The organism is Streptomyces aquilus, assembly GCF_003955715.1.
Lineage (GTDB): Bacteria > Actinomycetota > Actinomycetes > Streptomycetales > Streptomycetaceae > Streptomyces > Streptomyces aquilus.
In genome coordinates this window covers 1,932,579-2,393,951 of sequence record NZ_CP034463.1, presented here as the reverse complement: position 1 = coordinate 2,393,951, position 461,373 = coordinate 1,932,579, and the positions used below count along the sequence as shown (strand labels likewise).

The 461,373-nt window shown below is 71.0% G+C and carries 412 protein-coding genes, 7 tRNA genes, 3 rRNA genes, 4 pseudogenes and 2 riboswitches (1 of these 428 cut by a window edge); of the genes and pseudogenes, 289 read left to right on the top strand and 137 right to left on the bottom strand.

Annotation, left to right across the window (positions count from 1 at the left end):
• Positions 1–200: 200 nt before the first annotated feature.
• The 4 genes from EJC51_RS11035 to mtnK are packed head-to-tail and all read left to right on the top strand — an operon-like array spanning position 201 to position 5,061.
• Entirely contained in the window at positions 201–1,298 is a 1,098-nt protein-coding gene (locus EJC51_RS11035) for a substrate-binding domain-containing protein (protein ID WP_126270899.1), read from the top strand.
• Positions 1,285–2,805, top strand: coding sequence for a sugar ABC transporter ATP-binding protein (locus tag EJC51_RS11030; protein ID WP_126270898.1), 1,521 nt, complete (start codon positions 1,285–1,287; stop codon positions 2,803–2,805). The genes EJC51_RS11035 and EJC51_RS11030 overlap by 14 nt, the downstream gene beginning before the upstream one ends.
• Before the next feature lie 28 nt (positions 2,806–2,833).
• A complete protein-coding gene (locus EJC51_RS11025; RefSeq protein WP_126270897.1) occupies positions 2,834–3,877 on the top strand; it encodes an ABC transporter permease in 1,044 nt (347 codons plus the stop codon).
• 11 nt (positions 3,878–3,888) lie between these two features.
• The gene (mtnK, locus tag EJC51_RS11020) at positions 3,889–5,061 is read left to right on the top strand and encodes an S-methyl-5-thioribose kinase (protein ID WP_126270896.1); all 1,173 of its coding nucleotides are present in this window, start codon (positions 3,889–3,891) and stop codon (positions 5,059–5,061) included.
• Here the strand turns inward: mtnK and EJC51_RS11015 are convergent.
• From EJC51_RS11015 to EJC51_RS10995, 5 genes and pseudogenes are all read right to left on the bottom strand, one after another.
• Positions 5,050–5,235, bottom strand: a pseudogene (locus EJC51_RS11015) (SMI1/KNR4 family protein); the annotation flags it as partial. The gene mtnK and the pseudogene EJC51_RS11015 overlap by 12 nt on opposite strands.
• Before the next feature lie 278 nt (positions 5,236–5,513).
• Positions 5,514–7,130 carry a glycerol-3-phosphate dehydrogenase/oxidase gene (locus tag EJC51_RS11010; RefSeq protein ID WP_126270895.1) on the bottom strand — a complete coding sequence of 539 codons (1,617 nt, stop codon included), beginning with the start codon at positions 7,128–7,130 and terminating at the stop codon, positions 5,514–5,516.
• A 51-nt stretch (positions 7,131–7,181) separates the two neighbouring features.
• Positions 7,182–8,723: a glycerol kinase GlpK gene (glpK, locus tag EJC51_RS11005; protein WP_126270894.1), complete on the bottom strand. Its 1,542-nt coding sequence runs from the start codon at positions 8,721–8,723 to the stop codon at positions 7,182–7,184.
• 89 nt (positions 8,724–8,812) lie between these two features.
• A complete protein-coding gene (locus EJC51_RS11000; protein ID WP_126270893.1) occupies positions 8,813–9,613 on the bottom strand; it encodes an MIP/aquaporin family protein in 801 nt (266 codons plus the stop codon).
• Positions 9,614–9,970: 357 nt separating this feature from the next.
• Positions 9,971–10,735: an IclR family transcriptional regulator gene (locus EJC51_RS10995; protein WP_126270892.1), complete on the bottom strand. Its 765-nt coding sequence runs from the start codon at positions 10,733–10,735 to the stop codon at positions 9,971–9,973.
• Positions 10,736–11,040: 305 nt separating this feature from the next.
• Between EJC51_RS10995 and metH the strand changes: the two genes are divergently transcribed.
• From metH to EJC51_RS10975, 4 genes are all read left to right on the top strand, one after another.
• Positions 11,041–14,556 (top strand): methionine synthase, encoded by a 3,516-nt coding sequence (gene metH / locus EJC51_RS10990; RefSeq protein WP_126270891.1) that lies wholly within the window; start codon positions 11,041–11,043, stop codon positions 14,554–14,556.
• Between the two features lie 184 nt (positions 14,557–14,740).
• Complete coding sequence (locus tag EJC51_RS10985) at positions 14,741–15,442, top strand: HAD family hydrolase (protein ID WP_126270890.1); 702 nt, start codon at positions 14,741–14,743, stop codon at positions 15,440–15,442.
• Between the two features lie 421 nt (positions 15,443–15,863).
• The gene (locus tag EJC51_RS10980; protein ID WP_126270889.1) at positions 15,864–17,468 is read left to right on the top strand and encodes an ABC transporter substrate-binding protein; all 1,605 of its coding nucleotides are present in this window, start codon (positions 15,864–15,866) and stop codon (positions 17,466–17,468) included.
• A 67-nt stretch (positions 17,469–17,535) separates the two neighbouring features.
• Positions 17,536–19,113, top strand: coding sequence for an ABC transporter substrate-binding protein (locus tag EJC51_RS10975; RefSeq protein ID WP_126270888.1), 1,578 nt, complete (start codon positions 17,536–17,538; stop codon positions 19,111–19,113).
• 69 nt (positions 19,114–19,182) lie between these two features.
• Here EJC51_RS10975 and EJC51_RS10970 read toward each other — a convergent pair whose 3' ends face one another.
• Positions 19,183–19,854 carry a response regulator gene (locus EJC51_RS10970; protein ID WP_020141342.1) on the bottom strand — a complete coding sequence of 224 codons (672 nt, stop codon included), beginning with the start codon at positions 19,852–19,854 and terminating at the stop codon, positions 19,183–19,185.
• Between the two features lie 14 nt (positions 19,855–19,868).
• Entirely contained in the window at positions 19,869–20,846 is a 978-nt protein-coding gene (locus EJC51_RS10965) for a RecB family exonuclease (RefSeq protein WP_126270887.1), read from the bottom strand.
• A gap of 175 nt (positions 20,847–21,021) precedes the next feature.
• On the opposite strand from EJC51_RS10965, the gene EJC51_RS10960 reads away from it, so the two are divergent.
• The 3 genes from EJC51_RS10960 to EJC51_RS10950 all read left to right on the top strand — a co-directional run bounded on the left by EJC51_RS10960 (position 21,022) and on the right by EJC51_RS10950 (position 24,406).
• Positions 21,022–22,638 carry a site-2 protease family protein gene (locus EJC51_RS10960; RefSeq protein ID WP_126270886.1) on the top strand — a complete coding sequence of 539 codons (1,617 nt, stop codon included), beginning with the start codon at positions 21,022–21,024 and terminating at the stop codon, positions 22,636–22,638.
• Between the two features lie 77 nt (positions 22,639–22,715).
• Positions 22,716–23,618: a tRNA (adenine-N1)-methyltransferase gene (locus tag EJC51_RS10955; protein ID WP_059196539.1), complete on the top strand. Its 903-nt coding sequence runs from the start codon at positions 22,716–22,718 to the stop codon at positions 23,616–23,618.
• A gap of 209 nt (positions 23,619–23,827) precedes the next feature.
• Positions 23,828–24,406, top strand: coding sequence for a hypothetical protein (locus EJC51_RS10950; protein WP_126270885.1), 579 nt, complete (start codon positions 23,828–23,830; stop codon positions 24,404–24,406).
• Between the two features lie 96 nt (positions 24,407–24,502).
• Here the strand turns inward: EJC51_RS10950 and EJC51_RS10945 are convergent, their stop codons facing one another.
• Positions 24,503–24,808, bottom strand: coding sequence for a ferredoxin (locus EJC51_RS10945; RefSeq protein WP_126270884.1), 306 nt, complete (start codon positions 24,806–24,808; stop codon positions 24,503–24,505).
• Positions 24,809–25,382: 574 nt separating this feature from the next.
• Here EJC51_RS10945 and arc point away from each other — a divergent pair.
• The 6 genes from arc to prcA all read left to right on the top strand — a co-directional run bounded on the left by arc (position 25,383) and on the right by prcA (position 31,546).
• On the top strand, positions 25,383–27,149 hold the full coding sequence (arc, locus tag EJC51_RS10940) for a proteasome ATPase (protein WP_079311552.1): 1,767 nt from the start codon (positions 25,383–25,385) through the stop codon (positions 27,147–27,149).
• Positions 27,150–27,393: 244 nt separating this feature from the next.
• Positions 27,394–28,905, top strand: coding sequence for a depupylase/deamidase Dop (dop, locus tag EJC51_RS10935; RefSeq protein ID WP_341870639.1), 1,512 nt, complete (start codon positions 27,394–27,396; stop codon positions 28,903–28,905).
• A gap of 188 nt (positions 28,906–29,093) precedes the next feature.
• Positions 29,094–29,312, top strand: coding sequence for a ubiquitin-like protein Pup (locus EJC51_RS10930; protein ID WP_126270883.1), 219 nt, complete (start codon positions 29,094–29,096; stop codon positions 29,310–29,312).
• A gap of 59 nt (positions 29,313–29,371) precedes the next feature.
• The gene (locus tag EJC51_RS10925; protein ID WP_126276904.1) at positions 29,372–29,947 is read left to right on the top strand and encodes an endonuclease VII domain-containing protein; all 576 of its coding nucleotides are present in this window, start codon (positions 29,372–29,374) and stop codon (positions 29,945–29,947) included.
• Complete coding sequence (gene prcB / locus EJC51_RS10920; protein WP_097261795.1) at positions 29,899–30,744, top strand: proteasome subunit beta; 846 nt, start codon at positions 29,899–29,901, stop codon at positions 30,742–30,744. Before EJC51_RS10925 ends, prcB begins: the two co-directional genes overlap by 49 nt.
• Positions 30,745–30,808: 64 nt before the next feature.
• Positions 30,809–31,546 carry a proteasome subunit alpha gene (prcA, locus tag EJC51_RS10915; protein ID WP_097261792.1) on the top strand — a complete coding sequence of 246 codons (738 nt, stop codon included), beginning with the start codon at positions 30,809–30,811 and terminating at the stop codon, positions 31,544–31,546.
• Between the two features lie 81 nt (positions 31,547–31,627).
• Here the strand turns inward: prcA and EJC51_RS10910 are convergent, their stop codons facing one another.
• Positions 31,628–32,647, bottom strand: a complete 1,020-nt coding sequence (locus EJC51_RS10910; protein WP_165951301.1) for a LacI family DNA-binding transcriptional regulator — start codon at positions 32,645–32,647, stop codon at positions 31,628–31,630.
• Between the two features lie 107 nt (positions 32,648–32,754).
• On the opposite strand from EJC51_RS10910, the gene EJC51_RS10905 reads away from it, so the two are divergent.
• The 12 genes from EJC51_RS10905 (at position 32,755) to EJC51_RS10850 (ending at position 45,006) form a co-directional block, all read left to right on the top strand.
• Entirely contained in the window at positions 32,755–34,014 is a 1,260-nt protein-coding gene (locus tag EJC51_RS10905) for an MFS transporter (protein WP_126270881.1), read from the top strand.
• A 9-nt stretch (positions 34,015–34,023) separates the two neighbouring features.
• Positions 34,024–35,385 (top strand): Pup--protein ligase, encoded by a 1,362-nt coding sequence (gene pafA / locus EJC51_RS10900; RefSeq protein WP_079311557.1) that lies wholly within the window; start codon positions 34,024–34,026, stop codon positions 35,383–35,385.
• Between the two features lie 128 nt (positions 35,386–35,513).
• A complete protein-coding gene (locus EJC51_RS10895; protein WP_126270880.1) occupies positions 35,514–36,521 on the top strand; it encodes an FKBP-type peptidyl-prolyl cis-trans isomerase in 1,008 nt (335 codons plus the stop codon).
• Between the two features lie 61 nt (positions 36,522–36,582).
• Positions 36,583–36,954 carry an FKBP-type peptidyl-prolyl cis-trans isomerase gene (locus EJC51_RS10890; RefSeq protein ID WP_097261781.1) on the top strand — a complete coding sequence of 124 codons (372 nt, stop codon included), beginning with the start codon at positions 36,583–36,585 and terminating at the stop codon, positions 36,952–36,954.
• Between the two features lie 149 nt (positions 36,955–37,103).
• Positions 37,104–38,057: a helix-turn-helix transcriptional regulator gene (locus EJC51_RS10885; RefSeq protein ID WP_126270879.1), complete on the top strand. Its 954-nt coding sequence runs from the start codon at positions 37,104–37,106 to the stop codon at positions 38,055–38,057.
• Positions 38,058–38,076: 19 nt separating this feature from the next.
• Positions 38,077–39,105, top strand: a complete 1,029-nt coding sequence (locus tag EJC51_RS10880; protein WP_126270878.1) for a helix-turn-helix transcriptional regulator — start codon at positions 38,077–38,079, stop codon at positions 39,103–39,105.
• A gap of 59 nt (positions 39,106–39,164) precedes the next feature.
• The gene (locus tag EJC51_RS10875) at positions 39,165–39,425 is read left to right on the top strand and encodes a hypothetical protein (RefSeq protein ID WP_126270877.1); all 261 of its coding nucleotides are present in this window, start codon (positions 39,165–39,167) and stop codon (positions 39,423–39,425) included.
• A 9-nt stretch (positions 39,426–39,434) separates the two neighbouring features.
• The gene (locus EJC51_RS10870) at positions 39,435–39,629 is read left to right on the top strand and encodes a hypothetical protein (RefSeq protein WP_126270876.1); all 195 of its coding nucleotides are present in this window, start codon (positions 39,435–39,437) and stop codon (positions 39,627–39,629) included.
• A 261-nt stretch (positions 39,630–39,890) separates the two neighbouring features.
• Complete coding sequence (tatA, locus tag EJC51_RS10865) at positions 39,891–40,178, top strand: Sec-independent protein translocase subunit TatA (protein WP_059196522.1); 288 nt, start codon at positions 39,891–39,893, stop codon at positions 40,176–40,178.
• Between the two features lie 47 nt (positions 40,179–40,225).
• A complete protein-coding gene (gene tatC / locus EJC51_RS10860) occupies positions 40,226–41,188 on the top strand; it encodes a twin-arginine translocase subunit TatC (protein WP_126270875.1) in 963 nt (320 codons plus the stop codon).
• A 31-nt stretch (positions 41,189–41,219) separates the two neighbouring features.
• Complete coding sequence (locus EJC51_RS10855; RefSeq protein ID WP_126270874.1) at positions 41,220–42,110, top strand: diacylglycerol kinase; 891 nt, start codon at positions 41,220–41,222, stop codon at positions 42,108–42,110.
• 40 nt (positions 42,111–42,150) lie between these two features.
• The gene (locus tag EJC51_RS10850) at positions 42,151–45,006 is read left to right on the top strand and encodes a DEAD/DEAH box helicase (RefSeq protein WP_126270873.1); all 2,856 of its coding nucleotides are present in this window, start codon (positions 42,151–42,153) and stop codon (positions 45,004–45,006) included.
• A 65-nt stretch (positions 45,007–45,071) separates the two neighbouring features.
• Here EJC51_RS10850 and atzF read toward each other — a convergent pair whose 3' ends face one another.
• The 4 genes from atzF to EJC51_RS10830 are packed head-to-tail and all read right to left on the bottom strand — an operon-like array spanning position 45,072 to position 51,694.
• Positions 45,072–46,724: an allophanate hydrolase gene (gene atzF, locus EJC51_RS10845; protein WP_126270872.1), complete on the bottom strand. Its 1,653-nt coding sequence runs from the start codon at positions 46,722–46,724 to the stop codon at positions 45,072–45,074.
• A 7-nt stretch (positions 46,725–46,731) separates the two neighbouring features.
• Complete coding sequence (locus EJC51_RS10840; RefSeq protein ID WP_126270871.1) at positions 46,732–50,244, bottom strand: 5-oxoprolinase/urea amidolyase family protein; 3,513 nt, start codon at positions 50,242–50,244, stop codon at positions 46,732–46,734.
• Complete coding sequence (locus EJC51_RS10835) at positions 50,241–50,873, bottom strand: urea amidolyase associated protein UAAP2 (protein WP_126270870.1); 633 nt, start codon at positions 50,871–50,873, stop codon at positions 50,241–50,243. Before EJC51_RS10835 ends, EJC51_RS10840 begins: the two co-directional genes overlap by 4 nt.
• The gene (locus tag EJC51_RS10830) at positions 50,870–51,694 is read right to left on the bottom strand and encodes an urea amidolyase associated protein UAAP1 (RefSeq protein WP_126270869.1); all 825 of its coding nucleotides are present in this window, start codon (positions 51,692–51,694) and stop codon (positions 50,870–50,872) included. Before EJC51_RS10830 ends, EJC51_RS10835 begins: the two co-directional genes overlap by 4 nt.
• Before the next feature lie 191 nt (positions 51,695–51,885).
• Here EJC51_RS10830 and EJC51_RS10825 point away from each other — a divergent pair, with 191 nt between their 5' ends.
• From EJC51_RS10825 to EJC51_RS10800, 6 genes are all read left to right on the top strand, one after another.
• Positions 51,886–52,512 carry a TetR/AcrR family transcriptional regulator gene (locus tag EJC51_RS10825; RefSeq protein WP_126270868.1) on the top strand — a complete coding sequence of 209 codons (627 nt, stop codon included), beginning with the start codon at positions 51,886–51,888 and terminating at the stop codon, positions 52,510–52,512.
• Between the two features lie 270 nt (positions 52,513–52,782).
• Positions 52,783–54,366, top strand: a complete 1,584-nt coding sequence (locus tag EJC51_RS10820) for a sensor histidine kinase (RefSeq protein ID WP_126270867.1) — start codon at positions 52,783–52,785, stop codon at positions 54,364–54,366.
• Positions 54,363–54,770, top strand: a complete 408-nt coding sequence (locus EJC51_RS10815) for a roadblock/LC7 domain-containing protein (protein WP_059196512.1) — start codon at positions 54,363–54,365, stop codon at positions 54,768–54,770. Before EJC51_RS10820 ends, EJC51_RS10815 begins: the two co-directional genes overlap by 4 nt.
• On the top strand, positions 54,767–55,174 hold the full coding sequence (locus EJC51_RS10810) for a DUF742 domain-containing protein (RefSeq protein WP_126270866.1): 408 nt from the start codon (positions 54,767–54,769) through the stop codon (positions 55,172–55,174). The genes EJC51_RS10815 and EJC51_RS10810 overlap by 4 nt, the downstream gene beginning before the upstream one ends.
• The gene (locus EJC51_RS10805; RefSeq protein WP_126270865.1) at positions 55,155–55,775 is read left to right on the top strand and encodes a GTP-binding protein; all 621 of its coding nucleotides are present in this window, start codon (positions 55,155–55,157) and stop codon (positions 55,773–55,775) included. Before EJC51_RS10810 ends, EJC51_RS10805 begins: the two co-directional genes overlap by 20 nt.
• Positions 55,776–55,848: 73 nt before the next feature.
• Positions 55,849–57,345, top strand: a complete 1,497-nt coding sequence (locus EJC51_RS10800) for a cytochrome P450 (protein ID WP_126270864.1) — start codon at positions 55,849–55,851, stop codon at positions 57,343–57,345.
• Here the strand turns inward: EJC51_RS10800 and EJC51_RS10795 are convergent.
• A complete protein-coding gene (locus EJC51_RS10795) occupies positions 57,339–58,286 on the bottom strand; it encodes an RluA family pseudouridine synthase (protein WP_126270863.1) in 948 nt (315 codons plus the stop codon). The two genes, EJC51_RS10800 and EJC51_RS10795, sit on opposite strands and share 7 nt — an antisense overlap.
• A 19-nt stretch (positions 58,287–58,305) precedes the next feature.
• Complete coding sequence (locus EJC51_RS10790) at positions 58,306–59,847, bottom strand: amino acid permease (protein WP_126270862.1); 1,542 nt, start codon at positions 59,845–59,847, stop codon at positions 58,306–58,308.
• Positions 59,848–60,073: 226 nt separating this feature from the next.
• On the opposite strand from EJC51_RS10790, the gene EJC51_RS10785 reads away from it, so the two are divergent.
• From EJC51_RS10785 to EJC51_RS10775, 3 genes are all read left to right on the top strand, one after another.
• Entirely contained in the window at positions 60,074–60,664 is a 591-nt protein-coding gene (locus EJC51_RS10785; RefSeq protein ID WP_126270861.1) for a PadR family transcriptional regulator, read from the top strand.
• 237 nt (positions 60,665–60,901) lie between these two features.
• Positions 60,902–61,900 (top strand): ATP-binding cassette domain-containing protein, encoded by a 999-nt coding sequence (locus EJC51_RS10780; protein ID WP_126270860.1) that lies wholly within the window; start codon positions 60,902–60,904, stop codon positions 61,898–61,900.
• Positions 61,897–62,673 carry an ABC transporter permease gene (locus EJC51_RS10775; protein ID WP_126270859.1) on the top strand — a complete coding sequence of 259 codons (777 nt, stop codon included), beginning with the start codon at positions 61,897–61,899 and terminating at the stop codon, positions 62,671–62,673. Before EJC51_RS10780 ends, EJC51_RS10775 begins: the two co-directional genes overlap by 4 nt.
• A gap of 170 nt (positions 62,674–62,843) precedes the next feature.
• On the opposite strand, the gene EJC51_RS10770 is transcribed toward EJC51_RS10775, so the two are convergent.
• The 3 genes from EJC51_RS10770 to EJC51_RS10760 all read right to left on the bottom strand — a co-directional run bounded on the left by EJC51_RS10770 (position 62,844) and on the right by EJC51_RS10760 (position 65,145).
• Positions 62,844–63,686, bottom strand: coding sequence for a siderophore-interacting protein (locus tag EJC51_RS10770; protein WP_126270858.1), 843 nt, complete (start codon positions 63,684–63,686; stop codon positions 62,844–62,846).
• 148 nt (positions 63,687–63,834) lie between these two features.
• Positions 63,835–64,764 (bottom strand): 5'-3' exonuclease, encoded by a 930-nt coding sequence (locus tag EJC51_RS10765; protein ID WP_244363370.1) that lies wholly within the window; start codon positions 64,762–64,764, stop codon positions 63,835–63,837.
• A 21-nt stretch (positions 64,765–64,785) separates the two neighbouring features.
• Positions 64,786–65,145, bottom strand: coding sequence for a hypothetical protein (locus EJC51_RS10760; protein WP_126270856.1), 360 nt, complete (start codon positions 65,143–65,145; stop codon positions 64,786–64,788).
• Between the two features lie 162 nt (positions 65,146–65,307).
• Between EJC51_RS10760 and EJC51_RS10755 the strand changes: the two genes are divergently transcribed.
• The 4 genes from EJC51_RS10755 to EJC51_RS10740 all read left to right on the top strand — a co-directional run bounded on the left by EJC51_RS10755 (position 65,308) and on the right by EJC51_RS10740 (position 70,575).
• Positions 65,308–66,387: a quaternary amine ABC transporter ATP-binding protein gene (locus EJC51_RS10755; protein WP_126270855.1), complete on the top strand. Its 1,080-nt coding sequence runs from the start codon at positions 65,308–65,310 to the stop codon at positions 66,385–66,387.
• The gene (locus tag EJC51_RS10750) at positions 66,380–68,995 is read left to right on the top strand and encodes an ABC transporter permease/substrate binding protein (protein ID WP_126270854.1); all 2,616 of its coding nucleotides are present in this window, start codon (positions 66,380–66,382) and stop codon (positions 68,993–68,995) included. Before EJC51_RS10755 ends, EJC51_RS10750 begins: the two co-directional genes overlap by 8 nt.
• 294 nt (positions 68,996–69,289) lie before the next feature.
• Positions 69,290–69,859, top strand: a complete 570-nt coding sequence (locus EJC51_RS10745) for a helix-turn-helix domain-containing protein (protein ID WP_126270853.1) — start codon at positions 69,290–69,292, stop codon at positions 69,857–69,859.
• Positions 69,856–70,575 (top strand): helical backbone metal receptor, encoded by a 720-nt coding sequence (locus tag EJC51_RS10740; protein WP_126270852.1) that lies wholly within the window; start codon positions 69,856–69,858, stop codon positions 70,573–70,575. Before EJC51_RS10745 ends, EJC51_RS10740 begins: the two co-directional genes overlap by 4 nt.
• On the opposite strand, the gene EJC51_RS10735 is transcribed toward EJC51_RS10740, so the two are convergent.
• Positions 70,523–71,665, bottom strand: coding sequence for a TDT family transporter (locus tag EJC51_RS10735; protein WP_126270851.1), 1,143 nt, complete (start codon positions 71,663–71,665; stop codon positions 70,523–70,525). The genes EJC51_RS10740 and EJC51_RS10735 overlap by 53 nt on opposite strands.
• A 70-nt stretch (positions 71,666–71,735) precedes the next feature.
• Here EJC51_RS10735 and EJC51_RS10730 point away from each other — a divergent pair, with 70 nt between their 5' ends.
• Positions 71,736–72,656 carry a LysR family transcriptional regulator gene (locus tag EJC51_RS10730; RefSeq protein ID WP_126270850.1) on the top strand — a complete coding sequence of 307 codons (921 nt, stop codon included), beginning with the start codon at positions 71,736–71,738 and terminating at the stop codon, positions 72,654–72,656.
• A gap of 132 nt (positions 72,657–72,788) precedes the next feature.
• Positions 72,789–73,733, top strand: coding sequence for a phosphotransferase (locus EJC51_RS10725; RefSeq protein ID WP_126270849.1), 945 nt, complete (start codon positions 72,789–72,791; stop codon positions 73,731–73,733).
• On the opposite strand, the gene EJC51_RS10720 is transcribed toward EJC51_RS10725, so the two are convergent.
• Both EJC51_RS10720 and EJC51_RS10715 read right to left on the bottom strand, forming a co-directional pair.
• Positions 73,717–74,400: a gamma-glutamyl-gamma-aminobutyrate hydrolase family protein gene (locus EJC51_RS10720; RefSeq protein ID WP_126270848.1), complete on the bottom strand. Its 684-nt coding sequence runs from the start codon at positions 74,398–74,400 to the stop codon at positions 73,717–73,719. The genes EJC51_RS10725 and EJC51_RS10720 overlap by 17 nt on opposite strands.
• A 163-nt stretch (positions 74,401–74,563) precedes the next feature.
• Entirely contained in the window at positions 74,564–75,304 is a 741-nt protein-coding gene (locus EJC51_RS10715) for a FadR/GntR family transcriptional regulator (protein WP_126270847.1), read from the bottom strand.
• Positions 75,305–75,398: 94 nt separating this feature from the next.
• On the opposite strand from EJC51_RS10715, the gene EJC51_RS10710 reads away from it, so the two are divergent.
• Genes EJC51_RS10710 through EJC51_RS10695 form a run of 4 tightly spaced genes read left to right on the top strand, consistent with a single transcriptional unit; the run spans position 75,399 to position 79,872 of the window.
• Complete coding sequence (locus EJC51_RS10710) at positions 75,399–76,757, top strand: glutamine synthetase family protein (protein WP_126270846.1); 1,359 nt, start codon at positions 75,399–75,401, stop codon at positions 76,755–76,757.
• A gap of 11 nt (positions 76,758–76,768) precedes the next feature.
• A complete protein-coding gene (locus EJC51_RS10705) occupies positions 76,769–78,163 on the top strand; it encodes an aldehyde dehydrogenase family protein (RefSeq protein WP_126270845.1) in 1,395 nt (464 codons plus the stop codon).
• Positions 78,160–78,942: a 3-oxoacyl-ACP reductase gene (locus tag EJC51_RS10700; RefSeq protein ID WP_126270844.1), complete on the top strand. Its 783-nt coding sequence runs from the start codon at positions 78,160–78,162 to the stop codon at positions 78,940–78,942. The genes EJC51_RS10705 and EJC51_RS10700 overlap by 4 nt, the downstream gene beginning before the upstream one ends.
• A 27-nt stretch (positions 78,943–78,969) precedes the next feature.
• Positions 78,970–79,872, top strand: coding sequence for a DUF2510 domain-containing protein (locus tag EJC51_RS10695; protein ID WP_126276903.1), 903 nt, complete (start codon positions 78,970–78,972; stop codon positions 79,870–79,872).
• Position 79,873: 1 nt separating this feature from the next.
• Here EJC51_RS10695 and EJC51_RS10690 read toward each other — a convergent pair whose 3' ends face one another.
• Positions 79,874–81,076 carry an amino acid deaminase/aldolase gene (locus EJC51_RS10690; RefSeq protein ID WP_126270843.1) on the bottom strand — a complete coding sequence of 401 codons (1,203 nt, stop codon included), beginning with the start codon at positions 81,074–81,076 and terminating at the stop codon, positions 79,874–79,876.
• Between the two features lie 256 nt (positions 81,077–81,332).
• Between EJC51_RS10690 and EJC51_RS48635 the strand changes: the two genes are divergently transcribed.
• Both EJC51_RS48635 and mycP read left to right on the top strand, forming a co-directional pair.
• Positions 81,333–82,934 (top strand): hypothetical protein, encoded by a 1,602-nt coding sequence (locus tag EJC51_RS48635; RefSeq protein WP_244362581.1) that lies wholly within the window; start codon positions 81,333–81,335, stop codon positions 82,932–82,934.
• Positions 82,931–84,112 carry a type VII secretion-associated serine protease mycosin gene (mycP, locus tag EJC51_RS10680; RefSeq protein WP_126270842.1) on the top strand — a complete coding sequence of 394 codons (1,182 nt, stop codon included), beginning with the start codon at positions 82,931–82,933 and terminating at the stop codon, positions 84,110–84,112. Before EJC51_RS48635 ends, mycP begins: the two co-directional genes overlap by 4 nt.
• Before the next feature lie 4 nt (positions 84,113–84,116).
• Here mycP and EJC51_RS10675 read toward each other — a convergent pair whose 3' ends face one another.
• Positions 84,117–85,136 (bottom strand): serine hydrolase, encoded by a 1,020-nt coding sequence (locus EJC51_RS10675; RefSeq protein ID WP_126270841.1) that lies wholly within the window; start codon positions 85,134–85,136, stop codon positions 84,117–84,119.
• A gap of 150 nt (positions 85,137–85,286) precedes the next feature.
• On the opposite strand from EJC51_RS10675, the gene EJC51_RS10670 reads away from it, so the two are divergent.
• A complete protein-coding gene (locus EJC51_RS10670) occupies positions 85,287–86,018 on the top strand; it encodes an SseB family protein (protein WP_126270840.1) in 732 nt (243 codons plus the stop codon).
• 17 nt (positions 86,019–86,035) lie between these two features.
• Here the strand turns inward: EJC51_RS10670 and EJC51_RS10665 are convergent, their stop codons facing one another.
• The gene (locus EJC51_RS10665; protein ID WP_059196484.1) at positions 86,036–86,395 is read right to left on the bottom strand and encodes a DUF1844 domain-containing protein; all 360 of its coding nucleotides are present in this window, start codon (positions 86,393–86,395) and stop codon (positions 86,036–86,038) included.
• A 361-nt stretch (positions 86,396–86,756) separates the two neighbouring features.
• On the opposite strand from EJC51_RS10665, the gene infC reads away from it, so the two are divergent.
• The 10 genes from infC to EJC51_RS10615 all read left to right on the top strand — a co-directional run bounded on the left by infC (position 86,757) and on the right by EJC51_RS10615 (position 97,507).
• Complete coding sequence (gene infC, locus EJC51_RS10660; protein WP_126270839.1) at positions 86,757–87,422, top strand: translation initiation factor IF-3; 666 nt, start codon at positions 86,757–86,759, stop codon at positions 87,420–87,422.
• Positions 87,423–87,530: 108 nt separating this feature from the next.
• Complete coding sequence (gene rpmI, locus EJC51_RS10655; RefSeq protein WP_003977225.1) at positions 87,531–87,725, top strand: 50S ribosomal protein L35; 195 nt, start codon at positions 87,531–87,533, stop codon at positions 87,723–87,725.
• Between the two features lie 97 nt (positions 87,726–87,822).
• Positions 87,823–88,206, top strand: a complete 384-nt coding sequence (gene rplT, locus EJC51_RS10650) for a 50S ribosomal protein L20 (RefSeq protein ID WP_033531708.1) — start codon at positions 87,823–87,825, stop codon at positions 88,204–88,206.
• A 94-nt stretch (positions 88,207–88,300) separates the two neighbouring features.
• The gene (locus EJC51_RS10645) at positions 88,301–89,143 is read left to right on the top strand and encodes a TrmH family RNA methyltransferase (protein ID WP_126270838.1); all 843 of its coding nucleotides are present in this window, start codon (positions 88,301–88,303) and stop codon (positions 89,141–89,143) included.
• Positions 89,144–89,196: 53 nt separating this feature from the next.
• A complete protein-coding gene (locus EJC51_RS10640) occupies positions 89,197–90,306 on the top strand; it encodes a sensor histidine kinase (protein ID WP_126270837.1) in 1,110 nt (369 codons plus the stop codon).
• 139 nt (positions 90,307–90,445) lie between these two features.
• A complete protein-coding gene (gene pheS, locus EJC51_RS10635) occupies positions 90,446–91,567 on the top strand; it encodes a phenylalanine--tRNA ligase subunit alpha (RefSeq protein ID WP_079309919.1) in 1,122 nt (373 codons plus the stop codon).
• Positions 91,567–94,077: a phenylalanine--tRNA ligase subunit beta gene (pheT, locus tag EJC51_RS10630; protein ID WP_126270836.1), complete on the top strand. Its 2,511-nt coding sequence runs from the start codon at positions 91,567–91,569 to the stop codon at positions 94,075–94,077. Before pheS ends, pheT begins: the two co-directional genes overlap by 1 nt.
• 136 nt (positions 94,078–94,213) lie before the next feature.
• Positions 94,214–95,269: a PP2C family protein-serine/threonine phosphatase gene (locus EJC51_RS10625; RefSeq protein ID WP_126270835.1), complete on the top strand. Its 1,056-nt coding sequence runs from the start codon at positions 94,214–94,216 to the stop codon at positions 95,267–95,269.
• A gap of 277 nt (positions 95,270–95,546) precedes the next feature.
• Positions 95,547–96,887 carry an NsdA family TPR-like regulatory protein gene (locus tag EJC51_RS10620; RefSeq protein ID WP_126270834.1) on the top strand — a complete coding sequence of 447 codons (1,341 nt, stop codon included), beginning with the start codon at positions 95,547–95,549 and terminating at the stop codon, positions 96,885–96,887.
• Positions 96,888–96,961: 74 nt separating this feature from the next.
• Positions 96,962–97,507 (top strand): NUDIX hydrolase, encoded by a 546-nt coding sequence (locus EJC51_RS10615; RefSeq protein WP_126270833.1) that lies wholly within the window; start codon positions 96,962–96,964, stop codon positions 97,505–97,507.
• A gap of 21 nt (positions 97,508–97,528) precedes the next feature.
• Here EJC51_RS10615 and EJC51_RS10610 read toward each other — a convergent pair whose 3' ends face one another.
• Both EJC51_RS10610 and EJC51_RS10605 read right to left on the bottom strand, forming a co-directional pair.
• Positions 97,529–97,786 (bottom strand): hypothetical protein, encoded by a 258-nt coding sequence (locus tag EJC51_RS10610; RefSeq protein ID WP_097261686.1) that lies wholly within the window; start codon positions 97,784–97,786, stop codon positions 97,529–97,531.
• 223 nt (positions 97,787–98,009) lie between these two features.
• Entirely contained in the window at positions 98,010–98,885 is an 876-nt protein-coding gene (locus EJC51_RS10605) for a 3-hydroxybutyryl-CoA dehydrogenase (RefSeq protein WP_126270832.1), read from the bottom strand.
• A gap of 295 nt (positions 98,886–99,180) precedes the next feature.
• On the opposite strand from EJC51_RS10605, the gene EJC51_RS10600 reads away from it, so the two are divergent.
• Positions 99,181–100,437, top strand: coding sequence for a glycoside hydrolase family 10-like protein (locus EJC51_RS10600; protein WP_208870818.1), 1,257 nt, complete (start codon positions 99,181–99,183; stop codon positions 100,435–100,437).
• Between the two features lie 39 nt (positions 100,438–100,476).
• Here EJC51_RS10600 and EJC51_RS10595 read toward each other — a convergent pair whose 3' ends face one another.
• A complete protein-coding gene (locus tag EJC51_RS10595; RefSeq protein WP_097261681.1) occupies positions 100,477–100,674 on the bottom strand; it encodes a DUF1918 domain-containing protein in 198 nt (65 codons plus the stop codon).
• A gap of 92 nt (positions 100,675–100,766) precedes the next feature.
• On the bottom strand, positions 100,767–101,711 hold the full coding sequence (locus EJC51_RS10590; protein WP_126270831.1) for a DMT family transporter: 945 nt from the start codon (positions 101,709–101,711) through the stop codon (positions 100,767–100,769).
• Between EJC51_RS10590 and EJC51_RS10585 the strand changes: the two genes are divergently transcribed.
• The 3 genes from EJC51_RS10585 to EJC51_RS10575 all read left to right on the top strand — a co-directional run bounded on the left by EJC51_RS10585 (position 101,710) and on the right by EJC51_RS10575 (position 104,330).
• Entirely contained in the window at positions 101,710–103,143 is a 1,434-nt protein-coding gene (locus EJC51_RS10585) for an aminotransferase-like domain-containing protein (protein ID WP_126270830.1), read from the top strand. The two genes, EJC51_RS10590 and EJC51_RS10585, sit on opposite strands and share 2 nt — an antisense overlap.
• Before the next feature lie 54 nt (positions 103,144–103,197).
• Positions 103,198–103,623, top strand: a complete 426-nt coding sequence (locus tag EJC51_RS10580; RefSeq protein ID WP_126270829.1) for a GNAT family N-acetyltransferase — start codon at positions 103,198–103,200, stop codon at positions 103,621–103,623.
• A 122-nt stretch (positions 103,624–103,745) separates the two neighbouring features.
• Positions 103,746–104,330 carry a histidine phosphatase family protein gene (locus EJC51_RS10575; protein WP_126270828.1) on the top strand — a complete coding sequence of 195 codons (585 nt, stop codon included), beginning with the start codon at positions 103,746–103,748 and terminating at the stop codon, positions 104,328–104,330.
• 29 nt (positions 104,331–104,359) lie between these two features.
• On the opposite strand, the gene EJC51_RS10570 is transcribed toward EJC51_RS10575, so the two are convergent.
• Entirely contained in the window at positions 104,360–104,803 is a 444-nt protein-coding gene (locus EJC51_RS10570) for a DUF6314 family protein (protein WP_126270827.1), read from the bottom strand.
• A gap of 156 nt (positions 104,804–104,959) precedes the next feature.
• On the opposite strand from EJC51_RS10570, the gene EJC51_RS10565 reads away from it, so the two are divergent.
• A complete protein-coding gene (locus EJC51_RS10565) occupies positions 104,960–107,437 on the top strand; it encodes an alpha-L-arabinofuranosidase C-terminal domain-containing protein (RefSeq protein ID WP_126270826.1) in 2,478 nt (825 codons plus the stop codon).
• Here the strand turns inward: EJC51_RS10565 and EJC51_RS10560 are convergent.
• Positions 107,424–107,870, bottom strand: a complete 447-nt coding sequence (locus EJC51_RS10560) for a carboxymuconolactone decarboxylase family protein (protein WP_126276900.1) — start codon at positions 107,868–107,870, stop codon at positions 107,424–107,426. The two genes, EJC51_RS10565 and EJC51_RS10560, sit on opposite strands and share 14 nt — an antisense overlap.
• A gap of 200 nt (positions 107,871–108,070) precedes the next feature.
• Between EJC51_RS10560 and EJC51_RS10555 the strand changes: the two genes are divergently transcribed.
• Genes EJC51_RS10555 through EJC51_RS10530 form a run of 6 tightly spaced genes read left to right on the top strand, consistent with a single transcriptional unit; the run spans position 108,071 to position 115,551 of the window.
• Entirely contained in the window at positions 108,071–110,653 is a 2,583-nt protein-coding gene (locus EJC51_RS10555; RefSeq protein WP_425276786.1) for a YfhO family protein, read from the top strand.
• Positions 110,654–110,698: 45 nt separating this feature from the next.
• Complete coding sequence (gene argC / locus EJC51_RS10550) at positions 110,699–111,727, top strand: N-acetyl-gamma-glutamyl-phosphate reductase (protein ID WP_126270825.1); 1,029 nt, start codon at positions 110,699–110,701, stop codon at positions 111,725–111,727.
• The gene (gene argJ, locus EJC51_RS10545) at positions 111,724–112,875 is read left to right on the top strand and encodes a bifunctional glutamate N-acetyltransferase/amino-acid acetyltransferase ArgJ (RefSeq protein ID WP_126270824.1); all 1,152 of its coding nucleotides are present in this window, start codon (positions 111,724–111,726) and stop codon (positions 112,873–112,875) included. The genes argC and argJ overlap by 4 nt, the downstream gene beginning before the upstream one ends.
• The gene (gene argB / locus EJC51_RS10540; protein ID WP_126270823.1) at positions 112,872–113,783 is read left to right on the top strand and encodes an acetylglutamate kinase; all 912 of its coding nucleotides are present in this window, start codon (positions 112,872–112,874) and stop codon (positions 113,781–113,783) included. Before argJ ends, argB begins: the two co-directional genes overlap by 4 nt.
• On the top strand, positions 113,780–114,985 hold the full coding sequence (locus EJC51_RS10535; protein WP_126270822.1) for an acetylornithine transaminase: 1,206 nt from the start codon (positions 113,780–113,782) through the stop codon (positions 114,983–114,985). Before argB ends, EJC51_RS10535 begins: the two co-directional genes overlap by 4 nt.
• A 20-nt stretch (positions 114,986–115,005) precedes the next feature.
• Positions 115,006–115,551: an arginine repressor gene (locus EJC51_RS10530; RefSeq protein WP_059196460.1), complete on the top strand. Its 546-nt coding sequence runs from the start codon at positions 115,006–115,008 to the stop codon at positions 115,549–115,551.
• Positions 115,552–115,617: 66 nt separating this feature from the next.
• Here the strand turns inward: EJC51_RS10530 and EJC51_RS10525 are convergent, their stop codons facing one another.
• The 5 genes from EJC51_RS10525 to EJC51_RS10505 all read right to left on the bottom strand — a co-directional run bounded on the left by EJC51_RS10525 (position 115,618) and on the right by EJC51_RS10505 (position 120,519).
• On the bottom strand, positions 115,618–116,418 hold the full coding sequence (locus EJC51_RS10525) for an FAD:protein FMN transferase (RefSeq protein WP_244362579.1): 801 nt from the start codon (positions 116,416–116,418) through the stop codon (positions 115,618–115,620).
• Entirely contained in the window at positions 116,411–117,193 is a 783-nt protein-coding gene (locus EJC51_RS10520; protein ID WP_126270821.1) for an FMN-binding protein, read from the bottom strand. The genes EJC51_RS10525 and EJC51_RS10520 overlap by 8 nt, the downstream gene beginning before the upstream one ends.
• Before the next feature lie 76 nt (positions 117,194–117,269).
• On the bottom strand, positions 117,270–118,652 hold the full coding sequence (locus EJC51_RS10515; RefSeq protein WP_165951302.1) for a ferredoxin reductase family protein: 1,383 nt from the start codon (positions 118,650–118,652) through the stop codon (positions 117,270–117,272).
• Positions 118,653–118,727: 75 nt separating this feature from the next.
• Entirely contained in the window at positions 118,728–119,159 is a 432-nt protein-coding gene (locus EJC51_RS10510; protein WP_126270820.1) for an FMN-binding protein, read from the bottom strand.
• Between the two features lie 10 nt (positions 119,160–119,169).
• Positions 119,170–120,519, bottom strand: coding sequence for a ferredoxin reductase family protein (locus EJC51_RS10505; RefSeq protein WP_126270819.1), 1,350 nt, complete (start codon positions 120,517–120,519; stop codon positions 119,170–119,172).
• A gap of 175 nt (positions 120,520–120,694) precedes the next feature.
• Between EJC51_RS10505 and EJC51_RS10500 the strand changes: the two genes are divergently transcribed.
• A complete protein-coding gene (locus EJC51_RS10500) occupies positions 120,695–121,435 on the top strand; it encodes a response regulator transcription factor (protein ID WP_059196454.1) in 741 nt (246 codons plus the stop codon).
• On the top strand, positions 121,432–122,892 hold the full coding sequence (locus tag EJC51_RS10495) for a sensor histidine kinase (protein ID WP_244362577.1): 1,461 nt from the start codon (positions 121,432–121,434) through the stop codon (positions 122,890–122,892). Before EJC51_RS10500 ends, EJC51_RS10495 begins: the two co-directional genes overlap by 4 nt.
• On the opposite strand, the gene EJC51_RS10490 is transcribed toward EJC51_RS10495, so the two are convergent.
• The 3 genes from EJC51_RS10490 to EJC51_RS10480 form a co-directional block, all read right to left on the bottom strand.
• Positions 122,879–123,583: a L,D-transpeptidase family protein gene (locus EJC51_RS10490; protein ID WP_126270818.1), complete on the bottom strand. Its 705-nt coding sequence runs from the start codon at positions 123,581–123,583 to the stop codon at positions 122,879–122,881. The two genes, EJC51_RS10495 and EJC51_RS10490, sit on opposite strands and share 14 nt — an antisense overlap.
• Positions 123,584–123,585: 2 nt before the next feature.
• Entirely contained in the window at positions 123,586–124,173 is a 588-nt protein-coding gene (locus EJC51_RS10485; RefSeq protein ID WP_126270817.1) for a pyridoxamine 5'-phosphate oxidase family protein, read from the bottom strand.
• 122 nt (positions 124,174–124,295) lie between these two features.
• Positions 124,296–125,198 (bottom strand): hypothetical protein, encoded by a 903-nt coding sequence (locus EJC51_RS10480; protein ID WP_126270816.1) that lies wholly within the window; start codon positions 125,196–125,198, stop codon positions 124,296–124,298.
• Positions 125,199–125,394: 196 nt separating this feature from the next.
• Here EJC51_RS10480 and argH point away from each other — a divergent pair, with 196 nt between their 5' ends.
• The 4 genes from argH (at position 125,395) to EJC51_RS10460 (ending at position 130,110) form a co-directional block, all read left to right on the top strand.
• Complete coding sequence (gene argH, locus EJC51_RS10475) at positions 125,395–126,822, top strand: argininosuccinate lyase (protein WP_126270815.1); 1,428 nt, start codon at positions 125,395–125,397, stop codon at positions 126,820–126,822.
• A 142-nt stretch (positions 126,823–126,964) separates the two neighbouring features.
• Positions 126,965–127,936 (top strand): aldo/keto reductase, encoded by a 972-nt coding sequence (locus tag EJC51_RS10470; protein ID WP_126270814.1) that lies wholly within the window; start codon positions 126,965–126,967, stop codon positions 127,934–127,936.
• Between the two features lie 84 nt (positions 127,937–128,020).
• Complete coding sequence (locus EJC51_RS10465; protein ID WP_207924860.1) at positions 128,021–128,587, top strand: TetR/AcrR family transcriptional regulator; 567 nt, start codon at positions 128,021–128,023, stop codon at positions 128,585–128,587.
• Positions 128,584–130,110 carry an MFS transporter gene (locus tag EJC51_RS10460; protein ID WP_126270813.1) on the top strand — a complete coding sequence of 509 codons (1,527 nt, stop codon included), beginning with the start codon at positions 128,584–128,586 and terminating at the stop codon, positions 130,108–130,110. Before EJC51_RS10465 ends, EJC51_RS10460 begins: the two co-directional genes overlap by 4 nt.
• 49 nt (positions 130,111–130,159) lie before the next feature.
• On the opposite strand, the gene EJC51_RS10455 is transcribed toward EJC51_RS10460, so the two are convergent.
• Positions 130,160–130,831, bottom strand: coding sequence for a lysophospholipid acyltransferase family protein (locus EJC51_RS10455; protein ID WP_126276895.1), 672 nt, complete (start codon positions 130,829–130,831; stop codon positions 130,160–130,162).
• Between the two features lie 323 nt (positions 130,832–131,154).
• Between EJC51_RS10455 and EJC51_RS10450 the strand changes: the two genes are divergently transcribed.
• The 3 genes from EJC51_RS10450 to EJC51_RS10440 all read left to right on the top strand — a co-directional run bounded on the left by EJC51_RS10450 (position 131,155) and on the right by EJC51_RS10440 (position 133,492).
• Positions 131,155–132,345 (top strand): glycerophosphodiester phosphodiesterase, encoded by a 1,191-nt coding sequence (locus EJC51_RS10450; RefSeq protein WP_126270812.1) that lies wholly within the window; start codon positions 131,155–131,157, stop codon positions 132,343–132,345.
• A 73-nt stretch (positions 132,346–132,418) separates the two neighbouring features.
• A complete protein-coding gene (locus EJC51_RS10445) occupies positions 132,419–132,949 on the top strand; it encodes an RNA polymerase sigma factor (protein ID WP_126270811.1) in 531 nt (176 codons plus the stop codon).
• A gap of 45 nt (positions 132,950–132,994) precedes the next feature.
• On the top strand, positions 132,995–133,492 hold the full coding sequence (locus EJC51_RS10440; protein WP_097261625.1) for a GNAT family N-acetyltransferase: 498 nt from the start codon (positions 132,995–132,997) through the stop codon (positions 133,490–133,492).
• Here the strand turns inward: EJC51_RS10440 and EJC51_RS10435 are convergent.
• Both EJC51_RS10435 and EJC51_RS10430 read right to left on the bottom strand, forming a co-directional pair.
• Positions 133,482–133,925, bottom strand: coding sequence for a hypothetical protein (locus EJC51_RS10435; RefSeq protein WP_244362575.1), 444 nt, complete (start codon positions 133,923–133,925; stop codon positions 133,482–133,484). The two genes, EJC51_RS10440 and EJC51_RS10435, sit on opposite strands and share 11 nt — an antisense overlap.
• Positions 133,906–134,265: a hypothetical protein gene (locus EJC51_RS10430; RefSeq protein ID WP_126270810.1), complete on the bottom strand. Its 360-nt coding sequence runs from the start codon at positions 134,263–134,265 to the stop codon at positions 133,906–133,908. The genes EJC51_RS10435 and EJC51_RS10430 overlap by 20 nt, the downstream gene beginning before the upstream one ends.
• Before the next feature lie 111 nt (positions 134,266–134,376).
• Between EJC51_RS10430 and EJC51_RS10425 the strand changes: the two genes are divergently transcribed.
• From EJC51_RS10425 to EJC51_RS10380, 10 genes are all read left to right on the top strand, one after another.
• On the top strand, positions 134,377–135,027 hold the full coding sequence (locus EJC51_RS10425; protein ID WP_126270809.1) for an HAD family hydrolase: 651 nt from the start codon (positions 134,377–134,379) through the stop codon (positions 135,025–135,027).
• A gap of 321 nt (positions 135,028–135,348) precedes the next feature.
• On the top strand, positions 135,349–136,380 hold the full coding sequence (locus EJC51_RS10420) for a methionine ABC transporter ATP-binding protein (protein ID WP_126276893.1): 1,032 nt from the start codon (positions 135,349–135,351) through the stop codon (positions 136,378–136,380).
• The gene (locus EJC51_RS10415) at positions 136,377–137,102 is read left to right on the top strand and encodes a methionine ABC transporter permease (protein WP_079311824.1); all 726 of its coding nucleotides are present in this window, start codon (positions 136,377–136,379) and stop codon (positions 137,100–137,102) included. Before EJC51_RS10420 ends, EJC51_RS10415 begins: the two co-directional genes overlap by 4 nt.
• 78 nt (positions 137,103–137,180) lie before the next feature.
• The gene (locus EJC51_RS10410; RefSeq protein ID WP_126270808.1) at positions 137,181–138,020 is read left to right on the top strand and encodes a MetQ/NlpA family ABC transporter substrate-binding protein; all 840 of its coding nucleotides are present in this window, start codon (positions 137,181–137,183) and stop codon (positions 138,018–138,020) included.
• Between the two features lie 10 nt (positions 138,021–138,030).
• Positions 138,031–138,852: a MetQ/NlpA family ABC transporter substrate-binding protein gene (locus tag EJC51_RS10405; RefSeq protein ID WP_126270807.1), complete on the top strand. Its 822-nt coding sequence runs from the start codon at positions 138,031–138,033 to the stop codon at positions 138,850–138,852.
• 153 nt (positions 138,853–139,005) lie between these two features.
• On the top strand, positions 139,006–139,644 hold the full coding sequence (locus EJC51_RS10400; RefSeq protein ID WP_165951304.1) for a GNAT family N-acetyltransferase: 639 nt from the start codon (positions 139,006–139,008) through the stop codon (positions 139,642–139,644).
• A 102-nt stretch (positions 139,645–139,746) separates the two neighbouring features.
• Entirely contained in the window at positions 139,747–140,958 is a 1,212-nt protein-coding gene (cbiE, locus tag EJC51_RS10395; protein WP_126270805.1) for a precorrin-6y C5,15-methyltransferase (decarboxylating) subunit CbiE, read from the top strand.
• 367 nt (positions 140,959–141,325) lie between these two features.
• Complete coding sequence (cobT, locus tag EJC51_RS10390) at positions 141,326–145,609, top strand: nicotinate-nucleotide--dimethylbenzimidazole phosphoribosyltransferase (RefSeq protein WP_126270804.1); 4,284 nt, start codon at positions 141,326–141,328, stop codon at positions 145,607–145,609.
• A 164-nt stretch (positions 145,610–145,773) separates the two neighbouring features.
• On the top strand, positions 145,774–147,006 hold the full coding sequence (cobA, locus tag EJC51_RS10385) for a uroporphyrinogen-III C-methyltransferase (RefSeq protein WP_126270803.1): 1,233 nt from the start codon (positions 145,774–145,776) through the stop codon (positions 147,004–147,006).
• A gap of 64 nt (positions 147,007–147,070) precedes the next feature.
• Complete coding sequence (locus EJC51_RS10380; RefSeq protein WP_126270802.1) at positions 147,071–147,889, top strand: TrmH family RNA methyltransferase; 819 nt, start codon at positions 147,071–147,073, stop codon at positions 147,887–147,889.
• Between the two features lie 40 nt (positions 147,890–147,929).
• On the opposite strand, the gene EJC51_RS10375 is transcribed toward EJC51_RS10380, so the two are convergent.
• Complete coding sequence (locus EJC51_RS10375) at positions 147,930–149,336, bottom strand: serine/threonine-protein kinase (RefSeq protein WP_208870817.1); 1,407 nt, start codon at positions 149,334–149,336, stop codon at positions 147,930–147,932.
• Between the two features lie 196 nt (positions 149,337–149,532).
• On the opposite strand from EJC51_RS10375, the gene EJC51_RS10370 reads away from it, so the two are divergent.
• The 4 genes from EJC51_RS10370 (at position 149,533) to EJC51_RS10355 (ending at position 151,732) form a co-directional block, all read left to right on the top strand.
• A complete protein-coding gene (locus EJC51_RS10370) occupies positions 149,533–149,808 on the top strand; it encodes a hypothetical protein (RefSeq protein WP_126270800.1) in 276 nt (91 codons plus the stop codon).
• Between the two features lie 197 nt (positions 149,809–150,005).
• On the top strand, positions 150,006–150,203 hold the full coding sequence (locus EJC51_RS10365; protein WP_126270799.1) for a hypothetical protein: 198 nt from the start codon (positions 150,006–150,008) through the stop codon (positions 150,201–150,203).
• A gap of 219 nt (positions 150,204–150,422) precedes the next feature.
• The gene (locus tag EJC51_RS10360; protein ID WP_126270798.1) at positions 150,423–151,358 is read left to right on the top strand and encodes a phosphotransferase family protein; all 936 of its coding nucleotides are present in this window, start codon (positions 150,423–150,425) and stop codon (positions 151,356–151,358) included.
• Positions 151,359–151,438: 80 nt separating this feature from the next.
• Positions 151,439–151,732, top strand: coding sequence for a TFIIB-type zinc ribbon-containing protein (locus tag EJC51_RS10355; protein WP_126270797.1), 294 nt, complete (start codon positions 151,439–151,441; stop codon positions 151,730–151,732).
• A gap of 62 nt (positions 151,733–151,794) precedes the next feature.
• Here the strand turns inward: EJC51_RS10355 and EJC51_RS10350 are convergent.
• From EJC51_RS10350 to EJC51_RS10330, 5 genes are all read right to left on the bottom strand, one after another.
• A tRNA-Val gene (locus EJC51_RS10350) sits at positions 151,795–151,866 on the bottom strand.
• A 32-nt stretch (positions 151,867–151,898) separates the two neighbouring features.
• Positions 151,899–151,970 (bottom strand) — tRNA-Val (locus tag EJC51_RS10345).
• Positions 151,971–152,002: 32 nt separating this feature from the next.
• Positions 152,003–152,074 (bottom strand) — tRNA-Val (locus EJC51_RS10340).
• 1 nt (position 152,075) lies between these two features.
• Positions 152,076–152,149 (bottom strand) — tRNA-Cys (locus tag EJC51_RS10335).
• Between the two features lie 41 nt (positions 152,150–152,190).
• A tRNA-Gly gene (locus EJC51_RS10330) sits at positions 152,191–152,263 on the bottom strand.
• Between the two features lie 177 nt (positions 152,264–152,440).
• Between EJC51_RS10330 and EJC51_RS10325 the strand changes: the two genes are divergently transcribed.
• The 3 genes from EJC51_RS10325 (at position 152,441) to EJC51_RS10315 (ending at position 155,273) form a co-directional block, all read left to right on the top strand.
• Positions 152,441–153,490, top strand: a complete 1,050-nt coding sequence (locus tag EJC51_RS10325) for a chorismate-binding protein (protein ID WP_126270796.1) — start codon at positions 152,441–152,443, stop codon at positions 153,488–153,490.
• Between the two features lie 70 nt (positions 153,491–153,560).
• The gene (locus EJC51_RS10320) at positions 153,561–154,382 is read left to right on the top strand and encodes an aminotransferase class IV (protein WP_126270795.1); all 822 of its coding nucleotides are present in this window, start codon (positions 153,561–153,563) and stop codon (positions 154,380–154,382) included.
• Positions 154,383–154,448: 66 nt separating this feature from the next.
• On the top strand, positions 154,449–155,273 hold the full coding sequence (locus EJC51_RS10315) for a GNAT family N-acetyltransferase (RefSeq protein ID WP_126270794.1): 825 nt from the start codon (positions 154,449–154,451) through the stop codon (positions 155,271–155,273).
• Between the two features lie 29 nt (positions 155,274–155,302).
• Here the strand turns inward: EJC51_RS10315 and EJC51_RS10310 are convergent, their stop codons facing one another.
• Positions 155,303–155,824 carry a DsbA family protein gene (locus EJC51_RS10310; RefSeq protein WP_126270793.1) on the bottom strand — a complete coding sequence of 174 codons (522 nt, stop codon included), beginning with the start codon at positions 155,822–155,824 and terminating at the stop codon, positions 155,303–155,305.
• A 185-nt stretch (positions 155,825–156,009) separates the two neighbouring features.
• Between EJC51_RS10310 and EJC51_RS10305 the strand changes: the two genes are divergently transcribed.
• Both EJC51_RS10305 and EJC51_RS47665 read left to right on the top strand, forming a co-directional pair.
• A complete protein-coding gene (locus EJC51_RS10305; protein ID WP_126270792.1) occupies positions 156,010–156,450 on the top strand; it encodes a hypothetical protein in 441 nt (146 codons plus the stop codon).
• Positions 156,451–156,605: 155 nt separating this feature from the next.
• Positions 156,606–156,758, top strand: coding sequence for a hypothetical protein (locus EJC51_RS47665; RefSeq protein ID WP_020138043.1), 153 nt, complete (start codon positions 156,606–156,608; stop codon positions 156,756–156,758).
• An 82-nt stretch (positions 156,759–156,840) separates the two neighbouring features.
• Here EJC51_RS47665 and EJC51_RS10300 read toward each other — a convergent pair whose 3' ends face one another.
• The gene (locus EJC51_RS10300; protein WP_126270791.1) at positions 156,841–157,401 is read right to left on the bottom strand and encodes a CGNR zinc finger domain-containing protein; all 561 of its coding nucleotides are present in this window, start codon (positions 157,399–157,401) and stop codon (positions 156,841–156,843) included.
• A gap of 254 nt (positions 157,402–157,655) precedes the next feature.
• A complete protein-coding gene (locus tag EJC51_RS10295; RefSeq protein ID WP_004002642.1) occupies positions 157,656–158,069 on the bottom strand; it encodes an SsgA family sporulation/cell division regulator in 414 nt (137 codons plus the stop codon).
• 191 nt (positions 158,070–158,260) lie between these two features.
• Between EJC51_RS10295 and EJC51_RS10290 the strand changes: the two genes are divergently transcribed.
• From EJC51_RS10290 to EJC51_RS10260, 7 genes are all read left to right on the top strand, one after another.
• Complete coding sequence (locus EJC51_RS10290; protein ID WP_126276892.1) at positions 158,261–158,713, top strand: TIGR02611 family protein; 453 nt, start codon at positions 158,261–158,263, stop codon at positions 158,711–158,713.
• A 63-nt stretch (positions 158,714–158,776) separates the two neighbouring features.
• Positions 158,777–158,848 (top strand) — tRNA-Val (locus EJC51_RS10285).
• A 324-nt stretch (positions 158,849–159,172) separates the two neighbouring features.
• A complete protein-coding gene (locus EJC51_RS10280; RefSeq protein WP_126270790.1) occupies positions 159,173–160,462 on the top strand; it encodes an extracellular solute-binding protein in 1,290 nt (429 codons plus the stop codon).
• A gap of 14 nt (positions 160,463–160,476) precedes the next feature.
• Complete coding sequence (locus EJC51_RS10275; RefSeq protein ID WP_097261583.1) at positions 160,477–161,433, top strand: carbohydrate ABC transporter permease; 957 nt, start codon at positions 160,477–160,479, stop codon at positions 161,431–161,433.
• Positions 161,430–162,305: a carbohydrate ABC transporter permease gene (locus EJC51_RS10270; protein ID WP_126270789.1), complete on the top strand. Its 876-nt coding sequence runs from the start codon at positions 161,430–161,432 to the stop codon at positions 162,303–162,305. Before EJC51_RS10275 ends, EJC51_RS10270 begins: the two co-directional genes overlap by 4 nt.
• 10 nt (positions 162,306–162,315) lie before the next feature.
• Positions 162,316–162,906, top strand: coding sequence for a hypothetical protein (locus tag EJC51_RS10265; RefSeq protein WP_126270788.1), 591 nt, complete (start codon positions 162,316–162,318; stop codon positions 162,904–162,906).
• A 135-nt stretch (positions 162,907–163,041) separates the two neighbouring features.
• Positions 163,042–165,780: an exo-rhamnogalacturonan lyase family protein gene (locus EJC51_RS10260; RefSeq protein ID WP_126270787.1), complete on the top strand. Its 2,739-nt coding sequence runs from the start codon at positions 163,042–163,044 to the stop codon at positions 165,778–165,780.
• Between the two features lie 71 nt (positions 165,781–165,851).
• Here EJC51_RS10260 and EJC51_RS10255 read toward each other — a convergent pair whose 3' ends face one another.
• Positions 165,852–168,239 carry an SCO7613 C-terminal domain-containing membrane protein gene (locus EJC51_RS10255; RefSeq protein ID WP_244362573.1) on the bottom strand — a complete coding sequence of 796 codons (2,388 nt, stop codon included), beginning with the start codon at positions 168,237–168,239 and terminating at the stop codon, positions 165,852–165,854.
• 86 nt (positions 168,240–168,325) lie between these two features.
• Here EJC51_RS10255 and EJC51_RS10250 point away from each other — a divergent pair, with 86 nt between their 5' ends.
• Positions 168,326–168,772, top strand: a complete 447-nt coding sequence (locus tag EJC51_RS10250) for an SRPBCC family protein (RefSeq protein ID WP_126270785.1) — start codon at positions 168,326–168,328, stop codon at positions 168,770–168,772.
• 39 nt (positions 168,773–168,811) lie between these two features.
• Positions 168,812–168,883 (top strand) — tRNA-Val (locus tag EJC51_RS10245).
• 73 nt (positions 168,884–168,956) lie between these two features.
• Here EJC51_RS10245 and EJC51_RS10240 read toward each other — a convergent pair.
• Positions 168,957–169,685 (bottom strand): 3'-5' exonuclease, encoded by a 729-nt coding sequence (locus tag EJC51_RS10240; protein WP_126270784.1) that lies wholly within the window; start codon positions 169,683–169,685, stop codon positions 168,957–168,959.
• Positions 169,686–169,853: 168 nt separating this feature from the next.
• Here EJC51_RS10240 and EJC51_RS10235 point away from each other — a divergent pair, with 168 nt between their 5' ends.
• The 3 genes from EJC51_RS10235 to thrS all read left to right on the top strand — a co-directional run bounded on the left by EJC51_RS10235 (position 169,854) and on the right by thrS (position 173,701).
• On the top strand, positions 169,854–170,420 hold the full coding sequence (locus EJC51_RS10235) for a DUF4365 domain-containing protein (RefSeq protein ID WP_097261568.1): 567 nt from the start codon (positions 169,854–169,856) through the stop codon (positions 170,418–170,420).
• Positions 170,417–171,634, top strand: coding sequence for a hypothetical protein (locus tag EJC51_RS10230; RefSeq protein ID WP_126270783.1), 1,218 nt, complete (start codon positions 170,417–170,419; stop codon positions 171,632–171,634). Before EJC51_RS10235 ends, EJC51_RS10230 begins: the two co-directional genes overlap by 4 nt.
• A 90-nt stretch (positions 171,635–171,724) precedes the next feature.
• Positions 171,725–173,701 (top strand): threonine--tRNA ligase, encoded by a 1,977-nt coding sequence (thrS, locus tag EJC51_RS10225; protein ID WP_126270782.1) that lies wholly within the window; start codon positions 171,725–171,727, stop codon positions 173,699–173,701.
• Positions 173,702–173,734: 33 nt separating this feature from the next.
• Here thrS and EJC51_RS10220 read toward each other — a convergent pair whose 3' ends face one another.
• On the bottom strand, positions 173,735–174,334 hold the full coding sequence (locus EJC51_RS10220) for a potassium channel family protein (protein ID WP_126276891.1): 600 nt from the start codon (positions 174,332–174,334) through the stop codon (positions 173,735–173,737).
• A gap of 613 nt (positions 174,335–174,947) precedes the next feature.
• Between EJC51_RS10220 and EJC51_RS10215 the strand changes: the two genes are divergently transcribed.
• Positions 174,948–175,505: an HIT family protein gene (locus tag EJC51_RS10215; protein WP_126270781.1), complete on the top strand. Its 558-nt coding sequence runs from the start codon at positions 174,948–174,950 to the stop codon at positions 175,503–175,505.
• A 24-nt stretch (positions 175,506–175,529) separates the two neighbouring features.
• Here EJC51_RS10215 and EJC51_RS10210 read toward each other — a convergent pair whose 3' ends face one another.
• Both EJC51_RS10210 and EJC51_RS10205 read right to left on the bottom strand, forming a co-directional pair.
• Positions 175,530–177,197 (bottom strand): hypothetical protein, encoded by a 1,668-nt coding sequence (locus tag EJC51_RS10210; RefSeq protein WP_126270780.1) that lies wholly within the window; start codon positions 177,195–177,197, stop codon positions 175,530–175,532.
• Between the two features lie 210 nt (positions 177,198–177,407).
• Entirely contained in the window at positions 177,408–179,603 is a 2,196-nt protein-coding gene (locus EJC51_RS10205) for an elongation factor G-like protein EF-G2 (protein ID WP_126270779.1), read from the bottom strand.
• A gap of 216 nt (positions 179,604–179,819) precedes the next feature.
• Here EJC51_RS10205 and pgsA point away from each other — a divergent pair, with 216 nt between their 5' ends.
• The 15 genes from pgsA (at position 179,820) to EJC51_RS10125 (ending at position 195,011) form a co-directional block, all read left to right on the top strand.
• Positions 179,820–180,536, top strand: a complete 717-nt coding sequence (gene pgsA, locus EJC51_RS10200) for a phosphatidylinositol phosphate synthase (RefSeq protein WP_126276890.1) — start codon at positions 179,820–179,822, stop codon at positions 180,534–180,536.
• The gene (locus EJC51_RS10195) at positions 180,533–181,441 is read left to right on the top strand and encodes a phosphatidylinositol mannoside acyltransferase (protein WP_126270778.1); all 909 of its coding nucleotides are present in this window, start codon (positions 180,533–180,535) and stop codon (positions 181,439–181,441) included. Before pgsA ends, EJC51_RS10195 begins: the two co-directional genes overlap by 4 nt.
• On the top strand, positions 181,438–182,607 hold the full coding sequence (locus EJC51_RS10190) for a glycosyltransferase family 4 protein (protein WP_126270777.1): 1,170 nt from the start codon (positions 181,438–181,440) through the stop codon (positions 182,605–182,607). Before EJC51_RS10195 ends, EJC51_RS10190 begins: the two co-directional genes overlap by 4 nt.
• Before the next feature lie 70 nt (positions 182,608–182,677).
• Positions 182,678–183,220: a LemA family protein gene (locus tag EJC51_RS10185; RefSeq protein WP_126270776.1), complete on the top strand. Its 543-nt coding sequence runs from the start codon at positions 182,678–182,680 to the stop codon at positions 183,218–183,220.
• A gap of 183 nt (positions 183,221–183,403) precedes the next feature.
• Entirely contained in the window at positions 183,404–184,252 is an 849-nt protein-coding gene (gene pdxS, locus EJC51_RS10180; protein WP_228048579.1) for a pyridoxal 5'-phosphate synthase lyase subunit PdxS, read from the top strand.
• A complete protein-coding gene (gene pdxT / locus EJC51_RS10175; protein WP_126270775.1) occupies positions 184,252–184,857 on the top strand; it encodes a pyridoxal 5'-phosphate synthase glutaminase subunit PdxT in 606 nt (201 codons plus the stop codon). Before pdxS ends, pdxT begins: the two co-directional genes overlap by 1 nt.
• 48 nt (positions 184,858–184,905) lie before the next feature.
• A complete protein-coding gene (locus tag EJC51_RS10170; RefSeq protein ID WP_126270774.1) occupies positions 184,906–185,658 on the top strand; it encodes a YebC/PmpR family DNA-binding transcriptional regulator in 753 nt (250 codons plus the stop codon).
• A 111-nt stretch (positions 185,659–185,769) separates the two neighbouring features.
• Positions 185,770–186,336, top strand: a complete 567-nt coding sequence (gene ruvC, locus EJC51_RS10165) for a crossover junction endodeoxyribonuclease RuvC (RefSeq protein ID WP_126270773.1) — start codon at positions 185,770–185,772, stop codon at positions 186,334–186,336.
• Positions 186,333–186,938, top strand: coding sequence for a Holliday junction branch migration protein RuvA (ruvA, locus tag EJC51_RS10160; protein WP_126270772.1), 606 nt, complete (start codon positions 186,333–186,335; stop codon positions 186,936–186,938). The genes ruvC and ruvA overlap by 4 nt, the downstream gene beginning before the upstream one ends.
• A 10-nt stretch (positions 186,939–186,948) precedes the next feature.
• Positions 186,949–188,022 carry a Holliday junction branch migration DNA helicase RuvB gene (ruvB, locus tag EJC51_RS10155; RefSeq protein ID WP_126270771.1) on the top strand — a complete coding sequence of 358 codons (1,074 nt, stop codon included), beginning with the start codon at positions 186,949–186,951 and terminating at the stop codon, positions 188,020–188,022.
• A gap of 198 nt (positions 188,023–188,220) precedes the next feature.
• Positions 188,221–188,739, top strand: coding sequence for a preprotein translocase subunit YajC (gene yajC / locus EJC51_RS10150; protein ID WP_126270770.1), 519 nt, complete (start codon positions 188,221–188,223; stop codon positions 188,737–188,739).
• A 128-nt stretch (positions 188,740–188,867) separates the two neighbouring features.
• Positions 188,868–190,637 carry a protein translocase subunit SecD gene (secD, locus tag EJC51_RS10145; protein ID WP_208870816.1) on the top strand — a complete coding sequence of 590 codons (1,770 nt, stop codon included), beginning with the start codon at positions 188,868–188,870 and terminating at the stop codon, positions 190,635–190,637.
• 2 nt (positions 190,638–190,639) lie between these two features.
• Positions 190,640–191,725, top strand: coding sequence for a protein translocase subunit SecF (gene secF, locus EJC51_RS10140; protein ID WP_126270769.1), 1,086 nt, complete (start codon positions 190,640–190,642; stop codon positions 191,723–191,725).
• Positions 191,722–192,261: an adenine phosphoribosyltransferase gene (locus EJC51_RS10135; protein WP_126270768.1), complete on the top strand. Its 540-nt coding sequence runs from the start codon at positions 191,722–191,724 to the stop codon at positions 192,259–192,261. The genes secF and EJC51_RS10135 overlap by 4 nt, the downstream gene beginning before the upstream one ends.
• Positions 192,262–192,485: 224 nt before the next feature.
• The gene (locus tag EJC51_RS10125; RefSeq protein WP_126270767.1) at positions 192,486–195,011 is read left to right on the top strand and encodes a RelA/SpoT family protein; all 2,526 of its coding nucleotides are present in this window, start codon (positions 192,486–192,488) and stop codon (positions 195,009–195,011) included.
• 70 nt (positions 195,012–195,081) lie between these two features.
• On the opposite strand, the gene EJC51_RS10120 is transcribed toward EJC51_RS10125, so the two are convergent.
• Both EJC51_RS10120 and EJC51_RS10115 read right to left on the bottom strand, forming a co-directional pair.
• Positions 195,082–196,311: a DUF349 domain-containing protein gene (locus tag EJC51_RS10120; protein WP_126270766.1), complete on the bottom strand. Its 1,230-nt coding sequence runs from the start codon at positions 196,309–196,311 to the stop codon at positions 195,082–195,084.
• Between the two features lie 135 nt (positions 196,312–196,446).
• Positions 196,447–197,280, bottom strand: coding sequence for a peptidylprolyl isomerase (locus EJC51_RS10115; protein ID WP_126270765.1), 834 nt, complete (start codon positions 197,278–197,280; stop codon positions 196,447–196,449).
• Positions 197,281–197,480: 200 nt separating this feature from the next.
• Between EJC51_RS10115 and EJC51_RS10110 the strand changes: the two genes are divergently transcribed.
• Complete coding sequence (locus tag EJC51_RS10110) at positions 197,481–198,191, top strand: MBL fold metallo-hydrolase (protein WP_126270764.1); 711 nt, start codon at positions 197,481–197,483, stop codon at positions 198,189–198,191.
• Positions 198,192–198,202: 11 nt separating this feature from the next.
• Positions 198,203–199,465, top strand: coding sequence for a histidine--tRNA ligase (gene hisS, locus EJC51_RS10105; RefSeq protein WP_126270763.1), 1,263 nt, complete (start codon positions 198,203–198,205; stop codon positions 199,463–199,465).
• Positions 199,466–199,490: 25 nt separating this feature from the next.
• On the opposite strand, the pseudogene EJC51_RS48630 reads toward hisS, so the two are convergent.
• Both EJC51_RS48630 and EJC51_RS10095 read right to left on the bottom strand, forming a co-directional pair.
• Positions 199,491–199,694, bottom strand: a pseudogene (locus EJC51_RS48630) (ABC transporter permease); the annotation flags it as partial.
• Positions 199,691–200,557 (bottom strand): ABC transporter ATP-binding protein, encoded by an 867-nt coding sequence (locus EJC51_RS10095; protein ID WP_126270762.1) that lies wholly within the window; start codon positions 200,555–200,557, stop codon positions 199,691–199,693. The gene EJC51_RS10095 and the pseudogene EJC51_RS48630, both read right to left, overlap by 4 nt.
• A gap of 146 nt (positions 200,558–200,703) precedes the next feature.
• Between EJC51_RS10095 and EJC51_RS10090 the strand changes: the two genes are divergently transcribed.
• From EJC51_RS10090 to rpsD, 3 genes are all read left to right on the top strand, one after another.
• The gene (locus EJC51_RS10090; RefSeq protein ID WP_126270761.1) at positions 200,704–201,360 is read left to right on the top strand and encodes a vitamin K epoxide reductase family protein; all 657 of its coding nucleotides are present in this window, start codon (positions 200,704–200,706) and stop codon (positions 201,358–201,360) included.
• Positions 201,361–201,403: 43 nt separating this feature from the next.
• The gene (locus EJC51_RS10085; RefSeq protein WP_126270760.1) at positions 201,404–202,759 is read left to right on the top strand and encodes a replication-associated recombination protein A; all 1,356 of its coding nucleotides are present in this window, start codon (positions 201,404–201,406) and stop codon (positions 202,757–202,759) included.
• Positions 202,760–203,055: 296 nt separating this feature from the next.
• A complete protein-coding gene (gene rpsD / locus EJC51_RS10080; RefSeq protein WP_015661793.1) occupies positions 203,056–203,670 on the top strand; it encodes a 30S ribosomal protein S4 in 615 nt (204 codons plus the stop codon).
• Between the two features lie 30 nt (positions 203,671–203,700).
• Here rpsD and EJC51_RS10075 read toward each other — a convergent pair whose 3' ends face one another.
• Positions 203,701–205,845, bottom strand: coding sequence for an ATP-binding protein (locus EJC51_RS10075; protein WP_166682846.1), 2,145 nt, complete (start codon positions 205,843–205,845; stop codon positions 203,701–203,703).
• Positions 205,846–206,015: 170 nt separating this feature from the next.
• Here EJC51_RS10075 and EJC51_RS10070 point away from each other — a divergent pair, with 170 nt between their 5' ends.
• The 13 genes from EJC51_RS10070 to nusB all read left to right on the top strand — a co-directional run bounded on the left by EJC51_RS10070 (position 206,016) and on the right by nusB (position 218,923).
• Entirely contained in the window at positions 206,016–206,447 is a 432-nt protein-coding gene (locus EJC51_RS10070) for a DUF948 domain-containing protein (RefSeq protein WP_059196385.1), read from the top strand.
• Between the two features lie 12 nt (positions 206,448–206,459).
• Complete coding sequence (locus EJC51_RS10065) at positions 206,460–206,813, top strand: hypothetical protein (protein ID WP_126270759.1); 354 nt, start codon at positions 206,460–206,462, stop codon at positions 206,811–206,813.
• Positions 206,813–209,485: an alanine--tRNA ligase gene (alaS, locus tag EJC51_RS10060; protein ID WP_126270758.1), complete on the top strand. Its 2,673-nt coding sequence runs from the start codon at positions 206,813–206,815 to the stop codon at positions 209,483–209,485. The genes EJC51_RS10065 and alaS overlap by 1 nt, the downstream gene beginning before the upstream one ends.
• 2 nt (positions 209,486–209,487) lie before the next feature.
• On the top strand, positions 209,488–209,952 hold the full coding sequence (gene ruvX / locus EJC51_RS10055) for a Holliday junction resolvase RuvX (RefSeq protein WP_126276887.1): 465 nt from the start codon (positions 209,488–209,490) through the stop codon (positions 209,950–209,952).
• A gap of 122 nt (positions 209,953–210,074) precedes the next feature.
• Positions 210,075–211,814: an endolytic transglycosylase MltG gene (gene mltG, locus EJC51_RS10045; RefSeq protein WP_126270757.1), complete on the top strand. Its 1,740-nt coding sequence runs from the start codon at positions 210,075–210,077 to the stop codon at positions 211,812–211,814.
• Positions 211,795–212,634 carry a shikimate dehydrogenase gene (locus EJC51_RS10040; protein WP_126270756.1) on the top strand — a complete coding sequence of 280 codons (840 nt, stop codon included), beginning with the start codon at positions 211,795–211,797 and terminating at the stop codon, positions 212,632–212,634. Before mltG ends, EJC51_RS10040 begins: the two co-directional genes overlap by 20 nt.
• 231 nt (positions 212,635–212,865) lie before the next feature.
• Positions 212,866–214,050 (top strand): chorismate synthase, encoded by a 1,185-nt coding sequence (gene aroC / locus EJC51_RS10035; protein ID WP_126270755.1) that lies wholly within the window; start codon positions 212,866–212,868, stop codon positions 214,048–214,050.
• The gene (locus EJC51_RS10030) at positions 214,047–214,559 is read left to right on the top strand and encodes a shikimate kinase (RefSeq protein WP_126270754.1); all 513 of its coding nucleotides are present in this window, start codon (positions 214,047–214,049) and stop codon (positions 214,557–214,559) included. The genes aroC and EJC51_RS10030 overlap by 4 nt, the downstream gene beginning before the upstream one ends.
• Entirely contained in the window at positions 214,556–215,647 is a 1,092-nt protein-coding gene (gene aroB / locus EJC51_RS10025; protein ID WP_126270753.1) for a 3-dehydroquinate synthase, read from the top strand. Before EJC51_RS10030 ends, aroB begins: the two co-directional genes overlap by 4 nt.
• A 165-nt stretch (positions 215,648–215,812) precedes the next feature.
• Positions 215,813–216,685 carry a Pro-rich N-terminal domain-containing protein gene (locus EJC51_RS10020; RefSeq protein ID WP_126270752.1) on the top strand — a complete coding sequence of 291 codons (873 nt, stop codon included), beginning with the start codon at positions 215,813–215,815 and terminating at the stop codon, positions 216,683–216,685.
• A gap of 69 nt (positions 216,686–216,754) precedes the next feature.
• Complete coding sequence (locus EJC51_RS10015; protein ID WP_126270751.1) at positions 216,755–217,861, top strand: aminopeptidase P family protein; 1,107 nt, start codon at positions 216,755–216,757, stop codon at positions 217,859–217,861.
• Between the two features lie 58 nt (positions 217,862–217,919).
• Positions 217,920–218,486, top strand: a complete 567-nt coding sequence (efp, locus tag EJC51_RS10010) for an elongation factor P (RefSeq protein WP_059196374.1) — start codon at positions 217,920–217,922, stop codon at positions 218,484–218,486.
• Between the two features lie 2 nt (positions 218,487–218,488).
• Positions 218,489–218,923 carry a transcription antitermination factor NusB gene (gene nusB, locus EJC51_RS10005; protein WP_097261491.1) on the top strand — a complete coding sequence of 145 codons (435 nt, stop codon included), beginning with the start codon at positions 218,489–218,491 and terminating at the stop codon, positions 218,921–218,923.
• Between the two features lie 165 nt (positions 218,924–219,088).
• Here nusB and bldD read toward each other — a convergent pair whose 3' ends face one another.
• The gene (bldD, locus tag EJC51_RS10000) at positions 219,089–219,589 is read right to left on the bottom strand and encodes a transcriptional regulator BldD (protein WP_003956405.1); all 501 of its coding nucleotides are present in this window, start codon (positions 219,587–219,589) and stop codon (positions 219,089–219,091) included.
• A gap of 253 nt (positions 219,590–219,842) precedes the next feature.
• Here bldD and pyrR point away from each other — a divergent pair, with 253 nt between their 5' ends.
• From pyrR to EJC51_RS09930, 14 genes are all read left to right on the top strand, one after another.
• A complete protein-coding gene (gene pyrR / locus EJC51_RS09995; protein ID WP_126270750.1) occupies positions 219,843–220,415 on the top strand; it encodes a bifunctional pyr operon transcriptional regulator/uracil phosphoribosyltransferase PyrR in 573 nt (190 codons plus the stop codon).
• 84 nt (positions 220,416–220,499) lie between these two features.
• Positions 220,500–221,477 (top strand): aspartate carbamoyltransferase catalytic subunit, encoded by a 978-nt coding sequence (locus EJC51_RS09990; RefSeq protein WP_126270749.1) that lies wholly within the window; start codon positions 220,500–220,502, stop codon positions 221,475–221,477.
• 5 nt (positions 221,478–221,482) lie between these two features.
• Complete coding sequence (locus EJC51_RS09985; protein ID WP_126270748.1) at positions 221,483–222,769, top strand: dihydroorotase; 1,287 nt, start codon at positions 221,483–221,485, stop codon at positions 222,767–222,769.
• Positions 222,766–223,353 carry a PH-like domain-containing protein gene (locus EJC51_RS09980; RefSeq protein ID WP_126270747.1) on the top strand — a complete coding sequence of 196 codons (588 nt, stop codon included), beginning with the start codon at positions 222,766–222,768 and terminating at the stop codon, positions 223,351–223,353. The genes EJC51_RS09985 and EJC51_RS09980 overlap by 4 nt, the downstream gene beginning before the upstream one ends.
• Positions 223,350–224,492 (top strand): glutamine-hydrolyzing carbamoyl-phosphate synthase small subunit, encoded by a 1,143-nt coding sequence (gene carA / locus EJC51_RS09975; protein WP_126270746.1) that lies wholly within the window; start codon positions 223,350–223,352, stop codon positions 224,490–224,492. The genes EJC51_RS09980 and carA overlap by 4 nt, the downstream gene beginning before the upstream one ends.
• On the top strand, positions 224,485–227,793 hold the full coding sequence (gene carB / locus EJC51_RS09970; protein WP_126270745.1) for a carbamoyl-phosphate synthase large subunit: 3,309 nt from the start codon (positions 224,485–224,487) through the stop codon (positions 227,791–227,793). Before carA ends, carB begins: the two co-directional genes overlap by 8 nt.
• 70 nt (positions 227,794–227,863) lie before the next feature.
• Entirely contained in the window at positions 227,864–228,970 is a 1,107-nt protein-coding gene (locus EJC51_RS09965; protein WP_126270744.1) for a quinone-dependent dihydroorotate dehydrogenase, read from the top strand.
• The gene (gene pyrF, locus EJC51_RS09960) at positions 228,967–229,806 is read left to right on the top strand and encodes an orotidine-5'-phosphate decarboxylase (protein ID WP_126270743.1); all 840 of its coding nucleotides are present in this window, start codon (positions 228,967–228,969) and stop codon (positions 229,804–229,806) included. The genes EJC51_RS09965 and pyrF overlap by 4 nt, the downstream gene beginning before the upstream one ends.
• Positions 229,807–230,094: 288 nt before the next feature.
• A complete protein-coding gene (locus tag EJC51_RS09955; RefSeq protein ID WP_003977346.1) occupies positions 230,095–230,418 on the top strand; it encodes an integration host factor in 324 nt (107 codons plus the stop codon).
• Between the two features lie 60 nt (positions 230,419–230,478).
• Entirely contained in the window at positions 230,479–231,072 is a 594-nt protein-coding gene (gene gmk, locus EJC51_RS09950; protein ID WP_097261474.1) for a guanylate kinase, read from the top strand.
• A gap of 40 nt (positions 231,073–231,112) precedes the next feature.
• The gene (rpoZ, locus tag EJC51_RS09945) at positions 231,113–231,385 is read left to right on the top strand and encodes a DNA-directed RNA polymerase subunit omega (RefSeq protein WP_003982715.1); all 273 of its coding nucleotides are present in this window, start codon (positions 231,113–231,115) and stop codon (positions 231,383–231,385) included.
• A 136-nt stretch (positions 231,386–231,521) separates the two neighbouring features.
• Positions 231,522–232,724, top strand: a complete 1,203-nt coding sequence (gene coaBC / locus EJC51_RS09940; RefSeq protein ID WP_126270742.1) for a bifunctional phosphopantothenoylcysteine decarboxylase/phosphopantothenate--cysteine ligase CoaBC — start codon at positions 231,522–231,524, stop codon at positions 232,722–232,724.
• A 239-nt stretch (positions 232,725–232,963) separates the two neighbouring features.
• Positions 232,964–234,172 carry a methionine adenosyltransferase gene (metK, locus tag EJC51_RS09935; protein WP_079308752.1) on the top strand — a complete coding sequence of 403 codons (1,209 nt, stop codon included), beginning with the start codon at positions 232,964–232,966 and terminating at the stop codon, positions 234,170–234,172.
• Positions 234,173–234,512: 340 nt separating this feature from the next.
• The gene (locus EJC51_RS09930; protein WP_425276785.1) at positions 234,513–236,702 is read left to right on the top strand and encodes a primosomal protein N'; all 2,190 of its coding nucleotides are present in this window, start codon (positions 234,513–234,515) and stop codon (positions 236,700–236,702) included.
• A 204-nt stretch (positions 236,703–236,906) separates the two neighbouring features.
• On the opposite strand, the gene EJC51_RS09925 is transcribed toward EJC51_RS09930, so the two are convergent.
• On the bottom strand, positions 236,907–237,449 hold the full coding sequence (locus EJC51_RS09925; RefSeq protein ID WP_126270740.1) for a hypothetical protein: 543 nt from the start codon (positions 237,447–237,449) through the stop codon (positions 236,907–236,909).
• Positions 237,450–237,769: 320 nt separating this feature from the next.
• Here EJC51_RS09925 and fmt point away from each other — a divergent pair, with 320 nt between their 5' ends.
• Both fmt and EJC51_RS09915 read left to right on the top strand, forming a co-directional pair.
• Positions 237,770–238,702 (top strand): methionyl-tRNA formyltransferase, encoded by a 933-nt coding sequence (gene fmt, locus EJC51_RS09920; protein WP_126270739.1) that lies wholly within the window; start codon positions 237,770–237,772, stop codon positions 238,700–238,702.
• 64 nt (positions 238,703–238,766) lie between these two features.
• On the top strand, positions 238,767–240,197 hold the full coding sequence (locus EJC51_RS09915; RefSeq protein ID WP_126270738.1) for an RsmB/NOP family class I SAM-dependent RNA methyltransferase: 1,431 nt from the start codon (positions 238,767–238,769) through the stop codon (positions 240,195–240,197).
• 60 nt (positions 240,198–240,257) lie between these two features.
• Here EJC51_RS09915 and EJC51_RS09910 read toward each other — a convergent pair whose 3' ends face one another.
• A complete protein-coding gene (locus EJC51_RS09910) occupies positions 240,258–242,411 on the bottom strand; it encodes an MMPL family transporter (protein ID WP_126270737.1) in 2,154 nt (717 codons plus the stop codon).
• A gap of 134 nt (positions 242,412–242,545) precedes the next feature.
• Between EJC51_RS09910 and rpe the strand changes: the two genes are divergently transcribed.
• From rpe to EJC51_RS09875, 7 genes are all read left to right on the top strand, one after another.
• Positions 242,546–243,232, top strand: coding sequence for a ribulose-phosphate 3-epimerase (rpe, locus tag EJC51_RS09905; RefSeq protein WP_079308753.1), 687 nt, complete (start codon positions 242,546–242,548; stop codon positions 243,230–243,232).
• 78 nt (positions 243,233–243,310) lie between these two features.
• Positions 243,311–244,354 carry a sugar-binding transcriptional regulator gene (locus EJC51_RS09900; protein WP_059196357.1) on the top strand — a complete coding sequence of 348 codons (1,044 nt, stop codon included), beginning with the start codon at positions 243,311–243,313 and terminating at the stop codon, positions 244,352–244,354.
• Positions 244,355–244,394: 40 nt separating this feature from the next.
• Positions 244,395–244,745, top strand: a complete 351-nt coding sequence (locus EJC51_RS09895) for a guanyl-specific ribonuclease (protein ID WP_126270736.1) — start codon at positions 244,395–244,397, stop codon at positions 244,743–244,745.
• Positions 244,742–245,044 (top strand): barstar family protein, encoded by a 303-nt coding sequence (locus tag EJC51_RS09890; RefSeq protein ID WP_126270735.1) that lies wholly within the window; start codon positions 244,742–244,744, stop codon positions 245,042–245,044. The genes EJC51_RS09895 and EJC51_RS09890 overlap by 4 nt, the downstream gene beginning before the upstream one ends.
• A 130-nt stretch (positions 245,045–245,174) precedes the next feature.
• Entirely contained in the window at positions 245,175–246,617 is a 1,443-nt protein-coding gene (locus tag EJC51_RS09885; protein ID WP_208870815.1) for a GuaB1 family IMP dehydrogenase-related protein, read from the top strand.
• Between the two features lie 213 nt (positions 246,618–246,830).
• Positions 246,831–248,288, top strand: coding sequence for an amino acid permease (locus tag EJC51_RS09880; RefSeq protein WP_126270733.1), 1,458 nt, complete (start codon positions 246,831–246,833; stop codon positions 248,286–248,288).
• Positions 248,289–248,298: 10 nt separating this feature from the next.
• The gene (locus EJC51_RS09875; protein ID WP_059196353.1) at positions 248,299–248,751 is read left to right on the top strand and encodes an Lrp/AsnC family transcriptional regulator; all 453 of its coding nucleotides are present in this window, start codon (positions 248,299–248,301) and stop codon (positions 248,749–248,751) included.
• Between the two features lie 80 nt (positions 248,752–248,831).
• Here the strand turns inward: EJC51_RS09875 and EJC51_RS09870 are convergent, their stop codons facing one another.
• A complete protein-coding gene (locus EJC51_RS09870) occupies positions 248,832–249,572 on the bottom strand; it encodes a GntR family transcriptional regulator (RefSeq protein ID WP_126270732.1) in 741 nt (246 codons plus the stop codon).
• Between the two features lie 190 nt (positions 249,573–249,762).
• Here EJC51_RS09870 and EJC51_RS09865 point away from each other — a divergent pair, with 190 nt between their 5' ends.
• The 8 genes and pseudogenes from EJC51_RS09865 (at position 249,763) to EJC51_RS09830 (ending at position 258,362) form a co-directional block, all read left to right on the top strand.
• A complete protein-coding gene (locus EJC51_RS09865; protein ID WP_126270731.1) occupies positions 249,763–250,908 on the top strand; it encodes an ABC transporter substrate-binding protein in 1,146 nt (381 codons plus the stop codon).
• Positions 250,905–251,789 (top strand): ABC transporter permease, encoded by an 885-nt coding sequence (locus tag EJC51_RS09860; protein WP_126270730.1) that lies wholly within the window; start codon positions 250,905–250,907, stop codon positions 251,787–251,789. Before EJC51_RS09865 ends, EJC51_RS09860 begins: the two co-directional genes overlap by 4 nt.
• Complete coding sequence (locus tag EJC51_RS09855; protein ID WP_126270729.1) at positions 251,777–252,589, top strand: ABC transporter permease; 813 nt, start codon at positions 251,777–251,779, stop codon at positions 252,587–252,589. The genes EJC51_RS09860 and EJC51_RS09855 overlap by 13 nt, the downstream gene beginning before the upstream one ends.
• 3 nt (positions 252,590–252,592) lie before the next feature.
• The gene (locus EJC51_RS09850) at positions 252,593–253,675 is read left to right on the top strand and encodes an ABC transporter ATP-binding protein (protein WP_126270728.1); all 1,083 of its coding nucleotides are present in this window, start codon (positions 252,593–252,595) and stop codon (positions 253,673–253,675) included.
• 11 nt (positions 253,676–253,686) lie between these two features.
• Positions 253,687–254,322: pseudogene (locus tag EJC51_RS09845) on the top strand (HAD family hydrolase); the annotation flags it as partial.
• Between the two features lie 154 nt (positions 254,323–254,476).
• Complete coding sequence (locus EJC51_RS09840) at positions 254,477–255,688, top strand: MFS transporter (RefSeq protein WP_126270727.1); 1,212 nt, start codon at positions 254,477–254,479, stop codon at positions 255,686–255,688.
• A gap of 152 nt (positions 255,689–255,840) precedes the next feature.
• On the top strand, positions 255,841–256,620 hold the full coding sequence (locus EJC51_RS09835) for a carbon-nitrogen hydrolase family protein (protein WP_126270726.1): 780 nt from the start codon (positions 255,841–255,843) through the stop codon (positions 256,618–256,620).
• Positions 256,621–256,664: 44 nt separating this feature from the next.
• Positions 256,665–258,362, top strand: a complete 1,698-nt coding sequence (locus EJC51_RS09830) for a flavin monoamine oxidase family protein (RefSeq protein WP_126270725.1) — start codon at positions 256,665–256,667, stop codon at positions 258,360–258,362.
• Between the two features lie 14 nt (positions 258,363–258,376).
• Here EJC51_RS09830 and EJC51_RS09825 read toward each other — a convergent pair whose 3' ends face one another.
• Complete coding sequence (locus tag EJC51_RS09825; RefSeq protein ID WP_126270724.1) at positions 258,377–259,306, bottom strand: LLM class F420-dependent oxidoreductase; 930 nt, start codon at positions 259,304–259,306, stop codon at positions 258,377–258,379.
• An 87-nt stretch (positions 259,307–259,393) separates the two neighbouring features.
• Entirely contained in the window at positions 259,394–260,080 is a 687-nt protein-coding gene (locus EJC51_RS09820; RefSeq protein WP_126270723.1) for a DUF5995 family protein, read from the bottom strand.
• A gap of 171 nt (positions 260,081–260,251) precedes the next feature.
• Between EJC51_RS09820 and EJC51_RS09815 the strand changes: the two genes are divergently transcribed.
• Entirely contained in the window at positions 260,252–261,376 is a 1,125-nt protein-coding gene (locus EJC51_RS09815) for a glycoside hydrolase family 6 protein (RefSeq protein WP_126276886.1), read from the top strand.
• Here EJC51_RS09815 and EJC51_RS09810 read toward each other — a convergent pair.
• Positions 261,355–262,758, bottom strand: a complete 1,404-nt coding sequence (locus tag EJC51_RS09810; protein ID WP_126270722.1) for a uracil-xanthine permease family protein — start codon at positions 262,756–262,758, stop codon at positions 261,355–261,357. The two genes, EJC51_RS09815 and EJC51_RS09810, sit on opposite strands and share 22 nt — an antisense overlap.
• 145 nt (positions 262,759–262,903) lie before the next feature.
• Between EJC51_RS09810 and EJC51_RS09805 the strand changes: the two genes are divergently transcribed.
• Positions 262,904–263,362 (top strand): acyl-CoA thioesterase, encoded by a 459-nt coding sequence (locus tag EJC51_RS09805; protein WP_126270721.1) that lies wholly within the window; start codon positions 262,904–262,906, stop codon positions 263,360–263,362.
• On the opposite strand, the gene EJC51_RS09800 is transcribed toward EJC51_RS09805, so the two are convergent.
• The gene (locus EJC51_RS09800) at positions 263,322–264,533 is read right to left on the bottom strand and encodes an MFS transporter (RefSeq protein ID WP_126270720.1); all 1,212 of its coding nucleotides are present in this window, start codon (positions 264,531–264,533) and stop codon (positions 263,322–263,324) included. The two genes, EJC51_RS09805 and EJC51_RS09800, sit on opposite strands and share 41 nt — an antisense overlap.
• Before the next feature lie 108 nt (positions 264,534–264,641).
• Between EJC51_RS09800 and EJC51_RS09795 the strand changes: the two genes are divergently transcribed.
• The 10 genes from EJC51_RS09795 to EJC51_RS09750 all read left to right on the top strand — a co-directional run bounded on the left by EJC51_RS09795 (position 264,642) and on the right by EJC51_RS09750 (position 273,611).
• A complete protein-coding gene (locus EJC51_RS09795) occupies positions 264,642–265,808 on the top strand; it encodes an ROK family transcriptional regulator (protein WP_126270719.1) in 1,167 nt (388 codons plus the stop codon).
• 204 nt (positions 265,809–266,012) lie between these two features.
• A riboswitch (FMN riboswitch) is annotated at positions 266,013–266,143 on the top strand.
• A gap of 146 nt (positions 266,144–266,289) precedes the next feature.
• Positions 266,290–266,895, top strand: a complete 606-nt coding sequence (locus EJC51_RS09790; RefSeq protein ID WP_126270718.1) for a riboflavin synthase — start codon at positions 266,290–266,292, stop codon at positions 266,893–266,895.
• Entirely contained in the window at positions 266,892–267,536 is a 645-nt protein-coding gene (locus EJC51_RS09785) for a nicotinamide mononucleotide transporter family protein (protein ID WP_126270717.1), read from the top strand. The genes EJC51_RS09790 and EJC51_RS09785 overlap by 4 nt, the downstream gene beginning before the upstream one ends.
• Positions 267,533–268,831, top strand: a complete 1,299-nt coding sequence (locus EJC51_RS09780) for a bifunctional 3,4-dihydroxy-2-butanone-4-phosphate synthase/GTP cyclohydrolase II (protein WP_126270716.1) — start codon at positions 267,533–267,535, stop codon at positions 268,829–268,831. Before EJC51_RS09785 ends, EJC51_RS09780 begins: the two co-directional genes overlap by 4 nt.
• Before the next feature lie 33 nt (positions 268,832–268,864).
• Positions 268,865–269,350, top strand: coding sequence for a 6,7-dimethyl-8-ribityllumazine synthase (ribH, locus tag EJC51_RS09775; protein WP_020128903.1), 486 nt, complete (start codon positions 268,865–268,867; stop codon positions 269,348–269,350).
• Positions 269,351–269,384: 34 nt separating this feature from the next.
• A complete protein-coding gene (locus tag EJC51_RS09770; protein ID WP_030946750.1) occupies positions 269,385–269,657 on the top strand; it encodes a phosphoribosyl-ATP diphosphatase in 273 nt (90 codons plus the stop codon).
• A 49-nt stretch (positions 269,658–269,706) separates the two neighbouring features.
• The gene (gene hisG, locus EJC51_RS09765; RefSeq protein ID WP_126270715.1) at positions 269,707–270,564 is read left to right on the top strand and encodes an ATP phosphoribosyltransferase; all 858 of its coding nucleotides are present in this window, start codon (positions 269,707–269,709) and stop codon (positions 270,562–270,564) included.
• 14 nt (positions 270,565–270,578) lie between these two features.
• Positions 270,579–271,022 carry a PH domain-containing protein gene (locus EJC51_RS09760; RefSeq protein WP_126270714.1) on the top strand — a complete coding sequence of 148 codons (444 nt, stop codon included), beginning with the start codon at positions 270,579–270,581 and terminating at the stop codon, positions 271,020–271,022.
• A 181-nt stretch (positions 271,023–271,203) separates the two neighbouring features.
• A complete protein-coding gene (locus EJC51_RS09755) occupies positions 271,204–272,529 on the top strand; it encodes a hemolysin family protein (protein WP_126270713.1) in 1,326 nt (441 codons plus the stop codon).
• The gene (locus tag EJC51_RS09750) at positions 272,526–273,611 is read left to right on the top strand and encodes a hemolysin family protein (RefSeq protein WP_126270712.1); all 1,086 of its coding nucleotides are present in this window, start codon (positions 272,526–272,528) and stop codon (positions 273,609–273,611) included. The genes EJC51_RS09755 and EJC51_RS09750 overlap by 4 nt, the downstream gene beginning before the upstream one ends.
• A 49-nt stretch (positions 273,612–273,660) precedes the next feature.
• Here the strand turns inward: EJC51_RS09750 and EJC51_RS09745 are convergent, their stop codons facing one another.
• On the bottom strand, positions 273,661–275,517 hold the full coding sequence (locus tag EJC51_RS09745) for an AAA family ATPase (RefSeq protein WP_126270711.1): 1,857 nt from the start codon (positions 275,515–275,517) through the stop codon (positions 273,661–273,663).
• Between the two features lie 432 nt (positions 275,518–275,949).
• Positions 275,950–276,570, bottom strand: coding sequence for a uridine kinase family protein (locus EJC51_RS09740; RefSeq protein ID WP_126270710.1), 621 nt, complete (start codon positions 276,568–276,570; stop codon positions 275,950–275,952).
• 200 nt (positions 276,571–276,770) lie between these two features.
• Between EJC51_RS09740 and EJC51_RS09735 the strand changes: the two genes are divergently transcribed.
• The 3 genes from EJC51_RS09735 to EJC51_RS09725 all read left to right on the top strand — a co-directional run bounded on the left by EJC51_RS09735 (position 276,771) and on the right by EJC51_RS09725 (position 279,088).
• Positions 276,771–278,135 carry a peptidase C39 family protein gene (locus EJC51_RS09735; protein WP_126270709.1) on the top strand — a complete coding sequence of 455 codons (1,365 nt, stop codon included), beginning with the start codon at positions 276,771–276,773 and terminating at the stop codon, positions 278,133–278,135.
• 84 nt (positions 278,136–278,219) lie between these two features.
• Positions 278,220–278,360, top strand: a complete 141-nt coding sequence (locus EJC51_RS09730) for an SCO1431 family membrane protein (protein ID WP_126270708.1) — start codon at positions 278,220–278,222, stop codon at positions 278,358–278,360.
• 65 nt (positions 278,361–278,425) lie between these two features.
• Positions 278,426–279,088: a TetR/AcrR family transcriptional regulator gene (locus tag EJC51_RS09725; RefSeq protein ID WP_126270707.1), complete on the top strand. Its 663-nt coding sequence runs from the start codon at positions 278,426–278,428 to the stop codon at positions 279,086–279,088.
• A 51-nt stretch (positions 279,089–279,139) separates the two neighbouring features.
• Here EJC51_RS09725 and EJC51_RS09720 read toward each other — a convergent pair whose 3' ends face one another.
• Positions 279,140–280,375 carry a glycoside hydrolase family 18 protein gene (locus EJC51_RS09720; RefSeq protein WP_126270706.1) on the bottom strand — a complete coding sequence of 412 codons (1,236 nt, stop codon included), beginning with the start codon at positions 280,373–280,375 and terminating at the stop codon, positions 279,140–279,142.
• Between the two features lie 336 nt (positions 280,376–280,711).
• Here EJC51_RS09720 and EJC51_RS09715 point away from each other — a divergent pair, with 336 nt between their 5' ends.
• The 3 genes from EJC51_RS09715 (at position 280,712) to EJC51_RS09700 (ending at position 284,564) form a co-directional block, all read left to right on the top strand.
• The gene (locus tag EJC51_RS09715) at positions 280,712–281,884 is read left to right on the top strand and encodes an acyl-CoA dehydrogenase family protein (RefSeq protein WP_126270705.1); all 1,173 of its coding nucleotides are present in this window, start codon (positions 280,712–280,714) and stop codon (positions 281,882–281,884) included.
• Between the two features lie 472 nt (positions 281,885–282,356).
• Positions 282,357–283,457, top strand: a complete 1,101-nt coding sequence (locus EJC51_RS09705; protein ID WP_126270703.1) for an Rv3169 family protein — start codon at positions 282,357–282,359, stop codon at positions 283,455–283,457.
• 12 nt (positions 283,458–283,469) lie between these two features.
• Positions 283,470–284,564, top strand: coding sequence for a phosphotransferase family protein (locus EJC51_RS09700; protein WP_126270702.1), 1,095 nt, complete (start codon positions 283,470–283,472; stop codon positions 284,562–284,564).
• A 19-nt stretch (positions 284,565–284,583) separates the two neighbouring features.
• Here the strand turns inward: EJC51_RS09700 and EJC51_RS09695 are convergent, their stop codons facing one another.
• Positions 284,584–285,018 carry a hypothetical protein gene (locus EJC51_RS09695; RefSeq protein WP_126270701.1) on the bottom strand — a complete coding sequence of 145 codons (435 nt, stop codon included), beginning with the start codon at positions 285,016–285,018 and terminating at the stop codon, positions 284,584–284,586.
• A gap of 268 nt (positions 285,019–285,286) precedes the next feature.
• On the opposite strand from EJC51_RS09695, the gene EJC51_RS09690 reads away from it, so the two are divergent.
• The 4 genes from EJC51_RS09690 (at position 285,287) to fxsA (ending at position 289,377) form a co-directional block, all read left to right on the top strand.
• A complete protein-coding gene (locus tag EJC51_RS09690; RefSeq protein ID WP_030677853.1) occupies positions 285,287–285,727 on the top strand; it encodes an Lrp/AsnC family transcriptional regulator in 441 nt (146 codons plus the stop codon).
• Positions 285,728–285,774: 47 nt separating this feature from the next.
• A complete protein-coding gene (locus EJC51_RS09685; protein WP_126270700.1) occupies positions 285,775–287,373 on the top strand; it encodes an amidohydrolase in 1,599 nt (532 codons plus the stop codon).
• Between the two features lie 536 nt (positions 287,374–287,909).
• A complete protein-coding gene (locus EJC51_RS09680; protein ID WP_207924861.1) occupies positions 287,910–288,704 on the top strand; it encodes a polyprenol monophosphomannose synthase in 795 nt (264 codons plus the stop codon).
• A gap of 118 nt (positions 288,705–288,822) precedes the next feature.
• The gene (gene fxsA / locus EJC51_RS09675) at positions 288,823–289,377 is read left to right on the top strand and encodes an FxsA family membrane protein (protein ID WP_126270698.1); all 555 of its coding nucleotides are present in this window, start codon (positions 288,823–288,825) and stop codon (positions 289,375–289,377) included.
• A gap of 97 nt (positions 289,378–289,474) precedes the next feature.
• Here fxsA and EJC51_RS09670 read toward each other — a convergent pair whose 3' ends face one another.
• The 4 genes from EJC51_RS09670 to yczE all read right to left on the bottom strand — a co-directional run bounded on the left by EJC51_RS09670 (position 289,475) and on the right by yczE (position 292,911).
• Positions 289,475–289,849: an RNA polymerase-binding protein RbpA gene (locus EJC51_RS09670; protein WP_003977404.1), complete on the bottom strand. Its 375-nt coding sequence runs from the start codon at positions 289,847–289,849 to the stop codon at positions 289,475–289,477.
• A 255-nt stretch (positions 289,850–290,104) separates the two neighbouring features.
• Positions 290,105–291,439 carry an MFS transporter gene (locus EJC51_RS09665; protein ID WP_126270697.1) on the bottom strand — a complete coding sequence of 445 codons (1,335 nt, stop codon included), beginning with the start codon at positions 291,437–291,439 and terminating at the stop codon, positions 290,105–290,107.
• Between the two features lie 54 nt (positions 291,440–291,493).
• Positions 291,494–292,261 (bottom strand): glycerophosphodiester phosphodiesterase family protein, encoded by a 768-nt coding sequence (locus tag EJC51_RS09660; protein WP_126270696.1) that lies wholly within the window; start codon positions 292,259–292,261, stop codon positions 291,494–291,496.
• Positions 292,258–292,911, bottom strand: a complete 654-nt coding sequence (yczE, locus tag EJC51_RS09655) for a membrane protein YczE (RefSeq protein ID WP_126270695.1) — start codon at positions 292,909–292,911, stop codon at positions 292,258–292,260. The genes EJC51_RS09660 and yczE overlap by 4 nt, the downstream gene beginning before the upstream one ends.
• A 99-nt stretch (positions 292,912–293,010) precedes the next feature.
• Here yczE and EJC51_RS09650 point away from each other — a divergent pair, with 99 nt between their 5' ends.
• Positions 293,011–294,510 carry an SCO1417 family PLP biosynthesis transcription factor gene (locus EJC51_RS09650; RefSeq protein WP_126270694.1) on the top strand — a complete coding sequence of 500 codons (1,500 nt, stop codon included), beginning with the start codon at positions 293,011–293,013 and terminating at the stop codon, positions 294,508–294,510.
• Positions 294,511–294,583: 73 nt separating this feature from the next.
• On the opposite strand, the gene EJC51_RS09645 is transcribed toward EJC51_RS09650, so the two are convergent.
• The gene (locus EJC51_RS09645) at positions 294,584–296,152 is read right to left on the bottom strand and encodes an ATP-binding cassette domain-containing protein (RefSeq protein ID WP_126270693.1); all 1,569 of its coding nucleotides are present in this window, start codon (positions 296,150–296,152) and stop codon (positions 294,584–294,586) included.
• Between the two features lie 67 nt (positions 296,153–296,219).
• Positions 296,220–296,414 (bottom strand): hypothetical protein, encoded by a 195-nt coding sequence (locus tag EJC51_RS09640; RefSeq protein ID WP_059196315.1) that lies wholly within the window; start codon positions 296,412–296,414, stop codon positions 296,220–296,222.
• A 260-nt stretch (positions 296,415–296,674) separates the two neighbouring features.
• Between EJC51_RS09640 and EJC51_RS09635 the strand changes: the two genes are divergently transcribed.
• The 5 genes from EJC51_RS09635 to EJC51_RS09610 all read left to right on the top strand — a co-directional run bounded on the left by EJC51_RS09635 (position 296,675) and on the right by EJC51_RS09610 (position 302,144).
• On the top strand, positions 296,675–297,067 hold the full coding sequence (locus tag EJC51_RS09635; RefSeq protein ID WP_126270692.1) for an ankyrin repeat domain-containing protein: 393 nt from the start codon (positions 296,675–296,677) through the stop codon (positions 297,065–297,067).
• A gap of 301 nt (positions 297,068–297,368) precedes the next feature.
• Entirely contained in the window at positions 297,369–298,790 is a 1,422-nt protein-coding gene (locus EJC51_RS09625) for a HEAT repeat domain-containing protein (RefSeq protein WP_126270691.1), read from the top strand.
• 158 nt (positions 298,791–298,948) lie between these two features.
• The gene (locus EJC51_RS09620; protein ID WP_126270690.1) at positions 298,949–300,076 is read left to right on the top strand and encodes a glycosyltransferase family 4 protein; all 1,128 of its coding nucleotides are present in this window, start codon (positions 298,949–298,951) and stop codon (positions 300,074–300,076) included.
• A complete protein-coding gene (locus tag EJC51_RS09615) occupies positions 300,073–301,311 on the top strand; it encodes a glycosyltransferase (protein ID WP_126270689.1) in 1,239 nt (412 codons plus the stop codon). The genes EJC51_RS09620 and EJC51_RS09615 overlap by 4 nt, the downstream gene beginning before the upstream one ends.
• Entirely contained in the window at positions 301,308–302,144 is an 837-nt protein-coding gene (locus EJC51_RS09610) for an SGNH/GDSL hydrolase family protein (RefSeq protein ID WP_126270688.1), read from the top strand. Before EJC51_RS09615 ends, EJC51_RS09610 begins: the two co-directional genes overlap by 4 nt.
• 76 nt (positions 302,145–302,220) lie before the next feature.
• On the opposite strand, the gene EJC51_RS09605 is transcribed toward EJC51_RS09610, so the two are convergent.
• The 5 genes from EJC51_RS09605 to EJC51_RS09585 all read right to left on the bottom strand — a co-directional run bounded on the left by EJC51_RS09605 (position 302,221) and on the right by EJC51_RS09585 (position 306,769).
• Entirely contained in the window at positions 302,221–303,090 is an 870-nt protein-coding gene (locus EJC51_RS09605; RefSeq protein ID WP_126270687.1) for a 5-oxoprolinase subunit C family protein, read from the bottom strand.
• Positions 303,087–303,716 (bottom strand): 5-oxoprolinase subunit PxpB, encoded by a 630-nt coding sequence (gene pxpB / locus EJC51_RS09600; RefSeq protein WP_126270686.1) that lies wholly within the window; start codon positions 303,714–303,716, stop codon positions 303,087–303,089. Before pxpB ends, EJC51_RS09605 begins: the two co-directional genes overlap by 4 nt.
• Positions 303,717–303,830: 114 nt before the next feature.
• Complete coding sequence (locus EJC51_RS09595; RefSeq protein WP_126270685.1) at positions 303,831–304,589, bottom strand: LamB/YcsF family protein; 759 nt, start codon at positions 304,587–304,589, stop codon at positions 303,831–303,833.
• 42 nt (positions 304,590–304,631) lie between these two features.
• Positions 304,632–305,477, bottom strand: coding sequence for a putative hydro-lyase (locus EJC51_RS09590; RefSeq protein WP_126270684.1), 846 nt, complete (start codon positions 305,475–305,477; stop codon positions 304,632–304,634).
• The gene (locus tag EJC51_RS09585) at positions 305,474–306,769 is read right to left on the bottom strand and encodes an MFS transporter (RefSeq protein ID WP_126270683.1); all 1,296 of its coding nucleotides are present in this window, start codon (positions 306,767–306,769) and stop codon (positions 305,474–305,476) included. Before EJC51_RS09585 ends, EJC51_RS09590 begins: the two co-directional genes overlap by 4 nt.
• Before the next feature lie 164 nt (positions 306,770–306,933).
• Here EJC51_RS09585 and EJC51_RS09580 point away from each other — a divergent pair, with 164 nt between their 5' ends.
• The 4 genes from EJC51_RS09580 to EJC51_RS09565 all read left to right on the top strand — a co-directional run bounded on the left by EJC51_RS09580 (position 306,934) and on the right by EJC51_RS09565 (position 314,815).
• Positions 306,934–307,629 (top strand): GntR family transcriptional regulator, encoded by a 696-nt coding sequence (locus EJC51_RS09580; RefSeq protein WP_126270682.1) that lies wholly within the window; start codon positions 306,934–306,936, stop codon positions 307,627–307,629.
• Positions 307,630–307,709: 80 nt separating this feature from the next.
• A complete protein-coding gene (locus tag EJC51_RS09575; RefSeq protein WP_126270681.1) occupies positions 307,710–309,236 on the top strand; it encodes a hypothetical protein in 1,527 nt (508 codons plus the stop codon).
• A 31-nt stretch (positions 309,237–309,267) separates the two neighbouring features.
• On the top strand, positions 309,268–310,158 hold the full coding sequence (locus EJC51_RS09570; protein ID WP_126270680.1) for a hypothetical protein: 891 nt from the start codon (positions 309,268–309,270) through the stop codon (positions 310,156–310,158).
• Between the two features lie 37 nt (positions 310,159–310,195).
• A complete protein-coding gene (locus tag EJC51_RS09565) occupies positions 310,196–314,815 on the top strand; it encodes a hypothetical protein (RefSeq protein WP_126270679.1) in 4,620 nt (1,539 codons plus the stop codon).
• Between the two features lie 208 nt (positions 314,816–315,023).
• Here the strand turns inward: EJC51_RS09565 and EJC51_RS09560 are convergent, their stop codons facing one another.
• On the bottom strand, positions 315,024–315,578 hold the full coding sequence (locus EJC51_RS09560) for a hypothetical protein (RefSeq protein WP_126270678.1): 555 nt from the start codon (positions 315,576–315,578) through the stop codon (positions 315,024–315,026).
• 418 nt (positions 315,579–315,996) lie between these two features.
• Between EJC51_RS09560 and EJC51_RS09555 the strand changes: the two genes are divergently transcribed.
• The 5 genes from EJC51_RS09555 to EJC51_RS09535 all read left to right on the top strand — a co-directional run bounded on the left by EJC51_RS09555 (position 315,997) and on the right by EJC51_RS09535 (position 324,135).
• Positions 315,997–318,888, top strand: coding sequence for a nitrate- and nitrite sensing domain-containing protein (locus EJC51_RS09555; RefSeq protein ID WP_126270677.1), 2,892 nt, complete (start codon positions 315,997–315,999; stop codon positions 318,886–318,888).
• A complete protein-coding gene (locus EJC51_RS09550) occupies positions 318,885–319,322 on the top strand; it encodes a roadblock/LC7 domain-containing protein (RefSeq protein WP_126270676.1) in 438 nt (145 codons plus the stop codon). Before EJC51_RS09555 ends, EJC51_RS09550 begins: the two co-directional genes overlap by 4 nt.
• 9 nt (positions 319,323–319,331) lie before the next feature.
• A complete protein-coding gene (locus tag EJC51_RS09545) occupies positions 319,332–319,727 on the top strand; it encodes a DUF742 domain-containing protein (protein ID WP_126270675.1) in 396 nt (131 codons plus the stop codon).
• A 141-nt stretch (positions 319,728–319,868) separates the two neighbouring features.
• Positions 319,869–323,546 carry a hydantoinase B/oxoprolinase family protein gene (locus tag EJC51_RS09540; protein ID WP_126270674.1) on the top strand — a complete coding sequence of 1,226 codons (3,678 nt, stop codon included), beginning with the start codon at positions 319,869–319,871 and terminating at the stop codon, positions 323,544–323,546.
• Positions 323,527–324,135: a GTP-binding protein gene (locus tag EJC51_RS09535; RefSeq protein WP_126270673.1), complete on the top strand. Its 609-nt coding sequence runs from the start codon at positions 323,527–323,529 to the stop codon at positions 324,133–324,135. The genes EJC51_RS09540 and EJC51_RS09535 overlap by 20 nt, the downstream gene beginning before the upstream one ends.
• 145 nt (positions 324,136–324,280) lie before the next feature.
• Here the strand turns inward: EJC51_RS09535 and glpK (EJC51_RS09530) are convergent, their stop codons facing one another.
• The 5 genes from glpK (EJC51_RS09530) to EJC51_RS09510 form a co-directional block, all read right to left on the bottom strand.
• The gene (gene glpK / locus EJC51_RS09530; RefSeq protein ID WP_126270672.1) at positions 324,281–325,792 is read right to left on the bottom strand and encodes a glycerol kinase GlpK; all 1,512 of its coding nucleotides are present in this window, start codon (positions 325,790–325,792) and stop codon (positions 324,281–324,283) included.
• A 22-nt stretch (positions 325,793–325,814) separates the two neighbouring features.
• On the bottom strand, positions 325,815–326,540 hold the full coding sequence (locus EJC51_RS09525; RefSeq protein ID WP_126270671.1) for an MIP/aquaporin family protein: 726 nt from the start codon (positions 326,538–326,540) through the stop codon (positions 325,815–325,817).
• A gap of 316 nt (positions 326,541–326,856) precedes the next feature.
• On the bottom strand, positions 326,857–328,497 hold the full coding sequence (locus EJC51_RS09520) for a GGDEF domain-containing protein (protein ID WP_126270670.1): 1,641 nt from the start codon (positions 328,495–328,497) through the stop codon (positions 326,857–326,859).
• A gap of 121 nt (positions 328,498–328,618) precedes the next feature.
• A complete protein-coding gene (locus EJC51_RS09515; RefSeq protein WP_126276884.1) occupies positions 328,619–329,809 on the bottom strand; it encodes a lipid-transfer protein in 1,191 nt (396 codons plus the stop codon).
• Positions 329,806–330,234: a Zn-ribbon domain-containing OB-fold protein gene (locus tag EJC51_RS09510; RefSeq protein WP_126276885.1), complete on the bottom strand. Its 429-nt coding sequence runs from the start codon at positions 330,232–330,234 to the stop codon at positions 329,806–329,808. Before EJC51_RS09510 ends, EJC51_RS09515 begins: the two co-directional genes overlap by 4 nt.
• Before the next feature lie 98 nt (positions 330,235–330,332).
• On the opposite strand from EJC51_RS09510, the gene EJC51_RS09505 reads away from it, so the two are divergent.
• Positions 330,333–331,142 carry a M15 family metallopeptidase gene (locus EJC51_RS09505; RefSeq protein ID WP_126270669.1) on the top strand — a complete coding sequence of 270 codons (810 nt, stop codon included), beginning with the start codon at positions 330,333–330,335 and terminating at the stop codon, positions 331,140–331,142.
• Between the two features lie 47 nt (positions 331,143–331,189).
• A complete protein-coding gene (locus EJC51_RS09500; protein WP_126270668.1) occupies positions 331,190–331,726 on the top strand; it encodes an NUDIX domain-containing protein in 537 nt (178 codons plus the stop codon).
• Between the two features lie 3 nt (positions 331,727–331,729).
• On the opposite strand, the gene EJC51_RS09495 is transcribed toward EJC51_RS09500, so the two are convergent.
• A complete protein-coding gene (locus EJC51_RS09495) occupies positions 331,730–334,096 on the bottom strand; it encodes a glycoside hydrolase family 31 protein (RefSeq protein WP_126270667.1) in 2,367 nt (788 codons plus the stop codon).
• A 213-nt stretch (positions 334,097–334,309) separates the two neighbouring features.
• On the opposite strand from EJC51_RS09495, the gene EJC51_RS09490 reads away from it, so the two are divergent.
• Both EJC51_RS09490 and EJC51_RS09485 read left to right on the top strand, forming a co-directional pair.
• Positions 334,310–336,277: an acetoacetate--CoA ligase gene (locus EJC51_RS09490; RefSeq protein ID WP_126270666.1), complete on the top strand. Its 1,968-nt coding sequence runs from the start codon at positions 334,310–334,312 to the stop codon at positions 336,275–336,277.
• Positions 336,278–336,390: 113 nt separating this feature from the next.
• On the top strand, positions 336,391–337,284 hold the full coding sequence (locus EJC51_RS09485) for a hypothetical protein (RefSeq protein ID WP_126270665.1): 894 nt from the start codon (positions 336,391–336,393) through the stop codon (positions 337,282–337,284).
• Positions 337,285–337,350: 66 nt separating this feature from the next.
• Here EJC51_RS09485 and ptsP read toward each other — a convergent pair whose 3' ends face one another.
• Complete coding sequence (ptsP, locus tag EJC51_RS09480) at positions 337,351–339,021, bottom strand: phosphoenolpyruvate--protein phosphotransferase (RefSeq protein ID WP_126270664.1); 1,671 nt, start codon at positions 339,019–339,021, stop codon at positions 337,351–337,353.
• Between the two features lie 79 nt (positions 339,022–339,100).
• Positions 339,101–339,550: a PTS sugar transporter subunit IIA gene (locus tag EJC51_RS09475; protein WP_126270663.1), complete on the bottom strand. Its 450-nt coding sequence runs from the start codon at positions 339,548–339,550 to the stop codon at positions 339,101–339,103.
• Positions 339,551–340,134: 584 nt separating this feature from the next.
• Between EJC51_RS09475 and EJC51_RS09470 the strand changes: the two genes are divergently transcribed.
• The 13 genes from EJC51_RS09470 to EJC51_RS09410 all read left to right on the top strand — a co-directional run bounded on the left by EJC51_RS09470 (position 340,135) and on the right by EJC51_RS09410 (position 355,483).
• A 16S ribosomal RNA gene (locus EJC51_RS09470) occupies positions 340,135–341,660 on the top strand.
• 308 nt (positions 341,661–341,968) lie between these two features.
• A 23S ribosomal RNA gene (locus tag EJC51_RS09465) occupies positions 341,969–345,090 on the top strand.
• Positions 345,091–345,184: 94 nt separating this feature from the next.
• A 5S ribosomal RNA gene (gene rrf / locus EJC51_RS09460) occupies positions 345,185–345,301 on the top strand.
• Together the 16S, 23S and 5S rRNA genes form the textbook arrangement of a ribosomal RNA operon.
• Positions 345,302–345,409: 108 nt before the next feature.
• Positions 345,410–346,018: a cardiolipin synthase ClsA gene (gene clsA / locus EJC51_RS09455; RefSeq protein ID WP_079310593.1), complete on the top strand. Its 609-nt coding sequence runs from the start codon at positions 345,410–345,412 to the stop codon at positions 346,016–346,018.
• A gap of 115 nt (positions 346,019–346,133) precedes the next feature.
• The gene (locus tag EJC51_RS09450; RefSeq protein WP_126270662.1) at positions 346,134–348,629 is read left to right on the top strand and encodes a mannose-1-phosphate guanyltransferase; all 2,496 of its coding nucleotides are present in this window, start codon (positions 346,134–346,136) and stop codon (positions 348,627–348,629) included.
• Between the two features lie 166 nt (positions 348,630–348,795).
• Positions 348,796–349,632, top strand: coding sequence for a DUF881 domain-containing protein (locus tag EJC51_RS09445; RefSeq protein ID WP_165951459.1), 837 nt, complete (start codon positions 348,796–348,798; stop codon positions 349,630–349,632).
• The gene (locus EJC51_RS09440) at positions 349,629–349,961 is read left to right on the top strand and encodes a small basic family protein (RefSeq protein WP_003988855.1); all 333 of its coding nucleotides are present in this window, start codon (positions 349,629–349,631) and stop codon (positions 349,959–349,961) included. The genes EJC51_RS09445 and EJC51_RS09440 overlap by 4 nt, the downstream gene beginning before the upstream one ends.
• A 5-nt stretch (positions 349,962–349,966) precedes the next feature.
• Positions 349,967–350,821 carry a DUF881 domain-containing protein gene (locus tag EJC51_RS09435; protein WP_126270660.1) on the top strand — a complete coding sequence of 285 codons (855 nt, stop codon included), beginning with the start codon at positions 349,967–349,969 and terminating at the stop codon, positions 350,819–350,821.
• Between the two features lie 61 nt (positions 350,822–350,882).
• On the top strand, positions 350,883–351,773 hold the full coding sequence (locus EJC51_RS09430) for an FHA domain-containing protein (protein ID WP_079310596.1): 891 nt from the start codon (positions 350,883–350,885) through the stop codon (positions 351,771–351,773).
• Positions 351,774–351,791: 18 nt separating this feature from the next.
• Complete coding sequence (gene ftsR, locus EJC51_RS09425) at positions 351,792–352,529, top strand: transcriptional regulator FtsR (RefSeq protein WP_126270659.1); 738 nt, start codon at positions 351,792–351,794, stop codon at positions 352,527–352,529.
• Positions 352,530–352,606: 77 nt separating this feature from the next.
• Complete coding sequence (locus tag EJC51_RS09420) at positions 352,607–353,080, top strand: bifunctional nuclease family protein (protein WP_004002801.1); 474 nt, start codon at positions 352,607–352,609, stop codon at positions 353,078–353,080.
• A 260-nt stretch (positions 353,081–353,340) separates the two neighbouring features.
• Entirely contained in the window at positions 353,341–354,030 is a 690-nt protein-coding gene (locus tag EJC51_RS09415; RefSeq protein ID WP_207924961.1) for a MerR family transcriptional regulator, read from the top strand.
• Between the two features lie 58 nt (positions 354,031–354,088).
• Positions 354,089–355,483 (top strand): DNA polymerase IV, encoded by a 1,395-nt coding sequence (locus EJC51_RS09410; RefSeq protein ID WP_244362571.1) that lies wholly within the window; start codon positions 354,089–354,091, stop codon positions 355,481–355,483.
• 102 nt (positions 355,484–355,585) lie between these two features.
• On the opposite strand, the gene EJC51_RS09405 is transcribed toward EJC51_RS09410, so the two are convergent.
• Positions 355,586–355,963, bottom strand: a complete 378-nt coding sequence (locus EJC51_RS09405; RefSeq protein WP_126270658.1) for a PRC-barrel domain-containing protein — start codon at positions 355,961–355,963, stop codon at positions 355,586–355,588.
• A 131-nt stretch (positions 355,964–356,094) separates the two neighbouring features.
• Positions 356,095–356,191: riboswitch (glycine riboswitch) on the top strand.
• A gap of 175 nt (positions 356,192–356,366) precedes the next feature.
• Here EJC51_RS09405 and gcvP point away from each other — a divergent pair.
• Positions 356,367–359,252 carry an aminomethyl-transferring glycine dehydrogenase gene (gene gcvP / locus EJC51_RS09400; protein WP_126270657.1) on the top strand — a complete coding sequence of 962 codons (2,886 nt, stop codon included), beginning with the start codon at positions 356,367–356,369 and terminating at the stop codon, positions 359,250–359,252.
• Positions 359,253–359,324: 72 nt separating this feature from the next.
• Here the strand turns inward: gcvP and EJC51_RS09395 are convergent, their stop codons facing one another.
• From EJC51_RS09395 to EJC51_RS09385, 3 genes are all read right to left on the bottom strand, one after another.
• Complete coding sequence (locus EJC51_RS09395; RefSeq protein WP_126270656.1) at positions 359,325–359,753, bottom strand: TOBE domain-containing protein; 429 nt, start codon at positions 359,751–359,753, stop codon at positions 359,325–359,327.
• A gap of 60 nt (positions 359,754–359,813) precedes the next feature.
• Positions 359,814–360,209, bottom strand: a complete 396-nt coding sequence (locus EJC51_RS09390) for a TOBE domain-containing protein (RefSeq protein ID WP_079310601.1) — start codon at positions 360,207–360,209, stop codon at positions 359,814–359,816.
• 94 nt (positions 360,210–360,303) lie between these two features.
• Complete coding sequence (locus EJC51_RS09385; RefSeq protein WP_126270655.1) at positions 360,304–362,301, bottom strand: APC family permease; 1,998 nt, start codon at positions 362,299–362,301, stop codon at positions 360,304–360,306.
• Between the two features lie 416 nt (positions 362,302–362,717).
• Between EJC51_RS09385 and EJC51_RS49140 the strand changes: the two genes are divergently transcribed.
• From EJC51_RS49140 to EJC51_RS09330, 11 genes are all read left to right on the top strand, one after another.
• On the top strand, positions 362,718–362,840 hold the full coding sequence (locus EJC51_RS49140) for a hypothetical protein (RefSeq protein ID WP_257040060.1): 123 nt from the start codon (positions 362,718–362,720) through the stop codon (positions 362,838–362,840).
• Positions 362,837–362,926 (top strand): K(+)-transporting ATPase subunit F, encoded by a 90-nt coding sequence (gene kdpF, locus EJC51_RS09375; protein ID WP_016434100.1) that lies wholly within the window; start codon positions 362,837–362,839, stop codon positions 362,924–362,926. The genes EJC51_RS49140 and kdpF overlap by 4 nt, the downstream gene beginning before the upstream one ends.
• Positions 362,927–362,934: 8 nt before the next feature.
• The gene (gene kdpA / locus EJC51_RS09370) at positions 362,935–364,614 is read left to right on the top strand and encodes a potassium-transporting ATPase subunit KdpA (RefSeq protein WP_126270654.1); all 1,680 of its coding nucleotides are present in this window, start codon (positions 362,935–362,937) and stop codon (positions 364,612–364,614) included.
• A 146-nt stretch (positions 364,615–364,760) separates the two neighbouring features.
• Positions 364,761–366,851, top strand: coding sequence for a potassium-transporting ATPase subunit KdpB (gene kdpB, locus EJC51_RS09365; RefSeq protein WP_126270653.1), 2,091 nt, complete (start codon positions 364,761–364,763; stop codon positions 366,849–366,851).
• Between the two features lie 5 nt (positions 366,852–366,856).
• Entirely contained in the window at positions 366,857–367,489 is a 633-nt protein-coding gene (locus tag EJC51_RS09360) for a potassium-transporting ATPase subunit C (protein ID WP_126270652.1), read from the top strand.
• Positions 367,490–367,492: 3 nt separating this feature from the next.
• Positions 367,493–368,176, top strand: coding sequence for a response regulator (locus EJC51_RS09355; RefSeq protein ID WP_126270651.1), 684 nt, complete (start codon positions 367,493–367,495; stop codon positions 368,174–368,176).
• Positions 368,177–368,334: 158 nt separating this feature from the next.
• Positions 368,335–369,828, top strand: coding sequence for a glycoside hydrolase family 43 protein (locus EJC51_RS09350; RefSeq protein WP_126270650.1), 1,494 nt, complete (start codon positions 368,335–368,337; stop codon positions 369,826–369,828).
• Between the two features lie 219 nt (positions 369,829–370,047).
• Entirely contained in the window at positions 370,048–371,343 is a 1,296-nt protein-coding gene (locus tag EJC51_RS09345) for an extracellular solute-binding protein (protein ID WP_126270649.1), read from the top strand.
• Positions 371,344–371,349: 6 nt separating this feature from the next.
• On the top strand, positions 371,350–372,345 hold the full coding sequence (locus EJC51_RS09340) for a carbohydrate ABC transporter permease (protein ID WP_126270648.1): 996 nt from the start codon (positions 371,350–371,352) through the stop codon (positions 372,343–372,345).
• Positions 372,342–373,217, top strand: a complete 876-nt coding sequence (locus EJC51_RS09335; RefSeq protein ID WP_126270647.1) for a carbohydrate ABC transporter permease — start codon at positions 372,342–372,344, stop codon at positions 373,215–373,217. Before EJC51_RS09340 ends, EJC51_RS09335 begins: the two co-directional genes overlap by 4 nt.
• A gap of 47 nt (positions 373,218–373,264) precedes the next feature.
• Positions 373,265–374,302 (top strand): endo-1,4-beta-xylanase, encoded by a 1,038-nt coding sequence (locus EJC51_RS09330; RefSeq protein ID WP_126270646.1) that lies wholly within the window; start codon positions 373,265–373,267, stop codon positions 374,300–374,302.
• A 108-nt stretch (positions 374,303–374,410) separates the two neighbouring features.
• Here EJC51_RS09330 and EJC51_RS09325 read toward each other — a convergent pair whose 3' ends face one another.
• From EJC51_RS09325 to EJC51_RS09315, 3 genes are all read right to left on the bottom strand, one after another.
• The gene (locus EJC51_RS09325; RefSeq protein WP_126270645.1) at positions 374,411–375,457 is read right to left on the bottom strand and encodes a LacI family DNA-binding transcriptional regulator; all 1,047 of its coding nucleotides are present in this window, start codon (positions 375,455–375,457) and stop codon (positions 374,411–374,413) included.
• A 212-nt stretch (positions 375,458–375,669) separates the two neighbouring features.
• Entirely contained in the window at positions 375,670–375,876 is a 207-nt protein-coding gene (locus EJC51_RS09320; protein WP_079310610.1) for a DUF5999 family protein, read from the bottom strand.
• 282 nt (positions 375,877–376,158) lie between these two features.
• On the bottom strand, positions 376,159–376,749 hold the full coding sequence (locus EJC51_RS09315) for a hypothetical protein (RefSeq protein ID WP_126270644.1): 591 nt from the start codon (positions 376,747–376,749) through the stop codon (positions 376,159–376,161).
• A gap of 554 nt (positions 376,750–377,303) precedes the next feature.
• Here EJC51_RS09315 and EJC51_RS09310 point away from each other — a divergent pair.
• Positions 377,304–378,821, top strand: a complete 1,518-nt coding sequence (locus EJC51_RS09310) for a glutamate-cysteine ligase family protein (protein WP_126270643.1) — start codon at positions 377,304–377,306, stop codon at positions 378,819–378,821.
• Between the two features lie 22 nt (positions 378,822–378,843).
• Here EJC51_RS09310 and EJC51_RS09305 read toward each other — a convergent pair whose 3' ends face one another.
• On the bottom strand, positions 378,844–380,616 hold the full coding sequence (locus EJC51_RS09305) for a substrate-binding and VWA domain-containing protein (protein WP_126270642.1): 1,773 nt from the start codon (positions 380,614–380,616) through the stop codon (positions 378,844–378,846).
• Positions 380,617–380,821: 205 nt separating this feature from the next.
• Between EJC51_RS09305 and EJC51_RS09300 the strand changes: the two genes are divergently transcribed.
• The gene (locus EJC51_RS09300; RefSeq protein ID WP_126270641.1) at positions 380,822–381,622 is read left to right on the top strand and encodes a CPBP family intramembrane glutamic endopeptidase; all 801 of its coding nucleotides are present in this window, start codon (positions 380,822–380,824) and stop codon (positions 381,620–381,622) included.
• An 18-nt stretch (positions 381,623–381,640) separates the two neighbouring features.
• Here the strand turns inward: EJC51_RS09300 and EJC51_RS09295 are convergent, their stop codons facing one another.
• The gene (locus EJC51_RS09295) at positions 381,641–382,450 is read right to left on the bottom strand and encodes a PhzF family phenazine biosynthesis protein (RefSeq protein WP_126270640.1); all 810 of its coding nucleotides are present in this window, start codon (positions 382,448–382,450) and stop codon (positions 381,641–381,643) included.
• Positions 382,451–382,604: 154 nt separating this feature from the next.
• Between EJC51_RS09295 and EJC51_RS09290 the strand changes: the two genes are divergently transcribed.
• The 4 genes from EJC51_RS09290 (at position 382,605) to EJC51_RS09280 (ending at position 385,913) form a co-directional block, all read left to right on the top strand.
• Positions 382,605–383,390, top strand: coding sequence for a cyclase family protein (locus EJC51_RS09290; protein WP_126270639.1), 786 nt, complete (start codon positions 382,605–382,607; stop codon positions 383,388–383,390).
• Entirely contained in the window at positions 383,387–385,027 is a 1,641-nt protein-coding gene (locus EJC51_RS09285) for a thiamine pyrophosphate-binding protein (protein WP_126270638.1), read from the top strand. Before EJC51_RS09290 ends, EJC51_RS09285 begins: the two co-directional genes overlap by 4 nt.
• A gap of 8 nt (positions 385,028–385,035) precedes the next feature.
• The gene (locus EJC51_RS47660) at positions 385,036–385,188 is read left to right on the top strand and encodes a hypothetical protein (RefSeq protein WP_166682845.1); all 153 of its coding nucleotides are present in this window, start codon (positions 385,036–385,038) and stop codon (positions 385,186–385,188) included.
• A gap of 113 nt (positions 385,189–385,301) precedes the next feature.
• Entirely contained in the window at positions 385,302–385,913 is a 612-nt protein-coding gene (locus EJC51_RS09280) for a PadR family transcriptional regulator (RefSeq protein WP_126270637.1), read from the top strand.
• Between the two features lie 110 nt (positions 385,914–386,023).
• Here EJC51_RS09280 and EJC51_RS09275 read toward each other — a convergent pair whose 3' ends face one another.
• Positions 386,024–386,452 (bottom strand): type II toxin-antitoxin system Rv0910 family toxin, encoded by a 429-nt coding sequence (locus tag EJC51_RS09275; protein WP_126270636.1) that lies wholly within the window; start codon positions 386,450–386,452, stop codon positions 386,024–386,026.
• Positions 386,453–386,566: 114 nt separating this feature from the next.
• On the bottom strand, positions 386,567–386,755 hold the full coding sequence (locus tag EJC51_RS09270) for a hypothetical protein (protein WP_165951411.1): 189 nt from the start codon (positions 386,753–386,755) through the stop codon (positions 386,567–386,569).
• Between the two features lie 197 nt (positions 386,756–386,952).
• Between EJC51_RS09270 and EJC51_RS09265 the strand changes: the two genes are divergently transcribed.
• The 3 genes from EJC51_RS09265 to EJC51_RS09255 all read left to right on the top strand — a co-directional run bounded on the left by EJC51_RS09265 (position 386,953) and on the right by EJC51_RS09255 (position 389,881).
• Positions 386,953–387,483: a Clp protease N-terminal domain-containing protein gene (locus EJC51_RS09265; RefSeq protein WP_126270635.1), complete on the top strand. Its 531-nt coding sequence runs from the start codon at positions 386,953–386,955 to the stop codon at positions 387,481–387,483.
• Between the two features lie 268 nt (positions 387,484–387,751).
• On the top strand, positions 387,752–388,756 hold the full coding sequence (locus EJC51_RS09260) for an EamA family transporter (protein WP_126270634.1): 1,005 nt from the start codon (positions 387,752–387,754) through the stop codon (positions 388,754–388,756).
• Positions 388,757–388,927: 171 nt separating this feature from the next.
• Positions 388,928–389,881, top strand: a complete 954-nt coding sequence (locus EJC51_RS09255) for a DMT family transporter (RefSeq protein ID WP_126270633.1) — start codon at positions 388,928–388,930, stop codon at positions 389,879–389,881.
• Between the two features lie 4 nt (positions 389,882–389,885).
• Here EJC51_RS09255 and EJC51_RS09250 read toward each other — a convergent pair whose 3' ends face one another.
• On the bottom strand, positions 389,886–390,518 hold the full coding sequence (locus tag EJC51_RS09250; protein ID WP_126270632.1) for an FMN-binding negative transcriptional regulator: 633 nt from the start codon (positions 390,516–390,518) through the stop codon (positions 389,886–389,888).
• Complete coding sequence (locus EJC51_RS09245; RefSeq protein WP_126270631.1) at positions 390,518–391,204, bottom strand: pyridoxamine 5'-phosphate oxidase family protein; 687 nt, start codon at positions 391,202–391,204, stop codon at positions 390,518–390,520. Before EJC51_RS09245 ends, EJC51_RS09250 begins: the two co-directional genes overlap by 1 nt.
• Positions 391,205–391,291: 87 nt before the next feature.
• Between EJC51_RS09245 and EJC51_RS09240 the strand changes: the two genes are divergently transcribed.
• On the top strand, positions 391,292–392,623 hold the full coding sequence (locus tag EJC51_RS09240) for an aminotransferase class I/II-fold pyridoxal phosphate-dependent enzyme (protein WP_126270630.1): 1,332 nt from the start codon (positions 391,292–391,294) through the stop codon (positions 392,621–392,623).
• A gap of 25 nt (positions 392,624–392,648) precedes the next feature.
• On the opposite strand, the gene EJC51_RS09235 is transcribed toward EJC51_RS09240, so the two are convergent.
• Positions 392,649–393,698 carry a DMT family transporter gene (locus EJC51_RS09235; protein ID WP_208870697.1) on the bottom strand — a complete coding sequence of 350 codons (1,050 nt, stop codon included), beginning with the start codon at positions 393,696–393,698 and terminating at the stop codon, positions 392,649–392,651.
• A 74-nt stretch (positions 393,699–393,772) separates the two neighbouring features.
• On the opposite strand from EJC51_RS09235, the gene EJC51_RS09230 reads away from it, so the two are divergent.
• The gene (locus EJC51_RS09230) at positions 393,773–394,675 is read left to right on the top strand and encodes a LysR family transcriptional regulator (protein WP_126270628.1); all 903 of its coding nucleotides are present in this window, start codon (positions 393,773–393,775) and stop codon (positions 394,673–394,675) included.
• A 6-nt stretch (positions 394,676–394,681) separates the two neighbouring features.
• On the opposite strand, the gene EJC51_RS09225 is transcribed toward EJC51_RS09230, so the two are convergent.
• Positions 394,682–395,149, bottom strand: a complete 468-nt coding sequence (locus EJC51_RS09225; protein WP_126270627.1) for a pyridoxamine 5'-phosphate oxidase family protein — start codon at positions 395,147–395,149, stop codon at positions 394,682–394,684.
• A gap of 121 nt (positions 395,150–395,270) precedes the next feature.
• Here EJC51_RS09225 and EJC51_RS09220 point away from each other — a divergent pair, with 121 nt between their 5' ends.
• Positions 395,271–395,912, top strand: coding sequence for a cysteine hydrolase family protein (locus EJC51_RS09220; RefSeq protein WP_126270626.1), 642 nt, complete (start codon positions 395,271–395,273; stop codon positions 395,910–395,912).
• Positions 395,913–395,915: 3 nt separating this feature from the next.
• On the opposite strand, the gene EJC51_RS09215 is transcribed toward EJC51_RS09220, so the two are convergent.
• Positions 395,916–396,335, bottom strand: a complete 420-nt coding sequence (locus EJC51_RS09215) for a Rieske (2Fe-2S) protein (protein WP_126270625.1) — start codon at positions 396,333–396,335, stop codon at positions 395,916–395,918.
• 92 nt (positions 396,336–396,427) lie between these two features.
• Between EJC51_RS09215 and EJC51_RS09210 the strand changes: the two genes are divergently transcribed.
• From EJC51_RS09210 to EJC51_RS09180, 7 genes are all read left to right on the top strand, one after another.
• Positions 396,428–397,183, top strand: coding sequence for a HipA family kinase (locus EJC51_RS09210; protein WP_126270624.1), 756 nt, complete (start codon positions 396,428–396,430; stop codon positions 397,181–397,183).
• Entirely contained in the window at positions 397,180–397,629 is a 450-nt protein-coding gene (locus EJC51_RS09205) for a DUF3037 domain-containing protein (RefSeq protein ID WP_126270623.1), read from the top strand. The genes EJC51_RS09210 and EJC51_RS09205 overlap by 4 nt, the downstream gene beginning before the upstream one ends.
• 128 nt (positions 397,630–397,757) lie before the next feature.
• Positions 397,758–398,519 (top strand): 3-oxoacyl-ACP reductase FabG, encoded by a 762-nt coding sequence (gene fabG, locus EJC51_RS09200; RefSeq protein WP_126270622.1) that lies wholly within the window; start codon positions 397,758–397,760, stop codon positions 398,517–398,519.
• Between the two features lie 12 nt (positions 398,520–398,531).
• Positions 398,532–399,299, top strand: a complete 768-nt coding sequence (locus EJC51_RS09195; protein WP_097261237.1) for an SDR family oxidoreductase — start codon at positions 398,532–398,534, stop codon at positions 399,297–399,299.
• Between the two features lie 217 nt (positions 399,300–399,516).
• Positions 399,517–401,097, top strand: coding sequence for an ABC transporter substrate-binding protein (locus EJC51_RS09190; RefSeq protein WP_126270621.1), 1,581 nt, complete (start codon positions 399,517–399,519; stop codon positions 401,095–401,097).
• Between the two features lie 89 nt (positions 401,098–401,186).
• Positions 401,187–401,870 (top strand): uracil-DNA glycosylase, encoded by a 684-nt coding sequence (locus EJC51_RS09185; protein ID WP_126270620.1) that lies wholly within the window; start codon positions 401,187–401,189, stop codon positions 401,868–401,870.
• 106 nt (positions 401,871–401,976) lie between these two features.
• The gene (locus tag EJC51_RS09180; RefSeq protein WP_126270619.1) at positions 401,977–402,495 is read left to right on the top strand and encodes a hypothetical protein; all 519 of its coding nucleotides are present in this window, start codon (positions 401,977–401,979) and stop codon (positions 402,493–402,495) included.
• Between the two features lie 93 nt (positions 402,496–402,588).
• Here the strand turns inward: EJC51_RS09180 and EJC51_RS09175 are convergent, their stop codons facing one another.
• Positions 402,589–403,074 carry a hypothetical protein gene (locus tag EJC51_RS09175; RefSeq protein WP_126270618.1) on the bottom strand — a complete coding sequence of 162 codons (486 nt, stop codon included), beginning with the start codon at positions 403,072–403,074 and terminating at the stop codon, positions 402,589–402,591.
• Positions 403,075–403,233: 159 nt separating this feature from the next.
• Here EJC51_RS09175 and EJC51_RS09170 point away from each other — a divergent pair.
• Positions 403,234–403,398: pseudogene (locus tag EJC51_RS09170) on the top strand (monooxygenase); the annotation flags it as partial.
• On the top strand, positions 403,395–404,300 hold the full coding sequence (locus EJC51_RS09165) for a Gfo/Idh/MocA family protein (RefSeq protein ID WP_126270617.1): 906 nt from the start codon (positions 403,395–403,397) through the stop codon (positions 404,298–404,300). The pseudogene EJC51_RS09170 and the gene EJC51_RS09165, both read left to right, overlap by 4 nt.
• On the opposite strand, the gene lnt is transcribed toward EJC51_RS09165, so the two are convergent.
• From lnt to EJC51_RS09150, 3 genes are all read right to left on the bottom strand, one after another.
• Entirely contained in the window at positions 404,224–405,783 is a 1,560-nt protein-coding gene (lnt, locus tag EJC51_RS09160) for an apolipoprotein N-acyltransferase (protein ID WP_126270616.1), read from the bottom strand. The genes EJC51_RS09165 and lnt overlap by 77 nt on opposite strands.
• A gap of 72 nt (positions 405,784–405,855) precedes the next feature.
• Complete coding sequence (locus EJC51_RS09155; RefSeq protein ID WP_126270615.1) at positions 405,856–406,341, bottom strand: nuclear transport factor 2 family protein; 486 nt, start codon at positions 406,339–406,341, stop codon at positions 405,856–405,858.
• 285 nt (positions 406,342–406,626) lie between these two features.
• Positions 406,627–407,802 carry an FAD-dependent monooxygenase gene (locus tag EJC51_RS09150; RefSeq protein WP_126270614.1) on the bottom strand — a complete coding sequence of 392 codons (1,176 nt, stop codon included), beginning with the start codon at positions 407,800–407,802 and terminating at the stop codon, positions 406,627–406,629.
• A 117-nt stretch (positions 407,803–407,919) separates the two neighbouring features.
• Here EJC51_RS09150 and EJC51_RS09145 point away from each other — a divergent pair, with 117 nt between their 5' ends.
• A complete protein-coding gene (locus tag EJC51_RS09145; RefSeq protein WP_126270613.1) occupies positions 407,920–409,167 on the top strand; it encodes a hypothetical protein in 1,248 nt (415 codons plus the stop codon).
• A gap of 9 nt (positions 409,168–409,176) precedes the next feature.
• On the opposite strand, the gene EJC51_RS09140 is transcribed toward EJC51_RS09145, so the two are convergent.
• On the bottom strand, positions 409,177–409,746 hold the full coding sequence (locus tag EJC51_RS09140) for a chloramphenicol phosphotransferase CPT family protein (RefSeq protein WP_126270612.1): 570 nt from the start codon (positions 409,744–409,746) through the stop codon (positions 409,177–409,179).
• A gap of 43 nt (positions 409,747–409,789) precedes the next feature.
• On the opposite strand from EJC51_RS09140, the gene EJC51_RS09135 reads away from it, so the two are divergent.
• Positions 409,790–410,368, top strand: a complete 579-nt coding sequence (locus EJC51_RS09135) for a hypothetical protein (RefSeq protein WP_126270611.1) — start codon at positions 409,790–409,792, stop codon at positions 410,366–410,368.
• 15 nt (positions 410,369–410,383) lie between these two features.
• On the opposite strand, the gene EJC51_RS09130 is transcribed toward EJC51_RS09135, so the two are convergent.
• Together EJC51_RS09130 and EJC51_RS09125 are read right to left on the bottom strand one after the other, a co-directional pair.
• Positions 410,384–410,563, bottom strand: a complete 180-nt coding sequence (locus EJC51_RS09130) for a hypothetical protein (protein ID WP_079311520.1) — start codon at positions 410,561–410,563, stop codon at positions 410,384–410,386.
• Between the two features lie 135 nt (positions 410,564–410,698).
• Positions 410,699–411,574 carry an undecaprenyl-diphosphate phosphatase gene (locus EJC51_RS09125; RefSeq protein ID WP_126270610.1) on the bottom strand — a complete coding sequence of 292 codons (876 nt, stop codon included), beginning with the start codon at positions 411,572–411,574 and terminating at the stop codon, positions 410,699–410,701.
• Between the two features lie 294 nt (positions 411,575–411,868).
• On the opposite strand from EJC51_RS09125, the gene EJC51_RS09120 reads away from it, so the two are divergent.
• The 4 genes from EJC51_RS09120 to EJC51_RS09105 are packed head-to-tail and all read left to right on the top strand — an operon-like array spanning position 411,869 to position 415,495.
• Positions 411,869–413,026 (top strand): Gfo/Idh/MocA family protein, encoded by a 1,158-nt coding sequence (locus EJC51_RS09120; protein ID WP_126270609.1) that lies wholly within the window; start codon positions 411,869–411,871, stop codon positions 413,024–413,026.
• The gene (locus EJC51_RS09115; RefSeq protein WP_126270608.1) at positions 413,023–413,949 is read left to right on the top strand and encodes a DUF6807 domain-containing protein; all 927 of its coding nucleotides are present in this window, start codon (positions 413,023–413,025) and stop codon (positions 413,947–413,949) included. The genes EJC51_RS09120 and EJC51_RS09115 overlap by 4 nt, the downstream gene beginning before the upstream one ends.
• Positions 413,946–414,656 carry a cupin domain-containing protein gene (locus tag EJC51_RS09110; protein ID WP_126270607.1) on the top strand — a complete coding sequence of 237 codons (711 nt, stop codon included), beginning with the start codon at positions 413,946–413,948 and terminating at the stop codon, positions 414,654–414,656. The genes EJC51_RS09115 and EJC51_RS09110 overlap by 4 nt, the downstream gene beginning before the upstream one ends.
• Positions 414,657–414,706: 50 nt before the next feature.
• Positions 414,707–415,495 carry an alpha/beta fold hydrolase gene (locus tag EJC51_RS09105; protein WP_126270606.1) on the top strand — a complete coding sequence of 263 codons (789 nt, stop codon included), beginning with the start codon at positions 414,707–414,709 and terminating at the stop codon, positions 415,493–415,495.
• 12 nt (positions 415,496–415,507) lie between these two features.
• On the opposite strand, the gene EJC51_RS09100 is transcribed toward EJC51_RS09105, so the two are convergent.
• Entirely contained in the window at positions 415,508–415,978 is a 471-nt protein-coding gene (locus EJC51_RS09100) for a winged helix-turn-helix transcriptional regulator (RefSeq protein ID WP_126270605.1), read from the bottom strand.
• A 104-nt stretch (positions 415,979–416,082) separates the two neighbouring features.
• On the opposite strand from EJC51_RS09100, the gene EJC51_RS09095 reads away from it, so the two are divergent.
• Complete coding sequence (locus tag EJC51_RS09095; RefSeq protein WP_126270604.1) at positions 416,083–417,252, top strand: thiolase family protein; 1,170 nt, start codon at positions 416,083–416,085, stop codon at positions 417,250–417,252.
• Between the two features lie 75 nt (positions 417,253–417,327).
• Here EJC51_RS09095 and EJC51_RS09090 read toward each other — a convergent pair whose 3' ends face one another.
• Positions 417,328–418,110: a TVP38/TMEM64 family protein gene (locus EJC51_RS09090; protein ID WP_126270603.1), complete on the bottom strand. Its 783-nt coding sequence runs from the start codon at positions 418,108–418,110 to the stop codon at positions 417,328–417,330.
• 49 nt (positions 418,111–418,159) lie between these two features.
• On the opposite strand from EJC51_RS09090, the gene EJC51_RS09085 reads away from it, so the two are divergent.
• The 3 genes from EJC51_RS09085 (at position 418,160) to EJC51_RS09075 (ending at position 421,248) form a co-directional block, all read left to right on the top strand.
• Positions 418,160–418,882, top strand: coding sequence for a DNA alkylation repair protein (locus EJC51_RS09085; RefSeq protein WP_126270602.1), 723 nt, complete (start codon positions 418,160–418,162; stop codon positions 418,880–418,882).
• 254 nt (positions 418,883–419,136) lie between these two features.
• The gene (gene tuf / locus EJC51_RS09080; protein WP_126270601.1) at positions 419,137–420,306 is read left to right on the top strand and encodes an elongation factor Tu; all 1,170 of its coding nucleotides are present in this window, start codon (positions 419,137–419,139) and stop codon (positions 420,304–420,306) included.
• A 96-nt stretch (positions 420,307–420,402) separates the two neighbouring features.
• Positions 420,403–421,248 (top strand): spermidine synthase, encoded by an 846-nt coding sequence (locus tag EJC51_RS09075; protein ID WP_207924941.1) that lies wholly within the window; start codon positions 420,403–420,405, stop codon positions 421,246–421,248.
• On the opposite strand, the gene EJC51_RS09070 is transcribed toward EJC51_RS09075, so the two are convergent.
• Both EJC51_RS09070 and EJC51_RS09065 read right to left on the bottom strand, forming a co-directional pair.
• Positions 421,210–422,514 carry an MFS transporter gene (locus EJC51_RS09070; RefSeq protein ID WP_126270600.1) on the bottom strand — a complete coding sequence of 435 codons (1,305 nt, stop codon included), beginning with the start codon at positions 422,512–422,514 and terminating at the stop codon, positions 421,210–421,212. The two genes, EJC51_RS09075 and EJC51_RS09070, sit on opposite strands and share 39 nt — an antisense overlap.
• Positions 422,515–422,679: 165 nt before the next feature.
• Positions 422,680–423,711 (bottom strand): DUF8017 domain-containing protein, encoded by a 1,032-nt coding sequence (locus tag EJC51_RS09065; RefSeq protein WP_126270599.1) that lies wholly within the window; start codon positions 423,709–423,711, stop codon positions 422,680–422,682.
• A 197-nt stretch (positions 423,712–423,908) separates the two neighbouring features.
• On the opposite strand from EJC51_RS09065, the gene EJC51_RS09060 reads away from it, so the two are divergent.
• The 5 genes from EJC51_RS09060 to EJC51_RS09040 all read left to right on the top strand — a co-directional run bounded on the left by EJC51_RS09060 (position 423,909) and on the right by EJC51_RS09040 (position 431,436).
• On the top strand, positions 423,909–424,346 hold the full coding sequence (locus tag EJC51_RS09060) for a DUF4442 domain-containing protein (RefSeq protein ID WP_126276882.1): 438 nt from the start codon (positions 423,909–423,911) through the stop codon (positions 424,344–424,346).
• A 489-nt stretch (positions 424,347–424,835) separates the two neighbouring features.
• Positions 424,836–426,542: an RICIN domain-containing protein gene (locus EJC51_RS09055; protein WP_244362569.1), complete on the top strand. Its 1,707-nt coding sequence runs from the start codon at positions 424,836–424,838 to the stop codon at positions 426,540–426,542.
• A 155-nt stretch (positions 426,543–426,697) separates the two neighbouring features.
• Positions 426,698–429,160 (top strand): beta-glucosidase family protein, encoded by a 2,463-nt coding sequence (locus tag EJC51_RS09050; RefSeq protein WP_126270597.1) that lies wholly within the window; start codon positions 426,698–426,700, stop codon positions 429,158–429,160.
• Positions 429,160–430,707: a carboxylesterase/lipase family protein gene (locus EJC51_RS09045; protein WP_126270596.1), complete on the top strand. Its 1,548-nt coding sequence runs from the start codon at positions 429,160–429,162 to the stop codon at positions 430,705–430,707. Before EJC51_RS09050 ends, EJC51_RS09045 begins: the two co-directional genes overlap by 1 nt.
• A gap of 78 nt (positions 430,708–430,785) precedes the next feature.
• On the top strand, positions 430,786–431,436 hold the full coding sequence (locus EJC51_RS09040; RefSeq protein ID WP_126270595.1) for a DedA family protein: 651 nt from the start codon (positions 430,786–430,788) through the stop codon (positions 431,434–431,436).
• Between the two features lie 3 nt (positions 431,437–431,439).
• Here the strand turns inward: EJC51_RS09040 and EJC51_RS09035 are convergent, their stop codons facing one another.
• The gene (locus EJC51_RS09035; RefSeq protein WP_126270594.1) at positions 431,440–431,973 is read right to left on the bottom strand and encodes a gamma carbonic anhydrase family protein; all 534 of its coding nucleotides are present in this window, start codon (positions 431,971–431,973) and stop codon (positions 431,440–431,442) included.
• Between the two features lie 114 nt (positions 431,974–432,087).
• On the opposite strand from EJC51_RS09035, the gene EJC51_RS09030 reads away from it, so the two are divergent.
• A complete protein-coding gene (locus tag EJC51_RS09030; RefSeq protein ID WP_126270593.1) occupies positions 432,088–432,843 on the top strand; it encodes an acyltransferase in 756 nt (251 codons plus the stop codon).
• A gap of 1 nt (position 432,844) precedes the next feature.
• Here EJC51_RS09030 and EJC51_RS09025 read toward each other — a convergent pair whose 3' ends face one another.
• Complete coding sequence (locus EJC51_RS09025; RefSeq protein ID WP_126270592.1) at positions 432,845–433,702, bottom strand: DMT family transporter; 858 nt, start codon at positions 433,700–433,702, stop codon at positions 432,845–432,847.
• A 94-nt stretch (positions 433,703–433,796) separates the two neighbouring features.
• Here EJC51_RS09025 and EJC51_RS09020 point away from each other — a divergent pair, with 94 nt between their 5' ends.
• Together EJC51_RS09020 and EJC51_RS09015 are read left to right on the top strand one after the other, a co-directional pair.
• The gene (locus tag EJC51_RS09020) at positions 433,797–434,369 is read left to right on the top strand and encodes a helix-turn-helix domain-containing protein (RefSeq protein ID WP_097261180.1); all 573 of its coding nucleotides are present in this window, start codon (positions 433,797–433,799) and stop codon (positions 434,367–434,369) included.
• A 43-nt stretch (positions 434,370–434,412) separates the two neighbouring features.
• Positions 434,413–434,967 carry a YbaK/EbsC family protein gene (locus EJC51_RS09015; protein WP_126270591.1) on the top strand — a complete coding sequence of 185 codons (555 nt, stop codon included), beginning with the start codon at positions 434,413–434,415 and terminating at the stop codon, positions 434,965–434,967.
• Between the two features lie 2 nt (positions 434,968–434,969).
• Here the strand turns inward: EJC51_RS09015 and EJC51_RS09010 are convergent, their stop codons facing one another.
• Positions 434,970–436,049: a cation diffusion facilitator family transporter gene (locus EJC51_RS09010; protein WP_425276784.1), complete on the bottom strand. Its 1,080-nt coding sequence runs from the start codon at positions 436,047–436,049 to the stop codon at positions 434,970–434,972.
• A 9-nt stretch (positions 436,050–436,058) separates the two neighbouring features.
• On the opposite strand from EJC51_RS09010, the gene EJC51_RS09005 reads away from it, so the two are divergent.
• The gene (locus EJC51_RS09005; RefSeq protein WP_165951413.1) at positions 436,059–436,418 is read left to right on the top strand and encodes an ArsR/SmtB family transcription factor; all 360 of its coding nucleotides are present in this window, start codon (positions 436,059–436,061) and stop codon (positions 436,416–436,418) included.
• A 10-nt stretch (positions 436,419–436,428) separates the two neighbouring features.
• On the opposite strand, the gene EJC51_RS09000 is transcribed toward EJC51_RS09005, so the two are convergent.
• Positions 436,429–437,649: a 4-hydroxybenzoate 3-monooxygenase gene (locus EJC51_RS09000; protein WP_126270589.1), complete on the bottom strand. Its 1,221-nt coding sequence runs from the start codon at positions 437,647–437,649 to the stop codon at positions 436,429–436,431.
• 78 nt (positions 437,650–437,727) lie between these two features.
• Here EJC51_RS09000 and amrS point away from each other — a divergent pair, with 78 nt between their 5' ends.
• Together amrS and EJC51_RS08990 are read left to right on the top strand one after the other, a co-directional pair.
• A complete protein-coding gene (amrS, locus tag EJC51_RS08995; RefSeq protein ID WP_126270588.1) occupies positions 437,728–438,762 on the top strand; it encodes an AmmeMemoRadiSam system radical SAM enzyme in 1,035 nt (344 codons plus the stop codon).
• Complete coding sequence (locus EJC51_RS08990) at positions 438,759–438,971, top strand: radical SAM-modified peptide, FtsH ternary system-associated (protein WP_126270587.1); 213 nt, start codon at positions 438,759–438,761, stop codon at positions 438,969–438,971. The genes amrS and EJC51_RS08990 overlap by 4 nt, the downstream gene beginning before the upstream one ends.
• Before the next feature lie 16 nt (positions 438,972–438,987).
• On the opposite strand, the gene EJC51_RS08985 is transcribed toward EJC51_RS08990, so the two are convergent.
• From EJC51_RS08985 to EJC51_RS08925, 13 genes are all read right to left on the bottom strand, one after another.
• Positions 438,988–442,119 (bottom strand): hypothetical protein, encoded by a 3,132-nt coding sequence (locus tag EJC51_RS08985; RefSeq protein WP_126270586.1) that lies wholly within the window; start codon positions 442,117–442,119, stop codon positions 438,988–438,990.
• A 148-nt stretch (positions 442,120–442,267) separates the two neighbouring features.
• Positions 442,268–444,010, bottom strand: coding sequence for a hypothetical protein (locus tag EJC51_RS08980; RefSeq protein ID WP_126270585.1), 1,743 nt, complete (start codon positions 444,008–444,010; stop codon positions 442,268–442,270).
• A gap of 3 nt (positions 444,011–444,013) precedes the next feature.
• Positions 444,014–444,703 (bottom strand): soluble NSF attachment family protein, encoded by a 690-nt coding sequence (locus EJC51_RS08975; protein WP_126270584.1) that lies wholly within the window; start codon positions 444,701–444,703, stop codon positions 444,014–444,016.
• Positions 444,700–444,981, bottom strand: a complete 282-nt coding sequence (locus EJC51_RS08970) for a hypothetical protein (RefSeq protein ID WP_126270583.1) — start codon at positions 444,979–444,981, stop codon at positions 444,700–444,702. The genes EJC51_RS08975 and EJC51_RS08970 overlap by 4 nt, the downstream gene beginning before the upstream one ends.
• A 3-nt stretch (positions 444,982–444,984) precedes the next feature.
• Positions 444,985–445,797, bottom strand: coding sequence for a hypothetical protein (locus EJC51_RS08965; protein WP_126270582.1), 813 nt, complete (start codon positions 445,795–445,797; stop codon positions 444,985–444,987).
• 56 nt (positions 445,798–445,853) lie between these two features.
• Positions 445,854–447,008 (bottom strand): AAA family ATPase, encoded by a 1,155-nt coding sequence (locus EJC51_RS08960; RefSeq protein WP_126270581.1) that lies wholly within the window; start codon positions 447,006–447,008, stop codon positions 445,854–445,856.
• Positions 447,005–448,879 carry an ATP-binding protein gene (locus EJC51_RS08955; protein WP_126270580.1) on the bottom strand — a complete coding sequence of 625 codons (1,875 nt, stop codon included), beginning with the start codon at positions 448,877–448,879 and terminating at the stop codon, positions 447,005–447,007. Before EJC51_RS08955 ends, EJC51_RS08960 begins: the two co-directional genes overlap by 4 nt.
• Positions 448,876–449,778, bottom strand: a complete 903-nt coding sequence (locus tag EJC51_RS08950; protein WP_126270579.1) for a hypothetical protein — start codon at positions 449,776–449,778, stop codon at positions 448,876–448,878. Before EJC51_RS08950 ends, EJC51_RS08955 begins: the two co-directional genes overlap by 4 nt.
• Positions 449,726–450,784 (bottom strand): JAB N-terminal domain-containing protein, encoded by a 1,059-nt coding sequence (locus EJC51_RS08945; RefSeq protein ID WP_126270578.1) that lies wholly within the window; start codon positions 450,782–450,784, stop codon positions 449,726–449,728. The genes EJC51_RS08950 and EJC51_RS08945 overlap by 53 nt, the downstream gene beginning before the upstream one ends.
• On the bottom strand, positions 450,774–452,240 hold the full coding sequence (locus EJC51_RS08940) for an effector-associated domain EAD1-containing protein (RefSeq protein ID WP_126270577.1): 1,467 nt from the start codon (positions 452,238–452,240) through the stop codon (positions 450,774–450,776). The genes EJC51_RS08945 and EJC51_RS08940 overlap by 11 nt, the downstream gene beginning before the upstream one ends.
• A complete protein-coding gene (locus tag EJC51_RS08935; protein WP_126270576.1) occupies positions 452,237–453,328 on the bottom strand; it encodes a HesA/MoeB/ThiF family protein in 1,092 nt (363 codons plus the stop codon). Before EJC51_RS08935 ends, EJC51_RS08940 begins: the two co-directional genes overlap by 4 nt.
• On the bottom strand, positions 453,325–454,074 hold the full coding sequence (locus tag EJC51_RS08930; protein ID WP_126270575.1) for a hypothetical protein: 750 nt from the start codon (positions 454,072–454,074) through the stop codon (positions 453,325–453,327). Before EJC51_RS08930 ends, EJC51_RS08935 begins: the two co-directional genes overlap by 4 nt.
• Positions 454,075–454,138: 64 nt before the next feature.
• Entirely contained in the window at positions 454,139–455,014 is an 876-nt protein-coding gene (locus tag EJC51_RS08925; RefSeq protein ID WP_126270574.1) for an effector-associated domain EAD1-containing protein, read from the bottom strand.
• Between the two features lie 207 nt (positions 455,015–455,221).
• On the opposite strand from EJC51_RS08925, the gene EJC51_RS08920 reads away from it, so the two are divergent.
• From EJC51_RS08920 to EJC51_RS08905, 4 genes are read left to right on the top strand one after another with little or no spacing between them, the layout of a single operon-like run.
• Positions 455,222–457,348, top strand: coding sequence for a serine/threonine-protein kinase (locus EJC51_RS08920; protein WP_126270573.1), 2,127 nt, complete (start codon positions 455,222–455,224; stop codon positions 457,346–457,348).
• Positions 457,345–459,180, top strand: coding sequence for a hypothetical protein (locus EJC51_RS08915; protein WP_126270572.1), 1,836 nt, complete (start codon positions 457,345–457,347; stop codon positions 459,178–459,180). Before EJC51_RS08920 ends, EJC51_RS08915 begins: the two co-directional genes overlap by 4 nt.
• Before the next feature lie 10 nt (positions 459,181–459,190).
• Complete coding sequence (locus tag EJC51_RS08910; protein ID WP_126270571.1) at positions 459,191–460,516, top strand: hypothetical protein; 1,326 nt, start codon at positions 459,191–459,193, stop codon at positions 460,514–460,516.
• Positions 460,513–461,091, top strand: coding sequence for a hypothetical protein (locus tag EJC51_RS08905; RefSeq protein WP_126270570.1), 579 nt, complete (start codon positions 460,513–460,515; stop codon positions 461,089–461,091). The genes EJC51_RS08910 and EJC51_RS08905 overlap by 4 nt, the downstream gene beginning before the upstream one ends.
• 195 nt (positions 461,092–461,286) lie before the next feature.
• Here EJC51_RS08905 and EJC51_RS08900 read toward each other — a convergent pair whose 3' ends face one another.
• Positions 461,287–461,373: the end of a CoA-binding protein gene (locus EJC51_RS08900; RefSeq protein WP_126270569.1), read on the bottom strand. Its footprint extends 324 nt past the window's final position; only the last 87 of its 411 coding nucleotides appear in the window; its start codon lies off the right edge, out of view — the gene reads right to left on this strand; the stop codon is at positions 461,287–461,289.

Below are 461,373 nucleotides of genomic sequence, written 5' to 3'. Positions count from 1 at the left end.
TGATCTGCGTATGAAGACGCTGCTGCTCGTGCGGCGGCTGTACGTGGACCTGCTCCGGACGACCACCACCAGCTGTCGCTGACCCCTCCCGGAGCCCCGCCCTGCCCTCCCTGCGGCGGTGGCGCATTCCCTTCTGCTCGCGCTCCGGGCCAGGCACCTCTCTCATCCGCTCTGCACCACCCCGCACCTGGAGCCCCACCATGTCCCGCACCCGTCTGCCCCTTGCCGCGCTCTCCCTCGCGTCCCTCTCCGCGCTCGTGCTCTCCGGCTGCTCGCAGTCCAGCGACGCCTCCAAGGACGCCGGCGACACCGCCGCCTCCGCGTCGGCCGCCACCGGCAAGAAGCCCGCCCCGTTCAGCGCGGGCGCGGTCAAGGTCGCCCTGGTCAGACAGAGCGGCGCCGGCGACTACTTCGAGCAGTGGGGCAACGGCGCCAAGGCGCAGGCCAAGGCCCTCGGCATCGACCTGACCGTGTACGACGCCCAGGCCGACAACGCCAAGCAGGCCACCGACCTCTCCTCGGCCATCAACTCCGGTGCCAAGGCGATCATCATCGACCACGGCTTCCCGGCCACCATCCAGCCGGAGATCGACAAGGCCGTGAAGAAGGGCATCAAGGTCGTCGTCTACGACGTCGAGACCGCCACCAAGGGCGTCGTCGCCACCAAGCAGGACGACGCCAGCATGGCCCAGGCCGTCCTCGACGTGATGGCCCAGAAGGTCGGCAAGGACGCCAAGGTCGGCTACGTCAACGTGGCCGGCTACGCCGCCCTCGACAAGCGCGACACCGTGTGGGCGAAGGAAGTCGCCGCGCAGGGCTGGAAGCAGGAGTTCAAGGTCGGCAAGGTCACCGACTCCACGGCCACCGACAACGTTCCCCTCGTCTCCGCCGCGCTCACCCAGCACGGCGACGTCGCCGGCGTCTTCGCCCCCTACGACGAGCTCGCCAAGGGCACCGTCCTCGCCGTGCAGAACAAGAAGCTCCAGGACAAGGTGAAGGTCTTCGGCGCGGACGTCTCCAACGCCGACATCCAGCAGATGACCGCCGCCGACAGCCCCTGGGTCGCCACCGCCGGCACCGACCCGTCCGCGGTCGGCGCCGCCGTCGTCCGCACCACCGCCCTCGAACTGGCCGGTCAGCTGAACAAGACCTCCGTCGAGTTCCCGGCCGTCGCCATCACCCAGGACTTCCTGCGCGAGAAGAAGATCGAGAACATGGACCAGCTGCGCGAGGCACTGCCCGCGCTGAACCTGTCCCAGGTCTCGACCGCGGACTGGATCTCGAATGTCGCCCACTGAACCGGCCGTCGGGCTGACGGACGTCAGCATGGCCTTCAGTGGCAAGACGGTCCTGGAGTCCGTCTCGCTGGACATCGCACCGGGCAGCGTCGTCGCGCTGCTCGGCGCGAACGGCGCCGGCAAGTCCACACTGATCAAGATCCTTTCCGGTGTGCACACCGACCACGGCGGCCAGGTACGGGTCGCAGGGGAGCCCGCGGCCCTCCAGTCGCCGCTGGCCGCCCGGCAGTTGGGCATCCAGACCGTGCACCAGCGCATCGGCGAGGGCATCGTGCCCGGCCTCACGGTCGCCGAGAACCTCGTCTTCGAGGAGCTCGCCCAGCGCCGCGGCAACCCCTTCCTCAACGGCGCCAAGCTGCTGGCCCGCGCCCGCGAGATCCAGGCGGGCCTGGAACTGGGCTGGAGCGACGCGCTGCTGAAAAGAGACGTCACCGAACTCGGCATCTCCGACCGGCAGTTGCTCATCCTCGCCCGCGCCCTGGCCACCCGCCCGCGCCTCCTCATCCTCGACGAGCCGACCTCCGCGCTGTCGGCGGCCGAGGCGGAACGCCTCTTCGCCCTGGTCGAGAAGATGCGCGACGACGGCATCGCCGTCCTCTACGTCTCCCACCGTCTCGGCGAGATCGACGCCCTCGCCGACCGGCTGGTCGTCCTGCGGGACGGCCGTCTCACCGAGGACCAGGCCAAGCCCTTCGACTGGGACGCGGCCCTGCGCGCCATGCTCGCCCAGGCCCACGAGGCGACCACGGCCCGGCCGGTACGGGACGCAGGGCCCTCCCGTGAAGTGGCCCTCTCGCTGAGGGGCGTCCGGCTCTTCGAGGGCCGCACGCCGCTCGACCTGGACATCCGCACGGGCGAGGTCACCGGCGTCGTCGGCCTGCTGGGCGCGGGCAAGACCGAGCTGGCCCGCGGCCTGTTCGGCGCCGAGCCCTTCACCACCGGCGCGGTCGAACTGGACGGCAAGCCCTACACGCCCCGCCGCCCCGCCGACGCCATCCGCGCCGGCATCCACCTGGTCCCCGAGGACCGGCACGCCGACGCCCTCGTCCCCGGCTGGTCCCTCGCCCAGAACATCTCGCTGCCGTTCCTGAAGTCCTTCTCCCGCCTGGGCCTCGTGAACACGGCCAAGGAGGACGCCCTCGGCCGGGACACCATCGACGCCCTCGGTGTCGTCACCCGCGACGAGCACAGCACCGTCGAGGAGCTGTCCGGCGGCAACCAGCAGAAGGTGGTCGTCGGCCGCTGGCTCGCCGAGACACCCCGCGTCCTCATCCTGGACGAGCCATTCCGAGGCGTGGACATCGGCGCCCGCCGGGACATCGGCCGCCGCGCCCGCGCCCTGGCCGCCGAGGGCGCCGCCGTGCTCGTCCTGTCCGCCGACGTCGACGAGGTGCTGGAGGTCGCCGACCGCGTCGTCGTGCTGGCCGCCGGCGAGATCCACCTCGAGGCCTACGGCGAGGACGCGGAACGCGACCGCGTGATCCAGACCATCTCGGCGTCGGTGTGACGCCCGCCGCCGCTGAAGGAAGCACCCCATGACCACAGCCCAGAGCACCCCGGTGAAGACGGCGACGCCGTCCACCACGGCCACCCCGGCCGCGCGCGTCCAGAGCGCCGTCATCAAGTACGGCTTCCTCTTCGTGACGGTCGCCCTCTTCCTCTACTTCGCGCTCAGCGAGGGCTCCTTCCGCGAGTCGGCGACCCTCCTCGACACCCTGCGCTATGTCTCCGTCGCCGCCATCCTCGGCCTCGGCGTCACCCTCACCCTGGCCGTCGGCGGGATGGACATGTCCGTCGGCGCGGTCGCGGGCCTCGGAGTCTCCGTCGCCGCCCAGACCATGGTCGTCTACAACCAGATCGGCACCGTCGCCATCGTCGCGGTGCTCGCGGCGGGCGCCGTGGTGGGCCTGCTCAACGCCCTGCTGATCGTCGTACTGAAGATCCCCGACATGCTGGCGACGCTCGGCACGCTGTTCATCGTCCAGGGCCTCAAACTCGTCCTCGTCGACGGCCAGTCCATCACCCCCGGCATGACCCTGGACGACGGCACCACCGCCCCCGGCAAGTTCACCGAGGGCTTCCTGAAGATCGACCGCGGCACGGTCCTCGGCGTCCCGATCTCCGTCCTCGTCTTCGGCGGGCTGACGATCGCCGCCTGGGTCTTCCTCGCCCGCACCCGCTGGGGCCGGGTGCTGTACGCCATCGGCGCCAACCCCGAGGCGTCCCGGCTGGCCGGCATCCGCGTCGGCGCGTACCGGGCCCTCGCCTACGTCCTGTCCGGAGTCCTGGCCTCCGTCGGCGGTCTGATCCTGGCGTCCCGCATCGGCCAGGGCGACGTGTCGGCCGGCACCTCGCAGCTCCTGGAGGCGGTCGCGGTCGCCCTGGTCGGCACGTCGGTTCTCGGCAAGGGCCGCCCGAACGTCTGGGGCACGGCCCTCGGCGCGGTGCTGATCGGCATCATCACCACCGGCCTGACCATCAAGGGCCTGCCGTACTACACCCAGGACGTCGTCGAGGGCGCGGTCCTCATCCTCGCCCTGGTCTTCAGCTTCACCCTGTCCAAGCGCCGCACCGCATAGGGGAGTTCACGATGGGTTACCGCATCCTGGAGACCGAGGACATCCCGGCCTACCTGCGGGAGCGCGGCCACTGGGACGAGGCCGCCGACCCGGAGGTCCGCGAGGTCTCCGACGGCAACATGAACCGCGTCTTCCTGGCGACCTCGCCCGCCGGCACCCACAGCCTCGCCGTGAAGCAGGCCCTGCCGTGGGTCCGCGTGGCGGGCCCGTCCTGGCCGATGAACCCGGACCGCGCCGACGCCGAGGCCCGCGCCTACGACCAGGTCGCCAAGGTGGCCCCCGACAAGATCCCGGCGATCCACGGCTACGACCCCGAGAACTACGCCCTCGTCATGGAGGACATGTCGGACCTGGAGGTCCTGCGCACGCTCCTCAACGAGGGCGCGGCCTACGGCCCGAACACCTCGGCCCGGGTGGGCGAGTTCGTGGCCCAGCTCTCCTTCGCCACCAGCGACTTCGGGATGCCCTCCGCCGAGCGCAAGGCCCTCATCGCGGCCTCGGTCAGCCCCGAGCTGTGCAAGATCACCGAGGACGTGGTCCTCTCCGAGCCGTACATCGAGCACGAGCACAACCACTGGCACGAGGGTGTGGCCGACCTGGCGGCAAAGTTCCGCGCGGACGCCCGCCTTCGCACCGAGGTCGCCGACCTCCGGCACACCTTCATGACCACCGCCCAGGCCCTCCTCCACGGCGACCTGCACACCGGCAGCATCATGGTCGGCGACCGGGAAGGCGCCCCGGTCGTGCGGGTCTTCGACCCGGAGTTCTCCTTCGTCGGCCCGATCGGCTACGACCTCGGCCTGTACTGGGCCAACGCGCTGGTGTCGGAGGAACGGGCCTGGGCGCTGGGGTCGCTGAGCGACCACGGCGACCAACTCCGGCTGTCCTGGGAGGCCTTCGAGACGGAGTTCCGCCGCCTGTGGCCGACCCGCGTCGACACCTTCTTCGACGACGCCTACCTGGACCGCTTCCTGCGCCGCGTCTGGACGGAATCGGTCGGCTACGCCGGCACGGAGATCATCCGCCGCATCATCGGCTTCGCCCACCTGACCGACCTGACGACCCTCCCGGACCCGGCACCGGCGTCCCGCAGGGCGCTGCTGCTGGGTCGTGAGCTGATCGTGCGCCGCGAGGAGCTGCGGGACGTGACCGCCGTACGCGAGGCCGTCGCCTCACTGGGCTGACCCGGCGTCGAACCACTCCTGGCCGGCGGCCCAGTGCCGCACCCATCCGGCGAAGCCGGGCGCGGCGGTCGTATGACCGAACTCCGCGCCGAACGGCAGGGCGCCCACATCGGTGACGTGCCATATGTGTCCGCGGTGCGGGCCGGTGACGACCACGTGCCAGTCCATGCCGCAGCGGCCCCGACGCCGTCGTCGAGCAGGTCGTCCACCGGGGTTCGCTGACCCTGGGCACGGACGGCTTCGAGGCGGAGCACGGCGTGGTGCTTCCATGGGCGCATGAACCCTCGTGCCCCCATGGAAACACCCCCCACTGACAACGCGGCACGCGAGAGGGGCGGCTCCATCGGCGTGGAGCCGCCCCTCTCGCACACCGGCCCCATAGGGGAGGAGGGCCGGGTCCCGGTCAGGTCGGCTCCCGTCAGGAGGAGCCGTGCCCTTCGGAGTCGTAGCGCCTACTTCTTGTCGAGCAGGTCCTGCACCTTCGCCCGGACCTCGTCCGTGGCCAGACCCCGGATCGTCAGCGTCGTCCGGCGGCGCAGCACGTCGTCCGCCGTCTCGGCCCACTCGGTGTCACGCGCGTACACGACCTGCGCCCAGATCTCGGGGGCGTCGGGGTGGACGCGCTCGCCCAGCTCCGGGTTCTCGTTCGCCAGCCGGGCGATGTCGAAGGCCAGGGAGCCGTAGTGGGTGGCCAGGTGCCTGGCCGTGTCGGCGGCCATGCGCGGACCCGGCGCCGGGTTGTCGACCAGCAGGCGGTGCGCGACCGCGCGCGGGTTGGCGACACCGGGCAGCGGGAGCTTCTTCGGCAGGGACGAGATCGGTTCGAAGTCGTCGCCCAGCGGGTGGCCCGGCAGCGCCTCCAGCTTCTGCATGACGGTGCGGCCGATGTGCCGGAACGTCGTCCACTTGCCGCCCGCGACGGACAGCATGCCGCCCTTGCCCTCGGTCACGACGGTCTCGCGCTTGGCCTTGGCGGTGTCCCCGGGCCCGCCCGGCAGCACCCGCAGACCCGCGAAGGCGTACGTGATCAGGTCACGGTCGAGCTGCTGGTCCCGGATGGAGAACGCGGCCTCGTCCAGGATCTGCGCGGTGTCCTTCTCGGTGACCTTGACGTCCGCCGGGTCGCCCTCGAACTCCTCGTCGGTCGTACCGAGAAGGAGCATGTCCTCCCAGGGGAGGGCGAAGGTGATCCGGTACTTGTCGATGGGGGTCGCGAGCGCGGCCTTCCAGGGCGAGGTCCGCTTCAGGACCAGATGCGCGCCCTTGGAGAGGCGGATGGAGGGCGCCGCGTTCGGGTCCTCCATCTTGCGCAGGTGGTCGACCCACGGGCCGGTCGCGTTCAGCACGAGCCGGGCGTTGACGCCGAACTCGTCGCCGGACAGCCGGTCGCGCAGCTCGGCGCCCGTGACCCGGCCCTGGGTGAAGCGGAGGCCGGTCACCTCGGCGTGGTTCAGGACGACCGCGCCCGCCTCGACGGCCGCGCGGACCGTCATCAGCGCCATGCGGGCGTCGTTCATCTGGTCGTCGCCGTAGACGGCGACGGCCTTGAGGTTGTCGGTGCGCAGCTCGGGCACGTCCTGGGCCGCCTTCGCGGGGGACAGGAGGTGACCGACGCCGTCACCGAACGCGGAGAGCGCGGAGTAGGCGAAGACGCCCGCCCCGAGCTTCGCCGCGCCGTGCGGCCCGCCCTTGTACACGGGCAGGTAGAACGTGAGCGGGTTCGCCAGGTGGGGAGCCACCTGGCGAGACACCGCACGGCGCTCGAAGTGGTTCTCCGCCACCAGCTTCACCGCGCCGGTCTGCAGATAGCGCAGACCGCCGTGGAGAAGCTTGGAGGAGGCGGAGGAGGTGGCGCCGGCGAAGTCACCGGCGTCGACCAGAGCCACCCTCAGGCCGGACTGCGCGGCGTGCCAGGCGGTGGAGATGCCCAGGATGCCGCCGCCGATCACGAGAAGGTCGTACGACGCCTTGGCGAGCTGCTCCCGGGTCTCGGCGCGGCTCGGGTTGGAGCCGGAGGCCGGGCGCGTACCGAGGGCAGGCACGGACTGGAGGGTGGACTGACTGGTCATTTCGGGTTCTTACTCCTCATCAGAGCGGCTTGAGCCTACGAGTGGCTCTCGTCAGCTCTCCTCGTCCTCGAGCCAGCCCATCGTCCGCTCGACGGCCTTGAGCCAGCTCTTGTACTCACGGTCGCGGCTGTCCGCGTCCATGCGGGGGGTCCACTCGGCGGCCCGGCGCCAGTTGGCACGCAGGTCGTCGGTGCTGGTCCAGAAGCCGACGGCGAGACCGGCGGCGTAGGCGGCACCGAGGCAGGTCGTCTCGGCGACCATCGGACGGACCACGGGGGCGTCCAGGAAGTCCGAGAGGGTCTGCATCAGCAGGTTGTTGGAGGTCATGCCGCCGTCGACCTTGAGGGCCGCGAGCTCGACGCCCGAGTCCTTGGTCATGGCGTCCGTGATCTCACGGGTCTGCCAGGCGGTGGCCTCCAGGACGGCGCGCGCGAGGTGCGCCTTGGTGACGTACCGGGTCAGGCCGGCGATCACACCGCGGGCGTCGGAGCGCCAGTACGGGGCGAACAGACCGGAGAAGGCCGGCACGAAGTACGCGCCGCCGTTGTCCTCGACGGAGAGCGCGAGCGTCTCGATCTCGGCGGCGGTGGAGATGAGCCCCATCTGGTCGCGCATCCACTGCACCAGCGAACCGGTGACGGCGATGGAGCCCTCGAGGGCGTAGACCGGCTTCTGGTCGCCGATGCGGTAGCCGACGGTGGTGAGCAGACCGGAGTACGAGTTGATGATCTTCTCGCCGGTGTTCATGAGCATGAACGTGCCGGTGCCGTACGTCGACTTGGCCTCGCCCTCGGCGAAACAGGTCTGGCCGAACAGGGCCGCCTGCTGGTCACCGAGCGCCGAGGCGACCGGGATGCCGCCGAGCAGGTCGCCCAGCTTGCCGCCGGTGACCTCGCCGTAGACCTCGGCGGAGGAGCGGATCTCCGGGAGCATCGACAGCGGCACGCCGATGGACTCGGCGATCTTCTCGTCCCACTCCAGGGTGTGGAGGTTCATCAGCATGGTGCGGGAGGCGTTGGTGACGTCGGTGTAGTGCTTGCCGCCGTTGACACCGCCCGTCAGGTTCCAGATGACCCAGGTGTCCATGGTGCCGAACAGGATGTCGCCGGCCTCGGCGCGCTCGCGCAGGCCCTCGACGTTGTCCAGCAGCCAGCGGGCCTTCGGACCGGCGAAGTAGGAGGCGAGCGGAAGGCCCGTCTCGCGGCGGAAGCGGTCCTGTCCGACGTTGCGGCCGAGCTCCTTGCACAGGGCGTCGGTGCGGGTGTCCTGCCAGACGATGGCGTTGTGGACGGGCTCACCGGTGTTCTTGTCCCACAGCAGCGTGGTCTCACGCTGGTTGGTGATACCGATGGCCTTGATGTCGTCCCGGGTGATGCCGGCCTTCTGGATGGCTCCGGCGACGACTTCCTGGACGTTGGTCCAGATCTCGTTGGCGTTGTGCTCGACCCAGCCCGGCTTCGGGAAGATCTGCTCGTGCTCCTTCTGGTCGACGGAGACGATACGGCCGTCGCGGTCGAAGACGATGCAGCGGGAAGAGGTCGTGCCCTGGTCGATCGCGGCGATGAACGGGCCGGCGGTGTGCGCGTCGGTCACTGTCTGCTCCTGAGGTTCCGTGGATAAGCGGTGTCTACGGCTGCTTGCTACGAGTGCTTGCTACGCGTTGCTTGCTAGGAGTGCTGCTTCTAAGCGAAAGCGACGTTGTAGATGCCTGCAGCGATCGCGCCGCCGATCAGCGGACCGACGACCGGGACCCAGGCGTAGCCCCAGTCGGAACCGCCCTTGTTGGGCAGGGGCAGGAGGGCGTGCACGATACGCGGACCGAGGTCACGGGCCGGGTTGATCGCGTAACCGGTCGGGCCACCGAGGGACAGACCGATGGAGACGACGACCAGGGCGGTGATCAGGGCGCCCAGGGTGCCCAGGCCGTTGCCGCCGTCGTTGAGGCCCTGCGTGAGGACGGCGAGGACCAGCACGATGGTGCCGATGACCTCGGTGGCGACGTTCTGCCAGGCGACCCGGATCTCCGGACCGGTGGAGAAGATGCCCAGGACCGGGCCGGCGCCCGCCTCCTGCGCCTCGACGGCCTTGGTCTTGGTGGACTGCGCGCCCGGACCGCCGACGATCTCCTTGTCGGTGAGGTGCGCGTGGAACTGGCCGTAGTAGGCGATCCAGACCAGCGCCGCACCGATCATGGCGCCGAGCAGCTGCCCGCCCCAGTAGACCGGGACGTCACTCCAGGAGATGCCGTCCTTCTTCAGCGCGAGCGCGAGGGTCACGGCCGGGTTCAGGTGTGCGCCGGACAGGGGCGCGGAGGTGTAGACGGCCGTGAGAACGGCGAAACCCCACCCGAAGGTGATGGCGAGCCAACCGGCGTTACGGGCCTTGGAGGCCTTCAGCGTGACGGCGGCGCACACGCCACCGCCGAGCAGGATGAGTATGGCGGTACCGATGGTCTCGCCGATGAAGATGTCGGAGCTGGACACCCGCGACTCCTTTGTCCTTCGTCCAGGGAAAGCGGAACCCCGGGTCCCTCCGGTGGTTCGCGTGCCCTCGGGGATGAGAGCGTTGCCGGCCCTTGGCGTTGTCACACTCTAGCGCGTATTGCCGGTAGGTGTTCGACAATGCCGACCGATGGACGGGAGTCTTGCTCCGGCGTTACGTGTGCGTCAAGGGTTCTGTTATCGAAAGCACGATCGTTATTGATTGCTGTGGGCTATCGATCTTCAAGTGGGACGCTTGGGGCACCTCGCCCCGATATGTCCACTTCAGGGTAGGGCGAAGTCCGGGCCGCCGTCGCGGCGTCCCGGTGGCTCTTACCGAGTTCTCGGGCGTTACCGGCTCTAGAAGCGCCCGGCGCCCAGGTCGCGCGAGACCGCGCGGGCGCAGTCGCGGACCGCCGCGATCAGCTCCGGCCGCAGCTCGCCGTCCCGGCACAGCCGCTCCACGGCGCCCGTGATGCCGACCGCGCCGACCGGCATCCGCCGCCGGTCGTGGATGGGGGCGGCGACACCCGCGACGCCCTCCCAGGTCTCCTCCACGTCCGCCGCGTAGCCACGCGCGCGGGTGATGTCGAGGATGTTCTCGAAGCTCTCCAGCTCGCACACCGTGCGGTCCGTGAACGGTTTGCGGTCCGCCTCGATGGCCTCGCTGTGCGCCACCGGGTCGTAGGCCGACAGCACCTTGCCCAGGGCCGTGGAGTGCAGGGGCTGCATGGCCCCGATCTCCAGCACCTGCCGGCTGTCGTCCGGCCGGAAGACGTGGTGCACGATCAGCACGCCCTGTTGGTGCAGGACCCCCAGATAGACGCTCTCGCCGCTGGAACGGGCCAGGTCGTCGGTCCACACCAGCGCGCGTGCCCGCAGCTCGTGCACGTCGAGATAGGTGGTGCCCAGGCGCAGCAGCTCGGCGCCCAGCTGATAGCGCCCGGAGGCGTCGTCCTGCTCGACGAAGCCCTCCGCCTGGAGCGTGCGCAGGATGCCGTGCGCGGTGCCCTTGGCGAGGCCCAGGGCCGAGGCGATGTCCGACAGGCCGAGCCGCCGCTCGCCGCCCGCGAGCAGCCGCAGCATCGCGGCCGCCCGTTCGAGCGACTGGATGTTCCGTGCCATCGCCGTCCTGCCTCCGTCCCCTTCGCCGTCGACTCGCGACGTCGCTGCCGCCGTTCGGCAATGTCGAACACTACTAGTCCATGCCGACCGACCGCCAATGTTCTGACGACACGTTCCCGCCACTCGACGCACAGTCTTGCGTCACTCGTATCCCGCTGGTGACCTGCTCGTCATCCTCGTCCGCCCCGTGGACTTCCTGACCATCCCGGTCCGGTCCCGGCTACCCTGGCGGCGTGCGCCTGCTGAGGGAAGTCCCACGGCAGGACGCAAAGCCGACAGCCGTCGCACCCACAGGGAGCCCTTTCATGGCCTCGTTGCCACCGTCCCCTTCCGCCGACAGCCGGGCCCGCGTGTCCGCGCTCCGCGAGGCGCTCGCCACCCGTGTGGTGGTCGCCGACGGAGCCATGGGCACCATGCTCCAGGCGCAGGACCCCACCCTCGAGGACTTCGAGAACCTCGAAGGCTGTAACGAGATCCTCAACGTGACCCGCCCGGACATCGTCCGCTCCGTCCACGACGCCTACTTCGCCGTGGGCGTCGACTGCGTCGAGACCAACACCTTCGGGTCCAACCACACGGCCGCGTCCGAGTACGACATCGCCGACCGGGTCCACGAACTGTCCGAGGCCGGCGCCCGCATCGCCCGCGAGACGGCCGACGAGTACACCGCCCGAGACGGCCGCCAGCGCTGGGTCCTCGGCTCCGTCGGCCCCGGCACCAAGCTGCCCACCCTCGGCCACATCGACTACGCCACCATCCGCGACGGCTACCAGGCCAACGTCGAGGGCCTGCTCGCCGGCGGCGCCGACGCCCTGATCGTCGAGACCACCCAGGACCTCCTCCAGACCAAGGCCTCCGTCCTCGGCGCCCGCCGCGCCATGGAGGCGCTCGGCGCCGACGTACCCCTCGTGGTCTCCATGGCCTTCGAGACGACCGGCACCATGCTGCTGGGCTCCGAGATCGGCGCCGCGCTGACCGCGCTGGAGCCGCTCGGCATCGACATGATCGGCCTGAACTGCTCCACCGGCCCCGCCGAGATGAGCGAGCACCTGCGCTATCTCACCCGGCACTCCCGCATCCCGCTGCTGTGCATGCCGAACGCGGGCCTGCCCATCCTCACCAAGGACGGCGCGCACTTCCCCCTCGACCCCGAGGGCCTGGCCGACGCCCAGGAGAACTTCGTCCGCGACTACGGCCTGTCCCTCATCGGCGGCTGCTGCGGCACCACCCCCGAGCACCTGCGCCAGGTCGTCGAACGCGTCCGCGACCTCACCCCCGCCGAGCGCCATCCGCGTCCCGAGCCGGGCGCCGCCTCCCTCTACCAGACCGTCCCGTTCCGCCAGGACACCTCGTACCTGGCGATCGGTGAGCGCACCAACGCCAACGGCTCCAAGAAGTTCCGTGAGGCGATGCTGGAGGGCCGCTGGGACGACTGCGTGGAGATGGCCCGCGACCAGATCCGCGAGGGCGCGCACATGCTCGACCTGTGCGTGGACTACGTCGGCCGCGACGGCGTCGCCGACATGAAGGAGCTGGCCGGCCGCTTCGCCACCGCCTCCACCCTGCCGATCGTGCTGGACTCCACCGAGGTCGACGTCCTCCAGGCGGGCCTGGAGAAGCTCGGCGGCCGCGCGGTCATCAACTCCGTCAACTACGAGGACGGCGACGGCCCCGAGTCCCGCTTCGCGAAGGTCACCAAGCTCGCCCAGGAGCACGGCGCGGCGCTGATCGCGCTGACCATCGACGAGGAGGGCCAGGCGCGGACCCCGGAGAAGAAGGTCGAGATCGCCGAGCGGCTGATCGAGGACCTGACCGGGAACTGGGGCATCCACGAGTCGGACATCCTCATCGACACCCTGACTTTCACCATCTGCACGGGTCAGGAGGAGTCCCGCAAGGACGGCATCGCCACCATCGAGGCGATCCGCGAACTCAAGCGCCGCCACCCGGACGTGCAGACCACGCTGGGCCTGTCGAACATCTCCTTCGGCCTGAACCCGGCCGCCCGCATCCTGCTGAACTCGGTCTTCCTGGACGAGTGCGTCAAGGCGGGCCTGGACTCGGCGATCGTGCACGCCTCGAAGATCCTGCCGATCGCCCGGTTCTCCGAGGAGGAGGTGCGCACGGCCCTCGACCTCGTCTACGACCGCCGCGCCGAGGGCTACGACCCGCTGCAGAAGCTGATGGCCCTGTTCGAGGGCGCCACCACGAAGTCCCTGAAGGCGGGCAAGGCCGAGGAGCTGGCCGCACTGCCGCTGGAGGAGCGCCTCAAGCGCCGCATCATCGACGGCGAGAAGAACGGCCTCGAAGAGGATCTGGCCGACGCCCTCCAGACCCGCCCCGCACTCGACATCGTCAACGAGACGCTCCTGGACGGCATGAAGGTCGTCGGCGAGCTGTTCGGCTCCGGCCAGATGCAGCTGCCGTTCGTGCTCCAGTCCGCCGAGGTGATGAAGTCGGCGGTCGCCTACCTCGAACCGCACATGGAGAAGTCGGACGCCGAGGGCAAGGGCACCATCGTGCTGGCCACCGTGCGCGGAGACGTCCACGACATCGGCAAGAACCTCGTCGACATCATCCTGTCCAACAACGGTTACAACGTGGTCAACCTCGGCATCAAGCAGCCGGTCTCCGCGATCCTGGAGGCGGCCGAGGAACACAAGGCCGATGTGATCGGCATGTCCGGGCTGCTGGTGAAGTCCACGGTGATCATGAAGGAGAACCTGGAGGAGCTCAACTCCCGCGGCATGGCCGCCGACTACCCGGTCATCCTCGGCGGCGCCGCCCTCACCCGCGCCTACGTCGAACAGGACCTGCACGAGATCTACCAGGGCGAAGTCCGCTACGCCCGCGACGCGTTCGAGGGCCTGCGCCTCATGGACGCCCTCATCGGCGTCAAGCGCGGCGTGCCCGGCGCGGCCCTGCCCGAGCTCAAGCAGCGCCGGGTGCGCGCCGGTTCCGTACAGGTCGAGGAGGAGCGGCCCGAAGAGGGACACGTCCGCTCCGACGTCGCCACCGACAACCCCCTCCCCACCCCGCCGTTCTGGGACACCCGCGTCATCAAGGGCATCCAGCTCAAGGAGTACGCCTCCTGGCTCGACGAGGGCGCCCTCTTCAAGGGCCAGTGGGGCCTGAAGCAGGCCCGCACCGGCGACGGTCCGACCTACGAGGAACTCGTCGAGACCGAGGGCCGGCCCCGGCTGCGCGGGCTGCTCGACCGTCTCCAGACGGAGAACCTCCTCGAAGCCGCCGTCGTCTACGGCTACTTCCCGTGCGTCTCCAAGGACGACGACCTGATCATCCTCGACGACCAGGGCAACGAGCGCACCCGCTTCACCTTCCCGCGCCAGCGCCGCGGCCGCCGCCTGTGCCTGGCCGACTTCTTCCGTCCGGAGGAGTCGGGGGAGACCGACGTCGTCGGCCTCCAGGTCGTCACCGTCGGCTCCCGCATCGGCGAGCAGACCGCCAAGCTCTTCGAGGCCAACGCCTACCGCGACTACCTCGAACTGCACGGCCTGTCCGTCCAGTTGGCCGAGGCCCTCGCCGAGTACTGGCACGCGCGCGTGCGGTCGGAACTCGGCTTCGCGGGGGAGGACCCGAGCGACATCGAGGACATGTTCGCCCTCAAGTACCGGGGCGCGCGCTTCTCCCTCGGCTACGGCGCCTGCCCCAACCTGGAGGACCGCGCCAAGATCGCCGACCTGCTCCAGCCGGAGCGCATCGGCGTCCACCTGTCCGAGGAGTTCCAGCTGCACCCCGAGCAGTCCACGGACGCGATCGTGATCCACCACCCGGAGGCGAAGTACTTCAACGCTCGCTAGAAAGGTGCCCGACAGGCACATAAGCGCAGCTCAAGACGGCCCCCGGCGGTACTTGAGGTGTGCCCCGGGCCGCGTCGAATAAACGAGGCGCATCCTCCGGGACAGTCGTACACTGGACGGTCCATCGCAGGCCGGTTCCCTCCGTGGGAACCGGCCTGATCGTCCCTCAAGGAGGTGCGCCTAGATGACCAGTACGGTCCCCGCGCTCGGAACCCGTACGGCCGAAGGCTCAGCCCTGCAGGCCGTGCTGCTCGACATGGACGGCACCCTGGTGGACACCGAGGGCTTCTGGTGGGACGTCGAGGTGGAGATCTTCGCCGGACTCGGTCACACCCTCGACGACTCCTGGCGCCATGTCGTCGTCGGCGGTCCCATGACCCGCAGCGCGGGGTTCCTGATCGAGGCCACCGGCGCCGACATCACCCTCCCCGAACTCACGGTGCTGCTCAACGAGGGCTTCGAGGACCGCATCGGCCGCGCCCTGCCGCTGATGCCGGGCGCCCTGCGGCTGCTGGCCGAACTCTCCGAGTACGAGATCCCCACCGCCCTGGTCTCCGCCTCCCACCGGCGCATCATCGACCGCGTGCTGACCTCCCTCGGCCCCCAGCATTTCGCCCTCACCGTCGCCGGCGACGAGGTGGCCCGCACCAAGCCGCACCCCGACCCCTACCTCTTCGCCGCCGCGGGACTCGGTGTCGATCCGGCCAGATGCGCCGTCGTCGAGGACACCGCCACCGGCGTCGCCGCCGCCGAGGCCGCGGGCTGCCACGTCGTGGCCGTGCCGTCCGTCGCGCCCATCGCCCCCGCCGCCCGGCGCACCGTCGTCAGCTCCCTCGAGGAGGTCGACCTGGCATTTCTGCGCGGCCTGATGACGGAAATGCGCTGAGCGTTCACCCAGCGTGCATCGCGGATAACGCAAGCATTTCCGGGCCGCGCGCAAAGGAATTCGAATCTTGATCGCCGACCGAATTCCGGTGCCCGTACACCTTGTTGAGCATGTGACGTTCCCCACTTCACGCGAGGTCGACAGGTGGCGCGGTCTGTGCCTGCGGCCCGCAATGAGGGGATTGTGCCGTGCCCTTGTGTCCTGATTGATGGAAACCTGCACTAATCCTTCCCCTGTCGGGTTTTCGGTGTGTCCGCACCCGGTTTCGCTCCGTGATGGCACCTCAACTCCGGTGCCTGCGAACCGCTCTGCGGGCGCGGACTAATCTCGTCGCGAGAACATCACCGCACCCCCCGTGGATCCGCCGCACCACCCATGCATGCCGGATACACGGACTCGACAGCTCTGGAGAAACTCGAGCATGAACCGCAAGACTTTGGTGCTGCCGGCCGTGATCGGTCTGCTCGCGCCGGTTCTCGCCGCCTGCGGCGGGTCCGACGGCAGCAGCGGCGGCGGAGACGCGATAGTCGTCGGCACCACGGACGCGGTCACTGCCTCGAAGGACGCCCCCGCGCCCCTCGACCCGGCCTACGCCTACGACGCCGGCATCTGGAACATCCTGCGCCAGACCGTGCAGACCCTGATGATCCAGCCGCGCGGCGAGGGCGAGCCCGTCCCCGAGGCCGCCGAGAGCTGCGGTTTCACCGACACCGGCAACGAGCGCTACGCCTGCAAGCTGCGCCCGGGCCTGAAGTTCGCCAACGGCGACGCTGTCACCGCGAAGGACGTCAAGTACTCCATCGACCGCGCGCGGAACATCAACGTCGAGGGCGGTCCGGTCGGCCTGCTCTCCACCATCGACACCGTCGAGACCCAGGGCGACCGCGAGGTGATCTTCCACCTCAAGACGGCCGACGCCACCTTCCCGTACAAGCTCTCGACCCCCGTCGCCGGCATCCTCAACCCCGACGACTACCCGGCCAAGAGCCTGCGCGACGGCTTCGACCTCGACGGCTCCGGCCCGTACACCATGTCCGCCGAGGTCAAGGACGACCAGCTCGTCAGCGCCGTGTTCACCAAGAACCCCAACTACAAGGGGATCCTGAAGGTGAACAACGACAAGGTCGAACTGCGCACCTTCGCGGACGCCGACGCCATGGGCGCCGCCATCGACAAGGGCGACATCGACGTCATGTCCCGCACCATGTCGCCCGAGCAGATCGAGAAGCTCTCCGGGTCCACTGACAGCGATGTCGACCTCGTCGAGATGCCCGGCCTGGAGATCCGCTACCTGGCCTTCAACACCGACGCCCCCGCGGTCAAGACCAAGGCCGTGCGCCAGGCGATGGCCCAGATCATCAACCGCAGCGAACTCGTCTCCAAGGTCTACGGCTCCGAGGCCGAACCGCTGTTCTCGCTGGTGCCGGCGAGCATCATCGGCCACTCCAACTCGTTCTTCAACAAGTACGGCGACCCCAGCAAGACCAAGGCCGCAGCCCTCCTGAACAGGGCGAACATCACTGCCCCGGTCAAGCTGACCCTGCACTACACGACCGACCACTACGGCTCGGCCACCAAGAAGGAGTTCGAGCAGCTCCAGCAGCAGCTCAACGACTCCGGCCTGTTCGACGTGAGCATCAAGGGCGAAGCCTGGAAGACCTTCCGCCCCGCCGAGCAGAAGGGCACGTACGACGTCTACGGAATGGGCTGGTTCCCGGACTTCCCCGACGCCGACAACTACCTCGCGCCGTTCCTCGACAAGGACAACTTCCTCGGCTCGCCCTACGCCAACAGCGAGATCCGCAACACCCTGATCCCGGAGTCCCGCCGCCAGGCCGACCGGCTGTCCGCCTCCACCAGCCTCACCGACATCCAGGACATCGTCGCCGACGACGTCCCGGTGCTGCCGCTGTGGCAGGGCAAGCAGTACGTCGCCGCCCGCGACGACATCACCGGCACCGCCTACGTCCTCAACTCCTCCTCCACCCTTCAGCTGTGGGAGCTCGGCCGCGGCGTGAGCGGCTGATCGTCCCCTGCCCGGGGCCCGGGACGGCCGGCCCCGGGATCCGACACCGACGACAAGGCACTCGCACGTGAACCTGCGCAACCAGTGGCCGGTCCTGCCCATCATGGCGGGGCTGGCCTCCGGCCTGTTGACCGGCTGCGGCTCGGAGAACGGAGAATCCGGAAGCGGTGGCTCCACCGTGGTGATGGGGATGTCCGACGACGTCCTCGCCACCGACCCGGCCTCCGGCTACGACCCCGGCTCGTGGCTGCTGTTCAACAACGTCTTCCAGTCGCTGCTCAGCTTCCCCAAGGGCGGCACCGAGCCCGTACCGGAAGCCGCCGAGAGCTGCGGGTTCAGCGACGCCCAGACCAAGGTCTTCAAGTGCACGCTGAAGGACGGCCTGAAGTTCAGCAACGGTGACGACCTCACCTCGGAGGACGTCAAGTTCTCCTTCGACCGGATGCTGAAGATCAACGACGACGCCGGCCCCGCGATCATGTTCCCCATGCTCGACAAGGTCGAGACGCCGAACGAGAAGACGGTCGTGTTCCGGCTGAACACGCCCGACGCCACCTTCCCCAGCAAGCTCGCCTCCGGCGCCGGCTCCATCGTCGACCACCGGCAGTACGACGCCGGCAAGCTCCGCGAGGACGGCGAGGCAGTCGGCTCCGGCCCCTACACACTCGACTCGTTCGACGACGGCGAGGCCGTCTTCTCCGTCAACGAGAACTACGAGGGCACCGCCAAGATCAAGAACTCCGGCGTCACCCTGAAGTTCGGCGTCGACCAGGCCCAGCTCAAGCAGGACCTCACCGACAACAAGATCGACATCGCCTACCGAGGCCTCAGCGCGAGCGACATCTCCGACATCGAGGCCGCCGGCACCGACGCCGACGTCGAACTCGTCGAGGGCACCAGCGCCGAGGTCCAGCACCTCGTCTTCAACATGGACGACCCCGTCGCCGGCAAGCTCGGCGTCCGCAAGGCCATGGCCTACCTGCTCGACCGCGACGCCCTCATGGCCGAGGTCTACCAGGGCACCGCCACCTCGCTCTACTCGATCATCCCGGCCGGCATCGCGGGCCACAACACGGCCTTCTTCGACACCTACGGCGCCCGCCCCTCCAAGGCCAAGGCCGCCGCCGCCCTGACCGCCGAGGGCATCACCGGCAAGGTCAAGCTCACCCTCTGGTCCACCCCCACCCGCTACGGCCCCTCCACCGACCAGGAACTCAAGGCCATCGCCGACCAGCTCAACGACAGCGGCCTCTTCGCCGCCGACGTCAAGTCCGTCGCCTACGACCAGTACGAGAAGGACATAGCCAAGGGCAAGTACGGCGTCTACGTGAAGGGCTGGGTCCCCGACTACCCGGACGCCGACAACTTCACCGCCCCCTTCTTCGGCGAGGGCAACGTGCTCAGCAACAACTACACCAACAACACGATCACCGACACGCTCATCCCGCGCACCGCCGCCCAGAGCGACCGCGCCGCCACCGACAGCGACTACGGCCACCTCCAGGACGTCGTCGCCGCCGAACTCCCCGTCCTGCCCCTGTGGCAGGCCAAGCAGTACGCCGTCGTCCGCGACAACGTCTACGGCCTCGAGTACTGCCTCGACGCCTCCACCGTCTTCCGCTTCTGGGAGATCAGCAAGGGCTGACGGCCCGGCCCGGCAACGCCAAGGGCGCCCCCTCCTGAGAGCGGGCGCCCTTGCTGTTGTCGGCTGTTGCTACTGCGCGCCGGGACGCACCAGCCCGCTCTCGTACGCGTACACCGCAGCCTGCACCCGGTCCCGCAGCCCCAGCTTCGTCAGCACATGCCCCACATGCGTCTTCACCGTGGTCTCGCTGACGAACAGATCCGCCGCGATCTCCGCGTTCGACAACCCCCGCGCCACCAGCTTCAGCACCTCCACCTCACGGTCGGTGAGCGTGTGCAGCGTGTCCGGCACCGGCTCGTCACCCGACGGCAGATGCGTGGCGTACTTGTCGAGCAGCCGGCGCGTGATGCTCGGCGCGAGCATCGCCTCACCCGCGGCCACCACCCGGATCGCCTGCACCAGCTCGTTGGCGGGAGCATCCTTCAGCAGGAAACCGCTGGCCCCCGCCCGCAGCGCCTCCACCACGTACTCGTCGAGATCGAACGTGGTCAGCACCAGCACCTTCGCCGGACCGTCCCGCCCGGGCCCGGTGATCTGCCGGGTCGCCTCGACGCCGTCCATCCGGGGCATGCGGATGTCCATGAGAACCACGTCGGGCTGCAACGCCCGCACCTGGTCGAGCGCCTGAAGGCCGTCTCCGGCCTCGCCGACCACAGCGATGTCCTGCTCCGCCTCCAGAATCATCCGGAAGCCGGTACGCAGCAGCGGCTGGTCGTCGACCAGTAGGACGCGGATGGCCACGTGACACTCCTTCGCTAGTCCGGCCCCATTCTGCCCTGCGACGCCCCGCCGGACTCGGCCGCCCTCACCGGGAGCGGATACGGCGGGGGAGTACCGCCGAACTCCGGGCAGTGCGCCTGGTGGTCGCACCAGCCGCACAGCTTCGTCGGCCGCGGACGCCAGTCACCCGTCTCCGTCGCCAGCCGGATCGCCTCCCACAGCGCCAGCAGCTTCCGCTCCACCCGCTCCAGATCCGCCGGCACGGGGTCGTACGTCAGCACGTCACCACTGCCGAGATACACCAGCTGCAACCGCCGCGGCACGACCTGCTTCAGCCGCCACACCACCAGCGCGTAGAACTTCATCTGGAACAGCGCACCCTCGGCGTACTCCGGCCGCGGCGCCTTGCCCGTCTTGTAGTCGACGATCCGCACCTCACCCGTGGGCGCCACATCGACCCGGTCGATGATCCCGCGCAGCCGCAGCCCCGAATCCAGCTCCGCCTCGACGAACAACTCCCGCTCGGCAGGCTCCAACCGCGTCGGATCCTCCAGACTGAACCACCGCTCCACCAGCTGCTCGGCCTCCCCGAGCCACCGCGCCAGCCGCTCACCCTCCGGATCGTCGGCGAACAGCTCCACGACCTCGGGCCGCGACTCCCGCAACCGGTCCCACTGGCCGGGGATGAGCGACTTCGCCTGGGGCGCCGTCCGCTCACCCGCCGGAGCGTCGAACAGCCGCTCAAGCACCGCATGCACCAGAGTGCCCCGCGTCGCCGCCTCGCTCGGCTTCTCCGGCAACCGGTCGATCACCCGGAACCGGTACAGCAACGGGCACTGCATGAAGTCGCTCGCCCGCGACGGCGACAGCGACGCGGGCGCTATGGCGACACGCGCCTCGGCCGCGACCGTCACGTCCTGTGCCGACGCCGCCTGCTCGCCCACGACCGGCGGATCCACGTCCGCGACCCCGCCGCCGGCGGCCTCCGCCGCGCCCTCGGTGCTCGTCTCCATGCCCACAGACCTTACGGCCCACCACTGACAGTGACCCACTCGCCGCCGGGACCCGCACGACAGCCCGGGAAACACAGGGGGTGCCGGGGCCGAACGCGTCGCGACCGCCGCATACCATCGACCCCGAGACCCTTCCGCCGGCAGGCGCGGAAGACGCTTCGAACGAGGGGACACCGTGGACGAGAGCGGCGGGAGCGGGCAGCCGCGGTCCGGCAACGACGAGCCGACCCAGCACGCAGGCCCTACGACCCCGGCCGCCGACCCCACCACGGGGGAGGGGCAGCGGGACGAGCCCACGACCAACCCCACCGAGGACAGAACGCCGGGTGCAGAGACCCCGACGCCTCAGACCCCTCCGGGCAGCTCAAGCACCACCGACGCCGAGGCGAAGCGCCGGGACGAGGCGACGGACGACCACGCCGTCGGCGACGCCGACGAGACCACCGAAACCACCGAGACCAGCGGGGCGACCGAGACCAGCGGGACGACCGGGACGACCGACGGTGTCGAGGACCACCCGACGCCGAAGACCCCGACCCCCACGCCCACCCCCACTCCCCACGACCAAGACCCGGCCCACGACCACCGCACCCTCGCCCACTCCGGCACCACCAAGGGCCGCCCGCCCCAGCGGCAGCGCGAACCCGGTGGAGGGCTGCTCATGGGACGCCCCTTCGGCGTGCCCGTCTACGTCGCGCCCAGCTGGTTCCTCGTGGCCGCCCTCATCACCTGGGTGTTCGGCGGCCAGCTCGACCGCGTCCTGCCCGAACTCGGCGCCGCCCGCTACCTCGTCTCCCTCTTCTTCGCCGTCGCCTTCTACGCCTCCGTCCTCGTCCACGAACTCGCCCACACGGTCGCCGCCCTCCGCTTCAAGCTCCCCGTACGCCGCATCCAGCTCCAGTTCTTCGGCGGCGTCTCCGAGATCGAGAAGGAAGCCGAGACCCCCGGCCGCGAGTTCGTGCTGGCCTTCGTCGGCCCCCTACTCTCCCTCGTCCTCGCCGGCCTCTTCTACGTCGCCCTCCAGCCCGTCGAACCCGGCACCGTCCCCGGCGTCCTGCTCGCCGGCCTGATGATCTCCAACCTCATCGTGGCCGCCTTCAACCTCCTGCCGGGCCTGCCCCTCGACGGCGGCCGCATGCTCCGCGCCGTCGTCTGGAAGATCACCGGCAAACCCATGAGCGGCACCATCGCCGCCGCCTGGGTCGGCCGCGCCCTCGCCGTCTTCGTCCTCATCGGCCTCCCGCTGCTCACCCAGTCCGGAGCCCTCGGCTCCAACGCCGAGGACAACGTCGGCATGGACACCGTCATGGACGCCCTGCTCGCCGCGATCCTCGCCGCCATCATCTGGACCGGCGCCGGCAACAGCCTCCGCATGGCCCGCCTGCGCGAACACCTCCCGGAACTCCGCGCCCGCAACCTCACCCGGCGCGCCGTCCCCGTCGAGACCGACACCCCCCTCTCCGAGGCCCTGCGCCGCGCCAACGAAGCCGGCGCCCGCGCCCTCGTCGTCGTCGACACCGACGGCGAACCCCTCTCCCTCGTCCGCGAGGCCGCCATCGTCGGCGTCCCCGAACACCGCCGCCCCTGGGTCGCCGTCAGCGGCCTCGCCCAGGACCTCACCGACGGCATGCGCGTCTCCGCGGAACTGGCCGGGGAGGACCTCCTCGACGCCCTGCGCGCCACCCCCGCCACCGAATACCTCGTCGTCGAGGACACCGGCGAGATCTACGGCGTCCTGTCCGCCGCCGACGTCGAGCGCGCCTTCGTCAAGGCCATGGCCCGCCCGAGCTGAGAGCACCGCTCTCCTGAAGCGGTGCTCCGCACTTCCTCGTGGTCGGCGGCCCCCCGAAACGCCGGTAGGCTGTTCACATGTCCGAACCGACCGGTGCCGCCCGCAGGCGCGGGCCCTTCAAGGTCGGGGACCAGGTTCAGCTGACCGACCCCAAGGGCCGCCACTACACGTTCACGCTCGAAGAGGGAAAGAACTTCCACACCCACAAGGGTTCCTTCCCCCACGACGAGCTGATCGGCGCTCCCGAGGGCAGCGTTGTCCGCACCACCGGTAACGTCGCCTACCTCGCGCTGCGCCCCCTGCTCCCCGACTACGTCCTGTCCATGCCCCGCGGGGCAGCCGTCGTCTACCCGAAGGACGCGGGACAGATCCTCGCCTTCGCCGACATCTTCCCCGGCGCACGCGTCGTCGAAGCCGGCGTCGGCTCCGGCTCGCTCAGCAGCTTCCTGCTGCGCGCCATCGGCGACCAGGGCATGCTGCACTCCTACGAGCGCCGCGAGGACTTCGCCGAGATCGCCCAGCAGAACGTGGAGCGCTACTTCGGCGGCCCCCACCCCGCCTGGCAGCTCACCGTCGGCGACCTCCAGGACAACCTGTCCGACACCGACGTCGACCGCGTCATCCTCGACATGCTCGCCCCCTGGGAATGCCTGGAGGCCGTCTCCAAGGCGCTCGTCCCCGGCGGCATCCTCTGCTGCTACGTCGCCACCACCACCCAGCTCGCCCGGACCGTCGAGTCCATCCGCGAGATCGGCTCCTTCAACGAGCCGACCGCCTGGGAGTCGATGATCCGCAACTGGCACATCGAAGGCCTCGCCGTCCGCCCGGACCACCGGATGATCGGCCACACCGGCTTCCTGCTCACCGCCCGCCGCCTCGCCGACGGCGTCGAGCCGCCCATGCGCCGCCGCCGCCCCGCCAAGGGCGCCTACGGCGAGGACTACGCCGGCCCCAACGCCGACGGAGGCTCCGGCCGCTGAGGCGGCCCTGTGCCGCGTACAACGCAACCGCGCCGCGGCCGAGTTCCCGACACCCGCTCCGGAACTCGGCCCCGGCGCCTTTTCGTTGCCGACACCTCGGACCCCGAGGTCCGTGCGACAACCACCGACCCCGCCGTTCCGCTCCCCTGTGACGTGTGGCACCATGCGGGACACCCCCACCGCCACAGCCCTCTCGGGAGTCACCCCTAGTGCAGCACTCCGCGGTTCCGGAACTCGCTCACACGCACACCCGCCCGATCCACTGGGTGGCCACCGCCACCGCCGTGGCAGGCGTCGTGGCCCTCTCCTCGGTCCTCCAGCCGAATCCGGCCACCGCCGCCCAGGCCGCCGGCCCGCAGTCGCAGCAGGCCCCCGTGACCACCGCCGCCCCGAACCCGGCCCATGTCGACTTCCCGATCGACTGCGGCCCCGTCAAAGCGCTCGTGGTGAAGAAGGCCACCGGCGACCTCGACGGCGACGGCCGCCCCGAGACCGTCGCGGTCGTCCACTGCGACGCCCCCATGGGCACCCCGCCCGACGCCGTCTACGTCCTCACCCAGGCCGCCGACGCCAAGAAGCCCCGCGTCGTGGCGACCCTGATCGACCCCAAGGACCGCACCAACGTCAAGACCCTCACCGTCGCCGACGGAACCGTCCTCGCCGACACACTCGGCTACTCCTCGGACTCCGTACCCAGTTGCTGCCCCGACGTGCACACCAGCGTGAAGTGGCAGTGGAAGAACGGCACCTTCCTGCGCTCCACCCCGGCGGGCGCACGGAGCGTCTGAGCCCCGCTCGGCACGTCACCACGACGGCCGCCAACTGACAGAGCGACAACAAGCGTTCCGGCCGGGGCGACACCGCCGACCGGCACCCCCGCGCGGTCACGCCACGTCGGGCCCGTAGACCTCGACGCCGTCCGACACCCGGCGCACATGAATGCACTCGCCCGGGCACTCCCTGGCCGAATCCACCACGTCCGTCAGCAACGGCAGCGGCACCGGCGTCGACGCACCCGCGGACTGCAGCAGCTCGTCGTCCGCGCCCTTCACATACGCCAGACCGTCGATGTCCAGCTCGAACACCTCAGGCGCGTACTGGACACAGATGCCGTCGCCGGTACAGAGATCCTGATCGATCCAGACCTCCAGAGCCTGACCCTCGACCCCGGCCTCCTGCTGCACGCTCACGTCTCCCGCCACCTCCGCTGCTCAACACCCCCGACCCTACCCCCGCCACCCTACGAACCCTCGGCCGCCGACCAGCCCGCCGGACCCGCCCATCTCCTCGCGTGCCGGTGGAGCGCCCCTCGAAAACACCTCGACCACGCCTCGCGCACCGGTCGAGACACCCCCGCTCCACACCCGTGCGCCCCCCGTGCCACCGCCCGGCAGACGCCCGCCCCGCCGCCACCACCATGACGCACCCCACCCACCCGCACACGCTCCGTCAGCACCACCCCGCCACCGCCCGACTAACCCCACCCCCCGGAAAACAAGCACCGAAGGCCCGATCAGCGGGCGCCACGAGCCCCCGACCGGCGGCGCTGCCCGCAACTCACCCCCGCCACGGAAGATTTCGAGCACTCCTGCCCAGGAACAGTCGGCTTCTGAATCACGTTGACTGGGTATTCAGACGGCGTGAGGGAGAGCGCAGGGTGACCGACGACACACCTTGACACTCTTTGTGATCTAGGGGTTTCAATCGACACCCACCCAGGTAGGGTCTGGAAGCGTCCAGCTCCCCTTGGAGGAGGTGAGGACCGTGGCAGCCCACGACGACGACATGAACCGCGGCATCCGCCCGGGACGAGGGTCCGACGACCCGGCCGGGCAGATTGCCTACCTTGAGCAGGAGATCGCCGTCCTGCGACGCAAGCTCGCCGACTCTCCGCGGCACACGAGGATTCTCGAAGAGCGGATCGTCGAGCTGCAGACCAATCTGGCCGGCGTGTCCGCCCAGAACGAGCGACTCGCGAACACGCTCCGCGAGGCCCGCGACCAGATCGTGGCCCTCAAGGAAGAAGTCGACCGGCTCGCACAGCCCCCGGCCGGCTTCGGCGTCTTCCTGCAAGCCAACGAGGACGGCACCGCCGACATCTTCACCGGAGGACGCAAACTCCGGGTGAACGTCAGCCCCAGCGTCGACCTCGAAGAACTCCGGCGCGGCCAGGAACTGATGCTCAACGAAGCACTCAACGTGGTCGAGGCCATGGAGTTCGAGAGCGTCGGCGACATCGTCACCCTCAAGGAGATCCTCGAGGACGGCGAACGCGCCCTCGTGCAGGGGCACACCGACGAGGAAAGGGTGGTGAGGCTCGCCGAGCCACTGCTGGACATCACCATCCGCCCCGGCGACGCCCTCCTGCTCGAACCCCGCTCCGGCTACGTCTACGAAGTCGTGCCCAAGAGCGAGGTCGAAGAACTCGTCCTCGAAGAAGTCCCCGACATCGGCTACGAACAGATCGGCGGCCTCGGCGGCCAGATCGAAGCCATCCGCGACGCAGTCGAACTGCCCTACCTCTACCCGGACCTGTTCAAGGAGCACGAACTCCGCCCGCCCAAGGGCGTCCTGCTCTACGGACCCCCCGGATGCGGCAAGACACTCATCGCCAAGGCCGTCGCCAACTCGCTGGCCAAGAAGGTCGCCGAGGTCACCGGCCAGGCCCAGGGCAAGAGCTTCTTCCTCAACATCAAGGGCCCCGAACTCCTCAACAAGTACGTCGGCGAGACCGAGCGGCAGATCCGCCTCGTCTTCCAGCGTGCCCGTGAGAAGGCCTCCGAGGGCACCCCCGTCATCGTCTTCTTCGACGAGATGGAATCCCTCTTCCGCACCCGCGGATCCGGCGTCAGCTCGGACGTGGAGAACACCATCGTCCCCCAGCTCCTCGCCGAGATCGACGGCGTGGAAGGCCTGCAGAACGTGGTCGTCATCGGCGCCTCCAACCGCGAGGACATGATCGACCCCGCCATCCTGCGCCCCGGCCGCCTGGACGTGAAGATCAAGATCGAGCGTCCCGACGCCGAGGCCGCCAAGGACATCTTCGGCAAGTACCTCACCGAGCGCCTCCCCCTGCACTCCGACGACCTCGGCGAGCACGGCGGCAGCAAGGAAACGACCGTCCAGAGCATGATCCAGACGGCCGTCGAGCACATGTACGCCGAATCCGAGGAAAACCGCTTCCTGGAAGTCACCTACGCCAACGGAGACAAGGAAGTCCTCTACTTCAAGGACTTCAACTCCGGCGCCATGATCGAGAACATCGTCGGCCGCGCCAAGAAGATGGCCATCAAGGACTTCCTCGACCACAACCAGAAGGGACTCCGCGTCTCCCACCTCCTCCAGGCCTGCGTGGACGAGTTCAAGGAGAACGAGGACCTCCCCAACACCACCAACCCGGACGACTGGGCCCGCATCTCCGGCAAGAAGGGCGAACGGATCGTCTACATCCGCACCCTCATCACCGGAAAGCAGGGCGCCGACACCGGACGCTCCATCGACACGGTGGCGAACACCGGACAGTACCTGTAAAAACAGGGCGGCTGCGGGTGCCCACACCGGGTACCCGCAGCCGACTGTTTTCCAGGACACAGTCACAACCACAGGCGCGCAAGGCAATGACGCAAATGATCTCCCCACCAGCGCAAAGCCGTTCTAGGCTCTTCGGTACCGCCGAGTCGCGCAGTGCGGGGACGGGCACCGCACACGCACCGGAGCGCCAGCGGTACTTGAGCGCCGCCCCCGACCGAGGGCGCCGCCGGGCAAGGAGGGCCGCATGACCGTACGGCGAGTAATGGGCATCGAGACGGAGTACGGGATCTCCGTCCCCGGCCACCCCAACGCCAATGCCATGCTCACCTCGTCCCAGATCGTCAACGCCTACGCGGCGGCGATGCACCGGGCCCGCCGGGCCCGCTGGGACTTCGAGGAGGAGAACCCGCTACGGGACGCGCGAGGCTTCGACCTCGCCCGCGAGGCCGCCGACTCCAGCCAGCTCACCGACGAGGACATCGGCCTCGCCAACGTCATCCTCACCAACGGCGCCAGGCTCTACGTCGACCACGCACACCCCGAATACAGCGCCCCCGAAGTCACCAACCCCCGCGACGCCGTCCTCTGGGACAAGGCGGGCGAACGCATCATGGCCGAAGCCGCCGAACGCGCCGCCGCACTCCCCGGCGCCCAGCCCATCCACCTCTACAAGAACAACACCGACAACAAGGGCGCCAGCTACGGCACGCACGAGAACTACCTGATGAAGCGGGAAACCCCCTTCTCGGACATCGTGCGCCACCTCACCCCCTTCTTCGTCTCCCGCCAGGTCGTCACCGGCGCCGGCCGCGTCGGCATCGGCCAGGACGGCCACGAACACGGCTTCCAGATCAGCCAGCGCGCCGACTACTTCGAGGTCGAGGTCGGGCTGGAGACGACCTTGAAGCGCCCGATCATCAACACGCGGGACGAACCTCACGCGGACGCGGAGAAATACCGCCGCCTGCACGTGATCATCGGCGACGCGAACCTTTCCGAGATCTCGACGTACCTGAAGCTCGGCACGACGGCCCTGGTCCTCTCCATGATCGAGGACGGCTTCATCGCCGTGGACCTGGCGGTCGACCAGCCCGTCCGCACCCTCCACCAGGTCTCCCACGACCCGACCCTGCAACGGCTGGTCACCCTCCGCAGCGGCCGGACACTCACCGCCGTCCAACTCCAGATGGAGTACTTCGAGCTCTCCCGCAAGTACGTCGAGGAACGCTACGGCGCCGACGCCGACGAACAGACCAAGGACGTCCTGGCGCGCTGGGAGGACACTCTCAACCGCCTGGAGAACGACCCGATGAGCCTCGCCGGCGAACTCGACTGGGTCGCCAAGCGCGAGCTCATGGAGGGCTACCGACGCCGGGACGGCCTGGAGTGGGACGCCGCCAAGCTCCACCTCCTCGACCTCCAGTACGCCGACGTACGCGCCGAGAAGGGCCTCTACAACCGCCTCGCGGCCCGCGGCCGCATGAAGCGGCTCCTGGACGAGGCGGACGTCGAGCGAGCCCGTACGAAGCCGCCAGAGGACACGCGCGCCTACTTCCGAGGCCGCTGCCTGGAGCAGTACGCCGACGACGTCGCCGCGGCCTCCTGGGACTCCGTCATCTTCGACCTCCCGGGCCGCGACTCCCTCCAGCGGGTCCCAACCCTGGAACCACTACGCGGAACGCGAAATCACGTCAAGGAGCTCCTGGACCGCTGTCGCACGGCGGAGGACCTGGTCAGGGTCCTCTCCGGCGGCTGAGCGGGTACTCGGGCAGTGTCGGCCGGACAGGGTGGAAATCCCTCCGTCCGGGAATCATCGAGGTGGCCCCCGCACGTTGAGGAAACTGCGGGGCCGATGTCAGACCCGGCTTGTAGGGTCTGATCATCACCGATCGGCGGATAGCCGACCTGGCGACCATGTCGGGCGAAACGAGCGGGGTGAGGGTTATGTCAACCAAGGACACCGGCGGCGGCCAGCAGAAGGCGACGCGCTCCACGGAAGAGGCCGAGGAGCAGACTGCGGAAGCGCAGGGCTCGGAGGACCTCAAGGAGCGCCACGAGAAGCTGAGCGATGACGTGGACTCCGTCCTGGATGAAATCGACGATGTCCTCGAAGAGAATGCCGAGGACTTCGTGCGTTCCTTCGTTCAGAAGGGTGGCCAGTAGGGCACTTTCTCCTTCGGTTCGAAGGTAGACGGGGTGGAGTGGTGGTCACCGAGTCGGAGATGAAGCGCTGCGCGCGGTGTGGCGAGCTCAAGCCGCGTGCAGCCTTCGCGTCCAAGCGCGCAAACCTCGATGGTCTGCAGCATCGTTGTCGTGAGTGCGCCGCCGAGGCCGACCGGAAGCGGCAAGAGGCCATGGGGAGGACGGTCCCAGCTCGAGGGGCCGTCTTGGAAGGCTTCAAGCACTGTCAGGGGTGCGGGGTGAGCAAGCCGCACTCGGATTGGCATCGGAAAGCCTCGGCTCCAGATGGTTTGGCGTCGCGGTGCAAAGCATGCCGTGCTGAGCGTGGGCGACGAGATCACCTGAAACGCCGGTACGGCATGACCGAGGCGGAACGTGACGAGATGGTCGCCTCTCAGATGGGCCTCTGTGTGATCTGTCTGAAGGCCCCGGCCGTTCATGTGGATCATTGCCACAAGACGGGTAGGGTCCGTGGCGTACTGTGCTTCAACTGCAATTCGGCCATCGGCAAGTTGGGAGACGATCCCGACGCCGTCCGCCGGGCCGCCGCTTACTTGGAAGGAATCGCGTGGAAGCCAACACTCGTAGCACCGGGCGTCTACCAGCTGCCTTCCTGACGCCAGGGTCCTCGTCCTTCATGGACTTCCTCTCCGAGCACCAGCCGGAGATGCTCCCCGGAAACCGTCAACTCCCGCCCACCCAGGGCGTGATCGAAGCGCCGCACGGGACGACCATCGTGGCCGTCACCTTCCCCGGCGGCGTTGTGCTCGCCGGTGACCGTCGGGCGACTATGGGCAATGTCATCGCGCAGCGGGACATCGAGAAGGTGTTCCCGGCGGACGAGTACTCGGCCGTCGGTATCGCCGGTACCGCCGGCCTTGCTGTCGAGATGGTGAAGCTCTTCCAGTTGGAGCTGGAGCACTTCGAGAAGGTGGAAGGCGCTCAGCTGTCGTTGGAGGGCAAGGCCAACCGGCTGTCGACCATGATCCGGTCCAACCTCGGCATGGCGATGCAGGGGCTGGCGGTCGTGCCGCTGTTCGCGGGGTACGACGTGGATCGGGAGCGGGGGCGGATCTTCTCGTACGACGTCACCGGCGGTCGTTCCGAGGAGCACAACTACGCCGCCACCGGTTCCGGGTCGATCTTCGCGCGCGGTGCGATGAAGAAGCTGTTCCGTGAGGATCTGACCGAGGAGCAGGCGACCACGCTGGTGGTGCAGGCTCTGTACGACGCGGCTGACGACGACTCGGCGACCGGTGGTCCCGATGTCGCCCGCCGGATCTATCCGATCGTCACCGTGATCACCGAGGACGGTTTCCGTCGGTTGACGGACGAGGAGTCGTCCGACATCGCCCGTTCGATTCTGGAGCGGCGTCTGGAGCAGCCTGACGGTCCGCGGGCCGCGCTGCTGTAGGCGGCGGGTGACCGGTCTTATCAAGGTGATCGCAGTGACTTCGACAGAAAGGGACGGATAACCGGTGTCGACGCCGTTCTATGTCTCCCCCCAGCAGGCGATGGCCGACCGGGCGGAGTACGCCCGTAAGGGCATCGCGCGTGGCCGCAGCCTGGTTGTGCTGCAGTATGCCGACGGCATTGTGTTCGTCGGTGAGAACCCGTCCCGTGCGCTGCACAAGTTCAGCGAGATCTATGACCGGATCGGTTTCGCGGCCGCCGGTAAGTACAACGAGTACGAGAACCTGCGGATCGGTGGCGTGCGGTATGCCGATCTTCGTGGCTACACCTATGACCGTGATGATGTGACCGCGCGTGGTCTGGCGAACGTGTACGCGCAGACGCTGGGCACGATCTTCTCCTCGGCGGCCGAGAAGCCGTACGAGGTGGAGCTGGTCGTGGCGGAGGTCGGTGACACGCCTGAGGGCGATCAGATCTATCGGCTGCCGCATGACGGTTCGATCGTGGACGAGCATGGTTCGGTCGCGGTCGGTGGCAATGCGGAGCAGATCAGCAGCTATCTGGATCAGCGTCATCAGGACGGTATGAGCTTGGCGGAGGCGCTGAAGCTTGCCGTGCAGGCGTTGTCGCGGGACACGAACGGTACGCAGCGGGAGATTCCGGCCGAGCGGCTGGAGGTCGCGGTGCTGGACCGTACGCGTCCGCAGCAGCGGAAGTTCAAGCGGATTGTTGGTCGTCAGCTGGCGCGGCTGCTGGAGACCGATGGTGCGGAGACCGAGGCGGAGAGCTCCGAGGAGGAGTAGTCCGGTCCCTCTGTGGTTGTTCTCTGCGCTCACCCCTTTTTGTGCCCCGGCCCGGGTCTCCCGGCCGGGGCACAAGGGCGTTCAGGGGGTGCTGGGTGGGGCCGTGGAGGCGCGTACGACGAGTTCGACGGGGATGTCCCCGGCGTCGGGTGTGCGGCCGTCCAGGACGGTCAGGAGGGCTTGCATGCCGCGTTCGCCGAAGAGCTCGGCGTCGAGTCGGACGGTGGTGAGTTCGGGGTCGAGGGCGGCGGCGAGGGCGATGTCGTCGACGCCGGTGACGGAGACGTCGTCGGGGATGCGCAGGCCGCGGCGGCGGAGGGCTTTGTAGACGCCGGCGGCGAGTTTGTCGTCGTCGCAGACGACGGCGGTGGGGTGGTGGGGGCCGGGGGCCGCGAGGGCTGATTCCGTGGCCGCGAGGGCGCCTTCGATGGACATGGGGGTGTGGGCGGTCCGGAGTGATGTTCCGGGTACGGCCGCCAGTCGTTCGGCGAGGGCACGCGCGCGTACCTCGAAGGTCCAGGAGGGGATGTCGGCGGCGAGGTGCAGGAAGTGGCGGTGGCCGAGGCCGAGGAGGTGGTCGGCGATCTGGTGGGTGCCGTCGGTGATGTCGAGGTTGACGGTGGCGGCGCCGAGGCTGCCTTCGGGGTCGCTGTCGAGCATGACGAGGGGGAGTTGGTCGCCGCGGATGGCGGTGAGGGCGTCGGCCGCCATGGAGGAGGCGATGACGCCGTCGAGGGCGGCCTGGGCGGAGGCGAAGGGGTCGCGGGCGGGCCCGACGCCTTCGGGGGAGGGGTAGAGGACGACGCCGAAGCCGCGTTCGGCGGCGACGCGGGCGGCGCCGGTGTAGACGCCTGCGAAGAACTCGGTGGTCAGGGCGGGGACGACGAGGAGGACGGTGCGGGTGCGGCCGAGGCGGAGGTTGCGGGCGGCGAGGTTGGGGCGGTAGCCGAGTTCCCGCGCGGCTTCGCGTACCCGTTCCGCGGTGGTCTCCGAGACGCGGCCGCGCCATTTGTCGCCGAGTACGAGGGAGACGGCGGCCTGGGAGACGCCGGCGGCCTGGGCGACGTCGCGGCTGGTGGGGCGGGTGCTGCCTCGTGCCACCGGGTGCCTGCTCTTTCGTCTGGACTCGTGAACAGCGCACATGGTACGTATGACGAGGGACGTTATACGTAACACTTGAGTGCTGTCGGCGAGGAAGAGGGCGGATCATGGCCGCGGGATACCTGGAGATCCTCAGGGCTAGACATGCGACGCGGCTGCTCGTCGGCACGCTGGTGGGGCGGCTGCCCAACGCCATCGCGGCGATCGCGATCGTGCTGTTCATCCGCTCCGAGGGCGGTACGTACAGCCTCGCCGGTGCGCTGGCGGCGGTGTACGGCGTCGCCAACGCGGTGGGGCAGCCGGTGCTGGGGCGGCTGGTCGACCTGTACGGGCAGCCGCGGGTGCAGCTGCCGGCCGCGGTCCTGTCGGCGCTGGCGATGACCGCCTTCGCCTTCACCGGCACCGATCCGCTCGTGCTGTCCTACGTCGCCGTGGCCGCCGCCGGTCTGTTCACGCCGCCCCTGGAGGGCGGTCTGCGGGCGCTGTGGTCGTCGGTTCTGCACCGGGAGGAGCAGGTGCACACGGCGTACGCCATGGATGCCGTGGCGCAGGAAGTCATGTTCACGGTGGGACCGTTGCTGCTGACGCTGTGCGCGTCGGTGTGGTCGCCGCAGGCCGCGTTGCTCGTGCTGAACGTCCTCGGGGTGCTGGGTGCGCTCTCGGTGGTCGTGTCGCAGCCCTCGCGCACGTGGCGTTCGGCGCCGCGGGAGGCGCACTGGCTGGGTGCGTTGCGCTCGCCGGGGCTGCTGGCGTTGCTGGCGGCCTTCCTGTTCGTCGGCGCTGCTCTGGGGTCGATCGCGGTCACTTCGGTGTCGTACGCGGACGATCACGGCGGGGATGCGGTGTACGGCTGGATGATGGCGGGCCTGGGGCTCGGGGCTCTCATCGGGGGCTCGGTGTACGGGGCGCGGCAGTGGACGGGTGAGCCGGCGCGTCGACTGCGGGTGCTGGTCGCTCTTCTGGCGGCATGTCAGGTGCCGTTGATGCTGAGGCCCGGTCCGGTGCCGATGGTGCTGCTGACCGTGCTCGCCGGGCTGTTCCTGGCGCCGGCGATCGCGTGTGCGTTCGTGCTGGTCGACCGGCATGCGCCGCGGGGCACGGTGACGGAGGCGTTCTCCTGGCTCGTGACGACGTTCACGGTGGGTTCCTCGGTCGGAACGGGCCTCGCGGGGCCGGTCGTGGAGCGTGGTGGGGCGCTGTGGGGGTTCGCCGTGCCGGCGGTCACGGGGGGTGTGTCGTTGCTGGTTCTGCTGGCCACCGGGCGGGTCCTCGCAGCTCCCGGCAGGGGGGCGGTGGTTGCGGCTTCATCGGAAAATGATCCAAACCGTGCTGCCGAACCCCGTTTCAGCGCAGGGGATCGGGCGTAATGTTCAGTCATGGACCGCCGCATTTTCGGGCTGGAGAACGAGTACGGCGTCACATGTACGTTCAGGGGACAGCGACGCCTGTCTCCCGACGAGGTGGCGCGGTACCTCTTCCGCCGTGTCGTGTCATGGGGCCGCAGCAGCAACGTCTTTCTGCGAAACGGCGCCCGCCTCTATCTCGATGTCGGGTCACATCCGGAATACGCGACTCCCGAATGTGACAACGTGACGGAACTGGTCACGCACGACAAAGCGGGCGAGCGCATTCTCGAAGGACTCCTGGTGGACGCCGAACGACGCCTGCACGAGGAAGGAATCGCGGGCGACGTCTACCTCTTCAAGAACAACACCGACTCGGCCGGCAACTCCTACGGCTGCCACGAGAACTACCTCGTCGCGCGCCACGGGGAGTTCTCCCGGCTCGCGGACATCCTCATTCCGTTCCTGGTGACCCGCCAGCTTCTGTGCGGTGCGGGCAAGGTGCTGCAGACGCCGCGCGGTGCCGTGTACTGCGTGAGTCAGCGGGCGGAGCACATCTGGGAGGGCGTCTCCTCGGCGACGACCCGTTCGCGCCCGATCATCAACACGCGTGACGAACCGCACGCGGACGCCGAGCGTTACCGTCGTCTCCATGTCATCGTGGGCGACTCGAACATGTCCGAGACGACCATGCTGCTGAAGGTCGGGGCGACCGACCTGGTGCTGCGCATGATCGAGGCGGGCACCGTGATGCGTGACCTGACGCTGGAGAACCCGATCCGGGCGATCCGTGAGGTCAGCCATGACATCACCGGCCGGCGCAAGGTGCGTCTGGCCAGCGGCCGGGAGGCCTCCGCGCTGGAGGTGCAGCGCGAGTACTACGAGAAGGCCGTGGACTTCTGTGAGCGCCGCGGTATTCGTACGGGCACCGTCGAGCAGGTCCTGGAGCTGTGGGGCCGCACGCTGGACGCGATCGAGGCCGAGGACCTCGACCGGATCGGTACCGAGATCGACTGGGTGATGAAGTACAAGCTCATCGAGCGGTACCGGGCCAAGAACAACATGACCATGTCGCATCCGCGGGTCGCGCAGATAGACCTCGCGTATCACGACATCCACCGTCGTCGCGGGCTGTACTACCTTCTGGAGCGGAAGGGGCAAGCGGCGCGTATCTGCAACGACTTGAAGATCTTCGAGGGCAAGTCCGTGCCCCCGCAGACCACTCGGGCCCGTCTTCGCGGTGACTTCATCCGCCGGGCCCAGGAACAGCGCCGGGACTTCACGGTCGACTGGGTCCATCTCAAGCTGAACGACCAGGCGCAGCGCACGGTGTTGTGCAAGGACCCGTTCCGTTCGGTGGACGACCGGGTGGAGAAGCTGATCGCCGGTATGTGAGTCGGGTGTTCCGGTCGGATTGCCGGAACGCAACACGGGCGCCGTACGTTTTCCGTACGGCGCCCTTCTCACGCCGTAGAGTTGCGCGCACGCCATCAACAAGATCGATCGATTACGAGGCTCTCACCGTGCGCCGACGCTCACTTCTCATTGCCGTACCCGCTGGAATGGCCACACTCGCCGCGTGCGGTGACGAGGATTCCGACTCGAGCAAGGCGAGCGAGAGCGCGTCTCCGTCTCCCTCGGCGTCGGAGACGTCCGCCGCGCCGGCGCCGAAGATCGTCGACGGTCCGCTGCCGGCGATCACGGCGGGGACCAAGTTCGGTGAGAAGCCGACGGTCGCCAAGGGCAGCGGTGACCCGTCGGACCAGGTCGCGGTGAAGACGGTGATCGCGGGAGGCGGCCAGACGGTCGCGGAGAACGACTACATCCAGGCGAACTACCTGGGTCAGATCTGGGACACGGCGAAGGTCTTCGACAACTCCTACGACCGCAAGACGCCGCTGGTGATCCAGCTCGCCCAGGGCTCGATCATCGACAGCTGGCGCTATGCGCTGGCGGGCAAGAAGGTCGGCAGCCGGGTGCTGATGTCCACGGCGCCGACGTGGGGGTACGGCAAGCAGGGCAACTCGCAGGCCGGTATCAAGGGCACCGACACGCTGGTCTTCGTGGTCGACATCGAGGGCACGTTCAACGCCAAGAGCTCGGCCAAGGGCAAGACGGTCGCCCAGGACGACGGCAAGCTGCCGAAGGTGAGCACCAACACCGACGGCAAGGCGCCGACCATCGACGTGCCCAAGGCGGACGCGCCGACCAAGCTGGTCGCGGAGTACGTGATCGAGGGCGACGGCGACGAGGTCAAGGCGGAGAACACCGTGCTCGTCCAGTACAAGGGCGTGCTGTGGGACACCGGCAAGGAGTTCGACTCGACGTACAGCCGCAAGTCGCTGACGTCGTTCTCGTTGCAGCAGGTCGTCAAGGGGTGGGCGCAGGGTCTGACCGGCAAGAAGGTCGGCAGCCGCGTCCTGATCGTGATCCCGCCGAAGCTGGGCTACGGCGACAACCCGCCGGCCGGCAGCGGCATCTCCAAGGACTCGACACTCGTCTTCACCGTGGACATCCTCGCGAAGATGTGAGCCCTGCCAGGATGTAAGACTGTCCCTGTTGCCTTTCCGTGAACAAGCAGGAGCTAGTGACGTGAGCATCGACAAGCCCGAGATCGACTTCCCGGGCGGCGAGCCCCCGGCGGACCTCGAGATCAAGGACATCTGGGAGGGCGACGGCGAGGTCGCGCAGGCCGGTCAGAACGTGACCGTGCACTACGTGGGTGTCGCCTTCAGCACCGGCGAGGAGTTCGACGCCAGCTGGAACCGCGGTACGCCGTTCAAGTTCCCGCTCGGTGGCGGCCGCGTCATCAAGGGCTGGGACCGGGGCGTGCAGGGCATGAAGGTCGGTGGCCGTCGCCAGCTGACCATCCCGGCGCACCTCGCCTACGGCAACCAGAGCCCGACCCCGGCGATCAAGCCAGGCGAGACGCTGATCTTCGTGGTCGACCTGATCGCCGTCTGATCATCCCGTCTGACGTGTGATCGTCACACGATCGGTCTCGATCGGCTGGGGCCCATGCCTGTCCGGGCATGGGCCCTCGGCTTTTGCCACGCCACCGCGGGGCGGTACGGTCAACGTCATTACGCACCATAGGGAGGCGAAGGGCGTCGATGGCCATTGCCAAGGCCGAGCGGCTGATGAACCTGGCGCTGTGTCTGCTGGGGACGCGCAGGCCGCTCAGCAAGCGTGAGCTCCGCGAGTCCATCGAGGCCTACCTCGAAGCCAACAGCGACGACTCCTTCAACCGGATGTTCGAGCGCGACAAGGACGATCTGCGCGAACTCGGGCTCGTCATCGAGACCGTGGAGAACCTCGACGGCGAGGTCGGCTATCTCGCCCGCCGGGACAGCAACCGGCTGCCGCCCATCACCCTCGACGCCGAGGAGGCCGCGGCCCTGGGCCTGGCCGCCAAGGTGTGGCAGCAGGCCCGCCTCGCGGGCGCGGCCAGCGGCGCCCTGCAGAAGCTGCGCGCGGCCGGACTGCCGGAGGACGTCGACCCGTACGAGGCGCACGGCGCCCTGGAGCCCCGTATCCCCGTGCACGAGGCGGCGTTCGAGCCGCTGATGCTGGCCTGCCGCGACCGCCGCCCGGTCGTCTTCGACTATCGCAAGGCCACCGCCGCCCACCCCGAGACCCGGCATGTGGAGCCGTGGGCCCTGGAGTGCTGGCGCGGCCACTGGTATCTGGCGGGCTGGGACCGCGACCGGGGTGCCGAGCGGGTCTTCCGGCTGTCGCGGATCACCGGCAAGGTGCGCTCGCGCGGCAGCAGCTTCACCGCGCCGGTGCCCGACGTCGTCACCGTCCGTGAGACCGTCGCGAGCTGGGCCGGGGAGACCGCCGACCGCAGCGCGCTGATCAGGCTGCGCACGGACGCCGGTTACCCCTTGCGGGCGAAGGCCACCGCGGTGCGGGAACTCGGGGACGGCTGGGACGAGTTGGAGATCCCGTACGGCCACGGGCTGGACGCCTGGCTGGTGGAGTTCGGTCCTGACGTGGTCGTCCTGGAGCCCGCCGAGCTGCGGGCCGATGTGGTGGACCGGCTACGTGCCGTGGCCAAGGGCTGAGGGGGAGCGGGAAACAACTGTGGCAGGCAAACCGGTCAGGCCCGTCAACGCCATCGACCAGACCCGGCGGATGCTGTCCCTGGTGACGTATCTGAAGGAGCGTCCCGGCGCCCGCGTCGAGGACGTCGCCCGGGCCTTCGGCATCACCGAGGACGAACTGGTCTCCGACCTCGACGTGCTGCCCATGTGCGGCACCAGCTTCCGCGGCGGTGACCTCCTCGACATCGACACCGACGGCGAGCGCATCTGGTGGCACAACCCGGCCGCCCTCGGCGAGGAGACCGCCGAGCCGCTCAGGCTCGCCGCCGACGAGGCCACCGCGCTGCTCGTCGCCGCCCGCGCGGTCTCCACGCTGCCCGGTCTGCGTGAGAGCGACCGGCAGGCGCTGCTGCGGGCGACGGCCAAGGTGGAGACCGCCGCCGGTGAGCAGGCGGGCGCGAGCTCCCGGCTGTCGGTGACCTTCGAGTCGGAGGGCGGTGTCTTCGCCGATGTCGACCGGGCGATCTCCGAGCGGCGCCGGCTGTGGATCCGCTACTACTCGCCCGCCCGTGACGAACTCAGCGAGCGCGAGATCGACCCGATCCGCCTGGTCAGCGTCGGCCACACCTATGTCGAGGCCTGGTGCCGCCGCTCCGAGGCGCGCCGCACCTTCCGGCTCGACCGGGTCGCCGAGATCAAGATCCTCGACGAGCCGTCCGCGCCGCCCGAGATCGAGCTGCGGGACCTGTCCGAGGCGCTGGTGCAGCCGGCCGCCGAGGACCCGGAGGTCGTCGTCGAGGTGGGCCCGGGCGGTCGCTGGGTCGCCGAGTACTACCCGCACGACAGTGCGGATGAGCTTCCGGACGGCGGGCTGCGTATTACCCTGCGCACCCCCGACCCGGCCTCCCTGCGCCGGCTGGCGCTGCGGCTCGGCCGGGACGGCCGCATCGTCTCGCCGAGCGGGCTGGCCGACAGCGCCCGGCAGGCGGCTCGCGAGGCGCTGGCGGCGTACGACGGGGTCGAGGTGCGGGACGACGTGCGGTACGACAGGCAGGAGCAGGGGCTTTGAGCGAGTCGGCTACCTCCGGTGCGGCTACCTCCGAGACGGGGACCTCTGGTACGGCGGGGATGTCTGTGGCGGCAGCCTTCTCGGGGATGAGAAGCGTCTCCCCGATGGTGTTCCGGGCCGGCTGCCCGGACTGCCGGGGCCGCTTCGAGCTCACCGCGAGCGCCCTGCGCCTCGCCATCGGGGCCACCAGCAAGACCACGTTCTATTCGTTCACCTGCCCCGACTGCGGCAGCTCCGTGCGCAAGCCGGCCGGGGAGCGGATCGTGGAGCTGCTCACCGGCGGCGGGGTCAGGACACTGCGCCTGCACTCGACCCTCTAGGGTCTGCCTATGTTCTGGTCGATGTTCGCCGTCGCTGTGGGCTTCCTGGGAATCGCCGTCCTCGGCGTGCTCGCCGTACGCGTGTTCCTGGAGGCGCAGCGTCTGGGACGGCAGGTCTCCGACTCCGCGCAGCGCATCAGCAGGGCCGCGGCGGATCTGGAGCGGGCCGCCGAGACCACAGCGCGCTCTGTGGACGCACTGTGAGTCCCGCTGTGCTGGCCGTGTGAGTCCTGCGCCGCAAGCGTTTTGGGTCACTTCGCCCTGTCACCTTGACGGCATGGGCAGGTACGCTGCTGGTCGCGGACCGGAGAACGAGGCCCGGATCGCGGACCGGGAGTACGCACGGGGATTGCCTCACGTTTACCCCTGAGCGTTACGATCGCTGACAACACGATCGTTCGGACATCTGTCCGACCGGTCGTACAGCACCCCACTCCAGCCGCCTCGGTGAGAAGGTAAAGACTTATGTTCGGAAGGCTCGGCGCCCCCGAGATCATTCTCATCCTCGTCGTCATCATCCTGCTGTTCGGCGCGAAGAAGCTTCCCGACATGGCGCGCTCGCTCGGCAAGTCCGCCCGCATCCTCAAGAGCGAGGCGAAGGCGATGAAGGACGAGGGCAAGACCCCCGCCCCGGCCGACCCGCCGCAGCAGGCGGACGACCAGGCCCCGGCGCAGCGCATCATCCAGGCCGCTCCCGGCGACGTGACCAGCTCCCGCCCGGTCACCGAGCCGACGGACACGACCAAGCGCTGACGCAGGGCCGGTGACCTCCGGCCCGCCGCACGAGATGGGAACGTGGGTTGCTGAAGTCTGCCCGCAAAGAGGAGAAGGATCCCGAGGGGCGGATGCCCCTTGCGGATCACCTTCGTGAGCTTCGCAACCGGCTCGCGAAGGCGCTGCTGGCCATCGTCATCGTCACGATCGTCGCCGCCTTCTTCTACAACGACATCATCAACTTCCTGACGAAGCCGATCCTGGACTCGATCGGTTGTCAGCAGAGTTTCGCGGAACTCGCCAAGGCAGGGGCTTCCGACGACTCCAAGGTGAAGTGCGCCCGGATCACCATCAACGGTCTGCTGGCGCCCTTCAATCTGGCCCTCCAGGTTTCGTTGATGGCCGGTGTCGTGATCGCCTCGCCGATCTGGTTGTACCAGCTCTGGGCGTTCGTCGCCCCGGGCCTGCACAGGCACGAGAAGAAGTACGCCTACGCCTTCGTCTTCACCGGTGCCCCGCTGTTCCTCGGCGGCGCCTACTTCGCGTACGCGGTGCTGCCCACCACCGCGAAGGTGCTGATCGACTTCACGCCCAACGGCAGCATCGACAACCTGCTGCCGCTCGACGATCTGCTCCAGCTCGTCACCCGCATGGTGATCGTCTTCGGTCTCTCCTTCGAGCTGCCCCTGCTGCTGGTCTTCCTCAACCTCACGGGGATCATCACCGGCAAGCGGATGCTCGGCTGGTGGCGCGGAATGATCATGGGAATCACCGTGTTCGCCGCCGTCGCGACGCCGAGCACGGACCCCCTGAGCATGCTCGCGCTGGCCGGCCCCATCTGGGTGCTGTACTTCGGCGCCACGCTGTTCTCCCTGCTCAACGACAAGCGCCGACGCCGCCGCGAGGCCGAGGGCCCCGCCGACGACGAGGCCTCCGACCTGGATCTCACCCCCGAGGACATCGGCGAGGTCGAGACGGTCTCCGCGAGCCGGGCGCTGCCCGAGCAGTCGACCACGGAGCGGGTCAACGGTTATGACGACGTGACCTGAAGATCGACCGGCCGCTCGTAGGGTCGGTGACGTGACCAGCGAGATCACCCTCTTCGTCAACCCCACCGCGGGTCGCGGCCGGGGCGCCCACGCGGCGCAGCCGGCCGCTTCCGCGTTGCGGGCGGCCGGTTTCTCCGTACGCACGGTGCTCGGGCAGAACGCCGGGGACGCCCTCACGCGCGCGCGTGCCGCCGTCGCGGACGGCACCGGCGCGCTGATCGCCGTCGGCGGCGACGGCATGGCGCACCTCGCGCTCCAGGCCGTCGCCGGCACCCGCACCCCGCTCGGCCTGGTCGCCGTGGGCACCGGCAACGACCTCGCCCGCGCCCTGGGCCTGCCGATCCGGGACCCGGCCGCCGCGGGACGGCGGATCGCCGACGCCCTCAAGGGCGGCGAGCTGCCCGACATCGACCTCGGGCAGGTGGGCGACCGTTGGTTCGGCACCGTCCTCGCCTCCGGCTTCGACTCCCGCGTCAACGACCGCGGCAATCGCCTGCGATGGCCCACGGGCCGCTTCAAGTACGACCTCGCCATGATCGCCGAACTGGCCGCGTTCAAGCCCTTCCCGTACCGGATCAGGCTCGACGACGGCGAGGTCCGCGAGATCGAGGCGACCCTGGTGGCGGTCGGCAACGGATCGTCGTACGGCGGCGGCATGCGGATCTGCCCCGGCGCGGACCTCACCGACGGGCTGTTCGACATCACCGTGGTCGGCGACTGCGGCCGGGCCACCCTGCTCAGGGTGTTCCCGAGCGTGTACCGGGGCACCCACGTCGACCATCCCAAGGTCACCGTGCACCGGGCCGCGAAGGTCGAGATCGGCGCGGCGGGGATCACCGGCTACGCGGACGGGGAGCCGCTCGGGCCGTTGCCGCTGACCGCGCGCTGTGTGCGGGGCGCGGTGCGGGTCGCGGGGCTCTGAAGTGCACGGACCCGGGGTTTGACAAGACGGGATCCGGATAATGATCGTCCTGTTGTCAGTGGGGCCCGGTACGCTCGAAAGCACGATGACAGAGGACCTCTCACCGGCCGAGCGGTATGCGGCTGCCCGTCTGCGGGCTGCCGAGCAGGCCACCGCGCTCGCGGGCTTCCGCGAGATGTACGACTTCGGCCTCGACCCCTTCCAGATCGAGGCCTGCCAGGCGCTCGAGGCGGGGAAGGGCGTGCTGGTGGCTGCCCCCACCGGCTCCGGCAAGACGATCGTGGGCGAGTTCGCCGTCCACCTCGCCCTGCAACAGGGCAAGAAGTGCTTCTACACGACACCCATCAAGGCGCTGTCGAACCAGAAGTACGCCGACCTGTGCCGCCGTTACGGCGCCGACAAGGTCGGTCTGCTCACCGGCGACAACAGCGTCAACTCCGAGGCTCCGGTGGTCGTGATGACCACCGAGGTGCTGCGGAACATGCTGTACGCGGGCTCCCAGACCCTCCTCGGCCTCGGTTACGTGGTCATGGACGAGGTGCACTACCTCTCCGACCGTTTCCGTGGCGCCGTATGGGAAGAGGTGATCATTCACCTGCCGGAGTCCGTGACTCTGGTGTCCCTGTCGGCGACCGTGTCCGACGCCGAGGAGTTCGGCGACTGGCTCGACACCGTCCGCGGCGACACCGAGGTGATCGTCTCCGAGCACCGGCCCGTGCCGCTGTTCCAGCACGTGCTCGCCGGGCGGCGGATGTACGACCTGTTCGAGGAGGGCGAGGGCCAGAAGAAGGCCGTCAACCCCGACCTCACGCGGCTGGCCCGCATGGAGGCCCAGCGGCCCTCGTACCAGGACCGCAGACGCGGCCGGGCGATGCGCGAGGCCGACCGGGAGCGGGAGCGCAGACAGCGCTCGCGCGTGTGGACCCCGGGCCGTCCCGAGGTCATCGAGCGGCTCGACGCCGAGGGGCTGCTGCCCGCCATCACGTTCATCTTCAGCCGGGCGGCCTGCGAAGCGGCCGTACAGCAGTGCCTGTACGCCGGACTGCGGCTCAACGACGACGAGGCGCGGGCCAAGGTCCGTGACCTGGTCGAGGAGCGCACCGCCTCCATCCCGACCGAGGACCTGCACGTCCTCGGGTACTACGAGTGGCTGGAAGGCCTGGAGCGCGGCATCGCGGCCCACCACGCGGGCATGCTGCCGACGTTCAAGGAGGTCGTCGAGGAACTCTTCGTACGCGGCCTGGTGAAGGCCGTGTTCGCGACCGAGACCCTCGCCCTGGGCATCAACATGCCCGCCCGGTCGGTGGTGTTGGAGAAGCTCGTCAAGTGGAACGGCGAGCAGCATGCCGACATCACGCCCGGCGAGTACACCCAGCTGACCGGTCGTGCGGGCCGGCGTGGCATCGACGTCGAGGGCCATGCCGTGGTGCTGTGGCAGCGCGGGATGAGCCCGGAGCACCTGGCCGGACTGGCCGGTACGCGCACGTATCCGCTGCGGTCCAGCTTCAAGCCGTCGTACAACATGGCGGTCAACCTGGTCGAGCAGTTCGGGCGGCACCGGTCCAGGGAGCTGCTGGAGACGTCGTTCGCGCAGTTCCAGGCCGACAAGTCGGTCGTGGGCATCTCGCGGCAGGTGCAGCGCAACGAGGAGGGTCTTGAGGGCTACAAGGAGTCCATGACCTGCCACCTCGGCGACTTCGAGGAGTACGCGCGACTGCGGCGCGAACTGAAGGACCGCGAGACCGAGTTGGCCCGGCAGGGCGTCAACCAGCGGCGCGCCGAGGCCGCCACGGCGCTGGAGAAGCTGAAGCCGGGGGATGTCATCCATGTCCCGACGGGCAAGTACGCCGGTCTGGCCCTGGTGTTGGACCCGGGGCTGCCCGCCGGGCGGTCCAACGGGCACCGGGGGTTCGAGCAGCATGACGGGCCCCGGCCGCTGGTGCTGACCGCCGAGCGGCAGGTCAAGCGGCTGGCGTCGATGGACTTCCCCGTGCCGGTCGAGGCGTTGGACCGGATGCGGATCCCGAAGTCCTTCAACCCGCGCTCGCCTCAGTCGCGTCGGGACCTGGCCTCCGCCCTGCGGACCAAGGCCGGGCACATTCCGCCGGAGCGGGCCCGCAAGAAGCGGGCGCAGGCCGCCGACGACCGTGAGATCGCCCGGCTGCGGACCGCGCTCCGGGCGCATCCATGCCACGGGTGCGACGACCGGGAGGACCATGCGCGGTGGGCCGAGCGGTATCACCGGCTGCTGCGGGACACCTCGCAGCTGGAGCGGCGCATCGAGGGGCGTACCAACACCATCGCTCGGACCTTTGACCGGATCGTGGCGCTGCTGACCGAGCTGGACTATCTGCGGGCCGACGAGGTCACCGAGCACGGCAAGCGGCTGGCGCGGCTCTACGGCGAGCTCGATCTGCTGGCCAGTGAGTGTCTGCGGGCCGGGGTCTGGGAGGGGCTCGCTCCTGCGGAGCTTGCCGCGTGCGTATCCGCTCTGGTGTACGAGGCGCGGGTCGGTGACGACGCCATGGCGCCGAAGGTGCCGTCCGGCAAGGCGAAGGCCGCGCTGGGGGAGATGGTGCGGATCTGGGGGCGGCTGGATGCCCTTGAGGAGGACTTCCGGATCACGCAGACCGAGGGTGTCGGGCAGCGTGAGCCGGATCTCGGGTTCGCCTGGGCCGCGTACATGTGGGCCAGTGGGAAGGGGCTCGACGAGGTCCTTCGGGAGGCTGAGATGCCGGCCGGGGACTTCGTGCGGTGGTGCAAGCAGGTGATCGATGTGCTGGGGCAGATTTCTGCTGCGGCGCCGGCGAGGGAAGGGTCTTCCGTGGCCAAGGCTGCGCGCAAGGCGGTTGATCAGTTGCTGCGGGGGGTTGTGGCCTACTCGTCGGTGGGGTGACGGTTTGCTTCGCGGGTGCGGGTGAACTGCGGCTGGTCGCGCAGTTCCCCGCGCCCCTTGGGACGTCACCCGCCCGTGCCGTTCACATAGTGCCGCCAGCTGCCGTACGACGTGATGTCCTGTGCGTCGGTCAGCGCTGCTGGCTCGCAGAGGAAACCCGGGACCCTGCTCCCGTCCGACAGTTCCACGCTGCCCAGGGTCATCGGGCGGGGGAGCGTGGACAGTAGGCGGCCCAGGCCCTCTGCCGGGAGGCGCCAGATCTCTGTCTCGATCGGCGCACCTTCCTCGCCGACGTGCACCAGGCCCGGCTTCGGTGGCGTCGTGCGCAGGGCATGGAGGTGGTAGACCGGGGCCGTCGTGGTCGTACGTTCCAAGCGGGCCCCCAGCGACAGGAGTTGGGGGTTCAACGGCTGGCCCGACAGATGGGCACCCACCACCGCCAGCCTCGTCTCCGGCTGGAGCAGCCCCGCCAGCCTCGCCAGGCGTTCGTCCGTGAACGCCGGGCCGATCAGCATCACGCCGAACGGGAGGCCGTTCACCTCGCCTGCCGGTACCGCCACCGCGGCCAGGTCGAAGAGGTTGGTGGAGTTGGTGAAGCGGCCCAGGCGGGCGTTGGCGGACAGGGGGTTGGCGGCCACCTCCGCGAGGGTGGGGTGGCCCGGGGTCGTGGGGAGCAGCAGGGCGTCCGCGTCGGACAGTTCGGTCAGGGCGCGGGTGCGGAGGGCCGCCAGGCGGTCCATGTCGGCGTAGAGCTGGTGGGCCGGGATGTCTCGGGCCCGGGTGATGATGCCGGCGACCGTCGGGTCCAGGCCCGCGCCGCCCTCTGCGAGCAACTTGTCGACAAAGCTCCCTACCGCCGTGTAGCGCTCGGCCACGAACGCGCCCTCGTAGAGCATCGCGGCCGCCTCGGTGAACGGGGTCAGGTCGAGGGTGCGGATCTCGGCGCCGGCAGCCGCCAGCCGCGCGACCGCCGCCTCGTAGGCCTCCGCCCAGCCCTCGTCCAGTTCGCCGAGCTGGTCGAGGGGCGGGACGGCGATCCGCCAGGGGCCCGGTGCCCGGCCGGTCAGGGCCGGGGGTGTGCCCGTCGTCATGTGGGAGAGCGCCTGTTCCGCCTCCGGGAGGGTGCGGGCGAAGACCGTCACGCAGTCCAGCGAGGCGCAGGCCGGGACCACTCCGGTCGTCGGGACCAGGCCTCTGGTGGGCTTGAGGCCGACGATGCCGTTGAAGGCGGCCGGTACCCGGCCCGACCCGGCCGTGTCGGTGCCCAGGGCGAAGTCGACCAGGCCGAGCGCCACCGCGACCGCCGAGCCGGAGCTGGAGCCGCCGCTGATACGGGACGGGTCGTGGGCGTTGCGGACGGCGCCGTGCGGGGAGCGGGTGCCGACCAGGCCGGTCGCGAACTGGTCCAGGTTCGTGGTGCCCAGCACGATCGCGCCCGCCGCGCGGAGGCGGGCCACGACGGGGGCGTCCTCGTCGGGGTGGTAGGCGTACGCCGGGCAGCCCGCGGTCGTCGGCAGGCCCGCCACGTCGATGTTGCCCTTGGCGGCGAACAGGCGGCCGGCGAGGGGGAGGTACGCGCCGGCGGCCACGCGGGTGTCCAGGGCGCGGGCCTCGGCCTCGACCTCCGCCTGTGCGCGCAGGTCGATCCAGATCTCGGGGCGGTCCACGGCCTCGATGCGGGCGTAGGCGGCGCGGACGCGGGAGACGGCGGTGGACATCAGTCGCTCACTTTCGGTTGGTGGTGGGGGACAGGACCAGCAACGCCGTACCGGCCTCCACCTGGTCGCCCGGTCTGGCCAGGATCTCCGCCACCACGCCGTCGACCGGCGCGTGCACCCTGGACTCCATCTTCATCGCCTCCAGCGCGAGCAGCGGTTGTCCGGCCGTCACCTCGTCGCCGGACGAGACATTCAACTGCCATACGGAGGCGGCGAATTCTGCCTCGATCAGGTGCCCTCCCTCGGGGACGGTGACCTGCGCCGGGGGAGCCGGCGGTGCCGCCGCGGCCTCCGCCCTGGTGAACTCGCCCGCCGCTTCCCACGCGTCCCGTTCGGTGGCGAAGGCCCCCTGCTGGCGGGTCCTGAACTCCCGTATGGACTCGGCGTTGTCGCCCAGGAACGCCTGGTACTCGGCGAGGGAGAAGGTGCCCTCCTCGATACGGGGCACGAAGCGGCCGGAGGTGATGTCCGCCCGCAGGTCGAGGAGTTCCTCCGCGTCGACCGGGTACCACTTGATCCGGTCGAAGAAGCGCAGCAGCCAAGGGGACCCCGGCTCGAACGCGCCGCGCTGCTGCCATCCCGACCACACCTGGGTCGTACGGCCCACGAACTGGTAGCCGCCGGGGCCTTCCATGCCGTAGATGCAGAGATAGGCGCCGCCGATGCCGACCGAGTTCTCCGCGGTCCAGGTGCGGGCCGGGTTGTACTTGGTCGTCACCAGGCGGTGGCGGGGGTCCAGGGGCGTGGCGACCGGGGCGCCCAAGTAGACGTCTCCCAGGCCCAGTACGAGGTACTCCGCGTCGAAGACCGTGCGGTAGACGTCGTCCACCGAGTCCAGGCCGTTGACGCGGCGGATGAACTCGATGTTCCACGGACACCAGGGCGCGTCGTCGCGGACGCCCGCCATGTACCGGGCGATCGCCTCCCGGGTCGCCGGGTCGTCCCAGGACAGCGGGAGGTGGACCGTGCGGGAGGGGACGACGAGTTGGTCCGTCGGGGGGAGCGCGTCGACGATCTCCCGTACGGCGGCGAGGAGTTCGTGCTGGGGCAGGCGCCGTGGGTCCGTCTGGATCTGGAGGGAGCGAATGCCCGGCGTGAGGTCGGTGACCCCGTCCGGCACCGCCTCGGCCACCGCCTCCATCAGGGCGTGGACGCGCATGCGCAGCGCCAGGTCCAGCTGCATCGGCCCGAACTCGACGAGCAGGTTGTCGTCGCCGCTGCGGCGGTAGGTCACGTCACCGTCGCGGGCGAGGATGCCGCCGTCCACGATCTCCGGGCGGGGTGAGCCGTCGGCGTCCACGGGTACGAAGCGGACCGTGTCGCCCGGCCGCAGCTGGCCCAGCTTCCAGCGCTCGGTGCTCAGGACCGTCGCCGGGCACACGAAGCCGCCCAGCGAGGGGCCGTCCGGGCCGAGCAGCACCGGCATGTCGCCGGTGTAGTCGACGGCGCCGACCGAGTACGGGGTGTCGTGGATGTTGGACGGGTGCAGGCCCGCCTCGCCGCCGTCCGTGCGGGCCCAGCGGGGCTTCGGGCCGACGAGGCGGACGCCGGTGCGCGCCGAGTTGAAGTGCACCTTCCAGTCGGCGGCGTAGAAGTCGCGGATGTCGTCCTCGGTGAAGAACTCCGGTGCCGCGTGGGGGCCTTCGACGGCGGCGATGTGCCAGGTCGAGCCGTACGACGGCCGGTCGGTGACCGGTGTGCCGGTGGTGACCGACCCGCCGTGCAGGACGTCACCGGTGCGCAGCGCCCGGCCGCCGTGCCCGCCGAAACGGCCCAGCGTGAAGGTGCTCGCGCTGCCGAGGAAGGCGGGGACGTCGAGGCCGCCGGCGAAGAGGACGTAGGTGCGCAGGCCGTGCTCGGCGGGTGCGCCCACGGCCAGCAGCGACCCGGCGGGTAGCGTCACCGGCTCCCACTGGGGGACCGGCACGCCGTCCACGGTGACCTCGGCCGGGGCGCCCGTGACGCACACCGTCGTCGGGTGGGTGAACCTCAACGACGGCCCCTGGAGGGTGCATTCGAGGCCTGGCGCGCCTTCGTGGTTGCCGAGGGCCTGGTTGCCGAGCCGGAAGGCGCGGTCGTCCATCGGGCCGCACGGGGGCACGCCGACCTGCCAGTAGCCGGTGCGGCCGGGCCAGTCCTGCACGGTGGTGAGGGTGCCGCCGGAGACGACCTCGATGCGCGGGGTCGGGTCGGTGATGCTCGCCAGGGTCGCCGTCGAGTGCGTCGCCCGGGTGAAGCGCGGGTCGGCGAGGGCGGCGCGGACCAGGCCCAGGTTGGTCTCGATGCCGTCGACGCGGGTGCGGGCCAGCGCCTCGTCGAGGCGGCGCAGCGCGTGGGCGCGGTCGGAGCCGTACGCGATGACCTTCGCGAGCATCGGGTCGTACGACGTCGTCACCTCGGTGCCCGTCTCCACCCAGCCGTCGACGCGGACGCCCGGCGGGTACTCCACCCGCGTCAACAGCCCCGCGCTGGGGCGGTGTTCGCGGGACGGGTCCTCGGCGTAGACGCGGGCCTCGACGGCGTGGCCGCGCGGTGGGCCGGGGTCGCGGACGACGTCCGTCTCGCCGCCGGCCAGTCGCAGCATCCAGGCGACCAGGTCGACGCCGTAGATCTCCTCGGTGACCGGATGCTCCACCTGGAGGCGGGTGTTGACCTCCAGGAAGTAGGCCTCCTCGCGGGCGGCGTCGTAGACGAACTCGACGGTCCCGGCGGAGCGGTAGCCGACGGAGGCGCACAAGTCGCGGGCGCTGGCGGCGAGTCGCTCGCGCACGTGGTCGGGGAGGCCGGGTGCCGGGGCCTCCTCCAGGACCTTCTGGTTGCGGCGCTGGAGGGAGCAGTCGCGGTCGCCGAAGGTGACGACCCGGCCCTCGCCGTCGCCGAAGACCTGGACCTCGACGTGGCGGGCGTGCTCGACGAGGCGTTCCAGGAAGACGCCCGCGGAGGAGAAGGAAGCGGCGGCGACGCGCTGCACGCGGTCCCAGGCGTCGGTCAGCTCCTCGGCGGACCGGCATGCCGACATGCCGATACCGCCGCCTCCGCCGGTCGCCTTGAGCATGACCGGGTAGCCGATGGCCGACGCCCGCGCGAGGGCTTCGTCCAGCGAGGCCAGCAGGCCCGTGCCCGGCGCCAGCGGCACCCCCGCCGCCTCGGCCGCGGCCCGCGCCGTGTGCTTGGCGCCGAACAGCTCCAGCTGCTCCGGCGTCGGGCCGACGAAGACGATCCCGGCCTCCTCGCAGCGCCGCGCGAAGTCGGCGTCCTCGGACAGGAAGCCGTACCCGGGGTGGATGGCGCCCGCGCCGGTGTCCTTCGCCGCCTTCAGGACCAGGTCGGCGTCGAGGTACGACTCCTTCGCGGGCGCGGGCCCCAGCCGTACGGCCGTGTCGGCGAGCCGGACGTGGGCCGCCGAGCGGTCCGGGTCGGAGTACACGGCGACCGTGCGCAGGCCCAGTTCCCGTGCCGTGCGGATGATCCGTACCGCGATCTCCCCGCGGTTCGCGACGAGCAGCGTGTCGAAACTCATCCGGCGGCCCCGATCGTCATCTCCACCGCCGTCGGCTCGAAGCCGTTGCAGGGGTTGTTGATCTGCGGGCAGTTGGAGACGAGCACGAGGACGTCGCACTCGGCGCGCAGGGTGAGGGAGAGGCCCGGTGCCGAGATGCCGTCGACGATCCCGAGCGTGCCGTCCTTCTCGACCGGCACGTTCATGTACCAGTTGATGTTGGAGACCAGGTCGCGCTTGCCGAGGCCGTAGCGGGCGCCCTCGGCGAGGAAGTTGTCCACGCACGCGTGCTGCGACCAGGTGTGGTGGCCGTAGCGGAGGGTGTTGGACTCCTTGGAGCAGGCGCCGCCGACCGTGTCGTGGCGGCCGACGTCGTCGGCGACGACCGTCATCAGCGGCGTGTGCTCGTTCGACATCAGCACGCTGCCGGTGGTGAGGAAGATGCCGCCCTGGGCGTGGACGGTGTCGGGCGCGCTGTAGCGGACGGACGTGTCGTGGGCGTCGTAGACGAGGAAGTCGACGGCCTGGTTGCCGTGCAGGTCGGTGATGGTGAGCGTCTCACCGGCCCGTACGACGGACGACCAGGCGGCGCGGGCGGGAACGACGGCCTTCACGGGGACGAGGGCCTTCGCGGGAACCACGGACGTCATGCGAGCCCCCTGGCGGTGAGGAATTCGGCGGTGTTGAGGAAGGCGCGGCGGCCCTCGGGCGTGGCGTCCCACAGGGGGTCGCCGGGCGCGGTCGGGGCGGCCCGCCAGGCGAGGACCTCCAGCGGGGTGCTGACGTAGTCGGGGCGCGGGTCGGCCGGGTGCGGGACGTTGGCGATCAGCACGGTGACGTCCTGCTCGGTCCGCAGGGTGACGCTGCCGCCCGGACCGGCCGAGCCGGTGAAGTCCAGGGCGCCGTCCTCGCGGACCTCCACGCCCTGGAAGAAGGAGAGCGACGGGGGCAGATCGCGGGGCTCGAGGCCGTTCTTGGCCGCCGCCAGCTTGAACAGCTCGCGTCCGGCGGGGGAGGCGGACTGCGGGGTGCCGTCGCCGTAGCGTTTCGTGTTGCGGACGAGGGTGGAGGTGCCGCACAGCGCGTCGTGCCGGCCCGAGCTGTCGGCGACCACGGTCGCGAGGACGCGGCCCTGGTCGGACAGGAGCAGTTGTCCTTCGCCGAGGTAGGCGTTCCACTGCACCTTCACCGTGTCGGCGACGTTCAGCCGCTCCCAGGGGCGGTCCGCCGCGTACAGCAGGAGGTGGGCGCAGGCGTCGCCGCGCAGGTCGGTCAGGCGCAGTTCGGTGCCGCGGGCGAGCACCCGGTGGGTGTAGTTGCCGCCCGCGACCGTCTCGGCCCACACCAGATGGCCCGCCTCGCAGGGGGGCTCCGGCCAGTCGGCGGCGGGCACCACTGGCATGGCCTCGGTGCGCGTGCCTTCCTGGGCGCGGGCGTGATCGCGCGCTCCGTACGTGGTCGCTGTCGCCATCGCGGGACCTCCGGCTCCGGGAAACCTCATGAGGGGCTTCCTGCGGGGTATTTCTGTCGTGCGACAGAAATTAGGCGCGGGTCGGGTCACGGGGGTTGCCCGGGTGTTGCGGGGCGGTTACCGAGGGCTCACCTCGATGGCCCCTTCGGCGTGTGGATCACCAGGTGGCGCCCTGTGCGAGGATCGAACGCATGGGAACGACAGGTGGACGACGGGTCGGCAGGCCGCGGGCCGCGCAGCGGGCGGACAGCGGTCTGGAGCCGCGTGCCGAACTCCTCGCCGCGGCCGCCGAGTTGTTCACCACCCGCGGCTACGCGGCCACCACCACGCGGGCGGTCGCCGAGCGCGCGGGCATGCGGCAGGCCTCCATGTACCACTACGTCTCCGGCAAGGAGGAGCTGCTCGCCCAGCTCCTGGAGTCCACGGTCACCCCGTCCCTCGGCTACGCCCGTGACCTCCTCGCCGACGACGCGAAACCGGCCGCGGACCGCCTCTGGGAGCTGTGCCGCGCCGACGTCGAGCTGCTGTGCGGCGGCCCGCACAACCTCGGCGGCCTGTACCTGCTGCCCGAGGTGCGCGCCGAGCGATTCGCCGGGTTCCGTGCCGTGCGCGCCGAACTCAAGGACGCCTACCGGCAGTTGCTCGCCGCGACCGAGGCCGGCGGCGCGCTCGCCAAGAGCGAGCTCGACCTGCGCACCGACCTGGTCTTCGGGCTGATCGAGGGCGTCATCCTCGTCCACCGCTCCGACCCCGAACGCCCGGTGTCGGTGTTCGCGGAGGCGACGGCCGACGCGGCGCTGCGCATCGCCGGGGTCTGAACCGCCCTGTCGGAAGCGGGCCTTCACTCATCACGGTGAGTGGCTTTCGCATGCCCGTACGCCGTGACGCACCGTGTGCGAATGGCGGCTCAGCGTGTAAATGGAGTCGAGGGTACTCCTGTCGCGGGGGCGATTTCAGGTGCTTGCTGAATATGACACGGCGATGATCCGGTCGGACTAAGCTCGCCCGCAGCGCACCGAGTTGAGATGTATTCGGTCGCTTGTTCCCCAAATATGCGCCTCCCAGCCGATATGTTTCAGAGGGCCTACATGGTGAGTGTTCAATCCCCTCCCGGACGCCGTGAACTTCCCTATGCGCGCGTGCTGTTGCTGCCCGCGATACTGATGGCCGCGGCGACCGGAGCCGCAGCCGCCGCCGTGTCGGAGCCCGCCCGTACGGCCGTCGGCTGGTGCGGCGGCGTCGCCATGCTCCTGGTGCTCGCGGTGGCGGCCGAAGCGGTACGTCGCGGCCGGGCCCTGCGTGACCTGCGGGCCGAGCACGCCCGTCACACTGCGTATCTGGAACGCCGGGTCGCCTCCCACGAGGCCGAGCTGCTCCGCTTCGCCAAGGAGATCGTGCCCGACGCGATCCACCGGTTGCGATCCGGAAATTCCCCCGGTGAGGTGATTCGCCGCATCGGCGACATCGACCCCTCCTACCGCGAACTCCCCGAGGCGCAGCTGAGGGTGCTCCAGACGGTCCTCCAGATCATCGACAGCGAGGAAGCCCTGCGCGACTCCGCCCAGCGCAACTTCGTCAGCATCGCCCGCCGCGTCCAGGCCATCGTCCACCAGCAGAACAACGAACTGCGGGAGATGGAGGAGGACCACGGCCGCAACCCCGAGGTCTTCGACGACCTCCTGCGCATCGACCACGGCACCGCGCTGATCGGCCGCCTCGCCGACTCCATCTCCGTGCTCGGCGGCGGCCGCCCCGGCCGCCAGTGGCCCGACCCCGTCCCGCTCTACAGCGTGCTGCGCGGCGGCATGTCCCGCATCCTCGAGTACCGCCGCATCAAGCTGGACTCCATCGCCCAGGTCAACATCCGCGGCATCTCCGTCGAACCGGTCATCCACGCGGTCGCGGAACTCATGGACAACGCCACCCGCTACTCGCCGCCGCAGACCAAGGTCCACGTCACCGCGACCGAGGTGCAGACCGGCGTCGCCGTCGAGATCGAGGACGCCGGCGTCAGCTTCAGCGAGGAGGCCCGGAACAAGGCCGAGGGCATGCTGGAGCGGGCCAAGGCCGGCGTCGACCTCCAGGACCTCGGCGACACCCCGCGGCTCGGCCTGGCCGTCGTAGGACGTCTGTGCACCCAGTTCAACATGCAGGTCTCGCTGCGCAGTTCGGCGTACGGCGGGGTCCGCGCCGTGCTCATCGTGCCGCGCGAGATGATGACCGAGGAGCCCGCTCCCGGACTCGCCCACGGCATCGGCGCCGGTGCCGTGCCGAAGACCGAAGGTGCGCTCGAAGGTCCCAAGCGCGCACCCAAGAGGCGCCGCCCCACCAGCCCCCGTATCCCGGCCACCGTGTCCATGACGGACGAGGTCCCCGAGGTGACCGAATGGACCGCGGGCGGGCTGCCGCAGCGCCGCAGCCGGGTCAAGGTCCCGCTCAGCCAGCGGCTCGCCGAACAGGCCGCCGCGGAGAAGGCCGAGCGGGAGGGCAAGCCGTCCATCTGGTCGACGCCCGCCCCCGCCCCCGAGCCGGAGCAGAAGGAACCCGAACCCGGCCTGTGGGTCGAGGCGTTCTGGAACGGACTCAAGGGCGACCCGGACCCGACCGCATTCACCCAGCAGACCACCGAGCCGGCCCGCATCGAGGCCGACGACGAGAGGGACCACAAGTGATCCAGCAGCGCGCCAACTTCGACTGGATGCTCAAGGATCTCGCCGATGGCGTACCGGGCATCGAGATGATCGTGGTGCTCTCCGCCGACGGCCTGCGCATCGCCCGCCACGGCGGCGACCCGGACGCCGCCGACCGCGTCGCCGCGGCCTGCGCCGGGCTCCAGAGCCTGGCCGGTGCCGTGGCCCACGAGATCCCGGGCAGCGACGGCCGGATGAAGATGGTCCTCATCGAGATCAACGGCGGCTACTTCTATCTGATGGCCGCCGGCCCCAACGCCTACCTCGCCGTCCTGTCCGACGTCGTCGCCGAACCGGGACTGATGAGCAACAGAATGCGCGACCTGGTCGTCCGGATCGGGGCCCATCTGACCAGTCCGCCCCGGCGCAACGGCCAGACCGTATGACTCCTCCGCAACGCCAGCGGCGACACCCCAGCCCCGAACTCGTCGAACCGGTCCCCAAACCCGAGGGGGCGGGCGGCGGAAAGCGCCCGCCCGAACGCCTCTACGTGGTCGCGGGACCGGACGGCGAACGTGCCGACCTCGACCTCGTCACCTTAATCGTGGCGCGCGCCGACCCACCGCCCTCCGCGACGCCCGAGCAGACGGCGATGCTCCGGCTCACCACGGCCCCCCTGTCGGTGGCCGAGCTCTCGGCCTATCTCAACCTGCCGTTCAGCGTGGTGACCGTACTGCTCACCGAGATGCTGACGGCCGAACTGGTGCAGGCGCGCGCCCCGATCGTCCGGCAGGCGCTCCCCGACCGTTCCCTTCTCGAAGCGGTGATGCATGGACTTCAAAGGCTCTGACACCATCCCCGGACCACGCACAGAGGATCATCTGCCGCACACGGCCCAGGCCGCGGTGAAGATCGTGATCGTGGGCGGCTTCGGAGTCGGCAAGACGACGATGGTCGGCTCGGTCAGCGAGATCAGGCCGCTGACCACCGAGGAGACCATGACGCAGGCCGGTATCGGCGTCGACGACAACTTCGGCTCCGACACCAAGACGGCCACCACCGTCGCCATGGACTTCGGCCGGATCAGCATCACCGACCAGCTCGTGCTGTACCTGTTCGGCACCCCCGGCCAGGAACGCTTCTGGTTCCTGTGGAACGGCCTGTTCGAAGGCGCGCTCGGCGCGGTGGTCCTCGTCGACACCCGCCGCCTGGAGGTCAGCTTCGACGTCATAGGACGGCTGGAGGAGCGCGGAGTGCCCTTCGTCGTCGCCGTCAACAGCTTCCCGGACGGGCCGCGTTACCCCATGGCGGATCTGCGCACCGCGCTGGACCTGGCCCCGGAGATCCCCATCGTGGAGTGCGACGCGCGCCGCCGGGCGTCCAGCCGCGACGTGCTGATGACCCTGATGCGCTTCCTGCACTCGCTCGCCATGACGGGCGCGCTCACCTGACGCCCGACCCCTGACGGGCGCCGCCACCCGACCTCAACTCCCCTGCAACCGGATCCACTTCGGAGCAACCACTGTGACGCCTGAACCCCACTCCCTGACCGGAGCCGGCCCCCTCGCCGGCCCGCCCCCCGGCTGCCCCGCCCACGGTCGCGGCCCCGGGGGACTGCACCGGCTGTACGGCCCCGACGCGGAGGACCTCGAAGGGCTCTACGAGAAACTCCGCGAGGAACACGGCCCGGTGGCGCCCGTACTGCTCCACGACGACGTCCCCATGTGGATCGTGCTCGGCCACGCCGAGAACCTCCATCTGGTGGGCACGCCCTCGCACTTCTGCCGGGACAGCCGCATCTGGACCCCGCAGATCGAGGGCATGGTCAAGCCCGACCACCCGATGATGCCGCACATCGCCTGGGCGCCCATCTGCTCCTACGCCGAGGGCGACGAGCACCTGCGGCTGCGCGGCGCGGTCACCGGCGCCATGTCGACCATCGACTACCGCGCCATCCGCCGCCACATCAACCGCCACACCCAGCGCCTGGTCAACGAGTTCTGCGAGACCGGCGAGGCCGACCTGATGAGCCAGTTCGCCGAGCATCTGCCGATGGCCATCCTGTGCGAGATCCTCGGCATGCCGGACGAGTACAACGACCGGCTCGTCCAGGCCACCCGCGACCTCCTCAAGGGCACCGAGACCGCCAACGCCAGCCAGGGGTACGTCATGGGCGTCCTCCAGGGGCTCGCCGAACGCCGCCGCAAGGACCCGCACGACGACTTCGCCAGCCACCTCGTCCTGCACCCGGCGAAACTCACCGACGACGAGGTCACCACCCACCTCTGGCTCGTCCTCATGGCCGCCTACGAGGCCACGGTCAACCTCATCGGCAACGTCATCCGCATGGTCCTCACCGACCCCGGATTCCGCGCCCGGCTCAACGGCGGCCAGATGACGGTCCCGCAGGCGGTCGAGCAGTCCCTGTGGGACGAGCCGCCGTTCAGCACCGTCTTCGCCTACTACGCCAAGCAGGACACCGAGTTGGGCGGCCAGCGCATCCGCAAGGGCGACGGCCTGCTGTTCGGCATCGCGCCGGGCAACGTCGACCCCCGGGTACGTCCCGACCTCGACGCCAACATGCAGGGCAACCGCTCCCACCTCGCCTTCGGCGGCGGCCCGCACGAGTGCCCCGGTCAGGACATCGCCCGTGGCATCGCCGACACCGGTGTCGACGCGCTGCTCATGCGGCTCCCGGACGTCCAACTCGACTGCGACGAGGACGAGTTGGAGTGGCGGCAGTCGATCTCCTCGCGGCATCTGGTGGAGCTGCCCGTCCGGTTCGAGCCCAAGCCGCAGCAGGACATCATGCAGAAGCCGGGCCACGCACCGGTGCCCCAGCAGCGGCCCCCGTGGCAGCTCGGCACGGAACCGTCCGAGCCGGCGGCCCCCGTGACGCCGGTGGCGGCGGAGCCCCAGCCGGCTGTGCCCACGGCACCGCCGCCGCCTCTGCCGGCGCCCGAGCCCGCACGGCCGAAGGGCGCCTGGCAGCGGTTCCTGCGCTGGTGGCGGGGCTACTGACCGGCCCAGTCGGAGTAGGAGGACCAGGCTCGCAGCGTCGCGGCGCTGTGGAACCGGTGCTCCACCCCCGTGACCGGATCGGTGAACTCCAGTGAGCGTGCCAGCAGTTGCAGCGGTCGCCGGAAGTCACCGGCCGGCACGGCGTCGGCCACCACGGGATACAGCGGATCACCGAGGATGGGCAGGCCCAGGGCGTTCATGTGGACGCGCAGCTGATGGGTCTGCCCGGTGGCCGGCAGCAGCCGGTACCAGCCCAACTCGCCTCGGTGGTCGATGAGTTCGACCCGGCTGACGGCGTTGGGCTCGCCCGCCACCTCATAGGCGGCCAGTATCCCGCGTTCCTTCACGATCCGGCTGCGCACGGTCCGCGGAAGGGCGAGCGAGGGATCGTACGGCGCCACCGCCTCGTACTCCTTGCGGACCCGCCGTTCGGCGAACAGGGTCTGGTAGGCGCCCCGTTCCCCGGGGCGGACCGTGAACAGCACGAGGCCGGCGGTGAGCCGGTCGAGCCGGTGCGCGGCACCGAGCGTCGGGATGTCCAGCTCCCGGCGCAGCCGGGCGAGCGCGGTCTCGGCGACATGGCTGCCGCGCGGGGTGGTGGCCAGGAAGTGCGGCTTGTCGGCGACGACGATGTGCTCGTCCTGGTGGACGACCGTCAGCGGGAACGGCACGGCCGGCTCGTCCGGCAGCTCGCGGTGGAACCACACGTACATGCCGGGGACGTACGCCGCTTCGGGCGACACGGCACGGCCGGCCGCGTCGACGACCTGCCCCGCCGTGAACATCCCGTCGACGACCCCCGCCCCCGCCCCGCTGAGCCGTTCCACGAGGTGCTCGCGGACCGTGGTCCACGGCCCCTCGGGGGGCAGCCGCACGCGCACCGGGTCCACCCCCTCGCGCTGCGGGAGGGGAGAGGGCGGAATCCGGTTCTTGCGTCTCATCACCGGCCAGGGTAGATCGTCACGCCGGGGCGACGGCCTCCGCGGCGACCGTCGTACGGGCCTTGTACGCCCGGTAGGCCACGCCCGCCGCGACGGTCACGCCGAGGAACAGCACCGTGAACCACTGGAACCACCAGTGACCGCCCGCCGGGTCGTACACCGCCGCCCGCGGCCAGGCCAGGTTGACGGCCATGAGGAGGCCGTAGAGCAGGGCCAGGGCGTTGACCGGGACGCCCCAGCGGCCCAGGGAGAACAGGGGCGCGCCGGTCTCGTCGGTGCCGGTGGTGGTGAAGCGGCCGCGGAGGCGGGTGACCAGGAGCGGGCCGGTGACCATCGCGTACGCCAGGTACAGCATCACGATGCAGGTCGTGCCGATGGCCAGGAACGCGTCCGGTGAGGCGAAGTTCAGCAGGAGCAGGGCGGCGGCGAGGACGCCGACGACCAGGGCGGGCGCGGTCGGCATGCCGGTGCGGGAGTTGACCCGGGCGAGCCGTGCCGAGAAGGGCAGCTGGCCGTCACGGGCCATGGAGAACAGCATCCGGCAGGCCGCCGTCTGGATCGCCAGGGTCGCCACCGCGATCGCCACCACCACGTCGGCCAGCAGCACCTTGCCCACCCCGTCGCCCAGGCTGCTGGTGAGGACGTAGCTCAGCCCGTCCACGCCGAGGTGCCCGTCGCTGAGGCTGGGCGCCGCCAGCAGGCCTCCCAGCACGATCAGCCCGCCGAGCAGCCCCGCCGCGCCCAGCGCGGTGAGGATCGTACGGGGAGCGGTGCGCCGCGGATGGTGCGTCTCCTCGCTCATCTCGCCCGCGCTGTCGAAGCCGATCATCACGTACGCCGCCGTGAACGAACCGACCAGCAGCGCCCCGAACAGGCCGCTCTGCGCCGCGCCCTCGGTGTGGAAGGTGATGCCCGGCGTGCGCTCGGAGTGCGTGAGCAGCAGGACGACGATGAGGACCGCGCCGATGATCTCGGCGGTCACACCGACCCGGTTGATCACGGACATCACGCGGTTGTCCAGGACGTTCACCAGCGTCGTCAGCGCCAGCAGGACCACCCCGAGCAGCGCCGCGTTGGCCGCGCCGTCCGCCGAGGTCGGTGCCGGGTCGGTGCCGATCAGCTGGAAGCCGGACCAGATGGCGGGCAGCACCATCTGGAGCGCCAGGGCCGCCGCCGCGACCACCACGATCTGCCCGATCACCATGATCCAGCCGGCGAACCAGCCGAAGGTGAGGTTCGACAGCCGGGACGACCACTGGTAGATCGCGCCCGAGATCGGATAGCGCGCCGCCAGCTCGGCGAAGCAGGCGGCCACCATCAGCTGCCCGAGCAGCACCGCGGGCCAGGCCCAGAAGAAGACGGGGCCGCCGAACGCGTACCCGAAGGCGAAGAACTGGAAGACGGTCGTCAGGACGGAGATGAAGGAGAACCCGGCCGCGAACGAGGCGTATTTGCCGAGGCTGCGGTGGAGCTCCTGGCGGTAGCCGAACTCGGCGAGGGAGCGGTCGTCGGGGGAGTGCGGTGGATCGGGGCGGACGTCGGACGGGGTGGTGGTCGTCACGGAGGCACCTGCCTTCGACGCGGTATTCCTGTCAGGCGACAGAAATTAAGGAGAGGCTGTTTCGCCCCGATGACGCGGCCATGTCGATGGCGGTCCCAACTCCTCACGCCCTTGCGCGGACCACCAGAACGCGATACATCGTGTCTATTGACGGTCGGTCGCGGCTCGCGATATGTTCGGCTACGGATATTCGGACTCGGGTGAGGATGTGAGGTGGATCGGACCCATGCGGCGACGCAAGCTCCGCAACCCCCTGGCGCTCGCCGTGCTGGCGACGCTGTGGCAGAAGCCGATGCATCCCTACGAGATCGCCCAGACCCTGCGCCGCCAGGGCAAGGACTCCAGCACGAAGATCAACTACGGCTCGCTCTACACGGTCGTGCAGAGCCTCGAGAAGCACGGCTTCGTCGAGATCACGGACGTGGAGCGGCAGGGCAACCGGCCCGAGCGCACGGTGTACGGCATCACGGCGGCAGGCCGTCAGGAGACCACCGAGTGGATGTCGGACCTGGTCGCCTACCCGGCCAAGGAGTACCCGATCTTCGAGACCGCGCTCTCGCTGCTCGGCGTGCTGCACCCGGACGACGTGGTGACCCTGCTGGAGGAGCGGCTCGAAGCCCTGCTGGTCAAGGCGGCCGCCGACCGCGGCGCGCTGGAGAAGCTGTCGGAGACGTTGCCCCGGCTCTTCCTCGTGGAGAACGAGTTCCAGCTCCATATGGTGGAGGCGGAGGCGGAGTGGGTCCGCGGCTTCCTCGACGAGCTCAAGGCAGGCGCACTGCCCCGGATCGAGGAGTGGAAGGCCCTGCACGAGACGTGACCTGAACCGGCAGCCGAACAAGAGGCTGAACAAGGAAGCCGAACAAGGAAGCCGAACAAGAGGCAGAACAAGAACAGGCCCCGGCACGGCTGTTGCAGCAGCGGTGCCAGGGCCTCGAACCCCGAGCTGAATCCGCCGTGAGGCACATCCAGGCGATCGAGGTGCGGCACACCCAGGATAGCCCGGTGCCCCTCCAGCGGATCAGCTGTCATCCGCTCACCCAGGAGAGCACCTGCCATGACCACCCGTGCGCCCGCAGTCGAGGCGCGTCAGCTGATCAAGACCTACCCCGGTGACGTCACCGCCCTCAACGGCATGGACCTCACCGTCGAACCCGGCACGGTCTTCGGGCTCCTCGGCCCCAACGGCGCCGGCAAGTCCAGCACCGTCAAGATCCTCACCACCCTGGCCCGCCCCGACTCCGGCTCCGCCACCGTCGCCGGTCATGACGTGCTGCGCCACCCGGACCGGGTCCGGCGCGCGATCGGCGTGGTCGCCCAGAACTCCGGCGCCGACCCCGTCGCCACCGGTCGCGAGAACCTCCGGCTCCAAGGGCGGCTGCACGGCCTGACCGGCGCCGATCTCGACCGCCGGGTGGCCGGGCTGCTCGACCGCTTCACCCTCGCCGATGCCGCGAACCGCCAGGTCAAGGGCTACTCCGGCGGCATGCGACGCCGACTGGACGTGGCCCTCGGGCTGGTGCACCGCCCTCAGGTCCTCTTCCTCGACGAGCCCACCACCGGCCTCGACCCGGAGGCCCGCGGTGCGATGTGGGACGAGATCGGCCGGCTCGCCGGCGAGGAGGGGCTGACCATCCTGCTCACCACGCACTACCTCGAAGAGGCCGACCGGCTCGCCGAACGCGTCGCGATCGTCGACCGCGGCCGGGTCGTCGTCGAAGGCACCCCCGACGCCCTCAAGGGCGAACTCCGCGGCGACGCCGTCCATCTGGAACTGCGCGCCACGGTCGGCGAAGCCGGTCGCACGCTGCTCAAGGGCGCCCTCGGCGGACTGCCGGGCGTGCACGAGGTGGTGGTCGACGGCCACCGCGCCAGCGTCCGCGCCGACGACGGGGCGGCCGCGATGCCCACCCTGCTCGGCGCCCTGGAGCGGGCCGGGGTCGGCGTCGCCGCCGCGACCGTCGCCCGCCCCTCGCTCGACGACGTGTACCTCCGGTACACCGGCCGCCGCTACACGCAGACCGACGAACTCGTCCTCGCGGGAGGTGAGCGATGAGCGCCGCCGTCGCCCAGACCTGGTACATGACACAGCGTCAACTCATGGTGTTCGTACGGCAGCCCGCCTTCGCGATCATCACGCTGATCCAGCCGGTCTTCTGGCTGTTCCTGTTCGGCAGCCTGTTCCGCCATGTCGTCGAGCTCGGCGGCTTCGGCACCACCTCCTACCTCGACTACCTCGTCCCGGGCGTGGTCGTGATGAGCGCCCTCAGCTCCAACATGTGGGCCGGGATGACCACCCTCGACGAGATCCAGCGCGGCACCCTCGACCGCTTCCTGACCACGCCGGTCAGCCGGACCGCGCTGATGAACGGCAACGTCGTCAACAACGGCCTGGTCACCGCCCTCCAGTCGGTCGTCATCGTGCTGCTCGGGCTGCTGGGCGGGGCGGACTACCCCGGAGGGATCGCGGGCGTCGCGGTGCTGGTGCTCGCCTCGGTCCTGCTCGGCACCGTCTTCGGGGCGTTCTCCAACGCGCTGGGGATGCTGGTGCGGGAGCGGGAGTCGATCATCGGCATCAACACCTTCCTGCTGCTGCCGCTGACGTTCCTGTCCTCCGCCTTCATGGCGCCGAGCCAGATGCCGTCCTGGATCCGGCACGTCGCCGACTTCAACCCGCTCAACTGGGCGATGGTGGCCGGTCGTTCGGCACTGTCGGCGGACCCGGACTGGGGCGCGGTCCTGGCGCGCGGCGGGGCGCTGCTGGGGCTCGCGGTGGTGGCGGTGTGGCTGTCGATACGGACGTTCAGGTCGTATCAGCGGTCGGTGTAGTGCCGTATCAGCGTCGGTGTAGCGCCGTATCAGCGGTCGGTGTAGTGCCGAATCAGCGGTCGCTGTGGCGCCGTATCAGCGGTCGCTGTGGCGCCGTATCAGCGGTCGGTGCGGCGGGAAAGGCGAAGGAGGGCGCCTCGGCGCCCTCCCGAAACCTACTGACCGCCGAGCTACGCCGCCGGCGTGCCCTCCTGCTCGCTCTCGATCCGGGCGTTCCACTCCCGCTTCGAGGCCTGCCAGCCGTCCTCGTTGTGGCCGAGGCGCCAGTAGCCGGAGATCGACAGGTCCTCGCGGGGGATCTCCCGCTCGACCCGCAGCAGGTGCCGCAGCTCCTTCACGAAGTGCGCCTCGCCGTGCACGAACGCGTGCACCCGCCCCTCGGGGAACTCCAGCGCCCGCACGGCATCGGTCAGCGCCTCGCCGACCGGGCGGTCCCCGCGGTGCAGCCAGACGACCTCCACGTCGGAGTCGATCTTCTGCTCCTCCTCGGGACCGGCCACCTCGACGAAGGCGTACGCGGTGGCACCGTCGGGCAGCGCCTCCAGGGAACGGGCGATCGCGGGCAACGCACTCTCGTCACCGACGAGCAGATGCCAGTCGGCGGCCCCGTCGGGGGCGTAGGCGCCGCCCGGGCCCATGAAGTGGACGGTCTCGCCCGGCTGGACCCGCATGGCCCACGGGCCGGCGAGGCCCTCGTCACCGTGGATCACGAAGTCGAGGGTCATCTCGCGGTGCTCGGCATCCCAGTGGCGGACCGTGTAGGTGCGGGTCACCGGCCACTGCTCGCGCGGGAACTCCTCGCGGATCCGCTCCACGTCGAAGGGCTCGGGATAGACGGCACCCCCGGCCGGGAACAGCAGCTTGACGTAATGGTCGGTGCAGGTGTCCGCCGCGAACTCGGCGAGCCCCTCGCCACCGAGCACCACCCGCTGCATGTGCGGGGTCAGTCGCTCGGTGCGGACGACCTGCGCGGAATGCGGCTTCCGCGGCTTGCGTCCCGGTCGTTCTGCCATGGCGGCCTCCCTGCTCCCATGCTTAGGCTTACCTAAGTTAGCATCTCCCCCCTGCACCACACCCCTTGGCCGAAGGCAAGATTAGGCCAAGACCGGGAACGCCTCTCCCGGCTGCTGAGAAGGTAATTCGCCCAGCAGGAAAGATGATTCACGGTGCCAGGGTCGTCAGCAGCCGCTTCAGCGGGCCGCCGAGGCCCCAGCGGGCGCCCAGCTCCTCCAGCGCCGCCGGGTCGCGCGGTCCGCGCGGCAGGGTCGTGTCGACGTCCGGCAGCGGGACGTCGTCCGCGACCCGGACGACCTTCGGAGCCACCGCGACATACGGCCGTGACTCGTCCAGGCGCTTGCGCTGCGACGGCGTGAGCTTCGCCTTCGGGTCGTCGACCGCCGCCATGATCCCGGCCAGGTCGCCGAACTCGGCCAGCAGCTTGGCCGCCGTCTTCTCCCCGATGCCGGGCACGCCCGGCAGGCCGTCGCTCGGGTCGCCGCGCAGCAGCGCCAGATCCGCGTACCCCCGCCCGTCGACCCCATACTTCTCGCGCAGCCATGCCTCGTCGGTGAGCTGGAGCGTGCCCACGCCCTTGAGCGGGTACAGCACGCGGATGCCGCGGGCGTCGTCCACCAGCTGGTACAGGTCGCGGTCGCCGGTGACGATGTCGACCGGGCCCTTCGCCCGCCCGGTGAACGTGCCGATCACGTCGTCCGCCTCGTACCCGGCGACGCCCACGCGCGCGATGCCGAGCGCGTCCAGGACGGCCTCGATGACCGGCACCTGCGGCGACAGCGTGTCCGGCACCTCCTCCTCGTCCGGCCCCGCCTCGTGCTCCTCGGCGACGCGGTGGGCCTTGTAGGAGGGGATCAGGTCGACTCGCCACTGGGGGCGCCAGTCGGCGTCCATGCAGGCCACCAGCTCATCGGGGCGGTGGTCCTTGACCAGGCGGTCGATGAACTCCAGCAGCCCGCGCACGGCGTTCACCGGTGTGCCGTCCGGGGCCTTCACGGACTCCGGGACGCCGAAGTAGGCGCGGAAATAGAGCGAGGCGGTGTCGAGAAGCATCAGTCGTCCGGTCACGCCTCGCATCATGCCGTACGGCACCGACAGTCACCCGCCGACGCCGGTCAGCAGCCATCGCCAGCGCGGCTGCTCGGTGACGAGGGTCGCGGCGGCCAGCACGGACACCGGCGCCGCCGCCCACACCGGCCAGGCCCACCACGCCGCCACCACCGCCGCGAGGAGTTGCAGCAGCACCAGCAGGATCGTGACCGCGCCGGGCACCGGGACGATCACCTGAGCCTTGTCGCCAGGGGTGGCGAACACGGTCGGCAGGCCGATGAGGACCACCACCGCGAGGACCGCCAGAGCCCAGGAGCACGAGGCCAGCGCCCAGGGCGCGGCGACCCACGCCACCAGCTCCGTCGCGAAGCGCAGCGCCGACGCGCGTCTGTCGTCCGGTCGTTCCACAGCCGTCCCCCCAGCATCGTTGTGAAGCGTCGGCGGTGATCCTACGGACCGGAGGGGGTGATCGTACGGAATGGTTGTGAACTGAACCACTTCCCGGTTTGTCCTGGTCGGCCGGGGGCAGGCGCGGCCACTGACCCCCCGCCCCCGATGCAAGAGGTACACGTGTCATCCAGGCTTGAGGCCGAACATCTCTACAAGGTGTTCGGCAGACGACCGAGTGAGGCAGTCGAGAGACTGCGCAGTGGAGCCGACCGGGAGGAGCTGCGCGCCGACGGCACGACCGCCGCCGTCATCGACGCCTCCTTCACCGTGGACCCGGGCCAGATCTTCGTCGTCATGGGCCTGTCCGGTTCCGGCAAGTCGACGCTGCTGCGCATGCTCAACGGGCTGCTGGAACCGACCGCGGGACACGTCCGCTTCGACGGCCAGGACCTGACCGCCCTCGGCGCCCGCGACCTGCGCGAGGTCCGCGCCCGCAAGATCAGCATGGTCTTCCAGCACTTCGCCCTGTTCCCGCACCGCAGTGTGCTGGAGAACGCCGCCTACGGTCTCGCCGTCCAGGGCGTGGCCAAGGCCGAACGCGTCAAGCGCGCCACCGAGGCCCTGGAGCTGTGCGGCCTGGCCGGCTGGGAGAAGTCCTGGCCGGACGAGCTGTCCGGTGGCATGCAGCAGCGCGTCGGCCTCGCCCGCGCCCTGGCCACCGACGCCGACCTGCTGCTGATGGACGAGTCCTTCAGCGCCCTGGACCCGCTGATCCGCCGGGACATGCAGGACCAGCTGCTCACGCTCCAGCAGACCCTGAAGAAGACCATCGTCTTCATCACCCACGACCTCAACGAGGCCATGCGCCTCGGCGACCGCATCGCCGTCATGCGCGACGGCCGCATCGTCCAGAACGGCACCGCCGAGGACATCCTGGTCCGGCCCGCGAACGACTACGTCGCCTCCTTCACCAAGGACGTCGACCGCTCCCGGGTGCTCACGGCGTCCGCCGTGATGGACACCGACGTACGCGGCGACGAGACCGACTGCGGCTGTGCGAGCGACTGCGAGACCGTCACGCCCGACACCCCGTTCGCGGAGCTCTGCGCCGTCAGCGCCCGGACGGCGCATCCGGTGGCCGTGCTCGACGACGAGCGGAAACTCGTCGGAGTGATCCCGGCGCAGCGGCTGATCGGCTTCCTCGGCGAGCAGGACCGCGAGCAGGACCCCGAGCAGGACCGGGAGGCCGCCCATGCCTAGGATTCCGCTCGGCGACTGGGTCAACGACGCCGTCGACTGGCTGCTCGCCCACATGGGCTGGCTCTTCGACTTCCTCAAGACCGTCTTCACCGGCGCCTACGACGGCATCGACGCCGTCCTCCAGGCGCCCGAACCCCTGCTCCTCGCGGGCATCTTCGCCGTGCTCGCCTTCTGGCTGCGCGGCACCACGGCCGGCCTCCTCACCTTCGCGGGGTTCGCCTTCATCGACTCCCTCGAACTGTGGGACGACGCGATGGTGACCCTCTCGCTCGTCCTCGTCGCCACGCTCATCGCGCTGGTGATCTCGGTGCCGGTGGGCATCTGGGCGGCCCGCTCCGAGCGGGTCGGCGCCATGGTCCGGCCGGTGCTGGACTTCATGCAGACGCTGCCCGCGATGATCTACCTCATCCCGGCGATCCTGTTCTTCGGCACCGGCGCCTCCGCGGGCATCGTCGCCACCCTGATCTTCGCGCTCGCCCCCGGCGTGCGCATGACCGAGCTGGGCATCCGCCAGGTCGACAAGGAACTGGTCGAGGCGGCCGAGGCGTTCGGCACGACTCCCAGGGACACCCTGCTGCGCGTCCAGCTCCCGCTCGCCCTGCCGACCGTCATGGCGGGCGTCAACCAGGTCATCATGCTGGGCCTGTCCATGGCCGCGATCGCCGGCATGGTCGGCACCGGCGGCCTCGGCGGCCGGGTCAACGAGGCCATCGGCCAGCTCGACGTCGGCCTCGGCTCCGAGGCGGGCGTCGCGATCGTGATCCTCGCGATCTACCTCGACCGCATGACCGGCGCCCTCGGCACCCAGGTCTCCCCGCTGGGCCGCCGCGCCGCCGCCCGGGCCCGAGCGGCACAGGGGCTGAGGATCTGGTCGTACCGCCCCCGTCCCCAGGTCGCCGTGGTCGGCATCGTGATCCTGGCCCTCGTGGCGGGCGGCATGGGCATGTTCGGCGGCAAGAGCGACAGCACGGTCCCGGTCGCCGACGGCAAGAACGTCGGCCAGGGCGAGAAGGTCCGCATCGGCTACGTCCCCTGGGACGACGGCGTAGCCTCCACCTTCCTGTGGAAGGAGATCCTGGAGGAACGCGGCTTCCAGGTCGAGGCCAAGCAGCTCGACGCGGGCCCCCTCTACACCTCCGTCGCCTCCGGCAACGTCGACTTCATGACGGGCGCCTGGCTGCCGACCACCCACGAGCAGTACTGGAAGAAGTACGGCGACCGGCTCGACGACCTGGGCGCCTGGTACGGCAAGACGTCGCTGGAGCTGAGCGTCCCGTCCTACATGAAGGGCGTCGACTCCCTCGACGACCTCAAGGGCAAGGCCTCCGAGTTCGACGGGAAGATCACCGGCATCGAGTCCAGCGCCGGTGAGATGGCCCTGCTGAAGAGCAAGGTCCTGGGGGCGTACGGCCTCGACAAGGACTACAAGGTGGTCGACAGCTCCACGCCCGCGATGCTCGCCGAGCTCAAGCGCGCGTACAGCAAGAAGGAGCCGATCGTCGTCACGCTCTGGTCGCCGCACTGGGCGTACAACGACTACGACCTGAAGAAGCTCAAGGACCCGAAGGGCGCCTGGGGTTCCGGTGACGGCATCCACACCGTCGCCCGCAAGGGCTTCGCCGCGAAGAACCCGGTCGTCGGCAAGTGGCTGAAGGACTTCAAGCTCGACGAGAAGCAGCTCACCAGCCTCGAAGCCGAGATCAACAAGGCGGGCAAGGGCGAGCAGCAGGACGCGGTCCGCACCTGGCTGAAGGACAACCCCGGCGTGGTCGACAAGCTGGCCCCGGTCGCGAAGAGCGCGGCCGCGCCCGCCGAGGCCAAGAACCCGATCGACGTCGCCTGGTTCCCGTGGGACGAGGACATCGCCGTCACCCACCTGTGGAAGAACGTCCTGGAGCGGCGCGGCTACAAGCTCAACCTCAAGCAGATGGACGTCGGCCCCGTGTACACCGGCCTCGCCTCCGGGGACCTCGACCTCAACTTCGACGCCTGGCTGCCGTACGCGCAGGCGAACTACTGGGAGAAGAGCAAGGACCGCCTCGCCGACCTCGGCACCTGGTACGAACCGACCTCGCTGGAGGTCGCGGTCCCCTCGTACGTCAAGGGGATCACGTCCTACGAGGACCTCAAGGGCAAGGCCGACCTCTTCGACGGGAAGATCATCGGCATCGAACCGGGCACCGGCGAGATGAACCTCCTGAAGAACAAGGTCCTGCCCGGCTACGGCCTGGACAAGGAGTACGACGTCGTCGACGGCTCCACGCCCGCGATGCTCACCGAGCTCAAGCGCGCCTACGCCAAGAAGCAGCCCGTCGCCGTCGTGCTGTGGTCGCCGCACTGGGCGTACAGCCAGTACGACCTCACCAAGCTGAAGGACGGCAAGAAGCTCTTCGGCGAGGGGAACACGATCCGCACGATCGCCAACGAGAATTTCCCCGGGCAGTACCCGCAGCTCACCAAGTGGATCAAGGGCTTCCATCTGAGCGAGGACGAGCTCGGCACCCTGGAGGGCGAGATCAACGCGCACGGCCAGGGGCACGAGGACGAGGCCGTCGACGCCTGGCTGAAGAAGCACCCGGACGTCGTGGAGCGGATGACACCGCGATAATCGCGACGAAAAGAAATCGGACAACCACATACAGCTACGTCGTCACCTGAGCCTCATCCGGCCGTCGTGGTCAGGCCGTTCGTCCTGACGGAGGAATCCCCTCACGCGGCGGCCGGAGAGCTGATCTACTGGCCGGAGTTGGCGAGATCGCCCGCACCAGGTTTACGGCAATGTGACAGGCGCGTGAAACGGTTTGCCGAACATGCGTAGGGTGCAGACAACTCAACAGAGACATGTGCAGCGATCGAATGGCGATCGATCGCCGACCGACGAGCGAAGGAGGGAGCCGGAGCGATGGGCGACCACAAAGAACAGCCCCTGCGGGTGGGCGCGGCCGTACGGCGGCGGCGTCGCGCGCTGGAGCTCACCCTCGCCGTCGTGGCCGAGCGCAGCGGCCTGTCGGTCCCCTTCCTGAGCCAGATCGAGAACGAGCGGGCGCGCCCCAGCACCAGCTCCCTGGAGAAGGTCGCGGACGCGCTGCGCACCACCGCCGTCGAACTCCTCGCCGCCGCCGACCCGGCGTGCAGCGTCGACGTCGTGCGCGCCGACGACCCCGAGCCGGCGACGCCCGGCCCCCGGGCCCGTTCCCTGGTGCGCGGTCATCACCAGATGCACGCCCAGGAGTTCACCGGCGACCATGACGCGGGCCGTGAATTCCAGTACCGCAACGACCAGTTGATGTACGTCGCAGACGGCGCGGTGGAGATCGAGGCGGAGGGCCGGGCGTACCGGCTCGGCCGCGGCGACACGCTCTACCTCACCGGGGGCGTCCGGCACCGCTGGCGGGCGACTGTGTCGGACACCCGGCTGGTCGTCGTCGCCGTCGCGGAACACATCGAGGCGGTCCAGGACCGGCGCCCGTGAGGGTCGTCTCCCTCGTCCCGTCCCTGACGGAGGCGGTGGCCGAGACCCTCCCCGGCGCTCTGGTCGGCGTCACCGACTGGTGCACGCACCCGGCCGGCCTGGACGCGACCAGGATCGGCGGCACCAAGAACCCCAAGCTCGACCGGATCCTCGACCTCGCCCCCGACCTGGTGATCGCCAACGAGGAGGAGAACCGCGCTCCCGACCTGGCGGCCCTGCGCGAAGCGGGCCTGGACGTCCTGGTGACCGAGGTGCGGACCGTCCCGCAGGCCTTCTCGGAGCTGGCGCGGGTCCTGGCGGCCTGCGGGGCGCCGGCCCGGCCGCGCTGGCTGGACGAGGCGGAGGAGACCTGGGCGACGCTGCCGCCCCCGGAGTCCCGGGTGCGAGCCGTCGTACCGATCTGGCGCCGCCCGTGGATGGTGCTGGGCCGCGACACCTTCGCGGGAGACGTACTGGCGCGGCTGGGCGTCGACCACGTGTACGCCACCCACGAGAGCCGCTATCCGCGCATCCCCGTCGAGGAGTTGCTCGGGGCGCGCCCCGACCTGGTGGTCCTGCCGGACGAGCCGTACGCCTTCACGGCGGACGACGGCCCGGAGGCGTTCCCCGGCGTCCCCTGCGCCCTGGTCAGCGGCCGCCACCTCACCTGGTACGGCCCCTCCCTCAGGGAAGCGCCACGGGCACTGGCCGAGGCGCTGCGAGCAGCTCACCGCTGACGAGCCCCCGTACGGTGTGCAGGGCGGCGACACCCCAGGCGGCGACGAGGACGGCGTACAGCCCGATCGCGAGCCCGTCGAAGGCGGCCAGCCCGGTGTGCCGGGCCAGCCCCGCCGCCCCGGTGACACAGGTCCCCACGGGGAACGTGAACGCCCACCAGGTCATCGCGAACCCCATGCCCGCCCGGCGGGCCCGCACGACGTGGGCGACGGCGAGCGCGAGCCAGAGCAGGGCGAAGCCCATCACGGGGACGCCGTAGAGCACGGCGAGGACCGAGAAGCCGCCGCTGTACGGGGCGGGTACGGCACCGGGGGCGACGTCCGCGAAGTTGTTGACGGCGGTGGTGGACTGCCCCAGCGGGCCGAGCACGAGGAACAGGGTCGGGGTGAGGGCGAGCGGCAGCGGCCCGGCGGTGATCAGCCGGCCGAAGACGAGGGGCAGCATGAGCAGCGTCGCGAGCAGCGAGAGGCCGAACAGGGCGACGCAGGCCAGCAGCAGGGTCTCCTGGGCCTGACCGGCGGGCAGGTGGGGCACGAGGAGCGGGCCGAGCGCCGCCGACACCATCGGTGCGACGAGAGGCAGCAGCCACACGGGGGTCGCCTGTGCCGGCTCGATGCGATGGCGTACGGCCATCAGGTACGGGACCGCGACGGCGGCCGCGAGTCCGACCGCCGTCCCGGCGGTGAACAGCACGGCGTCGAGCGCCACCGCCGCCTCGGTGCCGATCCAGTCCGCGCCGACGGTGAGGGCACCGCCGCCGACGGCGAGCAGGGCCATGGCCAGGCAGCCGTAGAAGGGCGCCATGGCGGGGTCGAGGAGGTGGGCGCGGGCCTGGTCGCGGTGGTGCGTCCAGTGCAGGGCGCGGGCGCAGAGGAGGGCGAGGAGGACGACGAGCGAGAGCGCCCAGACGCCGGTGAGGGCGGGGCGCAGACCGGGGACGGAGACCGGCAGTGCGGCTCCGGCGGTGGCGACGACGGCGGTGCCCATGACGGTGGCGTACCAGTTCGGTCCGAGGTGACGGACGGCTGCGGCGCGCGGGGGACGTGCGGTGGCACGCGGAGGGAGGAGGGGCTGGGCTGCGGTGACCATGCTTCGAGGTTCCTGCCTCGGGAAGCTCCCCACCAGGGACGATGTCTCTATGAGGGCATAAACTGGGCTTATGAGTGGCGATACAGGCGATGCGGTGACCGGCTCACTGGCCCACCGGGTGCCGGACCTCGGGGCGCTGGAGCTGCTGCTCGCGGTGGCGCGGCTCGGCAGTCTCGGGGCGGCGGCCCGCGAGGTCGGCATCACCCAGCCCGCGGCGAGCAGCCGTATCCGGTCCATGGAACGCCAGCTGGGCGTGGCGCTGGTGGACCGCTCGCCCCGCGGTTCCCGGCTGACGGACGCCGGGGCGCTGGTCACGGACTGGGCGCGGCGGATCGTGGAGGCGGCGGAGGCCTTCGACGCGGGCGCGCAGGCGCTGCGGGACCGGCGGGACTCGCGGCTGCGGGTGGCGGCGAGCATGACGATCGCGGAGTACCTGCTGCCGGGCTGGCTTCTGGCGCTGCGTGCCCAACGCCCCGACACCGCGGTGTCGTTGCTGGCGGGCAACTCCGCGGCGGTGGCGGCACGCCTGCTGGCCGACGAGGCGGACCTCGGCTTCGTGGAGGGGCTCACCGTCCCGACGGGTCTCGACTCGGTCGTCATCGCCCACGACCACCTCATCGTCGTCACGGCCCCGGCCCACCCGTGGGCCCGCCGCCGGCGCCCGCTGGCGGCGGCGGAGCTGGCGTCGACGCCGTTGATCCTGCGGGAGAAGGGGTCGGGGACACGGCAGGTCCTGGACGCGGCGCTGGGCGGTCTGGCCCGTCCGCTGATCGAGCTGTCGTCCACCACGGCGGTGAAGGCGGCGGCCGTGAGCGGGGCGGGGCCGGCGGTGCTGAGCGAGTTGGCGGTGGGGGAGGAGATGGCGATGCGCCGGCTGGTGCGGGTCCCGGTGGCGGACGTGTCCCTGGCCCGCGATCTACGGGCGGTGTGGCCGACGGGGCACCGGCCGGTGGGACCGGCGCGGGAACTGCTGTCGCTGACGCGGGGGTAGCGGCGGTGGGGAACTGCTGTCGCCGAGGCGAGGGGAGCGGCGCTGGGGAACTCCTGTCGCTGAGCCGGGGCTAGCGGCGGCGGGTACGAAAATGCCTGGTGGAGGGCGCCCTTGACCTGCACTATTCCCTACATGTCAGCCACCGCACCGCCCGCCGCCGGCGTCCGTACCCCCTGGGAAGACCTCCCGCCGCACGTCCACGCCGCCGTCACCGACATCCTCGGCGCCCCCGTCGTCCACGCCGCCACCCAACCCGGCGGATTCTCCCCGGGCACGGCCGCCCGGCTGCGGACCGGTCACGGCCACCGCGCCTTCGTGAAGGCGGTCAGCGCGCAGGTCAACGCGACGAGCCCGGTGTTCCACCGCCGGGAAGCCCGGCACACCGCCGCGCTCCCGTCCACCGTCCCCGCGCCCCGCCTCCTCGGCACCTACGACGACGGCACCTGGACGGTCCTGGTGCTCGAGGACATCGAAGGGCGCCAGCCCCACGTCCCGTGGCGGCGACCGGAGTTGAGCCGCGTCCTCGACGCGGTGGCCGACCTCGCGCACGCCCTCACCCCGTCCCCCGTGCCCGACGCACCCCTCGCCGCCGACGACCTCGCCGACCAGTTCGACGGGTGGCAGCGGCTCTTGGAGGAGCCCACGCCCGAGGGCCTCGACCCTTGGACCGCCGAGCACCTCCCGCGTCTCGCCGAACTCGCCGCCCCCTGGCCCCAAGCCGTCGCCGGCGACACCCTCGCCCACGGCGACCTCCGCGCCGACAACATGCTGCTCACCGACGACCGCGTCGTCTTCGTCGACTGGCCGCACGTCGTCCGGGGCGCCCCCTGGCTGGACCTGCTGCTCATGCTCCCGTGCGTCAGGGCCCAGGGCGGCCCGGACCCGGAGGAGCTGTTCGCCGCGCACCCCCTCGGCCGCGCCGCCGAGCCCGACGCCGTCACCGCCGCCCTCGCGGGCCTGGCCGGCTACTTCGTCCACCGCTCGCTCCAGCCCCCGCCGCCGGGCATCCCCACGGTCCGCGCCTTCCAACGCGCCCAGGGCGAGGCGGCGTTGGACTGGCTCAGGAAGCGGCTGTGACCAACCCCCGCACCACGCGCAGGTCCTCACCCATCTCCGGATGCCACTGCACCCCCAACACCCAGTCGGCGGTGGGCAGTTCCACGGCCTCCACCGTCCCGTCCGCCGCGTGCGCCGAGGCCATGAGACCGGTTCCCAGACGGTCCACGGCCTGGTGGTGGTAGGTCGGTACCGACGTCTCCTCCGGGACCACATCGGCGTACAGCGTGCCCGGCACCGGCTTCACCGTGTGCCGCCCGAAGACGCCGACCACCTCCGCGTGGCCGTCGATGTGCTGGACGAGCGTGCCGCCCAGGGCGACGTTCAGCAGCTGCATGCCCCGGCAGATCCCCAGCAGCGGAACGCCCGCCGCCAGGGCCGCGTCGATCAACGCCAGCTCCCAGGCGTCCCGTTCCCGCGCGGGCGGCCCGGTGCGGGGCTCGCGCTCGGCGCCGTAGTGGACCGGCTCGACGTCCGGACCGCCCGCGATCACCAGCCCGTCGAGGCGGGCCACGGTCGCGGCGGCGTGCTCCGGCGCGTCCGGCGGCAGCATCGCCACCAGCCCGCCCGCCCGCTGCACCAGGCGCGGGTACCCGACGGGCAGCAGCGCCGCCTCCAGCTCCCACACGCCCCAGCGCGCCCCGGCCTCCAGATACGTACTGATGCCGATCAGCGGCCTGCCCGCCATACACCCTCCCGCGCCGCAATGGATTCCCCGCATACCTTTGCCGAGCCGAGCCCGGTACGGCAAGAGCAGGCCGGTCGCGGACCTACGCCGGGACCCTCTCGCCGGCGTGGCCGGCCCCCTGTCGAGTCGGGTCCGGCAGGGCAGCGGCACGCCGGTCGCCGACCTACGCCAGGAACCCCCTGAGCAGCGCGGCCGTGCCCCCGCAGTGCTCCCGCATCATCTCCCGCGCGCCGTCCGCGTCCCCGTCCAGGACCGCCTCCACCAGCGCGCTGTGCTGACGCTGCGAGTGCTCCAGGTTCCGCACCAGGAGCGGGATGCAGTCCAGCAGGTCGTTCACCGTGGCCCGTACCGCCGCGTACTGCGCGGTGAGCGTCGGTGAGCCGCACAGCTCGGCCAGCGTCAGATGCAGCAGGGTGTCCAGGCGCCGGTACTCGGTCAGCGGAGCGTCCTGTGTGCGGGCCAGCGCCTCGCGCAGCCGGTCCGCCTGCTCGGCCGTCAGTCCGTGCGCCGCGCACAGGCCCGCCGCCCCGACCTCCAGCACCTCCCGGAAGCGCAGGACGTCCTCGATGTCGACCTCGGCGATCCGCCGCCGCAGCTCGCCCTCGCCGAGGTCATCCGCGGTCGCGCGCGGCAGCACGAAGGTGCCGCCGTACCGTCCGCGCCGCGACTCGACCAGCCCCTGGTCCTGGAGGACCTTCAGCACCTCGCGCAGCGTCACCCGGCTGATCCCGAGCCGCTCCGCCAGGTCCCGCTCGGCCGGCAGCCGCTCGCCCCCCGGCACCAGACCCAGCCGTACGACCTGGAGGATCTGCTCCAGCGCCTCCTCGAACCCGTTGCCCGCCCGCACCGGCCGCAACACCGGTGTCAGCCGGTCCTCCAGACCGCCCTCCGGATCCAGCGACATCCCGCCGCACCCCCTTCCCAAGCAATGGTTCTCCGCAATACCTTATGGCTTCCGGCCCGGCCGAAAAAAGCGCAGAAGCCGAAGGAGCTCTCCCGTGGCAGACCGCACACCCCCGCTGAGCGTCGAGGAGCTGCACGCCCTCGTCGCGAGCGGTGAGATCGACACCGTCGTCCTGGCCTTCCCCGACATGCAGGGACGACTCCAGGGCAAGCGGTTCGCCGCCCGCTTCTTCCTCGACGAGGTACTCCACCACGGCACCGAGGGCTGCAACTACCTCCTGGCCGTCGACACCGAGATGAACACCGTCGACGGCTACGCGATGTCGTCGTGGGACCGGGGATACGGCGACTTCGCCATGCACCCGGACCTGTCCACCCTCCGCCGCGTCCCCTGGAACGCCGGCACCGCGATGCTCATCGCCGACCTCGCCTGGGAGGACGGCTCGCCGGTCGTCGCCGCGCCCCGCCAGATCCTCCGCCGCCAGCTGGAGCGGCTCGCCGAGCACGGCTACACCGCCCAGGTCGGCACCGAGCTGGAGTTCATCGTCTTCAAGGACACCTACGAACAGGCCTGGGACGCCAACTACCGGGGGCTCACACCGGCCAACCAGTACAACATCGACTACTCGGTCCTGGGGACCGGCCGGATCGAGCCGCTGCTCCGCCGGATCCGCAACGAGATGGCCGGCGCGGGGCTGACCGTCGAGTCCGCCAAGGGCGAGTGCAACCCCGGGCAGCACGAGATCGCCTTCCGCTACGACGACGCCCTGGTCACCTGCGACCAGCACGCCGTCTACAAGACCGGCACCAAGGAGATCGCCGCCCAGGAGGGTGTCTCGATCACCTTCATGGCCAAGTACAACGAGCGTGAGGGCAACTCCTGCCACATCCACCTCTCGCTGGCGGACGCCGCCGGCAACAACGCCATGGCCGCGGACGGCGGCATGTCCGAGGTCATGCGGCACTTCCTCGCCGGGCAGCTGGCCGCGCTCAGGGACTTCTCGCTCCTCTACGCGCCCAACATCAACTCGTACAAACGCTTCCAGCCCGGCTCCTTCGCCCCGACCGCCGTCGCCTGGGGCCACGACAACCGCACCTGTGCGCTGCGGGTCGTCGGCCACGGCCGCTCGATGCGCTTCGAGAACCGGCTGCCGGGCGGTGACGTCAACCCGCACCTGGCGGTCGCGGGCCTGGTCGCGGCCGGGCTGCACGGCATCGAGCAGAAACTGGAGCTGCCCGAGGCATGCCTCGGCAACGCCTACACCGGCGAGTACGAGCACGTCCCCACGACCCTCCGCGAGGCCGCCGAGCTCTGGGAGAACAGCCCCATCGCCAAGGCCGCCTTCGGCGACGAGGTCGTCGCCCACTACCGCAACATGGCGCGCGTCGAGCTGGACGCCTTCGACGCCGCGGTGACCGACTGGGAGCTCCGCCGCTCCTTCGAACGCATGTGAGAGGTTCACTCTTGTCGCACGAGTACGAGCATGAGCTCACGATCCTCAATCCGGCGACGGAGGAGGTCGTGGCGACCGTGCCCGCCGCCACCGCGGCCGACGTGGACGCGGCGGTCGCCCGTGCCGCCACGGCCCAGGCCAGGTGGGCCGGACTCGCGCCCGCCGACCGGGCGCGGCTGCTGCGCCGGTTCGCCGACACGGTGGACCAGCACGTCGAAGAACTCGCGCAGTTGGAGGTGCGGGAGGCCGGACACCTGCTCGGCAACGCCCGCTGGGAGGCCGGCAACGTCCGCGATCTGCTGGCCTACGCGGCCGGGGGAGTGGAGCGGCTGAACGGCCGTCAGATCCCGGTCCCCGGCGGCCTCGACGTCACCCTCCTCGAACCGCTCGGCGTCGTCGGGGTCATCGCCCCCTGGAACTTCCCCATGCCCATCGCGGCCTGGGGCACCGCCCCCGCGCTCGCCGCCGGCAACGCGGTGCTCCTCAAGCCCGCCGAGACCACCCCGCTGACCGCCCTGCGGCTCGCCGAACTCGCCCTGGCGGCAGGCCTGCCGGAGGGCCTGTTCCAGGTGCTGCCCGGCCATGGCCCGGTCACCGGCCACGCCCTGGTCGAGCACCCCGGCGTCGCGAAGATCGTGTTCACCGGGTCCACCCGCACCGGCCGCGCCGTCATGGAGCAGTGCGCCCGCCAGGTCAAGCAGGTCACCCTCGAACTCGGCGGCAAGAGCCCCAACATCGTCTTCGCCGACGCCGACCTCGCCACGGCCCTCGACCCCTTCTCCTTCCTCGACAACTCCGGCCAGGACTGCTGCGCCCGCACCCGCATCCTCGTCCAGGAGTCCGTCTACGACGAGGCGCGCGAACTGCTCGCCGACGCCCTGAAGGCCGTCGTCGTGGGCGACCCGGCCGACGAGAAGACCCAGATGGGGCCGCTGATCTCCCGTCAACAGCTCGACCGGGTACGGGCGTTGGCGCCGGAGGACATCCCCGGCCTGCGCGGCAGCGCCCCCGACGGACCCGGCTTCTGGTTCGCGCCGACCGTGCTCACCGGCGCGGCGCACGACTCCGAGGCCGCCCGCGAGGAGATCTTCGGCCCGGTCGCCGTCCTGCTCCCCTTCACCGACGAGGCGGACGCCGTCCGCCTCGCCAACGACACCCCGTACGGCCTCTCCGGCTCCATCTGGACCCGGGACGTGGGCCGCGCCCTGCGGATGTCGAGCGCCGTCCGGGCCGGCAACCTGTCCGTCAACTCCCACTCCAGCGTCCGCTACTGGACCCCCTTCGGCGGCTACAAGCAGTCCGGACTCGGCCGTGAACTCGGCCCGGACGCCCTGGCCGCCTTCACCGAGACCAAGAACGTCTTCATCAGCAACGTCTCCCCGAGCACGGAGGGCCCCGCACAGTGACCGAACAGATCGTGTGCCGTCGTCTCGTCGGCCGCACCGCCGTCATCACCGGCGCCGGCAGCGGCATCGGCCTCGCCACCGCCCGCCGCCTCGCCTCCGAGGGCGCCCACGTCGTCTGCGCCGACGTCGACGAGGCCCGCGGCAAGGCCGCCGCGGACGAGGTCGGCGGCCTCTTCGTGAAGGTCGACGTCACCGACGCCGAGCAGGTCGAGGCGCTGTTCAAGACGGCGTACGACACCTACGGCAGCGTCGACATCGCCTTCAACAACGCGGGCATCTCCCCGCCCGACGACGACTCCATCCTGGAGACCGGGCTCGAGGCCTGGAAGCGCGTCCAGGAGGTCAACCTCACCTCCGTCTACCTGTGCTGCAAGGCGGCCATCCCCTACATGCGGCGGCAGGGCAAGGGCTCCATCATCAACACGGCGTCGTTCGTGGCGCGGATGGGCGCGGCGACGAGTCAGATCTCGTACACGGCGTCGAAGGGCGGCGTCCTCGCCATGTCCCGTGAACTGGGCGTGCAGTTCGCGCGCGAGGGCATCCGCGTGAACGCGCTCTGCCCGGGTCCGGTCAACACCCCCCTGCTCCAGGAGCTGTTCGCCAAGGACCCCGAGCGGGCCGCCCGCCGCCTCGTCCACATCCCCGTCGGCCGGTTCGCCGAGGCCGAGGAGATCGCCGCCGCCGTCGCCTTCCTGGCCAGCGACGACTCCTCCTTCGTCAACGCCAGCGACTTCCTGGTCGACGGCGGAATCTCGGGGGCGTACGTCACGCCGCTGTAGGCCTCGCCTTACAGTGCCGGGATGAGCATGACGCCCCCGCCCGGCTGGTACCGCGACCCCCACGCCCCGCACCTGGAGCGCTGGTGGGACGGCACCGCCTGGACCGAGCACCGGCGTGAGCCCGCACTCCCGGGCCCGCCGGCGCCGGTTCCCGCCGAGGACGTCTCGGGCCGGGCCAAGGCGATCGCTCTCACGACGGCTGGGGTGGTGCTGGTCGCGGCGATCGTGACGGGCGCGTTCGTCCTGCGGGACGACCAGGGCGGCACCGGCGCCGACGCGGCCGTCACCGAGTCCGTCACCCCCACCTACGCACCCACCACCGAGACGCCCTCGGAGTCGGTGAGCGAACCCTCCGCCGACGACCCGGCCGTCGTCGAGGACCAGCTCAACGGCATCACCGTGCCGCTCCTCGACGGCTGGGTGCGGCCCGAGTACGTGGTCGACGACGACGTCCTCATGACCACCGACGGCACCTACGACTGCCCCGGCGACCCCGGCGTGTGCCGGCACGGCCTCGTCCTGTCCCGCACGGTCACCGACAACGACGAGACGTCCCCCAGGGCCCTCGCCGAGGCGGACATCTCCGAGGCCGCCGACGCCGCCTATGACCGCGACCTCGTCGGCAAGCGGCCCTTCGGCGGCATCGAGTCCCACGAGCTGGTGAAGGCGGGGCCGGTCGCGGTGGCGGGCCGTGCGGGGTACTACGTGCGCTGGCGCGTCAAGACCGCCGACGGGCCCGGCGGTTACGTGCAGTCCCTCGCCTTCCAGTCCAGCGTCGGCACCGAGTCTCCGGTCGTCGTGCGCTACGTCTTCGACGCGGGCGAGGACGGGCCGCCGCTCGCCGACATGGACCGGATCACCAAGGGCATCCGGTCCCTGGCCGGCACCGGGGGCGGCGGCGTGGGCAGCAGCATCGGCCCCACCGACTGACCTACAGGAACGTGCGGCCTTCCCCGCGGTACGTCGGGACGGTCGCCGTCACCGCGTCCCCCTCGACGAGATGCAGCGTGTCGAACCGCTCGCACAGCTCACCGGCCTTGGCGTGCCGGAACCACACCTTGTCGCCGATGAGCAGGTCGTCGGCGGGAGCGCCCAGCAGCGGCGTCTGCACCTCGCCGGGACCCTCCTGGGGGTCGTACTTCAGCCCCTCGGGGAGACAGGGCACGGGCAGCCGGTCGCGTCCCGGCGCACCGGAGGCGGGATAGCCGCCGCCCAGGACCGTGACGACCCCGACCCCCGGCCGCCGTACGACGGGCTGGGCGAACAGCGCCGCCGGACGGCCGCTGAAGGACGTGTAGTTGTCGAAGAGCCGCGGTACGTACAGCCCGGACCCGGCACCGATCTCGGTGACCGCGTCCTCGGCCGCCGTGGTCTGCACACTGCCCGTACCGCCGCCGTTGACGAACTCCAGGTCCGGCACGACGGCCCGCACCGCGCGCACCACCGCGGCCCGCCGCTCGGCGAGTTCACGGCGCGCGGTGGCCTGCATCAGCCGCACGGCACGCGAACGGAACGGCCGCCCGGCGACGGAGTCGCCCACCCCGGCGATATGGCCCTCGTACGCCATGATCCCGACGACCTTGAACCCGGGCCGCCGGGCCACCGCCCGTGCCAGCTCGGCGACTTGGCCGGGGGAGTGCAGCGGGGAGCGGAGCGCGCCGACGCGCACCCGCCCACCCAGGAGCTTCAGGGCCGTGTCCAGTTCCAGGCAGACCCGGACGACTTCACGTCCGCCGTCCCGGGAGCGGTCGATGAGATCGAGCTGGGCGACGTCGTCGACCATCACGGCCACGGCGGCGGCGAGCTTGGGATCGGAGGTCAGCTCGGCGTAACCCGCGCTGTCCACGGACGGATAGGCGAGCAGCACGTCGTCGAACCCGGAGCGGGCCAGCCACAGCGACTCGGCCAGGGTGAAGGACATGATCCCCGCGAAGCCGTCCTTGGCGAGCACGCGTTCGAGCAGCGCCCGGCACCGCACGGACTTGCTGGCGACCCGGATCGGCTTCCCGCCCGCACGGCGGACGAGATCGTCCGCGTTGGCGTCGAAAGCGTCGAGATCCACGATCGCGAGAGGGGCGTCGAGGTGGGCGGTGGCCCGGTCGTAACGGGCCCGGTCGGCGGCGCGCGCAGTCATGAACGAAGCCTGCCAGACAGGATTACCGCAGGGTAGGGGGACGATCCGGGCAGATGCCCCGGGCTCGTGGACTGGTTCCCGTTCGCCCAGGGACAAGCCGTAGAGTGACGCGCACGTAGGACGGGTGCGCCGGGATGCCGGGTCATCCGCGCGGGTATGCGTGCCCGGGGACGGAGAACGCCCAGGACTCCGCACGCGTCCGGGCACCCACGCCCGCGTACGACGACAGGCCCGGGCACGAGGAAACGGGGGGCGCATGAGCACGGAAGCGCAGCACGCCTCCATCCCCCCACGCCCCACAGCCCCACCCCGCCCCACGGAGCCCCCGACGCCCCCCACCTCCCGGCCCGACGACGCCGTCCCACCCCGCCCCACCGCACCCCCGAAGCCACCACGCCAGGCGGACCGCCCGGAACGGCCTGCGACCGAGGACACCGGGACCCGGCAGCGGCGTGCGGCCCACGAGGGCGACCGCTCGGAGCGGTCCCGAGGTGAGGACGCCGGGCGCTCTCAGCTGTCCTCGGAAGTCGGCGGTGGTGCCGGAGACGGTCGGTCGGGTTCGCGCGGGTCCTCGGGCGATGCCACCCCGGATGCCCCGCCCCGCTTCCCGAGCCTGCGTGCGCGCTCCGCCGACGGTGCCTCGACCTCCCGTACGACCCCGCCCCCGCCTCGCTCTTCGGCCCGTTTCCCCGACACCCCGCCGACCCAGGGCGCGGGCTCCGACGGTGCCGGCACCGCCGTACCGCCGCGCCCGGCGCAGCGGCCCCCGACGTCACCGCGACGCGACGGCGCAGCCCCCGAGTCCGCCTCGGAGACGACGTTCCGGCTGCGTCCGGTCCCCACGGACCGCGAGTCCGAACGCAAGGACGCCCAGTGCGGCCCGGCCCGACCCAGGCCATCTACCTCCGCCTCCGCCTCCACGGCGGCAGGCCGCTCCGCCCCCGGCTCCACGGTGAGCCCCCTCCACCCCGACCCCGCCCTCTCCTGGAACGCCCCCGCCCCCGGTGGCACCCCCGGGGCCGGGCGGCCGGTCGTGTCGTTCGGGGAGCCTGAGGGGTACGGCGAGGGTGGCCGGCCGCGGCCGTTGGCGGTGCGGGTCGGGGCTCGTACCGTTGCCGTGGCCGTCTGTCTCGTGCTCGGTCTCGGGCTCATCGGTGGGGCGGTGACCGGCAGTTGGCTGGTCGGGGACTCGTCCGCGGCGGGGGACAAGGACTCCTTCACCGCCGCCGAGGGGCTGTGGCACAGCGTCCCCGTGGACCAGCTCTTCCCGCCCACCGTGCAGGGCCAGGGCGCCGGCCCCGGCGGCGCCGACCGCACCTGGACGCGGATCGCCGTCGCCCCGGACAGCGGCTGCAAGGACGCCTTCGACCCGCTGCTGGAGAAGGCCCTCGCCCCCGTCGGCTGCCGCCGTCTCCTGCGCGCCACCTACACCGACGCCACCCAGAGCTACGTCACCACCGTCGGCCTGCTCTTCACCAAGGCCGACGCGGCCGGCATGACCGCCCTCGACACCCGCTTCACCAAGGAGCGCCTCGGTGACCGGGCCGATCTGATGCCCCGGCCGTACCCCGCCGAGGACACGGCCGCCGCACGGTTCGGCGCCAAGCAGCGCGCCTCCTGGGCCGTCTCCGTCCTCACCGACGCCCCGGTCGTCGTCTACGCCGTCTCCGGCTGGGCCGACGGCCGTACCGTCGACGAGCCGCAGTCCGCCACGGCGGCCATGCAGTCCGGCGCCACCACCCCCGTCGCCCAGGCCGGCCTCGGCCACGAGGCACAGGGCCTCGCCGACCGCGTCGAACGCGGCCTGCGCAGAACCGTCGACACCCCGGCCACGGAGGGGACGGGAACGACCTCATGAGCGCCGCCTCCCACACCCGCCGGGCCGGCATCGTCAGCGCCCTCCTCGCCGCCTCCCTCGCCCTCGTCCCGTCCACCGCCGCGCACGCCGACGGCATACGCGCCAAGCAGTGGGCCCTCGAGGCGATGCACACCCGGGAGGCCTGGCAGACCACCAAGGGCAAGGGCGTCACCGTCGCCGTCCTCGACACCGGCGTCGAGGACGACCACCCCGACCTCGTCGGCAACGTCCTCGAAGGCAAGGACATGGTCGGCTTCGGGGCCGGCCGCGGCGACCGCGCCTGGGCCCGCCACGGCACCGCGATGGCCGGCATCATCGCGGGCCACGGACACGGGTACGCCAACGGCGACGGCGTCCTGGGCATCGCGCCCGAGGCCAAGATCCTCCCCGTCCGCGTGATCCTGGAGGACGGCGACTCCTCCCGCGGCAAGGCCCGCAACACCCGCGGCAACGCCCTCGCCGAAGGTATCCGCTGGGCCGCCGACCACGGCGCCGACGTCATCAACCTCTCCCTGGGCGACGACTCCAAGTCCGCCCACCCCGAGCCCGCCGAGGACGAGGCCGTCCAGTACGCCCTCCAGAAGGGCGTGAGCGTCATCGCCTCGGCCGGCAACGGCGGCGAGAAGGGCGACCACATCTCCTACCCGGCCGCCTACCCGGGCGTCATCGCCGCGACCGCCGTCGACCGCTACGGCACCCGCGCCTCCTTCTCCACCCGCCGCTGGTACGCCACGGTCGCCGCCCCCGGCGACGATGTCGTCATCGCCGACCCGGACCACAAGTACTACGAGGGCTGGGGCACGAGCGCCGCGGCGGCCTTCGTCTCCGGCGCCGTCGCCCTCGTCAAGGCGGCCCACCCGGACCTGACCCCGGCGCAGGTCAAGAAGCTTCTGGAGGAGACGGCCCGGGACGCCCCCGTCGGCGGCCGCGACGACTCCCGCGGCTACGGTTTCGTCGACCCCGCCGCCGCCCTCAAGGCCGCCGCCCGGCTCGATCCCCAGGGCCTGAAGTCGGCGGCGTACGGCGACCGTTACTTCGGCTCGGGCCCCGACGCCCCCGAGACGGACGACGACACGGCCGACTGGGCGGCCCCTCTCGCGGGCAGCGTCGGAGGCGTGCTGCTGGTGATGGCGGTGGTGCTGTGGCGGGGCCGCAGGGAACGGTACGACGGCTTCTGAGACGTCACTGGGAGGCGAGGGCGGCGGAAGCCGACGCCGAGGCGTCCGTGCCCTCGCCCGTGAACACCGAAACCGCCGCCCGCGCCGCCGACTCGACCAGCGAGATCCCCTTCTCCTTCGTCGCGTTGCCGTTCGACAGCGCGACGACGAGATAGTCGTTCCCGTCCGCAGCGGTCACCCGCCCGATGCTGTTGATGTCCCACAGTCCGGTCGTGCTCCGCGGCAGCCAGCCGTTCTTGAGGGCCCACGAGGAGCCGTCGGCGGCGGCCGAAACGCCCCAGTGCTGGTCGGTGGCTATCTGCCCCATCAGCCTCTGGAGGTACTCCTGAGAGGCTTTGCTCAGCTTCGAGTCGTCCCCGAACACCTGCTGGAGCAGGGTCAGTTGATCGGCGGCCGTGGTCTGGGTCAGCCCCCACAGCATGCCGTCGCCGCCCTCGGTGTCCGTGAGCCCGAAGCGCTTGTTCGCCGCGTCCAGCCCCGCCGCCTCGCCGATGATCCGCCACAGCGCCGACGCGGAGGCGTTGTCGCTGTTCTCGATCATCGTGGTGGCGTACGACTTCTCCGCCGCCGTCAGCGAACGGTCCTCGTCCTGCGCCTGGAGCAGCAGCGTCGCCAGGATGTCGACCTTGACGATGCTCGCCGTGTCGAACGCGGCGTCCCCGTACGTGGCACTGTCGCCGGAGTCCAGATCGAGCACGGCCACCGAGACGTCGGCGTCGTCCGGCACGGTCACCGCGTCCAACGCGTCGGCGAGCAGCGCGTCATGGTCCACCGCCGGTACCACCACGGGCTCCACGGACGCCTCCTCGCTCGACGCGCTCGCCGCCGGGCTCGACGCCGCCGCGGCCGATGACGACGCCGCCGACGATACGGTCTCGGCACCGGAGTGCGCCTGCGCCTTCACATACACCGTCCCGGCGGCCGTACCGCCGACTATGGCCACGGAGGCGAGGGCCGTGTACATCAGGGGACGGCGCCGTGACGGGCGGGCGCGGCGGCTCCGGCGGGCTCTGGGGGACTCCATGCCCGTGATGTTCCGGCCGCCGTCTGTGCGGACCGTTAGACGGACGTTAGATGTGTGTCAGGGAAATCTGAGATTCCGGTGAAGGAGGTCACGCCCAGGTTTCCGGGCCCGCACAAGGCCAGCAGCATCCCCCCTATAGGGTCGGTGACCGTGGCGAACAAGAACATTCCCGACCCCGGCTTCTCCGACGACGACGGCTCCGCCGACCCCCGGCTGAGCGCGGCGCTCGCCGGCTGGGCCGAGGACCGCACCGCCGTGGGACCCGTCCTGGAGGCGCTCAAGGGCGCCCGGCTGCTCGTCCCGGTCGTGGCCGTCCTCGGCGAGGTCGAGGAGGACGAGAACGGACTGCGCCGCGAGAAGACCAGCGACATGGCCGTGCCGACCCTCAAGGCCGGACCCCGCACCGCCCTGCCGGCCTTCACCTCCACCGACTCGCTGGCCCGCTGGGACCCGGCGGCCCGCCCCGTCGCCGTACCCCTGCACCAGGCGCTCCAGGCCGCCGCGCACGAGAAGGCGGACACCGTCCTGCTCGACATGGCCGGACCGGTGCCGTTCGAGCTGACGGGCCCGGCGCTGCTCGCCCTCGCCGAGGGCCGTACGACGACCGACCCGCTCGCCGATCCGGCGGTCCTCGCGGCGGTACGGGAAGCGGTGGCCGCCGAGCCCGCCGTCCTGCGCGCCCATCTCGGGCCCGGGCAGGCCGACGGCACCCTCGCCCTCGTGCTCGACCCGGCGGCGCCCCCCGCCGAGGCGGCCCGCGCGGTCGCCGAGCGGATCGCCGCCGACGAGACACTGAGGGCCCGCCTGGTACGCGGCCTCGACCTGGCACTCCTGCCGGCCACGGCCACGCCTCCGGGCGAGCCCCTTTACGTGCGCGGGTGAACTAGTACACGGGTGAACTAGCCGTAGATCGGGCCGGTGTACTTCTCGCCCGGTCCCTGGCCCGGCTCGTCCGGGACGATCGACGCCTCCCGGAACGCGAGCTGGAGGGACTTCAGGCCGTCGCGGAGCGGGGCCGCGTGGAAGGAGCTGATCTCGGTCGCGCTGCCGTCGAGGAGGCCGGCGAGGGCGTGGATCAGCTTGCGGGCCTCGTCGAGGTCCTTGTACTTGTCGCCCTCCTCGGTCAGACCGAGCTTCACCGCGGCGGCGCTCATCAGGTTCACGGCGACCGTCACGATCACCTCGACGGCGGGGACCTCGGCGATGTCGCGGGTCATCTCGTCGAAGTCGGGGGAGTCAGCGGGAGGGGTGTCACTCATGACCCACACGATAGGCCCCGGTGCACGCCGGTTCGCACCACCCCCTCGATGCTGCTAACCTTGTGTGACGACCGGCTGGATACTCGCGTGTCCAGCCCACAAGTGGAGGCTCCGATCTCCCACCTGACCGCCCCCAGGGCGGCGGGTCACCCGGTCAGGCGGCCGCCATCGTTCCGTACGGACGATGGAGTCGCCCGAAATCGCGCCCCGCGATCATCGTGGCGGTGCTCCGGTAGTGCTTTGGAGCCCCCTCATGTGATCGTCCGGGGCATTTTTTGTGCTTCGGTGCGGTTAGGTCCTACGAAAAGAGACGTACGCGGCTGTCCGCCAGACCGCCGTATGGTGCTACCGAGGAGGATCCATCAGCACCGAGCCCCGCATCAACGACCGGATTCGCGTTCCCGAGGTGCGACTTGTCGGTCCCAGCGGCGAGCAGGTCGGGATTGTCCCGCTTGCCAAGGCCCTGGAGCTTGCGCAGGAGTACGACCTCGACCTGGTCGAGGTGGCGGCGAACGCCCGCCCGCCGGTCTGCAAGCTCATGGACTACGGGAAGTTCAAGTACGAGTCGGCCATGAAGGCCCGTGAGGCGCGCAAGAACCAGGCGCACACGGTCATCAAGGAGATGAAGCTCCGGCCGAAGATCGACCCGCACGACTATGACACCAAGAAGGGTCACGTCGTCCGGTTCCTCAAGCAGGGCGACAAGGTCAAGATCACGATCATGTTCCGTGGTCGCGAGCAGTCCCGGCCGGAGCTCGGCTACCGACTGTTGCAGCGGCTCGCGGAGGACGTCCAGGACCTCGGCTTCGTGGAGTCGAACCCGAAGCAGGACGGCCGGAACATGATCATGGTTCTCGGTCCGCACAAGAAGAAGACCGAGGCCATGGCCGAGGCTCGCCAGGCGCAGGAAGCCCGCAAGGCCGACGCGAAGGCCAACCCCGGCAAGTCGCAGAACGCCGCGGAGGCCCAGGACGACGAGGCTCCTGAGACCGCCGAGGCACAGGCCGAGGCTCCGGCCGAGGCGTGATCCCAGGGACGCGAGTCCCCAGGACGTAACCGATACAAGAGCGACGCTCCACCGTGCCCGGTTTCACGACCGGGCACCGGGGCGCCACCCAGAGGAGAGAACGGCGCTATGCCGAAGAACAAGTCGCACAGCGGTGCCAGCAAGCGCTTCAAGATCACCGGCTCCGGCAAGGTGCTCCGCGAGCGCGCCGGCAAGCGCCACCTGCTCGAGCACAAGTCGTCCCGCGTGACGCGTCGCCTCACCGGCAACGCCGAGATGGCCCCGGGCGACGCCGCGAAGATCAAGAAGCTTCTCGGCAAGTGAGGCCGGGCGCCCAGCGCCTGAAGCACCTCTAGACCGGGACCCAATCGATACCGGGCCGTGTGAGTCCAACCACGGCCCCGCTACAAGGAGTTAACAAGTGGCACGCGTCAAGCGGGCAGTCAACGCCCACAAGAAGCGCCGGGCGATCCTCGAGCAGGCCTCCGGCTACCGCGGTCAGCGTTCGCGCCTGTACCGCAAGGCCAAGGAGCAGGTCACCCACTCGCTGGTCTACAACTACAACGACCGCAAGAAGCGCAAGGGCGACTTCCGTCAGCTGTGGATCCAGCGCATCAACGCCGCTGCCCGCGCCAACGGCATCACGTACAACCGCTTCATCCAGGGTCTGAAGGCCGCGAACATCGAGGTCGACCGCAAGATCCTGGCCGAGCTGGCCGTCAACGACGCCACCGCGTTCGCCGCGCTGGTCGAGGTCGCGCAGAAGGCCCTTCCGGCCGACGTCAACGCCCCCAAGGCCGCGTGACGTAAGCGCTGGCTTCGAGCCGACGTGACATGAGGGACCCGCAGGCTTTCGGGCTTGCGGGTCCTGCTTGTTGTCCTTTCCGAAAGTGAGCCCCATGCCCTCCACCAGCCCCGAGCTGATCTCCCCCCGTTCCCCCCGCGTCTCCGCCGCCCGGCGGCTCGCCAAGCGGAACTTCCGGGGCAAGGAGCGGCTGTTCCTGGCCGAGGGGCCGCAGGCCGTGCGGGAGGCCGCCGGGCACGGGCTCGTGGAGCTGTTCGCCACCGTCGAGGCCGCGGAGCGGTACGCCGACATCATCGGGGAGGCCCGCGCCGTCGACGCGCGGGTGCACCTCGCCTCCGAGGACGTCATCGCCGACATCTCCACCACCGTCACGCCCCAGGGGCTCGTCGGGGTCTGCCGGTTCCTGGACACGCCCTTCGCGGAGATCCTCGCGGCCCGCCCCAAGCTGGTCGCCGTCCTCGCCCACGTCCGCGACCCCGGCAACGCCGGCACCGTCCTGCGGTGCGCGGACGCCGCCGGCGCCGAGGCCGTCGTCCTGACCGACGCCTCCGTCGACCTCTACAACCCCAAGGCCGTCCGCGCCTCCGTGGGATCGCTCTTCCATCTGCCCGTCGCCGTCGGGGTGCCCGTCGAGGACGCGATCCAGGGGCTCAAGGACGCCGGCGTGCGGATCCTCGCCGCCGACGGCGCCGGGACCGACGACCTCGACGACGAACTCGACAAGGGCACCATGGGCGGGCCCACCGCGTGGGTGTTCGGCAACGAGGCGTGGGGGCTCCCGGAGGAGACCCGCGCACTCGCGGACGCCGTGGTGCGCGTACCGATCCACGGAAAGGCCGAGAGCCTGAACCTCGCGACCGCCGCCGCCGTATGTCTCTACGCGTCGGCCCGGGCACAGCGCGCCTCCGGAGGGTGCCGTTCCGTCACCCACAGCTAGTAGGGTGACCAGCTCGGGGGCCCCTCAGCCGTCGTGAGAGGTGGGGTACGGGGATGAGTGTCGGGACGAGCGGGGCGCCGGGAGCACAGGCCGGTGAGCACGCCGCGCACGCCTGTGACCCCGACGATCTGCCCGACGGTCTCGTCGTCGCCGACGAGCAGGGACGCGTGATCCGCTACAACACCGCCGCCGAACGCATCACCGGGATCCCCGCCGCCGAGGCCCTCGGCCAGCGGCTGGAGAAGGCCCTGCCGTTAGAGGACCTGGAGGGGCGGCGCTGGTGGCAGCTGACCGACCCCTACGGCGGACTCGCCATCCGGACCCGGCAGCCCGAGCGCAACCTGCTGCTCCCCGGCGGCCGCGAGGTCCTCGTCTCCGCGCGCTATGTCCGCGGCGGACCCACCGGCCCCGTCCGGCGCGTCGTCGTCTGCCTCCGCGACACCGAGGCCCGGCGCCGCACCGAGCGCAGTCACGCCGAGCTGATCGCCACCGTGGCCCATGAGCTGCGCTCCCCGCTGACCTCGGTCAAGGGCTTCACCGCGACCCTGCTCGCCAAGTGGGAACGGTTCACCGACGACCAGAAGCGGCTGATGCTGGAGACCGTCGACGCCGACGCCGACCGGGTCACCCGGCTCATCGCCGAGCTGCTGGACATCTCCCGGATCGACTCCGGCCGCCTCGAAGTGCGACGCCAGCCCGTCGACATCGGGGCCGCCGTCGGGCGGCACATCCAGGCGTACGTCGCCGCCGGGCAGACCGCCGACCGGTTCCTGCTCCGCATCGAGCAGCCGCTCCCTCAGCTCTGGGCCGACCCCGACAAGATCGACCAGGTGCTCAGCAACCTGCTGGAAAATGCCGTGCGCCACGGCGAGGGAACCGTCACGATTGACGTCACGCCCGCCACGTCCCCCCGGGAAGGGGAGGACACCGGCACATCGGTCACCGTCAGCGACGAGGGGCCCGGCATCCCGGAGGAATCCATGAACCGCGTCTTCACCCGCTTCTGGCGGGGCAGCAAGCGCGGTGGCACGGGCCTCGGGCTCTACATCGTCAAGGGCATCGTCGAGGCCCACGGCGGCGCCATCACGGTCGGCCGCGCCCCGGGCGGCGGCGCCGAGTTCCGATTTACGTTGCCCGTGGCGGCCCCGGCCTATCTCACCTGAGAGCCGGTAAGCGGCCCACGGGCGCATTCGTCTACGTCCACCCCGTTAGACTCGGCCTTTGGCACCTTTGTGTCCTGCGCACGGCCCTGAGCGCCGGTCTAGGGGACCTTCAGCCAGCCAATCGGAAGCACGGGAAGAGATGTCGGCACCGAATAAGTCGTACGACCCTGTAGAGGTCGAGGCCTTGAAACCGGAAGAGATCGAGCGCATGCGGGACGAGGCGCTCGCCGCCTTCGCCGCCGCGGACTCCCTCGACGCGCTCCAGGAGGCCAAGGTCGCCCATACCGGCGGCACCTCGCCGCTGGCCCTCGCCAACCGCGAGATCGGCGCCCTGCCCCCGCACGCGAAGGCCGCCGCCGGAAAGCTCGTCGGCCAGGCCCGCGGCGCGGTGAACAAGGCGCTCGCCGGCCGCCAGGCCGAGCTGGAGGCCGAGCGCGACGCGCGCGTGCTGGTCGAGGAGTCGGTGGACGTCACGCTGCCGTACGACCGCGTACCGGCCGGCGCCCGCCACCCGCTCACCACCCTGTCCGAGCGCATCGAGGACGTCTTCGTGGCCATGGGCTACGAGGTCGCCGAGGGCCCGCAGGTCGAGGCGGAGTGGTTCAACTTCGACGCCCTCAACATCGGCCCGGACCACCCGGCCCGCGGCGAGGCCGACACCTTCTTCGTGCAGGGCCCCGAGGGCGGCACCGAGTCCGGCGTCGTGCTGCGCACCCACACCTCGCCCGTGCAGATCCGCTCGCTGCTCAGCCGTGAGCTGCCGGTGTACGTGATCTGCCCCGGCGTCGTGTACCGCACCGACGAGCTGGACGCGACCCACACCCCGGTCTTCCGCCAGGTCGAGCTGCTGGCCGTCGACGAGGGCCTCACCATGGCCGACCTCAAGGGCACCATGGACCACATGGTCCAGGCCCTGTTCGGCGAGGGTATGAAGACCCGGCTGCGGCCGAACTTCTTCCCCTTCACCGAGCCGTCCGCCGAGATGGACATGGTCTGCTACGTCTGCCGCGGCGAGTCCGTCGGCAACCCCGACCGCCCCTGCCGCACCTGCTCCTCCGAGGGCTGGATCGAGCTCGGCGGCTGCGGCATGGTCAACCCCAAGGTGCTCACCGCCTGTGGCGTCGACCCCGAGAAGTACAGCGGATTCGCCTTCGGGTTCGGCATCGAACGGATGCTGATGTTCCGCCACAACGTCGAAGACATGCGAGACATGGTCGAGGGTGACGTCCGGTTCACCCGGCCGTTCGGGATGGAGATCTGATGCGGGTCCCGCTTTCTTGGCTGCGGGAGTACGTCGACCTGCCGGCGACGGAGACCGGGCGTGACGTCCAGGCCAAGCTCATTTCGGCAGGCCTCGAGGTGGAGACCGTCGAGCAGCTCGGCGACGGCCTCAAGGGCCCCCTGGTCGTCGGCCAGGTGCTGACCATCGAGGAGCTGGAGGGCTTCAAGAAGCCGATCCGGTTCTGCACGGTGAACGTCGGCACCGCCAACGGCACCGGTGAGCCCCAGGAGATCGTCTGCGGCGCCCGCAACTTCGCCGTCGGCGACAAGGTCGTCGTCGTGCTCCCGGGCGCCGAACTGCCCGGCGGCTTCGCCATCTCCGCCCGCAAGACCTACGGCAGGACGTCCCACGGCATGATCTGCTCCAGCGACGAGCTGGGCATGGGCGACGACGGCACCAAGGGCATCATCGTGCTGCCGCCGGAGACCGAGGTCGGCAAGGACGCCATCGAGCTCCTGGAACTGGTCGACGAGGTCCTGGACATCGCCGTCACCGCCAACCGCGGCGACTGCCTGTCCATCCGCGGCGTCGCCCGCGAGACCGCCATCGCCTACGGCCTGCCGCTGCGCGACCCGGCCCTCCTCGACGTCCCGGGCCCCAACGCCTACGGCTACCCGGTCCAGGTCTCCGACCCGTTCGGCTGCGACCGCTTCACGGCCCGTACGGTCAGCGGCCTCAGCCCCGAGGCCCGGTCCCCGATCTGGCTCAAGCGCCGCCTCCAGAAGGTCGGCATGCGCCCGATCTCGCTGGCCGTCGACATCACCAACTACGTGATGATGGAGCTCGGCCAGCCGCTGCACGCCTACGACCGCAAGCTGGTCCAGGGCACCATCGGGGTCCGCCGGGCCGGCGAGGGCGAGGAGATCGTCACCCTCGACGGCGCCAAGCGGAAGCTGCACTCCGAGGACCTCGTCATCACCGACGACCGCGGCCCGATCGGCCTCGCCGGCGTGATGGGCGGCGCCAACACGGAGATCGCGGACCACGAGGAGGGCGAGGGCACCACCGACGTCGTCATCGAGGCCGCGCACTTCGACGCGGTGTCGATCGCCCGTACGGCCCGCCGCCACAAGCTGTCCTCCGAGGCGTCCCGCCGCTTCGAGCGCGGTGTCGACCCCGCGGCCGCCGCCGCTGCCGCACAGCGCACGGTCGACCTCCTCGTGCTCCTCGCGGGCGGCACCGCCGACGCCGGGGTCACCGAGGTCGTCGCGCCGTCCGCGCCGCACACCATCACCGTCCCGGCCGACCATCCGGACAAGGTGGCGGGTGTGGAGTACGGCCGCGAGACCGTCGTACGCCGTCTCCAGCAGGTCGGCTGTGACGTGTACGGGCAGGACGAGCTGATCGTCACCGTGCCGTCCTGGCGTCCCGACCTCACCGAGGTCAACGACCTCGCCGAAGAGGTCATCCGCCTGGAGGGCTACGAGAACCTGCCCTCCACCCTGCCCAAGCCCCCGTCGGGCCGCGGCCTCACCCACCGGCAGCGGCTGCACCGCCGTGTCGGCCGGGCGCTGGCCGGTGCCGGGTACGTCGAGGCGCCGAACTACCCCTTCATCGGCGAGCAGGTCTTCGACCAGCTCCTCCTGGAGGCCGACGACTCGGCCCGCCGCGTCGTGAAGCTGACCAACCCGCTCAACGACGAGGAGCCCGCGCTCCGTACGACGCTGCTGCCGGGGCTGCTCGGTGCGCTGCGGCGCAATGACGGCCGGGGCTCGCACGACCTGGCGCTCTTCGAGACGGGGCTGGTGTTCCTGCCGCGTGCCGAGCAGCAGGTCGCCGCCGCCCTGCCGGTGGACCGGCGTCCCACCGACGAGGAGATCGCCGACCTGAACGCCGCGCTGCCCGAGCAGCCGCGCCATGTCGCCGCGGTCCTCGCCGGGGCGCGCGAGCAGGCCGGCTGGTGGGGCAAGGGCCGTCCGGCCGACTGGGCCGACGCCGTCGAGGCGGCGCGGGCGGTCGCCCGGGAGGCCGGGGTCGAGCTGGTCGTCCGTGGCGGTCAGTACGGACCGTGGCATCCGGGCCGGTGCGCCGAGCTCGTGGTCGTGGCGGACGGTGCCGAGAAGGTCGTCGGTCACGCCGGTGAGCTGCACCCGCGCGTGGTGAAGGCCTTCGGTCTGCCCGCCCGTACCTGTGCGATGGAGCTGGACCTGGACGCGCTGGAGGCCGTCGGCGACGACACGCCCCAGGCACCGGCCATCTCCACGTTCCCGGTGGCGACGCAGGACGTGGCGCTCGTCGTGGACAGGTTCGTACCGCACGCGGACGTCGAGGCGGCACTGCGGGAGGGTGCGGGTGCCCTGCTGGAGGCCATTCGGCTGTTCGACGTGTACGAGAGCGCGGAGCAGCTGGGTGACGGCAAGAAGTCGCTGGCCTACGCGCTGCGGTTCCGGGCCGGTGACCGGACGCTGACCGTGGACGAGGCCTCGGCCGCGCGGGATGCCGCGGTGGCCCTGGCGGGGGAGCGGACCGGAGCCGTCCTGCGCGGCTGAGAAATCCGTTACCTCACTCGTTTGAGTGAGAACTCCAGGTGATCTGGTCCATACGGGCCATGTGTCGACAGAATCGGACCGGCCTTTCGGGGTCGGTCCGATTCTGCTGTCTGGGCCTATATGGGGGGCCATCGGCATGATCCGTATCAGGGGTCGGGTTCCCCGCAAGGTGCTCGCGCTGGGGCTGCCCACCGCGTGGGGTGCCGTGGCGATCTCGTACAAGATGACCTGTCCGCTCGCCCAGCAGACCGGGTTCGAGGCGCGGCTCGCCACCAGTGCCGTCTTCTTCGCGGTCGGCACCGGGCTGATACTCCACGTCCGCAAGGCGCTGGTGCGTGAGCTGCGGCAGATCCGGCAGGTCGCCGGGGTCGCGCAGAGCGCGCTGCTGCGGCCGCTGCCCCCGAGGATCGACGGGCTGAACGTCGCCGCCGCCCAGCTGTCGGCCGACCGCGGCGCGTCCGTCGGCGGCGATCTCTACGAGGTCATCGCCACCGAGCACGGGGTGCGCGCGGTCATGGGCGACGTCCGTGGGCACGGGCTCGCGGCCATCAGCACGGCCGCCGCCGTCCTGGGCAGCTTCCGTGAGGCCGTGCACGACGAGGCCGAACTCGGCTGTGTCCTGCGGCGGCTGGAGCGGGCGCACGCCCGGCATCTGCGCGAGCGGGCCCGCGCCGAGCACCCGTCCAGCGGGGCGGAGCCGGAGCACCCGGTCGCCGAGGAGTTCGTCACCGTACTGCTCCTGGAGATCCGTCAGGACGGGACGCTGTACGCGCTGAACTGCGGTCACCCCTGGCCGTATCTCCTCAGCGGCCCCCAGGTGGCCCCCCTCACCCGAGCGGATCCCCTCCCTCCGCTCGGGCCGTTCCCACTGCCGCCCCACCTGCCCGAGGTGCCCTGCGGCCATCTGCTCCCGGGCGAGACCCTCGTCCTCCACACCGACGGGGCCGAGGACGCGCGGGACGCGCATGGCCGGTTCTTCTCCCTGCCGGAGGCCCTGAGGAAAGCCGCCGACCAGCCCCCGCGGTCCCTACTGGGCTCGGTCTTCACGGCCCTTCTACGCCACGCGGGAACCCCGAAGGACGACGTCGCCTTACTGGTCCTACAGAACGACCGCCCACACAGATGCCGCTCAGGGGCGCGGGGAACTGCGCGACCAGCCACAACACACCCACAGCCGACAACGCACCTTTGAGTCCAACGGCGTTCAGCCGCTCGGCCAAGCCGGCGGCAGCCGTCCGCCCCGCCACGGAGTGTCGGGCAGGCAGCTGGGCGGACGGCGCGGAATCGGGCCGCCGCACTGTACGAGGGGGAGCCGGCGGCCCGGCCGGCCTCTTGCGAGGCATTTCAGTCAACCGGGTGGAAACTCTCCGCGACAGTGCGCGCACGCTGCGGATTCGAGCACTCCGTTCACACCCCGTGTGAAGGCACACCTACTACTCTGACGGCACCGAGCCACCCGGGGGGCATATATGCAGCCCAATACTCTGCTCGACGCGATCCTGGACGAGGCGGGGATCTCGCACGCGGGGTTGGCCGCACACGTGAACCAGGCGGGACGGGCGCGCGGGCTCGCGCTCCGGTACGAACACACCGCCGTGGCACGCTGGTTGAAGGGGCAGCGGCCCCGCGGCCAGGTGCCCGACCTGATCTGCGAGGTGCTCGCCGGCCGGCTGCACCGCACGGTCACGCTCGACGACATCGGCCTCGGTGTCCCCGGCGAGCCCGCCACCCCGCACACCACCTCGCTGTCCGGGTTCGTGGAGCGGGCCACCGCCCTGTGGCGCTCCGACGAGCAGCAGCGCCCGCACATCCTGGGCGCCCCCGCGGTCACCGGCACGCCCGCCGTCATGCCGGTGTGGGAGTGGGAGAACCCGCCCGAGGACGTGGACGTGTCGCGGGGCGGCCGGCATCGGGTGACCGCCGGTGACCTGGAGATGCTGCGGGCGGCGCGGACGCACTACGAGCAGATGTACCGCAAGGCGGGCGGCATCGCGACCCGTACCCGGATCGTCGGGTTCCTGAACGCCGAGGCGGCGCCGTTACTGCGCGGCAGCTACACCGACGCCACCGGCCGCCAACTGCACCGGGCCACGGGCGGGTTGGTGGCGATCGCGGGGATCTGCGCGTACGACTCCGACGCGCACGGCCTCGCGCAGCGGTACTTCCACCAGGCGCTGCGGCTGGCGAAGGCCAGCGGGGACCGGGGACTCGGCGCCTACATCATCGCGCTGCTCGTCAACCAGGCGCTGTTCATGCGCGAGCACCGGCAGGCCGTCGCCTTCGCGGAGGCCGCGCTGCGCGCCGCCGGCAAGCACATCACCCCCGCCCTCGCCTCCGACCTGTACGCGATGCAGGCGAAGGCGTACGCGCACCTCGGTGACGGTACGAGCGCGCTGTCCTGCATCCGGCGTGCCGAGCAGGCCGCCGAACGCATCCGGCGTGGATACGAGCCCGACGAAACGGGCTATGTCCAGCCGGGGTTGGTCAACGTCCAGGTGGCGGAGGCGCTGCTCAGCCTCGGTGAACTGGTGGCCGCGGGCGAGCATGCCGCGGCGGCCGTGGACAACCCGGCCCACGACCGCGGCCGGGTGCACCGGCTGGCGATGCTCAGCACGATCGAACTGCGTCGGGGCAACGCCGACAAAGCGGTGGCCACCGCGGTGCAGATGGCCGAGCAGGCCCGCGGAATGGAGTCCCAGCGACTGCGCGACAGACTCCGGGCGGTGCGCGAGCATCTGGTCCGCAGCGGCTGCGCGGGCACGGCCGAGGCAGCCGAACTCATCGACGGAGCACTGCGCGTACCGCTGTAGGCGGGTTCCCGAACGCGGACAGCCACAGTCCCTGCTGCGATATTGCCACTTACTCGACGGAAGGTGGCAGAACCGTGCAGTGGACGAAACAGTACGAACAAACTGTGTATGCAAACCGCTGGTTCACCGTCAACCTGGCAGATGTGGAACTGCCGGACGGGCGGCATCTGGATCACTTTCTGATACGGCTGCGGCCCGTCGCCGTGGCCACGGTGGTGAACGAGGCCAACGAGGTCCTGCTCCTGTGGCGCCACCGCTTCATCACCGACAGCTGGGGGTGGGAACTGGCCGCGGGCGTCGTCGAGGACGGTGAGGACATCGCGAGCGCGGCCGCCAGGGAACTCGAGGAAGAGACCGGCTGGCGGCCGGGCCCGCTGCACCACCTCATGAGCGTGGAACCGTCCAACGGCCTCACCGACGCCCGGCACCACATCTACTGGGCCGACGAGGGCGAGTACGTCGGACACCCCGTGGACGACTTCGAGTCGGACCGCCGGGAATGGGTCCCCCTCAAGCTCGTCCCCGACATGGTCGCCCGCGGTGAGGTCCCGGCCGCCAACATGGCGGCCGCGCTACTGCTGCTGCACCATCTCAGGCTCGGGCAGGACGTCTTGCCCTGATCCCCCACCACGTCCTGGTCCCTAGTGCCCGAGGGCCTGCCAGACCGCGACGATGAGCGCGCCCACGGCCGTGACGGCCGCGACCGCGGGCAGCGGCCAACGGGCGTGCTCCAGCGCGACGATCCGTGAACTCAGGTCGTCGAGTTCCTTGTCCGTCTCCTCCGTGCGATGACTCAGCAGTGCGAGCCCTCCCTCGACACGCGCGTACGCGACGTCGAGGCGGCGGCGTAACTCTGCGAGTTCTCCATGGACCACGGGATGCTCCGGGTCGGCGGTCACTGTTCCGCTCCTTTCCGTAGTCATCACATCCCTTGCATGCGCATGAAGAGTCAACCCCCCTGGTGGGCGCGTGGGGAGCGTGTGCGACGGGCATATGCGTGCCCACCGCGCACACGGTGTGTGAATACGGCGGGCCCGGCGCTCCGCAGAGTGCCGGGCCCGTGTTCGTCGCACTGTGTAATCAGCACCCTGAAACGGGCACTGTGCACCTGGCCGGGATCCGTCAGCCGTAGGTGTAGAAGCCGGAACCGGTCTTGCGGCCGAGGCGGCCGGCGTCGACCATGCGCTGGAGCAGCGGGGGAGCGGCGTACAGCGGCTCCTTGTACTCCTCGTACATCGAGTTGGCGATCGAGACGATGGTGTCCAGGCCGATCAGGTCGGACAGCTTCAGCGGGCCCATCGGGTGGGCGCAGCCCATCTCCATGCCGTTGTCGATGTCCTCGCGGCCCGCGATGCCCGACTCGAACATCCGGATCGCGGACAGGAGGTACGGCACCAGCAGGGCGTTCACCACGAAGCCGGAGCGGTCCTGCGCCCGGATCGCGTGCTTGCCGAGCAGCTTCTCGGCGAAGCCCTGGGCGCGGCTGATCGTGCCCTCGGAGGTGGTGAGCGCCGGGATCAGCTCGACGAGCTTCTGCACCGGGGCGGGGTTGAAGAAGTGGATGCCGATGACCTGGTCGGGCCGCGAGGTGGCGACCGCCAGCTTCACCAGGGGGATGGAGGAGGTGTTGGAGGCGAGGATCGCGTCCGGGCGGGTCACGACCTGGTCGAGCACCTGGAAGATCTCGGTCTTCACCTGCTCGTTCTCCACGACGGCCTCGATGACCAGGTCGCGGTCGGCGAACTCGCCGAGGTCGGTGGTGAAGGAGAGCCGGGCCAGCGCGGCGTCCCGCTCCTCCTCGCTGATCTTGCCGCGCTCGGCGGCCTTCGCCAGGGAGTTCAGCAGCCGGGTCCGGCCGATCTCCAGGGCCTCACCGGTGGTCTCGGCGACCTTCACGTCCAGTCCGGAGCGGGCGCACACCTCGGCGATGCCCGCTCCCATCTGGCCGCAGCCCACCACTCCGACGCGCGCAATGTCTCCCGCCGGGATGTCCGTCACATCGTCCCCTTCGCAGATCTACGAATCCGGCAGGACCCGCGTGGTTCGCTGCCTGCTCCATCCGTGCACGTTACTGGAAAGTATCGATGATCGATCGGCCGGGTCGGCCGTGCTCGACGCCGGGTCCGCCGGAGGTCGAGCGGATCGCTGCTCCCGTGGGGTGCGCAGGGGCGGGCATGGCGATCCGGTGCCTGCCCGAAACCTGCACGTTCCCTTCGGCGATCGTTGATCGAATGCCCGGGGTCCGCATGGGAGGCTGCCGCTGGACGGAACGTGCACGGAGGTACGAGTGAGGATGCATCGGAAGTCGCCGCTGTCGAGGCGGGCGTTCGCGGTGACCGCCCTGTCGGCGCTCGTGGCGGGCGGCGGCGCGGTGGCGGCGGGCGCGGCGATGGCGGGCGGATCGGACTCCCCGCGGCGCCGGGGGCCCGGTGAGATGCGGGGCGTGTGGGTGGCGAGCGTCGCCAACCGCGACTGGCCCTCGAAGGCGGGGCTGAGCGCCGCACAGCAGCGGGCCGAACTGATCAAGCTGCTCGACCGGGCGGTGGAGCGCCGGCTGAACGCGGTGATGCTTCAGGTGCGGCCGACGGCCGACGCGCTGTGGCCCTCGCCGTACGAACCCTGGTCGCAGGTCCTCACCGGCTCCCAGGGCAAGGCCCCCGGCTGGGACCCGCTCGGCACGGCGGTCGAGGAGGCCCATGCCCGCGGTCTGGAACTGCACGCCTGGTTCAACCCGTACCGGATCGCCAACCACACCGACCCCACGAAGCTCGTCGCCTCCCATCCCGCCCGAGTGCACCCGGAGTGGGTGGTGACGTACGGCGGCAGGATGTACTACAACCCCGGACTGCCCGAGGTCCGCGCCTTCGTGGAGAAGGCGATCCTCGACGCGGTGCACAAGTACCCGGTGGACGCGGTCCACTTCGACGACTACTTCTACCCGTATCCGGTCGCGGGCCAGACCTTCGACGACGACGCGGCCTTCGACGCCTACGGCGGCGGCTTCGACACCCGCGGGGACTGGCGGCGCGGCAACATCGACAAGCTGGTCCTGGAGATGGCCGCGAGGATCAAGCAGATCCGGCCGACCACCCAGTTCGGGATCAGTCCCTTCGGCGTGTGGCGCAACGCCTCCACCGACCCGCTCGGCTCCGACACCAAGGCGATGCAGGCATACGACGACGTCTTCGCCGACACCCGTAAATGGGTGCGGGAGGGCTGGATCGACTACATCGTCCCGCAGATCTACTGGAACATCGGCTTCTCCGTCGCCGACTACGCCAAGCTCGTGCCCTGGTGGGCGCAGCAGGCGCGGGGCAGCAGCACGAAGCTGTACGTGGGCGAGGCCCTCTACAAGGCCGGCGACCCGGCGCAGCCCGCTGCCTGGCAGGACCCCGCCGAACTGTCGAAGCACCTCGCGCTCGCGTCCGACCAGGTTCAGGTGCGCGGGCATGTCTTCTTCGCCGCGCGCGAGGTCGCGGCGGATCCGATCGGGGCCATGACGCGGGTGGTCGCCGACCACTACCAGGAACCGGCACAGCCTCCGCGCTGAGAGCCTGTGCCATGTACCAGGTCGGCCGCTCGCGCCGGGCTACCGGGAGGTCTGCTGCCGGTGCCGGATCTCGGTGTCGGGGCCGGGTGAGCACACGCCCTCGTGCCCGTCCTCGAAACGGACGCGGTACGGGGGGTTGCCGCCCTGTCCCATGACCTCGACGATCTCGCCGACCTTGTCGTGCTGTCCGACCACCCTGCCGTGCTGGACGAGCTGGTCGCCCACGGTTGCACGCATCTTCGGGGCCTCCTCACCGTGTACGGGAGCAGCGGTCCGTGGCCTTGAGTCTACGGCGCGAGGACCCGGTGGGAACCGGTGCGTTCCCGCCCTCAGCCGCGCGCCCGCTGCGTGACGGCGATGCACACCAGCACCGCCGCGGCGGTCAGCGGGGCGGCCACCGTCAGGTGCTCGCCGAGCAGCAGCACCGACCACACCAGTGTGAGCAGGGGCTGGGCCAACTGCAACTGGCTGGCCTTGGGGATGCCGATCGTCGCCATGCCGCGGTACCAGACGACCAGACCGAGGAACTGCGAGCCCGCCGCGACCCAGAGCAGACCGCTCACGCTGTGGAGGGTCGGATGGACGGGCTCGTACGACAACGCCACCACGGCGGCGGGCAGGGTGAACGGCAGGCACAGCACCAGCGCCCAGCCGATGACCTGCCAGCCCGGCATGACCCCGGCCAGCCGGCCGCCCTCGGTGTAGCCGGCGGCGCAGACCAGCAGGGCGGCGAAGAGGTAGAGGTCGGCGGTGGTGAGGGCGCCGCCGCTCTGCTGGACGGTGAAGGCGATCACCGCGGCGGCGCCGGCGAGGGCGGCCGTCCAGAAGGTGCGGGACGGGCGGGTGCCCATGCGCACGGCGGAGAACAGGGCCGTGGTGAGGGGGAGCAGACCCACCACGACGGCGGCGTGCGCGGTGGTGGAGGTCCGCAGCGCGAGGGTGGTGAGCAGCGGGAAGCCGACGACGACCCCGGCGGCGACGACCGCGAGCCCGGCCCGGTGCCGCCGGTCCGGCAGGGGGACGCGCAGGGCCAGCAGACAGGCCCCGGCGATCAGCGCCGCGAGCACCGACCGCACGGCGACCAGCGACCACGGCCCGAAGCCCTCCAGGCCCCACGCGGTCGCGGGGAAGGTGAGGGAGAAGGCGACGACGCCGAGCGCGGCGAGGAGGGTGCCGGTCGCCCGGGACGGCTCCTGGGACGCCTGGGCCAGCTGAGATGTCCCGGTGTCGACCGCTATCGTGGCCGGGCCGGTAGCGCTACTCTGTACTCTCATGCAAGAGCGTAGCAGCGTCGGTGAACTGGCGGAACGCCTGCGGCAGGAGCTCGACCGCTACTCGCCGGGTGGAAAGCTCCCGTCGAGCCGGGCCCTCGTGGAGCGGTACCGGGTGAGCCCGGTGACCGTCTCCCGCGCCCTGGCCCAGCTGGCCGCGGAGGGGCTGGTGGTGACCCGCCCCGGCGCCGGGGCGTTCCGCAGCCGGCCCCGGACGACGCCCGCTCCCGCCGGTGACACCTCCTGGCAGGAGGTGGCCCTGAGCGCCGACGCGTCCACGGACCTCGTGCCGCGCTCGGTGGACGCCTCCGGGGTCGTCGTCTCGCTCGCCGCCCCGCCGCCCGGTGTCATCGAGTTCACCGGCGGCTATCTGCACCCCTCCCTCCAGCCCGAGCAGGCCCTCGCCGCCGCGCTGTCCCGCGCTTCACGGCGTCCCGGGGCGTGGGGCCGGCCGCCGATGGAGGGGCTGGTGGAGCTGCGGGAGTGGTTCGCGCGGAGCATCGGCGGGGCGGTGACCGCGGCCGAGGTGCTGATCGCCGCGGGCGGCCAGTCGGCGCTGACGATCGCGCTGCGCGCCCTGGCGCCGCCGGGGGCGCCGGTGCTGGTCGAATCGCCCACGTATCCCGGCATGCTGGCGATCGCGCGGGCGGCGGGCCTGCGCCCGGTGCCGGTCCCGGTGGACGCGGACGGAGTGCGCCCCGAACTGCTCGCGGACGCCTTCCGGGCCACCGGCGCCCGGGTGTTCGTCTGCCAGCCCCTCTTCCAGAACCCGACCGGCGCGGTACTGGCCCCCGAACGCCGGGGCGAGGTGCTGCGGATCGCGCGCGAGGCGGGCGCGTTCGTCGTCGAGGACGACTTCGTACGACGGCTCGTGCACGAGGACGCCGGTGAACTCCCGCGCCCGCTGGCCGCCGAGGACGCCGACGGGGTCGTCGTCCACGTCTGCTCGCTGACGAAGGCGACCTCACCGAGCTTCCGTGTCTGCGCGCTCGCCGCCCGGGGCCCGGTCCTGGAACGCCTGCGCGCCATCCAGATCGTCGACACCTTCTTCGTGCCGCGCCCCCTCCAGGAGGCGGCCCTGGAACTGGTCGGCTCACCGGCCTGGCCCCGCCATCTCCGGTCGATCTCCGCGGACCTGAGAGCCCGCCGCGACACCATGACCGCGGCCCTGCGCCTGCACCTCCCCGAACTGGCGCTGCCCCACGTCCCGTCCGGCGGCTACCACCTCTGGCTCCGCCTGCCCGAGGCCCTCCCCGAGCCCGCCCTCACGGCCGCGGCCCTGCGCGCCGGCGTCGCCCTCACCCCGGGCCGCCCCTACTTCAGCGCCGAACCCCCCGCCGGACACATCCGGCTGAGCTTCGCGGCGGTCGCGGGGGCGGGGGAGATCGCGGAGGGGGTACGACGACTTCGTACGGCCTGTGACGAGGTGCTGTAGGGGAGCGCGGGAAACCGTTCGCGCCCGGCCGCCGACCCCTGCGAGGATCCCGGCATGAGCGACCTCGCCACCGGCTACGAGATCTCCACCGACCCCGACCGCATCGACGCCGAGCGGGTGCATCGCTGGCTGTCCGAGGACGCCTACTGGGCACTCGGCCGGTCCCGGGAGAAGCAGGACCGGGCCATCGCCGGCTCGCTGAACTTCGGGGTGTACGACACCGCTTCGGGGGAGCAGGTGGCGTACGCCCGGGTGATCACCGACCGGGCCACCTTCGGGTGGCTGTGCGATGTGTACGTCGACCCGTCCGTGCGCGGGAAGGGGATCGGGACCTCGCTGGTCGAGGCGGTGCGCGAGCACCTGCGGGAGGACGGGCTGCGGCGCATCCTGCTCGCCACCCACGACGCGCACGGCGTCTACGAGAAGGCCGGGTTCGCGCCGCTCGCCCAGCCGGACCAGTGGATGGCGTACCTGTACTAGGGCCCATCGTTTCAGGTGACTTGTCCGACCCGTCCCGACCTCGGTGTGAGGGTTTACCGACCCTGCGTAACTCCCGGGTAACGCCCCTTGACCTGCGCACTTTCTCCACTCACCATCACCGCATGGCACTCCGGGTCACATTCGTCGCCGCCGCCCGCAGCTCCCCGCTGCTCGCGGAGCGGTTCGAGGACGACCGGCCCCTCGATCAGGCCGGCTGGGACGAGGTGCAGCGCTCCGCGCAGGAGCTGCTGCCCCTGTCCGCGGCCGAGCTGCGCTACTGCTCGCCGACCCCGCGCAGCCGCGCCACCGGCGATGCCCTCGGCTACGCCCCGCTCGTGCAACTGGCGCTGCGGGACTGTGACATGGGCCGCTGGCGCGGACTGACGCTGGGCGAGGCGATGGCGCGGGAGCCGGAGGCGGTGGACGCCTGGCTCGCCGACCCGAGCGGCGTCCCGCACGGCGGCGAGTCGCTGCTGTCGTTCGTCACGCGTGTCGGCGGCTGGCTCGACACCCGGCCGGTGGCGGACGGCGGCCGGATCGTCGCCGTCGCCGAACCCTCGGTGGTCCGGGCGGCGTTGGTGTACGCCCTGAAGGCGCCTCCGTCGACGTACTGGAACATCGACGTCCGCCCTCTGTCGACCACCACCCTCACCGGTCACGCCGGCCGCTGGAACCTGCGCTTCGACGCGGCGTCGGCGCGGGCGTAGTCGGTTGAGCTCCCCCGGACGTAGCCGGTTCAGCCCTCGCGGGCGTAGTCGGTGGTCAGCACCAGGTCCTTGGCGGGGCCGCCCACCCGCCACGCCGTCCGCCAGTGGTCCGCGTCCAGGACGCTGAACTCGCCGCGGTAGAGGTCCGCCGAGCACAGATGGTCGGCGACATGCCGACCGGTCGTCAGGTCCAGGTCGTGGAAGGGCCGGCCGTCGGCGAAGCGGACGTCCGCCGTGCCCGGCCGTCCGCCCGGCAGGAACCGCAGCGTCCGCTCGGCGGGGCGCGGGACGCCGAGCCAGGTGAAGGTGCCCGACTCGTGATGCAGGAGGCCGTCCTCCGCCCACGGGCCGAAAACCGTCGTACCGGAGAAGGTGCCCGCCGCCCCGCTCGCCAGATCCCGCACGGTCCGCTCCGCCCGCCAGCTCCCGGCCAGGAAGGTCAGCACGTCCGGTACCGGCCAGAACTCGCCCATCGGCCCCTCCCTTTCGACACTTTCGGTATCGCGCGACCCGTTGACGCTCTTCGAACCCTCTCCCTATCTTGCCGTTCGCAGTACTGATCAACGTTTGATATCTCGAACATCTCGAACTTGCCTGAACGACTCCCCCTGTCGAGCCGCGGAGTATTCATGTCACGCACCCGCTGGAGATACGGCATCACCGCCACCGCCCTCCTGGTGGCGGCCGGCCTCATCCCCGCCCCCGCCCACGCCGAGGACACCACCGACTACGCCATCACCGTCGACCCCACCGCCAAGGGCGCGCGGATCGACGACACGATGTACGGCGTCTTCTTCGAGGACATCAACCGGGCCGCCGACGGCGGTCTGTACGCCGAGCTCGTGCAGAACCGGTCCTTCGAGTACTCCACCGACGACAACACGTCGTACACGCCCCTCACCTCCTGGACGGTCGACGGCACCGGCCGGGTCGTGAACGACGCCGGACGCCTCAACGCCCGCAACCGCGCCTACCTCTCCCTGGGCGCCGGTTCGTCGGTCACCAACGCGGGTTACAACACCGGCATCAGCGTCCAGAAGGGCAAGCGGTACGACTTCTCGGTGTGGGCCCGCGCCGCGGCCGGCACGACCCTCACGGTCACCCTCCAGGACGCCGACGGCAGCCTCGCGACCGCCCGCCGGGTGGCCGTGACGAAGAGCGGCTGGGCCAAGTACAAGGCCACCTTCACCGCGACCCGCACCAGCAGCGCAGGCCGCCTCACCGTCGGCTCGACCGCCGCGGCCGCGCTCGACATGGTGTCCCTCTTCCCGCGCGACACCTACCGCAACGAGCCCAACGGCCTGCGCAAGGACCTCGCCGAGAAGATCGAGGCCCTTCACCCCGGCTTCGTGCGCTTCCCCGGCGGCTGCCTGGTCAACACCGGCTCCATGGAGGACTACAGCGAGGCCTCCGGCTACCAGCGCAAGCGGTCGTACCAGTGGAAGGACACCGTCGGCCCGGTCGAGGAGCGCGCCACCAACGCCAACTTCTGGGGCTACAACCAGAGTTACGGTCTCGGCTACTACGAGTACTTCCGCCTCTCCGAGGACATCGGCGCCATGCCGCTGCCCGTCGTCCCCGCGCTGGTGACCGGCTGCGGCCAGGACAAGGCCGTCGACGACGAGGCGCTGCTCAAGCGGCACATCCAGGACACCCTGGACCTCATCGAGTTCGCCAACGGCCCCGTGACGAGCGAGTGGGGCGGCAAGCGCGCCCGGATGGGCCACCCCCAGCCCTTCCACCTCACCCACATCGAGGTCGGCAACGAGGAGAACCTCCCCGAGGCGTTCTTCGCCCGGTTCAAGCAGTTCCGCGCCGCCATCGAGGCCAAGTACCCCGACATCACGGTCATCTCCAACTCCGGCCCGGACGACGCCGGTACGACCTTCGACACGGCGTGGAAGCTCAACAAGGACGCCAAGGTCGACATGGTCGACGAGCACTACTACAACAGCACCCAGTGGTTCCTTCAGAACAACGACCGCTACGATTCCTACGACCGGAACGGCCCGAAGGTCTTCCTCGGTGAATACGCCTCGTGGGGCAACGCGTTCAAGAACGGTCTCGCCGAGGCGGCGTACATGACCGGCCTGGAGCGCAACGCGGACGTCGTCAAACTGGCCTCGTACGCCCCGCTGTTCGCCAACGAGGACTACGTCCAGTGGCGGCCGGACCTCATCTGGTTCAACAACCACGCGGCCTGGAACTCGGCCAACTACGAGGTCCAGAAGCTGTTCATGAACAACGTCGGCGACCGCGTCGTCCCGTCGACCGCCACCGGCACCCCCGCGCTCACCGGCCCCCTCACCGGCGCCGTCGGCCTGTCCACCTGGGCGACCAGCGCGGCCTACGACGACGTCCGCGTCACGGACGCCGACGGCAACGCCCTGCTGAGCGACGACTTCTCCGGGGACGCCTCGCAGTGGACGCACACCGGCGGCGGCAGCTGGAGCATCCAGGACGGCCAGTACGTGCAGACCGACGTCGCCGCCGAGAACACCATGGTGTCGGCCGGTGACCCGAGCTGGCACGACTACGACCTGAAGGTGAAGGCCACGAAGAAGTCCGGCAAGGAGGGCTTCCTCGTCGCCTTCGGCGTCAAGGACACCGGCAACTACTACTGGTGGAACCTCGGCGGCTGGAACAACACCCAGTCCGCCGTCGAACAGGCCGTGGACGGCGGCAAGTCCACGCTGATCTCCAAGCCCGGCACGATCGAGACGGGCCGCACCTACGACATCGACGTCAAGGTGCGCGGCCGCCAGGTCACCCTGTACCTCGACGGCCAGGAGTGGGGCGGCTTCACCGACGACAAGCCGGCCGAGCCGTTCCGCCAGGTCGTCACCCAGGACGACAAGACCGGTGACCTGATCGTCAAGGTCGTCAACGCCCAGGCCGACGCGGCCCGTACGGCGATCGACCTCGGCGGCGCGAAGGTCGCGTCCACGGCGCGGGTCACCACGCTGACGGCCGACGCGAACGCGGTGAACACCGAGACCGAGACGCCGGTCGCACCGGTGCGGTCCACGTTCGACGGGGTCGCCGGCGAGTTCACGTACACCTTCCCGGCGAACTCCGTCACGTTCCTGCGGATCAAGCGGAAGTAGGCGGATTCTCACCGGGCGTGGGCTGCTGCCGGCCGACCGGCAGCAGCCCACGCTCGTCGAAGACCTTCTTCGCGACGAACGTGGCGTTCAGGGCGCGCGGGAATCCGCAGTAACCGGCGGAGTGCAGCAGCGCCTCGACGATCTGCTGGGGCGTCAGGCCCACGTTCAGCGCCGCGTTGATGTGCACCTCCAGCTGCGGCTCGCAGCCACCGAGTGCGGTGAGCATGCCCAGCGTGACCAACTGGCGGTCCCTGGGCTGGAGTTCGGGACGGGAGTAGATCTCGCCGAAGCCCCAGGCGACGATCTGGTGGCCCATCTCGGGGTTGATGTCGGCGAGCGAGTCGATGACCCGCTGCCCGATCTCGCCGTCGACGCTCCGCAGCACCTTCAGGCCCTGCGCGAAACGCTCCTCACGGGTGGTGCTGCCGCTCATGTCGGATCGTCCGTCAGTCATGCACAAGACCGTAGAGCCTGGAGTGGACTCCCGTCGCGCGCACCCGCCCTTAACCTCCGAATAAGCTGGAATTCATTCCGCCACTTTCGGTGGACGCACAACCCGCCGGATTCCTCCTCTGTCTAAAAGGGCGCACGGAATTAAAGGCGGGGGATGGACCCCCGGACGGGGGGATCGAATTGCACAGCGGTATTCGGGGACCTCGGCGGGCCGCGGCCGGGCTCGCGGCGCTGGTCACCGTCGTCATGTTCTGCGCCGCCGACGTCGTCGCCCGCAGCTACCCCTTCGGCCCCCGCACCCGCACGGTCAACGACCTCGGCAACCAGTACGTGCCCTTACACGCCCACCTGTGGGACCTGCTGCACGGCCGCGCCGACGGCGGCCTCCTCGTCAACTGGCAGTCCGGGTACGGCAGCAGCTTCCTGCCCGACCTGGGCACCTACCTCACCAGCCCCTTCGCGCTGCTCGTGGCGGTGTTCCCGCGGGACGAGATCGACCTCGCGGTCTATGTGATCACCGTCCTGAAGGTCGCGTGCGCCGCCGCCGTCATGGCCTGGCTGCTGCTCGCGCTGCGCCCCGGGCGCTGGTGGGCGGCGGGGCTGCTGGGAGCGTCGTACGCCCTGTGCGGGTGGACCGTGGCGGCGGCCGTCTACAACCTCATGTGGCTCGACGGCCTCATCGCGCTGCCGCTGCTGTGCCTGGCCGGCGAATGGATTCTGCACCAGCGACGACCGCTCCTCGGTGTGCTGGTCGTGACGGCGGTCTGGATCGCCAACTTCTACACGGCGTACATGGCCACCCTCGCCGCCGGTCTCGTGCTCCTCCTGAGGCTGGCCCTGTGCGGTCTCCCGTCGCGCCGGAAGGCGGCGGTGGCGGGCCGGGCCGGGCTCACCGTGGCGCTCGGGGTCGGCTTGGCCGCGCCCCTCGTGACGGTGATCTACTTCGGCACCCAACACGCCTCTCCCGGCCGGTTCACGGAGTTCAAGCCGGTGGGCGCCGAGGACCTGCTGGCCCGGCTGCTGCCGACGACGTACAGCTTCGGCTCCCCGGCGCTCTTCGTCGGCACCACGGCCCTGCTGCTCGCCCTCGCCCTGCCCTTCCACCGGGCGGCTCCCCGGCCGGTGCGTGCCGGATGGACGCTGCTGGTGGCCGGCGTGACGCTGTCGATGCAGTGGGGCCCGACCCATCTGCTCTGGCACGCCTTCGCCGCCCCGCAGGGCAGCCCGTACCGGCAGGCCTTCGTGGTGTGCGCGCTGCTGGTGATGGCCGCCTGGCACACGCTCTCGTACGGTGTGCCGGCGCCGCGGGCGCTGGGCGCGGCCACGGGTGTCCTCGCCCTGATCGTGGCCGTCGCCGCGGGCAGCGACCTGGTCCGCCAGGTCGCCTGGCCGGTGCTGCTCCTGGCCACGGCGGGCGCGCTGGGCGGGCTGACGCTGCTGGGCATGGCCGGCGGGACGGGTGACTGGAAGCCTCTCGGCGACCGGGCCCGGCGCCTGCTCCCCACAGGTGACCGGCGTCTTCCCGTCGGAGCCCGTCGTACCGCGCCCGTCGCGGTCGCCGTCGTGCTGCTTCTCGGCGCCCAGTTCGGCGAGACCGTCGCCACCTCCGCCGTGGCCTCCCGGCTGCGGCTCGCGCACCTGGACGACTACGCGCCCTGGGGCGACCGGCAGCAGTGGCAGGCGGAGGCGATCGCGCGGGCCGACGGCTGGCCCCGCTACCGCACCGACCCGGGCCGCGAGCAGACCGTCGCCAACGACCCGATGCTCGTCGGCGGCCAGGGCGCCCAGTACTACAGCAGCCACACCTCCGACGTGCTCCTGCGCACGCTCACCGCCCTCGGCGGCGGCTGGACCTCGGGCGGCCGCAGCCTCCAGAGCCTGGACAACGCCGTCACGGACGTGATCTTCTCCGTCGGCGCCCGGGTGCACTCACCCCCGGACCCGCACCAGAGCCGGGACCCCGAGCCCGACGCCCGGCCGACCGTCTCCCGTCAGGACGTGCCGCCCCTGGTGACCGTACGGCCCACGGCCACCGCCGCACCTGCCTTCGGGCCGTCGCCGTACCGCAACCAGGAACTGCTGCTCGGCGCCCGCGTCTACACCGTGCCCCGGCTCGACGTGAGCGCCGAGGCCGTCAGCGCCCGGTGCCCGGCGGGCAGCGAGGTGTACCTCTGGGCCCCGCGCTTCGCGGGCACGGCCCAGCTCGCCGGTGCTCCGGGACCGGCCGCCCGCTTCCGGTCCGACGCGAGCAAGCGCGCCGCCCTGGAGCCGCTCGGCACGGTCCCGCCGTCCGGGCGGCTGACCATCGCGCTGTCCGCCCACCGCCCGGGCAGGATTCCGGTCGGCGCGGTCGGCTGCCTGGACACCGGCAAGCTGCGCACCGTCGTCCAGCGGCTCAAGACCACCGGCGCGACGAAGGTGACGGTCTCGGACGGCACGATCCGGGCGGAGCTCCCGGCAGGCAGCAAGGGAATCGCGATCGTCGCGGCCCCTCGGATCGCCGGCTGGCGCTGCGCCACCGGAAATTCCGCCCCCGCACCGGCGGGGAATTACCACGGGCTGATTTCCGTGCCGCTCGACGGCACTTCGAACGCGCTCACCTGTACTTTCCGGCCACCTGGCTTGCGGCTGGGGATGACGGTCGGGGGAGTGGCGTTCGGGACCGTCCTGCTCCTCGCGGTCGTGGGAGTGGTGCGACGACGGCGCACCCTTGAGCCCGCGGCGCGTCCCGCCTCCCGGGGGGACCTCGCCAAGATTGCATAAACGTGCATCGCTGCGTATAGTCATGCCATCCAAGAGGAGGGTGACATGGCGGTACGTGCGGCAGTGGCCGGGGCGAGCGGTTATGCGGGCGGCGAGGTCCTGCGGCTGCTCCTGGCCCACCCCGAGGTCGAGATCGGTGCCCTGACCGGCAACTCCAACGCCGGCCAGCAGCTGGGCGCCCTGCAGCCGCACCTGCTGCCGCTGGCCGGCCGCGTGCTCCAGGAGACCACCCCCGAGGTGCTCGCCGGCCATGACGTCGTGTTCCTCGCGCTGCCCCACGGCCAGTCCGCCGCGGTCGCCGAGCAGCTCGGCCCCGACGTCCTCGTCGTCGACATGGGCGCCGACTTCCGGCTCAAGGACGCCGCCGACTGGGAGAAGTTCTACGGCTCCGCCCACGCCGGGACCTGGCCGTACGGCCTGCCCGAACTTCCGGGTGCCCGCGCCGCACTGGAGGGGGCCAAGCGCATCGCGGTACCCGGTTGCTACCCGACCGCCGCCACCCTCGCCCTGTTCCCGGCGTACGCCGCCGGGATCGCCGAGGCCGAGGCCGTGATCGTCGCGGCCTCCGGCACCTCCGGCGCGGGCAAGGCGCCCAAGGCGCATCTGCTGGGCAGCGAGGTCATGGGGTCCATGACGCCGTACGGCGTCGGCGGCGGCCACCGGCACACCCCCGAGATGATCCAGAACTTCAGCGGGGTCGCGGGCGAGCGGATCACCGTCTCCTTCACGCCCACCCTCGCCCCGATGCCCCGCGGCATCCTCGCCACGTGCAGCGCCAAGGCCCGCGCCGGCGTCACCGCCGAGTCCGTCCGCGCCGCCTACCAGAAGGCCTACGCCGACGAGCCCTTCGTGCACCTCCTCCCCGAGGGACAGTGGCCCGCCACCGCGTCCGTCTACGGTTCCAACGCCGTTCAGGTGCAGGTCGCGTACGACGAGACCGCGGGCCGCATCATCGCGATCAGCGCCATCGACAACCTCACCAAGGGCACCGCGGGCGGTGCCGTACAGAGCATGAACATCGCCCTCGGTCTCGACGAGACCACGGGGCTTTCCACGATCGGAGTCGCACCGTGAGTGTCACGGCAGCCAAGGGATTCCGGGCTGCGGGCATCGCCGCCGGAATCAAGGAGAACGGCAACCCCGACCTGGCCCTCGTGGTCAACGACGGGCCCCGCCGTGCCGCCGCCGGTGTCTTCACCTCCAACCGCGTGAAGGCCGCCCCGGTCCTGTGGTCCGAGCAGGTGCTGAAGAGCGGCGAGTTGACCGCCGTCGTCCTCAACTCCGGGGGCGCCAACGCCTGTACGGGACCGAAGGGCTTCCAGGACACGCACGCGACCGCCGAGAAGGTCGCCGACGTGCTGGGCATCGGCGCCGGCGAGGTGGCGGTCGCGTCCACCGGCCTCATCGGCGTCCTGCTCCCGATGGACAAGCTGCTCCCGGGAGTCGAGACGGCCGCGGCCCAGCTCTCCGAGCACGGCGGCGAGAAGGCCGCCATCGCCATCAAAACCACCGACACCGTCCACAAGACGTCCGTCGTCACGAAGGACGGCTGGACGGTCGGCGGCATGGCCAAGGGTGCGGGCATGCTCGCCCCCGGCCTCGCCACCATGCTGGTCGTCCTCACCACCGACGCGGACCTGCCGAGTGACGTACTGGACAAGGCACTTCGGGCCGCGACCCGCACCACCTTCGACCGCGTCGACTCCGACGGCTGCATGTCCACCAACGACACGGTCCTGCTGCTCGCGTCCGGTGCGGCCGAAGTCGCCCCTGCCTACGACGAGTTCGCCGAGGCGGTACGACAGGTCTGCGACGACCTCGGCCAGCAGCTCATCCGGGACGCCGAGGGCGCCAGCAAGGACATCAAGGTCGAGGTGGTGGGCGCGGCGACCGAGGAGGACGCCGTCGAGGTGGGCCGCTCCATCGCCCGCAACAACCTCCTCAAGTGCGCCATCCACGGCGAGGACCCCAACTGGGGCCGCGTCCTCTCCGCGATCGGCACCACCAAGGCCGCTTTCGAGCCGGACCAGTTGAACGTCGCCATCAACGGCGTCTGGGTGTGCAAGAACGGCGGCGTCGGCGAGGACCGCGACAAGGTCGACATGCGCTACCGCGAGGTGCACATCGTCGCCGACCTCGCGGCCGGCGCCGAGACCGCCACGATCTGGACCAACGACCTCACCGCCGACTACGTCCACGAGAACAGCGCGTACTCCTCATGAGCAATCCGACCCGCAAACACACCGCGCTGCCCAAGGCCCAGATCCTCATCGAGGCACTGCCCTGGCTGGTCCGGCACAACGGTAAGACGGTCGTCATCAAGTTCGGCGGCAACGCCATGATCGACGAGGACCTGAAGGCCGCGTTCGCCCAGGACGTCGTCTTCCTGCACCACGCCGGGCTCAAGCCGGTCGTCGTGCACGGCGGCGGCCCGCAGATCAGCGCCGCCCTCGACCAGGCGGGCATCGTCAGCGAGTTCAAGGCCGGCCTCCGCGTCACCACCGAGGACGCCATGGACGTCGTACGGATGGTGCTGGCCGGTCAGGTGCAGCGCGAGCTGGTCGGGCTGCTCAACCAGCACGGGCCGCTGGCCGTCGGACTGACCGGCGAGGACGCGCACACCATCACCGCCACCAAGCACCAGCCCGAGATCGACGGCGAGTTGGTCGACATCGGGCGGGTGGGCGAGATCACCGCGATCGACACGGGCGCGATCGAGGCCCTGCTCGCCGACGGCCGGATCCCGGTCGTCTCGTCGATCGCCCGTAGCCAGGACGACCACCATGTCTACAACGTCAATGCTGATACGGCGGCTGCGGCACTCGCGGCTGCGCTGGGAGCGGAAACTCTCATGGTCCTCACGGACGTCGAGGGTCTCTACGAGGACTGGCCCCACTCCGACGAGGTGATCAGCCGCCTCACCGCTTCCCAACTGGAGAAGCTGCTGCCGGAGTTGAGCTCCGGCATGGTCCCGAAGATGGAGGGCTGCCTGCACGCCGTGCGCAACGGCGTCACCACCGCCCGCGTCATCGACGGCCGGGTCCAGCACTCGATCCTGCTGGAGATCTTCACCGACGAAGGGATCGGCACGATGGTCGTGCCGGACGCGCAAGAGGGGGATGGGGAATGACCGACAATCAGGAGCTCACCCAGCGGTGGCAGGGCTCGCTCATGAACAACTACGGCACCCCGCGTCTCCCCCTCGTCCGCGGCGAGGGCCTCAAGGTCTGGGACTCCGAGGGCACGCGGTACTACGACTGGGTCGGCGGCATCGCCACCAACGCGCTCGGCCACGCCCACCCGGCCGTCATCGACGCCGTCAGCAAGCAGATCGCGTCCCTCGGCCACATCTCCAACTTCTTCATGGCCGAGCCGACGATCGCCCTCGCCGAACGGCTGCTCCAGCACTTCGGCCGGGACGGCAGGGTCTTCTTCTGCAACTCCGGCGCCGAGGCCAACGAGGCCGCCTTCAAGATCGGCCGGCTCACCGGGCGCAGCCACATGGTGGCCACGCAGGGCGGCTTCCACGGCCGCACCATGGGCGCCCTCGCCCTCACCGGCCAGCCCGCCAAGCAGACCCCGTTCCTGCCGCTGCCCGGTGACGTCACGCACGTGCCGTACGGCGACGCGCAGGCGCTGGCCGCCGCGGTCACCGAGGACACCGCGCTCGTCGTGATCGAGCCCATCCAGGGCGAGAACGGCGTCGTCGTCCCGCCCGCCGGCTATCTCAAGGCGGCCCGGGCGATCACCGCGGCCAAGGGCGCGCTGCTGGTCCTCGACGAGGTGCAGACCGGCATCGGCCGGACCGGGCACTGGTTCGAGTACCAGGCCCACGAGGGCGTCCTGCCCGACGTCGTCACCCTCGCCAAGCAGCTCGGCGGCGGACTGCCGCTCGGCTCCACCGTCGCCTTCGGCCGCGCCGCGGAGCTGCTCCAGCCGGGCCACCACGGCACGACCTTCGGCGGCAACCCGGTCGCCTGCGCCGCGGGACTCGCCGTCCTCGACACCATCGCCGGTGACGGGCTGCTCGACAACGTGAAGCGGCAGAGCGCCGCGCTCAGCGACGGAATCGAGTCCCTGGGACACCCGCTGGTCGACCACGTCCGGGGCTCCGGGCTGCTCCTGGGTATCGTGCTCACCGAGCCGCTCGCGCCCCAGGTGCAGCAGGCGGCTCAGGACGCCGGCTTCCTGGTGAACGCGCCCGCCCCCGATGTCGTACGGCTCATGCCGCCGCTGAACCTCGGCGACGACGAGGTGGCTGCGCTGCTCCAGGCGCTGCCCGGCGTTCTTGACGCGGCGAAGGCGGCGAACGCGGCCGACGGGGACGGATGATCCGGAGAAATGAGACGTCGATGAGCCAGGCGCAGGAGCACGAGCAGAACGGGGCCGGCGGGCCTGCGGTGCCGCAGACGCGCACGGCGCGGCACCGCCGGATCGTGGACATCCTCAACCGGCAACCGGTGCGGTCGCAGAGCCAGTTGGCCAAGCTCTTGTCCGACGACGGGCTGAGCGTCACCCAGGCGACGCTCTCCCGGGACCTCGACGAGCTGAACGCGGTCAAGATCCGTAACACCGACGGGGACCTGATCTACGCGGTGCCGAGCGAGGGCGGGTTCCGTACGCCCCGGGCGCCGCTGGGGGAGTCCGCGAAGGAGGAGCGGATGCGGCGGCTCTCGCAGGAGCTGCTGATCTCCGCGGAGGCCTCGGCGAATCTGGTGGTGCTGCGGACGCCGCCGGGCGCGGCTCAGTTCCTGGCGTCGGCCATTGACCAGGCTGAGCTGCATGACATTCTCGGGACCATCGCCGGTGACGACACGTTGTTGTTGATCAGCCGGGATCCGGTGGGGGGCCAGGCTTTGGCTGAGCACTTGCTGAGGTTGGCTCAGAACGGGCATTGATCGTTGTCGGGTGCGGGTGCTTCGTGGCTGGTCGCGCAGTTCCCCGCGCCCCTCAGGGGCCTCACCTCAGCCGAGTCGTGAAGCCAAGCCCCCTGTACATCTCACCTCGTCGCCCGCCGTGATCAACAGCGCCTCCACGTCCGGCAGCGACTCCAGCCAGCGCAGGCCCTCGCGCGAACCCATCGCGAATGCCGCCGTCGCCCAGCAGTCCGCCCAGGTGACGCTGGGGGTCACCACCGTCACGGCGACCAGGTCCGTCACCGCGGAGCGGCCGGTGCGCGGGTCGACGATGTGGGCGCCGCGTTCGGCCGTACCGGAGGTCGCCACGGCCAGTTCACTCGCGCCCGCCGCCGAGACCACCGCCGCCAGACCCCCGGGGCGGAGCGGATCCGCCACGCCCACCCGCCACGGGCGCTGCGGTCCCGGCGTGCCGAGCAGCTGTACGTCCCCGCCGCCGTTCAGACTGACCCCGGTCGCGCCCGCGGCCAGCAAGGCTCTGGCCGCCCGTTCCACCGCCCACCCCTTGACGATGCCCGTCGGGTCGAGCCGGCCCTGGTAGCGCAGGCTGAACCAGCCGTCGCTCAACCGCTCGGCCTGCGCGCCCAGTTCGAGGACCTCGGCGACCTCCGGGTCGCACTCCTCGACGGTCAGCTCGCCCTGCGCCAGCCGCGAGATCTGGCTGTCCTCGCGGTACGTGCTGAAGACGGCGTCGACCCGGTGCAGCCCGGCGACCGCCTCCGCGAGTGCCGCCTGGACCGTGTCGGGATCCCCGCCGCGGACGTCGAAGGAGAAGACGGTCCCCATGACCTCCTCCGCATGACGTACCGCGGCGGGAGCTTCTGCCGGTTCGGCCACGGTGTCAGCCACCGGCCTGGTCCAGCGCCGACTGGAGGGACTTCTTGTAGCCCGCGCTGGTGTAGGTGGCCCCGGACACCGAGTCGATGTCCGCGCTGCCGGCCGCGACCGCCGCCGCGTTGAGCTTCGGTACGGCCAGCTCGGTCTTCTGCGTGCTCTGGCCGCCGCTCGGCGCCTGGACCGCCTCGGCCTTGGTGATCTTGCCGTTGCTGACCGTGATCCGGACCTGGACCGGGCCGTACTGGGTCTGCGCGACCGTACCGGTGAGGGTCTTGGAGGCGGCGCCCTGGGCGGGGGCCGACGCGCCCTGTGAGGGCTGGGCGGCGGAGGCGGCGGCGGCGTTCGCCTTGTCGATCGCCGACTGGAGGGACTTCTTGTAGCCCTCGCTCGTGTACGTGGCCCCCGACACGGTGTCGATGTCGGGACTCTGCTTGGCCACCACCGCCGCGTTGAGCTTGGGCACGGCCAGGTTGGTCTTCTCGGTGCTGGTCCCGCCCTGCGGCGCCTGCACCGCCTCCGACTTGGTGATCTTGTTGCCGACGACGGTGATCCGTACCTGGACGGCACCGTACTGGGTCTGTGCGGCGTCCCCGGTGGACGTGCTCGTCCCCGCCGCCTGCGCCCCGCCCTGCGCCGACTCCTGGGCGGCGGCCGGCGGGGCCGCGCCGCCCGCCGCGGACGCGGAGGCCGGGTCGGACGCCGGTTTCAGCGACAGCAGCAGCACGATCCCGGAGACGGTGGCGGCGCCGGCCAGGACGACACGCCGGATCGGATGACTCTTCCTCATGGCTGAATGAACTCCTGAAGTCTGGGGCTGCCGAGCAGAGTTGAGGGGGGCCGTGACGTGCGTGCGGGAGCGTCGCTCACATCTCGAACGACTCGTGGTGGATACGCCGGGCCGGGACGCCCGCGTCGCGCAGGGAGTCGTACACGGACTGCGCGAAGCCGGGCGGCCCGCACAGGAACACGTCGTGGTCGTCGATGTCCGGCAGCTTCTGCCGCAGCCGCTCCGCCGAGATGTCGGGCCGCTCGCCGTCCGGACTGTTGACCGCGTACATCAGCCGGGCGCCCCGCTCGTCGGCGATGGTGGCCAACTCGTCCCACAGCGCCAGGTCCTGGGTGCTGTTGGCCCGGTAGAGCAGGGTGATGTCACCGGACGCCCCGGGCAGCGTCTCGAACAGCGCCCGCATCGGCGTGATGCCGACACCGCCCGCGACCAGCAGCACCTTGCCGCGGCTGCGGCGCTGGGCGGTCAGGGCGCCGTAGGGGCCCTCGGCCCACACGCGGGTGCCGGGCCGCAGTTCGCGCAGCCGGGCGGTGTGGTCGCCGATAGCCTTGACCGTGATCCGCAGCATGTCCGGGCGGGGCGCCGCCGACAGCGAGTACGGGTGGGAGCTGAACCGCATGCCGGGCGCCATGAACCGCCAGCGGAAGAACTGCCCGGCCTCCGCGCCCATCCGGTGCAGCTTCTTGCCGCCGATCAGCACCGACACGATGCCCGGCGTCTCCTCGATGACCGCCTCGACGTACATCCGGTGCCTGAGGTTGAGGCGGAGCGGGGTGAGGATCCGGTACCAGACCACCAGCGCGGTGACGACACCGTAGAGCCCGTACCAGAAGGTCTTCGCGGTGGGCTGGACGGCGAACTCGTTGCCGGTGGTGATCTGGTGCCAGAACGTCAGGAACACCACGGCGTAGGTGAGCAGATGCACGTGGTACCAGGTGTCGTACGGCAGCCTGCGCCGGACCCCGCCGACCGACAGCAGCGCGATGACCACCAGCAGGCCGGTGCCGATCGCCGCCTTGCCCATGTCCGGCAGGGTCGTGACCATGTCCATGAACTGCTGCACGATGTCGCCGAGCGTCTTGCCGGCCTGGAGCGCGTACGCCCAGGTGATCAGGAAGACGTGCGCGATGACCAGGCTCACCGTGTAGCGGCCGCTCATCGCGTGCCAGCGGGCGACCCGGTCCGAGCCCACCCGCCGCTCCAGCGCCGGCACCCTGGCCATTTGCAGGACGACCAGCGCCATCAGGTAGCCCGCGAGGAGACCGGTGATCCGGCCCGCGGCGAGGATCTTCGCGGTGTTGTCCGCGAGGGAGGGGGTGTTGTCCCACCACAGCCACAGCACCGCCGCCGCGCCCGCCCATAGGGCGATCACCAGCGGGACGGCCGGGGAGCGGCGCGGGCGGATGCGGCGCATCGTCTGGCGGCGGGCGGCGCGGCCGCCTGCGAGCGTGGTGGTCACGATTCCTCCGGGAGCGGGGCAAGGGGGGTGGCGTGGTCCCTTGGCCCTGAGATACGTGCCGTGACGCCTGGGTGTTCAGCCGGTCGCCGAGTCGAGGGCGGACTGGAGCGACTGGCGGTAACCGTCGCTCGTGTAGGTGGCCCCCGAGACCGTGTCGATGTCCGCGCTCTGCGCCGTGAGCGCCTCGGTCCGCAGCCGGGGGAGGGCGTAGCTGTTGATCTCCTGGTCCCGCGGATTGTCCGACGGGTAGGCGACCGCCGTGACGTCGGTGAGCTTGCCGTCCTTGACCGTGATCCGGACCTGGACGGGCCCCCAGCGGGTCTGCACCGAGTCGCCGGTGAACGTGCCCGCCCCGGCCGCCGAAGGGGCCGTGGAGGGGGACGTGACGGCTATGGCGGCCGGGCTGTCGTGCGGCTTCAGCGACAGCAGCAGGACCATGCCGGAGACGGTGGCGGCGCTCGCCAGCACGATCCGGCGCAGCGGATGGCTCTTCCTCAGTGCGTGCACGTGCGTGGCCTCACAACTCGAACGACTCGTGGTGGATACGGCGGTCGGGCACCCCGGCGGAGCGCAGCGCCCCGTACACCTCGCGGGCGAAGCCCTCCGGCCCGCACAGGTACACGTCGTGCCCGGCCAGTCCCTCGGGTACGGCCGTGCGCAGCAACTCGGCGGTCAGGCGGGGGCGTTCGCCGTCCGGCCCGTTGAGCAGGTAGTGCACCCGCGCCCCGCGCCACCGCGCCAGGGCCTCCAACTCGCCGCCCAGCGCCAGGTCTTCGACCGTCCGCGCCCGGTACAGCAGGGTCACCTCGCCCGGCAGCGTCTCGAACAGCGCCCGCAGCGGGGTGACGCCGACACCGCCCGCGATGAGCAACGCCCGGTGCGAGGTGCGCCGTTCGGCGGTCAGGGCGCCGTACGGCCCCTCCGCCCACACCCGGGTGCCGGGCCGCAGCAGCGCCACGGCCGTGCTGTGGTCGCCGAGTGCCTTGACCGTGATGCGCATCCGGTCGCCACGGGGTGCCGCCGACAGCGAGTACGGCGTCGACGTCCCCCACATGCCCCGGGTGAGGAACCGCCAGCGGAAGAACTGCCCGGCCTGCGCCCCCAGTTGCTCCAGCCCCTGCCCGCGCACGACGACGGACCACACGTCCGGCGCCTCCCGGTGCACGGACTCCACCCGCAGCCGGTGCCGCAGGTTCAGCCGCACCGGCACGAGCACCCGGAACCACAGCACCAGGGCCGCCACGCCCAGGTACAGCCCGTACCAGGCGGCCTGTGCGGGACCGGCCGTGAGGTCAGAACCCAGCTGGACCTGGTGGAAGAAGGTCAGGAACACGGCCGCGTAGGTCAGCAGATGGACGTAGTACCAGAACTCGTGCCCGACCCTGCGCCGCACGGCCCGCATCGAGGTGACACCGACGGCCACGAGGATCAGCGTGCCGGCGGTCGCCTTCAGCATCTCCGGGTAGTCGAGGACCACCGTCACCGACTCGTGCCAGAGCGACTGGCCGTCCTGGGCGGCGTAACCGGCGAGGATCAGCACCACGTGCGCCACCAGCAGACCGATCGTGTAGCGGCCCGCCATCGCGTGCCAGCGTGCCACCCGGTCCGAGCCGATCCGGCGCTCCAGCAGCGGCACGCGCGCCATCAGCCCGACCAGCACGGCACAGGCGTATCCGCACAGCAGCCCGGCGATCCGCCCGGCGTTCGTCAGCCAGCCGGCCGCCCCGACCACGGAACCGGTGTGCGCCCACCACAGCGCGACCGCACCCGCCGCCCCGCCCCACAGCAGGGCGAGCAGCGGGCCCGCGGGGGAGCGCCGGGCGGGCAGCGGCACGGGCGGCGCCGTCCGCTCGTACACGGTGGTCATGAGTACGTCCCGTACAGGGTGGTCATGCGTACGTCCTTTCGTCCTGCCAGGACGCAACTGTGCGGGCCGAACTTCTCAGAACCCTCTGAAACGGCTTCCTCAGAGCGCACTCAGAGGAAACTCAGAGCAACCAGGGGCGTGGTTCCGACGCGCCAGGGGCGATCCTGGAAGGGCCATGAACACCACCCGCTCCGGCCGCCCCGCCCTCGCCCGCCCCGACGGCACCCCGCTGCGCGTCCTCGTCGTGGACGACGACGAGGACCTCGCCGAGGTCCTGTCGGGCGCCCTGCGTTACGAGGGCTGGCAGGTGCGCACCGCCGGCGACGGGGCCTCGGCGGTCGCCGCGGCCCGCGAGCTGCTGCCCGACGCCGTCGTCCTCGACGTGATGCTGCCTGACACCGACGGCTTCGCCGTGCTGCGCGGCCTGCACGCCGTGAAGCCCGACGTGTGTGTGCTCTTCCTCACCGCCCGGGACGCCGTCGAGGACCGGATCGCCGGGATCACGGCGGGCGGCGACGACTACGTCACCAAGCCGTTCAGCCTGGAGGAGGTCGTCGCCCGGCTGCGCGGACTGCTGCGCCGCGCCGGCATGGCCCGGCAGCTGGAGGAGGGCCCGCGGCTGACCATCGGCGACCTGGTCATGGACGAGGACGCCCGCGAGGTGACCCGCGCGGGCGAGCTGATCGAACTCTCCCCGACCGAGTTCGAACTGCTCCGCTTCCTCATGCGCAACCCGCGGCGCGTCCTCAGCAAGGCCCAGATCCTCGACCGGGTGTGGTCCTACGACTTCGGCGGCCGCGCTCATGTCGTCGAGCTGTACATCTCCTACCTGCGCAAGAAGGTGGACGCGGGACGGGAGCCGATGATCCACACCGTGCGCGGCGCCGGATACGTGCTCAAGCCGGTGACCCCGTGACCCTCGCTCTCGCACGCCGTCTGCCCCGCCCGCACACCCTGCGCGCCCGGCTCACCTGCGGCCTGGTGGTGCTGCTGGCGGTGAGCTGCGCGGCGGTCGGCCTGGCGGCCGTCGTCGGGCTCCAGGGCTTTCTCGTCGGCCGCCTCGACGAGCAGCTGACCGAGGCCGGCAACCGCTTCGCGGTCAGCCTGGAGCACAACGGAACCGTTCCCGACGATCACGACGGCGACGAGCACGGCGACACCCGCCGCCAGGCCACCGGCACCTTCGGCGCCCGGCTGGTCGACGGCACGGCCACCCACGCGGCGGTCGTCCGCCCGAGCGGCACCGAGAACGTCTCGCTGACCGGCGGCGACGAGCGGCGCCTCGCCGCGGTCCCGGCCGACGGCAAGGCCCACACCGTCGACCTCGCCGCGCTCGACGACTACCGCGTGCTGGTGACCAGCGGCAAGGACGGCGACGTCCTGATCACCGGCCTGCCCCTGGAGCCCGTCGAGGCCACGGTCCACCGGCTCGAACTGCTCGCCGGGATCGTCTTCGGCCTCGCCCTCACCGTCACCGGCGTGGCCGGGGCGCTCTGGGTGCGCTGGTCGCTCCGCCCGCTGAGCCGGGTCGCGGCGACCGCCACCCGGGTCAGCGAACTCCCGCTGGCCAGCGGCGAGGTGGCGCTGCCGCCCCGGGCCCCGGAGTCCGACCCCCGCAGCGAGGTCGGCCAGGTCGCCGGCGCCTTCAACCGCATGCTGGGCCATGTCGAGGACGCGCTCACCAAACGGCACGCGAGTGAGGAGCGCCTGCGCAGCTTCGCCGCCGACGCCAGCCATGAGCTGCGCACCCCGGTGGCGTCGGTGCGCGGCCACGCGGAACTGGCACTGCTGCACCCCGGTCCGGTCCCGCCGGAGGTCACCCGGGCCCTGGAGCGCATCGCCGCCGAGTCGGCCCGGATGGGCGAGATGGTCGACGAGATGCTGCTGCTGGCCCGGCTGGACGCGGGCCGCCCCCTGGAGCGTCACCCGGTCGACCTCACCATGCTGGTCCTGGACGCGGTGACGGATGCCCGGGCCGCGGGCCCCGATCACCGCTGGACGCTGGAGCTCCCCGAGGAACCGGTCACGGTCACGGGCGACGCCCACCGACTCCAACAGCTGTTGGCCAACCTGTTGGCCAACGCGCGTGGGCACACACCCGTGGGCACCAAGGTGACGGTCTCCCTGGAGACCGAGGCCACGGCGGCCGTCCTCACCGTCCACGACGACGGCCCCGGCGTCCCCGAGGACATCCAGCCCGGCGTCTTCGAACGCTTCACCCGAGCCGACCGCCGCCGCACCGACGCCCCGGGCGGCGGCGCGGGCCTGGGCCTGTCGATCGTGGCCGCGGTGGCCGAGGCCCACGGCGGAGAGGTGAGCCTGCGCAGCGCGCCGGGCTCGACCAGCTTCACCGTCCGGCTCAGTACCGAGTGATCGCCGTCCGCCCGCCCGTCGTACCGATCGCGATGTGCGGCTGCTGCCCGGGATCGGCCCACTTCAGGATCCGGCGCATCGCGTCCGCCGACACGGACACACACCCCGCCGTCGCCCCGCTCCCGTTGACGTGCAGGAAGATCCCGGCACCCCGCCCCCGCACCGGCTTCGCGTAGTTGAACCCGACCACCATGGCGTACGCGTACTGCTTCTCGTAGGCGATCAGATGCTCGGACTCGGCGGCCCGGCAGTCCTTCGCGCGGGGCTCGCTCCAACGGTTGTAGACCCGCGAGTCGTTGTCCTGACACCACCACGAACGCTCGCGCACAGGACGGTACGTGTACGTCGTCCCGCCCGGCGCGGCCTTGATGCCGAAGGCGTACGGCAGCTCGTACAGCCCCGCCGGCGTCGTGTGCGTGCCCTGCTTGCGCGAGGCGCCCTCCACGAGGCCGTTCGCCCCGAACCGCGCCGCCGCCGAACCGGCCTTCACCCACCGCCCGTTGCCGAGCTCCCACCAGGTGACCGTGCCGGAGGTGGCGGAGGCCTTCGCGGCCACCGCGGTGATCAGCTGGGTCCCGCCGCCGGTGTCGGCCATCCGCGCGGGAAGCGGCGGCTGCCCGCCGCCGGGCGCGGCGCCGAGCACGAGGAGGGACGCGGACACGAGAGCCGTGGCGACGGCGGGGGAGCCCATGCTCAGACGGTAGAGGGCGGCAACGGCAACGGCAGCCCGGGTAGGCCGTCCAGGCTCGTCGCGATGTGCTCCTTCTTGGCGAAGTAGGCGCTCAGCGATTCGTCGTCCTCACGGGCGAAGCGCCGGGCGTGCAGGTCGCGGTCCTCGTCGTACGTCATGAAGGGCACCGCGTAGCCGCAGGAGTCCCGGATCTGCCGGGCCGTCACCACGATGATCGCCCGCAGGCCGTGCAGACTCGGGTCGATGTCCGGGAAGTGCGGTAGCAACTCCTTGAAACGGGGGTCGTCGCGCAGCACCGCCTCGCCCTCGCCATGCACCCGGACGATGTTGGGCGGGCCCTGGAAGGCGCACCACATGAGCGTGATCCGGCCGTTCTCCCGCAGATGCGCGACCGTCTCGGCGGTGGACCCGGCGAAGTCCAGGTAGGCGACGGTCCGTTCGTCGATGACCGCGAAGGAGCCCTTGAGGCCCTTGGGGGAGAGGTTGACCGTGCCGTCGCCGGCCAGCGGGGCGGTCGCGGTGAAGAAGAGGGGCTGCTCCTCGATGAAGGTACGCAGCCTGCCGTCTATGCGCTCGTAAGTCTTTCCCATGTCTAACGATTATGGGTGCAGGTATTTCGCCTGTCTAATGAATTGCGGGCTCCGTTTGCCGGGAGCCCGCCGTGGCCGCCCCGGCCGGCGCGGAACTCGGGGCGGCCACAGCGCCTGTCACGTCACTTGGTGAGCGTGCAGGCGGCCAGGGAGTTCAGGCCCTGGGGCTTGGCGGCGGTCCGGCCGATGGAGATGGCGATGCGGTCGATGGTGGACGTCCGCTTGTCCTTCAGCGGGCCGAGGATGGCGTTCTGGACGAAGTTGGGTCCGCCCTGGCCGACCGTGTTGACGAGGCGGGTGTTGGCCTCGTTGATCTGGGTCTGGAGGAGGGCGAGGTTGCGGTCCACCTCGGCCTTCGCGGAGGCCGGAACGGCGGGGAGCTGGGAGGCGACGTCCGGGCAGCTGATGGTGCCGACGGCGGCGTTGCCCGCGCCCGCGTTGCCCGTGTTCTTGCCCGCGTTGCCTGTGTCCTTCCCTGCGTTGCCCGCGTTCCCTGTGTTGCCCGCGTTCCCCGCGTTCCCCGCGTTCCCCGTGTTTCCTGCGTTGCCCGTGTTTCCGGCGGCGCCCGTGGCACCGCCGGCGTTCAGGGCGCAGGGTGCGAGGGCGTCCAGGCCCTGGGGCTTGGCGGCGGTCCGTCCGATGGCGGTGGCGATCCGGTTGACGGTCGCGACCCGCTTGTCCTTCAGGGGGCCCAGGATGGCGTTCTGGACGAAGTTGGGTCCGCCCTGGCCGACGGTGTCGACGAGGCGCTTGTTGGCCTCGTCGATCTGGGTCTGGAGGAGGGTGAGGTTGCGGGTCACCTCGGCCTGCGCGGAGGCGGGGATCGCGGGGAGCTTGGAGGCGACGTCCGGGCAGCTGATGGTGCCGGGGCTCGCCAGGGTGCGGGCGTTGGTGCCGCCGCTGCTCTTGGAGCTCTCCCCGGCGAGGGCGGAACCGGCGATCACCGCACCGGTCAGCGCCAGTGCGGTGGCGCTGCCGACGAGGGCGACGCGGCGCTTGTTGTACTTAGGAAGAGCCCTGGACATGCGGATGCCTCACAAGGGTCGGGAGTGTCTTCGAGTTCTTGGTGTGCACAAACGCGGCGCCTGCGTTCGGGGGGAGGTACGAGCAAGCGGTTTCCCATGTTCAAAGGGAGACCAAAAAGAGGGTCAGATTGACGAATCATGCAGAGGTCTGCATACTCATGCATAACCTTGAATGCGGCGATGAGGAGCAACGCAAGTGAGCAGCAACAGCGGTGACGTCCGGCTCTGGGGCGGCCGTTTCGCCGACGGTCCCGCCGAGGCCCTGGCCAAGCTGTCCGCGTCCGTGCACTTCGACTGGCGGCTGGCGCCGTACGACATCGCCGGTTCGCGTGCCCACGCGCGCGTGCTCCACAAGGCCGGGCTCCTCACCGAGGACGAGCTTCAGCGCATGATCGCCGGGCTGGACCAGCTGGAGGCCGACGTGGCCTCCGGTGACTTCGTCGGCGCCATCGCCGACGAGGACGTCCACACCGCCCTGGAGCGGGGTCTGCTGGAGCGCCTCGGTCCGGACCTCGGCGGCAAGCTCCGTGCCGGCCGCTCCCGCAACGACCAGGTGGCGACCCTCTTCCGGATGTACCTGCGGGACCACGCCCGGATCATCGGCGGTCTGATCGCCGACCTCCAGGACTCCCTGATCGGCCTGGCGGAGGCGCACCCGGACGTGGCGATGCCCGGCCGCACCCACCTCCAGCACGCCCAGCCGGTCCTCTTCGCCCACCACGTCCTGGCCCACGTCCAGTCCCTGTCCCGGGACGCGGAGCGGCTGCGCCAGTGGGACGAGCGCACGGCCGTGTCGCCGTACGGCGCGGGCGCCCTGGCCGGTTCCTCCCTCGGCCTGGACCCGGAGGCGGTGGCCAAGGACCTCGGCTTCGAGCACGGCAGCGTCGGCAACTCCATCGACGGCACGGCGTCCCGTGACTTCGTCGCGGAGTTCGCCTTCATCACCGCGATGATCGGCGTGAACCTCAGCCGTATCGCCGAGGAGATCATCATCTGGAACACGAAGGAGTTCTCCTTCGTGACCCTGCACGACGCGTTCTCGACGGGCTCGTCGATCATGCCGCAGAAGAAGAACCCCGACATCGCGGAGCTGGCGCGCGGCAAGTCCGGCCGTCTGATCGGCAACCTGACGGGCCTGCTCGCGACCCTCAAGGCGCTGCCCCTGGCCTACAACCGCGACCTCCAGGAGGACAAGGAGCCGGTCTTCGACTCCTGCGACCAGCTGGAAGTCCTGCTGCCCGCCTTCACCGGCATGATGGCCACCCTCACGGTCAACCGTGAGCGCATGGAGGAACTGGCCCCGGCCGGCTTCTCCCTCGCCACCGACATCGCCGAGTGGCTGGTCAAGCAGGGCGTCCCGTTCCGTGTCGCCCACGAGGTCGCCGGCGAGTGCGTCAAGGCGGCGGAGGCCGAGGGCAAGGAACTCGACGAACTGACGGACGACCAGTTCGCCAAGATCTCCGCCCACCTGACCCCGGAGGTCCGCACGGTCCTCAACGTCCAGGGCGCCCTGGCCTCCCGCAACGGCAGGGGCGGCACGGCCCCGAGCGCGGTGGCGATCCAGCTGGCTGAGGTGAAGCAGGACGTGGCCGCCCAGCACGAATGGGCGACAGCCAAGAAGTAGGCCTGGTTTCAACGCCCCATAGGGCCGTAGGCCCTATGGGGGCGCGGGGAACTGCGCGCCGAGCCACGACGCACCCGCACCCGCCGAATCACCCCACAACCCGAGCTCTCTGGCGAACGGCATCCCGCGTTACGTTGTGGGTATGCCCTTCGCCCGACTCGCCACAGCCACCACCCCCACCTGCCACATCGGCCTCGGCCTCGCCGCAGTCGGCCGCCCCGGCTACATCAACCTGGGCCGAGACGAAGACCTGGGAGACAACCGGAGCGTCGAGGCGCTACGAACCCGCACCCACGAACTCCTCGACGCCGCCTACTTCCAAGGCGTCCGCTACTTCGACGCGGCCCGCTCCTACGGCCGCTCGGAGGAGTTCCTCGCCGACTGGCTGAACGCCCGCCCCGACATCGACGACGTGGTCATCGGCAGCAAGTGGGGCTACACGTACACCGCCGCCTGGACGACCGACGCCGAGAAGCACGAGGTCAAGGACCACGGCGTCGGCACCTACGACCGCCAGCGCCGCGAGACCGCCGAACTCCTCGGCGACCGCCTCGACCTCTACCAGATCCACTCGGTGACTCCCGACAGCCCGGCCCTCACCGACAAGGAACTGCACGCCAGGCTCGCCGAGGCCGCCGCCGACGGCATCAGCATCGGCTTCTCCACCAGCGGCCCCGCCCAGGCGGACGCCATCCGGGCCGCCCTGGAGGTCACGGTCGACGGCGAACCGCTCTTCCGTACCGTCCAGTCGACGTACAACGTCCTGGAGACCTCCGCCGCCCCCGCCCTCGCCGAGGCCCACGACGCCGGGCTGACGGTGATCGTCAAGGAGGGCATGGCCAACGGCAGGCTCGCGGACCCGTACGCGCCGGACGCCCTGAAGGCCGTGGCGGCGGAGACCTCCCTCGGCTGTGACGCGGTCGCCCTCGCCCTCGTCCTGCGTCAGCCCTGGGCCGGGGTCGTCCTCTCCGGAGCCGCGACCACCAGCCAGCTGGCCTCCAACCTGCACGCGGCCGTCGTGGACCTGGACGAGGGCCAGTTGGCACGCCTCGCCGAACTGGCGGAGGAGCCGCGGGCGTACTGGGAGAAGCGCGGCAGCCTCCCCTGGCACTGAGAAAACCGCTGGTCAGCGCGGTAGCCGTGAGACGTCCGTGCCCGTGATGAGACATCAATGTCTCATATGGTCTATGGTTGTCTCATGGCTGTCGATCGTGACCACGTGCTGCGCAGCGCCGCGGCCCTGCTGACCCGTAAATCCACCGCGACCATGGACGAGGTCGCCAAGGCCGCGGGGATCAGCCGGGCCACGCTGCACCGCCACTTCGCGGGGCGCGACGCACTCGTACGGGCTCTTGAGGCGCTCGGCATCGAGGAGTGCGAGGCCGCGCTGGACGCCGCCCGCCTCGCCGAGGGCCCCGCGAGCGACGCCGTACGCCGTCTGGTGCGCGAGCTGGAACCGGCGGCCGCCCTGCTCGGCTTCCTCTACACCGAGAACCAGCTGTTCGAGGGCGAGGGGCAGAACGCGGGCTGGACCCGCATCGACGACCGCGTCTCCGCGCTGTTCCGGCGCGGACAGGACAGCGGCGAGTTCCGCATCGACCTCAGCCCGGTCTGGCTCACCGAGGCGGTGTACGGCCTGCTGGCCTCCGGCGCCTGGGCGGTGTCGGAAGGACGCGTGGCCCGCAAGGACTTCACCTACATGATCGCCGAGCTGCTCCTCGGCGGCGCACTGAGGCATCACACAGAACCGAGAGAGGAATCATGACCAGCACCCTGCAGCCGACGACCACGACCGAGGCGGTGACCAAGCGCCCGGGCCGTTGGCTCGCGCTCTCCGTCCTCGTGCTCGCCGTGCTGCTGGTGGCCGTCGACGCGACCGTCCTCGGTCTCGCGACCCCGTACATCAGCGAGGACCTGAACCCCACCGGCTCCCAGCTCCTCTGGATCGGCGACGTCTACTCCTTCGTCATCGCGGGCCTGCTCGTCTCCATGGGCAGCCTCGGCGACCGCATCGGCCGCAAGCGCATCCTCCTGATCGGCGCGACGGCGTTCGGTGCGATATCCGTCCTCAACGCCTACGCCACGACACCGGAGTTGATGATCCTCGCCCGCGCCCTCCTGGGCGTCGCGGGCGCGACCCTCATGCCGGCGACCCTCGCCCTGATCCGCAACCTCTTCCACGACCCGCGCGAACGCAGCCTCGCCGTCGGCATCTGGGGCGCCACGGCCTCCGCGGGCACCGCGATCGGCCCGATCGCCGGCGGTTTCCTGCTCGAACACTTCTGGTGGGGCTCGGTCTTCCTGATCAACCTGCCCGTGATGGCGGTCCTCGTCCTCGTCGGCATCAAGCTGCTGCCCGAGTCGAAGAACCCGAACCCGGGCCCCTGGGACCTGATCAGCGTGACCCTGTCCCTGGTCGGCATGATCGCGGTGGTGTACGCGGTCAAGGAGACGGCCACGTACGGCTTCGGCTGGGAGATCCTCGGCGTCGGCGCACTCGGCGCGGCGGCCCTGTACTGGTTCGTCCACCGCCAACTGACCCTGCCGACGCCCCTGTTGGACATGCGCCTGTTCCGCAACCGCGGCTTCAGCGCGGCGGTCCTGGCCGACCTGCTGACCATCCTCGGCCTGTCCGGCCTGGTCTTCTTCCTCTCCCAGTACCTGCAACTCGTCCAGGGCCGACGCCCGTTGGAGGCGGGCCTCGCCGAACTCCCCGCCGCGGTCGGCGCGGTGGCGGCCGGTCTGGTGGCGGGCTGGGCGGCCCGCCGCTGGTCCGTCCGCGCGGTGGTCTCCGGCGGCCTGGCGGCGGTCGGCGTGGCACTGGCCTCGCTGACGGTCATCGACCAGAGCACCGGCTACCCGCTGCTCGGCACCGCCCTGCTGGTCGTCGGCATCGGCGCCGGCTTCTCGTTCACGGTGACCGCGGACGTGATCCTCTCCAGCGTGCCGAAGGAACAGGCGGGCTCGGCGTCCGCGGTCTCGGAGACGGCTTACGAGCTGGGCGCGGCCCTCGGTATCGCGGTGCTGGGCTCGATCGTGACGGGCGTGTACCGGGGCTTCACGGCCCCGACCGGTACCCCGGAGGGAGCCCACGAGTCACTGGGCGGCGCGGTGGAGGCGGCGGCGGGAATGCCGTCAGGCCAGGCCGCGGCCCTGCTGACGTCGGCGCGGGAATCCTTCGTGGACGGCCTCGCGATCGCAGCGGGCGCGGGCGCAGTCGTCCTGTTGGGGACGGCGGTGGCAGCGTGGTTCTTGTTGCGAAACGCGCGTTTGGGCAACGCCCTCTAGGGGCGCGGGGAACTGCGCGATCAGCCCCCGGCAACCCGCAGCCGACAAACTACGCGGCCTTCGCCTTCGTCGCATACATGTCCACGTACTCCTGCCCCGACAACCGCATGACCTCAGCCATCACGGAATCCGTCACGGCCCGCAGCACATACCGATCCCGGTCCATCCCCTCGTACCGAGAGAACTCCATGGCCTCACCGAACCGAACCGTCACCTTCGCCGGCCGCGGCATCCCCGACCCACCCGGCTGAATCCGGTCCGTACCGATCATGGCGAAGGGCACCACGGGCGCCCCCGTCATCAGCGTCAGCCGCGCGATGCCGGTGCGCCCCCGGTACAGTCGCCCGTCGGGGGAGCGGGTGCCCTCGGGGTAGATCCCGAAGAGCTTGCCCTCTTCCAGCACCCGGCGCCCGGTCATCAGCGCGGCGACCCCGCCGCGGCCGCCGTCCCGGTCGACCGGGATCATGCCGACGCCGGTGAAGAACCAGGCCATGAGCCGGCCCTTGAGGCCCTTGCCGGTGACGTACTCGTCCTTGCCGATGAAGAAGACCTGCCGGTCGCAGACGAGCGGGAGGATCATCGAGTCGATGAAGGTGAGGTGGTTGCCGGCCAGGATGACCGGGCCGTCCCCCGGGATGTGCTCGGCGCCCTCCACCTGTGGGCGGAACATCAGGCGCATGATCGGTCCGAGCACTGCCTTGATGAGCGCGAAGCGGGACAACGGGCCCTCCGGTGTCAAGGGAATCGGTCTAAGTCTGTGCAGGTGAGGACGATACTCGCGGCCCGGGGGGTCTTGCACATCGGGTTCACCGAGGTCTTACGCAGTGTTGACGCGGGTTTACCTGCGATGGCGTGCGAAAGACGGCCCGTAACCCGACGGCCATGATGTGACCGACATCGCGCCCCTGGCCTGACGGGCTGTCAACTTGCGCCTCACGCACGACATGCCGAGTCACCCGCGTGTTCCGCCGCAGGTCTCCCCGCGGTCATGTACACGCACCTACGATCGGCCCGCACTGACGAGCCGACGCAAGGAGGGCGCTCATGGGATCGCAGGATTCTCAGGCCGTGGACGGGCAGACGGGTGTAACCGGACGGCGGGCGCTCCTCGGCGCGGCCGTCCTCGGCGCCGGGGGAGCGGTCCTCGGTCTGTCCGGTGCGGCGAGAGCCGCCGCGGCCGACGGGACCGCAGAGGTACGGCACGGCGGCGGGCTGAGAAGCCTGCCCGTGCCGACGATCATCGGTCACCGGGGTGCCAGCGGCTACCGGCCCGAGCACACGTTCGGGTCGTACCAGCTCGCCCTCGACCTCGGCGCGCATGTCGTCGAGGCCGGCGACCTGGTGCCCACCAAGGACGGTCACCTGGTCTGCCGTCATGAGCCGGAGATCGGCGGCACGACGGACGTCGCGGACCACAAGGAGTTCGCCGACCGCAGGACGACGAAGGTGCTGGACGGCGTCTCCGTCACCGGCTGGTTCACCGAGGACTTCACGCTCGCCGAGCTGAAGACCCTGCGCGCGATCGAGCGCATCCCGGCCAACCGCCCGCACAACACCCTCTACAACGGGCGCTGGGAGATCCCCACGTTCGAAGAGGTCCTGAAGTGGCAGGACGAGCAGACCCGCAAGCGCGGCCGACAGGTGTGGATCTACCCGGAGACCAAGCACCCCACCTACTTCCGCAAGCTCGGCCTGGGCCTTGAGGAGCGGGTCGCCAAGCTGCTGCGCAAGCACGGCAAGGACGGCCGCAACGCCCCGGTCATCCTCCAGTCCTTCGAGCCCAGCAGCATCCAGCGCCTGAACCGTCTGGTCGACAACCCGCTGGTCGTCCTGCTCTCCTCGGCGACCAGCCGCCCCTGGGACTTCGTCGAGGCGGGCGACCCGCGCACCGTCGCCGACCTGATCACCCCCGCCGGGCTCCGCGAGATCGCCGGGTACGCCCAGGGCATCGGCCCCACCCTCGACCTGGTCATCCCGAAGGACGCGAACGGCGACCTCACCACCCCGACCACTCTTGTCGCCGACGCGCACAAGGTGGGGCTGATCCTGCACCCCTACACCATGCGCAACGAGAACCCCTTCCTGCCGACGAGCTTCCGCAAGGGCACCGACGCCGACGCGTACGGCGATGTCTTCGGCGCCTACAAGACGTACTTCGCCACCGGCATCGACGGTGTCTTCACCGACAACCCGGACACCGGTCTGCTGGCCCGCGAGGACTTCGTCAACAGCTGAGCGCCCGCCCCCGATCGGGGTGACAACCGGCCGTCCGGGAAACCCGCACCCGGACGGCCGCGTCGTGAGTCATATGACGTACGACCTGGTCACCGCCCCGCAGCACGATCTGCTCACCTCTCTCCGTCCGCTGCTCACCGCCGAGGCCTCCGCGGAGGCGCACGCCTCCGGCGCCGAACCCGGCGACCTGGAACAGGCGGTCTGGCTCCGCCTCCTGGAGCGCCTCGACACCGACGGCCCGCCCGTGGACCCGCCGGGCTGGCTCCGCCGGGCCGTCCGCTCCGAGGCGCGCCGCTCCCGTCGTACGACCCGACTCGAACGGCCGTATGAGACGGAACCCGCGGACGAGGCGGGCGGCACCCCCGAGGACCATGTCCTGGCCGCCGCGCGGCGCCGGGCGCTGCGGGACGCGGTGCGCCGACTGCCCGGGCGGTGCCCGCGTCTGATGGAGGCGCTGCTCTCCCCGAAGGACCTCACCTACCGGGAAATCGCGGGGGAGTTGGGTATCTCACAGGGCAGTCTCGGTCCGGAACGTTCCAGATGCCTGGGATGTCTGCGTCGTTTGCTCACGCCGGAGGTTGCGGCCCGCGGAGCGCGGGGATAGGAGTGAGGGACGACAGGCGATCAGGTGAGCGGGAGGCGTGCGCACATGGGCATGAGCGTGACCATCTCTGCGGCGACCGTGCAGGACGCGGAGCAGATCTTCAGGTTGCAGTACCTGTGCTTCCAGAGCGAGGCGGCGCTGTACGGCAACTACCGCATCGATCCGCTCGTCCAGAGCCTGGACTCGGTCCGTGAGGAGGTCGTCTCGGACTGCGTCTTCGTGGCCCGGCTCGGCGAGGAGGTCGTCGGCTCGGTCCGCGGCCATGTCACCGAGGACGGCTCGGCCGCCATCGGCAAGCTCTGCGTGCACCCCCGCCTCCAGGGCCACGGCATCGGCGCCCGGCTGCTGAGGGCGGCGGAGTCGGCCCTGGCCGAGGAGCGCGGCGCCACCCGCTTCCGCCTCTTCACCGGCCACCGCAGCGAGGGCAACCTCCGCCTGTACCGCAAGGTCGGCTACGAGGCGGTGGGCACGTCCCAGGGCAACGACGGCGTACCGATGATCGTCCTGGAGAAGCCGGCCGGGACGTACGCGGCTACCGCGTAGCGCCGGCGGTACCGGCCTTCCGCAGCCAGTACAGCGCGGACAGCGGCAGCAGCACGGGAATGAAGATGTAGCCCATGCCGTAGTCCGACCACACCGTCGCGTCCGGGAAGGCCGACGGCTCGATCAGGGTCCAGGTACCGACGATCAGCACACCCGCGAGTTCGGCGGCGCAGCACACCTGCGCCGCCTTCCGGGCCGTCTCGCCGCCCCGGACCAGCGAGTACGTGATGAACCCGTAGACCAGCCCCGCCACCGCGGACAGCGAGTAGGCGAGCGGCGCGCGGTCGAACTCGGTGGCGATCTGGTACGCCGAGCGCGACACCGCGCCGACCACCATCACCCCGTACAGCCAGACCAGCAGCATCCCCGGCCCGCTGATCAGCCGCGTCGGCTTCTCCTCCGTCGCCGCCACCTCAGCCTCCCCAGATGTCATAGAGCCGCACCTCCAGCACCGCCAGCACCACACCGCCGGCGGCCGCCGTCACCGAGCCCCACTTCGAGCGCTCGGTCAGCGACATCAGCCCCGCCGCCGGGACACACGCGAACGCACCCAGCAGATACGCCACGAAGATCGTCGTCCCCTGCTCCGGCTTCTCGCCCCGGGCCAGCTGCACGATCCCCACGACCAGCTGGACGATCGCCAGCAGCGACACCACGCCCATCCCGATGAAATGCCAGTCCTTCGTCGGCTGGTCACGGTAGGCGGCCCAGCCGCACCAGGCGGCGAGCAGCAGCGCGGCGACGCCGGTCACGAGCGTCAGGGCATCAAGCATGCAGCGACCTTATTACGGCGCGGAAGACCGACCGGGGTCGGCCCCGGCCTCGCCCCGAGGCCGCGTGCAGCGAGATTCGAGCAAGCGGCGCGACCCCGTAGGGTCGAGGGCATGAAGATCCGTGCACAGGCCATGCTTTTCGACAACGACGGCACGCTCGTCTCCTCCCTCGCGTCCGTGGACCGATGCTGGCGGCAGTGGGCCGAGGAGTACGGCATCACGGCCGAGGACTTCGCGCGCGTGGAGCTGCACGGGCGGCCGGCCGTCGAGATAGCCGCCGACCTGCTACCCGCCGAGATCGTGCCCGAGGCCGTCGCACGGATCGAGAAGCTGGAGGTGGAGGACGTACCCAACGGAGGTGTCCAGCTGCTGCCCGGCACCCGGGACTTCCTCGCCTCGCTGCCCGCCGACCGGTGGGCCGTCGTCACCTCCGCCACCCGGCGGCTCGCCGAGGCCCGCCTCGACGCCGTCGGCATCCTGCCCAAGACCCTCGTCTCCGCCGACGACATCACCCGCGGCAAGCCCGACCCCGAGCCCTACCTCCTCGCCGCCCGCGAGCTCGGCGTCGACCCCGCCGACTGCGTCGTCTTCGAGGACGCCCCGGCGGGCCTCGCGGCCGGCCGCGCCGCCGGGATGATCACCGTGGCGTTGACCACAACCCACCAGGCCCACGAGCTGGACGCCGACCTGGTGGTCGAGAACCTGTCGGCCTTGTCCGCACTGGTCACCGCCGGGGGAGTGGAGATCTCCGTCCGCGCCTGACCCTGTCCGCCGCTGTCCAGCATGCGGACAGCGGCGGTTGGTAAGGACCATGCGTCTGCTTTACTGATTCCATGACCACGACGAGCTGCCGCACCTTTGCGACCGAGGCGACCATGACGCCCGGTGCTCGCTGTATGTGTCGAATGTGCGCCTTCTAGAGGGCCCCCGCACCACCCCTGAGTCTCGCGCCCCGAAGCGAGCAGCCGTGGCATGTCCGTACGTGTTTCCCCGTACGTGACCGTGCTGCCCCGCGCACACCCGTTCCTCTCGTACCAGGGCACACCCACGCCCGCGTACGAACTCGACAGTGATGGAATCCCAGTGATCACCACATCGGGCCTGACCAAGGTCTACCGCTCACGCGGCCGCGAGGTCACCGCCCTCGACGGCGTCGATCTCCACGTCCGCGAAGGCGAGGTGTACGGCGTCATCGGCCAGTCCGGCGCCGGCAAGTCGTCCCTCATCCGCTGCGTCAACCTGCTGGAGCGCCCCACCGCCGGCACGGTCACCGTCGCCGGCCGGGACCTCACCGCCCTCGCCGGGCGCGGCCCGCGGGCCGGCAAGGAACTCCGCGAGGCGCGCAGCCGTATCGGCATGGTCTTCCAGCACTTCAACCTGCTGTCCTCCCGGACCGTCCAGGACAACGTCGAGCTGCCGCTGGAGATCCTCGGCAAGTCGGGGAAGGAGCGCTCGCGCAAGGCCCTCGAACTCCTCGACCTCGTCGGGCTCGCCGACAAGGCCAAGGCCTACCCGGCCCAGCTCTCCGGCGGCCAGAAGCAGCGCGTCGGCATCGCCCGCGCGCTGGCCGGCGACCCCAAGGTGCTGCTCTCCGACGAGGCCACCAGCGCCCTCGACCCGGAGACCACCCGCTCCATCCTCCAGTTGCTGCGCGACCTGAACCGGCAACTGGGCCTGACCGTCCTGCTCATCACGCACGAGATGGACGTCGTGAAGTCGATCTGCGACTCCGCCGCCCTCATGGAGAACGGCCGCATCGTCGAGTCCGGGACGGTCAGCGAGCTGCTCGCGACCCCCGGCTCCGAGCTCGCCACCGCGCTCTTCCCGGTCGGCGGCGAGGCCACCGGCGCCGACCGCACCGTCGTCGACGTCACCTTCCACGGCGAGGCCGCGACCCAGCCGGTCATCTCCCAGCTGTCGCGCACCTACAACATCGACATCTCCATCCTCGGCGCCGCCATCGACACCGTCGGCGGTCTCCAGGTCGGCCGGATGCGCATCGAACTCCCCGGCCGCTACGAGGACAACGTCGTTCCGGTCGGCTTCCTGCGCGAGCAGGGCCTCCAGATCGACGTCGTCGGTGAAGACCTGCTGGTGAAGGAAGGTGCCAAGTGACCTGGTCCGAGATGCAGCCCCTGCTGTCCCAGGCGTGTTGGGACACCCTCTACATGGTCGGCTGGTCCACCGTCATCGCCGTCGTCGGCGGTCTCCCGCTCGGCGTCCTCCTCGTCCTCACCGACCGGGGCGGACTCCTCCAGAACGTCGTCGCCAACAAGGTCATCGGGCAGGTCGTGAACGTCGCCCGCTCGATGCCGTTCATCATCCTGATGGTCGCCCTGATGGGGTTCACCCGCTCCATCACGGGCACCACCATCGGCCGTGAGGCCGCGATCGTGCCCCTCGCCATCGGCGCCATCCCGTTCTTCGCGCGTCTGGTCGAGACGGCTGTCCGCGAAGTGGACGGCGGTCTCGTCGAGGCCGTGCAGTCGATGGGCGGCAACACCTGGACCATCGTCCGCAAGGTCCTCGTACCGGAGTCGCTGCCCTCGCTGATCGCCAGCACCACGACCACGATCGTGGCGCTGATCGGCTACTCCGCCATGGCCGGCACCGTCGGCGCCGGCGGCCTGGGAGACATCGCCATCCGCTACGGCTACCAGCGCTTCGAGACCCAGCTCATGTGGATCACCGTCGCGATCCTCGCGGTCGTCATCTCGCTGATCCAGTTCGCCGGCGACTTCGCGGCCCGCTCGCTGCACAGCCGCGGCGGCAAGACGGGCCCGGCGCCGAAGCTGCGGCTGCTGAAGGCCGCGACGGCGGACACCAAGACCGTCTGACCTCGCCCCCCTCACCCCTAAAAACTTCCCCGCACCACAAACGCGGGGTCGCTCTGCCCAAAAGGAAAGGCACTTTTCGTGCGTAACACCGCAAAGCTCACCACCGCCGTCCTCGCCGCCGGAGCCCTCACCTTCGGGCTCACCGCCTGCGGCTCCGAGGACTCCTCCGCCGCCGGTTCCTCCTCCGACTCCAGCGGACCGCTGGTCGTCGCCGCGAGCCCCGTCCCGCACGCCGAGATCCTCACCTACGTCAAGGACCACCTGGCGAAGAAGGCGGGCCTCGACCTGGAGGTCAAGGAGTTCACGGACTACGTCACGCCGAACACGGCGACGGAGGACGGCTCGGTCGACGCCAACTACTTCCAGAACCAGCCGTACCTCGACGACTTCAACAAGAAGAACGGCACCCACATCGTGCCCGTCGTGACGGTCCACCTGGAGCCGCTCGGCCTCTACTCCCACAAGGTGAAGAGCGCCGACGCGCTGAAGAGCGGCGCGACGGTCGCGGTCCCGAACGACAGCGTCAACGAGGCCCGCGCCCTCAAGCTGCTCGCCGCCAACGGGATCATCACGCTCAAGGACGGCGTGGGCAACGAGGCGACCCCCGCCGACATCACCAAGAACCCCAAGAACCTCAAGTTCAAGGAGCTGGAGGCGGCCCAGACCCCGCGCTCCTTGGACGACGTCGACGCGGCCGTCATCAACGGCAACTACGCCATCGAGGCCGACCTGTCCCCGGCCGAGGACGCCCTCGTCCTGGAGTCCGCCAAGGACAACCCGTACGGCAACTTCCTCGCGGTGAAGGACGGTAACGAGAACGACCCGCGCGTGAAGAAGCTCGCGAAGCTCCTCACCTCGCCCGAGGTCAAGAAGTTCATCGAGGACAAGTACGACGGCTCCGTCATCGCGTCCTTCTGAGGCACCCGACATGCGCAAGACACTCACCGCCGCCTCGGTCCTCGCTCTCGCCCTCGGGCTCGCCGCCTGCGGCTCGGACTCCGGTGACGGCGGTGGTGACGACGGCACCCTGGTCGTCGGCGCCACCGCCGTCCCGGCCGGCGAGGTCCTGACGTACATCAAGGACAACCTCGCCGCGAAGGCGGGCCTGAAGCTGGAGATCAAGGAGTTCACGGACTACGTCGTGCCGAACACCGCGCTCCAGGAGGGCTCGCTGGACGCGAACCTCTACCAGAACAAGCCCTACCTGGACGACTTCAACAAGTCCAAGGGCACCGACCTCGTACCGGTCGTGGACGCCTACCTCCCGCCCATGGGCGTCTACTCGAAGAAGGTCACGGACGTCACGAAGCTCGCCGACGGAGCCACCGTCGCCGTGCCCAACGACACCACCAACGAGGGCCGCGCGCTGAAACTCCTCGCCGCCAAGGGCGTCATCACGCTCAAGGACGGCGCGGCCACCGACGCGTCCCCCGCGGACATCGAGGCCAATCCCAAGCACCTGACGTTCAAGGAGCTGGAACCGGCCCAACTGCCGCGCTCGCTCGACGACGTGGCCGCCGCGGTCATCAACAACAACTACGCCCAGGACGCGGGCCTCAGCCCCACCGAGGACGCGATCCTCCTGGAGTCGGCGAAGGGCAACCCCTACGCCAACCTCCTCGCCGTCAAGCGCGGCAACGAGGACGACCCCCGGGTCGAGAAGCTCGCGAAGCTCCTGACCTCCGCGGAGGTCAGGAAGTTCATCGAGGACAAGTACCAGGGCAGCGTCCTGCCGGTCACCACCGGCTGACGGCGCGTATACCGCGTATCGCCACGCACAGGGTCCACTCGCTCACCCCGGGTGGACCCTGTAGTGCGGTCCAGTGCTTTCATGCTGCATGCTGGGCAGTTCAGCAGGACCCCGGCAGGACTTGAAGGTTTTCCGAAGGTTACGGAGCGGCGCATGACTAGCACCTTCCCCAACATCTCCATCAGCACGGAGCGGTTGGTGCTGCGTCCCCTCGACGAGGACGATGTGCCCGCCCTGACCGAGATGATGAACGACGAGCAGATCGCCGCCTGGACCGACGTCCCCCAGCCCTTCACCGAGGAGAACGCGCGCGGCTGGATCACCGAGTACGCGCCCACCGAACGCGCCGCGGGCCGCGGCCTCGACCTCGCCGTCACCGAGTTCCTCACCCAGCGCCTGGTCGGCATCGTCCAACTCACCAAGACCAACTGGCACATCAGGTCCACCGAACTGTCGTACATCATCGCCCCCTGGGCCCGCGGCGAGGGCTACGCCTCCGAGGCCGCCCTCGCCACCGCCCAATGGCTGTTCACCGACCAGAAGTTCGAGCGCATAGAGCTCCGCACGGCCGCCGACAACACCGCCTCCCAGCAGGTCGCCCAGAAGATCGGCTGCATCAGCGAGGGCGTCCTGCGCAACGCCTGCATAGCGCGCGTCCGCACCGAGGACGACACCTGGGCCGACGTCCGCACCGACTTCATCGTCTGGAGCCTGCTGCCGGAGGACCTGGAGGGTGCCGGGGAGCAGCTGGCCGACACGAACGGTTTCACGTCGTACGGCGACTGGAACTGAACCAGGGGCGGACGGTACCGCTGCCGCGTTCGCCGGGTCGACCAGGTACCCTCACGGAGCCCGCCCCCTGACGACCTGCGCAAACCCTGGAGACTGACGACGATGGCCGACCGGGTCACGGTGATCGGCTGGGACGGCTCGCCCCTGACGGCCGCGGCACGCGCCGCGCTCGGCGCCGCCACGCTGGTGGCAGGCGCCGCCCACCACCTGGCACTGCCCGAGGTGCCGCCCGCCGCCGAGCGCATCCGCCTCGGCAGCGTCTCGCTGGCCGCCCGCCGGATCGCCGGCCACCGCGGCACCGCGGTCGTCCTCGCGGACGGCGACCCCGGCTTCTTCGGAGTCGTACGCACCCTGCGCGCACCCGAGTTCGGCCTGGAGGTCGAGGTCGTCCCCGCCGTTTCCTCGGTCGCCGCCGCCTTCGCCCGCGCCGGCATGCCCTGGGACGACGCCCAGGTGGTCGTCGCACACCGCCGCACCCTGCGCCGCGCGGTGAACGTGTGCCGCGCCCACACCAAGGTCGCCGTCCTCACCTCACCCGGCGCGGGCCCCGCCGAACTCGGCCTCCTCATGGAGGGCGTCCACCGCACCTTCGTCATCTGCGAGGAACTGGGCACCGACCGCGAACAGGTCACCATCCTCACCTCCGACAAGGCCGCCGACCACACCTGGCGCGACCCCAACGTGGTCATCGTCATCGGCGGCCCGGTCAGCGCGGGGGAGGACGGCGGCTGGATCTCCGGACGCGATCCGGGCACCGGGCCCCGCGGCTGGACCCAGCCCGCCGAGGCCTACGACGGCCCGCTCGGCGAAGGGGAGACGGATCTGCTGCGCGCGGCCCAACTCGCCCGCCTCGGCCCACGCGTCGGCGATCTCGTCTGGGACATCGGCTGCGGCAGCGGCGCCTTCGCCGTCGAGGCCGCCCGGGCCGGCGCCGCCGTCCTCGCCGTCGACCACGACCTCACCGCCTGCGGCCGCACCGACGCGGCCGCCCGCCGCTTCGGCGTCCAGCTCCAGATCGTCCGCGGCACCGCCCCGCACGTCCTGGAGAACCTGCCCGAACCGGACGTCGTCCGCGTCGGAGGCGGGGGAGCGGCGGTCGTCTCCGCGGTCGCCGACCGCCGCCCGCAGCGCATCGTCGCCCACGCCTCGACGCGCGACGAGGCCGAACTCATCGGCCGAGACCTGACGGAGCACGGCTACCGCGTCGAGTGCGCCCTCCTCCAGTCCCTCGAACTCGACACCAGGGCCTGGACGGAGACGGAACGGAGCGTCGCGTTCCTGCTCAGCGGGGCGCTCGCCGATCGCACGGTGTGACTCCGTACGCCGTCCCGGTGATCCTGTTGTCGTACCGCGCGCGGTAGGCTGGCCGACTGTTGTACCGCACCCGGTGGCCCGGTCTTTCGTTCGTCAATGTCCGGAAAACGCGCCCGTTTTGGGGTGGGTGTGGTACGGCAGAACCGGAGGACGCGCAACGTGGCGCAGTCCACAGCGGGCTGTCGCGGATCAACCTGTCGCGACGGGGGAACGGCCGGGACAATGCCAGTTAATGGCTTTGTCGTCTTTCTCGGCGGGCCGTTCGTGCCGCTGGGCACGCACGCTCGTTCTTCACTGCGGGGGCGGTCGGTGCGCCGTTCCCGGTGAGCTGGTCGTAGAAGCACTAACCGATGGGCGAGGGGTACGCATGACCGACACCGGCCAGGTCCCGGGCGAGGGGCTGCCGGAGAACGCAGGCATGGTGGAGCAGCCGGGCGTCCCCGCGCACGGTGCGTACACCTACCTCTCCGAGACCACCGCCGAGGACGAAGACCTGTTGCTGCTGCCGGGTGCCCAGGGCGCATGGGGCAACGAGGTCGCCCCGCCCGCACCGGAGCCCGTCGTCGAGACCGTGCACGCACCGCCGGCGGAAGCCGCGCCGGAGCCGCCGGTGGACCCGGCGCACCAGGCCTACGCGGACCCGGCGCATCAGGCCTTCGCGGACCCGGGGCACGAGCCGCTCGCCGACGCGACGCACCAGCCCTTCGGCGAGGCGGCCGTGCAGGAGTCCCTCGGGGAGCCGGTGCCGGCCGCCTCCTACGGGGACGGCGTGCACGAACCCGGTCCGCACGAGATGTCCGGTCGCGACAGCGGCTCGGTCGACCTCGGTGGCGTCCGCCTGCCCACCCCGCAGCCCGTCGCCACGGCCCCGTCGGCTCCCACGACGCCGATCCCGCCGATCACGCCCCGCCGGCCCCTGCACCTCGGCCCGCCCATCCCCGACGCTTCCGCGAGCCCGGTCCGCTCCCTCGCCGACCGCGGCCCCGCGGGCGCGCCGACCCGTCACGCGGGCCCGCCGACCACGGGCCCGGAGTACCTCGACATCCCTCAGCCCCTGCGCGAGATGGCCCCGCAGGGCGCCTCCGCCTGGGGCGCCCCCGCTCCGGCGGGTGCGGTGGCCCAGGCTGCCGAAACGGTTGTCCCGGCCGCCGAGCCCACAGCCCAGCACGCCCCCGAGCCGGTGGGCGCGGCCCAGGCCGCGGTCGCCCGCCTGACCACACAGGCCGGCGTCGTCGGTGGGGTGGGTCAGCTTGGGGAGGCGCAGTCGGAGGGTGTGCAGCCGGAAGGCGTGCAGTCAGAAAACGTGCAGTCGGAAGGCGCGTATCCCGAGGGTGTGCAGCCTGGACCGGCGCCGATCGGGGGTGAAGGCGTTCCGGTAGAGGGCGAGGGTGCGCCCGTCGCCGGTGCGGGGGGCGACGCGGACGGTGAGATGGCCGCTGCGGCTTCTGACACTCCTGCCGCTTCCACGGCTCCGGTGACCTCCGCAGCCTCCGAGGCTTCTGCGGTGGCTCAGACGCCGGGTGCCGGGGAAGAGCCCGTCGCTGACGCCGCTGTAGCGGACGCAGGTCAGGCCCTGGTCGCCGAGGTGACCTCCGAGGCCGAGGCCGAACCCACGGCCGACGTGGCCCAGGGCATCGAGCCTCCGGTAGCGCCGGAGGCTCCCGAGGCCCTGGCACCGGAGGAGCCCCAGGAGGCGCTCGCGTCCGAGATCGGGCAAGCGCCGGTTGCCGAGGTCGCCGCTGACGCAGGACAGGCTGTCGAGGCCGAGGCCTCCGACCCTGCCGCCGCCCTTCCGGAAGAAGCCGCACCTGAGGTCGCCGGACCCGAGGCCACGGTGCCCACGGCTCCCGCGCCCGACGTCGTACCGGCCCCCTCGGAGGCGGAGGCCGGCGTGGACCAGCCCGCGTCGGAGCCCCCGCTCGCCACGGCCCCCGAGGCCGCCGCCATGGCTCCCGAGGCTGCCGCCACGACCCCCGAAGTCGACGCCGCGACCCCCGAAGTCGACGCACCGGCTCCCGAGGCCGCCGCCACGCCCCCCTCCGAACCCGTCGCCCAGCCCGAGGGCACCCCGGCCACGCCCGCCGAACCCGTTGCCGCCGCCGCGGCCACCGTCGTAGAGCCGTCGCCCGAAGTCGCGCCCGGCACCGAGCAGTTGCCCGCCCCCGCGGACATCGCACAGGCGCAGACCGAGCAGCCGGCCGACCCCGCCGAGCAGCCGGCCGTCCCCGCCGCTCAGCCGGACGGCGCCACCGCATCTCACAACGCGGTCGCCCCGTCCCACACCCCGGACGCCCCGCAGCCCGAGGCCCCGGAGGCCACCTCCCTGGACGCACCGGCAGCCACCCCCCTGGACGCACCGGCTCCCGCGCCCCTGACGGACGCGGCCCACCCCGCCGACCTCCAGCCCGCCCCCACCGCCGCCCCCACCGCCGCGCCCGCCCCGGCCCCCGAGGCCTCCGGACCGGCGGACGCCCCGCAGCAGCCCCTGCCCACGCCCCCGCAGCCACTCGTCGGCCAACCCGCGGGCCCCCAGGTCCTCTTCATGGACCAGGCCACCCCCGCACAGACCCCGGCCGCCCCGGACCTCGCGTCCGGCGCGCCGTGGACCTCGCACCCCGAGCAGCCCGTGGGACAGTTCGTCCCCGTGGAGGGTTCGGTGCCGACCACACCACACCTGGCCCCCACCCCGCCGCAGCCGCTCGTACTCCCCACGGAAGCGGCCGAGGCCGGGCAGGCGCCCGAGACCGGCGAGACCGAGGTACCCACGGCTCAGGGCCAACCCGCCGTCCCCGCCCCCCGAGACGGCGCCCCCGAACTCGAAGACGCAGAACTCGCACAGAACGCCGACGACCTGGACACCCGGGCCGCCGATCAGGAAGAAAGCACGGCCACCGTGGAAGAAGTACGTCAGTCCACCGGCCCGGCCGCGCCCGCCTACGACGATGCCGAGCGCGAGGCCGTCCTCAAGGTCATGCGCGAGCGCCGCGACATCCGCAACGGCTTCCGCGGCGACCCCATCCCGCACGAGGTGCTGCTCCGCGTCCTGGAGGCGGCCCACACGGCCCCGTCCGTCGGCCACTCGCAGCCGTGGGACTTCGTGGTCATCCGCTCCGCGGACACCCGGCGCAGCATGCACGAGCTGGCGATGCGCCAGCGCGACGCGTACGCCAAGTCCCTGCCCAAGGGCCGGGCGAAGCAGTTCAAGGAACTGAAGATCGAGGCGATCCTCGACACCCCGGTGAACATCGTCGTCACCGCCGACCCGACCCGCGGCGGCCGCCACACCCTCGGCCGGCACACCCAGCCCCAGATGGCGCCGTACTCCGCCGCGCTCGCCGTCGAGAACCTCTGGCTCGCCGCCCGCGCCGAGGGCCTCGGCGTCGGCTGGGTCAGCTTCTTCGACGAGCGCGAGATGGTCCGCGCCCTCGGTCTGCCCGAGCACCTGGAGGTCATCGCGTACCTGTGCGTCGGGTACGTCGACGAGTTCCCGGACGAGCCCGAGCTGATGCAGGCCGGCTGGTCCAAGCGCCGCCCGCTGTCGTGGGTGGTGCACGAGGAGACGTACGGCCGTCGCGCGCTGCCCGGCGAGGAGCCGCACGACCTGCTCGCGGAGACGGTCGCCCAGATCCGCCCGCTGGACGCGAAGGCGCTCGGCGAGGCCTGGGAGCGGCAGAAGCGGATGACCAAGCCGGCCGGCGCGCTCGGCATGCTGGAGATCATCTCCGCCCAGCTGTCCGGCCTGTCCCGCCAGTGCCCGCCGCCGATCCCGGAGCCCGCGGCCGTCGCGATCTTCGCCGGCGACCACGGCGTGCACGCGCAGGGCGTCACCCCCTGGCCGCAGGAGGTGACGGCCCAGATGGTGGCCAACTTCCTGGGTGGGGGCGCGGTCTGCAACGCGTTCGCGAGCCAGGTGGGCGCCGAGGTCTGCGTGGTGGACGTCGGCGTCGCGGCCGACCTCCCCGCCACCCCCGGTCTGCTGCCCCGCAAGGTCCGGGCGGGCACGTCCGACATGACGACCGGTCCCGCGATGACCCGCGAGGAGGCCCAGCAGGCCATCGAGGTCGGCATCGAGACGGCCCGCGACCTGGTGGCGGCCGGTAACAAGGCGCTGCTGACGGGCGAGATGGGCATCGCGAACACCACGGCGTCCGCGGCCCTGATCTCGGTCTTCACGGACACCGACCCGGCCGAGGTGACGGGCCGCGGCACCGGCATCAACGACGAGACCCTCGCTCGCAAGACCGAGGTCGTCCGCCGTGCCATCGAGGTCCACCAGCCGGACCCGGCCGACCCCATCGGCGTCCTCGCGGCGATCGGCGGCTTCGAGCACGCGGCGATGGTCGGTCTCCTCCTGGGCGGCGCCTCCCTGCGCACCCCGGTGATCCTGGACGGCGTCAGCGCCGGCGCCGCCGCCCTCGTCGCCCGCGCGATCGCCCCCGAGGTCCTCGCGGCCTGCATCGCGGGCCACCGCAGCGCCGAGCCCGGCCATGTGGCCGCCCTGAACAAGCTCGGCCTGCGCCCCCTGGTCGACCTCGACCTGCGCCTCGGCGAAGGCACCGGCGCGCTGCTGGCCCTCCCGCTCGTCCAGAGCACGGCGAGGGCGATGCACGAGGTGGCGACGTTCGACTCGGCGGGGGTAACCGAGAAGTAGGACGGGCACGCGAGGGCTCGGGGGATTCCCTCGAGCCCTTCTGCCCGTGCGCCCGCACCCGGCACCGCAGCCCAGCCACCGGACACCTCAGCCGCCCAGACCGCCCGCCCTTTAAAATCTGCACGTCAGGGCCCCCGCCAAGCCCCCAGAGGAGCCGCACCCTCATGGCCGAAAACCCCGCCTACCCCGTAGGCCTCCGCCTCACCGGCCGCAAGGTCGTCGTCCTCGGCGGCGGCCAGGTCGCCCAGCGCCGCCTCCCGGCCCTGATCGCGGCGGGCGCGGACATCCTCCTCGTGTCCCCCGAGGCCACCCCCTCCGTCGAGGCCATGGCGGACGCGGGCGAGATCACCTGGGAGAAGCGCCCCTACACGACCGGCGACCTCGCCGACGCCTGGTACGCCCTCATCGCCACCAGCGACCCCGCGGCGAACACCGCGGCCTCCGCCGAAGCCGAAGCGCACCGCGTCTGGTGCGTCCGCTCCGACGACGCCGACCAGGCCACCGCCTGGACCCCCGCCACCGGCCACAGCGAGGGCGTCACCGTCGCGGTCCTCACCACCGACGCGCGCGGCCGCGACCCCCGCCACACCGCCGCCATCCGCGACGCGGTCGTCGAGGGACTCCGCGACGGCACCCTCGTCGCCCCCCACCACCGCACCCGCACCGCGGGCGTCGCCCTCGTCGGCGGCGGCCCCGGCGACCCGGACCTCATCACGGTCCGCGGCCGCCGCCTGCTCGCCGAGGCCGACGTCGTCATCGCCGACCGCCTCGGCCCCCGCGACCTCCTCGCCGAACTCCCGCCGCACGTCGAGGTGATCGACGCGGCGAAGATCCCGTACGGCCGTTTCATGGCCCAGGAGGCCATCAACAACGCGCTGATCGAGCACGCCAAGCAGGGCAAGTCGGTCGTACGACTGAAGGGCGGCGACCCCTACGTCTTCGGCCGTGGCATGGAGGAGCTGCACGCCCTCGCCGAGGCCGGCATCCCCTGCACCGTCGTCCCCGGCATCTCCAGCTCGATCTCGGTCCCGGGCGCGGCCGGCATCCCGGTCACCCACCGCGGTGTCGCACACGAGTTCACGGTGGTCAGCGGCCATGTCGCCCCTGGCGACGAGCGCTCCCTGGTCGACTGGCCGGCGCTCGCCCGGCTCACCGGCACTCTCGTGATCCTCATGGGCGTGGACAAGATCGGCAAGATCGCGGAGACGCTCGTGGCCCACGGCAAGCCGGCGGACACCCCGGTCGCCCTGATCCAGGAGGGCACCACGGCCGCCCAGCGCCGCGTGGACGCCACCCTCGCGACGGTCGGCGAGACGGTCGTACGCGAGGACGTGAAGCCCCCGGCGGTGATCGTCATCGGCGAGGTCGTCACCGTAGGCCCGGAGGCATCCGAGTAACCCCGGGTAACCCAACTCGTTCCCAGCCGTTGGCACCGCACCCAGAGCAAGGCAGTATCACCCTGTGGCCGATCTCATCACCGTCGAGGACCCCGACGACCCGCGCCTGCGCGACTACACAGGCCTGACCGACGTGGAGCTGCGCCGCAAGCGCGAACCGGCCGAGGGCCTGTTCATCGCCGAGGGCGAGAAGGTCATCAGACGGGCCAAGGACGCCGGCTACGAGATGCGTTCGATGCTGCTGTCCGCCAAGTGGGTCGACGTCATGCGCGACGTCATCGACGAGCTCCCGGCGCCGGTCTACGCCGTCAGCCCGGAGCTCGCCGAGCGGGTCACCGGCTACCACGTGCACCGCGGCGCGCTCGCCTCCATGCAGCGCAAGCCGCTCCCGACGGCGACCGACCTCCTCCAGGCGGCCCGCCGGGTCGTGGTCATGGAGTCGGTCAACGACCACACCAACATCGGCGCGATCTTCCGCTCGGCGGCGGCCCTGGGGATGGACGCGGTCCTGCTCTCCCCGGACTGCGCGGACCCGCTCTACCGCCGCAGCGTGAAGGTCTCGATGGGCGCGGTCTTCTCCGTCCCCTACGCCCGTCTCGACACCTGGCCCAAGGGCCTGGAGTCGGTCCGCGAGGCCGGCTTCTCGCTCCTCGCCCTCACCCCGGACGAGAAGGCCAAGACCCTCGACGAGGCGGCCCCCCACAAGATGGACCGCGTCGCTCTGATGCTCGGCGCGGAGGGCGACGGCCTCTCCACCCAGGCGCTGGTCGCCGCCGACGAATGGGTCCGCATCCCGATGGCCCACGGCGTCGACTCCCTCAACGTGGGCGCGGCGGCAGCGGTCGCCTTCTACGCGGTGGCGACGGGCCGCCCCGAGCTGTAGGCCCCGGAGTCCGTGAGCCGGGGAGTCACCCTCTGACGCCTCAGTCGGACGTCTCCACCGTCGACTCGAACCGCTCGGACATCAACTTCCCCTTGTCCAGCGGCGGATAGTGCACCTGCTGCTGCCGTACGCCGTCACGGTCGCCGCCGATGCCCCGCGCGGGTCCCTGACACCCCTGCGCCGCGGCGATGCCGAGCGCCACCAGCAGGGTCACGACCACGAACACGAACAGCCGCTGCCGCAGCAGCCGCGGATTGGCGGGCCGCCGGCCCGTCCCCGTGGTCCTGGGCGCCGGACGCCCCGTACCACTGCGCGGCGCGGGACGGCTCCCGCCGCCGGACCGCGTCGTGTTCCGCGAGGCGGGGGTCGGCCGGGCACCGGACCGGGACGTGGGGCCGCCACCCCGCGACGGCGTCCCGTTCCGCGAGGGAGCGGGCCCGCGCGAGGACGACGGCGTACCGCCGCGCGGCGCCGGAGTGCGCTGCGTGGGCCCCGGCTGCGTGCCCTGAGGCCGCCGCTGCTGCACCCGCTGCGGGTCGGAGTAGCTCTCGGTCACCCGCCCGGCGGGCCGGTCGACGTCGGCGCCGCGCGGCGCGGGCGGCCGTACGTCGGCAAGCCCCTGCGCCTCCCGCGCGGCGATCTCCTTGAGCCGCAACGACAGTTGGAGCGTGCTGGGCCGCTCCTCGGGGTCCTTGGCGAGACAGGCCCGCACGAGCGGAGCAAGAGCGTCCGGTACGCCGTGCAGCTGCGCCTCCTCGTGCACGACCCGGTACAGCATCACCTCGGAACTGCCGTGCCCGAAGGGCGAGTCGCCCATCGAGGCGTACGCCAGCGTCGCCCCGAGCGAGAACACGTCGGTGGCCGGAGTGACGGCCGCGCCGCGCACCTGCTCCGGCGCGAGAAAGCCGGGCGAGCCGACGGCGGTGCCGACGTGCGTGAGCGTCGAGGCCCCCGTCGCCCAGGCGATCCCGAAGTCGATGATCCGCGGCCCCTTGGGGGAGAGCAGGATGTTGGACGGCTTCAGATCCCGGTGCACCACACCGGCCTCGTGCACCGCGACCAGCCCCTCCGACAGCGCCGCACCGATCGCGGCGACCTCGGCCGCGACCAGGGACCCCTCGTCGGCGACCTTGTCGTGCAGGGAGGGCCCGGGCACGTACTGGGTGGCGAACCACGGCCGCTCGGCCTCCAGATCGGCCGCCACCAGCCGTGCCGTACAACCACCCCTGATCCGCCGGGCCGCCGAGACCTCACGCGCGAACCGCGAACGGAACTCCTGGTCCTCCGCCAGATCGGGCCGGATCACCTTCAGCGCGACCCGCTGCCCCTTCTTGTCGGAGCCCAGGTAGACGACGCCCATACCGCCCGCGCCGAGCCGTCTGTGAAGCCTGAACGAGCCGACGACGCGCGGGTCCTCGCGCCTCAGGCGCATCATCGCCATGTTCATCCCCGCTGCCCGGTCCGTGTGACGAGCCACAGCTTACGTTTATGCGGCCGCCCGCGCGCAGAGGCCGCGCCCTCTCGTCCCGACGGATTGTCAGTGCCCGGTGGGAGAATTGAAGGGTGGTCAGGGAGTGCGCGAACAGCGGGGCTTTGACGGCCGCGCTCTCCCAACCATCCATCGCAGAAGGGGGATTGAACCCGTGAAGGGTGATCGCGTGGAGATAGTCGTGGACGCAGGGGACACGACGCGCACGTACGAGGTGGTGGCGAGCAGAGCGGGCCGCCGAGTGGAGACGGCGGTCCGCCGAGGAGTCGTGGAAGTGAGCGAAGTCACCCGCAGCGGCTCCGTCGTCCGGACGGCCCGCTTCATGGCGACCCGCGTCCTGGCGCTGGTCGAGCAGCCGGTGCCGCGCGAGGACAGCTCGGAGAAAACCGGGCAGACCGGGCGCCCCCTCCGGGAAGACCCGGAGACCTAGGTCTCCGTCTCCACCCAGGGGAGTACTCCGCAGGTCATGGCTCATCCTCCGGGAGGCCCGGCAATCGGTACGAGGGCATGACGTGCGGCGCTCGCCGCCCGCCTAGATTTGAGGTCAAGCGGCGGGTGCAGCACTCGTCCCCCGAGGTCAGACACCCGCCGCTGCCAACGACAACGGAAACGGTCAGGAGAGGGACCATGGCCCACACGGCACCGCGGACGATCGTCCGCACACAGGGACGCACCACGTTCCGCCCCCGCCGCGCGGGCCGTCGCCACCCCTTGGTGGCGACGCTGATGGCCCTTCCTCCTGCGGTCCTGCTCTTCCTCCTCTTCGGAGGCTGGGAGACGGTGGCCACACAGGCGTCGTCCGTGGGCGTGATGCTGGGGCGCTGAGCGGCGACCCCAGGCCCGGAAGAGCGGTCCGGGCGGGGACATCCACCCATGAAACCCCGTGGGGACGGGGGTGCGGCGGACGGCAAAAATGCCGGCGCAGCTGGGGAGCTGCGCCGGCATTGCTTTTTCCGCGATGCGGTCGTCGCGAACAGCTCTGCCTCGGTCGATGCGGGACCCCGGTACCCTCCAGCCTGACCGTGCACCGCCCGAGGGAGCCCCGTGACCGCCACCGCCCTGCTCTCCGAGCTCACCGTCCGGGCCAAGGTCACGGCCCATGCCCGCACCACGACCTGCGTCTGCGGCACCAGCACCCTCGCCGACCGCCCCGACGCCACCGTCGTCCGCCACGCCGACACGGTCGCCAAGGCCCACGCGCCGAGCACACCCCTCGCGGAGCTGGCCCCGCGTCTCGCCACGGCCACCCGTCTCCCGGGCATCCTCCTCCCGCCGCTCGCCCCCACCCCGGCCGCCCTCCACGACCGCCTCGTCACGTTCTGGCCCTACGGCACCCCCGTGGACCCGGAGAACCCGGACGCGGCCCCCTGGGAGGCGGCGGCGGCTCTCCTCGCCCGTCTCCACCGCACCCCGGCCGCCCCGGACCTCCCCGCGATGCGCGGCCCGGCCAAGGCGGCCCTCGCCGTCGACCGCCTCCGCGCGGCGCCACCGCACCCCGCCACCCGCCCCGTCCTCGCGGCCTGGGCCTCCCTCCCCGCCTGGGCCCGCGCCGAGGCCCCCATGCCGGACACCCGCACCCTCTGCCACGGCGACCTCCACCTCGGCCAGCTCGTCCGCCACCCCGCCCCGGACGGCCCGTGGCTCCTCATCGACGTCGACGACCTCGGCACCGGCGTCCCCGCCTGGGACCTCGCCCGCCCGGCAGCCTGGTACGCCTGCGGACTGCTCCCGCCCGACGAGTGGACCCGCTTCCTCGACGCCTACCGGGCCGCGGGCGGTCCGGCCGTACCGCCGGACGGAGACCCCTGGCCCGCCCTGGACGTCCCGGCCCGCGCGGTGACCGTGCAGACCGCCGCCAGGGCCCTCACGAAGGCGCTCGCGGCGGACCGTGAGCCGGACGAGATCGAACAGTCCCTGATCGACGCCTGTGCCCGAATGGGTTCCGCCCCACCGGAGTTGACCGGGACATTCGCGAAGTAGGGTGCAACCGACCGCAGCCGGACAGTGTCTGTCCTGGCGGAACACGAAGCAGGACCGACCGGCGAGGAGTTGAGCCGACGATGCAGTGCCCCAAGTGTCACGCGCCCATGCACACGTACAACCGCAACGGTGTTCAGATCGAGCAGTGCAGTGGCTGTCGCGGGATCTTCCTGGACTACGGCGAGCTGGAGGCGCTGACCCGCCTGGAGTCCCAGTGGAGCCAGCCCGCCCCGCCGCCCCCGGCCGCCCCGCAGGCGTACCCGGCCCCCGCCGCTCCCGCCTGGGGCGCCCCGCAGCACGGCGGTCACCACGGCGGCCACTACGGCCACCATCAGCGGCACAAGAGCTTCGGCCACATGCTGTTCTCCAGCTGAGCGGCCCGACAGCCGAGCGCACACGAAGAAGCCCCCGGTACAAGGCCGGGGGCTTCGGTGTGTGGACGATACTGGGATTGAACCAGTGACCTCTTCCGTGTCAGGGAAGCGCTCTCCCGCTGAGCTAATCGTCCTCGGGATCACAGTCGAGACTGTGGATCTTGCGTGCGCGATACTGGGATTGAACCAGTGACCTCTTCCGTGTCAGGGAAGCGCTCTCCCGCTGAGCTAATCGCGCGGGTCAGACCTTCGATGATCTCGAAGATCCAGTGGACGATACTGGGATTGAACCAGTGACCTCTTCCGTGTCAGGGAAGCGCTCTCCCGCTGAGCTAATCGTCCTTGGAGGTGGAGACGGGATTTGAACCCGTGTAGACGGCTTTGCAGGCCGTTGCCTCGCCTCTCGGCCACTCCACCAGGAGTGTCGGGGGTTCGGGATGATCCCCCTTGCTCTTCCGAGCGAACGACGAGGTTCGAACTCGCGACCTCAACCTTGGCAAGGTTGCGCTCTACCAACTGAGCTACGTTCGCCTGTCTTTCCGTTCCGCTTGCGCGTCCCGGCGACGTGTTGAACTCTAGCGGATTCCTGGGCCAGTACAAAAACGCGTTTGTGCAGCGTGCTGCGCTGCGTCCGCCCGCGTACCTGCTCAGGGGCTCCGAAGGGACATGACCAGGTCACCCGCGCGACACCCGCCATAGACTCGACGCGTGCTCGACCTCGCTCCTCTCGCCCGCTTCGGTGACCGTGTCGCCACCGGTCTCCTCGACGTCACCAGCGACCCGGCCGCCCTGGACTCCAGTGGCTTCTGGGCCGTCTGTGCCGACTTCGAGGGCCGTCTGACCTGCGCCCGTTTCCGGGACGTACGACAGGAGCCGGTGCCCGCCCCGGCGCCGGGGGCGTGGCACGGCCCGGCGGTGGGGGAGTGGACGTCGTCCCTCGACCGTGCCGGGTACACGGCGGGAGTGCGGCGCATACGGGAGCACATCGCGGCCGGTGAGGTCTATCAGGCGAACCTCTGCCGCGTCCTGAGCGCGCCGGTGGCGCCCGACGCCGACGTGGACGCGCTGACCGCCCTGCTGGCCCGTGGCAACCCGGCACCCTATGCAGGAACGATCCGGCTGCCGGAGCACGGCGTGGAGATCGCCACCGCCTCACCCGAGCTCTTCCTGCGCCGCGACGGCCGGGTCGTCGAGTCCGGGCCGATCAAGGGCACCGGACGCACCGAGGCGGACCTCCTGGAGAAGGACTACGCCGAGAACGTCATGATCGTCGACCTGGTCCGCAACGACATCGGGCGGGTCTGCGCCACCGGCAGCGTCAGCGTCCCCGACCTGTGCGCCGTGGAGAAGCACCCCGGACTGGTGCACCTCGTCTCGACGGTCCGCGGTGAGCTGCGCGAGGGCGCCGGCTGGCCGGACCTGCTGGCCGCCGCGTTCCCGCCCGGCTCGGTCACCGGCGCGCCCAAGTCCAGCGCCCTGCGGATCATCGACGCCCTGGAGACGGCGCCGCGCGGCCCCTACTGCGGCGGCATCGGCTGGGTCGACGCCGACCGGGGCACCGGGGAGCTGGCCGTCGGCATCCGCACCTTCTGGATCGACCGCGCCCAGGGCGTGCTGCGCTTCGGCACCGGCGCCGGGATCACCTGGGGTTCCGACCCCGAGGGGGAGTGGCGGGAGACCGAGCTGAAGGCCGCCCGGCTGCTCGCGGTAGCGTCGGGAACGTACGAGGTGAGCGGAGAGGGACTACAGACGTCCTGAGCCGACCCGGGGGACCCCCCGGATTCCCGGCCGCGACTCATCCGGCAAGGATTCTGCGAGGTAGGGACCAGTGAGGATTTGGCTCGACGGCGGGCTCCAGGACAGCGAGTCCGCCCGCGTCTCCGTCTTCGACCACGGGCTGACCGTGGGCGACGGCATCTTCGAGACCGTGAAGGCGGTGGACGGCCGCCCGTTCGCCCTGACCCGGCACCTGGACCGGCTGACCCTTTCGGCGCGCGGTCTCGGTCTGCCCGACCCGGACCTCGACGAGGTGCGCCGCGCCTGCGCCGCCGTCCTCGACGCCAACCCGATGCCGCTCGGCCGGCTGCGCATCACCTACACCGGCGGCCACGGCCCCCTCGGCTCCGACCGCGGTGAACACGGCCCGACCCTGGTCGTCGCCCTCGGCGAGACCAAGCGGCGCCCCGACACCACGGCCGCGATCACCGTCCCCTGGACCCGCAACGAACGCGGCGCCCTGACGGGCCTGAAGACCACCTCGTACGCCGAGAACGTCGTCGCGCTCTCCCGCGCGCACGGCCAGGGTGCCTCGGAGGCGCTGTTCGCCAACACCGTCGGACAGCTCTGCGAGGGCACCGGGTCGAACGTCTTCGTCGTCCTGGACGGCGAGCTCCATACTCCGCCGCTCGCCTCCGGCTGCCTCGCGGGCATCACGCGCGCGTTGACGGTCGAATGGACCGGCGCCAAGGAGACCGACCTGCCGCTGGACGTCCTGGAGCGGGCCGAGGAGGTCTTCCTCACCTCCACCCTGCGCGACGTACAGGCCGTGCACCGCGTCGACGACCGCGAACTGCCCGGTGCGCCGGGACCGGTGACCGCGAAGGCCATGCGGATCTTCGACGAGCGGGCGGGGAACGACCTCGATCCGTGACAGCCCACTCGGCCCGTCCCGAATATTGGGCTGCCCCGGAGCACGGCAGCGGGTAGAACACCCCTGATGACCACCACCCTGCGGCCGACCGAGCCGCTCCAACAGCATGCCGACGGCACGCGTTCACGCCGCTACCAGGTGTGCGTGAACAGCCGTCCCGTCGGCGCCGTCCACCTCGGCACGTCGCCCGCCTTCGGCGCCTCGGTGGCGCGCATCCACGATCTGAGCATCGAGGAGCCCGACCGGCGCCGGGGCCGGGGGACGGTGGCCGCGCTGGCCGCCGAGGAGGTCGCGCGCGGCTGGGGCTGCCGGGAGATCGAGATCGGCGTCGCCGCGACCGAGGAGGCGGCGCTACGGCTCGTCCGGGCGCTCGGCTACGTCCTGCGCAACCGCGGAATGCGGAAGCGGCTCGCCGACACCCCGCCGACGCTGCCGGCCGGCTACCGGGCCCGCCCCATGACCGAGGCCGACTTCGACGCCTGGCTGGTGCACGAGTCCGAGGACTACGCGCGCACCTGGATCGCCCGGGGCGTGCCCGAGGCCGAGGCCCGCGCCAAGTCGCAGCGCGACCACGACACACTCCTGCCGCAGGGCTTCGCCACCGAGGACACGTGGCTCACCATCCTCGAACACGAGGGCACGCGCGTGGGCGTCCTGTGGCTCGCCCTGCGGGACGGCAAGCCGTTCGTCTACGACGTCGAGGTGGACCCGGCCCACCGGGGCCACGGCCACGGCCGCGCCCTGATGCTCCTGGCGGAGACCCAGGCACACGCCGTCGGCAGCGGCACCCTGGGCCTCAACGTGTTCGCGGGCAACACCCCGGCCGAGCGGCTGTACGAGTCACTGGGTTACGAGACGACGCGGTACGCCTTCTACAAGCCGCTGCTGTAGCCGTCGACGGGTCTGTGGAGCCGCGGGGTTCAGGCGTTCTCGGCCAGCAGCCGGTCCACGATCTCCTCGATGCGCTCGCGCAGGCCCTCCTGGCTCTTGCCGCCGTCGAGACGCTCACCGTCGACGACGTACGTCGGGGTGCCGGTCACGCCGATCGCCTTGCCCTCGGCCTGGTCGGCGTCCACGATCAGGATGTGCCGGCCGTCGATCAGCGCGGTGTCGAACTCCTCGGCGTCGAGGCCCAGTTCACCGGCCACCTCGACCAGGAAGGGCTCTCCCGCACGGTCCAGCTCCTCGACCCGCCCCAGCACGGCCTCGACGTACTCCCACGCCTTGCCCTGCTCCGCGGCCTCCTCGGCGGCCTGCGCGGCGGCGAAGGCGTGCTTGTGCTTCTCCAGCGGGAAGTGCCGCAGGCGCACCTCAAGCCGGTCGCCGTAGCGGGCCCGCAGAGCCCGGATGTCGTCCAGGGCGTCACGGCAGTCGGCGCACTGAAGCTCGCACCAGACATCGAGCACGGGAACGACGGGAGGCACGGGGGAGGAGTCACTCATGCCCTCAGTCTCCCAGCCGACCTGCGAACGACCGAATCGGCCCTGGTGCCCCCTTCGACCGGCACCTGCGGATGATCCGACCCGGAGATGTCCCTGATGTCCTGTCGGAGCATGGCCCCATGGGGTTCGGGCGGTGCAGGATGGAAGGGACGAACTGCCCGACCGACCCTGCCCTGGAGGACCGGATGATTGCCGAGACCGTCTGTTCCGCCGTCTCCGCGGCCGGCCTGGGCATCGCGGCCGTCACGGCGTACCGCAAGCGCTTCCTCGCGGCCGCCCGGATCGCCGCGTACTCCCTCGTGCCGATCGGGCTGGTGATGACCGGCGTCGTCGAGTGGGCGGCCGACACGGCGTTCAGCGTCACGGCGTGGGCCGGCTTCGCGGTGCTCGGCGCCGCCTGGCTGCTCTTCTCCGGCACGCGCGCGGTGGAACGCCGCCGCGGCGGCACCCGCAAGGAGCGCAGGGCGGCCCGGTCGGCTCAGCGTGAGGCGGTCGCCCCGGCGGCCTCGGCCCCCTCCCTCGGCCCGAGCGCCCGCCCCGCGTCCCGCCCGGCCGCCGCACCGCGCTCCGGGTCCGCGGAGGACTTCAGCGACATCGAGGCCATCCTGAAGAAGCACGGCATATGACGGACGCAGACTGACTGAAACGACACAGTCGGCCCCGATCCGAACGCGAACGTGAACGTTCTGGACCGGACATCACGGGATCCGGCGAACTACCCTGCGATTCCGGGCGTGTTGGTAACGCGAGGGGTGCTGTCTGCGTCATCATCGCCCGCGAGATGCTGGACACGACACAGAGCGACGCCGCGCCACCTCAGGACGAGCCGCGCGGGTGCCTTTTCGCCCTTTCCCAGCCACCGCTGATGATCTTCCTTGCGGTGATCGGGTGTCTGCTGCTCATGGCTGCGCTGCACGATCTGCTGTTGCTGTGAGCCGTTCCCGCGGTACCCGGCGCCACCCGCCGGGTACCGCGTCGACACCGTGAGATCGAGGTCCCCCTGAGCGGCCGGGTCCTCAGCCCGCCGCTTCCTTCCGACGCGCCCGGTAGGCGGCCACGTGCAGCCGGTTCCCACAGGTGCGGCTGTCGCAGTAGCGCCGCGACCGGTTGCGGGAGAGGTCGACGAAGGCGCGCCGGCAGTCCGGCGCCTCGCAGCGCCGCAGCCGCTCCTGCTCCCCGGCGACCACGAAGAAGGCCAGCGCCATCCCGCAGTCCGCCGCCAGGTGATCGGCGACGGAGGCGCCCGGGGCGAAGTAGTGCACATGCCAGTCGTAGCCGTCGTGATCCGTCAGCCGGGGCGTGGTGCCCGCCGCGGCGACCAGCTCGTTGATCATCCCGGCGGCGGTCCGGGCGTCCGGGGCCGAGAAGATCGCGGCGAACCGCCCGCGGATCTTGCGCACCGCGGAGAGGTCGAACTCGGAGAGCACCCCGACATCACTGATCTCGTGCTTTCGTACGAAATCCTCGAGAGCGACGAGGTCCGGCAGCGCGTCCGGGGTCGTGGTGTCCTCCGGTGCGGTGTTCACCAGATCCACCACGGCATCGAGGGCACACCGGGTGTCATGGGTGATCAGCACATTTCGCTCCCTGGCCTGGGGGGTCGGGCGGGTGCCCGCCGATGCTGGCCGATGGTAGTGGCTTCCCGAGCGGCTGTATCGGTCGCGGCTGCCCGGATACCGCGCCGGCGCGCGGCGGACGGACAGCACAAGCGCACCGGCGCCGTCCCGCGAGGATCCGCGGTGACAGCGCCGGTGCACGTACCTATGTGGTTGTCTTGGCCCGAGCCGTCACCCCGAGTCGACGGCGCCGGGCGGCTTGGTGGGGCCTCGCCCTAGCTTTCCGCCAGGATGTGCGAGAGCTCCTGATCGAGGTCGAAGTGCCGGTGCTCGGTGCCGGGGGGCACCGCGGCGTCCGTGCGCTTCAGGAACGACTCCAGGGCCCGTGCCGGGGCCTCGAGCAGGGCTTCGCCCTCCGGAGAGCTCAGGGCGATGCACACGACGCCCTGACCGTGACTGCGCGACGGCCAGACTCGGACGTCGCCGGTGCCGGTGGGCCGGTGGAGGCCCTCCGCGAGGAGGTCGCGGGCGAACACCCACTCGACGGTCTCCTCGGCTCCGGTGTGGAAGGTGGCGTGCACGGCGTAGGGGTCGGCCGTGTCGTACCGCAGGCCTGCGGGGACAGGCAGGGAGGACTCGCTCGACACAACGAGGCGCAGGTGCAGCTCGCAGCTGACCGTGGTGTTCATAAGCGCCAGGGCCTTTCGCTCAGTGTGCGCTCGGGGATTCGCACGTCGGCGAAATCGACATGCCACCTACGGTGCCGTTGTAAACCCCTCTGAGTGTTTTGCGTGCCTTTACGTAACTCTTCCGGCCGAGGTCCTGTTCGCGAGGTACGACCATTCCGGTGACCGGTTTCTCTCCGGTAGGGTTTGGCTGTATGAACACGGGGAGTGACGAGCGGGCCGAGGTGGCCGTGGCATCGGACGAGACGCAGACCGGTGGGGCGCAGGGCGAGCAGGGGCTCGGCTCGAAAGCGCCGGAATTCATCAAGGCCCGCCGCGTGCTGCACCTGAGCTGGCAGGTCGGCATCTTCATCATCGGCCTCGCGGTCGTGGTCCTGGGCATCATCATGCTTCCGCTGCCGGGGCCGGGCTGGGTCGTGATCTTCGGCGGCATGGCGATCTGGGCGACCGAGTTCGTCTGGGCCCAGCTGGTGCTTCGCTGGACGAAACGCAAGGTGACCGAGGCGGCACAGCGCGCGCTCGACCCCAAGGTCCGCCGGCGCAACATCATCCTGACGTCGATCGGCCTGGTGATCGTGGCCGCGCTCGTCGGGGTCTATGTCTACAAGTTCGGCTTCGAGATGCCCTGGAACATCAAGGACCAGTGACCACCGGCCGTGCGAGGGGTGCTCAGGCACCCCCTGACATGGGGTAATGTTCTTCCTGCGTCCGGGCGATTAGCTCAGTGGGAGAGCGCTTCGTTCACACCGAAGAGGTCACTGGTTCGAACCCAGTATCGCCCACCGGATGCGACGGCCCGTCTGCGAGAGCAGGCGGGCCGTCGTCGTTCCCGACTCCGGCTCCGTCGGCGAGTTTCGGCCGGACAACCTCCGGGTGCGGCCGTCCAGTTCGCGTTCGGCCGCTCGAACTCACCCTCCTCACCTGCGGCTTCGCCCTCTGTGCCGCAGCACAGTTCGCCACTGTGCCGTCAACTCGCCCAGCCGCCCCGCAAGAAAATCCTGTCCGAATCATTGACGCACCCCGAGGCCCCTCGTAGCTTGTGCCAGCAAGCGCTTACTTGAAACGATTCATGCAGGCGGCAACGACGCTGCGGGGAGGGCCCGACTGTGGGAACCAGCAGGAATGTTGAGAGGCGTACCATCCTGAAGGCGGCCGGTGGAGCGGCGGCCGCGCTGGGGCTGGCGACGACGACGGCGTGCGGGGGCGGTGACAGCGGCTCCGGTGACGGGAATGTGACGCTCCGTTACGCCTGGTGGGGCGGCGAGCCGCGGACGATTGCCATGAAGAAGGCGATCGCGGTCTTCGAGAAGAAGTACCCGAAGATCAAGATCAAGCCCGAATTCACCGATTACGCGGCGTTCTGGGAGAAGTTCCAGACGCAAGCCTCCGGTGGAAATCCGCCGGACGTTTTCCAGAATGCCGTCGGATTCCTGCGCAAGTACGACAAGCGCGGAGTTCTGATGGACCTCAAGTCCCAGGCGGACGCCGGGAACCTGGACCTGAACAACTTCCGCAACGGCGTTCTGGCGAACGGTCAGGTCGACGGCAAGCAGCTCGGCATCCCCGTCGGCGCCAACACCATGGCGCTCGTCATCGACCTCAAGGCCTTCAAGAAGGCCGGCGTCGAGGCGAAGATGGGCTGGACCTGGGACGAGTACTTCGACGCCCTCCAGACCATCCAGGACAAGCTGAAGATCGCCGGCGACACCGGCTACTTCGGCATCATGTACCTGTACGACCTGTACCTCCGTCAGAACGGCAAGGCGTTCTTCACCGACTCCGATCTCGGCTTCACCGAGGACGACCTGACGCAGTGGTGGGCGGACGGCTACAAGCGCGTGAAGTCCGGGCTCGTCGCCGACCCGAAGAAGATCGAGCAGGTGCAGCCCAAGTCGGGCCTGTCGGCCGGGCTCGCCGCGTCCGAGTTCACCTGGGACAACTTCTCCATCCGCTACGAGGGCGAGGGTGAGTCGGACTACGGGCTCGCGCCCATCCCCACCACGGACGGCAAGGACACCGGCCAGTACCTCGGTTCGCTGATGCTCAGCGCCTTCTCCGGGACCAAGCACCCCAAGGAGGCCGCCCAGTTCATCTCGTTCATGGTCCACGACCCCGAGGTCGGCAAGATCATGGGCTACGACCGCGGCATCCTCTCCACGACCGAGCAGTACGACGCGTTCGTGCCCACCGACGACCAGAACAAGGGCGTCAAGGCGTACGAGGAAGAGGTCGCCAAGGCCGGAGTGCTCGGGAAGATCACCCCGCACCCGTCCGGCGCCGATGTCGTCGAGGCGGCGTTCCTGCGCATCGCCGGCGAGGTGTCCCAGGGCAAGACCAAGCCCGCCGACGCCGCCAAGGCACTGTTCAGCGAGGCCAAGGCCGCGTTCGCGGGCTGAGGGGACGTACCACCATGACGCTCGTCAAGGAAGCGCCCGCGCGCCCGGCGAAGAAGCGGTCCGCCGCTCCTGCCGCCGGGCGGCGTGGGCGGCGCCGCGAGAACATCGCCGGCTATCTCTTCATGTCGCCGTGGATCGCCGGGTTCCTGGTGCTCACGGCGGGGCCGATGATCGCGTCGCTCTACTACGCGTTCACCCGCTACAACCTCTTCACCCCGCCGGAGTGGGTGGGCCTCGACAACTTCACGACCATGTTCCAGGACCCGCGCTGGCAGAAGTCGGTCGAGGTCACGCTGAAGTACGTCGTCGTGGCCACCCCGCTCAAGCTGCTGCTGGCCCTCGGCGTGGCGCTGCTGCTCGCGCAGAAGCGGAGCGGACAGGGGCTGTACCGGGCCGCGTTCTACATGCCCTCGCTGATCGGCGCCAGTGTCTCCGTCGGCTTCGTGTGGCGGGCGCTGTTCTCGGACGACGCGATCGTGGACCGTACCCAGAAGGTCTTCGGACTCGACGTCGGCGGCTGGATCGGCAACCCGGACTACGTCCTGTACGCGTTGGTGGCGCTGAGCATCTGGCAGTTCGGCGCGCCGATGGTCATCTTCCTGGCCGGTCTCAAGCAGGTCCCGCAGGAGCTGTACGAGGCCGCCGAGATGGACGGCGCCGGACCGCTGCGCCGGTTCTGGAACATCACCCTGCCGATGATTTCCCCGGTGCTGTTCTTCAACGTGCTGCTGGAGTCGATCCACGCGTTCCAGGTGTTCGGGTCCGCGTACGTCGTCTCCAACACCCAGTGCGGGCCCGCCGACGCCACCCTCGTCTACACCTGTTACCTGTACCAGAAGGGCTTCAAGGAGGCCCAGATGGGCTTCGCCTCCGCGATGGCCTGGACGCTGGTGGTCGCGGTGGCGCTTGTCACGGCGGTCCTGTTCTGGTCGCAGAAGAAGTGGGTGCACTACGAGGAGGCCGCCAAGTGACCAGCGCCACCAGTACTCCTGTCGTCCGTTCCGCGAGCGGGCGGCGGCGCACCGGGTCGATCGCCTGGCACGTCGGCGCGCTCGCCGTCCTCGCCGTCGTCCTCTACCCCGTCATCTGGGTGCTCGGTGCCTCGTTCAAGCCCAGCAAGGACATCATCGCCAGCATCGACCTGCTGCCGGCCAAGCCGGTCTGGGCGAACTTCTCGGGGCTCGCCGACGGTATCTCCGGCATCTCCATCAGCACGTTCTTCCTGAACTCGCTGACGTACGCCGGGCTCGCCGTCGTCGGTGTCGTGATCTCCAGCTCGCTGACCGCGTACGCCTTCGCCAAGATCGGGTTCGCCGGGCGGAACCTGCTGTTCACGCTGATGATCGGCACGCTGCTGCTGCCGTACCACGTGCTGCTCATCCCGCAGTACGTGATGTTCCGCAAGCTGGAACTCGTCGACACCATGGTGCCGCTCGTGGCGGGCAAGTTCCTGGCCACCGAGGCGTTCTTCGTCTTCCTCATGGTGCAGTTCATGCGCGGACTGCCGCGCGAGCTGGACGAGGCCGCCAGGCTCGACGGCTGCGGGCACTTCCGGACCTACTGGTCCATCGTGCTGCCGCTGACCCGCCCGGCCCTCATCACCAGCGCCATCTTCACCTTCATCAACGCCTGGAACGACTTCATGGGGCCGTTGATCTACCTCAACACCCCCGACAAGTACACCGTCTCGCTCGGCCTGATGATGTTCCGCGACCAGGAGGGCATCTCCAACTACGGAAGCATGATCGCGATGTCCCTGGTGGCGCTCGTGCCGGTCATCGCCTTCTTCATGGCCTTCCAGCGGTATCTCATCGACGGCATGGCGACGTCCGGACTGAAGTGAGGCGGTCAGCATGGCGCAAGCACGGGTGAAGGCCCGCAGGCTGTCCTTCGGGGGCGAGCGGTTCGCCGTGTTCGCCGAGTGTCTGCTCACCGGGGTGTGGATCGCGGTGGCCTCGCTCGGAGTCGTCACCTACCCCGCGGCCTTCGCCGCCGGCGCCCGCCATCTGCGACGGCGGATCCGCCATGAGGCCGGAGGCTGGCGGGAGTTCGGCGCGGACTTCCGTACGGCCCTGCGCCGCGGGTGGGTCGTCGGGCTCGCCGGCTGGGCCGTGGCCGGCGCGGTCTGGGTGGACGTCCTGGCCGCGCGGGCCGGGGTTCCCGGCGGGCCGTTCGTCGGGGCCGTCGGTCTGTTCGCCCTGATCGCCGTGGTCGTGGCCCTGCTGCGGGCGGCGGCCGTCTGGACGCCCGGTGACTCCTGGCGGGCGTTGCTCTCGGACGCCGGGCGCCGCACCCTGCTCGACCCCGCCGGGTCCTTCCTGATCGTGGGCGGGCTGGGTGTCGTGGCCCTGTCCGCCGCGTTCGTCGCGCCGCTGGCGGTTCCCGTCCTGGGAGCCGTCGCGGCCGCGGCCCTCGCCGTGGAGGAGCGGTACCGGCACCGCTGACGGGCGGTGCGCTCCCGCGCAGCCGGTACCGCCGACGTGCGGGCCCCTGCGTCATCAAGGTCGGTGCCCCGGGCGCCGCACCTCTCTCTGTCATGCCCCTGATCATCCGCACAGCCGCCCATGGAAGGAATGACCATGTCTCCCATCCCCCGCAGGTCCCTCCTCAAGGCAGCCGCCGTCGCCGGCGCCGCCGCGCAGTTCAGCTGGGCGCTAGGAGCCAAGGACGCGCAGGCCGCGCCCAGAGCCGCCGAGGCCGACGACGGTCCGGTGACCCTGGACTGGCTGGAGGACGGCGGACTCGGTGCCGCCCCCGGCTCCACGCTCGGCGTGCCCTGGCCCAAGGGCGTCCATCAGGAGGACCAGACCTTCGCGCTCACGGACGCGGACGGCGCGTCCGTGCCCGTGCAGTCCTGGCCGATCGCCTACTGGCCGGACGGCTCCCTCAAGTGGACCGCCCACGCGGTGAGTTCGGGCAACGGCAAGCTCACCCTGACCGCGGGCGAGGCCGCCGTACCCGACAAGAAGGTCACCGTCGACAAGAGCGGCGGCACGATCACCGTCTCCACCGGGGTCATCACCGCCAAGATCGGCAAGTCCGGTGCCACGCTGATCAAGTCGGTCACCCGCGGCTCCACCGAGATCGCCAAGAACGGCAAGCTCGTCCTGATCCGCCAGCCCGAGATCGAGGACGAGGACCAGGGCACGGTGAAGACCGAGCGCTTCGACGGGGCGATCTCCGATGCGACCGTCGAGCAGGACGGGCCGGTCCGCGCGGTCGTCCGCATCGACGGCAAACACCGCAAGGGCGACCGGAGTTGGCTGCCGTTCTCCCTCCGCCTGTACTTCTACGCGGGCGCCGACTCCTTCCGCATGGTGCACACCATCACCTTCGACGGCACCCAGGAGCCGGGCAAGGCCAGTGGCGACTTCATCCGTGGCATCGGCGTCCGCTTCACCGTGCCGATGCGCGACCAGTCGTACGACCGCCACATCCGCATCGGCGGCGAGGGCACCGGTCTGCTCCGCGAGGCCGTCAAGGGCATCACGGGCCTGCGCCGCGACCCCGGCGCCGCCGTCCAGGCCGCCCAGTACGCGGGCGAGAAGCTGCCCGACCCCGCCACCTGGGACCAGCGGGTGACGACGAGGTTGCAGTACATCCCCGAGTGGGGCGACTACACCCTCTCCCAGCTCTCCGCCGACGGCTTCACCCTGCGCAAGCGCACCAAGAAGGGGCACGGCTGGATCGGCGCGGGGGGCGGCAAGCGGGCCTCCGGGTTCGGCTACGTCGGTGGCGTCAGCGGCGGACTCTCCTTCGGCCTGCGGGACTTCTGGGAGAAGTTCCCCGCCCAGCTCGACATCCGCGACGCCCACACCGACGAGGCCGAGGTCACCCTCTGGCTCTGGTCGCCCGAGGCGCAGCCCATGGACCTGCGCTTCTACCACGACGGCATGGGCCAGGACACCTTCGCCGAACAGCTCGAAGGCCTCAACATCACGTACGAGGATTACGAGCCCGAGTTCGGCACGCCGTACGGCATCGCCCGTACCTCGGAACTGCTGTTCTGGGCCAACGAGACGACCCCGGCCCCGGCGAAGCTCGCCGAACAGGTCGAGGCCGTACGGGTGCTGCCGCAGCTCGCCGCGCCGCCCAAGCAGCTCATCAAGGCGAAGGTCTTCGGGCCCGGCCTGTACTCCGAGCCCGACCGCTCCACGCCCGCCAAGGCGAAGATCGAGGACCACCTCGACTTCCTCTTCACCTACTACAAGGACCAGGTGGAGCAGCGCCGGTGGTACGGCTTCTGGGACTACGGCGACATCATGCACACCTATGACACCGTCAGGCACCAGTGGCGGTACGACATCGGCGGCTACGCCTGGGACAACTCCGAGCTCTCGCCCGACCTCTGGCTGTGGTTCGCGTACCTCCGCTCCGGCCGCGCGGACATCTTCCGGTTCGCCGAGGCGATGACCCGGCACACCGGAGAGGTCGACGTCTACCACCTCGGCAAGTGGGCCGGCCTCGGCACCCGGCACGGTGTGCAGCACTACGCCGACAGCGCCAAGCAGCAGCGCATCGCCAACACCACCTACCGGCGCTACTACTACTTCCTCACCGCGGACGAGCGGGTCGGCGACCTCATGCACGCCAACGTCGACTCCGACGAGACCTTCCTCGTCCTCGACCCGATCCGCAAGATCCGCACCGAGCCGTACACGCCCGACCGGCACGCGCTGTCGATCGGCTTCGGCACGGACTGGAGCGGGCTCGTGTCGGCGTGGCTGACCGAGTGGGAGCGCAAGGGGCCGAAGTGGGAGAAGGCCAAGGCCCGTGTGCTGTCCACCATGGAGACGATCGGCGCCCAGCCGAACGGCTTCGTGCAGGGGAGCGGGCTCTACGACCTCGACACCGGCAAGTTCGCGATCGCCTCGGCGCCCGTCGTCGGAGTCTCGCACCTCTCCGCGGTCTTCGGCCTCAACGAGCTGTGCGCCGAGCTCATCGACCTCGTCGACATGCCCGAGTTCAACGAGGCGTACTTCGACTACTGCCGCTACTTCAACGCCACCAAGGCCGAGCAGGCGGCGCGGTACGGGTCCAACTTCGGGACGCTGCTGCTGTTCCAGGGCCACTCGCGGCTCGACGCGTACGCCGCGGTGCAGACCGGGGACGCCAAGCTCGCCAAGCGGGCCTGGGAGAAGTTCTACAACTCCGACGGGTACAAGGAGTCGGCGCCCTGGAAGACGGAGGAGTTGAGCGGGCCGGTGACGTTGGTGGCCGGCAGCGAGGCGGCGTGGGTGTCGACCAATGACACCGCGCTGTACGGGCTTGCGGCTATTGAGAACCTGGCCCTGTTGGGGGACAAGATGCCTTCGTAGGGCGGAAGGTGGTGGGGAACTGCGGGCCGGTTGTGGCTGGTCGCGCAGTTCCCCGTGCCCCTTGGGGCGCCTCAGTGGAGGCTGCTCAGTTTGTCTCGCATCCTCTGCACATCCCTGATGCGCTGCTCGTACGTCGCTCCCAGGGCGAGAAGCAGGAGGCCCGCCAGCGCCGGGGGGACCCAGCGGGGGAGGGCGTCCGTCACCTGGACTATGTACGGGGCCAGTTCGTGGAGCGCGTCCAGGGTCAGGACCGAGCCGCCCAGGACCAAGGGGGCCTGGAGGCTGTAGCCGCCGCCCAGCAGGGTGAGGGACAGCGCCGCCAGGCCCAGGAGCAGCGGGCGGGTCCAGCCGGGGTCGCCCCAGGCCATGACCAGGCTCGGCAGGAGAGTGGCGGCCAGGCCGGGGCCGTACGCCGTCCAGGACGAGGTCTCCGGGGCGCGCCGCCTGCGGAGCCGGCCGACGAGCAGGGCCGGGATCGTGACCGGGAGCGTGTACGCCTCGGGGGTGTCGACCTCCCAGGCCGCCAGGCGCACCCAGGTGGCCAGGAGGAAGAGGGCGGCGGCCGCGTAGCCCACGGTGTGGCGGTCGGGGCGAAGGGCGGTGCCCGTGGCGATCACTCCGCACAGGGACAGGACGAGGGCCAGCATCGGCGGGTCGGTCGCGGCGAGGGCGAGGGCCAGGAGGGCGGCGACGGCTCCGGTGACCTCCACCGTCACCGTCGCCCGGGGCTCCTTGAGCCACGCCGCCAGCAGGGCCGCGGACACCGGGACCGCCAGCACGAGCAGGGCTGTGTACGGCGGCTGCCAGTCCGCCGCCGCACCGATCGCGCAGGCCAGCATGGTGGCGTACGCGAGGGCCGCCGGGGCCGTGACGACCGTGAACCGCCAGGAGACCACCGCGAAGAACGCCGTCAGGGCGCCGAGCGCGGTGAGGGTCGCCGACTGGGAGGCGAGGGCGGCGAAGCCCAGGTTCGCGGAGGTGACGAGGGCGAGGACGGTCGCGGTCGGCTGTCCCCAGGGCGACGCCAGGATCACGCCCGTCACCGAGCCCAGCATCAACAGGCCGAGCGTGTACGGCAGTTCGAGGACCGCGGGAAGCGTCAGCGCCGCCGCCCACGTCAGCACCAGCGCGCCGGTCAGGGCTCGCGGACGCCAGTCCGTGTGCCGTACCGCCAGGGCCAGTACCGCCGCGACGGCCACCAGGACCAGCGGCGCCGTCGCCGCGTCCGGCGGCCAGGGGATGTCCACCGTGGCAGCCCCGCGGAGGTCTGCCGGTGCGCCCGACCAGGCGTGCGTCACCCACGCGACCGGCCCCAGCAGGGTCACCGCCACGACGGGCAGCGTCCACACCACGGCCAGGGCCTGGACGGCGCCGGAGGCCGCGGCGAACCCGCGCCGCACCGCCTCCGGCAGCCTGTCCGGTCGTACCGCCGCCAACAGGGCGATGCCGCAGGCGAGATGGACCGGAACCGTCCATGCGCCGGGAAGCGCGGAGCGCGCCGTGCCACCGAGCGCGGCGACCAGCAGGAGGGCGGAGACGACCGAGAGGCCGAAGGCGTGACCGGTGCTCCGCGTCGCCGGGAGGCCGGTGGAGGGCGCGGTGCCCGGGGCGCTCGCGCCTCGCCATGCCGCCGCCAGCGCGATCGTCGCGGCGAGGAGGAGGAGCGCCGCCGCACGGGCGGCGGCGCTCGGGCCGGTTGCCGTCCACGACAGCGAACCGGCCGCCCATACGCCCGAGCCGCCCAGACCGTACGCGCCGACGACGGCGAGCAGGCGTACGGGTCCGGCGGTCGCTCGGAGCGCCACAACTGTGTCGAACGCGGCCGTCAGCAGCACGGCCGCGGTGATGCCGTAGGAGTCGGCGTCCAGCGCCAATGCGCCGAAGGAGAGGGGCAGTTGGGCCACCAGGAGGGCCGCGGGGAGCGGCAGACGCAGGTCCTTCAGAGGCGGCAGCAGGCCGTACGCCAGCCACAGGGCCGCCAGCAGCGCCGATGCGATCGCCGTGTAGGGCGCGCCCTCCGCCCGCGTGAAGACCGTCTCGTGCAGTGCGTACGCGTCGAGGACCGTCAGCGCCAGGCCCAGGCCCGCCACCGACTCGGCCGTCGAGCGCAGGCCGCGCTTCAGCAGGGCCGTCGGCGTGGCGAGCGCCGCCGCGGTGACCGCGCCGAGCACCAGGGCCCGCCCCGCGATCCCCAGGTCTCCCCAGCTGACCAGCGTGAACGCCGTCGCAGCGATGACCAGCAGGACACCGCCCAGCATCAGCAGCACGTTCTGCACCCGGGGCGCGGTGGCCTCGGGGCGGGCGGCCGGGGTGGAACGGGGCGGGGGAGGAGTCGGTGTCTGGAGGGCGGTGACCAGCCAGGCGCGGCGCCGGAGCAACTGGGTCCGGCGGGCGTCGAGGTGGAACAGCTCCGCGTCCAGGAGCCGCAACTCCTCGGCCGGGGGCGGAAAGTGCGTCATGCCTTGGAGTGTGGTCCGGGTCACGTCGTACGGCATGAGTGCGCGTACTCAGAACGTACTCAGATGCATACGGGCAGACTCTGTCCATGGACTGGAGCCACTACCGCTTCCACACCCGATGGGCCCTGCCCGCGTCGCCGACCACCGTCTACGACGTGCTGGAACAGGCCGAGGACTACCCCCGCTGGTGGCCCCAGGTCCGTGCCGTGGAACGCCTCGACGACACCACCGGCGTCATCACGATCCGGGCCACCCTGCCGTACGACCTCGTCTTCACCGCGCGGGAAGTGCGCCGCGAGAGGGCCTCCGGGGTCCTGGAGATCGCCATGACCGGGGACCTGGAGGGCTGGGCGCGCTGGACGATCACCGGGGACGGCGCCGGCACCCTCGCGCTGTACGACCAGGTCGTCGACGTGAACAAACCGCTGCTGCGGCGCCTGGCCGTGCCGGGGCGGCCGGTGTTCCGGGCCAATCACCGGCTGATGATGCGGGCCGGACGGAGAGGCCTGGCCGCCTACTTGGAAGCGGTTTGAAGGAAAGCCGCCGGGACCTGTATTGTTCAGTGCGTTCCCGGGCGATTAGCTCAGTGGGAGAGCGCTTCGTTCACACCGAAGAGGTCACTGGTTCGAACCCAGTATCGCCCACCGGGAGAAAGCCGGTCCGCAGTACGCGGACCGGCTTCTTTTTGTCACGCGCTTCTTCTTGTCGCGCGACCCCTCAGGCAGCCGCCGCCGGCAGTTCCGGACGCAGCGGCCATGCCGGATCCACCGCCTCCGGGGTGCCGCTGCGCGCGAACCACGCCTGTAGGCCCCGCGCCTGTGCCGCGTGCCAACCCGCCTGGAGGTTGTGCAGCTCGATCGGGGACAGCCGCTCCAGCCGCGCCGCGAAACGCCGCCCCACCGCTCGTACGACCTCCAGCGCGGCCAGCGCGTCCGCGCCCGCGTCGTGCGCGCCGTCCAGCGTGACCTCGTAGTGCGCGCACAGGTCGGTCAGCGTGCGGCGGCCCTTGCGGTAGCGGTCCAGGTGCTTGTCCAGGACCCGCGGATCGAGCACCAGCAACGGCGACGACTCGAACCAGCGGTCCAGGGACGACGCGCGATGGCGGCGCAACTCCCGGTCCAGCAGCGTCAGATCGAACGGCGCGTTCATCACCACCAACGGCCGCCCCGCGGACGCCTGTTCGCCCAGCTGTTCCGCTATCTCGTACATCACCGGCGCCGGCCAGCGGCCGTTGCGCTGCAGATGGTCCTCCGTCAGCCCGTGCACCGCCGTCGCGCCCTCGGGCACCGGCACACCCGGGTTCACCAGCCACCGGCTCACCCGCGGCCGGGTGCCCGGGGCGTCCTGGACGACGACGGCGGCCGACACGATCCGGTCGGTCTCCACGTCGACGCCCGTCGTCTCCGTGTCGAAGGCGGCCAGGGGCCCCTCGTACCAGCACGTCATACCTACACAACCCCTCGTTCACCCACGGCAGCTGACGCACCGTCTTCTGCCTGTTTGGTGATACCCGGGCTGTTTGCGCCGTACGCCGGAAGGACACAACAGGAATACGGGTCTTTGCAGTTCAGAGACCCACGGTTCGGATTCACCGAGCGTGGAAGGCTGTTGGTCATGGCGATAGCGCAGCCCGAGCGGGGCGGGCTGCTGCCCGAACGTACGGGCCCCCTTCGCGGCACACTCGCCACCACCGCCTGCATGGAGACCTTGCAGGTGGGCTATCTGCACGCCGTCGCCGCGGCGGCCGGCTGCTCGCTGTCGCAGCCGTTTCCCGACAACGGCATCGACTGGCACGTCAGCCACGGCTCGCCCGGGCACACCGTCGACGACGAGGTCACCATCAAGGTGCAGCTCAAGTGCACCTACCAGGTCGCGCCCAACCCGCCCGGCCGGTTCTTCTCCTTCACGCTCGACAACGACCATCTGCGCAAGCTCGCGCGCACCCCCGTCTCGGTGCACAAGATCCTCGTGGTCATGCTCGTGCCGAGATCCCAGGACGACTGGCTGCGCGCCAGCCACGACCGCCTCGACCTGCGGCACTGCTGCTACTGGGTCAACCTCGCCGGGCACCCGGTCACAGGCCGGACCCGGACCACCGTGCGGATACCGACCGCACGCATCTTCGACGACCGGGCGCTGTGCGAGATCATGACGCGGGTCGGGACGGGAGGCAGACCATGACCCACCGCCCCGTGGAGGAACCCCTGCGGCCGGTCCGGCCGCACCCCGTCGACGCCGCCGCGTGGAACCGCGCCCCCGACCCGGACGACGTCGACCCCGCCGTCCTCAGCGCCCTGCTGCACCGGCACGGCTGGCAGCGCCGCGGCGGCGCCCCCGGACGCTACGGCCGCTGGACCCCACCGGGACCCGGCACCGGCGGCACCAGCCTGCTCGTCCCCGAGAGCCGCGCCTTCCCCGACAGCGACGACCTGCTCGGCGAGGCGCTCGTCGCGCTCGCCCGCAGCGGCACCCCCTCCGCGCACGAGGTCCTCGTCGGCCTCGCCGTGCCCAGCGACGAGATCCGCTGGTGGCGGGACGTACCGACCGGGCCGGCGGGAGCCGCGTCCTGGTCGGCGGAGGAGCAGTTGCGCACCGCCGCCCGGCAGACCCTTCTCGCAGGCGCGCTCGCCACGCGCGCGCGTGCCGGTTACTACGGCGCCCGGCATCGCCGCGCCGCTCTGTCCCTGCTGGAGAACGTCCTCGTCGGCGCCGCCACCGACGGCCGGCTCACCGCCTTCGTGCCCGTCGACACCGGCCGCCCCCTCTCGGTACGCCTCCACCAGGCCCTGTGCGCGGCCCGCGAGGCCATCGACTACCAGCGGGCCACCGGCGGCATGGACGCCTTCGACGGGGCTGTCGAGGCGGGCGTCAGCCGTGAGCTCACCGAGGCCCTCATCGCGCTCGTGCGCGGCACGGAGGGAGCGCGCATCGCCGTGGACTGGGCACCGGCCGCGGGGGTGCCCGAGGGGTGTGCCGCCTCCGGGGAGCCCGTCGAGTTCTCGCCGGGCGACCTGCCCGTGCTGCGCGAGGCCGGGGCCCGCTATCTGCGCGAGGAGCCGTCCGTGCCGGTGCGGGTCACCGGGACGGTGGTGCGGATGCGCAGGTCGGGGCCGCGCGGGGAGGGCAGCGTACGGCTGCGGGTGATCGCCGGCGTCGAGGTGCCGCACATCCGGCTGACCCTGGACGAGGAGGCGTACCGCATCGCCGGGCACGCCCACCTGGTCGGGCTGCCGGTGCGGGTGCACGGGCGGCTGGAGAGCCGGGGCGGCTTCCGGCGGCTGACCGGCGCCTCCGGCGTCGTACCCGTGCAGGTGGACGAGGCGGAGCGGGACCGGCTGATGAAGTCGTTGCAGGAGAACCTGGACTTCTTCGAGGAAGCCTGCGGAGGGGACTGATTTCGCGGTCGGTGGGTGCGGGTCGGTACGATCCCCTATTGCGCGCGCTCACGGTATGGCGCCCGCATCCCCTTCAGTCAGGAGAGACCGGTGTCAGACGTCCGTGTGATCATCCAACGCGATTCCGAGCGGGAAGAGCGCACGGTGACGACGGGCACTACGGCCGCCGAGCTCTTCGCCGGCGAGCGCTCGATCATCGCCGCGCGGGTGGCCGGTGAGCTGAAGGACCTGGCGTACGAGGTCAAGGACGGCGAGACCGTCGAGGGCGTCGAGATCTCCTCCGAGGACGGCCTCAACATCCTGCGCCACTCCACCGCCCACGTCATGGCGCAGGCCGTGCAGGAGCTCTTCCCCGAGGCCAAGCTGGGCATCGGCCCGCCGGTCAAGGACGGCTTCTACTACGACTTCGACGTCGAGAAGCCGTTCACGCCCGAGGATCTCAAGGCCATCGAGAAGAAGATGCAGGAGATCCAGAAGCGCGGCCAGAAGTTCTCCCGCCGGGTGGTGACCGACGAGGCGGCCCGCGAGGAGCTGGCGAACGAGCCGTACAAGCTGGAGCTGATCGGCCTCAAGGGCTCGGCTTCGAGCGATGACGGCGCGGACGTCGAGGTCGGCGCCGGTGAGCTGACGATCTACGACAACCTCGACGCCAAGACCGGCGACCTGTGCTGGAAGGACCTCTGCCGCGGTCCCCACCTGCCCTCCACCCGGAACATCCCGGCGTTCAAGCTGATGCGCAACGCGGCCGCCTACTGGCGCGGCAGCGAGAAGAACCCCATGCTCCAGCGCATCTACGGCACCGCCTGGCCGACCAAGGACGAGCTGAAGGGCTACCTCGACTTCCTCGCCGAGGCCGAGAAGCGCGACCACCGCAAGCTGGGCTCCGAGCTGGACCTGTTCTCCATCCCCGAGCAGATCGGCTCCGGCCTCGCCGTCTTCCACCCCAAGGGCGGCATCATCCGCCGGGTCATGGAGGACTACTCGCGCCGCCGCCACGAGGAGGAGGGCTACGAGTTCGTCTACACCCCGCACGCGACGAAGGGGAAGCTCTTCGAGACGTCCGGGCACCTGGACTGGTACGCCGACGGCATGTACCCGCCCATGCAGCTCGACGAGGGCGTGGACTACTACCTCAAGCCCATGAACTGCCCGATGCACAACCTGATCTTCGACGCGCGCGGCCGCTCGTACCGCGAACTGCCGCTGCGCCTCTTCGAGTTCGGGACCGTGTACCGGTACGAGAAGTCGGGCGTCGTGCACGGTCTGACCCGCGCGCGCGGCTTCACGCAGGACGACGCGCACATCTACTGCACCCGTGAGCAGATGTCGGAGGAGCTCGACAAGACGCTCACCTTCGTCCTCGGCCTGCTGCGGGACTACGGTCTGACCGACTTCTACCTGGAGCTGTCCACCAAGGACCCGGAGAAGTTCGTCGGCTCGGACGAGGTCTGGGAGGAGGCCACGGAGACCCTCCGCCAGGTCGCCGAGAAGCAGGGTCTGCCCCTCGTCCCCGACCCGGGCGGCGCCGCCTTCTACGGCCCGAAGATCTCCGTCCAGACCAAGGACGCGATCGGCCGCACCTGGCAGATGTCGACCATCCAGCTCGACTTCAACCTGCCCGAGCGCTTCGACCTGGAGTACACGGGTCCGGACGGCTCCAAGCAGCGCCCGGTCATGATCCACCGCGCGCTGTTCGGCTCCATCGAGCGGTTCTTCGCGGTTCTCCTGGAGCACTACGCGGGCGCGTTCCCGGCGTGGCTGGCGCCGGTGCAGGCGATCGGCATCCCGATCGGTGACGCGCACGTCGAGTACCTGGAGAAGTTCGCCGCCGCCGCGAAGAAGCAGGGGCTGCGGGTCGAGGTGGACGCCTCCTCGGACCGGATGCAGAAGAAGATCCGCAACGCCCAGAAGCAGAAGGTGCCCTTCATGGTCATCGCGGGCGACGAGGACATGGCGGGCGGCTCGGTGTCCTTCCGCTACCGCGACGGCTCGCAGGAGAACGGCATCCCGTTCGACGAGGCCATCGCGAAGATCGCGAAGGTCGTCGAGGAGCGGGCGCAGGTCTGATCGTCCCGCGGTACGCGGAGGCCCTCGGGAGGCTCAGCTTCCCGGGGGCCTCTCGTCGTCCTCGCGCGAGAACACCTGGAGCAGCCAGGAGGCGAACGTGCCGGTCACCGCGCCCAGCAGCGCCAGTCCTACGGCCATGATCCCGACCGCGATGAGCCGTCCGACCGGGGTGACGGGGGTGACGTCGCCGTATCCCACGGTGGCGAGCGTGGCGCACGTCCACCACATGGCGTCCCCGAAGGTGCGCATGGTCGCCCCCGGCGCCCCGCGCTCCTGCTGGTAGACGGCGAGGGCACCGGCGAAGCCCAGCAGCACGGTCGAGATTCCGGCGTAGAAGATCACGCGCGCATGCAGCGCGAGGCGGGGCTGGCCGTGCCGGCGCTGGACCGCCTCGTACACCTTGACCACCCGCAGCGGGCGCAGCAGCGGCAGCACCAGCACCACCGTGTCCAGCCAGTGCGTCCGGACGAACCGCAGCCGTTGCCCGCTGAGCCGCCAGCGGACCGCGTAGTCGATCGCGAACAGGGCCCAGGCGGTCAGCAGCACGGCGAGGCAGAGGTCCTGCCAGACGCTCGGCAGGTCGTGCCACAGGACTTTGGTGGCGTACGCGGCGAGGAACAACAGCGACGCCACGGCGAGGGGGACCTCGGTGCGCTGCTCCCAGCGGGCTTCGGGGCGCGGCTCCGGGGGACTCTCGGGGCGCGGCTTCGGGGGACCCTCGGTACGCGGCCGGGATGTCTGGGGGCGAGGCTCTCGGAGGGCTTCGGGGTGGGGCTCCCGGAGGGTTTCGGTGCTCGGCTCTCGGGGTGCTTCGGTGCTCGGCTCGCGGTCGGCCTCGGTGCTCGGCTCGCCGTCGGCCTCGGCAAGCGGTTCGGGGTCGGCCTCGGTGAGCCGCTCGCGGTCGGCCGGGGTAGGCGACTCGCCGTCGGCATCGGTGGGCGGCTCACGGCGGCGGGGCTCGGCTTCTGCTTCCGGGCGGGGCTCGGCGGCAAGCGGGTCCGGAGAGGGCTCGGCGGCAAACGGGTCCGGAGGGGACTCGGCGGCAAACGGGTCCCGGTGGGGCTCGGGGTGCGGGTCCCGGCCGGCTTCGGGGTGCGGGTCCTGGCGGGCCTCGGGGCGCGGGTCCCGGTGGGGCTCGGCGGGCGGTTGGTCGTGGTCCTTGCGGCTGTCGGCGTCCACCCGGCCAGCTTCGCCCGGGACGGCTTCGCCGCAACCCCGGCGACACGCCGCGAACGGGCGAAGCCATATGCTTCCCTGCATGACGAGTGAGCCGGAGCAGCAGTGGGGAGTGGGGACCCAGGACGCGTTCCAGCGTCTGTGGACGCCCCACCGGATGGCCTACATCCAGGGCGAGAACAAGCCGACCGGCCCGGGTGCCGACGACGGCTGTCCCTTCTGCTCCATCCCGGCCAAGTCCGACGAGGACGGTCTGATCGTCCGGCGCGGCGAGCAGGTGTACGCGGTGCTGAATCTGTATCCGTACAACGGCGGTCACCTGATGGTCGTGCCCTACCGGCACGTGGCCGACTACACCGATCTCACGGACGCGGAGACCGTCGAGCTGGCCGCGCTGACCAAGCAGGCGATGACGGCCCTGCGCACCGCGTCCGGCGCGCACGGCTTCAACATCGGCATGAACCAGGGCACGGTGGCCGGTGCCGGTATCGCCGCCCACCTGCACCAGCACATCGTGCCCCGCTGGGGCGGCGACACGAACTTCATGCCGGTCGTCGGTCACACCAAGGTGCTGCCGCAGCTGCTCGCCGACACCCGCAAGATGCTGGCGGACGCCTGGCCCGCGTAGCGGCGGGCCGGGCGCCGGAGGCGGCTACGCGTCGTAGAGGTCGGCCTTCTTGGGCGACGGGTCCTGGACCGCGGTGCTGAGGAACGCCGACCTCGTGCCGAACTTCTCCGTGTCGACGCCGTTGTCCTCCAGGACCTTGATCGCCGCCGCGTGCACCACGCGGAGCACCGGTGTCGCGGCGCGCATGGCGTCGTCGGCCATGAAGCGGTGGCGCCAGGGCTGGTCGGCCCAGACGTGCCGCAGGCCGAACGGCTCGGGGAGGACGATGGTCCCGCCGAGCCAGTTCAGCAGGGGCGGGTACCAGGTCAGCGGGGCGCGCACGGTCAGTCGTACGACCTCGTCGGTGGGGACCAGCGGCAGGTTGACCTTGCGGGTCTCCCACGGCTTGAAGGACTTCGCGACCTCCTTCGTGGGAGCCTCCGACTTACCCGTGAACAGGGAGTTCACCGGGCCGAGCGCATGTCCCGTCACCTCGATGCGCAACGTCTCGTGCAGCACGGTGACGGTGATCATCATCGTGAGGATCAGCTGGCCGTCCCACAGCGTCCACTGCACGCCGAGGTAGTGCCGGTCGCCGCTGCCGAACTGCTGCTTGTTGCAGATGTCCTGTATCGAGTGCTGGCGGTGCTGGAACGCCTCGATGTCGGCCGACTGCTCGGTGCGGGTCACCGCGCTGGCGTTCTCACCGATCGGGGACACGATCCAGTGTCGTATGGAGGCCTTCGGGAAGCCGCCGGTGTTGATGGTGTTGCGCTCCAGCATCCGCAGCCGGGCCTCGATGTTGCGGATGACGTCCCAGCTGCGGAAGGGGTGGATCTCCCGGGTCGGGTCGGCGGGGGTGAGGTCCTCGGCGAGCTGCCAGCTGCCCCAGCGGGTGCCCATGCCGAGGATGCCCTTGGGGCCGGCGTAGAAGACGTGGTTGGACTGCTGCTCGGCGCTGAGGCGGGCGAGGGACTGGCGCTTCTGCTCGGCCTGGGTCTCGCCGGGGCTGCTCGGCACCGCCTCCGGGACCTGGGCGCCGACGCTGCTGCCCGCGATCAGTCCGTCCCAGCGGGCGCGCAGGTCCTTCGCGGCGCTGTCGCAGATCTGCTTGGCCCAGAACCAGCCGATGACGGGGGCGACCACGCACGCGCGTGCGTACCAGCCCCAGATGCCGGTGAACGGGCTCTTGATCAGGAACAGGACGGCGAGGGCGCCGACGCCGACCAGGAGTGCGGTGGCCAGGGCGGAGGCGCGCTTGTTGGGGTTCTTGTCGATGGTGGTGCGGATCACGAACACCAGGAGCCACACCAGCAGGCCGGGCAGGAACAGCACCCCGGTCAGCAGCATGACCGTGGACAGCCGCAGGTCCCGCGCGCGGCGCAGCCGGTAGGCGGCCAGGCAGTGGTCGACGACGACCTGGGGCTCGGTGCCGAAGGACTGGATGAGCGGTTTGCGGCCGTCGCCGATCATGCGGTCGATCACGGCCCGGGAGAACGCCTCACCGAGGTTGGGCTTGAACAGGCCGCCGGCCCAGCCCTGGCCCTCCTTGACCGTCGTCTTGTGCCATTCGTTGTTGGCCTTCGTGATGTCGTCGACCAGATTGTCCCGGTACGCCGCCGAGGCCAGGGCGAAGGTCGCCGTCTGGCTCTCGTCCCCCGTGCGGGGCACCTGTGGTCCGAAGACGCTCTCGTAACCGGCATCAACGGTCATACCCGCCCCCGATCGCCGCCATGGTCGCTCCTGCGGCCTTCCCGACTTGCTTGCTTCGCACACCTGTTGATCAGGTCATCAGCGTATCCGCAGCCACCGACATTCGTCGGCGGACGGCCGAAGCCGCCCGCCGACTCGGAGGGAAGCGTTCCGCACAGGCCGCTCGGAGCGTTCCACCAAGCTCACTTGGAGCGTGCCCGGCACCAACTGCTAGGAATCGCGGGCCTCTTCACGGATCCTTTCGGCGATCTGCGGCGGCATCGGTTCGTGCCGTGCGTAGGAGCGGTGGAAGCGGGCCGTGCCGTGCGACAGGGAGCGCAGGTCGACGGCGTACCGGCCGATCTCGATCTCCGGCACCTCGGCCTTGACGACGGTGCGGTTGCCGCTGGTCTGCTCGGTGCCCAGCACCCGGCCGCGCCGCCCGGACAGGTCGCTCATCACGGCGCCCACGTAGTCGTCGCCGACCAGGATGCTCACCTCGGCCACCGGCTCCAGCAGATGGATCTTCGCGTCGGCCGCGGCCTCCCGCAGCGCCAGCGCCCCGGCCGTCTGGAAGGCGGCGTCGGAGGAGTCCACCGAGTGCGCCTTGCCGTCGAGCAGGGTGATCCGCACGTCGATGAGCGGGTAGCCGGCCGCAACTCCCTTGGCGGCCTGGGCCTTTACGCCCTTCTCGACGGACGGGATGAACTGCCGCGGCACCGCGCCGCCGACGACCTTGTCCACGAACTCGATGCCCGAGCCGTTCGGCAGCGGCTCCACCTCGATCTCGCAGATCGCGTACTGCCCGTGCCCGCCGGACTGCTTCACATGTCGCCCGCGCCCACCGGACTTGCCGGCGAACGTCTCCCGAAGGGAGACCTTGTGGGGTACGACGTCGACCTGGACGCCGTAGCGGCTGCGCAGCCGCTCCAGCGCGACGTCGGCGTGGGCCTCGCCGAGGCACCACAGCACCACCTGGTGGGTGTCCTGGTTCTGTTCGAGCCGCATCGTCGGGTCCTCGGCGACCAGCCGGGACAGACCCTGCGAGAGCTTGTCCTCGTCCGCCTTGCTGTGCGCCTGGATGGCGAGCGGCAGCAGCGGGTCGGGCATCTGCCAGGGCTCCATCAGGAGCGGGTCGTCCTTGGCCGAGAGGGTGTCGCCGGTCTCCGCGCGGCTGAGCTTCGCCACGCACACCAGGTCGCCGGCGATGGCGTGCGTCACCGGGCGCTGCTGCTTGCCGAAGGGCGTGGACAGGGCGCCGACGCGTTCGTCGACGTCGTGGTCCTCGTGGCCGCGGTCGGCCAGGCCGTGCCCCGAGACGTGGACGGTCTCGTCGGGGCGCAGGGTGCCGGAGAAGACGCGGACCAGGGAGACGCGCCCCACGTAGGGGTCGGAGGACGTCTTGACGACCTCCGCGACCAGCGGGCCCTCGGTGTCGCAGGCCTTGATCTCGCGCGGCTTGCCGTCGATGGTCGTGACGCCGGGCGTGGGGTGCTCGAACGGCGTCGGGAAGCCGCGGGTGATCAGCTCCAGCACCTCGACCGTGCCGAGCCCCTGCTTGCCGCCGTCGGCGGCGGGAGCGGCGGCCAGCACCGGGTGGAACACCCCGCGCGCGACGGCCCGTTCGAGGTCCTCGATCAGGGTCTTGACGTCGACCTGCTCACCGCCGAGATAGCGGTCCATGAGGGTCTCGTCCTCGCTCTCGGAGATGATCCCCTCGATCAGCCGGTTGCGGGCCTCCTCCAGTTCCGGGAGCTGGTCCTCGCCCGGTTCGGACTCCTTGCGCTCGCCGGAGGAGTAGTCGAACAGCTTCTGCGACAGCAGCCCGGTCAGTCCGGTCACGGGCGCGTGCCCGTCGGGGCCCTCGGGGCCGCGCAGCGGCAGATACAGCGGCAGCACGGCGTCGGGGTCGTCGCCGCCGAAGGCCTCCGCGCAGGTGCGGGTCATCTCCTCGAAGTCCGCGCGGGCCGCCTCCAGGTGCGTGATCACGATCGCGCGCGGCATGCCGACGGCCGCGCACTCCTCCCACACCATGCGGGTCGAGCCGTCCACGCCGTCCGAGGCGGAGACGACGAAAAGGGCCGCGTCCGCGGCTCGCAGACCGGCCCTGAGTTCCCCGACGAAGTCGGCGTATCCGGGGGTGTCCAGCAGATTGACCTTGATGCCGTCCCATTCGACCGGCACCAGGGAGAGCTGCACCGAACGATTCTGCCGGTGCTCGATCTCGTCGTAGTCGGAGACGGTGCCGCCGTCCTCCACGCGGCCCGCCCGGTTCACCGCCCCCGCGGTCAGCGCGAGAGCTTCCACCAATGTCGTCTTGCCCGATCCGGAGTGGCCGACCAGCACCACATTCCGTATGGACGCGGGGTGGTCGGCCGCTGTTGCCCTGCCGGCGGCTCCGGGGTGTGCGTTCGCCTTGTCGCCCATGGTCCTGCCTCCCGTGCACGGTGAGGTCACTGTGGGCGCGGACATGCGGATCCGCGTGCGATGGCGGCTCCGGTGACGCCCGCGGTTCTTCGAGCTTTCCACTCTCGTCACGGTGCGTCCATACAGCGGACGCGATCGCGCCGTTACCCGTACGCCACGAGGACGTGACACGGGGCTCGGGTGCCCGGCGGTCGCACACGCGCGCGCGTGGCTACGATGGGCCAGCCGGTGGCCAGCAGGGGCCGCGCGGCGACACCGACCCTCGGGAAGGCCATGCTGAACAAGTACGCGCGTGCATTCTTCACGCGTGTCCTCACACCGTTCGCCGCGTTTCTGATCCGCAGGGGCGTCAGCCCCGACACGGTGACCCTCCTCGGTACCGCAGGGGTGGTCGCGGGCGCGCTGGTCTTCTACCCCATGGGCGAGTTCTTCTGGGGCACGGTCGTGATCACGCTCTTCGTGTTCTCCGACCTCGTCGACGGCAACATGGCCCGCCAGCTCGGCCGCTCCAGCCGCTGGGGCGCCTTCCTGGACTCCACGCTCGACCGGGTGGCGGACGGCGCGATCTTCGGCGGCTTCGCCCTCTGGTACGCCGGTGGCGGCGACGACATCACGCTGTGCGCCGTCTCGATCTTCTGCCTGGCGAGCGGCCAGGTGGTGTCGTACACCAAGGCCCGGGGCGAGGCCATCGGGCTGCCGGTCGCGGTGAACGGGCTGGTCGAGCGGGCCGAGCGACTGGTGATCTCCCTGGTCGCGGCCGGGTTCGCGGGCCTGCACAAGTTCGGTGTGCCGGGCATCCAGTACCTGCTGCCCGTCGCCCTGTGGATCGTCGCGGTCGGCAGCCTGGTGACCCTGATCCAGCGGGTGGTCACGGTCCGCCGTGAATCGGCCGAGGCCGACGAGGCGGCGGCCGCGCAGGAGGCGGCGAAGTGAGCGCCAGGGACCGGTTGACCGACGCCATGTACGGCCTCGGTTGGGGAGCGGTCAAGAAGCTCCCCGAGCCGGTCGCCGTGCGCCTCGGGCAGACCATCGCCGACCTCGCCTGGAAGAAGCGCGGCAAGGGCGTCCGGCGGCTGGAGAGCAACTACGCGCGCGTGGTGCCCGACGCGAGCCCCGAGCGGCTCGCCGAGCTGTCCCGCGCGGGCATGCGCTCGTACCTGCGCTACTGGATGGAGTCCTTCCGGCTGCCCGCGTGGAGCGCGGAGCGCGTGAGGACGGGCTTCGACCCCAAGGACGTGCACTACCTCACCGACGGCATCGCCTCCGACCGGGGCGTGATCCTCGCGCTGCCCCACATGGGCAACTGGGACCTCGCCGGCGCCTGGGTCACCACCAAGCTGGAGACGCCCTTCACGACCGTCGCCGAGCGCCTCAAGCCCGAGACCCTCTACGACCGTTTCGTCGCCTACCGCGAGGGCCTCGGCATGGAGGTCCTGCCGCACAGCGGCGGCAGCGCCTTCGGCACCCTGGCCCGGCGGCTGCGCGACGGCGGCCTGGTCTGCCTGGTCGCCGAGCGCGACCTGTCGTCGTCCGGCGTCGAGGTCCAGTTCTTCGGCGAGGCGACCCGCATCCCCGCCGGGCCCGCGCTCCTCGCCCAGCAGACCGGGGCGCTGCTGCTCCCCGTGACGCTCTGGTACGACGACTCGCCGGTGATGCAGGGCAGGGTGCATCCCCCGATCGAGGTGCCCGAGTCAGGTACGCGGGCGGAAAAGACGTCTGTCATGGCACAGGCGCTGGCCGATGCCTTCGCCTCGGGCATCGCCGACCACCCGGAGGACTGGCACATGCTGCAACGGTTGTGGCTCAAGGATCTCGACCCCGGTAAGGCGCCCTCGTGAGGATCGGCATCGTCTGCCCGTACTCCTGGGACGTGCCGGGCGGCGTCCAGTTCCACATCCGTGATCTCGCCGAGTACTTCATCCGTCTCGGCCACGACGTGTCCGTCCTCGCCCCGGCCGACGACGACACCCCGCTGCCGCCGTACGTCGTCTCGGCGGGCCGCGCGGTGCCGGTGCCGTACAACGGCTCGGTGGCCCGGCTGAACTTCGGCTTCCTGAGCGCGGCACGCGTACGCAGATGGCTGCACGACGGCGAGTTCGACGTCGTCCACATCCACGAGCCGTCCTCGCCGTCGCTCGGCCTGCTGACCTGCTGGGCGGCGCAGGGCCCGCTGGTCGCCACCTTCCACACCTCCAACCCGCGCTCCAAGGCGATGATCGCCGCGTACTCGATCCTCCAGGCCGCCCTGGAGAAGATCAGCGCGCGCATCGCGGTGAGCGAGTACGCCCGGCGCACGCTGGTGGAGCACCTCGGCGGCGACGCGGTGGTGATCCCCAACGGCGTCGACGTGGACTTCTTCGCCAAGGCCGAGCCCAAGCCGGAGTGGCAGGGCGACACCATCGGCTTCATCGGCCGTATCGACGAGCCCCGCAAGGGCCTGCCGGTGCTGATGAGGGCCCTGCCGAAGATCCTCGCCGAGCGGCCGCAGACCCGGCTGCTGGTGGCGGGGCGCGGCGACGAGGAGGAGGCGGTGGAGACGCTGCCGGCGGAACTCCGCTCGCGCGTCGAGTTCCTCGGCATGATCAGCGACGAGGACAAGGCGCGCTTCCTGCGCAGCGTCGACCTGTACATCGCCCCCAACACCGGCGGCGAGAGCTTCGGCATCATCCTGGTCGAGGCCATGTCGGCGGGCGCCCCGGTGCTCGCCTCCGACCTCGACGCCTTCGCCCAGGTCCTCGACCAGGGCGCGGCGGGCGAGCTCTTCGCCAACGAGGACGCGGACGACCTCGCGGCGGCGGCCGTACGCCTCCTGGCCGACCCGGAACGGCTCGCGGAGCTGCGCGAGCGCGGCAGCGCGCACGTACGGCGCTTCGACTGGTCGACGGTCGGCGCGGACATCCTGTCGGTCTACGAGACGGTCACGGCGGGCGCGGCGGCGGTGGCCGCGGCGGACGACGACAGGGCGCCGGGGCTGCGGGCGCGGCTGGGGCTGGCGCGGGACTGACGCGGGACTGAGCGGTGCGGGGCCCGGGGGCGCGTAGGGCCGTGGGCGTACGTCGGTAGTGTTGCCGCCCGTGACCGCAACCCTCATCTGGATCCTCGTCGCTCTCGTGGCGATCGGCCTGTACTTGAGCTGGACCGCAGGCCGGCTGGACCGTCTGCACGCCCGGATCGACGCCGCCCGCGCCGCCCTCGACGCGCAGTTGCTGCGGCGGGCGTCGGTGGCCCAGGAACTCGCGACGTCCGGCGTCCTGGACCCCGCCGCGTCGATCGTCCTCTACGAGGCCGCCCACGCCGCCCGGCAGGCCGAGGAGGAGCAGCGGGAGTTCGCCGAGAGCGAGCTGAGCCAGGCGCTGCGGGCCGTGTTCGCGGAGTCCGCGCAGGTGGAGACGGTGAAGGAAGTGCCTGGGGGAGAGGCCGCGATCCATGAGCTGACCGAGGCGGTACGCCGGGTTCCGATGGCCCGGCGCTTCCACAACGACGCCGTCGGCGGGGCCCGCCGGCTGCGCCAGCACCGCAAGGTCCGCTGGTTCCGGCTGGCCGGTCACGCCCCGTTCCCGATGGCGTTCGAGATGGACGACGAGCCTCCGGCGGCCCTGGTGGACCGGGCCGGATAGCGGTTCCGGTCCCCCGGTGGCCGGAAAACGATCCACCGCCTCCCCATTGGCCCTTGCTGTGGCCTGGTCCCTTCGCGTTTCCTCGGTGCTGCAGAAATCCTCTTTTCACATCAGTGAGGTCAACCCGTGTCCAGCACCGAGAACCAGACCCCCGAGACCGGCACCGCGCGCGTGAAGCGTGGCATGGCCGAGCAGCTCAAGGGTGGCGTGATCATGGACGTCGTGACCCCGGAGCAGGCGAAGATCGCCGAGGACGCGGGTGCCGTCGCCGTCATGGCCCTGGAGCGGGTCCCGGCCGACATCCGCAAGGACGGCGGCGTGGCCCGGATGTCCGACCCGGACATGATCGAGGGCATCATCGACGCGGTCTCCATCCCCGTGATGGCCAAGTCCCGCATCGGTCACTTCGTCGAGGCCCAGGTCCTGCAGTCCCTCGGCGTCGACTACATCGACGAGTCCGAGGTCCTCACCCCGGCCGACGAGGTCAACCACTCCGACAAGTGGGCCTTCACGACCCCCTTCGTCTGCGGCGCCACCAACCTCGGTGAGGCCCTGCGCCGCATCGCCGAGGGCGCGGCCATGATCCGCTCCAAGGGCGAGGCCGGCACCGGCAACGTCGTCGAGGCCGTCCGCCACCTGCGCCAGATCAAGAACGAGATCGCCAAGCTGCGCGGCTTCGACAACAACGAGCTGTACGCCGCCGCCAAGGAGCTGCGCGCCCCGTACGAGCTCGTCAAGGAAGTCTCCGAGCTCGGCAAGCTCCCCGTGGTGCTGTTCTCCGCCGGTGGCGTCGCCACCCCGGCCGACGCCGCGCTCATGCGCCAGCTCGGCGCCGAGGGCGTCTTCGTCGGCTCCGGCATCTTCAAGTCCGGCGACCCGGCCAAGCGCGCCGCCGCCATCGTGAAGGCCACCACCTTCTACGACGACCCGAAGATCATCGCCGACGCGTCCCGCAACCTGGGCGAGGCCATGGTCGGCATCAACTGCGACACCCTCCCCGAGGCCGAGCGTTACGCGAACCGAGGCTGGTAATGACCGATCCCGTCATCGGAGTGCTCGCACTCCAGGGCGACGTACGGGAGCACCTGATCGCCCTGGCCGCGGCGGACGCCGTGGCCAGGCCGGTCCGGCGCCCCGAGGAACTCGCCGAGGTGGACGGCCTGGTCATCCCCGGCGGCGAGTCCACGACCATCTCCAAGCTGGCCGTCCTGTTCGGCGTGATGGAGCCCCTCCGCGCGCGCGTGCGGGCCGGTATGCCGGTCTACGGCACCTGCGCGGGCATGATCATGCTCGCCGACAAGATCCTCGACCCGCGCTCGGGCCAGGAGACGATCGGCGGCATCGACATGATCGTGCGCCGCAACGCCTTCGGACGTCAGAACGAGTCCTTCGAGGCCGAGGTCGACGTGAAGGGCGTTCCGGGCCATCCTGTGGAGGGCGTCTTCATCCGCGCCCCCTGGGTGGAGTCCGTGGGCGCCGAGGTCGAGGTGCTCGCCGAGCACGACGGCCACATCGTCGCGGTCCGCCAGGGCACCGCGCTCGCCACGTCGTTCCACCCCGAACTGACCGGCGACCACCGCGTGCACTCCCTGTTCGTCGACATGGTGCGCGCGAACCGCACGGCGGAGTCCTTGTAGGATCTCTGGCGTTCGTTATGTAGAGGGTTACGCGAAGGAGACAGGCAGATGTCCGGCCACTCTAAATGGGCTACGACGAAGCACAAGAAGGCCGTGATCGACGCCAAGCGCGGCAAGCTCTTCGCGAAGCTGATCAAGAACATCGAGGTCGCGGCCCGGATGGGCGGCGTCGACGTCGAGGGCAACCCGACCCTCTACGACGCCATCCAGAAGGCCAAGAAGCAGTCGGTCCCGAACAAGAACATCGACTCCGCGGTCAAGCGCGGCGGTGGCCTCGAGGCCGGCGGCGCCGACTACGAGACGATCATGTACGAGGGCTACGGCCCCAACGGCGTCGCGGTGCTCATCGAGTGCCTCACCGACAACCGCAACCGCGCCGCCTCCGACGTCCGCGTCGCCATGACCCGCAACGGCGGCTCCATGGCCGACCCGGGCTCGGTGTCGTACCTCTTCAACCGCAAGGGCGTCGTGATCGTCCCCAAGGGCGAGCTGAGCGAGGACGACGTCCTCGAGGTCGTCCTGGACGCGGGCGCCGAGGAGGTCAACGACCTCGGTGAGTCCTTCGAGGTGCTCAGCGAGGCCACCGACCTGGTCGCGGTCCGCACCGCCCTCCAGGAGGCGGGCATCGACTACGACTCCGCCGAGGCCAACTTCGTCCCGACCATGCAGGTCGAGCTGGACGAGGAGGGCGCCAAGAAGATCTTCAAGCTGATCGACGCGCTGGAGGACAGCGACGACGTGCAGAACGTCTTCGCCAACTTCGACGTGAGCGACGAGGTCATGGAGAAGGTCGACGCCTGAGCCGACACTCCGGGTGAGAACGGGCCGACGGGACACACCCCGTCGGCCCGTCGCATTGTCGGTGGCACCCGATAGCCTGCACAAACAGGCGATCGAACGGGAGGGGGCGCAGTGCGCGTACTCGGGGTGGACCCCGGACTCACGCGATGCGGTGTCGGCGTCGTTGAGGGGGTCGCGGGGCGGCCGCTGACGATGGTCGGCGTCGGTGTCGTACGGACGCCCGCGGACGCCGAGTTGGGCCACCGCCTCGTCGCGATCGAGCAGGGCATCGAGCAGTGGCTGGACGAGCACCGGCCCGAATTCGTCGCCGTGGAGCGGGTGTTCAGCCAGCACAACGTCCGTACGGTCATGGGCACCGCCCAGGCCAGCGCCGTCGCCATGCTGTGCGCCGCCCGCCGCGGCATCCCCGTCGCCCTGCACACCCCCAGCGAGGTCAAGGCCGCCGTGACCGGCAGCGGCCGCGCCGACAAGGCCCAGGTCGGCGCCATGGTGACCCGCCTGCTGCGCCTCGACGCGCCCCCGAAGCCGGCCGACGCCGCCGACGCCCTCGCGCTCGCCATCTGCCACATCTGGCGCGCCCCCGCACAGAACCGACTCCAGCAGGCCGTGGCCCTGCACGCCAAGAACGCACCGGCCGCCCCCACGGCACGGGTCACCTCGAAAGGCCGTACGGCATGATCGCCTTCGTCAGCGGCACGGTCGCCGCGCTCGCCCCCGACACCGCCGTCGTCGAGGTCGGCGGCGTCGGCATGGCCGTGCAGTGCACGCCCAACACGCTGTCCACGCTCCGCCTCGGCAAGCCCGCCAAGCTCGCCACCTCCCTCGTCGTCCGCGAGGACTCGCTCACCCTCTACGGCTTCGTGGACGACGACGAACGCCAGGTCTTCGAGCTGCTCCAGACCGCGAGCGGCGTCGGCCCCCGTCTCGCCCAGGCGATGCTCGCGGTCCACACCCCGGACGCCCTGCGCCGCGCCATCTCCACCGGTGACGAGAAGGCCCTCACCGCCGTGCCCGGCATCGGCAAGAAGGGCGCCCAGAAGCTGCTGCTGGAGCTGAAGGACCGGCTCGGCGAACCGGTCGGGGCCCCCGCCGTAGGCGCCCCGGTCACCCAGGGCTGGCGCGACCAACTGCACGCGGCCCTGATCGGGCTGGGCTACGCGACCCGCGAGGCCGACGAGGCGGTGTCCGCCGTGGCGCCGCAGGCCGAGGCCGCCGGCGGCACGCCCCAGGTGGGCCAGCTGCTGAAGGCCGCCCTGCAGACCCTGAACCGCGCCCGCTAGGAGAACGTCAGTGAACTGGGACGACACGACCGGCACCGACGCCGCCGACGAACGGCTGGTGGCCTCCGTCGCCGACCGTGAGGACCAGGCCGTCGAGGCCGCCCTGCGCCCCAAGGACCTGGGCGAGTTCATCGGCCAGGAGAAGGTCCGCGAGCAGCTCGACCTCGTCCTGCGCGCCGCACGCGCGCGCGGCGCCACCGCCGACCACGTGCTGCTCTCCGGCGCGCCCGGCCTCGGCAAGACCACGCTGTCGATGATCATCGCGGCCGAGATGGGCGCCCCGATCCGCATCACCTCCGGGCCCGCCATCCAGCACGCCGGCGACCTCGCCGCGATCCTCTCCTCCCTCCAGGAGGGCGAGGTCCTCTTCCTCGACGAGATCCACCGCATGTCCCGGCCCGCCGAGGAGATGCTGTACATGGCGATGGAGGACTTCCGCGTCGACGTCATCGTCGGAAAGGGCCCCGGCGCCACCGCGATCCCGCTCGAACTGCCCCCCTTCACCCTGGTCGGCGCCACCACGCGCGCGGGCCTGCTGCCGCCCCCGCTGCGCGACCGCTTCGGCTTCACCGCGCACATGGAGTTCTACGAGCCCGCCGAGCTCCAGCGCGTCATCCACCGCTCGGCCGACCTCCTCGACGTCGAGATCGACACCGACGGCGCCGCCGAGATCGCCGGCCGTTCCCGCGGCACGCCCCGCATCGCCAACCGCCTGCTGCGCCGCGTACGGGACTACGCGCAGGTCAAGGCCGACGGCGTGATCACCCGCGAGATCGCCGCGGCCGCCCTCCAGGTCTACGAGGTCGACGCCCGCGGGCTCGACCGGCTCGACCGGGGCGTGCTCGAAGCGCTCCTCAAGCTGTTCGGAGGCGGCCCGGTCGGCCTGTCCACGCTCGCCGTCGCCGTGGGGGAGGAGCGCGAGACCGTGGAAGAGGTCGCCGAACCCTTCCTCGTCCGCGAGGGACTGCTCGCCCGCACCCCGCGCGGCCGGGTGGCGACCCCCGCCGCGTGGGCGCATCTGGGCCTCACCCCGCCGCGCTCCGCGGCCACAGGAAACGGACAACAGGACCTGTTCGGGACGTGACGGCTGACGCGGCGCCGGGCGTGATGGCTTTGTGACGGCGGGGCATTGGCCGGGCCAGGAACCCGGGTGCCATGCTGAGCGTTGTTCCATGCGCGCGGACTCGCTTAGACTCCGCCGATGCCGCCTTTGTCGGCGGCGCACAAACCCCCAACCATCAGGCCGCTCAGCATCGCGGTCGCGTGAAGGAAGTACCGACCCGTGAGTCTCGTGACCCTCCTCCCGTTCATCGTGCTCATCGGGGCCATGTTCCTGATGACCCGGTCGGCGAAGAAGAAGCAGCAGCAGGCAGCCGACATGCGGAACCAGATGCAGCCCGGCAGTGGCATCCGCACGATCGGGGGGATGTACGCCACGGTCAAGGAGGTGGGCGAGGACACCGTCCTCGTCGACGCCGGTCCCGGCGTCGAACTTCTCTTCGCGAAGAACGCGATCGGTGCCGTCCTCTCCGACGACGAGTACAACCGCATCGTGCACGGCATCGAGCACGACCTGAAGACCGACGTCGTCCCCGACGACGCCTCCTCCCTCACCGAGACCGACGAGTCCGCCGCCGACGCTGCCGCCGCCTCCGACGACAAGCCCGTCGACCTCGGCAAGAAGGACGAGCCCGCCGACGAGGCCGTGAAGGCTGACGAAGCCGTGAAGGCCGACGAGGCCGCCGAGGCGAAGACGGACGACGAGTCGAAGAAGACCGACGGCGACTCCGACGCGAAGTAGTCGTACCCGGGGCGTGCGGGCACACCCGCGCGCCCTCGGACGTACGCAGCTCGCACGGGATCGACACCATGTCATGGCCGCCCGCCCGCAGACCCGGCGCGCAGCGGCCCGAGAGGGAGTACGAGAAGGTGGCAGCACCTAAGAAGGGCCGGAGCGCGAGTGCCCAGAGCAAGCCTGGGCGCTCGCTGGCCCTGATCCTGATCGCCATCGTGGCGCTCACCGGGGGAATGTTCCTCTCCGGGCACACCACTCCGCGCCTGGGCATCGACCTGGCCGGCGGTACGAGCATCACGCTCGAGGCGAAGGCCGACCAAGGCTCGGCGATCAACAAGGCCAACATGGACACCGCGGTCGACATCATGAACCGCCGTGTCAATGGCCTGGGCGTCTCCGAGGCGGAGGTGCAGACCCAGGGCGACAAGAACATCATCGTCAACATCCCCAAGGGCACCAACTCCAAGGAAGCCCGGGAGCAGGTCGGCACCACCGCCAAGCTGTACTTCCGTCCCGTCCTGGCTCAGGACGCCACCGGCCCGGCGGCCGCTCCGAGCGCCTCGCCGAGCCCGTCCGCCAGCGGTTCGTCCAGCGCCTCCCCGAGCCCCTCCGCGAGCAAGTCGGGCTCCTCGGGTGAGAAGGCGACCTCTTCCTCCTCCCCGTCCGCCTCGGCCACCACGCAGGGCCGGGCCGTCACCGACGCGCTGAAGGCCGACGCGAGCCCGTCCGCCTCCGCGAGCGCCTCGTCCTCCCCGAGCCCCTCGGCCTCGTCGAGCAGCGACGCCGGCAGCACCGCCGACGCCAAGCTCCAGGCCCAGTACGCCGCCCTCGACTGCTCCAAGAAGGCGGCCCGCACCAAGGCCGGCGAGGGCGTCAAGCCCGAGGACGCGACCGTGGGCTGCGGCGAGATGGGCGGCGTCTGGTACAAGTACCTGCTCGGCCCCGCCGCCGTCGCCGGCACCGAGGTCGACAAGGCCCAGGCCGTCTACAACACGCAGACCGCCGCCGGCTGGCAGGTCACGATGGACTTCAACAAGAGCGGTTCCAAGAAGTTCGCCGACATCACCGCCAAGCTCGCCCAGAACACCCAGCCGCTGAACGAGTTCGGCATCGTCCTGGACGGCGAGGTCGTCTCCAGCCCGACCGTCAACGAGACCATCTCCGGCGGCCAGGCCCAGATCTCCGGCAGCTTCACGCAGGAGGAGGCCCAGAGCCTCGCCAACATGCTGTCGTACGGCGCGCTCCCGCTCTCCTTCCAGGAGCAGAGCGTCACCACCGTGACCGCCGCGCTCGGCGGTGAGCAGCTGCACGCCGGTCTGCTGGCCGGTGCGATCGGCCTCGGGCTGGTCGTCCTCTACCTGGTGTTCTACTACCGCGGTCTGTCCGTGGTCGCCATGGCGTCGCTGCTGGTCTCCGGCATCCTCACCTACGTGATCATGGCGCTGCTCGGCCCGGCCATCGGCTTCGCGCTGAACCTCCCGGCCGTCTGCGGTGCGATCGTGGCGATCGGTATCACGGCGGACTCGTTCATCGTGTACTTCGAGCGCATCCGGGACGAGATCCGTGAGGGCCGCTCCCTGCGCCCCGCCGTCGAGCGGGCCTGGCCGCGTGCCCGGCGCACCATCCTGGTCTCCGACTTCGTGTCGTTCCTCGCCGCCGCGGTGCTCTTCATCGTCACCGTCGGCAAGGTCCAGGGCTTCGCGTTCACGCTGGGTCTGACCACCGTCCTCGACGTCGTCGTGGTGTTCTTCTTCACGAAGCCGCTGATGACGCTGCTGGCCCGCCGCAAGTTCTTCGCGAGCGGCAGCAAGTGGTCCGGCCTCGACCCGCAGAGCCTGGGTGCCAAGCCGCCGTTGCGCCGCACCCGCCGTCCCGCCGCCCCCGCCCAGACGAAGGAGGCGTGAGCATGTCGAAGCTCGGCAACCTCGGCGCCCGACTGCACCGTGGCGAGATCAGCTACGACTTCATCGGTCACCGCAAGATCTGGTACGGCATCTCGATCCTGATCACCATCACGGCGATCGTGGGCCTGGCGGTACGCGGCCTGAACATGGGCATCGACTTCCAGGGCGGTGCCGTCTTCACCACGGAGAAGACCAGCGTCTCCGTCTCCCAGGCAGAGGAGTACGCGAAGGACGCCTCCGGCCACGACGCGGTCGTGCAGAAGCTGGGCAACGGCACGCTGCGCATCCAGATCGCCGGCATGGACACCCAGCAGTCCGACGAGATCAAGAACAAGCTCGCCGAGGACTTCAAGGTCGACCCGGAGAAGATCGGCGCCGACCTCGTCGGCCCCAGCTGGGGTGACCAGATCGCCAACAAGGCCTGGCAGGGTCTGGCGATCTTCATGGTGCTCGTCGTGATCTATCTGGCGATCGCCTTCGAGTGGCGCATGGCCATCGCGGCGCTCGTCGCCCTGATCCACGACATCACCATCACCGTCGGCATCTACGCCCTCGTCGGCTTCGAGGTCACGCCGGGCACGGTGATCGGTCTGCTGACGATCCTCGGTTACTCGCTCTACGACACGGTGGTCGTCTTCGACTCCCTCAAGGAGCAGACGAAGGACATCACCAAGCAGACCCGCTGGACCTACAGCGACATCGCCAACCGCTCCATCAACGGCACACTGGTCCGCTCCATCAACACCACGGTGGTCGCGCTGCTGCCCGTCGCGGGCCTGCTGTTCATCGGCGGCGGCTTCCTCGGCGCGGGCACGCTCAACGACATCTCGCTGTCGCTGTTCGTCGGCCTCGCGGCCGGTGCGTACTCCTCGATCTTCATCGCCACGCCGCTCGTCGCCGACCTCAAGGAGCGCGAGCCGCAGATGAAGGCCCTCAGGAAGCGGGTCCTGGCCAAGCGCGCCCAGGCCGCCGCCGAGGAAGAGCTGGCGGAGACCCGCGGCACCGCCGCGGACGGTGCCGAGGACGCCACCCCGGCCGTCGTCGGACCGCGCGCCACCCGACGCCGTCCCTCGGGGAAGCGCCGATGACCGACATCAAGGAGCTCCTGCTCAGCCGCATCCGTGACGTGGCCGACTACCCGGAGCCGGGCGTGATGTTCAAGGACATCACCCCGCTCCTGGCGGACCCGGCGGCGTTCACGGCGCTGACGGACGCGCTGGCGGAGATCGCGGAGCGCACGGGCGCCACCAAGGTCGTCGGCCTGGAGGCCCGCGGCTTCATCCTGGGAGCCCCGGTCGCCGTCCGCGCGGGCCTCGGCTTCATCCCGGTGCGCAAGGCGGGCAAGCTCCCCGGAGCGACGCTCGGGCAGACGTACGACCTGGAGTACGGCTCGGCGGAGATCGAGGTCCACGCCGAGGACCTGTCCGCCGACGACCGCGTCCTGATCGTCGACGACGTCCTGGCCACCGGCGGCACCGCCGAAGCCGCGATCCAGCTGATCCGCCGGGCCGGCGCCGAGGTGTCGGGCCTGGCGGTCCTGATGGAGCTGGGCTTCCTGGCGGGCCGCCCGCGTCTGGAGCCGGCTCTGGACGGCGCTCCGCTGGAGGCACTGCTGGTGGTCTGAGGCAGACACCGCGCCGACGCGACTACGACAACGGCCGTCCCGAGCTGTCAGGGGCGGCCGTTGTCGTACCCCCCTCAAGGGCCCGGAATGCCGGCACGCACCCCTCACGTTTCACCGGTAGACGGCCCTCACATCGGCCTGAAGGCGATCCTCGGGCGCAGGATCGCTACCATGGGGTCTCCGGAGCCTGATCGGGGGACCCGGTTCGCGCACGAGGAGTCCTCTTGCCAGACGAGGCCCAGCCACTGACCGCCGCCAAGCCCGAGCCCGCCTCGGGAGCCGCGGCCACGCCCGCGAAGGACACCACGCAGGGCTCGGTCGAGCACGCCCAGTCCGCGCCCGTCGACAAGTCGGCCGAGGAGCCACGTCCCAAGCCGGCCCCGCCCGAGCGCCCCGCCCCCGCGTCCACGCCCCCCGCGGTCCGCCCACCCGCCGGCCAGCCCGCCCGCTCCGGCTCCTCCAACCGCGTCCGCGCCCGCCTCGCGCGTCTCGGCGTCCAGCGCTCCAACCCGTACAACCCGGTCCTGGAGCCCCTGCTGCGGATAGTGCGCAGCAACGACCCGAAGATCGAGACGGCGACGCTCCGCCAGGTCGAGAAGGCCTACCAGGTCGCCGAGCGCTGGCACCGCGGCCAGAAGCGCAAGAGCGGCGACCCGTACATCACCCACCCCCTCGCGGTGACCACCATCCTCGCCGAGCTCGGCATGGACCCGGCCACCCTCATGGCGGGCCTCCTCCACGACACCGTCGAGGACACCGAGTACGGACTCGACCAGCTCCGCCGCGACTTCGGCGACTCCGTCGCCCTGCTCGTCGACGGCGTGACCAAGCTCGACAAGGTCAAGTTCGGCGAGGCCGCGCAGGCCGAGACCGTGCGCAAGATGGTCGTCGCGATGGCCAAGGACCCCCGCGTCCTGGTCATCAAGCTCGCCGACCGCCTGCACAACATGCGCACCATGCGCTATCTCAAGCGCGAGAAGCAGGAGAAGAAGGCGCGCGAGACCCTGGAGATCTACGCGCCGCTCGCCCACCGCCTGGGCATGAACACCATCAAGTGGGAGCTGGAGGACCTCGCCTTCGCGATCCTCTACCCCAAGATGTACGACGAGATCGTGCGTCTGGTGGCCGAGCGGGCGCCGAAGCGCGACGAGTACCTCGCCATAGTGACCGACGAGGTGCAGCAGGACCTGCGCGCGGCCCGCATCAAGGCGACCGTCACCGGCCGCCCGAAGCACTACTACAGCGTCTACCAGAAGATGATCGTCCGCGGCCGTGACTTCGCGGAGATCTACGACCTGGTCGGCATCCGCGTCCTCGTGGACACGGTCCGGGACTGCTACGCGGCCCTGGGCACCGTCCACGCCCGCTGGAACCCGGTTCCGGGGCGGTTCAAGGACTACATCGCGATGCCCAAGTTCAACATGTACCAGTCGCTGCACACGACGGTCATCGGCCCCAACGGCAAGCCGGTCGAACTCCAGATCCGCACCTTCGACATGCACCGACGTGCCGAGTACGGCATCGCCGCGCACTGGAAGTACAAGCAGGAGGCCGTCGCCGGCGCCTCCAAGGTGCGCTCGGACCAGCCCCGGGCCACCGGCAAGGACGACCACCTCAACGACATGGCGTGGCTGCGCCAGTTGCTCGACTGGCAGAAGGAGACCGAGGACCCCGGCGAGTTCCTGGAGTCCCTGCGCTTCGACCTCTCGCGCAACGAGGTCTTCGTCTTCACGCCCAAGGGCGACGTGATAGCGCTGCCCGCCGGTGCCACGCCCGTGGACTTCTCCTACGCGGTGCACACCGAGGTCGGCCACCGCACGATAGGAGCGCGGGTCAACGGTCGCCTCGTGCCGCTGGAATCCACCCTGGACAACGGCGACCTGGTCGAGGTCTTCACCTCCAAGGCGCCCGGTGCGGGACCGTCCCGTGACTGGCTCGGCTTCGTCAAGTCGCCGCGGGCCCGCAACAAGATCCGCGCGTGGTTCTCCAAGGAGCGCCGCGACGAGGCGATCGAGCAGGGCAAGGACGCCATCGTCCGCGCGATGCGCAAGCAGAACCTGCCGATCCAGCGCATCCTCACCGGCGACTCCCTGGTCACGCTCGCGCACGAGATGCGCTACCCCGACATCTCCGCGCTGTACGCGGCGATCGGCGAGGGCCATGTCTCCGCGCAGAACGTCGTCCAGAAGCTCGTCTCCGCGCTCGGCGGCGAGGAGGCGGCCACCGAGGAGATCGACGAGTCGGTCCCGCCGACCCGCACCCGCGGTCGCAAGCGCCGCTCCAGCGCCGACCCCGGCGTCGTCGTCAAGGGCGTCGACGACGTGTGGGTCAAGCTCGCCCGCTGTTGCACCCCCGTACCCGGCGACCCCATCATCGGTTTCGTCACGCGCGGTAGCGGAGTATCGGTTCACCGCAGCGACTGCGTCAACGTGGAGTCACTGTCCCGCGAGCCCGAGCGCATCCTCGACGTCGAGTGGGCGCCCACCCAGTCCTCGGTCTTCCTGGTCGCCATCCAGGTCGAGGCCCTGGACCGCTCCCGGCTCCTGTCCGACGTCACCCGCGTCCTGTCCGACCAGCACGTCAACATCCTCTCCGCGGCCGTCCAGACCTCCCGCGACCGCGTCGCCACCTCCCGCTTCACCTTCGAGATGGGCGATCCCAAGCACCTCGGGCACGTCCTGAAGGCGGTCAGGGGAGTGGAGGGCGTCTACGACGTGTACCGCGTGACGTCGGCGCGCAGCAGGTCGTAGCCCGTACGACGAGAGGGGCCCCGTACCGCGCGGTACGGGGCCCCTCTCGTCGTATCAGCTCATCCGGCTGTCAGCCGCCGAACTCCTGAAGCCCCTTCAGCGCCTGGTCCAGCAGCGCCTGGCGGCCCTCCAGCTCGCGCTCCAGCTTGTCGGCGCGGGCGTTGTTGCCCTGTGTGCGCGCCTGCTCGATCTGGCCCTTGAGCTTGTCCACCGCGGCCTGGAGCTGGCCCGTCAGACCCTCGGCACGCGCGCGTGCCTCCGGGTTGGTGCGGCGCCACTCGGCCTCCTCGGCCTCCTGGATGGCCCGCTCGACGGCGTGCATCCGGCCCTCGACCTTCGGCCGGGCGTCGCGCGGGACGTGGCCGATGGCCTCCCAGCGCTCGTTGACCGAGCGGAACGCGGCGCGGGCCGCCTTGAGGTCGGTGACCGGGAGGATCTTCTCGGCCTCCTCGGCCAGCTCCTCCTTGAGCTTCAGGTTCTCCGACTGCTCGGCGTCGCGCTCGGCGAAGACCGAGCTGCGGGCGGCGAAGAAGACGTCCTGGGCGCCGCGGAAGCGGTTCCACAGGTCGTCCTCGTGCTCGCGCTGGGCGCGGCCCGCGGCCTTCCACTCCGCCATCAGCTCGCGGTAGCGGGCGGCCGTCGGACCCCAGTCGGTGGAGTTGGACAGCGCCTCGGCCTCGGAGACCAGCCGCTCCTTGGTCTTGCGGGCCTCCTCGCGCTGCGCGTCCAGCGACGCGAAGTGCGCCTTGCGACGCTTGGAGAACGCCGACCGGGCGTGCGAGAAGCGGTGCCACAGTTCGTCATCGGACTTGCGGTCCAGACGCGGCAGACCCTTCCAGGTGTCCACCAGGGCCCGCAGCCGCTCGCCCGCCGCCCGCCACTGGTCGGACTGCGCCAGCTCCTCGGCCTCGACGACCAGCGCCTCCTTGGCGTGCCGCGCCTCGTCGGACTGCTTCGCGCGCTGCTGCTTGCGCTCCTCGCGGCGCTTGTCGACGGTCTCCACGAGCTTGTCCAGCCGAGTCCGCAGGGCGTCCAGGTCGCCGACCGCGTGGTGGGCGTCGACCTGCTCGCGGATGTGGTCGATGGCGACCTGCGCGTCCTTCGCCGACAGATCGGTGGTCTTCACTCGCTTCTCGAGGAGGCCGATCTCGACAACCAGGCCCTCGTACTTGCGCTCGAAGTAGGCCAGCGCCTCCTCAGGGGAGCCGGCCTGCCAGGAACCGACGACCTGCTCGCCGTCGGCCGTACGCACGTACACGGTCCCCGTCTCGTCGACGCGGCCCCACGGGTCGCTGCTCACAGCGCCTCCTCCACATGATGCCTGCGAGGGGCTTGTGCTCCCCCGGGCATCGTCCACAGTTTCGTCACGGCCAACATAGGCGACCGGCGGGTTGCCTGTCCGCATCCCGCGCGACCGAAATTACGCAGTTGGCGGTCAGGATTTGGTGACAGTCGCCTTGTTGATCACGACCGTCGCGTTGGGAGCGCCGTCGCCCTGGCCGGTGTTCTCACCTGCGGCGGCGATCTTCTTCAGCACGGTCATGCCGGATTCGGACACCGTACCGAACGGTGTGTAGTTGGCCGGCAGTGGACTGTCCTGATAGACGAGGAAGAACTGGCTGCCGCCGCTGTTCTTGCCCTCGCCCGTCTGGGCGTTGTACTGGTTCGCCATGGCGACCGTGCCGGCCGGGTAGGTCTGGCCCTTGAGCGACTTGTCCTTCAGGTTCTCGTCCGGGATCGTGTAGCCCGGACCGCCGGTGCCGGCGGCCGTCGGGTCACCGCACTGGAGCACGTAGATGCCGTTGGTGGTGAGCCGGTGGCACTTCGTGTGGTCGAAATAGCCCTTCGACGCGAGGAAATTGAACGAGTTCACGGTGTGCGGGGCCGCGGACGCCTTGAGCGCTATGTCGATGTCGCCGCAGGTCGTCGCCAGCTTCATCGTGTACTTGGCCGACTTGTCGATCGTCAACGCCGGCTCCTTCTTCCAGGTCGCCGTCTTGACCTTGCCCTCGGCGGGCTTCTTGCACGGGTCGGAGACCGCGCTGGGGCTCGGGTCCGCCGACGCGCTCGCGTTGGCCTTGTCGTCGCCGTCGTCCTTGAGGACCCCGGACGTGTACAACGCCAGGCTGCCCACCAGGATCACGCCGAGCACCGACGCGATCACGGAGTTGCGCATGCGGGCCTTGCGCCGCGCGGCGGTGCGCCGCTGCTGCTGCCGCAGAAACTTCTCCCGGGCGAGCTGCCGCTTCCGCTGTTCCTGGGTGACCACCGGGTTCTCTCCTCATGCGTCTCGTACGTCGACTGGGACGCGTGCGTCTTGTGAGCCGACCGCCTGCGTGTGCCCCGTACCGTATATGGGTTCGCTGAGGAAACGGCAGCGCCGGTAGGCTCTGACCACAGGCGCAGCTGTTTTTTAAGCCCGCCCTCAGTCCGTAGAGTCCGCACTTATCGACACAACGAAGGACGATCGTGCTCATTGCCGGGTTCCCCGCCGGGGCCTGGGGGACGAACTGTTTTCTCGTCGCCCCCGCCGCCGGTGAGGAGTGCGTGATCATCGACCCGGGCCACCAGGCCGCCCAGGGAGTCGAGGAGACGCTGAAGAAGCATCGGCTCAAGCCCGTCGCGGTCGTCCTCACCCACGGCCACATCGACCATGTGGCCTCGGTCGTCCCCGTCTGCGGTGCGCACGACGTGCCCGCGTGGATCCACCCCGAGGACCGGTTCATGATGAGCGACCCCGAGAAGGCACTCGGCCGCACCATCGGGATGCCGCTCCTGGGCGAGCTGACCGTGGGGGAACCGGACGACGTCAAGGAGCTGGCGGACGGGGCGAAGCTGGAGCTGGCGGGCCTGGAGCTCACCGTCTCGCACGCGCCGGGCCATACCAAGGGGTCGGTGACCTTCGGCCTGCCCGAGACGGCGGACATCCCGCCGATTCTCTTCTCGGGCGACCTGCTGTTCGCCGGCTCCATCGGACGCACCGATTTCCCCGGTGGCTCCATGGACGAGATGCTCGAGTCCCTGGCCCGCGTGGTCCTGCCGCTCGACGACTCGACCGTGGTGCTGCCCGGCCACAACGAGCAGACGACCATCGGCCGTGAGCGTGCCACCAACCCGTATCTGCGGCAGGTGGCAGCCGGCCTGGGAGCGGATGTCGACGCTCCCCGACGAGGAATGTGACGAGACTTTCCGTGAGCACCTTCAAGGCCCCCAAGGGCACGTACGACCTGATCCCGCCGGACAGCGCCAAGTTCCTGGCGGTCCGCGAGGCGATCGCGGCCCCGCTGCGCAACTCCGGCTACGGCTACATCGAGACGCCCGGCTTCGAGAACGTGGAGCTCTTCGCGCGCGGTGTCGGCGAGTCCACCGACATCGTCACGAAGGAGATGTACGCCTTCGAGACCAAGGGCGGCGACCGGCTCGCCCTGCGCCCCGAGGGAACGGCCTCCGTCCTGCGCGCCGCCCTTGAGGCCAACCTGCACAAGGCGGGCAACCTCCCCGTCAAGCTCTGGTACTCCGGCTCGTACTACCGCTACGAGCGCCCGCAGAAGGGCCGCTACCGGCACTTCTCCCAGGTGGGCGCCGAGGCGATCGGCGCCGAGGACGCGGCGCTGGACGCCGAGCTGATCATCCTGGCCGACCAGGCGTACCGCTCGCTGGGGTTGCGCGACTTCCGCATCCTCCTCAACAGCCTGGGCGACAAGGAGTGCCGGCCGGTGTACCGGGAGGCGTTGCAGACCTTCCTGCGCGGCCTCGACCTCGACGAGGAGACGCTGCGCCGGGCCGACATCAACCCGCTGCGCGTCCTCGACGACAAGCGCCCGGACGTGCAGAAGCAGCTCGGCGACGCCCCGCTGCTGCGCGACTACCTCTGCGACGCCTGCAAGGCGTACCACGAGGAGGTCCGCGAGCTGATCACGGCCGCCGGTGTCGCCTTCGAGGACGACCCGAAGCTGGTCCGCGGCCTGGACTACTACACGCGCACGACCTTCGAGTTCGTCCACGACGGTCTGGGCTCCCAGTCCGCGGTGGGCGGCGGCGGGCGCTACGACGGCCTGTCGGAGATGATCGGCGGCCCCGCGCTCCCGTCCGTGGGCTGGGCCCTCGGCGTCGACCGCACGGTCCTCGCCCTGGAGGCGGAGGGCGTCGAGCTCGAACTCCCCTCCACGACCAGCGTGTTCGCGGTCCCGCTCGGCGAGGAGGCCCGCCGGGTGCTCTTCGCCAAGGTGACCGAGCTGCGCAAGGTGGGCATCGCGGCGGACTTCTCGTACGGCGCGAAGGGCCTCAAGGGCGCGATGAAGAACGCCAACCGCAGCGGCGCCCGCTACACGGTCGTCGCCGGTGAGCGCGACCTCGCCGAGGGCGTCGTCCAGCTCAAGGACATGGAGTCCGGCGAGCAGACGGCGATCGGCGTGAACGAGATCGTGGCCGAGCTGGAGTCCCGACTGGGCTGAGCGGGACGCGAGGGCGCCGGGGAGACCCGGCGCCCGCCACGTCGTCGCTGAAGATCGACGCGAACAGGAACAGGAAGACGACCGGGAAGGCGAAGGTGAACACCACCTGGTCGCGCTGGCGGAAGAACTGCCGGAGCTCCAGGGCGCCCCGCTGGAGTCCGATGCCGAAGGCGCCGGGCAGCCGCTCGACGACCGCGTCCGCGCGGGTCCGTACGACGGTCGTGGTCATCGCGCGTCCTCCTGTCCGGTCAGCCGGAGGCAGACGTCCTCCAGCGTGGGGCGGCTGACCCGCAGCCCGGGGAGCTCGCCGTCGAAGCGGTCCATGAGCGCGGCGACCGTGCGGGTCGGGGTGTCCGTGCGCTCGGTGCGCGGGGTGCCGTCCGGCTCGGTCCACTCGACGGCCGCCTCGGTGCCGTACCGCTCCCGCAGGGCGGCCGGGAGGCCCTCGGCGACGATCCGGCCCGCGCTCACCACGGCCAGCCGGTCGGCCAGGGCCTCGGCCTCCTCCAGACAGTGCGTGGTGAGGAGGATCGTCGTGCCCTCCTCGGCGAGCGCGCGGATCAGGTCCCAGCACTGGCGGCGGGCCGCCGGGTCGAAACCGGTCGTCGGCTCGTCCAGGAGCAGCAGTTCGGGGCCGCCGATCACGCCCAGTGCCACGTCGAGACGACGGCGCTGCCCGCCCGGCAGGGCCTTGATCCGGCTGCCCGCCTTCGCCTCCAGACCCACCAGGCCGATGACCTCCTCCGGGTCCCGCGGCCGCGGGGAGTAGCGGGCGAAATGACGGACGGTCTCGCGGACCGTCAACTCGGCGGGCGCCGATTCCTCCTGCCAGACGATTCCCACCCGGGACCGCCACGCGCGCGTGCCGTTCGCGGGGTCCGTGCCGAGCACGGACACCTCGCCCGCGTCCCGGCCGCGGTGGCCCTGGAGGATCTCCACCGTCGTGCTCTTGCCCGCGCCATTGGGCCCCAGCAGGCCGAAGACCTCGCCCCTGCCGATGCCGAGATCGATCCCGTCGACCGCGGTCACGTCGCCGTACCGCTTGCGCAGCCCCCGTACGTCCACCGCGAGTTCGTTCGCGTGTGCTGTCATGTTTTCGAGGCTCGGCCGGAACCGAACGTTCAGGAACGACCGTGCGTACTTCCTTATGTCCACCGAACGGTGGACAAGGGCTCGTGTACGGCACAATGGCCCCTGCCCGAAGAAGGTCCAACTCTCAAGCAGACGGAATCGGCGTGATGAGCAAGACCACAGTCAAGAGCGTCTCCACCGTGCCAGAGCCCGATCACGCGGCCGACGGGCCACGGTCGGCGGGAGGCAGCCGCGCCTTCGCCGTGCTGCTGGTCCTCACCGGCGCGGCCGGCCTGCTCGCCGCGTGGGTCATCACGATCGACAAGTTCAAGCTGCTGGAAGCCAAGGTCGCGGGCAAGACCTTCACCCCCGGGTGCAGCCTGAACCCCGTCGTCTCCTGCGGCAGCGTCATGGAGTCCAAGCAGGCCGCCGCCTTCGGGTTCCCCAACCCGATGCTCGGCCTCGTCGCCTACGGCATCGTCATCTGCGTCGGCATCAGCCTGCTCGCCGGGGCCCGCTTCCCGCGCTGGTACTGGCTGACCTTCAACGCCGGCACGCTCTTCGGTGTCTCGTTCTGCGCCTGGCTGATGTTCCAGTCGCTGTACCGCATCAACGCCCTGTGCCTGTGGTGCTGCCTGGCCTGGGTCGCGACGATCATCATGTTCTGGTACCTGACCTCGTTCAACGTGCGCAACGGCTTCCTCCCCGCCCCGAGCTGGCTGAAGAGCTTCTTCGGCGAGTTCACCTGGGTGCTGCCGGTCCTGCACATCGGCATCATCGGCATGCTGATCCTGACGCGCTGGTGGGACTTCTGGACCAGCTGACCGTCGGGACCGACTGTCAGTGCCGTGATTTAGGGTTTTCGACGTGGAGCCCGATCTGTTCACCGCCGCCGCGGAAGACCGCCAGGAGAAGGACCCCGCCGGGAGCCCCCTGGCCGTGCGGATGCGCCCGCGCACCCTCGACGAGGTGGTGGGCCAGCAGCACCTGCTGAAGCCCGGCTCACCCCTGCGCCGGCTGGTCGGCGAGGGCGCGGGCGGACCCGCCGGGCCGTCCTCGGTGATCCTGTGGGGCCCGCCCGGCACCGGCAAGACGACCCTCGCCTACGTCGTCTCCAAAGCCACCAACAAGCGCTTCGTCGAACTGTCGGCGATCACCGCGGGCGTCAAGGAGGTCCGCGCGGTCATCGACGGCGCCCGCCGCGCCACCGGGGGATACGGCAAGGAGACCGTCCTCTTCCTCGACGAGATCCACCGCTTCAGCAAGGCCCAGCAGGACTCCCTGCTCCCCGCCGTCGAGAACCGCTGGGTCACACTGATCGCGGCGACCACCGAGAACCCGTACTTCTCGGTGATCTCCCCGCTGCTGTCCCGCTCCCTCCTGCTCACCCTCGAACCGCTCACGGACGACGACGTGCGCGGGCTCCTGAAGCGGGCGCTGAGCGACGAACGCGGCCTGAAGGACGCCGTCGGGCTCCCCGAGGACACCGAGGACCACCTGCTGCGGATCGCCGGCGGTGACGCCCGCCGCGCGCTCACCGCCCTGGAGGCGGCGGCCGGGGCCGCGCTCGACAAGGGCGAGGCCGAGATCTCCCTCCAGACGCTGGAGGAGACCGTCGACCGCGCCGCGGTGAAGTACGACCGCGACGGCGACCAGCACTACGACGTCGCCAGCGCCCTCATCAAGTCGATCAGGGGCTCGGACGTCGACGCGGCGCTGCACTACCTCGCCCGCATGATCGAGGCCGGCGAGGACCCCCGCTTCATCGCCCGGCGCCTGATGATCTCCGCGAGCGAGGACATCGGCCTGGCCGATCCCAACGCGCTGCCCATAGCCGTCGCCGCCGCCCAGGCCGTCGCCATGATCGGCTTCCCCGAGGCCGCCCTCACCCTCAGCCACGCCACCATCGCCCTCGCGCTGGCCCCCAAGTCCAACTCCGCGACGACGGCGATCGGCGCCGCCATGGAGGACGTACGCAAGGGACTGGCCGGCTCCGTGCCGCCCCATCTGCGCGACGGGCACTACAAGGGCGCCGCCAAGCTCGGCCACGCACAGGGGTACGTGTATCCGCACGACCTGCCCGAGGGCATCGCCGAGCAGCAGTACGCCCCGGACGCCCTCAAGGACCGTGAGTACTACACCCCGACCCGGCACGGCGCGGAGGCCCGCTACGCGGACGCCGTGGAGTGGACCCGCAAGCACCTCGGTCGCAAGCGGTCCTGAGCAGCCTGTAGAATCCCTCGAAGTGCTGTGTCCCGTGCAGTCAGAACGGGACGGTCAGCCGGAACCCCCAGTGGGTTCCAGGAGCGTCGCGCACCGTTCGAATGGTGTCGCGGGCCGCCCACCACCACTCACCGCAGGGTGAGACCGGTCGGTGGGCCACTCGCGTGCTGCACGTATGTGCCCAGACCAGGGGAGCGGCTGCCCACCAGGCCCGGCAACGGACCCGGAGGGTTTCCCCGGCTGCGGATGCGACCTCCCTCAACCCTGACAAGCCGAACACTGAGAAATGAGAGATTGTGGCGAACCAGTCCCGCCCCAAGGTCAAGAAGTCGCGTGCCCTCGGCATCGCGCTGACGCCGAAGGCCGTCAAGTACTTCGAGGCCCGTCCCTACCCGCCGGGTGAGCACGGCCGTGGCCGCAAGCAGAACTCGGACTACAAGGTCCGTCTGCTCGAGAAGCAGCGTCTGCGTGCGCAGTACGACGTCTCCGAGCGTCAGCTCGTCCGCGCCTACGAGCGTGCCTCCAAGGTGCAGGGCAAGACCGGCGAGGCCCTGATCATCGAGCTCGAGCGCCGTCTCGACGCCCTGGTCCTGCGTTCGGGCATCGCCCGCACCATCTACCAGGCCCGTCAGATGGTCGTGCACGGCCACATCGAGGTCAACGGCCAGAAGGTCGACAAGCCGTCCTTCCGCGTCCGTCCCGACGACGTCGTGATGGTCCGTGAGCGCAGCCGCGAGAAGACCCTCTTCTCGATCGCCCGTGAGGGTGGCTTCGCCCCCGAGGGTGAGACCCCGCGCTACCTCCAGGTGAACCTCAAGGCCCTGGCGTTCCGCCTGGACCGTGAGCCGAACCGCAAGGAGATCCCGGTGATCTGCGACGAGCAGCTCGTCGTCGAGTACTACGCCCGCTGATCGCCAGCAGGCTGTAGTACAAGCACCGCCTCAGCCCGCCGTCTCCCCGCCCTTCCGGGCGCGGGAGGCGGCGGGTTCGTGCAGGGTGACGGGGCCGCGGGCGTGCCGGGCCTGTCCGCGCGGGCCGGGCAGCGGCGCCGGCGGCCGCCCCAGCGCCCTCGCCACCGCGGCCTCCCGGTCGAGCCGGGCCCCCTGCCGTACGCACTCCTCGTACCGCTCGTCGCCCAGCCGCTCCCGGGCCGTCGCCTCGCACAGCTCGTGCGGGCCGTTGTAGTACGCGGACCCGAACAGCGGCAGCCCCACCGAGGGCCACAGCGCGCCCGCCGCCCCCTGTAGCACCGCCGCCTCGGCGGCATCCGCTGCCTCCCCGCGGGCGGCCGTGACCAGGGCCAGCAGCTCGATCGACAGCACCGAGCCCAGCAGATCGCTGAAGGCGTGCGCGGCACCCAGGCTGTCGGTCAGCAGCTCACGGGCACCGATCAGGTCCCCCTCGGTCCAGGCCGCGTACGCCAGCACGTACAAGGCGTACGACCTGGTCCAGCGCTCACCGTGGTCCTCGCAGACCCGGCGGACGTCCTCGCACAGCTTCACGGCCTCCGGCAGATCGCCCTGGAAGGCCCGGGTCATCGCCAGCTCGACCTGACCCATCAGGACGTTGCTGTTGAGCTCGCCGATCTCCTGGTAGCGCTCCAGCGCCGAGCGCAGCAGCGTTTCTGCGCGCGGCATGTCGTCCGTGACCAGGGCCAGACAGCCGGTGCGATGCTCGGCATAGGCGATCGCCGTGGCGTTGGCCGAGCGCTCCGCCTCCTCCCGGCACTCCTGGAGCGCGGCCAGCGCGGGCACCTTGTCGCCCTGGAGGATCGCGACATAGCCCAGCACCCACAGCGCCTTCAGCCGGGTCAGCTCGTGGTCGGAGTCCAGCCGCACGGACTGCTCCAGCCAGTGCCGGCCCTCCGACAGCCGCCCGCAGCCGGCCCAGTAGAACCAGAGGGAGCCCGCGAGGTACTGCCCCAGATACGCCTCCTCCGGGTCGGCCAGACAGCGCTCCAGGGCGCAGCGCAGATTCGGCAGCTCCGCCTCGATCCGCGCGGCCACCTCGCCCTGCCGCGGCGAGAACCAGTCCAGCTCGCACCAGGTGGCCAGCCCCAGATACCAGTCGCGGTGCCGCCGGCGCAGCCGGTCCGCGTCCCCGGTCGCCTCCAGCCACTGCTCGCCGTAGGCCCGGACCGTGTCCAGCATCCGGTAGCGCACCCCGGCCGCGGTCTCCTCGCGCCCGACCACCGACTGCGCGAGCAGCTCCGTCAGGACGTCGAGGACGTCCTCCTCGGGCAGACCGTCGCCGCTGCACACGTACTCGACGGCCTCCAGGTCGAACGGCCCGGCGAACACCGACAGCCGCGACCACAGCAGCCGCTCCGCGGGCGTGCACAGCTCGTGGCTCCAGCCGATCGCGGTGCGCAGGGTCCGGTGCCGCTCCGGGGAACCGTGGGCGGCGCCCGTCAGCAGCCGGAAGCGGTCCTCGAACCGGGCCAGCAGCTGGGCGGGGGACAGGGCCCGCAGCCGGCCCGCCGCCAGCTCGACGGCGAGCGGGATGCCGTCCAGCCGCCGGCACAGCTCGCGCACGTCGGGATCGTCACCGACGTCCACCCCCTGCTGCCCCGCCCGGTCGACGAAGAGCTGCACGGCCTCGTCCTCGCTCAGCGGCGCCAGCGCGAACACCCGCTCGCCCGGCACCGACAGCGGCCTGCGGCCCACGGCGAGCACGGTGAGCCCCGGCACCCGGCCCAGCAGGTCCGTCACCAGCTCCGCGCAGGCCTCGACGAGATGCTCGAACCCGTCGAGCACCAGCAGCAGTTGACAGCCCCGCTCGCCCAGATGCGCGAGCAGCGTCTCGCGCGGCGGCCGTGTGGTGTGGTCCGTCAGCCCCAGCGCGTCCACGACAGCGAAGTCCACGAACTCCGGATCACGCACCGCCGTCAGCTCGGCCCTCCAGGCCCGCGCGCCGAGCGCGGCCCGCGCCGCCAGCCGTGACTTGCCGACCCCGCCGACACCGGTGACGGTCACCAGACGCGAAGTCTCCAGCAGTCGGGACAGCGCGGCGAGTTCGGCCGTGCGGCCCACGAACGCGTCCAGTTCGAGAGGCAGATTGCCGTCGCTGAGCCGATCATCCCGCATGGAACACGGAGCGTACTCAAACGTAATCACTCCGTACAATCGCTTCGCCCAAGTCCGCTGCGCGCGGACCGCAATACCGGTGTGGAGTGCCACCCGCGGCGCGATAGGCTCGGGACACTTGTTTTTTGGGTTCCGATGTCCAGAGCACGTAATACGGGAGCGGGTGCGCAGTGTCCGGTGGAGAGGTGGCCGGCATCCTGGTGGCCGTCTTCTGGGCGATCCTGGTCTCCTTCCTCGCCGTCGCGCTGGCGAGGCTGGCCCAGACGCTCAGGGCGACCACCAAGCTGGTGGCGGACGTGACCGACCAGGCCGTCCCGCTCCTCGCGGACGCCTCCTCGGCGGTGCGCTCCGCGCAGACCCAGATCGACCGGGTCGACGCGATCGCCTCCGACGTCCAGGAGGTCACCTCCAACGCCTCCGCGCTCTCCACGACGGTCGCCTCCACCTTCGGCGGCCCGCTGGTCAAGGTCGCGGCCTTCGGCTACGGCGTGCGCCGGGCCCTCGCGGGCCGCAAGGACGACGTGCCCGCCAAGGCGCCCCGGCGTACCGTGATCGTGGGGCGCACCGTGCCGGCCGCGCGGCGGAAGAACCGGGGAAAGTAGGAGCCAGCTCAGATGTTCCGCCGTACCTTCTGGTTCAGCACGGGCGTCGCCGCCGGTGTGTGGGCCACCACCAAGGTCAACCGCAAGCTGAAGCAGCTGACCCCCGAGAACCTTGCCGTCTCCGCGGCCAACAAGGCGATCGAGGCCGGTCACCGCATCAAGGACCGCGCGGTGGGCTTCGCGCTCGACGTGCGCGACAACATGGCCCAGCGGGAGGAAGAGCTGGGGGAGGCGCTGGGCATCAACGCGAACCCCGAACTCCCCGCGCCCCGGCGGTTCGCCGCCATCGAGAACCGCAACACCCACAAGTACGTCGAGGGATCGACGTACCAGACGTACTCGTACAACCGGAATGAGGACCACTGATGGAGTCGGCCGAGATTCGCCGCCGCTGGCTGAGCTTCTACGAGGAGCGCGGTCACACCGTCGTCCCTTCGGCGTCGCTCATCGCGGACGACCCGACTCTGCTCCTGGTCCCCGCCGGCATGGTGCCCTTCAAGCCGTACTTCCTCGGTGAGGTCAAGCCGCCGTGGCCGCGCGCGACCAGCGTGCAGAAGTGCGTGCGCACGCCCGACATCGAAGAGGTCGGCAAGACCACCCGGCACGGCACCTTCTTCCAGATGTGCGGCAACTTCTCCTTCGGCGACTACTTCAAGGAAGGCGCCATCAAGTACGCCTGGGAGCTGCTCACCACGCCCCAGGACAAGGGTGGTTACGGCCTGGAGCCCGAGAAGCTCTGGATCACCGTCTACCTGGAGGACGACGAGGCCGAGCGCATCTGGCACGAGGTCGTCGGGGTGCCCAAGGAGCGCATCCAGCGCCTCGGCATGAAGGACAACTACTGGTCCATGGGCGTCCCCGGACCCTGTGGCCCCTGTTCCGAGATCAACTACGACCGCGGCCCCGAGTTCGGCGTCGAGGGCGGCCCCGCCGTCAACGACGAGCGGTACGTGGAGATCTGGAACCTTGTCTTCATGCAGTACGAGCGCGGCGAGGGTATCGGCAAGGACAACTTCGAGATCCTCGGCGAGCTGCCGAGCAAGAACATCGACACCGGTCTCGGACTCGAGCGTCTCGCCATGATTCTGCAGGGCGTGCAGAACATGTACGAGATCGACACCTCCATGGCCGTCATCAAGAAGGCCACCGAGCTGACCGGCGTGGCCTACGGCGACGCCCACGAGTCGGACGTCTCCCTGCGCGTGGTCACCGACCACATGCGGACGTCCGTGATGCTCATCGGTGACGGCGTGACCCCCGGCAACGAGGGCCGCGGGTACGTCCTGCGCCGCATCATGCGCCGCGCCATCCGCAACATGCGGCTGCTCGGCGCCACCGGCCCGGTCGTCCTGGACCTCATCGACACCGTGATCGGCATGATGGGCCAGCAGTATCCCGAGCTGGTCACCGACCGCGAGCGCATCGAGAAGGTCGCCGTCGCCGAGGAGAACGCCTTCCTCAAGACGCTCAAGGCCGGCACCAACATCCTCGACACCGCCGTCACCGAGACCAAGGCCTCCGGTGGCACGGTCCTCGCCGGCGACAAGGCGTTCCTGCTCCACGACACCTGGGGCTTCCCGATCGACCTCACCCTGGAGATGGCCGCCGAGCAGGGCCTGTCCGTGGACGAGGACGGCTTCCGGCGCCTGATGAAGGAGCAGCGGGAGCGCGCCAAGGCCGACGCCCAGGCCAAGAAGACCGGCCACGCCGGTGCCGGTGCCTACCGCGAGATCGCGGACAAGACCGGCGAGACCGAGTTCATCGGCTACTCGGACACCGAGGGCGAGTCCACGATCGTCGGCATCCTCGTCGACGGCGCCTCCTCGCCGGCCGCGACCGAGGGCGACGAGGTCGAGATCGTCCTCGACCGCACCCCGTTCTACGCCGAGGGCGGCGGCCAGATCGGTGACACCGGCAAGATCAAGGTCGACTCCGGTGCCGTCATCGAGATCCGCGACTGCCAGAAGCCGGTGCCGGGTGTGTACGTCCACAAGGGCGTCGTGCAGTTCGGCGAGGTCACCGTGGGCGCCAAGGCGCACGCGTCGATCGACGCCCGCCGCCGTACCGCCATCGCCCGCGCCCACTCGGCCACCCACCTGACCCACCAGGCCCTGCGCGACGCGCTCGGCCCGACGGCCGCGCAGGCCGGTTCGGAGAACCAGCCCGGCCGCTTCCGCTTCGACTTCGGCTCGCCGTCCGCCGTTCCGACGGCCGTGATGACCGACGTCGAGCAGAAGATCAACGAGGTGCTCGCGCGCGACCTCGACGTGCACGCCGAGATCCTGAGCCTCGACGAGGCCAAGAAGCAGGGTGCCATCGCCGAGTTCGGCGAGAAGTACGGCGAGCGGGTCCGGGTCGTCACCATCGGCGACTTCTCCAAGGAGCTGTGCGGCGGTACGCACGTCCACAACACCTCGCAGCTCGGCCTGGTCAAGCTGCTGGGCGAGTCGTCGATCGGTTCGGGTGTCCGTCGTATCGAGGCCCTCGTCGGTGTCGACGCGTACAACTTCCTGGCCCGTGAGCACACGGTCGTCGCCCAGCTCCAGGAGCTGATCAAGGGCCGTCCGGAGGAGCTGCCGGAGAAGGTCTCCGCGATGCTCGGCAAGCTGAAGGATGCCGAGAAGGAGATCGAGAAGTTCCGCGCGGAGAAGGTCCTCCAGGCCGCGGCCGGTCTCGCCGAGTCGGCGAAGGACATCCGTGGCATCGCGGTCGTCACCGGTCAGGTCCCGGACGGCACGACCGCCGACGACCTGCGCAAGCTGGTCCTCGACGTGCGCGGCCGTATCCAGGGCGGCCGGGCCGCCGTGGTCGCGCTGTTCACGGTGGCGGGCGGCAAGCCGCTGACGGTCATCGCCACCAACGAGGCCGCCCGTGAGCGCGGTCTCAAGGCCGGTGACCTGGTGCGTACGGCTGCCAAGACCCTCGGCGGCGGCGGTGGCGGCAAGCCGGACGTCGCGCAGGGCGGCGGCCAGAACCCGGCCGCGATCGGCGAGGCCGTCGAGGCTGTCGAGCGACTGGTCACGGACACCGCGAAGTGACGATGCGCAGAGGCCGTCGACTCGCGATCGACGTCGGGGACGCCCGGATCGGGGTCGCCTCGTGCGACCCCGACGGGATCCTCGCCACTCCGGTGGAGACGGTCCCGGGCCGGGACGTCCCGGCCGCCCACCGCCGGCTGAGGCAGCTGGTGGAGGAGTACGAACCGATCGAGGTCGTCGTCGGACTCCCTCGCTCCCTCAAGGGGGGCGAGGGCCCGGCCGCGGTCAAGGTCAGGGCCTTCGCCCAGGAGCTGGCCAAGGGCATCGCGCCGATCCCGGTCCGCCTGGTGGACGAGCGGATGACCACGGTCACGGCGAGCCAGGGACTGCGCGCCTCGGGCGTGAAATCCAGGAAAGGCCGCTCCGTCATCGATCAAGCAGCCGCTGTGATCATCCTTCAGCAGGCGCTCGAATCCGAACGGGTGTCAGGTAAAGCACCCGGCGAGAGCGTCGAAGTGGTCATCTGATCGCGATACGGTAACGTTCCGCGCGATCGCGGCGCTGTTCGAACAGGAGCCGCACAGAGAGAGGCGGAACGGATGCCGAGCCACAAGCCGCGCGACCGCCGCCTCGCGGCTCTAGGGGATCGATGACTGAGTATGGCCGGGGCCAGGAAGGCTCCGAACCGTGGCATCCGCAGGACCCGTACTACGGGGACGGCGGATGGGAAGGGCAGCAGGGCCACGTCGGCCAACAAGCTGCCTACGGCGGCCAGCCGCAGCACTATCCGCAGGCGCCGCAGCAGTCCGAGTACGGCGACTGGGGCACCGGCCAGCAGGCCGACTACGGTCAGGCGCAGCAGCAGTACCAGCAGCAGTACGACCAGCAGCAGTACGGCCAGGAACACCAGCAGCAGTACGACCCGAACCAGCAGTACGGCCAGCAGCAGTACGCGCCCCAGCAGCCTCAGCAGCCCCAGCAGCAGTACGACAACAGCGGCTCCTGGGGCACCGGGACGCACACGCACGTCCCGTACTCGGACCCCTCGGACCCGTACGGCCAGCAGGCCGCCGCGTACGGCGCCGGTGAGCAGCCCGACTACTACGGCACCCCCGACGCGTACCCGCCACCGGAGCCGCCGGGCCGTCGCCGCACCGAGCCGGAACCGCAGCGGGCGGACTGGGACCCGGGCCCCGACCAGGGCGAACACGCCTTCTTCGCGGGTGGCGGGGACGACGACGCCGACGACGACCTCGACGACCAGGGCGGACGCGGTGATCGCAAGGGCCGCGGCGGCAAGAAGCCGAAGAAGCGGCGCAGCGGCTGTGCCTGCCTGGTGGTCGTGCTGGTCTTCGGCGGCGGTATCGGTGGCGTCGGCTATTTCGGCTACCAGTTCTACAAGGATCGTTTCGCCTCGTCGCCGGACTACTCGGGCGACGGCACCGAACCGACGGTGTCGATCGTGGTCGAGAAGGGGGCGGGCGGCGCCGACATCGGGCGGCTGCTGAAGGCCAAGGGTGTCGTCAAGAGTGTCGACGCGTTCGTTTCGGCGTTCACGCGTAACGAGGGAGAGAAGAAAGTCCAGGCCGGCGCCTATCTGCTGAAGACGCAGATGTCCGCCGAGAGCGCCGTGAAGATGATGCTCGACCCGAAGAGCCAGGCCGCCGTGATGGTGACGCCGGGTCAGCGCAATGTCGCCGTTTACAAGAACATCGACGAAAAACTCGGCCTGAAATCCGGCGCCACGCTCAAGGTCGCCAAGGCGGATTACAAGAGCCTCGGACTTCCGGACTGGGCGAAGAAGAACAGCGAGATGAAGGATCCGCTGGAGGGCTTCCTGTACCCGGGCACCTATCCCGCCGCCAAGGGCATGAAACCCGAGGCCGTCCTGAAGGACATGGTGGGCGAGGCCGCGAAGAAGTACGACGCGCTCGACCTGGAGGCCAAGGCCAAGGCGCTCAAGGTGGACAGCCCCCTGGACCTCGTCACCATCGCGAGCCTCGTCGAGGCCGAGGGCAAGACCCCCGACGACTACCGCAAGATCGCCGAGGTGGTCTACAACCGCCTCGACTACGGAAACCCGCAGACCTACGGATTCCTGCAGTTCGACTCGACGTTCAACTACGCGAAGAACGAGAGCAACATCGACATCAGCGAGTCGGAGATCAACAAGGACCAGGACCCGTACAACACGTACACCCACAAGGGTCTGCCGCCCGGCCCGATCGGGAACCCGGGTGCCGAGGCGCTCAAGTCGACGCTGAATCCCACCGACGACGGCTGGTACTACTTCGTGGCGACCGACGGTGTGAGCAAGACCGAATTCGCCAGGACGCACGAAGAATTCCAGAAACTCAAGGACAAGTTCGATGCCAGCAGGGGCAACTGACGCCCGCCGGGCCGCCGTGCTCGGTTCGCCCATCGCCCACTCCCTCTCCCCGGTGCTGCACCGCGCCGCGTACCAGGAACTGGGGCTGAAGGGTTGGTCCTACGACCGGTTCGAGATCGACGAGGCCGCGCTGCCCGGGTTCTTCGCGGAACTCGGGCCGGAGTGGGCCGGGCTGTCGCTGACCATGCCGCTCAAGCGGGCGGTCATCCCGCTGCTCGACGAGATCAGCGACACGGCCGCCTCCGTCGAGGCCGTCAACACGGTCGTGTTCACCGAGGACGGCCGCAAGATCGGCGACAACACCGACATCCCCGGCATGGTCGCCGCGCTGCGCGAGCACGGCATCGAGACGGTGGACTCCGCCGCGATCCTCGGCGCCGGCGCCACGGCGTCGTCCGCGCTGGCGGCACTGGCCCGGGTCTGCACCGGTGAGGTGGTCGTCTACGTGCGCAGCGAGGCCCGCGCCGCCGAGATGCGGGAGTGGGGCGAGCGGCTGGACGTCGAGGTCCGTACGGAGGACTGGTCCGGGGCGGCGGACGCGCTGCACCGGCCCCTGGTCGTCGCCACCACCCCGGCGGGCGCCACGGACGGCCTCGCCATGGCCGTGCCCGAGCGGCCCACCACCCTCTTCGACGTGCTCTACGACCCCTGGCCCACCCAGCTCGCGGCCCGCTGGTCGATGTTCGGCGGCGCCGTCGTCAGCGGCCTCGACCTGCTGGTGCACCAGGCGGTGCTCCAGGTCGAGCAGATGACGGGCCGCACTCCGGCGCCCTTGGCGGCGATGCGGGCAGTGGGTGAGCGGAGCCTCACGCACGCGTGACGCACCGCCCGGGCGCGGAATGCCGCATGTCCGCCGCCGACGGAGGCACTCGGGTGTCCTCCGGCGACCGCCGGGCTCCGTCCGCCTGATGGACCGGCGGCCGGACATGTCGGTGGGACGTGGGAGGATCGAAGGTGGCGGGCCCGGGCCGCGCACCTGGTCGCGCCATTGCCGTACGCGAGGACGCGCGTACGCAGGGCAGTACGAGGGCGCGAGCACTGAGGAGCACCGTTGAGCAGGTTGCGCTGGCTGACCGCGGGGGAGTCCCACGGCCCCGCACTCGTGGCGACGCTGGAGGGTCTTCCCGCCGGCGTGCCGATCACCACGGAGATGGTGGCGGACCACCTGGCCCGGCGCCGGCTCGGCTATGGACGCGGTGCCCGGATGAAGTTCGAGCAGGACCAGGTCACCTTCCTCGGCGGCGTGCGGCACGGCCGCACCCTCGGCTCCCCGGTCGCGATCATGGTGGGCAACACCGAGTGGCCGAAGTGGGAGCAGGTCATGGCGGCCGACCCGGTCGACGAGGAGATCCTCGCCGGACTCGCCCGCAACGCCCCGCTGACCCGGCCCCGTCCCGGTCACGCCGACCTCGCCGGCATGCAGAAGTACGGCTTCGGCGAGGCCCGGCCGATCCTGGAGCGCGCCTCCGCGCGTGAGACGGCGGCGCGGGTGGCGCTGGGCGCGGTCGCCCGGTCGTACCTCAAGGAGACGGCCGGCATCGAGATCGTCAGCCATGTCGTCGAGCTGTGCTCGGTGAAGGCCCCGCAGGGCGTGTACCCGACCCCGGCCGACGTCGAGAAGCTGGACGCCGACCCGCTGCGCTGCCTGGACGCCGACACCTCGAAGGCGATGGTCGCGGAGGTCGACCAGGCCCACAAGGACGGCGACACCCTCGGCGGCGTGGTCGAGGTCCTGGCCTACGGCGTCCCCGTCGGCCTCGGCTCGCACGTCCACTGGGACCGCAAGCTCGACGCCCGCCTCGCCGGTGCGCTCATGGGCATCCAGGCCATCAAGGGCGTCGAGATCGGCGACGGCTTCGAGCTCGCGCGCGTGCCCGGCTCCAAGGCCCACGACGAGATCGTCAACACGCCCGAGGGCATCCGCCGCGTCTCCGGCCGTTCCGGTGGCACCGAGGGCGGTCTGACCACCGGTGAGCTGCTGCGCGTGCGGGCCGCGATGAAGCCGATCGCCACCGTGCCGCGCGCCCTGCAGACCGTCGACGTCACCACCGGCGAGGCGGCGCCCGCCAACCACCAGCGCTCCGACGTCTCCGCGGTCCCGGCCGCCGGCATCGTCGCCGAGGCCATGGTGGCCCTCGTCCTCGCGGACGCGGTCGCGGAGAAGTTCGGCGGCGACAACGTGGCCGAGACGCGGCGCAACGTGCGGTCGTTCCTCGACAACCTGGCCATCCGATGAGCCCTCGGGTGGTGCTCGTCGGCCCGATGGGCGTGGGCAAGTCCACCGTCGGGCAGCTGCTCGCCGAGCGGCTCGGCGTGGGCTACCGGGACACCGACGACGACATCGTCGCCGCGCAGGACCGGACCATCGCCGAGATCTTCGTCGACGAGGGCGAGTCGGCCTTCCGTGCGATCGAGAAGGCCGCGGTGCTGCGGGCGCTGACCGAGCACGACGGCGTCCTCGCCCTCGGCGGCGGCGCGATCCTCGACGAGGACACGCGCGCGTCCCTCGCCGGCCTGCCGGTCGTCTACCTCTCGATGGACGTCGAGGAGGCCGTCAAGCGCACCGGCCTCAACACGGCCCGCCCGCTGCTCGCGGTGAACCCGCGCAAGCAGTGGCGCGAGCTGATGGAGGCGCGGCGGCACCTGTACGAGGGGATCGCCACGGCGGTCGTCGCGACGGACGGCCGTACCCCCGAAGAAGTCACCGAAGCCGCCCTGGACGCACTGGAGTTGAAGCAGGCATGAGTGAGGCAGTGACGCGGATCCAGGTCGGTGGCACCGCGGGCAGTGAGCCGTACGAGGTCCTGGTGGGCCGGCAACTCCTGGGCGAGCTCGGCGGGTTGATCGGCGACAAGGCCAAGCGGGTCGCCATCGTCCACCCCGAGGCGCTTGCCGAGACCGGTGAGGCGCTGCGCGCCGACCTCGCCGAGCAGGGCTACGAGGCGGTCGCCATCCAGGTCCCCAACGCGGAGGAGGCCAAGACCGCCGAGGTCGCCGCCTACTGCTGGAAGGCGCTCGGCCAGTCCGGGTTCACCCGCACCGACGTCGTCGTCGGCGTCGGCGGCGGCGCCACCACGGACCTCGCCGGTTTCGTGGCCGCCACCTGGCTGCGCGGGGTGCGCTGGATCGCCATCCCCACCACCGTGCTGGCGATGGTGGACGCGGCCGTCGGCGGCAAGACCGGCATCAACACCGCCGAGGGCAAGAACCTCGTCGGCGCCTTCCACCCGCCGGCCGGCGTCCTGTGCGACCTGGCCGCGCTGGACTCCCTCCCGGTCAACGACTTCGTCTCCGGCCTCGCCGAGATCATCAAGGCCGGCTTCATCGCCGACCCGGTGATCCTGGAGCTCATCGAGTCCGACCCGCAGGCCGCCCGCACCCCGGCCGGCCCGCACACGGCCGAGCTGATCGAGCGGTCCATCCGGGTCAAGGCCGAGGTCGTCTCGTCCGACCTCAAGGAGTCGGGCCTGCGTGAGATCCTCAACTACGGCCACACGCTCGCCCACGCCATCGAGAAGAACGAGCGCTACCAGTGGCGGCACGGCGCCGCGGTCTCCGTCGGCATGCACTTCGCCGCCGAACTCGGCCGCCTGGCGGGCCGGTTGGACGACGCGACGGCGGACCGCCACCGTACGGTCCTCGAATCGGTCGGGCTGCCGCTGCACTACCGCTACGACCAGTGGCCCAAGCTGCTGGAGACCATGAAGGTCGACAAGAAGTCCCGCGGTGACCTCCTGCGCTTCATCGTCCTGGACGGCCTGGGCAAGCCCACCGTCCTGGAGGGCCCCGACCCGGCCGTACTGCTGGCCGCGTACGGAGAAGTGGGCGAGTAGTCCGCCGCGGAGCCGTCCCTCCCATGTGCCTTGCGGACACGGGCACTTAGGGCCGTCCCCGGCCGTTCACCAAACGGCGGCCGGGGACGGTACCGTTCGGTAGGGAGCGGGTCCGCACCCGCTTCGCCAGCGCCCATTGCCTTGTACGAGACGGAGTGGCACCGGATGCAGCACGCAGTGGGTTCTCCGCTGCCGCCGCCCCACCAGCCGGGGCACGGACCGGCCGTCGGCTGGTCGCCGGCCGCACACCACCCGGGTCCCCAGCACCCGGGCGCGCACCAGGGCTCCGCCCCGGTGCCGCCACCGCCGCCGGCCCCGGGTTTCGTCCCGCCGTCACCTCAGCACACCTCGGCACCGCCGGTCCCGCCGCACCCATCGGCGCCCCCGGCACCGGACACCACCGGCCATGTCCCCCTGCCGCCCGGCGGCCCCGTCGGCATGCCCAGCACCCCACCGGCCGCGGTCATCCCCGACCCGACGAGCACGACGCTCGCGGTCCTGCTCATCGGCCCGGCCGGCGCGGGCAAGACCAGCGTCGCCAAGTACTGGGCCGACCACCGCCGGGTGCCCACCGCCCACATCAGCCTCGACGACGTCCGCGAATGGGTCCGCTCCGGCTTCGCCGACCCCCAGTCCGGGTGGAACGACCACTCCGAGGCCCAGTACCGCCTGGCCCGCCGCACCTGCGGCTTCGCCGCCCGCAACTTCCTGGCCAACGGCATCTCCTGCATCCTCGACGACGCCGTCTTCCCGGACCGCCCGGTGGTGGGCCTGGGCGGCTGGAAGCGGCATGTGGGACCGGGGCTGCTGCCCGTGGTCCTGCTGCCGGGCCTGGAGATCGTCCTGGAGCGCAACGCCGAGCGGTCGGGCAATCGCCGGCTCACGGACGAGGAGGTGGCGCGGATCCACGGGCGGATGGCGGGGTGGTACGGCTCGGGATTGCCGATCATCGACAACTCGCAGCTGGATGTCCCACAGACGGCGCAGGTGCTGGACGACGTACTGGCTCGCTCCATTGCCAGCCCACCGAGCTGGTAAGGGCTGCCCCCCGTCCCCCGAACGCCCTCCCAACCGGCACAAAACAGACACCGCTCCTACGCTCGTGTCATGTCAGAGGTGTACGCGGCCCGCCGCACAAAGCTCAGGGAACGCTGCCACGCGGTCGGCAGCGAATCCGCACTGATCTCGCGCCCCGCCAATGTGCGCTACCTGGCGGGCGCCGCACCCAAGGGCTCCGTCCTGCTGCTCGGCAGGACGGAAGACGTGCTGGTGTGCCTCGATCCGCCGGACGACCGTGCCGGAGAGGGGCGCCCCGACGAGACCCTCCGGCTACAGACCCTGCCCGGATCGGGCGGCGACCCCGCCGTCGCGGCCGTCGACCTCGCCTCGATGCAGGGCATCGACGCGCTCGGCGTGGAGGAACACCACCTCACGGTCGCCCGCCACAGAGCCATCCGCTCCGTCGCCCCCCGCCTCCACCTCGCCGACCTCGGCGCGGCCGTGGAGCAGCTGCGCGTCGTCAAGGACGAGGAGGAGATCTCCTGCCTCCGCATCGGCGCCGAGATCGCCGACCAGGCGCTGGGGGAGCTCCTCGAATCCATCCTCGTCGGCCGTACCGAACGGCACCTCGCCCTCGAACTGGAGCGCCGCCTCGTCGACCACGGCGCCGACGGCCCCGCCTTCCCGACCTCCGTCGCCACCGGCCCCCACTCCGGCCGTCGCGCCCACCACCCCACCGACCGGCGCGTGGAGGAGGGCGATTTCCTCTCCGTCTGCCTGGGGGCGACGTACCGCGGCTACCGCTGTGAGATTGGTCGTACGTTCGTGATCGGGACGTCCCCCGCGGACTGGCAGATCGAGCTGTACGACCTGGTCTTCGCCGCTCAGCGCGCCGGACGGGAGAGCCTCGCACCCGGCGCCGCCTACCGTGACGTGGACCGCGCCGCACGCCAGGTACTGGACTGCGCGGGGTACGGCGAGAGCCTGCCGGCCCTGACCGGACACGGGGTCGGACTCGAAATCGACGAGGACCCGCAGCTGGCCCCCGCGGCCATGGGTAAACTGGACGCTTGCGTGCCGGTCACCGTCGAACCGGGGGTCCACCTCCCGGGCCGGGGCGGTGTCCGGATCGATGACACGCTCGTCGTACGCCCCGAGGCGGACGGCGGACCCGAGCTACTCACCATCACGACCAAGGAGCTGCTCGCGCTGTAGCGTCCCGCTACGCGCGTGCGCCGGGGTCGTCCACGTCAGTCCAGGAGATTCCGCAACCGTGGCTTCCACGAACGACCTCAAGAACGGCCTCGTGCTCAAGCTCGATGGCGGCCAGCTGTGGTCCGTCGTCGAGTTCCAGCACGTCAAGCCCGGCAAGGGCCCGGCCTTCGTGCGCACCAAGCTGAAGAACGTGCTCTCCGGCAAGGTCGTCGACAAGACGTTCAACGCCGGCGTCAAGGTCGAGACGGCCACGATCGACAAGCGCGACATGCAGTTCTCGTACATGGACGGCGAGTACTTCGTCTTCATGGACATGGAGACCTACGACCAGCTCATGGTCGACCGCAAGGCCGTCGGTGACGCCGCCAACTTCCTGATCGAGGGCTTCACCGCCACCGTCGCGCAGCACGAGGGCGAGGTGCTCTTCGTCGAGCTGCCGGCCGCCGTCGAGCTCGTCATCCAGGAGACCGAGCCGGGCGTCCAGGGCGACCGTTCCACCGGTGGCACCAAGCCCGCCACCCTGGAGACCGGTCACCAGATCCAGGTCCCGCTCTTCATCACCACCGGTGAGAAGATCAAGGTCGACACCCGCACCAGCGACTACCTCGGCCGGGTGAACAGCTAACCGTGGCTGCCCGTAACACGGCCCGCAAGCGCGCCTTCCAGATCCTCTTCGAGGGCGACCAGCGCGGTGCCGACGTCCTGACGGTCCTCGCGGACTGGATCCGGCTCTCCCGGACCGACACCCGGCAGCCGCCGGTGAGCGAGTACACCATGCAGCTGGTCGAGGGCTACGCGCAGCACGCGAAGCGCATCGACGAGCTGATCGCGCAGTACTCCGTCGGCTGGACGCTCGACCGGATGCCCGTCGTCGACCGCAACATCCTGCGGCTCGGCGCCTACGAGCTGATCTGGGTCGACGGGACCCCGGACGCGGTCGTGCTCGACGAGATGGTCGAGATCGCCAAGGAGTTCTCCACGGACGAGTCACCGGCCTTCGTGAACGGCCTGCTCGGCCGTCTCAAGGACCTGAAGCCCACGCTGCGCCGCGAAGAGGCGTAAGCAGAGGTACGGCATCGCCAGGGGGCCCGCAGCGTGCTTGCTGCGGGCCCCCTGGCGTATCCGTGCCCGGCGGGCACCGGAGCAGCGCAGAAAGCCGCCGGGGTGGCCGGAACCATCAAGTTCCGGCCACCCCGGCGGCACGTTTCTGCTGAGACGGGAAGCGGCTCAGCTCTCCTCGTGGGACACCGCGCGACGCGCGTCGGCGTCCAGCACGCCCCAGCTGATCAGCTGCTCGGTGAGGACCGAGGGCGACTGGTCGTAGATGACGGCGAGTGTGCGCAGGTCGTCCTGGCGGATCGAGAGCACCTTGCCGTTGTAGTCACCGCGCTGCGACTGGATCGTCGCGGCGTAGCGCTGGAGGGGGCCCGCCTTCTCGGCCGGCACGTGGGCCAGCCGCTCCAGGTCGAGAACCAGCTTCGGCGGCGGCTCGGCGGCGCCGCCCGGGGTCGTACCCGGCAGCAGTTCCTGAACGGGCACACCGTAGAAATCCGCCAACTCGGCGAGGCGCTGTACGGTCACGGCACGGTCGCCGCGCTCGTACGAACCGACCACGACCGCCTTCCAGCGTCCCTGGGACTTCTCCTCGACACCGTGGAGGGAAAGGCCCTGCTGGGTGCGGATGGCCCGGAGCTTCGCCCCGAGCTGTTTGGCGTATTCGCTGGACATATAGCTCCCCGGCACTGTGTCGACGCGGCCGGCAGGGGCGCCGTACCGCGCGGCTGGTAACTCACTGTGAGGTTACGCAGCGTTACTCTTCTGCGTCAAGCCGAATGAGCCGCACCGACTCTTCCGTGGTAGCGGTGGCCGATTAGGCCATGGGGGTGATCAGGGGTGTCCTGAGGGCCTGCTACCGTGGATGGCGCAAATCCGACGTCCTTTAAGGTCCGTCCCGTGAGGCGGAGAAGGAGGTCCGTTTCGTATGGACAAGCACGACCAGCAGGACACGCAGTCCGATGCCCGGCCCGTTCTCGAAGGCCCCGACATCGCCCGCGTGCTGACCCGTATCGCCCACGAGATCGTCGAACGCGCCAAGGGCGCCGACGACGTGGTGCTCCTCGGCATCCCGACCCGAGGCGTCTTCCTCGCCCAGCGGCTCGCCGCCAAGCTGGAGGAGATCACCGACCGCAAGATTCCGGTCGGTTCGCTCGACATCACGATGTACCGCGACGACCTGCGCATGCATCCGCCGCGTGCGCTGGCCCGCACCGAGATCCCCGGTGACGGCATCGACGGCCGCCTCGTCGTCCTCGTCGACGACGTGCTCTTCTCCGGCCGCACCATCCGTGCCGCCCTCGACGCCCTGAACGACATCGGGCGTCCGCGCGCGGTGCAGCTCGCGGTCCTGGTCGACCGCGGCCACCGCGAACTGCCCATCCGCGCCGACTACGTCGGCAAGAACCTCCCCACGTCGTTGCGGGAGACGGTCAAGGTCCAGCTCGCCGAGGAGGACGGTCGCGACACCGTGCTGCTCGGTGCGAAGCAGACCCAGTAGCAAGCCGCCCGGCACGTCCGTCCTCGGCGTGCCCTGCCTTGCCCCGGAATCTCCCGACCTGAACTTCCTTACGGAGCCTGACAGATGCAGCGTCATCTCATCTCGGCCGCCGACCTCACCCGCGACGACGCCGTCCTGATCCTCGACACCGCCGAGGAGATGGCCCGGGTCGCCGACCGGCCGATCAAGAAGCTGCCGACCCTGCGCGGCCGCACGATCGTCAACCTCTTCTTCGAGGACTCCACGCGCACCCGGATCTCCTTCGAGGCCGCGGAGAAGCGCCTCTCCGCCGACGTCATCAACTTCACCGCCAAGGGGTCCTCGGTGTCCAAGGGCGAGTCCCTGAAGGACACCGCCCAGACCCTGGAGGCCATGGGCGTCGACGCCGTGGTCATCCGGCACGGCGCCTCCGGAGCGCCGTACCGCCTCGCCACCTCCGGGTGGATCGACGCCGCCGTCATCAACGCCGGTGACGGCACCCACCAGCACCCCACGCAGGCCCTGTTGGACGCCTTCACGATGCGCCGCCGGCTCATCGGACGGGACGCCGGACTCGGCCAGGACCTGTCCGGCAAGCGCATCACGATCGTCGGCGACGTCCTGCACAGCCGCGTCGCCCGCTCCAACGTCGACCTGCTGCACACCCTCGGCGCCGAAGTCACCCTCGTCGCCCCGCCGACCCTGGTGCCGGTCGGCGTCGAGACCTGGCCGTGCGAGGTGTCGTACGACCTCGACAGCACGCTCGCCAAGTCCGACGCGGTGATGATGCTGCGCGTGCAGCGCGAGCGCATGAACGCCGCGTTCTTCCCGACCGAGCGCGAGTACTCGCGGCGCTACGGCCTCGACGGCGACCGCATGGCGCGGATGCCCGAGCACGCCATCGTGATGCACCCCGGCCCCATGGTCCGCGGCATGGAGATCACCGCCGAGGTCGCCGACTCCGACCGCTGCACCGTCGTGGAGCAGGTCGCAAACGGAGTCTCCATCCGGATGGCCGTTCTGTACCTGCTGCTGGGTGGAAACGAGCCCGCCGTCAGCCACACCCGTATCGAGGAGAAGTAAGAGACATGAGCAAGATCCTGATCCGTGGTGCGAAGGTGCTCGGCGGCGAGCCGCAGGACGTGCTGATCGACGGCGCGGTCATCGAGGCCGTCGGTACGGGGCTCTCCGACGAGGGCGCCGAGGTCGTCGAGGCCGCCGGCAAGGTACTGCTGCCGGGGCTCGTCGACCTGCACACCCATCTGCGCGAGCCCGGCCGTGAGGACTCCGAGACCGTCCTGACCGGCACGCGCGCCGCCGCCTCCGGTGGCTACACCGCCGTGTTCGCCATGGCCAACACCTTCCCGGTCGCCGACACGGCCGGTGTGGTCGAGCAGGTCTACCGGCTCGGCCAGGAGCACGGGTACTGCGACGTGCAGCCCATCGGCGCCGTCACGGTCGGCCTGGAGGGCAAGAAGCTCGCCGAGCTCGGTGCCATGCACGAGTCGGCCGCCGGGGTCACCGTCTTCTCCGACGACGGCAAGTGCGTCGACGACGCGGTGATCATGCGCCGGGCGCTGGAGTACGTGAAGGCCTTCGGCGGGGTCGTCGCCCAGCACGCGCAGGAGCCGCGGCTGACCGAGGGCGCCCAGATGAACGAGGGGATCGTCTCGGCCGAGCTGGGGCTCGGGGGCTGGCCCGCGGTGGCCGAGGAATCGATCATCGCCCGGGACGTCCTGCTCGCCGAGCACGTCGGCTCCCGCGTCCACATCTGCCACCTGTCGACCGCCGGGTCCGTCGAGATCGTCCGCTGGGCCAAGTCCCGCGGCATCGACGTCACCGCCGAGGTCACCCCGCACCACCTGCTCCTGACGGACGAGCTGGTGCGGACCTACAACCCGGTCTACAAGGTCAACCCGCCGCTGCGCACCGAGCGCGACGTGCTGGCCCTGCGCGAGGCGCTCGCCGACGGCACGATCGACATCGTCGCCACCGACCACGCCCCGCACCCGCACGAGGACAAGGACTGCGAGTGGGCCGCGGCCGCCATGGGGATGGTGGGCCTGGAGACCGCGTTGTCAGTGGTGCAGGAGACCATGGTGGACACCGGGCTCCTCACCTGGGCCGGGGTCGCCGAGCGCATGTCCGTCAAGCCCGCCGAGATCGGGCGGGCGAAGGGCCACGGGCGTCCCGTCTCGGCTGGTGAGCCCGCCAACCTCACGCTCGTCGACACGGAATACCGTGGGGACGTGGACCCCGCGGGCTTCGCCTCGCGCAGCCGGAACACCCCGTACGAGGGGCGTGAGCTGCCGGGCCGTGTGACGCACACGTGGCTCCGGGGCAAGGCCACGCTCGTCGACGGGAAGCTCACGTGACACCTGTAATCCAGCTGGCAGGCGGCCTGGCGGCCGACAAGGAATCGGCCGAGGTCACCGACTGGGCCGCGCGCATCGGCTGGCTCGTCGGGCTGGCGCTGTTCGTCGCCCTCATCTACTGGCTGATGCGCGAGGGCTGGAAGTGGCGCGGCACGCTCCAGAGCGACCTGCCCGAGCTGCCCGACGCGCCGGACGGCCTCGGTGCGGCGAAACTGACGATGAGCGGCCGCTACCACGGCTCCACCACCGCCGGGCAGTGGCTCGACCGCATCGTGGCGCACGGCCTCGGCACCCGCAGCCGGGTCGAGCTCACGCTGACGGACGCGGGACTGGACGTCGTACGCCCCGGCGCGACCGACTTCTTCATCCCGGCCGGCGCGCTGCGGGAGGCCGTGCTCGGCAAGGGCATCGCCGGCAAGGTCCTCACCGAGGGCGGCCTGCTGCTCGTGACCTGGGAACACGGGGACAGACTGATCGACTCCGGCTTCCGCTCCGACCACGCGGCCGAGCACAACGAGTGGGTCGACGCCATTAACTCCATGATCAACAAGACGAACACGACGGAAACGGAAGGCGCACGATGACGACCTCCACAAGGGGAGCCTCGAAGGTTCCCGCGGTACTCGTCCTGGAGGACGGCCGGATCTTCCGCGGCCGCGCCTACGGGGCCGTGGGGGTGACCTTCGGCGAGGCGGTGTTCTCCACCGGCATGACCGGTTACCAGGAGACCCTCACCGACCCGTCGTACCACCGCCAGGTCGTCGTGATGACCGCCCCGCACGTCGGCAACACCGGTGTCAACGACGAGGACCCGGAGAGCAAGCAGATCTGGGTCGCCGGATACGTCGTGCGCGACCCCGCGCGCGTGCCGTCCAACTGGCGCTCACGCCGCTCCCTCGACGAGGAGCTGCGCAACCAGGGTGTCGTCGGCATCTCCGGCATCGACACGCGCGCGTTGACGCGCCATCTGCGGGAGCGCGGCGCGATGCGCGTCGGCATCTTCTCCGGCAACGCGCTGCCCGACGAGGGCACCATGCTCACCGAGGTGCGCCAGGCCCCCGAGATGAAGGGCGCCGACCTCTCCGCGGAGGTCGCCACCAAGGAGGCGTACGTCGTCCCGGCGATCGGCGAGAAGAAGTTCACCGTCGCCGCCGTCGACCTCGGCATCAAGGGCATGACCCCGCACCGGATGGCCGAGCGCGGCATCGAGGTGCACGTGCTGCCGGCCACGGCGACCGTCGAGGACGTCTACGCCGTCAACCCCGACGGTGTCTTCTTCTCCAACGGCCCCGGCGACCCGGCCACCGCCGACCACGCCGTCTCCGTGATGCAGGGCGTGCTGGAGCGCAGGACGCCGCTGTTCGGCATCTGCTTCGGCAACCAGATCCTCGGCCGCTCGCTCGGCTTCGGCACCTACAAGCTGAAGTACGGCCACCGCGGCATCAACCAGCCGGTGCAGGACCGTACGACCGGCAAGGTCGAGGTCACCGCGCACAACCACGGCTTCGCCGTCGACGCCCCGCTCGACAAGGTGTCCGACACCCCCTACGGCCGCGCCGAGGTCTCCCACGTCTGCCTCAACGACAACGTGGTGGAGGGCCTCCAGCTGCTCGACCAGCCGGCCTTCAGCGTCCAGTACCACCCCGAAGCGGCAGCGGGCCCGCACGACGCCGCCTACCTGTTCGACCGCTTCGTTTCCCTGATGGAGGGCCAGCGTGCCTAAGCGCACCGATATCCAGTCCGTCCTGGTCATCGGCTCCGGCCCGATCGTCATCGGCCAGGCCGCCGAGTTCGACTACTCCGGCACCCAGGCATGCCGCATCCTGCGCGCCGAGGGCCTCCGCGTCATCCTCGTCAACTCCAACCCGGCGACGATCATGACCGACCCGGAGATCGCCGACGCCACGTACGTCGAGCCGATCACCCCGGAGTTCGTCGAGAAGATCATCGCCAAGGAGCGCCCCGACGCCCTGCTGCCCACCCTGGGCGGCCAGACGGCCCTCAACACGGCCATCTCGCTGCACGAGGCGGGCACGCTGGAGAAGTACGGCGTCGAGCTGATCGGCGCCAACGTCGAGGCCATCAACAAGGGCGAGGACCGCGACCTGTTCAAGGAGGTCGTCGAGGAGGTCCGCAAGAAGATCGGGCACGGCGAGTCCGCCCGCTCGGTCATCTGCCACTCCATGGACGACGTCCTCGGCGGCGTCGAGACCCTCGGCGGCTACCCGGTCGTGGTCCGCCCGTCCTTCACCATGGGCGGCGCCGGCTCCGGCTTCGCCCACGACGAGGAGGAGCTGCGCCGCATCGCCGGTCAGGGCCTCACGCTCTCGCCGACCACCGAGGTGCTCCTGGAGGAGTCGATCCTCGGCTGGAAGGAGTACGAGCTGGAGCTGATGCGCGACACGAACGACAACGTCGTGGTCGTCTGCTCCATCGAGAACTTCGACCCCATGGGCGTGCACACCGGCGACTCGATCACCGTCGCCCCGGCCATGACGCTCACCGACCGCGAGTACCAGCGGCTGCGCGACATCGGTATCGCGATCATCCGTGAGGTCGGCGTCGACACCGGTGGCTGCAACATCCAGTTCGCGATCAACCCCGAGGACGGTCGCGTGATCGTCATCGAGATGAACCCGCGCGTGTCGCGGTCCTCGGCGCTCGCCTCCAAGGCGACCGGCTTCCCGATCGCCAAGATCGCCGCCAAGCTGGCCGTCGGCTACACGCTGGACGAGATCCCCAACGACATCACGCAGGAGACCCCGGCCTCCTTCGAGCCGACGCTCGACTACGTGGTCGTGAAGGCCCCGCGCTTCGCCTTCGAGAAGTTCCCGCAGGCCGACTCCACGCTGACCACGACCATGAAGTCGGTCGGCGAGGCCATGGCCATCGGCCGCAACTTCACCGAGGCCTTCCAGAAGGCGCTGCGCTCGCTGGAGAAGAAGGGCAGCCAGTTCACCTTCGTCGGCGACCCGGGCGACAAGGCGGCCCTGCTCGCGGAGTCCGTCCGGCCCACCGACGGCCGCATCAACACCGTCATGCAGGCCATCCGCGCGGGCGCCACGCCGGAGGAGGTCTTCGAGTACACGAAGATCGACCCCTGGTTCGTCGACCAGCTCTTCCTCATCAAGGAGATCGCCGACGAGCTCGCCGAGGCCCCGGAGCTCACCCCCGAGCTGCTGGCCGAGGCCAAGCGGCACGGCTTCTCCGACCAGCAGATCGGCGAGATCCGCGGCCTGCGCGAGGACGTCGTCCGCGAGGTCCGGCACGCGCTCGGCATCCGCCCGGTCTACAAGACGGTCGACACCTGCGCCGCCGAGTTCGCGGCCAAGACGCCGTACTTCTACTCGTCCTACGACGAGGAGACCGAGGTCGCGCCGCGCGAGAAGCCGGCGGTCATCATCCTGGGCTCCGGCCCCAACCGCATCGGCCAGGGCATCGAGTTCGACTACTCCTGCGTCCACGCCTCCTTCGCGCTCAGCGACGCCGGGTACGAGACCGTGATGGTCAACTGCAACCCCGAGACCGTCTCCACGGACTACGACACCTCCGACCGCCTGTACTTCGAGCCGCTGACGCTGGAAGACGTGCTGGAGATCGTCCACGCGGAGTCCCTCGCGGGCCCCATCGCCGGTGTCGTCGTCCAGCTGGGCGGCCAGACCCCGCTGGGCCTGGCGCAGGCGCTCAAGGACAACGGCGTGCCGATCGTCGGCACCTCGCCGGAGGCCATCCACGCGGCCGAGGACCGGGGCGCCTTCGGGCGCGTGCTCGCCGAGGCGGGCCTCCCGGCCCCCAAGCACGGCACGGCCACCACCTTCGCCGAGGCCAAGGCCATCGCCGACGAGATCGGCTACCCGGTCCTCGTCCGGCCGTCGTACGTCCTCGGCGGCCGCGGCATGGAGATCGTCTACGACGAGACCCGCCTCGCCTCCTACATCGCCGAGTCGACCGAGATCAGCCCCTCGCGGCCGGTCCTCGTCGACCGCTTCCTCGACGACGCCATCGAGATCGACGTCGACGCGCTCTACGACGGCACCGAGCTCTACCTCGGCGGCGTCATGGAGCACATCGAGGAGGCCGGCATCCACTCCGGCGACTCGGCGTGCGCGCTGCCCCCGATCACGCTGGGCGGCTTCGACATCAAGCGCCTGCGGGCCTCCACGGAGGCCATCGCGAAGGGCGTCGGGGTCCGCGGCCTGATCAACATCCAGTTCGCGATGGCCGGCGACATCCTCTACGTCCTGGAGGCCAACCCGCGCGCGTCCCGCACCGTCCCCTTCACCTCGAAGGCGACCGCGGTACCGCTGGCCAAGGCCGCCGCCCGCATCTCGCTCGGCGCGACCATCGCCGAGCTGCGCGCCGAGGGTCTGCTTCCGGCCAACAGCGACGGCGGCGAGCTGCCGTTCGACGCGCCGATCTCCGTCAAGGAGGCCGTCATGCCGTGGTCGCGCTTCCGCGACGTCCACGGCCGCGGCGTCGACACGGTCCTCGGCCCGGAGATGCGCTCCACCGGCGAGGTCATGGGCATCGACGCCGTCTTCGGCACGGCGTACGCCAAGTCGCAGGCGGGTGCCTACGGCCCGCTGCCCACCAAGGGCCGCGCGTTCATCTCGGTCGCCAACCGCGACAAGCGGTCGATGATCTTCCCGGCGCGCGAGCTGGTCGCCCACGGCTTCGAGCTGCTCGCCACCTCCGGCACCGCCGAGGTCCTCAAGCGCAACGGCATCAACGCCACGATCGTGCGCAAGCAGTCCGAGGGCACCGGTCCGAACGGCGAGAAGACCATCGTCCAGCTCATCCACGACGGCGAGGTCGACCTCATCGTCAACACCCCGTACGGCACGGGCGGCCGCCTCGACGGCTACGAGATCCGTACGGCGGCCGTGGCGCGGTCGGTGCCGTGCCTGACGACGGTCCAGGCGCTCGCCGCGGCCGTCCAGGGCATCGACGCCCTCAACCACGGTGACGTGGGCGTCCGTTCGCTCCAGGAACACGCGGAACACCTGACCGCGGCCCGCGACTAGCAGCCCTGAGGGGGACACCGGAAACGGTGTCCCCCTCTTCGTGAGGACACCACGTCTTCGTGAGGACACCATGTACAAGATCTTCTTCAACCTCGTCTTCAAACGCATGGACGCCGAGAAGGCCCACTACCTGGCCTTCCGCTGGATCCGGCTGGCCGTCAGGATCCCGGTCCTGCGCACGTTCGTCGCGGCGGCCCTCGCGCCCCGCCACAAGGAACTCCGCACCGAGGCCTTCGGTCTCCGGATGCACGGCCCCTTCGGGCTCGCCGCCGGCTTCGACAAGAACGCGGTCGCGATCGACGGCATGTCGATGCTCGGCTTCGACCACGTCGAGATCGGCACCGTGACCGGGGAGGCCCAGCCCGGCAACCCCAAGAAGCGGCTGTTCCGGCTCGTGAAGGACCGTGCGCTCATCAACCGCATGGGCTTCAACAACGAGGGCTCGCTGGCCGTTGCCGCCCGCCTGGCGTCCCGTACACCCGTCTTCAAGACCGTCGTGGGCGTCAACATCGGCAAGACCAAGGTCGTACCGGAGGCCGAGGCCGCCGCCGACTACGTGAAGTCGACCGAGCGGCTCGCGCCGTACGCCGACTACCTGGTCGTGAACGTGTCGTCCCCGAACACCCCGGGGCTGCGGAATCTACAGGCCACGGAGTCCCTGCGGCCCCTGCTGAGCGCCGTGCGCGAGGCCGCCGACCGTACGGTCCCCTCGCGTCGTGTCCCGCTCCTGGTGAAGATCGCGCCCGACCTCGCCGACGAGGACGTCGACGCCGTCGCCGACCTGGCCGTCGAGCTCGGTCTGGACGGGATCATCGCCACGAACACCACCATCGCGCGCGAGGGTCTGGGTCTGACGTCCGAACCCTCGCTGGTGAAGGAGACCGGCGGATTGTCCGGGGCGCCCCTGAAGGCGCGCTCGCTGGAGGTGCTCAGGCGCCTCTACGCGCGCGTGGGCGACCGGATCACCCTCGTCGGCGTCGGCGGCATCGAGAACGCCGAGGACGCCTGGCAGCGCATCCTCGCCGGTGCCACGCTCGTACAGGGCTACAGCGCGTTCATCTACGAAGGGCCCTTCTGGGGCCGAGCCATCCACAAGGGACTCGCCGCGCGTCTGCGCACGAGCCCGTACGCCACGCTCGCCGACGCCGTCGGCGCCGATGTGAGGGAGACCGCATGACCGACTCTTTCGGCACCCGCCTGCGCCGGGCCATGGACGAGCGCGGCCCGCTGTGCGTCGGTATCGACCCGCACGCCTCCCTGCTCACCGAGTGGGGCCTCAACGACGACGTGGCCGGCCTGGAGCGGTTCAGCCGTACGGTCGTGGAGGCGCTGGCCGACCGGGTCGCCGTCTTCAAGCCGCAGGCCGCGTTCTTCGAGCGCTTCGGCTCGCGCGGCGTGGCCGTCCTGGAGAAGACCGTCGAGGAGGCGCGCAAGGGCGGCGCGCTGATCGTCATGGACGCCAAGCGCGGCGACATCGGCTCGACCATGGCGGCGTACGCCGAGGCCTTCCTGCGCAAGGACTCGCCGCTGTTCTCCGACGCGCTGACCGTCTCGCCGTACCTCGGCTACGGCTCGCTCTCGCCGGCGATCGCGCTGGCGCGGGAGAGCGGCGCGGGCCTGTTCGTGCTGGCGCTGACCTCCAACCCCGAGGGCGGCGAGGTGCAGCACGCGGTCCGCGCGGACGGCCGTAACGTCGGCGCGACGATGCTGGCGCACCTCGCGGCCGAGAACGAGGGCGAGGAGCCTCTCGGCTCCTTCGGGGCGGTCGTCGGCGCCACACTCGGCGATCTGTCCTCCTACGACCTGGACATCAACGGCCCGCTCCTCGCGCCCGGCATCGGCGCCCAGGGGGCCACCCCCGCCGATCTGCCGGCGGTGTTCGGCGGGGTGCTGCGCAACGTCCTGCCCAATGTCAGCCGGGGCGTGCTGCGGCACGGTCCCGACGTCGGCGCGCTGCGGGAGTCCGCGGAGCGGTTCGCGGAGGAGATCAAGGCGGCCGTGGCGCTCGTATGACGGTCGTTCGCGGCGTTCGAGACGTTCTCCCGAGTCCTCCGATGAGTGTTCCCCGGCCGACTTGAGTCTGAATACATCCTCAAATCCGGGGCAGTTTGTCTGAAATGTCCGGCCTGACGGAGGCTGACCAGGACTTTTCCGCTGTTCTCGCTGACTCTGGCGGAGTTGGCCGCTAGTCTCCGAGCAGAGTCAGTGGGCAAGCGTGTTGCTCGTGGCTCCCCAGGTGTGGGGCGACTAGGTTCCTCACCGGTCCGTATCCGACAGTTCAACATCCGAGGTGACGTAGGCGTGGCTCTTCCGCCCCTTACCCCTGAACAGCGCGCAGCCGCGCTCGAAAAGGCCGCCGCGGCTCGCCGGGAGCGGGCCGAGGTCAAGAATCGACTCAAGCACTCCGGCGCCTCTCTTCATGAGGTCATCAAGCAGGGCCAGGAGAACGACGTCATCGGCAAGATGAAGGTCTCCGCGCTGCTCGAGTCCCTGCCGGGCGTGGGCAAGGTCCGCGCCAAGCAGATCATGGAGCGACTCGGTATCTCCGAGAGCCGCCGCGTGCGTGGTCTCGGCTCGAACCAGATCGCTTCCCTGGAGCGTGAGTTCGGCAGCACCGGCTCCTGAGTCCGGCCTCCGCCGGACCGGGAGTCCCGGGCACTCCGGGATTGCTGGAATAATCGCTGCATGGCTGCAACATTCCGGGGGACGACCCCCGAGCCCCCGGACGTACGTCCGCGGCTGACCGTGCTCTCCGGCCCCTCAGGGGTCGGCAAGAGCACGGTCGTCGCCCATATGCGCAAGGAACACCCCGAGGTCTGGCTCTCGGTGTCGGCGACGACCCGCAAGCCCCGCCCCGGCGAGAAGCACGGCGTCCACTACTTCTTCGTCAGCGACGAGGAGATGGACAAGCTGATCGCCAACGGCGAGCTGCTGGAGTGGGCCGAGTTCGCCGGCAACCGCTACGGCACCCCGCGCCAGGCCGTCCTGGAGCGGCTGGAGGCGGGAGAGGGCGTCCTGCTGGAGATCGACCTCCAGGGTGCCCGGCAGGTCCGGGAGTCCATGCCCGAGGCCCAGCTGGTGTTCCTGGCCCCTCCCTCCTGGGACGAGCTCGTGCGCAGACTCACCGGACGCGGTACCGAGCCGCCCGAGGTGATCGAGCGCCGTCTCGACGCCGCGAAGGTGGAGCTGGCGGCCGAGCCCGAGTTCGACGAGACCCTGGTCAACACCTCCGTCGAGGACGTGGCGCGCGAGCTGCTAGCCTTGATGGACGTTGTGTGATCGTTTTCTAGATCTCATCCCAACTTTCGGAAGGCAGAGCGTGTCCTCTTCCATCACCGCGCCCGAGGGCATCATCAACCCTCCGATCGACGAGCTCCTCGAGGCCACCGACTCGAAGTACAGCCTCGTGATCTACGCGGCCAAGCGCGCCCGTCAGATCAACGCGTACTACTCGCAGCTCGGCGAGGGCCTCCTCGAGTACGTCGGTCCGCTCGTCGACACCCACGTCCACGAGAAGCCGCTCTCGATCGCGCTCCGCGAGATCAACGCGGGTCTGCTGACGTCCGAGGCCGTCGAGGGCCCGGCGCAGTAGTACTTTCAGATTGCAGTTTGCTTTTCCACAGGCCCGGCAGCGCGACTGTCGGGCCTGTGGTCTGCTCGGGGGTGCGGGGGCCGTCCCCCCGCTGTGATGCAGGATGGAGTCCTGGGTTCGAGGGATGGGAGACCTGGTGGACAAGCCGAGGGTCGTGCTGGGGGTCAGCGGTGGCATCGCCGCGTACAAGGCCTGTGAGCTGCTGCGGAGACTGACGGAGTCGGGCCATGACGTGCGCGTGGTCCCCACCGCCTCCGCGCTGCACTTCGTGGGCGCGGCGACCTGGTCCGCCCTGTCCGGCCACCCCGTCTCCACCGAGGTGTGGGACGACGTCCACGAGGTGCCGCACGTCCGCATCGGCCAGCACGCCGACCTGGTCGTCGTGGCCCCGGCGACGGCCGACATGCTCGCCAAGGCGGCCCACGGCCTGGCGGACGACCTGCTCACCAACACGCTCCTGACCGCCCGCTGTCCGGTCGTCTTCGCCCCGGCCATGCACACGGAGATGTGGGAACACCCGGCCACCCAGGAGAACGTGGCGACGCTGCGCCGCCGCGGCGCCGTCGTCATCGAGCCCGCCGTCGGGCGGCTCACCGGCGTCGACACCGGCAAGGGCCGGCTGCCCGACCCGGGGGAGATCTTCGAGGTGTGCCGCCGGGTCCTCGCGCGCGGAGTGCGGGAGCCCGATCTCGCCGGCCGCCATGTCGTCGTCAGCGCCGGCGGCACCCGAGAGCCGCTCGACCCCGTCCGCTTCCTCGGCAACCGCTCCTCCGGCAAGCAGGGGTACGCCCTCGCCCGCACCGCCGCCGCGCGCGGTGCCCGGGTCACCCTCGTCGCCGCGAACACCGGCCTGCCGGACCCGGCGGGCGTCGACGTCGTCCCGGTCGGCACCGCCGTACAGATGCGCGAGGCGGTGCTGAAGGCGGCCGCGGACGCCGACGCGGTGGTGATGGCGGCGGCGGTCGCGGACTTCCGACCCGAGAACTACGCGACCGGGAAGATCAAGAAGAAGGACGGCCAGGAGCCGGACCCCATCGTGCTGGTGCGGAATCCGGACATCCTGGCCGAGATCTCGGCCGACCGCGCCCGCGACGGACAGGTCATCGTCGGCTTCGCCGCCGAGACGGACGACGTGCTGGCCAACGGCCGCACCAAGCTCGCCCGCAAGGGCTGCGACCTCCTCGTCGTCAACGAGGTGGGGGAGCGCAAGACTTTCGGGGCGGAGGAGAACGAAGCGGTGGTGCTCGGCGCCGACGGCAGCGAGACGCCGGTTCCGCACGGGCCGAAGGAGGCGTTGGCCGAAATCGTGTGGGACCTGGTGGCCGGGCGCCTGGGCTGAATGTTGCATTCACTTCACAGCGCACTCGAACCTCAGTATTTGAGGCGTGGCGGCCCTGGCCAAGCTCGCTCGACATTGGGCAGAATGCCCGTGCCGCAGGTCACAGTGCCCCCGAGAATCGAGACGGGTGAGCCCGTGGCCGAGTGCGACCGATAAACTGTTCTCGGACGATGCCGGGCGCAGCCCCCGTCCCGTCCGCCAATGATCAGCCAGCAGCCGCTGCAACCTCAGGGAGCGTTGTGTCCCGTCGTCTCTTCACCTCGGAGTCCGTGACCGAGGGTCACCCCGACAAGATCGCTGACCAGATCAGCGACACCATTCTCGACGCGCTCCTGCGCGAGGACCCGACCTCTCGGGTCGCGGTCGAGACCCTGATCACGACCGGCCTGGTGCACGTGGCCGGTGAGGTCACCACCAAGGCGTACGCCCCGATCCCGCAGCTGGTGCGGGACAAGATCCTCGCGATCGGTTACGACTCCTCCAAGAAGGGCTTCGACGGCGCTTCTTGTGGCGTGTCCGTGTCGATCGGCTCGCAGTCCCCCGACATCGCCCAGGGCGTCGACACCGCCTACGAGTCCCGCGTCGAGGGCGACGAGGACGAGCTGGACAAGCAGGGCGCCGGCGACCAGGGCCTGATGTTCGGCTACGCGACCGACGAGACGCCGACGCTGATGCCGCTGCCGATCTTCCTGGCGCACCGTCTGTCGAACCGTCTGTCCGAGGTCCGCAAGAACGGCACGATCCCCTACCTGCGCCCCGACGGCAAGACGCAGGTCACCATCGAGTACGACGGTGACAAGGCCGTCCGCCTCGACACGGTCGTGGTCTCCTCGCAGCACGCGTCGGACATCGACCTGGAGTCCCTGCTGGCCCCCGACATCCGCGAGTTCGTGGTGGAGCCGGAGCTGAAGGCGCTCCTCGACGAGGGCATCAAGCTGGAGACCGAGGGCTACCGCCTGCTGGTCAACCCGACCGGCCGCTTCGAGATCGGCGGCCCGATGGGCGACGCCGGCCTCACCGGCCGCAAGATCATCATCGACACCTACGGCGGCATGGCCCGCCACGGTGGCGGCGCCTTCTCCGGCAAGGACCCGTCCAAGGTCGACCGCTCCGCCGCGTACGCGATGCGCTGGGTCGCCAAGAACGTCGTCGCGGCGGGCCTCGCCTCCCGCTGCGAGGTGCAGGTCGCGTACGCGATCGGCAAGGCCGAGCCGGTCGGTCTCTTCGTGGAGACCTTCGGCACCGCCAAGGTCGAGGCCGAGAAGATCGAGAAGGCCATCGACGAGGTCTTCGACCTCCGCCCGGCCGCGATCATCCGCGACCTGGACCTGCTCCGCCCGATCTACGCCCAGACGGCGGCGTACGGCCACTTCGGCCGTGAGCTGCCCGACTTCACGTGGGAGAAGACGGACCGGGTGGAGGCACTGCGGAAGGCTGCGGGGCTTTAAGGCTCGGCTTCCGAGAGTTTTCGAGGCCCGGCGTCCCTTCGGGACGCCGGGCCTCGGCGTTTCTTATGCGGAGGGCTCGCCGGGCGGGAACGTGGTGAAGTCGTCGGGGCCGTCCTCGTATGGGGAAGCTCCGAAGCCGTCGAGGACCGCCTCGATCGCCGGGTCGGCCGAGTTGACCACCGGGGCGTTGGCCGGGACATTCAGCGGGCGCCGGCGGACCGTGGCCGAGAACCGGAAATCGTAGTCGTCCTCGGCGCTGGGCAGGCTGATGCGGGATCGGTTGTCGGTGATCTCCGTGGAGTCGCGGGCGGGTGGTCGTCGGAGGGCTGGGCGCCGTCGGATGTCAGTGGGGTTTGGTAAGAATGCTTGCGTGAGCAGCGGAGATGAGCGGGATGGTGGGCGGGGTGAGGGGGCGCCGCCTGAGCAGCTTGCGTTGATTCGGGAGAGTGTGCGGAAGGCTGAGGTACCGCGGGCGAAGCCGCGGACCTGGCGGGGGGCCGCGCTCGCGAAGGAGCTGCCTGTCGCTCGGGTGCTGGTCGACAAAGGTGTGCTGCATCTGGATCGGTACTTCGACTACGCGGTACCGGAGGAGCTCGACGCCGAGGCTCAGCCCGGGGTGCGGGTTCGGGTGCGGTTCGGGGCCGGGCGGGGGCGAGTGCGGGACGGGCGGCGTGAGGGTGGGGGGCTGATCGACGGGTTTCTCGTCGAGCGGGTCGCCGAGACCGATTACTCGGGGCCGCTGGCCGCCTTGGCGCAGGTCGTGTCGCCTGAACCTGTGCTGAGTGAGGAGCTGCTCGGGCTGGCCCGTGCTGTCGCCGACCGGTATGCCGGGAGCCTTGCCGATGTGCTGCAGCTCGCCGTGCCGCCGCGCAGTGCGCGGGCCGAGCAGAGGCCCTCGCCTGCGCCGTTGCCGCCGCCTGCGGTGCCCGAGGTGGGGTCCTGGGCGCGGTACGAGCATGGGGGCGCGTTTCTGGAGGCGCTGGCGAGCGGGGGTTCGCCGCGGGCTGTGTGGAATGCACTTCCTGGGGGGGAGTGGAGCGAGGAGATTGCTCGGGTTGTCGGTGCGACGCTGGCCTCGGGGCGGGGGGCCCTTGTCGTCCTGCCCGACGGGCGGGCCGTCGCACGTGTCGATGCCGCGCTGACCGCCTTGCTGGGGCAAGGGCGGCATGCCGTGCTCACCGCCGATGCCGGGCCCGAGAAGCGGTATCGGGAGTGGCTCGCCGTGCGGCGGGGCAGTGTGCGGGCCGTGGTGGGGACGCGGGCCGCCATGTTCGCCCCCGTGCGGGACCTCGGGCTGGTCGTGCTGTGGGACGACGGGGACGACAGCCACAGCGAGCCGCATGCGCCGCAGCCCCATGCGCGGGAAGTGCTGTTGCTGCGGGCCGCTCAGGACAAGTGCGGGTTTCTGCTGGGGAGCTGGAGTTGCACCGTGGAGGCGGCGCAGCTCGTCGAGACCGGGTGGGCGCGGCCGCTCGTCGCCTCGCGGGAGCAGGTGCGGGGGGCTGCGCCGCTGGTACGGACCGTGGGGGACGGGGATCTCGCGCGGGACGAGGCCGCCCGCGCCGCCCGGTTGCCGACGCTCGCCTGGCAGGCCGTTCGGGACGGGTTGCGGCAGGGGCCGGTGCTCGTGCAGGTGCCTCGGCGGGGGTACGTGCCGCGCATGGCCTGTGCCAACTGCCGGGCGCCTGCTCGATGTCGGCACTGTTCGGGGCCCTTGGAGGGGCAGGAGGGTGTGGACGCACTGAAGTGTGGGTGGTGCGGACAGGAAGAAGCCGCCTGGCACTGTCCTGAGTGTGGTGGTTTTCGGCTGCGCGCCCAGGTCGTGGGGGCCCGGCGGACCGCGGAGGAACTGGGGCGGGCGTTTCCTGCGGTGCCGGTGCGGACGTCCGGGCGGGAGCATGTGCTGGACACCGTGCCGGGGGCGCCCGCGCTGGTGGTGAGCACGCCGGGGGCCGAGCCGGTCGCCGAGGGCGGGTATGCGGCGGCCTTGCTGCTCGATGGGTGGGCCATGCTCGGGCGGCCCGATCTGCGGGCCGGTGAGGACGCGTTGCGGCGGTGGATCGCGGCGGCGGCGTTGGTGCGGCCGCAGGGGGCTGGGGGGACCGTGGTCGTCGTTGCCGAGCCGACGTTGCGGCCTGTGCAGGCGTTGGTGCGGTGGGATCCCGTCGGGCATGCGGTGCGGGAGCTGTCGGAGCGGGCCGAGTTGGGGTTTCCCCCGGTGTCGCGGATGGCGGCGGTCTCCGGGCCGCCGGAGGGGGTTGCGGCGTTTCTGGGAGCGGTGGAACTGCCGGGGGAGGCTGAGGTGTTGGGGCCTGTGCCGTTGCCGGTCACCGCGGTGAGGGGGGCTCGGCGGGTGGGGGCGCCGCCGGTGGGGGAGCGGTGGGAGCGGGCGTTGATTCGGGTGCCGCCGGGGAGGGGGGCGGCGTTGGCTGCTGCGCTCAAGGCTGCACAGGCTGCGCGGATGGCTCGTGGGGGGGTTGGGGGGGAGGTTGCTGTGCGGGTGCGGGTTGATCCGCCGGATATTGGGTGACGGGCTGTTTGCGGGTGCGGGTGCGGGTGCGGGTGCGGGTGCGGGTGCGGGTGCGGGGCGAGTTGTGAGTTGTGCGAGCCGTTCGTGGTGCTCGGCGGCGGTGCCGTGGGTTGTGCGGGGTGCGGGCGGTGCGTGGCCTGCTCCAGGAGGCAGGTATGCGGCTGCCCTCCCGAGAGGTTCGGGAGGGCAGGGGGATGTGGAGGGTCAGCCGTTGCGGGGGCCCGGGAAGGCTGTGGGTCTTACCTCGTCGCGCAGGGCCGGGCTGCCGGCCGTCGGCTGGGTCGGCATGGAGCGGGCCGCGGGGACCGTCGGCATCGTGGGCATGCCGGTGTTGACGCCCACCGTGCGGGTGGCCGACGTGTCCGTGGCCCGCTCGGCCTCGGCCGTCGCCTGGGCCGCGGCGCGGCGCGCGCCGTAACGGCGGTGCACCGCCTGCTTGGTGACGCCGAGTGCCGAGCCCACCGCGTCCCAGGAGAAACCCAGCGAGCGGTCGAAGTCGACCGCGGCCGTGACCAGGGTCTCGACACTGTCCCGCAGTTCCTGTGCGAGGCGCACGGTCGGAGCGGGGGCGCGTCCGTAGACGACGAAGCCCGTGGAGGGGCCGGAGCGGCGCGGGCGGTAGACGTTGCCCAACTGGGCGGTGAGCGTGCGCAACGCGTCCACCTGCCGGCGGACCCGCTCGATGTCCCGCACCAGCAAGTGCAGGCTGGCCCGAGCCTGGGCGTCGTGGGTTGCGTGGTCGGCCATGAACAAGCCTCTCGAACCGGCGTTGAAAAGGATCGGGCCGCAAGTGCGGCCCGTTGTGGTCAACTCTTTCTTGACCAACGCGTTTGCGCTCCGCTGGTCACGCAGTGGGGGCGTGGTGGCATATGCGTGCGCCGGGGGTGGCGGGTTCGCGCCTTGGGAGAGGGGGGCCGGCTCTTCCGTGGGTCGGTGCCGTCCGTGGGCCGGTTCCGTCCGTGGGCCGGTTCCGTCCGTGGGTCGGTGCCGTCGGCGCGTTTTCGTTCGCGGTCATAGACTTGGGCGCTGCCCGGTCATCCGCTCGCCCGAGAGGCCCCAACCCACCCATGAAGCTCGTCTTCGCCGGTACCCCCGAAGTCGCCGTTCCCGCCCTGGACGCTCTCCTCGCCTCCGGGCGGCACGAGGTGGCCGCTGTCGTCACGCGGCCCGACGCGCCCGCCGGGCGGGGGCGGAGGATGGTCGCGAGCCCGGTCGCGGAGCGGGCGGAGGAGGCGGGCATCGAGGTGCTGAAGCCCCTCAAGCCGCGGGACCCGGAGTTTCTGGAGCGGTTGAGGCAGATCGCGCCCGACTGCTGCCCTGTCGTCGCCTACGGCGCCCTGCTGCCCCGCGTCGCCCTCGACGTCCCCGCCCACGGCTGGGTCAACCTGCACTTCTCGCTGCTGCCCGCCTGGCGTGGGGCCGCGCCCGTGCAGCACTCCATCATGGCGGGCGACGAGATCACCGGCGCCTCCACCTTCCTCATCGAGGAAGGGCTCGACTCCGGTCCCGTGTACGGCACGGTCACCGAGGAGATCCGCGCCACCGACACCAGCGGTGACCTGCTCACCCGGCTCGCCTTCGCCGGTGCCGGGCTGCTCGCCGCGACCATGGACGGCATCGAGGACGGCACCCTGAAGGCCGTACCGCAGCCGAACGAGGGCATCACGCTCGCACCGAAGATCACCGTCGAGGACGCGTTGGTGGACTGGGCCACTCCGGCGCTGCGCGTCGACCGCGTCGTGCGCGGGTGCACGCCCGCTCCCGGTGCCTGGACCGTCTTCCGGGGTGAGCGGCTCAAGCTCATCCAGGTCACGCCCGTGCCCGAGCGGACCGACCTCGCGCCGGGGCAGCTGGCCGTCGGCAAGAACAGCGTCCATGTCGGCACCGGTTCCTACGCCGTCGAGCTGCTGTGGGTGCAGGCGCAGGGCAAGAAGCCGATGCGGGCCGCCGACTGGGCGCGCGGGGTGCGCATCGGTGAGGGAGAGGTCGTCGGCCGCTAGCGCGCCGACGTGGGGGACGTACGCTTGGTGCGTATTCCTTCCACACATCCGGAGCACCTTTTTCGTGAGCGACCAGCCCCGTCGGCCCGGCACGTCCGGCAAGCCCTACCGTCGGCCCAAGAAGGACCCCGTCCGCATCCTCGCCTTCGAGGCCCTGCGGGCCGTGGACGAGCGGGACGCGTACGCCAACCTCGTACTGCCGCCGCTGCTGCGCAAGGCGCGGGAGAAGGAGGGTCCCGACAAGTTCGACGGGCGTGACGCCGCGCTCGCGACCGAGCTGGTCTACGGGACACTGCGGCGGCAGGGGACGTACGACGCCGTCATCTCCGCGTGCATCGACCGGCCGCTGCGTGAGGTCGACCCACCGGTGCTGGACGTGCTGAGCCTCGGGGTGCATCAGCTGCTCGGGACCCGGATTCCCACGCATGCCGCCGTGTCCGCGTCCGTCGAGCTCGCCCGGGTCGTGCTGGGCGACGGACGGGCCAAGTTCGTCAACGCCGTGCTGCGGAAGGTCGCGCAGGACGATCTGGAGGGGTGGGTCGCCAAGGTAGCGCCGCCTTACGACGACGATCCCGAGGATCATCTGGCCGTCGTGCACTCGCATCCGCGGTGGGTCGTGTCCGCGCTCTGGGACTCCCTCGGGGGTGGGCGCGCGGGCATCGAGGCGCTGCTCGCCGCCGACAACGAACGGCCCGAGGTGACGCTCGTCGCCCGGCCCGGGCGGGCCACCACAGAGGAGCTGCTGCGGGAGGAGGCCGCCGTCGCCGGGCGCTGGTCGCCCTATGCCGTACGGCTGGCCGAGGGCGGCGAGCCCGGTGCCATCGAGGCCGTGCGGGACGGTCGGGCCGGGGTGCAGGACGAGGGCAGCCAGCTGGTGGCCATCGCCCTGGCCAACGCGCCGCTCGACGGGCCGGACGAGAAGTGGCTCGACGGGTGTGCCGGGCCGGGAGGCAAGGCCGCGCTGCTCGGTGCGCTGGCCGCCGAGCGGGGGGCCATGCTCCTCGCCTCCGAGAAGCAGCCGCACCGGGCGGGGCTCGTGGCCAAGGCGCTGGCCGGGAACCCCGGGCCGTACCAGGTCATCGCCGCGGACGGTACGCAGCCGCCGTGGCGGGCCGGGAGTTTCGACCGGGTGCTGATGGATGTGCCGTGCACCGGGCTGGGGGCGTTGCGGCGGCGGCCCGAGGCGCGGTGGCGTCGGCGGCCTGAGGACCTTGAGGGGTTCGGGCCGTTGCAGCGGGGGCTGTTGCGGACCGCGCTCGACTCCGTGCGGGTGGGTGGGGTGGTCGGGTACGCCACGTGTTCGCCTCACCTCGCCGAGACTCGGGCCGTGGTGCAGGACGTGCTCAAACAGGTGCCGGACGCCGAGTTGATCGACGCGCGGCCTTTGCTGCCGGGGGTGCCCGAGCTGGGTGAGGGGCCTGATGTGCAGTTGTGGCCTCATGTGCATGGGACCGATGCGATGTATTTGGCGCTGATTCGGAAGACAGCGCCGTAGGACGACAGCCGTAGGAAGACGGCCGTAGGAAGACAGCGCCGTAGGGCTCGGGCCGTCGGGTCAGTGCGGGTTCGATGTGGCTTGTCGCGCAGTTCCCCGCGCCCCTGGGGGCGTTGCGCCCCCGTCCTCCTTCGACAGCCGGTGCGGCCACCACACCTTCGACCCCGCGTCGAGGAACAGCGACGTCACCAGCACCGACCGCACCACGAACGTGTCCAGGATGATGCCCAGGGCCACCGCGAAGCCGATCTCCGCGAAGGCGACCATCGGGAGTGTGCCCAGGGCGGCGAAGGTGCCGGCCAGGACCAGGCCCGCCGAGGTGATCACCGCGCCGGTTGCCGCGAGGCCGGTCACCACGCCGGGGCGGGTGCCCTGGCGGGCGGCCTCCTCGCGGATGCGGGTCGTGAGGAAGATGTTGTAGTCGATGCCCAGGGCGACCAGGAAGACGAAGACGAACAAGGGGAAGTCCGTCGACTCGCCCGCGTAGTCGAACACGTACCTGAACGCGAGCGCGCTGAGCCCCAGGGCCGCCGCGAACGACAGGATCACGGTGCCGACCAGCAGCAGCGGGGCGATCAGGGCCCGCAGCAGGGCGCACAGGATCAGCATGACCACGACCAGGACGAGCGGGATGATCAGCTTGTTGTCATGGGCGGTGGCCTTGTCCATGTCGAGCAGGGCCGCCGTACCGCCGCCCACCTGGGCGTCGGCGTCCGGGATCGCGTGGACGGCGTCACGGACGCGTTCGACCGTCTGTTTGGCGGCCTCGCTGTCGGACGGGGCGGTCATCGTCGCCTCGAACAGCACCTGGCCGTCGTACGAGGGTTTCGTGCCCGGGGGCAGGCCCAGTGAGGCGGGGACGACGCCTCGGGTGCCGGCCACGGCCTCGCCCACCTGCCGTGCCTGCGCCTGGTTGCTGACGATGACCAAGGGGTCGCCGCTGCCCGCCGGGAAGTACCGCGCGGAGACCTCCTGGCCGACGATCGAGTCGGGCTTGCCGGTGAACGCGTCCGCGTTGCTGATGCCCGCCGCGCGCAACTGGATCAGGCCCAGGGAGCAGATCGCCAGGGCCAGTGCCGTGACACCCCAGATCATGCGGGGGCGGCGGGCGATACGGCGGCCCGTGCGCGCCCAGATGCCCCGCTCCGTGGGGTCGGCCGAACCGAAGTGCGGGATCGCCGGCCAGAAGATCCAGCGGCCGCAGATCACCAGCAGGGCGGGGAACAGGGTCATCATCGCCAGCAGCGCGACCGCGACGCCGATCGCGGCGACCGGGCCGAGGCCTCGCGTCGAGTTCATCTCGGCGGCCAGCAGGACCAGCATGCTCAGGACGACCGTGGCGCCGGACGCGATCACCGCCGGGCCCGCCCGGTGCAGCGCCAGGGCCATGGCCTCGTGGCGGTCCTCGTGACGACGTAGTTCTTCCCGGTAGCGGGCCACCAGGAGCAGGGCGTAGTCCGTCCCCGCGCCGAAGACGAGAACCGTGAGGATGCCCGCGCTCTGGCCGTTGACCGTCAGGCCCGCGTGCTCGGCCAGCAGGTAGATGAAGGCCTGCGCGGTGAACAGGGCCGCGATCACCGACAGCAGGGGGACGATCAGGAGGGTCGGGCTGCGGTAGGTGATCAGGAGCATCACGATCACCACGGCCATCGCGGACAGCAGCAGCGTGGAGTCGATGCCCTCGAAGGCCTTGGAGAAGTCCGCGGAGGTGCCGCCCGGGCCCGTGACGTGCACGGCGAGGCCGGCGCCGCCCTTCCCGGTGATGTCCCGGATGGAGTCGACCGCGGGGGCGATCTCCTCCCAGCCCTTCTCGTCCTGTGTGATGGGGACGTAGATCTGTGCCGCCCGCGGGTTCGTCTCACGGTCGTAGGCCGGGCCGCGGGTCTCGGCGCCGCGGACGCCGTGGTCGCGGAGTTGCCTGAGCTGCCGGGCGTCCTCCTGGATCTGCGCCTTGTCCTGGGCCGTGAGGCCGCTCTCGCGCGCGTAGATGACGACCGCGGGGATCTGCTCGGGCCTGAAGTTCTCGGAGATCTGGAGGACTTGGGTGGACTCGGCGGAGCCGGGCAGCCAGGAGGCGGCGTCGTTGTCCTGGGCGTCGGTGAGCTTGGAGGCGAGAGGTGCCGTCAGGAAGAGCAGCACCAGCCACAGCACCAGCACGACCCACTTGGCCCGCCGCCCGCACACCAGATGTGCGATGCCCCGGTTCTCGGTCATGGCCACCCCCGCAGCCGCTCGCCCGCACGGTCGGCGGCCCAATATGGCACGTACCGTCCCGGAGCAACATCCGTTGAACGGCTTAGGTCTGGACCGGCGCGAACATTCGTGCCCGGACGTGGGAGGCTTGGGTCATGGCCGTGCAGATCAACCCCAGCATCCTGTCCGCAGACTTCGCCCGCCTCGCGGACGAGGCGAAGGCGGTGGAGGGAGCCGACTGGCTCCACGTCGACGTCATGGACAACCATTTCGTCCCGAACCTCACGCTCGGCGTGCCGGTCGTAGAGTCGCTGGCCCGTGCGACGGACACTCCGCTGGACTGCCATCTGATGATCGAGGCCCCCGATCGGTGGGCGCCCCAGTACGTCGAGGCGGGGGCCGGTTCCGTCACCTTCCACGTCGAGGCCGCCGCCGCCCCGGTCCGGCTCGCCCGGGAGATCCGCGCCAAGGGCGCCCGCGCCTCCATGGCGCTGAAGCCCGCGACGCCCATCGAGCCGTACGAGGATCTGCTCCCCGAGCTCGACATGCTGCTGATCATGACCGTGGAGCCGGGCTTCGGGGGCCAGGCGTTTCTCGACATCATGCTCCCGAAGATCCGCCGCACCCGCGAGTTGATCAGCAAGCACGGTCTCGAACTGTGGCTCCAGGTGGACGGCGGGGTCGCGGCCTCCACCATCGAGCGGTGTGCCGACGCCGGCGCGGACGTCTTCGTCGCCGGTTCGGCCGTCTACAACGCGTCTGACCCGGCCGAGGCGGTACGTGCACTGCGCAACCAAGCGGAAGGGGCCACCGCCAAGGCGAGCTGGGCATGCGGCCACTGAGCCACAGGAACGTGAACGGCTCCCATCAGGGCTGATCAAGTCCGCCGGATCTGCAAGGATGAACGGCGAATCCAGAGTGTGAACAGCAGTGAGGAGATGGCCGTGTCGGGTATGTCGGCGGGCCGGTCAGCCATGCGGATGGGACCCGCTGAGCTGGTGCAGGCGGCGGCCATGGCCCGCCGCTTCTACCTCGAGGGCAAATCGAAGATCCAGATCGCCGAGGAGTTCGGCGTGAGCCGCTTCAAGGTGGCCAGGGTCCTGGAGACCGCCCTCGAACGGGATCTCGTACGGATCGAGATCCGCGTCCCGGCCGAGCTGGACGCCGAGCGCTCGGACGCGCTGCGCGCCCGGTACGGCCTCAGGCACGCCGTCGTGGTGGAGTCCCCGGCGGACGCCGAGGAGTCGCCCGATCCCGAGAACCTCGGTGAGACGGCCGCGGACCTGCTCGGCGAGCTCGTCAACGAGGGCGACGTCCTGGGGCTCGCCTGGGGCCGGTCCACCATCCATATGGCGGCCGCCCTCGACCGGCTGCCGCCGTGCACGGTGGTGCAGCTGACGGGCGTGTACGACGCCGGGACCGCCGAGCGCGGTTCGGTGGAGGCGGTACGGCGTGCGGCCCAGGTGTCGGGCGGGGACGCTCACCCCATCTACGCGCCGATGCTGCTGCCGGACGCGGCCACCGCGGCAGCGCTGCGCAACCAGACCGGGATCGCGCGCGCGTTCGAGTACTTCGACAAGGTGACCGTCGCCTGTGTGTCGATCGGCTCCTGGGAGCCGGGCATCTCCACGGTGCACGACATGCTCAGCGACGAGGAACGGGCGCACTACGCCTCCCTCGGCGTCGCCGCCGAGATGTCCGCGCACCTCTTCGACGCCCAGGGGCGCCGGGTGGGCCGGGACCTGGGCGAGCGGTGCATCACGGTCAAGGCCGACCAGCTCCGCCGTATCCCCGAGGTCGTGGCGATCGCGGGCGGGGCCCGCAAGGCCATGGCGATCGACGCGGTGCTGCGCTCCGGGCTGGTCACCAGCCTCGTCACGGACACGTCCGCCGCCGATGTGCTGATGGCGGCGGGGCCGACGCCGAAGCCCGCGCTGAACCGGGCTGACCCGGACGGCCTCTGACGGAAGGTCGAGGGAGGGCGGCCGTGGCAGCGTGGAGCGCATGCTGCTGCGGTTCGTCTCCCGGGTGTTGCTGTGTGTGCTGGTGCTGGCCGGATGCTCCTCCGGGACGGGCGACATGGCGACCGTCCAGGAGTCACGGCTCCCGGTGCAGGCTCGTGAGACGCTCCAACTCATCGACGAGGGCGGGCCGTTCCCGTACGCCAAGGACGGTGCCGTCTTCGGGAACTTCGAGAAGCTGCTGCCCGAGCACCCACGCGGCTACTACCACGAGTACACCGTTCCCACGCCGGGCTCACGTGATCGCGGAGCCCGGCGCATCGTCACGGGGGAGGACGGGGAGATCTACTACACCGATGATCACTACGACTCGTTCAGGGTGGTGCTGAGATGACGGAGGTCGTGGTCACGCTGGACCTCGACGGGGTCACGGACAAGGCGGGCCTGATGGAGCGCTGCGCCCTGGATCTGCGGCTGCCGGAGTACTTCGGGCGCAACTGGGACGCGCTGGCCGACGTCCTGTCCGACCCGGGCGTCTGGCCGGCGGAAGCCGTCGAGGCGGGGATCGTGGTCGTCGTACGGCACTGGGAGTCGTACGCCGAGGCGCGGCCGGAGGAGTGGGCGGTCGCGCGCGAGGTGTTCTCGGAGGCTTCCGTGGCCTCCGTGGCGCTCGCCCTTGGAGGAACCTCCTAAGCCCCTCTGACCTGCTTGGACGATCCGTCCGGGCATCGCATTCCGGTTGACATGGGACAATGAAGTACGTGCTCTTCCCCCTGGCTGACCTGTCCGGGGGCCACCTCTGATCGACTGGGATGTGCAGCACGTGCGTTTCCTCAACGACATCCAGCCCCCGTACGACCTGACGTACGACGACGTCTTCATGGTCCCGAGCCGGAGCGCCGTCGGCTCGCGGCAGGGCGTGGACCTCAGCTCCCCGGACGGCACGGGCACCACGATCCCGCTGGTCGTCGCCAACATGACCGCCATCGCCGGGCGCCGTATGGCCGAGACCATGGCCCGGCGCGGTGGCCTCGTGGTCATCCCGCAGGACATCCCGATCGAGGTCGTCACCGACGTCGTCTCCTGGGTCAAGAGCCGCCACCACGTCCTGGACACCCCGATCGTGCTGGCCCCGCACCAGACCGTCGCCGACGCCCTCGCGCTGCTGCCCAAGCGGGCCCACAACGCCGGTGTCGTCGTCGACGAGGAGGGCCGTCCCGTCGGTGTCGTCACCGACCAGGACCTGACCGGCGTGGACCGCTTCACGCAGCTGGAGGTCGTCATGTCGCGCGACCTGCTGCTCCTGGACGCCGACATCGACCCGCGCGAGGCCTTCAACCGGCTCGACGCGGCCAACCGGCGCTACGCCCCGGCCGTCGACACCGAGGGCAAGCTGGCCGGCATCCTCACCCGCAAGGGCGCCCTGCGCGCCACCCTCTACACGCCTGCCGTGGACGCGAACGGCAAGCTGCGCATCGCCGCCGCCGTCGGTATCAACGGCGATGTCGCGGGCAAGGCCAAGCAGCTGCTCGACGCGGGCGTGGACACGCTCGTCATCGACACCGCGCACGGCCACCAGGAGTCGATGATCAGCGCGATCAGGACCGTACGGGCGCTCGACCCGCAGGTGCCGATCGTGGCCGGCAACATCGTGGCCGCCGAGGGCGTGCGGGACCTCATCGAGGCCGGCGCGGACATCATCAAGGTCGGTGTGGGCCCCGGCGCCATGTGCACCACCCGCATGATGACCGGCGTGGGCCGGCCGCAGTTCTCGGCGGTGCTGGAGTGCGCGGCGGAGGCCAAGAAGTACGGCAAGCACGTCTGGGCCGACGGCGGTGTCCGGCACCCGCGTGACGTGGCGATGGCGCTGGCCGCCGGTGCGTCCAACGTGATGATCGGGTCCTGGTTCGCGGGGACGTACGAGTCGCCGGGCGATCTCCAGCAGGACGCCAACGGGCGGCTCTACAAGGAGTCGTTCGGCATGGCCTCCGCGCGTGCGGTGCGCAACCGTACGTCCGAGGAGTCGTCGTACGACCGGGCCCGCAAGGCGCTCTTCGAGGAGGGCATCTCCACCTCCCGCATGTTCCTCGACCCCGCCCGTCCGGGCGTCGAGGACCTGGTCGACTCGATCATCGCGGGCGTCCGCTCCTCCTGCACCTACGCCGGTGCGGGCTCCCTGGAGGAGTTCGCCGAGAAGGCGGTCGTCGGCATCCAGAGCGCGGCCGGCTACGCGGAGGGCAAGCCGCTGCACGCCAGCTGGAGCTAGGCGCTTCGCCGCTGTGCGGGGCCGCGCAACAAACGGGCGCCCGCTTGCGATGAACGCAACGATCTTGCGCGTATGCGCAAAGTTGCTGCATTACGACCGTGATGCCCTGGCTCATAGGGTCATGCGCTGTACGTGGCGTGGCAGGGACCCCGCTCGGTGGTCCTTGCCCGCCGGTCCCCGCCGCGCCGATCGCAGCGACGAAGGAGTCAGCGCGTGCTCGACCAAGGCGCACCCCCGCACCACCGCACCATCCCGTCCCCGGGCCTGGGTGCGCGCCTCATGCGGCGCAAGCCCGTGGAACGCCTGGTCGCCGAGGGCGGCCAGGGCGAGGGCGGCAGTCTGCGCCGCACCCTCGGGCTGTGGCAGCTGACCATGATCAGCATCGGTGCCACCCTCGGCACCGGCATCTTCGTCGTCCTCGGCGAGGCCGTGCCCAAGGCCGGCCCCGCCGTCACCCTGTCCTTCGTCATCGCCGGACTGACGGCCCTCTTCTCGGCCCTGTCCTACGCCGAGCTCGCGGGCACCATCCCGGTCTCGGGCTCGTCGTACTCGTACGCGTACGCAACCCTGGGCGAACTGGTCGCCTGGGTCTGCGGCTGGTGTCTGCTGCTGGAGTACGGCGTCTCGGTCGCCGCCGTCGCGGTCGGCTGGGGCCAGTACCTGAACGAGCTGCTCGACGGGACCATAGGCGTCACCATCCCGGACGCGCTGTCCGCCCCGCCCGGCGACGGCGGCATCTTCAACCTGCCGGCTCTCATCGTCGTCCTCCTCGCCATGGCGTTCCTGCTGGGCGGGGCGCGCGAGTCCGCGCGGGCCAACACCGTCATGGTCGTCGTGAAGATCGGTGCGCTGGTGCTGTTCTGCGCCATCGGCATCCAGGGCTTCCGCTCCGGCAACTACGAGCACTTCATGCCGCTCGGCATGGCGGGCGTCAGCGCGGCCGGGGCGACGCTGTTCTTCTCGTACATCGGCTTCGACGCCGCCTCCACCGCCGGCGAGGAGGCGAAGAACGCCCAGCGCGACCTGCCGCGCGCGATCATGCTGTCGCTGGTCATCGTCACCGCGCTGTACGTCCTCGTCGCGGCCGTGGCCGTCGGCGCGAGGCCCTGGGAGCGGTTCGGGGACTCCGAGGCCGCGCTCGCCCAGATCATGCGGGACGTGACCGGACAGAGCTTCTGGGGGACCCTGCTGGCCGCGTGCGCGGTCATCGCCATCGCCAGCGTCGTCCTGACCGTGCTCTACGGCCAGACCCGCATCCTCTTCGCGATGTCCCGGGACGGGCTGGTGCCGAAGGTGTTCGGGCGCGTCCACCCGAAGACCGGCGCGCCCCGGGCCAACACGGTGATCGTGTCCCTGTTCTGCGGTGTCCTCGCCGCCGCGATCCCGCTGGGGCAGCTCGCCGACGCCACCAGCATCGGCACGCTCTTCGCCTTCGGGCTGGTCAACATCGCCGTGGTGGTGCTGCGCCGGACGCGTCCGGAGATGCCGCGCACCTTCCGGGTGCCGCTGTCGCCGGTGCTGCCCGTGCTGGGGCTCGGGTTCTGTGTGTGGATGATGGGCAGCCTGTCCGCCGTCACCTGGGTGGTCTTCGGAGTCTGGATGGCGGCCGGGCTCGTGTTCTACTTCGTATACGGCCATCGCCGCTCCCGTCTCGCATCATCTGAAGGCTGATCCACCCACCGTGCTCAACGATCTCGACGAACGCATCGTCCACGCCCTCGCCGAGGACGCCCGCCGCTCCTACGCGGACATCGGGCAGATCGTCGGCCTGTCCGCGCCCGCCGTGAAACGACGCGTCGACCGGCTGCGGGCCACCGGCGCGATCACCGGGTTCACGGTGCGGGTCGATCCGTCGGCGCTGGGGTGGGAGACCGAGGGGTTCGTCGAGATCTACTGCCGGCACAACACGTCGCCGGAGACGATCCGGCGGGGTCTTGAGCGGTACCAGGAGGTGGTGGCGGCGTCCACCGTCACCGGGGATGCGGATGCGATCGTGCAGGTGTTCGCATCTGACATGCGGCACTTCGAACGGGTCCTGGAGCGGATCGCCGGGGAGCCGTTCGTGGAGCGGACCAAGTCGGTGTTGGTGTTGTCGCCGTTGCTGAGGCGGTTCTCGTCGGGGGCGCCGGGGTAGAGCTCGGCTGGTTGCGGTGCGTCGCCGGGTGCGGGTGCGTCGTGGCCGTTCGCGCAGTTCCCCGCGCCCCTAAAGGCCCTCTACTCCGCCGTCTTCCGCGCCAGCGCGTTGTTGTCCATCGAGTTGTGGACGCTGAAACTCACCGCGTCCGAGCGGTAGCGGTCGTCCGACCACTCCACCGGGCGGCCCTCGCGGGTCGTCGTCACGCGGCGGACGCGGAGGAGGGGGCTGGTGCGGCGGACGGACAGGAGGTCCGCGTCCTGCGCGCCCGCCGCCACCGCGTCGATGACATGCTCGCCGTATGCGAAGACCAACCCCGTGTCGTCGTACAGGCGTTGGGTGACGGACGGGCAGTCCGGCTCGATGATCTCGACCGCCGGGGAGATCCAGTCGGCGTACACCGTCCGTTCCAGGAGCACCGGTTCGCCGTCCAGGCCGCGGACCCGCAGGACGTGCAACACCGGTGTGCCGGCGCGCAGTTGGAGGCGTACGGCGTCCTCGGCGGTGGCCGGGCGGTACTCCTGCGCGATCACCTGGCCCGTCGCCTCGCGGCCCATCGCCCGTGCCCACTGGGCGAAGCTGCGCAGTTCCGCGAAGCTCTGGCTGCGGCGGCTGGCCAGCACCACGCGGCGGGCGCCCTGGCGGGAGCCGATGAGCCCCTCCGCGGTCAGGGCCGCGACGGCCTGCCGGACCGTGCCTCGGGAGACTCCGTAGTGGGCGGCGAGGTCGGTCTCGGCGGGCAGTCGACTGCCGACCGTGTACTCCTCGCGGTCGATCGCCCGGCGCAGTTCGTCGGCGATCTCTTCGTGTCGCGCCGCCATGCTTCCCCTCTGAGTCGAATGCTGTGCACAGCGTGACCAGCCTAGTCGACATCCGGCGACGGGTGGAGGGGACCTTGATTGGCCCGGAATTCGGGGGTCAGGGTTTCTTCAGTGTTTACGAAGACGACACCAGCGGCAGCCTTACTGGGGCCAACTTGTTCAGACAAGTTCTTAACGCCCTGGAGAAGCCGTGACCTTGTCCCTGCCGAGAACCGCCGCCCTCGGTGCCATAGCCGCGCTCACCCTGAGCGCCTGCGGCGCCGCCCCCGACACCGCGTCCACCACCGCCGACGGCAAGAACGCCGCCACCGCCACCTCCGCCGCCGACTTCGGCGGACTCGACGCCCTCGTCAAGGCGGCCAAGAAGGAGGGCAAGCTCAACGCCATCGCCCTGCCCCGTGACTGGGCCAACTACGGTGCGCTCATCGACGGGTTCGAGAAGAAGTACGGCATCAAGATCGCCGTCGAGAACCCCGACGGCGCCAGCCAGGACGAGATCAACGCCGTGACGTCGCGCAAGGGCCAGGACCGTGCCCCCGACGTCCTCGACCTCGGCAGCTCCTTCGCGATCAGCGCCGCACAGCAGGGGCTCCTCGCGCCCTACAAGGTCGCCTCGTTCGCCGACATCCCGAGCGGGCAGAAGGACGCGCAGGCCCGCTGGTACAACGACTACGGCGGCTACATCTCCATCGGCTGCGACGCCAAGCGCGTCAAGGCCTGCCCCACCACCTTCGCCGACCTGCTCAAGCCGCAGTACAAGGGCCAGGTCGCCCTCAACGGCAACCCCACGAAGTCCGGCTCGGCCTTCGGCGGCGTCTGGGCGGCCGCGCTCGCGAACGGCGGCTCCTTCGACGACATCCAGCCCGGCCTCGACTTCTTCAAGAAGCTGAAGGACAACGGCAATTACACGCCCGTCGAGTCCACCCCGGCCACCGTCGAGAAGGGCGAGACGCCGATCAGCATCGACTGGGACTACCTCAACGCCGGGTACGCCGACGAGTTCAAGTCCAAGGGCGTGGACTGGAAGGTCGCCGTGCCGAGCGACGGCCAGTTCTCCCAGTACTACTCCCAGGCCATCAACAAGGACGCCCCGCACCCGGCGGCCGCCCGCCTGTGGCAGGAGTACCTCTACAGCGCCGAGGGCCAGAACCTGTGGCTCAAGGGCTACGCCCGCCCGGCCCTGATGACCGCCCTGGAGAAGGCCGGCACTCTCGACAAGACCGCCGCGGCCAAGCTCCCGAAGGTCTCCGGCACGCCCTCCTTCCCGACCGAGGCCCAGCAGGACAAGGCCAAGACGGTCCTCGGGCAGGGCTGGGCGAAGGCCGTCTCCGGATGACGGCCACGCTCCCGCGGGTCGACACGGCGCCCGCCGCTGCGGTGAAGCGGCGGCGCCGGTCGCTCGGCTGGGTCGCCGTCGTCCCGCTGCTCGCCTTCACCGCGGTGGCCTTCGGACTGCCCGCCTGGGCGGTCCTCGACGGCGCCTTCACGGACAAGGGCACCGGCGCCTACACCACGGCCAACCTGACCGCCTCGCTGCAGGGCGCCTACCTCACCGCCCTCGTCGGCAGCGTCAAGCTGTCCGCCGTCTCCGCCGCCCTGGCGACGCTCCTCGGACTGCCGCTCGCGCAGGCCGTCGTCACCTCCCGGCACCGCGCGCTGCGCGAAGCCGTCCTCACCGCATCCGGCGTCCTCGCCAACTTCGGCGGCGTCCCGCTCGCCTTCGCCTTCGTCGCCACCCTCGGCAACGCCGGCGTGCTGACCCGGCACCTGGACCTCACCGACAAGGGCTGGGACCTCTACAGCTTCTGGGGACTGGTCGTCGTCTACCTGTACTTCCTGATCCCGCTGATGGTCCTCACCATCACCCCCGCCCTGGAGGGACTGCGCGTCCAGTGGCGCGAGGCCGCGCAGAACAACGGGGCGACCACCGCGCAGTACTGGCTCCATGTCGCCCTGCCCGTGCTGCTGCCCACGCTCCTCGGCGGGTTCGTGCTGCTCTTCGGCAGCGCCTTCGCCGCCTACGCCACCGCCGCCGCGATCGTGGGCAGCTCCGTCCCGCTGATCACCCTCCAGATCGCCGACGCCCTCTCCGGCAACGTGCTCGTCGGCCAGGAGAACGTGGCGCTCGCCCTCAGCCTCGACATGGTCCTCGTCGCGGGCCTCGTCATGGCGGTGTATCTGCCCTTGCAGCGGAGGAGTGCGCGATGGCTCGCCTGAACCTGTGGCGGTGGGGCGTGTTCGGCCTCGCCGGGCTGTACTTCCTGGTGCCGCTGGCCGCCTCGGTCGTCTTCACGGTCGACGTGCCGGGCCAGGGCCTCACCGTCGACGCCTACACGCAGATCGTCTCCACCGGCGGCTTCGGCTCCAGCCTGCTGCTCTCCCTGGAACTGGCCCTCGCCACCATCGCCGTCGTCCTGCTGCTGATGGTGCCCGCCATGGTCGCGCTGCGGCTCGGCGCACCGAGGCTGCGGCCGGTGGTCGAGGTGGTGTGCTCGCTGCCGCTGGTCGTGCCGCCGATCGCGTTCGTCGCCGGCATCGTCACGGTCCTGAAGTGGGGGCCCGAACACCTGTCCCGCACCCCGCTGTTCCAGACCTTCGTGGCGATCCAGAACCCCGACTTCCCGGTCGTGCTCGTCCTGGCGTACGTCGTGATGGCGCTGCCCTTCGTGTACCGGGCGCTGGACGCCGGACTGCGCGCGATCGACGTCCCCACTCTCGTCGAGGCCGCCCGGAGCTGTGGCGCGAGCTGGCCGCAGGCCCTGGTCCAGGCCGTGCTGCCCAACCTGCGCGGCGCCCTGCTCAACGCCTCCTTCCTCACCCTGGCGCTGGTGCTCGGCGAGTTCACCGTGGCCCAGCTGCTGGGCTTCCAGCCGTTCGCGGTGTGGATCGTCAACGTCAGCGGCTCACAGGCCCAGTTGTCCGTCGCCGTGTCCGTGATGAGCCTGCTCGTCACCTGGCTGCTGCTCCTCGTCCTGGCCGGCTTCGGCGGGCGCTCCCGTACCACGTCCCGGGGTTGAACCATGAAAACGAACGAGAACGTCGCCGCCGTGAACACCACGGCGAAGGCCGCCACCGTCGAGTTCCGCGGGCTCAGAAGGGAGTTCGGTCCCACGGTCGCCCTCGACGGCCTCGACCTGACCGTCCGCCCCGGTGAGCTGGTCGCCCTGCTCGGCCCGTCCGGCTGCGGCAAGACCACCGCCCTGCGGATGCTCGCCGGCTTCGAACACCCCGACTCCGGCGAGGTGTTGGTGGACGGCGAGGACGTCACCCGGGTCCCGGCCCACCGGCGGGACGCCGGGATGGTCTTCCAGTCGTACAGCCTCTTCCCGCACCTCGACGCGCTCGACAACGTGGCCTTCGGGCTGCGCATGCGCGGGGTGCGTACCGGTGAACGGCGGGCCCGTGCCGCCGAGTTGCTGGAACTGGTCGGTCTCGCCGACAAGGGCGGGCGTTATCCGCACCAGCTCTCCGGCGGCCAGCAGCAGCGGGTCGCGCTGGCCCGCGCCCTCGCCCTGCGGCCCCGCGTGCTGCTCCTCGACGAGCCGCTGTCCGCGCTCGACGCCAAGGTGCGGCTCACCCTCCGCGAGGAGATCAGGCGGCTCCAGCAGGAACTCGGCATCACCACCCTGTTCGTCACCCACGACCAGGAGGAGGCCCTGTCCATGGCCGACCGGGTCGCCGTCATGCACGCCGGGAAGCTCGAACAGTGCGCGGCACCCGCCGAGTTGTACGGCCGGCCCGCGACGGCCTTCGTGGCCGAGTTCGTCGGGACGATGAGCCGGATTCCGGGCCGGGTCTCCGACGGTGTGGTCGACGTGCTCGGGCAGCGGCTGCCGGTCGACGGCGCGGCGCCGCAGGCCGGTGAGGTGGACGTGCTGGTGCGGCCGGAGGCCGTCCGGGTGAGCGCCGACGCGGACGGCAAGGCCCGCGTGCTCGCCACCTCCTTCCTGGGCGCCGCTGTACGGGTCACCGTGGGGCTCGCCGACGGCAGCGAGGTGAAGGCCGACCTGCCCGCGCACGAGGCCACCGCTCTGACCGCCGGTGCCGCGGTGCACGTGTCGCTGCCCGAGCGGCCGGTGCTGGTCGCGGAACGTACCGCATGAAAGAGACCGAGATGACCCGACTCCCGCTCCAGGCCGTCCTGTTCGACATGGACGGCACGCTCGTCGACACCGAGCGCCTGTGGTGGGAGGCGGTGGAGCGGGTCGCCGGACGGGACCTGACCGAGGCGGACCGGCCGGACGTCCTCGGCCGCCCCGTCGAACACACCGCCGGCTGGCTGTCCGCGGCCACCGGCGCCCCCGCCGCCGACCTCGCCGACACCCTCCACCAGGAGTTCGCCGACCGCGTCCGCACCGGTGTCGTACCCCGCCCCGGCGCGCTCGACCTGCTCGACGCGCTGGCCCGCGAGGGCGTGCCGACGGCCCTGGTGACCGCGTCGCCCCGATCGGTCACCGACACCGTGCTCGACGTGCTGGGCACGGACCGCTTCGCCGTCTCCGTCACCGCCGACGACACCGACCGCACCAAGCCCGACCCGGACCCCTATCTCGCCGCGTGCCAGGCGCTCGGTGTGGACCCCTCGGGCTGCGTCGCGGTCGAGGACACCGCGACCGGTGTCGCCTCCGCCGAGGCGGCCGGCTGCACGGTGCTCGCCGTGCCGTCCCTCGCCCCCATCGAGGCGGCACCCGGCCGCACGGTCGAGGCCAGCCTGGCCGGGGTGACCCCCTCGGCCCTGCGGGCGCTCCTGACGTCGTGAGCCCCGTATTTCGCTGGGCAGCGGGCCCGCGACTGTCTAGCATCGGTGTCATGACCTGGCGACATTGATCCACCAGCCGTGCCTCCCGAGGGCCGCCTCGGACGCCGTACCGACGACGTCCGAACCGCCCTTCCGGGAAGGCCTCATGACACTCTCACCCGCACGTGTGCCCGCGACCGGTGTCCGTCGGCTGACGCGCACGCTGTACGGCTACGCGTTCCTCGACGACTTCGTGCTGCTCTACCCCGTGTACGCGCTGCTGTTCGCGGACACGGGGATGTCGCTCTGGCAGATCTCCTCGCTCTTCGCCCTCTGGTCGATCACGGCGGTCGTCCTGGAGGTGCCCTCCGGTGCCCTGGCCGACGCCGTCTCCCGACGGCTGCTGCTGTGGGTCGGTCCGCTGTTCAACGCCGTCGGCTTCGCCCTGTGGGTGATCGTCCCGGCGTACTGGTCCTTCGCGCTCGGCTTCGTCCTGTGGGGCATCGGCGGAGCGCTCTGCTCCGGTTCGCTGGAGGCGCTGGCCTACGACGAACTGGAGCGGCTCGGGGCCGCCGGCCGGTACGCGCGCGTGATGGGGCGGGTCCGGGCGGCGCGGCTGGCCGCCACCATGGCGTCGATCGGGCTGGCCGGGCCGGTGTTCGCGCTGGGCGGCTACCCGATGGTGGGCGCGGCGAGTGTCCTCGCCTGCCTCCTGGCCGCCGTGGCGGCCACCCGGCTCCCCGAGCACCGCGCGGGACGGGAGTCCGGCGGTGACGGCTGGTGGGCGACCCTGCGGGCCGGGCTCGGCGAGGCGCGTGGGAACCGTTCCGTCCGGGGTGCCCTGCTGCTGATCCCGGCCGTCGCCGCGGTGTGGGGCGCGCTCGACGAGTACACGCCCCTGCTGGCCCGGGACACCGGCGTCGCCGAGGCGACCGTCCCCTATCTGATCCTGCTCGTCTGGACGCTCGTCACCGCCGCGAGCCTGCTGGCCGGGCCCGCCGAACGCCTCGGCAGCACCGGCATGGCCTGGCTGCTGGCCGGCTCCGCGCTGGCGATGGCCGTCGGCGCCGCTGTCCGCACCCCGGCCGGCATCGCGCTCGTGGGCCTCGCCTTCGGTGGTTTCCAGCTGGCCGAGGTCCTCGCCGACGTACGCCTCCAGCACCGCATCGACGACGCCCGCCGGGCCACCCTCACCTCGGTGGCGAGCCTGGGCACCGAACTCCTGACGGTCGTCACGTTCGCGGCGTACGCCCTGCTCGGCGCGCGGGCCGCGCACAGCACCGTCTTCGTGATCCTCTCGGTGCCCTACCTGGTCACCGCCCTGGTCCTCGGCGGCCGACGCAACGAATCGCCGCCGAAGCCGCTTCGCGCGCAATGAACCGCTCGGCGGCGCGCAACGGCTCCTTCTTGTCGGGCCTGGTCAGGCGCCCGTACCGTCTAGAGGGCCGTCTGGATGCCCCCCGCTGCCCCCTCAAAGGGCCTCCTGGACGGCCCCCGCAACCACCCCTTCCGCCCCGGTGAGGATCACGCATGCGCACCGCCCTGCTCCAGAGCTCCGGCCGCCCCGGCTCGGTCGACGGGAACCTCAAGGTCCTCGACGAGGCCGCGGGCCGCGCCGCCGCCGCGGGCGCCGGGCTGCTGACCGCGCCGGAGATGTTCCTCACCGGGTACGCCATCGGCGACGACATCGCCCGCCTCGCCGAGCCGGCCGACGGGGAGGCCGCGGACGCGGTCGCGGAGATCGCCGCGCGGCACGGGGTCGCCATCGCGTACGGATACCCCGAGCGCGCCGACGCCGCGGTGTACAACTCCGCCCAGCTCATCTCCGCCGACGGCACCCGCCTCGCCAACTACCGCAAGACCCACCTCTTCGGCTGCTTCGAGCGCGACCACTTCACGCCGGGCGAGCGGCACGTCGTGCAGGCCGAGCTGAACGGTCTGACCGTCGGGCTGCTGATCTGCTACGACGTCGAGTTCCCGGAGAACGTCCGGGCGCACGCGCTGGCCGGCACGGACCTCCTCCTCGTCCCGACCGCCCAGATGCACCCGTTCCAGTTCGTCGCCGAGTCGATGATCCCGGTGCGGGCCTTCGAGAACCAGATGTACGTCGCGTACGTCAACCGGGTCGGCCAGGAAGGGGAGTTCGAGTTCATCGGGCTCTCCGTCCTCGCCGGCCCCGACGGGGTCGCCCGCACCCGCGCCGGACGCGAGGAGCAACTGGTGTTCGCGGACGCCGACCCGGCCTTCCTCGCCGCCTCCCGCGAGGCCAACCCGTATCTGCGGGACCGGCGTCCCGAGCTCTACGTCTGAACACCCCCGCAGTCTTCGCAGCATTCGCAAGGAGTCCGTACCCCATGACGTCCACGGTGCCCACCGCCGTCCAGCACGCCGACGAGCAGCAGCCGCCGATCACCATGTTCGGCCCGGACTTCCCGTACGCGTACGACGACTTCCTCGCCCACCCGGCGGGCCTCGGCCAGATACCGGCGACCGAGCACGGCACCGAGGTCGCGGTCATCGGCGGCGGTCTGTCCGGCATCGTGGCCGCCTACGAGCTGATGAAGATGGGCCTGAAGCCGGTCGTCTACGAGGCCGACCAGATCGGCGGACGGCTGCGGACCGTCGGCTTCGAGGGCTGCGACAGCTCCCTGACGGCCGAGATGGGCGCGATGCGCTTCCCGCCCTCCTCCACCGCCCTCCAGCACTACATCGACCTGGTGGGACTGGAGACCCGGCCGTTCCCCAACCCCCTCGCCGAGGCGACCCCTTCGACCGTCGTCGACCTCAAGGGCGAGTCGCACTACGCCGAGACCATCGACGACCTGCCGCAGGTCTACCGGGATGTCGCCGCCGCCTGGAACAAGTGCCTCGAAGAGGGCGCCGACTTCTCCGACATGAACCAGGCCATGCGCGAGCGGGACGTGCCGCGCATCCGGGAGATCTGGGCGAAGCTCGTCGAGAAGCTCGACAACCAGACCTTCTACGGCTTCCTCTGCGACTCCGAGGCCTTCAGGTCCTTCCGGCACCGCGAGATCTTCGGCCAGGTCGGCTTCGGCACCGGCGGCTGGGACACCGACTTCCCCAACTCCATCCTGGAGATCCTCCGCGTCGTCTACACCGAGGCCGACGACCACCACCGCGGCATCGTCGGCGGCTCCCAGCAGCTGCCGCTGCGGCTGTGGGAACGTACGCCGGAGAAGATCGTCCACTGGCCCCACGGCACCTCGCTGGCGCAGCTGCACGCGGGCGGAGAGCCCCGCCCCGCGGTGACCCGGCTGCACCGCACGGCGAACAACCGGATCACCGTGACGGACGCGAACGGCGACATCCGCACCTACCAGGCGGCCGTCTTCACCGCCCAGTCCTGGATGCTGCTGTCGAAGATCGCCTGCGACGACTCGCTCTTCCCGATCGACCACTGGACCGCGATCGAGCGCACCCACTACATGGAGAGTTCCAAGCTCTTCGTCCCGGTGGACCGGCCCTTCTGGCTCGACAAGGACGAGGAGACGGGACGCGACGTCATGTCGATGACGCTCACCGACCGTATGACGCGCGGCACTTACCTGCTCGACGACGGCCCCGACAAGCCCGCCGTCATCTGCCTCTCCTACACCTGGTGCGACGACAGCCTGAAGTGGCTGCCGCTGTCCGCGAACGAGCGGATGGAGGTCATGCTGAAGTCGCTCGGCGAGATCTACCCGAAGGTCGACATCAGGAAGCACATCATCGGCAACCCGGTGACCGTCTCCTGGGAGAACGAGCCCTACTTCATGGGCGCGTTCAAGGCCAACCTGCCCGGCCACTACCGCTACCAGCGGCGCCTGTTCACCCACTTCATGCAGGACCGGCTGCCCGCGGACAAGCGCGGCATCTTCCTCGCCGGCGACGACATCTCCTGGACGGCCGGCTGGGCCGAGGGCGCGATCCAGACCGCGCTGAACGCGGTCTGGGGCGTCATGCACCACTTCGGCGGCACCACGGACGCGACCAACCCGGGACCGGGTGACGTGTACGACGAGATCGCGCCGGTGGAACTGCCCGAGGACTGAGCCTCGGCGGGAAGCTAGACGCCGGCCGCCCGCGCCTTCTCGTACACCTCCGCGGCGACCTCCTTGAACTCCTGCGCGTCCCGCACGGAGCTCTGGAGCTCGATGAGGATCTCGTCCAGGCCGACCTCGGCATGCGCGACCAGGTCCTCGACGATCTGGTCGACGCTGCCCTGGAAGGGGGCGCGGTCGGCACCGGAGTGACCGGCGGCCGAGTACCGCGTGTTGACGCGTACGACCGTCTGGATCGGTTCCGTGCGCCCGCGCTCGGCGGCCAGCTCCTGGAGTCCCTGCCACTGCGCGGCCAGCGCCTCGGCGCCCGTCCCGACCGGCATCCAGCCGTCGGCGTGGTCGACGAGGCGCCGCTGCGCCTTCTTCGACATGGCCGGCAGCAGGATCGGGATCGGCCGGGCGGGCTTGGGACCCACCACGGCGGACGCGATCTTCGTGAGCCGTCCGTCGTACGCCACCGGGTCCGGGCCCCAGACCGCGCGGCACACCTCGATCAGCTCGTCCAGGACCTGCCCGCGCTCCTCGAAGGGGCGCACGGACGCGGCCGCGTACTCGTCGAGGGACCAGCCGGTGCCGAGGCCGGCGACGACCCGGCCGCCGCTCGCCGCGTCCAGCGAGGCGAGGGACTTGGCGAGCTGGAACGGCACGTGCAGCGGGGCGACCAGCACACTGGTGCCGAGCCGGGCCCGCTCCGTCACGGCGGCGGCCAGGGTGAGCGTGACCAGCGGGTCGGCGACCCCGCGATACGCGTCGGGCCAGGGCAGGCCCTCTATCCCGTACAGGCCCTGGGTGGCGGGCTCGGGGAACAGGGCGCGCTCGTACACCCACAGGCTGTCGTAGCCGGTCGCCTCGGCGGCGCGGGCCACGTCGGGCACATCGCGGCCGAGGTCGTACTGCTTGTTCTGGGGGAGTCCGAGTCCGAGCCGTGTCGCCATTCCTGCTCCTTTGCACGGGATGCCTGTCTGTCGAACGTACAACGTTCACCCAGTAGTTCGGGTGCCCCGGGCGCGGGAGTGGCCGGATCAGTCCGGTAGTGGCGTGAGCAGCATGCGTCCCGCGAATCCGACCGCCGTGTCCAGGCGTTCCGTGAACTCGGCCGCCACGTCAGGGAGTCCGCGCAGCGCCCACAGCGCGCGGGCCGCCGTCCAGGTGGCGTCCCGGGCCCGCTCCAGGCTCCATGCGCCGAGGAGATGGGTGAGCGGGTCGGCGATCTGGAGCAGGTCGGGACCCGGCATCAGATCTTCGCGGATGCGCTCCTCCAGCGAGACGAGGAGATCGCCCACGCGGTCGAACTCGTCCTCCACGTCGACGGGTTCGCAGTCGAGCGTACGACAGGTGTCCACGACGGCGAGCGCCAGATCGTGCCCGATGTGCGCGTTGATGCCCGCGAGCGCGAATTGCAACGGGCGTACGCCGGGATGGCGGCGGAACTGGAACAACGGCCGCCAGCAAGCGGGCGGACGCCGGTCGTGGGCCACCGCGTCGACCGCCCGCAGATACCGCTCGGCGAACCGCACGTCCAGCGTGATCGCGGCCCGCGCGTCCGTGAACCGGCCGCTGTCGATGCCCCGGTCGACGGCCTCGGTGACGGCGAGGTAGACGCGGTTGAACACCGCGATCCCGTCCCGTTCCGGAAGGGCCTCGTCCAGGGCTCGCATCCGGTCGACGACGGTGTCGACGGGAGCGGTGAAGTGCTCCAACTGCGCCATGCACGCAGGGTCCCAGGCCTAGGCTGGCCCGAGTGGCGGCGGGCCCGACGCTTCCCCAGAACGGGGGAACGCGCCCGGCGTGGGGGAGGGGATCAGCGGGTGTCGGGCTCACGTGCGCGGCGCCTGGCCGAGCGCCGGGCGGAGCGGCGGCGTGCCGCGCGGCGCAACGGCATGGTCGCGGCGGCCTCCGTCGTGGTCGCCGTCGGCACCGCGACCGGGATGGTGTCCGCGCTGGACGACGGGCACGGCTCGAACGAGGCCCGTCCCGAGGTGACGGAGTCACCGACCCTGGACATCCGGCCGCCCGCCCCGTCGCCGTCCCTGTCCCCGTCGGTGACCACCAGGCCGGCGTCCCCGTCGGCCGCCCCGAAGAAGCAGGCGAGCCCCACGCCGACGAAGACCGAGAAGAAGCAGCCGCCGGTGCACACCGCCGCACGCCTCTACCGCCACCCCGACTCCCAGGTGCTCGACTGGCTCCGCGCCAACGCCGGCGACCCCCGGCACGACGTCATCGCGTCCCGGATCGCCGACCAGCCGGCGGCCGTCTGGTTCGCCGCGTACGCGCCCGACACCATCACCGCACAGGTCAGGGCCGTCACCACGGCCGCCGCGGCCCAGGATCGGGTGCCGGTCGTCGTGGCGTACACCATCCCGGACCGGGACTGCGGTGGTGCCTCCCAGGGCGGGGCGCCCGACCTCGACGCGTACGACGCCTGGATCGACCGGTTCGCCGCCGGGCTGGGCTCCGACGAGGTCGTCGTGATCCTGGAGCCCGACTCGATCGCCCAGTCCGAGTGCCTCTCCGGCGGCGGGCGCGCCGACCGCTTCGCCTCGTTGGCCCGCGCGGGCCGCGTCATCAAGGCCGCGAACCCCAGGGCGCGCGTCTATTACGACGCCGGCCACTCCGGCTGGCACCCGGCGGCCAAACAGGCGGACCTGCTGCGGCAGGCGGGCGCCGGCTCGGCCGCGTCCTCCGACGGGATCTTCAGCAACGTCTCCAACTTCCACCGCACCGCCGACGAGATCGCCTACGACCGCCGGGTCCTCACGGCCCTCGGCGGCCCGGCGGACCTCGGCGCCGTCATCGACACCAGCCGCAACGGCAACGGCGCCCCGGCCGACGGCGAGTGGTGCGACCCCGACGGCCGCAAGCTGGGCCGGACGCCGACCCTGAACACCGGCGAGGCGCGCATCGACGGCTATCTGTGGGTGAAGCTGCCGGGGGAGTCGGACGGCTGCAAGGGGGCGCCGGGGACGTTCACCCCGTCGTACGCCTACGACTTGGCCTCGCCGTAAGAGTCCTTCTGCGACCCCTCATAGGACGACGTTCCCTCGTCCAACAGCGGCTTCTGCTCCTTGAGATGGGCCGGCGCGAAGGCCCGCAGCGCGTGGTAGCCGGTGATGACGACCAGGGTGCCGAGCGCGATGCCGCTCAGCGAGAAGGTGTCCGTGAACTTCATCGTCACGTTGCCGACGCCGATGATGATGCCCGCCGCGGCCGGCACCAGGTTCAGCGGATTGCGCAGGTCCACCCCGGAGTTGATCCAGATCTGCGCGCCGAGCAGGCCGATCATGCCGTAGAGGATGACGGTGATGCCGCCGAGGACCCCGCCCGGGATCGCGGCGACGACCGCGCCGAACTTGGGGCACAGACCGAAGAGCAGCGCGAAGCCGGCGGCGGCCCAGTAGGCGGCCGTCGAGTAGACGCGGGTCGCTGCCATCACGCCGATGTTCTCGGAGTACGTGGTGTTGGGCGGGCCGCCCAGCGCGGTGGACAGCATCGAGCCGACGCCGTCCGCCGAGATCGCGGTACCGAGCTTGTCGTCCAGCGGGTCGCCGGTCATCTCACCGACCGCCTTGACGTGTCCGGCGTTCTCCGCGACCAGCGCGATGACGACCGGGAGGGCGACGAGGATCGCCGACCACTCGAAGGACGGGCCGTGGAAGTCCGGGAGCCCGATCCAGTCGGCCCGGCCCACGGCGGAGAGGTCCAGCCGCCAGTGGTCGGTGAGCTTGCCGCTCGCGTCGACGGAGTGGATGCGGCCGAAGATCCGGTCGAAGGCCCAGGAGATGCCGTACCCGAAGAGCAGCCCCAGGAAGATCGCGATCCGGGACCAGAAACCGCGCAGGCAGACGACCGCCAGACCGGTGAACAGCATGACCAGCAGGGCCGTCCACTGGTCCTGCGGCCAATAGGTGCTCGCGGTGACCGGGGCCAGGTTGAAGCCGATCAGCATGACCACCGCGCCGGTGACGATCGGCGGCATCGCGGCATGGATGATCCGCGCCCCGAACCGCTGCACGGCGACCCCGACGAGGAACAGTGCGACGCCCACCACGAACACCGCGCCGGTCACCGTGGCGCTCGTCCCGCCCTGGGCGCGGATCACGGCCGCGACGCCCACGAAGGACAGCGAGCAGCCGAGGTAGCTGGGCACCCGGCCGCGCGTGGCGAGCAGGAAGATCACGGTCGCGACGCCGGACATCATGATCGCCAGGTTGGGGTCCAGGCCCATGAGGACGGGTGCCACGAAGGACGCCCCGAACATCGCCACCACGTGCTGGGCGCCGAGCCCGACCGTGCGGGGCCAGGAGAGCCGTTCGTCGGGGCGTACCACCGCTCCGGGCGCGGGCGTCCGCCCGTCTCCGTGCAGCTTCCAGCCGACGCCAAGATCCATGGTGCGGTTTCGCCTTCCTCGTACCTGCGGATGTCCGGACCATTGTCAGGGAGATCCGCCCAGGTCACCGCCCCGGGGACGGCCAGAGGGTGAGCGACCGCTTAGCATGGGGGAGCCCCTGTCGTCCGTCCCTGGAGCACCACCCGTGACCGCCGAAGCCCCGACCGCCCCCGCTGTGTCCCACGGCCGGCTGATCCCCGTCACCGTCCACTTCGACGACCTGGACGCGCTCGGCCTCCTGCACAACGCCCGCTACCCGCTCAAGGTCGAGCAGGCCTGGACCGAGCTGTGGCAGGAGTACGGCATCCACTTCGAGGGCGACTGGGCGGCGGCCGGCGACGCCTGCAACGCCGTCAAGGAACTGCGCATCTCGTACGAGGCGCCGGTGACGCGGACCGGCGTCTACGCCGTCCACCTCTGGCTGGAAAGGCTCGGCACGACCGGGCTGACGTACGGCTTCCGCTTCTGCTCGCGGGACGGCGCGGTGACCTACGCGCGGGGCGCCCGGGTCCTCGTACGGCTGGACTCCGAGACGCTGCGCCCGGCGCCGTGGAGCGAGCGGTTCAGGGCCGTGGGCCGGGAACTGCTGCGGCCGGAGGACTGATCTTCGGGCGGTCGCGGTCGCCGCCCCGCAGCACGCCCGCGAAGGCCACGAGCCCGCTCGCCAGGACCGTCACCAGGATGAACGACACCAGCAGACTGGTCGCCTGGGCGATGGTGCCGATCGCGCTCGGCGCGACCAGCCCCGAGGTGTAGGTGATCGTCGCGACACCGGCGATGGCCAGGCTCGGGTTCGAGCCGCTGCGGCCGGCGGCGGCGAAGCACAGCGGCACGACCACCGCGATCCCCAGCCCCATCAGGGCGAACCCGGTCATCGCCATGGCCGGGTTGCGGGCGGTGACGATCAGCAGTCCGCCGAGTGCGGCGAGCAGGCCGCCCGCCCGGACCGTGCGCACCGACCCGTACCGGTCGACGATCCGGTCGCCGGCGAGCCGCGCGACGGCCATCGTCAGCGTGAAGCCGGTGGTGCACGCCGCCGCCAGCCCCGCCGAGGTCTCCAGCTGGTCCCGCAGATAGACCGCGGACCAGTCCAGGCTCGCGCCCTCCGCGAACACCGCGCAGAAGCCCACAGCACCGATGAGCAGCGCCGACTTCGGCGGCAGGGCGAAGCGCGGCGGCGGCTCCTCGTCCTCGGCGGGCTGGAGGTCCGGCACCCAGCGGCAGGCCAGCAGGCCGAGGCAGGTGAGGACGGCCGCCGCGAGCGCGTGGTGCAGCCGCGCGTCCGAACCCAGGTGGGCGGCGAGGGTGCCGGCCGCCGAGCCGATCAGCGTGCCCACGCTCCACATGCCGTGCAGGCTGGACATGATCGACCGGCCCAGCCGGTTCTCGATCTCGACGCCGAGCGCGTTCATGGCCACGTCCGCCATGCCGGCCGTGGCGCCGTAGACGAACAGCGCCAGACACAGGGCGACCAGGTTCGGGGAGACGGACGGCAGGACCAGGGACAGCGTCCACAGGGAGATGAGACCGCGCAGCGCGTTGCGGGCGCCGAAGCGATGGCTGATGCTCCCCGCCAGCGGCATCGCCACGGACGCGCCGAGCGCGGGGAAGGCGAGGGCGAGGCCCAACTGCCCGGCGCTCACCGAGGCATGGTCCTGGATCCACGGCACGCGGGTCGCGAACGAGCCGGTGACGGCACCGTGTACGGCGAAGACGGCGGCCACGGCGTAGCGGGCGCGCTTCACCTGCCGCTGGTCGTACAGCACGTCACTCATACTCTCCCGCCCCTTTGCGGCCTGTGGACCCCGCCGACGTCGTAAACTATCAGGGACCCTGCCTGATAGATAGAGCGTCATCAGCCGCCGATCTGGAAGGATCCCGGCATGCCCGCATCCCCCAGCACCGCCCGGGCCATCAACGACCGGCTCGCCCTGCGTCTGCTCCAGCGGGAAGGGCCGTTGACGGCAGGGCAGTTGAAGCAGCTCACCGGCCTGTCCCGGCCGACCGTCGCCGACCTCGTCGAGCGCCTCGCCGTGGCCGGACTGATCGAGGTGGCCGGGGAGTCGGGCGAGCAGCGCCGCGGCCCGAACGCGAAGCTGTACGGCATCGTCGCCGACCGCGCCCAGCTGGCCGCGCTCGACGTCCGCACCGAGGGCGTCTCGGTCGTCGTGTCCGATCTGCTGGGCCGGGTGCTGGCCGAGTCCTCGGCCCCGATCGCCGGGGACGTCGGCACCGGCCCGGCCGTCGAGCAGGCGGTGGCCCTGGTGGAGCGGGTCGCCAAGGAGGCCGGCGCCGACCGCCTGCACACCGTCGGCATCGGCGCCCCCGGCCTCATCGACCCCGCCACCGGTGAACTCCGCAGCTCCACGGGCCTGCCCGAGTGGCACCGCCGCCTGGTCGCCGCCCTCCAGGAACGCCTCCCGGAGGCTCGGGTCCACGTCGAGAACGAGACGAACCTGGCGGCCCTGGCGGAGCAGCGGGACGGCGTGGCGCAGGACCGGGACACGTTCGTCCTGCTGTGGCTCGGCCACGGCACGGGCGCGGCGGTGGTCCTGGACGGCTCCCTGCGCCGCGGCGCGTCCGGCGGCACGGGGGAGATCGGCTTCCTGCCGGTGCCGGGGACGGCGGGGCTGCCGTCGGCGACGGGATGCGAGGGCGGGTTCCACTCGCTGGCGGGCTCGGCGGCGATCGCGGAGCTGGCGGGGGAGTACGGGGTGGTGGCGGAGGCCGGTGAGCATGCGCCGGCGGCGGCGGGGCTGGTGGCCGCCGGGACCGCGGCCTTCCTGGACGCCCTCGCCGACCGCCTCGCCGTGGGCGTCTCCTCCGTGGTGGCCGTCCTGGACCCCGGCTGCGTGGTCCTGGGCGGCGAGGTGGGGCAGGCGGGCGGTGCGGATTTGGCGCGGAGGGTGGAGGAGCGGGTGCGCCGGATGTCGCCGCTGCCGACGGAGGTGCGGTCAAGCGCCCTGGGTGGCGCGGCGGTGCTGCGGGGTGCGCTGCTGACGGCACGGGACCGGGCCCAGGACGACCTTTTCAGCCCGCCTGAGCGCTGACGTCATGCCTGAAGGGCCCGGCGGCGGGCAAGGGCCGTCGTCACCGCCGCCGGGCCGGTCCGTGGTGATCCAGAAAGGACTAGACCAAAGAGTCTTACAACCGGGCCGGGTTGAGAAGTCCAGGGACGGTACCTGTGAGCCACTCCACACAACTCACCCGTATGGACCACGATCAGCCGTGGCACACTGGCTCTGTACCAGAAGCAGCGCACTCCGGGGTCGGTGAAAGTCCGAACCGGCGGTTACAGTCCGCGACCCGACCGCTTCCAGCGGCCGGTTGACCAGGTGAAATTCCTGGACCGACGGTTAAAGTCCGGATGGGAGGCAGTGCGCGGCGGGCGGGCATTCGTGCGCGCCGCCGTAAGTGTTCGTCCTCGTGGACGACTCTGTCCGGCGTCGCCCCCGGTGTTCCTGCTCGCTCATTCTGTCGTCATCGACAGCCCCGGAGTCCGTGCCCGAATGAGGCAGGAGGACCCGGGAAGTGTTCACCGGAATCGTCGAAGAGCTGGGTGAGGTCACCGCCGTCGAGAATCTCGGCGACGCCTCCCGCTTCCGGCTGCGCGGCCCCGTCGTCACCGACGGCGCGAAGCACGGCGACTCCATCGCCGTGAACGGGGTCTGTCTCACCGTCGTCGAGCACGAGGGCGACGAGTTCACCGCCGACGTCATGGCGGAGACCCTCAACCGTTCCAGCCTCGGCGCCCTCACCGTCGGCTCCCGTGTCAACCTGGAGCGCCCCACCGCCGTGGGCGCCCGGCTCGGCGGCCACATCGTGCAGGGCCATGTGGACGGCACGGGCCAGGTGCTGGAGCGCAAGCCCTCCGAGAACTGGGAGATCGTGAAGGTCTCGCTCCCCGCGGACCTCGCGCGCTACGTCGTGGAGAAGGGCTCCATCACCGTCGACGGCATCAGCCTCACCGTCGTCGAGGCCGGCCCCGACTACTTCACGGTCAGCCTCATCCCCACCACCCTCGACCTGACCACGCTCGGCCACAAGCAGCCCGGCGACCCGGTCAACCTCGAGGTCGACGTCGTCGCCAAGTACGTCGAGCGGCTGCTCGCCGGCACGCAGGGAGCGGGCCGGTGAACTCGCTCAACACCGAGGCGTTCAGCCTCTTCGGCCAGCACATCCTCTGGTCGGACATGATCGGCAACATCTTCGGCCTGATCGCCCTCGCCCTCGGCTGGCGCCGCTCCATCTGGAGCTGGCCCGTCCAGTTCCTGGCCGGCCTCATCCTCTTCGGCGCCTTCTACGGCCATCTGACCGGCAGCGCCGGCAAGCAGGCGATCGTCATGGTCGTCGCGCTGTACGGCTGGTGGCAGTGGAACCGCCGCAGCAAGGAGCAGGGCGCCGACGGTCACATCGCCCCGCGGTTCGCGACCTGGCGCGAGCGCGGCGCGATGGCCGCCGCCGCGGCCGTCGGCACCGTCGCCGTCGCGCTGCTGTTCAAGGCGTACCCGAGTCTGTCCTGGGACCCTTGGCCGGACGCCTACATCTTCGTCGGCACCGTCGTCGCGATGTACGCCCAGGCCCGCGGCATGGTCGAGTTCTGGATCGCCTGGCTCCTCGTCGACCTGGTCGGCGTCCCCCTCAACTTCGCCAACGGTTACGCCTTCTCCGGCTTCGTCTACGTCATCTACGGCGCGCTCGTCCTGTGGGGCATGCGCGACTGGTGGCTGCGCTCCCGCACGGCCGCGCGGCCCGCTCTGGAAGGAGCGCCGGCATGAGCACCGCAACGATCCTGTACAGCACGGACGGCATCGAGGACTTCGCGCTCGACCCCATCGAGCAGGCCATCGCCGACATCGCGGCCGGCCGCCCGATCGTCGTCGTCGACGACGAGGACCGGGAGAACGAGGGCGACCTCGTCGTCGCGGCCGAGAAGGTCACCCCCGAGATCGTGGCCTTCATGATGAGCGAGTGCCGCGGCCTGATCTGCGCGCCCATGGAGGGCGAGGAGCTGGACCGGCTCCGGCTCCCGCAGATGGTCGAGGACAACACCGAGCAGATGAAGACGGCGTTCACCGTCTCCGTCGACGCCTCCGGCGCCCACGGCGTGACCACCGGCATCTCCGCCGCCGACCGCGCCACCACGCTCCGGCTGCTGGCGAGCGGCGACGCCGAGCCCACCGACTTCGTCCGCCCCGGCCATGTCTTCCCGCTGCGCGCCCAGCCCGGCGGTGTGCTGGTCCGCAACGGTCACACCGAGGCCGCCGTCGACCTCGCCCGCCTCGCGGGCCTGCGCCCGGCCGGCGCGATCGTCGAGATCGCCGGCGAGGACGGCCGGATGCTGCGGCTGCCCGAGCTGATCCCGTTCGCCCGCAAGCACGGCCTGACGATCATCTCCATCGAGGACCTGATCGCCTACCGCCGCTCCGCCGAGCCCACCGTCCGCCGCGAGGCCGAGGTCCGACTGCCCACCGCCCACGGCGAGTTCACGGCGTACGGCTACCGCTCCACGGTCGACGGCGTCGAGCACGTCGCCCTGGTGCACGGCGAGATCGGCGACGGCGAGGACGTCCTGGTCCGCGTCCACTCCGAATGCCTCACCGGCGATGTCTTCGGCTCCGCCCGCTGCGACTGCGGCCCCCAGCTCGACGCCTCCCTGGACCGCATCCAGAGCGAGGGCAGGGGAGTGGTCGTCTACCTGCGCGGCCACGAGGGTCGCGGCATCGGCCTGCTGTCCAAGCTGCGGGCGTACGAACTCCAGGAGCGCGGCCGCGACACCCTCGACGCCAACCTGGAGCTCGGCCTGCCCGCCGACGCCCGGGACTACGGCGCCGGCGCCCAGATCCTCAAGGACCTCGGCGTGCGCAGCGTCCGCCTGATGACCAACAACCCCGACAAGTCCGACGCCCTGCTCCGCCACGGGCTCAAGGTCAACAGCCGGGAGCCGATGCCGGTACAGGCGGGCGAGCACAACCTCCGCTACCTGCGCACCAAGCGGGACCGGATGGGCCACGACCTGCCCTGGCTGGACACCGCCCCCGCGGCGCCCGTGTCCGCCTGCAACAACCAGTAACCCCTGTAAAGCACATCTAGGAGACCTGAGAACGTGAGCGGCAAGGGTGCACCGGAGCTGTCCGTACGCAACGTGGGCGACCTGCGGGTCGCCGTCATCGCGGCGCAGTGGCACGAGAAGGTGATGGACGGACTGGTCGACGGCGCCTTGCGCGCCCTGCACGACCTGGGCATCGACGAGCCGACCCTGCTCCGGGTCCCCGGCAGCTGGGAGCTCCCGGTCGTCGCCAAGGTGCTGGCCGGGCGGGGCTACGACGCGATCGTCGCCCTCGGCGTCGTGATCCGCGGCGGCACCCCCCACTTCGAGTACGTGTGCCAGGGCGTCACCCAGGGCCTCACCCAGGTCTCCGTCGAGACCGGCGTCCCCGTCGGCATGGGTGTGCTGACCTGCGACACCGAGGAGCAGGCCCTGGACCGGGCCGGCCTGGAGGGCTCCAACGAGGACAAGGGGCACGAGGCGGTGACGGCGGCGGTGGCGACCGCGGCCACCCTCCGCTCAGTATCTGAACCGTGGCGCTGACGGACGGCGGGTGTGGCATAGGCTGAGCGTCACCATGTCCAATAAGACGTTCGAGGAGCTCTTCACCGAGCTCCAGCACAAGGCCGCACACGGCGACCCCGCCACCTCCCGCACCGCGGAACTGGTCGGCAAGGGCGTCCATGCCATCGGCAAGAAGGTCGTCGAGGAAGCCGCCGAAGTCTGGATGGCCGCCGAGTACGAGGGCAAGGAGGCGGCTGCCGAGGAGATCTCGCAGCTGCTGTACCACGTCCAGGTGATGATGGTCGCCCGCGGCATCTCGCTGGACGACGTCTACGCCCACCTGTAAGTCCGCCCGTTCCACAGTTCCTCCCCATCACGCAAAGGAAGCCGACCTCATGCTGCGCATCGCCGTCCCCAACAAGGGTTCCCTGTCAGGCCCTGCGGCGGAGATGCTGCATGAGGCCGGCTACCAGCAGCGCCGCGAGTCCAAGGAACTGCGGATCGTCGACCCGGAGAACGAGGTGGAGTTCTTCTACCTCCGCCCCCGCGACATCGCGATCTACGTCTCCTCCGGCCGCCTCGACATCGGCATCACCGGCCGCGACCTGCTCATCGACTCCGGCGCCAAGGCCGAGGAGATCCTCCCGCTCGGCTTCGCCCGCTCCACGTTCCGCTTCGCCGCCAAGCCCGGCACCGCGAGCGGCGTCCAGGACCTCAAGGGCAAGACGGTCGCCACCTCCTACGAGGGCATCGTCGAGGGCCACCTCGCCGACAACGGCGTCGACGCCTCCGTCGTCCACCTCGACGGCGCCGTCGAGACCGCCATCGAGCTCGGCGTCGCCGAGGTCATCGCGGACGTCGTCGAGACCGGCACCTCGCTGCGCAACGCGGGCCTGGAGGTCTTCGGCGAGCCGATCATGAAGTCCGAGGCGGTCGTGATCCGCCGTACCGACGCGGACACCTCCTCGGAGAACGAGCCCAAGGTGCAGCAGTTCCTGCGCCGCCTCCAGGGTGTCCTCGTCGCCCGGACCTACGTGATGATGGACTACGACTGCCGCGTCGAGCAGCTGGAGAAGGCCGTCGCCCTCACGCCGGGCCTGGAGTCCCCGACCGTCTCCCCGCTGCACAACGAGGGCTGGGTCGCCGTCCGCGCGATGGTCCCCGCCAAGGAAGCGCAGCGGATCATGGACGACCTGTACGACATCGGCGCGCGGGCCATCCTGACGACGGCCATCCACGCCTGCCGTCTCTGAGGGACCCCACCGCCATGTCCGACGTTCCCGCCCTCCCCGTCACCTTCCGCCCCGGCCGCACCCGCGCCGTGCTGCTCACCGCAGGTGTCGCGATCTTCGCCACGATCACCGCGATCGCGCTGCTCCTGGAGAAGCTCGGCCCCGGTGAGCGGCTCAGCTTCATCTTCACCGCGGCCCTCATCTTCGGCGTGCTGGCCATGCTCGCCCGCGTGAAGGTGGTCGCCGACGACTCCGGCGTCACCGTGGTGAACATCGCCTCCAGGCGCCGCCTGGACTGGGCCGAGATCATCCAGGTGAACCTCCGCCCCGGCGATCCCTGGGTGTTCCTCAACCTCAGCGACGGCACCAGCCTGCCCGCCCTGGGCATCCAGCCGGGCATCGCCAAGCAGCAGGCCATCACCGACGCCCGCGCGCTGCGGGCGCTCGTCGAGGCCCGCGGCACAAGGGATCTGCCGTAGAGGGCCCTGTCTTGATTAATCTGTTGGCGGAGACGTTTTCGTCGCGCCTCCGCCGCTGATGTCCCGACCGGCCCTCAGTGGCCCGACCGCTACCCGAGGAGTGATTCCCTCCAGCGATGGACGGATCGTCCTGTAGTACCTGCGCCGCCCCCTCCCGACATACCGGTGAGGCGGCGGCATCATGACCATCCCCCTGCTGCTCCTCGCAGCCGCCTTCCTGCTGATTCTCGCCAACGGCTTCTTCGTCGCGGCCGAGTTCGGCCTCGTCACGGTCGAGCGGCCGGACGCCGAGAAGGCCGCTGCCGAGGGCGACAAACGCGCCCGTACGGTCGTCGAGTCGCTCAAGGAGCTCTCCTTCCAGCTCTCCGGCACCCAGCTCGGCATCACCATCACCTCCCTCGTCGTCGGCATGCTCGCCGAACCGGCGCTCGCGGAGCTGCTGGACGGCCCGATCACCGCGATCGGCATCCCCGAGGGCGCCGTCTCCGGTGTCGCGGTCGTCATCGGCATGCTGCTGGCGTCCGCCGTGCAGATGGTGATCGGCGAACTCGTGCCCAAGAACTGGGCGGTGTCCAAGCCGTTGCAGGTCGCCCGCTTCGTCGCCGGCCCGCAGCACGCCTTCGCGCGCCTGTTCCGCCCGGTCATCGCCGCGCTGAACGCGGTGGCCAACCGGCTCGTCCGCGCGCTCGGCGTCGAGCCCACCGAGGAGCTGGCCTCCGCCCGCACCCCCGGTGAACTCGTCTCCCTGGCCCGGCACTCGGCACAGGCCGGCACCCTGGAGCAGGACACGGCAGACCTGTTCGTACGGACCCTGTCGCTCGCCGAACTCACCGCGCAGCACGTCATGACCCCGCGCGTGAAGGTCAGCTCGCTCCAGTCGTCGGCGACCGCCGAGGACGTCGTCAACCTCACCCGTGCCACCGGCCTGTCCCGCTTCCCCGTCTACCGGGAGAAGATCGACGAGATCGTCGGCATGGTCCATCTCAAGGACGCCCTGGCCGTCCCCACCCACGAACGGCTGCGCACCCCCGTGGGCAGGATCGCCCGCCCGGCGCTGCTGGTCCCGGAGACCCTCCCGGTCCAGCCGCTCCTCGCCCAGCTGCGCAGCGAGCAGCCCATCGCCGTCGTCGTCGACGAGTACGGCGGTACGGCCGGAGTGGTCACCCTGGAGGACATCGTCGAGGAGATCGTCGGCGAGGTCCGCGACGAGCACGACGGCCAGGACGTGCCCGAACTCGCCGCCGCCCCGCCCGAGGACGGCCGCCCCGCCTGGGACGCCGACGGCAGCTGCCGGGTCGACATCCTCCAGCGCATAGGCCTCGACGTGCCCGAGGGGCCGTACGAGACCGTCGCCGGGCTGGTCGCCGACCTGCTCGGCCGGATCCCCGCCGTCGGCGACCGGGCCGAACTGCCCGGCTGGCGGCTGTCGGTGCGCCGCGTCGGCCACTACCGCGCCGAGCGGGTCCGCCTGGTCCGCACGGGTGTCGTCGTGGAGGCCGCCCGATGAGCGTGCTCCAACTCCTCTTCGCCGGGCTGCTCGTACTCGCCAACGGCTTCTTCGTCGGCGCCGAGTTCGCGCTCGTCTCCGTCCGCCGCAGCCAGATCGAACCGCTCGGCACGGCCCGGGCCCGGCAGGTGCTGTACGGGCTGGAGCGGCTGCCGCAGATGATGGCCGCGGCCCAGTTCGGCATCACCGTCTGCTCGTTGACGCTGGGCGCGGTCGCCGAACCGACCGTCGCGCAGCTGCTGGAGCCGGTCTTCGAGTGGATCCATCTGCCGCACGGCATGATCCACCCGCTGGGCTATGTGATCGCGCTCGCCGCGGTCGTCTTCTTCCACCTCGTCATCGGTGAGATGGTCCCGAAGAACCTGGCGATGGCCGCCCCGGAGAAGGCCGCGCTGTGGCTCAGCCCCGGTCTGGTCGCCTTCGCCCGGGTGTGCAAGCCGATCACGATCGCCCTCGGCGCCTGCGCCCGGGCGATCCTGCGGCTCTTCCGCGTCGAGCCCAAGGACGAGGTCGAGGCGGTCTTCACCAGCGAACAGCTCAACCGCCTGGTGGAGGACTCCGGGCAGGCCGGTCTCCTCGACCCCGAGGAGCAGGAACGCCTGGAGGACGCCCTGGAGCTGGGTTCCCGCCCGGTCACGGACGTCCTCCTCCAGAGCGACTCCCTGGTGACCGTCGGCCCGTCGGTCACGCCCGGCCAGGTCGTCGAGCTGACGGCGCGCACCGGCTACTCCCGCTTCCCGGTGGTCGCCGACAACGGCGCCTTCATGGGCTACCTGCATGTGAAGGACGTACTGGACCTGGAGGAGTCCGAGCGTGCGGTGCCCCAGCACATCTGGCGCTCCATGACGACCCTCCGGTCGGAGTTGCCGCTGGACGACGCCCTGACGGTGATGCGCCGCGCGGCGACGCATCTGGCGCAGGTCGCGGACGCGTCGGGCAAGGTGCTGGGCCTGGTCGCCCTGGAGGACGTGCTCGAACTCCTGGTGGGCGAGGTGACGGACCCGGCCCACCGGGAGGCCACGGAGGTGAAGGTGACCGAGCCCCGGGCGAGCGGTGAGCCCGAGGAGGCGTTCGCCCAGTAGCGCCGGGCGGGGGCTGCAGCGCCGACGGGTCTGTAGTGCCGGGCGGGGGCTACAGCGCCGACGGGTCCTGTGGCCCCCGCCCCGACAGCACCTCTCCGTACGCCTGCATCAGATCCGGCAGCCGCAGCGTCGACAGGTCGTCCCGCGTCAGCATCCCCGGATAGGTCGACAGCCGCAGATCCCGGTACGCGCAGCTCTTCTCGTACAGCGTCCGCAGGAACCGTCCGTTGCCCAGCTCGTCGATCCACCCCTGGTCCACCACGTGCCCGGCGATCGACCGCAGCTCGTCCAGCGCCTCCTCGTCCCACACGTCACCGTTCTCCGCGGCGAGGACCTCACCGATCGAGGTCAGCTCCAGGGGGCGGTACGACGGGAAGTCCACGCGGGTCGTGAAGCGCGACGACAGTCCGGGGTTGGCGGCGAGGAGGCGGTCCATGCCCTCGGGATAACCGGCCAGGATCACCACCAGGTGGTCCCGGTTGTCCTCGGCCCGCTTCAGCAGCACCTGCAAGGCCTCGTCGCCGTACGCGTCGCCCTTGCCGTAACCGGAGTTGGAGAGCGAGTACGCCTCGTCCACGAACAGCACCCCGCCGATCGCGGAGTCGATGAGCTCGTTGGCCTTCACGGCGGTCTGCCCGAGGTACTCGCCGACGAGATCGGCCCGCTGGGCCTCGACCAGATGGTCACCGCCGAGGAGGCCGAGGGCGTAGAAGACGCGGCCCAGGATGCGGGCCACGGTGGTCTTGCCGGTGCCGGAGGGGCCGGAGAAGACGAAGTGCCGCTTGGGGGGCTGGACCGGCAGCCCCTGTCCGGCGCGCAGCCGCGCCATGTTCAACTGTGCCGACAGTGCCTTGACCTGCCGTTTCACGGGCTCCAGGCCCACCATGCGCTCCAGTTCGTTGAGCGCTTCCTCAAGTAAGACCGGGTCGGTGGGGCCGGCGGGCAGGGTCGGGGAGGTGGCGAGCTTCTCGCGCACCGCCGGGTCGGTCACCTGCGGCAGCGGGCCCGTCGGCAGGTCCGGCTCGGACAGCCGCAGGTCCCGGCCCTCCGCGCCGAAGAGCGGATCGAGACCGTCCGGCCCGTCCAGGACGTCCTGCGCGCCGGACAGCGTGATCGCCGCGAGGTCGGCCGCGTCGTCGTAGCCGTCGCCCTCGGCGATCGCCGCGAGCCGGGCGGAGGTGTCCATGAAGGCCGGGTCGACGCGGTGCACGGCACGGTAGAGGGGGAGCGCGGCGGCGGAGCGGCCGGTGCCCTCGTGGGCCCGGGCGAGCCAGTAGCGCAGTTCCTTGCGCTGCGGCTGCTCGCTGCGACAGCGCATCAGCGCCGCCGACAGCAGGGGCTCCGCCTGGCCGTACATCTCCAGCCGCACCCGCGCCATGCCGCCGAACAGGCCGGCCTCGATGCCGAGCAGCGGATCGTCGATCAACGGGTCGGTGTGCCGGATGAGTTGGTCCCAGTCCTTGACCAGATAGGACCGGCAGGCGTGCAGGAAGCGCACCTGCGGATCGGCGTCCACGGGCGGCAGGCCCGCCAACGCCCGGTCCAGCTCCGGGACATGGCGTCCGTCGAGCCAGTGCGAGGCGTGCGCGAGCAGCAGGTCGCGCGGGCTCTCCAGCACCGGCTGCACCCACCAGCCCAGCCAGTACCAGGAGTTGAGGGTCCTGCGGTGCCGGGCGCGCTGTTCCCCGAAGCGCTCGCGGTGCCGGAACATCCGCAGCAGCGCGGTCGTCGTGTCGATGCGCAGCGCGTGCAGCCCGAGCCAGCCGTCGGCCATCCCCGGGTCCATCCGCACCGCGGCCCGGAACTCCTCCTCCGCCTGCGGATAGGCCCCCATCGTGTAGGCGTCCACACCTCGCAGCCAGGCGAGGTCGGCCGGGGCCTTGGAGCCCTGCGTGCCGAAGTCCATCACGTCCCCCACAAACCGTGCCCCCGTTGGTTGGTCACCGAGCCGTCGCCCGCCGACCGCCTTGATCGAACCGCCTTGCTGCGGACCGGAGTTGCAACGGTGCGCAGAGCTGCCGTCCGTAGGTCGCACCGAGGGCATCGTACCTGCGGGGGCAGGGCCCGCCGTAGGGTGCCGCACAGGCCGTTTGGCGAGGTGGGAGCAGATGGGGCGCATTCCGTGTGGTGACCGAGGGTGAGCGGATCGCGGCTCGGAGCGCCCGAAAAGGGAGTTGAGGGCAGAACGAAGCCCCCGATCACGGGGGAACAACCGGGGGCTTCGCGACTGCGGGCGGCTGCGATAGGCCGCACATTGAGAACGTAAGTCCTGTACGGCCCGTCGGTCAAGCCGAGTTGAAGCACTCCGGGAAGTTCGACCGCAAGGGTCTTCACAAGTTCAGCACATTGCGGATGGTCCCTCACCCTGAGTGATTTTCTGGTCCGGTCCAACGGTCCCGGCAGGCCCGGTGAGCGCCTCGTACCCCTGCTCCACCTGCCGCACCAGGAGATCGGCGAACGGCCGAGAAGGGTCGTCCGCGAAGTGCGCGCGTTCCGCCCGGACCCACCCGTCCCAGAACTCCCGCTGCTCCGCCCCGTCCCGGGAGCGCCCCCGGGTCCAGGACTCCTCGCGGGGCAACTCCATCCACAGCAGCTGGGCCAGGTGGGGCCGCAGGGCCCGCCGTCCGGCGCCGACGCCTTCGACGAGGGCCACGGGGGCCGGGGGCAGATCCCGCGGCGGGCCGAAGCGCCGGGCGTGCCAGTCGTAGGGGGCGTAGTGCGCGCTCTCGCCCCGCCGCCACGGCTCGATCACCTGCTCCAGCAGCCGCCCGGTCCAGCCGAACAACTCCTCGTGGCTCGCGATGTCGTCGAGGTGCAGCACCGGCGCACCCCCGAGCTCCGCCGCCAACTGTCCGGCGAACGTCGACTTCCCGGAGCCGGCGTGTCCGTCGATCCCGATCAGCCGGACCGGCCCGCAGGACGGGGGGAGCCGGCGGAGCCGGGAGACGAGGTCGCGCATGGCCGGTTTCCTGGGGCGTCGGGGGCGGTGAGCGCTGTGCACTTTAGCCGCCGCAGGTCATGCCAGTGGTCCAGGCCAATATTCGTGGGCGTGGCATGGCTCGAAGTGCTGGCAGGAGGCTGTCGATTGTGGTCATAGTTGGCGCACGAACGAGCAGTGGACCTGCCCGAACTCGGACACACTTGGGGGTCGTTCCGTCCATGAGCAGAGCCGAACAGCCGTCCCGGAGAGCCGTACTGACCGCCGCGGTCGCCGCCGCGGTCGCGGGCGGCGCGGGCCCGGCCGTCGCCGCCGACACCGCGCCCGGCGCCGGGAGGCCCGACCAGGCCCCGGCGCGCCTGGTCGACAACCGTTTCTGGACGTCGTACGCCGACTGGCGCGGCGGTCTCGCGAAGGGCACGCGTGCCGTCGCGGGCGCCCGTCCGGGCCTGGTCATCGCGACCGCCGCCGGCACCGTCGCATACACCGACCCGCACATCGGCAAGACGGCCGACTGGGAGTACGGGAGCTGGACGTCCCCCGTCCACAAGCTCACCGTCCCCTCGACCGAGGCGATCGCCTCCTGGAACGCGCACACCCCGGACGGCACCTGGCTCCAGGTGGAACTCAAGGGCACCTACTCCGACGGCACCGACACCCCCTGGTACGTCATGGGCCGCTGGGCGGCCGGGGACCAGGACATCCGGCGGACCTCGGTGGACGACCAGACGGACGACAAGAGCAGCATCTGGACGGACACCTTCGCGATCGACGACCCGGCGACGGGGCTGCGCCTCACCTCGTACCGCCTGCGCCTCACCCTCTACCGCAAGCCGGGCACCAAGAAGACGCCCACGGTCTGGCGGCTCGGCGCGATGGGCTCCGACATCCCCGACCGCTTCACCGTCCCGGCCTCCACGCCGGGGCTGGCCCAGGAGCTGATCGTCCCGCGGTACTCGCAGGAGATCCACGCCGGCCAGTACCCCGAGTACGACAACGGCGGCGAGGCCTGGTGCAGCCCCACCTCCTCGCAGATGATCATCGAGTACTGGGGCGGCCGGCTCACCCCGGAGCAACTGGCCTGGGTCGACCCGACGTACGCCGATCCGCAGGTGTGCCACGCGGCCCGGTACACGTTCGACTACCAGTACGCGGGCTGCGGCAACTGGCCGTTCAACGCGGCCTACGCGGCCACCTTCGACGGCCTCCAGGGCGTGGTCACCCGGCTCGGCTCGCTCACCGACCTGGAGACCCTGATCGCGGCCGGCATCCCGGCCATAACGTCCCAGTCCTTCCTGAAGGAGGAGCTCACCGGGGCGGGGTACGGCACCTCCGGGCACCTGATGACCGTCATCGGCTTCACCGCCGAGGGCGATGTGATCGCCAACGACCCGGCCTCGCCCAGCGACGAGGCGGTGCGCAGGGTCTACAAGAGGGCCGAGTGGGAGAAGATCTGGCTCCGTACCAAGCGGTACAACGCCAGCGGCAAGGTGGTCTCCGGCACAGGCGGCGTCTGCTACCTGTACTTCCCGGCCCGGCCGACCCCGCGGCAGTGCAAGGCGCTCGCGGCGGTGGGAGTGCGCTGAGGCGGAGCGGGGCCCCGGTGAGCGCCGGGGCCCTGTGACCAAGGTCTCGGCCGCAAAAGCCGCGGTCGGTGGCAAGGTGGACGAATGACCGCATCAACAACCGCCGCCGCCCGCGCTCGTACCGGCGGCCCCGAGGACGATGGCCCGAAGGTCCTCGAACACATCGCAGGCTGGACGCTCGTCGTGGTGATCGCGATGCTCGTGACCCAGCTCGGCCTTCTGTGACCTGACTCCTGCTTGACCTGACATACTGCGGGTGTCCCGCCACCAGCCCGAGACCAGGGTCGAAATTGAAGATCAGTGATCAGCGTGCGGCCGCCCGGCCACGGGCGCGCGGCACCGAGCGCTCGGTCGCACGCCGCGCCGAACTCATCGCGATCGGGCGGCGGTTGTTCGCCGACACGTCGTACGACGCGCTCTCCATGGACGACATCGCCCGTCAGGCGCATGTCGCCAAGGGGCTGATCTACTACTACTTCCAGTCCAAGCGCGGCTACTACCTGGCGATCATCCAGGACTCCGTGGCCGACCTGGTCACCTTCGCGGCGAGCGGCCTCCAACTGCCCCAGGTGGACCGGGTGCAGCGCACGATCGACAGCTATCTGCGCTACGCCGAGCACAACCAGGCCGCCTACCGCACGGTGGTCAGCGGTGGCGTCGGCTTCGACACCGAGGTGCACGCCATCCGGGACGGGGTGCGCGAGGCGATCGTCGCGACCATCGCCGAAGGCGCCTACGGCCGCACCGACATCGCTCCCCTGGCCCGCATGGGCCTGCTGGCCTGGGTGTGCAGCGTCGAGGGCGCCACCCTCGACTGGATCGACCGTCCCGAACTGCCCCGCGACACCATGCGCGAGCTCCTGGTGAAGACCCTCGGCGGCGCGATGCGCGCCATCGAGGAACTCGACCCGGCCTACCCGGCCCCGGAGCCGGCCCGCCGCGACGAGGCCTGAACGAAGGGCGGAGGCCTCCGCGCCTCCGCCCCGGGTTCCCTGCCCCTGCCGTCAGTTGATCGCCTTGATCAGCTCACCGCCCGTGGTGTCACCGCTCAGCTCCCAGAAGAAGGTGCCGCCGAGCCCCTGCTGGTTCTTGTACGTCATCTTCGTCGCGATGGTGGCGGGGGTGTCGTAACTCCACCAGTTGGACCCGCACTTGGCGTACGCGGTGCCGGCCACGGTCCCGGTCGCCGGGCACTTCGACTTCAGCACCTTGTAGTCCTCGATGCCCTGCTCGTACGTCCCCGCCGCCGGGCCGGTCGCCGTGCCACCGGGTGCCGACTGGGTGACGCCGGTCCAGCCGCGGCCGTAGAAGCCGATCCCGAGCAGCAGCTTGGAGGCCGGGATGCCGAGGCCCTTGAGCTTGGCGATGGTCGCCGAGGTGTAGTAGTTCGCCGTCGGGATGCCCGAGTAGGAGGTGAGCGGCGAGTGCGGTGCCGTCGGGCCGGTCGAGGCCCAGGCGCCGAAGTAGTCGTACGTCATCGGATTGTACCAGTTGACGTACTGGGCCGCGCCCGCGTAGTTCGCCGCGTCGATCTTGCCGCCCGAGGTGGCGTCGGCGGTGATGGCCGCGGTGACCAGCGCACTGCTCCCGAACTTCGAACGCAGCGCCGCCAGCAGGTTCTTGAACGCCTCCCGGCCGCTGGTGTCACAGGTGTTGCCGCACGCGTTCGGGTACTCCCAGTCGATGTCGATGCCGTCGAAGACGTCGGCCCACTTGGAGTTCTCGACCAGGTCGTAGCAGGACTGCGCGAACGCGGCCGGGTTCTTCGCGGCCTCGCCGAAGCCGCTCGACCAGGTCCAACCGCCGAAGGACCAGAGGACCTTGAGGCCGGGGTGCTTCTTCTTCAGCTCCCGCAGCTGGTTGAAGTTGCCGCGCAGCGGCTGGTCCCAGGTGTCGGCGACACCGTCCACCGACTCGGCGGCGGTGTAGGTGCGGTCGGTGGCCGCGTAGGCGTCGCCCATGGCGCACTTGCCGCCGGTGACATTGCCGAAGGCGTAGTTGATGTGGGTGAGCTTGGCCGCGGAGCCGGACGTCTCGATGTTCTTGACGTAGTACTTGCGGTCGTAGGTGCCCCATTCGGTGAAGTAGCCGACGACCTTGGATGCCTTGAGCGTGGGCTCGGCGGCGGTCTCGGCGGTCGCGGTGCCCGCTCCGGCCAGCAGTCCGGCGCCGAGGACCGCGCAACAGGCGGCCGACACGAGCGCCCGGAACCGGGTGCGGGGACGTGGGGAGGTGTGCATCGGGTGTCTCCTCGTGGGGGAGAGGGGAGCATGCGCCGATTGGCATGAACGCGGTAAGGCGTTGGTCCGTCACGGTAGGAGGACTAGACCAGTACGTCAATGGTTCGGACCAATTTCGTGCCGCTCCAGCCCCGCTCCAGGTTTCCTGAAGTAAGCGGTCGTTAACTGGTGACTCGGTGCCGCCGATCGGGCATACTCACAGCGCAGAGCCGCTGGTCAGCAGCTTCCGAGACCCGGGGGTGCGAGCATCGGCACAGCCCTCAGCCAGACCCCGGCGGAGTCGCCCACCCAAGGCGCACGTCCGTCGATGTGCCCGACAGGGAGGAGAGCGTCGCCATGCCTGAGCGCGCCCCGCAGCCGGTGGACCGGCAACTGCCCACGGACGAGGCCCGGGACCTGATCTCGCTCGTCCGCGACATCGCGCAGCGAGAGATCGCTCCCAAGGCGGCCGAGGAGGAGGACGCGGGACGCTTCCCGCGCGAGGTCTTCACCCTGCTCTCGGAGTCCGGACTGCTCGGACTGCCCTACGACGCCGAGTACGGCGGCGGCGACCAGCCGTACGAGGTCTACCTCCAGGTCCTCGAAGAACTCGCCGCGGCCCGGCTCACCGTCGGCCTCGGGGTCAGCGTGCACACCCTCGCCTCCTACGCCCTCGCCGCCTACGGCACCAAGGAGCAGCAGGTCGAACACCTGCCCGCGATGCTCGGCGGCGGCCTTCTCGGCGCGTACTGCCTCTCCGAGCCGGCGTCCGGCTCGGACGCCGCGTCCCTGCGGACCAGGGCGGTCCGGGAGGGCGACGGCTGGGTCATCACCGGCACCAAGGCCTGGATCACACACGGCGGCATCGCCGACTTCTACACCGTCATGGCCCGCACCGGCGAGGAGGGTGCCCGCGGGATCACCGCCTTCCTGGTGCCCGGTGACGCGGCGGGCCTCAGCGGGGCGCTGCCGGAGAAGAAGATGGGCATGAAGGGCTCGCCCACCGCCCAGGTCCACCTCGACGGAGTGCGTGTCGGCGACGACCGGCGGATCGGCGACGAGGGCCAGGGCTTCGCGATCGCCCTGTCCGCACTCGACTCCGGGCGGCTCGGCATCGCGGCCTGCGCGATCGGCGTGGCCCAGGCGGCGCTGGACGCGGCCGTGGGATACGCGACGGACCGGCGGCAGTTCGGCAAGCCCATCGCCGACTTCCAGGGGCTGCGCTTCATGCTCGCCGACATGGCGACCCAGATCGAGGCGGGCCGCGCCCTGTACCTGTCGGCGGCGCGGCTGCGGGACGCGGGCCGGCCGTTCGCCAAGCAGGCGGCGATGGCCAAGCTGCACTGCACGGACACGGCGATGAAGGTCACCACCGACGCCGTCCAGGTCCTCGGCGGCTACGGCTACACCGCGGACTTCCCGGTCGAGCGCTACATGCGCGAGGCCAAGGTCCTACAGATCGTCGAGGGCACCAACCAGATCCAGCGGATGGTCATCGCCCGTCACCTGGCGGGGCCGGAGACGCGCTGAACTGGCCGGGTCTGACCTGCGGCGCCGCGAGCCTGACCCACTCCGGGTCGTGGCGCCCGGGCAGGGTCCGGCCCCGGTCGGCCCACACCCGCATCAGGTCGCGGTAGATCGGCGGATCCGGCTGCGCGGGCGGCGGAACCGATTCTGCGGGCGGCGGCACGAACACCCGGTGCTGACGCCCGGTCGCTGAATATGTGGGGGTCATACCAGGGCAACGCGATGGCGGTCGGGCAGGTCACCCGTGGGCGGAATCGAGCGTGAGTTCGCGGGCGTCCCCGGGCCCGGCGCTCTTCCGCCCCGTCGCGGCCGCCCAGTGTCCGGCCCGCCTCCTGTCATGGCCGCCCAGTGTCCAGCCTGGCCCCTGTCATGGCCGCCCAGTGTCCGGCCTCCTCCCTGTCACGGTCGCCCCGCGTCTGGTCTCCGCCGCTCATCTGACGTACCGTCAGCCCAGCCGCCTCCAGGGAGGTTTGCCGTGGCCGACGACCGCCCCGTACCGCTCGACGAGTACCCCGTGCACCAGGTGCCCCTCTCCATGAAGCACGTGGCGACCGGTGACCGGAACGCCTACGACCGCTGCATCTTCCACGTCCTCGACCACGAGGGCCGTGCGCTGCTGATCCTCGGGCTCGGGGTGTATCCCAACCTGGGGGTGATCGACGCGTACGCCACCTTGCGCACCGGTCAGGTCCTGCACGCCGTGCGCGCCTCGGACACCCTCGGCGAGGACCGGATGCGGCTCGCCGTCGGCCCGCTGAGGATCGAGGTCGAGGACCCGCTGCGCCGGCTGCGACTGGTCTGCGACGACGACTCGTTGTCGTACGACCTCCGCTGGACCGCCGACTTCCCGGCCCTCTGGGAACCCCACCACGTCCAGCGCCGCGGCGACCGGCTCACCCTGGAGGGGCGGCGCTTCGTGCAGGCGGGGAGTGTGGAGGGCGCACTGCGCGCGGCGGGCGAGGAGCTCCGTGTCACGCCGGGGGAGTGGACCGGCACCCGGGACCGCAGTTGGGGTGTGCGTCCGATACCGGGCGAGGACGGCGGCCCGCTCGCCGCGGAGCATCCCACCGAGGGCTTCCACTGGATCTGGTGCCCGGTCCATCTCGGCGACCGCTTCCTGATGGTGGTCGTCCAGGAGGACGCCGACGGCTACCGCACCCTCAACGACGCCACCCTTGTCCGCCCCGGCCGGCGCGACCGCCAACTCGGCTGGCCCCAGGCCGAGATCACCTACCGCCCCGGCACCCGTCACCCCGAGCGGGCCGTCGTCCACCTGGGAGACCCGCGCAAGCCGCAGGAGCTGGAGGTGGAGATCCTCACCTCCTCGCCGCTGGCCCTCGGCGCCGGCTATCCACCCGCCGACGACTGGCAGCACGGCACCTGGCGCGGCCCCGGCTGGACCGACCGCCGTACCTACGACCTCACCGAGCCGCACCCCCTGGCCGCGTACGGGGTCACCGACCACGCCGCCCGCTTCCGCCTCGACGGCCAAACCGGCCACGGCATCTTCGAACACGGCTCGTTCGGACGGCACGACCCGAGCGGGTTCACCGGCTTCGACTCCGTTGCCCGATAAGGGGGTTGCCTCATGGCCACGGCACCTCGGCCCCGTACGACCACCCGTGACCCGGAGGACCTCGCCCGGCGCCTCACCGCCTGGCTCGACACCCGACTCCCCGGCGCGAAAGCCGTCGGCGTGACCGTCCCCGCCTCCAACGGCATGTCCAGCGAGACGCTCCTCTTCGACATCGAGCACCCCGAACCACCCCTGCGGGCCTGTGCGTTGAGGCTCGCGGCGGACCCGGCGGCGTACACCGTCTTCCCGGTCTACGACATGGTCCGCCAGTACCGGACGATGCGTGTGGTGGGCGAGCGCTCCGACCTGCCCGTGCCGAAGGTGCTGTGGCTGGAGGAGGACCCCGGACCGCTCGGCGCGCCCTTCTTCGTCATGGAGCGCGTGGAGGGCCGCGTCCCGCCGGACGTCATGCCGTACACCTACGAGGGCAACTGGCTGCACGCGGCGAGCGACGAGGAGCGGGAGCGTCTGGAGGCGGCCTCCATAGGGCTGTTGGCCCGACTGCACGACCAAGTGCCGTCGGCGGAAGCCCAGTTCCTGGCACTCCCCGGGGAGGGCGACGCGTTGCACCGCCACGTCACCGCCCAACGCGCCTACTACGACTGGGTCGTCGACGGCACAGCCCGCTCACCGCTCATCGAGGCGGCCTTCGACCGGCTGGCGGAGACATGGCCGCGCGAACCCGGTCCGCCCGTCCTCAACTGGGGCGACGCGCGCATCGGGAACGTCGTCTACGACGGCTTCGCCCCCGCCGCCGTCCTCGACTGGGAGATGGCGGCGCTCGCTCCACGCGAGGTCGACCTCGGCTGGACCGTGTATCTGCACCGCTTCTTCCAGGACCTGACCGAGGCCTTCGGCCAGCGCGGACTGCCGGACTTCCTGCGCCGCGACCGCATCGAGGCGCGCTACGCCGAACTCACCGGTCACACGCCGCGCGACATGGACTTCTACATCCTCTATGCCGCCCTGCGGCAGGCGATCGTCATGCTGCGCGTCGCCTACCGGCAGGTGCACTTCGGTGAAGTCGCCGTCCCGGCCGACCCGGACACACTGATCCTGCACCACGGCAGCCTGCGAGCCATGGTGCAGGGCAGCTACTGGGGTTGAGCGGTGCCTGGGGGCGCGCTCAGGCGGCCTGGCGTCGCATCGCGGGGACCCGCATGGGGCGCGAGCCCGGTCCGCCGACGTGCGAGAAGGGCTGGGTCCGCCAGTCGAGTCCCTGAGGGAGCGTCAACAGCAGGGCGGTGTCCTGCTCCTGGGGCTCGACGTCCTCGTCCGCCGGACGCGCGTCGGCGGCGCGGCGGCCGGTGCCGGCGCAGACCGTGAGACCGAAGGGGTTCCAGGGCGAGGCGCACAGGGCGTGCTCCGGAAGCACCTCCTCGTCCGCCAGGAGGGCGATGGGCTGCGCGCAGTCAGGGCAGACCACCCGGAACATCTCGAAGGTGTCGTACGCGTCGAGCTCGTCGTCGAGGGCGTCGGGTTCGACGCCCTCCGGCTCGGGATCGGCGACCGCCTGGAGTCGCTTGGGTGCGGTACGACCAGGGCGCTTAAGACTCTGCATGGGATTCTCCCCCTCGGGCTGGGCCGTGAAGGCGCTGCGGCCTCGACCACAGCAAGCACTTCCCGCCCCGTCTCGGCGGTAATCACGAGAACATCACGGAGACCGTTCGGGTGCTGTGGCGTTCGTCACATGCCGCATGCAGGTGCCCGGCGCGGCCGTTTTGTCCCCCAGCCGGCTCACAGGCCGCTCTCGGCCACATCACGAACAGGGCATGACCTGGGCCGCTGAGGTATCGGAGGAGATCACGGGCGCTGTAAGTTCTTGCGTCATGGAGGAGCTGGACCGTCAGATCGTGCAGCTGCTCGTCAAGGACGGGCGGATGAGCTACACAGACCTGGGCAAGGCCACGGGCCTGTCCACGTCGGCCGTGCACCAGCGGGTGCGCCGGCTGGAACAGCGTGGCGTCATCCGTGGATACGCCGCGGTCGTCGACCCGGAGGCCGTCGGGCTGCCCATGACGGCCTTCATCTCGGTGAAGCCGTTCGACCCCAGCGCCCCCGACGACATCGCGGAGCGCCTCGCCGGCGTGCCCGAGATCGAGGCCTGCCACAGCGTCGCGGGCGACGAGAACTACATCCTCAAGGTGCGCGTGGCCACCCCGCACGAACTGGAGGAGCTGCTGGCGCGACTGCGGTCGCTGGCAGGCGTCTCGACCCGGACCACGGTGGTGCTGTCGACCCCCTACGAGGCCCGGCCGCCCCGCATCTGACCCACCTGCGTGCGGAGCGCTGCCCGCCAGGCGCGAGACTGTTCCCCATGAGTGAGCCCACCGCCGCGCCCCAGACCGTCCTGCTCCGCCGAGGAGAGGTCCACAGCCCCGCCGACCCCTTCGCCACCGCGATGGTCGTCGAGAGCGGCCAGGTCGCCTGGGTGGGCTCCGAAGGCGCCGCGGACGCCTTCGCGGACGGCGTCGACGAGGTCGTCGACCTCGACGGCGCCCTGGTCACCCCCGCGTTCACCGACGCCCACGTCCACACCACCGCCACCGGCCTCGCCCTCACCGGCCTCGACCTGTCCGACGCGCCCTCCCTGGAGGCGGCCCTCGCCCTCGTACGGGACTTCGCCGCCGCCCGCCCGGAGGACCGCGTGCTGCTCGGCCACGGCTGGGACGCCGCCCGCTGGCCCGGCGGACGTCCGCCCACGCGCGCGGAGCTCGACGCGGCCACCGGCGGCCGCCCCCTCTACCTCTCCCGCATCGACGTCCACTCGGCGGTCGTGACGACCGCCCTGCTCGACATGACGTCTCTCGGGCACGTGGACGGCCCGCTCACCGCCGACGCCCACCACGCCGTGCGCGCCACCGCACTCGGTGCCATCACCCCGGCCCAGCGCGTCGAGGCCCAGCGCACCGCCCTCGCCCACGCCGCCTCCCTCGGCATCGGATCGGTGCACGAGTGCGCCGGACCGGACATCTCCTCCGAGGACGACTTCACCGGGCTGCTGCGGCTCGCCGCCGAGCAGGCCGGACCCCGGGTCGTCGGCTACTGGGCCGAGCGGGACGTCGAGAAGGTGCGCGAGCTGGGCGCGCTCGGAGCCGCGGGGGACCTCTTCGTCGACGGCGCCCTCGGCTCCCACACCGCCTGTCTGCACCGTCCCTACACCGACGCCGAGCACACTGGCACCGCCTACCTGGACGCGTCCGCCGTCGCCGCCCACGTCACCGAATGCACCGAGGCGGGCCTCCAGGCGGGCTTCCACGCGATCGGCGACGCCGCCGTGACCGCCGTCGTCGAGGGCGTGCGCGCCGCCGCCGAGAAGGTCGGCCTGGCCCGCGTCCGCGCCGCCCGGCATCGCGTCGAGCACGCCGAGATGCTCACGCCCGAGACGATCGCCGCCTTCGCCGAGCTGGGCCTCACCGCTTCCGTGCAGCCCGCCTTCGACGCGCTGTGGGGCGGCGAGGAGGGCATGTACGCGCAGCGCCTGGGCGCCGAGCGGGCCCGCACCCTGAACCCCTTCGCGGCCCTGCTGCGGGCCGGCGTACCGCTCGCCTTCGGCTCCGACAGCCCGGTCACCCCGCTCGACCCGTGGGGCACCGTCCGGGCCGCCGCCTTCCACCGCACACCCGAGCACCGGGTCTCGGTCCGCGCCGCGTTCACGGCCCACACGCGGGGCGGCTGGCGGGCGGTCGGCCGGGACGACGCGGGCGTCCTGGTGCCGGGCGCACCGGCCGACTACGCGGTCTGGCGCACCGACGAGCTGATCGTCCAGGCCCCGGACGACCGCGTCGCCCGCTGGTCCACCGACCCCCGCTCCGGCACCCCCGGCCTGCCCGACCTCTCCCCGGGCGCCGACCTGCCGGTCTGTCTGCGCACGGTGGTGGGCGGACGGACGGTGTTCGTGCGGCCGAGCGAGTGATCTCCCGGGGTGGCGCGGCTCCGAACGGCTGCCGCCGCCCCGTCTCGCGACCTGCGCATCCTCCGCACTGACCTGGGCATTGAGGAAAGACGTGCAGGTCGAACGGCTGTTGACAGGCGGCGGCAGGGGGCCGGTAGGTTCGGCCCAGTCCACCACCGGACGCCCTACCGGGGAACGCCCGCGAACTCGTCGCCGCGCCGCTGGGTCAGGGACGGTGTGCCGCACCGGGGCACCGCCACTGGCAGCCAGGCTCAGCGCCCGCGCCGCTGCGAGGGAACGTTCCGGCCGGTCGGGGAGGTGTGACCCGGGTGGGGCCCGGGCGCTCAGTAGACAACGGCTTTCGGTCGACCCGCAGCCAGCGGGTCCCAGGTCGGCCCGAAGGGCGCCGGGCCCCCATCCGCCGCACGCACAGGTGCCGAGAACGTCGTCCTTACCCAGCTCTTGTTAAAACGACACCACCATACGAACGTCCTGTCACGTCGTCACACGTCCCGCCGACTATGGTGGACGCCTGCGTACGGACTGAAGGGGCAGTAGTGAACGACGGCGACGGGACCCTCGCGGGGAGGCAGTTCGGCCCGCTCGGCACGGCCTTGGTGATCATCCCGACCTACAACGAGGCCGAGAACATCAAGAAGATCGTGGGCCGGGTCCGCAAGGCGGTCCCCGACGCGCACGTCCTCGTCGCCGACGACAACAGCCCCGACGGCACCGGCAAGCTCGCCGACGAGCTCGCCGCCACCGACGACCACGTCCAGGTCCTGCACCGCAAGGGCAAGGAAGGCCTCGGCGCCGCCTACCTCGCGGGCTTCCGCTGGGGTCTGGACAACGGCTACGGCGTCCTGGTCGAGATGGACGCCGACGGCTCCCACCAGCCCGAGGAACTGCCCCGGCTGCTGACCGCCCTCAAGGGCGCCGACCTCGTCCTCGGCTCCCGCTGGGTGCCCGGCGGCCGGGTCGTGAACTGGCCCAAGTCCCGCGAGTTCATCTCCCGCGGCGGCAGCCTCTACTCGCGCGTCCTGCTCGACGTCCCCATCCGCGATGTCACCGGCGGCTACCGCGCCTTCCGCCGCGAGACCCTGGAGGGCCTCGGCCTCGACGAGGTCGCCTCCCAGGGCTATTGCTTCCAGGTCGACCTGGCCCGCCGTGCGGTCAAGGCCGGCTACCACGTCGTCGAGGTGCCCATCACGTTCGTCGAGCGCGAACTCGGCGACTCCAAGATGAGCCGCGACATCCTGGTCGAGGCTCTGTGGCGGGTCACCACCTGGGGCGTGGGGGAGCGGGTCGGCAAGGTGCTGGGCCGCGCCCCGAAGCCTGACAAGAGGGCCTGACGACACATGCCGACGGGCCCCGACAGCCGTGGGCCCCGTACGGCTGTCGTACGGCCGCACAGGCCCCGTTGATCGTCCCCTTATCCCGTGTTGAGCCGGGCCCAGGCACACTGGACGCATGACGACTGGCGCTCCGACCCCCACGTACCCCGTCCGGCCCCGGCGCTCCCGGTTGCGCACCTTCCTGCCGCTGGGGATCGCGGCGTGGCTGGTGCTGGAGATCTGGCTGCTGACCGTGGTCGCCGGCGCCGCGAGCGGGTTCACGGTGTTCCTGCTGCTGCTCGCCGGGTTCGTGCTCGGTGCGGTGGTCATCAAGCGGGCGGGCCGCCGGGCCTTCCAGAACCTCAACCAGGCGCTCCAGCGCGGCACGGCCCCGTCCAGCGGCGGTGGCAACGGCCTGATGATGCTGGGCGGCCTGCTCCTGATGATCCCGGGCCTGATCTCGGACGTGGTCGGCCTGGTGCTGCTGATCCCGCCGGTCCAGAAGGCCCTCAGCCGCTACACGGAGCGGACGGTCGAGCGCCGGCTGCGCGAGGCCGCCCCGGGCACCCTGGGCGACGCCTTCCAGCAGGCCCGGATGCACCGCCCCGACGGCAAGGTGGTCCAGGGCGAGGTGATCCGGGACGAGCCGGGCCGGGCTCCCGAGGAGCCGCGCCCGCCGCTGACGGGCTGACGGCACGCGGACATGACTGCGGGCGCCGTACATGAACCTCATGTACGGCGCCCGCAGTCATGTCGTGCGCTGTGTTCAGCCGCTCAGGCCCTGGGGGCTATGCGGACTTGCGGCTGTCCCGCGGGTGAACGGCGATGTTCATCGCCCCCGAACGGAGAACCGCCAGACGCTCCTCGAGGACCTCTTCGAGTTCCTCGCGGGTGCGCCGCTCCATCAGCATGTCCCAATGCGTACGCGCGGGCTTGGCCTTCTTCTCTTCAGGGCCGTCGCCGTCAACGAGGAGTGCCTGGGCCCCGCAGACCTTGCACTCCCACTCCGGCGGGATCTCCGCCTCGACCGAGAAGGGCATCTCAAAGCGATGTCCCTTCTCGCATGCGTACTCCACGGCCTGGCGCGGGGCCAGGTCGATGCCGCGGTCCGTCTCGTAGCTGGTCACCACGAGGCGCGTGCCGCGAAGAGCTCGCTCACTCATGAATCGTGCCTCCCGGGCTTGTCGCCCACAGGACAGGTGTCGCTGTCGTCGTCATCCGGTCAACGTCCGGTCGGCGGTAAAGATTCCCGTTCCGGGTCATGCGTCGCCGTCGTAGCCGCCCCTTGTTGTACCCACCGGCGCCCGGTTTGTCACATCTGCTAGCAGATGTCACCCAGCGTTTCGGCATCTTTGACGCGCAGTAACGGTACGCCAGGCAGGCCAAACGCGTACACTACCGCCCTTTGCCGTCGAACGCTAAATCTTCTCCGGAACGGCGTTGCCCGCGTCGCGGATCGCCTGCCGCACCGGTACCCGCGCGAGCAGGACGAACCCGAGCGCGAAGAAGGCGACCAGGGAGATGATCGCGTCCCGGTAACTTCCGGTCAGCTGGTAGGTGATCCCGAACAGCAGGGGGCCCAGCCAGCTCATGCCCCGGTCGCTCATCTCGTACGCCGAGAAGTATTCGGCCTCCTTGCCGGGCGGTACGAGATGGGAGAACAGGGAGCGGGACAGGGCCTGGCTGCCGCCGAGGACGAGGCCGATCCCGGCGGCCAGCACGAAGAACCACACCGGCGCTCCGGCGGGCAGGAAGTACCCGGCCGCCAGGGTCACCGTCCACGCCACGAGCGAGCCGAGGATCGTCCGCTTGGCCCCGTGGACCCGGGCCAGCCGGCCCATCCCCAGAGCGCCCGCGACCGCGAGCACCTGGACCAGCAGCACCGCCCCGATGAGCGTCGACTGGCCGAGGTCCAGTTCCTCGGAGCCGTAGATCGACGCCTGGGAGATCACGGTCTGGATGCCGTCGTTGTAGACGAGGTACGCCAGCAGGAAGGCGAGCGTCAGCGGGTGGCGGCGCATGTCGCGGACGGTGGCCGCCAGCTGCCGGAAGCCCGGGGCGGTCGCCTCCTTCGCCTGCGCCCGGCGGTCGCGCAGCCGGCGTAGCGGTACGAGTGTGAAGGCGCCCCACCACAGACCCGCCGACGCCAGGCAGATCCGCACGGCCATGCCCTCGGACAGGCCGAAGGAGTCGTGGGCGGTGTAGAGGACCAGGTTCACGACCAGGACGAGGGAGCCCGCCGCGTAGCCGAAGGCCCAGCCGCGGGAGGAGACCGCGTCGCGCTCCTCGGGCGGGGCGATCTGCGGGAGATAGGAGTTGTAGAGCATCGTCCCGACCGCCGACGCCGCGTTCGCGACGATCAGCAGCAGACCGCCGAGGAGATAGCGGTCGCCGCCGAGGAAGAACATGGCCGTGGTCGCCGCGGCTCCCGTGTAGGCGGCGGCCGCCAGCAGCGGCTTCTTGCGGCCCGTGCGGTCGGCCGCCGCGCCGACCAGCGGCATCACCAGCACCGCCACGATCACCGACAGGGACACCGAGTACGCGAAGAACGACCCCGCGCGGACCGGGACACCCAGGGGGTGGACATAGCCGTCCGCGTCGGCGGCGTCCTCGGCGACCGACGTCAGATAGGGGCCGAGGAACACGGTGAGCACGCTCGTCGAGTAGACGGAGCACGCCCAGTCGTAGAAGTACCAGCCGCGCTGCTCGCGCCGCCGGTCGGCGGCCTCCGCCACCAGGGTCTCCGTGCCCATCCCGCCCCTCGCTGGTCCCGCGCGCGGGTGGCGGTTCCGGGGGCGGGAGGTCGGTCAGACCCAGACGCCGCGGTCCTCCATGACCTTGCGCAACGTGTCGATGTGATCGGTCATGATGCCATCGACTCCCAGGTCCAGAAGACGGTGCATGCGGTCGGGATCGTTGATGGTCCACACGTGCACGTGCAGCCCGCGCGCGTGGGCGGCGCGGACGAAGCGGTGGTCGACGACCTGGATGCCCGACTGGACCTCCGGCACCTGGGCGGCGACCGCGGACCGGCGCAGCGCGGCGGGCACGCCCCAGGAGCGCAGCCGCAGATTGAGGACGCCTCGGGTGCCGTACGACGTGGCCAGGCGCGGGCCCGCCAGCCGCTGGGCGCGCAGGACCCGCGCCTCGGAGAACGAGCCGACGCAGACGCGGTCCCAGGTGTCGGTGCGCTCGACCAGGTCCAGGAACGGGTGCAGCGCCGACTCGGCCTTGAGATCGACGTTCCAGCGGGCGTCCGGGAACGTCGCCAGGAGTTCCTCGAACAGGGGCACCGGCTCCTTGCCCGCCACGCGCGCGTGGCTCACGTCAGCCCAGGGCAGGTCCGCGATCCGGCCCGCCCCGTCCGTCACCCGGTCCAGGGTCGTGTCGTGGAAGGCGACGAGCTTCCCGTCCGCCGTGGCGTGGACGTCGGTCTCCAGATAGCGGTAGCCCGTCTCCACCGCCCGCCGGAACTGCAGCAGGGTGTTCTCCAGGCCGTCCGCCGCGCCGCCCCGGTGGGCGAAGGGGATCGGGCCGGGGTGGTCGAGGTACGGGTGACGTATCCGGGTGCTCACCGACGCAGTATCGCCCTACGGGGTTGCCCGCCGGCAACGACCGTGCTGCGGTCCGATGCCGAGGGGACATCGAACAACCGCAGGAACACCTGAGCCAGCGGGCCGATCGAGACGGCGTACAGCACGGTCCCGACGCCGATCGTGCCGCCGAGCAGGAAGCCGGTCGCGACGACCGCGATCTCGACGGCCGTCCGCATCAGCCGGATCGAGCGCCCCGTGCGCCGGTGCAGACCGGTCATCAGGCCGTCCCGGGGGCCGGGGCCGAAGCGGGCGGCGATGTAGAGGCCGGTGGCCGCGCCGTTGAGGACGATGCCGCCGACGAGCAGGGGGATCCGCGCGGCCAGGGCGTGCACCTCCGGCACCGCCGCGAGCGTGCCGTCCATCGCGATGCCGATCACGAAGACATTGGAGACGGTGCCGAGGCCGGGCCGCTGGCGCAGCGGGATCCACAGGAGCAGCACCGCCGCGCCCACGATGATCGAGACGACACCGATCGTCAGGCCGGTCAGCTCGGCGAGGCCCTGGTGCAGCACGTTCCAGGGCTCCAGCCCCAGGCCCGCCTCGACGAGCAGCGCCGAGCTCGCCCCGTAGAGGACGAGACCTACGTACAGCTGGATCAGCCGACGCCCGAGTCGGCGCTGGGTGGACAAGTGGTGCCCCCTGTGGTCGTGGTGGCCTGGTCCATGACACCCTGGGGCTTGGGTGGAAGCATCATCCATGGCCAATTCGGGGAAGGTGGACTGATTTCCATGGCGCAGTGGACCTCGGCGGTGGGACCGGCGCAGCTCGCCCGGCTGCTCAACTCCCAGCAGGACCGCCCGGCCGGCCCCGGCACCCGCCGCCCGCCCGCCTACCGCGCACTCGCCGACGGCATCCGGCTCCTCGTCCTCGAAGGCCGCGTCCCGGTGGCCGCCCGCCTGCCCGCCGAACGCGAACTGGCCCTGGCCCTGTCCGTCAGCCGTACGACGGTGGCGGCGGCCTACGAGGCACTGCGCACCGAGGGATTCCTGGAGTCCCGGCGCGGGGCGGGGAGCTGGACGGCCGTACCCGCCGGGAACCCGCTTCCCGCACGAGGTCTTGAACCCCTGCCGCCCGAGGCACTCGGCTCGATGATCGACCTCGGCTGCGCGGCGCTGCCCGCGCCCGAGCCGTGGCTGACCCGCGCGGTGCAGGGCGCCCTGGAGGAACTGCCGCCGTACGCCCACACGCACGGCGACTATCCCGCCGGGCTGCCCGCGCTGCGCTCGATGATCGCCGAGCGGTACACCGCGCGGGGCATCCCGACCATGCCCGAGCAGATCATGGTGACGACCGGCGCGATGGGCGCCATCGACGCCATCTGCCATCTCTTCGGGGGCCGGGGCGAGCGCATCGCCGTCGAGTCGCCGTCGTACGCCAACATCCTCCAGCTGATGCGGGAGGCGGGGGCGCGGCTGGTGCCGGTCGCGATGGCCGACGGGCTGGCCGGCTGGGACATCGACCGTTGGCGGCAGGTGCTGCGGGACGCGGCGCCCCGGATCGCCTACATCGTCGCCGACTTCCACAACCCGACCGGCGCGCTCGCCGACGACGACCAGCGGCGGCAACTGGTGGACGCGGCGCGCTCCGCGGGGACCGTGCTGGTCGCCGACGAGACCATGACGGAGCTGTGGCTGGACGAGGACGTCGAGATGCCGCGGCCCGTGTGCGGCTTCGACCCCGCCGGGTCCACCGTGATCACCGTCGGCTCCGCCAGCAAGGCGTTCTGGGCCGGGATGCGGATCGGGTGGGTGCGGGCGGCGCCGGACGTGATCCGCAGCCTCGTCGCCGCGCGGGCCTACGCCGACCTGGGCACGCCGGTGCTGGAGCAGCTGGCCGTGAACTGGCTGTTCAGCACGGGGGGCTGGGAGCAGGCCGTGGACATCCGGCGAGTGCAGGGGCGGGAGAACCGGGACGCCTTGGTGGCGGCGGTGCGCCGGGAGCTGCCGTCGTGGGAGTTCGACGTGCCGCGCGGTGGGCTGACGCTGTGGGTGAAGGCGGGCGGCCTGTCCGGGTCACGGCTGGCCGAGGCGGGGGAGCGGGTGGGCGTACGCGTACCGTCCGGGCCGCGCTTCGGGGTCGACGGGGCCTTCGAGGGATATGTGCGGCTGCCGTTCACCGTGGGGGGCGCGGTGGCGGACGAGGCGGCGGCGAGGCTGGCGGCAGCGGCGCGGATCGTGGAGAGCGGCGGGACAGGGGGCGGAGAGGCGCCGCGCACTTTCGTGGCGTAACGGCGCCCGGAGCTACCCAGGGGCGCGGGGAACTGCGCGACCAGCCCCCACGCAACCGCAGTCTGACGATTACTTATGGCGCTTCGGCAACGACTGCTTCCGTTTCCGTCGGGACAGTCTGCGCGTCCACGGGAGTGGTTCGCGGCGGCAACAGCGCAAGCACGGCCTGCCGGTCCGCCTCGCTGGTCTCGTCGTCGTACGGGTCCGGCGTCGACGGCACCTGGAGGCGATGCACCGGCCCCGCACCGAGACGGGCATAACCCCGGCCCGGCGGGACGTCGGCGACCGGCGTGGTGTGCGGGGGAGCGCCCAGCACCGCCTCCACCTGCGCGGGCGTCGCCGGGCCGAGGACGACACGCGCGCGGGTGTGCTGTCGTACCGCGTCGCTCAGCGCGTCCGCGCTGTCGAACTGGTCGGCCACGACCACCGTGACGCCCGCCGCCCGGCCGTGCCGCAGGGGGACCTGGAGGAGGGACTGCGGGTCCCGGTGGCCGTCGGCCGTGGCCAGGTGCGTGAACGCGCTGGGGCGGTCCAGGAGGATCCACAGCGGACGCCGGGTGTCCTCCGGCGGCGGGTGGCCCGCCTGGCGGGCCCGGTTCATGGCGATCAGGCGCCGCTCGGTCTCGGTGGCGGCCCACTCGAGGCTGGCCAGCGCGCCGGTGAGTCCGCACTCGACCGCCAGGACGCCGTCCCGGCCGGTCAGGCACGCGTACTCGCCGGTGCCGCCGCCCTCGACGATGACGACGTCACCGTAGGGCAGCGCCTGGAGGGCGATGGAGCGCAGCAGGGTCGAGGTGCCGCTGCCCGGCTGGCCCACGACCAGCAGATGGGGCTCCGTGGAGCGGACGCCGGTGCGCCAGACGACGGGGGGTACGTCGCGCTGCTCCTCGCCGTGGGTGAGGGGCAGGGTGCGCTGGACCTCGGTGGGGTCGGTGAAGCCGAGGACCGTCTCGCCGGGAGCCGTGACGAATCGCTGGGCGGCGATGTCGGTGGGCAGCGGCGGCAGGACGGTGACGGAGAGCTGGTTGCCCTCCTCGTCCCACGCGAAGCGGTACTCGCGGCCGCGGCCCGACTTGGCGTGCAGCAACTGCTCGATCCGCGCGCGTGCGTCGGCCTCGCCGTCGGTGAAGTAGGCGGGGTAGCGGATCACGAGCTGGGTGATGCGGCTCGTCTCGTCGAACTCGTACTCCGGGAAGGCCTTCTCCCATTCGCCGCCGTGGGCGTAGAGCGGGGCCGGGTCCTCGGCCGTCGCGAAGTACGGCACCAGGGCCTCGTAGAGGGACTTCAGCCGCTGGGTCTGCGACTCGTCCGGGCCTTCCGGCGCGGGCGGGGTGCGGTCCCGGCCCTGCCATGCTGCCGCCGCCATCAGGATGATGACGGCGAGCAGCGGACCGTACGGCACCAGGGCCACGACCAGGACCACCGACGCCACCAGGAAAAGCAGCGGCCCGCGCTTGTCCTTGGGGGTGTCGGCCCACTTGCGCCGCCCGGCCGAGGCCAGCCGGCGCAGTCCGCGGGTGATCGTGATCAACGGGTGGAGGACGTCGGTGGCGCTGTCGGCCGCCGTCCGGGCCAGCTCCCGGCTCCGGGCGATCTGCGCGCTGCCTGTGCTCAGGATGCGGGGGAGGGGGCGCCGGGCCACTGCAGTCTCCTGAAGGTGCGTACGGAAGGGAGGGACGCCTGGGGAAGGGGCGTCGGAAGGAGCGGCGTCAGAACTTGATGCCGCCGAGCAGGCTCGCCAGGCTCTCCCCGCCGGCTCTGATGCTCGGAGCGATGGCGGTGCTCGCGAGATAGAAGCCGAAGAGGGCGGCGACAAAGGCGTGCGACGCCTTGAGTCCGTCCTTGCGGAAGAAGAGGAAGACGATGATGCCGAGCAGGACCACGCCTGAGATGGACAGGATCATTTGAGGTCTCCTGGATCGGGGGGACAGTCACCATGAGTACTTCCAGGCTCACAGGATGTATCCATACGATAAAAGGTGCAACCGGGTGAAATCCGGGATGTTTCACCCGCTTGACGGGGGCGGCTTGGGCCGGATGAGCAGGGGACTTGCGTCCGACCGGGTCAGTGGTGATCTTTACCTCCGGCACATCGGGTCATGTGCCGCGCGAGCCAGTACCCTGGCGATTCACCTGAACGGTTGTATGAGAGGCGGTCCGGCCGATGAGCGAAGCCCCCGACCCCGAGGTCGTGGAGCTGGCGACCAAGATCTTCGATCTGGCCCGCAGGGGGCAGACCGAGGCGCTCGTGTCGTACGTCGACGCAGGCGTTCCGGCCAACCTCACCAACGACCGCGGTGACTCCCTGGTGATGCTCGCCGCCTATCACGGCCACGCCGAGGCGGTGCGCGCGCTGCTCGCGCGCGGGGCCGCGGCCGACGAGGTCAACGACCGAGGCCAGACCCCGCTCGCCGGGGCGGTCTTCAAGGGGGAGACGGACGTCATCAAGGCACTTCTGGAGGGTGGCGCCGATCCGGCCGCGGGGACCCCCTCGGCCGTCGACACCGCTCGGATGTTCGGCAAGACCGAACTCCTCGAATTGTTCGGCGCACACTGATCCGAACGCTCTGACCAGCGAGAACACAGAAAACGGGGGAGGCGGTAAAGGGCCGCCGAAATTTCGGTCGCGGCAGATGTAAGTGCCGAGTCATCATGACGTCGTGATTCACGGACGCGATGGCTGGGCAGGTGATGCCGCACCGCGCGGGCCGTGATGCGGTCCGCATGGGCCACCGACGAGAGGCAGAGGAAAATGGTCTACAGCAAGCAGGAAACGGCGGGCGCCCCGACGTGTTGTCACGCGGCCAGGTGAAGCAAGAACCCCGGTTGCGTCGACGCTTGATGTGAGGCTGTTTCCCATGTTCGAACCGGTCATAGCGCCCAGTGGTACGTTGCTCGGCCTGCTCCAGCGGGGTCGCGGCGACGGCACATTGCACGCGCTCACCGCGCCGCGCGCCGAAGCGCTCGCGGCCCTGAACCACTGTGTGGCGCGTGATCCCCGCCACGACTGGCAGGTGGAGAACCGCTCCCTCTACTACGCCCGGCTCTACCTCGACCTCCACGGCGACCTGGACCGCATCGAGGCCCACCTCTTCGACGTCGAGGACCACTTCGACGACGAGGAGTCACGGACCGGCCTCGCCCTGGCGGTCCTCGGGCACCTCGCCTCCTACGGCAGGCGGGACGCCCTCGAACTGCTGCGCAGGTACGCCGCCACAGGCGCCAACTGGGCCTGGGCCCTGGACGAGCTGGCCCTCAGGGACGACGACGCGGGGCTGCGTGCCCTCGCCGCTCCCGTGCTGGCCCGTTTCGGCACCGACGCCGAGGGCGAGGCCGAGCTGGCCGCCACCGTGCGCGACGCCTTCGAACCCCGGCCCTGGCGGCTGTGGGCCGAGGATCCGCGCGAAGCGATCGCCACGCGCGTGCGTGCCGCTCAGGAGGCCGGCTGCTTCGACCGCTGGCAACGCCAGATGCGACCTACCGGGCCCCGTCCGGGGTGGAGCGTGCAGGCGGTCTTCCAGTGGGCCGAGGAGGGCGTCGAACGCGGCGCCGCGCTCCACGTCCCCGCCGCGCGCTGCCTCATGGCGGTCGCCGGACCCGAGGACCGGCCCGAGATCGTCGCCGCCGCCAAGGACGGCACCGAGGGAGCCCGCTGCACCGCGCTCCGCTACCTCGCCGACGGCAATGATCCCGACGCCCTCGATCTGATCGAGGCGGCCGTGGTCACCGGCTCGGCACCGGTCGTGGAGGCCGCCGTCGACGCCTTCGAACGGATGCGCAGCATCGCCGCCGTCGACCGCGCCCGCAGCTGGGCCCACCGGCCCGATCCGCTGGGGGCCGCCGCCGGACGCATGCTCGCCTGCCGCGGCGGAGCCGAGGACAAGGACCTGGTCCTCGCCGCCCTGCGCGAGGCCGTACGGGGCGAGGGGCCGGACGCACCGACCCTGTGGACCCTCGTCGACGGCACCGGACGGCTCGGCATCGCCTGCGCCGCCCCCGTCCTGCGCCACGTCTACCGCGAGACCGCCTCGTCCCATCTGCGCGGCCGGGCCGCCCGGGCCCTGGCCGCCACCGATCCCTCCTTCGCCACCGGCTTCGCCGTCGAGTGCCTCTGGGACTGCGAGGAGACCACCCGCGAGATCGCCGCCCGGCACGCCGAGACCGCTGACGCCCGCGTCGTCGAGCAGCTCCGCCGGCTCGCCGCCGACCCGGCCGAGGAGGCCGAGGTCCAGACCGCCGTTCGCAGCCGGATCGGCCCCCCGGACGCCGCAGCCATGTGACGGCACGCCCTCAGGGTGAACTCGGGACGACCCGCGGGTCAGGCGCGTATGGACAGGGCCTGACCTGCGCGGGTGTGCGACGTAACGCTCACGGGACGTTCCCCGTCCGGAAAGATCCACGTTGACGCGTTCACGTCCGGTGCGGCGACAACACCGGTATGCGTGTCGTCATCGTGACCGAATCCTTTCCCCCCGACGTGAACGGCGTGGCCCACTGCGCGCTCCAGACCGCCCGGCACCTCGTGGATCGCGGTCATTCCCCGCTCGTCGTCGCGCCGGCCACCGCGGCCGGTACCGGGCCCGACGCCTCCGCGCCGTGCCCCGTCGTCCGTGTCCCCTCCCTCCCCCTGCCGGGCTACCCCCAGGTCCGGGTCGCCCTCCCCAGCCGGCGCGTTGCCGCGGCCATCGCCGAGCACCGCGCGGACCTCGTCCACCTGGCCAGCCCCTTCGTCCTCGGCGTCCGCGGCATGGCGGCGGCCGCCCGGCTCGGCCTCCCCGCCGTCGCCGTCTACCAGACCGACCTCGCGGGATACGCCCGCACCTATGTCCACGCGGGCGAGGCGGCCGCGTGGCGCCGCATCCGCTCCGTCCATGCCGCCGCCGACCTCACCCTCGCCCCGTCCAGCGCCGCCCTGCACGACCTGGAGTCCCACGGCGTCCCCCGGGTGCGGCTGTGGCCGCGCGGCGTGGACACCGTCCGCTTCCGTCCATCGCTGCGCGACGAGGCACTGCGCCGCGAACTCGCCCCGAACGGTGAGCTGATCGTCGGCTACGTCGGCCGTCTCGCCCCCGAGAAGCAGGTCGAGCTGCTGGCGGGCGTGTGCGGCCTGGAAGGCGTCCGCGTGGTCGTGGTGGGCGACGGGCCGAGCCTGCCGACCCTCACGGAGGCCCTGCCGGGCGCGGTCTTCCTGGGCCGCCGCACCGGCGACGAACTGGCCCGGATCTTCGCCTCCTTCGACGTCTTCGCGCACACCGGCCCCTTCGAGACCTTCTGCCAGACCGTGCAGGAGGCCATGGCCAGCGGGGTCCCCGTGGTCGCGCCCGCGGCCGGTGGCCCGCTGGACCTCGTCGCCCACGGCCGCACCGGCCTGCTGGTCCCGCCGCGCGACGCGGCCGCCGTACGGGACGCCGTGTCGGCCCTGGCCGCCGATCCCGGGCTGCGGGCCGCGTACGGCGCCGCGGGACGGGCGACGGTCGAGGGGCGCACCTGGGCGGCCGTCGGGGATCAGCTGCTGGGGCACTACGCGGGTGTGCTGGCCGGCCGGCGGCTGGTGGTGGCGGCATGACCGGTACCTGGACCGACGGCGGGGGCGCCGTCCGGCCCCTGCGGATCGTCCGGCTCGCGAACTTCGTCGCGCCCGCCTCGGGCGGCCTGCGCACCGCGCTGCGTGAGCTCGGCAAGGGCTACAAGGCGGCCGGGCACGAGCCCGTGCTCGTCGTGCCGGGTGAGCGGGTCAGCGACGTGGAGACCGAGCAGGGGCGGGTGATCACCCTGCCCGGGCCGCTGCTGCCCGGCACCGGCGGCTACCGCGTGCTCGCCGACCGGCCGCGGGTGGCCCGGCTCCTGGAGGCGCTCGCCCCCGATCGCTTGGAGGTCTCCGACCGTACGACCCTGAGGTGGACCGGCAAATGGGCGCGACGCGCGCGGGTGCCGGCCGTGATGGTCTCCCACGAGACCGCCGACGGCGTACTGCGCACCTGGGGCGTCCCCGAGGGCGCGGCCAGGCGCGCCGCCGACGCGCTGAACGTCCGTACCGCACACACCTACGCGCGCGTGGTGTGCACCACCGAGTTCGCCGAGCGGGAGTTCGTGCGGATCGGCGCGCGCAATGTCGTACGGGCGCCTCTCGGCGTCGACCTGTCCGAACGGCACCCGGCGCTGCGCGACGAGCGGCTGCGCGGCGTCTACGCGCGCGTGGACGAGACGCTGCTGGTGACCTGCACCCGGCTGTCGGTGGAGAAACGACCCGGCACCGCGCTGGACGCCCTGGAGGCGCTCGTACGGCGGGGGCGGCGAGCGGTGCTGGTGGTGGCCGGGGACGGGCCGCTGCGGCCGCGGCTCGAACAGCGGGCGCGGGAGCGCGGGTTGCCGGCCGTCTTCCTCGGGCACGTCACCGACCGCGGGCTGCTCGGCGCCCTCCAGGCGTCCGCCGACGTGTGCCTGGCCCCCGGGCCCGCCGAGACGTTCGGGCTCGCCGCGCTGGAGGCGATGGCCTGCGGCACGCCCGTCGTCGTGAGCGCCTCCTCCGCGCTGCCCGAGGTGATCGGGGCGGCGGGAGCGGTCGCGGCGGACCACGGAGCCGCCTTCGCGGACGCCGTGGAGATGCTGCTCGACCGTCCCTTCGAGGAGCGCCGGAGGGTCGCACGCGCGCGTGCCGAGTGCTTCGGGTGGGGGACGGCCGTGGAAGCGTTCCTCGCCGCGCACGACGCCACGCCAGCGGTGCGCGGGAGCGGGCTTCGCGATGACTCGCTTCATGGGGGCGGGCTTCGCGGTGACTCGCTCCAGAGGGGCGCGCGATGAGACCCCTGCGGTTCGTCGCCCTCGGCGACTCGCTGACCGAGGGGGTGGGCGACCCCGTCGGCGACGGCTGGCGGGGCTGGGCCGCCCTGCTCGCCGACGGGCTCGGCCCGGCCGTGGAGTTCACCAACCTCGCGGTCAGCGGGGCGCAGACCCGGGACGTGCTCGAACGGCAACTGCCTGCCGGGCTGGCCCTGCGCCCGGACGTCGTGTCCGTCGTCGTCGGCGTCAACGACACCCTCCGCTGCACCTTCGACATCCACGCCGTGGCCGCCCAGCTCGACGCGGTGTACGCGGCGTTCACCGAGCAGGGCGCGCTGCTGCTCACGGCCTGCCTGCCCGACCCCGGCGCGATGCTCGGGCTGCCGGGGGCGCTGGCGAGCCCGCTGGCCCGGCGGCAGCGGGCGGTCAACTCCGTGGTCCACGCGCTGTCCGAGCGGTACGGGGCGGTGCATCTCCATGCCGCCGAAGGGGCCTGGATCACCGACCGCGCGATGTGGAGCGCGGATCGACTCCACCCGGGTGAGCGGGGGCACCGGCAGCTGGCCGTGCGGTTCCACGCGGTGCTGGCGGAGGCCGGGCTCGCGACGGGGGCGGCGCCTTCCCCCGAGCCCGAGTTCGCGCAGCCCACCAAGTCGGCGAGTCTGTGGTGGCTGGCCACGGCGGGGACGGGGTGGGTGGCTCGGCGATGCACGGATCTGTTGCCGCAGTTGCTTCGGCTCGCGGTGGACGAGATGCGTCATCGGGCGCGGGGGACGAGTGCGCGGCTGGATCTGGGGGCGACTGCCGCGGTGTCGGCTGCCTTGTCGGCCCTGTCCGTGCCGGAGGCGGCGTAGCGGTTCCGGCTGCGGGTGCGTGGGGTGCGTGCGGGGGGCTGGTCGGGCAGCTCCCCGCACGCGCGTCCGGAGATGGTCAGCGTCGGCGCACTCGCAGGAAACGAACCGGTGTTCCTGGTACCGCCTGGGCCGCCGCCGAGAGGTCTTCGGTACGCACCACCGCGATCACGGGGTAACCGCCCGTCGTCGGGTGGTCCGCCAGGAACACCACCGGCCGGCCGTCCGGCGGCACCTGGACCGCGCCCAGGACCATGCCCTCGCTGGGGAGTTCACCCGGCCGGGCGCGGTCCAGTGCGGGACCTTCCGTGCGCAGGCCGATGCGGTTGCCGGCCGGGGACACCCGGTAGGTGCGGGACGTGAAGGCCCGTACCGCCTCCGGCGTGAACCAGTCGTCGCGCGGGCCGAGCGTCACCCGCAGGACGAGTTCCGTCGGAGGCGCCGGCTGCGGCGCGACGTCCACGCGCGCGGGGAGGTGCGTCGGGCTGCCCAGGGGCAGGACCGCGCCGTCCGTGAGCGGGGCCGGGCCCAGGCCGGAGAGGAGGTCCGTGGAGCGGCTGCCGAGCACCGGCTCGACGGTGATGCCGCCGGAGACGCCCACGTAGCTGCGTAGTCCGCGCAGGGCGGTTCCGACGTCCAGGAGCGCCCCGGCGGGCACGCGCACCGGCGCGCCCCACGCGACCGGGCGCCCGTCGACCCTGACCGGGCAGGGAGCGCCGCCGACGGCCACGGTGACCGCCGAACGCGGCCGTAGGGAACAACCGTTGAGCGTCGTCTCCAGGACGGCCGCTTCCGGTGGATTGCCGACCAGCCGGTTGACGAGGGCCGCCGCGGGGCCGTCCAGGGCTCCCGCGCGGGGGACACCCAGATGCGCGTGGCCCGGGCGGCCCCGGTCCTGCACGGTGGTCAGCGCTCCGGCGCGCACGACGGCGAGGGCGCGGTCCGTCATGCTCCCACCGCCCCCACCGGTACGAACCTCACGCGCGTGCCCGGCGACAGCAGCGCGGCCGGTACGCGCGCGTGGTCCCACAGCACGGCCTCCGTGGTGCCGATCAGTTGCCAGCCGCCGGGCGAGGAGCGGGGGTACACGCCCGTGTACGGCCCCGCCAGCGCCACCGCACCGGCGGGGACGGCCGTCCGCGGCGTGGCTCGGCGTGGGACGTCGTACCGCTCCGGCAGGCCGGTGAGATAGCCGAAGCCGGGGGCGAAGCCGCAGAAGGCGACGCTGAACTCGGTGGCCGCGTGGATGCGGGCCACCTCGTGCGGTGCCACGCCCCAGTGCGCGGCCACGTCGGCCAGGTCCGGGCCGTCGTAGCGCACGGGGAGTTCGACGACGGCACGCGCGCGTGGGGGAGCGGGCGGGACGTCGGCGGCGGTCAGTTCGGTGGCGAGGCGGGCCGGGTCGGTGAGGCCGTCGAGGAGGACGGTGCGGGCCGCGGGGACGATCTCGCGGACGGCCAGGGAGCCCTCCGCGCGGCGACGCAGCAACTCCGCGTGCAGCGCCTGCGCCTCCTCGCCCGACGACACCTCGACGAGCAGGGCCGCGTCGCCCACGGGCAGGGCTCGGAGACTCATGCGAAGGCCTCCTCGCGGACGCCCGATTCCGTGCGCACGGACAGGGTTTTCACGCTCATGCGAAGGCCTCCTCGCGGACGCCCGATTCCGTGCGCAAGGACAGGGCTTTCACGCTCATGCGAAGGCCTCCACGCGTACGCCCGACTCCGTCAGCCGCTCCCGCACGCGGCGGGCCAGTTCCACGGCGCCCGGCGTGTCCCCGTGCAGGCACAGCGAGCGCGCCCGGACCTCGATGCGGGCGCCGGAGCGCGAGATGACCGCGCCGTCGCGGGCCAACCCCACCGAGCGCTCCACCACCGTCTCCGGGTCGGTCACCACCGCCCCCTGCTCGCCGCGCGGCACCAGCGTGCCCTCGGCGGTGTACGCGCGGTCCGCGAACGCCTCAGTGACGGTCGGCAGGCCCGACTTGCCCGCCAGTTCCAGCAGACGCGAGCCGGGCAGGCCGAGCACGGGCAGGGAGGTGTCCGCGAGGAGGACCCCCTCGACGACCGCGCCGGCCTGCTCCTCGTCGTGCACGACGCGGTTGTAGAGCGCGCCGTGCGGTTTGACGTACGACACGCGCGTGCCGGACGCGCGCGCGAAGACCTCCAGGGCGCCGATCTGGTAGGCCACCTCGGCCGCCAGCTCGGCGGGCGGCACGTCCATGGCGCGCCGCCCGAACCCGGCCAGGTCGCGGTACGAGACCTGCGCCCCGATCCGTACGCCGCGCTCGGCCGCCTGCTCGCACACCCGCCGCATGGTGGCCGCGTCCCCGGCGTGGAAGCCGCAGGCCACGTTGGCGCTGGTGACGACGGACAGCAGCTCTTCGTCGTCGGTCAGCCGCCAGCGGCCGAAGCCTTCGCCGAGGTCGGCGTTGAGATCGATCGAGGTCATGGAATTTCCGTGTCTCCTTCCGGGCGAGTGCGTGGGCCCTGCTCAGGCCACGCGGTACTGCTGGTCGCGGGCGTCGGTGAGGAACATCTGGCCCGGCGCGTGGGTGAGGGCGAACGGCGGCCGTGAGGCCATCACCGCGGCCTGCGGGGTCACCCCGCAGCCCCAGAACACCGGGATGTCGTCCGGGTGCAGGTCCACCGGGTCGCCGAAGTCGGGGCGGCCGAGATCCTCGATGCCGAGGGTCGACGGGTCACCGCAGTGCACCGGGCCGCCGTGCACCGCGGGGAGCAGGCTGCTCTCCCGGATCGCCGCCGACAGATGCTGAGGCGGCACCGGCCGCATCGACACCACCATCGGGCCGTGGATCCGCCCGGCCGGGCGGCACTGCCAACTGGTCTCGTACATCGGGACGTTGCGCCCCTGCTCCAGGTGCCGGACCGGGACGCCCGCCTCGGTCAGCGCCCACTCGAAGGTGAAGCTGCACCCGATCAGGAACGACACCAGGTCGTCGCGCCAGTGCGCGCGCACGTCGGTCGGCTCGTCCACGAGCTCGCCGTCCCGCCACACCCGGTAACGCGGCAGGTCGGTGCGCAGGTCGGCGCCGGGTGCCAGCACGGTCGCAGGAGATCCGACGTCGGTCACGTCGAGGACCGGGCACGGCTTGGGGTTGCGCTGGCAGAACAGCAGCATGTCGTACGCCCAGTCCGCGGGCACCGAGATCAGGTTGACCTGGGTGTGGCCGGCGGCGACCCCGGCGGTGGGGCCCGTGAGGCCGGCCCGAAAGCGGGTGCGGGCCTCTTGCGGGCTCCACGCGCGCGCGTGCTCGTCGACGAGGGTCACGGGGCGGTCTTCCGAGACGGTCGTGAGGCGGTCTTCCGTACGGTTCACGCGAGTTCCTTCCCACGGGTCTCCGGCAGCCCGAGCAGGGCCAGCGCGGCGAGCGCGTAACCGAGGGCGCCGAAGACCAGCGCGCCGCCCACACCCCAGCTGTCGGCCAGGAAGCCGACCGTGGTGGGGAAGACGGCGCCCACGGCGCGTCCGGCGTTGTACGTGAAGCCCTGTCCCGTGCCGCGCACCGCCGTCGGGTACAGCTCGGCCAGGTAGGAGCCGAAGCCGCTGAAGATGGCCGACATGCAGAACCCGAGCGGGAAGCCGAGCACGAGGAGCAGGGTGTTGGCGCCGTCCGGGATGTTGGCGTACGCCAGGATGCAGACCGCCGACAGCAGGGCGAAGAGCCAGATGTTGCGGCGGCGGCCCAGGCGGTCGGTGAGATAGCCGCCGGTCAGGTAGCCGAGGAAGGCGCCGGAGATCAGGAAGGTCAGATAGCCGCCCGTACCGACGACCGACAGTCCGCGGTCGCTCTTCAGATACGTCGGCACCCAGGTGGCGAGCGTGTAGTAGCCGCCCTGGACGCCGGTAGACAACAGTCCCGCGAAGACCGTCGTACGCAGCAGCCCCGGCTTGAAGATCGCCGTGAACGGGGTCTTCCCGCCGCTCTTCTCCCGTACCGCGATCGCCTCGGGCGCGTCCTGGACGCGGCGCCGCAGCCACACGACGAGCAGCGCGGGCAGGGCGCCCGTCCAGAACATCACGCGCCAGGCCAGGTCGTCGTCGAGGAACGAGAACACCAGCGTGTACACGACGGCGGCCAGCGCCCAGCCCACCGCCCACGAGCTCTGGATGGCGCCGAGGGTGCGGCCGCGGTGCTTCGCGCTCGCGTACTCGGCGACCAGGATCGCGCCGACCGCCCACTCGCCGCCGAAGCCGAGCCCCTGGAGCGCGCGGAAGACCAGCAGCGACTCGAAGTTGGGCGCGAAGCCGCAGGCCACGGTGAAGATCGCGTACGTGACCACCGTGATCATCAGGGCCCTGACCCGTCCGGCCCGGTCCGCCAGTACGCCCGCGAGGGCGCCGCCGACCCCGGAGGCGAGCAGTGTGACGGTGGTGAAGAGGCCGGTCTGGCCGCTGTCCAGGCCGAAGTACGCGGCCAGCGCGACCATGCTCAGCGGCAGCGTGAAGTAGTCGTAGGAGTCGAGGGCATAGCCGCCGAACGCGCCGGCGAAGGCGCGCCGGCCGCGCGGACCGAGGGCCCGGAACCAGCCCAACGCCCCGTCGTCGGCGGGGCGTTCGGTCTGTGGGGGGTGAGCGGTGAGGGCCTGGGAGGGGGGAGTCGTGCTCATGTGCACCTCGCAGTGGGAGGACGGAGGGTGCGGGACTGAGCCGTGCGGTGCGGGTCGTGCGTGGGGATTCGTGCGGTGCGATGTCGTAGCAAGGTAGAGGATCGTTGAACGATCCTTCAATACCCCTGTTGTTTCGTTCTCGTGTCTGCGGTTGAATTCCGGGCATGGCAGAGCAGCTGAGCGGACTGGCCGACGACCGCGCCCTCCTGGGCCGCACCAGCACGGCGGAGCGGGTCTCGGACATCCTCAGGAGCCGCATCGCCGAGGGCTATTTCCCGCCCGGCACCCGGCTGTCGGAGGACAGCATCGGCGGCGCCCTCGGGGTCTCCCGCAACACCCTGCGCGAGGCGTTCCGGCTGCTCACCCACGAACGCCTGCTCGTCCACGAGCTGAACCGGGGGGTGTTCGTACGGGTCCTGACGGTGGAGGACGTGGAGGACATCTACCGCACCCGACGGCTGGTGGAGTGCGCGGTGGTGCGCGGGCTGGGCGAGCCGCCGTACGCACTCGACGGGCCCGCGGAGGCCGTCGAGGAGGGCCTGCGGGCGGTGCGCGAAGGTGACTGGAAAGGGCTGGGTACGGCCAACATCCACTTCCACCGGGAGCTCGTCGCGCTGGCGGGCAGCGAGCGCACCGACGAACTCATGCGCAGCGTCTTCGCCGAGCTCCGGCTCGCGTTCCACGTGGTCGACGACCCGCGTCGGCTGCACGAGCCGTACCTGGCGCGGAACCAGCAGATCCTGCGGGCCCTGGAGGCGGGCGACAGGACCGAGGCCGAGAAGCTGCTCGCGGTCTATCTGGAGGACTCGCTGGAGCGGGTGGTCGAGGTGTACCGGCGCCGGGTGGGAGAGGACGACTAGCGTCGGGTTCACGCCGGTCGGCAGGGGTCTGTTCTGCGTCGTTTTAGTCGTTGTCAGACCGAGGACCTAGTCTGTGCACCGTGACTTCGCCTGCACCGACGGACAGCGTTCCGCCCCAGCTCAGCGCAGCGTCCCGTCCCGCTCCGGGCCCGGCCGCCGACGAGGGACTGGCGCGGCGGTTGCGCGCGCTCGCGTGCACCGCGCCGTTGCACGACCTGGAAGCGCGCAAGGCGAACCTCGCGGGTGAGTACTCGGTGTACGGCATGGCGGAGGTCGCCCTCGCCGCCATCGACCTCGTCACCCTGAACATGGACTTCGACACCGGCGCCGACCACGACCAGATCGTCGCCCGCCTCATCCCGCGCATCGCCGCGCAGGCCCCCCAGCGCCCTGTCGCCGAGCACGAGCGGGTGGCCCGCTGGGTGCTGGAGAACCTGATCAACGTCGGCAGCGTCGACCGCGGCTTCCGGGCCGTGTACGGCACGTTCGCGCCGGACGGCACCTATGTGCGCCGCGACTACGACTTCAAGCTGATCGAGGAGGTGCCCGGCCCCGGTGGCTCGGTGTACCTCCGTACGACGGACGAGGCGGTCAACGTCCTGGTCGGCGCCCTCGACACCGACGTCACCAGCGCCCAGATCGCCGCCGAGGTCAAGCTGGAGGTGCTGATCAGCCGGGGCCGTCTCGCGGACGCCCAGCTGGCCGCCGAGCAGGCCCGGTACCGGACCGTCCAGTACTCGGAGACACTGCGCCGGGCCCTGGACGCCACGCGGCGCAACGTCCGCGCGGTGGACTGGCTGAACGCCGTCCCGGACATGATCACCGAGGCCCTCGACCATGTAGCCGACCGCTACCGCCACGAGAACGCGATCCTCACCAACATCCGCAAGGCACGCGACGAGTCCGAGGACCCGGAGCAGAAGCGGCGGGCCGCCGAGCTGGTCGACATCGTCAAGGACTGCATCCGGCGCCACACCCAGCTCCAGTCCCGCCTGCTGGAGGCCGGCCCGCTGTTCCGCGCGGAGCAGGACCGGCAGGCCTTCGCGACGCCGATGACGACGTCGGGGATAGACCTCTACGGCCATCTGGTCTCACCGCTGCTGCCGCTGCCCCTGGAGCAGGCGGTCAAGGTCACCGACGCGTTCTTCGCGCGCGGGACCGGTCTGCGGACGCCGGTGTCGGTGCGGGTGGGCGACCTGGTCGACATACTGCTGACGCCGCCGGTGGAGCGCGAGCACCTCGGCGCCGAGATGCCGGAGCCGGACCTCATCGCCACACCGGACGACAGCCGGTTCAGCGAGGAGCAGCTGGCGGCGGCCATGGAGCTGCTGGACCTGCCGGCCGACGCGCCCCGGCGACTGTCCGGGCTGCTGGCCGAAGCGCGCCGTCAGGACCCCGATCTGCCGTATCTCGTGGCCCTGCTGGCCGTGCACGCGGCCAGTCCGGCGGTGGGCACCGCCTACCGGCAGGGCGAGCAGAAGCTGCTGTTCGCCGTGGACGACGGCACCGAGCTGGACGATCCCGAGTTCGGCGGGGCGGATCTCATCGTCGGCACCGCCCTGCTGGACGCGGCGGGGATGGCGGCGGACAGGACGGAAGCGGCATGAGCCGACGAACAGTGGACCGAGGAGACCGACCGTGACCGAGCACGTCGAGTGGAGTGAGCCGGAAGCCGGACCCGCGCCGGTCCCCGCCGCCGTCACCCCCGCCGACGCCGCCGACGCGGCGCGGCTCGTCGCCTTCGGGCTCCAGCCCAAACTTCAGCCCGCGCGCGACCAGGAGTACACCGAACTGCTGCGGCGCTACCGGGAGGACGGGGCGTTCGCGCGGCTCGCCGACGCCGTGGCCGCCGGACTGGGGCTCGTCGTCCTGGAGGTGTCGCCCCGCGCGGGGATGGCGGTCACCGCCGCCGAGGACTCCGTGTTCGCCGTGCGGATGGGCGACTACGCGCGCCGGACGTCCGCCGACGGCAGCGACCGCTTCCTGCATGGCCTGGCCCATCTGGCCGTCGCCGCCCTGGCGTTCCCGCGGCCCGAGGACCTCGCCGACGACGGCTACATCGGACGCGTCAGTGTCAACGGCGTCGACGCGTTCGTCCGGCAGGCGTGCCGACGCCTGGAGGAGCGCGCCGAGGAGGTGGGGGAGAACACCGACCCGGCCACCGAGGCGCCCGGCCTGGAGGCCGCCTGGCGGATCTGGGCGCGACGCAGCGCCACCGGCGCCACCAAGGACGCGCGCCGCCTCGCCGGGTCCACCACCGGCATCATCGGCAAGGCCGTCGCCTTCCTCACCGACTCCGGCTTCCTCCAGCGCACCGGCGACGACAACGGCGGTACGTACCGCACGACGGCCCGCTACCAGCTCCAGGTGCGGGACATGGCCGGCAGCGCCGCCATGGCCGAGCTGCTGGACCTGGGCGTCGTCCCCGTGACCGACGGCACGCCCACGCTGCTGCCCGCCGAGAACACCGAGGACCTGGAGCTGGCGGCCGACGCCGGACTGCCGTTCCACGCGTCCTCCTCGTCCTGAACTCCCCCCACCTGCCGAAGACTTACGAGAGTCCGCCATGTACGAGCTGTCCCGGGTCCGCCTCTACTCCATCGGTCCCGCCGGTGCGCGCTACGCCGACACCGTGCTTGACCTGCGGGGCGTGGGCGACATCGTGCCCGACCCCGCGCCCACCCAGGCGGAGTTCTTCGAGGAGGAGCCGTCCGGCCCGCCGCGCCGCCCCGCACCCGCCGGCGTGCTCTTCCTGGAGAACGGCGGCGGCAAGTCCGTACTGCTCAAGCTGATCTTCTCGGTGATGCTGCCGGGCCATCGCAACACCCTCGGCGGCGCCAGCTCCGGCGTGCTGCGCAAGTTCCTGCTCGCCGACGACTGCGGGCATGTCGCGCTGGAGTGGCAGCACACGCTCACCGGCGAGTGCGTGGTCGTCGGCAAGGTCAGTGAGTGGCGGGGGCGCCAGGTCTCCAACGACCCGCGGAAGTTCGCCGAGGCCTGGTACTCCTTCCGTCCCGGCCCCGGGCTCTCCCTGGACAACCTGCCCGTCGCCGAGTCCACGGCCGTACGCCCGCCCGTCGAGGGCGCGTCCGGCGCGCAGGGCCGCCGGCGCACCATGAAGGGCTTCCGGGACGCCATCACCGAGGCGGGCAAGGCGTATCCGCACCTGGAGGTGCACTGGGAGGAGATCCACGACCGCTGGATCGAGCACCTCGGCGACCTCGGCCTCGACCCCGAACTCTTCCGCTACCAGCGGGAGATGAACGCCGACGAAGGTGAGGCCGCGGGACTCTTCGCGGTCAAGAAGGACTCCGACTTCACCGACCTGCTGCTGCGGGCCGTGACCGACACCCGGGACACCGACGGGCTCGCCGACCTGGTCAGCGGCTTCGGCAACAAGCTGGGCCGGCGCGCGGAACTGATGGCGGAACGGGACTTCACCGCCGGGTCGGTCGATCTGCTCGGGCGGATCGTCGAGGGGGCCGAGGCCCGGGCCCGCGCCCGTGACATCCACGCCGGAGCCGAGCGCCGCACCCGGACGCTGGCCCGACGGCTCTCCGCGCGCGGCGCCCAGGAGCGGGTCAGAGCCGCCGACCTCGCCCAGCGGGTCACCGCGGCCGCCTACGCCGTCACCCATGCCGAGGGAGCGCGCGAGCGCAGCGCGCTGATCGCCGCCGAACTCGCCTACCGGCACGCCTCCTTGGCGCTCGCCGCGGCCGAGAAGTCCGCCGCCGCGCAGAAGCGCGAGCTCGCCGACGCCCGCACGCTGCACTCGGCGTGGCAGGCCGCCGAGGCCGTCCTGCGCCACCGTGCCGCCGCCGACCGGGTCGCGCGCGTGTCCGCCGCGATCCAGGAGGCCGAGCGGGACGCGGCCCCCGCGCTGGCCGCCCGCGCCAAGGCCGCCGTGGACCTCGTACGGGCCCTGCACGCGGCCGCGGAGAGCGCCGAGACCCTCGCCAACGAGGAGGAGGAGCGCTCCGCCGCCCTCCAGGAGGTCGGCGAGTCCGCGTACCGGGACTCCACCGCCGCCGCCACCGAGGCCCAGCGCGCCCGGAGTGAGGTCGGGCATCTGCGGCAGCGCCTCACCGAGGTCGAACAGGAGACCGCCGAGGCCGTCCGGGCCGGCTGGCTCGACGACAGCGCCCCCGACGCCGACCCCGCGCGCGCGGCCCTCGCCGCCAGCGACGCCGAGAAGACCGCGGTCGCCGCCTGGGACACCGCCCGGGAGACGGCCCGCCGAGCCACCGAGCACGCCCGCGAGGCGGGTGCCGCGGAGTCGCGCGCCGAGCTGACGGCGGCCCGCGCGGCGGACGCCGCCGCCGCGGCCGAGCGCTCCTACGACGCCGAGCGACGCCTCGCCGAGGCGCTGGCGGCCGAGCCGCGGCTGACGGAACTGCTGGGCCTGACGGGCGTTGAGGCCCGCTCCGTCGTTCCGCAGCCCCGGCAGGACGGCGACGACGATGACCAGGCCGGTTTCACCCCCGAGGACCTCGATCGCTTCGCCGACGAACTGCGCGAGCTGCTCGACGCCGCCGTCTTCTCCGCCGAACGCCAGCTCTTCGAACTGCGCACCGCCGCCGCCGACGACGCCCGCATCCTCGGTGCGCTCGGCGACGGCGGCCTGCTGCCGCCGGGCCCGGATGTGCTGGCGACTGTCGAGTTCCTCGGCGAGCACGGCATCCCGGCACTGCCCGGCTGGCGCTATCTCGCCCAGGCCGTCGACCCCACCGACCACGCGCGCGTACTGGCCGCCCGGCCCGAGCTGGTCGACGGCGTGATCATCACCGACCCGGACACGCATGCGCGGGCCCGCGAGGCGCTGAGCGAGGCGGCCCTGCTGCCGCGCTCCGCCGTCGCCGTCGGCACCGCGGCCGCCCTCCTCGCCCCGACCCCCGCGTCCGGCTCGGGGAGCGAGGGCGTCTTCCTCGTCCCGCCGAACCCCGCCATGCATGACGAGCACGCCGCCGACGAGGAGCGGCAGACGCTGCGCGCCCGTGCCACCGAGCGCGACGAGGAGATCCGCTCCCTCGCGGCCCGGCTCGGCAAGGACCGGGAGCTGGCGGCGCGGCTCGCCTCCTGGCGCACCGGCTGCCCGGCCGGCCGGCTCGTCGAGCTGGCCGAGGCCGCGCGCGAGGCTCGTGCGTTCGCCGAGGAGTCCGAGGCCGAGCTGGCCGAGGCGCGGACCGTGCGGGCCGAGGCCGACGAGGCCGCCGCCGAGGCCACGCAGGTGCGCGAGGAGCGGCAGGAGGCCGCGCAGAAGGCCCGGCGGGCCGCCGACGCCCTCGCGGGACTCGCCTTCCGGCTGCGGGAGCGCGCCGGCTGGCAGGTCAAGCTCCGCGAACTGGCCGACGAGGCCACCGAGTCGGAGGCCCGCGCCCAGGCCTGCCTGGAGCGGGCCCGCGCCGCTGACGAGGACCGGCGTGCCGCCCAGCGGGCCGCCGACGACGCCCGCCGCACCGCGCGTGCGCTGCGCGCCGAGCGCGCCGAGATCGCGGGCGCCCCCGACGACGTACCGGACGGCGACACGGACGCCCCGAAGGCGTCCCTGCCCGCGCTCCGGGAGGCCTACCGGGCAGCCTCCCAGCTGTACGAGAAGGTCGGTGTCGGCGCCGACCTGCGCGCCGAGCAGGCGCGCGCGGAGAGCGACGAAAGCGCCTCCCTGGCCGAGCTGGACCGGCTGAGCAACAAGGTCCGCACCCGCGCCGAGGCGCTGCTCCAGTCGCCCGACGGCTCCGACGGACCGTCCCGGCAGGCCGCCGCGGCCCGCGCCGAGGAGCTGGTGCAGCTCCTGGAGACGCGGATGTCCAGCGCGAGCGAGCAACTCGGCCGGCTGCGCGGCGAGGCCGAGCGGCACGCGCCCGAGGACGGCGAGGCGCACACCGAACTGGCGGAGGAGCTCCAGCCGCGCGACGCCGACCACGCGCAGGCCCTGCTGCGCACGGCGACCGCCGAACTGGCCTCCCGTACCGAGGCGTTGACGCAGGCCCGGGAGGCGCACGCCGAGCTGCTGGAGTCCCACCGGGCCGCCGAGGACGCGGCCGGCGGTTTCGACGAGATCGCCGCGATGCTCCGCGACCTGCTGCGCGAACACGCCTCGGAGGACGAACAGGAGGAGACCGAGGCCTACCCCGGCAGCCCCGAGGAGGCCCGGCAGGCCGCCGCCGAGGCCCGCCGGTCGCTGCGCGGCTGCGCGGCCGACCTGTCCGCCGCCGAGGCCGCCGTGCGCGAGGCGAGCGACATCCTGGTCCGGCACGCCAACTCCACCCGCTACGAGCAGGTCCGCACCCCCGCCCGCCAGCAGATCCGCGAGCTGCCCGCCTCCGCGCTGCCGGAGCACGCGCAGAAGTGGGCCGACGCCTTCGCCCCCCGACTCCGTGTCCTCACCGACGAGTTGGCGCAGCTGGAGCGGAACCGGGACTCGATCGTGGACCGGCTGCGCGGGCTCGTGGAGTCGGCGCTGGCGACCCTGAGGTCCGCCCAGCGGCTGTCCCGGCTGCCCGAGGGGCTCGGCGAGTGGTCCGGGCAGGAGTTCCTGCGCATCCGCTTCGAGGAGCCGGACCAGGCGACGCTCACCGAGCGGCTGGGCGAGGTCATCGACGAGGCGACCCGCGCGGCCGTGAAGAAGAACTCCGACCTGCGGCGCGACGGTATGTCCCTGCTGCTCAGGGGCGTCGGCGCGGCCCTTCAGCCCAAGGGCGTCGCGGTGGAGATCCTCAAGCCGGACGCGGTGCTGCGCGCCGAGCGGGTGCCGGTCGGGCAGATGGGCGACGTGTTCTCGGGCGGTCAGCTGCTCACCGCGGCCATCGCCCTGTACTGCACGATGGCCGCGCTGCGCTCCAACGACCGGGGCCGCGACAAGCACCGGCACGCGGGCACGCTGTTCCTCGACAACCCCATCGGGCGTGCCAACGCCACGTATCTGCTGGAGCTCCAGCGCGCGGTCTCGGACGCCCTCGGTGTCCAACTCCTCTACACCACAGGCCTGTTCGACACGACGGCCCTCGCCGAGTTCCCGCTGGTCATCCGGCTGCGCAACGACGCCGACCTCAGGGCCGGGCTGAAGTACATCAGCGTCGAGGAACACCTCCGTCCGGGGCTGCCGCAGCAGCCGCAGTCCGAGGAAGCGGTGCACAGCGAGATCACGGCCACGCGGATGTTCAAGCGGCCGGCACCGAGCGCGTCGTAACGACACGTCAGGCGACGGCTTGACCTGGGTGGTGGTTCGGCGGGGTCGGCGAGGTTGAGCCGGTGCTGGGCTAAGCCCGGCCGGGGTCGGCGGGGCTCAGTCGGGCTCGGCAAAGCCTCGGTCGGGGGCAGCGCGTCTCAGTCAGGCTCGGCGAAGCCTGGGCCGGGGCAGCGGGCCTCAGTCGGGCTCGGCAAAGCCCCGGCCGGGTTCAGGGGTGGGACAGCTGGCCCGCCCCGCCGCGCCGGCGTATCCGCTCCTGCGCCCGCTCGGCCGCCCTGGCCTGTCGCCGTGCCTTGCGCCGCTCGCGCCGCAGGGCGCGCGCGGTGCTGCTCGGCGCCGACACCACGCCGTTGCGCTGGTTCCAGACCTGGCGGGTCACCCAGACGTCGAGGGCGCCCCAGGTCGCCACCACGGTGCTCGCCACGCTGCTGAGGACCATGGGGAACGCCAGCCACGATCCGGCCAGCGTGCACAGGAACGCCACTACCGCCTGGACCAGCGTCACCGCGATGATCAGCACCGCCCGCACCGCCGCCGTACGCACCGGATCGGGCATCCGGCGCCGCCGCGCCGGCTCCTCGACCCACAACGGGCGGTAGTACGACTGCTCTTGAGCCGGCTCCCGCACTGCGGCCTGTTCGCCGGGCCCGGCTCCGCCGTCGTCCGTCGGAATGTCGCGATCCGGTGCCTCGGGGTCGCGCCGCGCCGTCAGGTGCGCCGCTTCGCCCGCCGTGGGCGCCTCTTGCCGCTCCGCCGTGCCCATCAAGGTGTCACTCCCCACCGCCAGCAGACCGCTTACCCGTGCTCGAACACACGGCTCCCCAGTGGCTGCCCGGCTTGCGCTGTTTTACGCCGCCCGGTTGCGGGATGCGGCTCGTGTGGCCGATTCCGCCCCCATTTCCTGAAGAGAAGGACGAACAAACCGCCCCGAAGATTCCCGCGAAACGAAAAATTCTGGCCAACTGCCCACCTCTGTCGGCCGGATCCGCGCGGGCCGCCGTCCTGCAAATGCGGGAGGCAATCTCCCGCAATGCCCGGACAACTCCCCATCTCGCGCCACCAGTGCGGAAGTTCGCCCTCCGGAAGGGTCTTCGAGTTAACTGTGCGTCGGTAGTAGGCTCGCGGCGTTTGTTGACGCACATGTGTACCCCCGGCCGGCGGGGGACCAGCTGGGGGAGGCCATGCGCTTTCGCGGGAAGTCGATCCGCCGGAAGATCGTGGCGCTGCTTCTCGTGCCGCTGGTGTCCCTGGCCGCGGTCTGGGGCTTCGCCACGGTGCTCACGGGACGCGCGGTCACCCAGCTGTTCCAGGTGTCGAGGGCCGTGGAGCACATCAGCTACCCCACCGAGGACACCGTCCGCATCCTCCAGCAGGAACGGCGCCAGACCCTCGTCTATCTCGCCGACCCGCGCGCGTCGGACGCGCTCTCCGCGCTGCGCACCGCCCGCACCGCCTCCGACGACGCCATCGCCAAGTTCCGCAAGAACGCGCAGGACCCCGACGTCCGCGACGGACTCGACGCGGACGACGACGAGCTCCTGACCACCGCTCTGGACGCGTTCGACAGCGTCGACTCCCTGCGCCGCAGCGTCGAGGAAGGCACGGTGACCCGGGCCCAGGCCCTCGGTCGCTACAACCGGCTCGTGGACCCCTGCTACGCCCTCCTGGCCTCCCTCGACGGGGTGGACAACAACGTGGAGATGGACAAGCAGGCTCGCGCCTTGGTCAACGTCGCCCGCGCCCGCGAACTGCTCTCCCGCGAGGACGCCCTGCTCGGATCGGCCCTCGTGGTCGGCAGACTGACCCGCGAGGAGATCCGGGACGTCTCCGACCTCATCGCGCAGCGCGACATGCTGTACGACATCAGCCTGCCGGTGCTGCCCTCGACCGAACGCGACCGCTACGACGGGTTCTGGAAGAACGCCTCCACCGCGTCCCTGCGCTCCGCCGAGCGGACCGTCATCGGCTCGGAACCCGGCCCGCCCAGCGCCCTCACCGCCAAGAGCTGGGACGCCGCCGCGGCCGGTGTGCTCGACGGGCTCGCCGCCCTGAACGACCAGGCGGGCGACCGCTACCAGGACCGCATGGAGCCGGTCGCGGTGGGCGTCATCGTCAAGGCCGCCGTCGCCGGCGTGTTCGGCATGCTCGCCCTGCTCTTCTCGGTCTTCCTCTCGGTACGCGTCGGCCGCGGCCTCATCCGCGACCTGCGCCAGCTGCGCCTGGAGGCCCACGAGGCGTCCGGCGTGCGACTGCCCAGCGTCATGCGCCGGCTCTCCGCCGGTGAACAGGTCGACGTGGAGACCGAGGTCCCGCGTCTGGAGTACGACAAGAACGAGATCGGCGAGGTCGGCCAGGCCCTGAACACCCTGCAGCGCGCGGCCGTCGAGGCCGCCGTCAAACAGGCCGAGCTGCGCGCCGGGGTCGCCGAGGTCTTCGTCAACCTCGCCCGCCGCAGCCAGGTGCTCCTGCACAAGCAGCTCACCCTGCTCGACACCATGGAGCGCCGGACCGAGGACACCGACGAGCTCGCCGACCTGTTCCGCCTCGACCACCTCACCACCCGTATGCGCCGGCACGCCGAGGGTCTGGTGATCCTCTCCGGCGCCGCCCCCTCCCGGCAGTGGCGCAAGCCCGTCCAGCTCATGGACGTCGTCCGGGCCGCCGTCGCCGAGGTCGAGGACTACGAGCGCATCGAGGTCCGCCGTCTGCCCAGGGTCGCGGTCACCGGTCCGGCCGTCGCCGACCTCACCCATCTCGTCGCCGAACTCCTGGAGAACGCCACGGTGTTCTCCCCGCCGCACACCGCCGTCCAGGTCCTGGGCGAGCGGGTCGCCAACGGCTTCACCCTGGAGATCCACGACCGCGGTCTCGGCATGGCGGCCGACGCCCTGCTGGACGCCAACCTCCGGCTCGCCGAGACACCCGAGTTCGAACTGTCCGACACCGACCGGCTCGGCCTGTTCGTGGTCAGCCGGCTCGCCCAGCGGCAGAACGTCCGGGTCTCCCTCCAGCCTTCGCCGTACGGCGGCACGACGGCCGTCGTCTTCATCCCCAACACCCTGCTGACGGACGACGTCCCGGACACCAACGGCATCGGCTTCCGCCTCGACCGCCCCCAGCCCACCAAGGAGGCCGAGCTGGAGGAGGCCCGCCGGGCCGAACTCGCGCACGTGCCCGTGCAGTTGCCGGGTCTCCCGGCGACGCTCCTGGACGGCCCCGTCGAGCTGGAGGCCCCTGTCGACCTGGACGCCATCGACGACTTCCCGGGCGCCCTCGACGACGAGGACAGCGAACGCGGTGGCCTGTTCCGTCCCCGGCGCGGCCTCGTCCGTACCGAGGACACCACCGGCGACGAATCCGGCGAGATTCCCGGCCCCTTCGAGCGGCACGCCGACGGCGACGACGACCTGAGCGCGCCGGTGCCCCTGCCCCAGCGGCGCACGCCCAAGCTGGTCAGCTCGCACGGCCGCCCGGTGACCGGGCAGCCCGCGCGGCGCCCGGACCCGGACGAGGAGCCCGTACGCGGCGCGAACCGGTCGCTCTCCGCCACACCACCCCCGCTCCCCGCCCGCAGGCGCGCCACGGGTCCGCAGCGCCGCACCACCGGTGTCGATGACCGCCCCGACGAGCAGGAATCCCCGATACCCGGAGCCTCCGCTCTTCCCCGGCGCACCCGGCGCGCCGAAATCGCGTCCAGCGGCGGTTCGGGCGATGCCACGCGCCTCACCGGCAGCTCCGAGACCCACCCCACGGCAGGTTCCGACACGCCGCTCTCCGGCGGCACCGCCTTCGGGTCCGGCCGGGCCGGCGGTCCGGAGCCGCGGCAGGACGCCTCCGGCACTTCCCCGCTGCCCCGGCGTGTCCGGCAGGCCAACCTGGCTCCGCAGCTCAAGCAGAGCCCCCAGCCTCGCACTGACCAAGAGGCCGGGTTCGAGGAGCGGGACGCCGACCAAGTACGCAGCCGCATGGCTTCGCTCCAGCGCGGCTGGCAGCGCGGCCGTGACGAGAACGCCGCGGGCGAGGACGCCCACAGCGGCACAGCACCACGAGGAACTAAGGGGGACGGTCGATGACCGCACCGAAGACGACCGGCCACAGCGCGACGACCAAGTCCGGCGAGCTCAACTGGCTCCTGGACGAACTGGTGGAACGCGTCGCCAGCATCCGCAAGGCCGTCGTGCTCTCCGGCGACGGACTGCCCACGGGGGCCTCCAAGGACCTGACCCGGGAGGACAGCGAGCACCTGGCCGCCGTCGCCTCCGGGTTCCACAGCCTCGCCAAGGGCGTGGGCCGCCACTTCGAGGCGGGCAGCGTCCGGCAGACGGTCGTCGAGCTCGACGACGCCTTCCTGTTCGTGACCGCCGCCGGCGACGGCAGCTGCCTCGCCGTCCTCTCCGACGCGGACTCCGACGTCGGCCTGGTCGCCTACGAGATGACGCTCCTGGTCAAGCGAGTCGGTGTACATCTGGCCTCCGCTCCACGCACCGATCTGCCTCAGGGCGGGTAGTGGGATGACATGAGCACTGACGGTCAGGGAAGAAGTCACTGGTTCGACGACGAGGCCGGACCGGTCGTCCGTCCGTACGCCATGACGCGCGGCCGCACCACCAGTGCGGCCCAGCACCGCCTGGACCTCATCGCGGTGGTCGTCACGGAGCCCCAGGCGGACGACCCGGAACGCGACCACTCGCTGTCCCCGGAGCATGTGGACATCGTCGACCTGTGCCGCGAGACCCCGCAGTCGGTCGCCGAGCTGTCCTCCGAACTCGACCTGCCCATCGGCGTGGTGCGGGTTCTCATCGGTGACCTCGTGGACGCGGAGTTCGTCCATGTGAACCGGCCCGTGCCGCCCGCGGAGCTGCCGGACGAGAGCATCCTGCGGGACGTGATCAACGGCCTCCGGGCGTTGTGAGGCAACGCCCTGCCCGCGCGGAGCGGGCGGGCGCCGGCCCAGCCCTCCCGATAGGATCCGACTGATCGTCGACGACCTCCGCGGGCGGCCCGCCGCCGGCCCGCGGACACGGTGCCGAACAGCACGATCGGGGAGACGGACGTGACGACAGGCTGGCAGTTCTGGGTCGACCGGGGCGGCACCTTCACCGACATCGTCGCGCGCCGCCCGGACGGCCGGCTGCTCACCCACAAAGTCCTCTCCGACAGCCCCACCCCGTCCCGCTCCCGGCTCGCCCCGGGGGACGAGACCCCGGCCGCCGACGCGGCCGTCACCGGCGTGGCCCACCTCCTGGGCGGCTCCCAGGACCCGGTGGAAGCCGTCCGCATGGGCACCACCGTCGCCACCAACGCCCTGCTGGAGCGCAAGGGCGAGCGCACCCTCCTGATCGTCACCCGTGGCTTCCGCGACGCCCTGCGCATCGCCTACCAGAACCGGCCCCGCATCTTCGCCCGCCGCATCGAACTGCCCGAACTGCTCCACGAGCGCGTGATCGAGGTCGACGAACGCATCGCCGCCGACGGCACCGTCCTGCGCGCCCCCGACCTGGACGCCCTCGCCGAGCCCCTTCAGCGGGCCTACGACGACGGGATCCGCGCGGTCGCCGTCGTCTGCATGCACAGCCACCTCCACCCCGCCCACGAACAGGCCGTCGGCGCACTCGCCGCCCGCATCGGATTCCCGCAGATCTCGCTCTCCAGCGAGGTCAGCCCCCTGATGAAGCTCGTCCCGCGCGGGGACACCGCCGTCGTCGACGCCTACCTCTCGCCCGTGCTGCGCCGGTACGTCGAGCGGGTCGCCGGTGAACTCGACGGTGTGCGGCTGATGTTCATGCAGTCCAACGGCGGTCTCACCGAGGCCGGTCAGTTCCGCGGCAAGGACGCCATCCTGTCCGGGCCCGCCGGTGGCATCGTCGGCATGGCCCGGATGTCCCAGCTCGCGGGCTTCGACCAGGTCATCGGTTTCGACATGGGCGGCACGTCGACCGACGTCTCGCACTACGCGGGCGAGTACGAACGGGTCTTCACCACGCAGATCGCCGGAGTCCGGCTGCGCGCGCCCATGCTCGACATCCACACCGTCGCCGCCGGCGGCGGTTCGGTCCTCCACTTCGACGGCTCCCGCTACCGCGTAGGGCCCGACTCGGCGGGCGCGGACCCGGGCCCCGCCTGCTACCGCGCGGGCGGGCCGCTCGCCGTCACCGACGCCAACGTGATGCTCGGCCGCATCCAACCCGCCCATTTCCCCAGGGTGTTCGGCCCCGACGGCGACCAGCCCCTGGACGCGGAACTCGTCCGCGACCGCTTCGCCGCCCTCACGCGCGAGATCCGCGAACGGACCGGCGACGACCGCACCCCCGAACAGGTCGCCGAGGGCTACCTCCAGATCGCGGTCGCCAACATCGCCAACGCCGTCAAGCGGATCTCCGTCCAGAAGGGCCACGACGTCACCCGCTACGCGCTCACCACCTTCGGTGGAGCCGGCGGCCAGCACGCCTGCATGGTCGCCGACTCGCTCGGCATGCGCACCGTCCTCGTACCTCCCATGGCCGGGGTCCTCTCCGCGCTCGGCATCGGCCTCGCCGACACCACCGCCATGCGCGAACAGTCCGTCGAGGCACCTCTGGAGGCCGCCTCGATGCCGGGCGTCCGCAAGACCGCGGACGACCTGGAGAGCGCCGCCCGCGCCGAACTCCTCGCCGAGGACGTCCCCGAGGACCGCGTCCGGATCACCCGGCGCGCCCAACTCCGCTACGACGGCACCGACACCACCCTCACCGTCGAGCTGACCGAACCCGCCGCGATGCGCGACGCTTTCGAAGCACGTCATCGCGCCACGTACTCCTTCACGCTCGACCGCCCGATCGTCGTCGAAGCCCTCTCCGTGGAAGCCACCGGCATCACTCAACCCCCCGATCTGTCGGCCCTCGCCCCGTACGAAGGCCGCCCCGCCGCCCCCGAGACCGTCCGCCTCCACACGGGCGGCACCTGGCGCGACGTACCCCTCCACCGCCGCGAGGACCTGCCTCCCGGCGAGACCGTCACCGGCCCGGCGATCATCACCGAGGCCAGTGCCACGACCGTCGTCGACGACGGCTGGCGGGCCGTGGCGCGAGACGACGGGCATCTGGTCATGGAACGCGTGGCGGTTACGCAGAGTTCCGATCTCGACACGAGAGTCGACCCGGTTCTTCTTGAGGTCTTCAACAACCTGTTCATGTCCATCGCCGAACAGATGGGCGCCCGACTGGAGTCCACGGCCCAGTCCGTCAACATCAAGGAACGTCTCGACTTCTCCTGCGCGCTCTTCGACCCGGACGGAAACCTGGTGGCCAACGCCCCGCACATCCCCGTCCACCTGGGCTCGATGGGCACCAGTGTCAAGGAGGTCATCCGACGCCGCGGCTCGGGCATGCGACCGGGCGACACCTACGCCGTCAACGACCCGTACCACGGCGGCACCCACCTGCCGGACGTCACGGTGATCACCCCGGTCTTCGGCGCGCCGGACCCCGAAGACACGGAGAGTGACCGCGAGATCCTCTTCTACGTCGCCTCCCGCGGCCACCACGCAGAGATCGGCGGCATCGCCCCGGGCTCCATGCCGGCCGACAGCCGCAGCATCGAGGAGGAGGGCATCCTCTTCGACAACTGGCTCCTCGCCGAGAACGGCCGCTTCCGCGAGGAGGAGACCCTCCGCCTGCTCACGGAGACGCGCTACCCCTCCCGCAACCCGAGGACCAACCTCGCCGACCTGCGGGCCCAGATCGCCGCCAACCGCAAGGGCGTCGACGAAGTCACCCGCATGATCGAGACGTTCGGACTCGACGTCGTCCAGGCGTACATGCGACACGTCCAGGACAACGCCGAGGAAGCGGTGCGCCGGGTCGTGGACACGTTGGACGACGGTGAATATGCCTACGAGACCGACTCCGGCGCCATGATCCGGGTACGCGTGCGCGTGGACCGCGAGAACCGCTCCGCGACCGTCGACTTCACGGGCACGTCCGCGCAGCTGGACAGCAACTTCAACGCCCCGTTCGCGGTGGTCAACGCCGCGGTGCTGTACGTCTTCCGCACCCTCGTCGCCGACGACATCCCCCTCAACGACGGCTGCCTGCGCCCCCTGCGGATCATCGTGCCGCCCGGCTCGATGCTCGCGCCCGAGCCACCCGCCGCGGTCGTCGCCGGCAACGTCGAGACCTCGCAGGCCATCACCGGCGCCCTCTACGCGGCGCTCGGCGTCCAGGCCGAGGGCTCCGGGACCATGAACAACGTGACCTTCGGCAACGCCCGCCACCAGTACTACGAGACGATCGCGTCCGGCTCCGGCGCGGGCGACGGCTTCCCGGGCGCACCCGCCGTCCAGACCCACATGACCAACTCGCGGCTCACCGACCCCGAGGTCCTGGAGTGGCGACTGCCCGTCCGGCTCGACGAGTTCGCCGTCCGGGAGTGCAGCGGCGGCGCCGGACGCTGGCGCGGCGGCGACGGCGCGGTGCGCCGCATCCGCTTCCTGGAACCCATGACCGTCTCCACGCTGTCCCAGCACCGCCGGGTCCCGCCGTACGGCATGGCTGGCGGCGAACCCGGTGCGCTGGGCGGCAACCGCGTGGAGCGCGCCGACGGGACGGTCACCGTGCTCGGCGGCAGCGACACGGCCGACGTCGAACCCGGCGACGTACTTGTCATCGAAACCCCCGGCGGTGGAGGCTACGGCCCACCGTCGCCCCACCCCCACCCAGCAGGAGAAGAGATCAATGATCTTCGGGCGTTCTGAGCGCGGAAAGCCCCCGGTCGAGCCCGTCACGCTCAAGATCCTCGTGGCCGGCGGCTTCGGCGTGGGCAAGACCACGCTCGTGGGCGCGGTCAGCGAGATCAGGCCGCTGCGCACCGAGGAGCTGCTCACCGAGGCAGGACGCCCGGTCGACGACATCAGCGGCGTGGAGGGCAAGCGCACGACCACCGTGGCCATGGACTTCGGGCGCATCACACTGCGCGAGGACCTGGTGCTGTACCTCTTCGGCACACCTGGCCAGGAGCGGTTCTGGTTCATGTGGGACGAGCTCTCCGAGGGCGCCCTCGGAGCCGTCGTCCTCGCCGACACACGCCGCCTGGAGGACAGCTTCGCCGCGATCGACTACTTCGAGCGGCGCTCCATACCCTTCGTCGTCGGCGTCAACTGCTTCGAGGGAGCGGCCCGTTACCCGACCGAGGACGTCCGCCAAGCCCTCGACCTCGACGTGGACGTGCCGCTGGTGCTGTGCGACGCCCGGGACCGCGAGTCGGTCAAGGAGGTCCTCATCGGTGTCGTCCGGCACGCGATGGCGCAAGCGGCGGAGCGCCGCCAGGCCGCCGTCACGAGCTGACAGCCGACAGCTGACAGCCGCCGTCACGAGCTGACAGCCGACAACTGACACGGGAACGGCCCGTACCCCCGCCGACCGGGGTACGGGCCGCGCTCACGGCCGCACGCGCGTGAGGCCGGTTCTACGACCGCACGCGCGCGTGCGGCTAGTTCGCCCCGTCTTCCTCCCAGCCGAAGCTCTTCTCCACGGCCTTGCGCCAGTTGTGGTACTCACGGTCCCGCACCGAGGCCTCCATCGACGGCGTCCACTCGACGTCCTTCTGCCAGTGCGACTTGAGCTCGTCGAGGTCGTTCCACACCCCGGTGGCCAGCCCGGCCGCGTACGCGGCGCCCAGACAGGTCGTCTCCGACACCTTCGGCCGGACCACCGGCACGTCGAGGACGTCCGCCTGGTGCTGCATGAGCAGGTTGTTCTTGGTCATGCCGCCATCGACCTTCAGGGTCGTGATGTGCACCCCGGAGTCCTGGAACATGGCGTCCACGACCTCACGCGTCTGCCAGCTCGTCGCCTCCAGGACCGCGCGCGCGAGATGGGCCTTGGTGACGTACCGGGTGAGGCCGGTGACGACCCCGCGCGCGTCGGAGCGCCAATAGGGCGCGAACAGCCCGGAGAAGGCGGGCACGATGTAGGCACCGCCGTTGTCCTCCACGCTCGCGGCCAGCGGTTCGATCTCGTCGGCGGTGCGGATGATGCCGAGCTGGTCCCGGAACCACTGGACGAGGGCACCCGTTATCGCGATGGACCCCTCCAGGCAGTAGACCGGCGCCTCACTCCCGATCTTGTAGCCCATCGTCGTCAGCAGGCCGCTCTTCGACGGCACCGGCCGGTTGCCCGTGTTGAGCAGCAGGAAGGAGCCCGTGCCGTAGGTGTTCTTCGCCGTACCCACGTCGTAGCAGGCCTGTCCGAACACGGCCGCCTGCTGGTCGCCCAGCGCCGACGCCACGGGCACGCCCGCGAGTTGGCCGACCGCGGTGCCGTACACCTCGGCCGAGGACCTGATCTCGGGGAGGACGGCGTCGGGGACGTTCATGGCGGAGAGGATGGACTGGTCCCACTGGAGGGTTTCGAGGTTCATCAGCATGGTGCGGCCGGCGTTGGTCACGTCGGTGACGTGCCGGCCGCCGTCCGTGCCGCCGGTGAGGTTCCAGATGAGCCAGGAGTCGATGGTGCCGAAGGCGATCTCGCCGTTCTCGGCCCGCGCGCGCAGCCCGGGCACGTTGTCGAGCAGCCAGGCCGCCTTCGGGCCGGAGAAGTAGGTGGCGAGCGGCAGCCCGGTCTGCTCCCGGAAGCGGTCCTGCCCGTCGGAGCCGCCGAGTTGGTTGGTCAGCGCCGCGGTCCGGGTGTCCTGCCACACGATGGCGTTGTGCACCGGCTTGCCGGTCGCGCGGTCCCACAGGACCGTCGTCTCACGCTGGTTGGTGATGCCGAGCGCGCTGAGCTGGTCGGCGCGCAGCCCGGCCTTGGCGAGCGCCCCGGCCACCACCGCCTGCACCTTGGACCAGATCTCGGTGGCGTCGTGCTCCACCCAGCCGGGCTTGGGGAAGATCTGGCGGTGCTCGCGCTGGTCGACGGCGACGATGGCGCCGTCCTGGTTGAAGACGATGCAGCGGCTGGACGTGGTGCCCTGGTCGATAGCGGCGACGAACTTGTCCGTCATGACGTCCCCTTCGTCGGTTCCTTCAGAAGGCTGCGTTGAAGATGAGCCCGGACAGTGCGCCGCCGATCAGCGGTCCCACCACCGGGATCCACGCGTAACCCCAGTCCGAGGTGCCCTTGTTGGGGATCGGGAGCAAGGCGTGGGTGAGGCGCGGGCCCAGGTCACGGGCCGGGTTGATGGCGTAGCCCGTGGGGCCGCCGAGGGACAGGCCGATGCCGGTCACGAGGAACGCGACGATGAGGATCGCGGTGCCGGACTCGCCGAGCCCCTTGGTCAGGCCGAACGCCAGGATGGGCAGCACCAGCCCCATGGTCGCGATGATCTCGGTGACGAGGTTCGCCACGGGATTGCGGATCGCGGGTGCCGTGGAGAAGATCCCCAGCGTCGGCTGGGCCTTGTCCTCGTCGGCGTTGGCCTGGAACTGCGCGAAGTACGTCAGCCAGCACAGCACCGCGCCGAGAATGGCGCCGACCATCTGCCCCGCGATGTAGATCGGCACCTTGTCCCAGTCACCGGTGTCGACAGCGATGCCGATCGTCACCGCCGGATTGAGATGGCCTCCGGACAGCGGCGCCGCGGTGTAGGCCCCGGCCAGCACGCCGAAACCCCAGCCGAACGCGATGACCACCCAGCCCGCGTCCTTCGCCTTCGAGTCGTTCAGTACGACGGCGGCGACCACTCCGGCGCCGAACAGGATCAGGATCGCGGTGCCGATGATCTCACCGACGAATATGTCTCCGTTGCTCATGGCGGCTCCTTGGCCCCGGCCCGGGGTGTTCGACCCCGGTCTTCCGTGCAGGGTGCGTTTCCCACGGCGACTTCAGCCGGGGACGAGGAGGTCCCGCGCCCCGCCCGGCATCCGTGACGAGCGTGCCGTCGCAGTCGAATCGCCCGTGGGGGACGGGCCTTGGAGCAGCTGTGCCCGCATGGCGCAGTGCGTGGATACGCCGAGAATGTACGGCGATGTCGACTGACATCGGAAGTGTTCACCGGTGTCCAGGGGGCGTCAAGGACGCGGACGGCAACGGTTCAGGGCGACCCGCCGACACGCGGGGGAGCGGCGCTCAGCGCGAGCCGGGGAATCCCGCCGGGGCGGCGGCAGTGTCCGCGCCGCGCCGGATCTCGTGCCCGGGCAGACCGGCGTGCCCCAGGACCCAACTCGCCCCGCGCAATGACTTCGCGGCCTTCTTCAGCGGCGCGAGACACGCGGCCGCCTGCCGGTGGTCCGTGATGCTGCCCGGTGCGCACACCACCGTGGCCAGGGACAACGACACGGGACGACCGCCCGCCGACCAGGACGCGTCCAGCACGGACGCGACCAGCGGATCCAGCCCCTCCGGATCGGCCAGGACCAGGAAGTCGTCGCCCCCGATGTGCCCCACGCGCGTGCTGTCGGACGCCGCACGCTGCAACGCCCGCCCCACCGACCGGATCAGCTCGTCGCCCGCCGCGAAGCCGGCCCCGTCGTTGACCTGCTTGAAGTGGTCCACGTCCAGCCAGCTCAGCGCGAACGCCCGCCCGTCCGCGATCCGCCGGTCCACCTCGCCGGTGATCGCGTCCGAACCCGGCAGCCGGGTCAGCGGATTGAGCCCGGCCGCCTCCTCCACCCGGGACTCGGCCAGCGCCCGCACCAGGTCCGCGAGACGTACGACGCCCACGCACCGGCCGTAGTGGTCCACGACGGCCACATCGTCGGACGTACGGTCCCGCCCGCCGACCGCCACCACGTCCAGGACCTCCCACGCGGTGGCGTCCACCCCCACCGTGCGCGGCGCGTCGCCCAGCTTGGCGGCGGGCCGGTCGGCGTAGAGCGCGTGCCCGTACCGACCGGACATCGACAGCAGAAACCGGGACCGATGCACCGAGCGGACCGGCACCCCGTGCGCGTCCACCAGCAGCACCCCGGACACCTCCGGCGACCCGGTCAGCAGCGCCCGCACATGGCCCGCCGACGCGGTGACGGGCAGCAGCGCGGCGGGCCGCACGAACTGCCGCACCGAAGGCCCCGACCGCGGCAGCGAGGCGACACCGGGGGAGCGGGGCGGAACGTATACGTCCGCGGCGGGCAGCCGGGCCGGCGGCGCGAACAACTCGCCCTGCGCCAGCTGCGCACCGGCCGCCACCGCGGCCGCGCACTGCCGTTCCGTCTCCACCCCCTCCACCGACAACAGCGCCCCGAGCTGCTCGCACAGCGTGCGCATCGCCCGCACCGCCGCGGGCCGGGCGAGCAGGGACGCGTCGAGCTTCACGAGGTCGGGCGCCAGGTCCGTCAGCAGCCGCAGCGGTACGTCGCCGTCCCCGACCCCGTCCGCACTGATCCGGAAACCCTGGCCGCGCAGCGCCCCCACGGCCTCCAGGAGCGCCTGGTGCGGCACGTGCGTGTACGGCGGCGAGATGTCGATCGTCACCTCCCACGGCAGCCTGCCCGCCTCCCGCACCGCGGTGTGCAGCGGAGTGAGCCCGCCGAGGTCGGCGAGGGTCGCCGCGAACACGTTGACGTGCAGCGGAAGCAACGTCTCCTTGCGCGCGGCCGCGCGGACCGCCGAGACCGCCAGCCTGCCGTCGAGTTCCGGATCTCGACGGGCCTCGGCGAGGACGTCGCCGGTCTCCGGGCGGGCGAGTATCTCCAGCCCCGCGACCGCGCCGGTCGCCAGGTTGACCACCGGTTGGAAGGCGAAGCGGAGAGTATCCGTCCAGGAGGGCACGGGAGCATGATGGCGCCGCGGGCGCACGCCCGAGCGCAGTTCATGAGACGTTCACGCAGGATTCCGAGGTGATCACGCAGCGTACGGGAAAGCCCTTGCGGTGCCCCTGTACGACTCCGCCTCACCGCACCGCGATCACCGCCGACCCGTGCCCGAACAGACCCTGGTTCGCCGTGATCCCCACCCGGGCCCCGGCCACCTGCCGGTCGCCCGCGGCGCCCCGCAACTGCCAGGTGAGCTCGCACACTTGGGCGATCGCCTGCGCCGGCACGGCCTCCCCGAAGGACGCCAGCCCTCCGCTCGGGTTCACGGGTATCCGCCCGTCGAGGCTCGTGGCACCCTCCCGCAACAGTTTGGCCCCCTCACCCGCACCGCACAGCCCGAGATCCTCGTACCACTGCAACTCCAGGGCGGTGGACAGGTCGTAGACCTCGGCCAGGGAGAGATCCTCAGGGCCGATACCCGCCTCCTCGTAGGCGGCCCCCGCGATCGACTCCCGGAACGTCCGCGCGGCCGGCTCCACCGCCACCGCGGAGTCCGTCGCGATGTCGGGCAGATCCAGCACGGTGTTGGGGTACCGCGGCGTCACCGTCGACACCGCGCGGATGCGCACCGGCTCCGCCACGCCATGGCGACGCGCGAACTCCATGCTGGACAGCACCAACGCGGCACCACCGTCCGAGGTCGCGCAGATGTCGAGCAGCCGCAGCGGATCGGCGACCACCGCCGAGGCGGCGACCTCCTCACCGGTGACCCGCTTGCGGTAGCGCGCGTACGGATTCAGCGCGCCCATGGCCGAGTTCTTCACCTTGACCTGCGCGAAGTCCTCCAACGTGTCCCCGTGGACGGCGATCCGCCGCCGTGCGTACAGCCCGAAGTACGTCGGATTGGTCGCCCCGAGCACCCGGAAACGCAGCCAGTCGGGGTCGTCGGGCCGATCCCCGCCGGCGGGCCGGAAGAACCCCTTGGGCGCCGCGTCGGCCCCCACCACGAGCACCACGTCCGCCAGCCCCGAAAGGATCTGCGCCCGCGCGGTGTTGACCGCCTGCGCCCCTGAAGCGCACGCCGCGTACACGCTCGTGACCCGAGTCCCCTGCCAGCCCAGCGCCTTGGCGAACGTCGCCCCGGCCACGTACCCCGGATAACCACCACGCACCGTGTCCGCGCCGACGATCGAGCCGACCTCCCGCCACTCCAGCCCGGCGTCGGCGAGCGCCGCGCGGGCCGCCGTAGCGCCGTACTCGACGAAACTGCGCCCCCACTTGCCCCAGGGATGCATCCCCGCGCCGAGCACCGCCACCTCGCCGGTCATGACCTCACCCCCGTCGTCGGCCGCCACTGCCAGGTCGTCCACACCGTCTCCGCGTCCTCATGGAGCACGCCGGGCACGACCTCCACCTCCATGCCCACCGCCAGATCGGCGACGCCCAGCCCCGGCACCCCCTGCCCGAGAACCACGAGCCGCTCTGCTGCCAGCTCCACAGCGATCAACGCGTACGGCTCCCACGGAAGTTCCGGATCGGTCACATAGGGTGACGGAGGCCGGTAGCGGCCGTCCGTGTAGGACCACACGCGCCCCCGCCGCGACAGCGGCACCTCGACCAGTTCGCCGCCCGCGCACCGCGGATTGCGGCAATGGACGTCCTCGCGAGGGAAGAAGACCGCGGCGCAGGCGGAGCAGCGGGTGCCCAGCAGACGGAACGCGTCCCCCTCGCCGCCGAACCATCCCTCGACCACAGGAGTGCGTGAACGCGACAAGATCCCTCCCCGGCAGCTAATCTGACGGAACGTCAGAAGTGTGTCACGGGAGACCTGAGATGGGCAGAGGCAGAGGCATGACACGACTCTCGCGCGCACTGCGCGGCCTGGGCACCGCACTCGCCGCCCTGCTGACCGTGACCGCCGTCTCCACCACCGCCCGGGCGACCCCGGAACCCAAGGCACCCGGGGACTTCGTGGCGCTCAGAACCGTGGACCCGACGATCATCCAGGAGATGCGCTACTTCACCCCCCACAACTTCGTCGGCGAGCGCATCGACGGCTATCGGCAACCCCTGTGCATCCTCACCCGCCCCGCCGCCGAAGCACTCCACAAGGCACAAGGAAAGCTGCTGAAGCAGGGCTACAGCCTCAAGGTCTACGACTGCTACCGCCCGCAACGCGCGGTCGACCACTTCGTCCGCTGGGCCGAGGACCTCGACGACCAGGCCATGAAGAGCGAGTTCTACCCGAACGTCGACAAGACGCGCCTCTTCGCGGACGGGTACATCGCGGAGAAGTCCGGTCACAGCCGCGGCTCGACCATGGACCTCACGATCGTGCGGCTGCCCGCGAAGCCGACCCGGCCCTACCACCCCGGTGAGCCCCTCGTACCCTGCTACGCGCCCCAGGACCAGCGCTTCCCCGACGACTCCGTCGACATGGGCACCGGATTCGACTGCTTCGACACCCTCGCCCACACCCTCGACCCGCGCGTCCAGGGCACACAGCGCGCCAACCGGCTCCTGCTCAAGTCCACCCTGGAGGGCCTCGGCTTCGTGAACCTGGCCGAGGAATGGTGGCACTACACCTTCAAGCCCGAGCCGTACCCGGACACCTACTTCGACTTCCCGGTGTCCTGGAAGTCCCTTTCAAGCAAACACTGAGCCGCCCCCGGAAGACGCCCCTCCGATGATCGGATACAGTCCGCCGCGTGTCCGAAACTCAGCACCCCACCCCCAACTCCGCGCGCGACTCCCACTGTTCGAGCTGCGGAGCGCCCTTCGGAGAGGGCGTCACCGGTTGGCCCCGCACCTGCCCCGCCTGCGCCACCGTGGCCTACCGCAACCCGCTCCCGGTCGCGGTGGCCCTCCAGCCCGTGTACGACACCAAGGGCACCAGCCTCGTCGTCATCACCCGCACCGTCGCCCCCGCGCGCGGGGGCATCGCACTGCCCGGCGGCTACATCGACGACCGTGAGGACTGGCGCCAGGCCGTCGTCCGCGAGCTCAAGGAGGAGACCGGCATCGACGCGGCGAGCCGCGACGTACGCCTCGTCGACGCCATGAGCTCACCCGACGGGCACCTCCTGCTGTTCGGGTCCCTGCCCGAGCGCCCGGCGGAGGGCCTGCCCGCGTCCGCCGCGACGGACGAGACGGAAGGCTGGCACCTCCTGCGCAGGCCCGAGGAACTCGCCTTCCCCCTGCACACGCGCGCGGTTCGGGCCTGGTTCGAGGGCCGGTACATCTGAGCCTCAGCGCTCCTCGACGCCTCGTACCCGCACCGGGTGAGGCGGCGCGCTCACGCCGTCCTCACCCTCCCGTTCGACGACCACCCGCCGGCCCTGCCAGCGGGCGACGTACCGCTCGATCTCCGGCTCATCCCACCCGTCACCCGCATCCGGCACGACCAGCCCGCCACCGATCCGTCCCCGCGCCGGCGCCCACACCTCCAGCTCCAGCCCGCCGTCCTCCCCACGCACGGGAAGGACGGCACCCGCGCGCGCGAGCACCGGAATCCGCGACAAAGGGGCGTCCACCAGGATCTGCCCCGGCCCGTCGTACGCCCGCCCCGTCGCCGTGTCGTACCAACGCCCCCGCGGCAACTGCACGGCACGCCGGTCCGCGCCCGGGTCGAGCACCGGCGCCACCAGCAGACAGTCACCCAGCAAGAAGGCGTCCTCACAGTCGCGCAGCGCCCGGTCCTCCGGTATGCCCCACCACAACGGCCGCACATAGGGCGTCCCGGTGCGCCGCGCCAGATGCGCCAGCGTCATGAAGTACGGCAACAGCCGCCGACGCTCCGCGAGCGCCACGCGCGCGTGCTCCAACACCGCGGGCCCGAACTCCCACGGCTCCCGACGCCCGGCCCGCAGACTCGCATGAGTGCGGAACAGCGGCAGATACGCGCCCAGTTGGAACCACCGCAGATACAGCTCGGGCGACGGACTCCCGTCGAAGCCGCCCACGTCCGGCCCCGAGTACGGCACTCCGCACAGCCCCAGCCCCATCACCAGCGACAGCGACGCCCGCAGCCCGGGCCAGCCCGTGGCCACGTCACCGGACCAGGCGCCTCCGTAGCGCTGCAGGCCGGCCCACCCGGACCGCGAGAACACGAACGGCCGCTCCTGCGGGGCCAGCTCCCGCAGACCCTCATAGGCGGCCCGAGCCATGCACAGCGCATAGACGTTGTGCGCCTCACGATGGTCGCCGCCCCGCCCTTCCAGGGCATGCCGAGCCGAACGCGGCAACGTCGACTCCCCGAAGGCCGCGAACGACGTGGGCTCGTTCATGTCGTGCCAGAAGCCGGCGAACCCCTGACCGAGCCGCTCCTCGTACAGCCCGCCCCACCACTTGCGCACGCGCGCGTGCGTGAAGTCGGGAAAGACCGACTCCCCGGACCACACCTCGCCCCGCACCAGCTGCCCCGCCCCGTCCCGGACGAACGCGTCCACGGCCGTCCCGGCGTCGAACACGGCATTGCCGGGCTCAGCCCTGACCGCAGGGTCCACGATCGACACCAACCGGACGCCGTCCCGCCGCAGATCAGCGGAGAGCCGGGGCAGCTTCGGGAAGCGGTCATGGTCGACCGTGAACACCTGGTGCTCGTCATAGTGGTCGATGTCCAGATGGACGGCGTCCAACGGCAGATCGCGCTCCTGATAGCCCGTGACGATCCGCCGCACCTCCTGCTCGCTCCCGAACCCCCACCGCGCGTGCTGGTAGCCCAGCGCCCAGGCCGGCGGCAGCGCCGGCGCACCCGTCAGCGAGGCCCAGGCGAGCAGCACGCGCGCGGGAGTACCGACCGTCACCCAGCAGCGCAACGGACCGCCGGACATCCGCAGTTCGCTCGACCCGGGACGGTCGTGCCCGGAACCGGCACCCTCCTCGCCCTCCCGCAAGGTCACCGTGCCGTCCCACGTGGTGTCGTGGAACACCAGATGCGTGGCCGCGTCGGCCACCACCAGCTGCACCGGCATGGTCAGGTACAGCGGATCGTCACCCGGACCGAAGGCACGGCCGGGGTCGGTGTTCCACAGCCGGTACGTGCCGTCCCGCAGCCGCGGCCCCGAGGCCCGCCCGCCCAGTCCGAAGAAGCGGGCGTCCGCCGAGACCTCCGACCGCTGCATCCAGCGCCCCGCACCCCCGTCGACCGGCTCCCACCAGCGCGGGGGCAGATCGCGGCGCAGGGTCACCCCGCCGGGCGTCTGCACCTCGACCGCACCGTGCCGTGAGACGACGACCGTGGCCCGCTCGGCCACCACCCGCCACCCGCCGTCCTTGTCCGGCTCCAGGACCGCCCGCGGGTCCGGCTCCGGAGACCGGCCCGCCAAGGCGTACGACGGCTCGGGACCCGCCCCGTCCCAGCCCCAGAACACCGCCCCGTTCACCGCCACCGTGATCCGCAGCTCGGAACGGCTGAACCGGATCACACCCCCTCCGGGCCCGGATTCCACGTCCTGCACCGGACCGGGCACGCGCGCACGCTCGGCCCCCCGCGCCGGCAGCCCGGCGGCATCGGCACGCCGCGTACGCCAAGCCGCCCGTACGGTACGCAACCTCTGGGCCGCCCCCGCCGAACCGACCGCCTTCATCGAACGCACCAGGTCACGACCGTTCATGCTGTTCACCCTGCCACTGACCGCCCCACGCGCGCGTGTCGTTCAACTGCCGTTCACCCGTGCCGGGACCACATCTTCACGACACGGACTATGTGGGGCGCACCCTGGTGCAGAAGTCGATCACATGGCATCGTCCGTGTCATCCGCGTCACGCGCACACCCCCGCCCGTGCGCGGCCGACGCACACGACGCGCACAGTCCGGGAGCCGCCCCATGTCGACCGTGAACCCCCAGCCGCTCTGGCAGCCCGATCCGGAACGTATCGCACGGGCACAGGTCACCAGGTTCCAGGCCTGGGCCGCGGAACACCACGGCGCCCCCTCCGACGGCGCCTACCCCGCACTGCACCGCTGGTCGGTCGACGAGCTCGACACCTTCTGGAAAGCCGTCACGGAATGGTTCGACGTACGGTTCTCCACCCCCTACGCGCGCGTACTGGGCGACCGCTCGATGCCCGGAGCCCAGTGGTTCCCCGGCGCGACCCTGAACTACGCCGAACACGCCCTGCGCGCGGCCACCACCCGCGCGGACGAACCGGCCCTGCTGTACGTCGACGAGACCCACGAGCCACGCCCGGTCACCTGGTCCGAACTGCGCCGCCAGGTCGGCTCCCTCGCGACCGAACTCCGCGCGCTCGGCGTACGCCCCGGAGACCGCGTCAGCGGCTACCTCCCCAACATCCCGCAGGCTGTCGTCGCCCTCCTCGCCACGGCCGCGGTCGGCGGCGTCTGGACCTCCTGCGCCCCCGACTTCGGCGCCCGCAGCGTCCTCGACCGCTTCCAGCAGGTCGAACCCGTCGTCCTGTTCACCGTCGACGGCTACCGCTACGGCGGCAAGGAACACGACCGCCGCGACACAGTCGCCGAACTCCGCCGCGAACTGCCCACCCTGCGAGCCGTCGTCCACATCCCGCTCCTCGGCACCGAGGCCCCGGAAGGCGCCCTGGACTGGTCCGCCCTGACGAGCGCCGACGTGGAACCCGCCTTCGAACAGGTGCCTTTCGACCACCCCCTGTGGGTGCTCTACTCCTCCGGCACGACCGGCCTTCCCAAGGCCATCGTCCAGTCCCAGGGCGGCATCCTGGTCGAACACCTCAAACAACTCGGCCTGCACTGCGACCTCGGCCCCGAGGACCGATTCTTCTGGTACACCTCGACCGGCTGGATGATGTGGAACTTCCTCGTCTCCGGCCTGCTCACCGGCACGACGATCGTCCTCTACGACGGCAGCCCCGGCTACCCCGACACCGGCGCCCAGTGGCGGATCGCCGAACGCACCGGGGCCACGCTCTACGGCACCTCGGCCGCGTACGTCATGGCCTGCCGCAAAGCAGGCGTACACCCCGGCCGCGACTTCGACCTCTCCAAGGTCCAGTGCGTGGCCACCACCGGCTCACCCCTGCCCCCCGACGGATTCCGCTGGCTGCACGACGAGGTCCGCGACGACCTCTGGATCGCCTCTGTCAGCGGCGGCACCGACGTCTGTTCCTGCTTCGCCGGCGCCGTCCCGACCCTCCCCGTCCACATCGGCGAACTCCAGGCAGCCGGCCTCGGCACCGACCTCCAGTCCTGGGACCCCAGCGGAAAACCCCTCGTCGACGAGGTCGGCGAACTTGTCGTCACCAACCCCATGCCGTCGATGCCGATCCACTTCTGGAACGACCCCGACGGCAGCCGCTACCACGACAGCTACTTCGACACCTACCCCGGCGTGTGGCGCCACGGCGACTGGATCACCATCACCTCCCGAGGCTCCGTCGTCATCCACGGCCGCTCCGACTCGACGCTCAACCGCCAGGGCGTACGCATGGGCTCGGCCGACATCTACGAAGCCGTCGAACGCCTCCCCGAGATCAAGGAATCCCTCGTCATCGGCATCGAACAGCCCGACGGCGGCTACTGGATGCCCCTCTTCGTGCACCTGACCCCCGGGACCACGCTCGACGAAGACCTCCTCGCCCGCATCAAGCAGACGATCCGCGAACAGCTCTCACCGCGCCACATCCCCGACGAGATCATCGAAGTGCCCGGCATCCCGCACACCCTCACCGGCAAGCGCATCGAGGTCCCCGTCAAGCGGCTGCTCCAGGGCACCCCCTTGGACAAGGCAGTCAACCCGGGCTCCATCGACAACCTCGACCTGCTCCACTTCTACGAGGACCTGGCCCGCAAGCGCGCCTGAACCGAAGCCGCCGCCGACGCCCCGCGCCGGCGGCGGCATTCCCGGCCCGCCCCCGTTGTCAGTGCCGCCGATTACTGTGAGTGAGCATTGATCGACTGTGCACAGGGGGAAAAATGGCACACACCGACCACCAGACCATGCGACGCGTCCTGCGCCGCGAAATCGCGGGCACCATCGGCGTGCTCACCGACGAGCATGACTTCCGGGCCATGCGCCGCTACCGCAGCTTCACCTTCGACGACCACACCCGCTATCTCCAACAGGTCGAGGCCCTCCTGCGCACCCGCGCCTCCCAGGGCAGCCACACCAGCGTCGCCCTGTTCGACCCCGAGGAGTACGCCGACTTCTGCGCGGACACCGGCCTCGACCCGGACATCCCGTCCAGCCGCACCCGCTTCACCGCCGAACTCGCCGCCACGGGCCCGACCATCCCGTACGACGGCCGCCCCTTGGCCGACCTCGTCCCGGCCCTGATCGACGAAGCCGTCCGCCAGGCCACATGGGAGTACGCGTCCACACTCCTGGCCCGCCTCGGCGCCTGCGCCTCCTGCGGCGAGGACATCGGTCGAGCAGCCTTCACCTGGGCGTCCGGCCTCCTCGTCCGCATCCTCGACACCGCGCCTCCGGGCAACCGGCACCTCGTCTGCAGCGTCTCGGGAGCACCCGAAACACTCGTCGCGGTCCTCCACGCGGACACGGCCGCCGACGGAGACGTCCAGCTGGACGAGGCCGAAGCCCTCGAATTCACCACGGTCCTCGCCCTCGGCCTCGCCACCCAGAGCCCCGGCGGACTCGTCATGCGCACGAGCGCACCCGGCACCAGCGACCGCATCTACGGCTGGCGGCTGCGCGGCGAAGGCCTCGAGCCCCTGACCGCGGGCGAGGTGTTCGACGCCTACTGCACCGACGTCGAATCCGGCGACCTCATCTCACCGGAATCCGACGTCGACTACTGCGTACCGCCGGACCTGGGACCGGCGGGCCCGACGCCAGGACACCACCACTGAACAGAAGGGGGGCGCCCCACCCACAGGTGGAGCGCCCCTCCATCACAAAACCGACAGCGAGACCGACTACTCGCCGGACAGCACCGCCTGAGCGGCACTGCGCGCCTCATCGGCACTGTCCGCAGCACGTGCGGCAGCAGCGGCACGCTCGCACTGCGCCAGCGTGTACTTCGCCAGAGTCGCCCGTACGTAAGGAATCGACGCCGCACCCATGGAGAGCGAGGTGACCCCCAGACCGGTCAGCACACAGGCGAGCAGCGGGTCGGACGCTGCCTCACCACACACACCACAGCTCTTGCCCTCGGCCTTCGCCGCTTCCGCGGACAGCGCGACCAGGTCCAGGAGCGCGGGCTGCCAAGGATCCTGCAGCCGAGACACCGCACCCACCTGACGGTCCGCGGCGAAGGTGTACTGCGCGAGGTCGTTCGTCCCCAGCGACAGGAACTCGACCTCCTGCAGAATCGAGCGCGCCCGCAACGCGGCCGACGGGATCTCCACCATCGCGCCGAACTTCGCCCGCAACCCCGCCGCACGACACGCGTCGGCGAACGCCTTGGCATCCGTACGGTCCGCCACCATCGGGGCCATGACCTCGAGGTAGACCGGCAGCCCCTCAGCGGCCTTCGCCAAGGCCGTCAGCTGCGTGCGCAGCACCTCGGGGTGGTCGAGCAACGTGCGCAGACCACGCACGCCCAGCGCCGGGTTCGGCTCGTCGCCAGGCGTCAGGAAGTCCAGCGGCTTGTCCGCACCGGCATCCAGCACACGGACGACGACACGACCCTCGGGGAAGGCCTCGAGAACCTGTCGGTAGGCCTCGACCTGCTTCTCCTCCGACGGGGCGTTCTTGCTGTCGTCCAGGAAGAGGAACTCCGTACGGAACAGACCCACACCCTCGGCACCGGCCTCCACCGCGGCCGGCACGTCCGCCGGACCACCGACGTTGGCCAGCAGCGGCACCTTGTGACCGTCGGCCGTGGCACCCGGCCCGGTCGACGCCGACAGCGCCGCCTTGCGCTCGGCCGCGGCGGCCTCCAGCTCCGCCTTCTTCTCCTCGCTCGGCTCGACGAAGATGTCGCCGGTGCTGCCGTCGACAGCGATCACCGTGCCCTCGGCCAGCTCACCGGCGCCCGGCAGAGCGACGACAGCTGGGACGCCGAGCGCCCGCGCCAGAATCGCGCTGTGGCTGGTCGGCCCGCCCTCCTCGGTCACAAAACCGAGAACCAGCGTCGGGTCCAGCAGAGCCGTGTCGGCGGGCGCCAGATCACGCGCCACCAGCACATAGGGCTCGTCACTGTCCGGGACACCCGGCATGGGAACCCCGAGCAGACGAGCGACGATACGATTCCGCACGTCATCAAGGTCGGCGACCCGACCGGCGAGATACTCACCGGCAGCCGCCAGCAGCTCGCGGTACGCCGCGAACGCGTCGTACACGGCACGCTCGGCCGTGCTGCCGACGGCGATACGCCGGTCGACGTCCGCCATCAGTTCCGGGTCCTGGGCCATCATGGCCTGGGCCTCGAGCACGGCCTGGGCCTCACCACCCGCCAGATTGCCGCGCGCCATCAGGTCCGCGGCCACAGCTTCCACGGCCTTACGGGCGCGCCCCTGTTCGCGCTCCGCGTCCTCCGCCGGAATCTGCTTGGCAGGCGGTTCGAGAACCGCCGTTCCCATGTGCCGAACCTCGCCGATGGCCACACCGTGGCTCACGCCGACGCCTCGCAGCGTTGCTTCCATCTCACCCGTCTCCGATAGTGCGGCGGGTCCCGCCGCCGCGGTGGTTGCCACTACATGCCGTCATACGACGGCGTTGACGTCATGCCCAGGCGAAGAGGCTGTCGCCGGCCTTCACATCGCCGCTGTCACGCAGATCGGAGAGGGCCTCGGCCGTGGCCTCGAGCGCCACGACCGGGCAGACCGGCGACTTGCCGGCCGCCTCCACGGCGGCCGGGTTCCAGCGCACGACGCTCTGGCCGCGCGTCACGGTGTCGCCCTTGTTCACGAGCAGCTCGAATCCCTCGCCGTTGAGCTGCACGGTGTCGATCCCGAGGTGGGTGAGCACGCCGTGGCCCTGGTCGTCGACGACGACGAAGGCGTGCGGGTGGAGCGAGACGATGACTCCGTCGACGGGCGCGACAGCCTCGGAAGGCTCACGCACGGGGTCGATCGCCGTACCCGGGCCGACCATGGCCCCGGAGAAGACCGGATCGGGCACGGAAGCCAGTCCGATGGCGCGTCCTGCAAGAGGGGACGTCACGGTGGTCATGGGAAGCCTCCCAGGGGTGGAGATCTGAATGGGCCGTCACTGCCTGTATCGGACGGCGCACTGTTCAGCAGGGTATGTCATATGAAGTACGGGTTCCGCGTGAGAGCCCGCCGCCTGCTGTACCGTCGCTGCCAGGTGGTCTAGACCATAGCTCAAATCGATTTGCCTGTGCTCCGATGCCCCGTGTACAGTCGTACTCCTGCCCGGGGTTGAGCGACGTCACCAAGCGTCCTTGCCAGGCAACAACCAACTTGTCAGATCCTATCTCTGGATCTCCTTCTGCATGCCTGCGGGAGGGTGGTCAGAGGGTCGGAAAAACACTGATAGAGTTTGGAACACCGAAGGGAAGCGCCCGGAGGAAAGCCTGAGAGAGTCTCTCGGGTGAGTACAAAGGAAGCGTCCGTTCCTTGAGAACTCAACAGCGTGCCAAAAATCAACGCCAGATTAGTTGATACCCCGTCTCCGGCCGGTCATCGGTTGGGGCGAGGTTCCTTTGAAACAACACAGCGAGGACGCTGTGAACCATCGGATCATTCCTCCGGTGGTTCCGCTCTCGTGGTGTTCATCCCGATTACGGGAAAACATTCACGGAGAGTTTGATCCTGGCTCAGGACGAACGCTGGCGGCGTGCTTAACACATGCAAGTCGAACGATGAACCACTTCGGTGGGGATTAGTGGCGAACGGGTGAGTAACACGTGGGCAATCTGCCCTTCACTCTGGGACAAGCCCTGGAAACGGGGTCTAATACCGGATACCACTTCCACTCGCATGGGTGGGGGTTGAAAGCTCCGGCGGTGAAGGATGAGCCCGCGGCCTATCAGCTTGTTGGTGAGGTAACGGCTCACCAAGGCGACGACGGGTAGCCGGCCTGAGAGGGCGACCGGCCACACTGGGACTGAGACACGGCCCAGACTCCTACGGGAGGCAGCAGTGGGGAATATTGCACAATGGGCGAAAGCCTGATGCAGCGACGCCGCGTGAGGGATGACGGCCTTCGGGTTGTAAACCTCTTTCAGCAGGGAAGAAGCGAAAGTGACGGTACCTGCAGAAGAAGCGCCGGCTAACTACGTGCCAGCAGCCGCGGTAATACGTAGGGCGCAAGCGTTGTCCGGAATTATTGGGCGTAAAGAGCTCGTAGGCGGCTTGTCACGTCGGGTGTGAAAGCCCGGGGCTTAACCCCGGGTCTGCATTCGATACGGGCTAGCTAGAGTGTGGTAGGGGAGATCGGAATTCCTGGTGTAGCGGTGAAATGCGCAGATATCAGGAGGAACACCGGTGGCGAAGGCGGATCTCTGGGCCATTACTGACGCTGAGGAGCGAAAGCGTGGGGAGCGAACAGGATTAGATACCCTGGTAGTCCACGCCGTAAACGGTGGGAACTAGGTGTTGGCGACATTCCACGTCGTCGGTGCCGCAGCTAACGCATTAAGTTCCCCGCCTGGGGAGTACGGCCGCAAGGCTAAAACTCAAAGGAATTGACGGGGGCCCGCACAAGCAGCGGAGCATGTGGCTTAATTCGACGCAACGCGAAGAACCTTACCAAGGCTTGACATACACCGGAAACGGCCAGAGATGGTCGCCCCCTTGTGGTCGGTGTACAGGTGGTGCATGGCTGTCGTCAGCTCGTGTCGTGAGATGTTGGGTTAAGTCCCGCAACGAGCGCAACCCTTGTCCTGTGTTGCCAGCATGCCCTTCGGGGTGATGGGGACTCACAGGAGACCGCCGGGGTCAACTCGGAGGAAGGTGGGGACGACGTCAAGTCATCATGCCCCTTATGTCTTGGGCTGCACACGTGCTACAATGGCAGGTACAATGAGCTGCGAAACCGTGAGGTGGAGCGAATCTCAAAAAGCCTGTCTCAGTTCGGATTGGGGTCTGCAACTCGACCCCATGAAGTCGGAGTTGCTAGTAATCGCAGATCAGCATTGCTGCGGTGAATACGTTCCCGGGCCTTGTACACACCGCCCGTCACGTCACGAAAGTCGGTAACACCCGAAGCCGGTGGCCCAACCCCTTGTGGGAGGGAGCTGTCGAAGGTGGGACCAGCGATTGGGACGAAGTCGTAACAAGGTAGCCGTACCGGAAGGTGCGGCTGGATCACCTCCTTTCTAAGGAGCACTTCTCACCAACTCCGGTTGGTCAGAGGCCAGTACATCGGCGAACGTTCGATGCTGGTTGCTCATGGGTGGAACGTTGATTATTCGGCACTCTCAGTCATCTCGGGCTGCCAGTACTGCTCTTCGGAGCGTGGAACGCTGATCACGAGTGGCGAGGGTGTCGGGCACGCTGTTGGGTGTCTGAAGTAACGGCCGCAAGGTTGTACTTCGATGCCGGCCCCGGTGAAGCACCGCGTGAGTGGTGTGTGACGGGTGGCTGGTCGTTGTTTGAGAACTGCACAGTGGACGCGAGCATCTGTGGCCAAGTTTTTAAGGGCGCACGGTGGATGCCTTGGCACCAGGAACCGATGAAGGACGTGGGAGGCCACGATAGTCCCCGGGGAGTCGTCAACCAGGCTTTGATCCGGGGGTTTCCGAATGGGGAAACCCGGCAGTCGTCATGGGCTGTCACCCATACCTGAACACATAGGGTATGTGGAGGGAACGCGGGGAAGTGAAACATCTCAGTACCCGCAGGAAGAGAAAACAACCGTGATTCCGGGAGTAGTGGCGAGCGAAACCGGATGAGGCCAAACCGTATGCGTGTGAGACCCGGCAGGGGTTGCGTATACGGGGTTGTGGGATCTCTCTTCTGTCGTCTGCCGGCGACAGGACGAGTCAGAAACCGTTGATGTAGGCGAAGGACATGCGAAAGGTCCGGCGTAGAGGGTAAGACCCCCGTAGTCGAAACGTCAGCGGCTCGTTTGAGAGACACCCAAGTAGCACGGGGCCCGAGAAATCCCGTGTGAATCTGGCGGGACCACCCGCTAAGCCTAAATATTCCCTGGTGACCGATAGCGGATAGTACCGTGAGGGAATGGTGAAAAGTACCGCGGGAGCGGAGTGAAATAGTACCTGAAACCGTGTGCCTACAAGCCGTGGGAGCGTCGCGCATTGAGTTTACTCAATGCGTCGTGACTGCGTGCCTTTTGAAGAATGAGCCTGCGAGTTTGCGGTGTGTTGCGAGGTTAACCCGTGTGGGGAAGCCGTAGCGAAAGCGAGTCCGAATAGGGCGGTTTAGTAGCGCGCTCAAGACCCGAAGCGGAGTGATCTAGCCATGGGCAGGTTGAAGCGGAGGTAAGACTTCGTGGAGGACCGAACCCACCAGGGTTGAAAACCTGGGGGATGACCTGTGGTTAGGGGTGAAAGGCCAATCAAACTCCGTGATAGCTGGTTCTCCCCGAAATGCATTTAGGTGCAGCGTCGTGTGTTTCTTGCCGGAGGTAGAGCACTGGATAGGCGATGGGCCCTACCGGGTTACTGACCTTAGCCAAACTCCGAATGCCGGTAAGTGAGAGCGCGGCAGTGAGACTGTGGGGGATAAGCTCCATGGTCGAGAGGGAAACAGCCCAGAGCATCGACTAAGGCCCCTAAGCGTACGCTAAGTGGGAAAGGATGTGGAGTCGCACAGACAACCAGGAGGTTGGCTTAGAAGCAGCCACCCTTGAAAGAGTGCGTAATAGCTCACTGGTCTAGTGATTCCGCGCCGACAATGTAGCGGGGCTCAAGCGTACCGCCGAAGTCGTGTCATTGCAGCAATACTCCCAACGGAGGCTGTGATGGGTAGGGGAGCGTCGTCTGCCGGGTGAAGCAGCCGCGGAAGCGAGTTGTGGACGGTTGACGAGTGAGAATGCAGGCATGAGTAGCGATTCACACGTGAGAAACGTGTGCGCCGATTGACTAAGGGTTCCTGGGTCAAGCTGATCTGCCCAGGGTAAGTCGGGACCTAAGGCGAGGCCGACAGGCGTAGTCGATGGATAACCGGTTGATATTCCGGTACCCGCTGTGAAGCGTCAAACATCGAATCCAGTGATGCTAAGGCCGTGAAGCCGCCCCGGAGCCTTCGGGCAAAGGGGAGTGGTGGAGCCGCTGACCCGATCTGGTAGTAGGTGAGTGATGGGGTGACGCAGGAAGGTAGTCCATCCCGGGCGGTGGTTGTCCCGGGGTAAGGGTGTAGGCCGTGATCTAGGCAAATCCGGATCACATAAGGCTGAGACCTGATGCCGAGCCGATTGTGGTGAAGTGGATGATCCTATGCTGTCGAGAAAAGCCTCTAGCGAGTTTCATGGCGGCCCGTACCCTAAACCGACTCAGGTGGTCAGGTAGAGAATACCGAGGCGTTCGGGTGAACTATGGTTAAGGAACTCGGCAAAATGCCCCCGTAACTTCGGGAGAAGGGGGGCCACGCTTGGTGAGAGGACTTGCTCCTCGAGCTGGGGGTGGCCGCAGAGACCAGCGAGAAGCGACTGTTTACTAAAAACACAGGTCCGTGCGAAGCCGTAAGGCGATGTATACGGACTGACGCCTGCCCGGTGCTGGAACGTTAAGGGGACCGGTTAGTGACCTTTCGGGGTTGCGAAGCTGAGAACTTAAGCGCCAGTAAACGGCGGTGGTAACTATAACCATCCTAAGGTAGCGAAATTCCTTGTCGGGTAAGTTCCGACCTGCACGAATGGCGTAACGACTTCTCGACTGTCTCAACCATAGGCCCGGTGAAATTGCACTACGAGTAAAGATGCTCGTTTCGCGCAGCAGGACGGAAAGACCCCGGGACCTTTACTACAGTTTGATATTGGTGTTCGGTTCGGCTTGTGTAGGATAGCTGGGAGACTGTGAAGCTCGGACGCCAGTTCGGGTGGAGTCGTCGTTGAAATACCAGTCTGGTCGTGCTGGATGTCTAACCTGGGTCCGTGATCCGGATCAGGGACAGTGTCTGATGGGTAGTTTAACTGGGGCGGTTGCCTCCTAAAGAGTAACGGAGGCGCCCAAAGGTTCCCTCAGCCTGGTTGGCAATCAGGTGTTGAGTGTAAGTGCACAAGGGAGCTTGACTGTGAGACCGACGGGTCGAGCAGGGACGAAAGTCGGGACTAGTGATCCGGCGGTGGCTTGTGGAAGCGCCGTCGCTCAACGGATAAAAGGTACCCCGGGGATAACAGGCTGATCTTCCCCAAGAGTCCATATCGACGGGATGGTTTGGCACCTCGATGTCGGCTCGTCGCATCCTGGGGCTGGAGTCGGTCCCAAGGGTTGGGCTGTTCGCCCATTAAAGCGGTACGCGAGCTGGGTTTAGAACGTCGTGAGACAGTTCGGTCCCTATCCGCTGTGCGCGTAGGAGTCTTGAGAAGGGCTGTCCCTAGTACGAGAGGACCGGGACGGACGAACCTCTGGTGTGCCAGTTGTTCTGCCAAGGGCATGGCTGGTTGGCTACGTTCGGGAGGGATAACCGCTGAAAGCATCTAAGCGGGAAGCCTGCTTCGAGATGAGGACTCCCACCCACTTGATGGGGTAAGGCTCCCAGTAGACGACTGGGTTGATAGGCCGGATCTGGAAGCACGGTAACGTGTGGAGGTGACCGGTACTAATAGGCCGAGGGCTTGTCCTCAGTTGCTCGCGTCCACTGTGTTGGTTCTGAAACCACGAACAGCCCCGCGCCTGGTCACGGCGTGGTGTGGCAGTGTTTGACAGTTTCATAGTGTTTCGGTGGTCATAGCGTGAGGGAAACGCCCGGTTACATTCCGAACCCGGAAGCTAAGCCTTACAGCGCCGATGGTACTGCAGGGGGGACCCTGTGGGAGAGTAGGACGCCGCCGAACTCCTTTTACAGCTCCGGCTCTTGGGCATACGCCCGAGAGCCGGAGCTTTTTTGCGTTGAGGTAAGGTCAGGGGGCATCGTTCGCACGTTTCCCACAGGAGGCCCCCGGGTGGAGGTCCAGGAGACTCGCGTCCAGACGGATCGAGTCCTCACCATCCCCAACATCCTCAGCATGGCGCGGCTCGTTGGTGTGCCCCTCTTCCTGTGGTTGATCCTCAGGCCCGAGTTCGGAGGCCCCCAGAGTGATGGTTGGGCGCTTCTGGTGTTGGCCTTCAGTGGCGTCAGTGACTACCTGGACGGCAAGCTCGCCCGGCGCTGGAACCAGATCAGCAGCCTCGGCCGGCTTCTGGATCCTGCCGCGGACCGGCTCTACATTCTCTCGACTTTGGTCGGGCTGACATGGCGCGAGATTCTGCCGATTTGGTTGACCGCTGTACTGCTCGCGCGTGAGCTGGTTCTGCTGGTGATGGTGGGCATCCTCAGGCGCCATGGCTATCCGCCGCCTCAGGTGAACTTCCTCGGCAAGGCCGCCACGTTCAACCTGATGTATGCCTTCCCCTTGCTGCTGCTCAGTGACGGAACTGGCTGGCTGCCGTCACTCGCTGCTATTTTCGGATGGGCGTTCGCAGGATGGGGTACAACCCTGTACTGGTGGGCAGGAGTCCTCTACGTGGTACAAGTCCGCCGCTTGGTTCGTGCGGACGCCATGGCCGATTGAACTCGCCGATTGGCGCAGTCTTAGTGGTGCGATGGCCCGTGCTGGAAAAGTGCGGGACAATCTGGACGGGTGAAGTCGGCTAGACCGTCGTCTCTTGGAGGAGGACGCTTCCGACATGAAGGCCGTCGTGATGGCCGGAGGCGAAGGCACGCGCCTTCGCCCCATGACCTCGAGCATGCCCAAGCCGCTCCTACCCGTGGCCAACCGCCCGATCATGGAGCACGTTCTGAGGCTGCTCAAAAGGCATGGGCTCAACGAGACCGTCGTTACTGTCCAGTTCCTGGCCTCCTTGGTCAAGAACTACTTCGGTGACGGCGAAGAGCTCGGAATGGAGCTCTCCTATGCCAATGAGGAGAAGCCACTCGGTACCGCCGGAAGCGTCAAGAACGCCGAGGAGGCGTTGAAGGACGATGCCTTCCTCGTCATCTCCGGCGATGCCCTGACGGACTTCGACCTCACCGAGCTGATCAATTTCCACAAGGAGAAGGGCGCGCTGGTCACCGTCTGTCTGACGCGCGTCCCCAATCCGCTGGAATTCGGTATCACCATCGTCGACGAAGAAGGAAAGGTCGAGCGCTTCCTGGAGAAGCCGACCTGGGGGCAGGTCTTCTCCGACACGGTGAACACCGGCATCTATGTGATGGAGCCCGAGGTCTTCGACTATGTCGAGGCCGACGTACCCGTCGACTGGTCCGGTGACGTCTTCCCTCAGCTCATGAAGGAAGGCAAGCCGATCTACGGCTTTGTGGCCGAGGGCTACTGGGAGGACGTCGGTACCCACGAGAGCTATGTGAAGGCCCAGGCCGATGTCCTGGAGGGCAAGGTCGACGTCGAGATCGACGGCTTCGAGCTCTCGCCCGGGGTGTGGGTCGCCGAGGGTGCGGAAGTGCATCCGGACGCCGTACTGCGGGGCCCTCTCTACATCGGGGACTACGCCAAGGTCGAGGCCGGCGTCGAGATCCGTGAGCACACCGTCGTGGGGTCCAACGTCGTCGTGAAGAGCGGGGCGTTCCTGCACAAGGCCGTTGTGCACGACAACGTCTATGTCGGGCAGCACAGCAATCTGCGGGGCTGTGTCGTCGGGAAGAACACCGACATCATGCGTGCGGCCCGGATCGAGGACGGCGCGGTCATCGGCGACGAGTGCCTGATCGGTGAAGAATCGATCGTGCAGGGCAATGTGCGGGTCTATCCGTTCAAGACCATCGAGGCCGGCGCCTTCGTCAACACTTCGGTGATCTGGGAGTCCCGAGGGCAGGCGCATCTCTTCGGTGCCCGTGGGGTCTCGGGAATTCTGAACGTGGAGATCACTCCCGAGCTGGCCGTGCGTCTCGCCGGCGCTTACGCGACGACGTTGAAGAAGGGGTCGACGGTCACCACGGCCCGCGACCACTCGCGTGGTGCGCGCGCGCTGAAGAGGGCGGTCATCTCCGCGTTGCAGGCCAGCGCCATCGACGTAAGAGATCTGGAGAACGTACCGCTGCCGGTTGCCCGGCAGCAGACCGCGCGGGGCAGTGCGGGCGGGATCATGATTCGTACGACACCCGGGGTGCCGGATTCCGTCGACATCATGTTCTTCGACGGGCGTGGAGCCGACCTGTCGCAGGGCAGTCAGCGGAAGCTGGACCGGGTGTTCGCGCGGCAGGAGTACCGGCGTGCGTTCCCCGGTGAGATCGGGGACCTGCACTTCCCCGCGAGCGTGTTCGACTCGTACACCGGGTCGTTGCTGCGGAACGTCGACACCACGGGGATTGCCGAGTCCGGGCTGAAGGTCGTCGTCGATGCCTCGAACGGCAGTGCCGGGCTTGTGCTGCCCAGTCTGCTCGGGAAGCTCGGGGTGGACTCGTTGACCGTCAACCCGGGGCTCGACGAGTCACGGCCCACGGAGACCGCCGACGTGCGGCGGTCGGGGCTGGTGCGGCTCGGGGAGATCGTGGCGTCGTCGCGGGCCGCCTTCGGGGTGCGGTTCGACCCGGTCGGCGAGCGCTTGTCGCTGGTCGACGAGAAGGGTCGGATCATCGAGGACGACCGGGCGTTGCTCGTCATGCTCGATCTGGTGGCCGCGGAGCGGCGCAGTGGGCGGGTGGCGCTGCCGGTGACCACCACGCGGATCGCCGAGCAGGTGGCGGCGTACCACGGGACGCAGGTGGAGTGGACGACCACGTCACCCGACGACCTGACGCGGGTCGGGCGTGATGACTCGACCATCTTCGGTGGTGACGGCAAGGGCGGGTTCATCGTGCCCGAGTTCAGCAGCGTCTTCGACGGTACGGCGGCCTTCGTACGGCTGATCGGGCTTGTCGCGCGGACGCAGCTCACGCTCAGCCAGATCGACGCGCGGATTCCGCGGGCGCATGTGCTCAAGCGGGATCTGGCGACTCCCTGGGCGGTCAAGGGGCTCGTGATGCGCCGGGTCGTGGAGGCGGCCGGGGATCGCTTTGTCGACACGACCGATGGAGTGCGGGTCGTGGAGACCGACGGGCGGTGGGTCATGGTGCTGCCCGATCCCGCCGAGGCGGTCACCCATCTGTGGGCGGAAGGGCCCGACGACGCCTCTGCCCAGGCGTTGCTGGACGAGTGGGCGGCGGTCGTGGACAGCGCCGGTCGCTAAATCCGCAGCACGCGTGCGTGCCGGACAAGTGTCCCCAAGGGGGCCTGTCCGGCACGCCGGTGGGGCCGTTCGGAGGTACTGGTCGCGACGTGCGACGATGTGCGGCATGCCGCAGCAGCCCCCCGTTCGGAGCACACCCACGCGCCCCTCGCGTCCGGACGCGTCCATGTCGCTGCTCACCAACGTCATGGACCACAGCCTCGACGACGGGTATGCCGAGGCGGCCGCTCGGAAGAAGGCCGCGGGCGAAGGGGGCCTGCCCAAGACGCTGCGGGCGAAGCTGGGGCTTGCCGCCGGCCTGGTGCTGGCGGCGCTTGTCGTGACCGTCGGTGCGGCGCAGGCGCGCGTCGCGGCTCCCGTCGTGGCCAAGGAGCGCGAGGAGCTGATCGACCGCATCGACCGGGAGACGGACGCGGCCGACAGGCTGGAGGGCACGGTCGACGACCTGCGCGACGACGTGAGCGCCATGCAGCGCGCGGCGCTCAGGGACAGCGGCGGCAGCGGGCAGGCGGACCTGGTCGGCCTGCTGTCGGGCGCCACGGCCGTGCACGGACCAGGCGTGAAGCTGGTCGTGGACGACGCCAAGGAGGCCACCACCGGTGGTGACGGCGACCCGCGCGAGACCTCCGGGTTCTCCGACACCGGCCGGGTCCGGGACCGGGACATGCAGCGCGTCGTCAACGGGCTGTGGGAGTCGGGCGCGGAGGCCGTCTCCATCAACGGACAGCGGTTGACGGCGCTGTCCGCGATCAGGGCCGCCGGTGACGCGATACTGGTCGACAACAGGCCGCTGGTGCCGCCGTACACGGTGCTCGCGGTGGGGGACGGGCAGCGGCTGAGCACCAGGTTCCAGAACAGCGCCGACGGGCTGTATCTGAACGCCCTGCAGGAGAACTACGGCATCCGGACGGCCATCTCCGTGGAGGGGGATCTCCGGTTGCCTGCAGCAACGAGTGTGATCGTACGTACAGCACAGCCGAGAACTGAGAAGGGCACATCGTGATCGCCGTACTGGGCCTCGTCGTGGGAGTCGTGGCCGGCCTGTTGGTCCGGCCTGAGGTTCCGGCGGTCGTCGAGCCTTATCTGCCGATCGCCGTCGTGGCGGCGCTCGACGCCGTGTTCGGTGGTCTGCGGGCCATGCTCGACGGCATCTTCGACGACAAGGTCTTCGTGGTGTCGTTCCTGTCCAATGTGGTCGTCGCCGCGCTGATCGTGTTCCTGGGCGACAAGTTGGGCGTGGGTGCTCAGCTGTCGACCGGTGTGGTCGTCGTCCTCGGTATCCGCATCTTCTCGAACGCCGCGGCGATCCGCCGGCACGTCTTCCGGGCGTGAGGCCGATGAGCGACCAGGACGGTACGCCGGAGAACAGGCTGCGCAAGGAACTGCCGGAGGAGACGCCCGCGACGGCTCCGGAGGCGGTCCCGTCGGCCGAGACGAACGACAAGGACGAGCCGGACGCGACACCCGGGGTGACCGGACGCCAGCGGCTCGTCCAGGGGTTGTGGCCGCCGCGTGTCACGCGTGCCCAACTGATCGTCGCCGTGCTGCTGTTCGGCCTCGGATTCGGGCTGGCGGTGCAGGTGGCGTCGAACAGCGACGGCGACAGCGCGCTGCGCGGTGCCCGTCAGGAAGATCTTGTTCGCATTCTCGATGAACTGGATGACCGTACTCAGCGTCTTGAGGACGAGAAGGCGGGCCTCGAGAAGCAGCGTGACGAGTTGGAGAACAGCTCGGACCAGGCGGAGGAGGCCCGCAAGCAGACGCTGGAGAAGGAGCGGCAACTCGGCATCCTCGCGGGCACGGTGGCCGCGCAGGGGCCAGGTATCACGATGACCATCGACGACACGAAGGGGACGGTCGAGGCGGACATGCTGCTCGACGCGATCCAGGAGCTGCGCGCGGCCGGTGCCGAGGCGATCCAGGTGAACGGCGTGCGGGTGGTCGCCGGGACGTATCTGACCGATTCCGGCAACAGCGTGAGCGTCGACGGGAACAAGATCAACGCCCCCTATCGTTTCAAGGTCATCGGCAAGCCGCAGGACCTGGAACCGGCGCTCAACATTCCTGGAGGCGTGGTGCAGACTCTGGAGAAGGAGCAGGCCACCGTCACCGTCGAGCGGTCTACCAAGATCGTCGTGGACGCCTTGCGAGCCGCGAAGCAGCCTGACTACGCTCGGTCGTCCTCCCGGTGAACCGGGGGTGCATGAGGCACGTCCGGCCAGGGCATGAGGTTGCGGGGGGTCGGCGCACCGATTGGGTGGTGCGTGGTGGAAACTGTCTGGTGGATACGGACGTTGTCAGGATGTCCGGGTCGGCCGGTGTATGCAATCAGGGTTCGTCCTGCCCCACGGGCGGGTCTGTTTCGGTCAAGGGGAATCGCCCGTGAAGTTGTTTGCGAAGTTGTTCGGCAAGAGCGCGCGAGAGGGTAGCGACAATGCGAACGCCACCGCTCGTCATCGCGCACAGCCAGACGCGGAGGGCCAGCGCCCCCTGTTCCGGGACCAGGTGGGCGGCGTTCCGGGAGGTCAGGGCGCGCCGTCTGTTGACCCTGCGCAGTCCGGCGGCATAGGTTTCGGGCAACCGTCAACCTCGAGTACGGGTGGAGAGTTTTCCATGTCGGCCCTGGTGTGTACGAGGTGCGGTAACCGCAACGCGGAGAACAGCCGCTTCTGCTCCAACTGCGGTGCGCCGCTGCGCGGTGCGCCCGAGCGTCCGTCCGAGACGACCTCCACCATCTCCATCTCCGGTCTCGAGGCCTACGACGCCGAGGCGACCGGCCAGACGCAGCTGCCGACGCTCTCCCCGGAGGCGCAGGCGGCCGTGGACGCGCTGCCCCTGGGCTCCGCACTCCTGGTCGTGCGCCGTGGACCGAACTCGGGCAGCCGCTTCCTGCTGGACGGCGATCTGACCACGGCGGGGCGTCATCCGCAGAGCGACATCTTCCTCGACGACGTGACGGTGTCGCGTCGGCACGTGGAGTTCCGTCGCCAGCAGGACGGTTCGTTCACCGTGGGCGACGTCGGCAGCCTCAACGGCACGTACGTGAACCGCGAGCGGATCGACACGGTGCCGCTGCACAACGGGGACGAGGTACAGATCGGCAAGTACCGGCTGGTCTTCTACGCGAGCCAGCGGGGCTACTGACCCCGTCAGGGAAGGTCCATGCTTCAAACACCGAGCGGCGGTGCCGGTCACGGTACCGCCGCCGCGGACAGTGGGCTGATGAGCATCGGCACGGTGCTCAATGTGCTGCGCGACGAGTTCCCCGAAGTCACCATCTCCAAGATCCGCTTCCTGGAGTCCGAGGGGCTCATCGAGCCGCAGCGGACCCCCTCGGGGTACCGCAAGTTCAGCGCGGGCGACGTCGAGCGTCTCGGGCATGTGCTGAGGATGCAGCGGGACCACTATCTGCCGCTCAAGGTGATCCGGGAGTATCTGGACGCCATGGAGCGCGGGGAGGCCGTGGCGCTGCCCGTGGTGGGGCGCCAGCGGGACGGAGAAACGCTTCAGGAGCCCTGGGAGGCCCCCACGGCCGCGCGGATCGGCCGGTCCGAGCTGCTGGCCGCCGCCGAGATCGGCGAGCAGGAGCTCGAGGAGTGGGAGTCCTACGGACTCATCGCCCCGCTGCCGGACGGGGCCTACGACGCCGAGGCGGTCACTGTGGCGGCACTCGTCGTCGAGCTCGGGCGGTTCGGGATCGAGCCGCGGCATCTGCGCGCGATGAAGGCCGCCGCCGACCGGGAGGCGGGGCTGGTGGACCAGGTGGTGGCCCCGCTGAAGCGGCACCGCAATCCGCAGACCCGGGCGCACGCCGAGGCCCGTACGAAGGAACTGGCGGGGCTCACGGTGAAGCTGCACGCGGCCCTGGTGCAGACCGCCCTCGGTGTGCGGCTGCCCTGAAGGGCGCGGACGCCGGATCGGGCCCCCGTTTCCTGCCCGACTACCCAAACGTCCCGGGCACGGCCTAGGGTTGCTGTGTGAACGAGCTCGATGTCGTAGGTGTCCGGGTCGAAATGCCCTCCAACCAACCGATCGTGCTCCTGCGTGAAGTGGGAGGCGACCGCTACCTCCCCATCTGGATCGGGCCGGGGGAGGCGACGGCGATCGCCTTCGCCCAGCAGGGCATGGCCCCCGCACGACCGCTGACCCACGACCTGTTCAAGGACGTGCTGGAGGCCGTCGGCCAGGAGCTCACCGAAGTGCGCATCACGGATCTGCGTGAGGGCGTCTTCTACGCGGAACTGGTCTTCGCGAGCGGCGTGGAGGTGAGCGCCCGGCCGTCCGATGCCATAGCGCTGGCCCTGCGCACCGGAACGCCGATCTACGGCAGCGACGGTGTGCTCGACGACGCCGGGATCGCGATCCCGGACGAGCAGGAGGACGAGGTGGAGAAGTTCCGCGAGTTCCTCGACCAGATCTCGCCCGAGGACTTCGGCACCAGCAGCCAGTGAGACGGGGGCCGGCCCGGTGGACTCGCCGTCCGTGACGGGTCGGCTGTGTCCGGTCACCACGGAAATGCCGGCATTTGCCACCGGCGTGTGAGAGCGTCCTACGGCCCGCCCCGAGCGCATTCGGCTAGCCTTTCCCCGCGGTGGGGTACGGCAAACCACTCCTAGGGTGATTATCACTCGGCGTGCCGAGTGTGGCGATCGTTGACGCACCCCGGGTGACTGCCTACCGTCGAGAAGGCAGGTCAAGGACGGAGGTCGGCGTGAGCAGCAGCGGCGGCGGTACGGCTGGGGGTGCCCCCGGACGGAGTCTCGGGGCAAGCGGTCCGTACCCTCCCCCGAGCTCTCAACTGCGTTCGAGTTGGGGGGATCCCCAGCACAGCAACGCGGCCGATCACGCTCCGCAGCGACCGGCGGCCGTGCCGAGCAGTGGCGGAGGGGCGACGTCCATGGCGTCCGAGCAGATCGGCTACCGCGGGCCGACGGCCTGTGCGGCCGCCGGCATCACCTATCGGCAACTCGACTACTGGGCGCGCACCGGGCTCGTCGAGCCGAGCGTGCGGCCCGCCTACGGGTCGGGGACGCAGCGCCTGTACAGCTTCCGGGACGTCGTCGTCCTGAAGGTCGTCAAGCGGTTCCTCGACACCGGTGTGTCGCTCCAGAACATCCGTACCGCCGTGCAGCACCTGCGGGAGAGCGGTTTCCGGGACCTGGAGCGCATGACGCTGATGAGCGACGGTGCCACGGTCTACGAGTGCACCTCGCCCGACGAGGTCCACGCGCTGCTCCAGGGCGGGCAGGGCATCTTCGGGATCGCCGTGGGCGTGGTGTGGCGGGACGTCGAGAGCGCGTTGTCCCAGCTGCACGGGGAGCGGATCGACACCGGGGAGACGCTGGTGGGGCACAACCCCGCCGACGAGCTGGCGCGGCGGCGGGGCAATCGGGCCGTTTGAGGCTTTGCCCGGGGGATTACCGAGGGCATTGTCAGTGGCGTAGGGCAGCATCGGACATGTGAGAACCGCGCCCACGATCCTGCATCTCGACATGGATGCCTTCTTCGCCTCCGCGGAGCAGGCGTCCAAGCCGAGTCTGCGTGGGAAAGCCGTCATCGTGGGCGGACTGGGGCCGCGCGGTGTGGTGGCGACCGCGTCGTACGAGGCACGGGTTTTCGGGGTGCACTCCGCGATGCCGATGGCCCAGGCGCGGCGGCTGGCGCCCAATGCCGCGTATCTCGTGCCGCGCTTCGGGTTCTACCGGGCGATCAGCGAGCAGGTGATGGGGCTGCTGCGGGCGCTGTCGCCGTTGGTGGAGCCGTTGAGCCTCGACGAGGCGTTCGTGGACCTGGAGGCCGGGGGTGCGGCCTGGGACGAGGCGTCGGCGCGGCTCGCGGGGGAGAAGCTGCGCGCCGACATACGGGCGGTCACCGGGCTGACGGGATCGGTGGGACTCGCGGCGTCCAAGATGCTCGCGAAGATCGCGTCCGAGCAGGCCAAGCCCGACGGTCTGGTGGTGATCGACCCGGGGAGCGAACGGGAGATGCTCGGGCCGATGTCCGTGCGGATTCTGCCGGGGGTGGGGCCGGCGACGGGCGACCATCTGCGACGGGCCGGCATCCACACGGTCGACGAGATCGTCGAGGCGGGCGAGGACGAGCTCGTACGGCTGCTCGGGAAGGCGCACGGGCATGGGCTGTACGCCATGGCGTTGGCGCACGACGAGCGGCCCGTGGTGGCGGAGCGGGAGACCAAGTCGGTGTCGGTCGAGGACACCTACGACGTGGACATCCACGACCGGCTGCGGGTGGGGATGGAGGTGCAGCGGCTGGCCGACCGGTGCGTGCGGCGGCTGCGGGGAGCCGGGTTGTCGGGGCGGACGATCGTGCTGAAGGTGCGGCGGTACGACTTCTCGACGCTGACCCGGTCCGAGACCTTGCGGGGGCCCACCGATGATGTGGCCGTCGTGCGGGAGGCCGCGGCTCGGTTGCTGGAGTCCGTGGACACGACGGGGGGTGTGCGGTTGCTGGGGGTGGGGGTCTCCGGGCTGGCCGACTACACGCAGGAGGATCTGTTCGCGCAGGCTGCGGGGGATCTCGGCGAGGTTGCCGAGGAGGACTCCGGGGAGGTGGCCGACGAGAGGGTGGAGGTGCCTGTCGAGCGGCGGTTCGCCGCGGGGCATGACGTGGTGCATGCCGAGTTCGGGCACGGGTGGGTGCAGGGGAGTGGGCTGGGGCGGGTGACGGTGCGGTTCGAGACGCCGGATTCCGAGCCGGGGCGGGTGCGGACGTTTCGGGTTGACGATGAGTTGTTGGCTTTGGCTGAGCCCTTGCCGTTGGTGCCGGTGGAGTCGGCGGAGGGTGAGGCAGCCGGCCTTCGGCCGGATTTGATTTCCCACCCGCACCACCCGTGACAGTTTCGCTGTCGGGTGCGGGCCCGTGGGCGCTCGGGAGCAGGGTGCGGTCGGCTGTGCGCGTTCGAGTGTGTGTGAGGGCCTCGCCGCGGGCCGCCGCTGTCAGGCTTCTGCTTCCTCCGTGCCCGCCAACTTGCCGAAGTCCCTGTCCGGGAGCGGCGGGGGTGAGGCCACGTCCAGGCCGTAGTGGTGGTACAGCTGGAGTTCCTGGTCGGGGGAGAGGTGGCGGCCGACGCCGAAGTCGGGGGCGTCCTTGATCAAGGAGCGGTCGAAGGGGACCTGAAGGGTGCCCTCGATCAGTTCGCTGGGCTCCAGGGGGACGAAGGCGTCCCGGGAGAACAGGCCGGTGCGTATGGCCGCCCACTCCGGCACTCCGGTCGCGTCGTCGAGGTAGACCTCGTCGATCGTGCCGATCTTGGTGCCGTTGCGGTCGAACGCCTTGCGGCCGATCAGGTTGCGCGGATCGATGTCGGTCTGCACGGGCCCTCCACTAGGTCGCCACTCGCAACTCATCCGTAAGCACTACAAAAGAGCACATTAGGGCCAGTGGCCACTCGAGGACTCCTCAAGGGATCGACTTTTTGTGCGCTGGTAGGCTGGCAAGCGGCTGTTGACCCTGTGCGGGAGAGTCCTCCGGAGAACGTCCGGGGGCGCCGAAGGAGCAAATCCTCCCCGGAATCTCTCAGGCCCACGTACCGCACGGACGAGGTCACTCTGGAAAGCAGAGCGGGTGTCGACGGCTTCCGCTCTCACCGACGGTGAAAGCCGGGCACCCTCGGGTGTCCCGGTGAAGCTCTCAGGTTGAGATGACAGAGGGGGAGGCCGCCGGGACCCGCAGCCGTGGTGTCCCTCGAAGGTCGCGTCAGACCAGGAGGCCTCCGCAATGACCGCCCACCGCACTCCGCTCACCGAACTCGAGCAGGGGATTCCCTTCGAGCAGCGTCACATCGGCCCCGACCACGAAGCCCGGGCCAAGATGCTCGCGCAGGTCGGATACGGCTCGCTGGACGAGCTCACCGCCGCCGCGGTGCCGGATGTGATCAAGAACGCTGACGCCCTCGATCTGCCGGGCGCGCGGACCGAGGCCGAGGTGCTCGCCGAGCTCCGCTCGCTCGCCGATCGGAACCAGGTGCTCGGGTCCATGATCGGCCTCGGGTACTACGGGACCTTCACCCCGCCCGTCATCCTGCGCAACGTCATGGAGAACCCCGCCTGGTACACGGCGTACACGCCCTACCAGCCCGAGATCTCCCAGGGCCGGCTCGAGGCCCTCCTCAACTTCCAGACCATGGTCGCCGAGCTCACCGGGCTGCCGACCTCCGGTGCCTCGCTGCTCGACGAGGGCACGGCCGCCGCCGAGGCGCTGGCGCTGTCCCGGCGCATGGGCAAGAACAAGAAGGGTCTGTTCCTCGTCGACGCGGACGCGTTGCCGCAGACCATCGCCGTGATCCAGACGCGGGCCGAGCCGACCGGCGTCGAGGTCGTCGTCGCCGACCTCAGCGACGGGATTCCCGCCGACATCGCCGCGCGTGAGATCAACGGCGTGCTCCTCCAGTACCCGGGCGCCTCCGGTGCCGTACGCGACATCAAGGCGGTCGTCGACCAGGCGCACGAACTCGGTGCCCTCGTGACCGTCGCCGCCGACCTGCTCGCGCTGACGCTGCTGAAGTCGCCCGGGGAGCTCGGGGCCGACATCGCCGTCGGGACCACGCAGCGGTTCGGTGTGCCGATGGGCTTCGGCGGGCCGCACGCCGGTTACATGGCGGTGCACGAGAAGTTCGCGCGCAGCCTGCCCGGGCGGCTCGTGGGCGTGTCCGTGGACGCGGACGGCAACAAGGCCTACCGGCTCGCCCTGCAGACCCGTGAGCAGCACATCCGGCGGGAGAAGGCCACCAGCAACATCTGTACCGCTCAGGTGCTGCTCGCTGTCATGGCGGGGATGTACGCCGTCTACCACGGCCCGGAGGGGCTGAAGGGCATCGCCCGGCGGACCCATCGCTACGCCCGTGTCCTCGCCGCGGGGCTTGCCGCCGGTGGGGTCGAGGTCGTGCACGGGGCCTACTTCGACACCCTGACCGTGCGCGTGCCCGGCAAGGCCGGTGAGGTCGTCGCCGCCGCCGAGGCGAACGGGGTCAACTTGCGGCTCGTCGACGCCGACCACCTCTCCATCGCCTGCGACGAGACCACCAACCGGGCTCAACTCGGCGCCGTATGGGCGGCGTTCGGGGTCGAGGGGGACGTCGAGGCGCTGGACGTCGCGGCCGAGGACGCGCTGCCGGATGCGCTGGTGCGCGACGACGAGTTCCTGACCCACCCCGTCTTCCACCAGTACCGGTCCGAGACCGCGATGCTGCGCTATCTGCGCCGCCTCGCCGACCGGGACTACGCGCTCGACCGCGGCATGATCCCGCTGGGCTCCTGCACCATGAAGCTCAACGCCACCACCGAGATGGAGCCGGTCACCTGGCCGGAGTTCGGGCAGCTGCACCCCTTCGCGCCCGCCGCGCAGGCGCAGGGCTATCTGACGCTCATCCGGGAGCTGGAGGAGCGGCTCGCCGAGGTCACCGGCTACGACAAGGTGTCGCTCCAGCCCAACGCCGGGTCGCAGGGTGAGTTGGCCGGGCTGCTCGCCGTACGCGGGTATCACCGGGCCAATGGCGATGAGCAGCGGACGGTCTGTCTGATTCCGTCCTCCGCGCACGGGACCAACGCCGCCAGCGCTGTCATGGCGGGCATGAAGGTCGTCGTCGTCAAGACCGCCGAGGACGGTGAGATCGACGTCGAGGATCTGCGGGCGAAGATCGAGCAGCACCGGGACGAGCTCGCGGTGCTCATGATCACGTACCCCTCGACGCACGGCGTGTTCGAGGAGCATGTCGCCGACATCTGCGCGCAGGTGCACGAGGCCGGCGGTCAGGTGTACGTAGACGGCGCCAACCTCAACGCCCTGGTCGGGCTTGCCAAGCCCGGGCACTTCGGCGGCGACGTCTCGCACCTGAACCTGCACAAGACGTTCTGCATCCCGCACGGTGGCGGCGGGCCGGGCGTCGGGCCGGTGGGCGTGCGGGCGCACCTGGCGCCGTACCTGCCGAACCACCCGTTGCAGCCCGCGGCCGGGCCCGAGACCGGTGTCGGGCCGATTTCCGCCGCCCCGTGGGGCTCGGCGGGGATTCTGCCGATCTCCTGGGCCTACGTGCGGCTCATGGGCGGCGAAGGGCTGAAGCGGGCCACGCAGGTGGCCGTGCTGAGCGCCAACTACATCGCCAAGCGGCTCGAGCCGCACTACCCCGTGCTCTACACCGGGCCCGGTGGGCTGGTCGCGCACGAGTGCATCATCGACCTGCGGCCGCTGACCAAGGCGACGGGTGTGAGCGTGGACGACGTCGCCAAGCGGCTCATCGACTACGGGTTCCACGCGCCGACCATGTCGTTCCCGGTGGCCGGGACGCTGATGATCGAGCCGACCGAGTCCGAGGACCTCGTCGAGCTGGATCGGTTCTGCGATGCGATGATCGCCATTCGCGCGGAGATCGAGAAGGTCGGGTCCGGGGATTGGCCGGCGGAGGACAACCCGCTGCGGAACGCCCCGCACACCGCCGCGGCGCTCGGTGGCGAGTGGGCGCACGCGTACAGCCGTGAGGAGGCGGTGTTCCCGAGCGGGGTCGTGGTGGCCGACAAGTACTGGCCGCCGGTGCGACGGATCGACCAGGCCTTCGGGGACCGGAACCTGGTGTGCTCGTGCCCGCCGCTGGACGCTTACGAGGACTGAGGCTGACTGTGCTCGGTGAGAGGGCCCCGCTTTGGCGGGGTCCTCTCGTTTTTCGGGGTTACGTCGGTGGCGTCACGCTGTGGAAAGGGAGACCTCGGTCGACTTGATCAGGGCCACGACCGGGGTGCCGGGCGCGAGGCCGAGGTCCGTGGCGGCGTCCTTGGTGATGGCCGCGGTGAGTTCGATGTCGTCGAACGCGATCTTCACGGAGGCCATCGCGGCGCCGGTGGCGATGGTGGTGACCGTGCCGGGGAGCTGGTTGCGGATGGAGAGGCCGGAGAGGGCCTCCGCCGCGCCGGTGGCGAGGGCCACCTCCGTTGACTTCACCAGGGCACGGACGGGGGAGCCCGGGGCGAGGCCGAGGGCGGTTACCGCTTCCCTGGTGATGGCCGCGGTGAGGTTCCGGCCGCCGGTGAGGCGGATTCCCACGGTGGCCATCACCTCGCCGGAGGTGACGGACGTGACGGTGCCGGGGAGTTGGTTGCGGATGCTCAGGGTCATGGGCATCAACCGTAGGGGTCTGGGTGGGTTGTGCCAGGTATGTGTAGGGTCGTGGCTTTTCTACGTCCGGTCGATGTGGACGTTCGTCGACTTCACGCGGGCCGTGGCCTCCATGCCCACCTCCAGGCCGAGTTCCTCGACCGCCTCGCGGGTGAGGAGGGAGACGAGGCGGTGCGGGCCGGCCTGGATCTCCACCTGGGCGGCCACGTCGCCGAGTTTGATGGCGGTGACGATGCCGGGGAAGGCATTGCGGACCGAGGTGTACGACGGCTCGTCGTCGGCCGCGGTGCCCTTGGCCAGCTCTACGGAGAACGCGGCGAGGTCGCGGCCGTCGATGAGGCGGCGGCCGCTGTCGTCGCGGTGGGTCGTGACGCGGCCGGCGTCCGCCCAGCGGCGGGCGGTGTCGGGGCTTACGCCGAGCAGGCGGGCGGCCTGGCCGATCGTGTAGGACTGCATGCGGTCACGATAGTGGTGGGGTTTTGGATGCGGGTGCGGGTGGCCCCGTGGGGGCTTGGCGCCGTTGGCGGCCGCGGCGGACGGGTCGGGAGCTTCAGCCTGTGTGGACCCTTGGGCGGCGGGACCTGTCCGGCTCTGCTTCTCGTAGGACCTCTCGCGTCACCGGGGCCACCTCGCCCTGGCCGAAGAGGAAGAAGCGGAGGAAGTTGGCGAAGGGGCTGCCCTCGGTCCACTCGAAGTAGATGTGCGGGGTGCACTTCGTCGTGTCGCGGACGTGGAGGAGCAGGGCCGCCAGGGCGTTGGGGATGGAGGACGACTCCAGGGTCAGGATGCGGTACCGGTTGTGCAGGACCTCGCCGCGGACCGTCAGGCCGGCCTCGAACTCCGAGGGGTCGGTGACCGTCACCTCGACGAAGACGAAGTCCTCCTGGCCGGGGATGTCGTTGTCCTCGCGGATCTGCTCGATCTTGTCGCGGTACTCCGCCTTGTCGCGGTTGTCGGGCTCGTTGGCGATGAAGCGGATCTTGCGGCTGGCCATGTCCCTGATGAATCGTTCCGCCATGGGATCGAGGCTCACACTGGTGACGCGGAGCTCGAAGGCGCGGGCCAGCCGGGAGAGCAGCGAGACCAGGATGATGCCCGCGATGAAGCAGGCGCCGATCTTGACGCCGTCCGGGCGCTCGATGACGTTGACGACCGTCGTGTAGAGGAACACCGCGGAGATGACCGCGAAACCGATCGTCCAGCCCCGCTGGCCCGCCTTGCGCGCCGCGATCGTCACCGCGATCGCCGCCGAGCTGATCAGGACGAGGACGCCGGTGGCGTAGGCGCCGCCCTGGGCGTCCACGTCGGCGTCGAAGATCCAGGTGACCAGGAAGGCGATCAGGGTGAAGACGATCACCATGGGGCGTACGGCGCGGGCCCAGTGCGGGGCCATGCCGTAGCGGGGGAGGTAGCGCGGCATCAGGTTGAGCAGGCCTGCCATCGCGGAGGCGCCGGCGAACCACAGGATGGCGATCGTCGAGACGTCGTAGACCGTGCCGAAGGCGCCGCCCAGGTACTCGTGCGAGAGGAAGGCGAGGGCGCGGCCGTTGGCCTGGCCGCCCGACTCGAACTCCTTCTCCGGGATCAGGAGGGTGGTGATGAAGCTGGTCGCGATCAGGAAGCAGCTCATGATGAGCGCGGCCGTGGTCAGGAGCTTCTTCGTGTCCCTGATGCGGCCTGCCGGGTTCTCCTCCGTCTCGCCCGGGTCGCCCTTGACGTGCGGCATGACCGCGACGCCGGTCTCGAAGCCGGAGAGGCCGAGGGCGAGCTTCGGGAAGACGACCAGGGCCACGCCGATCATCACGAAGACGTTGCCGTGCTCGGCGGTCAGGGCGCTGGACCAGTCGGTGACCACGTGGCCGGCCGTGATGACGTGCCACAGGCCGACGATCACGACGACGACGTTGAGCGCCAGGTAGATGCCGACCAGGGCGACCGCGACGCCGATGGCCTCCAGGAAGCCCTTCAGGAACACCGCGCCGAGCAGCGCCACCAGGATCAGGGTGATCAGCATCTGCTTGTCGTGCAGGGCGCTGTTGAGGTGCGGGTTCTCGACGAGGTGGGTCGAGGCGTCCGCGGCGGACAGGGTGATGGTGATCAGGAAGTCCGTCGCGGCGAAGCCGAGCAGGGTCAGGACGAAGAGCTTGCCCTTCCAGAAGGTGAGCAGGCGCTCCAGCATCGCGATCGAGCCCTGGCCGTGGGGGCTCTCCTCGGCGACACGGCGGTAGACGGGCAGGGCGCCCGCGAGGGTGACGATCACCAGCACGATCGTCGCGATGGGGGAGAGGAGGCCGGCCGCGAGGGCCGCGATGCCCGGCTGGTAGCCGAGGGTGGAGAAGTAGTCGACACCGGTGAGGCACATGACCCGGTACCAGGGCTGGCCCTCGTGCTCCAGCTTGGATGCCTTCTGCTCCGCCGGCTGGCCCTGGCCCTGGCCCTGGTCCTGGCCCTGGCCCTGGCCCTGGTCCTGGCTTTTGGCCATGTCGGACAGGCCCTCCAGCATCCAGGCGCGCAGGCGACTGGGAGGGGGGTGTTCGGTGGTGGCCATCGGGGGCTCCTGATGCGCGGCTCGGAGTGCGGTTCCGTACGGTTCCGGCCATCACACGGACGGCGGCTTCAGCGTAAGCGGAGAGTGACGCATGGGCCCACGGATCAGGGGGTCGGGGGCGTCAAAAGTCCGTTAAGACTGGGGGTGCGGGCCCCTGTCGCGCGTCAAGGATGGAGCGTGTGGGGTGGGTGGCCGTCGGTTGCGCTGTCCGGGGGACGGGGTGGTGGGGCGGGAGAGGGGCGGACACCCAGCGTCACGCCGGGTCGTCGGCAAGCGGTCGTCGGCGCACCCCGTCAGGGGCTGAGCCTGCCGACCGTCCGGGGCCTGGGCGTCAGGGAGGCGTCAAGGGTGGGCCGTGGGCCGTATGGGAGGTGTCAACGGCGGGGGATCCCGGGCGGTGCGGAGGTTTGCTCGGAGTGTCCCTGTTCGAACGAACCTCACTCCAGGAGCTCACGATGGCCGATCTGGCCTTCGTCGTCGTCACGATCGCGTGCTTCGCGCTGGTGGCTCTCGTCGCCAAGGGGGTGACGAAGCTGTGACCGCCGAGAACATCGTCGGCCTCGTCGTGGCCGTCGCCCTGCTGGGCTATCTCGTCCTCGCCCTGATCTTCCCGGAGAGGTTCTGAGAGCTGACATGGGTCCCGTCCTCGCAGGCGTCCTCCAACTGCTCGCCCTGATCGGCGCGCTGGCTCTCGCCTACATCCCCCTCGGCACCTACATGGCCAGGGTCTACTCCACCGACAAGCACTGGCGCGTCGAGAAGTGGATCTACCGGTGCATCGGCGCCGACCCCGACACGCAGATGCGCTGGACCGCGTATCTGCGGGGCGTCCTCGCCTTCTCCGCGGTGGGCGTGCTCTTCCTCTACGCCCTCCAGCGGCTCCAGGGCGTGCTGCCCGGCTCGCTCGGGTTCGCCTCCATCGACCCGGACCAGGCGTTCAACACCGCCGTGTCCTTCGTGACCAACACCAACTGGCAGTCGTACTACGGCGAACAGGCCATGGGGCATGTCGTGCAGACGGCCGGCCTGGCGGTGCAGAACTTCGTCTCAGCGGCCGTCGGGATCGCCGTCGCGGTGGCGCTCGTGCGCGGGTTCGCCCGGTCGCGGACCGGTGAACTCGGCAATTTCTGGGCCGACTTGGTGCGGGGTGTCGTACGCATCCTGGTGCCCGGGGCCTTCGTCGCCGCCATCGTGCTGGTCGCCTGCGGTGCCATCCAGAACTTCTCCGGGATTCATGAAGTCGGGCAATTCTTCAACGGGCACAGCATGGGGGGTTCGCAGCAGTGGAACGGCGGTGCCGTCGCCTCGCAGGAGGCCATCAAGGAACTCGGCACCAACGGCGGCGGCTACTTCAACGCCAACTCCGCCCACCCGTTCGAGAATCCCACACCCTTCACCAACCTCTTCGAGATCTTCCTGATCCTCGTCATCCCGTTCGCCCTGACCCGCACCTTCGGCATCATGGTCGGTTCGGTCAAGCAGGGCTACGCGATCCTCGCGACGATGGCCACCATCTGGATCGGTTTCACCGCGCTGATGATGTGGACCGAGTTCGCGCACCACGGACCGGCGTTCGACATCGCCGGCGGGGCCTATGAGGGCAAGGAGGTCCGTTTCGGCGTCGGTTCGTCGTCGATCTTCGCGACGGCGACCACTCTCACCTCGACCGGTGCCGTGGACTCCTTCCATTCCTCCTTCACCGGCCTCGGCGGCGGCATCGCCATGCTCGGCATGATGCTGGGCGAGATCGCGCCCGGCGGCACCGGCTCCGGCCTCTACGGCATGCTGATCATGGCGATCATCGCGGTGTTCATCGCCGGTCTGATGGTCGGTCGTACGCCCGAGTACCTCGGCAAGAAGATCGGCGCCCGCGAGATCAAACTGGCCGCCTGCTACATCCTCGTCACCCCGGCACTGGTGCTCGTCTTCACCGCGGCCGCGATGGCGCTGCCGACCCCGGGCCACTCGATGACGAACAGCGGGGCGCACGGCTTCTCCGAGATCCTTTACGCCTATACGTCCGCCTCCAACAACAACGGCTCGGCCTTCGCCGGGCTGAACGCGGACACGCAGTGGTTCAACTCGACGCTCGGCCTCGCCATGCTGCTGGGCCGCTTCCTGCCGATGGTGTTCGTGCTGGCGCTCGCCGGTTCGCTCGCCGGGCAGAAGCCGGTGCCGGCCACCGCGGGCACCCTGCGCACCGAGAAGCCGCTGTTCACCGGTCTGCTGGTGGGCGCGATCCTCATCATCACCGGGCTGACCTACTTCCCGGCCCTGGCGCTGGGGCCGCTGGCCGAGGGGCTGGCGTCATGACCACCGACGTGACCCAGTCCGACGAGTCCAAGTCCCACGAGACCCAGTCCGACGAGACCCAGTCCGACGAGACCCAGTCCGACGAGACCCAGTCCGACGAGACCCAGTCCGACGAGACCCAGTCCGACGTAAAGAAGCAGGACTCCATGTCCACACCCACATCCACCCTTGCGCCCCACCAGGACGCGCCCACCGGGCACAACCCACCGGAGGGCCGTGTCGGAGCCGGCCTGTTCGATCCGAAGCAGCTGCTGAAGTCGCTGCCGGACGCCTTCCGCAAGCTCGATCCGCGGGTGATGGTCAAGTCCCCCGTGATGTTCGTGGTGTGGATCGGGTCCGTGCTGACCACGGTGTTCTCCTTCAAGGACCCCGGCGACTGGTTCGGCTGGACCATCAGCGCCTGGCTCTGGCTGACGGTGATCTTCGCCAACCTGGCGGAGGCCGTCGCCGAGGGGCGTGGCAAGGCGCAGGCCGACACCCTGCGCAAGGCCAAGACCGACACCGTGGCGCGCAAGGCAGACGGGAGCGTGGTCGCCGGCACCGAGCTGAGGATCGGTGACCTGGTCGTCTGCGAGGCCGGCGACATCATCCCCGGCGACGGTGACGTCGTCGAGGGTGTCGCGTCCGTCGACGAGTCGGCCATCACCGGTGAATCCGCCCCGGTCATCCGGGAGTCCGGCGGCGACCGCAGTGCCGTGACCGGCGGTACGAAGGTGCTCTCCGACCGGATCGTCATCAAGATCACGACGAAGCCCGGCGAAACCTTCATCGACCGGATGATCAACCTGGTCGAGGGCGCGGCCCGGCAGAAGACGCCGAACGAGATCGCGCTCAACATCCTGCTGGCCTCGCTGACGATCGTCTTCCTGCTGGCCGTGGCCACGCTGCCGCCGCTCGCCGACTACGCGGGCACCCACCTGACCATGGTCGTGCTGGTCGCGCTGCTGGTCTGCCTCATCCCGACGACCATCGGTGCGCTGCTGTCGGCCATCGGTATCGCGGGCATGGACCGGCTGGTGCAGCGCAACGTCCTGGCGATGTCCGGCCGTGCGGTCGAGGCCGCCGGTGACGTCTCCACGCTGCTGCTCGACAAGACCGGCACCATCACCCTCGGCAACCGCCAGGCGGCCGAGTTCGTGCCCGTGCGCGGCACGACCGAGGCCGAGGTCGCCGACGCCGCCCAGCTCTCCTCGCTGGCCGACGAGACGCCCGAGGGCCGCTCCGTCGTCGTCCTGGCGAAGGAGAGGTACGGACTGCGCGAGCGGCACCAGGGTGAGCTCGCCGGGGCCGAGTGGATCGCCTTCACCGCGCAGACCCGGATGTCGGGTGTGGACGTCGACGGGCGCAGGATCCGCAAGGGGGCGGCCGGTTCGGTGATCGCCTGGGTGGCCGAGCAGGGCGGTGAAGTCGCCGCGGACGCCCGGGAGGTGACCGACCGGATCGCCGAGGCGGGCGGTACTCCGTTGCTCGTGGCCGTCGAAGACGCCCAAGGTGCCCGGGTGTTGGGTGTCATCCACCTCAAGGACGTCGTCAAGGACGGCATGCGGGAGCGGTTCGAGGAACTGCGCCGCATGGGCATCAAGACCGTCATGATCACGGGTGACAACCCGTTGACCGCCAAGGCGATCGCCGAGGAGGCGGGCGTCGACGACTTCCTCGCGGAGGCCACTCCCGAGGACAAGATGGCGCTCATCAAGCGGGAGCAGGCCGGCGGCAAGCTGGTCGCGATGACCGGTGACGGTACGAACGACGCGCCCGCGCTGGCCCAGGCGGACGTCGGTGTCGCGATGAACACCGGTACGTCGGCCGCCAAGGAGGCCGGCAACATGGTCGACCTCGACTCCAACCCGACCAAGCTCATCGAGATCGTCGAGATCGGCAAGCAACTGCTGATCACCCGGGGCGCGTTGACCACGTTCTCCATCGCCAACGACGTCGCGAAGTACTTCGCGATCATCCCGGCGCTGTTCGCGGCCGTCTACCCGGGCCTGGACAAGCTCAACATCATGGGGCTCAACTCACCCGACTCCGCGATCCTGTCCGCCGTCGTCTTCAACGCGCTGATCATCATCGCCCTGGTGCCGCTGTCCCTGAAGGGCGTGCAGTACCGGCCGGTCAGCGCCGACAAGCTGCTGCGGCGGAACCTCACCGTCTACGGGCTGGGTGGCCTGGTCGCCCCGTTCATCGGCATCAAGCTCATCGACCTGCTCATCTCCCTGATCCCCGGAATCGGTTGACCGCCATGAACAACTCCGTGTCCAACACCGCCCGGTTGCTCGGGGCGGGCCTGCGGGCGCTGCTCGTACTGACCGTGCTCACGGGCGTCCTCTATCCGCTGGCCGTCACCGGCATCGCGCAGGCCGCTTTCCACCACCAGGCCAACGGCTCCGAGATCAAGGCGGACGGCAGGGTCGTCGGGTCCTCGCTGATCGGCCAACAGGGCTACAGCCTCGACTACTTCCAGCCCCGCCCGGCCAACGGGCTCGGCGAGAACTCGGTCAACACCCAGTACAAGCTGATCCTGTCCGGCGCCACCAACCGCTCCGGTGACAACCCCGAGCTGATCAAGTGGGTGAAGGAGGCCAAGGCCAAGGTCGTCAAGGAGAACTCCACCGCCGACTACAAGGTCAAGCCCTCCCAGGTCCCCGCCGACGCGGTCACCTCCTCGGGTTCAGGGCTCGACCCGGACATCTCCCCGGCCTACGCCGACCTCCAGGTCCACCGGGTCGCCGAGAGGAACGGCCTGGCCGTCGCCCAGGTGCGGAAGCTGGTCGACGAGCACACCGAGGGCCGCACCCTGGGCTTCATGGGCGAGCCCCGGGTCAACGTCCTGGAGCTCAACATCGCGCTCAGGGAACTGGTCGAGGGCGACTGACCGATGACCCGAGTGCTGGTCGTGGAAGACGACCCCCAACTGGTACGAGCACTCGTGATCAACATGCAGGCACGCCGGTACGGAGTGGACGCGGCGCCCGACGGAGCCACGGCCCTCCGGCTGGCGGCCGCACGCCGGCCGGACGTGGTGATGCTCGACCTCGGCCTGCCCGACATGGACGGGATCGATGTCATCAGGGCGCTGCGCGGCTGGATGCGGGTGCCGATCCTGGTGCTGTCGGCGCGCCAGGGTTCCGCCGAGAAGGTGGCGGCGCTCGACGCGGGCGCCGACGACTACGTCACCAAGCCGTTCAGCATGGACGAGTTGATGGCCCGGCTGCGGGCGGCCGTCCGGCGCACCGAGGAGACGCCGCTCGCCCCCGAGACGACCCTCGTGGAGACGCCCGAGTTCAGCATCGACCTGCGCGCCAAGAAGGTCGTCCGCGGCAGCCGTGACGTGCGGCTCACCCCGACCGAGTGGCAGCTGCTGGAGATCCTGGTCACCCACCCCGGCCGGCTGGTGACCCAGAAGCAGCTGCTCCAGGAGGTCTGGGGGGTGTCCCGGGCCGGCAAGACCAACTATCTGCGCGTCTACATGGCCCAACTGCGCCGCAAGCTGGAGGCGGACCCGTCCCATCCGCGCCATCTCATCACCGAACCCGGCATGGGTTACCGCTTCGAAGCGTGAACATGGCACCCGCCGAACTGCGGATCCGCGGCTGATCTGTCTCTCGGTGGGTGCAAGCGCTCTCTTGTTCCCGTCCCGGCATCCTCGTACAGTCCGCTCCGTAATGTTCGCCAACGGGGCCGAATGTTTCGATCGGCCCGTCGGAAGGGCTGACGCATATGCGGACGTATGACAACCCCGTCCTCGCCGGCTTCCATCCCGACCCGAGTGTGTGCCGGGTCGGTGACGACTACTACCTGGTCTGCTCCAGTTTCGAGTACTTTCCCGGCGTCCCGATCTTCCACAGCCGTGACCTCGTGCACTGGCGGCAGATCGGCAACGTGCTCGACCGGCCCGGGCAGTTGGACCTCTCCGACGACATCCCGGCCTCCGCGGGGATCTACGCCCCGACCCTGCGCCATCACAACGGCCGCTTCTACATGATCACCACCGCCGTCGGTGCCGGTGAGAACTTCCTCGTCACGAGTGAGCGGCCCGAGGGACCGTGGTCCGATCCGGTATGGGTCGACGTGCCCAGCATCGACCCTGACCTGGCCTGGGACGAGGACGGCAACTGCTGGTGCACGGTCGCCGGGTGCAGCCTCGCGCGCATCGACCCCGGGACGGGAAAGGTGCTGGAAGGGCCCCTTCCGGTGTGGTCGGGGACGGGGTTGGAGCACCCCGAGGCGCCGCATCTCTACCGCATCGGCGACTGGTGGTACCTGATGCTCGCCGAGGGCGGCACCGCCCACGGGCACAGTGTGTCGATCGCCCGCGCCCGCTCGCCGCGCGGCCCCTGGGAAGGCGCCCCGGACAACCCCGTGCTGAGCCACCGCAGCACCGACCTGCCGATCCAGTGCACCGGCCACGCCGACCTCGTCCAGGCGGCAGACGGCACCTGGTGGATGCTGCTGCTGGGCACCCGTCCACGCGGCTATTTCCCGGGTTTCCATGTGCTCGGCCGGGAGACCTTCCTGACGCCGGTGGAGTGGGTCGACGGCTGGCCGCGGGTGGGGCCGGTGCGGGAGAGCCATCCGGCGCCGGCCGCCTGGCACCCCGTACCGCCACAGCCCGAACGGGACGACTTCGACGCCGCCGACCTCGCCCCGTACTGGATCTCCCCGCGCCGCCGGCCGGCCCACTCGTTCTCGCTGAGCGAGCGGCCCGGGGCCCTCACCCTGCACGCCACCGGGGACAGTCTCGACCGGCCCGGACACACTTTCGTCGGGCGCCGCCAGCAGCATCCCGAGTGCCGGGTGGACGCCCTCCTGGAGCCCGGGCAGGGGCGTGCGGGGCTGTCCGTGCGGATCGACGAGGCCCATCACTACGACCTGGAGATCGCCGGGGGAGAGGCGCGCGTGATCGCCCGGGTCGGGCCGGCGCGGCAGTGCGTCGCGCGGCGGGCGGTGGCTGCCGGGGCGCTCACCCTCACCGTCGGGGTGCGTACGGAACCCCTGGTCACCGCCACCGGCGAGGATCTGCCGGGGCTGCGGACCGGTGGGCCCGACGCGATCACCTTCGCCGTCGACGGCGAGCCGCTCGCGGCGCTCGACGGCCGCTATCTGTCCACTCAGGTCGCCGGCGGATTCACCGGCCGGGTGATCGGGATGTACGTCACCGAGGGCAGCGCGGCCTTCGACTGGTTCGCCTACGCGGCCGAGCCTTCACGGTAGTTCCGGAAGGCTTCGGAAACGTTCGGTCCGGTCGCGGCGGGGGCAAGCGCCGCGGACGCCGTGGAAGTTGGCCGCAGATTCACCGCGTACAAGGGGTTGCCACCGTTTGGGAGCTGTCTCTAGGGTGCGGCAACAACGAAGCTTTCTGGATCAACTCCGAAACTTTCGGTCCTGAGGACGGTGTAGTGGACACGCCGTCCCGTACCCAAGGAGTGCAAAATGGGCGACCCGGCACTGTCTCGCCGCGGCTTCCTGGCGGCGTCCGCCGCGACCGGTCTGGGCATGACGGCACTGAGCGGCTGCGGTGGCGATTCGGACGGTGGGTCGTCCGACGGAACGACCACGATCGAGTGGTGGAACATCTCCACCACCGAACCGGCTCACACGGTCTGGGCGCAGCTGGCCAAGAAGTTCGAGGCGCAGAACCCCAAGGTCAAGGTAAAGATCGTTCAGATGGAGAACGACGCCTACAAGTCGAAGATGACGGCGCTGATCGCCTCCGGGAAGCTCCCCGACATCTTCCACACCTGGGGCGGCGGCGTCCTCAAGCAGCAGGTCGACGCGGGCCTCGTCGAGGACCTCACCGACAAGACCAAGCCGTGGGCCGACGATCTGCTCAAGGTCTCCAAGGAGGCCTACCTGATCGACGACAAGGTCTACGGCATACCGTTCGACATCGGCATGATCGGGTTCTGGTACAACAAGGCGCTCTTCAAGCAGGCCGGCATCACCGAACCCCCCACCACCTGGGCCGCGTTCCTCGAAGCCGTCAGCAAGCTGAAGGCGAAGAACATCACGCCCATCGCCCTCGCGGGCAAGGAGAAGTGGCCCGGCATGTACTACTGGGCCTACCTCGCGATGCGCACCGCGGGCGCGAGCGCCCTGCAGAAGGCGTACGACGACAAGGACTTCACCGGCCCCGAGTTCGTCCAGGCGGGCGCGCACCTGAAGGACCTCGTCGCGCTCCAGCCGTTCCAGAAGGGCTTCCTCAACGCCGCCTACTCCACCCCGACCGGCCAGGCGGCCAGCGTCGGCAACGGCAAGGCGGCCATGGAGCTCATGGGCCAGTGGGCGCCGCAGGTCGAGGCCGACGCGGGCAAGGGCCTCGGGAAGGACCTCGGCTTCTTCCCGTTCCCGGCGGTGGACGGCGGCAAGGGCGCCATCACCGAGGTGTTCGGCGGCGGTGGTGCGCACGCGCTGCGCCGGGGCGCCCCGCAGGCGGCCGTCGACTTCCTGAAGTTCTTCGCCTCCGAGGCCACCGACCTGGAACTGGTGAAGAAGACCGGCACCCTGCCGGTGGTCCCCGGCGCCGAGAGCGCCATCTCCGACCCCAACCTGAAGGCCGTACAGGCCCAGTTGAACGCCGCCACCGGCTTCCAGCTCTACCTCGACCAGGCCTACGCACCCGCCGTCGGCCAGGAGGTCAACGACAGCGTGGCCGCGCTCATCGCCGGCTCCAAGTCCCCCGAGCAGGTCGCCCAGTCGATCACGAAGGTCACGAAGGAAGAGCAGTAACAGGCGATGACCTCCATCCTCGCAGACAAGCGGAGCCGTCCCGGCGCCGACGCCCCGCCCCCGGACACTGTCAGGGCCCGCGGGCGGGCCCGGCGGCGTGCGCTCAACTGGCTCACCGCGGTGGGCTTCCAGCTGCCCGCACTGGTCCTGTTCATCGGACTCGTGCTGCTGCCGATGCTGTTCGCCCTGTACGCCGCCTTCTTCCGCTGGGGCGGCTTCGGGATGCCCGAGGACTACGTCGGTCTCGACAACTTCACCGACCTCTTCGACAACCCGGTGTTCATGGGCGACCTGTGGCGCTGCCTCGTCCTGACGCTGCTGACGCTCGCGCTGCAACTGCCCTTCGCGCTCGCCATGGCGGTGCTGCTCAACCAGCGGCTGCGCGGCCGGGCCGTGTACCGGATGCTGTTCTTCGCGCCGTACGTCCTGTCCGAGGCCATCACCGGCGTGCTCTTCAGCATGGTGTTCGCGCCGGACGACGGTCTCGCCGACCATCTCCTCGGCAGCATCGGCCTCGACAGCCTCGGCGGGGAGTGGTTCGCCGACCCGTCGTGGGTCATGGCGACCCTGTTCATCGTCATGACCTGGAAGTACTTCGGCTTCCACATGATGCTCTACCTCGCCGGACTCCAGTCCGTACCGCGGGAGTTGACCGAGGCGGCGCTCATCGACGGTGCCAACGCCTGGCAGCGCTTCCGCAGTGTCACGCTGCCGCTGCTGATGCCCACCATCCGCATCAGCATCTTCCTCGCGGTCATCGGCTCCATCCAGCTGTTCGACCTGGTGTGGGTGATCACGCAGGGCGGTCCCGACCACCACTCCGAGACCATGGCCGTGACGATGTTCCAGTACGGCTTCAAGCGCTACCAGGTCGGCTACGCCAGCGCGATCAGCGTGGTCATGTTCGGCATCTGCCTCGTCTTCGCCCTCGCCTACCAGCGCTTCGTACTCCGCCGTGACCTCGAAGGGGCGACCACCACGATGAGGGGAGCCGGGAAATGAGCCTCAAGAGCGAGGCCGTGAGCCGCAAGCGCGAGACCGTGAGCGGCAAGAGCCGGACCGGCCGCACGCTGCCGCTGCACGTCATCCTCATCGCCGTCGGCGCGCTCATGGTCGTACCCCTGGTGTACGCCGTCCTGTCCGGCTTCAAGTCGACCGACGAACTCTCCCGCAACCCCTTCGGGCTGCCGGACCACTGGCTGACCGGCAACTACACCGGCATCCTCCGCTCCGGGGACTTCTGGCGGCTGCTCGGCAACAGCACCCTGATCGCGGTCGCCACGACCGTGCTGGTGGTCGCGGCGTCGGCGCTCGCGGCCTTCTCCTTCGCCCGGTTCGCCTTCCGCGGGCGGGAGGTGCTGTTCACGCTCTTCACGATGGGGCTGATGTTCCCCTTCGCGGTCGCCGCGCTGCCGCTGTTCCTGCTGCTGCGCTACCTCGGCCTGCTCGACAACCCGCTGGGCGTGATCCTGCCGCAGGCCGCGTTCGGGCTGCCGATGACCATCATCATCCTGCGGGCCTTCTTCCGGGAGATCCCCGGCGAGTTGGAGGAGGCGGCCACCCTCGACGGGTGCAGTCCCTTCGGGTTCTTCTGGCGGGTGCTGCTGCCGATGGCCCGGCCGGCGCTCGGCACGGTCTCGGTGCTGGCCGTCGTGACCAGCTGGAACAACTTCATGCTGCCGCTGCTGGTGTTCACCGACAACACCTGGTGGACCCTGCCCATCGGCGTCCAGCAGTTCCAGGGCCAGTACTCCTCCGACTACGCCCGTGTCTTCGCCTATCTCGTCCTGGCGATGGTTCCCGCCCTCGCCTTCTACTCGGTCGCCGAGCGCCAGCTCGTCGGCGGCCTCACCGCCGGCGCCACCAAGGGCTGACGGCGGCAGTACGGCCCCCACCCCCGCACGTGAGGAGTCGCACCACCATGCACAAGAACCGTCTCAGACTCGTCGGCGCCCTGGCCGCGGTCCTGGTCGCCGGCGGAATGGCGGCGCCCGCCCAGGCGCACGACAAACAGCCCACCCTCGCCGACCTGGCCCAGCGCCACGGCCGCTACTTCGGCAGCGCCACCGACAACCCCGAGCTCGTCGACGAGCCCTACAAGGCCGTCCTCGGCAGCGAGTTCGACCAGATCACGCCCGGCAACGGCATGAAGTGGTACGCCACCGAGCCCCAGCAGGGCGTCTTCGACTGGACCGCCGGCGACGAGATCGTGAACCTCGCCCGCGCCCACCACCAGAAGGTGCGCGGCCACACCCTGGTCTGGCACAGCCAGCTGCCCGACTGGCTGACGAGCAAGGAGTGGACGGCCAAGGACCTGCGGGCCGTGCTGAAGAAGCACATCCAGACCGAGGTCCGGCACTACCGCGGCAAGGTGTTCGCCTGGGACGTCGTCAACGAGGCGTTCAACGAGGACGGCACCTACCGGGAGACGATCTTCTACAAGACGCTCGGCCCCGGCTACATCGCCGACGCCCTGCGCTGGGCCCACCAGGCCGACCCGAAGGTCAAGCTCTATCTCAACGACTACAACATCGAGGCGATCGGCGCGAAGAGCGACGCCTACTACAAGCTCGCCAAGGAGCTGAAGGCCCAGGGCGTCCCGCTGAACGGCATCGGCCTCCAGACGCACCTCGCGCTCCAGTACGGCTATCCGACCACGCTGGAGGACAACCTCCGCCGGTTCTCCAAGCTCGGGCTCGACACGGCGCTCACCGAGGTCGACATCCGGATGATCCTGCCCGCGACCGAGGAGAAGCTCGCCGAGCAGGCCACGTGGTACGCGGACCTGACCGACGCCTGCCTGGCCGTGCGCAGGTGCGTCGGGATCACGATCTGGGACTACACCGACAAGTACAGCTGGATACCGGCGTTCTTCGAGGGCGAGGGTGCGGCCCTGCCGTACGACGAGCAACTCCAGCCGAAGCCCGCGTACTTCGCGATCAGGGACGCGCTGAAGTAGCGGCGCGTTCCGAGGACACCCGGCGGCTGGGCAAGGAGGGGAGTCCGCCGGGGTGCGGCCCGGCCCTGCGGTGCGTCCCACCGCAGGGCCGGTGCCGTGTCAGAGCCCTCAGCGGGCCAGCGGCGCGGTGCTGGCCCTGACGACGAGTTCCGTGCCCAGCTCCACCCGTGGCGAGTCCGGCTGCTCGTCGCGGGCCAGTCTGAGCACCGTACGGACGGCCAACTTGCCCATCTCCGCGAGAGGTTGACGGACGGTGGTGAGGGGCGGGGCGGACCAGCGTACTTCCGGAAGGTCGTCGAAACCGACCAGGCTCATGTCCTCCGGCACCCGCAGTCCGCGCTGTCGCAGCGCCTCGATCGCGCCGAGCGCCATCTGGTCGCTGGCCGCGAAGATCGCGGTCGGCGGTTCCGGCAGGTCCAGGAGGGCGTTGCAGCCGTCGAAGCCGGACTCGGGGTGGAAGTCGCCGGGGACGACGAGGGAATCGTCGACGCCGAGCCCGGCGCCCTCCAGGGCCGCGCGGTAGCCGTCGAACCGGGCCCGGGAGCACAGCAGCCGGGGCGGGCCCGCGATCAGGGCGATCCTGCGGTGCCCGAGGGAGAGCAGATGCTCGGTGGCCGCCATCCCGCCCGACCAGTTGGCGGCGCCGATGGTGGGGGCGTCCAGCGCGGGGGAGCCCGCCGGGTCGACGACCACCAGCGGGACGCCGAGGATGCGCAACTCCTCGTGCAGCACCGGCTCCAGGTCCGAGGTGACCAGGATGACGCCGTCGGAGGCGCGGGCCCGCAGATTGCGCATCCACTCGCGGGCGTCGCCGGAGCGGCCGTGGATCGCCGAGACGACCGTGCCGACGCCGGTGGCGTGGGCGACCTCCTCGACCCCGCGGATGATCTCCACCGCCCAAGGGCTGTCGAGGTCGTTGAAGACCAGGTCGAGCAGGGCCGCGCCGGTCCCGGAGGACGTGGGGCGTTTGCGGTAGCCGTGCAGCTGGAGCAGTTCCTCGACCCGTGCCCGGGTCTTGGGGGACACGTCGGACCGGCCGTTGACGACCCGGGACACGGTCGGCACGGAGACGCCGGCCTGCCGGGCGATCTCGGTGATCGTGATCCGGCTCCCGGGCGCGGCCGCCCCGCCGGCGCCGACCTCGTGTGTGGCCAACTCCCCACCTCCGTGGCTGTGTCGAAACTTCCAGAAGTCTTCCGGAAAGCGAGCACGGAAGGGAAGAGCCGTAGGCGTCGATCACGGGATTCCGTACCGGGAACTACAGAGAGTGAGTGCCCCCGGACATGCGTCGGGGCCGGTTCGCAGCGTGTGTCTGCGGGCCGGCCCCTCTGGAGCTGCGGGCGGTGCGCCGGCCGCCCGGGGGTGGCTCAGGCGGCGGTCATCACCTTGTCGGTGCCCAGCGGGCGGTGCGGGGCGATGATCTGGCCGTCGGGCAGGAGCTCGCCGGTGTCCTCGAAGAGCAGAACGCCGTTGCACAGCAGGCTCCAGCCCTGTTCCGGGTGGTGCGCCACGAGGCGGGCGGATTCCCGGTCGGCGGAGTCGGCGGTCGGGCACGGCGGCTGGTGCTGGCACATGGGAGGGATCTTTCGCTTTGTCGTGGTTTTCATCGCTGCCCCCGTTGTGATAAGTCGGTCGGAACCAGTGTTGCCCCACGGGCCTCGATCCGCAGGGATTTGGCAGCACCGCTACTCACAGGTTCATGACGCATCACCCGCGCGGACGGTTCATCCCAACTGCACTGTCTCTTCGGGTGGTTCGCGATGGCCGGATGGGGCTAGTCCGGACGGGTGCGGGCGCGAAAGAGGCTCGTACGAGCCGTGTGTCGCTCGTACGAGCCGCAGTCGGAGGCGCCCGTTTCAGGCCGGTTGGCTCAACAGAGGTGCCGGCGCCGGTGTCACCCGATGGGTCAGCACCGGAAGCAGTTCGGCGACCCGGTGCGGCCGGTGGGCGGCGATACCGGGCGGCGCGGGGGCGAGCGGGACGAGCAGATCGGTGGCGGCGGGGTGGCCGCCGGCGCCGTCCGCGGTGCAGTCGCCGTGCAGCCAGAGCGTCAGCATGTACAGGCCGGGGACCGACAACAGGCGGGGCTGGTAGGGCTGTTGTGTCGTCTCGGCCTGGCGCAGCGCGCGCTCGGTGGAGGCGACGTACGGGCCCTCGAAGAAGTGCGAGAAGGCCCAGCCGTCGGGGGTCAGCCGGGTCTCGGCCGCGGCCACGGCGCGGTCGCCGCACCGGATCAGGAAGCGCCACCCGGCCAGCCGGGTCGCGGCCGCGCCCGCGGCGGTGAGCTCGTCGAGGACGTGGAGGGGCAGCGGGAGTTCGGGGGTCGCGGGCCCCTGGGCGTTGCGCAGTGACGGTGTTCGGGCCTCGCGGACCGCGGTGGGCGAACCGAGCGCAGTGAGGACGGAGCGAAGGGCGGGCGCGGGGGCCGGGGGCACATGCAGCGGCATGGTGGGTCGCCTCTCATTCGACAGGCACAGTGGCGCGAGGGCGTGGGCGGACGGCGCTGTCAGCTCGCGGGGCCAGAGAGGCGGGGGCCGGGTCGTGAGTGCGCGTGATGAGGGTGAGGCCTGCCGTACGTCACCTCGACGGCAGGATCGTTCGACCGGGGGCGCCAACCTTCTGCCTCGTTCGCGGAGTTTATACGACACGTGTTCAGACGGTGTTTCGTCTAGCCGTTTCCGAGGTGAACGGCAAGGGTTCATCCGGTCGTCGATACGCGGGAAACATCCCGATTCCGCGTCGGTCGTACGGCGATGACCTCGGGAAATGCCGGGGAAGTGGACGGCCAATTGTCGTCGGCGTTTTTCACGAGTTGTTCAGGGCACTCGAAACTGCACAGTGCCGCATGCCCGGTGAATGTGCCTCCGGTCATCTGCGCCAGAGTAGCGGGTGCCGGGCCCGCGTGGGACGTTATCGATCGCCTCCGCTGGGCATCATCCCACCTGACCCGGGACGCCCGGCGGCCGATCTACGGCACGCCCATCCGAGGAGGGACGCTTCGATGGGGGAGAAGGTCGTGGCAGGTCGGTTCGATCTGTCCGATCGCCAGCACTACCGTGACAAGCTCCGGCAGTGCCTGACGGGCCTGGAGCGGCTGCTGGCGGAGAAGCGGTTCGATCGGCCGAGGAACCTCATGGGGCTGGAGATCGAACTGAATCTCACCGGCCCCGACGGTATGCCGAAAATGTTGAATGCGCAGGTACTGGAGCGGATCGCGAGCCGAGATTTCCAAACAGAACTCGCCATGTTCAATCTGGAAGTCAACATAGCCCCACATCCGTTGGGCGGGCGCGTATTCGACCGGCTCGCCGAGGAAATACGTACCTCGCTGGCATATGCGGACCGAAAAGCGGGAGAGCTCGACGCCGGGATCGTGATGATCGGCATTCTGCCGACGCTCGACCGGGACGACCTGGTCTCCTCCAACCTCTCCGACGTCGACCGCTACACCCTGCTGAACGATCAGATCGTGGCCGCCCGCGGTGAGGACTTCGCCCTCGACATCGACGGCGTGGAACGACTGAGCTGCACCTCGAAATCCATCGCCCCCGAGGCCGCCTGCACCTCCGTGCAACTGCACCTCCAGGTCACCCCGGGGCGCTTCGCGGACGTGTGGAACGCCGCGCAGGCCGTCACCGCCGCGCAGATCGCCGTCGGCGCCAACTCGCCGTTCCTGTTCGGCAAGGAGCTGTGGCACGAGTCCCGGCCCCCGCTGTTCCAGCAGTCCACCGACACGCGTCCGCCCGAGCTCCAGGCGCAGGGGGTACGGCCGCGCACGTGGTTCGGGGAACGGTGGATCTCCTCCGCGTACGACCTCTTCGAGGAGAACCTGCGCTACTACCCCGCCCTGCTGCCGATCTGCGACGACGAGGACCCGCTGAAGGTGCTCGACGAGGGCGGCGTTCCCAGTCTCGCCGAGCTCGTCCTGCACAACGGCACCGTGTACCGCTGGAACCGCCCGGTCTACGGCATCGCCGACGGCGTCCCGCACCTGCGCGTCGAGAACCGGGTGCTCCCGGCCGGGCCCACCGTCACCGATGTCATCGCCAACGCCGCCTTCTACTACGGCGTCGTCCGCGCGCTCGCCGAGGAGTCGCGGCCGGTGTGGACCCGGCTGCCCTTCGAGTCGGCCGCCGCCAACTTCGACGCGGCCTGCCGGCACGGGATCGACGCCCGCTTCGACTGGCCGCGGCGCGGGCGCTACGGCGGGCTGACCCAGGTCGACGCCGTCACCCTCGTACGGGACGAGCTGCTGCCGCTGGCCGAGGCCGGGCTGGACGCCTGGGGCGTGGAACCCGCCGACCGGGACTTCTACCTCGGCGTCATCGACGAACGCTGCCGGCGCCGGGCCAACGGCGCGACCTGGCAGTCCGCGACCTTCCACCGAGCCCTGGAGAAGGGCCTCGGCCGCGACGCCGCGTTCGCCGCGCTGACCCGGCGGTACCGCGAGCTGATGCTCGCCGGCGACCCCGTGCACACCTGGCCGGTCGGGTTGCCGGAGCCGGTGCCGCTGGGGTGACGGGGCGGGCTGGGCAGGGGGCCTACCTCGTGCCGCTTCCCTCCGCCCCCGCCGCCACGATCGCCTTCAGGATCACCTCGTGGATCTGGGACGGGTCGGTGACCTCCTGGCCGGAGCCGCCGGTCGCCGTGGCTATTTGGGTGGCCTCCGTGCGGTCCGCGTCGGGGCCGACGGCGATCATGATGAGCGGGACCGGGCGGTCGGGGTCGGTGAGCTGCCGCAGGCGGCTGATCAGGGCGCCGCGGGAGATGCTTCCGGGGTCCTGGTTGACGCCGTCGGTGAGGACGACCAGGGCGTTGAACTTGCCCTTGGCGTAGGAGGACACCGCCGACTTGTAGGCGGCGAGCGTGGTGTCGTACAGGCCCGTCGCGCCGTTGGGGACCGGGGTCAGGCCGCTGAACGCCGCGGTGAGGCGGTCGCGTTGGGTGCCGTTGCCCTGGGCGGAGCCGAGGCGTTCGGTCGGCACCAGGACGCGGTAGTCCTTGTCGCCGTCCAGCTTCGTGGAGAAGTCCCACAGACCGATCTCGTCGTCCGGCGTGAACGTGGCGAGGGCCTGGAGCAAGGACGCCTTGGTGACGTCCATCCGGGACTGGCCGTCGCTCGTGACCTCCTCGGACATCGAGGAGGACGCGTCCACGACCGTGGTGATGCGAGCGCTCTGCACCGTGATCGTCCAGGTGCCGAGGGCCTCCTGGAGCGCCGTCTGGGACGCCGGGCGCACGGCCGCCTTCGCGTACGGCTGCGGCTTGCTGCCGCCGGCCCGCGTGACGACCGCCGCGTCCACCTGGTCGTCGGAGGTGCGGAAACCGTACGAGTGCAGCAGCTTCCGCTGCTCGGGCTTGCGCAGATAGTTCACGAACCGCAGGGCCGCCCGGCTCTCGTCGGTGGTCAGCACCGCCTGGTCGACCAGCGTGTAGGGGAAGTCGAGCCGCGGTGAGCCGTCCTTCGGATAGAAGAGGTCGAGTCCGTCGCCCCCGTCGGCGGTGTTGTACGCGAACACCGCCTGCTCGCTGAGGATCAGCGCCTGGTTGCGCTTGGGGTTGCCCTGCTCGGTGCCGGACGCGTCGCGCGGGAGGGTGTCCAGGACCTGCGTGTCGCTGTCGGAGGTGCGCTGCGACAGCGTCTTCATCATGGCCGCGGCCTGGGTGTCCCCGCCCTCGACGGCGCCGGCGGCCGTGGTCAGCCGGGTGAGGGCGAGCAGGCCTGTGGCACTGCGCGCCGGGTCGGCCGCGCCCAGCCTGAGGGCGTCGTCCCGCAGGGTGGCCCCGGCCAGTTCGATCCAGCTGTACGTCTTCCGCGGCCACCCGAGCGACTTCGCGGCCCGCGGCACCACCGCCACGCCCACCGGCGAGGACGCGAAGCTGCCGACCGGCGTCACCTCCGTCGCCCCCGTGTCCGCCGAGACCCGCTCCACCCACACCTGCGAATCCGGCACCCACACCTGCGCATCGGACTTCCGGCCGGCCAGCAGCGTGTCCGCGACCTTGGAGGAGTCCCGCGCGGTGACCGTGACGTCCACGCAGCGGCCGTCGGAGGTGAGGCTGTCGTCACGGGCCCGCTCCGCCGCCGCGCGCAGCGCCGGGACCACGTCGGGAGAGGCCGCGACCTTGAGCCGTACCGCGTCCTCCTGGCAGGAGGCGCCGAAGGAGAGCAGTCCGCTCTGGACGGCCGCCGCCGTCCCGCCGGCGACGGTGAGGACGAGTACGGTCGCGATGGCCACCGAGCGGCGCCGGGCGCGTGGGCGGGGGTCGCTGCCGCCCGCCCCATACTGATCGGGCAAGCTGTGACGTCCCATGACGGTGGTGCCCCTCCCTGTCAGACCTTCTGCCGGTTTCGGCCGCATGTCGGGCAAAGGGGGAGGTGCGCCCCGTACGGTGTCCGTCCCCCAACGGCCTGTCTCGCACGATCGTCGTAAGTTCTCACGATCTTCGTAAGTTCTTTCGAGGACCCTAGCGGGGCTTCGCGGGGGATGAGACGGGATTACTGAATTGGAGTCAGGTGTGCAGGCAGAGGCGGGTGCGGTGGCTGATTCTTTTCCGCCGGAGCGGCCCTCACGACGGATTCTCCGGGACGAGACCCTGCTCGTTCTGGGCCTTTCGCTCGGTGCGAGCGGTGTGTCCGCCCTGATCAGCTTTGTCGGATCGGTCACCAAACCGGGCGGCCTCAAGGACCAGGCGGCCACCCTCAACGCCTCGGCCGCGCCCGGCCGTCCCTGGCTCGATCTCGCCTGGCAGCTCTTCGGGATCGCCTCCTCGCTCGTGCCCGTCGCCCTCGTCGCGCACCTGCTGCTGCGCGAGGGGAGCAGCCTGCGCGTCCTCGGCTTCGACCGCACCAGACCCTGGTTCGACCTGGCCCGCGGCGCGGCGATCGCGGCGGTGATCGGCAGCACCGGAATCGCCTTCTACCTGGCCGCACGCGGCCTCGGCTTCAACCTCACCGTCGTGCCGGAGGCGCTGCCCGAGGTGTGGTGGAAGTACCCGGTGCTGGTGCTGTCCGCGCTGCAGAACGCGATCCTCGAAGAGGTCATCGTCGTCGGCTATCTGCTGCGCCGGCTCGGTCAGTTGGGGTGGACGCCGGGGACGGCCCTGGTGGCCAGTTCCGTACTGCGCGGGTCGTACCACCTCTACCAGGGCATCGGCGGGTTCATCGGCAACATGGCGATGGGGGTGGTGTTCGTCTACCTCTACCGCCGCTGGGGTCGGGTGGGTCCCCTGGTGGTGGCGCATTCGCTGCTCGACATCGGGGCGTTCGTCGGGTACGCGCTGCTGGCCGGGAAGGTGGGCTGGCTGCCGACGGCCTAGCTCCTTCCCGGGCGGGCGTCAGACGAGCAGCTCGCCCTCGATCGTGGTGATCGCGCGGCCCGTCAGGAGCGTGCGGTCGCCGCGCAGTTCGGTACGGACGCGGCCGGAGCGCGGGGAGGCCTGGAGGCCGGTCAGCTCGGTGCGGCCGAGGCGTTCGGCCCAGAAGGGGGCCAGCGCGGTGTGGGCGCTGCCGGTGACCGGGTCCTCGTCGATCCCGACGTTCGGGAAGAAGCAGCGGGACACGAAGTCGTAGCCGCGGGACGGGTCCGCGGCGCGGGCGGTCGCGATGATGCCGCGCTCGGAGAAGGCGCCGAGGGCCTTGTGGTCGGGGTCGAGGGCGTGGACGGTCTTCTCGTCGGCCAGTTCGAGGACGAGGTCTCCGACGTTCGGGCCGGTGTCGAAGGCGGAGAGCGGCTCGGTGCCGAGCGCCACGGCGACCCCGTCCGGCACCTCCGTCCGGGTGAGCGGCGCGGTGGGGAAGTCCAGGGTGATCGAACCGTCCTCGCCCGGCGTCGCGATGAGCACCCCGCTGCGGGTGGCGAACCGCACCGGGCCCTCGTGGGCGCCGGTCGTGTGCAGCACATGGGCGGTCGCGAGCGTGGCGTGGCCGCACATGTTCACCTCGGCGGCCGGCGTGAACCAGCGCAGCGCCCAGTCGGCGTCCCCGCCCCCGGGCAGGCGGTGCGCGAAGGCCGTCTCGGCGTGGTTGACCTCGACGGCCACGTTCTGGAGCCACGCGTCGTCCGGGAAGGAGTCGAGGAGGAGGACTCCGGCGGGGTTGCCCGCGAAGGGACGGTCGGTGAAGGCGTCGACGATTCGGATGCGCATGGGCTCGACGCTAAACGGGAGCGGCAGGCCCGACCAAGGCCAATTCGGGACCACTGGCCTGAATTCGGTTTCGGGGGTGGTGTCTGGACGCGTCGCCTCAGCGGTGCGACCGTCGTCAACGCGTCACCCACTCACGACAGTTCAGGAGGCCGCCATGTCCCAGCCGTCCGTTCTCCAAGCCCTGCTGGCCGGGCTGCGCGGCGGTGCGATCGAGGTCGTCGATCTCACGGCGCCGCTGTCCTCGGAAACACCGGTGATCCAGTTGCCGGAGCCGTTCGGGCAGACGCAGGTGTTCGAGCTGGAGGAGATCAGCCGGTACGACGACCGGGGGCCCGCCTGGTACTGGAACAACTTCCGTACGGGTGAGCACACCGGCACCCACTTCGACGCCCCCAACCACTGGGTCACCGGCAAGGACCTCGCCGACGTGGCCTCCGTGCCGGTGAGCCGGCTGATCGCGCCCGCGGTCGTGCTGGACTTCTCCGCCGCGGCGGCCAAGGACCCCGACTTCCTGGTCGAGGTGGACCACATCAAGGCGTGGGAGGCCGAGAACGGTCCGCTGCCCGACGGGGGCTGGCTGCTGCTGCGCACCGGCTGGGACGCCCGCTCGGACTCCCAGCGGGAGTTCCTGAACGCCGACGAGAACGGCCCCCACACCCCGGGTCTGTCACCGGAGTGCGCCCGCTGGGTCGCCGAGGAGTCCCCGGTGATCGGGCTCGGCACCGAGACGGTGGGCACCGACGCCGGGGCGGCCCATTCGTTCGACCCCGTCTTCCCCTGCCACTCGTACCTCATGGGCAACGACAAGTACGGGCTGACGCAGCTCCAGAACCTCGGCGAACTGCCGGCCACGGGTGCCGTGGTCGTCGCGGGCCCGCTGCCGATCGTGCGGGGCTCGGGCTCGCCGGCCCGGGTCATCGCCCTGGTGGAGCGCTCATGAAGGTCTCCGAGGCCGTCGGCCGGGCGCTGACCGCCGCCGGCGTGCACCAGGTGTTCGGCGTGGTCGGTTCCGGCAACTTCCACGTCACCAACGCGATGGTCGCGGCCGGCTCCCGATTCGTCGCCGCCCGGCACGAGGGCGGAGCGGCCACCATGGCCGACGCCTACGCCCGGGTGAGCGGCACGGTCCCGGCGCTCAGCGTGCACCAGGGTCCCGGGCTGACCAACGCCCTGACCGGCATCGCCGAGGCGGCGAAGAGCCGTACCCCGCTGCTCGTCGTGGCCGCGGAGGCGACCCGGGCGACCTCCAACTTCCATGTCGATCAGGAGGCGTTGGCCAAGGCGGTGGGCGCGGTCGCGGAGCGGGTGACGTCCCCGCACTCCGCCGTCGAGGAGGCCCGCGGCGCCGTCCGACGGGCCCTGCACGAGCGCCGTACCGTCCTGCTCAACCTCCCGCTGGACGTGCAGGCACGGGACGTCCCCGACACCGCCGCCATCGCCGTCGTACCGCCGCCGCCGCGGGCCGCCGTCGAGCCGTCGGCGTCCGAGGTGCCGGCCCTGGTGACGGCCCTCGCCCGGTCCCGACGCCCGGTCTTCGTGGCCGGCCGGGGCGCACGGTCGCCGGGCGGCCGGGACGCCCTCCGCGCGCTCGCCGACCACCACGGTGCCCTCCTCGCTACCTCCGCCGTCGCGCACGGGCTGTTCCACGGTGACCCCTGGTCGCTCGGCATCTCCGGAGGCTTCGCGACACCCCTGGCCGCGGAACTGATCCAGGACGCCGACCTGATCGTGGGCTGGGGCTGCGGCCTGAACATGTGGACCACGCGGCACGGGAGCCTCATCGGCCCGGACACCACGGTCGTCCAGGTCGACGACGACGCGTCGGCGCTCGGCGCGCACCGCGAGATCCACCTCGGCGTCACGGGCGACGTCGCCGCCACGGCCCGGCGGGCGCTCGCCGCGGGTGCCGAACGGCGCGAGAGGTATCGCACCGACGACGTCGCGCGGGCCCTCCGTACCCGCGGGCGTTGGCGGGACGTGCCGTACGACGACGAGAGCACCCGGGACCGCATCGACCCGCGCACGCTGAGCGCGGCCCTCGACGACATCCTCCCGGCGGAGCGGGTCGTCGGCGTCGACTCGGGCAACTTCATGGGCTACCCGAGCGCCTACCTCTCCGTCCCCGACCACCACGGCTTCTGCTTCACCCAGGCCTTCCAGTCGATCGGCCTGGGCCTCGCCACGACGATCGGCGCGGCCCTGGCCCAGCCGGACCGGCTGCCCGTCGCGGCGCTGGGCGACGGGGGTGCGCTGATGGGCGTGGCCGAGTTGGACACCGTACGACGGCTCGGGCTGCCCATGGTGGTGATCGTCTACGACGACGAGGCCTACGGAGCCGAGGTCCACCACTTCGGCCCCGACGGCTTCCCCCTGGACACGGTCACCTTCCCCCCGACGGACATCGCCGCGGTGGCCCGCGGCCACGGCTTCGAGTCGGTGACGGTACGCGACCGCGCCGACCTGAAGGGGGTGGAGGACTGGGTGGCGGGGCCGCGCTCGGCACCCCTCCTGGTGGACGCCAAGGTGACGAGGGAGCACGGCGCTTGGTGGCTGGAGGAGGCGTTTCGGGGACACTGAGCGGTTCCATGCGCCGGGCCGCGGCCGACGACTACGACTACGACTACGACAGCTTCGCCGAGGCCTACGCGGCCGATTCCGAGTCCCACCTCATGAACTCGCGGAACCGCGGCTCCTGTCGGCCCCCGGCGGCCGACTCGTCGTGGTGGCCGGCCGTCTGACCAGGGCAGACCCCGGGGCCCGTGGAGAAGGAATCCGCGGGCCTTGTCATGCGAAGTATTCCGATATATCGTTGACGCATCGCGACAGATCAACGATGGATGGAGTGATTGCGATGCGTTCCCATGGATTCGAACGTGGACACGGTGGACCCGGCCCCCGCGGCGGCCGAGGTGGTTTCGACGGACGGCGTGGTGCCTTCGGGCCTTTCGGGCCGGGTGGCCCGGGTGGTCCCGGCTTCGGGCCGGGCCCCTGGGGGCCACGAGGGCGCGGCGGGCCCCGGGGGAGGGCGCGGCGCGGCGACGTACGCGCGTCGATCCTCGCCCTGCTCAGGGACCGGCCCATGCACGGGTACGAGATGATCCAGGAGATCGCCGAGCGCAGCGGCGGGGCGTGGAAGCCCAGCCCCGGCTCGGTGTACCCCACCCTTCAGCTGCTGGAGGACGAGGGCCTGATCGCCAGCGAGAGCGAAGGCGGCAAGAAGCTGTTCTCGCTCACCGAGGCGGGCCGCACCGCGGCCGAGGAAGGCCCCGACGCGCCCTGGGAGGAAGCCTCCCGCGGCATGGACTTCGAAGCGCTGGGTGAGATCCGGCAGGCCGGCTTCGGGCTGATGGAAGCCTTCGCCCAGGTCTGGAAGACCGGCAGTAAGGAGCAGCGCGAGAAGGCGGTCGGCGTCATCAACGAAGCCCGCAAGAAGCTGTACCTGATCCTCGCCGAAGAAGACTGAAGAAGGCTGAAGAAGGCAGAAGGAGACCCGAGAGGGCTGACCGGCGGCCGTTGGGTCGGACAGAGGCGCCCCGTGGATATTCCGCGGGGCGCCTTCCCGTGTTCCTGAGGTCAGGCCACCAGTCCCGCCAGCTTCCGCAGCGACTCGTTCAGCGCGGCCGTCGCCGAGTCCTTGAGCTTGCCCGCCATCAGGGACACCGCCGCGCCCGTGAACTCACTGTCGATCCGGACCGTCGTGGCCTCGCCGTCCGGGACGAGCGTGTAGCGGTTGACCAGGCTCACCGCCATCGGCCCCTTGCCCTTCGTGGCGAACACCCGGGCCGGTTCCAACTCGTCGATGGTCCACTCGACCTCGGCCGGGAAGCCCATCAACTTCATGTTCTCCTGGTACGTCCCGCCCACTTCGAGGCTCTTCGGGCCGCCCTCGGGGAAGCTGGTGTGGGTGGCGTTCCACTCTCCGTACGACGACCAGTCCGTGAGCCGGCCCCACACCTTCTCGGCCGGCGCCTCGATCCGTGCCTCCGCGCTGACTTCGGCCATGCGACCACCCCTTCGTCTCCGGCTACGGTGTCGCGGAACGTAGCCGCAGGGCCTGCAACATTCAATGCTGATGGGCCGTCAGAAATTGTGGAGACGGGTCGGGTCGGCGACCGGTCAGGCCACCAGCCGTATCACCGCCGCGTCGAACACGTCCCACGCCCGCGGGAACGCGCTCTCGTCGTGGCAGTGCCACGCCTCCCAGAACAGGTCGGCGAGCAGTGCGTCCTCCGGGGCGTACACCCGGTACACGTACTGCATCCCGTCCACGGCCGGCAGCGCCACCAGCCAGTACCTGCTCTCCATGTCCCTGTGGGACGAACGAGGGGGCACGGCGGTTGCGTACCGGGCGCGAAGCAAGGCGGCGCGCGCCCCCGACGGAAGAACGGCCTGATCTCATCCGCAAGGAGGAGATTCCGGTCGTCCGGTCCACTCTGCGTGGGACGCGAAGATGGTTCCCGCCGGGGATGACCCGGTCCGGCGGGACTGATGGGGTGGGGGATGTGCAACCCCGTATACCCCGGCAGTCGGTGAGCGAGCCGGGAGGTCATCGCGCGGACCACGATGTCCGGCTCGGCGAGGAGCTGGCAGCGGTGGTCTCCGGCGCGCGCCGGCGTGCGGTCAGGGACGGGGACCGGCAGATCGACACGGCCCATCTGCTGCACTCCCTCCTGGAGCACGACCCCGAGGTGCGGGCCGTCTTCGAGGGCGGACCGCAGCTCGCCCGGCTGCTCGCCTATCTCGTGCAGCGCAGCATCGGCTACGGGCTGCGCTGGCAGGGCAGCGTCGAGGACTCCGGGGCGGTGCCCGTGGTGACGGAGGCGGACGGTCTCTCGCCGCTGGCGGCGGGCGCGATGGAGTACGCCCACGAGCGCGCCGCCGGTCGCGGCGTGGACCGGGCGAACGGCGTCGACCTGCTCGCGGCGGTCGTCACCGATCCCGAGGCCCGTGCCGTCGAGGTACTGACCCGGGCCGGCATCGACACGGAAGCGCTGCTGACGGGACTTGAGGGCCGCGTCCCGGACAGCCACTAGCCGACCGGACGACCACGGGCCGGACAGGCGCCGGCCCGGTCTGCCCCGGGGCAGACCGGGCAGCTGCATGCCGGACCGCCGCACGCCAGGCAGGCACTGGCCCGGACAGTCGCAGGCCAGGAGCCGCCGGTCCCGACAGGCCCGCGTAAGACGGCCGCCGCCCCGGACACCCGCACGCCGGACTGTCACCGCTCGGAGCCGTCTGCCTCGTCCAACCGTTGAGACAGGTGTCAACGGGGGTGACGGTCATGTCATCGCCTGTCATCATGTGCCGGTGCAGACGATTGACAGCAGTGCCGGTCACCGCGGCCGAGGGGTCGGGCTCGGGCTCGCCCTCGCGTCGGCGGTCGCCTTCGGAGGTTCCGGTGTCGCGGCCAAGCCGCTGATCGAGGCGGGCCTCGACCCGCTCCACGTGGTGTGGCTCCGGGTGGCCGGCGCGGCCCTGGTGATGCTGCCGCTCGCCGTGCGCCACCGGGCGCTGCTGCGCCGCCGCCCCGCCCTGCTCGCCGGGTTCGGACTGCTCGGCGTGGCCGGGGTGCAGGCGTTCTACTTCGCCTCGATCTCCCGGCTGCCGGTGGGAGTCGCGCTGCTCATCGAGTACCTCGCACCCGCCCTCGTGCTCGGCTGGGTGCGGTTCGTGCAGCGGCGGCCGGTCACGCGTGCCGCCGCGGTCGGCGTGGTCCTCGCCGTCGGCGGCCTCGCCTGTGTCGTCGAGGTCTGGTCGGGGCTGAGCATCGACGCGGTCGGCCTGCTGCTCGCGCTGGGCGCGGCCTGCTGCCAGGTCGGCTACTTCGTCCTGTCCGACCAGGGCACCGACTCCGGCGCCGACACTCCCGACCCGCTGGGCGTCATCGCGTACGGCCTCCTGGTCGGCGCCGCCGTCCTCACCGTCGTCGCCCGCCCGTGGTCGATGGACTGGTCCGTGCTCGGCGGCACCGCGGACATGAACGGCACCTCCGTCGCGGCCGCCCTGCTGCTGTCCTGGATCGTGCTCGTCGCCACGGTCGTCGCCTACGTCACCGGCGTGGTCTCCGTGCGCCGGCTCTCCCCGCAGGTCGCCACGGTCGTCGCCTGTCTGGAAGCGGTGGTCGCGACCGTGCTGGCCTGGGTCCTGCTCGGCGAGCACCTGTCCGCCCCGCAGATCCTCGGCGGCGTGATCGTCCTGCTCGGTGCCTTCATCGCGCAGTCCTCGACCCCGGTCAAGCCGTCCCCGGACCCGGTGGCGAGCGGCGGGCCGGAAAGGGAGTTGTCCCGCCGCTCGACGGCTGCCTAGGCTGCCGATCATGCACACGCACTACGTCATCGCACCGCCGGCCGCCTGAGGCGGGCCCTCCGGTCATTCCCGCCCTGCCGCCCGCGGGGCGGAACGGTGCTGCCCGCAGACGAAGTCCACGGACCCCGCTGAGCCGGGTTCCCCGCTTCTCCATGTCTGCGGAGACGACAAGTGTCGAATGCTTCTGCTGCTTCTTCCGGCCTGCCCGTCGGGCGAGGCCTGCTCTATCTGATCATCGCCGGTGTCGCCTGGGGCACCGCGGGCGCGGTCGCCGCGCTGGCCTACGGGGTCAGCGATCTGGGGCCCGTCGCCCTGTCCTTCTGGCGCTGCGCGTCCGGGCTCGTGCTGCTGGCCGCCGTACGCCTGCTGCGCCCCCGGACCCGTACCGCCGCGCGCGGACCGCTGGGCCGCACGGTGTGGCGGGCGGGGGTCACGGGCCTCGGGCTCGCCGTGTTCCAGACCGGCTACTTCGCGGCCGTACGCTCCACCGGACTCGCCGTGGCCACCGTCGTCACGCTCGGCGCCGGGCCCGTCCTCGTCGCGCTCGGCGCCCGGCTCACGCTGCGGGAGCGGCTCGGGCGCGGTGGCACGGTCGCCGTCGTCGGGGCGCTCGCCGGGCTCGGCGTGCTGACCCTCGGGGGCGGGGGTTCCGCCGTACGGCCCTGGGGTGTGCTGTGCGGACTGGCCTCGGCGGCCGGGGGGTCCGCGATGACCCTGCTCACCCGCCGCTGGGGCCGTGACGGCGAGGCGGACGCGGCCGCCACGTCCGTCGGGGTGTTCGCCGTCACCAGCGCGCTGCTGCTGCCGTTCGCGCTGGCCGAGGGACTGGTCCCGCACACCGTCGAACCGGGCCTGCTGCTCTGGCTGTTGGCCTACCTCGCCGCCGTCCCCACGGCCCTCGCCTACGCCCTGTACTTCGCGGGCGCGGCGGCCGTACGGTCGGCGACGGTGTCCGTGATCATGCTGCTGGAGCCGGTCAGCGCGGCGGTGCTCGCCGTGACCCTGCTCGGTGAGCACCTGACGGCGCCCACCCTTCTCGGCACCTTCCTGATGCTGGGGTCGGTCACCGGGCTCGCGGTGGCCGAGACCCGCGCCGTGCGGCGCGGCGAGCCCGTACCGGTGTAGGGCTTCAGCCGACGCGGCGGCGCAGCATGTGCGCACGCGCCGCCGCGTCCCGCGGACCCGCCCGCTCCGCGAGGCGTACGGCGATCGAGTCCTGGACCTCCGCGCTCCGCCGCCCCCCGTACTTGAACTTCGCCCGTACGCCGGTGACTTCGAGCCGCACCCCACGCAGGCCCGACAGCAGCCGGTCGAACGGCACCTCGCCGACCGCCACTTCGGCCGTACCGCCCTCCGGCTGGAAGTGGCCGACCTGCCGGTTGAGCAGCGCGGCCTTCTCGGCCGGGTCGTCCACCACATGGGCCCGGCAGCGGAGTTGGACGGCCGCGTAGAAGCTGGTCGGCGTGCCGTGCTCGGCCGGGACGTCCGGGTCGGCCTGCCAGGGGCCGGGGACGTACACGTAGTCGTCGACCACGCTCAGCACGACGTCGGGGTGCGCCGACAGCGCCGCCCACATCGGGTGGGGGCGGGCCAGGTGGGTGAGGACCTCGCCGCGCTCGGCGTCGTACAGGAAGTGCAGCGGCTGGGCGTACGGCGGCTCGCCGTCCGGGCCGTTGACGACGAGCGTGCCGAAGTCCCGTACCGCGAGCCACTGTTGCCACTCCGCGTCGGCGTGCGGCGCGTCCCAAGGATGGATCAGCATCACAGGGCCGCGAGGTAGTCGGGGAGGCCGGTGCCGGGAGCCAGGTCGGGGTCGCCGACCGGGGTGTCGTAGCCCTTGCGCAGCGGGACGACACCGGCCCAGTGGGGGAGGGCGAGGTCCTCGGGCTCGTCGTTCACCCCGCCGGTGCGCATCTTCGCGGAGACCTCGTCCAGGTCGAGGCGGATGACGGCGGTGGCGGCCAGCTCCTTCTTGTTGGCGGGCCGCGAGTCCTTGGACCGGCCCGCCACGACGTGGTCGACGAGCGCGTCCAGGGCGAGGCGCTTCTCCTCCGGGTCCGTCACGTCGTACGCGGTGCCGTGCACCACCACGGACCGGTAGTTGATCGAGTGGTGGAAGGCGGAGCGGGCCAGGATCAACGCGTCGACGTGCGTGACCGTCAGGCACACCGGGAGACCCGGGTCGGCCTGGCCGGTCATCCGCAGCGGGCGCGAGCCGGTCGAGCCGTGGACGTAGAGGCGTGAGCCGACCCGGGCGAAGAGCGTCGGCAGCACGACCGGGGCGCCGTCGCGGACGAAGCCGAGGTGGCAGACGTAGGCCTCGTCGAGTATCGCGTGCACGACGTCCTTGTCGTACGAGGCACGGTCCGCGGAGCGGGTGGGCACCGTGCGGTCGGTCGCCGGGTAGGCGGCGGGCTGTGGTGTCGTCGGCTGCGTGGTCCCCTGCATGGCGGTCTCCATAGCGGTACGAGTGGCAACAGCGGTACGAGTGGCAACGAGTTGCGACCGCTATTGCACTAGTGCATAATCTGTTTTGTGCTAGGAGGATATCGGATCGAAGGGCGGGGCGCAGCCGAGATCGCGGCGAGCGTCGAGCGCGCGGTGGGTGCCGGTGATCTGGAGCCGGGTCAACTCCTGCCGCCCATGCGGGAGTTGGCGGGCGAGCTCGGGGTGAACCCGAACACGGTCGCGGCGGCGTACCGCGTCCTGCGCGAGCGCGGGGTGATCGAGACCGCGGGGCGCCGGGGCAGCCGCGTGCGGCCCAAGCCGGCCACGACCGCGCGGGAGTCGATCCGGGTGGAGGTGCCGGAGGGCGTACGGGACGTGGCGAGCGGCAACCCCGACCCGGAGCTGTTGCCCGCGCTGGCGGGAGTGTTCGCGGCGGCGGCCGGGCACAACGACCGGGAACCGGTGATGTACGGGGAGGCGGCCATGGACCCGGAGCTGGCCCGGCTCGCGCGCGCCGCGCTGGACGCCGACGGCGTCCCGGACGGGCCTCTCGCGGTGGCCTCCGGCTCCCTCGACGCGATCGAACGCGTCCTGGCGGCGCACCTCAAGCCGGGCGACACGGTCGCCGTCGAGGACCCGGGCTGGGGCAGCCTGCTGGACCTGATCCCGGCCATCGGACTGCGTACCGCTCCGGTCGGGGTGGACGACGAGGGTCCGCTCCCGGACGACGTCCGGCGGGCGCTGCGGTCGGGTGCGCGCGCCCTGATCGTCACCGACCGGGCTCAGAACCCGACCGGCGCCGCGGTGACCGCCGCACGCGCGCGTGCCCTGCGCGCCGTGCTGAAGCAGCACCCGGACACCCTCCTCATCGAGGACGACCACGGTCACGGCATCGTCGACCTGCCCCTGCATCCCTTGGCCGGCACCACCCGCAGCTGGGCGTTCGTCCGCTCGGCCGCCAAGGCCTACGGCCCCGACCTGCGGCTCGCCGTGTTCACGGGCGATCCCGTCACCGTCGACCGGGTGCGCGGGCGGCAGCGTCTCGGGCCCGGCTGGGTCAGCAGGATCACGCAGGGGGCGGTCGCCCGGCTGTGGGCCGAGGGGGCGATCGACCCGAAGGCGGTGGCGGCCGCGTACGCCGCCCGCCGCGACACCCTGATCGCGGAACTGGCGAAACGCGGCGTCCCCGCACACGGCCGCAGCGGCCTGAACGTCTGGATCCCGGTCCCCGACGAGACGGGCGCGGTCTCCCGCCTCCTGCACGCGGGCTGGGCGGTGGCCCCCGGAGCCCGCTTCCGACTGGACGCGGCCCCCGGCATCCGCGTCACGATCGCGAGACTGACCGAGTCGGAGACAGCGCCGCTGGCCGCGGCGATCGCGGCGGCGGTGGGGCCCGGGCCGGGGCGGGGGTACGTGTGACGCCGTCGGCTGGGGTGTGGCCGGCCTAGTCGGCCGGGGTCGAGGCTGGGGCGGGGGCCGGGCTGGGGATCGCCTCGTCCGCGACGGGGGAAGTGCGCCTCGCCCGGTCGGCGGGTTCGGAGGGGCGGACGGTGCGGCCGACCGGGTTCGGGCTGCCGGTGGCGCTGTCGGCCCGCGGAGTCCGCTTCGCCTGGGTCAACGCCGCCCCCGCCAGCACGATCGCCGCCCCTACCGGCGTCGACCAGCTCAGCGGCTCCCCGAGGATCGCGACGCCCGCTGCCGTGGCGATGACCGGGATGAAGTACGTGACCATCTGGGCGGTCGTGGGCCCGACTTCGGCGACCAGGCCGTACTGGACGAGGAGGGCCAGCCCGGTGCCGAGCGTGCCCAGGGCGGCGATCGCCAGCAGGGGCATGGCGGCGAAGTGCGTCGGGGTGGAGGTGAACAACGGGGTGATGACAGCCAGTTGGAGCGTCGCGAGCAGCAACTGGGCCCCGGTCATGGAGAGATGGGAGTGGCCCGATCCGGCCAGCGTGCGGCGGACGTAGATCCAGCCGATCGGGTAGCTCAGCGAGGCCAGCAGCGCCATCGCCGTGCCCCGGGCGTCCAGGCCGTGGAAGCCCTGCCAGGCGCCCAGCACCGTCAGCACCCCGAGGAACCCGATCCCGAGCCCGGCCACCCGGACCCGCGTGGGCCGGTCCTCGGAGAGGGCGACCACGGACAGGGCCATGCCCCACAGCGGCGAGGTCGCGTTGCAGATGCCCGCCAGCGTGGACGGAATCGTCAGCTCCGCGTACGCGAAGAGCGAGAACGGCAGGGCGTTGAGGAGGAGGGCGGCCATCGCCAGATGCCCCCAGATCCGGGCGCCCCGCGGCAGCCGCTCCCGCTTCACCGCCATCGCGGCCCCCAGTACCAGCGTCCCGAACAGCAGCCGCCCGAAGGTGACCTGGAACGGGGCGTACCCGTCCGTGCCCACCTTGATGAGCAGGAAGCTGAAACCCCAGATCAGGGAGAGCGCGGCGAAACGCAGTCGCCAGTCGAGGGAGCGGGGGCGGGTGGGGGCGGCGGTGGTCATGGTGACCACGATGACGCCGAAAACCTCGTAGCACAATCGAGTTGTTCGACGCGGTATCTCGTAGCATTGCTTACATGTTGAACCTGGAGCGCCTGCGCACCCTCGACGCCCTCGCCCGGCACGGCTCGGTGAGCGGTGCCGCCGAGGGCCTGCACATCACGACGTCCGCGGTCTCCCAGCAGATGTCCAAGCTGGAGCGGGAGGTCGGCCAGCAGCTCCTCGCCAAGAACGGCCGAGGCGTGCGGCTCACGGACGCCGGCCGGCTGCTCGCCGAGCACGCGGCCCGCATCCTGTCGCAGGTCGCCCTCGCCCAGTCCGACCTGGAGGCCCAACGCGGCCAAGTGGTCGGCGAGTTGCGCATCTCCGCGTTCCCCACGGCCGCGCGCGGACTGTTCCCGGCCGCCCTGTCCGCGCTCGTCGCCGAGCACCCCGCCCTGCGGGTCCGCTCCTGTGAGCTGGAGCCGGAGCTGGGCATCGCCGGCGTGGTCCGCGGCGACCTCGACCTCGCCGTGGTCCTGGACTGGTACAACAAGCCGATGCCGCTCCCGGACGGCCTGGTCAAGGCCTCCGTCCTGGACGACCCGGCGGACGTGGCGATGCCGGTCGGGCACCGGCTCGCCGACCGTGACGAGGTGGACCTCGCCGAGTTCGCGGGGGACGAGTGGATCACCTGGGGGCAGGGCGAGTTCTGTCACGAATGGCTGATGTTCACCCTCCGCTCCAAGGGCATCGAGCCCATCGTCGGCCACCGCGCCGCCGAGACCCACACCCAACTCGGGCTCGTGGCGGCCGGGTTGGGCGTCTGCATCGCCCCGCTGCTCGGACGGCACCCGATGCCCGACGGGGTGGTCACCGTCCCGCTGAAGCAGCGGGTCCGGCGCCATGTGTACGTCGTCTGGCGCGCGGACGCGGACCGCCGCCCGTCGATCAGGGCGGCGGTCGAGGCCCTCAGGGAGGCCGCGGCGAAACTGGGCTGAACTCCCCTACGGCGAGGTCAGCTTGCGGAAGTCCCACGACACGATCTTGTCCGGCGTCAGCCGCACCCACGCGTGCCGTCCGTCGTGGGGCATCTCGTCGAGGCCGAAGTTCTTGCGTGCGAACAGGGTCTCGGGGACGTCGAGTTCGGCGTACAGATCCCCGACCCTGGGCGCTTCGCCCACGAACTCCACGGCACCCGACAGCTCCACGCCGCGCAGCTCGTCGTACTCCTCGCCCGTGTCGATCACGATCGCGACCCGCGGATCGCGGCGCAGATCGGTCCAGCGCCTGCTCTTCACCACCGAGTACAGCCACAACGAGGTGCCGTCCCAGGCGAACCAGAGCGTGCTCACATGCGGAGCGCCGCCCTTCGATACGGTGGCGACCCGGCAGGTGCGCTGGCTGGTCAGGAACTCGTCCAGCTCGCCCGGCGTCATCATGATCTTCCGGCCCCGACGCTGAGTGACGGTCATCCGCCCCCTCTTTCCTGCTCGGTTTCTGACGATGCGTCAGAAAACAATGCGGTGTCTTCCCTCAACACGCAATGGTGGTTACGCTCGCCCGCCCACACCGTCGGCGACAAGGGGGCAGAACGTGCCGTCGCACGAGCAGTTGAGCGAACTCATCGACCCGGCGACCACCGTGCTGCTCACGGTCGAGTGCCAGCAGGGCGTCGTCGGCGCGGACAGCGCGCTCCCCGAACTCGCCAAGGAGGCACGGTCGTCCGGCGCTCTCGCCAACGTGGCCCGGCTGGTCGCGGCCGCCCACGCGAGCGGCGTCCAGGTCGTCCACGCGATCGCCGAACGCCGCCCCGACGGGCGCGGCGCCAACCGCAACGCCCGCCTCTTCCACGTCGCCGAACGCCTTCCCGTCCAGCAGCTGTCCGGCACCAGCGCGGTCCGGGTGGCGGCCCCGATCGAGGTCTCCGAGGAGGACTTCGTCGTACGGCGGCTGCACGGCCTGTCGCCGATCCAGGGCACGGACGTCGACCCGCTGCTGCGCAACCTGGGCTGCCGCACCCTCGTCGTCACCGGTGTCTCGGCCAACGTGGCCATCCCCAACGCGGTGTTCGACGCGGTCAACCGCGGCTACACCGCCGTCGTGCCCACGGACGCCATCGCCGGGGTGCCCTCCGACTACACCCCGGCGATGATCCGCAACACCCTCGCCCTGGTCGCCACCCTCACGACGACGGCCGACCTGCTGGCCCGCCTGAACCGGCGCCCACGCGGTTGACCCTCAGGCCAGGGTGATCGAGTCCCCGCTCACGGTGATCTTCTCCTCCGGCAGCGGCTGTGTGGCGGGCCCCTTCTTCACGCTGCCGTCGGTCACCGAGAACTCGCTCTTGTGGCACGGGCAGGTGATCACCCCGTTGGCGATCCCGGTCACCGCGCAGCCCTGATGGGTGCACTTGGACGAGAACGCCTTGTACGTGCCCGCCGTCGGCTGGGTCACCACGACACCCTCGTCCGCGAAGATCTTGCCGCCGCCCTCCGGGATGTCCGAGGTCTTCCCCAGCGCGGTGCCGGCCGCGGCGGTCGACCCCTCGTCGTCCGAGCCGCACGCGTTCAGCGTGATGGCGAGCCCTGCCGCCCCCACCGCCGCCACGACCGTACGGCGGCTCGGTGCCGAAGCGGGATGAAGCGATTCGCTGGCCATGCTGACGTCCCTTCCGCGGATACCTCGTGAACTGCCCTGAGGTACGGGCCCGGAGTGCGGGTTGTTCAGAGGAGCCCCAGTAACCTGGGGCGATGCTCAAGGAAGCCATCGCGACCCGCTACATCACGCCCCTGCGTGAGGGCGGCTCGCTGCCGGGACTCGTCGAGGCCGACGACCTCGGGACGTACGTCATGAAGTTCACCGGCGCCGGACAGGGCCGCAAGACGCTGGTCGCCGAGGTCGTCTGCGGTGAGCTGGCCCGGCGGCTCGGGTTCCGGGTGCCGCGGCTCGTGACGCTCGACCTGGACCCGGTGCTCGGACTCGGCGAGCCCGAGCAGCAGGTGCAGGATCTGCTGCGGGCCAGCGGCGGCACCAACCTCGGGATGGACTTCCTCTCCGGCGCGCTCGGCTTCGACCCGCTCGCCTTCCAGGTGGACGCGGCCGAGGCCGGGCGGATCGTCTGGTTCGACGCGCTGATCAACAACGTCGACCGGTCCTGGCGCAACCCCAACCTGCTGATGTGGCACGGCGAGCTGTGGCTCATCGACCACGGCGCCACCATGATCTGGCACCACAACTGGCCCGGCGCCGAGGCCTCCGCCGCCCGCCCCTACGACGCCGCCGACCACGCCCTCGCCCGCTTCGCCCCCGACCTGGCGAGCGCCGCCGCCGACCTGGCCCCGCGCGTCACCGAGGATCTCCTCGCCGAGGTCACCGCCGAGATCCCGGACGCCTGGCTGGCCGACGAACCCGGCTTCGACACCCCGGACGACCTGCGCCGGGCCTACACCCGGCCCCTGCTGGCCCGGGCCGCCGTCATCCACGACCGCATCCAGGGGATCAAATGAGCGAGCGCCACATCCACATGGCCGGCAGTGTGGTCGAGCGCCACATCATCAAGGGCGGCGAGGGCAACGACCGGGATGTGTTCGAGTACGTCCTGCTGCGCGTCGTCCCGCGCGTGGAGCGCGGCGAGTGCATCAACGCCGGGGTGCTCGTCTACTGCCGGGCGAAGGGGTACGTCGGCGCCCGCACCCACCTCGACGAGGCCCGTCTGCGCGCCCTCGACCCGGCCGCCGACGTGGCCGGCATCAGGGCGGCACTCAGCGCCGTCGAGCGGGTCTGCGGGGGCGGGGCCGCCGCCGGGCAGGCCGGCTCCGACGACGCCGGACGGCGCTTCCGCTGGCTGATCGCGCCCCGCTCCACCGTCGTGCAGCCGGGTCCCGTGCACACCGGGCTCACGCTGGATCCGGCGGCCGAGACCGAGCGGTTGCTGGACCTCCTGGTCAGGTAATGGATCACACCCGGGCCGCGTGGCGTTGACACCGGGTGCCAGGCCTTCTAGCGTCACGTCTGCCGAAGGTACTAAGCGGTCGCTCACCGACCGGGCCGCACATTCTTCAAGGGCGAGGAGAAGCAGCAATGTCCACCACTGAGCAGCGGGTAGCCGTCGTCACCGGCGCCGCGCGCGGCATCGGGGCCGCCACCGCCGTACGACTGGCCGCCGAGGGCCGCGCGGTCGCCGTGATCGACCTCGACGAGGCCGCCTGCAAGGACACCGTGGAGAAGATCACCGCGGCGGGCGGCCGGGCCGTCGCCATCGGTGCCGACGTCTCCGACGAGGCGCAGGTCGAGGCCGCGGTCGCGCGGGTCGTCGAGGAGCTGGGCGCCCCGACCATCCTCGTCAACAACGCGGGCGTGCTCCGCGACAACCTGCTGTTCAAGATGAGCGCCTCGGACTGGGACACCGTCCTGAACGTGCACCTGCGCGGCTCCTTCCTGATGACGAAGTACGTCCAGAAGCACATGGTCGACGCCGGCTTCGGCCGCGTGGTCAACCTGTCCTCGTCCTCCGCGCTCGGCAACCGCGGCCAGGCCAACTACTCCGCCGCCAAGGCCGGTCTCCAGGGCTTCACCAAGACCCTCGCCATCGAGCTCGGCAAGTTCGGCATCACCGCCAACGCCGTCGCCCCCGGCTTCATCGCCACCGACATGACCGCGGCCACCGCGGCCCGCGTCGGCATGGGCTTCGAGGAGTTCAAGGCCGCCGCCGCCACCCAGATCCCGGTCGCGCGCGTGGGCGAGCCCGAGGACATCGCCAACGCCATCGCCTTCTTCACGAACGAGGCCGCCGGCTTCGTCTCCGGCCAGGTGCTGTACGTGGCCGGCGGACCGCTCGACTAGGGGAACAGGAACATGACTTCGGTGGAACTCCCCGAACTCTCCGGCAAGGTCGCCCTGGTCACGGGCGCCAGCCGCGGCATCGGCTACGGCGTCGCCGAGGCGCTCGTCGCCCGCGGTGACCGGGTCGTCATCACCGGCCGCAACGAGGACGCCCTCAAGGAGGCCGTCGAGCAGCTCGGCGCCGACCGCGTCATCGGCGTCGCCGGCAAGGCCCACGACGAGGCCCACCAGGCCGTCGCCGTCGAGCGCGCCATGGAGGCCTTCGGCCGCGTCGACTTCCTGGTCAACAACGCCGGCACCAACCCGGTGTTCGGCCCGATCGCCGACCTCGACCTGAACGTGGCCCGCAAGGTCTTCGAGACCAACGTGATCTCGGCGCTCGGCTTCGCGCAGAAGACCTGGCACGCCTGGCAGAAGGACAACGGCGGCGCGATCGTCAACATCGCCTCCGTCGCGGGCATCGCGCCCTCGCCCTTCATCGCCGCCTACGGCGTCAGCAAGGCCGCGATGATCAACCTGACCCAGCAGCTCGCCCACGAGTTCGCGCCCAAGGTGCGGGTCAACGCGATCGCGCCGGCCGTGGTGAAGACCAAGTTCGCCCAGGCCCTGTACGAGGGCCGGGAGGAGGAGGCCGCGGCCGCCTATCCGCTCGCCCGGCTCGGCGTGCCCTCCGACATCGGCGGCGCCGCGGAGTTCCTCACCTCCGAGCAGTCCGCCTGGGTCACCGGCCAGACCCTCGTCGTCGACGGCGGCATCTTCCTCAACGCCGGCGTCGGCTGACCCACGGCGCACGACCGGCACGGGCGCCGCTCGACACGAACGGCGCCCGTGTCGACGTACAAAACGCCCCACAGCGGGCGCACGACAACCGCACAGACTTCTGACAGCGTTGCCACGATCTCAGCGGTCGAGAACCAGCCGGAAGACCCGGTTCGGCTCGCCCGAGGCTGCGGTATGGTCTGCCAACCCTTGGCATGGCAGATCGAGGAGCGTGCGCGTGTTCAACCGGAACCGAGGCCTTCGTCGGATGGCGGCCTTCGCGTCCATATCGTCGCTGGTGGCCGGGTGCGGTGTCCTGTCGTCGGACTCCTCCGACGACCAGGGGCCGATCGTCGTCGGGACCACCAGCGCCCCCAGCACCCTGGACCCCGCCGCCTCCTGGGACAGCTCCTGGGAGCTGTTCCGCAACATCTACCAGACCCTCCTCAGCTACCCCTCCGGCGCCACCACGCCCCAGCCCGACGCCGCAGAGAGCTGTGGGTTCACCGACAACGCGAGCCGTGTCTACCGCTGCAAGCTGCGCGCGGGACTGAAGTTCTCCAACGGTGACACGCTCGACGCCAAGGCCGTCAAGCACTCCATCGACCGGATCGGGAAGATCAACGTCAACGGCGGCCCCGCCGGTCTGCTCGGCAGCCTCGAACGCGTGCAGGCGCTCGGCGACCGCGAGGTCGTCTTCCACCTCAACAAGCCCGACGCGACCTTCCCGTTCGTCCTCGCCACCCCCGCCATGTCGATCGTCGACCCCGACGAGTACCCGGCCAACGCGCTGCGCAAGGGCGACAGCATCGTGGGCTCCGGGCCGTACACCCTCAAGTCGTACAGCGAGGACAAGGCGGAACTCGTCAAGTACGGCGACTACGACGGGTACGCCGAGCGCAAGAACGACGCGGTGACCATCCGCTACTTCAAGGAATCCGCACCCATGGTGCGGGGCCTGAAGGACGGCTCCCTCGACGTCGCCTTCCGCGGACTGGGTGCCGACGACATCGTCACCCTCGACAAGGAACAGAACGACACCGACCTCCAGCTCTTCGACGGCTCCGGCACCGAGATCAGCTACCTGGTGTTCAACCCCAAGGACCCCTGGGCGGGCAAGCTCGCCGTCCGCAAGGCCATCGCCCAGGTCGTCGACCGCGGGGCGATCGCGCACAAGGTCTACAAGGACACCGTCGAGCCGCTGTACTCCATGGTCCCCAAGGGCCTCACCGGCCACACCACGGACTTCTTCGACGACTACGGCAACCCCAGCGTCGCCAAGGCCAAGAAGATCCTCCAGAACGCCGGGATCACCCAGACCGTCCCGCTCACCCTCTGGTACACGACGGACCGCTACGGCTCCGCCACCAAGGCCGAGTTCGAGGAGCTCAAGGCGCAGCTGGAGGACTCCGGGCTCTTCCAGATCACCCTCAAGAGCCGCCCCTGGAAGACCTACGTCACCGGCTACCAGAACGGCGAGTACCCGGTGTTCGGGCGCGGCTGGTTCCCCGACTTCCCGGACGCCGACAACTTCATCGCCCCCTTCGTCGGCGACAAGAACGCGCTCGGCACGCCCTACCCGCAGCCCCAGATCACCGGCAAACTGCTGCCGCGCTCGCGCGGCGAGAGCGACCGCGCCAACGTGGTCAAGGACTTCGAGGAGGCCCAGCAGATCATCACCGACGACGCGCGGCTGCTGCCGCTGTGGCAGGGCCGGCAGTACGTCGCCGCCAGCGACGAGATCTCCGGCGGCGAGCAGGCCCTCGACCCGTCGACGATCATGATGATGGGCGAGCTGTACCGCAAGACGAGCTGGTGAGCGGGGGCTTTCGGGGTGTGCGGTCCGTTGTCAGTGGTCGCCTGTAGGTTCTGAGCACTGAAGTGACCGCACGACATAAGGACGTTGACGTGACCGACATCGCCATGCTGCCCGAGTCCTGGCGCGGGGTCCTGGGCGACGAGCTCCAGCAGCCCTATTTCAAGGAGCTGACCGAGTTCGTCGAGGAGGAGCGGGCGAAGGGTCCCGTCTTTCCGCCGCGCGAGGAGGTCTTCGCCGCGCTCGACGCGACGCCGTACGACCAGGTGAAGGTCCTGATCCTCGGTCAGGACCCGTACCACGGCGAGGGCCAGGGCCACGGCCTGTGCTTCTCGGTGCGGCCCGGCGTGAAGACGCCGCCGTCCCTCCGGAACATCTACAAGGAGATGAAGGAGGAGCTCGGCACGCCGATCCCGGACAACGGCTATCTGCTGCCGTGGGCCCAGCAGGGCGTCCTGCTGCTCAACGCGGTGCTCACGGTCCGCTCCGGTGAGGCCAACTCGCACAAGGGCAAGGGCTGGGAGAAGTTCACCGACGCGGTCATCCGCGCGGTGGCCGACCGGCCCGACCCGGCGGTCTTCGTCCTGTGGGGCAACTACGCCCAGAAGAAGCTCCCGCTGATCGACGAGAGCCGGCACGTGGTCGTGAAGGGCGCCCACCCCTCGCCCCTGTCGGCGAAGAAGTTCTTCGGCTCCCGCCCCTTCACCCAGATCAACGAGGCGGTGGCGTTGCAGGGCCACGAGCCGATCGACTGGACGATCCCCGACCTGGGCTGACCGCCCCGGGGCCGATCCACCGGGTCGGCCCCGCCTCGCCGTGATTGTCAGTGCCTCCGATTAGCGTCGGACCGGATCATGACGGCCTGACGGTGTGGAGGACGCGGTGGCGGAGCGACAGGAGCAGGCGGCGCCGGATGCCGTGATGACGCGGATCGGGCAGGTCGTCATGTTGCATCACGCGGGGGACCGCGAGGAGGCCCGGCACCGCTTCCTGGACCTGTGGGCGGAGATCGGCGAGGACGGCGACCCGCTGCACCGCTGCACGCTCGCCCACTACATGGCCGACGCCCAGGACGATCCCTCGGACGAGCTGGCGTGGGACCTGCGCGCGTTGACGGCCGCCGAGGAACTCTCGGACGACCGCCTCGCCGAGCACGAGAGCACGCTCGCGGTGCGCGCCCTGTACCCCTCACTGCATCTCAATCTGGCCGCCGACTACGTGAAACTCGACCGCTCCGACGCCGCCCGCACCCACCTCCGCCGGGCGCGCGGGGCGGCGGACGCCCTCGCCGACGACAGCTACGGAGACGGGGTGAGAGCCGCGATCAGCCGGCTGGAGCTGCGGCTGGGGGAGGGCTCGCCGGGGGAGGGCGGATGGGCGCCGCCGAGACAGCGCCCGTGAGCCTCCGGAGGGCCTAACGGCCGTACGTCTGCTCGCAGGTCCTCGGCCCCGGGCAGCCCGTCAGCTGCCTTGTGGGTGTCGGCTCGGGTGCGCCTAGTGCCCGTACGTCTGCTCGCAGATCCGCGCCTCCGGGCTGTCCTTCCGCCAGCCGCCGTACCGCTTGCCGAGGCCGCACACGTCCGGGTTCTTCGGTACCGCCGTCGCCACGTCGGGGATCTCGACGCGCGGCTGCGGCGGCTGCCGGGTCTCGGGACGGGCCGGGTGGGCGGGGTGCTGGGGGTGGGTGCGCGGTGCCTGCTGCTTCGGCGCCTGCTCCTGCGCGGGGGACGGCGGCGCCGCCCGTGGCGTGGCGGGCGCCCCGGGTTTCGCCTCGCGGGACGGGCCGATGAGCTCCAGGGCCTCCCGCGCCGGCGCCTGCACGATCTGCGGCTCGGCCTCACCGTCCGGCCGGGGCGCCGCCGGCAGGGACGGTGCGGCCGGTGCGCCCGGGGCGGGCGGCCGCTGGACCGTCACACAGCCGGAGAGGGCCGAGACAGCCACGGTGACCAGGAGCGTTGCGGTGGTCGTCGTTCGATGCACCTGCGCCACTCTGCTGCTTACCGCCGGGTTCGGGACAGCGGACAAGCGCAGGTTGCTCCGCACGGGTGATCTCCGGCCCCGTACGGAGGGCGCGGCACCGACGGGGATGACGGCGACGCGGGAACCGTCCGGATCAGTCGCCGGAACATGACCGGCGACCGCGCGCGGACGGCCGTACGCGACATGGCGGTCGCCGCGCTGTCGCAGGTCGGCCCCGCTCTCCTCCTGCGAGGTTTCGACGGCATCGCCGACTGGCGGCCGCCGCGGGCGCCGTATGCTGCCGTCGTGTCAGGCATGGCGAGCGCTAGGGAGACCCACCAGTGAAGGTCGGCTGCATCGGACTCGGCGACATCGCCCAGAAGGCCTACCTGCCGGTGCTCGGCGGCCTCCCCGGCGTCGAACTCCACCTCCAGACCCGGACGCCCGCCACCCTCGCCCGGGTCGCCGACGGCCTGCGCCTTCCGGAGGCCCAGCGGCACCAGGATCTCGACGCGCTGCTCGCCGTGGGACTCGACGCGGCCTTCGTGCACGCGCCGACCGTCGTGCACCCCGACATCGTGACGCGGCTGCTGGAGGCGGGCGTACCGACGTATGTCGACAAGCCGCTGGCCTACGAACTCGCCGACTCCGAGCGGCTGGTGGCGCTCGCCGAGGAGCGCGGGGTGTCGCTGGCGGTCGGCTTCAACCGGCGCTTCGCACCCGGGTACGCGCAGTGCGCCGACCACCCGCGCGAGCTGATCCTCATGCAGAAGAACCGCATCGGGCTGCCGGAGGAGCCGCGCGCGATGATCCTCGACGACTTCATCCACGTCGTCGACACCCTGCGCTTCCTCGCTCCGGGCCCGGTCGACGACGTCACCGTGCGCGCCCGTGTCCAGGACGGACTGCTGCACCATGTCGTCCTCCAGCTCGCCGGGGACGGCTTCACCGCGCTCGGCGTCATGAACCGGCTCAGCGGTTCGGCCGAGGAGATCCTGGAGGTCTCCGGGCAGGACACCAAGCGTCAGGTCGTCAACCTCGCCGAGGTGATCGACCACAAGGGCCAGCCGACCGTGCGCCGGCGCGGCGACTGGGTGCCGGTGGCCCGGCAGCGCGGCATCGAGCAGGCGGTGCTCTCCTTCCTCGACGCCGTGCGCGCGGGCAAGGTGCTCAGCGCCCGGGACGCGCTGGCGACCCATGAGCTGTGCGAGCGGGTGGTACGTGCGGTGCGGGAGCGGGCCGCCTGAGCCGTACGGTCCTCAGTCCCTGGACGACGCACCAGGCGGCCAGGATCAGCAGCGCCGCGTGCGTCGGCCAGTCGCCGTAGCGGACATACGGGGTGACGCCGGTCGCCAGCGGGACGTCGTAGACCGCGGCCGTGCTCGCGTCCGTGGGGAGCCACGCACCGACGCGCTGTCCCTCGGGGCCGTAGACCGCCGACACCCCGGTGAGTGTCGCGTGCACCATCGGGCGGCCCGTCTCGGCGGCGCGCAGGGCGGCCAGCGAGGCGTGCTGCTCGGGCGCCCAGCTGTCCTGGAACGACGACGTCGACGACTGGGCGACCAGCACCTCGGCACCGGACTCGGCGAGATGGCGGCTCATGTCGGGGAACGCGGACTCGAAGCAGACCATCGGACCGACCTTCAGCCCGTGCCCGACGTCCATGACCACCTGTTCGCTGCCGCGCCGCCGGTCCTCGCCCGCGGCCTTGCCGACCGAGGTCGCCCAGCCGAGCAGGGAACGGGCCGGGATGTACTCGCCGAAGGGCACGAGCCGCATCTTGTCGTAGCGGTCGCCGGTGAGCCCGTCCGGGCCGACCAGCACCGAACTCTTGTAGATGCCGGGTTTGTCGGAGCGGCGGGCGTCCACGTTGACGAGGATGTCGGCGCCGGTCTCCCGGGAGAGGGTCGCGAGCCGTCCGGCCAGGTCGGGCCGGTCGCCGAGGTCGAAGCCGACGCTGCTCTCGCCCCACACGATCAGGTCGACGTCCTGGGCGGCCAGCCGCCGGGTCAGCTGTTCCTCGCGGGCGAAGCGGCTGTCGGGGCCGTCGACCACCCCGGGCTGGACGACCGCGATCCTGACCTGCCCGTCGGCGTCGGGGCGCGGTGACCACATCCAGGCCGCGGAGGTGACGGCGGCGCTGGCGACGAGCGCGGCGAGGGCGGGCACGCGGGACCGGGGCAGGACCACCAGCACGGCGAACGCGACGTTCACCGCCACGATCAGGAAGCTGATCAGCCACACCCCGCCCACCGAGGCCAGCCGCAGCGCGGGCTCCACCTGCCACTGACTGGCACCGAGCACACCCCACGGCCCGCCGAGCCCCTGCCAGGACCGGACGAGTTCCACCAGCAGCCAGCCCGACGGCAGCACGAAGAACGCGCCGGCGATCCGCCGACCCGTGCCGGTGAGGAAGTGCCGGACCAGCCGGCCCCAAGGCGCCCACAGCCCGCCGAGCAGGGCCGCGATGACGAGCGTGAAGACATGGAGGCTCGGCAGCAGCCAGTGGTGCATCGCCAGCATGAAGCCGAACCCGCCCGCCCAGCCGTCGTACGCCGCCCGCTTCCCGGTCGGCGCGGAGCGGGCCAGCATCATCCAGGGGACGAGGGCGACATAGGCGAACCACCACAGCGAAGGCGCCGGGAACGCGAGCACGGGCAGCGCACCGGCCAGGGCGGCGACCGCGGATCTCCGCCACGGGGTGGTGAGCCAGTGGCCGGGCATCTTCATGCGGCGCCTCCCTACCCCGTGCGTCCCTCCAGTGTGCGTGGTGCGGACGCCCCGGGGACAGAGGGCATCGGTTCAGTTGATCACGGGCGCGGGCCGGGGACCGGGAAGACGCCGCCACTTCTCCTGCACGACCACCTCGCGCAGCCGCCAGCCGTCGTCCGTGCGCAGCAGCCCGAAGGCGTACCGGCCGCCGCACACGAAGTCGGGCGCCGAGGAGCCGTCGCCGTCCTGCACGAAGCGCATCGGATTGACGTAGTCCGCCTGGACCCGGGCCGTGTCGCCGGTGTCGTGGTCCAGCGTGCCGAAGGTGACGCGCCGGTTGACGATCAGATGCTGTCGCATGGAGAAGAGGCTCAGGCTCTCCGCGAGCCATGCGGCGACCTGCACCGCGTCCCCCTCGACCCCGCCCGCGGACCGGTAGTCCGCGCGGCCGTCCGGGGCGAACAGGCGTCGGTACGCCGCCCAGTCGCCGTCGTCCACGGCCACGGCGTAGTCGGTGATCAGTTCGTCGACGGCCAGTCGGTCCATCACGGTGGCGAGCTCCACACGCTGCGTCATGGGCCGAGTGTTGGGCATGGGGCGGGCCGGGCCAAGAGGTGTGCGCGGACAATCGGACGGCGGAGGCGGTCAGTTGGGGGCCGGGCGCTCATCGCGGAGTGGGGGCGGGGCGGCCGGTGGGTGGTGTGGAGCGTGGGTGGGGCGGCCGGTGGTCGTGGGGGAGCGTGGGTGGGGCGGCCGGTGGTCGTGGGGGAGCGCGGGTGGGACGGTCGGTGGTCGTCGGGGAGCGCGGGTGGGACGGCCGGTGGTCGTCGGCGTGCCTGGGGCGGGCGCACGCGGCGCTCATCACCGGGTCGGGTCTTCGAGGACGTCGGTGCGCCAGGCGCTCGACGCCGCCCAGAACCGGTGCTCCGCCGCGTGGGCCGCCAGCCGGGCATTGCGGGCCCGGGCCTCGGGGCCGTCCGGCAGATGGAACTCCTCGCCGGCGCTCGCGGAACGGGCCTGCATCCCGGTCGCGGACGCCAGCCTTCGCCGTACGTACCGGTCGAGCGCTTCGGGTACGTCGTCCGCGGTGATGTCGGTGAGGCAGTCGCCGAGCACGGCCGCGTCGAGGATGGCCTGCGCCGCGCCCTGCGCCTGGAACGGCACCATCGCGTGGGCGCTGTCGCCCAGCAGGGCCACCCGGCCGATGTGCCAACGGGGGAGCGGGGTGCGGGTGTAGATGCCCCAGCGGTACATCTGCCCCGCGCGCGTGAGGACTTGGATCACGCGGTCCTCCCACCCGTCGAACGCCCGCAGTGGTTCCCCCGGTTCGGCCAGCTCGGTCCAGGACTCGTGTGCGGTCCGCGTCCCGAACACGGCCACGACGTTGAGGAGTTCACCTTGGCGCAGCCAGTAGTGGACGAAGTGCCGGCCGGGTCCGAGCCATATCCCGGTGTCCGGCAGCTCCAGATCGGCGACCGCGTCGGCGGGAAGCAGCGCCCGGTAGGCGGCCGTTCTCGAGAACACCGCCTCGTCCGCGCCGAAGAGCCATTGGCGGGCGGCGGACCGGATGCCGTCGGCGGCCACCACCAGGTCGGCGCCGAGGCGTTCGCCCTGCGCGGTCGTCACGGTCGCCGACTTGTCGTCCTGGTCGATGCCCACGACCTCCGTGCCCAGCCGTACCGACCCCGGCGGCACCGCGGCGGCGAGCGCCTGCTGGAGATCGGCCCGGTGGACCTGCAGATAGGGCGCGCCGAACTCGTCGTCGACCTCACGCCCCAGCGGGTAACGGCAGATCTCCGTCCCGTCGGACCAGGTACGGAAGCTGAGATGGCCGGGCGGCCCGGACAGGGCGGCGACCGCGTCGAGCCGTCCCAGCCGGCGCAGCACCCGCGTGGCGTTCGGGGCGAGTTGGATACCGGCGCCTGCCTCGGTGTACCGCGGTGTCTGCTCGATCAGCGTCACCTCGACCCCGGCCCGGCGCAGCGCCAGCGTCGCGGCCAGCCCTCCGATGCCCGCGCCCATGACGATCGCTCGCATGGCACGACGGTAGCGAAGACGTCTCCATCATGACAGGTCAGCGCCGGTTCTCGTAGGACGAACGGCACGGCCCGGGAGCCTTGTTGAGGCCCTGCCCCGGCTCTGAGAATCGCCGTCATGAATCACTCGGAGAAGGTCGATCAGGATGCGGTTCTCAGGGCGCGGACGATGCTGCTGGAGTCGGGCAGGCCGAGCACCGCGCGGCAGGTCGAGGCGTACCGGGTGCTGTCGGCGGTGAGTCCGCTGACCTATGTTCCGAAACTGGCCGAGGCGCTGGTGTCCTACGGCTACGAGCCGGACGTCCGTGATCTGCCGGAGGCACGGCTGGCCCGGCACGCGGAGGCGGCTGCCGTGGCGCGGCGCATCGACGAGGGTGATCCGCGGCGGACCGAGCTGCTGGTCCGGGCGCTGGACTCCTGTCAGCACGGCCTCTACGCCCTGGGGCGCCGGGCGGAGGGGTTCGCCGTCTGCGAGGAGATGGCCGCGGCCGGGCGCTGGGGCTTCGAGCACGGGCAGGTGAGGAGTCCCGCGTACGGGCACGGACGGCTGGCGGCGGTCCTGGCCGAGGAGGGGCGGTACGGCGAGGCGGCCGCGATCTGCGGGAAGGCGGTCGAGGCGGAGCGCCCGTTGACGCCGGGGGACAACTCGTTCTGGTCGGTGGTGAAGTGGGTGGCCGCACTGGAAGCCGCCGGATGGCGGGAGACGGCTCTGGACGCCTTTACCGAGCTGGTGGACGTCACCCGGGCGGAAGTCGCGACGGACAGTACCGCGTTGGCGATCCAGGTGTGGCAACTGGTCCATCTCGGGCGGATGTTGACGACCGCCGGTCGTCAGGCGGAAGCGGTGGTGGTCCGGCAGGAGGCCCTCGGCCTTCTCACCGAGCTGGACCTCACCGGCGAGCGCAAGAGCTGGAGCAACATCCTGTCCTGGTGGATCACCCTGTTCGCCCTGTCAGGCCGGCCGGCGGAGCCCGTACCGACCGCGCAGGCACCGGGGCCCGGATTCGGCGCGCCCTACCTGGACTGGTCGCCGGATGTCAGGGACGCCTACTTCGAGGGTCTGGGGGCGCTGGAGGACCGGGTCGCCGCACTGCGGGAGGACGCGTCCACCCCGCTCCCCGAACTGATCGCCCAGCACCGCAGACTGGTCGTCCGCGCCGCCGTGCACCGGGAGCGTCGCCACCACCGCATCCTCAAGCCACTGCGACCCCTCTTCACCGCGTCGGTGGCCCTTGCCCGCCGTCTCGCTCAACCCGGGGTGCTGGGCGAGGCGTTGACGGACCGAGCCATGTTCTTCGTCGCTGCCAAACAGTACGGCGAGGCGTACGACGACTTCCGCGAAGCCTGCCAGCTGCTCGACGGCTGATCCGGGCGATCAGCGTTCCCCGCGCAGCCGCTCGAACGCCGTCGGCGTCGGGCGGCCGGGCAGGAACTCCCTGATGCGCAGGGCGCATTCCAGCGGGGTGGCGCGGCTGGTGTCGCACTCGATGTCATAGATCCCGTGGGAGTGCACCTGCTCCAGCTGACGTGCCGCGAGCCCGGCCGGCCGGTCGCCGCGTTCGCGCTCGCGGCGCTCCAGCTCCTCCGGCGGGCAGTGCACCCCGACGAGCACCACGTCCTGCGGGACGAACAGGGACAGGCAGTCGCGGAGCCGCCACTCGGCGCTGAGCACATGGTCGACGACGACGTTGTTCCCCGCGGCGGCCATCCCGGCGACCGCGCGGTGGAAGCCCTGCCAGGTGCGGTGCAGCACGGTACCCAGCTCGTCCGGCGGCACCGGCGCCCTCGACCGCATCGCGTGGAACGCGTCGACGGGCATGTGGAAGTACGGCTCGTCGAGCACCCTCAGCAGTTCGGCCGCGATGCTCGACTTGCCCGAACTGGAGGTGCCGTTCAGGAAGATCACGAGGCCCTGGCGCGGGGGGACGCTGTCGAGGTGCTCCATGGCGTGGATCTTAGGAGGCGCGGGGGTGGGCGATGATGGGCGGATGACTCATGCCGCCCTCTTCCGCCATCAGTTCTGGGGCGAAGGCACTTACGAGCTGGCCATCGAGGTCGGGTCGACGGACGACGGCCGGTTGCAGGCCGTCCTGGACGCGGTGTGGGGCGCGGCGGGGGTGTGCGGCTGCTACGGGCACCGGGACCGGGAGCCGGAGGACCAGGAGGCCGTGCCGCGGACGGTCGCCGCTCTGGAGGAGTTCGGGCAGCTCCTGGGCCGGGTCCGGCTGCCTTCGGGGGAGCTCGTCGTGTGTGACGTCACGGCGGTGCGGGGCGGTGACGACAGCGGCGACTGGCTGGCGTTCGGAGTGCCGCTGTCGGCTCTGCGGCAGGCCGGTGTGGAGTTCGAGGACGGTCCGTACTTCCGGTCCGCCGCGGCTGACGCGTGGCTGGCCGGCATCGGCCAGGACGCGTTCCGCGCGGCGCCCTTCAGCCTTGGACTGGTCGGGTGGAGCGTCTCCGGCCTGGCGGACGCCGAGACGCTGGGCGGTGTGCTGCCCGAGAAGCGGGGTATGGCGTATCTGCTGCCCAGTGGCGGGGTTCTGCGCTTCGGAGCCGTCAACGACTGAGCCGGGCGGCCCGGGTCAGGCCGCCTCGATCACATTGCCGCGGATCGCGGCCGCCCACTCGACCACCAACAGCTCGTACTCCTCGCGCTCCTGGGTCGACAGCGAACCGCCCGCCCGCAGCCACAGCGCACGGATCTGCTCGTTGACTTCGGCAGCAGACCGCACGGAACCAGAGGCCATGGAATCGGGGGACATGCGGACAAGCCTAGGGGCAAGCACTGACACTGCGCTACCGAACGGCTACGCACAACGTATGTGATTGGTCACGGAGTTCACTGGGCGAACATGTTGAATTCCGTAGGGGTGGCCCGGGTTCGGGGGCCCGGTGTGTCAGCCCGCCGACTCCGCCGCGTGCGGGCTGAGCGCGCCGACCGACACCAGCACGATGACCAGGATGCCGAGCGCGATGCGGTACCAGACGAACGGCATGAAGCTCTTGGTCGAGATGAACTTCATGAACCAGGCAATCACGGCATATCCGACGACGAAGGCGACGATGGTCGCGAAGATCGTCGGCCCCCACTCCACATGGCCGCCCTCCAGTGCGTCCTTGGTCTCGAACAGGCCGGAGGCCAGCACCGCGGGGATGGCGAGGAGGAAGGAGTAGCGGGCCGCGGCCTCGCGGCGGTAGCCCATGAAGAGGCCGCCGCTGATGGTGGCGCCGGAGCGGGAGACGCCCGGGATGAGGGCGCAGGCCTGGCAGAGGCCGAAGATCAGGCCGTCCCGGACGCCCAGGTCCTCCAGGGACTTGCGCTGGGTGGGCGCCCGGTGCTTGCCGCCGCTCTCGTCGCGCGCGGCCATCCGGTCGGCGATGCCGATGATGACGCCGACCACGATCAGCATGGTCGCGGTGATGCGCAGATCGCGGAACGGGCCCTCGATCTGGTCCTTGAGGGTGACGCCGAGGACGCCGATCGGGATCGAGCCGACGATCACCAGCCAGCCCATCTGGGCGTCGTGGTCGCTGCGCATCGCCTTGTTCGTCAGCGACCGGAACCAGGCCGAGATGATCCGCCCGATGTCCTTGCGGAAGTAGATCAGCACGGCCGCCTCCGTGCCGATCTGGGTGATCGCCGTGAAGGCCGCGCCCGGGTCCTCCCAGTCGAAGAAGGCCGCCGTCAGCCGCAGATGCGCGCTGGAGGAGACGGGGAGGAACTCTGTGAGCCCCTGGACGAGTCCGAGGATGAGCGATTCAAACCAAGACATGAAGGTACGGAGTCCAAGCGCTGATCGTGGGAGGAGCGACGGGCACACCGAGCCGCCGGGCCACGGTGATCACAGGTGTGGAGGGCAGCCTAGCGTCCGGCGGTGACAGGCCCGGCACGGGGGCTTCGGGGGAAGGTGGTGACCAGGGTGTGAGAAGACCCCGTGGGCTGGAGTACGACCTGTTGACCGGTCATAGTCCCGCCGCTTAGGTTGCTGCGGAGAGAAAGCGCTTGCTGGCCGGGTGGCAGGCGTCGGCGCTGTCCGCCGTTCGTAAGAGGAGTGCTGATCACGCCCATGTCCCCCCTCACTCCCCTCGACGGTCGCCGCATCCGCGCGGCCGTCATCGGCACCGGCGCCATCGCGCGCGGCTCCCATCTGCCCGCGCTGGCCGAGCTCGCCGAGGAGGGCGAGACCGAGGTGGTCGCCGCCGTCGACATCGATGCCACGGCCGTCGAGGAGTTCTGCGCGGCGGGCGGCATTCCGCACGCCTATACCGACCTCGACCGCATGCTGCGCGAACAGCGGCCCGACCTGGTCACCATCTGCACCCCGCCCACCCTGCACCGCGAGCAGAGCATCGCCGCGCTGCGCGCCGGGGCCTGGGTCTGGTGCGAGAAGCCGCCGGTGCCGACGCTGGCCGACTACGCCGCGGTGGAGGCGGAGGAGGGTGTGGAGAGCGGTCCGTACTCCTCCATCGTTTTCCAGCACCGATTCGGTTCGGGCACCCGCCATGTGAGCCGGCTGCTCGCCGAGGGGGCCCTGGGCCGACCGCTCGTCGCGCACTGCCAGACCACCTGGTACCGCGACACCGCCTACTACTCCGTGCCCTGGCGCGGCCGCTGGGCGACCGAGGGCGGCGGCCCCGCCATGGGCCACGGCATCCACCAGATGGACCTCATGCTGGACCTGCTGGGCCCGTGGAGCGAGGTGCGCGCCATGGCCGCGCGGCTGGTGCACGACGTGGAGACCGAGGACGTCTCCACCGCCCTGGTCCGCTTCCGGAACGGCACCATGGCCACGATCGTGAACAGCGTCCTGAGCCCCGACGAGGTCAGCCGCATCCGCATCGACTGCGAGCGCGCGACCGTCGAACTCACCCATCTGTACGGCCACTCCAACGCGAACTGGCACATCACCCCGGCCGTGGGCGTGCCGGGCGACGAGGCCGCCGCCTGGCGGGACTTCGGCCCGGACGTGCCCAGTTCGCACCTGGAGCAGCTGCGCGAACTCGTCGCCAGCATGCGGGCCGGCGAACGCCCGCGCAGCAGCGGCGCCGACGGGCGCACCAGCCTGGAACTGGTCGCCGCGCTCTACAAGTCGGCGTTCACGGACGTCACGGTGAAGGCGGGCGAGATCGGCCCCGGCGACCCGTTCTACACCGCCATGCACGGCGACGCCCCCGGCTGGGCCCCGGCCGCCGCTCCTGCCGTCGGCGAGGGGGTGCCCGCATGAGCGCGCTGCGCATCGTCCACGCGCACGGCGACCGCATCACCGTCACCGACCCCGCCACCGGCGTCGAGCTGCTCGCGTACGTCTACCGCCCGGAAGCGGCCTGGGAGGCCCCCAAGCCGTACATCCACCCGCTGCGGACCCTGGCCGGGGACGTCGTCACCGACTACCGCCCGAACGACCACCGCTGGCACAAGGGTCTGTCCCTGACCGCGTCCCATGTCTCGGGCGCCAACCTGTGGGGCGGCAACTCCTATGTGCACGGCGAGGGGTACCTCGAACTCCCTGAGCGGGTCGGCTCGATGGCCCACGTCGCCTTCGACGAGGTCGCCGCGCACGACGATCGGGTCGTCATCGCCGAGCGCCTCACCTGGCATCCGTACAGCGGCGAGCTGTGGGCGGACGAGCGGCGCCGGATCGAGATCCACGACGTCGACCCCGAGTCCGGCTCCTGGGCGCTGACCTGGACGAGCGCCATCACCAACCGGCGCGACGAACCGCTGGTCTTCGGCAGCCCGACCACCGCCGGACGCGAACTCGCCGGGTACACCGGCCTGTTCTGGCGCGGCCCGCGCGCCTTCCGTGACGGCCGGATCACCGCCCCGGACGCCGAGGGCCCCGGTCTGCTCGGCGCCCAGGCCCCCTGGCTGGCCTTCTCCGGCGAGCACGACGGCACCGACGGCCACGCCACCCTCGTCTTCGAGCACGCCCCCGAGAACGACCACCTCGGCACCCAGGGCGCCCATCCGGCCCACTGGTTCGTCCGCAACGACCCGTTCGCCGGCGTGGCCCCCTCCTGGGCCTTCTACGACGAACTCGAACTCGCCCCCGGCGCCACCCTCACCCGCCGCTACCGCGTCGTCGTCGCCGACGGCGCCTGGGAGCGCGAGGAAATCGCCAAGTACCTGCGGACCCACCCCTGGTGACCTCCTACGAAGGGCTCCCCGGCGGGGTCGCCGTGTCGCACCTGTGCGTCTACGACTGGCCCGCCGCCGACGGCCTGCACGGCGGAACGCCCCATCTGCATCTGACCTGTTCGGAGGCGTACGTCGTCACCGGCGGCCGGGGTGCCGTGCAGACCCTCACGACGGCCGGGTACGAGGTCACGCCCCTCGTACCCGGCACGGTCGCCCGGTTCACGCCGGGCACCATCCACCGGCTGGTCAACGAGGGCGGGCTGCGGATCACCGTCCTCATGCAGAACAGCGGACTGCCGGAGGCGGGCGACGCGGTGCTGACGCTGCCTCCTGAGTACCTGGCCGACCCGGAGACGTACGCCGCCGCGACCACGATCCCGGCGGACGCGCCCGAGGCGGAGCGGGAGCGGATCGCCCGGGCCCGGCGCGACCTCGCCCTGGAGGGGTACCGGCGGCTGCGCGAGGCGGACGGCCCGGAGGCGCTGGCCGCCTTCCACCGGGCCGCAGCCGCCCTCGTACGGCCTCGGCTCGCCGCATGGCGGGAGCGTTGGCGTGCCGGTGCCGCGGCCGCCGCGGCGGCGACGGAGGAGCAGCTCGACCGCCTGGAGAGGGGTGACCTCTCGCACCTCGCGGACGCCGTCGTGCGGTCCGAACAGCCCTCGGAGCGCGGGAAGTTCGGGATGTGCGGGCGGCTGGACGTCTACCGGGGCGGCTGAGGATGCCGGTCCGTCGCGACATCGGCGGTGGCGGCGTCTAGCCTGGAGTCATGGCGACGGTGCAGGTGGGCGGCGTGGAGATCGCCTATGACCGCGTCGGCCAGGGACCTTTGCTGGTCCTCGCGCACGGCGCCGGGGACGCCGCGCGGATATGGCGGCCGCAGCTGACCGGACTGGCCGACGAGTTCACGGTCGTGGCCTGGGACGAGCCGGGCGCCGGACGCTCCTCCGACCTGCCGGCCGGCTTCACCCTCGCCGACTACGCCCTCTGCCTCGCCGCGGTGATCGAGGACGTGGGACTCGGCCCGGCCCACGCCGGCGGACTCTCCTGGGGCGGAACGGTCGTGCTGGAGCTGTACCGGCACCGTCCGGAGCTGGTCAGGACCCTGCTGCTGGCCGACACCTACGCCGGCTGGAAGGGCTCGCTGCCGCCCGAGGAGGTGGCCCGGCGGGTCGAAGGGGCACGACGGATGCTCGACGTCCCTCCCGAGGACTTCGCCCCGACGCTGCCGGATCTCTTCGCCGGGGAGCCGCCCGCCGAGTACGTGCCGCTGCTCGACTCGATGGCCCAGGACGTGCGCCAGGCCACCATGAGGGCCCAGTTGCGCCTGATGGCCGAGGCGGACCAACGAGACCTGCTGCCCCTGATCGGGGTGCCGACCCTGCTGCTGTGGGGCGAGCACGACGTACGGTCGCCGCTGGAGGTCGCCCGTGCCTTCGAGGCGGCCATCCCGGACGCGCAGCTCGTGGTCCTTCCCGGCGCGGGGCACGTCAGCAACCTCCAGGCACCCGAGGCCTTCAACCAGGCCGTCCGCGCGTTCTGCCGCGCACACCGCTGACCGGCCGCGTCCTCACGCCGCCGTCGGCCCCGCCACCGTCCAGCCCGGAACCTGCGGATGCGACCTCAGGTCCTCGTGGCGCACCGCGTCGCCGCAGGTCTGGCAGACGACCACCGGGAGCAGTTCGTTGCCGCAGGCGTGCTCGACGACCATCGGCCGGTCGTCGTCCTCGCGCAGATGCCGGTCGCCCCAGGCCATGAGGGTCAGCAGGACCGGCTCCAGCTCCAGGCCGGCCTGGGTGGGCCGGTACTCGAAGCGCTGCGGCCGCTCGCTGTAGGCGCGCTTCTTCAGGATCCCGGCGTCGACGAGCCGGCGCAGGCGGGTGGCGAGGATGTCGCGCGGGGCGCCGATGTTGCGCACCAACTGGTCGAAGCGGCCGTTGCCGAGGCACACCTCGCGCAGGACGAGCAGGGAGTACTTCTCGCCTACGAGCGCCAGGGCGTCGGCGATGGAACAGGGGCGCGGGTCTTTGGTGGCGGCCATGAGCCCGATTCTAGGGGAGGGTTTGTTTTTCCAACCCACGGAGCTATGGTGAGTTCGGATTTCCTACTGACCGGTAGCTGTCTGGTGACCGCGGAGGCCGCACCATGCGTGACGCAGTGATCGTCGAAGCCGTACGCACCCCCATAGGCAAGGGCAAGCCGAACGGCTCCCTCGCGCACGTCCACCCCGTCGAGCTCCTCGCCCACACCCTGCGCACCCTCGTGGAGCGCTCCGGCGTCGACCCGGCACTGATCGACGACGTCATCGGCGGCACCGTCGACCAGGTCGGCGAGCAGGCCATGAACACCACCCGGTACGCCGTCCTGTCGGCGGGCTTCCCGGAGACGGTCCCGGCGACCACCGTGGACCGCCAGTGCGGCTCCTCCCAGCAGGCCGTGCACTTCGCCGCCCAGGGCGTGATGTCGGGCGCGTACGACCTCGTCGTGGCCTGCGGCGTGGAGTCGATGAGCCGCGTGCCGATGTGGTCCAACGTGCCGCCCGGAAAGGACCCCTTCGGACCCGGCGTCGCCGAGCGCTACCCCGAGGGGCTCGTCCCGCAGGGCATCAGCGCCGAGCTCATCGCGGCCAAGTGGTCGATCACGCGCGAGCAGATGGACGCCTTCGCGGTGTCCTCGCACCACAAGGCGGCCGAGGCGTGGACCGCGGGCCTCTTCGACGCGGAGGTGGCTCCGCTGGACGGGGTGGCGCGGGACGAGTGCGTACGGCCGTCCAGCACGGCCGAGGTGCTCGGTGGGCTCAAGCCGGCGTACTACGACCCCGGGTTCGCCGAGCGGTTCCCGCAGATCGAGTGGAACGTCACGGCGGGGAACGCGAGTCCGATCAACGACGGCGCGTCGGCTGTGCTGATCACGTCGAGTGAGACGGCGGCCCGGCTGGGGCTGCGGCCGCTGGCGCGGCTGCACAGTTTCGCGGTCACGGGGTCCGATCCGCTGCTGATGCTCACCGGGGTCGTTCCGGCCACGGAGAAGGTGCTGCGCCGGGCCTCACTGTCGCTGGACGACATCGATCTGTTCGAGGTCAACGAGGCCTTCTCGAGCGTGGTGTTGGCGTGGCAGCAGGAGACCGGGGCGGATCTGGCGAAGGTCAACGTGCACGGGGGTGCGATCGCGATCGGGCATCCGTTGGGGGCGAGCGGTACGCGGCTGACGACGACGTTGGTGCATGCCATGCGGGAGCGGGGGGCGCGGTATGCGTTGCAGACCATGTGTGAGGCGGGGGGACTCGCCAACGCGATGGTGCTCGAAAGGGTCTGACGGCGGCTGCGGGGCCGTGGGGGCTGGTCGCGCGGTTCCCCGCGCCCCTGAGCGGCGTTGCGCCTGCCCGGCGATTCAGTGGCTCCGCAGATGATGGCGCTTGCGCCATGCCACTGCCGCTCCCGCCAGCGCCGGAACCGCGATCGCCGCCATCGCGATCAAGAATGCCGGAGACGTCGGCGTCGATGCTCGCGAGCCCGCCACCACGTACGCCGCCGTGTTCGGGATCGAACCCAGCGCCGTCGCCAGCAGGAACGGGACGTAGCCCATGCGGGAGACCGCGGCGCAGTAGTTCGCGGCGGCGAAGGGGACGCCCGGGAAGAGGCGGATCGCCAGCATCGAGCGGAAGCCGTGGCGGCTCAGCTGGCTGTCGGCGCCCTGGAGCAGACGGCCGCGCAGCAGGGGGCGGAGGGCGTCCTGGCCCAGTACCCGGCCCAGGGTGAAGGCGATGCCGGCGCCGAGCACCGTGCCCGCGAGGGCGGCGCCGATGCCCAGCTGGGAGCCGAACAGCGCGCCGGCCGCGAGGTTCAGCAGGGGGCGCGGTACGAACGCCACCGCGCACAGGCCGTACGCCCCGGCGAAGACCAGCGCCGCGGCCGCCCCGCCCAGCTGGGGTGGCCAGCCGTCCGCCAGCAGCCGCTGTGGCTCGAACAGCAGCACGGTCGCCCCGGCCGCCAGGAGCAGGGCGACGAGGAGGGACAGTCGCGACCAGGGAGAAAGCAGCACTCTGGAGCAGCGGGCGGCGAAGCCCACCGGGGTGGGCACGGCGACGGCGGGAGCGGTGAGCGCGAGCTCCGTGGCGGCGGCCGGGGGAGTGGCCGTGGCGGTGCCCCCAGAGCGGGTGGTGGCATCGAGCATCCGGTGACACTAACCGACCGATGTGTGTGATCGCCGTATGGTTCGTCTCATGAGCGTCACAGGTGTGGGATCTCCCTCACTGCCGCGCAGCCCTCTTGCCGACACCGTGCTGGAGCGGCTCACGGCCACCTACGGGGCCGCGGCCGACCCCGCGCGGGCCGCGCCCATGCGGGCGTACATGAAAAACGTGGCCCCCTTCCTCGGCCTCACCACCCCCGTCCGCCGCGCCCTGTCCCGCACCGTGGTGGAGGGCACGCCCCGCCCCGACGAGACCGACTGCACGGCTGTCGCACTGCGCTGCTGGCGGCTGCCCGAGCGCGAGTACCAGTACTTCGCCGTCGACTATCTGCGCCGCCACGCGCGCGTGCTGTCGTCCGGCTTCCTGCCCGTGGCCCGGCATCTGGTCTCCACGACCCCCTGGTGGGACACCGTGGACCTGCTGGCCGCGCACGTCGTCGGCGCCCTCGTCGCGGCCGACCCGGCGCTGAAGGCGGACATGGACGCCTGGATCGTCGACGAGGACCTGTGGATCGCCCGCACCGCGCTGCTCCACCAGCTCCGCTACAAGGAACGCACCGACACCGAACGCCTCTTCACGTACTGCCTCCACCAGTCAGGACACCCCGACTTCTTCATCCGCAAGGCCATCGGCTGGGCGCTGCGCGAGTACGCCAAGACCGACCCGGAGGCCGTACGGGGCTTTCTCGCGCGGGAGAAGGGCCGCTTCGCGCCGCTGTCGGTGCGGGAGGCGTTGAAGAACATCGGGGCCTGAACGTCCCCTCGCTGAAAAATCGTTCGACGTCGGGCGAACAGTCGGCAATGATCGACCCCATGTTCCGGCACGCCTTCCTCCTCGAGCATCCGCAGTCGCGGATGCGCCGAAGGCTGCCGTTCCCGTCTTTCTGACAGCCGTCGACGGCGCCCGAAGCTGACCCTCTCCGGATCGTCCGGCGGACCCCGCAGGGGGAGGGTCGGCAAGTCCTTGGGGTCCCCGCTTTCCTGACGAAGAGACTTCGAGGTACAGCCATGCCCAAGACGGCATACGTGCGCACCAAACCGCATCTGAACATCGGCACCATGGGTCATGTCGACCACGGCAAGACCACCCTGACCGCCGCCATCACCAAGGTCCTCGCCGACCGCGGCGCCGGCACCTTCGTCCCGTTCGACCGCATCGACCGGGCCCCGGAGGAGGCGGCGCGCGGCATCACCATCAACATCGCGCACGTCGAGTACGAGACCGACACCCGGCACTACGCCCACGTGGACATGCCGGGCCACGCCGACTACGTCAAGAACATGGTCACCGGCGCCGCGCAGCTCGACGGGGCGATCCTCGTCGTCTCCGCGCTCGACGGGATCATGCCGCAGACCGCCGAACACGTCCTGCTCGCCCGGCAGGTGGGCGTCGACCACATCGTCGTCGCCCTCAACAAGGCCGACGCGGGCGACGAGGAGCTCATCGACCTCGTCGAGCTGGAGGTCCGCGACCTGCTCACCTCGCAGGGCTACGGCGGGGACACGGTCCCTGTCGTACGGGTCTCCGGACTCAAGGCGCTGGAGGGCGACCCCCGGTGGACGGCGTCCATCGAGGCGCTGCTCGACGCGGTGGACACCTATGTGCCCATGCCGGAGCGGTACTTGGACGCGCCGTTCCTGCTGCCCGTCGAGAACGTGCTCACCATCACCGGCCGGGGGACCGTGGTCACCGGTGCGGTGGAGCGGGGGACCGTGAAGGTGGGTGACCGGGTCGAAGTGCTCGGCGCCTCCGTGGACACCGTGGTCACCGGCCTCGAGACCTTCGGCAAGCCCATGGAGGAGGCGCAGGCCGGGGACAACGTGGCGCTGCTGCTGCGGGGTGTTCCTCGGGACGCGGTGCGGCGGGGGCATGTGGTCGCCGCGCCGGGGTCCGTCGAGCCGCGGCGGCGGTTCACGGCTCAGGTGTATGTGCTGTCCTCGCGTGAGGGCGGGCGTACGACGCCGGTCGCGACGGGGTACCGGCCGCAGTTCTACATCCGGACCGCGGACGTGGTGGGCGATGTGGACCTCGGCGAGGTGGGGGTCGCTCGGCCCGGGGAGACGGTGAGCATGACCGTCGAGCTGGGGCGGGACGTGCCGCTTGAGCCCGGGCTCGGGTTCGCCATTCGTGAGGGTGGTCGGACCGTGGGGGCCGGGACCGTGACCGCCGTCGTGTGAGGGGTCCGAGGTGAGTGGGGGACTGCGGGGCCGTCGTGGCTGGTCGCGCAGTCCCCGCGCCCCTTCGGGGGCGTGCAGTGCAGGCAGAATGGACAAGTGACCGAAGCCATCCCCGTCGCCCGTGCCGTCGATCACGGGTTCGCCAAGCTCATGCCCGACGTCGATCGCGAACGGGCCTGGCTGCTCACCGTCGACGGGGCGCCTCAGTCGTATGTCGATCTGGACGAGCCGACGCATCTCGAGTTCGAGTACGCGCGTCGGCTCGGCCATGTCCTCGACCTCGTGGCGGAGGCCGGGCGGCCGCTCGACGTGCTGCATCTCGGCGGCGGGGCGCTCACCCTGCCCCGGTATGTGGCGGCGACCCGACCGGGTTCCCGGCAGGACGTCGTCGAGGCCGACCAGGGGCTGCTGGAGCTCGTCGTGGAGCATCTGCCGCTGCCCGACGGCTCCGGCACGGCGCTGCACGCCGCCGACGCGCGTACGTGGCTGGAGGGGGCGCCCGGTGACTCCGCGGACGTGCTCGTCGCCGATGTCTTCGGGGGCTCCCGGGTGCCCGCGCATCTGACGTCCGTGGGCTACGCGCGGGAGGCGGGGCGGGTGCTGCGGGACGGGGGCGTCTACCTGGCCAACCTCGCCGACGCGGCGCCCTTCGCGTTCCTGCGGTCCCAACTGGCGACCCTGGGCACGGTCTTCGAGGAGCTCGCGCTCATCGCCGAACCGGCGGTGCTGCGCGGGCGGCGGTTCGGGAACGCCGTGGTCGTCGCCGCCCGGCATCCCCTCGACACCGCCGCGCTGGCCCGGCGCACCGCCGCGGACGCCTTCCCGGCCCGGGTCGAGCACGGGGACGCCCTGCGGACGTTCACGGGCGTCGCGCGGCCCGTGCGGGACGAGGACGCGGTGCCGTCACCCGAGCCCCCCGACGGCACGTTCGGCATCGGCTGACTCCGTGCCGGCGGGCCGCGCCATCACCGTCTTGCCGCCGGTCCGGCGCAGATTGCGTACGTCCGGTACGCACAGCACCGCCGCCGTCACCAGCACGACCAGGGCCGCGCAGCCCCACAGGGCCGGGGAGCGGCCGAACGCCGACTCCGCCGGGCCGGCCAGCGCCGTCGCCAGCGGCACCATGGCGACCGAGCCGAACCAGTCGTACGCCGAGACCCGGGACAGCTTCTCCTCCGGGATCTCCTGATGGAGTGCGGTCATCCAGCTCACGCTGAAGACCTCCACCGTCACGCCGGTGCAGAACATCACCGCGCACAGCACCGGGACCGACGTCGGGACCGCGAGGGCGGCCGAGGGGAGGGCGAGGGGGAAGACGCAGAGCGTTCCGGCGAGGAGCAGGCGGCGCGGTTTCCAGCGGGTCATCAGCAGGGCCCCGCCGACCGTGCCCGCGCCGAAGAAGCCGAGCGCCAGACCCCAGGGGCCCGCCCCGCCCAGCTGGTCCCGGGCGACGAGCGGACCGTAGACCGCGTCGGCCGCCGCCACGACGGCGTTCGCGATCGAGAACTGCACGACGATGCCCCACAGCCAGGGCCGGCCGGTGAACTCCCGCCAGCCCTCCCGGAGGTCGGACAGCAGACCGCTCCCCGGGGCGCGCGGCGGGATGTGGCTCACGTCCAGGAACGAGCGCAGCGCCCCGGCCAGCGCGAACGCCGCCGCGTCCGCCGCCAGCACCCAGCCCGGACCGACCACGGCGACCATCGCGCCGCCCAGCGCCGCGCCGCCCAGGGCCGCGCCCTGCATCGCCATCCGGAACATCGCGAACGCCCGTCCGGCCTGCTCGCCCGAGACCGAGGACATCAGCATGCCCTCGGCGGCCGGGCCGAAGAACGCCTGCCCGGTGCCGCCCAGCGCGGTCAGCAGCATCATCTGCCACAGCCGCGGCTCGCCGACGAGGACGAGCAGGGCGAACAGGCCCTGCGAGACGCAGTTGAGGGCGTTCGCCGCGACCATCACCCGGTGCCTCGGCAGCCGGTCCGCCACCGCACCGCCGATCAGCAGGAACACCACCAGCGGCAGCGTCCGCGCGGCGGCCACGAGGCCTACGTCGCCGCCGTCGCCACCGTTCTCCAGCACCGCGAACGCGGCGGCGATCAGCGCGCCCTGGCTGCCGAGGTTGGTGATGAACGCGGCGGAGGTCAGCAGCGTGTAGTTGCGGCCCGCCCAGTCGGGTCCACGGCGGCGTATCGAGTCGTCGGCGGAGGTCACCGGCCGACTATCCCCGCCCGGGCCCTCGCCTGCCAAACGAATTCCGACCGGTCCCGCCGGCCGGCCCGAAGGCCCGCCGTACAGCCGGACCGTGCTCAGGAGGCCGGTGCCACGGGGAACCGGAAAGGTTCCGAAGGGTGGACGGCCGGCCTCCGGGAGCGGGCGTCAGCCGGTCGGCTCGCCGTGCAGCCGTACCGTGCCGAGGATCTTCATGATGGTGGAGTCCGGGAGTTCGTCCTTCACGCCCGTGGCGCCGTAGAGGCTGAACGCCACGTAGTCACCCGTGGAGTTCTTGAACCCGAACGTGACCGCCTTGCCGTCGGTCGCGCACTTGCCCTTGCGGGGCGTGTTCTTGGAGCGGGCCCAGGCGATGCTGCCCTCGACGCCCGACGTGGTCGTGAACTTCTCGGCCTTCTCGTCGAACGTGATGCTCTTCTTGTCCGGCTGCGTGTAGCCGCCGTACACCCACCACGCCACCTGATTGACCGCGACCTCGTCGGTGTCCTTGGCGCCGTTCGCGCCCTTGGTGCCGGCGGTGGCGAGGGCGGTGTCCTCGGTGTCACCGTTCTTGTCGTCGTCGGAGGTGCACCACTTCTCCTTGAGGTACGCCGGCGCCGACATGGTGATGATGGGCTTGTCGCCGGCCTTGGCGTCGTCCTTCTCGAAGCCGATGAGCATGCCCGGCGACTCGACCTTCCAGTCGGCCGGCACGTCGAAGGCGGTGCCCCACTTGGGGTTGATGACGACCTTCCAGCCGGGGATCGTCGCCTTCTCCGCCTCGCCGCCGCGCGGATTGTCGTCCGAGCCCGAGGCGGAGGCGCTCGGGTCGGTGGACTTCGACGGGGCCGCCGACTGGCCGCCCTTGCCCGAGCCGCCGTCGGCCTCGTCGTCCTTGTCGCCGCCGAGCACCAGGAACCCGGTGACACCGGCGGCCACGACGACCGCGAGGGCCGCGACGATCGCGGTCACCTTCGTACGGTTGCCGCCCCCGCCGCTGCCGCCGCCCTGCGCGGGCTGCGGAGCGCCCGGCGCGTCCCACTGCGTCGGCGGCTGCGGCGGCTGCTGCGCGTAGGGGTTGGGCTGCTGATAGCCGGGCTGCTGGTACGGATTGGGTTGCTGGTATCCCGGCTGCTGGTACGGGTTGTTCTGGTCCTGCGGGTTCTGCTCGCCCCCGGGCGGCTGCTGTCCTGGCCACATGGGAGGCCACCTTAGTGGCGCCTGTGCATCGGTTCGGTCACCGACCCTTGTCAGGGACGTAGCAAGTGGAACGGCCGAGGTCGGGAATCCGTCGGGGGTGCACCTCCGTACCGTGCCCGGCACCTTCTCGACCGTCGCGCCGCTCTGGCCAGCCAACGCTACTCGTGGGTAACATGCTCGTCATGAGCGCAGACCAGATGTCCATCGGCGAGATGCTTGCCGCCACGGTGCCCATGGCCCGGACCCTGAACCTCGAGTTCCTGGAGACCACCCCCGAGAAGGCCGTGGTCTCCCTTCCGGACCAGGGCGAGTTCCACAACCACGTGGGCGGGCCGCACGCCGGGGCGATGTTCACGCTCGGTGAGTCCGCCAGCGGCGCGATCGTGCTCGCCGCGTTCGGGGACCAGCTCTCGCGCGCCGTGCCGCTCGCGGTCAGCGCCGAGATCGCCTACAAGAAGCTGGCCATGGGGCCCGTGACCGCCACGGCGACGCTCGGGCGCCCCGCCGCCGACGTCGTCGCCGAGCTGGACGCGGGGGAGCGCCCCGAGTTCCCGGTGGCGATCGAGATCCGGCGCGGCGACGGCGCGGTGACCGGTGAGATGACCGTGCTGTGGACTCTGCGTCCCCATAGCTGAGCCACGTCCCCCTGGCTGACCGGAGGGGCGGACCATGCGGCGCGACGGCCGCGGGTCCGCCCCTTTTTGTGCGCGGACGGTCGTGCGCATCCGGCGGGAGCGGTGCGAAGGTTGGAGATTTCGTGTGCCAACCACCCCCGCTCGCACACAACTTGGGGCCTCTCTGTCCCCGCGGGTTTCGAATGCGGGTGCGGATACCGCCGGTAACTTTTCTGAATTCACAGCGTTTTGAACATTGGTCACTCGAACTTCTTGTTTCCTGTGATTCGTGTGTGCGAAAGTGAGCGCCCCCTGGTGATCGCTCAGTAGCTGACGCGGCATAGGTATGCACCAATCACGCACCTGCTTTTCCGACGTACGTGTTTTTCCCCGCGCGTCCGCGGCTCGGAAGGAAATGGTTCAGTGCAATCCCCTTACCCCCCACGACCCCCCTACCCGCCACGCCCAGGAGCGAGCCCCGGGGAGTCCGACCGTAATCTCGTCGCGCAATTGGGCGGAGCCGAGGGCGGCGCCCGCGCGGTCGCCCTGCTGCTCGCCCGGCACTGGCGGGCGACGCATGACTACGCGGTCATCTGCCTGGCCTCGTCGTCCGGTTCGGCCGAACTCGTGGCCGCCGCGGCGTTCCACCAGGTGTTCGGCCGCGCGACCGGCGGTGCCGTACGCCCTCAACTCCTGGCCGCCGTAAGGGAGACGGTGAAGGACTGGGCCGCCGAGGACCGTATTTCCGCGGCTCTGCCGGAACTGGGCAAGCCGACCGGAGGGCGCGGACTGCGTGCGGCACGCGGTGTCACATCGGAAAGGCGGCAGCTCGCCGAGCGGGCATTCCAGGCACTTCCCGGAGCCTCCCAATGCCTGTTGTGGCACATCGAGGTCGAAGCCGAGCCCATATCCGTACCAGCCGGTCTTCTGGGCGTGGACGTCGCCCGTGCGGCGGACGCGCTGGAACAGGCCCGCGAGCAATTCCGGCAGGGCTGTGTCCGCGCCCACCGGGAACTCGCGCCCTCCAAGGAATGTGGCTTCTACAACCGCCTCCTCGACGTCCCGATCCGCCGGGGCGGCGCCTTGTTGCCCGATGTCCAGCAGCATCTGATGGAGTGCCGCTACTGCCGGCACGCCGCCGAGCAACTGAGCCATTTCGACGGCGGCCTGGAGGTGCTGCTCGCCGAGACCGTGCTCGGCTGGGGCGCCCGGCGCTATCTCGACTCCCGCCCCGGCCGCGGCGGCACCAGCCAGTCCCCGGTCGCCCGCCCGCGCGGCGGCCGACACCGCCCCGCACCGACCCGGCGCCGTGTCGCACCGCGCCGGCAGGCGAAGGCCGTCGCCGTGGTCGGCCTGACCTCCCTGGCCCTGCTGGCGACCGTGCTCGCCGCCCGAGGCTGGTCCAGCGACAACGGTGTCCCCGAACCGAGCGCCACCTGGGGCGCTCCCAGTGGCCAGGACACCGACTCCTCGGTGCGGCCGGGACCCGTGAGCTCTCCCTCGGCCGCCTCCGCCACCGACCCCGTGGAGCTCGGACACGGCAGACTCCGTAACCTCACCACCGGCCTCTGCCTCGACCTGCGCGGCGGCACGGCCGCGGACGGTGTGGCGGCGGTCCTCGCCGCCTGCTCCACGGCCGTGTCGCAGCAGTGGTCGTATCAGCACGACGGTCTGCTGCGCACCCTCGCCGACCCCACGCTCTGCCTCGACTCCGAGCCCGGCAGGCGAGCGGTCGTCCTGGCCGGCTGCCTGGTGCACGCCGGTGAGGTGCAGTACGACCTCACGGTCCGCGGCGAGATCCTGCTGCGCTGGCACAAGGACCGCGCTCTCGCCGGCGAGGACAAGGAGGTCATGGTCGTCGACCGGGACGGCGCCGAGGGCCGGCGGTGGGTGCTGGAGACGACGGACTCCGCGGCGACGGGGGAGTCGCGGAAGAAGAGCGGGACGGGAGAGAAGGGGGCGAAGGCGGCGCCGGAGAGGGAGAAGGGCGACGGTCGCCTCCCTGCCGTGCCGTCACCGCGGCTGCCCGTCGACCCCCCGAGCGGGGGCCGGCCCCAGGGTGAGGACCCCGAGCCCTACGAGACGCGCGCGGCGCAGGTCGAGCACCGGGAGGAGCCGGAGGGCGAGGAGGTTCTCCAGGCGCCGGTGGAGCTGCCCGCCGTGGTGTCAGACAAGGTGGGGACCGTCGTCACGTCTCTCGGTTCCGTCCTGCGCTGATCATGAGGACCGTCCCTTCGGGGGCGGTCCTTGTTCATTTCATTGACACGAGTCACCAGCGGTCATAGTTTTCCCGCCACGTCCCAGACGTTTCTGACCCCGCGTCAAGTCCGTTTGCCGCACCGTGCGTTCAGATACCGAAGGAGTGACGGCACATGACCGACACCGTCTCCCGGCGTTCCACCCTGCGTCTGCTGGGTGGAGCGATCACCGTCGCCGCGGCGGCCACCGGCGGACCCGCACCCCTCGCCCACGCCGGGGGCAGACCCGGCCACGGTGCCGGGCCCCGGGTCGAACGGCTCCTCGCCAGGCTCACCCTCGACGAGAAGATCTCCCTCCTGCACGGCGCCACCGACCCCGTCTCCCTCGGGCAGGCGGGCTATGTCCCGGGCGTCGCACGCCTCGGCATCCCCCCGCTGCGCCTCGCCGACGGCCCCGCCGGCGTCCGCGTGACCCGACACGCCACCGCCCTGCCCGCCCCCGTGCTGCTGGCCTCCGCCTTCGACCCGGAACTGGCCCGCCGCTACGGCCGCGTCATCGGCCACGAGGGCCGCGCCCTCGGCCAGGACGTCCTGCTCTCCCCGATGGTCAACGTGATCCGCACCCCGTACGCGGGCCGCAACTTCGAGACCTTCAGCGAGGACCCGCTGCTCTCCGCCGACCTGGTCGCCGCCGAGATCGAGGGCATCCAGACCGAGGGCCTCGTCGCGACCGTCAAGCACTACGCCCTGAACAACCAGGAGAAGGACCGCATGTCCATCGATGTGCGGGTCGACGAGCAGACCCTCCACGAGGTCGAGCTTCGTGGCTTCGAAGCGGCCGTCGGCATCGGCACCGGCGCGGTGATGGGCGCGTACAACAAGGTCAACGGCACCTTCGCCTGCGAGAACAGGACACTCCTCACCGACGTCCTGCGCGGGCGCTGGGGCTTCGACGGCTGGGTGATGACCGACTGGTTCGCCGCCCACAGCACCCGCGAGGCCCTCGCCGCGGGCCTCGACATGGAGATGCCGGACGGCACGTATTTCGGGACGGCGCTGAAGACGGCCGTCCGCGACCGCAGCGTGCCCGAGCACCACGTCGACCGGTCCGTACGCCGCATCCTCAGCGTCATGGACCGCTTCGGCCTCCTCGACGGCACCGCCCCGGCCCGCCCGGAACGCGACGCGAAGGCGGGCGCGGCCGTCGCTCTGGAGGTCGCCAAGGCCGGCGCGACCTTGCTGCGCAACGAGCACGGCACCCTGCCCCTGACCACCGGCAGCATCGCCGTCATCGGCCCGACCGGCTCCCTGCCCTTCGTCAGCGGCGGCGGCAGCGCCCATGTCGTCCCCGACCACGCCGACAGCCCGCTCGACGCCCTCAGGTCCCGCGCGGCGCACGTGACCTACGCCCTCGGCGAGGACCTCTACGGCAAGCCGATCCCCGCGTCCGCGTTCAGCCCCGCCCTCGACAGCGACGGCCATCGGGTCGCCGCGGGCGAGCAGTGGACGTACGACGGCACACTCACCCTCTCCGACGCCGACGAGTGGACCTTCGTCCTCCACTTCACCGGCGCGCCCGCCTCCCGGCCCAAGGTGCTCCTCGACGGCGAGGACCTCTTCCCGGTACTGCCCGGCTACGGCGAGTACTTCGCGGGCGGCCTCGTCTCCGCCGCGCCCGACGGACTGCTCGTGCGCCGCAGGACGCTTCAACTGGCCAAGGGCGCGCACACGGTGAAGATCACCGCACAGGGCGGCGACACCGGACAGACCTTCCGGTTGCGCCGGGTCACCGGGGCGACCCGGGCCGCGGACGTCGCCGCGGCGGTGACGGCGGCGAAGGCCGCCCGCCAGGTCGTCCTGTTCGCCTACGAGGACGCGACCGAGGGCCAGGACCGCACCACGATCGCCCTCCCCGGCCACCAGGCCGAGCTCATCGAGGCCGTCACGGCCGCCAACCCGCGCACCACCGTCGTCCTCAACACCTCCTCCGCCACGTCGATGCCCTGGCTGGAGCGCACGGGAGCCGTGCTTCAGATGTACTACCCGGGCCAGCAGGGCGCGGCCGCCACCGCCGCCGTCCTGTTCGGCGACACCGACCCCGGCGGCCGGCTCACCCAGTCCTTCCCGACCGACGACGACCACCACCCGGTCGCCGGTGACCCGCGCCGCTACCCGGGCGTGGACGGCGTCGAGGAGTACTCGGAAGGCATCCACGTCGGCTACCGCTGGTACGCCGCCGCGGGCGTACGGCCCCTCTTCCCCTTCGGTCACGGCCTGTCGTACACGTCGTTCGCCTACGAGGACCTGTCCGCCGAGGCCCATGGCCACGGCCTCGCGGTGACCTTCACCGTCCGCAACACGGGCCGCCGGGAAGGGATCGCCGTGCCCCAGGTGTACGTGGGGCCCTCCCCGCACCTCCGACTCGACCAGCCGGTACGGGTGTTGGGCGGCTATCGCCGGCTCACCCTGCGAGCGGGGGAGCGCAAACGGGTCACCGTACGCGTCGCCACGCGCACGCTGTCCTCCTGGGACCCGGAACGCCATGACTGGGTGCTCGGAACCGGGCGCCGGGACGTGTGGGTCGGGGCGTCGGCCGGGGATCTGCGACTGCGGACGCGGGCGGGGGTGGCGCGGTGATGCGCCGGATCGCCGTCGCGCTGACGGCACTCGCGGCCACCCTGGTGCTTCCCACGTCGGCCCGGGCCGCGTCGGGCGACCCCGTGGTGCGCACCGAAGCGGGCCTGGTGCGGGGCGAAGTCACCGCCGAGGGCAGGCAGTTCCTCGGCATCCCGTACGCCGAGCCGCCGGTCGGAGAGCTCCGCTGGACCGCGCCACGGGCGGTCAAGCCCTGGCAAGGGGTGCGCGGGGCACAGGACTTCGGCAACAAGTGTGTACAGGCTGCGAGTTGGGACCCGGGGTACGAGCAGCCCACGTACACCGAGGACTGTCTCGATCTCAACGTCCACGTCCCCGAGGGCGCCCGCCGCAACGCGGTCCTGGTCTGGTTCCACGGCGGCGGCCTCACCGCCGGAGCCGGCCGGGACATCGTGCCGGACACGTTCGCACGGCAGACCGGCACCGTCGTCGTGACCGTCAACTACCGCCTGGGGGCGCTGGGTTTCCTCGCCACGGCCGACCTCGACGACGCGGCGTCCGACGGTGTCTCCGGCAACTTCGGCATGCTCGACCAGCAGGCCGCGCTGCGCTGGGTGCGCGCCAACATCGGCCGCTTCGGCGGCGACCCCGGGCGGGTGACCATCGCGGGCGAGTCGGCGGGCGGCCGCTCGGTCTGCACCCAGCTCGCCTCACCCACGGCCAAGGGGCTGTTCCGCGCGGGCATCATCGAGAGCGGGGCCTACGACGACTGCGCCGCCCGCCCGCACCGGACAGCCGTCGCCGAGGGCGCCGACTTCGCGCGGAAGCTGGGCTGCGACACCGTCGCCTGTCTGCGCGGCAAGTCCGCCGCCGACCTTCTCGCCGCCCAGGGCGACTTCGACTGGGGGCCGGTGACCGGCGGGCGCTTCCTGCCGCGGCAGCCGTCCACCGCGCTGGCCCACGGAGCCGCGGCCGGGATTCCGGTGATGAACGGCGCGAACCAGGACGAGGGCCGGCTGTTCGCGTTCGCCCGTTTCGACCTCGGTGGCAACCCGCTCACGGCCGAGCAGTACCCGACCGTCATGCGGGAGGAGTTCGGCGAGGAGGCCCTCCGGAGCTATCCGCTCGCTGAGCAGCAGTCCCCGACCATCGGCTACGCCACGGCCCTCGGCGACATGCTCTTCGCCTGCCCGGCGCTGAGGCTCGACGGGGTGCTCGCGGCACGCGGACCGGTCTACGCGTACGAGTTCGCCGACCGCACCGGGCCGGCCTTCGCCTCGCTGCGCAACCTCGGGACGGACTTCGACTTCGGCGCGACCCATGTCAACGAGGTGCAGTACCTCTTCAAGCACTTCGGCCTGGAGTCCCCGCTGAACGGGGAGGAGCGGGCGTTGTCCCGGCAGATGGTCCAGTACTGGGGGTCCTTCGTGCGGGGCGGGGTGCCGCGGGCGGACGGGCAGCCCGCGATGCCCTCCGGCCCCGGGCGGGTGCTCTCGCTGCGCACCGCGTCCGCGGGCGGTAACGCCGTGAGCACGGCCGTCCACAGCGCGCATCGGTGCAACCTCTGGGACCCGGCCGCCGTCTCCTAACGGGTAGGCTTCCGGCGCACGCTCCCGCGAGCGTGCGCCGGGATCACACGGGATCACAGGACACGGGAGGAACCGGCGGTGCACGTCCAGGAATGGCTCGAGACCGTACCCGCGGTCAGCATCTATCTGCTGGTGGGCCTGGTCATCGGCCTGGAGAGCCTGGGCATCCCGCTGCCGGGCGAGATCATTCTCGTCTCCTCCGCGCTGCTCGCCTCCCAGCACGGGGACATCAACCCCGTCGTCCTCGGCGCCTGCGCCAGCGCGGGTGCCGTCATCGGCGACTCGATCGGCTACGCCATCGGCCGCAAGGGCGGGCGGCCGCTGCTGGCATGGCTGGGCAAGAAGTTCCCCAAGCACTTCAGCGAGGGGCACATCGCGACGGCCGAGCGGTCCTTCGAGAAGTGGGGCATGTGGGCCGTGTTCTTCGGCCGCTTCGTCGCGCTGCTCAGGATCTTCGCGGGGCCGTTGGCGGGTGTGCTGCGGATGCCGTACTGGAAGTTCCTGATCGCCAACGTGCTGGGCGGGATCATCTGGGCGGGTGGGACGACGGCCGTCATCTACTACGTGGGTGTCGTCGCGGAGTCCTGGCTGAAGCGCTTCTCCTGGCTGGGGCTGCTGCTGGCCGTTCTCATCGGGCTGACCTCCATGCTGGTGCTGAAGAGGAAGGCCAAGAAGGCGACGGCCGAGAAGCAGGCGGCCGAGCCCGAGGTCGTCCCGGCCGCCGACTGAGGTTCACGGCGTCCCGTGCACCTCGCCGTGAGCCTTGGCGAGGTCCGCGTAGAGCGTGCCGTTCAGCGTCACTCCCTGCCGCTCCTCCTCCGTCAGCTCACGCCGCACCTTCGCCGGTACGCCCGCCACCAGTGAACCCGGCGGCACCTGCATCCCCTGCGGCACCAGTGCCTGGGCCGCCACCAGCGAGCCCGCGCCGATCACCGCGCCGTTCAGGACCGTCGCACCCATGCCGATCAGGCAGTCGTCGCCCACCATCGCGCCGTGGACGACGGCGTTGTGGCCCACGGAGACCCGCTCGCCGATGGTGACGGGGAAGCCCGCGTCCGCATGCAGCGTGCAGTTGTCCTGGATGTTGCTCTGGGCCCCGACGGAGATGCTCTCGACGTCGCCGCGGACCACCGCCCCGTACCAGACGCTCGACCCCGCCGCGAGGGTCACGTCCCCGATCACCGTCGCGTTGGGGGCCACGAAGGCCTCCTGGTCGATCTTCGGTTCCCTGCCGCCGATGCCCGTGATCAACGCCTTGTGCGTCATCGCCTCGCTCCTCCTGGCCGTCCTCGGTACCTCCGCACCGTACGCCACCCGGTAGGGCGAAGATCACAAGCCCCCGATCTCATACGGGGGCCGTCCCCTCAGTACCGTGAGCGGGTGCTGAAGCGCAAGAACACGTTCTCATCCTGGCCGCGCCGCGTGGCGCAGCGCGCCGTCCATGCCGGCTGGGCCTGGGTGCAGCGCACGGGCTCCGTGACCGCCGAGCAGCCGGGCCGCTTCCGCTTCGGCGCGATGGGAACGAGTACCAGACTCGCCTTCCCGCTGGGCACGGTGTTCGGGGAGCCCTGGATCCACATCGGGTCGCACTGCATCGTCGGCGAGCAGGTGACCCTGACGGCCGGGCTGATGCCCGACCTGGATCTCGGTCCCGACCCGATCCTGCGCATCGGGGACGGCGTGGTGCTGGGCCGCGGCAGCCACGTCATCGCCGACACGACCGTCACCATCGGCAGCGACTGCTACTTCGGGCCGTACGTCTATGTGACGTCGACGAACCACTCCTACGACGATCCGCACGAGCCCATCGGCAAGCAGTGGCCGCGCATGGAGCCGGTGGAGATCGGGCCGGGGTGCTGGATCGGGACCGGTGCCGTGATCCTGCCGGGTGCGCGGATCGGACGGAACGTGGTCGTCGCCGCCGGTGCGGTGGTGCGGGGTGTAGTGCCCGACCATGCCGTGGTGGCGGGGGCGCCCGCGCGGGTCGTACGGCGCTGGACCGCCGAGGAGGGGTGGCAGCCGCCGCTGCGGACCCCGGCGCCGGTGCCGATACCCGAGGGGATCACGCCCGAGCAGCTGAACGCTCTCGCGGGGCTGGACGAGGAGACCGCCGCGAAGCTCGCCGAGCTCGACTGAGTCAGCCGGTCGCCAGGAGCAGGGTGCCCACCAGGGCCAGGCCCGCGCCCGCTGCCTGGATCGCCTTCAGGCGTTCGCTGAGGAAGCCGCGTGCGGCCAGGGCCGTCACCACCGGGTAGAGCGACGCGAGGACGGCGGCCACCGTGACCGGCCCGAGGCGGGCCGCGACCGCGTAGGTGCCGTTCGCCGCGACATCGGCCAGGCCGACGAAGGCCAGCGTCGGCAGGGACGACCAGGGGAAGCCGGTCGCCGGGAGCGCCGGGTTCCCCCTGCGCACGGAGGCGTACAGGGCCGCGCCGCCCACCGCGACGTTCGTGACGCGCTGGACGAAGAGCGCGAGGAACAGGCCCGTGACGTTCGTCGACGCCTCCGCGATCAGCGCGAACACCATGCCGAAGCCCAGGGCGGCGATGAGGGTGAGGACGATCGCCTCGCGCTGTACCGGGGCGCCTTTGAGCTGCGGGCCGCCCGCGAGGACGACGCCGAGGACCGCGACCGCGATGCCCGCGAACTGCATCGGGCCGGGGCGCTCGCCGAGGACGAGGCCCACGCCGACCGGGACCGCGACGCTGAGGGTGCCGAGCGGGGAGACGACGCCCATCGGGCCGAGCGCGAGCGCCTTGTAGAAGCAGATCATCGCGACCGGTCCGACCAGCCCCGCGGCGAACGCGAACCACAGGCGCGGGCCTGCCTCGCTCCAGCCGCCCAGGGCGACCACGACCGCGCCGAGCACGGCCGTCGCGATCGCCTGCGAGACGACGACCACCGTCAGGGCCGGGGTGCGCCGGGTCAGCAGTCCGCCGCCGAAGTCGGCCAGGCCCCACAACAGGCTCGTGGCCAGGGCGAAGAGTGCTGTCACGGGAGCGCCTCGCAGTACAGTTCGATGAACGATTCGGTGCACCCCACCGTAGTTCATTAACTTGCACGCTGTCATACAGAATATTGGACGTGAAGTGTCGGACCTCGACCTGCTGACCCAGTCCCTGGCGCGCAACGTCAAGCGCTGGCGGACCGAGCGCGGCTTCACCCTGGACGTGCTCGCCGCCCGTGCCGGGGTCAGCCGCGGCATGCTGATCCAGATCGAACAGGCCCGTACCAACCCCAGCATCGGGACGGTGGTGAAGATCGGCGACGCGCTCGGCGTCAGCGTCACCACCCTGCTCGACTACGAACAGGGCCCCAAGGTGCGGATCGTCCCGCCCGAGCAGGTGGTGCGGCTCTGGCACACCGACGCGGGCAGCTACAGCCGGCTGCTGGCGGGCACGGAGGCGCCCGGCCCGCTGGAGATGTGGGAGTGGAAGCTGATGCCGGGGGAGAGCAGCTCCTCCGATCCGCACCCGGTCGGCACCGTCGAGATCGGCCATGTCACCGCCGGGGAGCTGACCCTCACGGTCGACGGCGCCGAGCACCGGGTCCCGGCCGGCTCCAGCGTCACCTTCGACGCCAACGCCGCGCACACCTACGGCAATCAGGGCACCGAACCGACGCTGTTCGTGCTGGCCATCTCGGTCCCGCCCGCGACCTGAGACGCCCGGCGGGCCACCGCCGTACGGCTGTTAGCGTGCGGTCATGGACGCACCCATCGGACACTTCGACCACGCCGCACCTGCCCCCGACTGCCTCGACGAACTGACCGCACCGGTCGCGGACGCGGTGCGCCGCTGGAGCGGCAGCGTGCCCGCCGAGCAGATCGTCTACGTGGACACCGACCCCCAGTGGGCCGACACGGCCGTCTTCGTGGAGCACTACGGGCAGGAGCTGCTGGGGCGGTCCGCGAACTGTGTCGTGGTGGCGGGCAAGCGCGGCGGCGAGTCCACGCTCGCCGCGTGTGTCGTGCTGTCCACCACCCGGGTCGACGTCAACGGTGTCGTACGCCGCCAACTCGGTGCCCGCAAGGCCTCGTTCGCCTCGATGGACTTGGCCACGGGGGAGACCGGCATGGAGTACGGCGGCATCACGCCGGTCGGACTCCCCGCCGACTGGCCGCTGTTGGTGGACTCGGCCGTCGTCGACCTGCCCTACGTCCTGGTCGGCAGCGGACGCCGGCGCGGCAAACTCCTCGTGCCGGGCAAGGCGTTCGCGGAGCTGCCGGGCGCGGTGGTGCTGGACGGGCTGGGCGTCTGAGTTCAGGCCGCCGTGTGGTGGGCGAGGGTGAGGTGCGGGTCGGTCTCGCCCGGGAGCGGCGCCGGGTCGGCGTGTACCAGGGCGGCGGTGAGGCGCGGTACGGCGTGCAGCAGGGCGTGTTCTGCGTCGACGGCGATGGCGTGCGCCTGCCGTACCGTCGCGTCGCCGTCCACGACCACGGCGACCTCGGCGCGCAGCCGGTGCCCGATCCAGCGCAGCCGCAACTCGCCCACCCCGCCGACCCCTTCGACCTCCAGCAGGGCCCGCTCCGCCCGGTCCACCAGGGCCGGATCCACGGCGTCCATCACCCGCCGGAACACCTCGCGCGCCGCGTCCCGCAGCACGAGCCCGATGGCCGCCGTGATCGCCAACCCCACGAGCGGGTCGGCGAGTTGCCAGCCCAGCGCCGAACCGCCGGCGCCGAGCAGCACCGCGAGTGAGGTGAACCCGTCGGTGCGGGCGTGCAGTCCGTCGGCGACCAGCGCCGCTGAGCCGATGTCCCGGCCGACGCGGATGCGGTAGCGGGCCACCCACTCGTTGCCCGCGAACCCCACGAGCGCGGCGACCGCGACCGCCGGGACGTGCTGCACGGGACGCGGATCGAGGAGCCGCTCGATCGCGGTCCACCCCGCGAAGGCGGCCGACGCGGCGATCGTCAGCACGATCGCGATGCCCGCGAGATCCTCGGCCCGCCCGTAGCCGTAGGTGAAGCGACGGGTCGCCGCACGCCTGCCCAGCACGAACGCGATCCCGAGCGGTACGGCGGTCAGCGCGTCCGCCGTGTTGTGCACGGTGTCGCCGAGCAGCGCGACCGAACCCGACACGGCCACCACCACGGCCTGCACCAGCGCCGTCACGCCGAGGACCACGAGGGACACCCACAGGGCGCGCATGCCGCGTGCCGAGGACTCCAGCGCCGGGTCGAGCTTGTCGGCGGTCTCGTGGGAGTGGGGGGTGAGGAGGTGCTGGAGGCGGTGGCGGAGGGAGTGGCCATGACTGTGGCCGTGTTCGTGGTGGTGCTGGTCGCTCACGTGAGGCCCCTTCCGGTGCGTGCGGTGGACGTCGGCCGCCCACACCGCCATTATGTGCGTATGAGCGCACGCATGCACCTATCAACTGCGCATCATGCGCACCCGCGAACCCCGGGCGACGAGCAGTTCGCCCTCGCCGCCGAAGTGCTCGCGCTCCTCGGCGACCGCACCCGTCTGGCCCTGCTGCACGCCCTCGCGGGCGGCGAGGCGGACGTCACGACCCTCACGGAGGCGTGTGGGGCGGCCCGGCCCGCGGTCAGTCAGCATCTGGCGCGGCTGCGGCTGGCGGGGCTGGTGAACACGCGGAAGGAGGGGCGCCGGGTGATCTACTCGCTGCGCGACGGGCATCTGCGCCGCCTGGTCGACGAGGCGCTGAACGTGGCCGACCACCGGCTCAGCGACCGGCCGGTGCACGACTAGGGAACGAGGCTCAGTACTCCGGGTCCTTGCCCAGGTACTGCTCGGCGAACGCGAGGCCCGCCGCCGGTGAGCTGAAGAGCCGGCGCAGGCGGGCCTGGGTGGTGCCCGCGAGATAGGGGTCGCCGGACGACGTGCCGTGGTAGATCTCCGACAGCCACTGGGAGAACTCCTGGTAGTCCCAGACGCGGCCCAGACACGCCTGCGAGTAGCCGGTCAGGCCGGTGGAGTCGCCCTTGGTGAGCTGGGCGACGAGCGCGTCGCCCAGCAGGAAGGCGTCGTGCAGGGCGAGGTTCATGCCCTTCGCGGCGATGGGCGCGGTGAGATGGGCCGCGTCGCCCGCGAGGAAGAGACGGCCGAACACCATGGGTTCGACCACGTAGTTGTGCATGTCCAGGACGCGCTTCTCGATGAGGCGGCCCTCGGCGAGGGGCGGAGCGCCGTTCGCGCCCAGACGCTGTCGCAGCTCCGACCACACCCGGTCGTGCGACCAGTTGTCCGGGTCGTCGCCGGGCGGGCACTCCAGGTAGTAGCGGGTGACTTCGGGGCTGCGTGCCATGTGCCCGGCGAATCCGTTGGGGTGGATGCCGAAGACCACGCAGTCGTTGGACGGCGGCGCCTCCGCGAGGAGCGCCAGCCAGCCGATGCCGTAGTCGTGCCGGGAGACGAGCGCGCGGTCCGGGGTGAGCAGGGCGCGGGTCACTCCGCGCGCCCCGTCGGCGCCCACCACGAAGTCGCAGGGGATCAGCCGGTCCTCGCCGAGGTCGTCGACGTACTCCACGACCGGGTGGTCCGAGTCCAGGCCGTGCAGCCGTACGTCCCGGACGCCGAAGCGTATGTCGCCGCCGCGGACGTCCGCGTACTCGTGCACCAGGTCCGTGACCAGCAACGGCTGCGGGTACACCCAGTGGTGATGGCCCGTCAGACGCAGGTACTCGAACCGGTACCGCTCCCCGCCGAGCCGGAACTCGCACTCGGCGTGCCGTTGCGCGCGCTCCAGCAGGTTCGCGGCGAGGCCCCGCCGTTCGAGGCCGCGTACCGCCCACTCCTCCAACACCCCGGCGCGGGGCCGCTGTTCGATGAACGCGCGGGTCTCCGTCTCCAGGACCACGCAGTCGACGCCCACGGCCCGCAGGATGTTGCCGACCGTCAGGCCCGCGGGGCCGGCGCCGATGACGACGACCGGTTTGTGGAGCGGGAGCGCCCCGCTGGGGAAGGGGGAGACCTCAGTCATCCGAGCATTATCTCCGCGCCCTGCGGCGCTCGGGAACGGAGTACCGTGGAAATCCGGGTGACGGGGTGAGGAGACCGGGTGGTCGCGTGGGTACCGGCGGACTTCTACCGTGCCGTCGACGGCGGCCTCCAGTGCACGCTCTGCCCCTTCCGCTGCCGGCTGCGCGACGGTGACACCGGCGCCTGCAAAGTGCGGCGCAGAGAAGGCGATCGGGTGCTGACGGCGACCTGGGGGACGACCGTCGAGCACTGGTCCTCCGTGGAACGCAAGCCCTTCTACCACTTCCGCCCCGGCCTGCCGCTGCTGACCCTGGCCCCGCCCGGCTGCTCGTTCCGCTGCGACTACTGCGTCAACCACCGTGTCTCGCAGTACGGCAGGGACCCGGACAGCCGCGTCTCCGCACCGGACGCCGACGTCGAGAAGCTGGTCGCGGCCGCCGCCGAGCGCGGCGGTGGGCTCGCCCTCTCCTACTCCGAGCCGTCCCTCGCCGCCGAACTCACCCTCGAACTCGGCGCCCGGGCCCGCCCGTTGGGCATCCCGCTGGTGTGGAAGAGCAACGGCTTCCTCACCCCCGAAGCCGTCGAGCGCGTCGCCCCGGTCCTCGACGCCGTCAACATCGACGTCAAGGCCGCCGACGAGGATGCCCACCGCCGCCTCACCGGGGCACCGCTCGCCCCGGTCCTGGAGACACTGCGGCTGCTGACGGCCGCCGGGGTGTGGGTCGAGGTCAGCACGCCGCTCATCCCCGGGACCAGCGCCGAGGACCGACAGCTCGGGCGCATCGCCGAGTTCGTGGCCTCGCTGGGCCCGGACACGCCCTGGCACCTGCTGCGCTTCACCCCCACGTACCGGATGCGCGACCAGCGCCCCACCTCCCCGGAACGGCTCGCGGACGCGGCACGCATCGGGCGGGCGGCCGGGCTGCGGTACGTGTACGTCGAGCGGGCGCTCGGTGCGGAAGGGCGCGCCACCCGCTGCCCGGGGTGCGGGGTCGAGGTGGTGGCCCGAGGGGTATGGGGGCAGACGGAAAGCCTTCTGCGCGACGGGAGTTGCCCGGGATGCGGGGAACCGATCGCCGGGATCTGGACCGTGGACGAGAGGACTGGGGCATGAGCACCGAGTACCGCTTCGTGGAGGACCTGCCGGACCTGATCGAGGCGTCCGAGTACGACGACCATCCCGAGGGACGGCTCGTACGGCTGCGCATCAGCTGGGACGAGAAGGGCGTCGAGGTGCTCGGCGACGCCTTCCGGCCGGACATGCTGGAGGCGTTGCTGGAGAAGATGGGGCCCGACGCGGTGGAGCAGATGCTGTGCGGGTGACCAGGGCGGCCCAGCTCTAGAGCTTCCCCAGGATCTGCACGAGCACCCGTCGCAGCTCGTCCCCGTCGGGTTCCGGCGCCAGCACCCAGGCGTCCGGGCCGTCCGGCGGCACCGGATGCCGTGGATAGTGGACGCGCAGGGTCAGCGCGCCCGGCACGGGCAGCGGCGGCTCGTGGACATGGGTCAGCAGCAGAGTGCGGGCCTCGCCCGAGTCGACGGCGGCCAGCGCGCGCGCCGCCGCACGGGCCAGGGCCGCCGCGCGCACCGGGTCCGCGGGCTCCGGCGGCACCGGCGTCCACAGCCGCCGCAGATCCGATGCCGACGTCAGCCGGGCGGCCGCCTCGCGGCCGTCGAGGCGCACCAGCGCCACCGCGCGGTCGGCCGCCAGCAGCGCCGCCGCCAGCAGATGCGCGCACAGCCGCAGACAACTCCCCACCTGCCCCTGGGCCGCGGCCCCCGTGTCGAGGACGAGCACCGCGTCCCGCTCGGTCCACGGCAGCCGCCCGCGCCGGGTGCGGTACAGCAGCGCGTCCTGCGCCCACAGCGCGTTCAACAGAGGCGCGGGCAACGCCATTTGGCTGGGCACCAGCCGGTCCGGCGGGCCGTGCCGGGCCCACTGCGCCGGGGCACCGGCCGTGGCGGGGCCGGGGAGGTCGTCACCGAGGAGCACGGGCAGCCGGGAGGGCAGGTCGGGGAGCCGGGCGGCGGCCTCCGCGGCCGACGCCCACGGCCCGTCCGCCAGGCGCAGCGGCAGCGCCGGGTCCTCGCGGACCGCGTCCGGCCCCAACAGGGCGAGCAGCGGCAGGAGTTCGTGTTCGACCCGGTCCAGGGCGGCGGCCAGTTCGGCGGCCGTGACCGAGGGCCGCTCCGGCTGTTCGCCGCTGCCCCGCAGGCCCCACTCAAGGGTGGTGCGCAGTTCCTGGAGGGACACGCCCGGCGGTGGCACGTACCGCGCGTCCCCCGGCAGCCGCGACGCCACCAGCGCGCTGAGCGCCGGATGCGCGGAGCGCGGCCAGCCCAGGTCCCGCAGGGCGCGGGCGGCCGGGCTCTGGTGGACGAGCCGCCGGCCTGGCGGTGGCGCCGGGCGCAGGAGCCGTGAGATGTCCGCGAGCGCGTCCAGCGGGACGGCCGCGTCGACCGCGGCGGCCATGGCCCCCAACTCGGCCAGGTACGCGGCGGATTCGGGCAGCGGTGGGCCGGGCTCCGTCGCCTCCGACGAGGTCCGCACCTCCCATATGAGGGTGCGGCCGCCGCTGTACGTCACGGCCAGCCGACGTCCGTCGGCGGACCAGCGCACCGACCACACCGGGCCTCGCTCCGGGCCGTCGTCCAAGGTCATCGCCACCGTGCCCCGGCTCACGTCCCACACCTCGACCACCGTGGTGCCGGCACCGGGGCCCGGCGCGGCGAGCAGCGAGCCGTCCGGTGACCAGGCCAGCGCCGGTGCCCAGCCGCGCCCGCCCGGCGCGCCGAACTCCCGTAGTACCCGCCAGGTCAGCGTCGACCACACCACCAACGGTCCCTGCCCGGCGGGCGGCGTCGCGGCCAGCCGGCTGCCGTCCGGCGACCAGGCGACGCGGGCGGCGAACGCGCCGGAGGGCAGGGGCAGTTGCCGGGCCCGCTCCCTGCGCGGCATGTGCCACAGAATGACGGCACCCTGGGTTCCCGCCGCGAGCAGCGTTCCGTCCGGCGACCAGGTGGGCCGGCCCGTGCCCTGCGGCAGATGCAGACTCCCGCGCTGCTGTGCCGGGGTGCCGCGGGCGTCCAGGACGTGCACGAACAGATGGGTGGGCGCGGGTCCCGGCTCGGGCACGACCAGCGTCGCCGCCCCCTCGGCCGGTGCCGGGCACCACACGGGACCCTGACCGCCCTCCAGCACGGCCCGGATCTCGCCGGCGGCCAGGTCGACGACGGTCAGCCCCGACCGGCCCTCGCGCGAGGCACAGGCCAGCAACTGGGGTGAGCCGGGGGAGAGTTCGAGGTCATGGGCGCCGCCCGGCCCCGTGGCCACGGCGACGTCGCGGCGTCCGTCGTCCGGACCGGGTGCCCTCAGCAGGGCGATCGCGCCCGTCGAGCTCTCCAGGACCCAACGGCCGTCCCGCGACGGGGCGATCGCCGGGGCCCACAGGCCGTCGCCCGCGTCGTACAGCAGCGTCCGGCCGGTGATCCGGGGCGCCCGGTCCCGTAGCGCCGGCAGCGCCCGGCCCACCGAGCGGCACATCGCCGCCGCCCAGCCGCGCAGCAGCACACCGACCCGGCGTTCGGCGCGGTACGGCGCCGTGTCCGGCAGCTCCCACAGTTCCGGGCCCGCGCCGCCGGTGAACAACACCCGTCCGGTCGCCGACACGCTCAGGTCCCGCGGCGACCTGACCCGCGCGGGCAACTGCGCGACCCGCTCCAGCGCACGGTCGAGGACGAGCAGGACCTCCTGGTCGGTGGCGACCACGAGGAACCGCCCGGTCCGGCTGAACCCCAGACCGACGACGGCACGGTCGACCGGCGCCTCGGCGAGCGTCCGGCCGGTGGCACGGTCCACCAGGTGCAGGCCGGCCGCGTCGGCGAAGGCGAGCGCGTCGCGGTCCGGTGACCAGGCGAGGGCGGTGATGCCGGTGCGGCCGGTGCAGGGGGCGAAGTCCATCCGGACCGGGGAGACGCTCCACAGCTGGAGCGCGGTGGCGGTGGCCAGGCACAGCTGGCGGCCCTGCGGATCCCAGGCCAGGGCGACCACCGGGTCCACCGTGGGCAGCGGGGACGACGCGAGGGTGCCCCGGTGGTGGACGAGCACCCCGTCGCCGGCGCAGGCCACCCACAGTCCGTCGGGCGACACCGTGAGCGTGTCCGCGCCGGCCGGCACCGGGAACCCGTCGTCGGCCGGCGCCCCGCTGTCCCCGTCGTAGACCTCGACCCGCCCGGCCCGCAGCACGAACACCTCCCCGCCGTCCGGCCCCCAGGCCACGGCCGCCGGCAGCCCCTGCCCGGGCGCCGACCACAGCACCCGCCCGGTGTCGTCACGACAGCTCAGGGCCCGCTCGGTGAGATGCACGAACGCGGTGCCGTCCCGGGAGAGACCGGTACACGGGTCACTGCCGCTGAGCGAGAGCAGCCGCCGGGGGCCGGGAGGGGCCGCGGCCTCGGGGCGGGTGGTCATGGACGCCTCTGGGGGTTCGGTGCGGCGGCGCTCACTGCTCCGTTGTGGGTGCTTGTCATCGCCGATGTGCCGTCGTCCCGGCCGGGGGTGTCCGTCCGGTCGGCCGGGCGGGGCTCGGTGAGGCGCTGTCTGCCGTCGAGGATCGTTGTCACCTCTCCTCCGTCCCCTCCAGTGCCGCCTGTTCGAAGAGTCTGGCCGCTTCCAGATGGTCGCCCGCGGAGCGGTAGGCCTCGGCGGCGGCCTCGTGGTCACCCGTGGCGCGCAGCCGGGTGGCGCGTTCGAGGGCCTCGGCGGGGTCGTGGTGGGCGGTCGGGAGCGGTCCATGCGGGGTGCCGCTCGCCGTGGCCAACGCGTCCAGGGCGTCGAGGAGTTCGCGGCCCGCCTTGGACAGGCCGCTGGAGACCTCGACCGGGTCCGGTGGGGCCCACAGGGTCCACAGGGGCACCATCGGCGCGAGCGGGAAGCGGTGCCGGCCGCCGTGCCAGCAGACCACCGCCGAGCTGCCGTCGAGGCCGAACAGATGGGCGCGGGCCGCGGGTGGCAGCGGCGGTGTGAGGCTGTGCCCGGACTCCAGGAACAGGCTGCCGGGGCCGATGCGGAGCAGAGGTACGCCGAAGGGGAGGTCACGGGCCAGGCCCACCGGTTCGAGGAGGAGATGGCGACCGGGACCCGGCAGCAGGAACCCCGCCTCGCCGAGCGGCCGACCCGGCAAGTACCGGCGCAGAAGGGGGAGTTCGTCGTCGTGCAGCAGGACCGCGTCGACCGCGGTGTCCGCGTGGGCGTCGGACACCACCCGCACCTGCGTCGACGGCACGCGCGCGGCATCCGGCAACGCGGAGGCGGCGGGCGGGGGTTCGGCCGCCACCCCGACCAGCTCGGTCGGCACCGGCGAGGGCGCCCCCAGTGGCTCCAGCCGCAGCGGAGGCCACTCCTCGCGGTCGCCGACCAACCACAACTCGCCGTCCGGCACCCGGGAGTACAGCAGCGCGTCGTCAAGGGGAGGACACAGTCGTACGTCCAGCAGCAGCCGTTCGCACCCGGTCACCGGACGGCACACCGCCGTCCGGGGCAGCGCCGACAGGGCCACGACCAGGGCGTGCGGAATGGCGTCCGGCGCCGACAACGCGAAGGCCGTCAACTCGCGTTGCGGGCTGTCCGGACTGTCCCAGGGGCGCGCCCGGACGACGAGCGTCGACACCTCGACACCGAAGGCCAGCGCCTGACGGGCGACGGACGACAGCAGCTGTGCGGCCGTCAGCACCAGCAGGGTGCGGTGGCCGGCCCGGGCGGGGGAGGTGAGGGGGACGCGGGCGACCAGGTCCACCAGGTCGAGCCCGGGCCAGGACAGCACCTCGCTCAACTGGTCGGGCCCGCCTCCCCGTTCGCCCGCGAGCGCACCGTGGCCGAGGATCGCGTGCGGGGCGCCGCCGTGCAGGGTCAGCAGCTCGGCGCCGACCGTCGGGCCGATCCCGCTGAGCAGCCAGACCGCTCCGCCGCCCGGCTCCGCGTGGCAGCTCCACTCCGCCGCCCCCGCCCGGTGCAGCGCCTCCAGTGCGCCGAGGACCCGGTGCGGGGAGCTGAATCGGGCGGCGACGCGCCAGTCGACGGTGGGGGAGGAGGTGTACGAGACGGGCGGCGCCGGTGCCGGAGGGTCCTCCTCCGGTGGGCGGGCCGGGCGCACGCTGAAGCGGACGCCGTGGTCGTGGGCGCCGCTCGCCTGGCGGGGCGGCCGCGGCGGAGGGTGGGCCGGTGGGGTCTGCGGGGTCGGCGGCGGTGCTCCGCGCGGCGCCGGACGCGCCACGATCGGCGTGGGCGGGGTGCCGGTGGGGCCGGCCGCCTCCGGCGCGATGCGGTTCAGGAGACGTCGCAGGGGGCTTTCGCCGCGTTCCATGGGTCAGGGACCCCCCGCCCGATCGCCGTCCGCCTCGACGGGCGGCCCGGACGGCAGCCAGGCGGTGGAGCCGAGCCGTTCGCCGGCCCACTCCCGCCAGCGGTCCAGTACGTCACCGCCGCCCTGGGCGTCGTAGGCCGCACGGAACAGCCGTGCCCCCCAGTCGAAGCGCTCGACCCGGTCCGCGGCCTCGACGCCCCAGTCCAGCGTCAGTCGGCGTTCGGTGCGCGAGGCCAGCGCCGGCAGCCGGGCCTCCACACGCGGGAAGAGGTCCAGCAGGGGGCCGGGCGGGCCGCCGCCGAGGCGGTCGGCGAGGGCGCGGGCGAGTTCGAGGCGGAGCTGCTGGGGCCCGTTGCCGACGGTGTCGGTGGCGGCCAGGAGCCGGCGGGCCGGGGTGATGTCACCGGCCAGGAGCAGCTCCCAGGCGGCCTCCGGCCTGCGGCCGCGCTCCTGCCAGCAGCGGGCGGCGAGTTCGGGGCGCCCGAGGAGCCGGTAGCAGCGGGCCGCCTGTTCCGGGTGGCCGGCCTGCCGGTAGGTGCGCGCGGCGTGCTCCAGGTCGCCGGCCCGCTGGTAGGCGTCGGCCGCCGACCACTGCCAGCCGAGGAGGTCGTAGCAGCGGGCGGCCTCGGTGTGCGCCTGGGCCTCGGAGTAGCAGCGCGCGGCCTTGAGCAACAGCCGGGTGCGCCGGCTCATGTGGTCTCCCGCTCACCCGGCTCGGGACCCTCGGTCTCCTCGTCCCGGACGCGCGCCGGGGTCTGCGGTGTCGGGTCGTGCCGCCACAGCGGTGGCTCCTCGAACGGCGAGATCTCCTCGACGTCCGGTCTGCGGGCCAGCACCTGCCCCAGCTCGGCGCTGATCCGGTCGTGCTCGGCGTCGTGCTCGGGGCCGGCACCGGCGCCGATGTCGTCCACCTGGAACAGTTCGACCTCTCCGGTGTCCGTGTTGAACCGGAACCGCACCCGCACCCGCATCGGTCAGTTCTCCATCTTCCCGTCGAAGTCGATCTCGAACTCGATGTCGATGCCGCCGTCGGACTCCTCCTGCCGGATGCCGGTGGCGCCGTGCTGCCGGGCGAAGTCGAGCAGCGCCCGCTGATAGGCCGTGGCCAGCACGCCGTTGACGGCCCGCAGTCCGTCCTGGCCGAGCCGGGTGATGCGCTCCCGGTTGCGGGCCTCCAGGTCGGCGCGGACCCGCTCGCGCTCCTCGGCCAGCCGGGCCCGCGCGTCGTCGTCGGCCGCCCGCTGGAGCCGGGCCTCGGCCGCGGCGGCCGCGGTGGTCGACTCCCGGTCCGCCTGCACCCGCAGCCGTCCCGCCAGCTCGCGCGCCCGGCGCACGGCGTCGGCCTCGGCGACCACCTGCGCCTCGCGCTCGGCCACTTCACGGGTGCGTCCGGCGAACCCGTCGGCGAAGTACCGCCCTTCACCACTGCCGGTGGCCTGCTCGCGGACCGAGCCGCGCAGTGTCTCGGCGGCGCGGCCCTCCACGGTGACCTGGTCCTCCAGGCGGGCGGTCACGACCAGTTCACCCGTGGCGGGGTCGTAGCGGACCCGGCCGTCCGTCAACTCCAGGACATGGCCGCCCTCTTCGGCGCGCCAGCCGTCGGCCGTGGTGAGCGTGGCCTCGAAGACCTGCCGGGTGGCAAGCCCCAGCGTGCCGCCGAACGGATGGCGCACCTCGAGCTCGCTGACCACGGAGTCGCTGGCGCTGGCGCGGCGCTCCAGGGCTAGTTCCCATGCCTCGACGACTTCTCTGGTGGCCTCGACTCGGACTCGGCGCGGATTGCACATAGAGCTGGTGTCCCCCTGAATTCCGCAGCCGGGCGCGGGGCGCCCGTAGGTGTGCGTCAGCCCTGGTCCAGCAAGGCCAGAGTGGTGTCGATGATACTCGCGAGCTCCCTCTCGCCCTCTCTGTTGCCCGGAACAGCACGCCTCAACTCCAGCCTCAGCGCATTGAGTTGACGCAGGACGCGCTCCACGGACGCGGGCGGCGACCCGGCCCCGACCTGGCGGCCGAGGACCCGCGCCTCGGAGACCAGGCGTTGTGCGGTGCGGGCGGGTTCGTCGGGGTCCTCGGCGAAGCCGCCGGTGCGGCGGCGTACCGCCTCCTGTACCACCGGCGCATGCGCCGGGTCGGACCAGAAGTGCTCCAGCGGCCACAGATCGGCGGCCTCGGCCCGTACCCGCTCCTCCCGCAGCGCCGCCGCGGCCACCAGCCGGAGCCCGCGGATGATCCGACGGTCGGACAACGTCACGCCCTGGCCGAGGAGTTCACGCACCAGTTCCGCGTACTCCGCGGTCACCGCACTCAGATCGGCGTGCGCCAGCTGCCGGTTCAGCCGGTCCAGGGTGGCCGCGTCGATCCACGCGTGCTCGTCCCCGGCGGACGTGGCGCGGCCGGGCGCGTACCCCTTCTCCAGGAGCTCGTCCAGCCGGTTGCCGGCCACCGGGGGGATCGTCAGCCGCAGCAGGAACCGGTCGGCGAAGGCGAGCAACGAGGGGTCCTGCGGAAGGGAGTTGGCCGCGCCGACGAGGGTGATGAGCGGGACCGCCTCCACGTCGTGGCCGTTGTGGAACACGCGCTCGTTCATCACGGTCAGCAGCGTGTTGAGGATCGGGCTGCCGCTCTGGAAGATCTCGTCGAGGAACGCGACATGGGCCTTCGGGAGCATGCCGTCGGTGCGGAACCGGTACTGGTCGCCGCTCTGGAACGCGGGCACGTCCACCGGCCCGAACAGCTCGGCCGGTTCCGTGAACCGGGTCAGCAGCCGTACGAAGGGACGGCTGCCGAGCCCCGCCGCGAACCGGCTGACCAGGTCCGTCTTGCCGGTGCCGGGCGGCCCGAGCAGCAGCACGTGCTCGTGCGCCAGCACTGCGACCTCCAGCAGGTCGAGGGCGAGTCGCCGCCCCACGAAGTGCTGGTCGATGCTGCGGCCGAGCGCCTTGAGCCGGCGTACGGCATTGAGGTCGTCGCCACTCCAGGTGGCCGTAGCGGTGCTCATCGGCGCTCCGAGATCATTTCCAGGCGGCCCTGCTGGAGCCGTCCCACGAGCCAGCCCAGCCGGCGGGCGTCCGGTTCGATGCCGTGCATGTGGCGGCCGACGAACGCGTCCCGCATCAGCGAGCGCAGCTCGTCGCCGTTGCGGCCCGCCGTCGCCTCGGCGATCAGCTCCAGCACCTCGTCGTCCAGGGAGATGTGATAGCGGCCCGCGTGATGGCGCAGGATGGCCCGGCGGGCGGTGACGTCGGGCAGCGAGATGGCGATGGACCGGAACCGGCTCGGCCGCAGCAGCGCCTTGTCGATGATGTCGATGCGGTTGGTCGTGCCGATCACCAGCATCGGGACCTCGGGCCGGAAGCCGTCCATCTCGGTCAGGATCTGCGCGACCACGCTGTTGCCGGCCCGGCTGCCGCCGTCGGGACGGTTGCTGCGCTCCATCGTGATCGCGTCGATCTCGTCGAAGACGATGACGGAGGGCGCGCTGCGCCGCGCGGAGGCGAAGATCTCCCGCACCTTGCGCTCGCTCTCACCGACGTACATGTCGGTGACCTCGGGCCCGGACACCACCTGGATGGTGGCGTTCATGCCGTTGGCGATGGCCTTGGCGAAGAGCGTCTTACCGGTGCCGGGCGGGCCGTAGAAGATGATGCCGCGCGGGACGAGTTCGGAGCGCACCTCCTCCATGTCGTCGGGCAGGCTCTGCGCGCCGCTGATGATGGCGAGGGTCTGCCGGATCTCGTCCTTGACCTCGTCGTAGCCGCCGATGTCGTCGAGCGTGACGTTGGGGACCTCGAAGTGCGAGGACTGCTGCGCCTTGAACGTCAACAGCGTCTCGCGCAGGTCCTGTTGGGTGGCCCGCTTCGGCTGCGTCCGGTGCTTCTCGTGCGCGTACCGCATCGCCTGCCGCAGGCGTACGGGGTTCATGCCGGCGACGTGCTTGTAGAACTCGCGCGGTTGGAACCCCTCGAAGGTCTCCGCCTCCTCCCGGGTCACCAGGGCCGCCCCGAGGAGGGCCTCCTCGGTCTCCGGCGTCTTCACCTTCGGTGGCAGACCGCTGAGGGTGACCCGGGCGCTGAACCGCTCGGCCAGGACGTCCGGCAGCGGCAGCGTCGGGTCGGCGAAGGCGAGGACCAGCTGGTCGGGGAAGGCGTAGAGCAGCTCGACCAGTTCGCGTGCCTCGGCGTGCCGGCCGATGTCGGCGCTGCCGACCAGCAGGTCGAGATGGGTGAGCACGATGACGTCACCCTCCTTCAACTCCTCCAGCTGGGCGCGGAGTCGGGCGAGGCGACGCTGACGGGTGCTCATCGACGCGCCGTTCATGTCCCCGACCGGGTCACCGGGCCCGCGGCCGCTCTCGTCCTCCCGCGAGTCGTCGTCGAGCCGGATGCCGCGGCACTCGGCCAACGTGACCATCTCCTCCCACAGATGGGTCACGATCAGCTTCTCGCTGATGACGAGCACCGGCAGACGGCTGCGCAGCAGGGAGGCGACGCGTTCGATGTGCGGGTAGTAGGCGAGCCGGACGGCCTGGGCGTCGGTGATGCGGTCGGGGTGGTCGGCCTGCTCGGGTTCCGCCGCCTCCGTGCCGGTGGCGAGGGCGGCGGGGGGCTTGCTCAGTGACGTCGGGGCCGGGCTGGCGGCCATGATCCCCGGGGGCGCGAACAGCGAGGTGCCCGGGGCGAGTTCGGACCGCAGCCAGACGTCGGGGGCGAAGTCCGACCAGGGCCGGTCCAGCAACTCCTCGTCCAGCGGGTCGAGCAGCCACACCTCGCAGGAGGCCAGCGCCTCCCGCAGCGGGCGGTCGCCCGCGGTGCCGAGCAGGTCCATCCGGTCGCCGTGGTCCGCGGTGGCCAGGCGCAGCGCTCTGGTCATCGGTCCAGCACCTCGCGCAGCGCCTCGAACTCCCGGACCCGGCCGTAGATGCGGTGCAGTTCCGTGCCGGTGCGGTAGCCGCTCAGCAGCGGGCGGCGGCGCAGTTCCCCGGGATGGCGCCGGGCCAGCACGGACAGGGGCTGCCACCAGTCGAGCGTGGCCCGCGCCCACTGGCCCCGCGTGTCGCCGTCGAGCAGCCTGGCGGGGCTTTCGCTGGCCAACTTCCGTACGTCGTCGGTGAGTCCGCGGTAGTGGCCGCCATGGTGCAGCAGTGCCGTCTCGTACACCTCGTACACGACTGTTCTCTCCCCCGGGGTGAAGCGGAACCGGCGCAGCAGCGCCGCGCGGTGACGGGCGGTGGCGGGCGAGGACGGTGGTGCGGCGAGGCCCGCCACCGCCACGCGTCTGCCCTCGGTGTGATCGAGGAACCGGTCGAGGAGCTGCCCGCAGCGCTCCTCCGTGCCCGGCGGAGGGTGGTCGAAGAGGGCCGTGAGCGGCGAGGCGCGCAGCAGTGCCGTCCGCAGCTCGGCGTCGAGCGGAGTCGCCGACAGGGCACGCCCCACGAGACCGTGACGGGCCATCAGATCGCGTACGGTGCCCGAGCCGCCCACGCCCTCGGCCACCAGCAGGGCCGTCGGCGGGTCGTCCCGCAGCGCCAGGGCGGCCGCGACCATCAGCGGCTCCAGGCCCGTGGGGCCGCGGTCACCGAGGGGCGGGTCGGACAGGTGCAGCCGGGCCGCGGTGACCCGGGCCAGCCGTTCGAGGAGGACGACCGGGTCGTCGTCGCTCTCGGGCGGCCGGGCCGAGGTGGTCGGAGGCGGCACCGGGGTGCCGTCGGGCGCCGGCTCAGTGATGGCCCAGTGAAGGATGCGTACTGCGGTGGCTGTCAGGGTCGTCATCGAGGTTCCGGATCGGACAGGGTGCCATCCAGTCGTCGGAGGAGGCGTAGCAGGTCAGCACCCGCCGGCGCGAGGTGAGGTTGATCAGGGCGGCCACCTGCCAGGGGCGCCGGAAGGTGTCCCGGTGCAGGTCGATGTCGGTACGGGACAGGCCGATGGTGCGCTCGGTCTGGAACAGATGGGTGTGGTACCAGCCGACGAGCTGGCGGTCGCCGAGCGTCCGGCTCATCGCACGGAACGAGTCGCCGGTGAACGTGAAGTGCATCAGCGAGGCCCCCGAGTGCTCGGCGGGCAGCACCTCGTCGACGATCACCGCGTGCAGGGCGGGGTCGTCGGCCCGCCTAAAGGCCCGGCCGACCAGGAAGCCGCCCTCCTCGATCTCGGTCGACAGCTCCATCTCCATCATGCTGCGCCGCACCCCGGTGCCCAGCAGCACGGTCACCGGCGCCCCGGTGTCGCTGAGCGTCACCCCGTACTCGGCCAGGTCCAGCAGCGGGATCTCGGGCTCGGCCGCCGGGCGGATGCCGAACGGCAGCCGGGTGGAGCGGGAGACGTCGATGTCGTCCGTGCCGTCCACCACCGGGGGCAGCCGCTGCGCCGACTCGTCGTCCTCGGGCGAGGGCAGCCCGGCGATCCGGAACGCCCACTGGCGCTCCTCGGGGGAGATCTCCCGGGCCAGCCGGGCGAGCACCGGGCCGACGAGCGAGTTGACGGAGTAGGGCTTCTGGTAGACCACGCGTCCCTCCATATGGATCGCGACATGGATGTACCCGAAGTCGGCGCGGAGATTGGTGAGGTGGAGATCTCCCTCGTACGTGTCGGTGCCGGGGGTGTCGGGCTCGTAGGTGTCGGGCCCGGGGTCGTTGCGCAGCATCAGCACGAAGCGGGGGCGGCCCTTGAAGGGGGCCGTCTCCGCCGCGAAGGCCGGCTTCAGCAGCGCGATCAGCGGTTCGGTGCGCACCAGTTGGCGTGACTCGCCCTGGAAGAGCTCGATGTCAAGTGCCATCGGCCGTCCCGTCCGTCCGCCGTATCCGCAGGGCGCCGACGCGCAGTACGCCGTCGTCGGGCGGCGGGACCGGCACCGGTGGCTTGCCCCCGATGGCCTCGATCATGGCCACTCCGTCCTCCGTCTGAGCCCAGAATGCAGCGATTGGGTTGAAACTGTCCGAGATCTCGTAGTTACGATACCCAGCCATGTCCACGAGCATCTGGCACAGTTGGCCGAAGTCGAGGGCGGGGCGCCAGGAGTGCGCCAGCACCCCCAGGCACACGGCCCCCTCGGCCTCCGGGTACTGCGGATCGGGGCCCTTGATGTTCGGGTGGAAGATCGGGCTCAGCCAGAAGACGGCCGGGGCGACCAGCGGGAAGTCCGGGCCCAGCAGGATCAGCAGGTTGTGCTTGTCCTGCACCTCCGGACGCGGCAGCGCACTCGCGCTCTGCTGCTCCGGGAGCCGCAGCCCCGGCCCCTTGAAGCGGATCTCGTAGTCGGTGGGGAACTCCGGGTCGTCGGTGTCGACGATCTCGAAGTCCTCGTGCTGGTCCGCGTAGCGGTGCATCTCCTCACGGACCCGGATGATCGCCTGCATCCGCAACTCGGCGTGCCCGGCGGTCGCTTCGGGATACACGTTGAGCGTGTCGCCCTCACGCACACCGGCGTCGTGCAGGGACTGCGCCGGATCGAGACGGCGGAAGCTGCCGTCCGGCTGCTGATGGTCGACGACGGTGCGCGGGCGCCGCCCCATCCGGCCCTCGTAGTGCGCCAGCACGGCGGCGGCGATGTCCCGCACCGGGGTGATCGACGGCACCCCCGCCAGGTCGTAGGGCTGCTGGTCGGGTCCGTTGACCCGGAGCGCCTCCAGCAGATAGGGCCGGTGGTCGTAGACCTCCTGGAGGATCTCCAGGTCCGCCGGGGCACCGGCCGCGATCAACTCGCCGCGCACGTCGTCCATCTGACTGGGCGCCAGTTCACGCGTCAGGGACATCGCGATCTGTCCCACCTGGGCCTCCTCGCCCTGGCTGACGAAGAACAGTTCGGCGCGGGGGTCGAGGCGGCGCACCTCCTCGATGAACGCCGCGTGGTGCGTGCTGCACACGAAGACCAGGGTCGGATAGGTGTCCGGCTCCGTCGGCGGCGCGGCCGTGGGCGTCGGGCCGGAGGGCGGCGGGCTGTGGGACTCGACGCGGTGCGGCTGCGGCGGCTCGGTGACCGGTTCCAGCGCCTCGACGGAGGCCCGGAACACCGGGTTGCCCGGGTACTCGTTGTGCGCGGCACGCGCCAGCAGCGCCTCGCCGTCCACCAGCACGCCCGCGTCGATCAGCCGGCGCACCTCCGACCAGTAGAACCGGGGGGCCAGTTCCGTGGACGGCAGGCGGGCCTCGCGGAACCCGATGGACCGCAGGATGATCTCGCCCTCCTGGGGGTTGATCACCCGCTCCAGCTCGTTGTACAGCTCGTCCCTCACAGGACACCCTCCGTCGTCGCGCGCCGTGCCTCGGTCAAGTCGCCCGGTATGCCCTGCCGTTCCTTCCCGACGGCGGCCAACTCGACGTACCGCAGCCCCGATCCGTCCCGTCGGGCCACGGGCAGTACCTCACGCGGCGCCACCCCCAGTGCGCTCAACCGCGCCGAGGCGGGCGCGGACCGCAGCCGGGAGGTGACGGTGCGCACCGCCGCCCGCCGCCGCACCGGCCTGCTGAATCCTGCCCAGGCGAGCGGCTCTTCGTGCACGTCGACGTGGTCCAACAGGTCGGCCACCGTGGCCTCTTGGTCCAACGGCAGCACCGGGACGTCGGCGGGGAGCCGTTCGTGCAGCGGGCAGTCCGGGTCGGGCAGCTCACCCGACGGGGCCCCGGACAGCGGCATGGCGAACCCCGCGGCGTCGACGCGCAACGGCGCCTCCGGCACGGACAGTCCCAGCAGCAGTCGTACGGCGAAGTCGGCGAGCCACGCGCCGACCAGGCCCGACACCGGAGCCGACGCGCCCGCCTCGGCGGCCGGATCGGGCGCGGCGCACGACCACGGGTCGTCCTGCACCGCCCGCTCGGCGGGACCGAGACCGCAGGCCCGGCAGCGTCCGCCGGGCGGGTACCAGGAGACCTCGCCGCCCCACGCGTGCGTCCCGCCGTCGAGCATGCCGGTCCCGGCGAGCGTGCACCGCCCGGCCAGGGAGATCCGGGCCGCCCGGCTGTCCAGCGCGCTCACCACCAGGTCGGCGTCCCGCAGTTCGGCGAGCCCGGCTCCGGACACATGCGGCGCCTCACGGGCGTCCACGGCCGTGCCGGGTGCGAGGTCCGCCAGCGCCTCGGCCAGCACCCGCGCCTTCGGCCGGCCCACGTCCGCCGCCCGGAACAGCGGGCAGCGGCTGAGGTTGCTCACCGCGACCGTGTCCGGATCGCACACCACCAGCCGCCCGAGGCCCGCCAACGCGAGTGTCTGGGCGACCGTGTTGCCCAGTGCCCCGGCGCCCGCGAGGACGACCGTGGCGTCGGCCAGCCGCTTCTGGTCCCAGCCGGGGACCAGCGCGTGCCGCGCGAACCGGTCGCCGGTCACCGGGTGTCCCGCAGGGAGTTGAGCATCAGACACGGCACCCCGGGATGCTGGGCCTTCCAGTCGTCGTAGCAGACCAGCCCGTGGTCCGGGTCACGGTGGACGGCGCTCGCGCAGTTCGGCGCGTCCGGCGCGCAGGTGCAGTGGATGACCATCTCGTCCGGCCGGAAGGTGTGCCCGCACACCCAGCAGCGGTGCCGGGTGGGCGCCCCGTCGCCCGGGCCCGGGTGGAGCCGGAGCAGGGGATGTCCGCGATGCAGCCGGACCGTGTTCAGCTCCGGCGGCGGGGGATTGGCCTCGTCGAGACCCTGGTGGAACAGCTCGGCCGATGCGGAGGACTGCGCGCCCGCCCCGGGGTTGAGGCAGTCCAGGCGGCGGCTGCGGTGCTTGAGGACGACACCGGGGCCCGCCTCGGCCCGCTCGATGGAGATCTGCTCGCCCAGCCGGAAGGAGTGGTGGCAGACCGGACAGGTGGTCCCGGCCGAGCCGAGCTTGCGCAGCAGCTGCGAGGTGACGACGGTGACCTCCTCGCCGGGCCCGCCGTCCGGCTGCGGTACGTCGACCGCCTCACGGCGCCCGCCCGCCTGCCCGAGCAGGAAGTCGTACGCCGCCGGACTCGGCCCGCCCTCGTCGGCGCCCCGCGCCCCGGCCTCCGCCCGCTCCCGCTCCTGACTGCGCCGTCGCCGCTCGGCGACGTTCACTCCGGCGGGGACATGCACGCTGACGGTACGCTGCCGCTGCTCGCTCATGCGTCGCCGCCCCTCCGGGCCGACCGCCCCGTCGTACGGTTCCGTCCTCGCACGCGCTGCCCCGTCATACCGCGTCGGCCTCCCGGAACCCCACCTCGCGCCGCAGGTCCGGCGGCCCGGGCCGGCCGAGGCCCACGCCTGCCCGCGCCTGTTTGAAAGCGCCCTCCCAGGACTCGCCGAGGGCGAGGGACGCGTAGTAGTCCCGGCAGAACGCCAGCGCGTCGTCGTCGTCCAGCTTCGCCGGGGAGCCGATGACCTCGCCGACATAGGGTCTGACGACGTCCAGATACCGCCCCAGATGGCAGGCGTTGAGGACGGCGACCGGGACTCCGCCCACCGCGTCGAGCGCCGCCCCGAGCGCCTCCGCACGCACCGGCGCGACCGAGCCGTCGTCCCCCTCCAGCAGCAGATGCCCGTCGGGGGAGCCGTGCCCGCCGAAGTGCAGGACGTCCGGCTTGTGTTCGGTGAGCGCGGGGAGCAGGTCGCGGCGCCGGGTCGCCGCCGACAGCCTGATGTCGAGGGTGCGGCGCCGGCCCCGGCGGGCGGCCTCCTCGATGGTGCGGAACTCGTGCCGCAGCTGGAGCCTGGACGCCTCCCGGGGACCGGCCAGCAGACACAGCACGGTCAGGCGGTCGTCCGGCGTTCCGTCCGACGCGCGGGGTCTCGCGTACCGGCCCAACAGGTCGTTCGACGGGAAGTCCCGGTGCGCCGCCCGCACCAGGTCCTCCAGCGTGAAGCCGAACGCCCCGTGCTCGATCGTCAGACAGATCCGGAACCAGTGGCCGAGCGGCGCCTGGGAACCCCCGAAGGGCGGCAGCCGGGTCAGATCGGCACCCAGCCCCCGCAGCAGCAGCTCGGCGCTGAGCGGATCGGCGTACAGCTCCGCCAGCACGCGCAGCACCCCGTCCTGCTGCAACCGCCCCGCCGTCAGTGCCGCCATGCGCGCTCCCCCCAGCCTCAGGTGCTCCGACTGTACCGGGCCAGGTCATACCCCCGACTGGCCTTTGGCCAACAGGAGTTGATCAACCGTCAGGAACTGGTGAACGCCAAGTGCACTCATTTCGGTGCTGTGCCTGAAGCACCACTCGCGTGGGCAGCGTTCTGTGATAGTTGGTGTCCCGGAGGGCTACGGGGAGGAGACGCGGGGGTGGCGGAGTTCCGGGGCCGAAGGCCCGGGTCGGGGGACGGGGAAGAGGCGGTCTTCAGCCTTGAGGAGGACACCGGGGAGCAGGGCCGCCTGGAGCTGCCGCCCTTCCGGGTCCGCCGCTACCGCAGGCTGCCCGGCCGGCACCCGGTCATGGTGCAGGAGGCGGTCGGGCCCGAGGCCGAGCGGCGGATGCGCCGCCACTTCGACCTCTTCGGCAGCCTCGCCGACTTCCACGGACCGCATCTGCCGCGCCAGCTCGCCCACGTCCTTGCCTACGACGACTCCCGGCGCCCGCACCGGATGCTGCTGGACTGCCGGGGCGTCCCCCTGTCCCGCTTCGAGACCCCCGACGTGCTGCACGGCCCGCGGCTGCGCGGGGTGGTGCAGGACCTGTTCGAGGCCGTCGCCGGGCTGCACGAACCCCGCCTGGTGCACGGCCGGATCAGCCCCGAGCACCTGTGGTGGGACGAGGCCGAGGGACTCCAACTCGCCGGACTGGACGGGGCCGTGTACGCCACCGAGCCGCTGCCCGACCGCCCGGCGACCGCATGGGACGCGCCCGGTTTCCGCCCCGGGCTGCCCGCCTCGGCCGACCAGGACGTGCTCAGCGCCGCCCTCGTGGCGTTCTGGATGGCCACCGGCGAGACCCTGCCGCGCGGCTCCTCCCGCGAACACCTGCACGCCGTCCTCGACCAGGGCCACGAGGAATGGCTCCAGGAACTCCTGCGCGCCGCCTTCCCGTTGGGCTCCGCCGTCTCCCCGCCCGCGCGCGAACTGGTGCGCCGCCTCGTCGACGGCGCCGCGCCGAACGGCCTGTTCGAGCGGCCCCTCGCGGAACAGGCCAAGCGCCGCGAGACGCTCGCCCGCGAGGAGTTCCGCGCCCTGCGCGCCCGCCAGCGCACCGGCGCCGGCAGCCTGCGCGCAGGCGGCTACGCCCCGCCCGCCGTACGACCCCCCGGCTGGTGGCGCCGGATGGGGCGGCGGCTGCGGATCGTCACCGACCGGCCGCTGCCCGCCCTCGGCCCCGTCGAGTGCCCCATGTGCCTGCGGGCGCTGAACTGGGACACGGCCGAGCGGGTCGTCCTCGACGCCTCCGGCGGCATGCTCCCCGAGGCCGACCTGCCCACCCACTCCGCCGCCGAGCGGGACGCCCAGCTCGCCCGCACCTACGTGGTCTGCCCCGGCAACGACGACGTGCCCCAGCACGAACTGCCCTACCGCTACCCCCTGTTCGGCACCGAACCGGTCCGCATCGGGCTGGTCGGCGCGTCCAGCACCGGCAAGTCCCACCTGCTGGCCGCGATGATCGACCAGGCCCGCAAGTCCACCGTCATGGCCCGCTACGGCCTGCGCGTCGAGGCCCTGGACCCGCAGCGCTACCACCTCTACCTCAACGAGGTCGTCGCCCCCTTCATCGACGGCCGCCAGGAACTCGTCGCCACCGCCGACCGCCCCGAACTGCGCTACTCCACCGGCCTCGTCGTCACCGACGAGCACTCCGGCCGCTCGCACAGCGTCGTCTTCTTCGACGTGGCGGGCGGCCGACTGGAACGCCCCGGCCGCGAGTCCGACTTCCTCAACCGGCTCAGCGCCCTGCTCTGCGTCGTCGACCCGACCCGCATACACGGCCTGACCTCCCAGGGCGGTACGACCGGACGCGACCCGGCGTTCGAGCACGTCCGCCAGCGGCTGCGCCAGCAACAGGCCAACCCCGCCCTGCCGTTCCTGCCGGTCCCGTGCGCCCTCGTCGTCACCAAGAGCGACCTGCTGCGCTTCCGCGGCTACCGCGAGATCGACGGCTGGCTGCACGAGAAGCCCGACGCCGAAGCCGACTTGAGCACCGTCGAGCGGGAGAGCGAGGACGTCTACGCCTTCCTCGGCGCCCGCGGCGGCGGCGACTGGCTGCAACTCGCCGGCGAGTGCCAGGGCTCCACCCTGCACCTCGCCTCCGCCACCGGAACCGGCCCCCGCGCCCAGGCCGACCAGGCCGCGGCCCGCCGCTTCGACGAGGCCCTCTTCCGTCAGCACCGGGTGCTGCGGCCGCTGTTGGCGCTGCTCGCCATGAAGGGCGTCATGACCGGACCGGCCGCGGACGCCCTGCTGCCGGGACGGGGGCCCGGCACATGAGCCTGCCCGCGCGGGGCGGGCCGCGCGCCGACATCACCGTCTACCAGTGGTCCGAGCGCTCCCTCACCGGCCGCGGTGACGTCGGCCCGGTCGCCACCTCCCTCGACCGCGAGGCGCTGCTGCGCTGGAACAGCCGTATCGAACACCTGGTGTGGGCCAGCCAGGAACACCCCGGCGACACCACACCCGGCTTCGTCTACTTCCGCCACGAGAACGAGGCCGCCGTCCTGCGCAAACTCCCCGTCCGCGACCCCAACGGCCGCGCCGGCTCCACCCTCACCCACGTCCTGACCGGCCCGGCCGGCGGCATCGACCTGCACCTCGCGCTCGCCGCCTGCCGCAGCGACTGGGACGACTGGCTGCCGCCGCCCGTCCGGCAGAGCGCCCTCCTCGACGGCCAGGCGGCCCGGGGCAGCGGCGCCGAGCGCCTGGAGCGGGTCCCGCTGGACCTCGTACGGCAGTTGCTGGTCGAGGAGCAGCGCCTCCTCGGCACCCTCGACACGGCGGCCGAGGACGTGCCCGACGACCTGCTGGTGCGGCTCGCCGAGGCGCTGATGGAACAGCCCGGGGCACCGCTCACGGTGGTGGGTTCGCCGGTCGACGGCGAGGTCGTCGTCCACGCCCTGGCCGGACTGCTGGGCCGGGTCGTGCTGGGCAGCTGGGGCTTCGCCACCCGGGAGGAGAACGACGCGGCGAAGGACCTGCCGCAGTTCGTGTTCGTACGGGGCGACGGCACCGGGACCCGCCACGCCACCCGGCGCCGCGTCGACGCCAAGGCCGACCCCGGCCCGCCCGGCCCCCTGCGGGACCAGGCCGCACGCCTCGTCGCCTTCCAGCGGCGCCGCGGCACCGGCGCGCTCAGCCGGCTGCTGCCGGACCAGCCGATGGCCAACCCCTCGAAGATCCGCGAGTGGGCGGCCGGACACCAGGTCGCCCCCGGGCTGATGAGCGATGTCATGAGCCTGCTGGAGGCGGCCCCGCAGGGCGACCTGTCGGACCGCGAGGACGCCTACCTGCGCAGTCCCACCGCCGTCCCCCGGATACAGCTGGAGCTCGACCGGGCCACCGAGGGACAGCTGGCCCGCCTCCTCGCCCTGTGGCGCCCGGACTCGCTCGAACTCCAGCCCTACCGGCATCTGCGGGAGGAGATCCACACCTGGGCGCTGCACCGCGCCTTCGACGGAGCCGGCGGGGACCTGCTGCGCGAACTGTCCCTGGCGCCGCCCGGCGGCCGGGTGGTGTACCGGGTGCTGGAGGAGCGGCTGGAGAGCGCCGCGCGCCGGCGGGCCGACTTCGACGTCCTGCCGCTGCTGCGGATCGCCCTGCAGATCGGCGTCTCGCAGACCGCGCTGGACGACATGATGCGGCTGCTCGTGGCCCGCTTCTCCATGGCGTTCCTGATGAGCGAGGTCGACCGGATCAGCCGGATCGCCCCGGCCCAGGCCCGCACCCTGCTGGAGAGCTGCGCCCGGCGCCGCCCCGGCAAGGAACGCCACCACCCCTTCGACATCATGCGCCGCACCCAGTTCCACGCCGAGGCCGTGGACCGGATGGCGCCCCAGAACCCCTGGCAGGCGGTGCACCTGTACCGGCTGCTCCTCCTGTGCACGACGGGGGAGCAGCTGGGGCAGCGCGAGGTGCTGGACGTCCTGGAGGCGGCGGGGCGCACCCCGTCGCCCGCCCTGTTGCAGGCGCTGCTCGACGGCTGCCGGCGCGGCAAGGCACAGGACACCGTCCACGCCGTCGTCGTCCAGCAGTACTTCCGGCAGCATCTGCCCGCCCGGCCGCACGACGGAGACCACGGCCCCGACCGCCGCGGTCCCCGGGACTGAGGGAGAGGTCTTGTCCAGCAGCAAACCCGCCACACACCGGCCCGCGCCCCCGGCGCCCGAACCCTCCGCGGCGCTGCGGGCGGCCGCCGACCGGCTCACCGAGCTGGCCGGCGAGTGCCCCGAGGAGAGCACCGGGCGCTCGGTGCTGACCTGGATCGCCGACGACGCCCGGGCCGGCGGCCGGGCCCTGTCCGGCGTCAACCTGCTGCACGCCTACCCGCCCGACGCGCTGGTGCCGGACGCCGAGCCGCGCCACAGCGGGCTGATCGCCGTGGTGTCGACCGCGCGCGACGTCTCCGTCTTCCTGCCGATCGTGCTGACCTGGCTGTCCCTGTGGTTCGCCTTCGGGGACTTCGAGGACTCCGCGAAGGGCACCAACTTCCTGCGGCTGTGGGCCTCGGGCTTCGGCGGCACCGCCGTCCTGCTCGTGGTGCTGCTCATCGGCGGGGTGGTCCTCGCCACGATGTGGCTGCAACGCCTCGAATGGGACGCCCAGCACGAGGCGTCACGCGAACGGCTGCGCACCCGGATCGCCGGACAGCTGACCGTTCTCACCATGGAGCTGTCCAAGCACGCCGTCCTGGAGGCCCAGGTCGTACCGGCCGGCCAACTCGTCGGCATCGCACGGGACATCACCCGAAGCACCGCCGAGCTCTCCCGCACCCTCTCGGACAGCGCCGACCGCATGGAGAAGATCTTCGCGCCCGGTCCCGAGGGCAGGTTCGTCACCGCCCTCGACCAATGGACGCGTTCCGCGGGCGAGTTGGGCGAGATGGGTCGCTCCCTGACCGTGCCGCACCAACTCCTGCGCGACTTCGCCAAGATGCGCGACGACCTGCGCGGCGACGAACAGGCGACCCGTGAGTCCCTCACCCGCCTGCTCGCCGAACTGCGCCGCGCGGCCGGCAGCTCCCAGGAGGCCAACCGGGTGCACGCCACCGTCGCCGACGAGGTCACCGAGACCACCCGCAGGGTCGGCGAGGCCATGGGCGTCCTCAACGACAACAGCGAGCGCATGTACGCCTACATGGACGCCCTGGAGCGCGTGCTCGCCCTGTTGCAGAACGGGGGCTCCGCGCCCGCGCCGATGTCGAACTCCGGGGGACCGTCGACGGGCGCCCACGGCGGTCCCTACAACGGCCCCTACAACGGCCCCTACAACGGCAACGGGTACCCCGGTGGTGGCTCCGGCGGGCCCGCCGCGGCGCCGCCCCCGCCGTCCGCGCCGCCCCGCACCGACACCGGTGGCTCCGACCCCGCGGCTCCCGGCACCGGAGCCGCGACACCGCCGCCGCGTCGGCCCGGTGACGACTGGTACGGCGGGGAACACCGGTGAGGCGACGCCCCCCGGGCGCCGGCATCGCCCCGCGCCATCTCGCGGGCTGGCTGTTCGCGGACCTGTTCCTGGTGCTGTTCCTGGTGGTGCTCGGCATGATCGCCTCGGACGGCACGGGAGCGGCGGGCGCGAAGAAGTCGCCGAAGCCGTCGTCCTCCCCGTCGTCCTCCGCGTCGCCCTCCCCCTCGCGGACGGCGAAGGGCCCGACCGGCCTCGACCCGAAGCGGCACACCTTCGCGGTGTCCCTGTCCTCGGGCGCGACCGGACGCGCCGCCGGCAAGGGGAACCTGAACGCCGCCGACCGAAAGAAGATCATCGCGGCGCTCGACAAGGAGATCCGCGCGAGCGGTGACGGCCGCCGCATCGGCATGGTCATCACCTTCGGTGTCGCCCCGCAGTCGATGCTCGGCGCGGCGACCGACCTCGCGGAAGATGTCAACGCCACCCTCAAGTCCCGCCGCCCGCAGGCCTTCTGCGGCGGGAACGTGGGCACGCGCCCGTTCTGGTCCGGGGGATCGGCGGACCGGGTGGAGATAGAGCTGTACTACATCAACGCGTGCGAGGGGCAGGGCTGAGGTGCGGGCCGGGCTGTGGGCGGAGTTGACGAGAGCCGTCAACCCGCGGGAAGGCGACCTCCTCCAGCGGGCGATCGGCTTTCGCGAGCGCCACCGCGCGTACACGCTGCACGGGACCCCTGGGGCTGCGCCGCCCGGCGCGGCGAGGACGGCCCGCTCGTCGCGCGGTCCTGACCGACGGCAGCCCCGCGCGCCTCAGTCCCGCAGCCGGGGAATCTCGATCGCCGGGCAGCGGTCCATCACCATGTCGAGACCCGCCGCACGCGCACGCTCGTACGCCGC

Coding starts and splice junctions, on each gene's coding strand:
- EJC51_RS11035 (WP_126270899.1), top strand. CDS start 201: ATGTCCCGCACCCGTCTGCCCCTTGCCGCGCTCTCCCTCGCGTCCCTC.
- EJC51_RS11030 (WP_126270898.1), top strand. CDS start 1,285: ATGTCGCCCACTGAACCGGCCGTCGGGCTGACGGACGTCAGCATGGCC.
- EJC51_RS11025 (WP_126270897.1), top strand. CDS start 2,834: ATGACCACAGCCCAGAGCACCCCGGTGAAGACGGCGACGCCGTCCACC.
- mtnK (WP_126270896.1), top strand. CDS start 3,889: ATGGGTTACCGCATCCTGGAGACCGAGGACATCCCGGCCTACCTGCGG.
- EJC51_RS11010 (WP_126270895.1), bottom strand. CDS start 7,130: ATGACCAGTCAGTCCACCCTCCAGTCCGTGCCTGCCCTCGGTACGCGC.
- EJC51_RS10995 (WP_126270892.1), bottom strand. CDS start 10,735: ATGGCACGGAACATCCAGTCGCTCGAACGGGCGGCCGCGATGCTGCGG.
- metH (WP_126270891.1), top strand. CDS start 11,041: ATGGCCTCGTTGCCACCGTCCCCTTCCGCCGACAGCCGGGCCCGCGTG.
- EJC51_RS10985 (WP_126270890.1), top strand. CDS start 14,741: ATGACCAGTACGGTCCCCGCGCTCGGAACCCGTACGGCCGAAGGCTCA.
- EJC51_RS10980 (WP_126270889.1), top strand. CDS start 15,864: ATGAACCGCAAGACTTTGGTGCTGCCGGCCGTGATCGGTCTGCTCGCG.
- EJC51_RS10965 (WP_126270887.1), bottom strand. CDS start 20,846: ATGGAGACGAGCACCGAGGGCGCGGCGGAGGCCGCCGGCGGCGGGGTC.
- EJC51_RS10955 (WP_059196539.1), top strand. CDS start 22,716: ATGTCCGAACCGACCGGTGCCGCCCGCAGGCGCGGGCCCTTCAAGGTC.
- dop (WP_341870639.1), top strand. CDS start 27,394: ATGACCGTACGGCGAGTAATGGGCATCGAGACGGAGTACGGGATCTCC.
- EJC51_RS10930 (WP_126270883.1), top strand. CDS start 29,094: ATGTCAACCAAGGACACCGGCGGCGGCCAGCAGAAGGCGACGCGCTCC.
- EJC51_RS10925 (WP_126276904.1), top strand. CDS start 29,372: ATGAAGCGCTGCGCGCGGTGTGGCGAGCTCAAGCCGCGTGCAGCCTTC.
- EJC51_RS10905 (WP_126270881.1), top strand. CDS start 32,755: ATGGCCGCGGGATACCTGGAGATCCTCAGGGCTAGACATGCGACGCGG.
- pafA (WP_079311557.1), top strand. CDS start 34,024: ATGGACCGCCGCATTTTCGGGCTGGAGAACGAGTACGGCGTCACATGT.
- EJC51_RS10885 (WP_126270879.1), top strand. CDS start 37,104: ATGGCCATTGCCAAGGCCGAGCGGCTGATGAACCTGGCGCTGTGTCTG.
- EJC51_RS10875 (WP_126270877.1), top strand. CDS start 39,165: ATGTCTGTGGCGGCAGCCTTCTCGGGGATGAGAAGCGTCTCCCCGATG.
- EJC51_RS10870 (WP_126270876.1), top strand. CDS start 39,435: ATGTTCTGGTCGATGTTCGCCGTCGCTGTGGGCTTCCTGGGAATCGCC.
- tatA (WP_059196522.1), top strand. CDS start 39,891: ATGTTCGGAAGGCTCGGCGCCCCCGAGATCATTCTCATCCTCGTCGTC.
- EJC51_RS10850 (WP_126270873.1), top strand. CDS start 42,151: ATGATCGTCCTGTTGTCAGTGGGGCCCGGTACGCTCGAAAGCACGATG.
- atzF (WP_126270872.1), bottom strand. CDS start 46,724: ATGTCCACCGCCGTCTCCCGCGTCCGCGCCGCCTACGCCCGCATCGAG.
- EJC51_RS10840 (WP_126270871.1), bottom strand. CDS start 50,244: ATGAGTTTCGACACGCTGCTCGTCGCGAACCGCGGGGAGATCGCGGTA.
- EJC51_RS10835 (WP_126270870.1), bottom strand. CDS start 50,873: ATGACGTCCGTGGTTCCCGCGAAGGCCCTCGTCCCCGTGAAGGCCGTC.
- EJC51_RS10830 (WP_126270869.1), bottom strand. CDS start 51,694: ATGGCGACAGCGACCACGTACGGAGCGCGCGATCACGCCCGCGCCCAG.
- EJC51_RS10825 (WP_126270868.1), top strand. CDS start 51,886: ATGGGAACGACAGGTGGACGACGGGTCGGCAGGCCGCGGGCCGCGCAG.
- EJC51_RS10820 (WP_126270867.1), top strand. CDS start 52,783: ATGGTGAGTGTTCAATCCCCTCCCGGACGCCGTGAACTTCCCTATGCG.
- EJC51_RS10810 (WP_126270866.1), top strand. CDS start 54,767: ATGACTCCTCCGCAACGCCAGCGGCGACACCCCAGCCCCGAACTCGTC.
- EJC51_RS10805 (WP_126270865.1), top strand. CDS start 55,155: ATGGACTTCAAAGGCTCTGACACCATCCCCGGACCACGCACAGAGGAT.
- EJC51_RS10795 (WP_126270863.1), bottom strand. CDS start 58,286: ATGAGACGCAAGAACCGGATTCCGCCCTCTCCCCTCCCGCAGCGCGAG.
- EJC51_RS10785 (WP_126270861.1), top strand. CDS start 60,074: ATGCGGCGACGCAAGCTCCGCAACCCCCTGGCGCTCGCCGTGCTGGCG.
- EJC51_RS10780 (WP_126270860.1), top strand. CDS start 60,902: ATGACCACCCGTGCGCCCGCAGTCGAGGCGCGTCAGCTGATCAAGACC.
- EJC51_RS10775 (WP_126270859.1), top strand. CDS start 61,897: ATGAGCGCCGCCGTCGCCCAGACCTGGTACATGACACAGCGTCAACTC.
- EJC51_RS10770 (WP_126270858.1), bottom strand. CDS start 63,686: ATGGCAGAACGACCGGGACGCAAGCCGCGGAAGCCGCATTCCGCGCAG.
- EJC51_RS10765 (WP_244363370.1), bottom strand. CDS start 64,764: ATGCGAGGCGTGACCGGACGACTGATGCTTCTCGACACCGCCTCGCTC.
- EJC51_RS10750 (WP_126270854.1), top strand. CDS start 66,380: ATGCCTAGGATTCCGCTCGGCGACTGGGTCAACGACGCCGTCGACTGG.
- EJC51_RS10745 (WP_126270853.1), top strand. CDS start 69,290: ATGGGCGACCACAAAGAACAGCCCCTGCGGGTGGGCGCGGCCGTACGG.
- EJC51_RS10735 (WP_126270851.1), bottom strand. CDS start 71,665: ATGGTCACCGCAGCCCAGCCCCTCCTCCCTCCGCGTGCCACCGCACGT.
- EJC51_RS10730 (WP_126270850.1), top strand. CDS start 71,736: ATGAGTGGCGATACAGGCGATGCGGTGACCGGCTCACTGGCCCACCGG.
- EJC51_RS10725 (WP_126270849.1), top strand. CDS start 72,789: ATGTCAGCCACCGCACCGCCCGCCGCCGGCGTCCGTACCCCCTGGGAA.
- EJC51_RS10720 (WP_126270848.1), bottom strand. CDS start 74,400: ATGGCGGGCAGGCCGCTGATCGGCATCAGTACGTATCTGGAGGCCGGG.
- EJC51_RS10715 (WP_126270847.1), bottom strand. CDS start 75,304: ATGTCGCTGGATCCGGAGGGCGGTCTGGAGGACCGGCTGACACCGGTG.
- EJC51_RS10695 (WP_126276903.1), top strand. CDS start 78,970: ATGACGCCCCCGCCCGGCTGGTACCGCGACCCCCACGCCCCGCACCTG.
- EJC51_RS10690 (WP_126270843.1), bottom strand. CDS start 81,076: ATGACTGCGCGCGCCGCCGACCGGGCCCGTTACGACCGGGCCACCGCC.
- EJC51_RS48635 (WP_244362581.1), top strand. CDS start 81,333: ATGAGCACGGAAGCGCAGCACGCCTCCATCCCCCCACGCCCCACAGCC.
- mycP (WP_126270842.1), top strand. CDS start 82,931: ATGAGCGCCGCCTCCCACACCCGCCGGGCCGGCATCGTCAGCGCCCTC.
- EJC51_RS10675 (WP_126270841.1), bottom strand. CDS start 85,136: ATGGAGTCCCCCAGAGCCCGCCGGAGCCGCCGCGCCCGCCCGTCACGG.
- EJC51_RS10665 (WP_059196484.1), bottom strand. CDS start 86,395: ATGAGTGACACCCCTCCCGCTGACTCCCCCGACTTCGACGAGATGACC.
- rpmI (WP_003977225.1), top strand. CDS start 87,531: ATGCCGAAGAACAAGTCGCACAGCGGTGCCAGCAAGCGCTTCAAGATC.
- EJC51_RS10645 (WP_126270838.1), top strand. CDS start 88,301: ATGCCCTCCACCAGCCCCGAGCTGATCTCCCCCCGTTCCCCCCGCGTC.
- EJC51_RS10640 (WP_126270837.1), top strand. CDS start 89,197: ATGAGTGTCGGGACGAGCGGGGCGCCGGGAGCACAGGCCGGTGAGCAC.
- pheS (WP_079309919.1), top strand. CDS start 90,446: ATGTCGGCACCGAATAAGTCGTACGACCCTGTAGAGGTCGAGGCCTTG.
- pheT (WP_126270836.1), top strand. CDS start 91,567: ATGCGGGTCCCGCTTTCTTGGCTGCGGGAGTACGTCGACCTGCCGGCG.
- EJC51_RS10625 (WP_126270835.1), top strand. CDS start 94,214: ATGATCCGTATCAGGGGTCGGGTTCCCCGCAAGGTGCTCGCGCTGGGG.
- EJC51_RS10620 (WP_126270834.1), top strand. CDS start 95,547: ATGCAGCCCAATACTCTGCTCGACGCGATCCTGGACGAGGCGGGGATC.
- EJC51_RS10600 (WP_208870818.1), top strand. CDS start 99,181: ATGCATCGGAAGTCGCCGCTGTCGAGGCGGGCGTTCGCGGTGACCGCC.
- EJC51_RS10595 (WP_097261681.1), bottom strand. CDS start 100,674: ATGCGTGCAACCGTGGGCGACCAGCTCGTCCAGCACGGCAGGGTGGTC.
- EJC51_RS10585 (WP_126270830.1), top strand. CDS start 101,710: ATGCAAGAGCGTAGCAGCGTCGGTGAACTGGCGGAACGCCTGCGGCAG.
- EJC51_RS10590 (WP_126270831.1), bottom strand. CDS start 101,711: ATGAGAGTACAGAGTAGCGCTACCGGCCCGGCCACGATAGCGGTCGAC.
- EJC51_RS10580 (WP_126270829.1), top strand. CDS start 103,198: ATGAGCGACCTCGCCACCGGCTACGAGATCTCCACCGACCCCGACCGC.
- EJC51_RS10575 (WP_126270828.1), top strand. CDS start 103,746: ATGGCACTCCGGGTCACATTCGTCGCCGCCGCCCGCAGCTCCCCGCTG.
- EJC51_RS10570 (WP_126270827.1), bottom strand. CDS start 104,803: ATGGGCGAGTTCTGGCCGGTACCGGACGTGCTGACCTTCCTGGCCGGG.
- EJC51_RS10565 (WP_126270826.1), top strand. CDS start 104,960: ATGTCACGCACCCGCTGGAGATACGGCATCACCGCCACCGCCCTCCTG.
- EJC51_RS10560 (WP_126276900.1), bottom strand. CDS start 107,870: ATGAGCGGCAGCACCACCCGTGAGGAGCGTTTCGCGCAGGGCCTGAAG.
- argC (WP_126270825.1), top strand. CDS start 110,699: ATGGCGGTACGTGCGGCAGTGGCCGGGGCGAGCGGTTATGCGGGCGGC.
- argB (WP_126270823.1), top strand. CDS start 112,872: ATGAGCAATCCGACCCGCAAACACACCGCGCTGCCCAAGGCCCAGATC.
- EJC51_RS10535 (WP_126270822.1), top strand. CDS start 113,780: ATGACCGACAATCAGGAGCTCACCCAGCGGTGGCAGGGCTCGCTCATG.
- EJC51_RS10530 (WP_059196460.1), top strand. CDS start 115,006: ATGAGCCAGGCGCAGGAGCACGAGCAGAACGGGGCCGGCGGGCCTGCG.
- EJC51_RS10520 (WP_126270821.1), bottom strand. CDS start 117,193: ATGAGGAAGAGTCATCCGATCCGGCGTGTCGTCCTGGCCGGCGCCGCC.
- EJC51_RS10505 (WP_126270819.1), bottom strand. CDS start 120,519: ATGACCACCGTGTACGAGCGGACGGCGCCGCCCGTGCCGCTGCCCGCC.
- EJC51_RS10500 (WP_059196454.1), top strand. CDS start 120,695: ATGAACACCACCCGCTCCGGCCGCCCCGCCCTCGCCCGCCCCGACGGC.
- EJC51_RS10490 (WP_126270818.1), bottom strand. CDS start 123,583: ATGGGCTCCCCCGCCGTCGCCACGGCTCTCGTGTCCGCGTCCCTCCTC.
- EJC51_RS10485 (WP_126270817.1), bottom strand. CDS start 124,173: ATGGGAAAGACTTACGAGCGCATAGACGGCAGGCTGCGTACCTTCATC.
- EJC51_RS10480 (WP_126270816.1), bottom strand. CDS start 125,198: ATGTCCAGGGCTCTTCCTAAGTACAACAAGCGCCGCGTCGCCCTCGTC.
- EJC51_RS10470 (WP_126270814.1), top strand. CDS start 126,965: ATGCCCTTCGCCCGACTCGCCACAGCCACCACCCCCACCTGCCACATC.
- EJC51_RS10465 (WP_207924860.1), top strand. CDS start 128,021: ATGGCTGTCGATCGTGACCACGTGCTGCGCAGCGCCGCGGCCCTGCTG.
- EJC51_RS10460 (WP_126270813.1), top strand. CDS start 128,584: ATGACCAGCACCCTGCAGCCGACGACCACGACCGAGGCGGTGACCAAG.
- EJC51_RS10450 (WP_126270812.1), top strand. CDS start 131,155: ATGGGATCGCAGGATTCTCAGGCCGTGGACGGGCAGACGGGTGTAACC.
- EJC51_RS10445 (WP_126270811.1), top strand. CDS start 132,419: ATGACGTACGACCTGGTCACCGCCCCGCAGCACGATCTGCTCACCTCT.
- EJC51_RS10440 (WP_097261625.1), top strand. CDS start 132,995: ATGGGCATGAGCGTGACCATCTCTGCGGCGACCGTGCAGGACGCGGAG.
- EJC51_RS10435 (WP_244362575.1), bottom strand. CDS start 133,925: ATGACATCTGGGGAGGCTGAGGTGGCGGCGACGGAGGAGAAGCCGACG.
- EJC51_RS10430 (WP_126270810.1), bottom strand. CDS start 134,265: ATGCTTGATGCCCTGACGCTCGTGACCGGCGTCGCCGCGCTGCTGCTC.
- EJC51_RS10425 (WP_126270809.1), top strand. CDS start 134,377: ATGAAGATCCGTGCACAGGCCATGCTTTTCGACAACGACGGCACGCTC.
- EJC51_RS10405 (WP_126270807.1), top strand. CDS start 138,031: ATGCGCAAGACACTCACCGCCGCCTCGGTCCTCGCTCTCGCCCTCGGG.
- EJC51_RS10400 (WP_165951304.1), top strand. CDS start 139,006: ATGACTAGCACCTTCCCCAACATCTCCATCAGCACGGAGCGGTTGGTG.
- cbiE (WP_126270805.1), top strand. CDS start 139,747: ATGGCCGACCGGGTCACGGTGATCGGCTGGGACGGCTCGCCCCTGACG.
- cobT (WP_126270804.1), top strand. CDS start 141,326: ATGACCGACACCGGCCAGGTCCCGGGCGAGGGGCTGCCGGAGAACGCA.
- cobA (WP_126270803.1), top strand. CDS start 145,774: ATGGCCGAAAACCCCGCCTACCCCGTAGGCCTCCGCCTCACCGGCCGC.
- EJC51_RS10375 (WP_208870817.1), bottom strand. CDS start 149,336: ATGAACATGGCGATGATGCGCCTGAGGCGCGAGGACCCGCGCGTCGTC.
- EJC51_RS10365 (WP_126270799.1), top strand. CDS start 150,006: ATGGCCCACACGGCACCGCGGACGATCGTCCGCACACAGGGACGCACC.
- EJC51_RS10355 (WP_126270797.1), top strand. CDS start 151,439: ATGCAGTGCCCCAAGTGTCACGCGCCCATGCACACGTACAACCGCAAC.
- EJC51_RS10315 (WP_126270794.1), top strand. CDS start 154,449: ATGACCACCACCCTGCGGCCGACCGAGCCGCTCCAACAGCATGCCGAC.
- EJC51_RS10310 (WP_126270793.1), bottom strand. CDS start 155,824: ATGAGTGACTCCTCCCCCGTGCCTCCCGTCGTTCCCGTGCTCGATGTC.
- EJC51_RS10305 (WP_126270792.1), top strand. CDS start 156,010: ATGATTGCCGAGACCGTCTGTTCCGCCGTCTCCGCGGCCGGCCTGGGC.
- EJC51_RS47665 (WP_020138043.1), top strand. CDS start 156,606: ATGCTGGACACGACACAGAGCGACGCCGCGCCACCTCAGGACGAGCCG.
- EJC51_RS10295 (WP_004002642.1), bottom strand. CDS start 158,069: ATGAACACCACGGTCAGCTGCGAGCTGCACCTGCGCCTCGTTGTGTCG.
- EJC51_RS10290 (WP_126276892.1), top strand. CDS start 158,261: ATGAACACGGGGAGTGACGAGCGGGCCGAGGTGGCCGTGGCATCGGAC.
- EJC51_RS10275 (WP_097261583.1), top strand. CDS start 160,477: ATGACGCTCGTCAAGGAAGCGCCCGCGCGCCCGGCGAAGAAGCGGTCC.
- EJC51_RS10265 (WP_126270788.1), top strand. CDS start 162,316: ATGGCGCAAGCACGGGTGAAGGCCCGCAGGCTGTCCTTCGGGGGCGAG.
- EJC51_RS10260 (WP_126270787.1), top strand. CDS start 163,042: ATGTCTCCCATCCCCCGCAGGTCCCTCCTCAAGGCAGCCGCCGTCGCC.
- EJC51_RS10255 (WP_244362573.1), bottom strand. CDS start 168,239: ATGACGCACTTTCCGCCCCCGGCCGAGGAGTTGCGGCTCCTGGACGCG.
- EJC51_RS10250 (WP_126270785.1), top strand. CDS start 168,326: ATGGACTGGAGCCACTACCGCTTCCACACCCGATGGGCCCTGCCCGCG.
- EJC51_RS10240 (WP_126270784.1), bottom strand. CDS start 169,685: ATGACGTGCTGGTACGAGGGGCCCCTGGCCGCCTTCGACACGGAGACG.
- EJC51_RS10235 (WP_097261568.1), top strand. CDS start 169,854: ATGGCGATAGCGCAGCCCGAGCGGGGCGGGCTGCTGCCCGAACGTACG.
- EJC51_RS10230 (WP_126270783.1), top strand. CDS start 170,417: ATGACCCACCGCCCCGTGGAGGAACCCCTGCGGCCGGTCCGGCCGCAC.
- EJC51_RS10215 (WP_126270781.1), top strand. CDS start 174,948: ATGCTTCCCTGCATGACGAGTGAGCCGGAGCAGCAGTGGGGAGTGGGG.
- EJC51_RS10210 (WP_126270780.1), bottom strand. CDS start 177,197: ATGACCGTTGATGCCGGTTACGAGAGCGTCTTCGGACCACAGGTGCCC.
- EJC51_RS10205 (WP_126270779.1), bottom strand. CDS start 179,603: ATGGGCGACAAGGCGAACGCACACCCCGGAGCCGCCGGCAGGGCAACA.
- pgsA (WP_126276890.1), top strand. CDS start 179,820: ATGGGCCAGCCGGTGGCCAGCAGGGGCCGCGCGGCGACACCGACCCTC.
- pdxS (WP_228048579.1), top strand. CDS start 183,404: ATGGCCGAGCAGCTCAAGGGTGGCGTGATCATGGACGTCGTGACCCCG.
- pdxT (WP_126270775.1), top strand. CDS start 184,252: ATGACCGATCCCGTCATCGGAGTGCTCGCACTCCAGGGCGACGTACGG.
- EJC51_RS10170 (WP_126270774.1), top strand. CDS start 184,906: ATGTCCGGCCACTCTAAATGGGCTACGACGAAGCACAAGAAGGCCGTG.
- ruvA (WP_126270772.1), top strand. CDS start 186,333: ATGATCGCCTTCGTCAGCGGCACGGTCGCCGCGCTCGCCCCCGACACC.
- secF (WP_126270769.1), top strand. CDS start 190,640: ATGTCGAAGCTCGGCAACCTCGGCGCCCGACTGCACCGTGGCGAGATC.
- EJC51_RS10135 (WP_126270768.1), top strand. CDS start 191,722: ATGACCGACATCAAGGAGCTCCTGCTCAGCCGCATCCGTGACGTGGCC.
- EJC51_RS10095 (WP_126270762.1), bottom strand. CDS start 200,557: ATGACAGCACACGCGAACGAACTCGCGGTGGACGTACGGGGGCTGCGC.
- EJC51_RS10090 (WP_126270761.1), top strand. CDS start 200,704: ATGAGCAAGACCACAGTCAAGAGCGTCTCCACCGTGCCAGAGCCCGAT.
- EJC51_RS10075 (WP_166682846.1), bottom strand. CDS start 205,845: ATGCGGGATGATCGGCTCAGCGACGGCAATCTGCCTCTCGAACTGGAC.
- EJC51_RS10065 (WP_126270759.1), top strand. CDS start 206,460: ATGTTCCGCCGTACCTTCTGGTTCAGCACGGGCGTCGCCGCCGGTGTG.
- alaS (WP_126270758.1), top strand. CDS start 206,813: ATGGAGTCGGCCGAGATTCGCCGCCGCTGGCTGAGCTTCTACGAGGAG.
- ruvX (WP_126276887.1), top strand. CDS start 209,488: ATGCGCAGAGGCCGTCGACTCGCGATCGACGTCGGGGACGCCCGGATC.
- mltG (WP_126270757.1), top strand. CDS start 210,075: ATGACTGAGTATGGCCGGGGCCAGGAAGGCTCCGAACCGTGGCATCCG.
- EJC51_RS10040 (WP_126270756.1), top strand. CDS start 211,795: ATGCCAGCAGGGGCAACTGACGCCCGCCGGGCCGCCGTGCTCGGTTCG.
- EJC51_RS10030 (WP_126270754.1), top strand. CDS start 214,047: ATGAGCCCTCGGGTGGTGCTCGTCGGCCCGATGGGCGTGGGCAAGTCC.
- aroB (WP_126270753.1), top strand. CDS start 214,556: ATGAGTGAGGCAGTGACGCGGATCCAGGTCGGTGGCACCGCGGGCAGT.
- EJC51_RS10020 (WP_126270752.1), top strand. CDS start 215,813: ATGCAGCACGCAGTGGGTTCTCCGCTGCCGCCGCCCCACCAGCCGGGG.
- EJC51_RS10015 (WP_126270751.1), top strand. CDS start 216,755: ATGTCAGAGGTGTACGCGGCCCGCCGCACAAAGCTCAGGGAACGCTGC.
- bldD (WP_003956405.1), bottom strand. CDS start 219,589: ATGTCCAGCGAATACGCCAAACAGCTCGGGGCGAAGCTCCGGGCCATC.
- pyrR (WP_126270750.1), top strand. CDS start 219,843: ATGGACAAGCACGACCAGCAGGACACGCAGTCCGATGCCCGGCCCGTT.
- EJC51_RS09990 (WP_126270749.1), top strand. CDS start 220,500: ATGCAGCGTCATCTCATCTCGGCCGCCGACCTCACCCGCGACGACGCC.
- EJC51_RS09985 (WP_126270748.1), top strand. CDS start 221,483: ATGAGCAAGATCCTGATCCGTGGTGCGAAGGTGCTCGGCGGCGAGCCG.
- carA (WP_126270746.1), top strand. CDS start 223,350: ATGACGACCTCCACAAGGGGAGCCTCGAAGGTTCCCGCGGTACTCGTC.
- EJC51_RS09965 (WP_126270744.1), top strand. CDS start 227,864: ATGTACAAGATCTTCTTCAACCTCGTCTTCAAACGCATGGACGCCGAG.
- pyrF (WP_126270743.1), top strand. CDS start 228,967: ATGACCGACTCTTTCGGCACCCGCCTGCGCCGGGCCATGGACGAGCGC.
- gmk (WP_097261474.1), top strand. CDS start 230,479: ATGGCTGCAACATTCCGGGGGACGACCCCCGAGCCCCCGGACGTACGT.
- EJC51_RS09930 (WP_425276785.1), top strand. CDS start 234,513: ATGTCAGTGGGGTTTGGTAAGAATGCTTGCGTGAGCAGCGGAGATGAG.
- EJC51_RS09925 (WP_126270740.1), bottom strand. CDS start 237,449: ATGGCCGACCACGCAACCCACGACGCCCAGGCTCGGGCCAGCCTGCAC.
- fmt (WP_126270739.1), top strand. CDS start 237,770: ATGAAGCTCGTCTTCGCCGGTACCCCCGAAGTCGCCGTTCCCGCCCTG.
- EJC51_RS09910 (WP_126270737.1), bottom strand. CDS start 242,411: ATGACCGAGAACCGGGGCATCGCACATCTGGTGTGCGGGCGGCGGGCC.
- rpe (WP_079308753.1), top strand. CDS start 242,546: ATGGCCGTGCAGATCAACCCCAGCATCCTGTCCGCAGACTTCGCCCGC.
- EJC51_RS09895 (WP_126270736.1), top strand. CDS start 244,395: ATGCTGCTGCGGTTCGTCTCCCGGGTGTTGCTGTGTGTGCTGGTGCTG.
- EJC51_RS09890 (WP_126270735.1), top strand. CDS start 244,742: ATGACGGAGGTCGTGGTCACGCTGGACCTCGACGGGGTCACGGACAAG.
- EJC51_RS09870 (WP_126270732.1), bottom strand. CDS start 249,572: ATGGCGGCGCGACACGAAGAGATCGCCGACGAACTGCGCCGGGCGATC.
- EJC51_RS09860 (WP_126270730.1), top strand. CDS start 250,905: ATGACGGCCACGCTCCCGCGGGTCGACACGGCGCCCGCCGCTGCGGTG.
- EJC51_RS09855 (WP_126270729.1), top strand. CDS start 251,777: ATGGCTCGCCTGAACCTGTGGCGGTGGGGCGTGTTCGGCCTCGCCGGG.
- EJC51_RS09850 (WP_126270728.1), top strand. CDS start 252,593: ATGAAAACGAACGAGAACGTCGCCGCCGTGAACACCACGGCGAAGGCC.
- EJC51_RS09840 (WP_126270727.1), top strand. CDS start 254,477: ATGACACTCTCACCCGCACGTGTGCCCGCGACCGGTGTCCGTCGGCTG.
- EJC51_RS09835 (WP_126270726.1), top strand. CDS start 255,841: ATGCGCACCGCCCTGCTCCAGAGCTCCGGCCGCCCCGGCTCGGTCGAC.
- EJC51_RS09830 (WP_126270725.1), top strand. CDS start 256,665: ATGACGTCCACGGTGCCCACCGCCGTCCAGCACGCCGACGAGCAGCAG.
- EJC51_RS09825 (WP_126270724.1), bottom strand. CDS start 259,306: ATGGCGACACGGCTCGGACTCGGACTCCCCCAGAACAAGCAGTACGAC.
- EJC51_RS09820 (WP_126270723.1), bottom strand. CDS start 260,080: ATGGCGCAGTTGGAGCACTTCACCGCTCCCGTCGACACCGTCGTCGAC.
- EJC51_RS09815 (WP_126276886.1), top strand. CDS start 260,252: ATGGTCGCGGCGGCCTCCGTCGTGGTCGCCGTCGGCACCGCGACCGGG.
- EJC51_RS09810 (WP_126270722.1), bottom strand. CDS start 262,758: ATGGATCTTGGCGTCGGCTGGAAGCTGCACGGAGACGGGCGGACGCCC.
- EJC51_RS09800 (WP_126270720.1), bottom strand. CDS start 264,533: ATGAGTGACGTGCTGTACGACCAGCGGCAGGTGAAGCGCGCCCGCTAC.
- EJC51_RS09795 (WP_126270719.1), top strand. CDS start 264,642: ATGCCCGCATCCCCCAGCACCGCCCGGGCCATCAACGACCGGCTCGCC.
- EJC51_RS09780 (WP_126270716.1), top strand. CDS start 267,533: ATGAGCACCGCAACGATCCTGTACAGCACGGACGGCATCGAGGACTTC.
- EJC51_RS09770 (WP_030946750.1), top strand. CDS start 269,385: ATGTCCAATAAGACGTTCGAGGAGCTCTTCACCGAGCTCCAGCACAAG.
- hisG (WP_126270715.1), top strand. CDS start 269,707: ATGCTGCGCATCGCCGTCCCCAACAAGGGTTCCCTGTCAGGCCCTGCG.
- EJC51_RS09760 (WP_126270714.1), top strand. CDS start 270,579: ATGTCCGACGTTCCCGCCCTCCCCGTCACCTTCCGCCCCGGCCGCACC.
- EJC51_RS09755 (WP_126270713.1), top strand. CDS start 271,204: ATGACCATCCCCCTGCTGCTCCTCGCAGCCGCCTTCCTGCTGATTCTC.
- EJC51_RS09750 (WP_126270712.1), top strand. CDS start 272,526: ATGAGCGTGCTCCAACTCCTCTTCGCCGGGCTGCTCGTACTCGCCAAC.
- EJC51_RS09745 (WP_126270711.1), bottom strand. CDS start 275,517: ATGGACTTCGGCACGCAGGGCTCCAAGGCCCCGGCCGACCTCGCCTGG.
- EJC51_RS09740 (WP_126270710.1), bottom strand. CDS start 276,570: ATGCGCGACCTCGTCTCCCGGCTCCGCCGGCTCCCCCCGTCCTGCGGG.
- EJC51_RS09735 (WP_126270709.1), top strand. CDS start 276,771: ATGAGCAGAGCCGAACAGCCGTCCCGGAGAGCCGTACTGACCGCCGCG.
- EJC51_RS09730 (WP_126270708.1), top strand. CDS start 278,220: ATGACCGCATCAACAACCGCCGCCGCCCGCGCTCGTACCGGCGGCCCC.
- EJC51_RS09720 (WP_126270706.1), bottom strand. CDS start 280,375: ATGCACACCTCCCCACGTCCCCGCACCCGGTTCCGGGCGCTCGTGTCG.
- EJC51_RS09715 (WP_126270705.1), top strand. CDS start 280,712: ATGCCTGAGCGCGCCCCGCAGCCGGTGGACCGGCAACTGCCCACGGAC.
- EJC51_RS09700 (WP_126270702.1), top strand. CDS start 283,470: ATGGCCACGGCACCTCGGCCCCGTACGACCACCCGTGACCCGGAGGAC.
- EJC51_RS09695 (WP_126270701.1), bottom strand. CDS start 285,018: ATGCAGAGTCTTAAGCGCCCTGGTCGTACCGCACCCAAGCGACTCCAG.
- EJC51_RS09690 (WP_030677853.1), top strand. CDS start 285,287: ATGGAGGAGCTGGACCGTCAGATCGTGCAGCTGCTCGTCAAGGACGGG.
- EJC51_RS09685 (WP_126270700.1), top strand. CDS start 285,775: ATGAGTGAGCCCACCGCCGCGCCCCAGACCGTCCTGCTCCGCCGAGGA.
- fxsA (WP_126270698.1), top strand. CDS start 288,823: ATGACGACTGGCGCTCCGACCCCCACGTACCCCGTCCGGCCCCGGCGC.
- EJC51_RS09670 (WP_003977404.1), bottom strand. CDS start 289,849: ATGAGTGAGCGAGCTCTTCGCGGCACGCGCCTCGTGGTGACCAGCTAC.
- EJC51_RS09665 (WP_126270697.1), bottom strand. CDS start 291,439: ATGGGCACGGAGACCCTGGTGGCGGAGGCCGCCGACCGGCGGCGCGAG.
- EJC51_RS09650 (WP_126270694.1), top strand. CDS start 293,011: ATGGCGCAGTGGACCTCGGCGGTGGGACCGGCGCAGCTCGCCCGGCTG.
- EJC51_RS09640 (WP_059196315.1), bottom strand. CDS start 296,414: ATGATCCTGTCCATCTCAGGCGTGGTCCTGCTCGGCATCATCGTCTTC.
- EJC51_RS09635 (WP_126270692.1), top strand. CDS start 296,675: ATGAGCGAAGCCCCCGACCCCGAGGTCGTGGAGCTGGCGACCAAGATC.
- EJC51_RS09625 (WP_126270691.1), top strand. CDS start 297,369: ATGTTCGAACCGGTCATAGCGCCCAGTGGTACGTTGCTCGGCCTGCTC.
- EJC51_RS09620 (WP_126270690.1), top strand. CDS start 298,949: ATGCGTGTCGTCATCGTGACCGAATCCTTTCCCCCCGACGTGAACGGC.
- EJC51_RS09615 (WP_126270689.1), top strand. CDS start 300,073: ATGACCGGTACCTGGACCGACGGCGGGGGCGCCGTCCGGCCCCTGCGG.
- EJC51_RS09610 (WP_126270688.1), top strand. CDS start 301,308: ATGAGACCCCTGCGGTTCGTCGCCCTCGGCGACTCGCTGACCGAGGGG.
- EJC51_RS09605 (WP_126270687.1), bottom strand. CDS start 303,090: ATGACGGACCGCGCCCTCGCCGTCGTGCGCGCCGGAGCGCTGACCACC.
- pxpB (WP_126270686.1), bottom strand. CDS start 303,716: ATGAGTCTCCGAGCCCTGCCCGTGGGCGACGCGGCCCTGCTCGTCGAG.
- EJC51_RS09595 (WP_126270685.1), bottom strand. CDS start 304,589: ATGACCTCGATCGATCTCAACGCCGACCTCGGCGAAGGCTTCGGCCGC.
- EJC51_RS09585 (WP_126270683.1), bottom strand. CDS start 306,769: ATGAGCACGACTCCCCCCTCCCAGGCCCTCACCGCTCACCCCCCACAG.
- EJC51_RS09580 (WP_126270682.1), top strand. CDS start 306,934: ATGGCAGAGCAGCTGAGCGGACTGGCCGACGACCGCGCCCTCCTGGGC.
- EJC51_RS09565 (WP_126270679.1), top strand. CDS start 310,196: ATGTACGAGCTGTCCCGGGTCCGCCTCTACTCCATCGGTCCCGCCGGT.
- EJC51_RS09560 (WP_126270678.1), bottom strand. CDS start 315,578: ATGGGCACGGCGGAGCGGCAAGAGGCGCCCACGGCGGGCGAAGCGGCG.
- EJC51_RS09555 (WP_126270677.1), top strand. CDS start 315,997: ATGCGCTTTCGCGGGAAGTCGATCCGCCGGAAGATCGTGGCGCTGCTT.
- EJC51_RS09550 (WP_126270676.1), top strand. CDS start 318,885: ATGACCGCACCGAAGACGACCGGCCACAGCGCGACGACCAAGTCCGGC.
- EJC51_RS09545 (WP_126270675.1), top strand. CDS start 319,332: ATGAGCACTGACGGTCAGGGAAGAAGTCACTGGTTCGACGACGAGGCC.
- EJC51_RS09535 (WP_126270673.1), top strand. CDS start 323,527: ATGATCTTCGGGCGTTCTGAGCGCGGAAAGCCCCCGGTCGAGCCCGTC.
- glpK (WP_126270672.1), bottom strand. CDS start 325,792: ATGACGGACAAGTTCGTCGCCGCTATCGACCAGGGCACCACGTCCAGC.
- EJC51_RS09525 (WP_126270671.1), bottom strand. CDS start 326,540: ATGAGCAACGGAGACATATTCGTCGGTGAGATCATCGGCACCGCGATC.
- EJC51_RS09515 (WP_126276884.1), bottom strand. CDS start 329,809: ATGACCGGCGAGGTGGCGGTGCTCGGCGCGGGGATGCATCCCTGGGGC.
- EJC51_RS09505 (WP_126270669.1), top strand. CDS start 330,333: ATGACACGACTCTCGCGCGCACTGCGCGGCCTGGGCACCGCACTCGCC.
- EJC51_RS09495 (WP_126270667.1), bottom strand. CDS start 334,096: ATGAACGGTCGTGACCTGGTGCGTTCGATGAAGGCGGTCGGTTCGGCG.
- EJC51_RS09490 (WP_126270666.1), top strand. CDS start 334,310: ATGTCGACCGTGAACCCCCAGCCGCTCTGGCAGCCCGATCCGGAACGT.
- EJC51_RS09485 (WP_126270665.1), top strand. CDS start 336,391: ATGGCACACACCGACCACCAGACCATGCGACGCGTCCTGCGCCGCGAA.
- ptsP (WP_126270664.1), bottom strand. CDS start 339,021: ATGGAAGCAACGCTGCGAGGCGTCGGCGTGAGCCACGGTGTGGCCATC.
- EJC51_RS09475 (WP_126270663.1), bottom strand. CDS start 339,550: ATGACCACCGTGACGTCCCCTCTTGCAGGACGCGCCATCGGACTGGCT.
- EJC51_RS09450 (WP_126270662.1), top strand. CDS start 346,134: ATGAAGGCCGTCGTGATGGCCGGAGGCGAAGGCACGCGCCTTCGCCCC.
- EJC51_RS09445 (WP_165951459.1), top strand. CDS start 348,796: ATGTCGCTGCTCACCAACGTCATGGACCACAGCCTCGACGACGGGTAT.
- EJC51_RS09435 (WP_126270660.1), top strand. CDS start 349,967: ATGAGCGACCAGGACGGTACGCCGGAGAACAGGCTGCGCAAGGAACTG.
- ftsR (WP_126270659.1), top strand. CDS start 351,792: ATGCTTCAAACACCGAGCGGCGGTGCCGGTCACGGTACCGCCGCCGCG.
- gcvP (WP_126270657.1), top strand. CDS start 356,367: ATGACCGCCCACCGCACTCCGCTCACCGAACTCGAGCAGGGGATTCCC.
- EJC51_RS09395 (WP_126270656.1), bottom strand. CDS start 359,753: ATGACCCTGAGCATCCGCAACCAACTCCCCGGCACCGTCACGTCCGTC.
- EJC51_RS09390 (WP_079310601.1), bottom strand. CDS start 360,209: ATGCAGTCCTACACGATCGGCCAGGCCGCCCGCCTGCTCGGCGTAAGC.
- EJC51_RS09385 (WP_126270655.1), bottom strand. CDS start 362,301: ATGGCCACCACCGAACACCCCCCTCCCAGTCGCCTGCGCGCCTGGATG.
- kdpA (WP_126270654.1), top strand. CDS start 362,935: ATGGGTCCCGTCCTCGCAGGCGTCCTCCAACTGCTCGCCCTGATCGGC.
- kdpB (WP_126270653.1), top strand. CDS start 364,761: ATGTCCACACCCACATCCACCCTTGCGCCCCACCAGGACGCGCCCACC.
- EJC51_RS09360 (WP_126270652.1), top strand. CDS start 366,857: ATGAACAACTCCGTGTCCAACACCGCCCGGTTGCTCGGGGCGGGCCTG.
- EJC51_RS09355 (WP_126270651.1), top strand. CDS start 367,493: ATGACCCGAGTGCTGGTCGTGGAAGACGACCCCCAACTGGTACGAGCA.
- EJC51_RS09350 (WP_126270650.1), top strand. CDS start 368,335: ATGCGGACGTATGACAACCCCGTCCTCGCCGGCTTCCATCCCGACCCG.
- EJC51_RS09345 (WP_126270649.1), top strand. CDS start 370,048: ATGGGCGACCCGGCACTGTCTCGCCGCGGCTTCCTGGCGGCGTCCGCC.
- EJC51_RS09340 (WP_126270648.1), top strand. CDS start 371,350: ATGACCTCCATCCTCGCAGACAAGCGGAGCCGTCCCGGCGCCGACGCC.
- EJC51_RS09335 (WP_126270647.1), top strand. CDS start 372,342: ATGAGCCTCAAGAGCGAGGCCGTGAGCCGCAAGCGCGAGACCGTGAGC.
- EJC51_RS09330 (WP_126270646.1), top strand. CDS start 373,265: ATGCACAAGAACCGTCTCAGACTCGTCGGCGCCCTGGCCGCGGTCCTG.
- EJC51_RS09320 (WP_079310610.1), bottom strand. CDS start 375,876: ATGTGCCAGCACCAGCCGCCGTGCCCGACCGCCGACTCCGCCGACCGG.
- EJC51_RS09315 (WP_126270644.1), bottom strand. CDS start 376,749: ATGCCGCTGCATGTGCCCCCGGCCCCCGCGCCCGCCCTTCGCTCCGTC.
- EJC51_RS09310 (WP_126270643.1), top strand. CDS start 377,304: ATGGGGGAGAAGGTCGTGGCAGGTCGGTTCGATCTGTCCGATCGCCAG.
- EJC51_RS09305 (WP_126270642.1), bottom strand. CDS start 380,616: ATGGGACGTCACAGCTTGCCCGATCAGTATGGGGCGGGCGGCAGCGAC.
- EJC51_RS09295 (WP_126270640.1), bottom strand. CDS start 382,450: ATGCGCATCCGAATCGTCGACGCCTTCACCGACCGTCCCTTCGCGGGC.
- EJC51_RS09290 (WP_126270639.1), top strand. CDS start 382,605: ATGTCCCAGCCGTCCGTTCTCCAAGCCCTGCTGGCCGGGCTGCGCGGC.
- EJC51_RS09285 (WP_126270638.1), top strand. CDS start 383,387: ATGAAGGTCTCCGAGGCCGTCGGCCGGGCGCTGACCGCCGCCGGCGTG.
- EJC51_RS47660 (WP_166682845.1), top strand. CDS start 385,036: ATGCGCCGGGCCGCGGCCGACGACTACGACTACGACTACGACAGCTTC.
- EJC51_RS09280 (WP_126270637.1), top strand. CDS start 385,302: ATGCGTTCCCATGGATTCGAACGTGGACACGGTGGACCCGGCCCCCGC.
- EJC51_RS09275 (WP_126270636.1), bottom strand. CDS start 386,452: ATGGCCGAAGTCAGCGCGGAGGCACGGATCGAGGCGCCGGCCGAGAAG.
- EJC51_RS09270 (WP_165951411.1), bottom strand. CDS start 386,755: ATGGAGAGCAGGTACTGGCTGGTGGCGCTGCCGGCCGTGGACGGGATG.
- EJC51_RS09250 (WP_126270632.1), bottom strand. CDS start 390,518: ATGCTGATCCATCCTTGGGACGCGCCGCACGCCGACGCGGAGTGGCAA.
- EJC51_RS09245 (WP_126270631.1), bottom strand. CDS start 391,204: ATGCAGGGGACCACGCAGCCGACGACACCACAGCCCGCCGCCTACCCG.
- EJC51_RS09235 (WP_208870697.1), bottom strand. CDS start 393,698: ATGACCACCGCCGCCCCCACCCGCCCCCGCTCCCTCGACTGGCGACTG.
- EJC51_RS09230 (WP_126270628.1), top strand. CDS start 393,773: ATGTTGAACCTGGAGCGCCTGCGCACCCTCGACGCCCTCGCCCGGCAC.
- EJC51_RS09225 (WP_126270627.1), bottom strand. CDS start 395,149: ATGACCGTCACTCAGCGTCGGGGCCGGAAGATCATGATGACGCCGGGC.
- EJC51_RS09215 (WP_126270625.1), bottom strand. CDS start 396,335: ATGGCCAGCGAATCGCTTCATCCCGCTTCGGCACCGAGCCGCCGTACG.
- EJC51_RS09210 (WP_126270624.1), top strand. CDS start 396,428: ATGCTCAAGGAAGCCATCGCGACCCGCTACATCACGCCCCTGCGTGAG.
- EJC51_RS09205 (WP_126270623.1), top strand. CDS start 397,180: ATGAGCGAGCGCCACATCCACATGGCCGGCAGTGTGGTCGAGCGCCAC.
- fabG (WP_126270622.1), top strand. CDS start 397,758: ATGTCCACCACTGAGCAGCGGGTAGCCGTCGTCACCGGCGCCGCGCGC.
- EJC51_RS09195 (WP_097261237.1), top strand. CDS start 398,532: ATGACTTCGGTGGAACTCCCCGAACTCTCCGGCAAGGTCGCCCTGGTC.
- lnt (WP_126270616.1), bottom strand. CDS start 405,783: ATGAAGATGCCCGGCCACTGGCTCACCACCCCGTGGCGGAGATCCGCG.
- EJC51_RS09155 (WP_126270615.1), bottom strand. CDS start 406,341: ATGACGCAGCGTGTGGAGCTCGCCACCGTGATGGACCGACTGGCCGTC.
- EJC51_RS09150 (WP_126270614.1), bottom strand. CDS start 407,802: ATGCGAGCGATCGTCATGGGCGCGGGCATCGGAGGGCTGGCCGCGACG.
- EJC51_RS09145 (WP_126270613.1), top strand. CDS start 407,920: ATGAATCACTCGGAGAAGGTCGATCAGGATGCGGTTCTCAGGGCGCGG.
- EJC51_RS09140 (WP_126270612.1), bottom strand. CDS start 409,746: ATGGAGCACCTCGACAGCGTCCCCCCGCGCCAGGGCCTCGTGATCTTC.
- EJC51_RS09135 (WP_126270611.1), top strand. CDS start 409,790: ATGACTCATGCCGCCCTCTTCCGCCATCAGTTCTGGGGCGAAGGCACT.
- EJC51_RS09130 (WP_079311520.1), bottom strand. CDS start 410,563: ATGTCCCCCGATTCCATGGCCTCTGGTTCCGTGCGGTCTGCTGCCGAA.
- EJC51_RS09125 (WP_126270610.1), bottom strand. CDS start 411,574: ATGTCTTGGTTTGAATCGCTCATCCTCGGACTCGTCCAGGGGCTCACA.
- EJC51_RS09120 (WP_126270609.1), top strand. CDS start 411,869: ATGTCCCCCCTCACTCCCCTCGACGGTCGCCGCATCCGCGCGGCCGTC.
- EJC51_RS09115 (WP_126270608.1), top strand. CDS start 413,023: ATGAGCGCGCTGCGCATCGTCCACGCGCACGGCGACCGCATCACCGTC.
- EJC51_RS09105 (WP_126270606.1), top strand. CDS start 414,707: ATGGCGACGGTGCAGGTGGGCGGCGTGGAGATCGCCTATGACCGCGTC.
- EJC51_RS09100 (WP_126270605.1), bottom strand. CDS start 415,978: ATGGCCGCCACCAAAGACCCGCGCCCCTGTTCCATCGCCGACGCCCTG.
- EJC51_RS09095 (WP_126270604.1), top strand. CDS start 416,083: ATGCGTGACGCAGTGATCGTCGAAGCCGTACGCACCCCCATAGGCAAG.
- EJC51_RS09090 (WP_126270603.1), bottom strand. CDS start 418,110: ATGCTCGATGCCACCACCCGCTCTGGGGGCACCGCCACGGCCACTCCC.
- EJC51_RS09085 (WP_126270602.1), top strand. CDS start 418,160: ATGAGCGTCACAGGTGTGGGATCTCCCTCACTGCCGCGCAGCCCTCTT.
- tuf (WP_126270601.1), top strand. CDS start 419,137: ATGCCCAAGACGGCATACGTGCGCACCAAACCGCATCTGAACATCGGC.
- EJC51_RS09065 (WP_126270599.1), bottom strand. CDS start 423,711: ATGTGGCCAGGACAGCAGCCGCCCGGGGGCGAGCAGAACCCGCAGGAC.
- EJC51_RS09060 (WP_126276882.1), top strand. CDS start 423,909: ATGTCCATCGGCGAGATGCTTGCCGCCACGGTGCCCATGGCCCGGACC.
- EJC51_RS09050 (WP_126270597.1), top strand. CDS start 426,698: ATGACCGACACCGTCTCCCGGCGTTCCACCCTGCGTCTGCTGGGTGGA.
- EJC51_RS09045 (WP_126270596.1), top strand. CDS start 429,160: ATGCGCCGGATCGCCGTCGCGCTGACGGCACTCGCGGCCACCCTGGTG.
- EJC51_RS09035 (WP_126270594.1), bottom strand. CDS start 431,973: ATGACGCACAAGGCGTTGATCACGGGCATCGGCGGCAGGGAACCGAAG.
- EJC51_RS09015 (WP_126270591.1), top strand. CDS start 434,413: ATGGACGCACCCATCGGACACTTCGACCACGCCGCACCTGCCCCCGAC.
- EJC51_RS09010 (WP_425276784.1), bottom strand. CDS start 436,049: ATGGCGGTGTGGGCGGCCGACGTCCACCGCACGCACCGGAAGGGGCCT.
- EJC51_RS09005 (WP_165951413.1), top strand. CDS start 436,059: ATGAGCGCACGCATGCACCTATCAACTGCGCATCATGCGCACCCGCGA.
- EJC51_RS09000 (WP_126270589.1), bottom strand. CDS start 437,649: ATGACTGAGGTCTCCCCCTTCCCCAGCGGGGCGCTCCCGCTCCACAAA.
- EJC51_RS08990 (WP_126270587.1), top strand. CDS start 438,759: ATGAGCACCGAGTACCGCTTCGTGGAGGACCTGCCGGACCTGATCGAG.
- EJC51_RS08985 (WP_126270586.1), bottom strand. CDS start 442,119: ATGACCACCCGCCCCGAGGCCGCGGCCCCTCCCGGCCCCCGGCGGCTG.
- EJC51_RS08980 (WP_126270585.1), bottom strand. CDS start 444,010: ATGGAACGCGGCGAAAGCCCCCTGCGACGTCTCCTGAACCGCATCGCG.
- EJC51_RS08975 (WP_126270584.1), bottom strand. CDS start 444,703: ATGAGCCGGCGCACCCGGCTGTTGCTCAAGGCCGCGCGCTGCTACTCC.
- EJC51_RS08970 (WP_126270583.1), bottom strand. CDS start 444,981: ATGCGGGTGCGGGTGCGGTTCCGGTTCAACACGGACACCGGAGAGGTC.
- EJC51_RS08965 (WP_126270582.1), bottom strand. CDS start 445,797: ATGTGCAATCCGCGCCGAGTCCGAGTCGAGGCCACCAGAGAAGTCGTC.
- EJC51_RS08960 (WP_126270581.1), bottom strand. CDS start 447,008: ATGAGCACCGCTACGGCCACCTGGAGTGGCGACGACCTCAATGCCGTA.
- EJC51_RS08955 (WP_126270580.1), bottom strand. CDS start 448,879: ATGACCAGAGCGCTGCGCCTGGCCACCGCGGACCACGGCGACCGGATG.
- EJC51_RS08950 (WP_126270579.1), bottom strand. CDS start 449,778: ATGACGACCCTGACAGCCACCGCAGTACGCATCCTTCACTGGGCCATC.
- EJC51_RS08945 (WP_126270578.1), bottom strand. CDS start 450,784: ATGGCACTTGACATCGAGCTCTTCCAGGGCGAGTCACGCCAACTGGTG.
- EJC51_RS08930 (WP_126270575.1), bottom strand. CDS start 454,074: ATGAGCGAGCAGCGGCAGCGTACCGTCAGCGTGCATGTCCCCGCCGGA.
- EJC51_RS08925 (WP_126270574.1), bottom strand. CDS start 455,014: ATGGCGGCACTGACGGCGGGGCGGTTGCAGCAGGACGGGGTGCTGCGC.
- EJC51_RS08915 (WP_126270572.1), top strand. CDS start 457,345: ATGAGCCTGCCCGCGCGGGGCGGGCCGCGCGCCGACATCACCGTCTAC.